Here is a 461,373-nt window from a genome sequence, read left to right on the forward strand (position 1 = left end):
CTCACTCGTTGTTCAGTTTTCAAAGATCAAACACTTTCTCTTGCTGTCAAATCAATCGCAACAGCAAATTTTATATTTTATCACATTCGAACTAATTATGCAATAACTTTTTTTTCGAAAACTACTTCTTCCTTCAAATCCATTCTGCTTATTAGCTACCCGGCAAACATCTTGTTTAATTGGCCGGAATAAGAATATATCACATAATGAAATCATTTAGCAAGTGTTTTATCAAAAAAATTTTAAGTTTAATTTAAAATCAAAAATAAACTCCAAAACCGATAATGGTTATGTACTTCTACTGCCTTTTAAAGAACCACAAATTAAGAGGATTAAAATCTGAAAAAATATAAGAAAAAGCCGGCGATAAAATCGCCGGTTTCCCGTTAATTCAACAAAATGTTATGGAGTATGATGGCTAAAATATTGGAGCGTTCCATTTGGATAAGTGTTCCACTCTCCTGGAAGGTTATAAGAGGAGGAACCGGCCTTAATCCCCGATTTTCGGATAATGGTTCCATTATTCGGCATAAATTGCGTTTTGCCGTCAGGATCACCTAAGACGTCGATCGTTACGCCGTTCTTTTTCAGGATATAGCTTGTCGTTACGTTTTTATCTGTCTCTAATAACATTATCTCATCATTATAGTATGTCGCAGGAATAATATCGAAAAAGTCATAAAAGATGGAATCGATATATATATAAGGCATGCCTTTGTAAAACGAATTAATAGGCTGGCTCCACACTTTAGGAGTATTTGTAGCTAAATTGTATTGATGAATCTCAAGTGAGTATCCTGCATTTTCTATAGGCTTAGAAGTATCTCCTACCGGATTGTAAAACAGCTCAATGGCAGTACGGGTTTTATCCAAGGATAGATACTGAGAAAAATATAGTTCCTCTGGTCCTTGAGGATTTGAGATCACTTGAAATACAGTAGCAGATCCGTTTGCTCCGATTACCCAGAAGTATTGAAAAACACCCCCGTTCCACGTCCAAACCGTCCCATTAAGAGGGGTTGGTCCAGTAAAGGTAGAATCTGCCGTACCCGAATAGACTTTAAATGAAGTTTCACCTGGGAACACTGTTGACATGTCATAAGTAATCGGATCTTTGACCCCTTGCTTAGTCCGGATTTGAATAATTCCATTCGTTGCAAGAGGAGCATTCGTTGCCTGAAAATGATAGGTGGCTGTTCCGCCATGCCCGTCATCCGCAGTAATCGTTACCTTGGTATTTCCTGCCTGATTACCCGGAGTAAGAGTCAGCGTTGATCCGTTAACCTCTGCATTTGCCACACCGCTTGATTCAACAGTAGAAGTAAACGTCAGGGCATCCCCGTCAGCATCACTGAACAATTGGGATAGGTCGTAGCTTCTTGCATTGGTAACTCCTGCAGTCAACACTTGTTCATAAATGGCAGCTTCTACTTGAGGGCGTTGATTTGAAGATGGGTTAGACGAACCGGATGACTGGACATTGACCTGGAAGGTAGTTGAAGTTTGCCCTCCGCGACCATCCGTAGCCTTGATTTCTATGCTTGTCGCCCCTGCACTTAGTGCCTGAATTTTCAATTGGTCTCCAGTGATTTCCGCCGAAGCAACAGACGGAACGGAAGAGGTTGCCTTAAAGGTCAACGTATCTCCATCAGGATCTGTAAAAACGGAATCTAAATCGAGTGAGTAAACCGCATCACCTACAGTAAGCGACTGGTCGGCAGGTTTAGTTTCTACTGGATTTTGATTCTGTGGAGGTCCAGCTGTAACGGTGGTTTTGAAAGTTTCGATTACTTCCCCTCCACGGCCATCTGTTGCTTTGATCGATACTAATGTGCTACCGATTGTTAGCGGTGTAAGAGTGAGCATATCCCCATAAACGTCAGCCGTCACAACAGTCGAGTCAGAAACACTAACATCGTAAGTTAAAATATCGCTATCAGGACTGGAAAAGAAATCATTTAAGGACAATTGAATATCGCCTGTATTTATTTCTTTCATCTGATCCGGAATCCCTGTGGAAATCGGGGATTCATTGACGCTAACATCAAAATTAGTAGCGACTTCGCCCCCACGGCCATCTTCTGCTTTAAGCGTAATCGTTGCTGTTCCTGGGGAAACTGCATGGACTGTGGCTATGTTTCCGTTAACGGATATAGCAGCGACTAACGAATCCGAAGATTCTGCAGAAACGTCCACAGAGTCGCCATCGGGATCGTGGAATACCGAAGATAAATCCAGGGTATAATCTGAATTACCTAAAATCAGTGTCTGATTACCCGGCTGCTGATCTATAACCGGATTTTGGTTAGGTACAGCGGTTACTTCCATTTGAAACGACCGGCTTGTGCTGCCTCCATGGCCATCGGATGCCTTAACGGATACTGATGTGCTGCCAATCTTTAACGGTGTAATGGTAAGCGTGTCCCCATTGAGCACTGCAGATGCAACCGAAGAATCGGAAATATCAATGCTGTATGACAACGAATCCTTCTCATGGTCGGTAAAGAAGTCATTTAAAGATAATTGAATGTCACCTGAATTGATTTGTTTCGTTTGATCCGGAATTCCCATGGATGCTGGAGGTTCATTAACGGTAATATCAAAATTGGTTTTAACCTCGCCTCCACGGCTATTAGCCGCTTTTAGCTGGATGTTTGCTGTTCCTGAGGAAACCGCATGAACCGTGGCTTGATTTCCGTTAACGGAGACCGTCGCAATGGAAGGATCCGAGGATTCTGCCGAAATGGTCATTGGTTTGCTGTCCGGATCAAGGAATACCGGGGATAAATCCAGGATGTAGTCCGCATCGCCCACAGTGAGCGTTTGGTTACCTGGCTTCTGATTTACAACCGGATTTTGATTAGGTCCCGCACTTACCACTAATTGAAACGACTGGTTTGCGCTGCCTCCCCGACCATCGGACGCCTTGACAGTAACTTGGGCATGTCCTACAACTGCCGGAGTTAATACCAATTGATCACCCGTCAAGGTAAAGGTGGCAATGGAAGGATCATCGATCACAACCTCATAGGTCATGGGATCATTTTCAAAATCTGTGAAATATGATCCTAAAGACAAGGTCACATCGTCGCTTCCCAGCTGTTCGCTTTGATCAGGGATACCCAATGAAACAGGAGATTCATTAACACGGACCTTGAAACTCGTGCCCGCTTTTTTCCCGGCCTGGTCATCTGCAGCGATCGTAATAGTCGCAGTCCCTTTGCCAACAGCCTTGATAGACAGGTTGGTTCCCTCTACTCGGACTGTACTGATTTTTGTACTAGACGACACAGCCGTATATTTGAGCTCAGACTGCTCCTCATCCGTAAAATGCCCAAGCAAGTCAATTTGAAGTTCAGAATCGCCCACCGTTACGGCTTGATCGTCATATTTGGTCACTAACTTCGGTGCTGTATTGGTCACAACCGTAGAGCGCGAGCTACCGGAAGAGCTACTGGAAGAAGTTGTAGTGACTCCTGATACCGTCGAAGAGGACACACCTGCTGCAAATGAAGTATTCGTGACTTGGCTGGAGGAGCTTACACTAATGTTTGCTTCAGAGTTATTTACTTGTAAATTTGAAATGGTTCCAGCTACCTCCAGACTGACCGAGGAGGAACTGCTCACCACCAATGTATTAATGGAGGCCTGGCCTGTCAGAGCTACGGGCTGATCACTGTTGACTGACAATTGCTGAATAGTCCCCTGCAACTCTACCTGCTGGGCACCGGTAAGAACTTTTAACTGCTGTATCATTGAGGATGAATCATTTTCAATCGTTGCATTGGAAGTCAATGTCATTTGATCTACCCTTGAATTTCCTTGAATGACTACGCGGACATCCTGTTTGGATACCTCGACATCCTGCAGCTCAGATGTGTTAAACAATACGGTGTTTTGGTCACCGCCCTGAATATATGTTTTTTCTTGTACCGTAAATTTAGAGGCATAGAAATCATGTTCAAGGCTTGACGTAACTGTAAAACTATTTTTGACATTCAAATTCATAACCGAAATGTAGTCGCCGTCAATAGTTAAATCTCCGTCAATCGAGGAGTTATGACCATCTAATACAAGATTGCCACTGAATTCGGAAGCTTGCCCTATCGGGGCTTGCCCACTCGCATGGATGACCAGTTTGGTGATTGATTCAATGGTCCGCTGTGATGCTACAAATTGAATATCTGCTCCCTTAAGAATCTCCTGGTTAGAGATTTGCAGGATTCCTTTAACTGAATCCGAGAGTTTATATTCAATCCCGTTAATCCAGGCCTTTCCATCCTCTACTTTTTGGAGTTGGACTACATGGTCCTTGGGGAAAAAGGTAGACATCATATACTGGGCTATATCTTGACGCTGAACGGACGATTTAGGTTTAAAACCGGACTGATCCGTCTTCATGGAGCCCGACTGTAAAGCCGTATTAACGTATGGCCGTGCCCACGGGCTGACCCGATTCCAATCAGTAAGTTTAGCAGACTCCGTGGCGTTAGCTGTAATAGGAAGCCCGGCAGCCCGCATAAGCAGAACCGCAGCCTCCTCTCTGGTTACTGCCGCTTTGGGCCTGAATTTGGAGCCGTCGTCTCCATTCATGAGTCCTGCACGATGTACAGCCTCAATATAGGGACTGGACCAATTTTTCGAGTCTACATCCGAGAAGCTGCTACTTGCTGCTTTAGAAATAGAGAGTTGAAGAGCTTGAGTTAACAGAACCGCCATTTCTTGACGGGTCAACAAATCCGTTGGCCGATAGGATCCGGACGGGTCGCCATGCATAAGCCCGGCTTCAATGGCTTGCAGGATGCTTGTCTTTTGCTCTGAAGCAATATTATTGATGTCTTTAAAAGGCAGGCTCGCCAGAGCTACTCCGTTTGACGCATCACTGGCAGCAGATGCAATCGTCTGCAAAGCCGTTGGAGCAACAAGTGCAGCCAAGGCTAATGTAATCAGCCATTTATTGGGCTTAGAACTCATGATGTTCCCTCTATTCTTTTTATTCATTACGGTGCCTCACTGTTAAAGATACCGATATTATCCGTATAATCGATACCTTCATCAAACCATTCACTCGCCTCGTAGTGGCCTGCATTTCCATGGGTAACATCGGATTGTCTAGCTATAGTGGTATGAGGCTGAAACACGGCCGTATCAATCAACTGATTATCGTAATAGAGCGATAAAGTGACAGGTGCTGAATCGTCGTTATAAAATCCCATATCCATGAAGTAATCTACATGTGCATCACCAAAATACATGGTATCTCCTATCACAAAAGTAGCTCCACCTGGAATAGAAGCACCAGCGTTTTGACTTATTTCGATCGAATTTCCACTATCACTGCGTTCAATTCTAATTTTCGAAGCATCCAATTCCTCAGAACCCGCATTATAAAGCTCAATAATCTGCATCATAGGGTCGCCCTCCCCCCATGCCAACTCAGAGAAGAAAAGTCCTTTTTTTTCTCCAACAGTGACTTGGAAGGTCGTTTGAACGGTTCCCCCCTCCCCATCATCTGCGGTGACTGTAACTATAGCACTTCCCACTGCAAGCGGAGTAATACTCAGTTGGTCAGCTGTAACGGAAACCGTTGCTACTCCAGGGTCCGATGAATCAGCGGTATACGTTAGTGAATCCAAATCTTCATCTGCAAAAGTTGAAGCAAGTCCAACAGTTGTATCCATAGCACCTGCTTCTGTAGAAATATCATTAATCGTGTTTTGAACAACAGGAGCGTGATTAACCGCAGGCAAAGGAGTCACCGTTAGAGTGAAATTCGTATCCACCGTGCCACCGTTTCCGTCATTTGCTGTTACGATAATTGTGGCTGTACCTGCGTTCACTGGCGTTATTTTCAGGTCTCTTCCGTTTACCGATACTGTCGCTATCCCCGCATCCGTCGAGGTTGCGGTAAAGGTCAGTGCGTCGCTATCTTCATCTGCGAACACACCTGCAAGACTCACCGTCTTGATGCCATCTGCGACTCCAGTCGTCACGTTGCTGATCGATGTTTCCACCGTCGGTGCATGGTTCACAGCTTCCGGGATCACCGGCGTGATCGTCACGTTGAACTGCGTATCCACCGTGCCGCCATTGCCGTCATCTGCCGTTACCGTAATCGTGGCCGCACCCGCGTTCACTGGCGTAATTTTCAGGTCTCTTCCGTTTACCGCTACTGTCGCTATCCCCGCATCCGTCGAGGTTGCGGTAAAGGTCAGTGCGTCGCTATCTTCATCTGCGAACACACCTGCAAGACTCACCGTCTTGATGCCGTCTGCGGCTCCTGTCGTCACATTGCTGATCGACGTGTTCACCGTCGGCGCATGGTTTACGGCTTCCGGGATCACCGGCGTGATCGTCACGTTGAACTGTGTATGCACCATGCCGCCTTTACCGTCATTTGCCGTTACCGTAATCGTGGCTGTACCCGCGTTCACTGGTGTAATTTTCAGGTCTCTTCCGTTTACCGCTACTGTCGCCACGCCTGCATTCGTCGAGGTTGCCGTGTATGTCAGCACATCGCTGTCTTCATCTGCAAACACACCCGCAAGACTCACCGTCTTGATGCCGTCTGCGGCTCCTGTCGTCACATTGCTGATCGACGTTTCCACCGTCGGTGCATGGTTCACAACTTCCGGGATCACTGGCGTGATTGTCACGTTGAACTGTGTATCCACCGTGCCGCCTTTACCGTCATTTGCCGTTACCGTAATCGTGGTCGTACCCGCGTTCACTGGTGTAATTTTCAAGTCGCTTCCGTTTACCGCTACTGTCGCCACGCCTGCATTCGTCGAGGTTGCCGTGTATGTCAGCACATCGCTGTCTTCATCTGCAAACACACCTGCAAGACTCACCGTCTTGATGCCGTCTGCAACTCCTGCCGTTACATTGCTGATCGACGTTTCCACCGTCGGTGCATGGTTCACAGCTTCCGGGATCACCGGCGTGATCGTCACGTTGAACTGGCTATTTATGGTCCCGCCCTTGCCGTCGTTCGCCGTAACCGTGATCTTGGTTGTTCCTGCGCTCACTGGTGTGAGAGTCAGCTGACTTCCATTCACCGATACCGTCGCTACGTTCGTGACCGAAGATTCCGCTGTGTAAGTCAGAGTGTCTCCGTCAACATCGGTAAAGCTATTTGCCAGATTAATCTTTTTAGGCTCATCTGCTGTACTTAACGTAATATCTGTAAACCCGGTAGTAACGCCTGGCGCATGGTTAGTCACTGAATTTGTTGAAGTTCCACCTCCAGATGAAAATGTCACGCTACTCGATGTAACTGTAGTCGTTTTTTGAACCGTCCCGTCAGCGGACTGAATTTGTCCAATCTGCTTTTGTACTTCGTTGTAATTTTGGATAACTTGTGAAACAGAAATATCTTTAGGTAGCTTAATCGTTTCAACTTTAAAATTCGGGTTCAATGTCACTTTAGCGTTTGCGTTGGCAACTTTTAGCTCCCCAATTGTCCCTGTTCCTTTAATAGAAATATCACTGCCGGAATTCACAGTAAGATGGTTTACGTTGCCATTCAGCTGGATATTAGAGACACCGTTATTAAGCTCAATTACTCCTTTGGTATCCCCTTTAATCTGAACACCATCACCCGAAATTCGAAGCAGGCTGCTTTCCGGTAGACCATCGGTGTTTAACACAACATCTTTTTGCACGATCTCCAATTGTTGTAGCCCGTCCACATTACGATTGCGCGAATTAAACTTTAATATAGCTCCCTTTAACGCATCTTTATTGGAGTTTCCGATCAACTCTTTCAAATTTCCTTCTATTAAATAGGGAACATTATCAATTGTTACAATGTCTCCATCAACGCTAGTAATCGTAGCCGTCTGCTCTTGAGTTTTGAAAATATCCAGCAGGAAAGGAGCAACATCCTCCCTTTTTACTTCACCCGTGGGATTGAGCTTGCTGTCATGAATGTCAATTAAACCCAAACGAAGTGCCTTATCTACCGCTCCAGCCGCCCATTGGCTTACCGAGGACTGATCTTTAGGCAAAATGCTTGATCCGCCCTCTGCATTAACCCCTCCGACTGCACGAACAAACACAGCTGCCAGCTCTTCACGCGTAACAGAATCGTTCGGACGGAAGTTTCCTAATCCATCCCCGGATAGAAGCCCGGCTTTTTGTGCGGCTTCTATATATGGCGCAGCAAATTGTTTGCTTTGCACATCTTTAAAAGTAGAAGAACTTGAAATAGGGTCCAATTTTAAAGCTCTGACCAATAATACTGCGAGCTCCTGGCGAGTTAATGTTGCTGCAGGGCGAAAAGTTCCTTGAGGATCTCCCGATAAAAGCCCCTGGCGTACAGCTTCTTGGATGGCCACCATTTTATCATTCGTCACATAGGATATATCTGAAAACGAATTATTGGCAGGCGTTGCAGCGTGAGCAGAAGTACCAAACGTCGCCTGAAGAGCAACAAGAGCGGCTGCCCACTTAAGTGAATAAACCTTCAATGGTTGTACCTCCTAATTTACTTTTAAGTAAAACGACCCTATTCAATCTTCGAAATGTTTCTACCTAATTCAAAGTTAATAAAGCCTATTCACTGAATTTATCGATAAATAATGCGTTTATATTATTTTTTTATTCATATATTTGTCGAAAATAAGTGATTTATGTCGTTTCGATTAATATATACGAAAGCTCTGAACCAATTCTGAACAAAATCTTATATAATTGATGCTGGTTGCACTAAGTCCCCAACTATATTCTTCAAATAACTCATTTCCGCGAGTGATTTATCCGGATCTTCCCTTAACCATAATACTTGTTCTATAAAAAAATAATCGCAGGCTAGAAACCTGCGATTATTTTTAAGTTAAGACAGCCTCATGCGAAGTATGGAGTTACGTTTTAAAATGATCAGTTTGCCAAGATTAGCATTGTCGACTATTTTACAGCTTCATTAAGCATAAAAAAGCAGCAACTTCACGGATCGTTCCGGAGAAGCTGCTGCTTTCGTGTTCTTATTGGGCTTTGGCTGTATCAAGTAATCGTAGATAATAAAAAAGCTATGCTTACGAATTATTGGTATAATCCGTAAACATAGCTCTCCACGAGTCTTACTTAAGGTTGTATTTTTTGTTAAAGCGATCCACACGTCCACCAATATCCACGTTTCTTTGTTTACCAGTGAAGAACGGATGTGAAGCGGAGCTAGTATCTACACGGATAACTGGGTAAGTGTTGCCATCTTCCCATTCCATCGTTTCTTGCGAATATTTAGTAGAAGCACTCAGGAAAGTGAATCCACAGCTAGGGTCCAAAAAGATAACTTTGTTCAATGTTGGATGAATATCTTTTTTCATTTGTTTCACCTAATCTTTCATGTAGTTTTAGTTTCAATCTTCAAACGTACTGACTCAATGCTCCATCAGTTGGCAAAAGGAACGGTTATGTCTCAGAAAAAAAGACGACAGATCATAACGGTTGTGCTCAAGGTCGTAAACGACAAGCAAACGATGCCGTATATATTGCATCGCCCATTACACGAACGCTCCGTATCTTTCGTCAGCCTTCATCGTTATATAAGCATATTGTGAATGGTCCTCCGGCTCGTCCCGCATGCTGACATCAGCATAGGAAAACTCGGTGACCACGTGCTTTCGATTCAAAAGGCAAAGCATGCCACTGTAGCTCAGCATCCATCATACAACCATGAAAAGAAGCCGTTCTCTTAGGTGCTAGCTTTAACTTTGGACGCTCTGTCCACTGGACTAATTCAAGTTTTCGCCGGTTCCATAACGCAGGCTTTTTGCAAACTTACAGGCTTCGCTCAGGAAGAGATCATTCAGGTTGCTATGCAGCAAACCACAAATTATCTAGTTTCACGATGAATCGTGTACTTTTTCAAACGCGGAGAGTATTTTCTCATTTCAATACGCTCCGGATGATTTCTTTTGTTCTTGGTTGTTGTATAGTTGCGATCACCGGATTCGGTGCATGCCAAGGTAACAATAACGCGCATTTATTCTTCCTCCTCAATTGGAATACATGGTATACAATTACAATAGTAATTTTTACGATTAGTTCTATTCTATAATTCATGCTCCTCTTTGTCAACCTTAGAGTCGCGGTTTGTTGCTTCTTTTACTGTGTTCCAGCGATTACGGTACTGTACTAGCTTGGGATGAAGTTCCAAAGGCTCACTCGAAAGCAGCAACCTGACGTTTCTAATCCATTCTCCAAAGGATGCATAGGAAGCGCACAAATTAGCAGTTTCAGGACTCATATACAAAAAAAGCGGAGTTGCATACTTTTCCGCCAAAAAACGAATGGCTGCTTCAATTGGCGTATACTTTTTTCGCTTACCTTCCCAGTTCTCAATCACAACAGCACTCAAAGCCTGCTCTCGCTGCCACTCTCCCAGCTCGTCGACCCGCTTATAATACGAGCGTACTGGCTGCTTCCACATTCTTCTGACCGTTTCTTCATGTAGCGGATACAGCACCAGCTTTGTAAAAGACAGTGCAGCCCCCGTTTCGGCAAAAAGCTCCAGCTCACTAGCTGTAGTCTGCTCAAACGTATCATAGTAGACCATAGTCCCTTTGTGCGTTTCGATTGGCGGTTCATAACCATAGGGTACATATTGAAGGTTTCTTGTCATGCTGGGCACTCCGTCCTTCCATAGAAAATTTCTCCTTCTATATTATACCCTTGTTATGGCATGAGCTTACATAAAATGTTTATCCTTATTCGACAGCAGGTGTATTACCGCGCGGACCCCGCCGGAACTGCAATGCGTAAAGCCCCATCGTCACAAGCGCAATCAGCGCAAGCACCGTAAATATATTGCTGAAATTGAACACCTGGATATTAGATACAACCGGATTCAAATGAAAGGACGACGAACTATCTAACGTTTTGCCCAAAATACTTGTTGTAATCGCTCCGGCAATGAAATTCAACAAAGATAACAGCCCCATTCCAACACCAATCTGATCTTTCGACAAAGTACGAGAAATCGTGTTGGACATGGCAATCTGCATAAAGGTCTGACCTACATTTCCGAAAATAAGCAAAAACAAAATCAGATACGGAGATGCACCTACAAATGTAGACAAGCTGATAAAGCAGATAAACAATAGCGATACGGCTGTATAAACTAGAACTGAATTTCCTTTGCTATCGGCCAAACGCCCCCCTTTTTTTCCTAATAGAGCTGACGCAATAGCAGCGGGAAACATAATCAGTCCAATCGTAGCTGGTGTAAGCTGGTTGAGACTATTCAAAAACTGTGGTGCCAAGTACGGCAATCCAAAGCTAATCCCCGTCCCTAAAAAAGCGATAAGAAGCCCATATGAATATTGCTTGTTACGGAACAGCTTCGGCTGGATGAACGGATCGTGGGCAGTATGAATGCGCCATATAAACAGTCCAAATAAAACCACACCGATCAGAAAAAACATCATATTGGCTTGTGAAATGGAAAGCAATAAGCAGGCCACTGTTCCACCCAGCAATAATCCGCCAAGAAAATCGAACTTCTGATCCTTTCCTCGCTGATCGTCCAGGTATTTGCGAAAGAATGGCAAAGCGATCAGTGGCAGCATGGAAATGACGAACAAAAAACGCCAGCTCGCAAAGCCTGTAATCAAACCGGAAATAATGGGAGCCAGCGCAGTACCTAATGCTAAGCCGATTGCTGTGACGCCCAAAGCTCGCCCTCTTTTTTCAGCTGAGAAATAGCGAACGGGAACAATCATAGCGGTTGCCGGAATAACAGCAGCCCCCGTGGCCTGAAGCAAACGGGCTACAATTAACATCCAAAATTGACTGGCCAACAGTCCAATAAGCGAACCTAGTGCAAAAAATATAATCCCAAATGTCAGCAAATCTTTGAGACGATACTTATCTGCAAGCTTGCCGTAGGTCACCGAGCCAACTGCATACACGATCATATAACCCGTTAGTAGCCAGCTTACATCGGAGGCACTAATATGAAATTCCTCCCGAATCACAGGCATAACAACATTAAACATAAAAGCGTTCATCACTGAAAAAACAAGTGTGAAGGCCAAAACACGCATAAGCTTATCCGCATTGGGATAAGTTTGTTCTTTTATCATTTGGTTTCTCCCTCTCCTGTAAACATCTTATCTAGGTGACATTTTATAGCTCATAGATTCCTCAGCCGGGCAAACTTTTCTAATTATCCGCTCAAACGCAAGCATTCGCAGGACGGTAATCGTGAAGAATTTTTTTGAGCAAACCACGCAGCGTCTCCGACTCTCCGACAGATAACGTTTTGCCTACGGAGCTTTTAATTTGCTCAATGGTACGTTCGGCTACCTTGTGAATCTCCAAGCCTTCCTCGGTCAAATAAATCTGCTTCATTCGTGCATCTTCCGGATGACTTTGGCGTACTGCCCAGTTTTTCTTAACGATCCCGTTTACCAGGCTGGTAACACTTGATTTATCAATAAGCAATAGCTTTTCCAACTCCGTATTGGTGACTCCAGGCGACATCGCCAGTATATAGAGCGTCTGCGATTGTGGGGAGGTAAGCCCCAAAGGGCGCAGTGCTGTTTCAATCTCACGCCGGACGGTGGTGAAAATCCATTTAATTAAGTACATCGTGCTCTCTTCTTCCCAAGGAAGACAAACGGGATACACCTCACTTCCCATTTCACTACTAACCTCCTTATCCATCGAATTTTAATAGTTTGAATTCCAACTAATTTTAATCAGCTGCCTATTTGGTGTCAATACCTTCGTAAAATGATCGTCTACTAAATACAGTCAGTTTCAGAATCACGAATACATTTTATATATAAATTTATACATATAAAAAGACAAGTTCCAAAAGGAACCCGTCTTTTTACTGTCTATAGTTGCTTAGTTCGCAGCTTTCACTTGAACCAGCGGATAATCTTTTCCATCCACAGTAACCGTGCTAGCATCATTTAGCTCTAGCCGTTGCCAAATAGTCAACAGCGTACGATAAGGATACTTGTCGAGATCATATTCCGTTGTCCCTGTACCATCATCGGACGTGCTGGTGATGGTTTGATCGGTTGCTATACCGCTACCCTCAGTTGATATCTTTGAAGTCGCGCCTCCGGCTGTGTTGTCTGTAACTTCTCCAGTCTGATCAGCGCTTTTTCCGCTGGATGTACCGCTCAGATCTGTAGAACCACTTCCTGTGGATTCTCCGGCACCTGTCTTGCTTTTGGTGGTAGCGCCCTCAGTGTTAACATCACCGGACGAACCATTGTTAGCTTTACTGGCTGCTTCCTTATCGTTCTGTTCAGTAAGCGTAAAATTTTCGTATGAGTGCTCCTGTTGATCCGCACCGACAATGACGAGTTTTTTAGGCTTAAATTCTGCCTGCTCTGCCGATGTTTGAAACGCAAACAACAGCTTGACCATTTTCGTAGTGGACTTGGTGTTAGGTACATGTGTCACTATTGCAGCAGGCTCCTCTTTTACCGGCACTGTAGGCTCTACTGGCTGTTGTACAGGCTTTGGAGCAGCAGCAGGCGTTGGTGTGTCAACAGATCCAATGATCCCGGTTGCTTTCAGACCGCCTAATGTTCCTGCAATAACGATTAGTACGATCCCGGAAATCACCCCGCCTTTGCGGAAACGACGAAGCGTTTTGACCAAAGGCGTGTCTGTCTCACGCTTTGCTGCCTGATAGAAATTTTTAAAAACAGGCTTAGCTGGTTCAAAATATTGACGCCATAGCGTCTTTTTATGCAGGCCCTCTCGTCCTTCCTTTTGGAAGAATAAAAGCAACGCACGCCGGTAGGCTGGTTCAAAACCACCACGTGGAGTAGCAAACTCAGCGTGTTCCTCCGACCAACGGACAAAGCGGTACATCGTATCGTTATCCTTTGCCCATTTGCGGATCGAACTGACCAAGCGGGCAAAATCCAGTATTCCTTCGCCAGTACCATCAGAACGATAGAAAGCTGGCAACAGACGGGCAAAATGGCCTTCTGCAAGCTGCTGGGGCAGCCAACCGTAAGCCCAATCCTGCACCTTTTCTACTTCGCTTGGTTCCAGACCGTCTAGCACCGATGGTTCCGGGTCCTCCGTGTTAAACCAATCATAAGCCGCAATCAATCGCACTGCTTGTCCCTTGAGAGGAGCAGGCAACTTTCCAACCCACTGCACCAAATCGGGCCGTGTAAAAAACGGAATCTGTACGACCTGATCAGGTGATATTTCTTTTAGCTCCACTTCAGTGAGTAAATATCGATCCGATGCTTCCCGTAAGCGCTCTGTTAATCCGGATTGCTCCAGCGGGGACAGTGTGCCCACGGCAGAACTACTGTCCCATTGACGCAAGCGCTGGTGAATGGCAGCCACAGCCTCTACCGGCTTTCTCTCGGCACGCAGCTTGCCCATTAATGCAGATTCAGCCAACAGCTGAAAATCGGCATTCGCTGACACTTCGATATACCGACTGCCCCATTCATGCACCACGGCCAATAGACCCTTTACATCAGGCGTTCTTTTCATCTGACTGTCCATGTAGGGAATGAACAGCATTTTCGTGAGTGCCGGATTACCCAGTACTTTCGTAAAATAGACCTTGCCTAATGACGGATTCTCTTCTATCGTATGATAAATATACGTGACCGCTTCCGTATTTCTAGCAGTATAAGCATTGTTTAGCGAACGGATTAAATATTCCACCAGCCGATTTTCGCTACTGCGTGCATGAACTTTATAATAGTCCTTGAAGCAATCAACCAGCCCTACATCTGGAATGTGTCCATCCTTCACCCGATCAAACTCGTGATCAAAAAAGGACAGAAACAGATCATTCAGCCGCATTTTACGTGGCAGCGCATCAGATGGCGATAAATAATCAGTCAAGCTTCGTAACACAGTGATTCGCTGCTCGTTGTATAATGACCGCTCTCCCTGCTCAATTCTGTACAGCGTAATGAGCTCATGATAGCTAGAAGGTGTTAGTTCACGCCCTGCCTCCATGCCTGTCAGCATTTGCTCGGCAAATTTTAGAAAATCGTCTGGAGCCTCGCCATTCAGTAGCGTACGGACAATCCAGTCAAAATACGGCTGTTTGGCCTGCTCTGTATCCACATTCAGTATTCGACTATTGTTAGAGAGGTCAAATACAAAGTCTTTTTCTACATTCCGATCACCGGGACGCAAGCTGAAAGGCTCAACAAACATTAAGTGAATGCCTTTTCTGCTGTTCGGTTCCTGCGCATATGTAAGAAATCCGAGTCTGTTACGAAATGCATAAGGCAGTGCCGCATACAACACCCCCAGTAGCTGTTTAGCTGAAGATCCTACCGCTTCTGCTGGAACATTCAGCGCTACATATACCTTCTTGCGACCCGCAGCTGACATCATTACAGCGTATAAAAGCTGCTTGAACACTTCTTCGCTCAGCTGGAATTGAGCCAGTACTGCAGACGGGTCAATAGCGGGAAATACACTACCACCTGGTAGACGCTCTAATTCCGGTAATTCCGTTCCCTGCTCAATATCATAGGTATCGACAAACGAAGTGTTCAGCCACTGCTTATAATCAGACGGAGACTCACCATGTCCGGCCGGAATCACATAGTTATGCGTAAAAAAAGCGCTCCGAAGCCCAGTGAAATCCGCCGCTTTATAAATACTGCGTCCGAGCACTACATCCCCGGACTCTGTCCGTACCAGATGTAAAGCTTCGGGATAGACAATCTCCTGCTTCTCGCCACGCGCTGTCAAAGCCGCAGGCGCATCATACACACATAAAGGATGCAACACCTTTTTAATAAATGAAGCATCCAACCCTTTGGAATTAGCTACTGTATCGAAGCCTTCCGTAGAACGGAAAATACCGCGCCGTTCCCGTGTATACATTTGCTGCTGTATCAAATGAGAGGTAGATAAACTCACTGTGATTCTCTCCCCTCAATGTACTTCAACTTATAGAGCAGCCAGATGAATGGCTCATCTACACGGATCGGACTAACCAACCCTTGCAGCTTTTGGTCCACTGGATTGCTACCTAGAGCAGAAACCGCGAAATAGGCTGTATCTGTAAAATATACATCCATTGTGCCCTTGAACGGCTTATCCACTTTCTCGATAAAGCGCCGAACTTCGCCATCAATGTTCGCGAACTCATCCAAATCCATGTATTTGCGATGTTCCATTGGATTAAAAATATTGCTGTTTGTCTTGATATACGTGCCTTCTTCATCTGCCAGCGCAGTAAGCATGTCGCTTTTGGTCAGGACCACAGCGGTAGGAATGTCCGTCTTGCCTTTTTCCTGGTATGCGATAAAGTCACCGAACATCGTAAGTACGACATCACGCGGTTCATCATATTGCGAGACCCATTCACCAGGCTTATCGCCAAGATTAATCTTAATACGTTCCCGGATAGAACGGATTTGCAGTGGATCGACCATAAAAAGAATACCCGCAGAATTTTTAATATGCTGTCCATGAAGTCCCAGATAGTCCTGATCGACCATCCCCTCACCGGCTACATCAAAAAATACCAATGTCAGTGGTGGCTTTTCCTCATCCTTAAATACAAACTGGAAAATAAAAGGCTCCTGCATCTTTTCTTTTTGTGTCGATGTAAGCAGATCGCCTCGTTCAAACAGTGGTTCCTCATACATCGTGCGGAACTTGCGGCTGATCTCTGCATTAAGCGGCATGCAAGCTGCGTCAAAATGATCGGCGGTCACATGCTGCAGCGTGTGAATCAGAGAGGTCATAAATACAGATTTTCCCGCCTGCGAAGCTCCAATAATCGAAATGATATTACTCGGCACCTTGCCTGCGGTCACAGGTAGCTCGTTATGGCAGTGTGGGCACAGTCGGTGACGTGTCAGCTCACCGTAACGGTCCGTCAGACCTGTCAACACATGATCTGAATACAAGCGATGTTCCTCAGGTACATCATAGGGATGAAGAATTGCCTCCATATCATGTACACTATCCAAGCCAAAACGCTCCCGATATTTGTTTAACAGTTCATCTTCACCCAAAGCGTAATCCTCATCATCTTCACGGTGATGGGAAGCACGGAATACCACTTCCTCTGGGGAAAATTTACTAAAGCAATAAGGGCACACAATATCATAGAATAACGGCCGCGGTTCGGCCTGTGGCTTTCTTCTGAATAAATTGCTAAGAAAACTCATCGGTTGTGGCCTCCTTTCATTCAGGAACTAATTCATATATCGTGCCATACTTCTGACCGTCCGTAAAAAACAGCCGCACATACTCATCTCCCCCCACTTCAATAGCGGGTAAAACATTCCGTCCTGCAGCAAAGGGTGCCGTGAACGGATACAAGGTGCCATCGTCCCGGTCAACCGGATAGCCGCCACGCTTCTTTACGTAGCAAAGCGCCTCCTGCGGAACAGGAACTTCGGCTGTCACCTGAATCTGGACTGTTTTGCGGCTGCGAAACCAGCTTTTTTTATGGTGAACCACATATTTAATTTTGGCTCTACCCGTGCTCAACTCCAGTTGGTTGGTTCCGTCTGGCTGACGGATTACAAAGGTGTCACCCTCCTCCCGAACAGCCGGATACACGGTATACCGCACACGTCCAATGCCTTCAATCCGGTCACGATAGCTGCCAGCGGCCTTATATTCCTCGCGTGTAAAAAGCTTCAGGTCAGAAGTCGGTGCCTCATTCTGCCCGTTCGCACCTGCATCGGCTGATTGTTTGGCAATATAGACTACGGCTACACCTTCAGGCCACTGCCAGCGTAACACTACCCGGTTGTCGTCAATTTTGTGGCTCAGCTCCGAAATCACAGGATCACCGGGCTGTGCATCCCTATACTGCATAAGTTCCAGCCTCCCGTTCTAAAATCCACTGCTGCGTCGATTGCGCGTCGGGCCTTCCGGTGCCCCTCTCCGTTGGCCTGATGGCCCACCTTGGCTCCCACCACCAGAAGATCGGCGAGTATTTTCCGCAATCGGCAGAACAAGTGAAAAGACAGCAATAAGGGCCGCCAGTACGAGCGCTGCTAGCAAACGAATCATCAAGTCACCTATAGGCGAGCCAGATAACCCTCTTTCCAAAATCAAGCCAGCGAGCAAGCCGGCTGGAACTCCACCAATTGCGAAATTCCGCGCGAGAAAACGGTTATCAAACATCAATCCAAGAGCCAACCCTAATAGAACTCCGATGATAACCAGAGCCGTTACGCGATAAATAGCAAAATACAGACTGTCGGCATACTCACCTGTCCGCTCCGTTACCAGCGTGCGATCACCAATTTTGTTATATATTTTACCGAACGCCTGCGTAAGTCCTTGGGCATTAGCTACATTAGAATAAGTTCCACCCGTTAGGCTGGCAATATTTTGCAACAAAGCTATACCTTCCGATTCTGCCAGTTTCAGGCCAATCGTATTAATCGGAATCTGACGGGCAATGTAAGGAGCCAATGCGGTTTGCGTATCCAGTTCGCTAAAGCCGTCAGAGAGCATAATAACGAGAGAACCTTTTTCCGCATTGCCTTGGGTTTCAATCTCCTTGATCGTCTCGTCCAAAGCAAGCCCGATCTCTGTACCGCCTGACATTATAGTCTGCATACTATCGATTTTGGAATAAACCGCTTGCTTCTCTGCATCTGTGCCAATGGGAGTAAATGGCTGCACCAACTGCGCAGTGGATTCAAATGAAACAATGGCTACGCGCTTGTCTCCATCCATTTGCCCAATTAGACTCTTAGCAGCCGTTAGGCGTTCATTATCGGGATCTGTTTGCTGCATGCTTCCGGAATTATCAATCACAAGCACGAGGTCCTGTACACTCTTGCGCCCTTCAGGGTTAATCTGATACCCCAGTTCCAATAACAGACCTGCCACGAACAACATGACCAGTGTAGCAGGTACTAGTAATTTCCAGGACAATCCCGAGTATCGTTGTCGCCATGAATGTCCATTTAACTGTGGCGAAATCAGTTCGCCGATAAGGCAGCCTAGACCAATGCACAGCGCCATGATGCCAAAATACAGCCCGACCACGATGATATGCGGCCAATGGCCTATCAATTTGTGAAGAATAAGCTCTCCTAAGATGAAGCCTACTACAGCGCCCAGCAAGCCAAACACCAATAGGAGAACGTTAAATTTACGTTGCTTCATAAGATTCGTTGCTTCCTTCCATCATTAAAGTAGGATAATATATGGCTACCGCAATTCCGGCAACCGGTCCACGTCGATTCCATGAAACACGAAACCATTCGCAGTATATGTCTCATAATACGTTTTGCCGTTGCGGTAAACCATCAAATCCTCCAGATGGAAGCCGCCCATCAAATGCAGTTTTTCCACCCCGCTACTGCGACGCTCATGAACAAAACCCAGCTTGTAAATTCGCGAAGTAATGTCCACGTCCATCGCATAAGGAAGAAATTCGCCTTCGTAGTCACCAAAAAAATACTTTTCTTCATACCGATGCTCATGGGTATAGTCGAGCAAACGTACATTGATTCCGCCGTGCTCTTCTAACGTTTGATACAGTTTTTTAAACAGCTCATCCTTCGGAACGACCAGCCGATTTTCATATGCAGCAGCTACATTGGCACGTCGTAATAATTCTTCTTCGAATGTCTGATTAAATGGCTGTGAGCTGAGAATCAAGGTACGGCAGGTTTGCGTAAGTCTATCCACCAGTGCAGACAGACCTTCATCCAGCAACCCAGATACAGGTCCCATATGCCGGGCGTCAAAGAATATAGATTTCCCCCGCTTGCTTTCCAACTCACGCATGACATCCTCCGTCACACGCTCGTAATACTCGAACAGGTTTTGACCTGTGTAACTGTCAGCCTGCCGAATACTGTCCGTTGCAGCTTGGTGTAATTCACGCTCCAGGTTGGCTAGCTGTATTGTAATATGCTTCGCCTGTGCATGCCATTTTTCCAGTGCCATTTCATAGCGGCGAAGTAGCTCCAAATCCACTTGAATCCGCAGCATGTGCATTTTATGCCCGTAGACTGTTTCAGTGAGGTAACGGATCAAGCTACGCACATTATGTTTATCCATAAGCGGCAGTCGCTGAAAAGGCTGATCTTCCACTCGTCCGCTATACAGCGCATCCAGTTCGGCCGCACTGATCTGCAAATCATTGGACGTATCACGAATCATTCCCCGAACAGCCGTAAGCACATTCCCTGTTTGATTTTCATCCGTCCAATCTGTCAGCTCGAAAAAGCCGATATGAGGATGTTCCTTAGCAGCTGCATTCACAGCCATCTGCAAACGCATATCCGCCTGAAAATCTCCCAAGCGCTTATGTACGATCCGTTCACAGTTATCGCGAAAAAAGGCTTCGCACCCCTGACCAAACAAGGTTTCCTCTGCCTCACGTAATGACATTCGTTTCAGCGAGCCGTAGCTGGCTCCGCTCGTCATTAGTGCGCTCATGTCCATGATCGCTTCATTGCCAGGTACTAGATCATTTCGTGTACGGCCGCGCTCAGCAACATCTAAGCCAAAATAATTTAGCTTATCGCGTATGTCCCAATCCTGCTCTGTTCTCATACGCTCTAGCAGCTTCACATAAAAGTGATACAACACCGTAAGCGCAATCGACTGATTAGGGCGGTTAACCCGGGAAAATCCAGCCGACACATAACCCTGCCGCCCGGATTCCGTCATGATGTTATTCTTAAACGATGTATTATTGTAGCCTCCATCCTGTGACCGATAGGAATCTCCTGCCTGGTAACGGTTTTTAAGAAGTTGAATGTGACAAATAATATCACAACTCTCGCGCAGACTATTCGGCACGGTTACGCCGCGCTCATTCTTGTCGGACAGCACATAGACAAGATCGAACAACGGAGATGGAGCATGAGATACCGGGATGGTCAATTTGTCCTCGGTCATATGAAGCGGTGCTGTAAACGTATATGCTGGGCTCTGGATGTAATCCAACTCCCGCATAAAAGCAACGGATGTTGCACTTCTGTAGCCAAATTGGGCAGCCTGGTCGCTTTCGCTCATCAACACATACAGATCCATTTGTACCGATTTAAAAGATTGGGCAAAAATATACTCTGCCAACAGCGTAATTTCAGGAATTAATACGTTCATGGGATCATCCGCTGTTGTCAGGATCGACAAATGTACACGCTCAAACGAGGAATACAACCGACCATAATCAGCCAGATGTCCACTAGCCCGGCGTAACGCGGTGTTAAGTTCAATTAGCTTTGATTCATGTGTATAAAAAGCCTGGTGCAAGTCACGGCGTAACGTTTGGTGACTACTTTCTTCCGGTATAGCTACCGTATGAACGATGGCCTCTACCGAACGGTCTACAGCCGCATGCTCTTCCTGCGAGCAAATCTGAATATAGGTTACTCCTGTGCTGTTATCCCACTTGGTCCGGTTGATATCTGCAATTGTGTTCATCACCGGGCTCATGTGATCGCCGATAAAAAGAAACACGGACGGGAAATGGATGCTGCTGCGTCCATCCCCGCTTCCGATTAATTGGTCCTCTGCGGCTGCATAGTCAGCCGCATAACGTAACAGCTGCTCTCTCATACTTTACTTCAACTTTCTGCGGATGTCGTTTAATTTTCCAGCCATTTGAGCATAAAATGCATAAAGTTCAGCTCCATTAGCCAGCTCTACCTTTTCATATTCCAATTGATTGCGAGCCTCTGTGTAAGTGGCAGCCAGCTCATCCAACTTCGCCAGCAGTGGTGTAATATCCTCAGATGAAGTCAATACAGCATCACGGCGATCCGCCTTACGCATTAGTGCTGCAAATTTCTTTTCATCCAATCCACGGAAGTTTGTAAACACTTCAAACTCGACGTAATTGCGGCTTTTCATGACGTTGGCAAACGGCTCCCACGCCTCTTCCTCTTCATCACGATCATAGACGTACAAAGCGCCTTTTTTCGTAATCGTGTCTGTATAGAGGGCCTGAATGAACTGATCCAACCATTTTTCTTCATCCTGATATTTGCCCAGCAAAGCTTCCAATTCAGCGGCTTTTGCTTCGATTTGAATATATTTCGCCAGCTCATCACGAACCACCTGCGTTAACTCCGGTGAACGGATCAGGTTTTCCTTGGCCATCTCTTCATTGATGCTGCCAAAGATGTCCTTGCTTCCGGTCTGCTCCAGCCCTTCAGCCAGTAGACGCTTCAGCTCAGACCATGCTCTTTTCACCTCGCCCAAATTCGGCTTGGATTCCTGTAAGCGCATATCGTAGGCTGCCAGTAGCGCATTCATATCTAGCGCTTGTGAGCGAATTACAGTAAAACGGCTGCTTGTATTTTGATCGACATCTTTCTCACGAATCACTCCGAGTGCCTTGGCCCGGTCGAAATCATTACGAATGCGGGCATTGTGAGCTTGCACACGCGAATTGACGTAAGTTTCTCCCCATGATTTTTCAGGAATCGGCGACGGCAGATTCGTCCAGTTGTTCTGACCTGTCTGCACCAGATGTCGGCCAATACCTTCACGGTCAAGAATGGTTTTCTCATAGCTCTCTTCATACACTTTGAGCGGCGTATATACAAAAAGAGGAACACCATTACGCGTATTGAGCCAGAAAATCCGGTTACGGACTTCACTTTCTTTAATAGTGAAGTGCGATTTGCCAATTGCATTATTTTGATAATTGCGAACGCCTTTCAGGATATTAGGCGACTGTACAGGTACCGAAACGAATCCCCAGGATGGGAAATACAAATTGCCAGAACTGTTGCTCAAATGGAAGACAGGTACAGCCTCCTCATCCAGCTTGCTTGCAATGTAACGCTCCACAAATTTTTCAATTGCTTCATCCTGCCCGTACTTCATGACCAGGAAATCTTCCATAGAACGGGTAATGAGATCACCAAATTTGTCAGTCAAGAAATTGGAGATTGAGCTGATGATGTCCATATCCTGATCTTTCACCCATTGATCTGAATTTTCCAGCAATTCTTGGGCAAAATCACGAATTAAGTCGTCACCATTGCGGTTATCCAGCAGCTTGGTCACAACTTCCGAAATATCCGGTACACTTACCAGATTCCAGTAATACGTCTTGTTACCTTTGTGATCGGATTGTTCCTCGCCATTAATCAGCAGATCACCATTCTTTTCGAAAATGGCACTCAGTGCGTTCAAAATTTCAGTAAATACATTATAAATGCGGTTATTTTCTTTATTTAATAGGTCATACAGATCTTCATAAAATTCAATGAGCTGCTCTGTACGTTCCACATCAGCCCGCAGCCAATATTCATTAATTTTTGCTTCAATATATGCATTTTTCTTTTTATCCTTGGATACAAATGCGCTCTTGGCATCACCCAGCTTCTCATTCGCTTGCTCACGCGCCCATTCAATGTCCGTAGGAATACGGTGCAGCGATTCACGCAGCGTTTCAACATAGGAAAGCAGCATTTTCAGCAAGCTAAATCCTTTTTCAGTATAAATCATGCGAGATACATAAAACGGTCCTTGCTCGGGATGCAGGAACATTCGGCGGATTTGGTCTGTAAACTGTCCTGTAATTTCACCGGGAAGTTGTTTCTTCGCTTTGATATACTCTTCGCGGGCACGCGTCAGGAACGTTTGCTCCAGCTCAGTGTCCATATTGACTACTTGCATTTTAACAACATTGTTATAACTTAACCGTTCACTGTTCTCAAAACCCGGAAGCGGCTCAGGTACACGAGATTCAAAGTTTTTGATCATGCTATCCAGATCGACACCCAGCTTGCGGGCAAACTTCTCTACATCCTCCTGATTCGGCGCTTGCTCAAACATCTTAGACATTTTACCAAACATCCGGTAAGCAAGATATGTCGTCATTTCCTCCATGGGCAGCACTGCCGAAGAAGCTCCGATAATATTGTAATCGTAGTTTGCTGGATACGCCTTATTCATTTGCGCGATGTTGGTACGAATGTTGCTGATATAGTCATGAATGGCGAACTCTTCGCCTGACTGTTTTTCCTCACTCGCCATAAAGTTGGTGATGTTCTCAGCGGTAACATTCATGCAGTAATCATAAGCATTTTCCAGCAGCTTGCCTTCCGTATTCGTAGCCGAAATAAGGTGACACAGATTAAATGGCGGCAGTGGCGAGTTTACGGTCAGAATGTTACCGTACTGTTGCTTAAAGCGTTCACCACGACTATCCACATTCATCCAGTAGTCCAGCTCTTTCAGTGCAGCATAGCCGTTCTTTTTAATATATTCACGCGTATGCTCGCTCAGGCTTTTGTTCGCCAGATTAATATCCGGCGTGAACAGATAACCCAGCGTGTTTACACGGTCTACACCTGCGGAGCCATAGTCGCGCTCAATAATTCCTCGAACGATATATGAGATATCGAGGAAAGTACCGCTTCCTGTACCGCCGGACAAACCGGATAGCAAAAACACCATAAGCTTCTTGTTAGTACCTTCAGACAGGGTTTTGATTTTTTTGTCAATACTTTGTACGACCTGATTGATTTTGGTGAACAATAACAATCGTCCAGCCTGACGTACCCCTGCCGCCCCGTTCATACCATCGGTAATACTCAGCTCGGGAGACAGCCAGTCAGTGATGTATGGCTCTAAAATACTGCGGTTTTGCAGCAACCCGCCGATTTCCGCATTGGACAGCAGTACAAACTCATTGATGGGGTCCAAACCAATCCCTTTGTATTTTTTGTTGCGGTCTTGTTCATTCGTTTCAAAAGCGAGAAATTCTACGTTATCCGGTTTCTCGCTCTTTTTCTTGGAAATCGGGTCCGCAGGCAGCTTGAATCTACGGTTGATTTGATATTTCAAGCGGAGAAGGGCGTCAATCCCCGTTCCCCCAAGTCCGATAATTAAAATAGGATTATCGATGGTATCTACTCTGATCTTATCGCTTACGATCCCTCCGCCGAGTGATACGTCTAATTGTTGGATATGCTCTCTAACTACTGGTTTCATAGATATGACCTCCTAAGGGTTCGTTTAGCTGTTTACTGAAATAAACTCCAGTAAAATGGTTTTGTCCACACTAGCCAGCGGGATCGTCAGACGATCACCGTTTTTCAGTTCAAGACCATTGCCTGCGTCTACAGCACGCCCGGATTTTTCAATCGTAATCTCTGGGGTACTACGCACCACAATGCGATCCTGGTTCGCTGGCGTGAACACGACCTTATCGGTTCCAGCAAATTCTGGCGCCAGTTGCAGCAACTGGTGTAAATTGAATTTGCCCCGGAAGGTGTTCAGCTTCTTATACTGCGGGTATGTCTTTTCGCCGGTATTTTCGTCCCGGATTTCCAGTACGATCTGACCGACAAAGCCACGATTGGCTTTTTTGACAGCCTTCCAGATGAAATATGCCGCCACTAGCAGAACGAGCAGTCCCACCCCTAAAAGAATGAGTGGCAGCAGCTTAGACTTTTCAGCAGGTGCCGTAGGCTGAGTTGTGCCAGTATTCGTACCGCTCGCTGCCCCAGCTTTGGCACTGATGGTTACAGGCTGCGTTTCACGGTAAAAGCTCTTCTCCTCTGCTCTGACGGTTAGCTCATAGTCATGCTCATCCGGAATCGTATATGAGCCGGTAAAAGCATCGCCTGCGTTTGTTAGGGGCACTTCATTCGTTGCGCCGGTATCAAGGTCCTTGACCTTCAGGACCGCATTCATATTCGCATACAATTCCTGATCCTGATACGGCTGGTTATTGCTCGTCAGATAGGAACGAATTTGAACCGAGTCACCTTTTTTGTATGATTTGGCAGGCGGTGCGTCTAGCTTCAATTCCAAATCATAGTTAAATACCAGATTAATATCAATCTTATCCTGCTGCACTCCCTTGACTTGAAGCTTCCAGTCGCCAGCCACAGGCTTGAGCAATTTAATCAGCGAGTAGCTTTTGGACTTGGACAGCAGTACATCGCTCGAAGGAATCGACTTCGTGTTGCCCGATGGGTCTATTAATCTCGCGTCCACCGGTTTCGAGGACATGATCGAAATGTTGGCTTCCAGCACGCTATCGTTTGGTACGGTTACTGTAACGTCCTGATAGTCGCCGTTGGCCGTAATAGACTGCAAGGGCACCACTTTCAATTTCAAATTGCTGGCGAAAATTTCACTCAAAATGTTCGGCAGATCGTCCGCCGAGCTTGTAATAAAGGACTTGCCGCCCGTTTGCTGCGCGATGTCGGCGAGTTTATTCTTATTCAGCTTTCCATCTGCATTCAAACCGATGGTATAGATCGGCACACCGCTTTTTTTAGCCTCGGCTACAGCCTGTGCCATATCCTGAGCGGATTGGCTTTCAGTTCGGCCTGTCGTTTTATTAAAATCGTTGTTACCATCAGCTAACATAACGATCATAGGCGCATGCCCGGCTGTTTTGCCATCCTGCAAAATGCGGATCGCTTCCTTGACACCTACGGAGGTGTCAGTATACGCTCCCCGGTTCAGCCCGTCAATAAATGTCTTCAGCTCCTGCTTATCTGCTTCGGATGAAATATTAAGCAAGGCTTTCTCGCGCTGTACGACATCCGTATAGGCTACAATCCCAACCTTGTCATTTTGTGTTGACAACATATCAATAAACATTTTCATGGCTTCATTGCCAATTTTCCCAGGATCACTGGTGTTCATTGAATTACTTACATCGACTACCAGCACCGCATCCACTTTAGAAGCTGAGGGTGAAGCGGCATTCGCCGTCTGTGGCTGCCAGGCCGAAATCGAGGTCATGATCATTGTACATATGATTCCGATGACCAAAAACCATTTTCTGTCTCTACTAAACATCGCTTGTACCCCTTTGCCGATTAATTCTCATTCTAAATTACAGTTGTACTCCACTACTATTAAATTATAATGAGTTTTACATGAGCGCCAGCTGAAAATCCTGTCCGAGCGGTCTAATACGACCAAAAAGCCTATTATACCGCGATATTTTACCAATATCCTGCAGTAATGATATAATTATACCCCAACAAGGGCAATCGGGCACCAGCCTTCTCCTTTATACGACAAAAATAACCCTAGCGAAACCCGTTCATGTAAAACAGTAAAATAAAAATCTAACCAGAAAGAGGAAGTACACTATGATCTCATACGGATGTCTGGCGATTATGTTTCTTTTTGTCGCCATTAAATCACTAATCTACTATATACATAAAAGACGCGCCCCGTCGATTACACAAATCGACACCGAGCTTCTCGCACTGCTGAACCGGAGAAGTGAGCGCAATGAATAGCTCCAAACAGGCTGTGCAATTTCGCCCCTTTACCCGCACAGAGCATGCCTTCCAAAAGCTGAGAGTCTGCAAGCGCTGCGGACAATTCACCGCCCTTTGGGAAGAGAAATGTACATCGTGTGGTCGGGATACGCTGGTTCCTGTAGAGCAATATGCCCAACTCAGAGCCAAACGTTATTTTCATAAAGATCTTGCCGTCGGCATCGCGCTACTGGCTGCTTCTATCTTTTTCGGTCACTCGTCACAGCAAATGCTACTGTGTGGTATCGTCGGTGCGCTTCTCCTGTTGCCCTTGATCCTTCTACAGCAGCGCATTGTTCCTTATGAACAGCGTAGGCAGCTTATACGCCTTTTCAGAGGCCGTATAGGACAGATCCAGGAAGGATTGAACGTGAATCACAAAAATGCAGTTGCCCTACGACAGCTCAGTGAGCGTGTCTGTTATGAAATGTTACGCGAGATTGCCATACTCATTCACAATGATCGGATAAGGCTCCAGCAGGTCGCTCTGCTGCAATCATTTGTTCTTCGCAAAGATATGGAATTAACGCTCGATCCTCTCCTGATCAAAAGCTTTGAACCCCTTATGGTCAGATACATTGGAGAGGTTGCCAGACTCAATCGTGAGCTGATTAAGGATCGGACATTCCGGTATGTGGCTTTTTATGAGCGCCGTATTTTAGAGATGGCGGGAGGCGAAGATATTCTCGTTCGCGTAGCCAGTGCCGCTGTCCGTAAAAAACGCTACATAGTCACCCATGCCGCTTTCATTTCCAGATATGTTCGGAAGCTACCAAAGGAACGAATCCAACGTTTATATCATATCATTCAGGAGAATCCGTTAGAACCCTTTGGAGATTTGGCCGATGAAGTGAAGATCATGTACCTGATGGAGCAGTATAAAAGCTGAGTTACCATAATGCCCTTTTATATATGACGTATCCCAGTCAAGGAATCACTGCAATGGATCAGCAAAAAAACCGTCAGGATCGCCAATGTGCCTCCAGACGGTTTTTTAAATATGGATTATAATGACGCTCATGCATCTTTATTGACCTTGCAGTTTATGCTGCGCATGCTTAATGGAAGTAAAGTTAAATGCTCGTACTCCCTTGCTATCATACACAATAATCTCTTTATTTAAATACGGGTGTAGACCATTAAAATATCCGGGCATAATCAGTCTGCGCATAAAAAGGTTTTTACCCAGCAGACGGGGTGAATTGGTCGCTACAACAAGCATCTGCTGGGTTGCAGACCATGGGCTAGGTTGAATATATGACAAACAGTATTCGCCTGCCGTAAAATCGTCACCCCATGTATACCCATCCTCGGTACATTCAATTTGAAGATTAGCTTGATACTTTTGAAGCAGCTCATGTCTGGACAAGGCCGAAGTGATACAAATCACGTTGCTATCAGCCAGTTCTTTCTCTGAAATATCTTTAGAAGAAACCACGGGATAATGAACACCAATGTACGGGTTCCAGGTCGCTGTCCGCGGACTAGCTAAGGCGTTCGCCGTTCGTTTCACCGCCTGCTCTTCCTCTGGTGTAGCATAACTGGAAGGAAGAACAATGTGAAGTCGATTCATATAAACATCAAGTACACCCATACCGTGACTCACACCATTTCTTCCCACGCTTTGCAAACCTTTAATACTCTTAGCTGCATCCGCTTTTCGCGTAGAATCCTCACTGCTCTCTCCCTCCCGTTCAGCAATCAAACGGTATTCGGGTGAGGGGCGTTTGTGCGAGTGTGTTTTAACAAAGCGAAAGCGGCTGTATTCTCGTAAATCCAACATGAAAATGCGAGCTCCGATACGAACTTGGGCCAGTTCCAGGGACATGTCCTCTTGTGAGAGATGAATCACAAATTCTTCGACGTGAACAGCCTCAATATCCAATTCACCCGTGGAACTCATTTCGCCATACAACTCCGCATATTCCTCGTTTTCATCCATGCGTGTCACTTCCAACCAGTAAGCTCGATTATGTCTGCCCCGTTCCGTCCGGTAGGCAATACGCTGAGGTACAGCAACTCTTTTCCATTGCATAAGCCAACCCAGTATGCCATCCAAAAGTCTTAACTCATGCGTATCCCAATGATTAGACTGCCGCTCTATCACACCTTTAAAATGGTTCGATGAAAGCTCGGTGACCGGAGCTGTGTATGCTTGGGCAAATAAGTAATCCTGGTCACCACACACATCCAATATTGGAATATTGATCAAATTTTTCAGATGCTTGGGGTGTGGCGTCCCTGAGATTACCGCAATAGCTGCAAACCGAGAAGGATAAGCCTGTGCCATCGCCCATGCAGCATATGCACCGTTTGAGTAACCCGTCAGATAGATACGTTCTTCGTCCACTCGGTACGCTTGCAGTATGACATCTAGCCCCTCCAAAAAAGCAGCTTCTCCAATATAACTGCCCAGCGTAACGCCACGACACGAAAAAGTAACAAATATAGCCTCGTCTTCCCAACCCTGCCCAAAACCTCTATTCTGAAAATCCGGCAGTCCAAGCTCATATCGCTTGCCAGGCATTAGAACGATCAGAGGATACCGTCGCTTAGCCGTGTAGTTGCTGGGAAGCTGGATGGTATACCGTTGCAAACTATTGTCCAAACGGGAGACAAAAAAACCTTCACCAATGCCGTCGGCCGTCAAAAAAATATGTTCTTTCTGAAGTAACGATGGGTGCTGTGACTGTTCGGTATGTCCAGATATAAAAATTTGTTTTAATAGCTTAATATATTCACGCACCACCCGGGAATCCCAGATTTCAAAAGGATCTTCCGGCGAATCCGTTAACCTGTTTAATTCCTCAAGCAGGCCCTTTATTTGTATTTTCTGCGCAGAATGAAGAACATCTTTAGCGTAGGCTTGCATGTACTGGTCATACTCTTCCTGCAAGCCCTCCACGACGACTGACAAAGGCCGCACAAGTACCGAATACACAAAATGATGTTCTACAGCCTCATGATCCCGATAGGTAACGGTGAAGTGCAGCATTCCCGTATTCCCGATCTTCTCCTCATCCCAGGCGTAGCTTTGCTCCTGCTCCCAATGGGCTGGAAACTGATCCAGCTTCATGCCCTCATCATTCGTTACCTCGACCCATAACGTTTGATCTGAGGGAAGAAGTATCCGATCCTTACGCAGCAAATAAAATAAAATCGGGCTGTCTTCTCCTTCCCTGCCAGCACTTTGCTCAACCTCTAACCATGCCATATGATTACGTATATTACGCTCTACGAATTCACGATGCAGTTCTATCACATCTGGTTCATCGCATACCTGATTTCCACTGATACGAATAGAGCGGGCCTCATCAGGAATAAATGCAGCAATGATAACGACCGTATGATCACCTTCCTCCAAATACAAGCGAAAGGGACCGGATTCGGCATATACCAATGTGCCATCTATCCAAATTTGTCCGGTTCCTTCAAACGGTCTGAAAATCACTTCCTGTGCAGTCATACAACGTAGATTTGAAACCAGCAAAAGTCTTTCGTGTTCAGCCAAAGGCGGAAAAACACCTAGATTCAGTTCAGAGGTCCGAGGGTCAAGCTCGGTCAGTAATCGGCACACTGCCTTTCCTCCTGCTGAAAGCTCGATTCCATCTTCACCACAAGCCTTTTCCAAATTCCATTCCTCTTGCGTAAAATGACTCGACCATTCCCTGCCCACACCACAATTTTCCGGAAGCTCGACTGGACCGACTGCATAAGCAGACGCCAGACGTACCGGATGATCCAACAGCACAGTAGTTGCCTTTTCCAGATGTGTGAACCTCATAACATTCCCCCTCCAGGTTTTTGTTTCCTCAGAGACGTAGCCGCGTTATATTCCGTTTAACATTCAATTGAACTATATAAAACTATTCGTTACCACCTCTGCGTACTCCTCCGTGCTTTTCAAAAAAGAAGCTATTCTCACAACAAAAAAAGAGGCAGCTTCTGCCACCTCTCTTGATCATTGTGCTTATTTTCTTACAATGCTGACTGCAAGTCTTCGATCAAATCCTCCAGATCTTCAATCCCAACCGAAATCCGTACCAAGCCTTCCGTAATACCTAGCTCTGCACGGCGTTCTGCCGGAATGGAGGCGTGCGTCATACGTGCTGGAACGCTAATCAGACTTTCAACCGCTCCCAAGCTCTCAGCCAATGTAAAATACTTTACTTTTTTCAGGAGGGCAACCGCGTTAGCATCGCTACCTACATCAAAGGAAATGATGCCGCCAAAGCCTTCAGCTTGAGTTTTGGACAGCTCATGCTGTGCATGGCTTTCCAGCCCAGGGTAGTACACCTTACTAACCTTCGGATGCTTTTCCAAAAAGGCTGCAATTTCCTTTGCATTTTTCTCAATTGCTTCCATACGCAGCCCCAAGGTTTTGATACCACGGATCAATAACCATGAATCCTGCGGTCCGAGAATACCGCCAATGGCGTTTTGCAGAAAATGAAGCTGCTCGCCCAGCTCTTCACTGTTGACTACAGCCAGACCGGCTACAACATCGCTGTGTCCACCCAAATATTTGGTTGCGGAGTGTACGACGATATCAGCCCCGAGTGTAATTGGCGTCTGCCAGTAAGGGGTAGCAAATGTATTGTCCACAATCAACAAAAGCTCATGCTTTTTCACCAGTTCTGAAACTGCGCGGATATCAGTAACTTTCAATAGCGGGTTTGTTGGTGTTTCGACATACAATGCCTTCGTATTCGGACGGATTGCTTTAGAAATAGCCTCAAGATCAGTTGTATCCACAAATGTGGACTCAATCCCGATCCGACTAAGCACTTTGCTTACAATACGATAAGTGCCCCCGTATACATCATCGGTCAGCAAAATATGATCCCCTGCTTTAAACAAGGAAAACACTGCATGAATCGCTGCCATACCGGAACCGAAAGCAAAACCACGTTTGCCTTCCTCCAGTTCCTTGATCAGCTCTTCCAGTGCAAACCGGGTCGGGTTGCCTGTACGTGAATACTCGTATCCCTTATGAACGCCGATTTCCTCTTGCTCATAAGTGCTTACCTGATAAATAGGAACGTTAACCGCGCCAGTATGAGGATCGGTAGGGAGTCCACCGTGAATCAGTTTTGTTTTGCGTTTCATTTTATATCCCGCCTTCATATATTTTTTTGCTCAAATAACGTTCACTGCTATCTGGGAAAATAGTGACAATATGTGCACCATCCGGTGCGCTCTCTGCTTCCAGTAAAGCAGCATGCAGGGCAGAACCGGAGGAACTGCCCACGAGAATTCCTTCACGTTCGGCCAATTCCTTGACGCGGTTGAATGCGTCCACATCGCTAATGGTATGAATGGCATTAAAATAGCCTTTGTCCACAAACTCAGGGATCAATTCCATGCCGATTCCTTCTGTTTTATGAGGGCCTGACTCGCCTCCATTCAAAATGGACCCTTCAGGCTCCACAATGACAGTTTTAATGGCTGCATTTTGCTCCTTAAGATAACGCGAGGTTCCCATAAATGTGCCCCCTGAGCCTGCTCCTGCCACGAATACGTCGACTTTACCGTCCAGATCGTTCCAAATTTCAGGTCCCATTGTCGTATAATAAGCCTCTGGATTATCAGGATTGCTAAATTGCTGCGGCAAGTATGCATCTTTGATTTCAGCAGCCAATTGCTTTGTTTTTTCAATGGCTCCCTTCATTCCCTCACTTGTCGGGGTATGAACGATACGTGCTCCCAATGCTTTCATCAAGTCCTGCTTCTCTTGGCTGAACTTCTCAGGCACAGCAAAAATAACCGAGATATCATAATGAAGCGCAGCCATCGCAAGACCAATACCTGCATTACCTGCTGTTGCTTCTATTAAAGTCCCGCCCGGCTTCAACTGGCCTGTCTTTAACGCTTTTTCGATTAGAGCCTTTCCCACCCGGTCTTTTACGCTCCCGCCGGGGTTCATAAACTCCAGCTTGGCGAACAGGCGAATTTCTCTGGGTAGAGAATAGCTATTCAGCTCCACTAATGGCGTGCGCCCGATGAGTTCAAGGGTATTGCGATATACATTCATAATTTCAGGCTCCTTTTAATGGCGAATCCAAAATAAACCAATGGTCAAAAATTAGCGCCCATTGTCGGAGAAATTCGCTGTCTTCTCCAAAAACATAGTAATGCGGTAAGTATTGATGCAATAAGATTTTATGTGTATTTGAAGCTTTTGTCAAATGGACCAGTCACAACACCCACACCCTTGATATTCTGCCTCGATATGATGGTAAATATCTCTCAAAATACCCACGTCTAACATAGGAGGATGTCATCTATGGGTAAGCAATGTTTAAAGATAGCTGCTGTATATTTTGCCCTCGGTGTGCTGTTCAGTCTAATCATTGGTGTGTCGGGTGATTATAGCCTGTCTCCTATTCAGTCTCATATCCATTTGCTGGGCTGGACGACTCTTGGGATCATAGGTCTAATCTACGTGACCTTTCCTGCACTTTCAGTTACGATTCTGGCACGTATCCACTTTTGGATACATAACATCAGTCTGCCAGTGTTGATATTGGGGATTATAGGTAAAAATTACGCGATTGCAGAGGCTGGAGTGTGGGTCGTCATAGGGTGGGTGTTACTCGCGGCGGGTATTATGCTGTTTATGGTGAATGTGTGGGACAGACTGCGTTAGATCACATAAGTTTCTTCACTGGTCATAGGAAAAAGGAGCCTGGTCATTGCCAAGGCTCCTTGATATCCTCATTATAGATTGCAATATATAGCTAGCTGTGCTAGCAAAGTGTCCTTACTGTTAATTTACTGCTCCATCCTGTACATGTTCTTTACAGAAGTTTTCAACTGCTTGCAGCTCATCATCTTCAAGTTCAAGCTCAATGTAACGATCCGTTCCTTTTTCAAACAATTCATACTTCAGCAGTCTTGTCTTTTCTTCGTCTACTAAATAAAGAGCACGGATATATATTCCGTTTTCAGTGTATAGCTCGTCGTCTTCCTCTACCTCTACCTCAATGATAAATTCATAACGATGTCCACTCAAAATACCAAAAGCATCTTTAATTTGATCTACTGTATATGCTGTAAAATTCAACATGTTTTTATTCCCTCCGGATTTCCTTCAATTATGGTGCATTCTACGCCGGCAGGCAGTAGTTGTTCAACTTGTGTGCGTACTTCTGGACGATTCAAATCCTGACCCATGATCGAGATCCAGCCGTGATCATTACGCGAGCGGATTAGACGCCCGATGCCCTGTCTGAGCCTAAGTGCCATGTGAGGCATATCTATCTCACTGAACGGATCTGCTGCATCCTTGCGCAGAGCCGTAAAAACCGGATCATTCGGAGGAAATGGCAGCGACCAGATGATGACATGTGACAGGGATGGTCCAGGGATGTCCAATCCTTCCCATAATGTAACAGCGCACAACACACTTTCCTCATCATTCTGAAAAGCGGAGATCAGATGGCTAATTTCAGCCGAGCCTTCATACAGAAAACGATAGGCAGATGCCTCTGGGTAAGCAGCGAGACCCCTTTGGAAGGCAGTCAGTTCCTCCTGAGAAGGAAACAGAATAAGCGCTCTTCCCTGCGATTTCTCCAGCAGCGTCAGCGCTCTCTGGATTGGGTTATGTCCCGCTTGTAGCGGGTACAGTGCGGCTTGCATCTGATCGCTGTAGTCATAAGGTGAAGCGACGGAAAACGTTAGCGGGTTTTCAATACCGAGGCTTTGCGCCATATAGTCAAATGAACCCTCCACGGAAAGTGTAGCCGAAGAGAATACGATTGGAATATGCTGCGCAAATACTCGTTCTTTGAGAATCTCTTTTACCATCTTCGGCATAACCACAAGCGTTAATCCATCCTGATCCTCTGTCACCCACGAAATGAGAAGTTCAGGACGCTTAAACAAAGCCAAAGCAGTTTGAATCATTTCCAAATGTTCTTCTACAATTTTGACTTGATACTCATCCAAAGAGAATAACCCGCTTTCAAATACAAGCTCTTCCTCGATCGTACCGATCAGTTCACCAAAACGGGTCACCTCCCGAATCAACGATTCATTCAGGATAAATTCCTTGCGGTTAGACCCTTGTACTGGCTGACTGCTCTTATTGAGCGCAGCAAACAAAACCTCGCTTTGGGAGATTGCATCTTCGATCGTCATGGCCAGAGATTCCCGCACTTCTCCCTCTAGCAGTCGGGTAATAATAGACTCAAATTGAGTGTGCTTAAGCTTGTAAGTAAGCGCATTTTGTGCCGCTGTCTCCAGCAAATGTCCTTCATCAAAAACAACAGAACTGTGCTCCGGCAGCAATGGCAGCTGACCCTCGCGCTTTCGCGCTTCATAGGTCCATACATGCTCCATGTAAAAGTCGTGAGAGCAGATGACCAGATCTGCCGCTTTGCGGTAATGATCACGAGACAACGTCTGTCCGCAACGATGACGCTGATGACAGACGAGACAGTCTTGAAATACATCCCATCCAAGTCTGCTCCACTGTCCATCTGTTAGCTCAGGATACTCTTTCCGGTTCCCGTATGGAGTAAAGGACTGTAACGTATCTGGAAAATGGACAAAATCAGGCAGACCCTGATAAATATCGCGAAAAACATCCGCGTCCTCATCCAGTCCGCTTCTCACCTCATCCAGCTTGTTCAAGCAAATATATTGATCTGGCGATTTCCCTAATCGGGCATCAATTGTCAAGCTTAGATGCCGCGCCAGCTTGGCTATATCTCCTTCTGGCTTCACCAGTTGTTCAATCAATGATTCATCCGCACAGGCAATAATCGCCGGTTTTCTCATGTATCGGGCATATGCAATAGCGTACAGCAGGTATACCAGCGTTTTACCAGTGCCTACACCTGCTTCTGCAAAAATGGTCTTTTTTTCCTTATAGGCACGTTCTAGCTGGAATGCCATATAAATTTGTTCATCCCGAACCTCAAAGCCGACTTCAGGCAAAACTTCATAAAATACATCTGCAATCCAGTCACTTGCCTGCTCAATAAACGGCTTGGACGGATCAAAGGCAAAAGGGTAAGTAGTCAATCGGGCTGTGCCTCCAATTCGTTCATAATGTGCATCCTTTCATTATAACGCAAAACAAGCTAAAAAGAACATGTAAACTGTAAGAATAACTTACATTTTTTATTTTCCCATGAAATTCTATAACAAAAAGGACATCGAGGGGTTCGCTTGTGAGGACGCTACACTGGCATTATGAAAAAACAAAGAAACCAGCGAATGCTTTCAGGCACTGGCTGGTTCCTTGTTTACTTTTGCTTCATCAAATCTGGAATTTGTTCCAGCAATCGCTCTCTCGTAATGGCATCATCAAAATTCCACGAACTGTCGAGCGTATATACCCGTTTATTCTGAACGGCAGGAATCGTTTTCCACACTTCACTATTCATCAGGTTTCTGGTTGTTGCAATTGTTTCTTGACTCTGATCCGATAGAATAAAAAGTTCATCCCCGATAAATGAAGGAAGTACCCTTCCATCTTCCGCAACGTTAATTTCCTTAATTTATGATGTTAGAAGCTGCTGGAGGCAAGGATGATTGCTGCTCATGTCGCTGCAACTCTTTTTTATTTACAACTAAGGTTTTGGCACATAAATCGTGGACTCCTTGTTTTTTCGCAGTAAAAGCAACCACAATGTAAATAATATGAACAAGCATAAAAGAAATGACTTTAATCCAGTACCGTCCGGATGCGTGTAAGAATCCTAGACGGTTTCCTTTGCTGTTAACTACAACTAGAGAAAACACAAGCTTCCCCGGCGTAGCCTGTACTTTCGATGATTCCAAAAAACCACAATATAGCCATGGTAGCACAAGCCAAAGAATCAGCGGCATCCATATAAAAAATTCTAGTATGAAACCCGTCTCCTCTATATCCAGAAGAACTGGAATTATGGAAAATGTTCCCCCAACTAAAAGCACTATGGCAAAGAGAATGATCAGATCAATCATAAACGCTGCCGTTCTTACCCAAAATCCTCCGTAAATCTTTCTTACACTATCACTTACTACTGTCATAATGATGTATAACTCCTTTTCATTCGTTAAAATCCATTTTATTCCTTTATCCAAGAAAATATCATACGGTCACCTCCCTAAATTGTCAATTTACGAATAAAAACTCATAAACAAGTGAAAAGACCTATTTCCATGCATTAAAATGAACATTCTTTTAGGATTTAAGCGCTTATACACCGTAATTTTACTCTGAGTGGGCACGAAATAAGCTCGCTACAGTCTCTTATCTACCTATACGTAGTACTTTGGCATCGAATTAGAATAAGTCTTTTTCACGGATAAAAAAACAGCGTATGTGTAAATGAGATTACACACACGCTGCCACACTATTTATTCTGTGGATTTGACAAGCAACAGCTCAACTCGAATGAGCTTGTTCCCGACCATCTAACGCACTATGTTTTTTGCCCTTCACACTAAACAAACCTTCCTCACCACGCAGCTTTGCCAATGCTTCGACAAAGAAGTAATCACCGTAAATAATGGGCACATTGATGTGTCTTTGCTCAGGATAATGTACGGTTCCGTTCATCAGCAATCCCTCATGTTCTTCGCCCCATGCCGTACATGTGTGATGCAAGCCCTTGAGGATGGATTCTGCAGCTTTGGTAAATTGCTCTGCACGTGCCGAATATTTTGCTAGTTCCAGCAAACCGCTAGCTGCAATGGCCGCAGCTGACGAATCCCATGCTTCGCGGTGCCCTTCTTCTGCTCTAAAGTCCCACACAGGCAGGCAAGCATCGCCCAGCTGGGATAGGAAAAAGTCAGCCGTGTTCTCGGCCACCTTTAAATAACGCGGATCGCGCATGTACCCGTACGAAAGCGTAAAACCGTACAGCGCCCAAGACGTGCCGCGTGCCCAGGCGGAACCGGGAGCAAAACCCTGTCCGCCATGCTCGGCTACCTTTTTTCCAATCTCCGGATCGAACTCAATTACATGCGCGATGGAGCCGTCCGAACGAACGAACTCACGTGCCACGGTATCTGCATGCTGAACAGCGAGAGCAGCAAAGCGTGGATCTCCACTTTCCTCCGAGGCCCAATAGAGCAAGGGTAAATTCATCATACTGTCTATGATCGCAACACCCCGTGTATCCATATCCTTCGAGTGGAAGTTCCACGCGCGAATAAAGCGGCCATTCACGTTAAAACGAGCAGCCAGCAAATTAGCAGCCAATAACCCCCGTCTTCTGGACTCTGCATCACCAGTCAACCGATAGGCAGCCACACCGCTGAGCAGCCAAATAAAGCCGAGATCATGGTCTACAGCTTCGCTATTATAAAGTATTTTTTCCAATCGAGCCTCGCAGCTTTGTGCAATTTTGGCGGTCTCCCAGTCAGGACGTGCCCGATGGGCCAGCCATAGCAGCCCCGGATAAAAGCCTGCTGTCCACCACGCTTCCTCACAATTATCATAACGACCACCCTCTGCAACATGTGGAAAGGCGTCCCCCAGTCTTGCCGCCAAGGCAAACGTTTTATTCAATGCCAGCTCCCACGATTGTTCCAGCCACGCTTCTGATTTTGTCATTTCTTTTTCCTCTCCCTTTCCACAGGATTGAAGATAACTATGGCTCCCGACCTAATCTATTCAGGTAACCGAATGATAAAGGAAATGCGACTGCCTCCACACTCCAGACGCGCTCCCTTAAGCAAACCATTTCGGCAGGCTACGGCAGTCAATTCTTCCGGCCATACCACATTTGTTCCTTCCGTCGTGGGGATGACTTCAAGGCTTGCGCCTGCGTATTCGACTCGAATGCTTTCAGTTTCTTTCCCAGCTGTCATCACATGATGAATCACACTTCGTTCCCGACCGTCATACGCCATCAATGGAATAAGTGCCCCTACATTCTGAATATTGCCTTGAAGCTCATACGACACTTCAATTTTGCCAGGCACCTGACGATAATGCGTCCGGATTTCCCTCACTCCCGGGAATGGACCTTCCCACAGCAGAGTAAAGTCTGTCTCTCCATCAGATGCTGAACTGCGCTCCATCTGTACGTTTCCTCCGCCATCCTGCGGATCAATCCCTCCATCACGGTCGAACTCCAATGTGCCAGGGATTCCTTCTGACAAGCTGTGCCACTTTCCGTCTTCGGTTTGCCAGGCCGGTGTATAGCTCAGCGGGAAAATATCTCCCTCCGCGAAGCCCGTAAAGCCGCGATCTGCGTGTCCTGCTGAGGATGGGCCGATCAGAGATGGCAACGCAGAACGTTGAATACGTACGATACCCGGAATATTGTACGGATCGTTGATTGAGGTTTGCACAAGCATTTGCTGCCCGTCTACAGCTGCAATGACGGTCTGAAACCAGCCATCCGTTGCCAATACCCGACTGCCGATCTCCGCCGGGATAGAGGTTGGAGGAATACGATCAATCTCCTTCCCATGTAGGAGCGTATGGGCCAGCACAGCTGCCGTCCACAGACTGTAGCAGGTATGATTCGAGTACACCTCAAAGCCATGGCGTGCCTCAGATGAATAATGGTTGCGGACGATATGCAGTTTGCCATCATCGGTCTGCCAACGGCCAATCGATTGCCAGCATAGATCTGCTGCCCGCCGAAATGCGCCTGCAAGCCCATGCTCGCCTGCTGTATACGCCTGCTGCGCATGTGTTGTAAAAACAAAGGCCGCAGCCGCTTCGTTCCATTGGTGCTGCGCGCTTCTTCCACGCGGAGGAATTTCCCCATGCGGGGATAAAGTCAGCAATGAGCTGAGTGCTCCCCTGCGAAGGTAGTCACGCACTTCGAGAGCACAGCCGCCATTATATCCGTTCTCCAGCATCACGCCCAGATGAAACCGTGTGACAATATCGTAGGCGAATGGGCTATTGGGCCGATCCAGCGGACCATCTTGGTACAGCCCCAAACTGGTAAAGCGAGGTAAGTGGTAGTTGCGGATATACGTCTCCATCCACTCAGAATCGGCTGCAATCCCTTCAGTGGCACGCAAAAACTCGCCGGAAATCATGATCGCATTCCAGTTGATCATCCGGTTTGGATTTTTCATTTTGCTCATCGTAAAAATGTAGGTCTGCTCAGGCTGAATCCTGCTCAATTGCTGTTTCCAAGCCGTGGCCTGCTCTGGCAGCAGATTTTTAAGGATACGATACGCCCCCATCATCATAATTGGAAAAAAGTCCGGGTGATGATCTGGCGCTTTTTCCTCGACTACACAGGCTATGCTATGCGTCAAGGCCGCAGCAGCAGACTCAAGTAAATCATGCCGGCCTTCTTTGACCAGCACAGCCGCAGCCAACGCATAGGATGGAGTGGAGTAATACCGTTCACTTTCAGAATGAGGATCAATGATAGCTCCGTTTTCATCTTGATACAAGGCATATGCACGAACTAGCTTTTCCAGCACAGCCAGCTTACGTTCGTGAGTCCATCCGTCATTTTCTCGATTTGGTGCGCTTTCCACCTGTTCTATAAATCTCTCCAGTTCCGTCTGCCAAGGGTACACGCTGCCTGTTTGAAGCTTATTCATTCTGTATGCCTCCCATTCAACATGAAGATTGATGTATGGTAAAAAACAGATTGCAATCGATGCTTGCTGAACCGTTCCAGCGATTAGAGTCTAGTTGCAGTGATGTCTTATAAAACACAAAAGCCACTCCGTCATGATCTATATGCTTCACAGCCTCCAGCCGCTGTCTTAGCACGCCAGCATCATAATCTAGCCTAACCACTGCGTTCGTTCCCTTCCATTCCACGAAGCCTACTCCTGTATGAGGCTGAATACGGCTGATCAAAAGCTCCTCCACCTCCCACGGCTTCACGTTCATACCAGACGTCTCAAACTCAAAATGATCTGTGACAGTAAGCCTTGCTCCCTCGTTACCCTCCGGCACACTCCAGGCAAAGGAGCGAGTGAAAACAACCAATTCATCTACAGCATAAGCAGATGTCAAATCGAGCTTAAAGCTTGTAACTGTCTGTGCTCCCTCCTGCTCATCCATAGCAATATCCAGCACAACCGCCCTTGCCTTTGCTCCGGATTGCTGCGTGATCCCCTTAATGATAGGTACGGAATGACCGCTGGAGGAAATGTTGATAATCGACTCCCGTCCTGGTGAAAAATAGGCCTTCGTGTACAAGCCTGCTCCTAGATCACAGAGTACATTTTCGCCACCGCCATGAAGGATGAAATGTCCAAGATCATTATGATTGTGCGGCTCGTTGTTATGCCCAGCCTTGGCTGAAAATGCAAGTACGTCACCTGACTCAGCCTGCACCCTCCCAGATTCGCGATGACTGTAACTGCGGCTGCGGCACATCAACCAGCCGAGTTGTGGCAAATAATCGATCACGGCTTCACCGCATCCATATACCAAGGGATTGGTCCAGACTAGGTTACGCAATACATGAGCCCAGCGGCGACATGGATCTTCCAACAAACCAGGTACGCGAAAGGGGAGTGTAGATGGGCGTCCTTGCAAAAAATTCACATAAGAGATGAGTCCAGAAGGCAACCGTTCAGTTTCACTACTATCTGAATAATTAGCGAAAATACCGTCTGACAGATGGACTCGTTCTGCAAAGGCTGCGATTTGTCTTACCTTTTCTGAGTTCAAAATATCCACAGCTCCCTCGGTAAACTCACGCAGCATATCGGCAAAATATATAAAATACCCGAAGCCATACACCCAGTAACCTACGCCTTCGGGACATCCCCCGTCCTCTCTGTAGCCTGCCAAAAAGCAATCCAGTGCACCCAGCATACGCTCGATGGCTATCGCTCTGGAAAAGTCGTCTTTTGCCAGCAGCAATGCAGCAATTCCGCAACCCGAAGCACATACTGCCGACCAGTTATGCTCTGCCGTTTCCCAATTAAAATGGTGAGGCTGCCAAAACACAGGTTCCAGTACACGGCGTTCAACCTCTTTGTGTACCTGAACGACTACGTGATCAGCCAGTCGTTCTCCGAGTAGCAATAAAATTTCAACCAGCATTTGCGCTGTTTCTGATGCGAATAAATCCACCTGCTGCCAAGGCGGTGTTACAGTGTCCTCTTCGTTGACATGTGCAGGAAGCGCCCAAGTGTACTCGGTGCATATGTCCAGCAGTCCGCTTTCCACCTCTTTCATCTTCTGATGCTCCGGATCGGCAACTGCTGCCAACACGATAGCAACCAGTCGTCCGCGCCGTTCAAAGTATACATCCTCATACGGCTTGCGCTCCCCTGTATTAGCAAATTGCTGGAACAGAGACAACGGTAGTTCAAGCCGTGGTGCTTCCCGAACATCATTGCAGATACGTTCGATGTCCTTCCAAAGCTCGGCGTATGCCGGTTCATCGACAGTTGCCCGCAGCCTTTGGGTCCAATTGCTCCTTAAACGTTGTCTTGCCGAATTCTGCACTCCGCCAGCCAGCGCGTTGACGAGCCGCGAAGCAGGCCAAGCCTCCTTCAGAAGACTCATTCGCATTTCCTCCCCATGAGAAGCATTCGTTTCACCTTCTTTTTTGTTAACGCTTTCATTGTATCTAACAATCTGCCTAAATTCAAAGGGGGGGTAAAAATATAATTGGAAAAATATAAAAGAACCTCCACGCCACGTTGTCGTGGTCATGAAGGTTCTTATTTACGTTCTTGAGTTCCGTCCAGATTCGCTTTGTTCCATTTTTCTACGCTTTAGGATTCTCTTGTTTCCAGTTTCTAATCCCGTCATCCTCTAGAATCCCCAATGCGGCATCTGAAATATTAGGATCACGCAGCAGAGCGTCCTCGACTCTAAATTTAATATCATCAGCATCTGCCAGCGTCATGCCCGAAGTAAGCTCGATCACCCCTTCGACGTGATAGTAACGTCCCTCCTGCAAAATACGCATTTGAGAAATATCGGTCACATGTGTATCTGCCAAAATAATGGAAGCCACACGTTCTTCGATATCAGGAGGTGCAGATACACCAATCAAGCCCACCATGTTGTCATAACCGACCCGGAAAGCTACACCGACCATCAGACAGCCGATGAGAATACTCGAAATCCCGTCCAGCAGCTTAAAATCTGTCAGCGATGTGACAACTACAGCAAGCAGGGCAAGTACCCCGCCTGTCGTTGCTACCAAATCCTCATAGAACACCAAGCGGGTTGGTGGCGCAGCACGTCCCACATGACGAAAGGCAGAGGTAAAAATACTTAGCCCCTTCGCTTCCACTCTGGATTCATGCAGCACTTCTTTCATCGCTTTGCTCCATACAAATCCGTCAACCGCCAATGACAAAACCAGCACCACTACATTAATCCAAAATCCTTGTGCGGATTCGGCCGGATGCTGCAGCAAATGAATTCCTTCCAATACAGTTTCGTAGGCCATAATCGTTACGACAATAACGGCAACCATACAAAAAAGATTAATTACCCGTCCGAAGCCGGTAGGAAAACGTTTCGTAGGTTTTTTCTCTGCCAATACACTGCCCGCAAATACAAACATTTGGTTCACCGCATCCGCAATGGAATGCATCATCGTAGCAAACATTGAGCCGCTGCCTGTCAAGGCAAAAGCAATCCCCTTAATCAGGGCAATGCCAGTATTACCCAATGCCGCCGAGCCTGAAGATTTATTTCCTTTTTTGACCATACTCCAAAAGGAGTCCTCTCTCTGTTTCACTTCCATCTTGTAGCTCCTCCTGAGGTATACATAATCTGACATATCCACATTATGTAATCGCTTGTTATGTATTATTTTTAACCCGTCCATATTCTACCTAACCAACTGAGGAGAATCAATACTCATGATAATATATTCCATCGTAAAGATTCCCCATGACTCTCACGAAACGGAAGATTGTAGCTACGGATTCCTCAAAGCAAAAAGCCGTTGATCTAGCAGAACCTTTTTATTGCGGTGAACGGTCTGCTGTGTCAACGGCTGCAAAACTTGCTGACTTAACTTCGTTCATTCAGCCAAATGGCAAGCCACCCAGTGATCTGGACGAGCTTCACGATAGCGTGGAATCTCTTGAGAGCAGCGGTCGATTGCAAAGGGGCAGCGAGTATGAAACTTGCAGCCCGAAGGCGGATTCACCGGACTTGGAATATCCCCCTTGAGCAAAATACGTTCTCTTTTCAGCTTCGGCACCGGAATAGGCACAGCCGACAGCAACGCCTTCGTATACGGATGCAGCGGATTGCCGAATAGCTCGTCACGCGAAGCTGTTTCGAACATAGAGCCTAGGTACATCACGCCAATACGGGAACATAAATGTTCAACTACACTTAAATCGTGAGAGATGAACAAATATGTCAGCCCCCGCTCGGCCTGCAATTTGGCAAAGAGGTTAATAATCTGTGCCTGGATGGACACATCCAGCGCTGACACCGGCTCATCGGCGATGATCAGATCCGGTTGAAGCGCCAACGCGCGGGCAATGCCGATCCGCTGACGTTGACCTCCTGAAAATTCATGTGGGAAACGGTCGATATGATATTCCGACAATCCGCACAGCTTGAGCACGTCCAGCACGATCTGCCGGACCTCCTCTTTGGTAGCTATACCGTGGTCGAGCAGCGCCTCACCAATGGCATCTCCGATTCGTACACGCGGATTCAGCGAGCTGTACGGGTCTTGAAAGATCAGCTGAATTTTGGGACGAAATTCCTGCATCCCTTTGGCTGACAAGCTGTGGAGATCCACCCCTTTGTATTTGACGGTACCATCTGTTTTATCCGTCAATCTAACAATCGTGCGGCCCACCGTGCTTTTACCGCTCCCCGATTCCCCCACCAGGCCAAAGGTTTCACCCTGACGGATCGTAAAGCTTATATCGTCTACTGCCCGTACATGTCCTGAAGTGCGGTTCATAAACCCCGACTTCACCGGGAAGTACGTTTTTAAACGGTCTATTTCCAACAACGGCTCAGCCATGAACAACCGCCTCCTCATATAACCAGCAGGATGCTTTCTGCTGAGCTGAAACTTCTTTTAATGTAGGCTCCTTTACACGACAAATGTCCATGCAATGCCCGCAGCGGTCATGAAAATAACAGGAAGTCGTCAGCTCCAGTGGATTAGGTACCTGCCCGGGGATGGAATACAGCTCCTTTTGACGCTGATTAAGCACCGGTTTGGACTTGAGCAAACCCTGCGTATAGGGATGCTTGGGGTGATTGAATAGCTGCACCACTTCGCCTTCCTCGACGATCTTGCCCGCATACATCACAATTACATAATCTGCCATCTCCGCAACGACACCCAAATCATGGGTGATCAGCATGAGCGACATATTGGACTGGGCTTTAAATTCACGCAGCATGTCGAGAATCTGTGCCTGAATTGTTACATCCAGTGCCGTGGTCGGCTCATCCGCAATAAGCAGCTTGGGACCGCAAGAAACAGCAATGGCAATCATAATGCGCTGCAGCATCCCTCCGCTCAGTTCATGGGGATAGCTTTTTAATATCTGCTCCGGTCGGGATATACCGACCTGTTCAACCAACTCCAGTGCCCGCTTGCGAGCTTGCTTTCGGCCCATCTTTAAGTGCTCAATCAGTGGCTCCGACAGTTGTTCACCAATGGTCATAACCGGATTTAATGAAGACATCGGCTCCTGAAAAATCATGGAGATTTCATGTCCGCGAATCGTGCGCATCTCATTTCTACTAAGCTCTAGCAGATCGGTTTCCTCAAAACGGATACTTCCACCTGCCACTTTACCACCGGGACTCTGAATCAGGCCCATGATCGACATGGCGGTAATACTTTTGCCGCAGCCCGATTCACCCACAATGCATACCGTCTCCCCCGGCTTCACGCGAAAGCTGATATCATCCACCGCTTTGACCGTTCCTTCTTCTGTATAAAAATGAGTGCTTAAATGTTCAATAGAAAGTAAATTGTCCATGGTGCATGATCACCTACCTCTTATGTTTCGGGTCGAGTACATCCCGCAGCCCGTCACCAAAAATATTAATAGCGATGACTGTAGCAAAAATAGACAGGCCTGGCGGTATCCACAACCAAGGTCGTTGCTGAAAATCCAGCACATTGTTGGCGGCATCAATCATATTTCCCCAAGTTGGTGTCGTGGGCAGCACGCCAAGACCAAAGAAGCTGAGTACAGATTCACTCAGGATGGCTCCGCCAATGTTCAATGTAGCGATAACGATCAGCAATGGCAAAATATTCGGCAGCAGATGCTTAAAGAGCTTTCGGCGATTCGATAGTCCTAGCACCGTCGCGGCCTGCATAAATTCACGTTCCCGTAAACTAAGCATCTGACCTCTCACCATCCGTGCAATCCCCGGCCAGTTGACTAGACTCAGCATCAACATGACGATATACATCCGTTGATCAGGCGGAACCTTCCAGTCAGATAACAGCGCCCCCATAATAAATAGCAACGGCAAACTGGGTATCGTCAGCAGCAAATCGGCAATGCGCATAATGATTTGATCCGCAATTCCGCGAAAATAGGCGGATATAACCCCTAGCGTTGCTCCTAAAAAAACAGATAACACCATAGAAGCCAAACCCACAGTAAGAGAAATTTGACCTGCCTGCATCACACGTGTCAGCACATCCCGTCCCAGCTTGTCTGTTCCTAGCCAGTGATGGATATTCGGCGCCTTGTTCATTATTAATATGTTCGTTTTGTTATCGGAATAAGGAGAAAATAACGGACCGATAAAACAGAGCAAAAACATAAATACCACGACGAGCAGTCCAGCCATAGCAAGCTTGTTTCTGAACAGCTGCCGGAGCGCTTGCTGCCACATTGAAGATTTGACATTTATTCGCAGTCTGCCGTTGCTCTTGCTCAAATTACTGCTCACGGATGACATTCCTTAGCCCCCTTCTTACACTTTCACACGCGGGTCTGCGATGCGATACAAAATATCGGACAACAGCGTCCCGATCACGCTCAATATGGCAATCAGCATCGTGAAGCCCATAAGCAGCGGATAATCCCGAAGCGAAAAGGATAGCATATACAGCTGACCGATCCCGGGCCAGTTAAAAATCTTTTCGATAATCAGAGATCCGCCAAACAGCGCAGGCAATTCAAAGCCAACGAGCGTAATGGCAGGCAATAATGCATTTCTCAATGCGTGTGTAAAAAGCACCTTTCTTTCCTTTAGACCCTTTGCACGAGCTGTACGGATATAATCTTGCTGGATCACGTCGATCATATTGCTGCGGAAGTAGCGGGTCAGCGAACCCAATCCCAGTAGTGTCATCACGATCACCGGCAAGGTCATGTGCTGGAGAACCTCCTTCACATACTCTATGCCTGTAGCGTTACTGCCCGTATTGAGCATCCCGCCCGGTGGCAGCCACTTCAGATCGACCGCCGCAATTTTGATCAGATACAGCCCTATAAAAAAAGAGGGTACAGACATCGCGGCAAAAATCACCACCATGACCAGCGTATCGAACCATGAATACTGCTTGTATGCAGCAACCACACCAATAATGACTGCAATCAGCCAGGTCAGGAAGGTGGATACAATGGCCAACAAGAACGAGTTCCAGATATATTCATTAAATAAGGTCAGCACCGGTTTCTGTTGAGCGAGCGAATAGCCGAAATTACCATGCAGCGCATTGCCTAGCCAGTTTCCGTAGCGCTCAAGAATAGGCTTATTCAACCCGTAAATTTCCCTCAGCTCCGCTTTTCTCTCCGGCGACAGCTTCAGATTACCGCTAATGAAATCTCCCGGTGTCATGGCATACAGAAAAAAAATCATCATCGAAGCGGCCAACAAGATAATAATCATATACGTCAGTCTTTTCGTTAAAAACGAGCTCATGACAGACTCCTTTCAATTCATGGTCGGGCTACTCATTACGCGTCCTCCACTTGGCAGACCCCATGATCCGAACCTGGCGTTCTTCACAAGGGGCCCGCAAAGATGGCTTATTTAAGGGACCATTCGAACAGATTACCAGACAAGCCAATGAATGGACTGACCTTTACATGTTCCATTCGACCATTGTAAGCATATATAGTCTTCTTGTAGTTGGTGAAAATAACAGGTAGTTCATCATTTAGCAGCACATATAATTCCTTATATATTTTCTTGCGTTCTTCCATATTCGTCGTAGCCAAACCTTTTTCATAGAGCTCTTTGAGCTTTGGATTGTTATATCCCTTGATTTCACCATTGACGAATGGCTCAATTCCATCCGATGGGTCTGTCAGCATGGCGGTGGAGAAGGCGGCAAGATCATAATCTTTACCTTCTACTTTAGCGACCATTGCATTAAAGTCTGCAAAGATTTCCGGTTGCAGGTCAACGCCAATCGCTTTATAGTTCTCAGCCGCAAGCGCAATAAACGTATCTGTTTCCGGACGTTTAGAGGTCAGCAAGTGAATGGTCAGCTTTTGACCGTTTTTCTCACGGATGCCGTCACTGCCTTCTACCCAGCCTGCTTCATCTAGCAGCTTTTTTGCTTGCTCCGGGTCGAAGTTGTATGGATTGATCCCATCGGTCGTGTATGACCAGAATATAGGAGAAGCCGGAATGTTGGCGACCGCCCCTGCTCCCTGTGCTGCATCAACATAAATGCTTTTGCGATCCAATCCATAGGTCAATGCTTGACGAACCTTTTTTTCCTTCAGCTTTTCATTTTCCAGATTGACTTGCAAATATCCGTAGGTGCTCGGGGTATATGGAAGAATATTCAAAAAGCCAAGCCCTTTCAGCTTGTCGATATTTTCCTGCGTTGCGGTAAAGGAAGCAAAATCGGTATCACCTGTTTCGATGAATTGCCATGCATCACCTTCCGCTGTCTTGTAGATGAAGTGCTGCGTTTTCGGCTTGCCTTTAAAAAAGTGATCATTCGCCTCCAGACGAACTTCTTGCCCCGGAATGAATTTTTCAAGCTTATATGCCCCATTCCCCAATGGGCTACCATGCAGATTTTTAAAATAATCCAGCTGTCCGAACTTATAATCCTTGCCGTAGTAAGCTTTGGACAGCACATATTCACCGAGAATGGTTAGAGCCAGCGCGTTCGGCTTTTCCAATGTTACTGAAACAGTCTGTGGATCGATTACCTTAATTCCATCAATTTGCTTTGCCTTGCCTTCCGTGTAGGCTCTGCCGCCTTTAATGTTCAGCTTCCGAATTTGGCTGTCGCCAGGATAAGCTTTGTCATAGATCAACGTCCAGGTAAAAGCGACATCCTCTGCTGTCAAAGGCGAGCCATCGCTGAATTTGGTAACGGGAACTAGATGAAACGTATACGTCAGATTATCCTTGGAAATATCCCAACTCTTCGCTAGATTGGGCAGTGGAAGCCCTTTTTCGTCTACGGTCACCAGCGGAGTCCATAACTGCGAAATGACGTTGCCGTCATAGCCGCTTTGATTAAAATACGGAGTGAATACCCCGGCCGGGTCAGTCAGGCCGACAATAATGGTGTCGTTTCTTTTTTTGGATACTTCCGGCAATTTGGACATATCAGAAGCCTTTACCAGACTTGTTAATGGCTGCGCTGTAGCTACTGTCTGTGTGTCTCCATTGTTTTGAGCAGCAGAATTGTTGGCGCTATCCGATCCCCCATTGGAGCAAGCCACCAGCAAGGTAGAGCTCGCCAGGAGTAGACTGCTAAGTAAAATAATACTCTTTTTCAACATAATCCCCCCGAATTAAATTATTAAATTCCGATAGAACAAGTTGTGATTAAGAAGATAGTCCTCATTATAGGAATTTATTAGGGTTCTGTAAAGGGAGAACTGCGTTTTTTTATGTAAAAGCTCTGCTTATCAACAACTATCCGAATTTTTGTACAAATATAAATAAAGCCACTTAATCCCTAGTAGTAGATTAAGTGGCTGTCTTTTACTCATTTTCTATACTATTTTTTTACAGCATGGATATAATGAATCGTTTCGAACGCAGACAAATAATCTGTCCTCTCATCAAAGAAAAGACTATTTATTGTATCCGGGGATAGATGTTCATAAATTAGTAAATCTGAAGCTTCTAACATTTCCTCGATTTCATCATAAGCAAAGCATGATTTCATGGGTTCTCCACTTACTGAAGCCATTTTCACCATATTTTCAACTCTATTAAACACGCCTTTCTCTTTAAAAAGGTTTTCATCTGCATAATCAAAAACGATCGAACTCCCTGATGGAACCTTGGTAAACAAATGATTCATTAATGTTGAAATTTCCTCTTTAGTTAAATAATAAGAAACACCCAGAAGGCTAAAGAATGTTTTTTTGTTAACAAACCCTTCATCCAATAGATTGGAATACGAAAACGGATGGGCAAAGTCCATAGAAACCAGATGAAGATTACTTGGTATTTTTAAATTTGCATGAGCTAACCTTTTCTTCTTAGATTCCTGTGTTGCTGGATGATCTATTTCAAATATTTCTAAGCTGTTTTTCAATTCTGGATGTCGAAAACAAAAAGTATCTAACCCGGCTCCAAGTATGACATACTGCTGTAATCCTAACCTAAGTTCATTAAGTAATACTTTTTCACAATACGCGGCACGTGCTAAGGGTGTTGGAGAAAGTTGAACTTGCGTAATCCATTTTAAAATTTCATCTGGATCATCTCTGAACCTTTGCGCAATATCGTCATTGAAAAACGTTATCCCTTCAATCATATTCTTTCTAATATCTGAAAATTCTTTTGGGGAAATTAACTCTTTAACCATAAAATCATCAAAAATTTTGGGTGTGTCATGTTGACTATGATATGCTCGGCCAAAAGCTGCTACTAAGGAAGTTAAACTGGACTCATTTGGCTTCATACATTTATCCTCCTATAAAAACAAAAATAAGATTCCCCTGGCCAGGAGAATCTTATTATAATATCAACTCAAATAAATGTAAATTATAGCATAAATAAATAATTTTGTCAAGGTCCAATCTTATGACTTACCTTCGCTCCATATAGCCAAGGATACTCCCATGCATCTCATCCACAGCTGCAAGCCGTGCACTGTAGCCGAGCAATGTTTCGCCATCAAAATGTGCATGAATGAAGCCAGCGGCACGGAGCTTAAATATATGATCGTGTGTGATTCCCTTGGATAGCTGGAGATGACGTACAATCTCAATAAAGGTTCGCGGAGATTGGCTCTGGTACAAATATTTTAAAATCTTGAGCCTGCTCTTCTCCCCCAAACTTCGAATCATGCGATATTCTTGTGGTGATAAAAAATCATCTTCCTGGACATATACTCCTGCTGAATAATGACATAACAAAAGTGAGCCAAATTGATAAATAATATTCATCGGCTGAAAATGATATTGCGGTACCAGCAACACCTGCGTTAGTCCTGCGGAAGGCTCGAATCGGAATCCATTAGTTATACGATCCACCCACTCCATAGAGCCATATACGTTCTTCTCCCGCTTTCTGCGTTCAGCTTCCAGTTTCAGGCCGCTGAGAATCCTTGTATCCATGTGACGAAAATACTCCTCGTTCCAGCCGGATAGCAGTTGCAAAGCAAGTTTACGGAGGTTCTCCATGTCGTCAGACAGCGGAATCCCATAGGCTGATGCCTGTTGTTTTAATTCCGGTAAAGTCTGGCTTTCCAAGCGGTCTACGACCTCTTCAATGCCCCCCTGATCAGAAAGCATACAGACAAATCCATAAATAACCTTCCAATCTGCATTGATTTCCATGGATTCCAGTAACGCGGATAGACTTGGAGACAGCGTTCCACGCACTTGTTCCGCCCACCCGGATGATAAATCAGTTTTTTTGTAAGCCTTGCGGCAAATAAAAGTGTGTAAACTGCTGAGCAGTTCAAACATCGGTCCATATGCTACATGTACATCGTAAGGAGCATTCACGTTGTGACTCATCGCTTTCTGTCCTCTTTTCTTTCATATCTGATGTCCATTATACATACTATCGTACATCCGTTCATTCTTAGTGATTCATTCATGCGAAAATGAAGGCACAATACTGATGCAAAGCCAAAGCCAGATCCGTTAGAGTCAAACTGTTTATCTATAAAACATAAAAAGAGTATTCGGATTTTATGGTGGAGACAAAATCAAAACATTTGCTTTAAAAATCGGAGAATATGGTGGTATTTTTCTAAAGACTTGATTTGTAGCGATATCTTAGTACAATGGTTTTATGACTACTCAAAAAATAATAAATGACGAGCTCAGAGTCAAAATATTTAAGGCGTTAGCCGATGAAACAAGATTGGACATCATACGAGCTCTATACGCCAGCAAGAAGGAAATGAATTGTGGAGAAGTAGGACATATTCGCGATACTACGAAATCGAATACTTCGTATCACTTGCGTGCTTTAAAGGAGGCGAAATTGATCAAGGTACGAAAAGAAGCTCAAACGAAGTATATGAGCATCGATTTGGAGACATTTCAAACTTACTTACCTGGATTTCTGGATACGTTGTAGAAAGAAATTCTTTTTTTTATTCATTAGTTCAATAATATTTGAACTATAGAACTAACTAAAAAGGGTGAATAAAATGATCAAATTAACTGCTTTATTTTTCCTCATCATGTTTGTTATCGGTACGGATACGTTTTTGATTTCTCCGCTCATCCCCACTCTTCAGAGCTTGTTTCATATCCCGACTGAATATTCCGGTTGGATGGTGGGGTCTTATGCTTTAGGTTATGCCATTTTTGCACTGATTGCTGGACCGCTTTCCGATGGATGGGACCGCAAAAAAGTAATGCTTGCCGGCATGGTATGCTTCTCGGTTTCAACCATGTTATGCGGCTTTGCCACAGGTTTTTGGTCAATGTTCTTCTTCCGTTTTTTAGCCGGAGTCAGCGCAGCATTTACGGCGCCTCAAGTCTGGGCCTCGATCCCTGCTCTGTTTCCAACGTCAAAAATCGCCAAAGTATCAGGAATCGTCATGGCAGGCTTGGCTGCTTCCCAAGCGTTCGGCATCCCTATTGGAAGTCTGCTTGCCTCAACCCATTGGTATTATCCTTTTTTTATAATCGGTGCATGTGCATTATTGGTAGCAGTATTCATCTTCTATGCTTTGCCCGAAATGAAACCAAATCAAGGCCAAAAAACCAAGACTCCGGTTTTCAGTAGATACATCCCACTATTGAATAGCCGAATGGCGAGAAAGGCTTTCCTCGCTCATTTCTTATTTCAATGTGGATTCTTTGCTGCCTTTTCTTTCATTGGAAAATGGGTGACGGATCGCTTTCACCTTTCAATTGATCAAGCGGGATACGTAATGTTTTTTCTTGGTCTTGGGAATCTAGTCGGGAGCTTCGGCGGTGCCTATGTGATCAAAACGTTAAACCGTTTCAATACGCTGGTTGTAGGCTTTCTTGTCTCTATCATATGTTTTATTGTTTTGCCTCTCTTGCCGTCGGTTGCGGCTTTCGAAAGTGTTTACTTTTTCATATTCGTTAACATGGGGATCGCTTTTCCCCTAATATTGGGAATGCTGAATTCATTAAATCCGACCATCCGCGGCACGATCTCCAGCTTGGCCAATTCAATCATGTACGCTGCGACAACGCTCGGTTCTTGGATCGCAGGCCTGATTTACGCGACTTTTAACGGTTTTTCCGCCGTAGGCACGTTTGCGGCTATATGCTTTGCCGGTTCGTTGTTATCTTTTATATTCAGCGGTATTTTGACCAGTCACGCAAAAACAAAAAAGGAACTTGCATCATAAATGCATAGAAGAAATTCATATGGATATTCTAAATCTTTTAAAATTCAACATCCTAAGTATCAGTGAGAATGAATTTGATTTTCTAATACAAGTGGTGACAAACTCTCCACCTTTGGCTTGCCCTCATTGTGGATGCATAGCCAACCTCTACAAACACGATAGCAGGGAACAGATCTGCATGGACTTGCCTATTCACGGCAAGCGTGTAGGCCTTCTTATAAAGCGTCAGAGGTATCGCTGTAGAGACTGCAATCGAACCTTTTGGGAACACTTAGACCACACCATAGACGAAAAGCGAAACTGCACCAAACGATTATTAACTTATATAGAGAAGCAAAGCCTTAAACGCACGTTTGTCAGCATATCCGAGGATGTTGGATTGCATGAAAAAACGATACGTAACATCTTTCGTGATTACATTAATCGTCTTAAAGAAACGCTTCGATTTGAAACTCCTAATTGGCTTGGGATTGGCGAAATACACATTATTAAGCCAAGATGCGTTTTAACCAACATTGAGGAACATACTTTGTTAGACGTTTTGCCCAATCGTAACAAGGAAACCGTTGTAGACTACCTCTCACGCCTTCCAAATCGAGGACAAATACGATACGTCACAATGGATATGTGGCAGCCATATAAGGACGCCGTGAGGGCTATATTGCCAAAAGCTCTTATCATCGTCGATAAGTTTCACGTTGTCCGTATGGCAAACCAAGCGTTAGAAACCATTCGTAAGCAGCTCCGAGAAGGATTATCGCCAAAAGAGCGCCGCGGGCTGATGCACGACCGTTTTATCCTCCTAAAACGCCGTATAGAGCTTACAGAGATGGATAAGATTACGCTTGACCTTTGGACAAAAAATCATCCTTCTCTCGGCACTGCTTATGACTTAAAGGAATCATATTTCGATATTTGGGAATGTAATAGCAGACAGACGGCATTCCTTAAATACAACGAATGGAAAGTTAAAATACCAACTGAACTGCAATCCGCTTTTGAACCACTTACAAAGGCTATGAAGAACTGGGAACAGGAAATATTTGCCTACTTCGACCATCGCATTACAAACGCTTATACGGAATCTCTAAACAGCCTTGTTCGAGTCATTAATCGTTTAGGCAGGGGATACTCTTTCGAAGCCCTACGAGCCAAGATACTCTTTACAGAGGGACTTAAAAAGCAACGTAAGCTTATGTACCAGAGGCGGTTTGATAGCTACGATCTACGGGAGGGAAACTTCCCGATGCTTAATATGCCACCTGTTGGAGCTGTTCGTGAGCCAGAAGAAATAATCTTGCTGGGAATCGATTTTTCTACCTTGATCGAGAAATTGGAGAAGGATCAGCTATAAGCCCTTCTCCACCATAAAATCCGAATATCCTAAAAAACGTTATCTCCCACCAAGAATCGCAGGAGACAACCTTTGAATACCTATTTTTCTATTCTACGTATCTTTTATCGGATAGGAAAACGAGAGGTGTCCTTCTTGACCTGGCTCCAGGTATAACGCAACATCCAGGTATCCCACTCTGTTATTTTAGGAGAATTTCCAGCCCACATAATCGTAGGCATAGGGAACCCGCCAGGTGGACGCTCGTGCTCTTCGTAGAAATCAGGCAAGCCAAATCCATGCCCCATCTCATGCTCTGTAATCTGTACTTCATCCGAATTCAAGGTGTTCAGGATATAATCATCAGGCATACGTTGTCCCCAGTCACCGCCGGCTCCACCCTGAAAATTAGACGTTCCCCATAAGTACATATCAAACCGCTTGTCCAGTCCACCCGGATAAGTATAGTTAGGGTCCATAAAATGTTCAAATCTCGATAGTGCATTAGGAGCAACCGGAAGTTTAGCAGGAATATTGGGGTCTGTTTTACTTAAGTCATCGGTAATTGTATCTGTGTAAACGATTTCATTAGATTGTTTATTAAGAATCTGCGACGGATTTGCAACGGCCCAACCTACTATTTTTACAGTAATATGATCATACGGCCAGCCATCATATCCTTTTAACTGCTTATTCCAGTTATTTATTTGGCGACTTAGCATGGAAGCCATATCTTTACGCTGCTGAAGAGTGATATTTTTAGAGGATTGCCAGCGAACTACATAATTGAGTGTTCCTTTGCCTGCATAAATTTGATCAAAAATCAAGTTTTTACGGTTGGTTGAGCCTTCTTTGACCATCCTATTCTTCCAAACCCATTCTACCGAAGGCTTAAATTTAGCAGGTAGTTCAGCGGCAGCCAAGCTATTACTCATTGTTTCTGTATTCGAAGTGCTTTCCAAATCTGAGGCTGCTAAACCGACATTAGCCCCGCCAACCAGTAAGGAAGCAGCCATTACCAATGAAAAAGAAGCCATGATCATTCCTTTTTTCTTCGGCATTTTTTCAACCTCCGTACCTGTTATTTTTACGAGCACATTTAAAATGACAACGTTTGTTCTCTCACCTACGCCCACTCTAAATTTTGAATTAAATAACAATTTTATATTATCATTGGAATAATATACCGTCAAACAAAAAGAGCCCCTCTTAATAGAGAGGGGCTCAGCTCCATAGAGTAGGATCGAGTTCCTACTCTATGGATTTCAATGCCAATTCAGCCAGTGAAGCCAGCAGCTTCGCTGTTCCCGGCAGTGCGCGTTCGTCCAAATCAAAGGAAGGATGATGCCATTCCTGGCTTCCCGCAGTGCCGACAAAGACAAACACACCAGGGATGTTCTTCTGATAAAGCCCAAAATCCTCGCTTGCCGAGGAAGGTATGGGGCGAACGACCTCCAGACCGACTGCTTCGGCCGCCTGCTCCGCGATCACAGCCAACTTACTGTCGTTCAGCACAGGTGGCGGACCCTCGATCCAGCGGATGTTCGCTTTCGTACCAAAAGCATCAGCTACGCCCTTGACGACCTGCTCGAAGCGTTCAGCCACCTGAGCTCGAACATTCTCATCAAAGGTGCGGATTGTTCCATCCAAATGAGCGCAGTCTGGAATGATGTTCCAGGCATTGCCGCTGTGCAGCTTCGTGACACTGATGACCGCGCTATCGAGCGGATTAACGCTCCGACTCACAATGGATTGCAGCGCCGTAATGATATGTGACGATACCACGATGGGGTCAATCCCTGCATGCGGCACTGCTGCATGTGTGCTCAGGCCCTCCACCTCGATGTAAAATCCGTCTGCCGCTGCCATTAGCGGACCTTCTTTGATGCCGACCGTGCCTACGGGCAAATCTGGCTTATTATGCAGGCCGAAAATGGCCTGTACCCCTGTCAGCGCACCGCTTTCCAGCACTTGGGCAGCGCCTTTGGCATTCTCTTCGGCTGGCTGAAACACCAGTCGAACCGTCCCCTTCAGCTTCTGCTCCCGATGCTTCAACAATACGGCTGCACCTAACAGGGATGCCGTATGAAAATCATGCCCGCAGGCATGCATCTTGCCAGGATATATCGAAGCATAAGGCAATCCCGTCTCCTCCTGGATGGGCAGTGCATCAATGTCTGCACGAAGCGCGACAGTTGGACCGTCCTGCTGTCCGCCGATTTCCGCTACCAATCCGGTACGCAGCGGCACATCCAGAATAGTTATATTCTGTTCTTCGAGCAGGCGGCGGATAAAGGCGGTAGTTTCAACCTCCTCGTTAGACAGCTCGGGATAACGGTGCAGATGACGGCGAATCTCTACCAACTTCTGCTCCAAAACCTGCTCCTTCGTCCCGGTTGATCCACTCATCCCTACTCCTCCTTCGTGAATCCATATTGGTTACAACTTTCTTATGTCAATAGTATCTAGGACTCCACAGGCAATCCGGCAAAAGCTTCATGCAACAACTCGAATGAACGCACACGCTTGTCGATATCCCGTATGCCTGTCGTTACAATCAGCTCATCTGCTTGATACTTCGCTTGAATTTCCGTCAGCACAGCATAGATTTCATCTTTATTTCCTTTGTTAATTTGTGCTTGTGTAACTTCAATTGTATATTCTTCACCCGATTGCTTACCGAATTCCTCTGCACTTTCCAGCGCACCCACCGTAGCCGTTTTGCCACTGGCCAGGTGAATCTTGTACAGCTTCTGCTCACCTGCCAACTCCGCTGCTTCTTCGGAAGTGTCTGCCACAATAACCGATAGCGCAAAAAGTGCCTTCGGCTCACGTCCATAACTGTAATCGAAAGACTCCTGATACGTACGGAATGAATCCAGTGCAACCTGCTCACTACTATTAATAAATTGCGAAAAAACATAGGGTAACCCCAAACGTGCAGCAATTCCAGCACTGTCTGTACTTGTACCCAAAACATAAATCTCTGCTGGTATTTCCGGAATCGGATTCGCCTGTAATCCGGCCAGCGGTCCTTCTTCAGGCGAGATATTATGAATATAGCGACTTACTTCATCAATTTTCTCTTCGAGAGAAGGTGCATCATGCACGTTGCGTTGTAACGCCTGTGTGGATTTCGGCAACCCGCCTGGCGCACGTCCGATGCCCAAATCTACACGACCCGGTGCAAGAGAGGCTAGCACATTAAAGTTTTCAGCCACTTTATATGGGCTGTAATGCTGAAGCATAACACCACCAGACCCGATTGTAATACGCTCGGTGCGTGCCAACAGATGGGAAATGAGTACCTCTGGCGATGAGCCTGCAACCTGCTCGGAATCATGATGCTCTGATACCCAAAAGCGCGTGAATCCCAATTCTTCTACACGTTGCGCCAGCTTAATCGTGTTACGAAGGGCCTGTGCCGCCGTTTCACCCTCGTGTATAGGGCTTTGATCCAATACTCCGATTTTAATGCTCATGTCTCCCTCTCCCGTCTAAATTGAATAGTTATATTCTGGTGTAATTCGTTTCAGGAATTGTTGGGTACGCTCCTCTTTGGGGTGGTTAAAAATGGCGTCTGGTGTGCCCTCCTCGATAATATGACCGCCATCCATAAATACCACATGGTTTGAAACATCGCGCGCAAAGCCCATTTCATGTGTCACGACAATCATGGTTATGCCTTCCTTCGCAATCTTACGGATTACCGACAGCACCTCACCCACCAGCTCAGGGTCCAGCGCCGAAGTCGGCTCGTCGAATAAAATCACCTCCGGGTTCAGCGCCAAAGCACGCGCTATGCCGACACGCTGCTGCTGCCCACCGGATAGCTGGCTCGGATAATGATTCAGTTTTTCGCCGAGGCCAACCTTTTCCAGCACTTCAATACTGATTTTTTTCGCTTCCTCCTGCTTAACCTTGCGGACAACAACAAGTCCCTCCATGACATTTTCCAGCGCGGTTTTATGCTTGAACAAATTATATTGCTGGAAGACCATAGCTGTCTTTTTACGCAAGGCCACAACATCCTTCTTCGCAGGTCGCTTGCAATTCACGGTAAAATCTCCAATGCTGACTTCTCCGTCATTCGGCTTTTCCAGATAATTAATGCAGCGTAGCAAGGTTGTTTTTCCTGAACCGCTTGGTCCTAAAATAACGACGACCTCGCCTTTGTTCACGGTCAAATCAATGCCTTTGAGCACTTCATGTTTGCCGAACGACTTTGTAATATTTTGCAGACGGATCATGATGCTCGACCTCCATTAAACACATTGATTTTTTTCTCCACCAAGCCGGATATTCGCTCAATCAATACCGTCAATCCCCAAAATAGCAGGGCTGCCGCAATATACACCTCTAAATATTTCCAGTTTGTGGATGCCAGAATTTCAGCCTGAGCCTGTATTTCTGTGACCGAAACGGTGAAGGCCAAGGTAGAACCATGCAGCATCCCAATAACAGAATTCGTCAGGTTCGGCAAACTCACCACGAATGCCTGCGGAAATACAATGCGTCTTAATACTTGCCATGTCGTCATACCAACCGCATAAGCCGCCTCAATCTGCCCCTTGTTGACCGACTGGATTCCAGAACGGACGACCTCAGACATATAGGCGCCACTGGTAATGGAGAACGAAATGAGTGCAAATACCATATAAGGAACGTCTTTGGATTGCAGTGACCATCCGAAATGCTTCGCTCCTGCATCAATCAACAAAGGCAAACTGAAATAAATAAGCAGCAGATGCATCAGCATCGGTGTACCTCGGATAAAAGTAACGTAACCGTGAGAGATCTGGGACAACACAGGAACGTTATAAATTCGTGCCAATGCCGTTATAATCCCGATGACCAACCCTGCCAGCACGGAAACCACTGTAATGATTAAAGTGTTGGGCAACGCGGAGAACAATCCTAAAAAGGCGGTGTATACAAATCCAAAGTCCAGACTCATATGCCTTTACCTCCTTTACTCAGACGAGGACTTCTCAGGTAACGCACCACAAAACCTTTTCGTTTGGCGGGCTCTTTCTGTACTGAATCTCTATGCTCATGCCGGAGAAGTGTATTTTCCAGCACCTTGAATAATTTTTGTACAATTAGACTGATCACTAGATAGATAAGGGACAACGCGATATACGTTTCCACAAAATGCTGGGTAGCCGAACCCAATGTTTGCGATTTTCCTGTCATCTCCATCGCACCGATCGTAAACGCCAGCGAGGTATCCTTCAGATTGCCAATGACCAGATTGGAAAATACCGGAACCACTACAGCCAACGCTTGCGGCAAGATGATACGTGTAAAAGTTTGAGAGCCTGACATGCCGACTGACTGTGCAGCCTCGATTTGTCCCCGATCTACAGCACCTACGCCAGACCTGATAATTTCGGAAATAAAGGCTCCACTATTGAGCGCGTAGGTCGCTACGGCAAACCACAACACATCCCATCTGGAGGAATTGATATCCACCAGCTTTAGTAGCTCTGGCAGGCCGTAATACACCAGAAACAATTGAATTAGAATCGGGGTCCCACGGAAAAAGGAAACATACACCTGGGAAACACGTTTGAGAAATGGAATGTTATACATGCGAGGCAGCGCAACCAACAGACCAATGATCAGTCCCAACACAAGCGAGCTTGCCACAATAAACAAGGTGATGTGCAAATAGGACAGCATTTTCGGGATAAAGCTAAAAACATAATCAATATTGAACTCTCTGCTCATATGCCTGCCTCCTTTCTATACATCAGCGGTCAGAATACATAAAGTACCCTGACCGCTGAAATGTCCAAGTCTATCCTTACTTCTTACTACTGGTACTCTCTTTTTTCACATCCTCCAGGGACTTCGTGAAATCCTCTCCAAGCCATTTAATGCTCAGCTTCGACAGCGTACCGTCGTCCTTCACTTCCTGAATGGCTTTGTCCAGGTCATCCGCCAATCCTTGCTCATTTTTGTTCAGTACATACAGTACATCTGATTGAGTCAAAGGATCACCAACGGTTTTCAGAGCTACTTCTCCTTTTTCATCGGTGTTAAAACGGTTCGCAAAGTCTGTCGTAACGGTAGCATCTATACGGCCGCTCGTAATTTGCTGCACCGTATCATTGGCTGCACCACTCGTATACACGATATTCAGAGCATCTCCGTGGGTTTTGTTATATTCTTTCAGCACATACGCCGCATTACTGGTTGGACTGGTAAGTACCTTTTTCCCTTTCAAATCATCAATGGAATGAATGCTATTATTATCCTTCGCTACAGCTACTCTGTTTAGAAAAATGCTATACGGATTTTTGTTGAACAGATACTTGGCTTCGCGTTCCGGGTTTTTTTCCATTTGATGCGATACCAGATCAATCTTGCCGGCATCGAGACTGAGCAGCAAATTTCCAAAATCCATCGTTTTGAATTCAAACTCGTATTGAGGTAGGCGCTTGTCCAGCTCCTTAATCAGCTCCACATCAAAGCCTGTTAAATTTCCGTTTTCGTCAATAAAGCATACATTTTTAAATTGAGTGCCTGTGCCTACAATAATTTTCTTCACGTCTCCGCTTGAACCTGACGCACTAGACGTGTCATCTGAGGAACCGCAGCCTGCCAACACCAGAATGATTGCCATAACAGTCAATATTGCAAACCACTTTTTCATATGAATCCCCCTCATCTCTTTGCATATCAGCAGTTTGCGACATACATGGTAGCTATAACATTTAATAATTAACAATTCCTATAAACTTAATTGGTTTTAGGATGTGATTAATTTAACACCTGTAATCCAATACGTCAATCCACCAACCTATAGGACTTTTCTATAACAAAACAGCCTCTCTGAAGCCTTCTGTCAGTGCATCTGCAAAATCGGAGGACACTGCGCAGTCTTCTTTGGTTGCGATTATGCTAATCTGCATAGATACCCCAGCCACCTCCGGAACATGAACACGGAACAGCTTCTGATCCTTCACTTCACGGTTCACACAGACATCCGGCAAAAAGGCAATGCCCGCTTCTTGCAATACCAGCTTTTTGGCCGTGACCACATTGTCTACCTGAAAAGCAATATCCGGTGGCTGCTCCAGTGATTCAAAAGATCGATGAATCCTCATCCAATCTAATGAGCCGCATTCAAAAAATACCAGGGTTTCACGCTGGATATCCTGTATGCTGGCCTTTCCTGTCTTCGTAAACGGGTGGCCTTCATATACATACAGGGAAATCGGATCTTCATAAAAGGCAAGCGTACGAATAGCCGGATGCATCACTTTACGGACAAAACTAATGTCTACCTCACGGTTCAACAGCTTATGTAGCAGTTGATCCGTCGTAGCGGTCACAATTTTGTAGTTAACCTCCGGATAGCGAGCACGAAGCTGCTTTAGTATTTCAGGAATGATATAGTTCGACACCGATATCGTGCAGCCAATTCGAATTTGCTGAGGGGCTTTCTTGCGCTGTTGAAGCTTTTGCTTCCCTTTTTGCAGCACTTGCAGCATCTGCTCCGCATAAGGAAGGAACTTTCGTCCATCCTCCGTCAGAATCGTTTGTTTGCTTTGGCGGTCGAATAACTTACACTCAAGCTCGCGTTCCAGCGTCTGAATCCGGGCTGTGACAGAGGGCTGTGATAAGAACAACGCTTCTGCCGCCTTGTTAAAGCTTCCATAATGATTCACGTATACAAAGGCTTCAATATTCTCGATATTCATACGCAAGTCCCCCAGTAAGTTTTATATACATTTATCCAATGAGTTAACTCGGTTTTTTGTATCATAAAACTCACTGAACGACCTGTCAATGGAAATATTGAAAATATCTATAACTTCAATAGCTCATTGAGTTCTTTAACAGAACGTTCCAATCGTACAATCAACTCTTCGGACAATCCATATGCTCCACCTGGCAGACGCTCGACCCACTGATCCACTGCATACACCCCACCAAGAATATGTCTTCCCCCCAGTGCGCTTAGAACCGGCTTCAGGGCATAGTCAATGACCAGCAGATGGGCCAGTGTACCGCCGATAAATAAAGGCAAGACAGGTTTCCCTCTCAGTCCCTCCTGCGGAACCAGATCCAGAAATATTTTCAATAGCCCTGAATAGGCCGCTTTATATACTGGCGAAGCCACAATGACGGCATCCGCTGCTGCAATCAACGCAAGCGCTGCTGTGACGTCGGGACTATTAAAGTTAGCTTTGATCAAATCCTCAGCGGGCAAGTCGACCACATTCAGTAATGTAACCTCCGCTCCAGCCTCTCGTAACTGCTCAGTTGTATAGTGAATCAAACCGTATAAACGGGATTGTGTAGACGGACTGCCCGATAGGATGACAACCTTGGACATCTCTTTCCCTCCTTCTGTTATGCGTCAACTTTCACTTTGGATCTGGCTGCTGTATAACGATTCTCAGGAATAGGCACACCCAGGTTTTCACGTAGTGTGTTAAATTCATAATCCTGACGATAAATGCCACGCTCCTGCAAAATAGGCACAACTAGATTTACGAAATCATGCAAGCCCGTTGGCACATCGGAACCGATAATGAATCCGTCTGCCCCTTTTCTTTCAAACCACTCTTGCACTCGATCTGCCACCTGCTCAGCAGTTCCGATAAAAGAGGTTCTCGGCGTAGCTGCACGTAACGCAACCTCACGCAGCGTCAAATTCTGTTCCTTGGCTGTTCGTTTGATTTTATCTGTACCGCTGCGGAATGAATTACTGCCAATACCATCAAGCTCAGGGAATGGCTCATCCAGCGGATATTGTGAGAAATCATGATGATCGAAGAAACGCCCCAAATATTTTAACGCAGCCTCAATCGTTACTAAATTGGTAATCTCCTCATACTTACGTTCCGCTTCCTCTGGCGTGCTGCCAATAATCGGCGAAATGCCCGGCAAAATGACAATATCCTCTTCCGCTCTGCCATAGCGTACTGCACGTTCCTTCACATCACGGTAAAACTGCTGTGCTTCCTCCAATGTTTCATGTCCCGTAAATACGGCATCCGCTTCCTTGGCAGCCAGGTTTTTGCCATCTTCTGAGGAACCTGCCTGGAAAATAACCGGCTGTCCCTGCTTGGATCGTCCAATGTTTAGCGGACCCTGCACAGAGAAAAACTCACCTTTGTGGTTCAGTGTATGCAGCTTGTCGGGATCAAAGAATACGCCGGCTTCCTTATCACGAACGAATGCATCCTCTTCCCACGAGTCCCACAGTCCTTTAGTAACCTGTAAATATTCATCGGCAATTTTATAGCGCTGTGGATGCGATGGATGCTCACCTTTGTTAAAGTTAAGAGCAGAACCTTCCAGCGGGGAAGTCACCACATTCCAGCCTGCACGACCTCCGCTAATATGATCAATGGAAGAAAACTGGCGTGCTACCGTGAACGGTTCGCTATAGGAAGTCGACAATGTGCCAACTAATCCGATATGCTTCGTCACCCCAGCCAAAGCAGACAAAATCGTAATTGGCTCAAAACGGTTCAGAAAGTGAGGAATAGATTTTTCGTTAATAAACAGACCGTCTGCGATAAATACGAGATCAAACTTCCCTTCCTCTGCCTTTTGTGCCTGCGTTTTATAAAAATCAAAATTAACACTTGCATCCGCAGGTACATCAGGGTGACGCCAAGTCGTCATGCTTCCCCCAACACCGTGAATAATCGCACCCAATTTAATTTGTCTATTCTTAGCCATGACTCTTCCACCTCTCTTGAATATAATTGTTATACCGCTTGATTATAACTTTCCAGCACTTTACCCAGCTCTTCCAGATCCGGGTTAAGAAGTGCTTCATATTTGTTATCTCCACCTATCTCTACGACAGGAACATAACGAATACCATATTTGGTCTCCAACACATCACGCAGTGCATCATTTCCGTCCACCTGGATATTTTCATACGGCTGATTTTGGGATTCTAGGTACGATTTGATCTCTCCACAAAAATGACAGCCGGTTTTGCTCCACACTACAACTTTAGGTTTGGACGACATATACATACCTCCGTGAGTTTAATGTTTATAATCCCGATGAATTAAATAAGAATTATATCTATAATGTATCCTGCTCCCTCTTTTCCGTCAATCGCTTGTGTAATAGACAATGGTAATTGAACAATAGAAAATTTTAATTTTATATTGTATTTAATCGGTTTGGTGACAGCCTGTATATTTAAATTTAGATAAATTGGAGTTTAAATGGGACTTGGCGCGGACATCCTTGGAATAGTAGCGCCCTTGTGGCGAAATGAAATGAGGTTGAACAAATGCAGGAATGGACCATTGTAGCTTTACGTACGTTATTAGCCATCGTTATTCTTTTTGTGATTACCAAGATTCTCGGAAAACGTCAGGTATCACAGCTTTCCTTGTTCGAATATATAACCGGAATCACCATCGGTAACTTGGCTGCTTCTATCCCTTTGGAACGCGAATCCTCCTGGTACTTGGGTACCGTGTCGTTAGCCGTATGGGTACTGACAACACTTTGCATTGAATTTTTGCAAATTAAAAGCAAGAAAGTCAGGGATTTATCAGATGGAAAGACGACAGTTCTAATCAAAGACGGCAAAATTTTAGAGGATAATCTGAGAAAGGAACGACTTACCCTAGATGAATTGATGGAGCAGCTACGAAGTAAGAATGTGTTCAAAGTAGCTGATGTAGAATTTGCTCTTATGGAAACTAGTGGCGAAGTCAATGTGCTGTTAACCAAAGACAAGCAGCCTGTGACGCTTAAGGATCTGAATATGCTGCAATTACCGGAGAAGGAACCCACAGCTGTCATTATGGACGGACAACTCATGGAACAACAAATGGCATATATGGGGATTACTCAGCAATGGCTGGATGCCAAGCTAAAGGAAAAGAGTTTGACGGTCAAAGATGTGTTTTTTGCCCAGGTGGACACGCAAGGAGAACTATATATTGACCAATATAGTGATAATGTACAACAGTCCAAGGTACAAGACTCTAATCAAGCTGTACTGACTCTTTTGGAACAATGCACTACAGAACTGCAAAAGCTAGCATCTGGTTCCAGTGAGCAGCAAAGAAAACAGCTATACGAGCAATGCTCACAAAGTTTGAAAGAAGCTATTCAAGAGATGAAACCGATAAATACATCTAATTCCTGACACATACGAATGGCCCGTAAGAATAAACTCCAGAAACACCCCTGCTTTCTATCAAATTTGCTGAAACAAACATAGCGACGTAAAGGCTCTGATGTTCGAAGAAAATAAAGTTGTAGACTGGAGTTGCTGATTTTACGCGATTGTCCACTTCAAAGGTCGTCATCTTTTGAGAAATATGTTTTAGACTGACCGACAATTGCAACAGCGGCAGATAAGGACGCGAAAATAAAATCCTAGACTGGCCGCTGTTGTGGTCAACATTCAACTTTCGTGTCCCGTTAGTCTAATAACTCTGCAGTTTGTAAGAAAGCGTCCAGCCGCTCCTTTTGAAGAAGATGATGACGGTAATGCATCTCCACCATCGTGAACCATTCGACCGCGTTTAACGCGCCGAAGGCTACGGCCGGATGAGTCGCCTTTCGCTGCAGCCGCTCTGGGTCTATGTTCTGTAGCGACGCCCCAATCTCATGCATGCGGCGCCTTGCTTCCTCCAGCTTGGCGACAAGCTGCTCCTTGCTCTCTGGCTGAGGAGGCGTATGTTGCAAGTCGGCAGGTACCTGAATGCGAACCGGTGGGAAGCTCCCTTGCTCAAACACGGCATGACCGGCCTCCGTCTTCCCGCCGCCCTCCTCGCTGCCGCCACCGAGCGCCATGCACTGCTCCGCAAGACGGAGCTGCAAGTTCAGCGTGGAATGGGGCAGATGCAGGTACATTTGCCCAAGCGACCATTCGTTCTCGCTTGGCTTGCGACACAGTTCCGCCAGACTATACTTGTCCAGCTCCCGAACATAATGCTTCGAAATCTCGTCGAACCTTACCAAAATATCCTTAATCCCTATGTTCTTGTTCATCAAGATCATCTCCTCGAATACTGAATTACTCTCATTATATGAGAGGGCTCAAGAATAAAGCATATTTGTAGCTTATATCCTTTATACTTTATTTTCCAGTCTAAAACTATATTTTCTAATTGCACCGGCCGCCGTCGCCAGTGCGCCAGTCTATAACTTTATTGATCTCAGTCTAGTTCTTTATTGTTTAGTCTAAAACATTATTATTCGCTAACATCTGACTCTTTCCTAAACGTCATACACTTAGCCAATGGATTTGGAAAATGAAAAATCAAGAAGACGTTTCCAGATGTACCAGAAACGTCTTCTTGATTTTTTTACAGATTAATATGACCCAACAAGGTAAGGAGTCCCATATTTCTTCTTAAATCATTCTCCCAAATGAACTCGTAAGCTGTTGTTTAGTAGTACCAGCCATGCTGTAGGTAATTGTACCGAGCGCTTGTAGTCTAAACCCACCATTGTATAAATCATGATGAACTTCTTTCGCCTGTGTCGAACCTATATCAACGCTTGCATACCAGTGTCAGCAATAGCCCGGTTAATCACCACTATTTCCGCTCATTTCATGTTTGCTGTTCCCCTTTACTGTTTCCTCTTGCAGAGGCAGCAATACTGTAAACGCCGTTCCTTCCCCCACCTTGCTGGACACAGAAATAGAGCCGCTATGCATCTCCGTTATTTTATGGGCGATGGAAAGTCCCAAGCCGCTACCTCCTGCGGTTCGGGTTCGTGACTTGTCTGCTTTATAAAATCGTTCGAAAATGCGCTGTTGATCCTGTTCATTGATACCCGGTCCTGTATCAGTAATGCAGACAACTGCCTGATTACCATTACTTGAAAGAGAAACAGATATGCTTCCACCCTGTGGGGTGAATTTAATAGCATTGTGAAGGAGATTCACCCACACCTGGCCCATTAGATCCTCGTCCGCGTTGACCTGAACGTTATGGGTGTCCACAATCATGTCAATTTGTTTAGCCTCCCATTGCGGTTCGCAGGCGAGGATAAGCGAGATCAGTTGCTTGTTCAGCCGATAAGAGGACGGATGAAACGGATGCCGCTCCGAATCCAGCACCGCCAGCTTCATCAGATTATCGCTTAGCTTGGATAGACGAATACACTCTGTCTCAATAATCGTCAAATATCGGTCCCGCTGCTCCCGATCCAGATTATCGTCCTTGAGCGCCTTAGCAAAACCAATGATTGAGGTCAGGGGCGAGCCAATTTCATGGGATACGTTTGAAATAAACGCCTCCCGCAGTTCTTCCATGACCTTCAGATTTGCCGCCATATCATTAATGCTGTCCACCAGCTGTACATAAGGATGTGTCCTATCATGGTTTCCGTTTCTCGTGCCAAAGTTCCATCCCAGATTTATGTGAAAATCCCCTTCTGAAATTCGCTTTAAAGCATCGATCATTTCGGTAAAAAAATGCTGTTCTCTAGGCTGGATAAAGCGCCTCACAGTCATACTAATTATACCGAAAAAGAAAAAGCCAAGTGTCGCATTAATAAGATAGACGAACAATTCATGCGGAGTCCATGACAAGCGTGAATAGATCACCGCCGTAATAAAATACGCAGCAGTCCAGCTAAGATACAGCACCAATAACACGAGCATGAATCTTGCAAGGATACGAAGGAACCCCGGTTCCCGCTTCATTGCCTTATCTCCAGCCGATACCCCAATCCCCGGATCGTACGGATCGCAAAGGATTGGGTTGCCTCCGGAAATCGTTCCCGAAGGCGCTTGATATGCACATCAACCGTTCTTTCGTCTCCCTCGTAATCATAACCCCAGATCTGTTCGATCAAATGGTCGCGTGTAAAGGTTTTGCCAGGATAGCTGGCCAGCTTGAAGAGCAGTTCAAATTCCTTGCGTGGCAGGGTAATTCCCTGCTCTCCAGCCTGACACTCAAATGTATCGCTGCGCAGGACAAGATCTCCGACAGTCACCGATTTTGAAGCCATGATCCGATAGCGTTTTAGTAAAGCCTTTACGCGTGCAACAAGCACCATAGGATCGAAGGGCTTAACAAGATAATCGTCCGTTCCAAGCGCGAAGCCTTTTACAATCTGTGACGTCTCGCCTTTGGCAGTAAGCATCAGCAGCGGCAGGTCGGTCTGCTCGCGCAGCTTACGGCACAGCTCCCAGCCATCCATCCCTGGCATCATGATATCGAGGACAAGCAAATCGACCTTAGTTTCATCAAACAAGCGCATAGCGTCCAAACCATCCACCGCCTCGACGACTTCCAGACCTTCCAGTCTCAGAAAGTGTCCGACGAGTTCACGAATATGCGGGTCATCATCAACCACTAATACACGTGTCATTTTAACCCCCTAACTACAGACTAACTCTGCCTTGAATCTCTCATCCTCGTCAAGAGTTCCCCTTCCTATGCTTTACGCATATAAGCACGAACTGTAAGCGGGGCAAAGATCGCCACAATAACTGCCGCCCCAAGCAAAGAGATCGCCAGTTCTCCGCCAATCATCCCCGTATTCGCAAGCTCTCTAACCGCGTTCACAAGATGTGAAATCGGGTTGACGTTCACAAACCACTGTAGCCAGCCAGGCATAGTATCTACAGGCACAAATGCGTTGGAAATAAAGGTAAGTGGAAACAGAACAATCATGGAGATACCCTGTACACTTGAGGCCGTGCGGGCAATCACGCCAAAGAAGGCGAATATCCAGCTGACCGCCCAGGAACACACGATGACCAGAAGTGCAGCGATCGCAACACTCAGCAGTCCTCCCTCTGGTTGATACCCCAAAATATACCCCATGGCAAAGGTAAGTACAGTCGCAATAGTATAACGAAGACTGTCGGCCAGCAGAGCTCCAGCCAAAGGGGCAATACGTGCGATCGGAAGTGACTTGAACCTGTCGAACACTCCCTTGTCCATATCCTCCCGCAGTTGCACACCGGTAACGACGGAGGTCGAGATGACTGTTTGGACGAGGATGCCTGGAATGATGACCGGTAGATAATGCTGCACGTCTCCTGAGATAGCCCCGCCAAAGATATAGGTAAACATAAGAGTAAAAATAATCGGCTGGAGCGTGACATCAAACAACTGCTCAGGAGTATGCCTGATCTTCAGAATGCCCCGGTAGGCCATCGTCATGGAGTTGGCGAACGCCTGTTTGAAACTCACAGACTTTTTCAAGGTGCGATGAGAATCTGTCATAGCAGTAGCGTTTTTCATGCTCTCACCCCCTCTACGGCAGGTGCTTCATGGGCCGTCTGCTGCTCATTTCCTTGTACGCCTTGGCCAGTGATGGACAGAAACACCTGGTCAAGCGTTGGCTTTTGCACACTCATCTCTGCCAGGTGAATTTCTCCGGCACGGAGAGCAATCAGCAGGTCCGTCACCCGATCGGCATTAGCCATCGGAGAAATAATTTTTCCAGCCTCCACCGACACGCTGGACTTGACTGAAAGCACTTGTTCAACGATTCGAGCAGCCCTTCCGATATCCTGTTGATTTTGCACTCTGAGTTGCAGAGTTGACGACCCCACTGCCGCTTTCAGTTCATCTACCGTCCCCTCGGCGACTACCCGACCATGATCGATCACCGCAATTCGATCAGCAAGCTGATCCGCCTCATCGAGATACTGGGTCGTGAGCAATACGGTGGAACCCGTCTTCACCAGACGCCGGATCGTGTCCCACATCTGAACACGCGTGCGCGGGTCCAGTCCGGTAGTCGGCTCATCCAGAAAGATTAGTGGCGGCTTGGCAATAAGACTTGCGGCCAAATCCAGTCGGCGGCGCATGCCTCCAGAGAAATGCTTTAACGGTCGCTTGGCTGCTTCAGACAATCTAAATTCCTCTAGCAGCTCCGCTGCCTTATGACGTGCCTCAGCACGTTCCAGTCCGAGCAGCCTGGAGAAAATAATCAGATTCTCGGTAGCACTAAGCGACTCATCGACCGATGCGTACTGACCCGTTACGCCAATTAATTGACGAACAACCTGCGGTTCCTTTACTGCATCGTGTCCAAAAATACGCGCCGATCCCCCATCAGGTCGCAATAACGTTGACAGCATTCGGATGGTCGTCGTCTTACCTGCCCCATTGGGACCAAGCACTCCGTAGATCGTGCCGGCACGCACATTTAGATCGACACCATGTACCGCATACTTATCACCAAAAGTTTTAACTAGTCCTCTTGCTTCAATGGCCAGGGTTTCTTTTTTGTCTGTATAATCCACTTTCATTTCCTCCCTACAACGATTTCTATAGAGAGAATAATCCACTTTTATGAACTGAATATGAACAGACCTTTTACTTAATTATTTACACTGTAAAAAAATAATCTCGTTCTACCTTGCTCACTCTTAAACCGAATGCTTTATACCAATCAGACTTCCCTTTCTCCTGTGCTAGCTTGTGTAGCTCGTTATCCTTCCAATGTTTTATAGCGTCCAAGGACTCCCAATAGGACACGGTGATGCCCACTCCGTTTTGGTCACGAACACTTTCCACACCTAGAAATCCAGGCTGCTTGGCAGCCAGTTCCACCATTTTGTCCCCCATCTTTCCGTATCCGCCATCCCCTTCCGTACGTTCAGAAGTAAAAATAGCTGCATAATAAGGGGGCTGTGGTGTTTTTGCAATTGAACTCATAGGTACCTCCCAGAAATGAATGGTTAATCGGCATTTTCTCAAGTTCGATTATAACTACAAAGCTGAGATAAAAAAAATGAATATATATGATACTATGTATGAATATATTTCATTCTATGTTGGAGGACACATGAATTTGTTTAAATATAAGGTCTTTCTTAGCGTAATAGAAGCAGGAAGCTTTACCAAAGCAGGAGCACTTCTCAATCTTACACAATCCGCTATTAGCCATGCCGTTTCTGCTTTGGAGCATGAATTGGGCCTAACTCTTTTAATTAGAGGACGTTCAGGCATCCAATTGACTAGCAACGGAGAACGTCTGATGAAGCATTTCAGAGAAATCATTCAAATGAATGAAAAGCTGTATCAAGAGGTCGCCCTCATCAAAGGACTGGAGACCGGAACTGTAAAGATAGGTACATTCTCAAGTGTATCCATCCATTGGTTGCCTGGGATCATCCAAAAGTTTAACGAGCAGTTCCCACTTATTGAACTAAAATTGCTCGACGGGAACTACCATGACATAGAGCATTGGATAGCTAGCGGAGAAGCTGATTTTGGCTTCGTTAATCTGCCTACTCTCGATGGACTGGAAGTATTACCGTTAAAAAAAGAAAGAATGCTGTGCGTACTTCCGTCTAATCATGTGCTTCGGGAGCAGGCAAGCATACGTGTGGATCAGCTTCTCAATGAACCCTTCATTATGCCGGCTTCAGGCTGTGATACAGATGTACAGAGAATTTTTTCCCAGCACAAGCTTGGTCCGAAAATCAAATATGAATTAGAAGATGATCATGCCATTATGGCTATGGTGCAAAATGGCCTGGGCGTAAGTATCCTTCCCGAAATGATTTTAGTCCAACACCCTTATGACATTTGTATTCGGCCCTTGGATGGACGATATTCCCGTTCCGTTGGTATCGCTACTGTCTCCTTAAAGAACATGGCTCCAGCCGCCAAAAAGTGTATGGACTTTATTACTGAATGGATCAACTAGCTTCTTCCTGTTGGCCAAGGCAACGGATTCTCAAAGCTGGACCAGTCCATATCCATTTCACTATCGTTCAGCAGACATTCATCTAGCTCTTCTTCCAAGTTCAGCCGATTCATTCCGATACCGATCATAACGATTTCGTTCATGCGGTCGCCCCACTGCTCATCCCAATGGACCAGAACCTCAGGGTTGCCCGCGATGATTTCCTGCCGTTCTTCTTCTGGCAACGCCGCAAGCCAACTTCCCGCTGGACCAAATTGAATAGATGGCCCTGCCTGGCTGATGCTCGCCGCCCAATCCTGAGGGGCTGCAATCCAGACCAAGCCTTTGGCGCGAACGATTTCCTCCGGCCAGTAGCTCATAAATTCTGCCAATCTTGCAGGATGAAACGGTCTTCTACGCCGATAAACAAAAGAGTTGATTCCATATTCGTCCGTCTCCGGTGTGTGGCTTTCCAGCTCCAGCTCGCGAATCCATCCAGCGGATTGACTAGCTTTGTCAAAGTTGAACAGCCCGGTATTTAAAATGTCCGAAGGCGCGACCTTTCCCTTGGAAGTGCGAATGATTCGGGCTTCAGGCTGCAATCTCCGCAGCACACCCTCCAGCTTGTCCAGCTCTGCGGGCTGAACCAGATCGCACTTATTCAGAATCAATACGTCACAAGTTTCAATCTGGTCAATTAGCAAGTCCGAGATATCACGTGTGTCATCTTCTCCAGTAGCCTGCTTACGATCCAGCAGCGTTTCTCCTGATTCAAAGTCATGCCAGAAACGGTTCGCATCCACTACAGTCACCATACAATCCAGTTTTGCCAGCGAAGCTAAATTAATGCCCGTTCCTTCATCGGCGTAGGTAAAGGTTTGAGCGATGGGGACGGGTTCACTGATGCCCGTAGATTCAATTAATATATAATCAAACTCGCCTTGTTCCGCTAGCTTCTTGACCTCAAGCAATAAATCTTCACGTAATGTACAGCAAATACAACCATTAGACAACTCGACCAGTTTTTCTTCTGTTCTGGACAAGCCGCCCTCTTTTTTAACCAGCTCGGCATCTATATTTACTTCACTCATGTCATTGACAATGACTGCTACTTTCATTCCGTCTCGATTGTTTAAAACATGATTCAAAATCGTCGTTTTTCCTGCACCCAAATACCCGCTCAACACGGTTACCGGGATTGGTTTCTTATTCATTGCTGGTGCACTCCCTTTAATATTGATTTATCGATATATTTAATCGTAATTATTACTATTAAATCAGCATTCAGAAATATACAGTATTCCTTTTGCTTTGTCAACTGTAAAGAAACTCTTGAAATGAATGATCTAAAGTAATTAATATGAGAAATAACGATACTTAAAGAATTAGGAGAATGCTATGAGCTCAATCTGGTTAGGTGTGTTAGCGGCTTTCTTTTTTGCTTTTACATTTGTTCTCAACCGGTCCATGGAGCTGTCTGGGGGGAGCTGGATCTGGAGTGCTTCATTACGCTATCTGTTTATGGTTCCTATGCTGTTCGTCATTGTAATGGCCCAACATAAGCTAAAGCCTCTTTGGAAAGTCATGAAGGAACAACCGGGAATGTGGCTGTGGTGGAGCTTCATTGGATTGGTTTATTTTATGCTCCGTTATGCTTCGCATCCGCATATTCACCGGGGTGGTTGATTGCAGGGACTTGGCAAATAACCATTATTTCCGGTTCTTTGCTTGTTCCTTTATTTGCTGAGGTTGTCCAAACGGAGAACGGCCCTGTCAAAGTACGAGGAAAAATACCCATCCAAGGATTGTTGATGTCTCTGATTATTTTAATCGGAATTATTGTGATGCAGGTCGAACAGTCGCAATCTATTTCTACTCAAGATTTTTTATTCGGTATATTGCCTGTCATACTGGCTTCTTTCGCCTATCCTTTAGGTAATCGCAAAATGATGGAAGTCTGTGCGGGGCGGTTAGATGCCTATCAACGTGTGCTCGGAATGACTATAGCCAGCCTGCCTTTTTGGTTATTGCTTTCATTATATGGAGTTTTCAGCGCAGGGATGCCAAGCAAGGATCAGACCATACAGTCTGCTCTGGTGGCCGTGTTCTCAGGGGTAATTGCTACAGTTATATTTTTTAAGGCTACAGATCAGGTACATGGAAATATGCAAAAGCTGGCCACAGTAGAAGCAACACAATCGCTGGAAGTGCTTTTTGCACTAATGGGGGAATTAATATTTTTGTCTATCCCCCTCCCTTCTGCTTGGTCATGGATGGGTATGTTCATCGTCATCCTTGGTATGAGTCTGCATAGCTATGTATCACATCAAAAGACGAGTGTTCAACAAATACTAACTAAAAAGGCAGATTCCGTTTAGTGCATATTGGGCAGCAGATCATAGAAAAGAAGATGCTTCTGATCTGCTGCTTTTTGCCGTTTTACTGTCAATCAATATTACCAAGCGTAGGCTTCTGGTGCAGGTTTTCCCGGACCCGGGAAAATCTTATCCAGCTTGGCAAGCACATCTTTACTTAATTTAACCTCAGGTACCCGCAGAGCATCCTCTAACTGTTCTAATGTCCGTGGTCCGATAATTGGAGCCGTCACGGCCGGATGAGATAGCACCCAAGCCAGGGCAATCACGTCTTCCTTTTCACCCAGCTCGCGAGATAACGCCGCAAATTGCTCCAGCTTCGCACGATTCTGCTCTACCTTTTCCTTGGCACGTGCGCTGCGGGAACCTGTACCTGCTAACGCATTGCGTCCCAGCAGTCCGCCCGCCAACGGGCTCCATGGAATTACACCCAGACCCAGCTCTTGAGCTGCCGGTAATACTTCAAGCTCAGCCGAACGTTCGTTCAGGTTGTACAAATGCTGTTCCGATACCAGACCCAGAAAACGACGTGCCTTCGCTTCGGCCTGAGCCACCGCAATATGCCAGCCTGCAAAATTACTGGAACCGATATAACCAACTTGTCCCCGATCCACCACGGACTCAAATACTCCCCACAGCTCATCCCATGACACGTTGCGGTCAATGTGATGCATTTGATATAGCTCTACATGGTCTGTTTGCAGACGTTTCAGCGATGCATCCAAATGACGGCGAATTTTGTAGGCAGACAAGCCTGATCCTGCATTAGGCCCATCATTTTCATTTTTCATGTCCCCGTAAACCTTGGTCGCCAATACGACCTTCTCGCGTCTTCCGCCGCCCTGCTGGAACCACCGTCCAATAATTTCTTCTGTCCAGCCTTTACGGTCATGGCCATATACATTAGCCGTATCAAAGAAATTAATGCCCGCATCCAGCGCGGCATCCATAATTTTAAAAGCATCCTTTTCTTCTGTTTCCGGTCCGAAATTCATTGTGCCCAAACATAACTGACTAACCTTCAAGCCCGACTTTCCTAAGTATGAATACTCCATACTGTTTCCCGCCTTTGCTTAAGGATTTTTAATACCGTAAAAATTGCATAAAAAAAAGACCATACCCACTTCATTCACCAGAATAACCCCCCTTTGAAACACCCCAAAATGCATTTTAAAAGGTGGATAGCGCATGCAAAAAAGCCTCCGCACCATGCCGAAGCATTACATGCGGAGGCCCTCCTCATACTACCCACCGTATGTTAAAAGAAGTGACTTTACGGCGGATGTCAGCGGAGAGAAAGATTTGAATCTGGAGAAGCGGAGCGTTCGCCTTTGCCACGGGATTCTAACCTTTTCCCTAACCACTCCAAAGAATCCCGTGGCAACAGCGATCGTAAGATCAAATCCTTCGCGGAGCCGCTCACCTCAACCACCGTAACTCACTCTTTTTTCAACAATCAAGGAATCAATTTCGTTTCTTTCGCTCGCTCGGCCATTTTTTTCGTATGTTCGCTGAGCGGCTTCTTAAGCACCAATCCAAACAAGAAGCAAATTCCGATAAACACAAACAGCATCACTACATCTCGTGTTACCGTTGAAGGCAACATCCCTCCTACCGTTTCCCGCAACAGACTAACCGCATAGGTGAACGGTACGAACGGATTCAGGGTCTGAAAGAAAACTGTACTCGTCGCAATGGGAAATGTCCCCCCTGAACTGGAGAATTGGAGCACCAGCAGGATGACTGCGAGACCCTTGCCGATATTGCCGAACACTGAAACCAAGGTATAGGTCATGGCCGTAAACACCAGACTGATCAGCATAGAGGACAGTACAAATGCTACTTTGGCATCCACATATGTTCCCAGCAGAAACAAATCACCGAGAGATACACTTAGCGCCTGAAAAATACCAATTGTGGAGAAGGTCATTAGCCGTCCGAAATACACCTGGTAGCTATTATATTGACCTTCCGGGTCATCCACATCTACCCTGAACATGGAGACTAGCAGCATCGCACCTACCCAAATCGATAATGTAGTATAAAAAGGTGACATCGCAGAGCCATAGTTAGGAATCGGATATATCCGCTCCTGCTTCAGCGATACCGGGCTACCGAGGAAATCACTTTCCTTTTTCACATCTCCCTTAAGCAACGCAATCGCTCTTCCGAGTGCATTTTCACCCTTAAGCTTGCGGATCGTGTCTGCTGCCTGACGTATGGAATCCTCGGCAGCAGGAAGATCGGTTCTGACAAAATTGGCTACCTGGTGTACCGCTTTTTCAGCCTCAGGAAATTTATTTTCAATCAAGTCCGCCATCTTAATAAACTGTTGTTCCGCCTTCGGCAAATCATTACGTACAAAGTTTGCCGCCTGATGAATTTTACTTTTAACCGTTGGCAAATCGTGCTTCACGAAGTCTGCCGCTTTGTTCACAGCATTCGTAAACTCGCCCATGCGTCCCTGAATCGTCGTAGCGGCTTCATGCAGTTTTTGACGATATTGTGGCAAGTCCTGCTGGAGATGTGTTAGCTCTTGCTGCCCGAATTCGGCAGCGGCCTGTGCGTCATTCAGTAGCTTTTCAATATTCGGGAGCTGCTCTTGAGCAGTGGTCAACACATTGGCAGAATTGCGGGCAACGGATTTGATTTGATCCAGCGCCTTTTGAATGGCAGGTGCATATTCCGTATCATAATTGTCCAAAATGCTGTCAATTCCGCTACTGATTTCTCCTGCAAGGCGGTCAGCATCATCCAGCAGATTTTGGGCTGGTTTCTCACCGCGCTGAATAGCATCCCCGATGCTAGTAACCGTGCTATTCAATCGGCGAAAGCGATCCTCTACCCCGCTTATCCGGGAAATAAGTGAATCCAGTGGCTGGCTAGGCAAATACCCATTCACACGGTTCAGCAATTGAGAAATATGATCCAACACACCTACAGCAGTCGTGAGCCTGCCGCTAATCCGATTCGCTGCAGCTTGTGCTGCTTTGGGATCAAAATCCACACCACGAATGATACCTGTAATCTGTGAAACTTCATTCGCAATTTGTTGCACCAGCTGTAAATCTTCTTTAACTACGGTTCCGATCGAATCAAGCGCACCCTCGTTTTTATCCAGAAAGTCAAGTATACCAGTTGTAAAATCCTTGCCTGTATCGGCTATTTTTTGTACTTCCGGCAGTGCTGTCCGGGCAGCATTAATGACCTTAAGGGCCGTTTGCGTGTCCTCCAAGGCGGTGGTCAGTGCGCTTTCTACCTTGCTGAAGTTCTGATCCAGTTCAACAATTCGATCACCGGCTTTTTGAATATCGGGCAGTCTTTTTTGGATATCCAAAATGACTGCACCCACCTTGTCCAGCTCAGGCAGGTTTTTGTCAATTTTAAGGACCAGGTCGCCTGCGCGATTGATTTCAGGTATTTTTTCCTTCAATGCAATGATTTTTTGTCCTTGAGCCTTAATTTTCGGTAAATTCTGCTCCAGCTCCAATGCCTGCTTACCCAACCGATCAATATCAGGCAATCGATTATTTAGCTCCAGCACCCGATTTTCAATGTTGCGAATTGTCGGAAGCTCCTCTTCCAGCTTTACTCCGGCTTCCTTTAATTTCGTCAAAACCGCCTGGCTAGCCGTTTCAATAAAGTTTTGACTAATTTGGTTAGTCAGAGAGGTTGCACCTGAAGATGTAATTTTCGGAGCGACCGCGTTGATTTTTTCATTCACAGCATAATCAATCTCCGGCTTTTGCGGATTTTCTGTAAGCACACTCGTAATTTTCTCTGAAAAATCCTTTGGGATCAGCAGACTGGCATAATAATCACCGTTCAGTACACCTTTTCGTGCTTCCGCTTCATTGACAAAAGTCCAACCCAGCTTCTTGTTATTATGAAGGTTATGTATAACCTCGTCGCCGATATTAATCTTTTTACCATTCACCTCAGCACCCTGATCTTGACTCGTTACTGCAATTTTAATTCCAGATGTATTCGAATATGGGTCCCACATTGCTTTCAAATTCACCCATGCGTAGACGGAAGGCAAAAGAATGATGCCAATGACTAATAAAGTCCCGGTCGATACTTTGAATACATTTTTCCAGTCTGTTAAGTAGATTTGCCATATCTTCCGCAACTTCACCACTCCTCATATGTACATTAACCTTTCGTCCAGTGTTGTATGCACACGTATTGTATACGATTTGAGCAGATGAAGCGAATGTTATAAAAATGATTGCTAAAAAGCGTACGGCTCTTTTACAGATCATACGCTTTTTATGAAATCCTGTTCACTTAATTCCGAATTCCATTTGCGGGTATAGCTTCCAGTGAGTAGAATACGCCCTTTTTATTGATTTTTCCCACAACGGTAGCTGCACCTTTTTTCAAGAATGTATATTCGTTTTTCTTTATTTGCACGGTATATCCCTTCAGATTAACTCCAAAAAGAGATTGTACTTTCGACTTGGCAGCTGAAAGCGCCTGATTTTTACTGAGCTTGGGCTTAGCAAATGCTCTGGCAAAATCCTTATCTCCGTCCCAGTCCATACCATGCTCATTTTTTACAGCCCATACTTTACCGGTTTTGATGCCAATCTGTACACTGTTTGTGTCGTTCTCATCCCTGAAGTGCCAGACGGTATCGTTGTTCTCCTGCTGACGAAGCGTATATTCAAACGGTTTGGTTGTAATGCCCAGTGTTTTTAGCGAACGGTTCGCTTTGTTGATCAGGGCAGCTCTAACGTCTTTGAGTGAATACAAAAAACTGGCCGTTATTTTATTTCCTTGATCAAGGTGAATATACAGGCTTTGGTTTTGCCCCCATAGCACCCAGTAATTTTTGAATCCTCCTTCGTCAATCGGGGAATATACACGCCAGAGGGCCTCCGTTTTGAAAACTTTATCGGTATCGAATGTTTTCAGAAATGATGCAACTTTGCTGCGCAAATTAGGGGCCATCACCTTATCCATATCAGCGGCATTATAAATGATGCTGGTGGACTGCACGATTCCTTTCTTGGAATCATAATCTTGGCTAAAATCTGCATTTGCTGTCCCTTTCAAGGTACCGTAAACCGTCCAGGCGTCAGAAGCATTGTCCGCACTTGTAAACTCTATCGTTTGTTTCCCTGCCAATGTGTTCAGGACATCCGTTAGACGCTTAGTGACGGCAGGGTCCAGGTTAACAGAAGTTTGTGCATTTGGAGCTGTGGTTGCGGCAGTAGCGGGTTGCTGTGCCATTGCAACTGGAGCCGTTCCCAACAGGATTGAGAGTGCTGCGACTGTAGCTGTGATAGAATTCAATTTGTTCATTTCGTCGATTCCTCCTGTGTCTATAAATACTCATAGGATACAAGTACACATAATCCTTAGACGTGACACAAAAGTAAAAAGTTGCTTAATCCAAAAAGAAGCTCCTCAAGCCTAAAAGATAGGCTCAAAGAGCTTCTTATGCACTACATCATCCATTTTTCAGCAATCTGGCAGGCGAAAATCCTGCGCCATGGCGCAACTTCCGCTTTTCCAACCGTTTGTGCAGCGAACGGTTATACAAAACCTGAATAACAAAATACGAAATTATGCCCAGCACGATACCGAAAATGGACATGCCGATCAGGATGTGGAGTCCTCCGTGCAGTAAGTCTCTGAATACAGACCAGTTGCCGTGAAAAAGCTCCATAAAAGAATGCTCGTGAAGTCGACCGCCCCTGACATGTACCGGATAATGTGACGGATAGATCCAAGCTCCCAGTTGCTTGGCGAAGGGCATCAGTACAATCGGCAAAAAGGTCAGCTTACCTACAACGTTACCCACGATGGCCGCAGGCAGCGAACCCCCAGACAGCCGAACAATTGGATAAAACACGAGGTATACTAGAGAGGCCGTGGAAATTACGATCATCTCCAGCCCAAAGCCAATGGCGAAGCCCAAAGAGATCTTTTTAACTCCACCAGGGGCGCGCAACAGCTTGATAAAATTCAGACGAATCGCCCGCCATATATTTTGAAACACATTGTATTTCTTCTTTGATTTATGAGGTTTGAGCCTTTTCGGATTGAACTTTATCAATAGGAGGACTCCTTCAACAGTACGTATTCAAGTTCAGGAATGAGGTCGAACAACTCCCATCCTTACTTAGTCTATACTGTCATTATAACCCTCAGCGTTCGAAAAGCAATGCTATTCTGCCTGTTTCGCTATTTTAGTACACAATTCGCTTATTGACATCGGTCGATAAAGGTACAAGGTCCCAAATCTCAGTCGCGTATTGCTGGATTGTACAATCACTGGAGAATTTTCCGGAATGAGCGATATTTACAATAGCACGTCGTGTCCACTCCGAGGGATTGCGATACACCTGCTCAATATGAGCCTGCGCATCTACATAAGCTGCAAAGTCTTTAAGCACAAAGTATTCATCATTATGATCAATCAGGGATTGATAAATGGCCTCAAATTCCCGTTCATGCCGCGTAAAAGGAGCATCGTTCACCAGTTGATCCAGCACTTCACGCAATCTTTCGTCACTGTTGGCTGTTTTGCGTGCTGAATACTGTCCATTCCGATAATAGTCCTCAATCTGATCGACCTTCAATCCAAAAATGAACATGTTGGCATCGCCTACCATTTCATGCATTTCAACATTAGCTCCGTCCAATGTACCCAGAGTCAGTGCGCCGTTCATCATAAATTTCATGTTGCCTGTACCTGATGCTTCCTTGCCTGCTGTAGAAATCTGTTCACTGACATCCGCCGCAGGAATAATCAGCTCCGCCAACGAGACCGAATAATTTTCAAGGAAAACGACTTTCAGCTTGTCCTTGACATCTACATCCCGGTTGATGGTGTCCGCCACATTGTTAATGAGCTTAATCGTCTGTTTGGCGAGAAAATAACCGGGGGCTGCTTTCGCACCAAAAATGAATGTGCGTGGCGTCGCATCCAGTGCAGGATTAGTTTTGAGCTGGTTGTATAGATGCATCACATGCAAAATATTGAGCAGTTGTCGCTTATATCCGTGCAACCGTTTGACCTGCACATCAAAAATGGAGAATGTATCCAGTCGTACACCCTGTTTTGCAAACACATGCTCAGCAAGCCTGATCTTATTATTTTGCTTAATCGTCTGAATTCGTTTTTGGAACGCCTCATCCACACTATAACGAAGCAGGTCGATGAGCTCACCTGGATGGGTTCTCCAGCGTACACCGAGCGTCTCATCATACAAGCTTGCCAGCTCCGGGTTGGCGTGCATCAGCCAACGGCGATGGGCAATCCCATTTGTTTTATTATTAAACCGGTCAGGATACAGTTCATGAAATGATTTCATCTCTCGTTCCTTCAAAATTTTCGTATGCAATGCAGCCACTCCGTTAACGCTATAACTGCCGACGATAGCCAAATGAGCCATGCGAATTTGTTCATTATGAATGATCGCCATTTCACCAATTTTGATATCCTGACCCGGATAACGCTCTAATAGCATAGCGCAATAACGTTTGTTCATTTCTTCAATGATCAAGTAAATCCGAGGCAGCAGTTCCCGCACCATGTTGACGGGCCATTGTTCCAGCGCCTCACTTAATATCGTATGATTCGTATATGAAACGGTCCGTGTCGTAATATCCCATGCTTCGTCCCACCCCAAGCCTTTCATATCCATCAAAATACGCATCAGTTCCGGTATAACCAGCGTCGGATGGGTATCGTTAATGTGCAGTGCTATTTTATCGGGCAACTGGCTGTAAGGTAAACGAAGCTTCTCAAACGTGCGCAAAATACTCTGTAATCCAGCCGAGCAGAGGAAATACTGCTGCTTCAAGCGAAGCAGCTTGCCCTCATAATTGGAATCATCCGGATAGAGAAAGGCCGAGATGGATTCTACTGATCGATTGTAGTCGAGAAAGCGGTAATAACCGCCCTCTCCTCGAATCGGTCCCCGCACGGGATCAAGTGCCGATTCAGCACTCCAAATCCGCAGCGTGTTTACCTGCGCATGACCATAGCCGACCAGCGGAATATCATAAGGGACAGCCCAGATTGTTTCGGCATCTCGTGTCTCGAACACAAGACGTCCATCTTGTTCACGGGTTTCCACGTGTCCCCAAAAATGAACCTCGACCTTTTTGTCAGGACGGCGTTCCTCCCATACATTCCCTTTCTGTAGCCAGTAATCCGGTAGTTCGACCTGATTTCCGTCCACAATACGCTGCTCAAACAGACCATATTTATATCGAATTCCGCAGCCATGTCCTGCATAGCCAAGGGATGCTAATGAGTCCATGAAACAAGCCGCCAGACGGCCAAGACCACCATTGCCTAGCCCAGCATCCGCTTCCTGTGCTTCAATTTCCTCCAGATCCCAGCCCAATTCCCCTAATGCCTGTCGAACCATATCCAATACGCCCAAATTCAGCAGATTATTGCCCAATAGACGACCTATTAAAAATTCCAGTGAAAAATAATAAACCTGCTTCTCTTGTCCTTCTTTGTAGGCTTGGTTTGTTTCGGCCCAATTCTTGCCGACTTGTTCACGAATCATGCCACCCAAAACCTTATATACGTCTTCCGACTGAGCCTCCTGCATCGGTTTACCCAGCCTTCCGACCAGTTGCTCTCGAAAAGCCTGCTTAAATGCTTCTTTATTGCTGAACAAAGTTGTACCTCCTGTTAATTCCGTTTTTATGGCTAAGTATGATCTATTAAATCACGATATTCTTGGCAATCACATAGGGAACTCTAATGTCGCCAATCAGAGTTCGATCCGGTGAAAGCTGCACGTCCTTATCCAAAACCACATTCTGCACAACTGCCCCTTTACGGATGACGCATTTTTGCATAATAATCGAGTTGCTTACCCGCGCGCCCTCCTCTACCCGCACGCCACGAAAAAGAATGCTGTTCTCGACCTTTCCCCCAATGGTGCAGCCATTGGCAACAAGGGAATGATCCACCTCGGCGCTGTACGTATAACGAGTCGGGGCTTCATACTTGATTTTGGTATGCACCGGCTGATTCCGGAAAAGAGCTTGATATTGCTCCTGATCCAGCAGTTTCATGCTATTTTTATAGTAGCTTTCAATGGAATTAATAACTGCATGATAACCATCATAGCGATACGCGTAGATGCGCAGGCCACTTGGATTTTTCTGAATCGCATCGCGAAAGAAATGACTATCCTGATGAGCAATGCAATGCTTTACCTGATCCAGATACAAGCTTTTGTCCATCACAAACATTTCTAGATAAATATTATGATGATCCTGCTCCTGATGAATACCGGTCACTCGTCCGCTCTCATCAATCTCCAGCCGTACACACGGTGCATGCTCCGTTTCGAGCTGGTGTATGGGTTTGTATACGAGGGTGACATCCGCGTTCTTCTCCAGATGATATCGGTATACATCCTCTATATCAACCTTGTTGATATGCTGAGTTCCTGCATGAACAATGGTTTGCCCCGATGAGCGATGGAAAAAGTCCAGATTGTTGTGCACATGCTGCAAATCCCCACGTGATGTGTCCGTCGGATCGTTCCAGTCCGGTGGCAAAATAAACAACCCGCCTCTTCTGCGGTCTAAATCCCATGGCCGACCTTCACCCAAATGATCCAGCAGCGAACGGTATTTGCGGCGGATAAACAGTGCAATATCATGCACCCCTGCATGCATCATATTGGATAAGGTAAAATCAATGAGCCGATATCGACTAGCAAAGGGTACTGCAGCCCCGCACCGGAAATAAGTCAACTCCTTCAATTGATCCAATTCGTGATCCAGGTTGATCACTCCAATGAGTCGGCTCATAGCGGACACCGTCCTTATCCGAGTTATATTCGTGCATGAAGCTGGCTTTCCTGATCGAACAAAATAATCTCATCCAGACTATCTTCAGGTCCAATGACTGCGTTGTCTTCAATAACCATGTTCTCATTCACAATAGCCCGGTGAATACGTACATTGCGTCCGATTTTTACATTCGGCATGATGACAGAATCGGTAATAACGCTCCCTTCACCGACTTCAACCCCGTAAAACAGTACGGAGTGCCTTACTTCTCCATCCACCATGCAGCCTTCATTTACGATGCTGTTTTTCAGGATCGCCCGTTGGGTTATATACTGGGCAGGCTGATTGGGGCTGCGGGTATAGATGCGCCAGAACGGGTCATTCAGATCTAGCGGCGGGTCCTGAACCAGAAGATCCATATTAGATTCCCACAAGCTCTGAATTGTGCCTACATCCTTCCAATACCCAGCAAACGGGTACGCATACAGCGACCGGCCATGCTGAAGCAATAGCGGAATGATGTCTTTGCCAAAATCATGTGAAGATTCAGAATCACTTGCGCTTTCCAGTAAGTAGTGACGCAACACATCCCATTTGAATAAATAAATACCCATAGAGGCCAATGTGCTTTTCGGCTGTTCAGGCTTCTCCTCAAAGTCGTATATTCTCAGGTCCTCATCGGCGTTCAGTATCCCAAATCGTTGGGCCTCTTGAATGGGGACATTGATGACCGAAATGGTGCAATCAGCTCCCTTTTCCTTGTGGTAGTCGAGCATTCGACTATAGTCCATTTTATAAATGTGATCCCCTGACAAAATGAGCACATGCTCCGGGTCATACTGGTCCAAGAAATGCAGGTTCCGATAAATCGCATCCGCCGTACCTCGGTACCAGTTGTTTCCATTTTCTTTCTCGTGTGGTGGTAAAACGAAAACTCCTCCATCCAGGCGGTCCAAATCCCAATCGCTGCCTACGCCTATATAGGAATGAAGCACCAACGGTTCATATTGGGTCAACACCCCAACGGTGTCTATTCCTGAATGAGAACAGTTACTGAGAGGAAAATCAATAATACGGTAAGTTCCTCCAAAAAACACTGCCGGTTTGGCTAATGTGCGGGTCAGTCCTTTGAGTCTTTTGCCTTGTCCGCCGGCGAGCAGCATGGCAACCACTTCCTTCTTTCTCATAACAAAGACCTCCCTGTCATGTGCGTCTGAAGCCATTGTGGCAGGATATTTGATAATATCCATTAAACGTGAAAAGACAGTCGTAATCGTTTCATTACCAAGGGAACGGGTAAGATGTGATGGAAAGGGTAAATCATAGTTATGCGGAACAAGTGCAAGGAATCACTAAATCGTAAAATCCCGTTCATCATTTCACATTTTGGATGCTTTTTAGGCATTAGCGTATGACAACATGATCATAAGGAGGCGTTATTGATGAAGAATAAAAAATGGGTAGTAGCAGCATTGGGAGTGGGTGTAACGTATCTGATGAAAAATAAAGGAGCACGCGATAAGGTATTGAATAAGGTACAGACGATGGTCAACCGTGCAAAAACATCTGCAAAATCGTAATCGTTAAATTTTAAAGCAAGAAACACGCGAGCCTCTCTGAATAATTGTTCAGGGAGGCTCTGCTTTGACGCTGCTCTGCAACCACGAACAACGCACAACACATCGGTTCGAGGCTGAATGATTAGACGGTCAAGCATTCTCCTTCTGTTCTTCTACTTCCATGATATGTTCAATGGTAAAGGTTCGATGCGTGCATTCGGAGGAACGGTACGCTTCTAGAAGACCCGAGGTACGAATGTTCTCTTTACTCACCTTCTTGAAGGTATGAGTAATCTCTACATTGCCCTTGAAAGGAAAAAAGGACAAACCTACCGTCTGATCCGATAACCACTCAGCCCGAACCCGTTCGCTTTCATGACGAACAGCCGGGAAGCTCAACCCTTCAGCAAACCATTCATAATCTGCTGTAGGGGTACCCGGCTCTCGGCTGCATAAAAACAGACTTAATTCGTCGCAAAACAACATTCTCCGTACATCCGTCCGCACTTGATGTTCGAAGGTTACGCCGCATGTCAGCTCCTGTCTGAGCCTCTGGCGACGCTGTTCCTCTGCCTCTTGATAAGCATGCGTAATCTGCTTGTCCTGAGCTTTTTCATGCTCGGTCCGTCCGACGAGCTCCTTGTACATCAAGCTGCACAGCAACGCCGCATACGCATTCTCTTGCTCGACTTCATCAATCCCGAGACGATAAAAAACAAAACGCGGACTAAGCGGAAAATCGATAAACGTATAAGGTGCTGACACATAATCATTCCAGAAAGGAGCAGCGTCCAGCCCAATCCACCCCCGGTCATGCTCCCTCACTGCATATATAAAATCCTGTTTATGGCGTCTATTCTTAAAGGCACTGTCTTCCCACTGTGAAGCCAACTCACCTGAAATACGGGCATGGTCATGTTGCGTCGTCATGATATAAGCTTGATCCGTTTCATAAATAACCATATCCTATCCCCTTCCGTTAGGCGTCTATCTGATATGTGTACAAACTATCGAAGGCCATGGTTATGTTTACCTTCATTCATTATATCAGGATAAGGGTAAAAAGGCAGTGAAGTTTTCTCCATCCTCACTTTCAATTACCCCCTAGATTCTTCAATCGAAACTGCTGCGGAGACATCCCTTCCAGTTCACGGAACACCTTGTTAAAATGCTTGGCATTGTCAAAGCCCACAGTAGCCGCAATTTCATAAATCTTGCCCTCTTGACGCCCCAGCAGCTTTTTGGCTTCTGCAATGCGCAGCCTTTTTAAATATTGAACAAAGCTAAGACCTGTATAGGCTTTGAATGCCTGACTAAAATACGTATAATTCAAGGATACTGAATTGGATACTACCGCCATGTTCAAATCCTCGCTGAAATGAGCATGGATGTACTGGATTGCTCGCGTCATGCTGCCGCTTCTATCAGCAATCGCACTAGCAACGTCCGTTCTGCCAGGCTGTCTATCTATCTCCCCGCTATCATCACGATCATTTAATAAAGAGTTCCGTTGCTGCAATTCTTCATTCAAAACTGCTAGCGCACCGAACAGCTCCTCCCTCACGATCGGCTTCAGCAAATACTCCCGTGCTCCGCAGCGAATCGCTTCGCGCGCATATTGGAACTCGTCATATCCACTGAGAATGATCACCAAAGGTCTGTCTCTTGGCTTTAGCTTGCGAATATGCTGCATCAGCATAATTCCATCCATAACCGGCATACGGATATCCGTTATCACCAACTCGGGTGAAAACTCCATTACATGCTGCCAGGCTTCCTTTCCGTCCTTAACCAGCACGCATTCATAGAGACCGGAATATTCCCGTTCGATCATGGCTTGAAGCCCCATTCGAATGTTCTTTTCGTCATCCGCAATCAACAGCTTGGTCGTCATGGTCCTCCCCCCTCGTGATATGACGTCTAGGCAAAATCAGGGTTATTGTCGTCGATTGGCCGGGAATGCTGTCCAGTTTAATGCCATAACCTACGCCATACTGCATACTCAAACGGCGATGCACATTATACAAGCCGATCCCTCCATGCATTCCGGGCTCGTAGGAATCCATATCCGAATGCATCAGACCAGCCATAATGGCATTCTTTCTTTCTTCAGATATCCCCACTCCGTTATCCTGTATACGCAATTCAACGATATCCTGCTTGGAGTAGGCTTCAATGGTGATGAGGAATGGTCTTCGCAATGTACTCCAACCATGCTTTATTGCATTTTCGACTATAGGCTGCAGCGACATTTTCAGCATTTCCAGTTCCATAAACATCGACGACAGACGAATGTCCAGCCCAATTTGGTTGTCATGGCGAATGTTCATAATGGCCACATAATGCTGAATATGACGAATTTCATCGCGCAACGCAACACACGGCCGGGACCATTGAAGATTATAGCGCATCATCGAACCCAGGGAAGTGAGAGCATCTGACAGCGGATATTGTCGTTCCATCTCCGCCATCATTTTTAAATTTTCCAATGTATTATATAGAAAATGGGAATCAATCTGATGCTTGAGTCCTTGCAATTCTGCCTCCTGAGCAGCGGCCTGCTTCTGTACAGCCTCAGCAATGAGCACGTTAATCCGACTTAGCAAACTGCGAAAATATAGAGCTAGCTCCGCGACTTCTCCCCGCCCATATACCGGGATTGTAAGCTGGAAGTCGCCCTCCTGCTGTACTCTTTTCATAGATTCACGCAGTGTATGCAGCTGCTTGAGAATAAGAGCGTGCAAGGTATAAGAAATGACGGACATTAACAATATCAATATACAAATAATGAGTAGCATGGCATTGCGTTTGTGACGGAGGTCACTCAGCGGACCGTCCAGCGCCACTATATTTAGCAGATAGGCATCCAGTCCTTCTATATAACGGTACAAACCAAGATAAGGCTTATTCCCATAGGTAAAGTCAAAAGCACCACCCTGTCCCTGAATGCGGGACTGTAACAGATGGTGCACATGGGACAGAGGGATCGGAATGGGATCAGGTTGAAAGGAAGCTGTAGCTATATCGGTAGAAGACACTAATTTTCCACCGTTTGAGATGGAATCCCCGCCGTTCAGAATGAACATTTGCCATGCATAATCACGTGGTGGGTTACCGAATACTCTAGGCGAAAAGAGCTCCAGTCTCATGTTGGTTTCCACCAAACCTGCATGTCTTCCTCCGCTTGCCTGAATTTCACGCAGCAATGCCATATACTGTACCGCTTCACTTTCCTGCCCTGCTTGCCCCTGCAATAAGCTCTTAGGTCCCTTGTATATATCCCACCATATTCTTCCTTGCTGATGTTGAGCTGTTGTCAGCCAGGAAGTTTTAGGCAGGCGTGATTCATTGAAAATCATGGGCCATATTTCATGGGCCTGGGGATTATTTGTATACAGCCGGATATTCTCTACGTTGGGATTGCTGTAGAGCAAGTGCTGTAAATTGGGAAACACATTTAAGTTAAATTGAACCAGTTCATCGCTGCTTATTTCACGTTCCTCGGTTAGATAATGAAGCACGTTGCGATCTGAAATCGCAAGCTGTGCGGTCCGCTCCATAATTTCCATATTGCCGTGAATCTGGGCCAGCTCTGTATCCAGTACATACTGATTTTGTACGGTAATGTCGTGCATGGTGTTCTCGTACAATTGATGAAAGGTATAAAGCGAGAACACTACAACCGGGATTAAAATGACTCCGATATAAGCGACAATGAGCTTGACTTGAAGAGAGCAACCGCCTAGCTGATCGGCCGTATCCGTCAGCCACTGCCATATGTGACGGCGCAGCAGGCTCTTCATCTGTGAACGTACACGGCCTGACATGAAATCACATCCTTAGCATTCAATAAATAAATTATTGAACGAGATCATTTCGTGAACTGTTCCATTTTTTTGATGTTTTCCTCATAGGCTTTTTGCTGATAAGCCAATACCTTGTCATAGCCAGCCTTTTTGCGGTCTTCCAAAAAGCGGGCAAACAGCTGATCGAACTCCTCATCCGAGGAAGCCAGCAACAGCTTCGGTAATGCCTTGCCCCAAATTTTGTCTATCTGGCCTGACGCAATGCCTTCTGCCGAGGTTCCGGTCGGTTTGATATTTTCATATTGGGAGAAGCTGTGGGTCTTGCCTTTCGTCCAATCTTCCGGCTGCTTATACGGCTCGACGCTGGGCGGCGCCCACTGCAAACTCATATTTGTATCCATCAGCATCCAGAAGGTGGAGGAGGCGCCATACTTTTTGTCAAAAGCAGAGCGATCCTTGTTCAGCAGCTCCAGTACCTCTGGCTTGAAGGCTGGCTTACCGTTAACTGTGTCCCACAACTTTCCCTGCTCCCCCAGATACAGATCACGGTTCCCTTCCTCACTAATCAGATAAGTCAGAAATTCAATAGCCCGCTCCTTGTCTTTCACATCCTTCGAAATAAGTGTCACTGTCCATCCGGAAATGCCTGGCCCGGCCAGCGTTGGCGGCTCTAGCTTACTGTTGGAAGGTCCATCCACTGCAATGTAGACGGAGTTGGGATCTTTCGCATGCAATGTCACCTGTTGTGTAGCAAAATCAGACCGCTGATATAGCATGGCAAAATACCGTCCCTGTGCCACCTTTTCTTCCATTTGCGGACGTTTGTCGATAAATACGTCCTTGGCGATCAGGCCCTGCTCATTGGCTTGGCGGAATGTTTTGAGCCAGCGAATGTACTCTTCGTCCGAACGACGGTCATACAGTTTTCCGCCCTTCTCGTGAGGAATGGCAAGAAAATTAAGTAAATAGTCTTCAAAAGAATAATTTCCGTTATCCGTAAATTCGTGGAACCCTATCGGGATCAGCGGCTGACCGTTAACCTCCGGAAATTTATCTTTCGCCTTTTGAAGCGCTTTCAAAAATCCTTCCGGTGTTCTCATATCCGGCTTGCCAATCGCCTCGTACATATCCTTACGAACCATAAACGTTTGATTGGAGACAAAATTTTGGCCGTATTTTTGGTAATCCTGCGGTGAAGAGGACGCGTTAGGATACCCATATACATTTCCGTCTGTTTGACGATACCATGACATTTTAGCTGGGTCTGCCACTTTAATCAGATATGGATCATATTTCTCGGCCAACTTGTTAAGTGGGAGCACCATCTTGCCCTCGATCATTTTTTTGATTGCATCTTCTCCCCAACTGAGCGTGACAAAATCAGGCAGTTTGCCCGAGGCGAGCATGGTATTCAGTTTTTCATTTTCATTTCCTGCGGGTACGATAAAATTAACACTGACTCCAGTCTTTTGCGTCACATACTTCGAAGTCATATCCGTCCCCCACTTGTTCGGGAACCAGGAAAAATTCAAATACCAGTCAAACGTTATCGGCTCTGTATCCGCCTTCCAGCCCGGCGCATCTGCCGTAGCCTTTGTCTTCTCATCTTTCAATTCCGTGGCAGCGCCATTGCCACCGGACGTACATCCCACGAGCGGTCCTACCAGCAGAACAACAGCCAACAGCCCCTTTTGCCATTTACGAATGTTCATCATAAATCTCCCCCTTAGATGATGTGCTAGCCCTTAACCGAGCCGATCATTAGCCCTTTGACAAAATATTTTTGCAGGAATGGGTATACCAGCACAATCGGCAAAGTCGTTATGACCATCGTCGCCAGCTTGATCGATTGTGAAGTAACGGACTGGGCGACAATCCCGGGTGCGGCAGACATCATTTGATTAGAGCTGGATTGGGCAACAACCCGGTACAAATACGTCTGAATCGGCTGAAGATCCGTATTATTGATATAGATCATTCCTGTAAAATAATCGTTCCACTGGTACACCCCATGAAACAAGGCAATTGTCGCTACTACTGGCATGGATACAGGAAGCACAATCCGGCAAAAGATGCCGAAATCGTTGGCTCCGTCTATTTTCGCCGCTTCCTCCAGTGCATCCGGCAGTTCCCGAAAAAAAGCCATAAAAATAATAAGGTCGAAAAAGCTGAACATCGCAGGAATAATGTACACCCAAAAGCTGTCCAGTAGCCCGAGATCACGAATCAGCAAATACGTTGGAATCAAGCCCCCACCAAAAAACAGGGTAATGGTGCCGATCAGCATATACAGCTTGCGCCCGATCAGCTCTCTACGGGAATATGCATATGCAATCATGGCGGTAAAAAACACATGCACAATCGTGCCGATTAGCGTCTTGGCGACCGTTACTCCCATCGCAGTCATAATGCCGCTGTTGGCAAATACAGCCTGATAGCTGCTGAGACTAAAGAGTCTCGGCCACCAGTAAATGCCGCCTCGCATTGCGTCTGCCCCTTCGTTAAAGGAGTTCACCAGCACATACCACACGGGATATAACGTTACAAAACAAATGACCAGCATAAAAACGTTGTTAAATAAATCGAATATCGCTTCGCCTGCTGTTCTGCGTCGCAATAGCTGCATACATCCGTCCTCCTTCAAAATAGAGAGGTATTATTCATCCGTTTGGTTACAGAATTGGCTATCAGCAGCAAAATGAGAGCAAGAACCGATTTCAGCAATCCTACCGCAGTAGAATACGAAAAACGTCCCTGCTGAATGCCCACCTGATACACATAAATGTCAACTACATTACTTGCACTCTCATTCAGCGAGTTACGCAGGACAAGAATTTGATCAAAGTTGGAGTTCAATATGCCGCTAACCGCTAAAATAAACAAAATGGATATTGTGCCCTTGATCGCAGGAAGTGTGACGTACCACATTTTCTGAAACCGTCCTGCTCCATCAATGGTGGCCGCTTCGTACATGTCCGTAGATACGCCCGCCATTGCTGCCAAATAGATAATGGCTGACCATCCAAGCTCCTTCCAAATATCCGAACTGACGACGATAGTCCAAAAATAGCCCGGCTCCGCTAAATAACTAATCGGCTGGTCGATCCAGCCCCAAGCTAGTAACAGTTGATTGATCAATCCGGTATCTGCCAGCCACGTGGTTAAAATCCCGCCAAGAATGACCCATGATAGAAAGTGAGGAAGATACGAAATGGTCTGAATGGATTTTTTGAACCGCGTAGACCGGATTTCATTCAGAAACAGAGCAAATACAATAGGTAACGGGAACCCGATCGCCAGCTTAAGCAGGCTAATGCCCAGTGTATTTTTGACAATATACCAGAAGTTATCATCCTCCAAGAAGGTGCGAAAATGCTCTAACCCCGCCCATGGTGCGCTTGATATAGTACCAATAATGTCAAAATGTTTGAAAGCAATCAAAATGCCGTACATCGGAATGTAATGGAAAATAATCATCCATACCACTCCCAGTAGTGCCATGGTCTGCAAATGTTTTTGCCCCCCCCATCTGCGGGCTAGTGACGTCCATCTCCCCGATCGAACCGATGGTTGTGGTTGTGGTTGTGGATTTTTCCATCCTGTACTCATACAGAAGACCTCCCTTCTCTATAATGTAAGCACTTACATTTATTATTTTAGGGGCTTTTGCTTCTAATGAGTAGTACTTGATTTTTTGATTTTGGTGTCTAAAGTTCAGGTGGAGATAGGACAATACGTAAAAAGTTTCTTCCAGACTTTGGATTTTCTATATCTATTAATTTACAAAAAAGACTATCAGGTGGTACGATAAGACTATATGGAATTCCAATCATTACCTATGACCTAGATCAGGAGGATTAAGAATGGAAGAATTGGTTCGTTCGATTCAGAAACAGGTTCGGATAAAAAGGTTTGCCTGCTGGGCAGGGCTCATCATGTTTGGCCTGTGTACTTTAGTTGGCATTGCAGCTGAGGAATGGTTTATGGCGCTCCTGGGACTCGCAATGACAGTCTTATCAATCTATGGATTAACCATGATGCGTGGTATGACGAAGTTTAATAAAGAGTATCAACCGGGAAAGGGATACGGTTATTATCGCCGTACTGCACAGCAAAAGCTGCGTTATTTGACTTGGGGACAATGGATACTCGGCGCCTTTATCGTCCTAATGTTCTTTGTATATCACGTCCGTCTTAGTGCTTTTCTTATAGCTATCTTGGGGATCTTGACCATTCAGTTCAGTATCAAAAAACGAATTAAAAATCATCAGGAGCCTGACGTCACAGAGTTGGATGAGTTTGTACGAATGGGGATTGTTTCTCCGCATGAGCAGACTATTGGAGTGTATAAAGATTTCCTGCACCTTAGCCATACGTTTCAGGGCAACCAAATTGTTATCGTTACAGACAAACGGCTGATATCTGTGTTTGTAGAGGAACAAGGACGTGCGCTGAAAACGGAAATGCTGCTATCGAGTATAAACAAAATACGTGCAATCGGTACGGGTTTTCAGGGTCAAGGTTTATTGCTGTCTGTAAGCAACCGTGACCATAACGAGCATCACATTCATAAGGTCGGGAAAAGTATTTACTTTTCGCCAGAGCAATTCGTGGGCTCCTTGCTACGGGCACTGGACGCAGCGTTAAAGATTGGATCATACAGTACGGAAGAAACATTCCCCGTTTACCAACAGACAAGGATTTCATTGCATCCATTAGAACAAAGTTTGTTGCACAAGCCTACCACTGCCTAAATATTCCTCGCAAAAAAAACCAATAGCAAGCAAGCCCTGATCTTAATGAGCTTACTTGCTATTGGGTTAATTAAAACAACTAATTTTCTACCATTTTCCCTTATTAATGATTGGCTCCATGATAAAACACAGTGATGAGATCATGACTAGTAACAAACACCAGCAAACTAAACAGACTGAGCGATAGCGGTCGTGAAATCAATTTTTTCATCCTTTAACACTCCTTTTAGAATCGTTATATATTGGTCTTGCTGTGTTGCTGTAGCTTGGGATCTGAAAATCTCAAATATAGCAGTACATTTTCTAAACTCATGCTCATGTTCCATACCCAGGGTATCGGACAGCTTGAGAGATTGCAGAATATAGCCCAACGCAACCGTAAACTGTCGCAGCTTTATATAATAAAGAGCCAGCTGATAGCAGAAGCGAAAATAATAGGATACATTCACAGGCTCTTCAAAATATTTGAAATCTTCAATTTGTTCGGCAAATGATTCAAGCACACGCTCTAAAGGATAGTCGTGTCTGGCCGCTCCCTCAACAATGGAAAGAAGCCCCGGTAACAGTTCTTCTGGATTGTCACGAAGAAATTGAACGTATTCCTGCAATACCTCGGAACGACCCGATAAAATATCAAGAGCATATAAATTGGCTCTTGCAGCATGGCGATAATATTCCACTTCTGCTTCTCCATACGAATCGAGACCATTAAACCAGCCCAACTCTGCATATTTTTCAATGCAATCTCGAGCGGCTTCATACTTGCCCTGTTTTTGGAAGGCCATGCCTTTCATAAGATGACTGTAGCCGTAGTAGTAGACTAACGGCCGTTTGGTATGTATGGGTTGTATAGGTTTCTTGCATGCTTTGTAGAGCTGCAACTCCTGATACTTCTGGTTGACATGGGAATACAGCTGGTCGCATAAAGCGATCATATTGGCACCATCCATAAATGAAAAGGACAGCTTAATCATGTTAACAAGTGTGTCTAGATCTGTGATGTCGGAGTGAACAAGATCATCCACCCTCCCCACCTCCTTGTCCGACTTTTGTACTCATCAAACAAAACATGATCTATATTCCAACTAAAAATAACTTAATTACGTATTTATTACGCAATTAAGTTATATCATAAAATCAGACATGTGGCAAGGAAATTATAATATATTCCAATTTTCAAAATGTGGATGCCTATAGAGCATTCATTTGTTCAGTTCCATATGAAGCAAAGGGAATGCCCGGCCTGATCCATCCAGCGCAGATCGTCCTGTTGGTACAAAGCCGTAATGTCTGTAGAAAGCATGCGCCTTCTCGTTTTGCTCATTCACATCCACTTTGAGGTGCGTCCCTTTTATTTTTTCAGCATGCTGGATGAGTCGGCTGCCTGTGCCCTGTCCGTGCCATTCAGGGTCGACAAACAGCATTTCTATTTTCTGCCCGTCCAGCCCGATAAACCCTATCGGCTCCTGAAGTACCGTACACTCCATCCAAACTTCAAGTTCTCTTAAAGCGCCGTTACTTATGATGTGATGGTAAAATTGAATGTCTTCTTCAGACAAAAATGTGTGCGTTTGGCGTACTGCCCGATGCCAAATATCTACGAGTTGATCATGATTTTCTTCCCGATAAGCAATAATTTTATGTTGCACTGTATTTCCCCCTTATGCGAATATCCATATAGCATATTTTGCAGTAAGTTTAACAGCGTATATAGAAGTATTCAAACACAAAAAAGGAAGCGGATCCATCCGCCTCCTTTAGGTTACAACCCCTTTACAACGTAACGCCATTTTTGAAAATAGCAAGCTCCCTGAAATTGTTTTTCTCATTATTCACCCAGGTTCCGCTGGCTACATCGATAATGTAATCGACAAAGTTGCGTAGCGCCTCTTCCATACTGACATCCTCCACCAGTGAACCAGCGTTATAGTCAATCCAGTGAGGTTTAGCCTTATATAACGGCGAGTTGGTTGACACTTTCATTGTCGGAACGAAGGAGCCAAAAGGCGTGCCACGCCCGGTTGTGAATATGACGAGCTGACAGCCCGCTGCAGCAAGAGCTGAAGAAGCAACCAGATCATTCCCCGGCGCGCTGAGCAGATTAAGTCCCTTGGTCTTGAGACGCTCCCCGTACTGAATGACATCGGTGACCGTGGAAGACCCGGATTTTTGTGTACAGCCCAGTGATTTATCCTCCAGTGTCGTGATGCCCCCTGCTTTATTGCCTGGTGACGGATTTTCGTATACTGGCTGCTTATAATCCAGAAAATATTGTTTAAAATCGTTAATCAAATGTACGATCTTATCAAATACTTGCTCATCGGCAGCGCGTTCCATTAAAATCGTCTCCGCGCCGAACATTTCGGGCACCTCCGTCAGTACAGTCGTTCCACCCTGTGCTGCCATATAATCCGACAGACGCCCAAGCAGTGGATTGGCAGTAATACCCGACAGGCCGTCAGATCCACCGCATTTTAAGCCGATGTTCAGCTCAGACAAAGGTACAGGCTCCCGTCGATCTTCTTGTACGGCCGCAAATATTTCATGGAGCAGCTTTACCCCTTCCTCCACTTCATCCGACACCTCCTGGGAAAGCAAAAACTTCACCCGCTCCGAGTCGTATTCACCGATGGCTTCTTTGAATTCTTTCATTTCATTGTTCTCACAGCCCAAACCAAGTACCAGAACGCCACCCGCGTTTGCGTGTTTCACGGCATCAATCAAAATCGTGCGCGTATGTGTATGGTCGTCGCCCAATTGAGAGCATCCATAGTTATGCTTGAGCACAAGTGCATTTTCAAAAGGTGAGATATCTCCCACTTCCTGCTTAAAACGATTTAAAATGAGTTCGGCAATTCCGTTCACACAGCCGACCGTCGGCACAATCCACAACTCATTGCGAATCCCTACACGACCGTCCTTTCGCCGAAATCCTTGGAACGTCCGACTCTCCTGTTCATATATATGAGGAGCTGGCTTAGGCTTGTAAGTATATTCCTCCACACCTGTCAGATTCGTTTTCGTATTATGCGTATGCACATGCTGACCTGCCTGAATGGGCTGAATGGCATGACCGATGGGATATCCGTATTTCAGGACATGCCCACCTTCAGGTATGTCCTGTAGCGCAATTTTGTGCCCACGCGCTACATCCTCGGCCAGCTCCACGCATTGTTCTTTTTGTGCTCCCCATGCCAGCGTTTCTCCCTGCTTGTAATCACGCAAAGCGACAGCCACGTTATCTTGATCATGAATTTGAATGAATTCCAGCATTCCAGTCTCCTCCTTGCTTATGCTCCGGGTACGCTGTTCCCGGTTAGAGAATCGAGCGTCTCCTTCATTCCTCTGCTTGTAATTTCATACACATGCTGCGCTGTTTGTTCAGCCAGCCCTTCAACCTGATTCAGATCTTGCCCCCACCATGTCTGTTTGCTGAGTACCTGCTCAGTCAATTGCTTCGCTCCGGCGAGAGTTCCGTCATAGGTACTCCACAGTTCGCCAAATGTGCTCAATACTTCCGCTTCGTCTGCCAATGCAATCGACTCGCCATTTCTGTCTCCCCGGTAGAATACGAGTAAGGACGCCAGCGAAAATACGATTTTGGCAGGCAACGCCTTGTGCTGTGCCACATACTGGAGCAAGGATGGCAAGTTCCGTGTCTTGAACTTGGACACCGAATTCAATGCGATGCTCATGACATAATGACTTACATAGGGATTACGGAACCGTTCAATCACATCGTCGGCATATACATTCAATTCCGCTGCTGGCGAGTCCAGTGTCGGAATAATTTCCTCTCGAATCAACGACTGGATATATTCGCCCATAACATCATGCTCGACCGCTTGCCCTACCGTATCCAGGCCATATAAATAGGCTACAGGTGTAAGCGCCGTATGTGCCCCATTCAAAATGCGCACCTTCCGTGTACGGTATGGCGCCATATCGTCGACAATTAGTACATTCAATCCGGCCAAATGAGCAGGTAATTCTTCTTTAAGCCACTGTGGCCCTTCAATAACCCATAAATGATACTGTTCGCCCACAACAACCAAATCGTCCTTGTAACCCAATTCCGCTTGGATTTCATGAATCCGGTCTTTGGGATAACCAGGTACAATCCGATCCACCAAACTGTTGCAGAACGTATTTGCTTCCTCTATCCATGCAATAAACTCAGCCCCAAGCTCCCATTGGTTCGCATATTTCAGCACGATTTCCTTGAGAGCGTCTCCATTACGGTCGATGAGTTCGCACGGAATAATGACCAGTCCCTTGCTTTGATCGCCCTCAAAAAATTGAAAGCGCTTGTACAGAAAGGCGGTCAGCTTGCCTGGAAAGCTTTTTTGCGGGCGATCTTCCAATTGATCCTCAGGTGCATAAGCGATTCCTGCTTCCGTCGTGTTCGAAACAATAAAGCGCAGTTCTGGCTTTTGGGATAACGCTTCATACTCCAAAAATTCCGGACCGTAAGGATTAATTCCACGGGTGACACACTCCACAACGGTATGCTCCTTCATGGCCTGCCCATCCTTAATTCCTTCAAGGATAACCGTATAAAGACCATCCTGCACGTTAAGTTTCTCCACAAGACCTCCTGGCTGCGGTTGTACAATCACAACCCCTGTATTCCATTCTGCCAGCTTATTCATTTTGTCAAATTGCCAGTCTACAAAAGCACGCAGGAAGTTCCCTTCCCCGAATTGTAGTACCCTCTCGGGATGCGGTTCTGTAATGATAAAGCTTTTTCTGTTTAATTGGTCTAATTCATCTACTTGTTTCATCCGGAGTAGCCTCCCACTAGTACCATAATGATTTCACCGTTATTTTATCATAATGCACACGTTAACAAAATAGTTTTATCAATATTTTTAGTTTTAAAAAATAATAATGACAATAATATGAACACGTTAACATATACGTTTATATAAAAATCTGCAAGTATATTGTCCTTCATGTGTTGTTTCGCACCTGTTCCAAGGCGGTTAAGGCTAACTATTACCCTCTCCCGAGACCTTGTTCATATATACATTTCAGCAGAATAGACGCAAGAAAGCACGGGTAGGATAACACTACTTACTAGGCAGGAGGAGCATCTATGAAGACAATCGCAGATACTATTGTACAAGTTTTGGTCAATGCAGGGGTCAAGCGGATCTATGGCATCGTTGGAGATTCATTAAATAATATGGTTGATTCCATTCGCAGCAATGGTCAAATTGAATGGATTCATGTAAGGCACGAAGAAGTGGCTGCCTTTGCAGCCGGAGCAGATGCTAATCTTAGTGGCAGTATTGCCGTATGTGCCGGTAGTAGCGGCCCCGGAAATCTGCATCTGATTAACGGTTTATATGATTGCCACCGCAATCGGGTGCCTGTACTCGCTATTGCAGCTCATATTCCAAGTGATGAAATCGGAAGTGAATATTTTCAGGCTACGCACCCCGAGCATCTTTTTGGAGAATGCAGTCACTTTTGTGAGGTAATTACGACACCGCGTCAAATTCCAAGAACAGTAACCATGGCTATTCAGGAAGCAGTTTCACGTTCAGGTGTTTCCGTCATTGTTCTTCCCGGTGACGTAGCAGCTTTGGAAGCGGAAAAAGTGCCCACTCCTGAACATGTCTATCACCCCACAGCACCTGTCGTCCATCCGTCCGCTTCTGAAATTTCCCGGCTGGCCGAATATTTGAATAACGGTAAACGAATTACGTTGCTATGCGGCGCTGGCTGTGCTCAATCTCACGACTTGCTTATGCAGCTATGTGACAAGCTAAAATCTCCCATGGTATCCGCTCTGCGAGGCAAGGAATATCTGGAATATGAAAACCCTTATTATGCTGGATTGACGGGACTGATCGGGTATTCTTCCGGGTACCATGCCTTGATGGATTGTGACGTCCTGCTCATGCTTGGAACAGACTTTCCTTATAGACAATTTTATCCTGAAGATGCGATTGTCCTACAGATAGATATAGAGCCGTCCCATCTCGGCAGACGCACTCCGTTGACGTATGGTTTATGCGGAGATGTAAAAGCAACGTTGGAAATGCTGCTTCCTCATTTAACGTCAGAGCATGATTCCAGGCATCTGGAAAAAACCGTCTCTCATTATGCCAAGGTACGCCAGGAGCTGGACGATCTGGCGGTTGGTAAGCCAGGTCATATGCCGATCCATCCGCAATATCTCGCCAAAGTTATTAGTGATACCGCCGAGGAAAATGCTATTTTCACTTGTGATGTCGGTACTCCCACAGTATGGGCAGCGCGTTATTTACAAATGAACGGTCAGCGCCGACTTCTCGGTTCCTTCAATCATGGTACGATGGCAAATGCACTGCCGCAGGCAATCGGTGCGCAGGCCACTGAGCCTGACCGACAGGTGATTGCCCTCTCAGGCGATGGCGGACTTACGATGCTGATGGGCGACCTGCTCACCCTAAAACAGCATCAACTGCCTGTAAAAGTTATTGTTTTCAACAATGGCGCTCTTGGCTTTGTCGAGTTGGAAATGAAAGCAGCCGGATTTCTGGAAAACGGGACTGAACTGGTTAACCCTGATTTTGGTGCTGTAGCGCAAGCCATGGGACTCAAGGGCATTCGGGTTGAAGATCCTACGATGTTGGAGGATGCCATTCAGCAAGCATTGGCTCATGACGGCCCTGTTGTGGTAGATGTGGTGGTGAACCGTCAGGAGCTGTCCATGCCACCTAAAATTAATCTTAAGCAAGCAGAGGGCTTTACACTGTGGATGATGAAAGCCGTGCTGAACGGACGCGGAGACGAGATTGTTGAACTGGCTAAAACCAATCTCTTTCGTTAAATACATGACGAAGCAGTGCTCATTTCAACAAAAAAGAGGCAGGAACAGTGCTTAAGCATTGTTCCTGCCTCTTTTACATAACAAAACTCAGCGTGGTCTGTCTGCCGTCGATTTCCGCTTCATGAGCGCGGTTTCCATAAATATAAGCTCGCCCTCATTGGACGGTGACTGAATTCGTTCCAGAATGCAAGCGGCTCCGCGCTCGCTAATCTGCTCAATCGGTCTTTTGACCGTCGTTAATGGTGGAGTCGTATACATCGAGAAACCAATATCGTCAAAACCAATGACAGAGATATCCTCTGGTACTTTCAAGCCGTTTTCAAATACCGCATTCATCGCACCAATAGCCATATCATCGTTAGAGCAAAACACCGCTGTCGGTGGTTCTTTCAAGGCAAGCAGCTGCTTCATTGCCAGACTTCCGCTTTCAGTATCATAGTGGCCCTGCACGATATATTCGTGTCGGATTGGCTTACCACGATCAATTAATGCATTCATGAAACCCTCGCGGCGTTGCTGGGTCGATTTGAAGCCTTCTACCCCCTCGATGATCGCAATGCGTTCATGCCCGCTTTCAATGAGAAAGGAAACAGCTTCATAGGAGCCTTCCTTATCATTAGAAATCACATTTACAATCCCGGCTCCGGACACCTGCCGGTTCAGTACAACTAGCGGGATGCCTTGACCTAGTACATGATAAATAAAAGGGTTGTCCGCTTCGCTTTGGCTCATCAGAATGATGCCATCAAAACGCTTGCGATGAATAGCAGAAAAATCAGCGTAATCGTCAATTCCTCGCACAAACAGATTGTAATCCACCCCGATGACGTTATTAACTCCACGGATGGTATCCGCAAAAAAGCTGGAGCTGGTGCCTTCAGAAATACTGGTGAAAAACAGGCCGATCGTATGCGAGCGCTGGAGAACCAGGCTTTTAGCATTGTAATTTGGAATGTAATTGAGTTGCTCTGCCAACTCCATAATTTTGCGTTTCGTATCTTCTTTAATCAGCGGGCTGTTATTGAGCGCCCGGGAGACGGTTGTATGGGAAACATTAGCCAGTTTGGCAATGTCTTTAATAGTAGCTGCCATATACGTATCCTTTCCTTAGTGAGGCTCTAAAAAGATTATATACCCACCATACCACAGGAGCCGCCCGGAAAAGAAGACTTTCACAAATTATACGCGGTTGTCCGCATGTCGACGCTGTAATTCTTGAACCATTTCTGCATGTCTGCTGTCCGTCAGCTTGTACATTTTACCGATTACCAGCATGGCCAAAGCCAAGGCAACAGCCGGATAAAGACAAAGCAAGGCTTTGATTCCAAGCAACGTTCCAGAGGATTGAACCACGTTCGGTACATACCCGATAAGCGCCAGTCCAATACCCGATAGAAAGCCAGACAAGGATTGAGCCAATTTACGTGAAAAGTTAAATAGTGAATAGGTAATCCCTTCCTTGCGCTCCCCGGATGACCATTCGCCGTAATCAATAATATCGGACACAAATGCCCAGGTAACCCCGTTGGGAATACTAATACCAATGAACGAAATACTCGCAAGAATTGTGAAAATATATACGTTGGAAGGCATCAAAAAGTTAATGGAATCGGCTATGACGCTAACCAGCATTCCCAAGATGGCTGTTTTTCGTTTACCAAAGCGCCGTACCAGTTTGGGCAGGAACAATACACCCAGCAGCGACGAACCGATAATAATAAAATTCATATACGCCATTAATTCTACATGCCCCAAATTATATTCGGCAAAATAGATCAACAGTGCGGACTTGATATTGTAAGCGGAAATGGTGAAAATCGTCATTAAAACAAGTACCAGCAAGGGTTTATTATTCGTAAAGGTATGCACAATCACGCCTAAAGATAACTTCTCTTTTGGCCCGGACTGGCTAATGATACGTTCTTTCGTTCCACGGTAACATATGATGAAAGCGATCACACCAATGAATGACATAATCCCCATGACCACCGGATAGCCGACATGATGGTTAGGAAACAATAAAATAAGCGGCATGACCACGACACTGGTTACGAATAATGCGCCTAGTGATCCTGCCTGACGGAAAGATGACAACGAAGCACGTTGCTGAGTATCCTGCGTAATGGCAGCACCCAGCGAGCCGTATGGAATATTAACAATAGAGTAGCCGATCCCCCAGATCATATAGGACGCGTAGGCGTAAATGAGTTTGCCTGTGGGTGAAATATTCGGCGAAATAAAGGTAAGAATCGTAAGAATTGCAAGGATAACGCTTCCAACGATAAGAAAAGGTCTAAATTTTCCACGTGTACCGATATGTTTGCGATAATCAACAAAGGACCCGACAATAGGATCACAGACGGCGGCAAACAGCTTGCTGACCAAGAAAATGCCCGCGGCGGCTCCAGCAGAAACCCCTGCTACATCCGTAAAAAATTTCAGCAAATACAGCTGCCCCAAATCAAACATGAATCCGTTTCCAAAGTCACCCATACCATACGAAATCTTTTCTTTCAGGCTAATATGCTCACCTGTCTTGTTGTCAGTTTGGACGCTCTCCTGCACGATAGGCACTCCCATACCTACACACTCCTCTATACTTGTAATTATTTTCACATATTCATTGATATCTATTTTGTTTTTCAATGGCTCTTGCCGGGAGTTTGGTACAAGCTCCTAGCAAGAGCTTCTTTTCTCTGAAGTTAGTGAGTTCTCACTTTAGAGAGTAGCATCACTTACTATGAACAACCGTTGGGAAGTTAAAATATTGCTCGGCGTTATTGTAGCAAATATTTTGTACCATGGCTCCGAGCAGTTCCAGATCCTCAGGGGCCTTGCCTTCCTGAACCCACGTTCCGATTAAATCGCAAAGGATACGGCGGAAATATTCATGACGTGTGTAGGATAGAAAGCTGCGGGAATCCGTCAGCATGCCAATAAAGCGGGACAGCACTCCGTAATTAGCCAGCAGCTTCATCTGCTCCTGCATGCCTTCGATATGGTCGTTAAACCACCATGCGGTACCAAACTGGATTTTCCCTACTGTACCGCCGGATTGGAAACTGCCTGCGAGACTTGCCAATACTGGATAGTCAACCGAATTAAGCGAATACAAAATGGTTCTCGGCAATCCTCCTGCCAGTTCCTGTGCGTCCAGCAATGCTGCCAGTGGACGAGCGAGGGAGCCATCATTTACAGCATCATAGCCTGTATCCGGTCCCAATCGACGGAACATCGCAGTGTTGTTGTTACGCAGCGCATGAATATGGTACTGCATCGCCCAGCCGTGTTCTGCATACTGTTTGCCAAGGAAGACCAGAACGTACGACTTATATTTCGCCTCTTCCAAAGGAGTCACATGACCTTCCTCCAGCGCCTTGCTAAATATGGATGCTGCTTCCTCCGGTGTTGTTTCTTCAAAAACTACAGTATCCAGAGCATGATCAGATACCCGGCCTCCGGCAGCATGAAAATGGCGCACCCGGCTTGCCAGCGCATTCAAAAATCCTTCAAACCCGGAAACGTCCAATCCGCTGACTTCACCCAATCGAGCCACCCATGGCTGGAAGGTTTCACGATTAATTTCCAAAGCTTTGTCGGGACGGTAACTTGGCAACACAGCTACTGGGAAATCGGCCAGCTTGCTAATTTGTTTGTGGTATTCGAGATGGTCGGTCGGATCATCTGTGGTGCACACCACAGTTACCTTTGAGTTCACAATCAAATCACGTGCCCCATAGCCCGGTCCTTGCAGCTTTTGGTTTACCTTTTCCCAGATCACAGGTGCGTTCTGTTCATTCAGCAACTCATAGACACCAAAAAAGCGTTGAAGCTCCAAATGCGTCCAATGGTACAGCGGGTTACCGATCAATGTAGGAACAGTTTTGGCCCAAGCCAGAAACTTGTCATAATCTTCACCATCACCCGTGATCAATCGCTCCTCGACCCCATTGGCCCGCATAAGTCTCCACTTGTAATGATCACCGTACAACCAAGCTTCCGTAATATTCTTGAATTTTTTATTTTCATAAATTTCTTGTGGACTTAAATGACAATGATAGTCAATAATCGGCATATCCTTGGCATACTGATGATACAAGGTTTCAGCCGTTGGATTGCTCAACAAAAAGTTTTCGTCTAAAAACGTTTTGGTCATTACTTTCTCATCCCTTCTATAATCATGTTTCTTAGCTATTTGTTAACGTTAACAAAAATACCCGAGACACCACTTTCCTTTTAACAATTACATTGTCCATAGCAGTAAGAAATCCATATGATTTGTACAGGGCAATACAGCTATAATATGATACCTGTACATCATGTCATACTGGTTTACTTCACCTTAAATTTAATGTTTACGTTAACAACAATTACATTGTAACCGCTATCCTTTGTAGAGGAAAGTGATTTTTATCATGTGAGCGGATAAAAATGATCTCCCCCCCTTTGGGGAGATCTGTTCTTAACCCTTCTCGATAACCGAAACCACAAGAAAATTCCACAAATTTTAATTTCCGCGATAAATCAAACTTTGAAAACGTTTTATATGATTTTCTTCTTTTTTCTGAAAATTTCTTTCTTGAAAATACCAGTTATTGTATTATAATTGCAATATACATCCATTGATTTACATTGAAAGTATTTCATTGATTTATTTCACAGACGAAGAAGAAGAGGTGGTAGCATTGAGTACAAAAGTGCAAGCTGTTGAAACTAAAACTATATCCGATACAAAAGGAGCCGACCTTGTTGTCGATTGCTTGATCAAGCAAGGGGTTACCCATATTTTTGGCATTCCAGGTGCCAAAATTGATTCTGTTTTTGATGTTCTTCAAGATCGGGGGCCCGAATTGATCGTATGTCGTCATGAACAAAATGCCGCCTTTATGGCAGCGGCGGTCGGTCGATTAACCGGTAAACCGGGCGTATGCATTGTTACCTCAGGTCCAGGCGCGTCTAACTTGGCGACAGGACTTGTCACCGCGAATGCAGAAAGTGATCCTGTCGTCGCCATTGCGGGTGCAGTCCCAAGATCCGAACGCTTGAAACGCACACATCAATCTATGGATAATGCTGGACTATTCGAACCCATCACCAAGTACAGTGTTGAAGTAGAACACCCCGATAATGTACCCGAAGCAATTGCTAATGCATTTCGGATTGCGACCTCAGCCCAGCCTGGAGCCACATTTGTCAGCCTGCCGCAGGACGTGTTGACTTCGTCATCCGAAGTAACAGCCATTGAGAAGGTTTCCCTTCCCCAACTTGGAACCGCCCCTGCCGCGCTCATCAAACAAGTCGCAGACCAAATCAGAAAAGCTAAGCTGCCCGTACTTCTTCTCGGTATGAAAGCCAGCACGCCTGAAGCCACCGCAGCTATCCGTGCTCTTATTCGAGATACAGATCTGCCTGTTGTCGAAACCTTCCAGGCCGCTGGAGCCATCTCCCGTGAACTGGAAGACCACTATTTTGGAAGAGTGGGGCTGTTCCAAAATCAACCGGGTGATATGCTTCTTGGAGCCGCAGATTTGGTACTGACGATTGGCTATGATCCTATCGAATACGACCCAAAGAACTGGAACATTCCGGCAAACCGAACACTCATTCATCTGGATGACCATCAAGCCGATATTGATCATGATTATCAACCAGACTACGAATTAATCGGGAACATAGGACTGATTGTGAGTGGACTCGCAGAAGAGTTACCTACCTTAAAACTACCTAAATCCTCCTGCGACCAATTGAATCGTCTACGCCATGATCTGAACGAGCAAGCAGCTGTTCCAGCCCACAAGCATGATTTTCTGATTCATCCATTGCAATTTATTCGCACACTTCGCAGCCTGATTGATGATAACGTCACAGTCACCTGTGATGTCGGTTCACACTACATTTGGATGGCACGTTATTTCCGTTCGTATGAACCGCGGCGCCTGCTATTCAGCAACGGAATGCAGACATTGGGCGTAGCACTGCCTTGGGGGATTGCTGCTACACTCGTCAACCCTGGTCAAAAAGTCGTTTCTATTTCTGGAGACGGAGGTTTCCTTTTTTCATCCATGGAGCTGGAAACCGCTGTACGCCTTAACTCTCCGCTTGTGCATATCGTATGGAGAGATGGTACCTATGACATGGTTGCCTTTCAACAGCAGATTAAATACGGCAGAACGTCTGGAGTAAAATTTGGAGATGTCGATGTTGTCAAATATGCAGAAAGTTTTGGGGCTACCGGATTACGCGTGCACTCTCCTGAAGAACTGGAAAGCGTATTGCAGCAGGCACTTCTTACGGATGGTCCTGTGGTCGTTGATATTCCGATTGATTATCAAGATAATATCCAGTTGGGACGTAAACTGCTACCAAATCAATTAAACTAACTTTTACCAAGACTCTCTCGTGACGGTTTCGTGACAATTAAGGAACAAAACGTTATTTTTTTATAATTTTTTTGAGCTATTTGTGTTATTCACTGAAACTTTACGTTTATTATTGAAAAAGAAAGAAAATGAATGCATACAATTACAAAAGGAAGTGTATTACCATGACCGTTGCAGGACTGGAAACCAAGCAAGAAACTGATCATGATATTTACCAAACGTCCACTATGCTTGCTCTATTAGATGGTCTTTATGATGGAGTTATTGCCTTTGAAGAGCTACAAAAGCACGGGGATTTCGGAATTGGTACCTTTGATCAACTGAATGGCGAGATGATCGCGTTCGATGGTGAATTTTATCACTTGCTTCCAGACGGTACGGCCCATCGTGTAAAACCGGAAGAAACCACTCCGTTTTCCACCGTCACCTTTTTCCGCGAAGATTTCACATATACTGTTGATCATCCCATGCACCGTGAAGAGCTGGAAGCTCTGCTGCTAAAGCTGTTTCCAAGCCGGAATCTGTTCTATGCATTCCGTATGGATGGCACTTTTCGTGAAGTAAAGACACGTACCGTGCCTCATCAAGTGAAGCCTTACAAACCTTTTATCGAAGCAACCAAGTCACAGCCTACCTTTACTTTTAATGACGCTTCCGGCGTAATCACAGGCTTTTGGACACCTGCTTATGCCCAAGGGATTGGAGTAGCCGGATTTCATCTCCATTTTATCAATGATGAACGCACTGGAGGCGGGCATGTTTTTGATTTTGTTGTCGACAAGTGCACAATTCGCATTTGCCAAAAATCCAATCTACATCTTGTGCTGCCCGAAACACCAGATTACTTGACCGCCAACTTGTCCAGAGAAAATCTGGAGAAAGAAATCGCTGTTACTGAGGGTGCACAATAATTACGCATATAGCTTATCAAGGTACGGCCCCTTAGCTAGACATAAAAAAGCAAAAGATCACAGTCAGAAAATGAGGCTACTGCTCTCTGACTGTGATCTTTTTATGTAGGAAACATATATACACAATGCAGCTTATGCTCTCACTCCGGGTTACCCCACATTTGAATGCGATGTAAATGGAGGTTCTCAAATAAATGAAGCGCACAAAAAGACTCTCCGCTTAGGAGAGTCTTTATAGTCCGTTGTTACGACTTATTTAACCTTCAACGATTCTGTACTCAATATTCCCGCTACGCGTTGCGTGTCGAAAATACGGGAAAGCTCCTGCACTGCTGTCAAGTACAGCAGTCCGTTGCCCTCAAGCTTAGGAGAATTGCCGAGTGGAATTGTGCGTTTGATGAGTTGGGCGTATAATTCCGGTTCGGTGAGTTCACGCTCAAAGCTTGCATTTGCCAGCTGCTTAATCAACGCCAATGCACCTGCTACGTGCGGAGTAGCCATCGAAGTTCCGCTAAAGGTCGCATATTTTCCGCCCGGAACGGTGGACAAAATATCTTCTCCTGGCGCAACCAAATCCACCTCATTATTAGAATTACTGAATTCTGAGGCATGTCTGTCAAAGTTGATAGCACCTACGCTGATTACTTCATTATAGCAGCCGGGGTAGCCGAGCTCGTCCGTTCTATCGTCACCGTCTCCTTCATTTCCAGCTGCACAGATGACTAGGATTTGGCTGGCTACAGCCTTTTTTACTGCTTCATGAAGCTCAGGCACATCCTCAGGGCCGCCAAGCGACATCGAGATGATGTCTGCCTTTTGCTCAATCGCATAATAGATACCCTGGATAATCCAGTCATATTGACCGGAACCCCGCTTGTTTAGCACTTTGATGATGAGCAAATCCGCCTCCGGGGCGACACCAACGACACCATCCTCATTTTCCGCTGCCGCAATGGTTCCTGCCACATGTGTACCGTGACCGTTGTAATCCTTGAAAATTTCCGGATCACCTTCATCATCATCCGTGAAATTGCGGCCACCAATAATGCGTGCCTTCAGATCCGGATGGTCCGAATCACAGCCCGTGTCCAGCACCGCTACCTTTACTCCTCGGCCTCGAGTCTGGTTCCATACCGCAGGAGCCTGGATCAGCTCCACCCCTCGCGGTATTTCATTCACTTGTTGCTCCTGCTTGATCACTTGGTAAGGAATGATATGCACTTTACGTTCCATCTTATTCCCTCCTTCATGGATTCAATCGGAAACCATCCGTCTTTGAAACTTTGAAAACCTCTACTGTGTTCGAGGTTACTATATTCTAGCAATTTTTGAAAAGTTTGAACATCCCAATTTTCTTATTTTTGCAAAAAAATACAGACATCAACCAATTCAATTGGAAAATGTCTGCTCTAGTATCTCTATGAGCTTTATGCTGATTCCGCTTGTAACTCAGCCTTAGATAACAGCGATTTGTGTTGCCATTTCCGGCCTTTCCAGCGTAAATAGTGAAAAATACCTCGTACCCATTCATCGCATGCATGTGCAATCCACACACCCAGCACACCATATCCCATATGAATGCCTAGCACATATGCTAACGGGATTTTAATCCCCCACATTGAAATGATGGCCATCATTAACGGGAACTGAACATCTCCTGCTGCTCGCAAGGAGTTAATGACCACGTGGTTAAACACACGGCCCGGCTCCAGCAATATACAGAACAACAAAATCGCTGCCCCTAATTGAATGATCGCTGGCTCATCCGTAAAGATTGCCATCACTTCATATCGGAAAAAGGATACAGCCACGATCACAGCAATCGTAATGACTAGTGACCATTTCAGGCTACGTAAAAGTTGATGATATGCTTTTTCCTTGTCTCCAGCTCCAATCAGGCGAGCCACAATAATTTCGGTTCCCTCGCCGACGGCCATTCCAAATACCATAAAAAAATACACAATCGTATTCGTATAGAAATGAGTTGCAATCGCTGTTGTACCCATAAAGCTGACAAATCGGGTCACCATCATTTGACTAAGCTGATAAGAAAGCCATTCCAGCCCGGCAGGAATACCAATTTTGAGGATCGCCACCAGCTTGCTCCATTGAAGCTGTACATAATATTGGATACGAATGGGCGCACTTACACGTTTGTACAGCAGGATAAAAATCCACACACATGCTACGACGCGGCTAATAACCGTTGAAATCGCTGCTCCCGCCACTCCCATTTGCGGCAGACCAAACCAGCCGTATATGAGCAATGCATTCCCCACAACATGCAATATATTCATGCCGATGCCTACGATCATCGTATCTTTGGTAAAACCATGCGAGCGAATGACCGGCCCTGCGGTTAGCATAAGGGCTTCCAGAAACAGCGAACCCCCTGCCAGCATCATATAGATTTCTGCATTTTCCTTGATTGTCGGAGTAATATGGTAGAAGGATAATAAAAAATCCCGGCTTACGATAAACATCAAACTTAGCGCCAGGCCAAATACCAGATTAAAGGTTAGTGCCGATGCGGTAACACGGCTTGCGTCCACATGCTTTTGCGCACCCAATAACTGAGCAATGATCACACCTACTCCAAGACCAAGCAGATTGAAGAGTATAATCGTAAATTCAATCAACTGTCTGGATACACCGACAGCCGATACAACCTCATCTGAAACATGGCTCAGCATGAATGTATCCACGCTACCCATCAAAATATGAAACAGCATTTCTATGAAGATCGGCCAAGTAATTGCGAAAACCGTCATCGCTTTAACGGCCTGCGCTTGCTTGGAGCCACTTTCCTGCGACAATGACATACTTCTGTATTCCTCCGCTCCCGTATGTAAAATCAAAATTTGCTCATCATTTTTTGATAACGCTTACTCATTCATAAAAAGTCATATGTTTTTTAGCATTTTTATAATATTCCAAGCGATCCTGCAATTGTCCTGTGTGGAATTCGAACTTATGTCCATCTGGATCTGTAAAATAGACCGATCTTTTATCCTGTTCATTCCGCTCCCGTCCAGGCAATATGGTGACATTAAGTGTTCTCAGCTTGTTAAGCATACTTTCAAAATCCGCTTCCGCTACCGAAAATGCAATATGCGTGTAGGAATGATGAATTTCATTTCTCGGAATATCCTCTTCCACATTGAGAGCCAACCACATTCCTAGACAATCCAGATAAGCCAGCTTACGTCCTTTAACGAGTAGTTTTCCATCTAGTACATTCTGATAGAATTGTATAGACTTCTCCAAATTAGACACTGAAAAGCAAATGTGATTCCATCCTTGTATATTCATGCTTTCTATTCCTTTCAGCGAACCCTGTTCAGCCAGTAGTTCCACGCTTCTGTATATTGGCCTAAATCTCCCGGATGATGGCGAATGCAGGTAGCTATCCGAAAGTATAATCCCTGTAACACTTCCCTGTTCAGCTCATATTCCCCTGTCATCTCTGGCCTAAGCGTCTCTACCGCTGGCAAAATGGTATCGACGGTCAGCCTATCCGGTGAAGAACAAAAGGCGTATATCAAATCATACAGAGGCTCTCCCACTACTGGATCAGGATCAATAATACCTGTCAATGTACCATTTTCGGCAAACACAAAATTATGTACTCCGAAATCGCCATGAAGCAAATATTTAAGATTCCGTTGCGGCGATCCGGCCACAAGAGTATGGACGAACCGATGATTCTCTGGGGGTAAAACGTCTTGTATAATCTTTTCGGATTCTTTTGTTCTGTGAAGCAGAAAATCTCTCCATTCCACAAACGGATGATCCGAATAACCATACTCGCGTTCTTCTCCAAGGGATTTGTAGTGTGCAATGACTTCTGTCGCCAGACTGAGCAGCAAATCACCCTTATTTCCTTCACTATATTGCCTAGTGAATCCTGGCTTGAACGCATATACCAAATAACGATGTAGGGAATCTACATAAATCACTCGAGATAGCTTCTCAATCTGTGCATAGGTAAGTAAAAATTCTGCCTCGGCTTTTACAATCGCGGGATCATTTTGTTTAATTACATATCGTGGTCTGGTACCGTCCATAATAACAACCACTTCACTCGAAGTTCCACCAGTCAGCGGTTTGAGATTTTGCATATGGCTTTCAAACACGCCTGCTTCATAAAGCTCATTCAGGATGAATTGAATGTCCATGTAAAACCTCCCTATGCATCTGATCCATAAATAATGCGGCTGGCGCTTCGGATTGCTGATCTAGCCCACCTGTTCGCCAGCCGTTCTGTCTTAAAAATAGATTTTTTCATGCTCCGCATAGATTTCAAGCGCCCGCTCCATCTTATGGACATAGGTCTCATCCTGACTGGTGCATAGAAAAGTGACGTGTCCCTCCTGCGGTTGAACCACTTTTACCGGGGATGCCAGCAAATTACGCTCGGACAGCACCTGTTTCAAGCGTTTGACCGTTCCGTGGCTCCCATCAATGAGCTGAATATGAGAAGGCAGCAGTTCTCTCAAAATTTCCTTATAGAATGGATAATGTGTACATCCCAATACGACCGTACCATAAATATCTAGGTTAAACGAAGACAGCTTATGGTTAAAATAATTGAACAATTCTGCTTGGTCAAAATTCAACTGTTCGCAATATTGTACTAGCTCCGGCAAAGGCAGTGAGTCCACACTTCCATGATCGTCAACTCTGGATACCAGTGCTGCATAACCAGATTGTTTTAAAGTCAACGGTGTCGCCAGCACCAGAACTCTTTTACCATTGGCTCGGTTCATCTCGACCGCTGGCTTCACTGCTGGTTCCATTCCGATAATCGGAAATTTATATTCCTTCCTTAGCTCTGCCACCGCGATACTTGTAGCCGTATTGCAGGCAATCACCAATGCCTTAATATCCTCTTTTAGAATCGTTTGTACCGAAGCCTTGACATAACCAAGCACCTCTTGGGGTGTTTTCGTTCCGTAAGGAACATGAAGCGTATCCGCCATGTAAACAAAATTTTCGTTTGGCAAACGTCTTAGCGCCTCAGACAATACTGTAATTCCACCCAATCCCGAATCAAAAAAACCTATCTTCAAGCTACTCACCTTTTTTCGTTCAACTATGGTGTTATATCTTGCTGGCACCATGTTCATTTCCTTCTTCGCCTATCCAAGCATTCTCTTCATTAGACTTTACATTTAAATTTTACCGCAAAAATGATATTTTGCAAAAGAAACACGCAAATTTTACAGTGTAAAAAATAAAGTAGCTGTTCAAAGTAAATTTAATATAGAAGTGTTGACAGATATTATCTTTATATTGTAATATTACGTGGTAACTTACTAACTAAACTTACTTAGGGGGAAATAAAATCATGTCTAAAGTATTATTTGTCAAAGCTAATGATCGTACAGCTGAAGAATCCGCAACAGTTAAATTGTATAACGCATTCGTGGAAAGCTACAAGTCTTCTCACCCATCTGATGAAATCACTGAGCTGGACCTGTTCTCCGTCGAACTTCCTTATCTGAACGCTAACATGATCAACGGTACGTTCAAATCCGCAAGAGGCATGGAGCTGAATGCAGAAGAAGCTCGCCTGGCAAACATCGCTAATGGTTACCTGGATCAATTCTTGGCAGCAGACAAAGTCGTATTTGCTTTCCCACTCTGGAATATGACTATTCCAGCTGTACTGCACACATACATTGACTACCTGAACCAAGCTGGTAAAACATTCAAATACACTGCTGAAGGTCCTGTAGGTCTTGTAACTGACACTAAAGTAGCCCTGTTGAATGCAAGAGGCGGCGTTTATTCCGAAGGGCCTGCTGCTGCTGCTGAAATGTCTTTGAACTTCATGAGTAACATCTTAACCTTCTTCGGCGTAAAAGACATCGTGAAGGTTGTACTGGAAGGACATAACCAAGCTCCTGACCAAGCACAAGAGATCGTTGCTTCTGCCGTACAACGTGCAGTAGACGCAGCAAAATCGTTCTAATTATATATATGAAGAGAAGAGGATGTCCGCACCCTTTATGGGATGGATATCCTCTTTTTTTTGTTACAAAATATAAAAAACACGTACTTCCCTGATTTGTGATCAAGTAAGAAGTACGTGTCTGTATAAGCTTATTGTTTAAGGAATGAACTGCTGCACGATTTTTACAACCTTACCGTCACGAAGCGTAACATGGTATGGAAATTGGCTGAGGTCCAGAACATCCTTTTTGGCAAAATCCTTCTCAAATTGTGCCAAAGGAATGGATTCGTTCCATTGCACGTCTGTATCTTCTATATTCCCTGTGTGATCATAAATCTGCACCTCTACCGAAGCATCTGGTGCAACCTGATACACGTCATTTTGCACGGAATTGTTTACGATGTAGTAGCCATCCGGCGCTCCGTCCAATCCTGTATTTCCTTCATGCTCCACAAATGCTTTGTCTGCTGCTGCGCCTTCGTACCATTCAATCGGATCTGCTGACAAATAAATTTGTCCATCGCGAATGTCCATTTGGTTTATATATACGGTCTCCTGATTTTCAGCATCTGCAACAGGTGTGTAGCCTTGTGCTGTTGCCCCTGCCGTCGTAATCAGCATCATCATCAAAGTCAATACGGTCCATTTCGAAGCTAATTTCATCATGTCTGATCTCTCCTTGCCGTTTGGGTATGTACACGGTGTCTGTAAGCTTCATTACCCTTGTGTACCTATCATAAACTTTGAACGGTTAAAAAGTGTATCAGATACATAAAAAATAAGTTACGATTTTTTAAGACTTGGTCTTAAAACTTGATGACATGTCCTATTTACCTTTGTTATTTTAGTAATCCCACCTGACGTGCCTGTTCCTCGGTGAGAATAAACTCTTCATTTTGCCATACCTCGTCCTCTTTGGTTACAGCAAACATCCCCATAATCTCTGTCCAGATTCCTTTGTCGGCGGCTTCCTTTTGTGTAATGATTATTTTCATTTGAATCCCTCTCTCTTTTTAGAATACGTGCAATGTGTGTAACCCACTGCGCAAATAGATGGTTTCTCCGATCGCTGCTCCAAACCCATCTGTCCGCTTCGTACTCAGCTTATCCTTGTCATCCTCATTTTTCATAAGTTTGTCTCAAAACAACAACCATCTAGTAAACTAGTACCGATGCTCAGCTAAAATGTAAATTTTTATAAAAATACCCAACTTCTATATGGAGTCACAGTGCCTGTCCTAAATTTACAAATGGGATAACTGTTCTGCTTATAACATATGTACCCTTTTCTTACCGAAATTATTCGTATCTTATTTATGATCTTAAAACTTCAGAATAATTTTGTAAGCAATGACCTTTCTTAGAAGTGACTAAGCGCTAAAATAAAAACGGCTGCAGGTTATCCTACGAGCCGTTTCTACTAATAAATTTTTATGCCTAGTTAATTCACCGAAACCATCAACATATGCAAATTCATTTTTTCTGTATAAACAAGTGATTGCCAAAAGAAATAAAGCAGCGGAGAGGACGGAATTGTCTGAAGAAGCGGAGCGTTCGCCTTTGCCCCCGGATTTCTACCCTTGAACATACAACCAAGAAATCCGGGGCAACAGCGACCGGAAGAATAATCCGTTCTCGTAGTGAACACAAGCCGCATACCGTCACTTTAGCACTCCGCATGATATAGAAGTTGCCCTATTTTGACACGGAAAAGTAAAAAGGCTGCACGCATACTGGTTTGGACACAGTTACTTGTTGTCCGGTGTAGGTTAAGCGACCGCTTGCTTTGTCCACTTTGAAGGTAACAATATTGTTGGTGTCGCGGTTAGCCACGAGCATATAGTCACCATTAGGTGTCAAAGCAAAATGACGCGGATGCTCGCCTTCGACAGATACATGCTCAACCAAGCTCAACTTGCCAGTGGCTCCATCTACAGCGTATACCACGATGCTATCATGTCCACGGTTGGAACCGTACAGATAAGCGCCATCCTGTGAGATCGCAATTTCTGCAGTTGTGTTTTCGCCAGTAAAGTCAGACGGCAATGTCGGTACGCTCTCAAGCTCAGTAAGCTTGCCAGCTTCTGCATCATATGCGAAAGAAGTAATGGAAGAATCCACTTCATTAATAACAAAAGCAAATTTACCGTTCGGGTGGAACGTCAAGTGACGTGGGCCTGCACCTGCATGGGTTTTCGTTTCACCGTGCAGCACCAGTTGCCCTTTGCTGTCATCAATGGTATAAATACGGATCAGATCCAGTCCAAGATCTTGTACGAACAGGAAGCGGCCGTCCGGGCTAAAGAAACTGGAATGTGGATGTGGACGATCCTGACGCTCAGGATGCGCTCCTTTGCCCTCGTGCTGTTTTACATCCAGCAATTCACCGATACGCCCGTCCTCAGTCAGGGATACCAGTCCTACCATACCTCCGTGGTAGCTGACTACAATCAGGTAACGATCGGATGGATCACGTTGAATGTGGCATGTTGTGGAGCCTACGTTTTCCGCGCGATTCAGCAAAGTGAATGTGCCTTTAACCGGGTCAATTTCAAAAGCAGAGGCTTCGCCTACCTTCGCTCCTGCAGCGGAAGTCGTCTCGCCAATGGAATACAGCTTCCGATTTTTAACGTCTACATTTAGAAATGTAGGATTTTTCAAGCCGGAGAACTCACCCTGTAGTGTCAGGGCTCCTGTCTGTTCATTAAAAGTATACGAATAAACTCCGTTACCTTCCAATTCGGCGTAAGAGCCTGCGAATACGAGCAATTTTTGTTGTGCTGTCATGGTTGTGTCCTCCTTGGATTAAAAAAATGACGGGCAATTGGAATGATTGCTCCTGTTACAGATACTGCTTTAAGAGGCACGCTTCACCACAGGTTCTGTAGACAATGCTACATTTCCTGCTACGGCACGCGAGATCATGCATGAGGTTTCAGCCTGCTCTGCAAGGCGCAATGCTTGTTCGATTTGCGATTCTGTTGCATCGACGGACAATAGAACTCGTGGACGATGCACGATTCGGCGATATGTAAAAATGTTGTTCGTTACATCGACAATCCCTTCGGATTCCAGTGCCAATGATACCACCGGGAGACTGGCACGCTCCATCATCGCCGCCAAAGTAATCAAATAGCAGGTAGCAGCTGCTCCGAGCAGCATTTCATCCGGATTGGTGCCCACACCAGGGCCTCCCATCTCAGCCGGAATCGAAATCGCTGTCCGCAACTGTCCGGCCTCAATACGCCCATCGCTGTTGCGTCCCCCGTTCCAGTCTGCCTTGAGCAGAAAGGTATGCTCCATTTCAGGTCACTCCTCTCTCTTGTATTATGAATGTTTACACAGGTGAATGTAAAGGTTAGTCAATCTCCTGATTTTTAGTTTCGGTACCCAGCAACCATACAGCAGCTGCTCCGATCAGGATCGCTACGAAAAAAATCGCAAAGATAGATGGTAACGCTATGCCTTGTCCTACGAGTATACCTACCACAAAAGGCCCGATCACGCCGCCAATACGGCCAAATGCAGCTGCCATACCCACACCGGTAGAACGAGCAGACGTTGGGTACAGCTCCGGGGTATAAGCATACATGGCTCCCCATGCACCGAGATTAAAGAAAGACAGGCAGATACCAGCAGCCAACAACATCCCTGCCGTTTCCGATGTTCCAAACCAAATAGCTGACACTGCCGTGAGCAACAAGTAGATGATCAGTACAAATTTGCGACCCAGCTTTTCAATCAGATAGGCAGCGGTAAAATAACCTGGTAATTGTGCAAGTGTCATGATTAGGACATACTCAAAGCTTTTAACCAGCTCAAATCCCTTCATAAACATCATGCTTGGCAACCACAGGAACATGCCATAATATGAAAATACAACTGTAAACCATAAAATCCACAGCATTAGCGTAGACTTGCGATGGGGTCCCGACCAAATCGCAGCCAAGCGTGCACGTAACGGAAGTTTGACGCTTTGCTGCTTGTATCGCGGTGAATCCTCAATAGCTTTGCGCAAATAAAGAGCGTACAGCGCAGGTACTGCGCCGAGAATAAATGCCATTTGCCAACCGTATTTCGGAATAACAAAATAAGCAATAAGAGCCGAAAGAATCCAGCCTGCCGCCCAAAAGCTTTCCAGCAACACAACTGCTCTTCCTCGTTCTTTTACAGGCACTGATTCTGACACCAGCGTCGAAGCAACAGGCAATTCCCCGCCCAAGCCTGCACCAGCAATAAAACGCAGCACCAGCAGCATTCCGAGACCTGTCGCAAAAGCGGATAAGCCACTGGCAATGGAAAAGATCAACAGTGTCCACACTAATATGGCGCGTCTGCCGTAACGATCCGCCAAAATCCCCGCCAAAGCGGCCCCGAACACCATTCCTATTGAATTCATCGCAGTCAGCAGACCAATCTGCTCTGATTGGAGATGCCACTCCTTAGCCAAAGCTGCCACTATAAATGAAAGCAGTCCCACATCCATAGCATCAAACAGCCAGCTAAGGCCTGCGCTAAATAGCAATTTTCTTTTTTTAGCTGGGGGTAATGAAGTTAATTCACTCATGATTCGCTCTCCCTTAAAAATGCATCGTATGTAGACGTATATTCAGGTGTCTTGTCACCCGTAGCCCAGCATCTATTGTACCGCAAGCTTCCTGAATCTGCGAGCTTTTAATGCAAAAAAAACGGAAGATTGCCTACGGCAATTCTCCCGCCTTCTGGAACCTGTCAGTTACCGGTTTTGGACCAGACCGATGATCGTCACCATGAGCACCAGCAGCTGGATGAGTGTATCGTTACTCATTCCAATCGCCTCCATCCCATATGAGATACTCCTTCGGCCGTTTCCCCTCTCCCCGGATTATGACGCTTGTTCCCCAATACATACCTATGCAGGTGGCGGGAATCTTATGATCAATAATGGATACAAATCTTCATACATTTAAGGTTTAATCCAGGAGCACTGTAAATCCATTTCCTGAATGCATTCACGGCTATCATGTTCATCATTGGCCACCAGCGGGGTCACCGGATAGATGCTCATACCACCTTGCTCATAAGTGCGTAATAAGGGCAGCAGCTCATCAATGTTCTGGATCGACGGATCTAGCCATGAATCTATTTGGTCTGCTTCCAAAATAGCGGGCATCCGGCTGTCAAATTCACGTATATCCGTATTGGCCTGAACTGTCATCATCGTACAGGTGCGTAACGGCTCCTTTCGGCTATCCTGCCATATTTCATAGAGCCCCGCGACCGCAAACATTTTCTGTTCCGGCAATACCACTCGGACAGCACACATGCGTTTGCCTAATTTTCGCCAATAATAAAAACCATTACAAGGAATAATACAGCGGCGGGTTTCCGCCATCTTCCGATAACTAGGATTTACCCGAACAGTATTCAGGTCTGCATTAACACAATCCTTACCCCAATAAGGAATAAATCCCCAGCGAAATTCATCAAGCACCCGTTCTCCATCCTGATGCAGCACAATTGGAACATGCTGGGTGGGACTCATGTTATAACGTGTTTTATAATAATACATCACACGTTGTATACCAAAATGATCCCTTACCTCATCCAAATCAGCCGATAACGAAAATCTTTTGCACATATGCAATTCATCCTTCCGCCTTTTTTTACCTATTGTGCGGATATACAAGGAAAAATATGCATAAGCGAGGATTTTACAAAAACCTGATGATCAAAATATATAGCAATATCCCCGCAGTCATAAAGATACGGGGATAGATGCTAACTTATAACGTTATTATTACTTCTTTTCTACAGCATGGCCGCCAAATTCATTACGCAGCGCTGCGACTACTTTTCCGTTGAATGTATCGACATCCAGCGAACGGTAGCGCATCAGCAAGGACAAGGCAATGACCGGAGTTGCTGCCTGAAGGTCCAGCGCTTCCTCAACCGTCCATTTACCTTCACCGGAAGAGTGCATAACCCCGCGGATTTCGTCCAGGTTTGCATCTTTGGAAAATGCGCGTTCAGTCAATCCCATCAGCCAAGAGCGGATAACGGAACCATTGTTCCACACGCGCGCTACTTGTTCATAATCAAAGTCAAAGTTGCTTTTCTCAAGTACTTCAAAGCCTTCACCAATGGAAGCCATCATACCGTATTCCACACCATTGTGAACCATTTTCAGAAAATGTCCGCTACCGGATTTACCTGCATACAAATAACCATTTTCCACCGCTGTATCGCGGAAAATCGGCTCAACAACTGCCCAGGCTTCTGGATCGCCACCGATCATGTAACAAGCACCATTGCGTGCACCTTCCATCCCGCCGGAAGTTCCTGCATCCATGAAGCTGATACCGTATTCTTTCAGACGAGCATGGCGAGCAATGGATTCTTTGTAATGAGAATTTCCGCCTTCAATAATGATGTCCCCTTTGGACAACATGGGTTGAAGCTGATCCAGCACAGAATCCACGATTTGGTGAGGAACCATGATCCACAGTACTCTCGGGGATTGAGTTGCTTGCACAAGCTCTTCCAAAGTAGAAGCACCTGTAGCTCCATAGTCCTTCATTTCTTGGATTGCAGCTGCATTGACGTCGTAAGCTACAACTTCGTGCTTATGATCGATCAAGTTTTTACCAAGATTCAAACCCATTTTTCCCAAACCAATTAATCCTACTTGCATTATAAAGGCCTCCTGCCGTAGCAAAATATATTTTTGTACCTACTTTTGGGTTGGATTAAGAACGAACGACTGCTTTTTCAGCACTTTCGGACTTTTCGTCCAACCACCATGTAAAGCCTTGCTCTTCCAACAATTTATCAGAAGCTGCTGGGCCGTAAGAGCCTGCCGCATACGTGTGAAGCGGAACTTCGCCACGGGCAAAGGCTTCGAGTACGGGTTGAACCCACACCCATGAAAGCTCCACTTCGTTCCAATGAGCAAAAAAGGTGGAATCGCCGCGCAGCGCATCAAAGATGAGACGTTCATAGGCTTCTGGAACATCCTTGGCCTCGGAATGATAATTCATCAGAACCGTCTCTAACTGGCCGTTGTTTAGCGGATCTCTACTGTTGAGACGAAGCGTTACCTTTTCATCCGGGTTAACATGGATGATCAGCAAGTTCGGGTCTGTCGGTTGCCCTTGAGCAGCATAAGGGTCTGTAATATCCTTTTTAAATTCCACGACGATACGAGTGGATTTTTCTTTCATTCGTTTACCAGTACGAATATAGAACGGCACACCCGACCATTGTTCATTGTCAATCCAAAGGCGGGCTGAAATGAACGTATCATTTTGCGAATCAGGTCCGATGTCTGGCTCCTCTTTATAGGAAGGAACTGCTTTTCTGTTGATCTCACCTGCGGTATATTGTCCTCTAACTACGTTGGAAGCAATATCGGAAGGATCAAGGGCACGAAGCGCGTTCATTACCTTACTTTTTTCGTCCCGCACTTGATCTGCTGTGATATGTCCCGGCTTGTTCATAGCCGTCATCATCAGCACCTGCAGCATGTGATTTTGTACCATATCACGAATAGCGCCGGAGTGATCGTAGTACCCTGCTCGCTCCTCTACGCCTACAGTCTCAGAAGCGGTAATTTGTATATTAGCAATGTATTGATTGTTCCATACCCCTTGAAGCAATGGATTAGCAAATTTCAAGGCTTCGAGGTTTTGAACCATCGGCTTACCTAAGTAATGGTCAATACGATAAATCTCATCCTCAGCAAAGGTTCTGCTCAGGCGATCATTCAGCTCACGAGCCGATTCCAAATCATGCCCAAATGGTTTTTCAATAATGAGTCGTTTCCAACCCTTTGTTTCAGCCAAACCGCTTTCGCGAATGTTATGGGCAATCACATCAAAAAATTCCGGTGCCACCGATAAGTAAAACATGCGGTTCCCCGGAATTCCCAAGTCATTTTCACGTTGCTCAGCAAGCTGTAGCAGCTTTTTATAATCTTCCGGGTGGTTAACGTTCAATGCACAGTAACGGAAAGCACTTAAGAACTGATCCATCTGTGCACGGTCATCGTTCACATGTCTGGAAAAATCCTTAATGGATTGCTCTACATTACTTTGAAATTGCTCGTTAGCCACTTCACGACGCCCCATCCCAATTACAGAAAAGGAAGCCGGAATTTTACCTTCTACAAACAAATTATACAAGGCAGGGTAAATTTTGCGTTTGGCCAAATCCCCTGTCGCTCCAAATAAGACAAATGTCATCGAATCCATGAAATATTCCTTCTTCCCATTATAAAAGATGAGGTTATTAAAAGTTACCTGAGGAATTAACGTAACCCATAATACACCCAAAATAAGGGGCAAGTCAATCAAATTTTAGCGAAATCGTGAACATTCGATATATCCTGTAATGATAACGTTTTCTGTGGTATGATTGATGATATGAAAGAGAAAAAACTGTTAAAATTGTCACAGTTGATACAAAGCATTATAGTTACTATTGGTATACAGAGTTACTTTTAGTATACTGTTTAAAACAACAATGAAATTGAGGGGATTCAGATGAGCGACGACAGGCAGCCTAAGCTTTTGTGCGGTAAGGTAGAACAGTCCTTTCAGATCATCAGCAAAAAATGGACCGCTCTCATCATTCATACTTTGATGGAACATCCCAAACGATTTAGTGAAATTCAAGTTTCCATACCTGATCTTAGCAAACGCATGCTGAACGAGCGCATCAAGGAGCTAGAGCTTTCGGGCTTAATCCTTCGCAATGTCATCACAGAACGGCCTGTGCGTACCGAATATTCGCTGACACGTAAAGGTAAAGAGCTAGGTGATGCATTGAATGGTGTGGAGAGCTGGGCCGAAAGATGGCTCTAAAACCAATAACAGGAGATCGCCACTCGCTCTCCTGTTATTGTGTTACTCCATGTGGATCATAATACAAGCAGTAAAACGTAAATAATGGGACAATCGCAGCAATAGCACATGATTTCAGGAATGAGCCAGGAAAGGATGAGACCGATGGCATTTGGCATTACCCGGCAGGAACTGCTGAGCTGGAAAAGAGAAGTCAGCCGTGGCGAAATTGCTTTTCTTACGCATTACTGGCTGGATGACCGTTTTCCAGGCATTACAACGGTCACCAAGGTGGGCTGTTCTGACTTGGATAAGCTGCGCTTATGGTGCAACCATAACGGATTGGACCCTCAATATATACATCAGCGTCAGCCCTATCCTCATTTTGATCTCATCGGTACCAAACAGACGGAAATTTTACGCAAGTATGGCATGAGCGAGCAGTTAAGACGCTTCGAACCTCATCTTCAACCAAGTACACACCCTTCGTTCTAAACCGCAGCTCTCAGAGTTGCGGTACTTTTGTTTTCATCCCGGATAATACCTTGTGTATCCAGATTGCTGACATCGCTCCTTCTCCCATCGCTACAGTCGCTTGCTCGGCATGAGCCCCTAAGTCTCCGGCAACCCATACATTCTCTACATTGGTCATTTTGCTGCGGGGATGAGTCTCAACATGCTTGTTGTGCAGCAGACGGACACCTAGTTGCTCCGCCAGCTCTGAATGAACATGGTTGCTTCCAAAAGCTAAGAAGCCCCGTTCTGCTCGAACGACTTGTCCATCAGCCAACTGCACTCCCTCAAAACAGCCCGGTTGTCCGGTGATAATCTCAATAATGGCTGACTCCTTATATTCGATCCCTTTTTCCCGCAGCTTGACGATCAGCTCGTTCGGTACTTCTGAACGCTCATGATTGACATAAACCAGTTGATCGGTACGTGCTGACAAAATTAAAGCCATGGAAGCTCCCGCTTTGCCCGCCCCCATCACGACCGTCCTGCGATCCTGGACCTCGTATCCGTCACAGTCCGGGCATACATACACACTGTTGCCCAAGCAGGCTTGTAACCCTTCCAGTTTTGGAAAACGGTCCGTTAGCCCTGTGGCTAATAATAGCGTTTTTGACGTATATACTAAACCTGTCTCCACTTCAATGTTAAAAAGCTCATCTCGCTTGATCGCTTTTAGCGCCTTGCCATCAATAAATTCTGCGCCTAGCTTCGTGGCTTCACTACGTCCGAGTCGTCGTAGCTCGTCACCAGAAATTCCGTCTGGAAAGCCCAAAATATTATGATACTGTTGGCACAGCGTTGATCGACCATAGCCCGAATCTATCACAAGTACCCGATGACTGCTGTATCTGCCCAATTGAATCGCTGCTTGCAGTCCGGCGATCCCCCCACCGACAATAATGCAATCGTAGTTCATGCCATAATTCCTCCTTCAAATGCGCGCAAATAAACATCTACAAAAAAGCAATCACACTTATGTAAACTTCTCATCCAATTTCAAACATAATATCACCTATTTACAGATGAATTAACCTTGTTCCCCATGGTCAAAAAGGTCACATTCCTTAAAAAATGGAATGGCAAACAGCACTGTGGATTATCCGCAGTGCTGTTCTCAGATCGAATCTGACTCATTATACTATTGTAATCATTATTTAAATGTTTTTACGCGTTCTTCAATAGGTTGGAATTCCTTGTCGCCTGGTTGGAAGGTCGGTTTACCAAATGGCATTTCAGCAATCAGTTTCCAATGCTCAGGAATGTTCCATTCGTTTTTCACTTTTTCATCGATCAGTGGGTTGTAATGCTGAAGGGACGCACCGAGTCCTTCTTGCTCCAGAGCCGTCCATACCACCAATTGCAGCATGCCGTTAGATTGATTGGCCCAGATTGGGAAATTGTCCGCATATGCTTCAAATTGTTGTTGCAGACCAGCGATCACGTTGTTGTCTTCAAAAAACAACACTGTTCCGTAACCGCTGCGGAAACCATTCATTTTCTCAGCAGTAGATTTGAATTGTTCTTCATTGCCTACCACTTCCCGCAAAATATCTTCTGTAATATTCCACAGTTTGTCATGATGCTCTCCGAGCAACACTACAGCGCGTGAAGTTTGGGAGTTGAAAGAAGTAGGTGTATACTTCACAGCTTCCTCTACAATCTCTTGAATTCGTTGGTCAGAAATTACTTGTTCTTTGCTAATGCCATAATAGGAGCGTCTGTCTTTTAGCGCTGTGAAGAAGTCTTTAGTCATTTTGTTACCTCCTGAGAAAAATTAATTACTTTTCGTAACTTAATATACATCCTACATATCTTAAAGTCAAGAGATTTCTTTTTAAATATTACCAGTTAGTTGAAAATTATACGTTGCCATTATATTTTTTCTCACTGGAAGAGGTGTGCTTGGTTACATCCTTGTCTCTCTCCTCCTGTCTTTCCATCTTTAAATCCTCTACGGGAATGGCATCTACTGTCTGCTCAATTTCAAACCTGTCGAATAAGCTTTCCTGATCTGTTGGATACTGTTCCGCATGATCACGATTAATCGGCTGATTCTGATGTTTAGACTCCGTCGTTTCTCTCCCCGTCTGGTCTTTTTGCTCATTCTTACCGTGTAGATTATCTTCAAATGGGGTCATCTTTCTTCCCTCCCTATCGGATTGTGTTCACAGTATACTTTTACCTTTCAAATCGGGGATTAAACGCAAAAAAGAGAAAACCTCCGAAAGATTTTCTCTACACATGTTCTTTATTAATAGTTAACTGGATTATTCCGAGCTGGATTTACGTGTACACTCATGAAAAAGATGAGGCTCCAGCTTCTCTCCCGCTACGAGCTTCTGCACCAACTCTGTACCTGAGGCCGGGGTCATTTGACCATACCAGTCCCCTTGCGGATATACGATTACAACGGCCGCATCATGGCAGCGCCCATTACAACGAGTTCTGGTTGTGTGAATATAGGCTTCTGCTTGTTGTTTACGAATTTCATCCCGAATTGCTTGGGTAACTTCTTCACCCTCATGTCGCAGACATGTGCCTCCATTGCAGATCAACACATGATGCTTCATCGGTTCTAAATCAAAAATAGCCATAGCTTCCCCTTTAATCAACAGTTGTTGGTTTTTAAATTAACGTTTATCTGGATAAAGAACAAGCTGTGCTTCCATCCGCCCGCCTTCAATCGTCAGCACGATAAATGAATATTCGTCTTCACCGCGTTTGTCCGTCGGAGACCCGGGGTTAAGGACAAGCAGATGATCTATCTTTTTGACCACAGGAATATGGGAATGTCCATAAATCAGGCAATCCAGTGTTTCTCCCTTAAACGTGTTTAACGCGATATTTTCTGTCGAGCCGCGCCAGCCATGACCATGAACCATGCCGATTCGCTTGCCTTGGGCTTCAACGATTCGTTGATAACCTAGACGCTCCACGATGTCGGTTCCATCATTGTTTCCAGCTATGCCTTGCACAGGCGCAAATTCAGCTAGACATTCATAGACGAACCAATCCGTCCAATCTCCGGCGTGGAGAATAAGGTCACTGCCCTTTAGCTCCTGTACAAGCCGACTAGGCAGCGTTTTGCTTCTATGCGGCATATGAGTGTCTGAAAGTACGATGATTTTCATATCAATTTCTCCTTAGCGGCGTCATTACACGGATGAACTTTGTTGCCCAACCCGCTGCTTGAGAGCCTGCTCCAGATCACGCAACGTAACGGTCTCGAAAAACGCCTGTATTTTCTGCTCTGCCACGGTGTATAAACCATCCAACAAAGCGTCTATGTTCCTGCCAACCTCGCAATTACAGTTGCTGTCGGTATGAATGGCGAACAGCGGACCTTCATCCTTGGTTGCTTCATAGATCATTTTCAGATTGATGTTGGAACTTGACATGCTTAGACGAAAGCCGCGCGCTCCTGGCGACGAATCCACCAGACCCGCTTGCTTGAGCCGGCTCATAATTCTTCTCACAACTACCGGATTGGTATTAATGCTGGAAGCAATAAGTGACGAAGTCATTCGCTCGGGTGCTCCTTCAGCCAGAAGAAGCAGACAATGGATACTAACGGAAAAATGGGTACTCATGTTAACCACCTTTATATGTGTGCCTCATTAAATATTTGGTAAAATGCATGTTTACATCATACCACATTAGGGTCAGCGACACAGTGCTTACTACTCCTTACTCGGGAAAAAAGTCATTTTCAGGGCGTACTCGCACTTTTAATTGGCGCACACTATATTCTAGCTGCTTGATGATATCTTCCAGTTGACGACGGTCAAGTGCATTAAAGTCGGCGGCAGGCTTGGGTGCATTTTTCAAATCACGTATGGTTGCCTGCTGCTCCTGCCACTTGTCCATCAGGTCGGCTATATTCGCATAAAAGCGTTCGTAATCCTTGATCACTTCATCCAGAAAGGCATCTACCTCGTCTGGATCATAGCCACGCATTTTATTTTTAAACTGTTTCTCATGAATGGAGAGCGCGTCCAGCTGAATGCCCAGTTGTTTAAACAACTGCTTTTGCTTATCCAGACGACGCTTCATATGTTCATCCATCGGTTTTCCCTCCTTAACACACTATTCTTTTTATATCACATTCTAGGCTGGGAATAAAAGTCTCTGCTGATTGCGCTGCCTTATGAACGGGTATAAAAAAGCATACGCGCCACTCATACAGACCATGAAGGGGAGAGATGATCATGAAACATTTGAACGATTCGCAGCTTGCAGAGCTGAAACATATGTTGCTGGAGCAGAAAAAGGATTTAGAAAAGCATTTTAAGCAAAACGGTCAAGAAAATACGCAATTGGGAGAAGCACTGACAGATTCCACAGGTGAGCTCTCGTCCTACGATAACCACCCCGCTGATATAGGGACGGAAACCTTTGAACGATCCCGTGATCTGGCGATTAATGAGTCGCTGGAGAACGAGCTGGAGCAGGTCAATGCAGCCTTGCAACGGATGCAGGACGGAACGTATGGAATATGTGTGGAGAGCGGCGAAGAAATTCCTTTTGAACGGTTGCAGGCCATTCCATATACCGCCTATACCGTCGAGCACACTCCAAATCGAGAATTATCAAATGACCGCCCAATCGAGGAACAGGTTATGACTCCGCCACCCAAAGGTGCAGGTGAGGTTCGCCAACGGAATGCAGGGCGATTTGACGATGCGGGCGCATGGGACGCGGTGGAAAAATACGGCACATCAAACTCGCCTGCGACAGCCGCCAAGCGTGATGTCACAGATTATGATGAAAATATGTGATGCTAGCATGTGCAAAAGTTCATTGAAGATATCTATGTATTGGTTCATCTAAAAAAGCAGCTTGTCCATAGACAGGCTGCTTTTCTATGTCTTCCGAAAATACGATGATCTCGCTTACCCAATTTCTATCCGCTTTCGACTGCGAGCTGACCCAATACAAGCGTCGATTACCTTCATATTGCTCACCGCATCTTCTGGCTCATATGGCAACGGGATACCGTCAAGCACCGCTTCGGCAAAAGCATCTGCTTGCAATTCAAAAGAATTAAAACCTTTCAAACGTTCCTCACGCGTAACCGAGCCGACATGAACGAAAATCTGCGGTACGACAGACGTTCTTTCCCAACCGAACATTTTGGGCATAGCAATCGTACCCTTGCTACCGAGAATTTCCATATTGGAACGGTTGGCTGCCCACATACCACAATCGAAGGTAAGGTTGACTCCACCCGGAAATTCCAGCAGGCCGGAAGCCATCATATCAACGTTGTCATGCTCGGGGGAAAATAAAGCATGTACCGTCACTGCCTCCGGCTCCCGATCCAAATACATACGAGCGGCTGAGATCGGATACACGCCCACATCATATAACGAGCCGCCGCCCATGCTTTTATTAAAGCGTACATTGTCTGCCTGATCGGTATTGTTAAATGTAAACGTACAATGAATGCCGCGAATGTCACCAATTTCCCCACTATTGATGATTTCCTTAATTCTTCGATGTTTGGGATGATAGCGATACATAAAAGCTTCCGCAAACGTCACTCCTGCCCGGCGACACGCTTCAATCATACGGCTTGTTCCGGCCGAGCTAAGAGAAGACGGTTTTTCACACAAAACATGCTTCCCGGCCTCCGCGGCCTTAATGGTCCACTCTTCATGCAAATGGTTCGGTAACGGGATATACACCGCTCCGATGTCAGGATCTGCCAACAGCTCGTCATAGCTTCCATAACTTCTCGGAATATCGAACTCCCGGGCAGCCTCGGCGGCTTTATCCACATCACGACTGGCAATGCCTAGCACTTCTCCGCGTTCGGACTGCTGAATCGCCGGAATTACAGCAATTCTAGCGATCTCCGCCGTGCCTAAAATGCCCCATTTCAGCTTTCTACCCATCATTCTCATCCTTTCGTCGTTAGGAATAGTTGTCTTGTTCCGCTTTATGCAGCATACCTAAGCAACGGTCCAGATCGGCTTTGACCTGCTTTTTGTACAGCCGTGCTTTCTCTTCCCCATCGTCTGTGAAATGATAGAGCACAATCTCCTGAAAATCTACACGCGGGTCTGTTCCTTTTAATTTCTTGGTACGGTAAAAAACGCCTTCCTGGACCAGTTCATGCAGTGCCCGGTATACCTCGCTTTGAGGTGGAACATAGCCGAAACTACTGAACTCATCTTTCATCGATTCGAGCATCTGATATCCATATCCGCGATGCCTCTCTACCATTGTGATCAGATAAATTTTGATAAAAGCCCGCTGGGATATCATAAACGCCATTTCACAACCTCCTCTACATCTTATTCAAGTCTCTTATCTTCCATTATAAACCACTCTGCGTCCATAGACTATTTCCTTTCATAAATATGAGAGCTTACGATAATTCTCCATTCCTTGTGACCTGTTTGAAGGTGGCGAGTGCAATAAAATGAAACGTTCTAGAGTAGTATGCATGTCGCTGAGTAAATGATTTTGTAGTTTTCTATTTTGAATTTTTCATATATTGAAATAACATAATTAAACTTAAAAAAGTAACCCGTAGCTCAATCTTCTTCCCGAGCTTCGGGTTACTTTTTATGGTATATGACTAGATTTTGAGATTTTGCTTCTGCAGGGCAGGCGGGCTTCCAGCAGGGCGGAAACGAATCCGAAGCCCCACGATCCATTTGCCCATAGGCAAGTGTGCCAGCAACCATGTTCCAAAAAGAGAAAAGATTATACAGAGAACGAATGAAGCCAGTGTACGAGGAACGTGACTCCAATCTGTAAACAACGTTCCATCAAAATAGTAGGTTACGCGCAGCATAAAGGCGTGCATCAGATATGCTCCATAGGACAACGTTCCCATGACGGTCAGCATCCGCGCCGCACGTCCTCCCTTGTGAGCAATCCACGTTGCTACCCGATAAGCTACAAAAATAGACGTGATGCAATATACAGCCATAACCGGACGCAGCAGAGACAAATAGTTAAAAGAAAGGACCGTACCTCGCGGCGTCTGGAACTGACCGATCATCTCATACAGCAAGTATCCTGTGATCACGATAAAGAGCGGCCAGTATATCAACTGCGCCTTGATAACCCAAGCATTCCAACGCCTGACATTCATCCCAGCTGCCGCTCCTAATATAAAATAAAAGAAAAAATAGATCACATTCCGGTCAGCGTATATGGTAAACCAAGAAGAAATGACGGGAAGCTGGAGCTGATCCATCGCTTGATATACGGGTCCCACCGCCAACATAAGCAAAATATAGAGGACGCCGAATCCAGCCAATGCAGCGGGTCGCCATGTTGACGGCAGTAGCGCAGACAAACGACGTACAGCATAACGAAACACGGGAAATAACACATAACATTGGATAATCATAATGATGTACCACAGATGATAGCTGCTTTTCCCGTTCAACAGCTTCTGGAAAAAATCTAACGGGTGAATAAATCCTCCACCTTGGGCAAGCTGATTCCCCAACTCGTATAAAAGAGACCATATGATATAAGGAACGATGATGTCCATGAATCGTTTACGTAAAAACGTGCCATATTTTAAGGCCCCATCATAATTGTAAAATAGCACCATTCCAGTAATGAACACAAACACAGGTACCGCAAATTTGGAACACAGCAGTAATAGGGTCATTACAACTCCGTCCTGGATGCGCGCCCCCGGCGCAACCGCATAGTGTGCGACGGAATGCTGAAGAACAACGGCTGCAAAAGCCAACCCTCTCAGCAAAGCGACTTCGGAAATTCTCTCTTTTTGACTCATGTCACTCTCCTGTTACATCTAGCAATTTATAAATCTATTATAACGACAATCCTGTAAAAATATATAGAGGGATAATGGTGCCAATGCCAAGCAAAGCATCATCTATCTTAGGTATATTCAATCAGTAGCTAGCACATAAAAGCAGCAGTCTCCTCACGGGGAGACTGCTGCTTTAGAAAACCTATAAAAGAGGACAGAGCCAAATTATTGTAAATTACGTTTCCACCAGCCATGTGATGGTTACAGGTTCCTTCTAGTATCTGTGTACGCATCTGTCCGCGTATCCGCCACCGTATCATCATATGTTCTGTAACGATCCGCATTCAGAGAACGGTTGGTGCGGAAAATATCGTATACATCCCGGTGGTGATCAGCGGAATCTACCAGGACCAAAATCTTGCCCTGATCGACGTATGTCTCGTATTGACGAGCATCATCTTCTGGAATGCCCAGTCCAACCAGTCCACCGACCAAGCCACCTGCTCCCGCTCCGACAGCTGCTCCCGTAAGGGTAGCCGCGATAGGTCCAGCAGCAAGAATAGGTCCAATACCCGGAATCGCCAGAGCCCCGATGCCTGCCAGCAAGCCAGCGACGCCGCCTACAACACCGCCGGTAGCCGCTCCTGTAGCCACGCCCTCTGGTGCTTTGGTGCCTGTCTCCTCACTAATCGTCCTGAGGTCGTCACGGTCACGTGTAATCACAGAAATTTCACTGCTTGGGATTCCTTTGCTCTGCAATTGTCCAATCGCACGAGATGCTTCTTGCTCGGTATCAAAAACACCAACAATTTTCTTTTCATTATAATCGTTTAAGTTATTAGCCATGATAGTTACCTCCCAATATGTTGTTGTTGTTGAGTGGTTCGTTTTTTTATTACCCCACTATCCTGACGTTTAAACGATTTTACAAAATTCGCAATGATGTCTACTTCAAGGTCGGCTTCCGATCATCGCTTAGGTTTTGCTCTGTTAGTCGCCACAGCTTCTAGTGGATCATCCGGCCAATAATGCTTGGGATATCTGCCTTTTAGGTCCTTTTTAACTTCAAAATAAGTCTCGCTCCAGAAGCTGGACAGGTCAGATGTCACTTGCACAGGTCGCTGGGCTGGTGACAGAAGGTGCAGCACAATCGGCACACGTCCACGTCCAATACGGGGCGTATCCTTCATGCCGAACAGTTCTTGTAGTCTCACTGCCAGCGAAGGTGCCTCAGGTTGCGAATAATCGACAGGAATACGAGAACCACTGGGTACACGTATATGCGTCGGTGCTTCCTGTTCAAGCTGCTGCCGCTGTTCCCAATTCAACCTGCCAAGCAGCAATTCGCTACTGTCCAGTCGTTGCAGATCAGCTAAATTTTTGGCTCCAAGTGCATAAGGCAACAGCCACGATTCCAGTGAATCCAGTAGCGCAGATTCTGAGCTGTCTGGCCATTCCTCGGGTGCTGAGAAATGCATAAAAATCAAACGTGCCTGCAACTGAAGAGTTTGCCGATTCCAGGACAGCAGCTTGAGACCACGTTCCCGGACCCCCTGCATTAAGGCAGCCGCGATTTCCTCTGCCGGAGGTCGCTCGTAAGACGTCTCCTTTAAGATGAGCGAGCCCAGCCGTATTACCTTGCGGGCTCTCACGGCTGAAGCCGAGCTATCCCAATATACGTTGGCTTGTTCCAGCAGTAAATCGCTGCAATGCTGGATCAGCTCTTGCAGTTCAATCGGTGCCGCCAACTGAATGGCACCATCTGCTCCCTCGTCGTCTACTTCGGCGGCAACGAGATAGGGCGAACGCGACATCCACTCCACTTGTCGGAGTCGCGCCCCCCGGCCGCCGCTGAGTAAAAAGCGGCCATCCCCTCTGCCCTGCGCGATCCGATCCGGATACGCGAAGGCCAGCAGCAGCCCGCAGGCCGCGGAGCCGTCAGGCTCGTCCTGCGCTGCGGCTGCGTCCGGCAGCGTGACTAGCAGCTGCCGACTCTCCTGCACGATACGTCGAATCACCGTATCGTCTGCCGCCCCCAGCAAGCTATGCGTCCTGCGGGCGTGAGCCGCCTCGCGCAGAGCATCCAGCCGCGGGCGCAAATTCGTTCCGCCATGAGCACGGAACGGGTCCCGCTCTTGCAGTAGCGCCGCCAGACGGCTGGCAGTCGGAGCCAAGCCAAGGGCTGCTGCGCGCAGCAGCATGTGCCCGAGGCGCGGGTGGGTGCCCAAGGCGGATACCTCGCGCCCATGCGCGGTAATGCCGCCTGCTGTACCATCGGCCGCGGCCTCCAGGCAGCCAAGCTGACGCAGCAGACCTGTGGCCTGACGGTATGCCGCCTCAGGCGGGGCATCCAGCCAGGCCAGTTCGGCGGGTTCGTGCACGCCCCAGGTCGCCAGCTCCAGTGCGAGTGAGGCCAGATCGGCCGCCGCGATTTCCGGGCGGCTGGCATCTGGGAGCGCGGCATGCTCCTGCGCGCTCCACAGCCGGTAGCACACGCCCGGCTGAAGACGGCCCGCCCGTCCGCGCCGCTGGTCGGCGGAGGCCTTGGACACCTTGACGGTGGTCAAACGGCTCATGCCAGTTCGCGCGGAAAATACCGATTCCCGTGACAGCCCGCTATCAATTACCACCGTGATCCCGGCGATGGTCAAGCTGGATTCGGCAATTGAGGTGGCCAATACCACCTTTCGGCTGCCCGGAACCGACGGGCGTAGTGCCTCGTCCTGCTGCTCCAGCTTCATGCTGCCATACAGTGGAATGATTTTGACGTAGGCCGGTAAATTTCTGGACGTCAGCTCTCGTTCCGTTCTATGAATTTCTCTAGCCCCTGGTAAAAACACCAACAGATCGCCTTCATGAGCATGAAGCGCCTTTTCTACGATCTCCGCTGCAAAGGATTCTAATGAGGTTGACGAAGGCTTGGGCATATACAAGGTTTCTACCGGAAACACGGTGCCTGGACATTCCAGTAAGGGTGCATCTCCTAACAATCTGCATACAGGCTCTGCCTCCAGGGTGGCAGACATGATTAATATTTTCAAATCCGGTCGCAGCAGCGCCTGGCTTTGCAGGGCAAGTGCCAAGCCCAAATCTGCATGCAGGCTGCGCTCGTGATACTCATCAAAAATAATCAGACCGACTCCCTCCAAAGCCTGATCATGTTGCAGCATCCGGGTCAGCACACCCTCCGTAACCACTTCAATCCGCGTGCTTGGCCCTATCTTGGTATCCATACGAACGCGGTAACCCACGGTCTTCCCGGTGGACTCACCCAGTGCTTTCGCCATTTGTGCTGCTGCCGCACGCGCTGCCAAACGTCGCGGCTCCAGCATAATTATCTTTTGCCCTGCCAGCCACGGCTCATGCAACAGTTCTAATGGTGTTACTGTTGTTTTCCCCGCTCCCGGCTGTGCAATCAGTACCGCCGCTGAATGGGATAGTAACGCATGTTTAAGCTCGGGGATGACTTGCATAATAGGCAACTGTTTATCTGTCAATGAAATCTCTCCAATGATACGCTTGTGGCGTAGAATCTAAGTTTGAATTTCTTTATTATTCTGAATTTTTCACTACCTGTAATTATTGAAAAACGAGTAAAAAATGTTAAGCTGGTCCCCAGTACAGGGATTTCACCTCGACCTGTTGTGCCTAAGTTTTCTAAATCTATTATACAGATATTTAAATTTCCGTCTGGTCATCGCAAGTATGCATACTTTCTGGTGCTAGCTCCTATACCTGTCGAGATGCACTCGCGCCAAGATCGTTTTATAATATGGTTAATAAGGATTGCTGAAGGACGGAATATAGAAACACGGGATACAGAATCGAGGTAACTTTCGTATGGAATTACAAACTCAACCCATTAGAGGACGTTTTGCCCCAACACCATCGGGATGGATACACTTAGGAAATGCTCGCACCGCCTTATTATCCTGGCTGCATGTTCGTTCCCTGGGCGGAACCTATATTTTACGTATGGAAGATATTGATATGACGCGAGCTCGCAGCACATTGGCGCAAGGAATTATGGAGGATTTGCGCTGGATCGGGCTGGATTGGGACGAAGGACCCGATATTGGCGGTCCCTACGGTCCTTACACTCAAAGCCAGCGGCTTGAAAGCTTCCAATCTGCATTGGAGAAACTTCAGGGGCAAGATTTACTGTATCCTTGTTTTTGCAGTCGGGCAGACATTATGGCTGCCGCCCATGCTCCGCACGGACTGTCTGGTGAAGGACCCGCATATTCAGGGGCATGTCGTAATCTTAGCTCTCATGAAGCCCTGGCTAAAGCACAGCATAAACTCCCTTCACTTCGTTTTAAAGTACCGCAACATCCAGATGCTATTATTTCTTTTCATGATCAGGTAGCTGGTCACGTATCCTTCGCTGCAGCGGAGGGGGGCGATTTTATCATCAAACGGGCAGACGGCATGTTTTCCTATCAGCTTGCCGTCGTCGTCGATGATGCGGATATGCATATGACCGATGTGCTGCGCGGCTATGATCTTCTTGATTCGACTCCCCGCCAGCTATTGTTATACCAAGCTCTCGGCTTGCAGCCGCCGCGTTTTGCACATGTTCCCCTTGTCCTGGGTCCGGATGGACGAAGACTGGCCAAGCGACATGGTGGCGTAGCACTCCGAGCCATGCGCCGGCAAGGAGTTACACCGGAAGCCGTCATTGGCTGGCTCGCCTACTTTTCCGGGCTGCTGGATACTCCCGAGCCTGTGAAGGCTGTGGATTTAATCGATGGCTTTCATTTGGACAAACTGCCCAAAGAACCCGTCATCCTAACGAAGCAATGCCTCATGAAATTATCTGCACTGCAACGGTAATGGGACAAAGCACGGAAAGCAAAATGTACGGGCAAGGGCATTCAGCCCTTGGCTCCTTTCGCTTCTATTCCTCCAGTCGCTGACGCACAGCAGACTCATATTCATAAAATACAGACGACGTATTCAGCCCTCTTTCCTCCAGCAGCATCCGAAGACGAAGCGATTTTTCAGTCAGCCTGCGACTGATCCGCTTTTGCTCTCCTGCCTCATGGCAAGCGTGAAGCAAGTCACGTAGCTGGACACATTCCTTTTGCAGCTGTAGCTCTTCTGGTAAAATGCCAGCATTTTTCAACAGCTTATATGACATCCGAAGCTCCTCTGGAACATGTGACAAATCCTCAATCACCAGTGGCTTGCCCGCTCCCGGCAAATGATCAAATTCACCTTTAGCCATCGCCTCGGCAATCTTCTGCTCTGCCATTCTAGAGAACATTTTCATCCACTCCTTGTATTAAGCATCCTATGTACAATCTATATTAAATAAACCTGGAGTCCTTTGCCACTGTAGCTTACATATTATGAGGTTGTCCTATATTTCTGTAGGAGAGTGATGGTTATTCTTCGTTTCCAAGCAACTGACATACTTGTTTTCTATATTTTTTGGCCTTGCGTGTTCCATGAATGAGATTGGATAAGCGGCTAGCAGGAATATGATAGGTCTCACAAAAAGTTCTCTGATCCATTTGCTTCTCGACTAGCTTTTCTTTGATTTTCCAGCCCAAAGGGGTTACAGGATTTCGTTTGTTCAACAGCGCTACCACCTCTTCATAGTATAGAATTTAGGATCTTTATTGAAGTTTGGAGATTGGAGTTCGTCTTCCTTTAAAATGCATCATGCACACACATTAGCTAAGATTTCATTTTGCAGGTTTGGTATTGATTCAATAGTTCATCCAGTTTCATAGATTGTTCAATTACTCTAGGATGCGTTAAAAACCCATACTTTTTCTGCACTTGGTACAGTCTTTTTCTGGCCCGTTCGACACGAAGTAAAGTCACACCTGGATTCATCAGCATGATTCCCCCTTCTGTGTCATATTCTAATGCAAAACGTAAATTTTTGGTTTTTTTTAAAATACGCTTAACAAAAAAAGTGCTTCTGGAATATTCCAGAGGCACTTTTTTTCGGCATATGTTTATATATAAAATACAACAGACTCCTACAAACTGAGCTTAAAACCCAACCCAACTATTATTTCACTATGCAGTCGGATGTTACTTCCATTGCTACCCCCTCCGTATTTCCTGAATAAAGTCAGGCGTGGGTTAAAATCTGTGGCAAAAGTGACCGCTTTACTTGCACAGCAATAGTCTTCTCTACATTTTCCATATACATTTATTTTTTCAGCTTGGAGTCAACACTGAGAAATGATTGATTACTACTAATAATAAAATAATCTTTCTTTCCGCCCTTCTCTAACTAAATTCTCATACTTCGTACACACTCTGAAGTCTGCAAATTTTTTGAACTGCTCAAATAATTTTATGCAGCTAATGAAAAAAGCTTCTTTGTTAATGACTAATGATTTAGATAACACGTCTAGTAAGTATTTAAATCCATATGAGTAATTACCTTTATTTAAGTAGTATTTAGCCAGCTCATATTTAAAACGTGTTGATTGGTCTGGAACCACTTGATGAGTGTACATATCCACAGATGGTTGTGGTTGGGTAATCGAATCAATCTCCTTTTCAAACTGTTTAAGTATGTCATCTACATCAACTTGATATCGGTTTGCTGCCATCATAACATTCAACAGCTTTGTAACCATTTCTTTTTCAGAAGCATCTGGCGATGCAGCAATATATTCAACATAATTGTTTAGTACACTTATATCTCCAGATAATAGTTTATAGGTGTAAATATTACCTTCTGCCCAATCTTGAAACTGTTTAATCCAATGCAGAGTATCCTCGTCCGTCTCTTTGACCCAATCTAAATTAGCGTAGGCATATGTATATTCTAATGCCTGCTCATAATCTCCTTTGGCTTCATATACACTGGCACACAATAAATCGGCATAGGTAATATACACAAACAGGGGGCGACTCAGCTTCTTTTCAAGTTGCGCATGGTTTCGCTTCTTCTGCTGATGCTCCAATGTGTATTGGATTTCAGCTTTATCTTTCATTTTGCGAGCAATCACATCAAGCCTGTCCCATAAACGCAAAGAACGATACACATTCGCCAAATCCTTTAAGGCATCAAGCTGATCTATTTCATCCAGTCGTTCCACGAAAGGTTCAAATAATGTCGCTGCCTTGAGATTAAGACCTTGATCGTCTCCAACTTGAATCGTAAATATGCGATATTGACATATGGCCAAGCGTTCAGAATGCTGATATTTCTCCACTTCTGCGACATTCTCATAAAGCAGCAGCGCAGCAGCATGTCTTCCCTGTTCAAATAATGCTTCTGCAACATCAAATAGTCTGGACGCATACAGCGGATTGTCCATAATATGACCAACCATTCGACGGATTGTATCCAGCTTGTCCAACTCCGCACAACGATACAATAATGGCTCGATTCGCCTAAAATTCGGAGAAAGTTCAATGATATAATTTTCTATGTATAGATCGTAAAAATAGCCTTCTGGCAAATCCATAGCCACAGTAATTCGGTCTAGCTGCTGGACAGAAACAGGACGATGCTGAGTAATCCAATTACTAAGCGTTCTTTGATGAACCCCTGAATATTCGGCAAATTGACTCAACGTCATATCATTTTGTTTTAGATAATCCTCAAACTCCGCTGAAATCGTAGGTGTATGCTTCAAATCATAACCACCCTTCACATTAAAATTCCATTTTTTAAAAAATCACCCTCTATTCTTCTCCAAAATTAACCATCTGTCAATATATTATGCAACTAATATTTATAACGAAAATTCAGCATAACTTACACATATTGAGACATATTGGACGGCGTAAAATAACCCTATACCTATTGCGTAGCTCAATAAAATCGTTACATAGCGTTCTAGAAACTTACTCATGAAAATTCTCATAAGCAACTCCCCAGTTAATTTTATGCTTCAACATAGTAATGTTAGTTAATTATTGCATAAAAGTAAGGGGGAAATTGTCGAATAAGGAATCCGTTAAAAAGAAATTTGCACTATTTACTGCTGGGCGGGGCACGAAACGAGACTTCTTTTTCATATCATCCATGCACTCACATGGAGCGTAACCAGCTTATCCGATAGGAGCACCAACAATGGAAGATATTTTAATTCACGCACTCATATAGAGTGCGACTCAACAAGCCTGTCGCAGAGACTAAGGAGGACGATATTTCAATCCACGCACTCATATAGAGTGCGACGGCGGTAAAGGTGAGTGAACAACAGAACCTGTATATTTCAATCCACGCACTCATATAGAGTGCGACACCCTTTGGTATACATACGATGCCTGGAACTATGATATTTCAATCCACGCACTCATATAGAGTGCGACTGTTCACCTCCGGTGAAACAAATCCCTCACGCCGATTTCAATCCACGCACTCATATAGAGTGCGACTTACAACGGCCTGCATCGACGCCGGAAGGTATCCAAAATTTCAATCCACGCACTCATATAGAGTGCGACCGTAAATATGATTAATGGCGCGGATATGTAGGCATTTCAATCCACGCACTCATATAGAGTGCGACTTATGGCGGCTATTGTTAACGCCGTGAAAGGCAGATTTCAATCCACGCACTCATATAGAGTGCGACGAAATACCCGCTTCAAGCTGGCGTACTTGGTCCTATTTCAATCCACGCACTCATATAGAGCGCGACATGGGGTGGGACGATCCTGTATTTTACATTGAGATTTCAATCCACGCACTCATATAGAGTGCGACGTCAAATTCGGCTATTTACGATCAATTGATTTCAATTTCAATCCACGCACTCATATAGAGTGCGACGCCGCCGTGAAACGTGGCTCTTTTATTTATCTAATATTTCAATCCACGCACTCATATAGAGTGCGACAGCGAAAATGCAGTAATTGATGCTCTAATGATATAAATTCCACACATTATTGCAAAAACTGATGCCAAAAAGACTTATATCAACTATTGTCTTTTTCTCATAGACAGCTTTCTTAATGCTTTTCGACAAATTCCGAGGTGCGAAGGCCCTGGGGTTTTTATGTGAGCTTCACATTCGCACCTTTCAAAATCAATGGGCTTTCCATATCGTAAGCTTCCTTAGACCTATATGCTCTACTTTCTTTTTGTAATGTACCGCCGCCATCCCCTCCAAACCGCGCAAAATGTCCAGCCCCTACTTCTCGGACTTGCATCATAATTTCGAATAAAGAAGGACTCTCCACTCGTACAACCAAGTGGCAGCTGCTCCGTCATGATCCATGCACTCACATGGAGTGCGACGATGTTTCAGAACAGCTTGCAAGAATTCGAGAACTGATTTCAATCCACGCACTCCATACAGAGTGCGACTACCTTATTCAAAGCTGGAAAGCTGGCTGGATGATATTTCAATCCACGCACTCCATACAGAGTGCGACACCGGGAGAATGTTCCTTGGTTGGTGGCGCAGACCGATTTCAATCCACGCACTCCATACAGAGTGCGACTAGCCTCTTCGATTTCAGCCGTATTGGTAGGGTATATTTCAATCCACGCACTCCATACAGAGTGCGACGTTTCCCATCTGTATAACGGAGACTTTTTCGATCTATTTCAATCCACGCACTCCATACAGAGTGCGACTCCACCATCTCCACCCAAAGTAAACTCGTTACGATTTCAATCCACGCACTCCATACAGAGTGCGACGTTCAGGTCTATATGCCTGTAGTTCGAGAGGCTATGATTTCAATCCACGCACTCCATACAGAGTGCGACATGGAATCCGGCTTGATACGGACGCGATATTCAATGATTTCAATCCACGCACTCCATACAGAGTGCGACAAGAACGATGCACCGGTTCCGCTGTATCGGGGAACATTTCAATCCACGCACTCCATACAGAGTGCGACGCAAAATATTAGCGAATGATCCAGGAGCCAAAACAATTTCAATCCACGCACTCCATACAGAGTGCGACCTTGGCACAGGCTATTCGGAGACAGACGATTAATGAATTTCAATCCACGCACTCCATACAGAGTGCGACACTACACCCTCCAACGGAACGTACTTGCTATTAAAAATTTCAATCCACGCACTCCATACAGAGTGCGACGTAAATCTCTCATATGTAGTAATGGATGTAGTCATATTTCAATCCACGCACTCCATACAGAGTGCGACGATATCGTAAAAACTCTTCAAGATATAGTAGATATTTCAATCCACGCACTCCATACAGAGTGCGACAGCGAAAATGCAGTAATTGATACCCTAATGATATCAATCCCACACATTATCGCAAAAACTGATGCCAAAAAGGCTTGTATCAACCATTGACTTTTTCTCATAGACAGCATTTTCAATGCTTTTCGACAAATTCCGAGGTGCGAAGGACCCGGGGGTTTTATGTGAGCTTCACATTCGCACCTTATAAAATCAAAGGACTTTCCATATCGTAAGCTTCCTTAGCCCCTATATGTTCTACTTTCTTTTTATAGTTATCTCCTAAGTTGTAGAAGCGCAAGCTGTCTTCCGTTTTGTCTATCAATTCTTCGAGTTCATATTTTAAGCGGCGGAACTGGGTTGAGTCTAAGATACATTCAAACACAGAATTTTGCACCCTTTGTCCGTGATCTACACACTTTTTCGCAACTTTTGCCAGTCTTTTTCTGCCTTCTCTATCTACCGTGCTTACATCATACGTAATCAAAATGAGCAAGTGTTCACACCTACTTCCACAAAAATGGAGGATACTCGTCCAGATCTCCCCGAATATATCTAGCCAAGAGCAAAGCCTGCGAGTAGGGAACCAGTCCCCAGGATATTTTCTCATTCAAATAAGGATGAATTATTTTTTCTTGCTTCCGTTCTTGCCATGCCTTCAATACAATTTTCCTCGTATCATCGTCCATCATGACAGCCCCGTTTTCTTTTTTGTAAAATCCTTTGCCATGAATCAATTTTTTGTTAATCAGTGTAAGAACAAAACGGTCGGCATATACTCCTCGAAGTTCTTCCATCACATCCAGTGCCAATGAGGCTCGCCCTGGGCGATCTCTATGCAGAAAACCTACATAGGCATCCAGACCCACAGCTTCCAGTGCCGATTTCATATCGTTGGACAACAGTGTATAGGCAAAAGATAATAAGGCATTCACATTATCTAACGGCGGGCGCTTATGACGTCCATGGAAGTAAAAATCATCCTTTTGCTGTAAGATCAGATCATCCCACACGGAATTGTACTGTACCGCCGCCGTTCCTTCCAATCCACGTAAAATGTCCAACTCCTCCACTTCGCGGACTTGCTTCATGGTTTCGGTTAAAGACGCAGTCACCTTCTTCATGCGTTCCGTATCAATACGAAGTGGATAGTCTCTCGTTGCCCGTTCCAAAATCCATTTATGGTTATATATTTTGCCTATAATCATATTTCTAGCGACAAGAGCGCTTCTTCTATCATCATCGGAAATGCGGTACTGTTCTTTTCTCAGCACCACATTTCCCCTGCTTTCCCCGGTAACTCGTGCCAGGAAACGTCCGCTTCGCGTCATAAAGGTTAGATCTATGTTGCGTGTGGCACAAGCTCCCATGAGACCTGGACTGACCCCTGCGTAGCCAAAAGTGCAGACTGCCTCCAAATTGTGCAAGGGATACCGTGCGAGAATGGACTCTTCTTGCTTGACCACGATATTCTCCCCATCCAGTGACAAGTACGTATCCGGCATGGTCACAAACAACGTGTTTAGTATTTTTTTCATTCAGCCAGCCTGCTTTCAATAAAGCTCGAAACTGATTTTTTACTCAATATTTCGGGAACACATATGTTATGTAGTGAGCAGCTCAGGCAGTGTGGTCCCGCTTTGGCTTTGGGTGTATGATTTCGCTCAAAATAATGCCGCATCTCCTGCAAGCTTGCGTGCACACGCTCTCGGTCAGCGGCCGTGATGATGACCTCTACACGGTGTTTGATTTCATCGTAATAAAAGTAGCCTTTGGAAATCTCACACACGAGCATTTCTTCAAGACACATTACTTGTGCGACCAATTGTGCATGATCCGAGTCATTTCGTTTCGGTTTGCCGCGCTTGTATTCCACAGGAAAAGGAAGGTATGTTCCTTCCTCCCCTGCAAGTGGAACGCCATGAGGATCACTTATAAACTCTACTACGTCACAGATACCTGTAATCCCAAGCTCTCTGGAATGTATAGGTAATGCGCGTACGATGAGCTTATCCCCTCTTTTTTCACGAATCATGGGCTGATCGGCTTTCCTGTGCAAATGATTCCCTTCAATCGTCCGCACGTTTTCTTCCCATTGCTGCTCAATGTGAATAAGCGCCCACTGTCTTCTGCAAAAGTTAAAATGCTGTAAACCGGATAGCAGCAAATAATCTTCTTCGTTATAGCCCTGCATACTCTTGAACCTTTAAACCTTCGAGCGGTGTGAGGATGCATTCATAATGGGTGTCAAAAGATTTGTCGGATTCGTCTACGTTTTCTTTTGATCTCACCTGCAAAGAACGGTGCACTTTAGCGGATGAGTATTGTCCAAGTTTTGAACTATGCTCCCACCAATATACTTTATGAACTTCCATACTCCCGTCGGGACGAGCGGATGAGACATCATTTTCAAATAAAGAAATCAGCGCGTCCTTGATCTTACCAGCATCTTCATTGGTAAACCCTGTTTTTTCAGCTAGCTGTGTATTAATGCTTCCCTTGAAAAGGTATACTCCGAAATCCACTCGATGCTTCATCCCCATCGTGTCGGACCCTCTTTCTTTCCCCGGTTCGGAGTTCACACTTTTTGTGATTTGTATACTTGTAATATCAATAGGATCAATACTGGTTGCTGTATGTATGGATACAGGACCTCTTACCCCTACAGAAACTCCGGCTCCTTTACCCGCAGCTTTGAATGCGAATACCTGACCAAAGCTACGGACATCAATCCATTCACGGCAGGCGATTCTAGCAAATTCATCACTTGAGGATTCCTTACCCTTAAAGAATTTTTCCAATTCTGGATTGGCATCTGCACGTTCTCTCAGACTATTAAAATCATCCGATTTCCGATCGTTAGATTGGACAAAAATAGACTCTCCCATATCTTGCAGACGGTTTCTTATTTTGCGTTTTAGAGCAACATCTGAGATTTCGCCATATCCATCGTAATTTTGCCGTGGACGATTTCCATTTAGGGGATCGCCATTGGGATTTGCTCTAATAACCGACAATACAACTGCAAAATCAATTTTATGATCCAACACGGACATATGATTACTCTCCTTTAATGTACCTACATATTTTTAAAGTCACTTAGGATTCCTGGTGTTCAATCATGTCTAAGGTGTTGTTCTCTTTGTTGTCGTTATTATGCTCAAGAGCTTTTTTATGAGTGTTATGATAGATTTCATAGCGTTGGCTATAGAATCCAAGTAAATACTTGCCGGATAATGGTTTGTTATCAAATTGATCAAATGTAATTTTCGAGGCAACTTCATCTATCATGTTAGAATAATAGTTTAAGCGTTTCCCAAGTCTGGCCTGATGTGGCTGCAAGGCATTCTGAATGGTCCTCCAGGTTCTTTCTGGATGTTGTGAAAATGCGTTCATATATCGGGTTGCATTCGTAGATCGCTTCTCGTCCTTTTCTAATGCGCTTCGTTCCATCACATCAGCGATCGCCAATAGTCTGCCAAATAAATAACTGCGATCCATATTTTCTGTATCTAATGCCACATTGTATCCCTCCCGTTGATTAACTAAAGCACAGGTCACGCTTAGTGTTTTCTCCCATTCCCACTTGTCCATGGGTACTGGATTAGAGGCACGGTTAATCGCACTCCTCACAATATCCTGAGGGATGTTTTGACCATCTACTATACAGGGGAGCATTCGTTCCATCAAACCTTTAACGAGCTTATCATTAGCTTTAGAACCGTATGCTGCAAAGGCAATGTCTTTGGTTGCTGGAGCACCCCAAAATTGTAAATATTCACCCTGCTCATCCTTCTGATAGCGATGAAGCCATACACAGGTGGAATGCCAATGAATAAGCTTTTCAAAATACAATTTTTTATCCAAGTTCCGATAATAGATTACAGCCATTCGGCCCGTTGTTGCTGAGTCAAGTACAAGAATATTAACTTTTGCCTTGGAACTAGATTTGACAGTAAGTGTATTGGCATACCCCGTTAATGCTTTGGCAAATTCAAAAGCAAACTCTTCGTTCGTATGACTTTTTATTTCTTTAATCTTGGATGGCAAACCCATTGCAAAGATATTATCATTTTCAGTAAAATTCAGAATGCTCGGTTCATCATTTCCCCACACTAGAAAAACACGTTGCTCTATGACCTTACCTTGACGGTTAATGAGCCATTTTAAGGCATTATGAGCCTTTTGCGATACTTCATAACTAATACTTGCAGCTTCATGACTATGGGCAAATCGTCCTCTAAATGTGAATCCACTCGTATCATTGGCAGAAATCAACTTCGCCTTATCCCCAGAATTTCTGATTTTATTGGCATGCTTGTCCGTGCTAGGGAGCTGCTTTCCAGTCACATAGCAAATGTCTTCTTCTCCCAGCAACTGACTATAGTAACCCACAAATGAATCATACATCTCTTTATCTTCCCAAACTTTATCTAAAGCTTTATCTGGAGAGTACACATTAAAACGAATGAAAACGCTCTCCTGTTCACCTGGGACCGCTGTAAATATAGGTGGTTTTTCTCCATGTAAAGGTTCGTACTTCTTGTCCCATGTCCTTATTAATTTCTGATCCTCATCAAGATATAAAATAGACTTGTCTACCAAGTCTTTAATCAGGCGGCGCTTGCTTAAGTATCGATATATGCTTTTCACCTTAGAAGTGGCATAATCTGAGGTAACCCAGCCTTCTAACTGCTGAATATAAACAGCAAATGGCTCTTCTTTTTTTATTTTTCCACCATATGCTACAAAATCTCCGGCAACATAACTTAATTTATCATGGAGCGGATAGGGGGATATGACAGAACCAGCCCGACTGGCGGATTTTTCTGTAGAGGGAATCAATGTACTAAACTCAGCTTTATCCAATATCCTAGCTGAATGAAAATCACCTTGTTCTGTAACTTCAACTTCGATCTGCGCATTTTGGGTCGTGTGGGAAATAGGCAATAATGTATATTCACGATCATTATATTTCTTTTCAATCACACCCACACGATCAAGATTAAATTCATACGTTTCATATAAATTTAACAACCAGCTCATTTAATTTCCCCCTCCCATTGCGCAAGCAACTCATCCGCGGACTGAACGTTATTTGTATCGAACTGTTTGGATTGCATATTTGCTATTGTACGAATTTGTGTACACTCCTCCGGTCGAATAAAATCAATGACTCCGTCCTTCATTACTGGATTCCACAAGCGGACTTCCATTTGATCCCTGCCTGTCTCATCTGGATAGTTAATTCCATGTACCATATTACCCAAATGAATGTCACCATAGTTATCGTAGAAACCAGCTTCTATACCAAATTCACAAGGCTCTACATATGCCTGACATTCTCGTGTACCCAGAAAAATATCTCTGCGCCCTCCAGCAAGTAATGAGCGCTTGAGAATATTATGATGCTTGTTCTCATTACGGTCATATTCCATCTCAGGACGATGCGGATTAAATTCAAAATGAGCCTGAACTTCGTAATAGGGATCTTTCAGGTAAGTATAATTAGCAAGCGTATTACCGCCGCCATACTCGATGGGACGGACACCTTTGGATTCCATCCGGATGGCATGTAGAACGCGAACTTTGTCTACTACCATCATTATTGTGGGTTTCCAGTAGATACTTTCGACAATTCCTTTTAATGCCTGATACGTTGGAACACTATAAGTTAATTTCTCACCACCAAGTTTGGTTAGTGGATCTGTGAACAGTGCATAATCACCATAAACTTTAAACTCGATCGCATTTCTCAACTAGCATATACCTCCTTTCTATTCCTATATTTTCTAAACATAGTTCCAGAATATTACTTTTGACAGGGGCAGTCAATGGAGGATATAAGTCTCGAGTCCCAATCGAAGTGTTTTTAAAGAATAAATCCATGATGCAGACTGTCATTTTCAAGGTTAAGCCCATAACAATCATCATAAGCTCCATCGGTTAGTGCGTATATTTTCCCATCCAAAAAAGAGACTAACCCCTTATTTTGACCTAATTGGTCTTTCTCATAGTTAAATATATTAATAGTGAATTGTTGTGCCCTGCGCAACAGATCCGTAAGGTCTTCTATGCTTTTCTGTCCGTTTAGATCCGCGATGATCTCCTTTCCTTCTTTTTCTCCATCCCCATAAGGAACAATAACAGCAGTCGTATGATCCTCAATGACTTGAAAATGGTCTGCAGCAGTCTTATAGCTATTCGCTAAGAGTAAGGGTAGAATCGTCTCATTTTCTTTGCAATAAGATTGATAGTAAGTATTCTCTATGCGATTGGCATATAATAATTCAGTCATGTTTTTTCTCAGTTTAGGAATAAAATAATTTAAGTCAGTCTTTAACTCGGAATAATATTTTTGAAAATATATTTCCATGGCTTGAGCAGATAATATATTTCCACCAAAGCGAGTTTTATCATCTTTTAAGTCAATAAACATTTTTCTAGCTATTTCTTTACCGATTTTGATTTCTTTTAATCTCTTAAGATCCTCTTCCTCATGGTCAATGACATACACTTGTTTCTTTTTATACTCTCCGTGACGATTACATCTCCCCGCCGCTTGAGCAATGGAATCCAGACCAGCCAATGATCGAATGACACACTTAAAACTGATATCTACTCCAGCCTCGATTAATTGTGTACTAATACAAATGACAGGTTTTTTATGTTTCAGGTGATTTTTAACTTCCTCCAATATAGAATTACGGTGGGCCGGACACATGGATGTACTTAAGTGGTAGATCGGGACTGTACCGTTTCCTTCCTTTAATCTCTGATATAGATTTCTCACTACCGTTTTTGTATTTAAAATAACGAGTACACTTTGTTCATCAGCAAGTTTTTGTTCAACAAAATCGCCGAGTTTCTCCGTACTAAATTTCATATCCGTTGCTTTATCTACAATATCAACCCGCTTAAACGATTCTATGACATGATCCAGATCATGTATCATTTCAGCGTCTGGCTCAATTGCCAGTTTGTTATGTACAAAATCTAATTCTGGTTGTGTAGCCGTACAAAGAACAATACTTGAGTAAGCATACGTTTTCAAAAAATTCACTGCTTGATTAAATAATGAAATACAGTGAGTAGGGACTTTTTGTACTTCATCAAAAATAATGACGGACTCGCTTAAATTGTGAAGTCTACGAATATTTCTGCTTCCGCCAGCATAAAAGACATTTAAAAATTGCACCATTGTGGTGAAAATGATTGGCGAATCCCAATTATCCTTAGCCAGCTTTAATTTTTGACGCGTACTCACAACTACATCTTCGAACTCACTGCTCTCTTCCTCTTCATGATCGTCCACGACCACATTAGAGTGATGCTCCAAAATATTCGCATCGTCCAATATTATTTTGCGAATCTCTCGTACATTTTGTTCAATAATAGTTGTAAATGGAATAACATAAATGATATGTTTCTTCTCAAATGTTGCAGCATGTTTTAAGGCATAACGAAAACTGGCGAGTGTTTTACCACCGCCTGTAGGGATAGAGAGCGTATGTATTCCAGAAGGTCTTTTTGCAAACTGCTTACATTGTTCGGTCATTTCTTTTCTAAGTAAATTAATAGGTGTATTGGCATCACTGCCTGCTTGCAGGGATTTGATGTGCATCATTAATTTTTCGTAATACTCATGAAATAACTTTTGGTGATTCATTGGTGCAACTGTGACCTTATCACCTATACTCTTATTTTCTTCAAAACAGCGGGTATTAGTTCGATCCGCATCTATTAAAGCGCTAAAAACAAACTTGGATAAATACATTAATTTAAGTTCAAAATCCACCTCACCTTCTCGTTTCATATATTGATCCAACTCAGCCGTTGCTTGATTCACATAATCAAAAAAGGAAGATTTGTCCATGACCTGCTTATAAAAAAGCCCTACTGCATCTTCAAAACCCTCTATATCTAGGTCACGCACCCGATGCAAAAATCTAGATTCCAGCTGTGGATTTAAAAAATCCTGTAAATAAGAATGGTGTGAAATAATAGCGTTTGCTACAATTTCGGTCAATACATATTTAATAAATACATCCTGCTTATCAAATGTACCTTGAGGTTGGATGTGAAAGAGAGTATATAGTAATTTCCCACCTGCACTAGAATGATCTACACTTCCTCGCTTCGGCGGATTATCAGGATTTTGTACCGCTAAACGTATGTAATTTTGGAATTTTTCCGTGTACTTCCCCAAGTCATGCAGCATACCAGCTAATCCGGTAATATGTCGTATACCTATTTTGTCACCATAGACTTCTGCTAATTGTCGGGTTTCGTATAGATGTTCAGCAACTGTTTGAATCTCTTGGTCGCTTTCCCGTATGTGGGCGATATATTGCATTTTTTAGTCTCCTTCAGTTTTCTTTGTAAATAACCTTTTCCAAGTAATTACTAACCATGACGGAAGCCAAAAAAGCATAAATAAAATATATATCGTAGCAATAACACCTTTCTGACCTATTAAACGATGAAGATCATGTAGAGATTGATATAGCCCCTCTCTTGCTGCAGACAGTTCCTCATCGTTTTCCTCTTCGTTGTCTTGCCGCATTTCCTGTGCACGTTCGGTTAATTCTTGAGACACAAACCGATATCCCACGATAAGACCTATGCCTAGATAGATATAAAAATATAAACCAGGAATAGCTAATATATTCATCTATTTACCTCCTTTAAGCAAATACTTAAAATTGTGTAATCGTGTCATAAGGTACAATATCGACAATATCCAGAAAACCATAATCCAAATTTACGTTGTTAAGTGAATTTATAGGCAATTCCTCATATATTATCGTAGCGTTATATGCTCCACACTCCTCCAAAATACTAGCTTCTCTGCGACTTCTTAATCATATTAGATTTATTCTCGTTATGTAAACAAATATTTTTATAGTCATATGGAAATAATAATATTTTTAAAGAAAAAGATACCGATATTACTGAAGTTATCAATTATATCTTGGGTACAATCATGAAGAATCTGCTGGGAGTTGTTATGTAAGTTAGGTACTATAGATGATTTACTCACGCACTCACATAGAGTGCGACAACAGAGGACATACGAGCCGGACTGATGGCCCTTGAATTTCAATCCACGCACTCACATAGAGTGCGACTTGTCTTATCCGCTTGGCTGGCTTGTTGCCCTTATAATTTCAATCCACGCACTCACATAGAGTGCGACCGTGCTGCGTATTGATCCTTTTACGGGAGAGTTTATTTCAATCCACGCACTCACATAGAGTGCGACGCAAAAAATTCTGAGCCATAACAGTCACTTTAGAAATTTCAATCCACGCACTCACATAGAGTGCGACGGGGTTCAGAGGGGCATTCCAGGCTTGCCGTTAGATTTCAATCCACGCACTCACATAGAGTGCGACTTGTCTTATCCGCTTGGCTGGCTTGTTGCCCTTATAATTTCAATCCACGCACTCACATAGAGTGCGACCTAACGCGGCTGCAATGCCAGCTATTCTAGGTGCATTTCAATCCACGCACTCACATAGAGTGCGACGTCGGCTGATTGTATCGCTCGGAGCGGATGCACGAATTTCAATCCACGCACTCACATAGAGTGCGACAACGAAAATGCAGGAATTCATACTCTAATGTTATCAATTCTATACTTTTCGCATAAAATCGATGCTTAAAAGGCTTGTATTAACCATTGACTTTTACTGACGATCACTGATCCAATTGCTTTTCGACAAATTCCGAGGTGCGAAGGACCCGGGATTTTTATGTGAACTTCACATTCGCACCTTACAAAATCAGTGGGCTTGTCATATCATCGGCTTCTTTAGTTCCTAAATGCTCTGCTTTCTTTTTTGAAGTCATCTTCTAAGTTGTAGAAGCAAAAGTCCGTTTTCTTTCTTGTTAATCAAAGTAAGGAGAAAATGGTCGTCATATCCCCCTAGAAGTTCTTCCATCATATCTAGTGCCCATGAGGCTCGTCCAGGACATTGTCTATGTAGAAAACCTATGCAAGCATCCAGTTCGACAGCCAATTTCATCTTATTGGACAGGCAAAAGATATAGGGCATTTACATTGTCTAACGCGGGCGCTAATGACGTCCATAGAAGGATAAATCATCTTTTTGCTGTAAGATCAGATCATCCCACACAGATTTATACTGAGTCGCCACGTCCCTCCAAACCGGGTAAAATGCCCGATTTCATCAAATTCACCAATTTGCTTAATGGTACAGATAACAAGAAGCACTTTCCACTTGTGCGAACAAGTGCAGCTACTCCGTCTTGATTTAGGCACTCATATAGAGTGCGACTGAAAAATACCCAAATCTCAAAAGAAACCGAGAAATTTCAATCCACGCACTTATATAGAGTGCGACCCTAAATCTGGCGACTATATCGGATGGGTAAATACTCATTTCAATCCACGCACTCATATAGAGTGCGACTACAGGCGAAAAGAGCCGCTGAAAATACAGCACAATTTCAATCCACGCACTCATATAGAGTGCGACGGAGCCGCGCAAGCGGCTTTCTCCTGAGGGTTGGTATTTCAATCCACGCACTCATATTGAGTGCGACCGCAAAAGCTGCGCCTGACGACGTCTTCCACGCAATTTCAATCCACGCACTCATATAGAGTGCGACTTTATTCAGTCTGTTAAATGGGACGGTGTGAAGCATTTCAATCCACGCACTCATATTGAGTGCGACCTGCCAATGATCCTGATTACACCCCATGCAGTCATATTTCAATCCACGCACTCATATTGAGTGCGACCACTTTGACAACCGTCTAATTCCGCTACAGTAGCATTTCAATCCACGCACTCATATTGAGTGCGACGTTAATAATGAGCGCCCAAAGCTATGTTTTAAGGATTTCAATCCACGCACTCATATTGAGTGCGACTTAATCGGGCTTGTAAATGCGTACAGGAAGAAAGCATTTCAATCCACGCACTCATATTGAGTGCGACAGCGAAAATGTAGGAATTAATACCCTAACGGTATCAATTCCATATATTTTCGAAAAAAACGATGCTTAAAAAGCTTGAATCGACTATTGACTTCTAACGATAAAATGAATATAAATCCATTTCGACAAATTTCGAGGTGCGAAGGGTCTGGGGTTTTTATGTGAGCTTCACATTCGCACCGTAAGTAAGAATACACTTAAGATACCACAAAACCTCTCTCTATCCCAGATATTGCTCCATTTTCTAAAACAATAACGACTCTGCCCCGTCAATCACAATTTGTGCGCCAGTGATGTGACGCGAATGATCAGATGCCAAGAATGTCACCAAATCAGCAACCTGCTCGGGTTGCCCCGGTCCATCTGCCAACGGCTGATCTCCTTCAGGAAATTGCACAGGGATGGTGATCTGCTTTAACCCTTCTGATTTCTCCGTGGTTTCATCAATATTCGTCGAAATAGCCCCTGGATAGATGACATTGACACGAATACGGAACTTGGCCAGCTCCAGGGCTGCCATTTTAGCAAAACCGGTTTGACCTGCCTTTGATGTGCTGTAGGCTGACATCCCAAAGCTGGTAAAACGCTGATTTCCATTAATCGAGCTTGTAATGATAATGCTGCCGCCACCGTTCTTTTTCAAATGTGGTATTGTGTACTTCACCGTCAGGAAGGTTCCATCCAGATTGGTTGACAATGTTTGCCGCCAATCCTCAATGCTCAGCTCCTCGATCGGTCCGACGACCCCGTTAATCCCCGCATTGGCAAAAATGATATGCAGTCCGCCAAACAATTCAACCGCTTCCAGAACTGCTTTTTCCACACGCACCGGATCGGCAATGTCCACGTCAAAAGCCCGGGCTGCCCCTTCACGTATGGCATTAATTTCTTTTTCCGTCTCCAAAATACGATCATTACTTACGTCAAAAAGAGCGACATTTGCTCCTTCTCTAGCCATTTGAATGGCCGTTGCCTTACCAATGCCAGAGCCAGCCCCCGTAATTAGAGCAGTTTTACCTTCAAACCGTGCGCCTCCTGCATATGTGTAGCTCATATGTATCGCTCCCTTTCAATAATCTGTATAATCACAAGATTACCCAAAAGGGTATACTTTATAATCACCATTTTTGCGCATTTTTTGCTGTTCCGTTGCGATATTCAGGAAAAGATCGAATATTTCATGCATTAGTACTTCTTTTCTTCTTCTCTCTCGCTACATTCCGTCAATATCTTGCCTATTTGTAGTTTTCTATGGATTGATCAAAAAAAGGACGTTCTACAACCATAAATAATGGATGTATACGTCCTTTGGCTTATTCATTTACCACTGCAGCTCAATAAATGCAGCATCATCATCAAGTCCCCCGGTATGAGACGCATCCAGCAATACCTGTATCTGCTCATCAGGGACAGGCTCGCGAATAGGATCTAAATCGGACAAACCGTCCGTATATACTTGTAATCTCATTGGCATATCTGCGAGTATGCTTCTTTCGTACCAATGCGGCTTCCCTCCAATCGGCCCACGGCTTGTAGACCAGCGCTCCGCAGTAGAGAAGGTATGATCAAACAGTTCGCTGATTTCTTCCGCACCGTTCCACAATCGCAAACGTGAATCTCCTTGCCAGGCAAGTCGGAGACGACCACGGGTACCTCGTTTCGGCAGTTCGATTTTACCGCAAATATACATGGACTGGCTTCCCTGACGACGTTTATCTTCCAGTACTGAACGCATTAAGCCTGATTCGTGATCCAGAGGCTGCCGATCCAGTTCCTCAGTAGCTGCACCTGCCAGACGCTCAAGATACTCCTTCAATTGATTAGCAGACAGATCCTGCCTCTGTTCCATCCAATCCAGTAAAGAAGACCCTAGATAGCGGGCTGCAAAATCTCCTCGGTAACTGAGCCCGACACCATCACACAAGACAAAACAACAGACAGATTTATGAATACGTACTGCGGCAAAATCCTGTCCACTTTCCCCCATGCTGGCAGATTCGGCAGACCTTCCATAGCCATAACGACACATAAAGCGACTGTGATGAGATGATAAAGGCTGATCGCCTGTCTGAGAGCTTATGTAAGCAAATTGCTGAGTCAGCCTTGCATTCAATCCTTTTTTTTTGCTCGTGGGTAGCAGGGACAGCAGTGGATTCATGCTTTTACCTCCTTACCGTACAGGTGTTGCAGCTGACATTTGAAAACCAATGGACACCAGTTCCGCACAGGTTCCAGGTAGCATCATAATGGCTCCTTCACCTAACTGATAATCTGCCTCAAACAGCATTTCCCGATAACTTTCAGGAAGTACAGAAGACATATTACGTAATTTCACAGCATGTTCATCCTGCAACGGCGTATTATGCGTCAGCCCTTTCCAGCGACGTGGGTCCTGAATAGGCGTTTCCAGCAACCTGTCGGATAAAAATATATTTTCCACCAGTACATTGCCGTCTGGTACACTCATGTTCATAATGCGCTTCGCAATCGGTTCCGGATCATCGCCTGTGGAAACACCATCTGTCATATGGCAGACCAAAGGTGCAGGACAATCCTGCATCCCTGGTAATTCCGCCTGCAAAATACGTTCAGCTTGCAAGAAGGCTTTTGCTGAATCTGAGAATCGTTTGGGTGTCAAATCAGGCAACGAACCAATGGCCGCAATTTCATCAATTCCCTTGACACCATTCAGCAGGTCATACACGTCGTCACTATAAGCCAAAATTGCAATCCGATAGCGCGCAGTCAACCGATTTCCCTTGGTCGATCGGAAAACCATCTGTCGAATCGCTAGCGATATAGCTTCATATACAACGTCAATACGCCGCCGCCCTTCCATCAGCATGTTCATCGACGCGCTGATGTCAATCAGGTAAATGATCAGGGCGGGAGTACGTTGTGAAGCCTGTATTGTATAGTTCATGGTTTGTACATGCTCCCCTCAGTTACCTTCGATCTGTCTCTGTTTCCTAATCTATCATTCTTCCATATATAAACATATGAAACATCAAATTTTAGGCAGTCTAAAATTCGTATCTCCTAAAAAGTTATAAATAGAGGAAGCCCGGTAGCCCACTTCACCTACTGAACGATAATAAGAAGGATTACTGTCATATAATGCTCTAAACCGTTTGGCAAAGCTCTTTGCCTTCGTCGTGCTTCCACCTTCCTGAGAAGCATACGCCTTGTTGTACAAGGAAATAAGCTGGAGAACATTCTCCTTGTTACGTGCCTGTATAGCGTCTTTTCGCTTTTGTTCCGCCTCAGCTGCTGCTTTACGAGCTGCTTCTTCCTTGGCGGCACGAGCTTCCTGCTCCTTTTTCAAGGCCAGGTATTTTTCATACTTTGCCTGTTGATCATATGCTTTTTGCTTCGCCAACTTAGCAGCAGCCTGCTTGTTTTGTTCCTTTTGGGCGAGATAAGCTTCATATTTAACCTGTTGAGCGATCAGAGCTTGTTGTTTCTTTTGCTCTTCCTGTTGCTTTTGAGCAGCAAGAGCCTGTTGTTTGGCCTGCTGTTCAGCTTCCTGCCGTTGTTTCTCCGTTAGCGATTTTTGAGCGGCCTCCTGCTCAGCTGCCAACTTTTCCTCGGCCGCTTTTGCAGCCTTCAATGCCTCTTCTTGCTTTGTAGCCTCGATTTGTCGCTGATTAGACTGATCTGCAAGAATACTCACAGTTGGGATTCCGGCTGCCAAAAGAACAACTGCGGCCGAAGCTGTAACGATAAACATTTTGGAGCGATACCAGGCTTTCGATTTTTCAGGTTGCTCTGGCATCTTGGGATTCAGCTGCTCCTCCAGTCCTGTAATCGCAGCCGACACCTCCACATGCAAAGGACTGCCGTCTTCTACAAAGTGATACAACGAACGATAGACTTCCAACGCTGCAGCAGGTTTGTTCTGCTGCTCCAGTTCACGCGCCTGTCGAAACAGCTTGTCCGTTACTCCACGCTCTCCCTGCTCTAGGACATCCTGATTTAGCAATGCAGCCTGTTCAGCTTTGAGCGGTGCAGGGGTTGCCAAAGAGGATACCGTTTCACTTGAGGACCCCGCCGCCGCCGATTCTATTGTTTCTGTCACAGCTGGCTCAGTTTCTATAGTCTCAACAGGAATTTCCTGCTCAGTAACCGCATTAAGTACAACCAACCATTCGCCAAAGGTAGGACAACTACTTAAATCCTGACTATCCCAGGCACGACTAAATAGTTCTACCACCTTGCTGCCCCAACGGGATTCAAGCGATTTCCGTAAAATAAAATAACGTTCGCAAGGCGTCTGCATTTCATGCTGATCAAAATAACTTTCACCCCACGCTTTATCGACCACCACACGGTCAGACCAGCCTAGCATCTCCCCAATAATGATAGCCCCTGCAAAACGGTCTGCATATGCACTCCATAACCCGCTGTGAACGGTACGATGTGCAGCATACCCTGGCGATCCTGCTAATAGTGCATCTGGACGATCCATTTTGGTGCTATACATTTGCTCCACGTCTACCAATTCGACAGCTGACGTGCCTTCAGGCAGTTCCACTTCAGAAAAAAACGGAAGCATAACATTAGGCGCCGATAAATCACAGTGAGCCAATCCTTTTTGCTCCATCGCTGAACCGATCCCTGCCAGTGCTCTGGCTAAAGCCAGACTATCGGAAGCCTCAAGCTGACGCTGATCTGTGAGACAATCGAACCATGTCATACCATGAACCCATGGCATCAGCACCGCGTACAGCAAATCAGGCTGCTCAGCGATCAGACTTCCGTTTCTTTCTGGAGTGAGCACATCACGCTTGCATACCTGCAAACCGGGAATATCCCCGTATGTTTCCATATGCTCAGATTGATAAACCATAGCCGGGATGCGGAACTTCGGAAAAAACACTTTAAGGGCTTTCGCCTCATGCGGTGCTCCGTTTTTGGCAATCAGCTGGTATACAATTCCCTGCCTCCCTGCTTGTGCATAGGCTAAACCGGGTGCAGCGGGATGTCGTCCAACCACATAAGCTGTGCCGTTTATGATCAATTCGTCTCCCGGATTCGGTTGAAAAGACATGAAACATCCCTCTCCTTATATCGTTCAGTATGCTAGTTTTCCTCACCTTATTATATACGTCTATGGATGGCAAGAAAACCGGGTATCCGAAGATCGCCCGGTTTTTCCTGTACAATCTGTGCCAAACCGTGAGGAATGGGTTCACATATTGCTTCTTTATAGAGTGATATATGATAAGTTAATGCCGATCAGGCATGACAACTTATTTTGCTTGGTCAACCGTACGGAATTTGTTAGCGATAGCTGTCAATTCTTGGCTAATGCTATTCAAAGTCGTTACGAAAGCTTGCATTTGTTTGCTAGCTTCTTGGAACTCTTGGAAAAAGCGTTGTTTAGTCATACCTTCCCATTGACCTTCCATACCGGAGATGGATTGAGTCAAGCTGGAAACGATCTGCTGGCTTTGCTCACCACTTTGTTTAAATTGGTTAGCTACCTGATCAACCTGTTCTGGGGTAATTAAAATGCGTCCTGCCATTTTTTGCGTCCTCCTTGATGATAAAAAATGTTTTTGTTTAGCTGGTTCAAATTGTACTATGGCTATTTAATTCCCTACAAAAGGCAAAGGACCTAATTGCAATAATCCCACTTTTTAACTAGAAAGCAGCATCTAACAGTACAATCTTAATAAAACAACCACCTAATAAGTCCCATATTAGTCCCATAAAACCGGGAATGGTATAACAAATTCATATGGATTTACAAGTCGATCCAGATCATCTCGGAACGATCCGAACTAAGCGACAGGCTGATCTCTTGCTATAGACGGGTCAGTAAAATACCAATCCTGCGGACTGCTAGAAGACGCCTGCTTCAGAATATCCTGATGCAGGGTGCCTACATCCGAAGGCTGTACACCTGCAATAGCATGTACGACAGACTGCGGGTTGGAAATCAGACTGCTTCCTTCCGAAGCTTGCCCAGGCAGAATAGACGGTGATTGTTGATTCGACCAATCGAGCATCGTGACGGGTCGTCCCAATGGTTGGCTGGCAAATGGCAGAATCGTTTGATAGTTGTGGTCAACAGACTGAAACTGCTCTGCCTTTCGGTTCAGTTGTGTACCTGATGTATGGAGATAAGCATGAATCTGTTCTGACATCCGCTTGGCTTGCATCCACTGATTCAAGATCGCCTCACGTGCAGATACATCCCAATCCAGCGATTGTAACGCCTGCTCCAAACCTGCTGTTAACTGTTGAATTTGCTCCGCCGCATGCTGTAGCTGCCCGCTAAGCCCCCGAAGCACATCCGGTTCAACTCGAATGCGCATATCCATCACCCTTCTTCTGTCACTTCTTCAGTCACTGCCGACTGTTTCAACCAATTCAATAATAAATCCACAAACTGATCTCTTGAAGCCATAGCTGCAATCAACCAGTCTCCGTTACCCGCAGAGCTCATCCGAAATATCCAGTTCATTGCAGGACACAGGACAAAAGCTGCCCGTTGTGACTCCCACTCTCTGCCGTTCCAGACCAGCAATTGCAATTCTCCCTCGGCTACACGGGAACTCAAAGACTGAGCCAGTCTCATCGCCCCCTCTTCATCTCCGCTAGCTTCGGTTAGCTTACTGCTGATTTGCGACAAACTTTCTCCAGCAGATTGCTCGTAAATTTTATGAAAAGCCTGCTTGGAAAACATAAGCGCGGGAGATTCAGGTACAAGCCGATCAACCCAGCCCATTTTATCAATCAATGTTTCGCAAGCCTTTTCCACATTACCCAGATCGTACAGACGATATTCATCGGGTTCGTCAGCAGATTTCACAAGCTCCACCACACGCTCATTCGTGCAATGAAGATAGCCTTCAAACTGCTTACCTCCTCTTACATAGCGTATACGGCAAGCCCTGTTGGATAATCCCGCGATAGCAACTCTTGAAAAAACGGTAGGAGGCATAGCCAGCTCTTTGCCCTTATCGGCCTGCTTCAGATAACCCTTTTCCAGAAGAGCAGCTTTAACCTGCTCCCACTCTTCCGCCAACTCCTCTGCTAGATAGCCCTTAAACGGATCTTCCACCCCAAGCAGTCTGTCAGAACCCAATACGCCTGCCAGAAAAAACAGTTCCTTTGCCTTGAGGGTTATTAACTTCTGCTTGGAAGCTTGAAACGTTAACATTATGAGCCACCTCCCTTCAAACTACAACATGCCATCGGTCACGAATTTTCGTTATCCAATCCTCACAGCTCATTTGCTCTGAGAAGGGAATCGCCGCTTTTATCCTGGTAAATTTGCGTCGTACGTAGTATCCCTGCCCAGGAGGCAGGACTTTTAGGCCACCAGCAGCAGCATTTGCTTCCGAATAAGGGATACGAAAGAACGATAAATCATTCGAATCCAGTGTTCCAAAAAGCATACCGCTTTGGCTTGCCTTGACATCATTAAACCAGTCCACACCAAAGGTAGGGAAATCAGATGGCACACCCGATAGCACGACATGCACATTGCGATCACGTCCCAACCGTACAATGGCGGAAAGCTGATCCTTTATCATAAAATCGTTCAGTTGCTTGCTTAACATATCCGCATCATCAATGACCAGGAGCAGTTCAGGATCATTCCCATCCTTGCTCCGTTGTTGAACGATATCATGCACCTGTTGTACCAGAGGTCCCATTTCCTCCTCGCTTTCGGCAGCAGCCTTGACATGAGGAAGATGTCGTAATCGGGATAGTCCCCCGCCTCCATAGCGTGTATCGATCGTATAGACTTGCATTTGATCCGGTGACGTGTAATAAGCGAGCGAAATAATCCAACTCATCAGGAAGGAGGTTTTTCCACCCTCCATTGGACTACCTACGATAAAATTGGGCCCTTCTTTCAAATTCAGGAGAAAAGGCTCAAGATCGTCACTCTGTAGGCCTACAGGTACTTCGTAAGGAAGCGCACCTGATGGTCCACTCGTCCGATCCCACTGCTGAAGTAATTCCAACAGTGGAACCCGCTCAGGCAATGGGAGAATGGCGGGTGCGTGCTTGCCCTTCCATCCCTGCAAAATGCCAGCGATATTGCGACGCAGTTGTGCTGATCGTTCCGCCTCATCTTCTCCTGGTGAAGGCAGTGCCGTCTGGAACTCCAGCGGAGGAACATGCCCTTTAACCAGAGCCCGACCCGGAATTAACGGCCCTGGTGTTTTGGCTGGTCGTCCTACCGCATAATAGTAGTCACTAGGATCAGCCAATTCGAAAGAAACAGCATTAGGTATGTTACTGCGGAACTTCTCAAACACATCGGTAATCCGGTTCGCTGTAATGATGAACGTGATACCTAGACTGCCTCCTTCACGCAAAAGAGATTCCAGCAGTTCATTTTCATCCGGATAGGCATTTCGAAAATTAAGGTATCCATCAATAACTACGACAATTTGCGGAACATCCTCGACAGCAGAACGTCGAAAAGAACTTATTGTTTTGACGCCAGCCTCAGAAAGCATTTCCTTGCGTAGGGCCACCATCTTGAACAAATAGCGGAACAACCGTTTAATCCGGTCATCCTCCTCTGCCATCATAACAGCACCGATTTGTGGAAGCTCTCCAAAGTCGCGCATGGTTCGACCCATGTCAATGATATAACCGTTCCAATGATTCACAGCGTAACGCTGTGCCGTGGACATCAGCAACGTATGCAAAAAGGTCGTTTTCCCCATGCCCGGCATGCCATACACAGCCCAATGACCATGATCCAGCGACGCATACATCGGCTCCTGCCGTTGATTCGGCAAATCATCGACCAGCCCAATAAGAGACTTGAGCTCCAAGGATGATGATGTACTATCTATTTCGGTACATTGCGGTAAATTAGTTAAATCCAACATTTCTGGCAGCGGTGGAAGCCACGGTCCCTGAAGACGTTCGATTCCTGCCTTAGCTGCTTCTTTTGCGATATAATCAATAAATATTTGAAGCTGTTTAGGAGCTTCTTCTCCTTTTAAGCCTGAGCTTGCCCGTTCGCCACCCGTCAATAGCGCTTCACGTTTCCCGTTCAGTCTCACTTCATGAACAGGTAAGGCAGAAGAAATGTCTCTGTTGCCTATATACGGCGCACCGCTCCAAGCAAATTGCATTTCTTCAAACACTTCGTCGCTACCCACTTGAAAATATCCTCGTCCCGGCTTCGTTATCCACGCGGCATTCGGTATTTTCAACATATCACGGCTATCACCTTCACTTTGCACCCGCAAGCAGATGCGGAACCTGGAGTTACTCCAAATCTTATCATCTACAACACCAGCAGGCTTCTGAGTCGCCAAAATCAGATGGACACCTAATGTCCGCCCAATTGCGGCAATACTGATTAGCTCGTCCATAAATTCTGGCTGATCCCGCTTTAACTGTGCAAATTCATCAATAATAATAACCAGATGAGGCAGCGGTTGTTCCTGCCGCTGCCGGAGTAGTCTGTAATATTCATCAATATGCTGTAAATTGCCCGCATCGTTCAATATCTTCTGTCGACGAACCAGTTCTGCTTTAAGAGATATTTTAGCACGCTCAATCAGATTATTGTCCAGGTTCGTGATCGTGCCCACAACATGCGGCAAGTTAACGAACGTGTTAGACATGCCACCACCCTTGTAATCGATCAGCATAAAAGCAAGATCATGCGGGTGAAACTCAGCAGCGAGCGAGGCTACGATAGACTGAATAACCTCACTCTTCCCTGAACCTGTCGTACCGGCGATCAAGCCATGGGGACCATGACCTTGACGCTCTATTTTATCATGCAGGTTAATCATAATCTTTTTGCCGCCTGCCCGCACGCCCATCGGGACGGGTAATGTATCAGGATGGCGGTTACGTCGCCACCGGTCTGCCACATCCAGTTCTTCCACACTTGCTACACTCATCATATCAAAAAGAGGCAGAACAGCGGGAATATCAGAAGCCGAAGAACGCTTCAAACGAATAGGCGCCATGTACCGCGCCAATGCATCGGCTTCCTCTTTGGATAAACGATCCGGTTTAAAACTTTGCTGTTCAACCTCCGCTGATTCTGATTTAAGGGCATATACACCCTGTTCCTTGGAAGCCTCCACAATCAGCTGACACTGCATTGGCAAAGCTTCTTTACGAGAAGCCAGCACAATCGTACACGCATCTATGGCTCGGCCGTCCTCTAGCAACAACGGCAGCAAAGGTTCTTCCTCAATCAGTTGGGTATCAGATAAAACAATGACATAACACGGCGCTTCCATACCTTTGCCCTGACGTTCATTGCGATTATTTTTTCGGCGGTTCAATCTGGCAAACAGAAAGTCAGCTAATTGATGGGCGCTACTACTGCGGTCTGACATCATTCTCTGGATTCGGTCATCGTCCCACACATGCGGGAGCCAGCGCATCCAAGTCCATTCACTTTCCTCTCGCTCATCATAGAAGGAGGCAATTTTCACTTCATCCGGCGAATGACGAACCGTCACTTGTGCCAAGATCACTCTTAACGCAGCCAGGGTATGCTCCCGCTCGCCGACCAATCCAACCACTTTGGATTGAAACAGCGGTAATGTGATGGAAGCAGCGTCCACCAAACGAAATTCTTCCTCCAGTTCATCTGCAGCCCCCAACAAGGGATCACGGTCATAACCGTCAGGTCGTGGAATTTGCAGTTTAATATGAAAGGGAACTTGTCCAGTCCCGATACGTACCTGTAAAAAATCTTCATCCTCTGGTGATCGTTCCCAAAGAGAACTGTTGCGGTTTTTTACGATTTGAGTGCATATTTGCGGATCACCGTGAATTTCATATAGTGTGCGAATTTGCTCTTCGCGTTTCATTTCGAGTTCTTCACGATGCTTTTGGAGCTGTTCCCGATACATTCGGTCCCGTTCCTCCAACTTGCGCTTATATTCCTTCTTATTATTTAAATAGACGAAAAAAGGAATCGTATAAGATGTAAGCATCATGACCACAGTGACCATCTGGAACATCAAATAGTTACTGTTGCCCATCTTGCCTGTTCTGCTCATATATACGTAAAAGCCTACAGTCACCAACGTCATCATTAACGGAATAAGTATAGATATAATAGAAAAAGACGGCTTGCTCGGCTCAGCCGGAGGCCGCAAAATCTCCAGCTTCTCCTCCCGGAGGGCCGGTCTTAATCTCGGGGATCGCTGGTATAATACATTCAAGACAAAAGTCCCCCTTTTCGCTTACTATTTCATTTTACCAAGGTTTCATATTATTTCATGTGTGTATTTACCCATTTTTTTCAGTTTGAAACAAAGAACGCCTTCCATATACAGGCGCCTCGTCCTGAGTTGTCGAAAAAGCTCGCTGAATGCGCACAGTACAGCCTTCCCGCAAACCTGCTCCTGTGAGTAGCTGGTTATCCTCCACTCTGAACCAAAGTCCTTCCGGGAATTTTGCTTCCATAATATATTGCATGCCTTCAGCCGGAGGCTCACCAAAAATACGCACACCCAGCATCAATTTTAAATGTTCCACCGAGTATTCATCAGCCACCTCAATATCAAACCACTCTGTTTCCTGTCGTCCTGAAAGCACGGTCAGGATCATCTGTCATCCCTCCCGATCCTTAATTTATACAGCAATACTCACGCAAAAAGCCTATTTCTACGGAAATATGGCTATCGTAACTGTAGCATCCGTCTATTAGACTGTCAATTTGTTACAAAATACCCACGCTCAAAATAAAACAATGGCTTTAGGCATGCTTAAAATTAATGGTAGAGTCATATGAATCAAAAATAGGTATTTACAAAATTTAATTTGCGTGCTTACGTTATTTTGTCGATTAGTTAGAACTAAATTCGATTGTTACCCAAATTGTTGTGAACACTTTGTAAATTTTTCAGACCTTTATGTTTTTATAAGGTGTTTTTAAGGTAATTTTAAGAAACGGGCACTACAATAAAGCCATGAAATAACTCAGGTGAGGTGATTTTTGTGAGAACATTAATTACATTTCAAAACAAACGTATTCCCGTATACTTCAATCAAGAAAATAAGCAACCGGTACAAAAAACCTTAAAACTTCTAAGTAATACTTTGGAGAACAAAATCTCCAGCGGCAAGCGTGCCCTTCAAAAATGTCTTAACTCTTTGATCAGTATAGAGATTGTCGGTTGTGAAGCCATCCTGCATAGCGTTAGTGAAAATGATTCATTGGCATTGTCCCTCTATTAAGAGGGACTTTTTTTGTTTGCATTAGACACAAAAAAGAGAGGGGCATTTCGGCACCCTCTCCAAATCAGCGTTTTTGAAACATGCTACATATGACTTACCTCAGCCTATGCATTTGATCAGACTCTATTTATAGTATTCTGCGATAACCCTTTTTACCGCCTCGTTCCTTATTCTGCGCCTTCTCAATTCGTATTCTAAACAGTTCTAGTAAATTAGCGCGTGTATGCTCTTCCCGGCAGTTGTCCAGCTTTTTTAAGATAAAACGGTCAATGGACATATGACTCAGGCTCCTTTACAGCAAGCTACCCCTGCTTTTCAAGGGGATGGTCAGGCTATCCATTTTTAACCATTCCGCCTGTTGTTTAAACACGCACGCTCTGACTAGGATAAAGCAGGCAGGATTACATACCCTTTAAATAGGGTAAATACATAAAGTTTCGAAAGTTTTATCAGTATAGCCTGGAAGCTACGGACAAGGAGCGAGTAAAAACCATGAATACGCACATGATGACCAAAATAAGCTGGAACCTTTTATGTATGTTCTTCATCCTAATTATGCTGGCTGCATGTAGCAGGGAGAAAGCCTCAACTCGAAGTATGGCCCAACACGAAGCTGAAGCACGTGCCTATACCGTAACAGGTAATCCGAACCAAGCTGCATCATCCCTTGATGAACGAGCCGCCAACGATGCACCTGTCCATCAGCAAGGCAGCAGCTATGTCGAAATATCAGGTGACGTAAGTATTGATAAAAATACAGTGAAGGTTACAGGACATTCCAACCTGCCTTCTGGAGCACGGATCAAAGGGAATCTTGCAGTCAAAAACTCTCTGTTAACCGGATACACGGACGAGGCAACTATTCACAAGGACGGAAGTTTTGTACTCCAAGTGCACCGACCTGGTATACAGGGTAGTATGGATCTGACTGTTCTATTTCGCCCGGATGACCAAGACAAAGAAATACGAAATTTGTATGGTAGTGGTGGCAACAAATTAGAAGGCCCTTATGTATATCAATACGAAGAAAACGAACAACTTTTGCAAGAAATTCGGATAGGTGCTGAGTTTGATCCTGAACAAGATCGACATGTCCCTCTAATCAAGCCTGTCTGGAACAAACCAAAGGACTACGGTAGCCCTCAAGTGTGGATTAAGCCTGATGTGAAGCAGAAAGGAAATTATTATCATGTATATGCACGCAGCAATTTGCTCGAGGGTTCGGACGTCAAGCTCACAATTGATTTTCCGGGACGATGGCAGTTTGGCTACGATGATCAAACCAAGGTCATGCCTGATGGTTCCTTCAGCATGAGGGTCAAAAAGCCGAGCCTTGCCAACCGCTACACCCTGGTCATAAGTTTCGAACCGAACGAAGATATGTGGACCAACGCTAAACAGGCTTACGGTACAAATGGAGAACGTCTTGCGGGATCTTTAGTTAAATCCGCAGACGACAAAGAGGGCTCCAAACGGATTGAAGCCCGTGTACAAATTCAACCCAAATCGTAACTAGGCAGCCAAAGGAATCCTATATCGTCTAGACGTTATGGCTGTATCGTGACCGGCGTTCCTATACTTACCTTCTCCTGAAGCTCCAGCACATCCTTATTCTGCATTCGAATACAGCCATGTGACACCATCTGGCCAATGGACGATGGCTCATTGGTGCCGTGAATGCCATAATGCGGCTTGGACAGCCCCATCCAGAACGCTCCGAAAGGACCGCCCGGATTGGGCTGTTTGTTAATAATCGTAAACTGCCCATGCGGTGTCTGTGTAGCCACCTTCCCAATACCGACTGGATAACTAAGAACGATCTGACTTCCATCTTTTAAATATAGACGACGATCCGATAAATCCACTACAATGCTGTAGTTCGGCATATGTTCACCCCTTTACACCATATGCCGACTACCACATAGATTTTCTTATTTTTCTACAGATGATGTTACAAAACAGCTCGGCTTACCACTCCACATCACGTCGCCAACCGCTTCGCTGATCCTTACGGCCCGGAGTTGTACTTGAACGGCTATCCTTTCTACGTCGGTCTGCTTCCTTGCGTGCCTGATACTCTAGTTCCCGCTGCATCTTGCGATAATTGTTCACTCTAGATTCTGATAATTCCCCTTTTTGGATAGCCTCCTCCACCGCACAGCCAGCTTCTCCCCTATGCTTACAATCGGCAAAACGACATTGCTGCGCGGTTTCCATAATATCGGCAAAGGTATGAGCTACACCCTTGGAATCATCCCACAGATTAAGCTCGCGCATCCCGGGTGTATCCAGCAAAACAGCTTGCTTTGCAATGGGAAAAAGCTGTCGGTGTGTGGTTGTATGCCTGCCTCGGCTGTCTTCCTCCCTCACATCCTGTGTCAGTTGAACTTCTGCTTCGGAAAGCCAGTTCACTATTGTGGATTTGCCACTACCAGAAGAGCCAGTCAAAGCAACCGTACAGCCAGGTTGAAGAAACGCTTCCAGCTGCTCTCTGCCTTCGTTCTGCAAAGCAGAAATAACGATAACAGGTACTCCAGGAGCAACTCCCTCCGCTTCTGCAACCCGCTGTTCGACATCGTCACAAAGGTCACTCTTACTCAACACGACAACCGGGTTTACGCCGCTATTCCAGGCCATTATTAAATACCGTTCTAATCTGCGCATATTAAAATCATGATTCAACGCATTAACAAGAAAAAGCGTATCTACATTGGTTGCGATGAGTTGCTCTTTCGTCTCAAAGCCCGCGGCCTGTCTAGATATTTGGCTTTTGCGTGGCAAGACAGCATGGATTACTGCATCCGATACTTCGTCCGACGTGGTGATGGCCACCCAATCCCCTACAGCTGGTATTTCCGCTGGATCAACCATAGCATGCCTTAGCTTACCTGAAGCAGCTCCCCAGCGTTCCCCATCCATCGTAATAAGCTTCACCTTTTGCCCATAATCGGCAATCAAGCGGGCAGGACGTATCTGCGTGTTTCCTGCTCTTTCCTCATAGCTTTGCTTCCATTGGTCCCAAAAACCGTTCCAGTAATCAGACCAACCGTAATCGTGTATACTCATTATTTTCCTCCTGAAATTATGTTTAATTTTTCTGGATGTAACGTTACTCGATAGGTGTACATTTTCTCTCCGCAAACAAACAACGCAAAAAATCCGCAGGGAAACCCCTGCGGAGGATATACAGTTCAGGCGATGTGATCCGTTCGTTCACATATGCAAGCAGTCTTACATAGACCACTCCCAAAACCAACAAACGGATAACAAAACACTTGACCATAAAAAAATCCGCAGGGAATCACTCCCTGCGGATTTCGTTGGTTCTACTGTCCAACCAACTGCTGAGCTAAGACTATAGATCTAACAGTCTTTAGCTATGCATCGTCCGTGCGGGAGACAAGTCATTCTGCTGCTGAACCCATCCACTCATGTTCGTACGCATATAACATCGCCTCCTCCTAAAATTTCCTTTATCATACAAGTCCATCAATTGTCTGTCAAGGCTGATTTCAAACATTTTAAACTATTTCAAGTTTCGTTTAACGTACCTGATCCCATCGTGTCCACATTTCACGCGGGTTCAATTCGTACATTTCCCGTTCTCTGTACATAAACTGATGCATGATCAGCTCACGCCGAATCGTCGCAAAATCCTCATGGTATTGCTTGATCCATTCGTTTAGTTCACGTTCAGGATAGATGCGGCCTGGCTCCAGCTTTTCGGCGAGCATCTGAAGTACAATCAATTTTTTCTTATACTGAGCAGGAATTTGACGCAACTTGCCGTCCTTGGCAAAAAAATTGCGTAAAACCGTTGCTTCCAACGTTTCATTCAGTTCGGACATATCTTCCTCTTCCTCTACTTTTTCAAAGATAAAACGCACAGTCGCCTCGGCATGCTGCCGAATCAGCTCTGGATTCAGTGTAAAATACACCGTGTTTTTATCACGTCGTTCCTTAATTAACCCAACCTCACGGAGTTTGGAAGCATGATGCGTAACTGTAGGCTGTGATAGATTCAGCTTTTTCGCCAAAGCTTGGCCATGCATCTCCCCACGGGATAAAAGGAGTAATATTCGCATACGTGTCGGGTCCGCAAGTGCTTTATGATAATTGACCATTTTATCTAGTTGCATTGTGACTGCACCTCTTTTCACTACTACAGGTTTGCTAAGCAAGCGAATTCGCTTAATCTAAATAGATGTCCATCTAATTATATGTATGTTAAAAGTGTCTGTCAATTCTCCCCTCACATTATCTCTTTCTGAAAACGGCTGGATATTATGCACACATTACGGTAGGATTATTATTTGAAAACTTCTCACATACTGAGCTATTTGCATCAATTCTGAGATCCGTTTGACGAAATAAACCAATATAACTGGAGGTTCATCCAAATGCACGACGTAATCATTATCGGTGGCGGACCTTGCGGACTATCCGCTGCAATCGAATGCAGCCGCAGAGGTTTGCGAACGATCATTATTGAAAAAAGCAACATCGTTCACTCCATTTTTCTGTATCCGACAAATATGCAGTTTTTTAGCACCGCCGAACTATTGGAAATCGGTGATGTTCCGTTCAGCACTCCCAATGACAAGCCTTTTCGTCATGAAGCACTAGCATACTATCGCAAAGTAGCCTCACATTATAACCTGGATATTCAGCATTATGAGGAGGCTCAATCCATTCAGCGGCAGGAAGACGGTACATTTACCGTACATACCCTAAGCAAACGGGAAATAACCAAGAGCTATTCGACACGCTATGTCGTAGTGGCTACGGGATATTTTGATCATCCGAACTATTTAGGCATTCCTGGGGAACAATTGGATAAAGTCACTCACTATTTTAGCGAAGCCCATCCCTATACAGGAACCCGGGTCGCAGTCATCGGCGGCAGCAACTCTGCAGTAGATGCAGCAATGGAATTGGTGCGGGTCGGGGCTACGATTGATATGGTTTATCGTCGCAACGAGTTGTCTCCATATATCAAACCTTGGGTTCGTCCATTGTTCGACAGTATGGTACAAAAAGGAAAGATCACGCTGCACTTAGGCGCACGCATTACCGAAATTCATCCAGACCATGTCATCGTCACTCCGATGAACGCAGAAGCGTTCCAGCTCGAAAACGATTTTGTACTGGCACTAACAGGATTTCACCCAGAACGAAAACTACTGGAGTCTGTCGGCGTCCACATGGCTGAGGACCTGGACAAACCTGAATTTAATCCAACCACGATGGAAACTAACATCCCAGGTATATATGTCGCCGGAGTTATCGCTTCAGGCAGCAATGCCAATGAAGTGTTTATTGAAACAGGGCGCTGGCACGGGCGTCAAATCGCCGAACATATCCAAAGTTAAACGATCGAAGGAGAACAACTGAATGGATTACAGCTCACTTATCTTACTGGTACTAGCCGGCCTTGGAATTATCAGTGGCAACTCAACCGTGACGATTGCTATGGTTGTACTACTACTGCTGCGGGTAACCAGCTTTCATACTGCTTTCCCCTGGCTTGAAAAGTATGGCCTAACGATCGGAATAATTATTTTGACGATAGGGGTCATGACCCCTCTAGCCAGCGGTAAAATCAGCATCAATCAGGTGACAGAGTCCTTCCTGCACTGGAAGTCCCTGCTCGCGATTGGTATCGGAATTCTGGTAGCCTACCTAGGCGGCCGCGGAGTAACTCTGATGTCCGGACAGCCTATTATTGTGACAGGTCTACTGATTGGGACCGTCATTGGCGTTGCCTTCTTTAAAGGGGTTCCGGTTGGACCTCTGATTGCTGCCGGGCTGCTCTCCTTATTAATCGGTCGCTCCTAAATTTCTAGACACAGGATTGAAAAGAGCCGTTCAACAAATATACAAATGAATGATAGCAATCTGCATATCTGGCTGAATTCAGTCCCGCTTTGTGTTATACTCATATCGCATAATTTGGTAAATGCAGGAGGCTTGACCGATGTCTCGACAATTTGTAACGGAAGCTGTAATGGTGGCTATATACGGCCAGTTGCTTACATCTCCCGCCCCTGTGGAATATATAGTGCCCTACACATCACTGCTAGAGCTGTACGAATTCCAGGACAGCACAGAGCCTCTCATGGATAACCCTATGGACGATCAACATGTGAAGCGAAAGGTAAGTGAGCTAATCAGTTATTTTGAAGAACCGTTGAATCAGAAAAAAATTCGGCGTGCCCTTCAGATGCCTTGGGCGAAAAGCTTGCCTATCCTATTCGATGCCAATACATCACTCATTGTCATTAATGCAGTTGATACGGCGCATTACGGAGAATATTTTGATCCGATTGAAACCGAACTGGTGTTGACAGCTCAGCGTGAAGCATTACCCATCCTGACTGATCAATTAGACTGGATCCACCGCATTATCGAAGCTTCCGTACCTGTACATGTGTACGATATTGATGATTTTGATTTTGCAGTCGATGGTCCGATGTTTAACAACCCTTAACATACGACATCCTGCCCTAACCACAATAAAGCGGCGGAGTATCATGTGCAGGTTCATCTCCTGCCACACGATACTCCGCCGCTTTTCATGTCCATAAACCATTACTGGCACGCTATTTTTAACGTGGAGGCATTAAGCTCGTTCATCCTTTTCATAGGTGTAAATAATGTCGTCATGTTCCTCCAAATACTTCACTTCCAGATGATGGCCTTTCAGATACCAGTAATCCTGATCCTCCATATAAAACGTAATGCCAGCCGCTTCATGCTGTAATGCGGGGTGCTGCGGAGGCTCTACGGCAATTCCCAGAGAAAAGCCTGGATGCAACCCACCGCCGGAACTATAGCGAACAAAAAAACGGATGGAATCTCCACGATTCAAACCAAGCTCCTTAATGTACCACTGTGCCGCAGGTTCAGTTACCTGTATGCTCATGCGTTATGCTCATCTCCTTGTACAAATGACGTCTTGCCAACTATATCATAGCATCTTTTGGAATAACGACCAACCGTCTCTCCCCATGCGGCTTCCTGGACAAGTCATATACATTTTTTTGAAAAAGGTTTGACAATTCGCAAAAGAGGGTGTTAAGATTCAACCATACGAGATCCATTTTGAAATTTATTACCAATTTGAACGATAACTCATGTAAGAATGAACCCATTTTGAGGAAGAAAGGAGTGTTTCCGGTGCTAAAATTTATGATTGTATTTCACCCACATCTACAAACACAACAACTTCATACCGGAGCATCCCCCCTGTCGCATCCTTCAGAATTGGGCCATTCCTGTTGTATGGTTTAATACGAGTGGCTGCCTGCGTTTAAGCAGTTTTTCAGTGGCGAGTATGCTGAGAATACCTGCGCGCCATATGATATTGAGATTTAAGGCATATCGTCTGCGGACGGTATGCCTTTTTTGCGCCTGTTGCCGAATTATACTTGTGGCAGCAAGCCGCTGTTGTTTCTTCAAAATGGTACACAACTCTCGAATGAACTTGACATGAAAGGATGGGATTCCTCTTGTTTTCAGTACTCAAAAATTTAGGCTGGTTTTTTAAAAGAGAACGAAGCCGATACTCCATTGGATTGTTTTTGCTGATTGCGGTTGGCGTTTTGGAGCTCGCTCCACCTCGGCTGCTAGGCAGCGCCATTGATGAGATTGTACGTGGTTCGATTTCCTGGTCCTCGCTTTGGCGTTATATTTTGTACATCATAGGGATTCTTGCCGTCATCTACTACATTACGTACATATGGATGCACAAGCTGTTTGGTGGTGCTAATCTGGTGGAGCGCCTATTGCGTACACGTTTTATGAATCATTTGCTGCGGATGACCCCTCCATTTTTTGAACGCAATCGTACAGGTGATCTGATGGCTCGTGCCACGAACGATCTTCGCTCTGTAGCAAGTACAGCAGGCTTCGGTATGTTGACATTAACAGACTCCACTGTCTACCTTACCGTTGTATTGGTTGCCATGGGCACCCTGATTAGCTGGAAGCTAACACTGGCGGCCATTCTGCCCCTTCCTTTTATTGCGCTGGCCATGAGTATTTACGGTAAAGCCGTACATGAGCGTTACACACTGGCACAGGATGCATTTGGCGATATGAACGACCAAGTGCTGGAGTCGGTGGCAGGTATCCGTGTCATTCGAGCTTATGTGCAAGAACGAATGGACGAAAAACGTTTTGCCGATATTACTGAGGATGTGTTTCGTAAAAACTTGGCAGTTGCGCGGATGGATGCTCTCTTTGAACCGACGATCCGTTTATGTGTAGGACTTAGCTACGTTATCGGTCTCGGGTATGGTATTTATCTGGTATTTCATAACGATATCACGCTAGGCGAACTAGTATCTTTTAACATGTATCTAGGAATGATGATTTGGCCGATGTTTGCTATTGGCGAGCTGATTAACATTATGCAGCGCGGTAGCGCTTCTCTGGACCGGGTCAATGAAACTCTCGATGTCCAGCCAGACGTTCAGAATGTAGCTCAACCTGTTCCAGTGGATCGTCCCGAATCCATCACCATGAAAGACGTGACTTTCCGTTATCCTACCTCCACGGTTGACAATCTGTCACATGTGAACCTGGAGCTCAAACGCGGAGAAACACTAGGTGTCGTTGGTCGAACAGGCAGCGGGAAATCCACTTTGCTCAAACAGCTATTGCATGAATATCCGACTGGCAGTGGTGATATTTTAATTTCCGGTACCCGGCTGGAGGACATTGCAGTAGAACAATTACACAGCTGGATTGGCTACGTGCCGCAAGAACAAATCTTGTTCTCCAAATCGGTGCGCGAGAACATTCAGTTCGGGAAGCCCGGGGCAGATGATGACGACATCATGGAAGCGATCCGTACGGCTGCCTTTGACCAAGATTTGGGTACCCTGTCCGATGGGCTGGATACACTGGTCGGAGAAAAAGGCATCGCCCTGTCCGGTGGTCAGAAGCAGCGTGTTTCGCTTGCGCGCGCCTTTATCGGTGATCCAGATATTCTAGTGCTCGACGATGCACTGTCAGCAGTAGATGCGCGCACGGAAGCACGTATTATTGACAATATCCGGCATAAACGCTCGGGTAAAACAACCTTGATCTCCACTCACCGTCTATCGGCTGTAGAGCATGCAGACCGGATCGTCGTGCTGGAGCAAGGACGCATTATTGAGGAAGGAACCCACAACGAGCTGCTTCAGGCTGACGGATGGTACCGACAACAATATGAACGGCAACAAGTGGAATCTGATCTGACCTCAGGGGAGGTATCCTAATGAAACCCAATATCGGCAAAAGACTGTTCCAGTATGCACTGACGAGCAAAGCGGGTTTTATTGCCGCTCTCATCGCCTTGGCTATTGGAGTAGCCGCCGAGCTCGCCGGTCCCTTCATCGCCAAAACGATGATTGACGACCATATGCTCGCTATTGAAAAACCATTTTATGAGACGACTAGTGTGGACGGCGCTGTAAGTTATGCTGGAACCCATTTTAAACGTGAAGATCGCTTTGAAGCCGGGGAGGCCAAAGGGCGCGAAGCGAGGATTTTACAAGTTGGCAAATCTTTTGTATTTGTCGATGGCTCTGTCCAAGTAGCGGATGGTAGCCGATCCTTTACGAACGGTACGTTGATCGTGACACGCAGCTCCGACACCTTTCATTACAAAGCCAAGGCTTTAACCGCTGATGAGCTGTATAGCTTTTATAAACCAGAAATGCCCGGCATCTTTCAGCTGATTGGGTGGTATTGCTTCTTTTTGGTCGTTTCGATTTTTGCCGAATTCGGCAAAACATACTGGCTGCAATCCTCGGCGAACAAGGTCATTCAGAAGCTTCGACTTGATCTCTACGCACACATTCAGCGCTTGCCAGTTTACTTTTTTGATAACTTACCCGCAGGTAAGGTCGTATCCCGTGTTACGAATGACACGGAGGCAGTCAAAGATTTGTTTGTGGCTGTACTCTCCAACTTCACTTCAGGGATTGTAACGATGACAGGGGTATATGTTGCACTCTTTTTACTGGACTTCAGACTGGGTCTGATCTCTCTATTTATTGTACCGTTACTGATCTTATGGATCATATTGTACCGCAAGGTTGCAACCCGCTATAACACGATCATTCGGTCCAGACTCAGTGAGATTAATGCGATTATCAATGAATCCATTCAGGGAATGTCCATTATTCGCGTATTCCGGCATCAGAAACAAACACAGCAAGAGTTTGAAGAGTTGAATGATGACTATATGAAGCATCAGAATAAAATGCTGAATTTGAACGCTTTTACTTCGCATAATTTGGTCAATGTATTGAGAAACCTCGCCTTCGCTGTCGTGTTGTGGTATTTTGGATCTGCAGCGCTTGGCACTACAGGTAGTGCGATATCATTAGGGGTATTGTATGCCTTCGTCGATGTGTTGGGTCGATTGTTCCAACCTATTACGGGTATGGTCAACCAGCTCGCCGTACTGGATACTTCCATCGTATCCTCAGGACGTGTATTTGAATTGATGGACGAAACTGGAGAGCCAGTGACAGACGGTACTATGCCGCGTTACAAAGGCCAGGTAGAATTTAACGACGTTTCCTTTGCCTACAAAAAGGATGATGTGCTTAAGCATATTTCCTTTACAGCACAGCCTGGCCAAACGGTTGCCCTTGTCGGGCATACCGGATCAGGTAAGAGTTCGATTATCAACCTGCTATTCCGGTTCTATGATCCGCAAAAAGGGACGATCACCATTGACGGAACGCCTGTCAAAAATATTCCTAAGCAATGGCTTCGCCATCATATGGGTATTGTTCTTCAAGATCCATATTTGTTCACAGGCACGGTAGCCTCTAATGTCAGTCTCGGAGACAGCAGAATTACAAGAGAGCAGGTAAACAAAGCGCTGCATGACGTTGGAGCCGACAAACTGTTAGCCCATTTGCCCCAAGGATTTGATGAGCCTGTTATTGAAAAAGGCAGTACCTTATCCGCCGGGCAACGCCAGCTTATTTCGTTTGCTCGCGCGTTAGCCTTTGACCCTGCCATTTTAATTCTGGATGAAGCTACTGCCAACATTGATACCGAAACGGAAGCACTCATCCAATCTGCTCTTGAGGTGCTCAAAAAGGGACGTACGACCTTTATCATTGCCCACCGTTTGTCCACCATTCGTAGTGCAGACCAAATTTTGGTGCTGCATCGGGGTGAAATTGTTGAACGGGGTAGCCATGACGAGCTTATGGCCCAAGGCGGACGTTACTTCCAAATGTATCAACTCCAGTCAGGAACGGTTGCAGCTGAATCTGTGTCTTCCTCAGCTACATCTTCAGCGCAAAATGACTTACTTACAGGCAAAATCGCATTTAAAGCTTAAATGATACTAGAGCTTGGGCTTACAATTAACATTTAGCATTAAAAAGCCAGCGGTCTCCATTCATATGGGGAACTCGCTGGCTTTATTTTATATATGACATATGGCATATCGTTTTATTTTGCTACAGACGTGCCTGTTCCAGTGGGCGGAAGCACGGTTCCATCGACTGCTTTGAGCGTAACCTTATACTTACTGTCTACCAATGTACTGGTGTGGGTATCCGTAATGACTTGAATATTCATTTCCCCTGGTTTTGGACTAGTCAGCTTGTAGTAAATGACAGCATTCGTATCATCTACGTAGTCGATGTGATCCACTTCAATACCGTATCCTGGGTTAGGTGCCTGCAGACGGGTGATGGTCACTTTGTTCTGCTGATCATTCGCCTTCTCTATGTTCATACTAATATTGGTTTGTTGGACCGGATCTACAGGCTCAGCTGGATTTTCCGGAGTGACTTGCACCGGTTTATGACTTTGTACAAACTCGGATGCATGGTAGACCATTTCTGCTGCCTCCATCCGTGTTACTTTACGATCCGGGTTAAAGTTGCTCCCCTCGTCCAATTTTGCAATTTTGGTCAACAGGAGAAATTGCACTGCTTCGTTCGACTCTTGGTCTAATTTTTTGCCATCTGCTACATTAATCAACATACGAACAGTAGGATATTCACCCGTTGCACTCACGGCTTTATACAGAATATTCGCGAATTGTTCCCTTGTCATACGGGTGCTCGGATCAATATCCGGTGACAGAGGGATTTGGTGCTGGACTGCAATCCGGTAGGAATCGGCATACCATGCGGAAGCCGGAATGTTTGCAAAGGAGCCCGTTGTGAAATCAGGCATAACCTGAAGATCCATTCCACGAACAACCAAGTGTACTCCTTGTGCATACGTGAGTGTTTGATCTGGTGCAAACTTATCCTTGGTTATCCCTTGAATAATTCCTTTGTTCTGAAGTGAACTTACGATCTTCTCCTGCTCAGCTCCCTTTATATCTCTAAAAGCAGAAGCCGACGTAGCCACAGCCAATGAACAGACGACAAGCAGCGCAGCTGCCACGCTTTTATTTTTAATCATGAGATACACCTCCATGTTTACTTTGCTTCTATACTTACGGACGCAATAAAACCATCAAATGTTTCAAATATGCCAAATTGGTTGCAAAACAATGGAATACCTTAGCTATTAGTGTAACCCGTCTTGCTCTTTTCTGCTCACCATATCCATGCAAACCCAAAAGTGTCTATGACAGTTTTCCTTTTGCAGCACCTTTTAGAGAAAAAGAGCTGACTCGCAGTAATTTAGCTAGCAAAAGCAGCAGTGTACCTAACAAAAATACCCACTTGTGGTAGCTTACATCCGATTAGGAGCTTTCAATCCAAGAAGTCGCAGTGTACTTGCCAGCATATCCGCAGTCTGTTCCGCCAACTGAAGGCGCCATTGTCCGCCATCGACAATTCTTTCCTTAGCGTAAAAACGGTTAAACGCCTGTGCCGTATCTAACGCAAATCTCGCAATAACGGAAGGTTCCAGTTGCCTAGCAGCACGTATTAGCTGTCCGTGATAGCGATCCAACTGCTTAAGCAGCGCCCAGCCTGCGTCACCCAGCATTTCATCCGAAACGATATTCAAATCAGGAGAATGCCCGTCTTGGGCAAGGACGTTGTCACTGGAATTAGAATCAACATCAGAGCGGGCGCGAGCTTTCTCCAAAAGACTGCGTATGCGCGCATGAGTATACTGCACATAAGGGCCAGTCTCACCTTCAAAGGTCAGTGCCTCCTCTAACGAAAAATCCACTTCATTCAGACGGTTATTTTTTAAATCGCCAAAAATAATCGCTCCGATGCCAACGTCTTCAGCTATTGCCTGTTGCTCCAGCAAATTGGGATTTTTCTCCGTAATGATGGCTTGAGCACGCGCTACAGCTTCATCCAGCACTTCCTCCAGTTTCACAACCTTGCCGCGTCTTGTGGACATTTTTTTGCCCGCAAACCGCATTAAACCAAACGGTACATGCTCACATTGCTCTGCCCATGTCTCCCCTGCATGCTTTAGCACCGCAAATACCTGTTGGAAATGTAACTTCTGTTCCCCGCCAACGACGTACAGCAGGCGATCAGCCTTCATCACTTCATGACGATAAATCGCTGTTGCCAGATCACGGGTGGAATAAATGGTAGTACCATCTTTTTTCAAAATAAGGCACGGCGGCAGTTGCTCGTCTTCCAGACGAACCACAAGTGCTCCATCACTTTCTTCCAGCAGTCCTTTTGCTCTTAATTGGGCAACAACTGCCTGCATCTTATCATTGTAAAAACTTTCCCCCAACACATGGTCAAACGAAATGTTAAGACGTTGGTACATACGGTCAAATTCTCCCAGACTGACTTCAACAAAAAACTCCCACAGTTGTTGAGCTTCAGTATCCCCTTGCTCCAAACGTCGGAACCACTCGCGGCCTTCATCCTCCAAAGACAGATCATGCTCGGCCTCCTGATGAAAACGGACATATAGCTTCAACGATTCCCCGATCGGATCATGTTGTAGCTGCTCCTCATTGCCCCATCTTTTATAGGCCGCAATTTGCTTGCCAAATTGTGTTCCCCAATCCCCTAGATGATTCACACTAATCGGCACATATCCGGTTTCACCAAGTATGCGATACAAGGCGGCACCAATAACAGTAGAGCGAAGATGACCGATACCAAATGGTTTGGCAATATTAGGCGAGGACATATCAATCACTACTCGCTGTCCATATCCGATATTGGGCTTGAGAAACTCAGCCTTGCTCAATTCAGCAAGCATCGATGGAATATGAACAGATCGATCCAATGTAATATTTACATAGGCACCCGATGCTGAAGCAGTTAGACCCGCTTCACGGCTTACTAGCTCTGCCAATTCCATTGCAATATGCTGTGGAGACTTTCGAAATTTTTTAGCCAGCACAAAACAGGGAAACGCCACATCTCCCCATTCAGGCTGCGGAGGCACCTCGAATAAAGATAAAACTTCTTTCTCCTCCAAGCCCGTATGAGCTACAATAGCTTGGGTAGCAATCATCAACACCATGTTCCTCTCTCCTTCTTTTTATAAGATCTAACAAAAAAAGCCCTCGCCTCTTGATATAATCAAGAGACGAGAACTTCGATATCCCGCGGTACCACTCTTCGTAAATCGGTTGTATAGCTAAAGCTAGCTTACACAAAATCGCGATTTCACTCCATTGACAAATAACGGTGTCTGCCGGGCTGATCTACTAGAAGCTCTTATCGTTGGATCAACCGTCTCCCGGGTGCGCTTCACATCGGATTTCATACCGGCTTCCACCTTTTCCGGCTCGCTGTAATGATACGGTTCCGTTGCTACTCTCCCGTTCCTTGACGTTAATTCCCACCATTATACAAACCTATTTAGTAGAAAGCAACCTTTTATTCCCTCTTCAGGGACTAGTTCTGTATATGTAATTACACTGCCACCAATTGACGACAGACCTCAACACAATGACGGCAGGCTTCTGCACAATGTTTGCAATGATTATGGGAATGCTTGCTGCATTCAGCAGCACATACCTCACAGGCTTTGGCACATAGCTCACAGATTTCCTCGGCAAAATCCGTTCCGCGCTGCAACATTTGAGCAGCAAACCCACATATCTCTGCGCATTCCCTACTCACTCGAATACATTCACGCAGCATAGCTAGATCATATTCCTTCAAACTTGCTACATAGCATACATTGCAAGCGTTCATACATTCCAGGCAAGCATCCACGCATTTTTGGTATGAATGATTCATAATACATTACCTCCCAGTTGTTGATCCTGCTGTACTATTACCCGCTGAACCTTGAAATTAATCATTTGATGTTCGCGCTTGCAACAAAATAAACCCAGAAAATCCCGACTTATGTAAGGAAGTGTACTATATTCCAAGGTGTAAGCGCAAGGATATTAATCACATAACTTTTTAGCCTTCGTTTCTGACTTGCATCTAGTCTGTCATTCCTCTATTGTAAAAAAAGAGTATGCTTAACCACTGATCAAGGAGTGAACATTGTAATGAATATAACATCTGTAGAGGAGCACCGACAGGAATCTCCGCAGCAGGTTAACTGCATGGTCGTGACCGTCTCGGATACACGTACCATGGAAACCGATACTGGGGGACGACTGCTCAAGGAACTACTAGAAACGAATGGGTACAAGGTTGTTCGATATGTTATCGTCAAGGACGACTATGAAGGAATCCGGCAGTTGGTAGCCGAAGCTGCGGCACATGAGGACATCGAGGCTATACTTTTAACAGGTGGTACTGGCATCTCTCCGCGTGATACTACATATGAAGCCGTCTCCTCTCTACTGGATAAGGAATTACCTGGGTTTGGAGAAATCTTCCGTTACTTAAGCTTTGCTGAGGACATTGGATCAGCAGCTATATTAAGCCGGGCTGTAGCGGGCACTGTGGGCCAGACAGCTGTGTTTTCTATGCCTGGCTCCCGCGGAGCCGTTCGTTTGGCAATGGAACGCATTATTGTCCCTGAGCTGCGTCATGTAATGAGAGAAATTTATAAATAAGCTCCTATTTACACATTGTAGATACAAAAAAGGCACCCCATACATAGATGAGGTGCCTCTTCACATTATTCCTTTTCTTCAACTTCGGGCTGCATGTAGCTGTCAATCAGCTTTTGCTTCAGCTCCCATACCTTCTCACTAAGATTTACGCGATAAATTTCAGGGTTCAGCTTCCGCAAATATTCTGGCCAAAACAGTTTCAACTGTGATGCATGATAGGCACGAATTTCATCCAGTTCAGGAAGCTCGTATACCTTCTGCCCATTTACAAAAATAGGTTCAAGCATCGGTACAGCTTCGTAATTTTCTACATACTTCTTCATATATGGATGCAAAGGGTTAAACAGCTTCAGGCGCTTACCATTACGCGGACGTTCTTCATCCGGGAAAGAAATGTAATCAGCTACAGCTCTCCCTTTCTTCTTATCCACAATACGGTATACATCCTTTTTGCCTGGTGTAGATACTTTTTCCGGGTTACCCGAGATTTTAATCGTCGGCAGCATTTCACCGTCCACTTCCCGCTCAACCAGCTTGTACACTCCGCCCAGTGAAGGTTGATCTGAAGCTGTAATCAGCTGTGTTCCTACACCCCACACATCAATACGTGCACCTTGGGCTTTTAGATTGAAAATCGTATTTTCATCCAAATCGTTGGAAGCTACAATTTGTACGTAATCCAAACCTTCAGCATCCAGCATTTCCCGTGCCTGAATAGATAGATAAGCCAAATCACCGCTATCCAAACGGATGGCATTCATACGCTTTCCTTGACTCTCCAGCATCTTTGCTGTCCGAATCGCATGGGGAACACCGCTCTCCAGCGTGTCAAAGGTATCTACCAGTAGCGTAACCTGATCTGGTAAAACCTTCGCATACACGTCGAACGCCTCTTGCTCCGTCATAAAGGTTTGTACCCATGAATGGGCATGTGTCCCTTTTGTCGGAATCCCAAAGTGTTCGCCTGCCAGCATATTAGAAGTCGCATCGAAACCTGCAACATAAGCAGCACGTGCTCCCCAAATAGCTGCATCTGCCTCCTGCGCACGTCGTGTGCCAAATTCGAGCAGTGTATCGTCACTTGCCACCTGTTTGATACGTGATGCTTTTGTCGCAATGAGTGTCTGGTAATTCATAAAATTCAACAATGCCGTCTCGACAAGCTGCGTTTCCATAATGGTTCCTTCCACACGTACCAGAGGCTCATTCGGAAAAACAAGCGCTCCTTCCTTCATCGAGTGGACCGTTCCGCCAAACTTAAACTGGCGCAATGCCTCCATGAACATGGGATCGTACTTTTCCTCCTGCTCTGACAGATAGCGAATGTCCTCTTCTGTAAACCGCAAGTTTGAAATGTAATTCACAATGCGTTCCAGACCAGCAAACACGGCATATCCATTGCCAAAAGGAAGCTTACGAAAATACGCCTCGAACACAGCTTTACGTTGGTGACTTCCGTTCACCCAATGGGCGTACATCATATTAATCTGATATTTATCTGTATGTAATGCGAGGCTCGTTGACTTCATCGTATCATCCTCTCTGACTGTCCCTGGATTGGTGACGGCATACCGTCTTATCTGCCCAGATTCAGCAATATCCGGCTCTAATTTGTTATCGGACATTGGTGCACAATCGTTCAGTTATTTTACTTCTTCTGGAGCAAAAGCGTATCTTCAGCCGACCGCACCGTGGCTCCAAGACTTCCCTCAAAATGGCCCAAAGCCCAATCATGTCCCGCCTGATTAAAGCTCGCCACAGCGTCCTTGTATACGGTAATAGCAAAACCTTTGTTGTAAGCATCTACAGCTGTATGCAGCACACATATATCTGTACACACACCAATCAAATGAACTTCCAGAATCCCGCGTTCGCGCAACCTGAGTTCCAGATCCGTACCAGCAAAAGCACTGTACCGTGTTTTATCCAACCAATAGATACGATCACTTTGTTGCTTATAAAGGCTATGGAGTTTACCATACAATTGTCGTCCGTTGGTTCCACGTATATTATGTGGAGGAAACAGCTTACTCTCCGGGTGATAGAGGTCGTTCTCCTCATGTAAATCCACAGCCATGACAACAAAGTCCCCTTGATCCACGTAGGCCTGCGTAATAGCTGTGATCCGTTCATCTAGCTCAATTGCAGGTTGCCCCACAGGCAGACTACCGTCCACAAAATCTTTCGTGTAATCAATAACAATCAGTGCCTTCATCGTACAGTCAGCTCCTTATCATCAAAGTGAGGTTGTACGCTCTATGCGTGACCTATTCCAATAAAAGTTACGTATAGATAGATAAACGCGGTACTCTATCACTAAAGCGATACAACTGGGCCGGTCTTTGTGAATACTGATTGGAACTGAGCGGTTTGCCATTCTCATCCCGCACCTCTTCCAGTATTCCCTGTCTGCTACGAGTCGATGTTATTTTGCGAATAAAATTCGGCTCTTCGAAATCCGGTACGACGCTCTGAATCACCTGATACAATTCACCCAGTGTAAAATGTGGCGGTAAAAACTGCTTGGCTATCGTTGTCTGAAGCATCTGCAACTGAATTTTGCGATAAGCATCAACTATGATATCCCGGTGATCGAACGCCAGCTCCAATTCCTCCAACGCTTCTCTGATCGTAAATAACCCAACCTCAGAAGCATCATCAGCCGCCTGACGCTGCTCTAGCATCCATTCCTCTACCAGTGCAAAAAACGCATGCGATATAATCCACCCACGCGGATCACGACCTGGTCCACTATATACGCCCAAATACTCCAGATGCCCGCCATCTACACCCGTTTCCTCTAACAGTTCCCGCTTGGCCGCTCCATATATGGATTCATCTTCTTGACAAAACCCTCCAGGCAACGCCCAGCGTCCCGCAAACGGCCAACTACGGCGCTTGATGAGCATTACTTTCAGCTCACGAATCGGCAATGTTTTTGTTACCGTCTTGCGCTCACGCTTCGTTAAAGTAAACATTACGATATCCGCCGGAGCACCATCCGGGGTACGGTATTTCTTAATGTTATAAGACGCCTTCTGCGCCTCTTCGTTTATACGATTGCTATCCATTGGCATCACCATATTATATCGTTTTGATAAATTCATTATGACATAATAAAAATTTTTGTCAAGCGTCAGCCCTTGCCTGAATCACTTGCTTGTTGACGCAATACTCGGAAGGTTGCTGTAGCTGTACAACCGAGCGTACCTTCACTATCCCTCACTTCTGCCTGAGTGGTTATGGTGCGGCCTGCCTGATGAACAATCCGTGCCTTAACCTCCAGCCGTCCTTGTCTCATGGCTGACAAGAAATGAACGTTAAGATTCGTTGTTACACATGAATCCATATTTCGTGAAGCCATACTGACCATCCCCATCGCCTGATCCATCAATGTTGTGAGCACCCCCCCATGTACAATCCCCATCACATTGGTATGGTGTTGTTTGGCCTCCAAAGCGATATGTGCCTCGTTAGCATCAGCTGTAATCAGCTCACATCCTAAGTACTCCCAAAAAGTATTTTCTTCACCCTCTAGCATCTTACGCAACTTACCATTCCCTCGCTTTCATCCCATCTATGATGTCGCAATTCTTTTGGTATCTCATGAACATTTACAATGAGTAATTGCTTTCGAAAAAAAGGCGTGGAAGCTAAGCCTCCACACCATAAATCTTATTCTAGTCACTGCAATTCGAGGAGGAAGTAGTCTTTCCCTCTTCTACGTTCACCTTTTCAGCAACGGTATCACGGATGGCCGTGATCACCATCTGCAGCAGCTCATTAATTTCCACCTGGCTCTGCTGAAACTCCGTTACAATTGGAATACCGTCAAGCTCTTCCTGTAGCTCCTGAAGTTCAGCTTCTATTTTGGCAATCATTTTTTGATTCTTTAAAGATTCAAATGCTACGATTTCCTTTTGCTTCTTCTTCATCGTTGCAATCAGTTGCTGGATGCGCTCATGATCCTGAATCTTTTCTTCTGCTTTCCGAAACACCTGTACTTCCTCACTGCTGCCCAGAATACCCGCCAACTCTTTGGCCTTTGCCAATATCATATCGCGATTGACCAAATGATCATGCTGGCGCGCCGCCGATTGAAGTTCTGTTTGTTGCAACCGCTCCTCTGTCATTGTCCATCGCTCCTTTTCTCACTTAGATGGTCTTGCATGCAGCCCTTTAATCAGACCGCATGCAGGCCGCTAGACTATTCTTTTTATCCGTTAACCGCTACTGGCGTTTGAACCAAGTCACCTTTAATGTAGAAGGTCATAGGCTCTGTAATTTTTACTTGGACAAAGGAACCAATCAGGTCCTTAGAACCTTCAAAATGAACCAGCTTATTGGAACGAGTCCGACCAGCAAGCACTTTGCTGTCATTTTTACTCTCGCCTTCCACCAGCACTTCAACCACCTCGCCACGCAATCGACTATTAAAGCGAAGGCTGTTTTGATTCACAGCAATGTTCAGACGCCGGAGACGCTCTTTTTTGACCGACATAGGCACATTATCTTCCATCGAAGCCGCTGGCGTACCTTCACGTGGTGAATAAATAAATGTGTAGGCAAAGTCATAGCCCACTTCACGCACCAGAGATAGTGTATCTTCGAACTGTTCGTCTGTTTCACCCGGGAAACCTACGATAATATCTGTTGTCAGAGAAACATGCGGAACAGCCGCTTTTATCTTCGCTGCCAGCTCCAAAACACGCTCACGAGTATATTTTCGGTTCATTTTCTTCAATATATCCGTATTACCGGATTGTACAGGCAGATGAATATGCTCCACCAGATTGCCACCCTTACCAAGCACTTCAACCAAATGGTCGTCAAAATCACGCGGATGTGAGGTCGTAAAACGTACACGCGGAATATTGATTTTGCGCATATCATCCATCAGATCCCCAAATCTGTAATTCATATCTTTCAAATCCTTGCCATAGGCATTGACATTCTGACCCAGCAGGGTAATCTCTTTAAATCCTTGACGGGCCAAATCCCGTACCTCAGCAATAACATCCTCTGGCCGACGACTTCTTTCCTTACCACGTGTGAAAGGAACGATGCAATAAGTGCAAAACTTATCACAGCCATACATGATGTTTACCCAAGCCCGCATACCCTCACGCTTCTTCGGCAGGTTTTCGATAATGTCGCCCTCCTTGGACCACACTTCAACCACCATTTCTTTGCTAAAGAGGGCTTCCTTGACAAGCTGAGGCAAACGATGAATATTATGGGTACCAAAGATCATATCAACAAAACCGTGTTTTTGCATAATCCGGTTCACAACATTCTCTTCCTGCGACATGCAGCCACACACACCGAGCAGCAGTCCCGGCTTTTCTGTTTTGAGATGCTTGAGGTGACCCAGCTCACCAAACACTTTATCTTCTGCATTTTCACGGATAGCGCAAGTGTTCAGTAAAATGATATCTGCTTCCTTCCGATCCTCGGTTGCCTGGTAGCCCATTTGCTCCAGCAAGCCTTTGATTGTTTCAGAATCATGCTCATTCATCTGGCAACCGAATGTATATACGATATAATGCTTGCCCTCACCGATATGCTTTAGCTCGTCCGGGACTGCGTTATCATACAATACCTGTACGTCCTCTTTACCACGCTGCTTTTCTTTCCTATGGTTTGGCTCCGCCATAATGTTGATTTCACGTCCACGAATACGAATCTTTTTGCTGTGCTCATCTTCAGAAATAATCTTCGCATCCGAGAAATCAAAATATTTGGAGTAATCTTTTGTTTCCTTAGCCATTCCCTGGTCACTCCTTACACCATCTATTTCACGAGCTCATTTGTGATTTTACTGTATCTTTAGGCATTGGTTATTTTATTTTAGCTCCAAAAAAACCTTTGAAAAAGGCATTACACTAAATTATAGCATGATTTATAGGCCATAGCCATAGATCATCCCCGGATACGATTCAGATGCAGTGTGATGCTAAAGTTTTTTATGTTTATAGGTAAGGATTTGTGTATGTAGAGCATATAAAAAAAGCCCGACTCTTTTGCAAGAATCGGACTTTTACAACTTGTGTATCAAATACGTGTATTAGTCTACGATTTCAGCAGTGTCACCGTTTTTCACACCGGCTCCGTTCGCTTCATCCGTGTCAATATGCATATCCAAAGCAAAAGAATCGGACACACGTGCAAGAACATTTTCAAATACAAGGCCACGTTCGCCGCCTACACGTACTTTCAGCAACTGCTTGTCTTTAATGTCCCACTTAGCTGCATCAGATGTATGGAAATGAATATGACGGGCTGCTACAATAACGCCCTCTTGCAGTTCCACTTCACCAGCTGGTCCTTTTACTGTAATTCCTGGTGTACCATCAATGCTACCGGATTCGCGTACAGGTGCCTTTACACCAATAGCAAAGGAATCTGTGCGAGAGATTTCCAGTTGAGAAGCGGGACGAGCAGGTCCCAAAATGCGAACCTTATCAAATTGGCCCTTAGGACCAATTACAGCTACCGTTTCATTTGCAGCAAATTGTCCTGGTTGGGACAAAGGTTTAAATTCAGTCAATTGATAGCCTGCTCCGAACAAAATTTCAATATGCTCTTGAGTCAGGTGAATATGACGGGCGGAAACGCCGACAGGTACGATTTTAGTCATCGTGTGGTCACTCCTTTTTCTCTATACAATACTTTACACATCTATGCTATTATACTCCTATTTCGACAAGAAAGAAAAGGATAGCACATAAAGTTCCCTTTTTCGCCCTAACCAGCCATATATATCGTCCCTATAAAACTTGGATCAAACCGTCATTTTAGCAAACAGAAGAAAGAAAAGCATGATCGTAGCTACGATGAGATGAGGAACTACAATAAATATATTCAGAATAAACAGGACACAGAGAATTCCAGTTAAGAAAAGAATGACTCTGAGACGAGGTTTAAGGTGACTTAATCTGTACTGATGGAATACCAGCAAAACTGACAAAAAATAAATAAAAACAGAAGCAAAAGTAAAGCAAAGTACAAAAGTATAGGCTGCTTGCCCCAAAAATAAGAGCTGTATGGAAGCCGCAAGCATGCTAAGAGAAAGATAAATAAACAAATGGCCATAAATAATAGTCTGTCCTGCTGTTTGTTTTGATTTGTCTACGCGCTTCTCTATATTCTCAAAATATTGCCACCAGATTGCAATGACTAGCACAAATGTCAAAGCAGCAAATACAATGGAGGAGACTGTGAAATGATCGGATTGTAAAACAGAAAGTATACTTATCACTGATTCTCCAAGCAGGATTAAAGTAAACTGTGCAAATCGCTCCAAAAGATGCTCTGTATGGATAGGTGTGATCACCAGCTTTTTACGACCGATCAAAGGAACGAGGATATCCACCGCAATGCCAGTATATAAAATCAAATATCGAACCCACGAGTCGAAGAAAAGGGAGCAGCTAGAGATGACTATCCCAACCCAAAGATAGGTTCCAAAAAAACGAGCTGTTTCCTGTTTATGAGCTGTTTCTTTGGGGGCCGTAAGTAGATATTGAACGACAGTCAGGCCTCTTAAACCAATATAGCCAACAAAAAAAGATGCATAGTACGCATCAAAATCTACATTCAAGCTGGCAGTCATGATTAATACAAAAAATAATTGCAAAATCATAAAAATTCGATGCGTTATACTGTCTTGACCAAAACGATTGTTATAGACAGTTTGCCCCACCCATGCCCACCAGATCGGAATAAAAATCAAAATAAACTTCTCTAAATTATGCCAACCAACACTGCCATGCTCAACATGTAGTAAAACATGAGTCGCCTTGGACACAGCTGCTACAAACAATAAATCATAAAAGAGTTCAAGCCAGGTAACCTTTTTTATCAACATGATGTAACGGAGCTCCCCTCTAGTATGGCGGTATAGCATGGTGCTGTCAGACTCGCTCCTACGTATGTCCAATTTCGGAAAGCGTTATTTTAGCCCCATGCAATCCTCGGATGCTCCAATTATTTCGTAATCGTTCTCGCTTTGTCAAGAAAATGCTCAGCCGAAAGCAACTGCTATATTAAGCTATTTTAAGAAGACATTTTAGATGGCAGATTCGTTCGCAAATAGTCCAGTGCATGTTCTCCCAGCCATCCCTTGACCAGCTCCTCAGAGTAATGCTTCAGCAGTAGTTCTGCAAAAGCCGGATATTTCCCCGCGTGCTCCAGTCCTCGCACATGGGCCTCGATACCATCAAAATCAGAGCCAAACATCAAATGTCTTTCGCCACCTAATGAACAAATGTGATCAATGTGCGGTAGCAGGTCCTCAGCGTGCACTGTACCCTGCTCTTTCAGAAACATCGTGACAAAGGTCAATCCAATTCGTCCGTTACGGGCGATCAGTGCCCGAATCTGTTCATCTCGCAAGTTGCGGGGATGAGCACATTTCGCAAAGGCGTTCGAATGCGAGGCGATGGGCGGTAAGGCCGCCTCCTCCATCACTTCCCAAAAGCCTTGTACGGACAAGTGTGATACATCTAGCAGCAGTCCCATACTATTACAGCGATGAACCAAATCACGTCCCTTGCGGGTCAAGCCGCCTTCTCTAAGCTCCATAATACCGTCAGCAGCCCAATTTGCATAATTCCATGTCAGACCGATCAATCGTATTCCCATGGCATAGCATACATCCACATAAAACGGATTTCCTTCCAGCGCATCTACCCCTTCGAGTGAGAGTAACGCCCAAGGTGGCTCTGTACGATCCGTCCCACTCTCATACCCATTCGTCATCTTCCCTGCTTGCTTCTCTACGCCTGTATGCTGTACTTGCTCCACTTGACGTATAGCGGACGTATTTTTGAGTGCTGCCAAGTCCTCTCTCCACAGTAGAGGTTTTAACCCGCCTGAGCTAGAGGTAACATGCTGCCTGAACAGTTCAATTTGACGAACCACATGCTCAAATCTTGGCGTGCCCAATACCTGTGATATATAAATAGCGAACGTTTGCAATCTTACGTTGCCTTCTAGCAAACGCTCTTTTGTGACATCAAGTGATGAATGACTGAAATCCACCTGCGAATCGAGCTGCATTTTACATAACACATCACAGTGCAGGTCAACAACTGGCCAATTCGCTTCAAACTTATCATTCATGCACCATACCTCCATTGGATTAAAGCCCACAAATTTATTTTGAAAACCATAATAACTAAACCACAAAGCAAAAAAGCCCGTTTACAAAACGTAAACAGGCTCAGGCAACTTCCATTTATTATCTTGGTTCTACAATCAATTTGATTGCAGTACGATCTTCTCCGTCAATAACAATGTCTGTAAAAGCAGGAATACAAATCAAATCCACTCCGCTTGGTGCGACAAATCCCCGGGCAATGGCTACCGCTTTAATGGCTTGGTTTAGTGCACCCGCTCCAATCGCCTGTAATTCTGCATTTCCGCGTTCACGCAGTACTCCTGCGAGTGCGCCTGCAACTGAATTGGGATTGGATTTTGCTGATACTTTTAATACATCCATAGTAAGTACCTCCCCTGGGAATGATGATGGTTTGATTCCACTATTAGATGTTATTCGAGGGTCAGCAAAAAATTCCTGCTTTTTGGTGACAGTTTTCCTTATTCTTTCCTTAAGTAGCTCACAACAAAGTTAATCCATCCGCCATTCGTCTTCTTTAAGTCTGATTTTCTCAATTTTGCGGGCTTTTCCATCGTGATCATTGAGCTCTACACTGATGGCATGAAAGTGCCATTTGCCCATGTCCACTTGAAAGCGTACCGGAAGCTGGGTCTGAAATTTCTGTAATACAGCCTCTTTCTGCATACCAAGCACGCCCTCATAAGGACCTACCATTCCCGCATCTGTCTGATACGCAGTTCCTTGTGGCAAAATCGTATCGTCATTACTTTGTACGTGTGTATGTGTCCCAACCACAATTGATGCACGTCCATCCAGATGCCAGCCCATAGCAATTTTTTCGGAGGTGGCTTCAGCGTGAAAATCTACTAGAATATGTTTATGTTTTTTGCGCAGCTCGTCTACAATTTCATCTGCTGCACGAAATGGACAGTCAATAGCCGGCAAGAAGGTTCTACCTTGCAGATTAACAATGGCTAGTTCCTTCCCCCCACCTTTTACCACAGTATAACCCCGGCCTGGTGTCCCTGGTGGAAAGTTAGCGGGACGGATGATCCGCGGCTCATCATCTATAAAATCAAATATTTCCTTATTGTCCCATGTATGATTCCCCATCGTAATCCCATGAACGCCCCAATCAAAGAACTCTCTGGCGATGGCTTGAGTAATCCCTCTCCCCGAAGCTGCATTTTCTCCGTTCACGATAATAACATGCGGGTTGTATTTTGATTTTAGCGAAGGGAGATTCTCCCTCAGTGCCTTTCTGCCTACACTGCCGACGATGTCTCCAATAAATAATACGTTGATAGAAAACCCTCCCTAGTCTGCCTTACATAATGAAAAGTGGCCCTACAAGCAGCGGCCACTTTTCATTGAAATGCTTTTATTTTGCGTATTCTACCGCACGAGTCTCGCGAATAACGGTAACCTTAATATGTCCTGGATAATCCAGTTCATTCTCAATCGTTTTCGTAATATCGCGAGCCAGTCGGAATGCTTCCGCATCATCAATTTTCTCTGGCTGTACCATGACACGAACCTCGCGTCCAGCTTGAATTGCGTATGATTTTTCAACGCCTTCAAAAGATTCGGAGATGCGTTCGAGCTTCTCAAGACGACGGATGTACGTCTCTAGCGTTTCACGCCGTGCTCCTGGTCTTGCTGCTGACAGGGCATCTGCCGCTCCAACCAGCATGGCAATCACTGAAGTCGCTTCGCAGTCGCCGTGATGTGAAGCAATGCTGTTGATAACGACCGGGTGTTCCTTGTACTTCTTCGCCAGCTCCACGCCAATTTCAACGTGTGATCCTTCCACTTCGTGATCCAGCGCCTTCCCGATGTCATGCAGCAAACCTGCTCGTCTTGCCAGTACAACGTCCTCGCCCAGTTCCCCGGCCATCAGACCTGTCAAGTATGCAACTTCCATCGAGTGCTTCAATACGTTCTGTCCATAACTCGTACGGAACTTGAGACGTCCCAAGATCTTGATCAAATCCGGATGCAAGCTATGCACACCCACTTCAAAGGTGGCCTGTTCACCATACTCACGGATTCGTTCGTCCACCTCTTTACGGGATTTTTCCACCATCTCTTCAATACGAGCCGGATGTATCCGTCCGTCCGCTACGAGCTTCTCGAGTGCAGTACGCGCAATCTCTCTACGAATCGGATCAAATCCGGACAATATAACAGCTTCCGGCGTATCATCAATAATGAGGTCGATTCCTGTAAGGGTTTCAAGTGCACGGATATTACGGCCTTCGCGTCCGATAATCCGGCCTTTCATTTCTTCATTCGGCAATGTCACAACAGAAACCGTCGTTTCTGCTACATGATCTGCCGCACAGCGTTGGATGGCCAGTGTGATGATTTCACGAGACTTTTTATCCGCTTCTTCTTTGGCCTGCTGTTCAATTTCCTTAATCATCTGAGCTGTTTCATGACGAACTTCCTGCTCTACGTTGGTCAGAATAATACTTCTTGCATCCTCCATCGTAAGATTAGAAATACGCTCCAACTCAGTTACCTGGCTCTTGTAAATCAAATCAATTTGCTGCTGGGTTTCATCGATTCGTTTCTCTTTGTTGGCCACTTGTTCTTCTTTGCGTTCCAGCGATTCCAATTTTTTATCCAGCGATTCTTCTTTTTGCAGCAATCTTCGTTCCTGTCGTTGAATTTCATTACGACGTTCACGAGTTTCTTTTTCAGCTTCGGCACGGATGCGATGAATTTCATCTTTCGCTTCCAATACCGTTTCCTTCTTCAGCGCTTCTGCCTCTTTTTTCGCGTTCTCCACGATTTGCGCGGCAGCCTCTTCCGCACTGGAGATCTTAGCTTCTGCAATAGATTTGCGAATAAAATAACCAATCCCGAACCCAAAGAATAACGCGGCTACAGCAACGAGAACGAACCAGATCGCAGTCATCATACTGTTCACCTCCCCGTTGGTTCCTCCAAGGCATTCCTTGGGACTTTTTGAAATTGTCACATTTACTTTGATCGTCAAACTAAGATAACGACACAAGGTCGCTTCATTTCATATGCACATGCTTTCACACGTACAATTCCGCCTGGCATAGCGGCATCACTTGTTATTTGGCGATGAGAACTTTACTGTGGATTCCGCTTTTTTGGAAGGAAAAAGGGCACTCCACAAATATCGTTTCATATATATTTTATTATTTGACAAATGGCATTGTCAAGGGAATGCAAACATTAGTAGACTACCATGCAGCTGTCCATATAATAACCGGCTTATCTAGCCAAAGGTTCAGCTACCGTTTTGCAACTTATTCCTCCCAATGCAGTAGTTCCTCGTCTTCGAATGCTCCGTCTTGCTCGGCCGCACTGAGATGATTGACCACGCGGCGTGTCATATCCCCTGAATATCCGCGTCTCATAAGAAACGGGAATGTTTTCCTTTTTTTATCCATTATATCACCACGTACCTGATTCCATTTCTTACGTCCAACCGACAAGGCACTCTCCCACTCCTCATTGTCGGTGATCTCACCTAACGCTTCCCCGATAGAGGCTTTAGAGATGCCCTTCTGACGAAGTTCTTGCCTGATCCACATCTTACCCTTACGTTGACTTGTTATACGCTGTCTTGCCCACTGACGGGCGTATAAATCATCATCTACAAGCTTCTCCCTTTGCAATCGTACAAGTATCTCATCAATAACAGCCTGATCCACTTCCTTTTGTGCTAAACGCTGGGCGATTTCCTGACGTGTACGAGGCTTTTGCCCCAAATAGCGCAGCGCATGTACATAAGCCTGTTGTTTTTCATCTGCCAGAACGATATCTTCTAGTTCTTTTTTGACGAATGACGTTCCTTTGAACATGTTGTACTTGATCATTACATCTTCCAAGACAGACAGTGAGTATGGACCAAAATGAATGATGTATCTCCCACGCTTGCGTCCCTGTCCCTGCTCCACTCTAGTTATCATCAATTCCTCATGATCTGGAAAAAGAGAAATCCCTTGCTGTTTATTTTCTTCTGAAGTGTATTCATCTTTATCGTCCAACTGCAATATGTTTCCCTCACTTTGAAATTCACGAAAGCAGCATACGATCACCTGCTACGCAAAAGTTAGATTCTGCTGACAAAGCAGACTTTATTTGATGCAAAAATGCCCTGCACAACTGTGCAGGGCATCAGAATCATGCTATTTAAACGGACTGTACCATAATCCCTAGGCTACAGTTCACATGACAGATCAGAGGCGAAGTTTCAGGCAAGCTTATTCAAGCTCCAACAATTCCTGTTCTTCCTTGGCCTCCTGTGCCAACTCTTCTTCTGTCGGTGGAGCAATTGTTGTAATTAAATTACTGGCCACCCGGATTTTTTGCTCGATCGTGCTAGCAATGTTCGGATTTTCCTTCAAAAATTGCTTTGCATTCTCACGTCCCTGACCAAGGCGCTCGCCTTCGTAGGAATACCAAGCTCCGCTCTTGTCGACAATGTCGTGCTCCGTACCGATATCAATCAAGCTTCCTTCTTTGGAAATGCCCTCACCGTACATAATATCCACTTCAGCCTGACGGAAAGGAGGTGCGACTTTATTCTTCACGACTTTAATACGTGTACGGTTACCCACGATGTCGTTACCCATTTTCAAGCTTTCGATACGACGAACATCCAAACGTACCGTAGAGTAAAACTTCAAGGCACGTCCACCCGGTGTAGTTTCAGGGTTACCGAACATAACACCTACTTTTTCACGGAGCTGGTTGATAAAGATAGCAATGGTTTTCGATTTATTAATGGCTCCAGACAGCTTACGCAATGCCTGTGACATCAAGCGCGCTTGAAGACCGACATGGGAATCTCCCATTTCGCCTTCAATCTCTGCCTTCGGTACAAGTGCCGCTACAGAGTCAACGACGATAATGTCCACTGCCCCACTACGCACAAGAGCTTCGGCAATCTCCAATGCCTGCTCACCTGTATCTGGTTGCGATAGTAACAACTCATCAATATTGACACCCAGCTTGCTCGCATACGACGGATCAAGCGCATGCTCGGCATCGATAAAGGCGGCTTGTCCGCCTGTTTTTTGCACCTCTGCAATAGCATGAAGAGCTACTGTCGTTTTACCGGATGATTCCGGTCCATATACTTCAATAATCCGGCCTCTTGGAAAGCCGCCCGTTCCTAACGCAATATCCAAAGCAATCGAACCACTGGGGATTGTTTCCACTTGCATGTGAGTAGACTCACCCAACTTCATAATGGAACCTTTACCAAATTGCTTTTCTATTTGACGGAGCGCCATATCCAGCGCAGCACGACGATCTGACAATAAACTCACATCCTTCATTGTTTGTACTTTAATAATACCTTGTTTTGACACGCTTGCCAAGCATTTTTTCGAACATACATTCGTTTTTTTATTTCCCGCAGCTCTCTTCTATAGTTATACCTTTCTCTTAAAACGAAAAAAGAACCGCTGGCAAAAAGCTTTGCAACGGTTCTTCCGAATAAAAAGATTATATCATGAATATCTATCTAAAACAACTCATCAATAATTAAGAGAGTTTCTCGTTCTCTACCAATCGGCGCCACAATCTGTACAGGATAGCTTTGACAGATCGCAAACGGATGGTCTCACGGTTACCGCTTAAATTCAGCTCATATACTTCTGTTTCCTTGTCGCGCTCAGCAATACCAATATACACCAGGCCGACTGGCTTCCGCTCGGAATATCCGGGCCCAGCTACACCAGTAACAGAAAGTCCGAAATCGCTGTCCATAATCATTCTTGCCTGCTCTGCAAGCACAAGGGCTACTTCCTTACTCACTGCGCCTGGCGCATGATCCCCTTCCAAATAATCATAAGGCACATTGAGCAATTTCATCTTCATTTCATTGGAATAACACACGATGCCACCTTGAAACATAACAGCACTGCCAGGTATAGAAGTGATGTGTTCCATCAGCATACCGCCTGTACAGCTTTCCGCTGCGCTCACAGTGAGTCCGCGCTTGGCCATTAAATCTACAATCACCTTCTCCAGCGTAACATCCTCACTTGCATACATATATTCGGAAAGACGCTGCTGAATTTGTACTTCCGTAGCCGTCAGCTTAATTAAAGCTTCACTCTCACTGGCCGCCTTGGTGGATATACGGATCGTGACTTCCCCTTCCTTGGCATAAGGAGCAATCGTGGGGTCCGTCTGGGATTCGATCAGATCTAACAAGCGCGTTTCAAGAGCTGACTCACCGATCCCTGCGAATTTTAGCATTTTCGAATAAATCGGCATCTCCTCACCGCTTAATGCCTGCTGAAGCAACCATGGTTTAGCATGATTTGCAAACATAGGTTTAAGTTCCTTAGGTGGTCCGGGCAAAACCACATAAAATTTACCGTCCTGTGCAATGGCATCCCCTATAGCTAAACCCGTCTCATTTTCAAGCGGAGTAGCTCCTTCAATAGAAAGCGCCTGGCGGCGGTTATTCTCGGTCATTTCTACCCCGCGGTTACGGAAAAACTGATCCAGCTTGTCCATGGCAAGACGATCTATCTGCAATTTTCGCCCCAGTACAGCCGCTATTGCATCTTTTGTCAAATCGTCCTGAGTTGGCCCCAGCCCACCAGAAAACAAAATAATATCCGCACGCTTCTGAGCAAGACGTACCGCTTCCTGAAGTCGATCCATGTTATCGCCAACTACAGTCTGAAAATATACATCAATTCCGATAGTAGCTAGCTCTTGTGACAAATATTGGGCATTTGTATTTACTATTTGTCCAAGTAATAACTCTGTTCCTACTGCAATGATTTCAGCTTTCATCAATTCGTCCTCCTATGATGCGTATAATGTGAATTATGTAAAGAAACAGCAATAAGTTAAGTCCCTATTGCTGTTTCCATAAGATTTATCCTGTTAAACTTTAGAGGAGCTCAGCAAATGGATATTCTTTACAAAGTAATCAATACCCGAATAAATGGTGATTAACACAGCTGCCCATATCGCTATTAAATCAAACGGAATACCCAGAAAAACAAACGGGAAATTATTAATGAGCAGTGCTACAATAGCAATGATCTGGATGATCGTCTTTAATTTCCCCCAATTGCTTGCAGCAACCACAGAGCCATCTAATAAGGCGATCTGTCTCAGACCCGTAACCGCAAACTCACGACTGACAATTACAACGACAACCCAAGAATCAATTTTTCCCATTTCCACCAAAGAAACCAAAATAGCAGTTACCAACAGCTTATCAGCAAGGGGGTCCAACAGCTTGCCCAAATTGGTGACCATATTATTTTTACGAGCCAAATATCCGTCAAGGCCATCTGTGCTGGCTGCTACAAGGAAAATGATAGCCGCAATCAGCTGATTATACGGCAGCGTGAATGCACCGATCTCAATCGGTGGCGGATAAAAATCAAAATCCACCAGCAAAGCCAGCATCATCACCGGGATAAGGCAAATCCGCGTTATTGTAATTCTGTTGGGTAAATTCACAACACACTCTCCCCTGATTATCGTACTTGATTACAAATGGCAGCTTTCGGATTGATTTCAATCCTATGTAAATCGCTTTCGACGAGCGTTATACACCTCAATGTCTGCATTTTCGTTACAAGTATAATATGGCGCAAAACGCATGTCAAAATAACCTGCTGCACATCAAGCAACGTTTAGTCCTACAAAATCTATGAGAGAAAACGGCTTATTTCATGTTTGTAAATTGAAGCTCCAACGGCAGATCGGCTTTCCGCAGCAATTGAATAATGGCTTGTAAATCATCCCTATTTTTTCCAGTTACTCGAATTTGATCACCTTGAATCTGACTTTTCACTTTAAGCTTGGAATCCCGAATAAGGATATTAATTTTTTTGGCGTTATCCTGATCAATTCCCTGCTTAAGAGAAAGACGCTGACGCACTGAACCTAAAGAAGCTGGTTCCAATTTTCCAAATTCCACGTTTTTAAGGGATAGACCTCGTTTGACCATTTTAGATTGCAAAATATCAATCACCGCATTCAGCTTGTATTCATCTTCCGATGCAATCGTAAGAGCATCTTTCTCAAGCTTGAGGCTACTTTTGCTCCCCTTGAAATCAAATCTCGTTTCAATTTCACGCTCCGTCTGATGAACCGCATTTGTTAACTCCTGCATATCCATTTTGGAGACGATATCAAATGAATTTTCTGAAGCCATCGTTTCACTTTCCTTTCCACAACAAAGTTCAATATCTAATTATAGGCTAGTCATTTACAAAAATCCAATAATCCGTTCACTAAAAAGGCGTTCTTGCCAGTCCCCCGACAAAAACGCCTTTATTACAATTGCAGTTTAACATTTCTAATAGTGACTTCGTGTTGGATTTCTAAACATATCCAAAATTCCAAGCACAATGTGAGCAAGACCAAAGCCTAATATGCCATAGCCCCATGCATTCGGTGTTAGATAATAGCCCAGTAAACTGACAATAATCCCGAGCCCAGTCACAATCCAGCTGACGGTCATAACGTATACACCTCACTTTGCGGAAAATGAACTGACTGACTTTCCAAGAATTACAGTCATTAGTATTTCACCGCAACAAGGCGTTTATTCACCATCAGTAGTTGTACTAGAATCTGTCCCACTTTGTGTAGTATCCGTACTACCATTTGTCGTCGTATCCGTTGAACCCGTCACCCCACTACTCGCTCCAGTGGAAGAAGCTTCCCCTTGCTGTATCAACACGCGAGTCGTCGATTTATTATCGGTTATCGGTTGGCCGGCGACGGAAATATCCGTGGCAGAAGACCGTCCTGATTTGATATATAAGCCTTCTGGACCGATATCAAAAGACATGGCATCTCCACTTTTAGTCATACCATAGCTCAGCTTTTCTCCACGGGAATTTTGTCCCTTGTACACCTCAAGCCAGCTTTCGCCCGTTGCCTTAATATCAACCTTGACCGTGGCCCCCGTTGCACTGGAGACTTTGAAGATCGTCGTCTTGCCTTGCTTACCATCCTGAGCCACAGTTACTCCCTGCGCTGGCGTAGTCGTATCCGGCTGCTGACCAGTATTTGGAGTCGTCGCATCTGTAGTTCCCGTACCACCTGGCTGGGTTTCCCCGGTTTTTCCCGTATCAGGGGTCTGCCCGCCAGCACCATTTGGTGCCGTTGTCTGACCATTATTCGGTGTCGTAGTTGTATTTGGAGTAGACGTGTTTGGTGTCGTACTTGGCGTTGTGTTAGGTGTTGTACTTGGTGTACTTGGTGTTGTAATCGGCGTTGTGTTTTCTGCTGTTTTTGGAGTGGAATGGTTGTTACTCACCCAATAAGCATAAATAACCCCAACAATGAGAACTAGAAAAAGCCACATTAACGCTGTAGGCAACCATTTAAGATTGCCAATCGTCGCGGGACGGCTGGAGCGTTTCTGTGTAACAGGCTCCATGACCGCTTCCGGTTCAGGTTCAGGCACATTACTTTGGTGCCCTTCCAGAAGCTCATCGGGATTCAACCCGACCGTTTCGGCGTATGTTTTAATAAAAGCTCTGACATAAAAGCTTCCCGGCAGCACTTTGTAATCGCCCGTCTCAATGGCTTCCAGATAACGTTTGCGTATCTTCGTCATTTCCTGAACATCGTCAAGGCTCAATCCTTTTTGCAGCCGGGCCTCCTTTAATTGCTGACCCAGTTCTGACATGTCATCATCTCCTTGTGTAATTACACTTATTTAAAGATCTTCTGTATAACTGGCTGTAAAGGTATCATAAATAATTTCCTCAGCCGGATTATTGCGAAGTTCAATAATGATATTGAAATCGTCAAAGCTGTATCCCGATTCACGCACAAATACATCAGGATGCTCAATCACTTTGGTACTTGGCATGCTCATAATTTCCTGAAGCAGGTGATAATGTCTTTCATTTGATCGAATTGTACTCACAATGCCGTCAATAATAAACACATTGTTGGGATTCATTTCTTCCTCAGAAAGCTGACTGCGTACCGTCTGTCGTAATAACGTCGACGACACAAAAGTCCATCGCTTCATTGCACATACGCTACTGGCAATAATGGACTCCGTTTTACCCACACGCGGCATCCCGCGAAGACCAATTACCTGATTGCCATCCCTCTTTAATACTTCACCCAAAAAATCGACCAACAACCCAAGCTCATCGCGTGTAAAGCGGAAAGTTTTACGATCATCTGAATCCCGATCAATGTAACGGCCATGTCTAACTGCCAATATATCGACCAGTCTCGGAGCACGTAAGGCCGTGACTGTAATGTTGCTGGCTTTTTTTAACGTATCTCCGAGAATGCGTATTTTCTCGTCATCGTCTGTTTCGAGAAGCATCCCCCGTCTTTCGCCTTCAACACCGTTAATCGTCAGTATATTAACCCCCAGAATACCAAGCATGGAAGCAATGTCCCCCAGCAGTCCGGGTCGATTTTTATGTATCTTGTATTCCATGTACCACTGTTTCGTCTCTTCCGTCACGTTAGCACCTCATTCACATTCAAACCGTCAACAATGCCAAATCAAAGCATAATTGTATCATAAGATAGCATCATTCGACAAAACCAATTATTGAAATTTAATAGGCTATATTGTGTTGTAAGCCTCAATCACGTTTATGATATATAAATTACAATGGAATTACAAGAACAGCTCTGTAACCATTACAGAAAAGCCCCCCAAAAGGGAGCTTTTCATGTTGGTTCCTGCTTATGCGTTGCTCTTAGCTAATTTAACCATTAGCCGGGCGATGGTGTGACGCTCGTTCTCATCGGCAACTCCCCACAGTTCTTTCAGTGCGCGGTTGGAGTGGTTGGCTGGATCGACCTTCTCATCCAGAAAATCACCGATTTCGTAAGCAAGCTCTGCAATGGTATCTTGACTGATTCCCAGCTTCTCCGCTTGCTCTACACGCTGACCAAGGAACTTTTTCCAAACATCAAAATTCTGAACAACTGTTGACATACTTAAATCCTCCTTAGATGATTCAGAGTTAAAATCAACAGTTGTAATATGCTCTTCACAGACGCTTACTATACTGGTGAATTCCTCCATGCGCTGTATTCCTTAAGTCACCCATCCTCCGTTAGGACTTATGACCTGGCCATTAATATAACCTGACTCAGGAAGCGCAAGAAAATAAACCAGGGACGATATTTCATCAGGCCGCGCCAATCGTCCGGCAGGGATATCTTCCTCCAAACTGTTAATTTCGCCTGCATCCAAATGATCCAACATCGACGTGTCTACTGCCCCTGGAGCCACAGCATTCACTGTTACTCCAGAAGGCGCAACCTCTTGAGCCAGCGCTTTAGTGAAAGCGTTAATGCCTCCCTTGGTAGTGGAGTACAATACCTCGCACGAAGCTCCACATATGCCCCACACAGACGAAACATTCACAATACGGCCATAGCGTTGGGAAATCATATGCGGCATAAAAACCTGCGTACATAAAAAAGTTCCCTTAACATTCACGGCCATCACTTCGTCCCATTCCTCTTCTGAAACATCTGAAAGTAGCCCATAATGAGATATTCCAGCATTATTCACTAGAATATCTGGCTTCATTCCGTGATTATCCAGCTTTTCCCGCATGCGTTCAATCTGCTCCTTACTCCGCAGATCGGCTGACACAGTCATTACTTTGCCTGAATAAGTCATGCAACGACGGGCAACTTCATTTGCTTTTTCATGGGACTTCATGTAGTGAATGACCACATTCATCCCTACTGCTGCAAAACGCTCGGCAATAGCCGCACCAATTCCACCACTTGCTCCTGTAATCAGCACAGTCGTATCGCCAATAGCCTTTAATTCTCCGCCCTCGGTGGTCATCGGTTCCCTCTCCCTAGACATTACGGACTCACCACCAGCGATATTGCCATTTGATCCCACTGTATATGATCTTTCAGACGTCGGTTTACATCCTCAAGCGTGATACTTTCATAAACCGGAAGCAATTGAAAAAAATCACTGCCGCGGAAGCGATGTCTTGTAAACTCATGTGCAATATTTTCAGGAGAATTGAGTGTGCGTAGATAACCGCCGATCTTCTTTTTGCGCGCTCGTTCAAAATGTTCTGCTGCAAATCCCTGCTTCTGAATAGACTCTACCTCTTCTCGTATCCTAGCCAACAGCCGATCAGGGTCTTTCGTATCTCCACCGATCGCAGAAAATGCATACTGTTGCGTACTATTGTACTCATGGCCAAAACTGTCCGAAATCAGATCCTCATCGTAGAGCTTCTGATATAGCTGTGTACTGGAACCAAACAAGAGATCAAGCATCAGCTTAGTTTCGAGATCATGACGAAGCAATGCTTCCCCCGTTAGACCTACTTCGGTCTCCTTGAATCCCAAAAGCAGCTTTGGCAAAGAAACGGCCAGCTTTACTTCACGCCGTGGTTCTGCAACTGTAGTGGGTTCATCATCGAAAATCCGCTCGATCTCTCCCTGCGGCTTATAGTCCTTTTTCGCCTGATTATTACGTACCAATTCAATTACTTCGACTGGGTCCACTCCACCTACTACAAAAAGAATCATATTACTTGGATGGTAAAAAGCTTCATAGCAACTGTACAATGTTTCCTTTGTAATTGTACTGATGGATTGAATAGTACCTGCTATATCAATATGCACCGGATGGACCTTGTACAATGCCTCAATCAAACCAAAGTAACTCCGCCAGTCGGGGTTATCTTCATACATATTGATTTCCTGACCGATAATGCCTTTTTCCTTCTCCACATTTTCATCTGTAAAGTAAGGATGCTGAACAAAATTGACTAGCGTGGTCAAATTTTCTCGAATGCGTTCGGTTGCCGAAAACAGATATACTGTTTGATCAAAGCTCGTAAATGCGTTCGCCGATGCTCCATTAGAGGAAAAGGTAGCAAAAATATCGCCTTCAGGCTCTTCAAACATTTTATGCTCCAAAAAATGGGCTATGCCATCCGGCACTTTGACGGGCTGTTGACCTTCTACCCGGAAATGATTATCAACTGAGCCGTATTTAGTCGCAAATGTGGCATACGTCTTCTGAAAGCCCGGTTTGGGCAACACATAAACGTGCAAGCCATTATCCATTACTTCATAGTACAGCGTTTCCTGCAAATGCTCATACGATATATGCTCCAACGCTATTCCCCCTTCTGGTCTCTCAAGAAATAAATAGTGTCCAGTCGGAACGTCCGGGCGGCATCCTGAACATCCTGCACCTTGACTGCCTCCACCTGGCTCAGCAGTTCCTCTACCGTCCGCTCTTTGCCGGAAAGCTGTCTGTTAAAATCATAGGCAATCATTTCAAAAGCGGAGTCCTGCATTTCCTTTAGCAAGTTGCGTATCATTGCCTGCGTCTGGGTCATTTCCAGCTCGGTAATCGCTCCATTTTGCGTATCTTCCAGTTGCTTGCGGATAATAGTAACCGCCTTTTCATAATTAGGAATTTCGATACCGGATTGTATTGTGCCAATGCCTTTATGCCCGTCATACCGTGACGAAGCGTAATACGCCAAACTCTCCTTCTCCCTCACATTGACAAACAGCTTTGAATGCGGATACCCGCCCAGAATACCATTGTACATCAGAGCGGAAGCATAACGTTCATCGCCATACGTAATAGGGGTGCGCAGTCCCATGTTGAGCTTGCCTTGGTTCACATCGAGACGCTCTACTATAGTTTGCACTTCACGTTCTACCGATTTGGGCTGTTCGAGTGCATATTCCGTTTCCGTCGAGCGATTTAATTGAAAATAGCGATCAACAAACTTTTCAACTTCTTCCAGCGTGGTATCACCCACAACGTATAAATCCATGCTGGCATTATTCAGCCATTCTCCATAAGCCTCGTATAAACTTTGTGCACTTATGCTGTCCAGATCAGATCGCTGACCAAGAGGATGCAGACGATAAGGCTCATCCTTGCACATCTCCTCCATACAGCGCTCCCCAGCATAACGTATTTTATCGTTAACTATAGATTCCAGCTTCTTACGAACATTTTCTCGTTCCTGCTGTACATATCCTGTTTGAAATGCACCGTTTTCCAATGCAGGCTTCGTCAGAACCTCTCCTAGGAAAGCAAACGAACGATCCAGTAAACTATCTGGACTGCTTACAAAACTGTCATTAATCGTATCCATACGAAATTGAACGATCTGATAATCTCCACGTTTGTATACATCGAATCCAAAACCCGCACCATACAATTGCTCTAACTGCTCTCTAAATTGTGTAGTCTGCGGATATGATTCTGTACCCCGTCGCAGAACGAAAGGTACCAGTCCCACACGAGTTACGGTTTCCTCACGTAGCGGAGTACCTACATACAGTGATATGGCAAACGTCTTAAAGCGCTTGGTCGGCAGCACATGAATCCTCAGTTGTCTGCGTGTACCACGCTCGAAACCTGTTTTGTTCAAGTCCAAAACTCCTTTGTGACGTCAATTTGCGTCTAGCCTTTGATTAGCATTAGCTGTTGTACATCTCTTTCCTATAAAGAGGTAAAGTGTACCAATCTTTATTCTAACTATGCAAAAGCCAAGAAGCAACCGGAGACAAGCTCCCGGCTGCTTCGGCGTTTTACATGCAGAAAATATGTTCCCCGATGGTTTTCACCTGCGGACGGGACCAAATCCATTTGGAGGTGGCTGTTTTAGGGTTAAAATAATAGAGACATCCTCCGCTTGGGTCCCAGCCATTCAGGGCTTGACGTACCGCCTTTTGTGCAGTCTCATTCGGCGTGAGCCAGATTTGGCCGTCTGCTACAGCAGTAAAAGCCCCCGGCTGAAAGATTACCCCAGACGGTGTGTTTGGAAAACTGGGCGACTTGACCCTGTTCAAAATGACAGCCGCCACGGCAACTTGTCCTTCAAACGGCTCGCCGCGGGATTCACCGTAGACCGCATTGGCCATGATCTTAAGATCGTTTTCAGAAAGCCCCATGGTGTTGGCCGATCCCATCGTTTCCTCATTTTGATCTGATTTATTGTTATTGTTCGCTGCCTGTCCCTGATCGGATCCTTGATTGTTACGATGCATTGGCGTTTCCGTTGGCTTCCAGTGTGGAGTAGCATTCACCAGTTTTAATTTGGTTTTCGCACCAACTACTCCATCGGGTCTGATACCAAACTCCTTTTGAAAACCCTTGACAGCCTTTAGTGTACTACTGCCAAAATGGCTGTCCACTTTCCCACCAAAAAAACCCAGCAACTTCAATCGTGATTGCAGCTCATAAACATCCTGGCCATAAGAACCAAAATCAACCGCTTCTGAACTGAATGTCGGCTGAACAGGCTGCGCTGCTGTTACTTTATGCTGCGTGCTCAGCGACTCTGCTCGCTCCTGTGCAGAGTCGTTTTTAAAAAGTCCTGTGTACGTAATAGCCGAGGCTGCGAGAATACCCGTGCAAATCCAGACCATTGTCTTTTTCATATGCTGCGCTCTACCTTTCTTTTGTGGGATTAACAGGATGGCTACGTTTATTATGACAAGCTCCGCTAGAAGCTATTCACCCTTTTAATCTTCTTTTAGCAGGCAGTTCCAAACCTCAAAAAAACATCACAAAAAAACGCTATTTGCGTGCATGGAGTTGTCATACTTAACAACTCATCATGCGTACAAACAGCGTTTTAATGAAATGCTGTAAAAGATAATGCTCAGGAGCTAACTTTATTTTGCTGATATTGTTCCATTGAGATAAGTACCTCACGGGGCTTACTTCCCTCGTAAGGACCGATGACACCGCGAGCTTCCATGGAGTCAATCAGTCGGGCAGCACGCGTATAACCGATCCGCATACGGCGCTGAAGGAGCGAAACGGAAGCTTGTTTAGCCTCTAAAATGATGTTGACAGCTTGATCATACAGCTCATCCAGCATTTCATCCGCATCAGTGGATACCTCTTCCACCTCCGGCACAAGCGTTTCATCATACTGCGCTTCACCCTGTTCACGTACATAGTTAACAATGTTTTCCACTTCCTGATCACTCATAAATGCTCCCTGAACACGGACTGGTTTGGAAGCACCCATCGGCATGAACAGCATGTCACCACGTCCGAGCAGTTTCTCAGCACCACCCATATCCAGTATGGTGCGGGAATCCACCTGCGAAGAAACGCCGAAGGCAATACGTGAAGGAATATTGGCTTTAATAACCCCTGTAATTACGTCAACTGAAGGTCTTTGTGTTGCAATAATCAGATGGATGCCTGCTGCACGCGCCATTTGGGCAAGTCGCGCAATCGCATCCTCCACATCTCCTGCAGCAACCATCATCAAATCTGCCAGCTCGTCCACAATAACGACAATGTAAGGGAGAAATGCATCCGGGTTATCCTTCATCAAATTGTTGTAACCCTCAATATTACGGGTGCCTGATTTGGAAAACAGCTCATACCTTTTTTCCATTTCAACTACAATTTTCTTCAATGCCAGTGAGGCACGCTTTGGATCAGTCACGACCGGAGCCAATAAATGGGGAATTCCGTTATACACGTTCAACTCTACCATCTTGGGATCGACCATCAGAAATTTCACTTCATCCGGCTTCGCTTTGTACAAAATACTCGTGATAATCCCATTGATACACACCGATTTACCCGAACCCGTAGCTCCAGCTACAAGCAGATGGGGCATCTTGGCTAAATTACCGACAATCGTTTGTCCTGCAATATCACGTCCAAATGCAATCGACAAATTGGAAACTGATTCCTGGAAAACTGTCGTCTCCATTACCTCACGCATGGTTACGATAGAAACTTCATTATTCGGAACTTCTATCCCTATGGCGGACTTGCCGGGAATAGGTGCCTCCATACGGATATCCTTTGCAGCAAGCGCAAGTGCAATGTCATCCGTCAGACTCACAATCCGGCTAACCTTCACGCCAATGTCTGGCTGGATTTCATAGCGTGTGACGGCTGGACCACGTACAACCTCCAGCACTTTCGCCCGAACACCGAAGCTCTCCAGCGTGGCCTCCAGCTTGCGTGCTGTTTGCATGTAATCCTTTTGTCCCATGCCTTTGCCTGCATTTTGCGGTTTGGCAAGCAAACGAAACGATGGGAGCTTGTACGGCTTAGGCGGTGGTGGAGCTGGAATAGCTACATTGGTCCCTTCAGCTTCTTCGCCTGTCAACCCGTTAGCAATCGTCTGAGCCAGTTCCTGAGCTTCTTCTGATGTCCCATGGATCGTTGGCGAATCATTTATATTCATATCCGCATCAGCATCCATAAAATTACTATCCAGGTGTTCATCAATAATGGAATCGTTCCGCACTCCACCTGTCAGGGAGTCTTCAAGTTCAGCCTCTGATCTTTTTTCCTCATTTTTCACTTGTTCGAAGAAGTCCCTAATGATTGGCGATCTTTTTACCGGAATTGAGGCTTCCTGTTCAGCGTGTTCGACCACGTCAGACAGTTCTTCTCCCTGATTGCCATTTCTCCACTGAGGCTGCACGTCCCCAGCCTCATATAGAAGATCATGTTCATCTTCATCAGCATGGGCAGGGTGCTCTTCCTTGTCCGCCTTATCTGTATTTTTAAGGCCAAACAACTGAAAGAAAATGGGCTGCTTGCGTGCTGGAGGCTGCATTTCATCAAAGTCATCATCCATATCCTCCTCATAGGCAGGAATAGGCTCAGATTTGGGTTTTCTATTTCCGCTGCCCTTGCTTGATGCAGAAAGCGGAGTGGCTTTTCCAGTCCATTTTTTCCGCACGCTTCCCCCGGCTGTCAGCAGTTTGGTCTTTACAATCCGCACTAAATCCACATAAGACAGTTGAGTCATCAGCATAAAACAAATGACGAACATGACAATCATGATCAGCTTAGCTCCTGTGAGACCAAACAGCCACAACAGAACGGTAAGCTGTAATGCGCCAACGTAGCCCCCGCTAATATCCTTATTCAGCATGGAGGTATGGCCTTGCTGGTCAGGCGACAGCAACTGCTCACGCATATCTATATGTATCTGAGTCATCACTCCGCCCGGCTGAAGCGCGTTGATCGGTCCCAAACGCTGCTCCATAGATGAAATAGAACTCATAAGTGTAAAGGCAAATACCAACAACAGCAAACCCGTCTTCCGTGAGTTCCACTGGTTCGGCCACTTGCGGTGAATCATCACCATCAGACCATAATAAATGCCAATCAGGGGGATCACAAAATAGAATTTCCCCAGTACAAGCCCAAACATCTTGGATAGCGACCGACCAACCGCCGCTTCACCCGACAACGCAATGACCGCCAATGTAATCAGCACAATGCCGTAAATTTCATATTTTAAAACTCCACCAAATATGGCTTTCTTTTTTCTTTTTCTTCTTCTGGACATACAAGGTCACCCCCCAGAAGAATATTATACCACGTCACTCGCTATCCGCACATATGTTCTTTTTCAGCAGCAAATGACCTATTTCTGTACTATTCGACAGCTTCTATGACCACTCGATGACCTGACCTGGTCCATAACGAGGATTGAGGTAGGCTTCCAATGGGCAGTCCAACAGCCTTACTATGATCCCCCGACGACTTTCAAGCGGCTGTACCTGCATAAGCAGACCGTCTACCCGGACCTCTACAAGCTCCTCTCCTTCCTTCCACATACCTTCCCACACCAATTCCATTGGCATTACAGTATATAATGTCATTGGGGTAGCTCCTTGCTGTGCTCACTTGAAGGGGCTCCTGTAGGGGTGCCTGTAGCATTGGGTGAAAAAGGGGCATATGGAGTCTGCTGTGGAGCCCCTGTCATCCCATTTTGCTGACGGCGCGTCTCAATGATGGTATTCAACTGTTTTAGCGCCTCTCCTATCCCACCAACCGCATCCATCAAACCGTATTTTACTGCATCGACTCCTCCAACCGCTGTACCAATGTCACGGTTTAATTCTCCAGTTTTGAACATCAGTTCCTTGAACCGATCTTCTGTGATGCGGGAATGAGAAACGACGAAGCGGACGACACGCTCCTGCATTTTTTCCATATATTCAAAAGTCTGTGGGACTCCAATGACCAGGCCGCTCATACGAATAGGATGAATGGTCATCGTCGCACTCTCGGCAATGTAAGAATAAGTAGAAGATACGGCAATCGGCACACCGATACTATGCCCTCCACCTATGACAATGGTCACTGTTGGTTTACTCATGGATGCGATCATCTCTGCAATAGCCAGTCCTGCCTCTACATCTCCGCCAACTGTATTTAGCAAAATCATTAATCCTTCGATACGTGGGTTTTGCTCTGCCGCTACCAACTGCGGAATAATATGCTCATATTTTGTTGTTTTGTTTTGAGGCGGTAAGATGAGATGTCCTTCAATCTGACCGATAATCGTCATACAAAAAATATTGGACTCGCTTCCGGGCATGGAGGTTTGACCCAGCTGCTGTAAAGCCTCCATAGCAGGTAAAACAGGTCTTTGTCCAACTTCTGGTTGTTCTGGCGCTTCCGTTTCCTCGTTGCCAGAAGATAAATTGCTGTAATGTTCCATATGGGTGATCTTCCTTTCGCTTTACGCATCTATGTGCCCCGTATTCACCCTATAGTATGGGATAGAAATGGAATATTTTATACCCACCTCCATGCCTTTCCTCAACCCCAAAATCAAAAAAAGCCTCTCTCCCCGCGGAAACCGTCCAATATTTCCTGCGGGAAGAGAGGCGACTGTGTGCCTGTGACTTAAGTTTTTAATTCAAGTTTTTGAACATATTTCAATTGAATCACACTTCCATTATAATTGGCAGAATCATCGGTCTGCGACGAGTTTGCTCATACAAGAAGCGACCCAGTGCATCCTTGACATTTGTCTTGAGGGAAGCCCATTCATTTACATTTTCACTCATGAGCTTGTGCAGTGTACTTGAAACAATACGATTTGCTTCATCCAGCAAACCTTCTGATTCACGAACATACACGAAACCACGGGAAATGATATCCGGGCCCGACTTAATCGTGCCATCTTGCTTGCTCAGTGTGACAACCACTACCAAAATACCGTCCTGTGACAACAATTTGCGGTCGCGCAACACGATATTTCCTACATCTCCTACACCTAGTCCATCAATCAGTACGTTACCTGCTGTAACTTTACCAGCTCTACGTGCTCCGCCATTCTGAATTTCAATGACTTCACCGATATCCGTGATAAAGATATTTTCAGGCTCGATACCTACTCCTTCAGCAAGCAGAGCGTGACGACGCTGCATTCTGAACTCACCGTGAATTGGCAAGAAGAATTTTGGTTTCATCAGATTCAGCATCAGCTTGAGTTCTTCCTGGCTGCCGTGTCCAGAAACGTGGATACCAGGATTAGCTGCACTGTAGTACACATTGGCACCCAGACGGAACAGCTCATCAATAGTGCGTCCAACATATTTTTCATTACCTGGTACCGGAGTAGCTGCGATGATCACTGAGTCCCCTGGAAGGATATCTACCTTACGATGCGTAGAACGAGCCATTCTTGTCAAAGCAGACATTGGTTCACCCTGACTACCTGTGCAGAGAATAACTACGCGATCCGCTGACATTTTGCCAACTTCTTCAGGCTCAATCAGCATTCCATCTGGGATTTCCAAGTAGCCCAAATCAGAGGCAATACCTACGACATTAACCATGCTGCGACCAATAACCGTTACTTTACGTCCGGTTGCCTCAGCAGCATTAATGACCTGCTGAATGCGATGTACGTTCGAAGCAAAAGTGGCTACGACCACACGCTGTCTCGACTTGCGGAAAATATCTTCCAGCACAATGCCAACGCTCTTTTCCGAAGGTGTAAAGCCCGGTTTTTCGGCATTAGTACTGTCTGACAATAGAGCCAGTACGCCACGTGTGCCAATCTCAGCCATACGCTGCAAATCTGCATATTGTCCGTTCACCGGAGTATGATCAAATTTGAAGTCTCCTGTATGAACAACAGCGCCTTCAGGAGTATCAATGCAAACACCTACAGAATCAGGAATACTATGGTTGGTTTTGAAGAATGTTACTTTCAATGTGGAGCCCAGCTTGATTTCGGAATCAGCATTGATCAAAATACGTTTGGTTTCACCAAGCAGATTCGCTTCCTTCAGCTTGTTTTCCACCAGTCCCAGCGTCAATTTGGTACCATATACAGGTACATTCAAATGTTTCAGCACGTAAGGCAAACCGCCGATATGGTCCTCGTGACCATGAGTCAACACAATGCCTCTTACTTTGTCGCGGTTCTCTGTAAGGTAGGAAATATCAGGAATAACGATATCGATGCCAAGCATGTCCTCTTCCGGAAATTTCAGACCGGAATCCACCACGACAATGTCATTGCCGTATTGAACGACATACATATTTTTCCCGATTTCACCGACGCCGCCCAAAGCGAAAATCATCAATTTATCGTTGTTTGTTTTTTTAGACAAATGAATCTAAACCTCCTATGGTAGTTGGACGTCGTACCTTGATTTGTTATTTAATTTTCAAAAAAATACCGCACCCAGTCACTTGACCCCATTATACATGATTAAAATACGAAAAAACAAGTCATCCTGTTCGTTACGCTAGGTTTCCCACTGCCTTCTCAAACCATAAGTATGTATCATTTTATCTACATGCCTGGTTAACAGCATAGCAAAAAGGACGTTCTATAAGAACGCCCTTCATATCGGAAGACCTTGTCAGGGCAATAACCCAGTCGATATTATACCTACCGACTGCCCTTAACAAGGATACTCCTTGTATTCATCAACATCTTTCGTCTATTTCTTTTTAGCGGGTAAATAAATTCTTAATAAACTCTGCTTCATCCTCGGTAGGCGGGATAAGTGGCAACCGAACTGAACCTACCTTAATCCCCCGTAACTCCAATGCATACTTTACAGCTACCGGATTAGGCAAAGGATGAGGACAGCCGAACATGCCCTTAAAAATCGGGAACAACTGTTGATGCAGTTTTGCTGCCTCTTGAGCGTGTCCTCCTACAAAGGAATCCAGCATTCGCTTCATTTCTGCACCTACCACGTGACTTGCTACGCTGATAATGCCATAAGCACCTACAGCCATGGCAGGTAATCCAGATGCATCATCCCCGGAATAAACCAGAAAACCTTCTGGTGCTGCCGCTGCAATCTGTGTAACTTGTGCAAGTGATGCACATTCTTTGGTTCCTACAATGTTCGGAATTTGTGCAAGCCGCAGTGTCGTTTCAGCTGTCAGGCTGGCACCGGTACGGCTTGGAACATTATACAGTATCGCTGGAAGGGATGTGGAGTTTGCAATACTTTTGAAGTGCTGATACATCCCTTCCTGATTCGGTTTATTATAATATGGCACTACCAGCAGCACACCGTCTGCTCCCGCCTGCTCCGCAGCACGGGTGAGGTGGATGGAATGACGTGTGTTATTGCTTCCTGTCCCTGCAATAATTTTACATCGCCCAGCTGCTTTTTCTACAACAAATGCAAACAGCTTAATTTTTTCATCATCACTCAGGGTAGGAGACTCCCCTGTTGTTCCAGATACAACAAGTGACTCTGAATGCTGTTCTTCTATTAAATAATCAATCAACGAGGACAATGCAGTCCAGTCAATCTCTCCTTGCTGATCAAAAGGTGTCACCATTGCGGTAATCAATCTGCCGAAGTTCACCATGCTGCCTCCTTTTTTTGCAAGTCCGAGCACGGACAATGCGCCTATTGATGGAGTTCAAATTTATTATGCAATGCGCGTACAGCCTGCACCATATCTTCCTTTTTAACAAGTACCCAAATCGTGGTGTTGGAATCTGCCGATTGAAGGATCTGTACGTCTGATTCTGTCAATGCCTCCACAATTGTCGCCATAATACCTGGTACCCCGTTGATACCACCGCCTATGACCGAAACTTTAGCACACCCGGCCAGTATTTTAGGCTCTAGACCCAAACCGTTAAGTACTTCAACCGCTTTGCTTCCATCATTATCAAATACGGTATAAACCGCTCCTGATGGAGTTACATTAATGAAATCGACGCTGATTCCGTGTTCAGCCATAGATTTGAATACTTGTAATTGCAAGTGCTCCAAACCCGACTTTAATTCAACAGTAATTTGAGTAACATTGCCGACATACGCAATACCGGTCACGAAGCGGTCTACGATATCTGCCTGCACATCTTTAAAGCCTTCCGGATGGGTAACCAACGTCCCCTCTCCCTCGGAGAAGGTAGAGCGAACCCGTACCGGAATATTAGCCTGCATGGCTATTTCAACAGCACGAGGATGGATCACCTTTGCTCCCTGATGAGCCATATTACAAATTTCCGTATAGCTAACATGTGAAAGCGGCTTCGCATTTTCCACAATACGCGGATCAGCGGTCAATATACCATTCACATCTGTATAAATATCAACCATATCCGCATGTAGAGCAGCACCTAGTGCAGTAGCTGACGTATCGCTGCCTCCCCGACCAAGGGTAGTCATATCACCATCAGCTGTTTGTCCCTGAAAACCAGTCACAATGACCACTCTGCCTTGGTTCAGTTCTTCCACAATACGGTCTGGCTTGATATCCAAAATCCGAGCATTGCCGTATTGATCATCCGTAATAAAGCCTGCCTGTGCTCCAGTCAGCACTGTAGCAGGGATACCTTCCTTCTCCATCAGGCTGCACAATGTAGCAGCAGAAATGATTTCACCACAGCACAGCAGTAAATCCCGTTCGCGCTTCGGAAGACTGTCGCCGTTAGAAGCCGCCCAATCCAGCAACGTGTCCGTGGCATAAGGCTCTCCTTTCCTCCCCATGGCCGACACAACAACAACCAATTGAAAATTTTGCTTCAGTTCCCGCTTCACATGTGCCAGCACAAGTTGACGCGCTTCAGGTGTGGATAGCGAGGTTCCCCCAAATTTTTGCACCAAAATACCCATTATTCTTCCCCCATATACTCCCGGCTTTAGGAACGTTACTCCGCTTTTGCAGCAATAATTTCCGCGATTTGCACCGCGTTCCATGCGGCTCCCTTGAGCAGATTGTCGGATACGACCCACAAGTTCAAACCACGGCTATTGCCCAAATCACGACGTACACGCCCTACGAATACGTCAGGTTTTCCTGCCGCTTCGGATGCCAGCGGATAAAGCTGGGCAGCAGGATCGTCTACCAGCGTTACTCCAGGTGCGGAAGCCAACAGATTACGAACTTCTTCTAGATCATAATCTTTTTTAAGCTCTACATAGACGGATTCCGAGTGACCGTATACAACAGGAATACGCACACACGTTGCTGTTACGTCTACAGAATCGTCACCCAGTATTTTTTTCGTTTCGCGTACCATTTTCATTTCTTCCAGTGTATAGCCATTATCCTGAAACTTATCGATTTGCGGAATAGCATTGAAAGCAATCTGATGTTTTACTGGCAAAGAACCTACCGGCAGCAGATCTGGCTGAACCTCATCACCGTTAAGAATGGCTGCGCTTTGACGATTCAATTCATCAATAGCACGGCTTCCAGCGCCCGATACGGCCTGGTATGTGGATACTATGATACGAGAAATGCCATATTGATCATATAATGGTTTCAAAGCAGCTACCATCTGGATGGTGGAGCAGTTCGGGTTGGCGATAATTCCCTGATGCTCGGCAATTTTATCGCTGTTCACCTCAGGTACTACAAGAGGAGCTGTCGGTTCCATTCGGAATGCGTTGGTGTTGTCAATGCAAACTGCCCCATGACGAACAGCATGCGGCGCCAGTTCCTTACTTACGTCTCCGCCTGCACTAAACAAAGCAATGTCGATTCCTTCAAAGCTGTCGGGAGTAGCAATCTCTACTGGAATCTGCTGACCTTTAAAGCTAATTAACGTGCCGGCAGAACGAGGCGAAGAAAGAAATTTGATTTTGTCCACAGGAAAATCTCGTTTTTCCAGCAGATTTACGATCTGTTCGCCTACAGCGCCTGTCGCTCCAACGACAGCTACATTAAACTTTCTATTGCTCATCTGGTGTATCTCCCCTTCTCGACTAAAAAACCATTTTTTATTCTGAAAGCATCCACCGCCAACAAGAAATTAGACTCGATGCATTATCGAATCATCTTCTAGGCGAGGGATGCTCAGCAGTTAACTATAGTACTTCATGGGGTCTTGCGTTCCACAATCATCGGCTGAATCTGTTTGCCCTGCAATGCTTCATAGGCAGCCTCTGGAATCAACTCCATATTGGCTACAAGCGAGTTCGGCTTTTTAACTGGATTATCCTGTCCGAACGGCACAAAAAAGATGTTTTTGGCTACTAGTAACTTGGCGATATTAGCAGCATTTAGACCAAGTCCATCATTAGTAGATATGGCTAAAAGAAGTGGACGACCATTGCGTAATTGCGCCTTGGCAGCCATTAAAACCGGACTGTCTGTCATCGCATTCGCTAACTTACTCATCGAATTCCCCGTCAACGGTGCAATCACCAGCACATCGAGCATTTGGGAGGGTCCCAGTGGCTCAGCCTCCACAATTGTAGAAATGATATCATTCCCTGTTATATCTTTCAACTGTTTTTGCCAACTTTGCGAAGTACCGAAACGAGTATCCGTTGTTAGTACGGTATTGGATATAATCGGAACGACCTTCGCACCCTCATCTACGAAGCGCTGTATAACAGGCATTACCTCTTCAAACGTGCAATGTGAGCCTGTAATGGCATAACCTACTGTTTTCCCTTGCCAACTCATTGCGCATCCCCCCGATCAGGATTATCTTCCATTAACAACTGCACCAGCGTATTCGCTATAATGGTACCAGCAGTTTTGGGAGCAACAATACCGGGAAGACCGGGGGCAAGCATAGCCGTAATTCCTCGTTTTTCCGCATACCGGAAATCACAACCGCCCGGGGCAGAAGCAAGATCTATAATCACGGTGCTTAGTGGCAATTTAGACAGGATTTGCGCTGTGATAATCATAGAGGGTATCGTATTAAAAATCAAGTCAACTCCCTTTGTCTCATTCGCTAAATCCCTCGTCATAAAAGGCTTCCAACCCATTTCTACAGCTCTCGCTGCATCCTCTGCCCGCCGTACTCCAACCTTCACTTTGGCTCCCAATCCCTGTAGTGCCCTTGCCATGGTAAATCCAGTCCGTCCCATGCCTAGAACCATACAATCTGCACCATGAATCGTAAAATCAGTATGCTGAATTGCCATCATCAGTGCGCCTTCAGCCGTAGGTATAGAATTGTATATGGCCACATCATCTCTTTCCAGCAGCTCAACCAGCTTCAATTCATGTCTGGTACATATTTCTTTTAAGTACGCTCGCGCCATCCCTGTATATACAACGCAATGCGGTGGAAGAGCAGCAGCATGCTCATTCAGAAACTGGAGCTTCTGTGCTCCGAAAAGTGCATTTACGTTGCCTTCCTCATCGCATCCCACCACCGGTAGAATCAGTGCGTCTGACGATTCCAGCAGCTTGACAGACATGGGTTCTAGTGTGACTCCTTTGAGTGGTACTTCAAGCATGTCAAAGCCGACCACGGTGACGGTAGCATCCATGTCCACACATTTGCGGATTACCTCAAGCTGCCTCGCATCTCCACCCAAAACAACGATGCGCATTCCTGTTAGCATCCGGATCACTCCTTTCCGAGACACGATATGCTTTTAGTCTATGCAGATGCCCGGAGAGGGGTGAAAAAACACAAAAAAAGCCGCCCCTCTACGGGACGACTTTTATGTATATGCTTTACTCTTAAACGAGTAATATTGAAGTTTTTGCAAAATGACAATTGGATTACATTGTTGGATTACAGGTTTTGCAAGTAAATCGTAGACTCAGCGTCCTGTATGACCAAACCCACCAGCACCCCGCACTGTTTCAGACAAATGGTCTACTTGTTTCAGCTCGACCTCAGGCACAACCTGAAATACCATTTGTGCAATTCGCTCATTGCGCGTAATGGTGAACGGTTCCTCGCCTAAATTGATAAGGAGCACCTTAATCTCCCCACGATAATCTGCATCAATCGTCCCAGGTGTGTTAAGACAAGTAATACCATGCTTGAGAGCCAGTCCACTACGCGGACGGATTTGTGCCTCTAATCCTGCTGGCATAGCTATTGCAAATCCAGTTGGAACGAGACATCGTTTGCCAGGTTCCAGAACCAAATCCTCCTGCACTGCTGCATACAAGTCAAACCCAGATGCAAGCTCTGACATTTTGCGGGGCAGCTCAATATCTTCATTGCCCCCGAGTCTGTTAATTTCAACGTAAGCTAACAAAATAGTCCCTCCTCATATCCTTAACCGCTGAATCACTCGATCCGACCATTGACAGAGCAAACGGCTCCGAAAACATCCGATCCAGCACTTTGTTCACATCATCAGCCGTTACTTGCTCGATGTGTTCAATCATTTGATCCAGCGTATAATGCTGACCCAACATTAACTCATTCTTTCCAAGACGGTTCATCCGGCTACCAGTGCTCTCAAGGCTTAAAATCAGACTTCCTTTTAGCTGCTCCTTGCCTTTGCGAAGCTCATTAGCGTCCAAACCGTTGACAGCTACATCTCGCAACAACTCCAGTGTCAAATCGAGCACATCCTTTGTTTGCTTAGGAGCGGTGCCTGCGTAGATCGTGAACATTCCACTATCTGCATGGGAGCTATGATAGGAATAGACCGAATAAGCCAGTCCGCGTTTTTCACGAATTTCTTGAAATAAACGTGAGCTCATGCCCCCGCCGATCGCGTTATTCAGCAAAACCATAGCATACTGGAGATCGTCGCCTATTGCAAATCCAGGCAGGGATAGACAAATGTGATTCTGCTCCGTTGCTTTCTCATGGTACAACAGCTGACCGTTAAACGCAGGTACTGTCAGTGGCGAAAAGGTTCCATGATTATCGAAATGCCCAAAATGTTGCTCCAGCAATTCTACAAGACGATCGTCAACATTACCAGCCACACTGATAACTGTATTATCAATTGTATAGTGCTCCTTCATATAATGGCTGAGATGTGAGCTATCCATAGCTAGCAGGTGATCTTCGGTTCCGAGAATTGGATAAGCCAGTGGGTGCTCACCATAGGCCGCGCGAGAAACAAGATCGTGCACCATATCATCAGGTGTGTCCTCGTACATGGAGATTTCCTCCAAAATCACATTTTTCTCCCTTGCTAGCTCTTCCTGATCCAATTTGGAATTAAAGAACATATCAGACAGTACATCGACTGCGATCGGTAGATGCTCATCTAGCACTTTTGCATAATAGCACGTATATTCCTTCGAAGTGAAAGCATTAACATTTCCTCCGATGGCGTCAAATTGCTCAGCGATTTCCTTAGCACTAAAACGCTCTGTTCCTTTGAAAAGCATGTGTTCAATAAAATGAGAAATACCGCTATTGTCCGATGTTTCGTTCCGGGAACCGGTTTTAACCCAGATGCCGAAAGAAACAGAACGCACGGTTGGAATTTTTTCGATGACCACTCTTAGGCCGTTTTTAAGTTGAATTCTTTCCACGCTTGGCCCTCCTAAACTGAATTGCATACTTAGCCATAATGTTCAATCCTAACAGAAAAAAGACATTCACTCAACCGGAGCTGGTAGCTGCCGATCAGGGGAAAGCGTCTGACTAACAGTTCCAAGTACAAGTCCTTTACTACGGATGGCATGAATCATGCCTTTGAGAGCAGCAGCAGACGAATCTGTTGGGTGCATCAATATCAGGGAGCCTGACTCAACCTTGCTGTTAATTTTATGAACCACCGATTGCGGTGACGGATGTTTCCAATCTACGGTGTCCAATGTCCACAACACTGTTTTGAGCCCATGTTCTGCTGCTATATCCACTGTTTGTTGATTAAAGTCACCCGATGGAGGGGCAAACCAATTATTTTTGACACCTAAAGTTTGTTGAAGAAGCTCTTCCGTCTTTTCGATTTCTTGTACGGCTCTGGCTCGGCTCAAACGACTCATATTAGGATGAGAGTAAGCATGATTCGAAAGCTCATGCCCTCTTCTTTGAATTTCCTTGGCGAGTTCAGGATTTTTCTTCAGCCAACTTCCATCAAGAAAAAATGTAGCCTTAACCTTCTCCTGATCCAATGTATCCAATATAGGCACGATAAACTCATTCCCCCATGCTACGTTGATCATGAAGGAAACCATTGGTTTTTCAGGATTGCCCCTGTAAATTGGAACATTACCCAGTTGATTTAAATGTATTTTGGGTGCCAATTGGCGATATACATATTGAATAGGCCGATCTGGAGCTGCAATGGCTTTGCGATAGGTAGCATCCAGATCGACCTCCAGTCCGTTATAACCTGGAATAGCCTTCCATACCCTGTCTATCTTAGCATCAACTGGTTCTCTTCGCTGACGCGTTGCTTCTGTCTTTAGTCGCTGCATAAGCGCATTATCAGGCAAGGCTACTACCGCCATCGTGGGTGTAGCTTCAAGCTCTTCGGCTCCTGTAGCGTCTCCATTGCGTAATTGACTAGCGTAGTCACGAACCCCGCTAAACTGCCCAATTACCAGTGTGATGGCTAAAGTGACTACCACCCACACTGCTCGTTTCACCCTACTCATCATTCCTTCATCCTCCCGCTCGTTTGTCCACATTGTATGCGAGAAGGACAAGATCTATGACGTAGTAAGCTATAAAAGCCCACTTGGGTGCAGCTTGTGCATATGTATGAAAAAAGAGCCAGAAACGTAGCTCTGCCTCTTTCCAAAAACTTAATTAATGCTATTCAAACCCCTTATTTTGTACAAACGTATAGACTCCCTGTGGTATGCGAACCACAACCTAGGACTTAGCAGGAGCTTCAGCCGTCAGTACTGCCTTACGGGACAAATTGACACGACCTTGCTGATCGATTTCAGTTACTTTCACTGTAATTGTATCACCAATAGCAATGACATCTTCAACTTTGGCTACACGCTCAGTAGACAGTTGAGAAATATGAACCAGACCATCTTTACCCGGTAAAATTTCAACAAATGCGCCGAATTTTTCAATTCGTTTGACTGTACCGATGTAAATCTCGCCGACCACGACTTCTTTTACGATACCTTCAATAATGGAACGCGCCTTCTCATTCATCTCTTGATTTGTAGAAGCGATGAACACACGACCATCTTGTTCAATATCGATTTTCACGCCGGTTTCTTCGATGATCTTGTTGATGATTTTACCACCAGCTCCAATAACATCACGGATTTTGTCCGGGTTAATGTGCATTGTCATAATTTTTGGAGCATACGGAGACAATTGCTCACGTGGTTTCTGGATCGCTTCCATCATTTTTCCAAGAATGAACAAACGTCCTTCTCTGGCTTGCTTGAGCGCATCCTGTAAAATATTGCGGTCAATACCGTCAATTTTAATATCCATTTGAATGGCAGTTACGCCTTCCGCAGTACCAGCAACTTTAAAGTCCATATCGCCCAGATGATCTTCCATACCCTGAATATCCGTCAGTATGGAAACATGATCTCCATCCTTGATCAATCCCATAGCTACGCCTGCAACTGGAGCTTTAATCGGTACACCTGCATCCATCATCGCCAGTGTGCTTGCACAAATACTAGCTTGTGAGGTCGATCCATTCGATTCCAGCACTTCGGAAACCAGACGGATCGTGTACGGAAATTCAGTTTCGGAAGGAATTACTTTGGAAAGCGCACGCTCACCAAGAGCACCATGTCCGATTTCACGACGACCCGGCGCGCGCAATGGACGAGCCTCACCTACGCTGAATGGAGGGAAATTGTAATGATGCATGAAGCGTTTGGTTTCTTCCAGATCAATACCGTCCAGAATTTGTACATCCCCTAGTGCACCAAGAGTACAAACGCTAAGCGCCTGCGTTTGCCCACGTGTAAACAAGCCTGAACCGTGCGTACGCGGCAAAATGCTAGTGTCGCTTTCAATTGGACGAATTTCGTCAAGCTTACGACCATCAGGGCGCACTTTATCATGCGTAATCAGACGACGGACTTCTTCTTTAACGATATCATAGAGAACTTCGCTCACATCACTCAAAAGCTCAGGTGTCTCTATGTATTGTGCTTCAAAATGGGCAACGGTCTCTTCGTTAACTGCATCAATCGCCTCTTGACGGGCATGTTTTTCTGCAATTTTAACGGCTTCCACCAAACGATCAGCTGCATAAGCACGTACTTCACTGTTCACTTTTTCATCAACAGCATGCAGCTTAACCTGCATTTTCTCTTTACCTGCTACTTGCACCAATTGTTCAATAACTGCCACAATGTTCTTAATCTCATCATGTCCGAACATAATAGCTTCGAGCATAACTTCCTCTGGAATCTCATCGCCTTCTGCTTCTACCATCATAATGGCATCTTTTGTTCCAGCTACAACGAGATACAGATCGCTTGTGTTTTGCTGTGCAATATCTGGATTAATCACAAATTGTCCGTTTACACGACCTACAGCAACTCCGCCAATTGGACCGTTAAAAGGAACATCCGAAATACTGAGTGCTGCTGAGGTTCCAATCATGGCTGCAATTTCTGGTTCGCAATCCTGATCAACACTCATGACTAGGTTTAACACCTGCACATCATTGCGGAAACCTTCAGGGAACAATGGGCGAATTGGACGGTCTGTCAAACGACTGGATAAAATCGCCTTTTGACTCGGGCGTCCTTCACGCTTAATAAATCCGCCAGGAATTTTCCCCACAGCATACAATCTTTCCTCATAGTTCACGGTCAGCGGAAAAAAGTCCAAATCTTTCGGTTCACGGGAAGCGGTCACAGTACACAGCACAACTGTTTCTCCGTAACTCACCTTAACTGCCGCATTGGCTTGTTTTGCAAGACGTCCTGTTTCAAGCACCAGCTTTCTTCCGCCGAGTTGCATTTCTACGCGTTGCTCCATGGTATCCCTCCATTTCATTTCATTGTAAAAGTTCTATACACATCCAGTATTTCCTGCGCAGGTCTTATTCATAAGAAATTCACAGACAAAATAGGATATGTAATTCAAAAAAAGATTCCTCATTTCAAAAAAGAACCCGGCTGCTGTCCGCCGTCGCCTTAGCAGGGACAAGCGGTGAACAACCAGGCTTCTTTTCTCATTACATGTCTGAAAATTAACGACGCAGTCCGAGACGCTCGATCAACGCACTGTAACGTTTAACATCAGTCTTCTTCAGGTAAGCCAAAAGTTTACGACGCTGACCGACCATTTTCAACAACCCGCGGCGGGAGTGATGGTCTTTCTTGTGCGAACGAAAGTGACTTTGCAAGTTGACGATGTTTTCAGTAAGGATAGCGATTTGTACCTCAGGTGATCCTGTATCGGATTCATGAGTTTTGTACTCCTCGATCAATTGCTGTTTACGCTCTTGAGTCAATGCCATCCTGTTCACCTCCTTCATTATAATCGCCATTAGCCTCGTAACCGCCGGTGAAAGCGGACAACCAAGCTAAGGTTCATCGTTGTTTACACAACATAAGTCAGTATAACACAGCGCCTGTCTTATGTAAATAAATTAGCCCAACAGCTTTTTAGCCGTTTGTGCGTCATTGCCAATTTGGCTGATCAGTTCATCCACTGAAGAGAATTTGCGTTCAGGGCGGATGTAATGGTGAAGCTCAATGAGCACAGACTCCCCATAAATTTGTTGATTAAAATCAAAAAGATGTACCTCAAACGACGGATTCAGCACACCTTCATGAAAAGTAGGCTTAACCCCTACATTCATTACACCATTTATCCAATGATCACCTATGAGCGCTCGTACAGCATATACACCCTTAACCGGAATGACATAAGAATCATCCAGCTTGAGATTAGCTGTCGGAAAACCGATTGTGCGTCCGCGCTTCTCACCATCCATCACAGTACCCTGGATACGATAAGGGCGTCCCAACCAGCGCGAGGCATGTGCTAAATCCCCCGTCTGTAAAGCACGGCGAATGCCTGAGCTGCTTACCTTATCCCCATCCAGTTCGAACGGTGGTACAGTGTAGACAGACATCAGCTCTCCTCCCAGCTTCCGAAGCGTATCCTCATGCCCGGCTCCCCGGTGGCCAAACCTAAAATCAAAACCTACTACCGCCGTTAGAATTTGTAATGGAAGTAACACGTCTGTTATAAAAGCCTCCGGGCTAACCTTGGAAAATTCTTCGTTAAAACTTAAAATATAAAGTACATCCACACCCATATCGAACAGAATAGTCTGCTTATCCGCAAGCGGTGTTAAATAACCTTCATAATCGCCTTTTTTCATGACTTCCTTCGGATGAGGGTGAAATGTCATGACAGATACTGGCACTTTCTGTTCGCGAGCGAGCGCGACGGCCTTGCGTATCACGCTTGCATGTCCCAGATGAAGGCCGTCGAACTGGCCGATCGCCGTGACTTGTGGACGTCCCCATTGCTGCAATAGCTCATCACTCAAAGGATAAGATAACGATACGGTAATCATATTCATTCACCTGCATTTCACATCATTTGACTAACTTCGTCAAAAATTATAGCACAATTCAAGGTGAAAAACGTCTATCAGCATAATTTCACAGAAGCCAGGCCGCAGTCTAGGAGAAAATCTCTGGCGATTATAGAATGATTCAGCTCCGCTGAAAATTTATAAATTCTACAAACTTAAAAAAACTTTAATTGGAGCGATCGCACCTGATTCATCCCGTCCATATATGCCTAAAAACGTTTTATCCTCTTTATATAATCGGAAAGGCTGGTTGTCTGTCACTAGTGGTGAAATCATACTCAGCGACAGGCGTTGGCCTTGCAGAGCCGCAGCTGCCTTGGATTCAGCCACTGTATGCTCAGGCATATAGTCAATTGCTTTATCGGTGGCGATAAGCCGCTCACCTAGGCTACCATCGGCTACATAGCGCTCAATTTCTTCAAATGTTAAACAATGTTCTGCAGAAATTCCCGCAGACATGGTTCGCTCCAGCTTAACCATTGTTGAAGGATATCCCAATTCACGGCCAATATCAACACATAGTGTACGGATGTAAGTACCTTTGGAGCATAAAGCACGAAAAGAAATATCCACATGCGCCCCCATCTTCGCAAATCCCGTCATTTCCAGCTCGTAAATGCTCACTTCACGACTTTTACGCTCCACGGTTTTGCCCTCTCGAGCCAGCTCGTATAGACGTTTTCCATCTACTTTGAGGGCAGAGTACATGGGTGGGACTTGGGAGATCGTACCAACGAAACGCTCCAAAACCGCTTTGGCTTCCATTTCGGTCACCTCAACCGGACGTTCGCTCTCTTCTGTTATTGTCCCAGTCAGGTCTTCGGTATCAGTGGCAATGCCTAAGCGCAGTGTAGCCCGGTATTCCTTGGGTCGCTCTTGCATGTACTCCACCACTCGGGTGGCGCGTCCCAGACACAAGGGCAGAACACCGGTTACCTGCGGATCTAGTGTCCCAGTATGTCCTATTCGCTTCATCCCCAATAAACGGCGAGCCTTGGCCACCACATCATGAGAGGTAAATCCAGCAGGTTTATAAACAGGTAGAACACCTTCCCAAGTTGCCTGTTCCTTCTTTATTGGGTTCATAGCTCAGACTTCACCCGCCCTACAACGGTCTCAATGATATCTTCCAACTTACCCTCTAGCCGACAGCCAGCCGCACGTACATGACCACCGCCCCCGAACGATTGAGCGAGCGCAGCTACATCAACGTTCCCTGCCGATCTCAAACTTGCCTTGGTCGCTTGATCATTAATAACTTTAAAGAAAATGCCTACTTCAACCCCACGAATATTTCTTGGATAATTCACGATGCCTTCTAAGTCCTCATTTACAGCACCGCATTCTGTCATATCATCAGGTGTTACAACGACCCAAGCAACTTTACCATCCTCCGACATCGTGAGCGTTTGCAATGCTTTGGTCAGCACTTTCATTTGGGGAAATGTCATTTCCTCAAGCAATTTCTCGGACAAAAATGGGCCATCAACACCATAAGCAAGTAGTTGCGATACCGTAGACATCACTTTCGGTGAAGTGTTGGAGTAGCGGAAGCCTCCCGTATCCGTTAACAACCCTGTATATACAGCTGTTGCTACTTCTACATCCCAAGTTACTGCAAACTTTTCCAATAAATCAAAAAGAATTTCCGCTGTTGCCGCAGCATCTGACTTAATCACATTAATCGCACCATAAGCGTCGTTCGTTGGATGATGATCAATATTCAGAATAATGGCATCTTCCGTAAAAAACTGCTCTGTCAAACCAACACGACGGTAATCCGCACAATCTACACAAATGATTCGGTTGTATTTCCGTTCTGGCGGTTGTTGACTCATATCCATAATCTCATCGGCATGCCATAAAAAATCCATGCGTTTAGGAATAGGTCCCTCATTCAGCATGGTAAATTTCTTCCCCAGACATGAGAGAAGCCAGCCCACCGTTACGGTGGAGCTGACTGCGTCTCCGTCCGGCTGTACATGCGATACGATCAGGTAATCATCATGCTCCAGAATAAATTCCTTCGCTTGTTGAAGCGCCTGTTCATAGGTATGCATTGCCGTCTCCTTTACATTCAGTTCATGGTTCTTCAGACTAACAAAAACCTATTTCTCATCCTTGTCGATATCACTCAACAGCTTTTCAATTCGGCTGCCATAAGCAATAGATTCGTCAATTTTGAAAATCAGCTCAGGAATATGGCGAAGCCGTATCCGTTTGCCAAGTTCAGAACGGAGATAACCGTTCGCTTTGTCCAGCGCCTTCAGAGAAGAAGTTTTTTGTTCTTCATCTCCAAGTACGCTCAAGTATACTTTCGCTTGGGACAAATCGTTTGTGACATCGACACCAGTCACCGTAATAAAACCGATACGTGGGTCTTTTAATTCGGTCTGTATGAGTAGGCTTAGTTCCTTCTTAATCTGCTCGCCAACTCGACCTGTACGTATTTTAGCCATGGGTGCTCACCTCTCTGCCGTTAGCGCTCCACTGTTTCCATGACGAACGCTTCAATAATGTCGGATTCCTTAACATCATTATAACCATCAAGGGTGATACCACATTCGTAACCTTGGGCAACTTCTTTTGCGTCGTCCTTAAAGCGTTTCAGTGAGTCGATTTTACCTTCAAAAATAACGATACCATCACGAATCAGACGTGCTTCTGCTGAACGAGTAATTTTGCCGGACGTCACCATACAACCAGCAATCGTACCGACTTTAGTAACTTTAAACACGTTACGAACTTCAGCGTGACCGATCACATTTTCTTTATATTCAGGGTCCAGCATGCCTTTCATAGCCTGCTCGATTTCTTCAATAACATTGTAAATAACGCGATGCAGACGAATGTCCACTTTTTCAGCTTCCGCTGTAGATTTCGCCTGATTATCAGGACGAACGTTAAATCCAATAACAATAGCATTGGATGCCGCAGCCAAAATAATATCGGATTCGGTGATTGCACCTGCACCACTGTGAAGAATTTTGACGCGTACACCTTCAACTTCAATCTTGTTCAAGGAGCCTTTCAGCGCTTCAACAGAACCTTGTACGTCACCTTTAATAATGACGTTCAGATCCTTCATCTCGCCATCCTTGATGTGTTGGAACAGGTCATCCAGCGTTACGCGGGTATTACTGCCCAGATCAGATTGACGTTGCGTAATCGCACGTTTATCAGCGATAGCACGAGCTTTACGCTCATCCTCGAACACCATGAACGGATCGCCTGCAAGTGGAACTTCTGTCAGACCAGTAATTTCAACTGGAGTGGAAGGACCTGCTTCCTTAAGACGACGACCTTTATCGTTAACCATGGCACGTACACGTCCGAAGCAGTTACCTGCTACGAATGCATCGCCGACTTTCAGTGTCCCGTTTTGAACGAGAATCCGGGCTACAGAACCGCGACCTTTATCCAGCTCAGCCTCAATAATAGTACCACGTGCCCGTTTATCTGGGTTCGCTTTGTACTCATTCACTTCAGCTACGAGCAGAATCATTTCGAGCAAATCTTCCAGGCCCATTCTTTGTTTAGCGGAAACATTGACAAAAATTGTATCGCCGCCCCACTCTTCGGGCACCAATTCATATTCTGTAAGTTCTTGCTTTACTTTGTCCGGGTTGGCATCCGGTTTGTCGATTTTGTTTACAGCTACGATTATTGGTAGACCTGCTGCTTTTGCATGGCTAATGGCTTCAACCGTTTGTGGCATAACACCGTCATCAGCTGCAACCACAATAATCGTCATATCTGTTACTTGAGCACCACGTGCACGCATAGCGGTAAAGGCTTCGTGACCTGGTGTATCCAAGAAAGTGATTTTTTTGCTGTTAATTTCAACTTGGTATGCACCAATGTGCTGTGTAATACCGCCAGCTTCACCACCTGTTACATTCGTGGAGCGAATGGCATCCAGCAAAGTTGTTTTACCATGATCGACGTGACCCATAATTGTTACAACCGGTGGACGTGTTCTCAAATCCGCTGGATCATCATTTTCTTCCACAGTTTCAAAACGATCTTCTTCCACTGGGATTTTCACTTCTACCTCGACGCCAAAGTCACCAGCAAGCAAGAGAATGGTATCCATATCCAGTTCTTGGTTGATGGTCGCCATTGTTCCGAGCATGATCAATTTTTTGATGACTTCTGAAGCATCCTTGTGAAGAAGCTTGGCTGTTTCGCCTACAGTCATCTCACCACGCACAATAATTTTCTTAGGCGTGTTGTCGATTTTCTCGCGACGCTCCAGTTGTTGACCTTTACCACGGTTGTTGAATTTACCACCACGATTGTTTCCACCACGGTTGTTGCCTCCACGACCACCGTTACCACCGCGTCCTCCGCCTTGACGGTTATCGTCAAAACGTCCTTGACCGGAACGGTTACCGCTGTTGTTGGAGTTGCCACCTGTACGGCTGCCACCACTGCGGTTGGAATTATTGCTTCCTGCCGAAGAAGAAGTTCTTACTGCACCACCCTGGCTGCTTCCCTGAGGACGTGAACCTGTGTTATTGCTACCGGTACGCTGTTGTCCTCCCTGCTGTTGACCATTACTACGGTTCTGAGTGCCTTGCTGGCCGACTGGTCTACTAGAACCTTGTTGACTGCGGTTTTGACCGCCCTGCTGACTGCTTTGCGCTTTTGGAGCGCTGCTTCGATTACTGTTTTGGTTGTTGTTTGTCCTATTCATACTTACCTGCTTTTCCTGTTGATTTTTGGTTTGCTCCGTTGAATGATTACTATTCTGGCTTGAACCGGTCTGATTCGAGCTTACTTGCGCCGTACCTGCTTCGCCTTGCTTGACCGCAGCATTGGATTTAATATTCTTAAAAAAATTTTCCACTTTACCTACGGCATCATGTTCCATGACGCTCATATGGTTGTTCACGGGAATATCCAGCCGTTTAAGAATGGTGATAATTTCTTTGCTGCTCATGTTCAACGATTTGGCGTATTCGTATACCCGCACTTTGTCTTTGCTTTCTTGTTTACTCAATATACTCCACCTCCGACATTATCCCCGCATGTTTCATGATCAATTTCGCGAATCCTTGATCCGTCACAGCCAGCACGACCCGTTCAGGTTTGCCGATGCTGCTTCCCAAGCTTTCCCGGTCAAATCCTATCAATAAGGGGATTTTGTACGTCCCGCATTTGTCGCGGAATTTCTTTTGAGTATTCATTGAAGCATCTTTCGCAAGAATGACCAGCTTGGCTTCTGAAGACCTGATCGCTTTATAAACGATCTCATCACCTGTTAGCAACTTGCCAGCTCTCATGGCAAGCCCCAATCCAGACAGCGCCTTATTCATCCTGCACGCTGCCTTGTGCCGCCAGGAATTCTTCCTCGACGGCAGCAAAATCACGACTTAGCTGCTCATAAATATCAGGATGGACCGAGTGCTTCAATGCTCGATCCAGTGCCTTGCTCTTTTGAGCCAACTTGAAGCAGGCGGCTTTGCCGCACAAGTAAGCGCCGCGTCCCGACTTTTTGCCAGTCAAGTCAATCAACACTTCGTCTTCAGGGGTTTTGACGACACGGATTAACTGCTTCTTTGGCATCATTTCATGACAGGCGACACATTTGCGCAAAGGTATCTTTCTCTGTTTCATGCATTAACCCCCCTACACTCCGCTTAATCTACAGAAACGGAATCCTGATGCATTTCATCGGTGGATGTTCTCGGTCTGCCGAGTTCTTCCTCCGCCTGTGTTTCACTCTTAATATCAATTTTCCAGCCAGTAAGCTTAGCAGCAAGGCGAGCATTTTGCCCTTTGATACCAATAGCTAGAGAAAGCTGATAATCAGGTACTATAACGCGAGCCATTTTCTCTTCTTCAAACACCTGTACTTCAAGCACCTTGGACGGACTCAAAGCATTAGCCACGTATTCATCAACATTATCAGAATAGCGTACAATGTCGATTTTTTCGCCACGCAGCTCGTTTACAATGGTCTGCACCCGCGTTCCTCTTGGTCCCACACAAGAACCTACCGGATCAACCTCGGCGTTACGAGAATGAACAGCGATTTTAGAACGGAAGCCTGCTTCACGCGCTACGGAACGAATCTCTACAACACCGTCAAAAATTTCAGGCACTTCGAGTTCGAACAAACGCTTAAGCAGACCCGGATGTGATCGGGACAGCATAATTTGCGGTCCTTTGGTTGTGTTCTCCACCTTGGTAATATAAGCCTTAATCCGATCCAAATGGTTGAATTTCTCATTAGGCATTAGCTCACTCAACGGAAGAACTGCTTCCACCTTGCCAAGATCAATATAAATATTGCGTGGATCTTGGCGCTGTACAGTTCCTGTTACAATATCCTCTTCCTTGTCCACAAACTTGTTGTAGATCAGTCCCCGTTCCGCTTCGCGAATGCGCTGGGTCACGACTTGCTTCGCTGTTTGTGCAGCAATCCGTCCAAAATCACGTGGTGTGACTTCAATTTCAGCAACATCCTCCAACTGAAAATGTGGGTTAATCTCACGGGCTGCCGGCAACGAAATCTCGGTGCGAGGATCCAATACCTCCTCAACAATCAGCTTACGGGCATATACCTTAATGACTCCCGAGTTGCGGTTCATATCAACACGCACGTTTTGTGCGGTATTGAAATTCCGTTTGTAACTGGAGATCAGGGCTGCTTCAATGGCCTCAAACAGCACGTCCTTACTGATCCCCTTTTCTCTTTCCAACTCGTTCATTGCTTCAATAAAATCCATACTCATGGATTACTGCTCCCCCTTTCAAATGATGGCACCTGCGTACTGGTCGGCACACGAGGCAAAAAACATGTAGTACATGTCAAACAGCAACAATCAAATCTGAATTAAAATATGATCGCGAGCCTTGCACCGGCTACCTTGTCATAAGGTATGGTATGCTTCTTTTGTCCACTTTGGACGGTGAGTTCCCCATCTTCAAAAGAAAGCAAACGGCCTTCGAATTCCTTCAGACCGTTAATCGGCTCGTATGTAGTAACGAATACGTTTTTGCCTACCGCTTTAGTGACATCCTCCGCTTTTTTCAGCGGTCTCTCGGCGCCTGGTGAAGACACCTCCAGAAAATATGCTGTAGAAACAGGGTCATTTTCATCCAGCTTTTGACCCAAATATTCACTGATCATACTACAGTCGTCCAGATCAATTCCTCCGTCTTTATCTACAAAAACACGAAGAAACCAATTGCTACCCTCTTTGACATACTCGACATCGACCAGTTCAAAACCATGCTCATCGAGGTAAGGTTGGGCCATTTCTTCTACTACTGATTTGATCTTTGGTGTGCTCAAAGATTATAACCTCCAAAAGTGAACTTTCCTGTGGTGAAAAAGAGATACCCTCTTGCCGTGGGCAATGCTTCTCCATCACCGGCATTTTCATTTTCATTTGATGTAATGTTCATTTTGGGCTCACTGCAAATAAACCGGCGTACCGGTTGCCTGCCCAAAAATAACCTTTTTTTCACGTTGTACCTGTATATCAAACAGTAAAGAGTGGGTTTCCCCACTCTTTTAGCAACGGTTTTATCTCCATGATTACCAAAAAAATTATAACATAACCGTAGTTATGTGACAAGTGCCAGAGCTTGACTACTGTGGTTCAGATTAAAACAGAGACAGCTGATTACTCTCTGGCAGACCTCGAAAGCATCCCATCTGGGACAGCATTTCGACAATCGTTTTACTAGCCTTCGATTTCTGTTGAAAATCCTCAACGGACAAAAATTCACCTTGTTCACGGGCAGCTGCGATGTTACGTGCTGCATTATCTCCAATACCCTGAAGAGCTCCGAACGGAGGAATGAGCGAGTCCCCATCCACTTTGAAACGAGTAGCTTCGGAACGGTACAAATCAATGGATTTAAAACTAAACCCGCGAGCCGTCATTTCCAAAGCCATCTCCAGGATTGGAAGCATCCCTTTTTCTTTAGGTGGCGCCTGAAAACCAAGCTGCTCAATTTCGACAATCTTCCGTGCGATCGCATCATACCCCTGACAGCACAGGTCAATATCAAAATCGGCTGCACGTACTGAGAAGTAAGTTGCATAATACTCGATCGGATGATACAGCTTGAAATATGCTGTACGCACGGCTGAAATAACATAGGCTGCAGCATGCGCCTTCGGGAACATGTACTGGATTTTTAGACAGGAATCAATGTACCACTGCGGCACCTTGCATTTTTTCATTTCTTCAATCCATTCGGCACTAAGTCCTTTACCTTTACGTACGCTCTCCGTAATTTTAAAGGCCAGACCTGCATCCATCCCCGCCTTGTAAATCAAAAACAGCATGATATCATCCCGACAACCAATTACGGTCTTGATGTTACATGTATTATTTTTAATCAACTCTTGTGCATTCCCTAGCCATACACCCGTCCCGTGAGACAAACCGGATATTTGCAGTAAATCGGCAAAAGAACTCGGCTGCGACTCTACCAGCATCTGGCGTACAAATTTTGTCCCCATCTCTGGTACACCATAGGTGGCGACAGGCGTGCGAATCTGCTGCGGTGTTACACCGAGTGCCTCCGTGGAATTGAACATGCTCATCACCTTGGGATCATTCATTGGAATGGTCGTAGGGTCAACCCCGGTCAAATCCTGAAGCATTCTCATCATGGTCGGATCATCATGGCCCAGAATATCGAGCTTGAGTAAGTTCGCATCAAAAGCGTGATAATCAAAATGCGTCGTTTTCCATTCCGAGCTCGTATCATCAGCCGGATACTGCACCGGTGTAATGTCCTCGACCTCAATATAATCGGGAACAACAACGATCCCGCCCGGATGCTGTCCGGTACTACGTTTTACACCCGTACAACCAGAAGCCAACCTGTTCAGCTCGGCTCCACGCCATTTTTTATGATGTGCCTCTTCATATTTTTTGGCAAAGCCAAACGCCGTTTTCTCAGCAACTGTACCAATGGTCCCTGCACGGAAAACACTTTTTTCACCAAACAGTACTTTTGTATAGTTATGGGCAACAGGTTGATATTCACCAGAGAAGTTCAAGTCAATATCGGGAACTTTATCTCCTTTAAAACCGAGGAACGTTTCAAAAGGTATATCCTGTCCCTCACCCTTGAGCTTGCCACCGCAATTCGGACAGTTTTTATCTGGCAAGTCAAAACCGCTCGGCACACTTCCATCCAAAAACCATTCGCTGTGTCTACATTCAGAATTACCGCAAATATAATGGGCGGGCAGTGGATTTACCTCAGAAATACCGAGAAAAGTAGCAACTACAGAAGAACCAACAGAACCCCGTGAACCTACCAAGTATCCATCCTGATTAGACTTTTTAACCAGACGTTCAGAAATGAGATAGTTAGCGGAGAAACCATATTTAATAATAGGTTCCAATTCTTTTTCAAGGCGAGCTACAACAACCTCAGGTAAGGATTCACCATAAATGGATCGAGCCGTCTCATAGCATGTATTACGAATTTCCTCGTCTGCTCCGTCCAGCAATGGCGTAAAAAGCTTGTCGGGGAACAGTTCCAGTTCTTCAAAACGCTCTGCCAGCTCACTAGTGTTTTTCACAACGACTTCATACGCTTTTTCCTCACCCAAAAACTCGAACTCTGCCAGCATTTCATCCGTTGTCCGCAAATGAGCATCTGGCTTTCGGATGTCCTTTAGCGGGCTAAAACCGGTAATGCCATGAATAGTAATATCACGGTACAGCTTATCGCGAGTTTCCAAATAGTGAACATTGCCTGTAGCAATTACGGGCTTATCAAGGCGTTTTCCTATGTCGCATACTTTGCGAATGGCCGTTTTTAGTGCATCAGGCCCGCTTACAAGCTGCTTTTCCACCAGATGCATATACATCGTCAAAGGTTGAATCTCCAGCACATCATAAAACTGTGCAATCTCCTCGGCTTCTTCCTCGGACTTGTTTAACACAGCCTCGAAGAATTCTCCTTTTTCACAGCCAGAAATAATAAGCAATCCGTCTCTCATCTCAGACAATTTCGATTTAGGAATACAAGGCACACGCTTGAAATATTCGGTATGAGACATGGAAACCAGCTTGTACAGATTTTTTTTACCAACCGGATTGAGAGCATAAATGCAGCAGTGGAAAGGACGAACAGTCGATAGATCCTTACCTACATAATCATTCAGACGATCGAGCATTTTTAATCCCTTAATTTGTTCCGCATCATTCAGCAAGCCATTCAGCACTTCAGTCAGTGCGACTGTATCGTCAATAGCACGGTGATGACTTTCTAGTGCCACTTTATATTTGCTCGTCAACGTATTCAGACGATGGTTTTTCATTGTTGGAAACAGTAAACGAGCCAGTTCGAGCGTATCCAGTACCGGATTGGTCATTTCGGGCAAACCCATCTTTCGAAGGGTGGCCTGGATAAAGCCGATATCAAACCGCGCATTATGGGCAACCAATACAGCATCGCCAGCAAAAGCTACGAACTCCTTCATAACAGGTTCCACATCCGGCGCATCCTTGACCATTTCATCGTTAATGTTGGTCAGTTGCTGAATGTTGTATGGTATACGTTCATGCGGATTGACAAAGGTTGCATAACGATCAATTTCCTTGCCCTCATGCATTTTAACAGCAGCAATCTCTATGATTTTATTTTGTGTAACTGATAGACCGGTGGTTTCAATATCAAAAACGACATAAGTCGCTGTTTTCAAATTTAATGGCTGTGCCTGCATTACAACCTCAACAGCATCATTAACCACATTGGCCTCAACACCGTAGATCATCTTAATGCCATTTTTCTTTGCAGCCTTAGCGGCATCAGGGTAGCATTGCACACCGCCATGATCGGTGACCGCAATCGCCTTGTGCCCCCATTTGGCGGCTGTTTTGACATATTGATCAATCGAGGCGACAGCATCCATTGCACTCATCTTTGTGTGCAGATGAAACTCAACCCGTTTTTCCGCTGCATTATCCTTACGTCCGGGTGGAGCCTGTACTTCAACTAGATCGGAAGGAATCATAACCAGCTCGGGAATTTGCATAAAACGGTCATATTCAACTCTTCCCCGCACTTTGACCCATTTACCATTAGCCAACAGACTGAGAATTTTTAGATCTTCTTTAGTTTTAGCAAACATTTTCATTTGCAGGGAATCACTAAAGTCGGTCAAATAATACGTAAACAATGTACTGCCATTGCGCAATTCTTTACTGTCCAAACCGAAGATTGTTCCTTGTAGGGTGACTTTCTTTTCTTCGTCCTGAATCTCTTGCATCGGAATAGCCGGTTCTTTGATGTCATAACCAAATTGAAGCCGTACGTCTCCTTCTTCTTCTTCCAAAGGCGGCATCTCGGATTCCATACTTTCCATCATCTGCTGAATAACTTCGCGTTCTTCTTGCATCTTCTTTTCCTGGAATTCCTGTAATGCCTCCTGGTTACTTTCACCCACCTGGACTTTAATGCGCATAGAGATCCCAAAATATTTATCGTAAAACTTAATAATAGCTTGATCTATCTGCTTTTTGCGCGCCAGTTCCAATGACATACTATCGCTCATTGTTAGTAATAATAGACCGTCTTCCCACTCATGCACAGCCCGGTTCATCCAACCGTTAACAGATGGAATTTCACGGTGCACCCACTCTAAAAAAAGCTTCCAGTATTCACCGATAATATCACCAGGTTGAACCTGCTCACTGTACTGAAAGCGGAATGTGATTTTAGCGATATGGCTCATTTTTTCCTGTACTTGAATACAGAACGTACGATACACCTGAGCGGGGACCAGTGTCTCTTTGGCAATAGTGATATTCCAATCCTTGTTGGTACGGCTAATCTCAACCTGATCAATCCAACCGTCCAAAAAATAAGGATCAACCACTCCCGCCGGCATTACAACCTGCTTCATCAGCAGCTCCAGCCGCTTTCTCTTTTCTTCAGCTCCGCCCATGGCTCTCCCCCCAATTTCCAATCTACCATTCTGAAAACATGAAAAGCTTCTGCGTCTAAAACATCTCCGACCGCAAAAGCTTTTCGTAGCCTTCTTCAACCCTCATCACAACGATATAGATAGTCCGGAATATTATCCCGTAACAGCTATTCCTGTTGGCGAAGAGAATGAAGTAAGTATAGGGTATTGCTCTTCTTTATTAGTACGCCCGTGCGAACACTACTGTATGCTTGGCTGGTTTGCCACAGCACAAACATGTGGTCTTTTGCTCAGTTGTTTTAAACGGTATGTTACGGCTTGTAGCGCCTGTCACTTCTTTAACTTTGTCTTCACATTCTTCAGATCCGCACCAACCAGCCAAAGTAAAGCCACGTTTTTCTTCCATGAGAGTCTTCATTTCATCCAACGTATCGACGGAATAGAAGTTTTCTTCCATGAAGTTCTTCGCACGGTCAAACATCTCTTGTTGTACCTGTGCGAGCATCGCGTGTACTTCTTCAAGCAGATTGTCCTGTTGTACAATTTTCTTCTCACCGCTGATACGGGATACGAGAACACAGACACCGTTTTCCATATCACGAGGGCCGATCTCCAGACGAACCGGTACACCGCGCATTTCATATTCATTAAATTTCCAGCCTGGACTTACATCACTGCGGTCGTCCATTTTAACACGGACACCCGCTTGTTTCAACTCAGCAAACAATTCATCTGCACGAGCGATAACTGCATCACGTTTCTTAGGTGGTCCAATAGGAACCATAATAACCTGCGTAGGTGCCACTTTAGGAGGCAGTGCAAGACCACGGTCATCTCCATGGACCATAATTAATGCACCGATCAAACGTGTACTTGTTCCCCAAGATGTCGTATGCGCGAATTCCAGGTTGTTTTCACGACTCAAATATTTAATATCAAATGCTACGGCAAAGTTAGTTCCCATATAGTGGGATGTTCCAGCTTGTACCGCACGTCCATCTCTCATCATCGCTTCCAGTGAAAATGTATCCTTCGCACCTGCGAACTTTTCAGAAGGTGTTTTCTGTCCAGTTATAACCGGAATAGCTAGAACTTCCTCGATGACCTCACGATAAACTTCCAGCATTTTCATCGTTTCTTCACGTGCTTCTTCTTCTGTTTCATGAGCTGTGTGACCTTCTTGCCACAAAAATTCACTTGTTCGCAAGAAAGGCAGCGTACGTTTTTCCCAACGCACCACATTAGCCCATTGGTTAATGAGCACAGGCAGATCACGATAGGATTGAATCCATTTGGAGTACATATGACCGATCATGGTTTCCGAAGTTGGACGGATTGCGAGACGCTCTTCCAGCTTTTCCCCACCAGCCTCAGTCACCCATGGCAGTTCAGGATTAAATCCCTCCACATGCTCTTTTTCTTTTTGGAAAAAGCTTTCTGGGATAAACATTGGAAAATAAGCATTGCGATGTCCCGTTTCTCTGAAACGTACGTCCATAGCTTCCTTAATGTGCTCCCAAATCTCAAAACCATCGGGACGGAATACAATACACCCGCGAACCGGCGAGTAATCCATCAGTTCTGCTTTTTTAATAACATCAATATACCATCGGGAAAAATCTTCGCTCTGCGGCGTGATTTCCTCGACAAACTGTTTATCGTTCGACATAGAAATGCATGTCCTCCCATACAGACCATTTTTATAATGTCCGTCTCTAATTAACCATTAATTAAGCGTAAAATATCGTTATACGTGACCGCAATCATAAGTAGGAATAGCATAGCAAAACCAACGAAATGGACCATTCCTTCCCTGCTCGGATCAACAGGACGTCCTCTTACCGCCTCAACCCCAAGGAAAACAAGTCTACTTCCATCCAAAGCCGGAATAGGCAATAGATTGAATATCCCCAGATAAAGACTCATGATCGCAGTCCAATATGTCAACTGCTCAATGCCTTGCTTAGCAATTTGTCCCGTCACTTCAAAAGTACGTACGGGGCCTCCCAGGTCATTGATAGAAAAACGTTGGATAAGCTGGCTAAATCCTTGAAAAATAATATCTGTCGTTCTGACCATGGATTGTCCGGCAAATTTGAATGTTTCCCCAACACCTGCTTGGCGTTTTGGAAGTTCAGGCACAATGCCCACCTTGCCACCCTTTTGTCCTTCCATTGCACGAGGTGTAATAGTAAGATCAAAGGTTTTATCATCACGGCGAACTGTCCACTTCATCGGCTTGTCTTGAGAATCCGCAATCAGTTTGATCATGCTTTCAACATTCGCACCAATTGCAACTCCGTTCACCGATTCAATGATATCTCCCTTATGCAAATCAGCTTCAGCAGCAGGCATACCTGCTGTAATTTCACTAATTTGAACATAAGTTGGGTTGTCCACTTGTATGCCGACCATCTGGATATGCAGACCAAACAGAATAAAGGCAAGAATAAAATTCATCAGTGGTCCAGCAAATATAGCCATCGCACGCTGTCCCACTGTTTTACTCCCATACTGTCGATCCTTCGGTGCAATTTGAATGGATTGTCCTTTGGTTACCATCATCGCTTGTGGGTGCACAGTATATTGCTGATCTTCGCCATCCACATCTAATTTTACAGTTAGCGCTTGTTCCAGATCAATATCCAACACTTCACCGCGCACAACATTCTTGCGGTTATCCAGTTGGTCCAAATAGATGGTCTTAACGACGCCATCTGTTACGCGTACAGCAATCGTTTGTCCGGTTTCAATTTCATTGACCTCCGGATCCTCTCCCGCCATGCGGGCAAAACCACCGAACGGTAGCAACCGTAGTGTAAATCGTGTCTCGTTTCTTTTATAAGAGAACAGTTTCGGACCGAAACCGATCGCAAACTCCCGTACCAGAATCCCGGCGCGTTTGGCAAAATAATAATGCCCCCATTCATGCACCGTCACTATGACGAAAAACATGAGCACCGTCATCAACACTATTTGAATCGTTTCCAATCGTTTCCGTTCCCCTTTCAATGAGATCAAGTTTGTCTTCCTAGATTATCATTATTCTCCGAACCCGCACAAGAGAATCACAATTCGTTCTTGACCCCAACATTAGCCTACAACTTCGCAGCTATAATACGAGTTTCGCGGTCACAGGTTTCAATCGCAGATAAATCAGGATCAGCCATATTGACATGCTGTTCGAGCACCTGTTCAATAATAGCTTCAATATGCAGAAAAGAAATTTCTCCACGCAAGAAACGGGCAACAGCAATCTCATTAGCAGCATTAAATGCGGTCGGTGCTGTACCACCCATTTTACCACATTCGAAGGCAAGCCTTAAACAAGGAAAACGATTAAAATCCATTTCCTTAAAGTGGAGTTTTCCTACTTCAGCCAGTGACAGAGGCTTTGCCGGAGACTTCATTCGCTCAGGGTAAGTCAATGCATATTGAATGGGTACTCTCATGTCCGGGTTCCCAAGTTGAGCAACAATGCTTGTATCCTGAAACTCGACGTAGGAGTGAATAATGCTTTCCGGATGAAGCAGCACATGGATCTGCTCATAGCTAAGTCCGAACAGCCAATGTGCCTCAATGACTTCCAGCCCTTTGTTTACCATCGTTGCTGAATCAATTGTAATTTTGGCTCCCATTGACCAATTAGGATGCTTAAGTGCATCTTCCACAGTAACTTCACGCAGCTGTTCTCTTGTCAAATCTCGAAAAGAACCGCCTGATGCTGTGAGGGTAATATGTGCCACATCTTTCATACGCTCACCATTCAAGCATTGGAAAATAGCTGAATGCTCACTGTCAATCGGCAGCAACGGCACTCCTTTCGCCCGAGCTCGCGCAGTGACCAGATGACCAGCAGTAACCAGTGTTTCCTTGTTGGCCAAACCGATCTGTTTTCCAGCCTCAATCGCGGCCAGCGTGGAGTGCAATCCGACACTGCCCATTACAGCCGTCACAACCATATCCGCCTCTGTGTTCGCGGCCAGCTCAACGAGTCCTTCATTTCCCCAGTGTAGTTCGATTCCAGAAGGCAGTAAAGGACGAATTTCATCTGCTAACTGCTGAGTACCAACAGACACTTTTTTAGGTTGATAGAGATGTGCTTGCTCAGCAAGTAACTTTATATTGGAGCCGCCTGCTAAAGCCTCAACAGTGAACTGATCTGGGTGCATGGACACCACATCCAGCGTTTGAGTTCCAATAGAGCCGGTTGAACCAAGTACCGTAATTCTTTTCATGATGCACCTTCCTATCCTGAAAATCACTTTTATCAGGAGCTCATTGTTTGTTACCCAGGCAACTATGCAGCTGCTACCATCCTTCTAATAGCGCAGGATGAACAACATAAAGGTTGATCCTGAGCATAAGTTGTAATTACCAGACTCATGGAAGCAGCATCAGCATATGTACAAATGGAAAAACGACAATCCAGCTGTCGCACCGGTCTAGTATACCACCGTGTCCTGGCAGCAGATTACCAGAATCTTTAATGCCGTACACTCGTTTGTATGCAGATTGTACCAAATCGCCCAGTTGTCCCACAACAGCACATGACAAACCGATGCCGAAGGCTTTGCCCCAGGGCAGCAGTCCACCTGATAATCCAGCGAATACCAGAGCTATAACCAAAGCTAAAACAACTCCGCCAATGGACCCTTCGACCGTTTTGTTTGGACTAATCGCAGGCCATAGCTTCGTCTTTCCTACCATTTTGCCTACAAAATATGCCCCTGCATCACTTGCCCAAATACAAGACAACAACAAAAAAGTCCATAACAGTCCATGTTCCATATGACGTGATTCCGCAATATACGAAAATCCAAATCCTATATATACAGTACCAAGAAATAGTATAGCTACCGTTTGAATTGGGATTTTATTTTTCGTTCCTACCGTAATCATCATAAACACTATCATTACCAACCAAAGCAAACTGGCAAAGGATAGCGGTGAGTGTAAACCCAGAGGTTGATATGGGAATACAAATGCTAATATGCTTACGTAGCCAAGCATTGCCGTACCTCCAAAAGGAGATACCTGCGTCATTCGTGCGAACTCATAAAATCCGATTAGGGCCATCACCAATATAAGCAAATGGTAGGCCAAGCCGCCCCACAGGACCATTGCCAAAAAGAATATGCCTGCCAGAATACCGGTAATTAATCTCTGTCTCAACGGCTTTCATCCTCCATTTACTTCAGTCCGCCATACCGTCGTGATCTTTTCTGATATTCGATCACTGCTTCGTATAAATGTTCTTTTTTAAACTCGGGCCAATAAATATCAGTAAACCACAACTCACTATATGCAAGCTGCCAAAGCATAAAATTACTGAGTCTAAGTTCCCCGCTTGTTCGAATCAATAAATCAGGATCTGGCATACCAGTAGAAAGCAACGTGTTACCAATTAGCTCAGATGTTATCTCTTCCGGCTTCAGCTTTCCATCCTCAATTTGTCGGCCCAATGCTTGCATGCATTCTGTGATTTCCAACCGACTGCCATAATTTAATGCAAAATTAAGCACAAGTCCAGTATTATTTTCAGTACGTCGAGTCGCTTCAGTCAGCGCTTCAACGGTATGGGAAGGTAAATGTTCCTTGTTCCCCATCATACGCACTTGCACATTTTTTTCAATCAGCTCATCCAGCTCAATTGCCAAAAATTCTTGAGGCAGTTTCATTAGAAAATCAACTTCGTCCTTTGGACGCGTCCAATTCTCAGTTGAAAAAGCAAATAAAGTTAAATACTTAATACCCAGTTCATCCGCTGCAATTGCTGTGCGTTTCACTGCCTTCATTCCATTTTGATGCCCTACAATCCGCGGCATTCCAATCCGTTTGGCCCATCTGCCGTTCCCATCCATGATGACAGCAACATGCTGCGGAATATTGTCTTTTGAAATGGCCGGTGTTTGCTGTTTTTGTTCCCCGTTCCACCAAGACCGAACCCGTTTGATCATTCCAGTTCCTCCAGCATTCTCTGAAAATGTGCCTCAGGCTTGAAAAGAGACAAACCCCACCGTAAGGGAGGGGCTGCCAATCTTTTTAAACTTCCATAATTTCTTTTTCTTTTGCAGCTAAAACTTTATCCACTTCAGCGATAAACTTATCAGTCGTCTTCTGGATATCTTCCTGATGCTTACGAGATTCGTCCTCGGAAATATCACTTTTCTCCATTTTTTTAATATCATCGTTTGCATCACGACGAATGTTACGAATAGCGATTTTCGCTTCTTCACCGCTCTTTTTCGTCAGCTTCACCAAATCAGTTCTGCGCTCCTCCGTTAAAGCAGGAATACTCAGACGAATGGTGTTACCATCATTCGAAGGTGTCAAACCCAAATCGGATTTTTGGATAGCGCGTTCGATATCAGCCAAAGAAGATTTGTCCCAAGGCTGAATCATCAAGGTCCGACTGTCAGGTGTATTGATATTCGCCAGCTGATTGACTGGAGTCATTGCGCCGTAATATTCAACCTGCACACGGTCCAGTAATGCTGGTGTTGCCCGTCCTGCACGCAAAGATGCAAGATCACGTTGCAATGCCTGGATTGCTTTTTGCATGCGCTCTTCAGCGCTCTTTTTCACAGATTGTGGCATTAATTTACACTCCCTTTGACGATCGTACCAATTTTTTCACCCAGTACGACACGTTTAATGTTACCTTGCTCTGTAATAGCAAAGACAATCAACGGAATATTGTTATCCATGCACAGCGAGGAAGCTGTAGAATCCATGACACCGAGATTTTTGTTAAGCACATCCAAATACGTGAGCTGCTCATATTTTTCAGCTGTGCTATCTTTAAACGGATCGGCGGAGTACACACCATCTACTTTATTTTTAGCCATCAGAATCACTTCTGCTTCGATCTCTGCAGCACGCAAAGCAGCTGTAGTATCAGTCGAGAAGAACGGATTCCCCGTACCTGCAGCAAAAATTACGACCCGACCTTTTTCTAGATGACGAATAGCTCTACGGCGAATGTAAGGTTCTGCAATCTGTTGCATCGCAATGGACGTTTGTACACGCGTAGGCACTTCAATCTGTTCCAAAGCATCCTGTAGAGCCAATGAGTTCATCACGGTTGCAAGCATACCCATGTAATCTGCCGTTGCCCGGTCAATCCCATTGGCACTTCCAGCAATACCACGCCAGATATTACCGCCTCCGCACACAATAGCAACTTCCACTCCTAGTTCCACCACGTCCTTAACTTGTTCAGCAATCGACGCAATTGTATCCGCATCAATACCGTAACCGTTAGGACCTGACAGCGACTCCCCACTAACTTTCAGAACAACACGTTTGAATACAGGTTTTTCCAAATGATCACCCTCCAATTTCATATATTTTTTATGTAACAGGATAGGTGTCCTGTTGCAAGAAATGGAACACTGATGTGTTCCATTTCTGTTTATTCATATGCAATTACCGATCGTTGGTAATTATTGTTTCACTTGAGACATAACTTCTTCGTAGAAGTTGTCTTCTTTTTTCTCCAGACCTTCACCCAGTTCGAAACGAACAAAGCGGCGTACGGAGATGTTTTCGCCAATCGTACTGATTTTCTCGTTGATCAGTGTGGAGATTGTTTTGTCTGGATCTTTAATGAAAGATTGCTCCAGCAAGCAGAATTCTTCGTAGAATTTACCGATGCGGCCTTCAACCATTTTTTCAACGATTTTTTCTGGTTTACCTTCGTTCAAAGCTTGTGCTTTCAGGATTTCTTTTTCTTTTTCAATCTCTTCCTGTGGCACTTCTTCACGACGAACATAACGAGGGTTCGATGCAGCGATATGCATTGCAATGTCACGAACAAAATCTTTGAACTGGTCAGTTTTCGCTACGAAGTCTGTTTCGCAGTTTACTTCTACCAGCACGCCGATACGGCCGCCAGCATGGATATAGGATTCAACAACGCCTTCAGTAGCAATACGGCCTGCTTTGTTGGCTGCAGCTGCAAGTCCTTTTTCACGCAGAACTTCAACCGCTTTTGTCAAATCACCATTTGCTTCTTCAAGCGCTTTTTTACAATCCAGCATTCCTGCGCCTGTTTTTTCACGAAGTTCTTTTACTGCGCTAGCATTAACTGCCATATTATTTCCCTCCAAATTTAATTTTCAGTGGTATATACGAGCTTTATTCCTTAAAAAAAGGGTAGTGAGAGGTTTTCCACCTACCAACCACCCTTTTCATTTAATTCGTATAGGTATTTCCGATCGGAAATATTATGCTGTAGTTTCTTCGCCTTGGTTAGCTTCCATAACTGCATCAGCCATTTTACCTGTCAGCAATTTAACAGCGCGGATCGCGTCGTCATTACCTGGGATAACATAGTCGATTTCGTCTGGATCGCAGTTTGTATCAACGATACCTACGATTGGGATACCCAATTTGCGAGCTTCAGCAACCGCGATACGTTCTTTGCGCGGATCAATGATGAACAGAGCACTTGGAAGGCCCTTCATGTTTTTGATACCGCCCAAGAATTTTTCAAGACGATCTTTTTCTTTACGAAGAATGATAACTTCTTTTTTAGGAAGAACAGCAAATGTACCATCTTCTTCCCAAGCTTCCAATTGTTTCAAACGATCAATACGTTTTTGAATGGTTTGGAAGTTAGTCAGTGTACCACCCAACCAGCGTTGGTTGATGTAGAATTGACCAGCGCGAGCTGCTTCTTCTTTAACGGAATCTTGTGCTTGTTTCTTCGTGCCTACGAACAGGATTGTACCATTCTCAGCTGCAATGCTTTTTACGAAGTTGTAAGCTTCCTCAACCTTTTTCACTGTCTTTTGCAAGTCAATGATGTAAATACCGTTTCTTTCAGTGAAGATATAACGATCCATTTTCGGGTTCCAGCGACGTGTTTGGTGACCAAAGTGAACCCCAGCTTCCAAAAGCTGTTTCATGGAGATTACTGCCATCTTCACGCACCTCCTAAGTTTGGTTTTTTTGTGTGTCCTCCGCCGACATCATTTTTTATAAAGACTTCCTATTGGAAGCACCCTCTATAAAATTAACCGACGTGCGTTTTTAACACCGTCAATTAATATACCATAACACTTGCAGCGTTGCAACCAGCTTTTCGACAATAGTCAAAACCGTGTGAAAAACGTCCGTACACTTCCATCTGCCTGGCTTCTTAGCAAAATGTTTGTGAAAATAAAGTGTTAGACTCTCGCACTGCATTGAACGGGCAGGATAGTTCCAATATGTACCCTATTAGCCGCATCTGTGCTAGTCTTTTATATATAGATGATGCCATGCTGGGCGTACCAGCAAAAAGCCTTGACCGACTAACGGCCAAGGCTTTTTGCACACGAATAAAATCGTACCGATTCGCGATTAGTGACCCATCATCGCCGGGTCCGGGTTGTTGGCGGTACCTTCTTCCTACTGCTGCGGTTTACGCAAAAGGAGCGACAGTGCTACAGCCGCAGCCGTAAGGCACGCGGATAGGAAAAACGTATCGCCATAACCCGTAACGACAGCATTCAGCGGATTCGCGTCCGCTCCCGCATTTGCGGTGTGGGAAGTGATTTGCGACGTCAGATAACTCGTCAGACCCACGACCGCAACGAGAGAACAACTTGCTGAGCTGCTGTTGTCAATGGTGTGACTCGGCTCACCAGGCGGCGAGGTGCAGAGTTCAGAACATGCGTGTTGAGCGGCATCATGAAGAAGCCCATTCCGAGACCCATGGTGCAGATGCATAAGATAATAACCCAGATCGAAGGATCCACAGATATATTGGACAAGATGAATAGAGAAATGGATAGGACGGCAAGACCGGCGAAGGCAAGCGGACGCGCGCCGATTTTGTCGAACAGCCGGCCGCTGATCGGGTTGCCGATTCCGGCGCATAACGCATAAGGCATCAGGATCCAGCCGGTTTCAAGGGCGGTGTAGTGCATGACGCCTTGCAGGTACAGCGGTACGATCAGCATTGCGCCGAACAACGCGAGCTGTACGATCCACGTCAAGATGATGCTGCGTGTAAAATCAGACGATTTGAACGCCTTCAGCTCCAGCAGCGGCTGCTTCTGTGCCAGTTCCACGAAGATGAAAAGGATGAGCGCAATGCCGCCGATGGTCAAGCCCGTGATCGTCGAAGCCTTGGACCAGCTGGTGCCGCCTTCGCTTACACCATACGCCAGCATGGAGAAGGCGATCGGCGCGAGGCACATGCCGATGACGTCCAGATTCGGCGCCTCATGACGGCCGGATTTCGGCAAATATTTATACCCGAGAATTAAGGCGATAATGCCCCCTCCTCGCTAGAGCTACATTGATCCGGATTGAGGGCAGTTTTAACAATACATCGTGGTGTAAGCCGCCATGAGATGACCTTTGAATTCTTCAGGGGTCTTTTTTTATGTCCACTAGCTCTGAATTGCAATAGACTATGTTGTAAGCCATTATGGGGGGGAGCATTCCCGCTTTTGAACTAAACACTAAGAAAATTCTTTATTCGCATCGAAAAAAATAAAAAGCCGTCCTCTTCCCGATTAGGTCAGTTGGACGGCTTCTTCGTTATTTTAGTAATTATAGAACTGAAATCCTCACCTTTAGCAAACTGATAGGTGCCTGTACGAATTTTGGTATTGATTTTTTTAGCCTTAGCTGCTGCCTCAAATGCACTAGCATCCGATACGACTCCAGCCCGTTCCAATCCAGATGCCACACTTCTTAAATTACTCCCCGATGCAATGCTATATTGCACTTGTGGGGTGGCAGGCTGCTTGGGAATATCGGGAGTGGTTGTAGTGCCAGCTCTTTGAGTTTGTGGCTTGTTCGGACTTTGTGGTACCGACGTGCTAGTCGAAGGCTTAGAAGCAGCCGAGGATGTGCTGTTTGCAGGTACCTTTGGTGTTGAAGGCGTTTGAGCTGGTTTAGCCTTTTGAGGTGCAACGGGAGTCTTGTTGCCTTCCTTGATCAGCTTATTACGCCATTCCTCTTCTGTCATTTTCGGATCAGAACTGTCACTGATCTGAAGATTTAACTCGGCTGCTGCCTTCTCTAGTTGTTCTCGCGTCATGTTTTTCGGGTCTGTCGAAGATTGCTGTGACTGCCCCTGACCAATTATTGCCAGTTGCAACAACAATGCCCCCATTATAAGCCCCGTACCCATGCCTAACATAAATGAGCGGTTTTTGATCATGTCACATCCTCCCGTTCCGCGAGTTGTAATATGAGCTGTACTTCGCCCCGCTGGATGCCTGATTGCTTGGCTATATAATCCACCGACTTGCCTTGCTCATGCATCGCGAACAACTCTTGATAACGATCTCGGATGGACTCTTGTTCCTGCTCAGTTTGAGGCTCTTGCAATGCCGTTTGCTCCTCCAAAGTTACGATAGAAGCTTCTGAATCTGAGTTTGGCATAGAGATGGTCGCAAGCATTGCCTGACGCTCAAGCTCCACAATACGATTCCGAAGCTCAGCTACTTGCTCCTGTAATGCTGCCTGCTTAACCGCGTGCTCCTGCTTCATACCAGATACGAGTTCAATCAACTCGTCATTGTCGTTTTCAATATCGGCCATATATTGCTCCAATGTAGCCTCAACCTTTTGAACGACGGCCTCTTCTGTTCCCCGGCTTGGCTGGCGCTTTGGCATAAGCCAGGCGTAGACAACAGCTGCGGCTCCCAGCAGAACAATATAAATCCATGGTTGATCCACTGCCCATCGTCTCCTTTTATAACGCTTCTCCACCCATCGGATCAGAGCGAAAAATCAATATGATGTCCCTTATACGGATGCTCTGCCGGATGCTCCTTAAGCAGCTCAGTTTCATCTGAGCGGGAGCGACTCTGCTGGGAAGAATCTCTGCTCTTCTCACCTGTTTGCCTCTCACCGACGAATGTTTCTGCAGACTGGTCTATGGCACCGCTTCGCTGACGCATGTTCTCCGTCTCCAGCGCAGTCTTTTGTCCAAGTAATGCCTGGTCATTCATCGGTCGCTGCTGAGACTCACTATAGTATTTCCCTGCTTCACTAGTGCGAGGTACAGCAATTTGCAATTCAACAGCCTTCAAGCTCATTGGACCACACCCTTTCCGATTGGGCATCCGTATCAGACTACCAAGAAATATAATAAATTGAATTATTATCACTGTAATGAATTACATGTAGGAGGACATGCTGATATCTCCCTCATGGTAATAAAACGCCATTCTTTCCAAAGAATCTTTAATAAATTTTGTATATCTGCCGATAACTATCTTAGAGCCACCATAAATCACATTTTTCACTTCTACCCGGGCGCGGCTCGTATCTTCTAAAGTTCGTTCTATTTCAAGCATTCTGGACTTGGTTTCCAAAAGTTCCTGTTCATTGGATTTTTTAGTAGATGTCAGCTTGATTCGCATAGCCATTCTATCAGGTGCGAGCTGACCGGCAGCCGCTAGCTGATCCAATATTGTGAGAGCCTTGTTCGTTTTATCCTGGCTGTCTGTCTGCTGCTTCAATCGTGCGCGGAGTTCTGTCAGCTCATCACGCAGTTCGGGAAGCACACCCACTTCGATATTGGTAGCTGTGGACATCGTATTACCGACGGTACGAGCCACTACCTTTTTACCAGCTTGTACACTGCCACCTACGATAAGCCCTTTTGTCCCTTCGCAGATTACATTATTACTCGCTTTGATCTGGGAATGCATGATACTCTGGGATACAAGTACATCGGCTCCCGCGATCACGTTACCATCTTGTATAAACGAGCATTTCACATTTTGTGCAGCTTTCACGAATCCTTTATGGTATCCGATAATACCCCCGCTGATTTCCACTGAGCCATCCGCCTCAATTTCAGCGCCTTCCACACCGCCAATGACACGAATGTCACCAGCCGCCCGAACGCGAAAACCTGTCAAGACATTCCCGCGAATGACGACGGTTCCAACAAAATCAATGTTACCGACGCTATAATCGACATCCCCGTTCACTTCATACACAGGGAACACATTAAGCTTGCCCTTTTCAGTTGTAGTCACTAAACCATCAATAGCCGCATACATCGCAACGCCTTCCGGATGGATCACTACATTTTTGCCAACTTTAAAACGCGCCTCTTTACCTGGAAGAAAAGGAATTTCCTCTCCGGTTACAGCAATCCCTGGTACACCCGGCAGAGGATCCACCCGTTCGGCAATCAGTTGTCCACGTTTTACATTTTTTAAACGAGTTAATTCTTTATAATCCACCCGTCCATCCACAGTTTCAAGTGGCTTATGTTCATCTTCACCGGTCACAATATCGGCCAGATTTATTTTCCCATCTGTACCATGAATCGGCTGCTTTCCTTGAGCAATCAGTAATTTCCCGAAGAAATGATCTTCCGGATTTGCCGCAAATGTGCGAATTGCATCGGTAATTACACCGTAGGATATTTTTTGGTTGCTTAGAAAACGTTCTAATTCTTGCACAGAACAGGCAAAGCCTTCTTCACGTTTGGCAAACTCCAAGTAGGCGGATTGTTTGTCAGGTGAGACAACCACTTTTAAAAACTGATCCAAAGCATACTGCTTCTCCACATGGGTGCTCCTTCCGTCTAACTGTTACTGTAACCTCCCGTACGTTAATCTTTACGCATTAGCAAATCCCGTTGTTTGTCCAGTGTCGCTCTCAGACGTAATATTGCTTTGGAATGCAACTGAGAAATTCGCGAAGGAGAAAGTGACATGACCTCAGCAATTTCACTGAGTGACAGATCCTCGTAATACAATAAAGAAACAACGATACGCTCTTTTTCAGTTAATTTATCAATGCCTTGTGCCAAGGCATCACGAAGTGTGAATTCATTGACCTTATGGTCCGGATTTTTCGCCTTTTCGTCCACCAACAGGGAAAGCCGTGTTTCCGACTCTTCTTCGCGGATCGGGTCCTCCAGTGAAACAATCGACATCACGGCGACCTCCTGGATCATACTTTGAAACTCTTTCTCGGAGACGTCCAAATAATGACTCATCTCTTCGTCGCTTACTGTACGTAAATATCTTTGTTCTAGATGCTGGTAGGCGTCTTCGATTTTTTTCGCTTTTTCCCTAACTGAACGAGGAACCCAATCTCCTTGACGAAGGCCATCCAAAATTGCTCCACGAACACGCCAAGAAGCATACGTCTCAAACTGCAAACCACGCTCATAATCAAATTTCTCTAAAGCATCAATCAAACCCATAACACCGTTGCTCGCCAGATCATCCTTGGATACATTTTTAGGTAAGCCTACTGCAAGACGGCCCGACACATACTCCACAATATGAAGATACTTTTCAATTAACTGTTTCTTCGCTTCCTTGTCACCGTGTTCTTTCCATTGCTCCCACAGGTCGGAATGGTTCAAATGAGCGGCTTTTCGCTCGTTCATCGGCTTCACCCTCCTTATTTGTCTGTCAGGTGACGAACGGCCTTGGCCAATTCTTCAGGGTCCTTGTTGGAAACCAGCTTGGGTGGGTTTAAAGGTGCAAAACCATTATTCCCCTCGTCCGTCTGCTCTGGTTTCGGTTTCAGCAATTCATTCAGGTTTTCATTTTCGTCTGGTGTCGTCAGGTCCAGATTTCCCCCTACGCCATCTACCTGAGAGCTTGCCCGGTCTTGGGCATTACCCAGATCTGGCCGCGCTACCACACCCAGTGTCCAGCGCAGCACAAATGCAAGTAGGAACCAAAAAACGAAGGCGATTAAGCCACGAATTAAGCTCGTGGTCAGCAGATTGCTGCCAACGGACAACACAAAAGTCAGAATAAATCCGACTACTCCAGACCAAAGATTAATGCGTAAGCTACCAAATAACATGTTTATAATTCCTTTACACCTTTTTGTACGCTTCGAATATTCAAAACGCCAGTTTCAGAGTTTAACTCAATCGTTCGTCCATAATTGCCACCCGTATCTTCCGCAATTAAAGGAATGCCCAGATCTACAAGCATTTCCTTGCACGATTCTACATTGCGCGGGCCAATCCGCATGGTGTCTCCGCTACCCGCAAAGGCAAACATTTGCGCTCCTCCTGCCATTTTGGCAATCAGTCTGCGCCGTCCAGCACCCAGTTTCAACATTCGCTCCAACAACTCTGGCAGTGCTGTATCTGCATATTTGGCAATATTCAACTGCCCTTCACGCGCAATATCCGAGGACGGTAACATCACATGTGCCATGCCTGCCAGTTTCAAATGAGGATCATAGAGGGTCAATCCGACGCAGGAGCCAAGTCCTGTCGTGCGAATCGAGTTCGGGTTGCTGGTAACATTTAAATCTGCCATGCCGACTTTAATGATGCTTTTATCCTCAATCATCGTTCATCGGGACTCCTAACGACCTAAAGATTTTCCCGAACGATTCTGGATCAGGAATCAGGAAAAATTGACCCTCAATATGATTCTGCCCTTCCAGAAACGATGTGTCAATCAATAAAGCAGCATCCCCCATCTGCCCAAACTGCAGCAGTCCGTAGCTGAGAATGGCTCCTGCCATATCCAGTGCCAGCGCAGGGACTGTTGGATACATGGATAAACGTGTGAAATCCGCCAACGAAGAAAGGTAGGAGCCTGCTAAAATGTTACCGATCTCCGACAGAGCTGAATGCTCCATTTCGTTAAAGCTATCCTCGTCATCCGAAGGAATATTCGCCAAACGGGAAAGTAAGCTTTTCGCCGCCTGAGGTTGCAATATGAAGAATAGATTACCAGGGGCTTCCCCTTCGACTCTAAAAAATATTGCAACAACAAGTTGTTCATTTCCGCCGACTTTGTCCGCAATTTCCTCAAAGGGCAGCATTTGCACTTTAGGTACACCCATATCGACTGGTTTATTGAGAAGCCGGGAGAGCGCTGTAGCAGCGTTCCCCGAGCCAATGTTGCCGACTTCTTTCAATACATCCAACTTGAAGTCTTCAAGATTTCCTAGATTTTCCATATATTAATCCTCTAAACCTTCCAGTTGGTTCATTTCGCTACGGTTCAAAACTTCGGACAAGTTCAGCATAATCAACAGGCGTTCTTCACCAATTTTAGCAACTCCGCGAAGGTATTTTGCCTTAACTCCGCCAACCACTTCCGGTGGTGTCTCAATGTTGTCAGTATTCAGGTCAATTACATCATTCGCTGAATCCACGATAAAGCCGACTTGCATTTCGCCCACAGCAACGATAATAATACGGGTTTGATCGGTATATTCAGCTTCAGGTAATCCAAAACGGCCACGAAGATCAATAACCGGAATAACCACGCCTCTCATGTTGAATACGCCTTTAACAAAATCGTAAGTTCTCGGAACTCGTGTAATCGGCACCATGCGTTCAATAGATTGGACTTTTTCTACTTCAACACCGTATTCTTCTTCACCAAGCTTAAATACGATAACTTTAATTTCTTCTCCCATGTCTAAAAACCCTCCTTATTGATGTCAGCAATCTCACATTTCTTTCATTTTTAATGAAGACATTATTTAATGAAAACATTCGGGTCAATGATCAAAGCAACCTGACCGTCACCCAGAATCGTAGCACCTGAAATTCCTTGGATGTTTGGAAGATACTTGCCCAGATTTTTAAGGACGATTTCACTTTGTCCCAAAAAGTCCTGTACGGAAAGAGCTGCCAGACGGTCTCCCTTACGGATGACCACGACCTCTGTCTCTTCTTCTTCATCTTCGTTGAAGTCCGGTACCTCAAACAGCTGACTCAAGGAGATAAGCGGGATATGAGAATCGCGGAAAGCAATCATCTTATTGCCATGCACAGAACGGATTTGCTTACGTTTGACGATCGCAGTTTCCACAATGGAAGATAAAGGAATCGCATATTTTTCAGAACCGATCTGTATCATCATGGCTGCAATAATGGATAGAGTCAGCGGCAATTGTACAGAGAAATTAGTGCCCTGGCCCAATGTGGAGTGAACCGTAACATTACCACCCAAAGCAGTGATTTTGGATTTAACAACATCCAGACCGACACCGCGTCCTGATACGTCTGAAATGACTGCAGCTGTACTAAAGCCTGGAGCAAACAATACTTGATAAGCTTCCTCGTCGGTCATTGAAGCTGCTTGTTCTGCTGTCAAAATCCCTTTGGAAATAGCACTGTTTAGTACCTTTTCACGGTTAATCCCGTTCCCATCATCCTCAATCTCGATAAATACGTTATTACCGCTATGAAAAGCACGCAGTTGAACCGTTCCAGTTTCTGGTTTGCCAGCTGCAATCCGGTCGGCCACTGACTCGATGCCATGATCCACGGAGTTACGAAGCAAATGCACCAGAGGATCGCCAATTTCGTCGATAACAGTCCGATCCATTTCAGTCTCTGCTCCAGTAATAACCAATTCCAGTTTTTTATCCAGCGACTTGGCCAGATCGCGAACCATACGCGGGAAACGGTTGAAAACAGTATCTACAGGTACCATCCGCAATTTAAGAACAACATTTTGCAAATCACTGCTCACACGACTCATATGCTCAACCGTTTCTGTCAGTGCTGGATTGGAAGCCTCACTGGCTAACTGTTCTAAACGCACACGGTCAATGAGCAACTCGCTGAATAAATTCATAAGTACATCCAGACGTTCAATATCTACGCGAATCGTACGGTTGTGCGTAGGAGCAGCCGCCTTGGCTGCTGGCGCTTTACCTGCAGCTGGCTTGGCGACAGAGGCCGCAGCTGAAGACTGCGGCTGGGATGGAGCGGTTGGCTGCACGGCAACTGGTGCTTCCTGTACCGCCGCTGTCTCAGCGAGTCCAGCAGTAACTTCGCTCATTTGTTTAAGGGATTCCTGATCCAGTTGTACCACTGAGACAGTGTCAATTTCAGAGATACCCGCGATTTCCTTTTCCAGCTCCCCAACTTCTTTCTGCGTTATGTAATATAACGAGAAGCTTTGTTCGAATTTTTCCTGCTCGATATCCTGTACGGATGGATAGGCCTTGACAATTTCACCAGAGTTTTCCAATGTGTTAAATACCATAAAGGCACGTGCTGCCTTCAGCTGGCTCTCTGAACTGATTGTTACCTGTATATAGTGAACACGATGCCCTTCTGAAATCGATTGCTCCAGTACAGAATACTGGAATTGGTCCAAAACCAATCCAGCACTATCGTTAGTGCCCGCTTTTGTAGAAGGAGACTCCTCAGTGGCGGCATTTGAGCCGGACTTTAGGAAATCCCCGCTCACGATGGATTGTAATGAAGATACAATAGAGGAGACATCCGCTTTTCCATCGCCTCCCTCTGTAATGTGCTGCACCATGGATTCCAGGGCATCCAAACCTTTAAATAAGGTATCGAATATAAATTCATGCATCGCCAGCTTGTTGTTACGTACCAGATCAAGAACGTTTTCCATTTGGTGAGTGAGCGATGCCAGGTCTTCAAACCCCATCGTAGCAGCCATTCCTTTGAGGGTATGGGCAGAACGGAAAATCACCTGAACGATGCCTAGATCGGTTGGGTTGCTTTCCAGTTGAAGCATATTTTCGTTAAGAGATTGCAGATGATCATTCGACTCATCAATAAACATGTTTAAATATTGGTTCATGTCCATTGTGAGACACCTCCTCCATGAGTTACACTCCGATTATTTCACAACTTGTACAAGCTTGGGGGCGATCTCCTGCATTGGCAGAAGGTGGCGCACACATTTTAATTCAACTGCTGAGCGGGGCATTCCGTACACTACACAAGTCTCCTCATTTTCAGCAAATGTGGATTGAACCCCAGCGTCATAAAGCTTTTTCATCATTTTAGCCCCGTCGCTCCCCATTCCAGTAAGCAATACTAGATGTCTTTCCAGCGAGGTTAACGAGAGCAGTGATTCGAACATCGTATCTACGGAAGGACGGTGACCATTGCGAGCCTCCTCCATCTTCAGTGACACAGTGTATTTACCACCGGCTCCAGGCACAATTCTTAGCTGATATCCCCCTGGAGCGATGTAGGCTGTTCCCGTCTCCAGCGTCATCCCCTGCTCAGCCTCCACCACTCGTAGTGGACTCAACGTATTCAACCGTTGGGCTAGCGAACGAGTGAAGTTTGGCGGCATATGCTGAACGATAACGATTGGAGCTGGAAAATCCCCAGGGATGCGCTCCAACAGCGTCTTCAGCGCCCGTGGTCCGCCCGTAGAACATCCGACCGCCACCAGTTTTCGAAAGCTGGACGTGTGTACACCTTTTTTAAGTGACAATCCCTTTGGTGCGGCTGGAACTGTAGGTGCTGTTACTGGAGGCGTTGTAGCCGCAGGAGTGGAAGAAGCTGATGAAGTTACCGTCTTCCGTGATTCCGGCTTGACCAACCCTGCTTTATCCTTACCCTGCATCGATTTGCCAGCGGTCGGCTCAGAGCTCTTCAGTTGTCCCGACGTTATTCCCGTACCCATGGACAAGTCTTCTTTCTTCTGCACATGAGGCACTTGCACTGGTTTCCTTGGCTGAACAGCTGGCTTGTCTATGCGATCAGCTGTAGCAGCTGTTCCAGACAGCTGTTTTTTAGTTTCCTGCTTGGCAGCTGTTGGGACGGACTTCCCAGCATCTTTCTTTGGCTGAGCCGATGCAGCAGGTGGAGAAGCAAGCGGAACAACAGGAGGCTTGTCTGCCGAAGCTTGACTTCCAGTTCGTTTCTCAGTCACAGCCTGTCCAGGTGGCTTTTCCATTGGCGTTTTTTTCGCTTGTTCCAATGCAGCTTTGCGTTCATTAGCTTCCTTGCGCTCCAAGCGGCTGCGTACTGCTTGCATAGCAGTATGCATCTGTTCGAGCAATGCCTTGCTCACCTGCTCAATATCTTGCGCATGAGCGATGGAAGGCTTTCTTATAAAATCAAAAGCCCCTGCCTCCAAAGCCATGATGGTCTCCTTCATGCCTTGTTCATTGATGCCTGACAGCATAATGACAGGTAGCGGATGGGCTGCCATAATCAGTGGCAACGCTTCAAGACCATTCATTTCAGGCATTTCGACATCCATGGTGACCAAATCAGGCTGCAATTCTTTCACTTTCTCTACAGCCTCTCTGCCATTGGCGGCTGTACCTACGATGTTGAACGACTCATCCCTTACAATTAGATCTGTAATAATTTTGCGCATAAAGGCCGAATCATCTACAACCAGCACCCGGTAAGCACACATGTTAAACACCCCTGTTTCCTCTCATCAAAAATCAATGCATAGAACGCCGCAACCATTTTTGCATAAATCCTTTAATTCCACTCAATGCACCTGATTGTGGAACCTGTGGCATTGCTGCAAAACGGTGTGCCAGATTCAGTACATCTCTTGAAGCCGTACATCCCGGAAAAGCAACCATAAAAGGTATTTGTCTTTTGACTGCCTGCATGACATGAGTATCGTCACTGATATGTCCAAGCAGCGGGATTTCGATCTCCAAAAAGCGTTTCGCAACAAGTGCGATCTTATCAGCAACTTGACGGGCCTCATTATCGTTATCGGCACGATTGACTATAATTTTGAATACCGTATCTTTCTGCAACCCGTTTACGACTTTAATTAGTGCATACGCATCTGTTAAGGACGTCGGCTCTGGGGTGGTTACTACCATACATTCGTCAGCTGAAGTGATAAATTTAAGATTTTCCTTGGATAAACCTGCACCTGTATCAAAAAGGATATAATCCATGTCTGCTGCCATTTTTTCTACTTCTTCGGCAAAATAATTCAGATTCTCATCTGATAAGGCAAACAGTTCGCTTAAGCCTGAACCTCCGGCAATATAAGGCAAACCACCGATACCCGTTTGAATAATTTCATCAATTGATTTTTCACGTTTTAACAGATGAAGAAGATTGTATTGTGAGTGGGCCCCCATCAACACATCAATATTAGCCATACCGATGTCAGCATCAAACACAAGTACCTTTCGACCAAGAGATTGTAGGGCCAAAGCAAAGTTCAGCGTAAAATTGGATTTGCCCACCCCGCCTTTACCACTGGTAATCGTTATAATTTTTGCGTGACGATTACGTGGGGGTAATCGATACTTATCCAAGGATGAAGCCATTTGTCTAAGTGATTGGGCTTGATCACTCATATGGAATCTCCGTTAACTCCTGATGATCCTTTGGCTCCAAGCAGCATATTTGTCACCATTTCTGCATCGGGATGAAGCAGGTCGTCAGGAACATTTTGTCCATTAGTAATATAGGCCAACTGCATCGGAAACTGGTGCAAAAGATTAAACATTCCGCCACAACTGCCTGTCTCATCCATCTTGGTAAATACAACCTTACCAAGACCAAACTTACTGAAATGTCCAGTTATATTGAGCATATCCCTGCTTTTGGATGTCAGGCTGAGTACCAGATACGTCTCACTTTCATTAATAGGTGAAAGCAGACTTTGCAGTTCTGATACAAGCAGTTCATTACGATAATTTCGCCCTGCAGTATCCATGAGGATCAAGTCACAATGCTCCAGACGTTGAATAGCTCTTTGGACGTCACCGGGAGATTGCACAACTTCAAGCGGTACATTTAAAATCGTTGCATATGTACGCAGTTGCTCGACGGCTGAAATTCGGTACGTGTCAGAAGTAATAAATCCAACTTTGCGATGATGCTTGAACAACTGTTCCGCAGCCAACTTCGCAATGGTTGTCGTTTTTCCTACTCCGGTAGGGCCTGCAACATACACAATTTTGGTATCTTGGGAAATTCCTTTATCCAGTCTTGTCTGTATAAAACTGGTCACTTCCTCACGAAAGGCTTGTTCCCAATCAAAAGTTTCAGGTGCAAAAGGGTGCTCACTTCGACGGACATATACCTGTTCGATCCAATATTCCAGTAAATCACGTTCCACTTCCTGTTCCAACACATGCTCACAAATCTCTTGCAGCGCCTCCGGCCAAGTACTTTCCATCGAAGAGTTTCTGGAAAACCGAGTCATCATCGCTTTCATTTCCCGTAATTCATTAAGCAAAGCCTGATTTTCCTCAGCTCCACTCTTGTCTGGAACACTTGCTTCGATTGGCCGTTTATGCAGCTCACTGGATGATTTCAGGTTCGAAAGCAATACTTCTTGATCAAATGCCTGAGATATAGTCTCCAGGTTATTAGCAGACCTAGGCGACAAATGCTCAGTTGCTGATGCAGCTTGTTCTGTATTAACCGTTAATTCAGCTTGTCCTTCTTTGGAACTACCGGCTATCTGTTGTGTAACCCGTCGATAAGCTTCTGGAGCTGCTTGTCTGGGGACCACAGGGACTAATGGTTTTTCCGGCTTCTCAGGGGTGTTCATTAGAGGCGAAGAAGCCTGGGCAAGCTGGTGTGACGAGCGTTCAGCCCGCCGAGGCTTTGGAGGTTGCTGCTCCTCAACTGCAGCAACCACTTCAATTTTCTTTTTACTGAACATCCCCATAAAACCGCCGACCTTCACTTCCTTTGTACTTAAAATGACGGCATCTGTTCCTAAGTCACCCCTGATTTGCAGCATGGCTTCTGGCATGGTATCCACTACATATCGTTTCACCCTCATAAGTTCACCACCCCGACACTTTGAATTTCAACGTTCGGCTCCAGCTCACTGTACGACAGCACCGGGACATCCTGCATCGTCCGCTCCATCACTTGCCGCAAATACATACGTATTGTCGGTGACGTTAACACAATAGGCTGCTGTCCAGATTGAATGAGGCGGTTGATTTGCTCCATCATCCTTTGATACACCGTTTGCGTTGACACCGGATCAAGAGCCAAATAGCTACCTTGCTCCGACTGCTGCACGCTCTCAGCAATTTTCTTCTCCAATCCTGGTCCCACAGTAATAACGCGCAACGTTTCTCCCTGCTGTGCAAATTGCTGCGTAATCTGACGTGATAACGCTTGACGAACATATTCAGTCAGCACGTCTGGATCTTTTGTATAAGTACCATAGTCAGCCAGTGTCTCGAATATAGTCACCATATCGCGTATAGAGATTTTTTCTTTCAACAGCTTGGCCAACACTTTTTGTACGTCCCCAATCGCAAGCACAGAAGGAATAAGGTCGTCCACCAGCACTGGGTAATTCTCCTTGAGATTGTCAACCAGCGAACGTGTTTCCTGTCTGCCAAGCAACTCATGGGCATGTTTCTTGATCGTCTCTGTTAGATGAGTAGCTACAACTGAAGGAGGATCAACTACCGTATAACCTGACAGCTCAGCAACATCCTTGGTGTTCTCGTCAATCCAGAGTGCAGGCAATCCGAAAGCCGGTTCTGTCGTTTCAATCCCTGTAATAGAGTCGTCGTCGTATCCCGGACTCATAGCCAGATAATGATTCAACAACAGTTCTCCGCCGCCTACCGTATTGCCTTTAATTTTAATTACATATTCGTTAGGCTTGAGCTGAATGTTGTCCCGAATACGAATGACCGGCACAACCAACCCCAGCTCCAAGGCGCATTGACGGCGAATCATAATAATACGATCCAGTAAATCACCGCCTTGCTGTGTATCCGCCAAAGGAATCAACCCGTACCCAAATTCAAATTCAATCGGATCTACTTGAAGCAAGTTAATGACACTTTCCGGACTACGCACCTCTTCGATTTGTTGCTCCTCCTCCAGCTGTTCATCAGCAATTTGCTTGCGTTCCATATTGCCCTGCATTCTTCGGGCTGCAAAAAACAATAGAATCGCAAGTGGAAGAGTTGTAATGATATGAATAGGCGTGAAAAGGCCCAATAATGCAATGGTGGCAGCCACTATGTAGATCAATTTTGGATATGAAAAGAGCTGTCCGGTTAAATCTTCTGCTAAGTTGCCATCCGACGTAGCCCGCGTAACAATCAAGCCTGATGCCGTGGATATGAGCAGCGCGGGAATCTGGCTGACCAATCCATCACCGATCGTGAGAACAGAATACGTTGACAGCGCTTCTTGAAATCCTTTTCCCTGAACGGCCATACCGATAATAAAGCCGCCCACCAGGTTAATGATCAAAATGATAATACTGGCGATCGCATCGCCTTTAACGAATTTACTCGCACCATCCATTGCTCCGTAAAAATCCGCTTCCCGTTCGATTTTACTGCGTCGTTCACGGGCTTGCTGCTCATTAATCAGACCTGCATTCAAATCAGCATCAATACTCATTTGTTTACCTGGCATCGCATCCAATGTAAAGCGGGCGCCCACCTCTGCTACCCGCTCCGATCCTTTGGTGATAACAATGAACTGTACGACCACAAGAATGAGAAAGACAACAAAGCCGACGGCAATTTGGCCGCCTGCAATCCAGCTACCAAACGTAGCAACTACTTCGCCAGCATGACCCTCACCTAAAATAAGTTTGGTCGTAGAAATGTTGAGCGCCAAACGAAACAGCGTTGTAATGAGCAGCAATGAAGGAAAGATAGAGAACTGTAAAGCTTCCTTCGTATTCATTGAAACAAGTAAAATCATCAATGCAATAGAAATATTAATGACGAGTAGAACATCCAGCAGCCATGAAGGGATCGGGAGAATCATCATAAGAACGATACCGATGACGCCTGCAAGGACGGTTATTTCTTTTATTTTCACGGGTCTCTTGGCCTCCGATCCCTTTATTTCACTTTACCTTTTAATTTATATACATACGCCAGCACTTCGGCAACGGCCTGAAAAAGATCAGCTGGTATCGCATCCCCGATTTCGGCTCTTTGAAACAGCGCCCGCGCCAGCGGCTTGTTTTCCATCGTTATAACGCCGTTTTGCTTGGCAATTTCCTTAATTCGGAGCGCGACATAATCTTGTCCTTTCGCAATAATCTGCGGCGCTTCCATCTCCGAACCGTCATATTTCAAAGCCACAGCAAAGTGCGTAGGGTTGGTGATGATGACATCTGCATTAGGAACCTCCTGCATCATACGCTGCATAGCCATACGGCGCTGCCGCTCACGAATTTTCCCTTTGATTAGCGGGTCACCCTCCATTTTCTTGTACTCATCCTTGATGTCCTGTTTGGACATTTTCAGATTTTTCTCATGCTCATAACGTTGATACATATAATCCAATATCGCTAAAATGAACAGCACCACACCAATTTTGAGTCCTAGTTCCATTGTTAAGGAAGCTGTAAAACTCAACATCTGGTCGCCGGACATTTCAGCTAGTTTGGGTAGGTCAGCCTTTGTTTTCCAGAGTACGCTGTACACCAGATAACCAATTACAGTCATTTTTAAAACGGATTTCAGGAATTCAACCAATGACCTCATGGCAAAAATATTTTTGAAGCCTTTAATCGGGTCAATTTTGCTAAATTTGGGTGTAATACCCTCTCCAACCAATAAAAAACCAACCTGCATGTAGTTTGCCACTACCCCGATAACAATGGCACCAATAAAAATAGGAGCCAGCATAATTAAGATTTGCACACCATACTCACCCATCATCAGCAGCGTTGTATTCGGTGTTACTTCCATAGACAGCCGATTCACAAAAATATCCCGAAACAAGCGGACCGCATGATCCTTAAAATACCCGCCGAAAATCATGAGGCAAAAAAACGTAACCAGCAGGACACCAGCAGCGGGCAACTCCATGCTCTTGGCAACCTGCCCTTTTTGTCTTGCATCCTGTTTCTTCTTGGGTGTAGCTTTTTCCGTTTTTTCCCCTGAGAACAACTGCAGGTTCATAGCATATTTAAATGACAAACTACGTTCCTCCAGACCAGACATTAAGGACGATTACCCATAATATCCAACAAGTTGCGCATGGATTCGAACATCACAGAAAACAATCTTTCGAATATAAAAGCAAAACTTGGCATGAGAAGCAGTAACATGAACAATCCAACAAAAATTTTGAGCGGCACACCAATGACAAAAATGTTAAACTGCGGTGCTGTTTTAGCTAAAAAGCCAAGTCCCACATCCGTTAAAAAGGTAGCTACTACTATAGGAGCAGCAATTTGAAAGGCTAACATAAATGATTCCGCAAAAGAACGCACCAGAAATTCGGTTACACTGCCACCATACAACTTTATAAAAAAATCATTGGTCAGCGGTACCCAGTCATAACTGTATAAAATAGCATTTAGCAGATGATGGTGCCCGTTTATGCTCAAAAAAAACAATACAGCTATAGCAAACTTAAAATTTCCTGTCAAAGGCGATGAAGCTCCTGTCATAGGATCAAGCACATTGGCCATCCCGAAACCCACCTGAAGATCAATAAAAGAACCTGCAGTTTGGATCGCTGTCATAAAGAAATATGCAGTAAACCCCAGCAACAACCCAATCAGCACCTCACGCCCTACTAACAGCACATACGCTACATCGGTCGGCACCTGTTGATGTGTACCATAAGTAAGATACACGACCAAAGCTAGAAATCCTGAAATTCCCACCTTAAAGATATTAGGTACCCCTCGGGTTGAAAAAATGGGGGCTACTACAAAAAACGAGGTAATCCGACAAAAAATCAGCAAAAAAACAGGAAAACTCTGCAACAATATGTTCATAACTTTCAGCCTAACCTATATATTTGTACAAATTGTCCAGAATGTTATACGTAAAGTCCACTAATGAGGTCAATATCCAGGGTCCGAACAAAAGCAATGCCAGCAATACGGCGACAATCTTCGGAACAAAGGCCAGTGTCTGCTCCTGAATTTGGGTTGTTGCTTGAAAAATACTGATGATCAAACCCACGACTAGCCCCAATATCAGCATCGGAGCACTCACCTTGAGTACAATGTACACCGCTTGCCCAGCCAGGGAAATAATAAACTCCGAAGTCATTGCCGTCCTCCTTGATTGCTGTCCTTGCAGAAAGTATTCATGTATTAAAACTCAGAAGTAATGATTTGACTACCAAATACCAACCATCTACAAGTACAAAGAGCAGTATTTTAAAAGGAAGCGAGATCATTACCGGTGGTAGCATCATCATCCCCATAGCCATGAGTGTACTCGCCACTACAATGTCTATAACTAAAAAGGGTATAAAAATCATAAAGCCCATCTGAAATGCTGTTTTCAACTCACTGATTGCATATGCCGGAACCATCACCGTTAGTGGAATATCTTGATAGTTTTTTGGTTTTTCCATCTTGGTGTATTTCATAAAGAGTAGTAGATCCTTCTCACGTGTATGAGAGAACATAAAAGTCTTAATCGGTACTGATGCCTTATCTAGTGCCTGAGACTGTGTTATATCCCCCTTGAGATACGGCTGAAGCGCAGTTTCGTTCATAGCTGAGAAGGTCGGCGCCATAATAAATAAGGTGAGAAACAAAGCCAGTCCAACAAGCACCTGATTGGGCGGCATCTGCTGAGTTCCCAGTGAAGTTCGCACAAAGCCAAGTACAATCACGATACGCGTAAAACTCGTCATAAGTACAAGCAACGCGGGCGCTACACTAATGACAGTAATAAGTAAAATAATAGACAGCGAGGTGGCACCGGGCTGTCCTTTGTCCGAATTGCCGACTTGAATATCAATGTTCGGAATCGGTTCCGCAGAGGCCGCCGTCACCGAAATGAAGCTGAACAAGACAAGCAGCAAACATGCTAGTATAATCTTTTTTCTCATGAATCTCCCGACCGATCTGTAGTATTCTCCTCATTGCGCAACTTTTCAAGTTTATCCTTGCGATTCGGCATCTGCCGAAGCTTGGATTCAAACATCTCATGAAAAGATGTTTCCTCTTCAGGTTGCTGCTGCTGTGCCGCGTTGTTCCGGCGAAGCTTATCCGCAATTTTAGCGAATAGCGGGGCAATTGGGCCGCGCTGCAGAGAAGCTTCCTGCTCCAGTGCGGCCAAAATTTGCTCCACTTCTTCAGGATCGGATACTTTGTCAACAAGCCGGATATCTTCTCCCACACCAATGAGGTACACACTGCTACCAACTTCAACAAGCTGAAGGGATTTATTGGGGCCAAGCCCCACGCCTCCCAGTATGCGAACGGAGCGGTTGCTAAACCAGCTCTGATTTCTTTTACTCAAAAACCGTATCAAGTACACGATCAGTACGATGATAAAGATTAGCACGAAAAGGACCCAAGCAATGTTTCCTATATTGCTGGATGTACTCAAAGCGTCAGAGGCACCCTGTTGTGTATCCATACTGGATGCGCCTTACACACCCAGTGTCTTGTTGATGGCTTCGATAACCCGATCCGATTGGAATGGCTTAACGATAAAATCTTTTGCGCCAGCTTGAATGGCATCAATTACCATAGCTTGCTGACCCATCGCGGAACACATGATAACCTTTGCGTTCGGGTCAATTTGTTTGATTTCCTTCAGAGCGGCAATGCCGTCCATCTCAGGCATCGTGATATCCATCGTAATCAGGTCAGGACGAAGCTCCTTGAATTTTTCAATGGCCTGTGATCCATCCTGGGCCTCTCCTACTACTTCAAATCCATTTTTGGACAGGATGTCCCGAATCATCATTCTCATAAATGCAGCATCGTCCACGATCAAAATACGGTTTGCCATCTGAAATAAATCCTCCCTAAATTATGCTTTTATTGTAATTTTTGAATTCGGTCCCATTGGCTTACAATATCCGTTACACGCACGCCAAAGTTCTCGTCGATTACGACAACCTCGCCCTTGGCAATCAGTTTGTTGTTAACCATAATGTCCACCGGCTCCCCGGCAAGCTTGTCCAGTTCAATAATTGAACCTTGTGAGAGCTCCAGAATATCTTTAATTTGCTTTTGGGTCCTTCCTAATTCTACGGTGACTCTAAGGGGAATGTCCATCAATAAATTTAAATTGTTTTCATCCACTTGCGGAAATCCACCGGACTGCAAGTTAGAAAATTGTACAGGCTGCACATTTACATTACGTCCCGGCGGTACAGCCCCATAATGATGAGGTGTTCCATAAGGCACTTGCGGCGGCACACCTGCTGGCATTCCATATCCCGGCGTTCCATACCCTGGAGCGCCCTGCTGCCCATATCCCGGATCTTGAGGATACATTGGCGGTTGTTGCCCATAGCCTGCATCTTGCGGCGCCTGCGCGGCTGCAGGCGGCTGTTGGTAGGCTGGTGCAGACGGTGGCTGCGGAGTACTAGCTTGTGTCGGCGCTTCGGGAGCAGCTGTTGCAGCTGCCTGCTGTGCGGACGCTTGCGGTTGCTCGTCATCCTCTCCGCCATTCATTAAGATGCTCACCATCTTTTTGGCGAAATTAACAGGTAACAGTTGCATCAGTGTAGAGTCAATTAGATCTCCAATCAATAACCTGAAGGATACTGTAATCAGCGTCTCTTCATCTGGCAGGCTGGATACTCCATCACCGTGCAGAGGATCCAAAATATCAATCCCTGGTGGAGAGATATTAACAAAACGATTAAACATGGTAGACATAGAGGTCGCAGACGATCCCATCATCTGGTTCATCGCTTCCTGCACGGCACTGATGTGAATTTCATTCAATTCTTCATCTGCCGGATTTCCTTCACCACCAAGCATTAAATCCGCTATAACCTGCGCATCACGCTTTTTAATTACAAGCGAGTTAATGCCTTCAAATCCATCGACATAATTTACATGTACGGCTACGTGCGGCTTTGGAAATGCAGTTTCAAATTCAGAACGTGTAATAATTGAAACTTTAGGTGTCGTAATATCCACCTTTTGACCGAGCAGTGTGGAAAGAGCCGTAGCTGCGCTGCCGAACGTTATATTACCGATTTCCCCGAGAGCATCCTGCTCTAGAGAAGTCAGAAAATCGTCAACGGTCTTGCCTGCGGGAGTAGAATCCGTCCCCGCTTCAGACTGTTTCAGCAAGGCATCAATTTCCTCCTGGGACAAATAGTCTTTACTCGTCAATTTCTTCAACTCCTTCGTTGACAATTTCATCAATTTGTACGGCAACACGATCTCTTACCATGCCGGGACTTCCCATAAACTTCAACTTCTCGCCTACCCGGATGGATAGTCCTTCTTTGACTGGCTTGTTCAATGAAATGACATCCCCTACCGAAAGGCCCAAAAACTCAGCTACATTTATCCGGGATTCACCCAACTCCGCAATAATAGGAAGCTCTGCTTTGGTGACCCGTAATCTCAAGGCGTCTATCTCTTCAGGCGCCCTTGATTTCTTTTCGGATGTAAACCACTGGTGCGTGGACAGTCTGGCCATAATAGGTTCCAATACCACGTGCGGGATACAGAGGTTAATCATCCCTGTGGTATCACCAATTTTGGTGCTAAGCGAAATCAGAGCAATCGTCTCATTCGGCGAAACAATCTGCATGAACTGCGGATTTGTTTCCATAGCCTCTAGACGTGGTTCAATGTCCAGTACCGTTTTCCAAGCCTCTTGCAGGCTATCAAAGGTACGGCTGAAAATTCGCTCCATGATCGTCGTCTCGATTTCGGTCAACGCGGTAACCTTGGTTGGTGCCGAACCTGTTCCTCCGAGAAGCCTGTCCAGCATGGCATAAGCTACGTTCGGGTGAACCTCAAGCACCATTCGGCCTTCCAGTGGTTCAGCTTCAAAAATGTTTAGAATGGTCATTTTCGGAATGGAGCGAATGAATTCATCATATGGAAGCTGCTCCACCTGAACGACATTAATCTGGACAAAAGTACGAAGCTGTGCTGAAAAATAAGTGGTCAGATACCGTGCAAAGTTCTCGTGTATCCGCGTCAGACTTCGTATATGGTCCTTGGAAAACCTAAGCGCTCTCTTGAAATCATAAGCGCGAACTTTCTTTTGGGTTTCTTCCTTTTTGAGTTCTTCCGCATCCATTTCACCGGACGAGAGAGCTGCTAAAAGGGCATCAATTTCCCCTTGTGACAGTACATCCACCAATGTTATTCACCCCCTTACGTGTTCCTGACAAGATCACCTGGAATCAAATGGCTGCCAGCAAAAAGTCTGTAATTTTGGCGTTCCCCAGGTGACCTTCAGGGAGCGACTTATTGATGAGATCCGTCAGCTTGTCACTGAACTGATCCCGGCCTTTAGCCGTTCTGAGCTCATCAGGTTTGGTGTCTGCAAGTAATTGAATAACGATAGGCTTAATACTAATGTCCTTGATTTTTTCAAAAGCTTCTTTGGCTTTGGCATCGTTCAATTGAAAAGCAAGATTCATCTGCACAATGTAATCTGCGTCTGCCAAATTTGTTTTGATACCGGTAATTTCAGAGCTTACTTCCACCAATTCATCTGCTGACAATCTTGGAAGTTGTTCTGCTTGAGCGGCTTGCGCATTCGGTATGACTTCCGACTTCTTCCCGCTAAGCGCTGGTATAAGTACAAAGGCCGCGCCTGCAATCAAAGTAATCGCGAGTAAAATTGTAATGAGCCATGGCAGCATCTTCTTCATTCGTCTTCCTCCATTTGTTGCACTTTTATCGTGGCGGCATGCATGCCGATTTCACGGCTGTAACCCTTGATCAAGGAGACGACATCTGCCGCTTTTTCCAATACAATCAACCGTTTCCCCGTCACCAAAGTGACGTATGTATCCGGTGTTTCCTCCACAGTCTCAATGAGCAGCGCATTAAGCCACATAGGCGAGCCGTTCAGCCGCGTTAACGGGATCATCGTAACACCAACCTCCTGATAGGTGCGGAGGAGCCTCTACTCCTCCGCGTTTAAATGAGATTATCGTTTCAAGTTTACAACTTCCTGAAGCACTTCATCCGAAGTCGTAATGATACGCGAGTTCGCTTGGAATCCACGCTGAGCTACGATCATTTCGGTAAATTCGCCTGTCAAGTCAACGTTGGACATTTCCAGCTGACCCGCGATGATAGCTCCACGCCCCTCTGAGTTGGCTGGTCCAGGCTCAAGTTCATCAATGTTGGAGTTGACCGTTGTACGATACAGGCTGCCTCCAATTTTCTCCAAACCTTCCGGGTTAGTAACTCTGGCTATACCAATTTGCGTGCCATTATTCACTGTACCATCATCTAATTGCTGTACAATCGTGCCATCCTGTGAGATAGAGACTGCCGTAACATTGTCTTCAAGTGTGATTGGATCTCCATCCAAATTTCCCACAAAAAATCCATCGGAAGTCACCAGATTCCGGTTTGCATCTATGTGGAAATCACCCGCACGAGTCAGATAGGGAACTTCCTGTGCATCATTCATTTTGACCAGGAAAAATCCGTCACCATTAATCCGCAAATCCGTTGGGTTATTCGTGGTCATTGCACTACCTGGAAGATGCAGTGTATCAATTGAGCTAACCGAGACCCCCAAACCTACCTGCTTGGCATTCTGCCCGGCGGTTGTTGTTCCGTCTGGTGCACTTGCGCCCGAGCTCGTTTGGCTCAAAATATCCTTGAACATTACTCGGCTGGACTTGAAGCCTGTAGTATTTACGTTTGCAATGTTGTTACCGATAACGTCCAGCTTTGTTTGAAAGCCCTTCATGCCCGATACACCTGAATACATTGATCTCAACATTGAGTATAAATCCTCCTCTGATTGGTTGCTTAGTTGACCGCATCAGTCGATCCGCGGCTTTTTCATGGCTTTCCTATTCGGGCCAGCCACTTCGTATATTTTTTTATGAAATAATTACAGCACTATCTATCTGCGTAAATACGTTATCCTCCATGGACTGCTTGTCCATCGCAGTAACAACCGTTCGATTAGGCACACTAACAATCAAAGCCATATCCTGCATTAAAATCAAAGATTCTTTAGCGCCTTTGGCAGCAGCCTTATCCACAGCAGAGTTAATTTTCGCCATTTGGTCACTTTTCAACTCTATTCCTCGCTGCTCCAGTCGCTTGGCTGCATGGTTGCTGAGCTTGAGCACCTGTTCCTGCAACACCTGACCAAATGGTTTGGTGTCCTTTGTTACCGAATTTAATCGGTTTTGAGAAATCGCTGCCGGGGGAACGTTGGTAGGAAAAAGGCGTCCGACCGTTATCCTGTCATTCATGAGTTCTCACCGCTTCCAGTAGAGGAAGAAGATGAAGTATCTGACGTCTCTGTAACAGGAGCCGTTGTATTAGCCTGGCTTACTGATGTTACATCTTTTAATGCCACCTCAGCCGCTCCCATTTTGGCATACTGCACACCGTCGCGAATAACGATGGAATCTACGATTCCACTTTTCACCGTACCTGCGCCTGTCTCACCTGTAATGGAATCTTTTTTCCCCGGCTCAATCCAACTGACTTCTTTTCCTATCAAACCAGAAGCTGTACCCAAAGACTGTCCCAATGCATTCAACTGCGTAGAAATGTTCATCAGTTGTTCCACCGAGGAAAACTGTGCCATTTGGGCGATAAATTCTTTATCCTCCAAAGGCTGCATTGGATCCTGATTTTGTAGTTGAGTGATCAAGATTTTTAAAAATTGATCTTTACCCATCGTTTTAGTATCCTTGGCACTTGCTGTTTTGACATTATTCACATTGTAATTCGGCCAGACGTTACTGGTGGATACATTGTTGTCTGTAGTCGTCATTGTGTTCTCACCTCCATCATTACGCTTGTGCTGTAAAGGAGCCTGTCCGATTCATGTCATCTGCGCGTTGTTCTGCTGTCCAGTTACGAAGCTCTTCTGTCATTTCAGCTACCTTCACAGCATCCTCGCTCTCTTCTCTACCTCGAGCTTTAGAACGTTGGTTAGATTGCTGCTGCTGATTAGCTCCAGATCCGCGTCCATCCTGATACATATGGGAGGATAGCGACTCATTGTGCGTTACTTCTACTTTATCCACTTGAATACCTTGGCTCTGAAGACTCGTACGTAACTGCGACATTTGCTGTTCCAGCAAATCCTTAGCCCCACTGTGCTCAGTCATGAACTGGGCAACCAGATGACCATTTTGCATCGTTAGCTTAACCTCCAGCTGGCCCAGATGATCTGGACGAAGCATGATGGTCGCTTCTGTCAAACCAGTGTGCTTTACAATATCAAGTTTCTGTACTACAAACTCAGTCATCTCCTTGGCAAATTGCCGTACATGTACGACGGGTTGAGCTGGAGCCGAAGGTGTTGTTCCCTGCGCTTGTACTGAAAGCTGCCCCGCAGTCGTGATCACTGGAGTCTGATTATCAGTTGATGCCGGATCCGCTTGCTCAGCTACATCTACGAATGTACCTGCTTCATCCGTTACAGTAGGTTTAACTGCGGACTGAACGAGAAGATTCGTTGATGAACGCTGTCCTTCTGAGCCTTGCTGGCTAGTTTCACCCTGACTTGCTTGCTGCTGAGGAGTAACCTGTTTGTTTGTAGATGCTGCAGTTAACGTCTGAGCACCATTTGCTCGTTGTGCAGAAGGCTGGGCCGCTTGTGAATCTCCACTATCAGCAAGTTCCACAGCTTTCAATACTCCATGCCACTGCTCATCGGAAATAGCTCCCGTCCCAGCCGTTGCGCTTTGCAGCGATTGTAGTAACTGTGTCACCTTAGTCTTTTGGTCTCCCGAAGCCTGTTCTGCTACATTGGCAAGTTGTGACAAAGCGTCCTGCAATGCAAACCGAAGAGTTGCCGGATTAGCTGCCAAAGCTGTCAAGCCTGTAGCCTCTGCCGTTTCCCCACCATCTGCCTGTTGATTTGTTCCATTGCCTTGCAAAAACTGTTGTACTTGCTGAATCCACGATTGCAGAGTTGCAAGCAGCGCAGGATCGGCAACTACCTGATCATCCAACTTCTCGAGATTTTGCAGCAAAGGAGCTAATGTTTCAACCAGCGGCTCGGTTGGAGTTTCCGCAGATTCTCCGTTTGCAATAAGTGGTAGTACCATAACTAATGGAGAACCATTTGCATCTGTTCCTGCTGAGCCCGTTTGCCCGCCTGTCATCATTTGCGTCAGTGTTTGATTAAAGGCACCCGTGGTTGCTCCAGCAGCCGTGGCTGTACTTGTTGTTGATGCTGTCGTACTGTTAGCTGTTTGACTAGAGCTAAGAGATACACTTTGAGAAATAAGGGTCATATATTTTTCACCTCCCTTCAATTCAAATTACTTACTACCCATCAATTTATTCAAAATTTTCGCGGTCTGACCTGCATCCTTGGCAGACATATTTTGCAGTAAAGAAGCACGTGTCGAATCATCTACTGTATTTAAAATGTTTAATGCCTTATCCGGACTGATTTTGTAAGTTTGTAAAATAAGTTCGGCACCGCTTTTCTTGTCCATGGAAGCAAATGTGCTACTGATTTGAGTGCTTTGCAGACTTTTACTCGTCGTTCCGGCTGTAGTACCTTGATCCTTTTTCAGACGGGACTGCAGCGCAGCTACCGATAAATCCGTAGATGGCGTTACGTTTTTCAGAGCCATCGTAATATCTGCTGCTTTTTTAGCGTCCATCTTTTGCAAAATCTTCGCACTGTTGGCAGGGTCCATATAGCTTAAGAGCTGTACGGTCTCTTCCGTGGTCAGATTCTCCATGATCGGTGCAGCTTTACTTGCCGTCATTCCTTCATACATGCTGGCAAGTTCTCTGGTCTGTTTTACATAAGGATCTTCATTTGTTGTTCCGTCTGTAGTTTGCGTACCTGCTTGTCCCTGCTGCCCGACCTGTCCCTGTTGACCCGTCTGCGACTGTTGTTCCTGTTGCGTTTGCAGTGTATTGACCTGATTCTGAAGTTCAGTAACCTTTTTATCTTGTGTCGTCTTAGCAGCGGTAGCCTTTTTGAGTTCTTCCGTCTGCTTAGCTAAATCCGCTTTTAACTGTTGAATGGTTGCTTCAGAACTTTCAGACTGTGCCTTCTGATCTGCCTCTTTTGTCTGGGTTGCCTTATCCTTCGGTTCAGGGATCCAGTTTTTAACAATTGGTATTTTGTTCCCTAATGAGATCATTTCGCTTCTGAAGTCCATATTGAACAGTGTAAGCAAGACCCCGACCAGAACGATTGTGAAAACAATCGGAATCAGGAAAAACATAAACCGTTCAAATCCCCCGCCTGATTCTTTTCCTAAATCCATATCCAGTTCATTTTCTGCTAACTTCTGTGCCATCGTCTTCCTCCTCAGGCAGCTGATATGCGTATCCTATGACGTTCCGCTTACCGGGCTTTCATGGCAAATCGCACGGAAGCCATTTCATCCAGCTCATTCTGCTCGCGCAGGAGCATTTCCTGTTGGAATTTCACGTTGGCCTTCTCTCTTGCTTTCAGCCAAACTTGTTCATCCAGCATTTTATCGGTCAAAACGGTTTGTTTGCTTTGCACATTTTGCTGCGCATATTGAACATCCCTATGCTTGCGTGTAATACATTGGTCCAGATGATTGACATAAGCTTGTAATTCCTGAATGCTAGAGAGTGGCGCGCAATCTTCGGCAGCCTTTTGAATGGCTAATATGACCCGATTCCTTTCGCCTATAAGCTGTGTTAATGTCTGCTCCTCAACCTGCAATTGTCCAACAGCACTGGAAAGCAGCCATTCGGCCTGTGACTTTTCGTTCGTTTTCAAGTCTACAACTTTTTGAAAGGAATACTGAAATCTCATCGTTCAACCTTCATCTCCTCGTAAATTCAGAAATCAAACGTTCTCGTACTTCGTCCAGCTCAGCCTTTTCATCGGTTCTTTGTCTTGTAAAATCCCATATATCCCGTATGCGCTCCATAGATTCGTCAATTTCTGCATTCGAACCCTGTTGATAAGCCCCAATGTTAATCAGGTCCTCTGAATCTTTGTAAATGGCCATCAAGCGCTTAATGTTTTCGGCAGCGTCTATCTGATCTCGTGGTGCAATGTCCTTCATGACCCGGCTAATACTTGCTAACACATCAATTGCGGGAAAATGTCCTTTGTTCGCAATCCCACGGTTCAAGACAATGTGTCCATCCAATATCCCGCGCACCGCATCCGCGATGGGCTCGTTCATGTCGTCACCATCAACCAGCACTGTATAAAAAGCAGTTATGGAGCCAGTAGGACCTGTCCCTGCGCGTTCCAGAAGCTTAGGCAGACTAGCAAACACAGATGGAGTGTATCCTCTCATTGCTGGTGGCTCACCCACCGCTAGACCGACTTCACGCTGGGCCATCGCATATCGGGTAACTGAATCCATCATTAACATGACATTCAACCCGCGATCCCGAAAATATTCCGCTATCGTCGTTGCAATAAGTGCACCCTTAATGCGGATCAACGCAGGTTGGTCGGAAGTTGCCACAATGACTACAGAGCGTTCTAGTCCCTCAGGACCCAAATCCCGTTCAATAAAGTCCAGCACCTCGCGTCCACGTTCTCCGATCAAGGCAATTACGTTCACATCTGCTTCCGTATTACGGGCAATCATACCCATCAAAGTACTCTTACCTACACCCGAACCCGCAAAAATACCAACCCGTTGTCCTTTGCCAATCGTAAGCAACCCGTCAATTGCACGTACTCCGATACTTATGGGTTCCTGCACACGCGGACGATTCAACGGATTGGACGGTATATTGAAGGTTGAATATCTCGCCATTCGCGAGGGAATCAGTGATCCGTCCAAAGGCTGACCCAAACCATCCAGCACTTTGCCTAACAGCTCCGAACCAACCTGCACATTCAGTGGCTTCCCTGTTCCTACGACATCACAACCAGGACCAATGGATTGTAGTTCTCCAAGTGGCATCAGAAGCACTTTATTGTCTCTGAAGCCAACAACCTCTGCCTGCAATGGCTTTGCCGCTTTGCCTGGATAAATATAACAAACATCCCCGATACTCGCGTCCGGACCTTCCGATTCAACCATCAAGCCGATAACCTGTGTAACCTTGCCATTCACCCGAACGGGGTCCAGCTGTCGCAAATGATCCATGTAGCGCTGCGCATTAAGCCCCTTCATGTCTTCGCTCCTCATTTTCATGTGCCAGACGCAGTAGTTCCTTTTTAATCTCAGCTAATTGCGTATCGATCCGGGCGTCCACGCTTCCAAAGGAAGAACGGATGACGCAACCGCGATCCTTTACGGTACCATCAGGAATAATTTGCAGTTCTGCCTGCGAATCGACAGTTAATGACAATTCTTCCCGCGCACCTTGCACAAATGCGAAATGCTGAGGCGACACACACAATGTAATGATTCCTTTTTCTCGCTTACGAGCCAAATTTTTGCGAATTAACTCAATTGTATATTCCGGTTCAAGACTAAGCTGTTTTTCAATGACCTTCTCGGCAATCGCACTACTCAGTTCAACCAGAAAAGGCTCTGCTTCCTGAATCAGTTGTTCCTTAATCTCATAGGCCTGACGCAGAATATCTTGTGCTTCTTCCATCATCTGCTCCGATTTCGTCTGAAGCTCAGCCTCAGCCAGCTTCTGGCCTTCTTCATATCCTTGTTGAAATCCATCTGCTTTTGTCGACTGAATCAACTGATCGTCATGCTCGCGTCGTTCCTGCCACCAATCTTCAATCTGCTGCTGTGCTTCCTGAAGCATTCGTTCCGCTTCTTCAGCCGCCTCGCGTACCTGACGTTCGGCAAAGTCCTTAGCATCATTCAACATTTCATCTCGGAGCCGTTCTGCCTCATAATCTCGCTGAGGCTCTGGCTCCGCATATTCAGTTGTGATTTCTTCATCCGTCGTTTCTGGCACGTACGTATGTGCCACATCAATCGTTTTCAAAGCCTCTACAGGCACATATTGGAAAGATTTAATCAAGTTAGACAATGATGTCATCTCCTCCGCCGCGTGCGATTATAATCTCACCGGCCTCTTCCAATCTGCGGATCGTTGAAACGATACGTGTTTGTGCTTCTTCCACATCACGCAGCCGCACCGGTCCCATGTACTCCATTTCCTCTTTGAAGGTTTCTGCCATACGTTTCGACATATTTCGGAAAATCACATCGCGTACTTCTTCACTGGACACTTTAAGTGCCAATTGCAAGTCTGCATTGTCGATATCGCGGACAATGCGTTGAATGGACCGGTTGTCCACATTGACAATGTCCTCGAATACGAACATTCTTTTCTTGATTTCCTCAGCCAGTTCAGGGTCTTGAATTTCAAGCGAGTCGAGAATTGTACGCTCGGTTCCGCGGTCTACGCCATTCAAAATCTGAACGATAGACTCGATACCACCTGCATTCGTGTAATCCTGCGTTGCAGTTGCCGAGAGCTTTTGCTCCAATACTCTCTCTACTTGAGATATGACCTCCGGAGATGTACTGTCCATGACAGCAACACGCCGGGCCACATCTGCCTGCTTTTCCTGTGGTAAGGACGATAAAATTGCCGCCGCTTGCTCAAACTGCAAGTATGAAAGCACGAGAGCAATGGTTTGCGGATTCTCATTTTGTATAAAATTCAATATTTGGTTCGGATCAGCCTTACGAGCAAAATCGAAAGGTCTCACCTGTAATGTCGCTGTCAAACGGTTAATAACCTCAACTGCTTTTTGCGATCCAAGCGCTTTTTCCAATATTTCTTTAGCGTAATTAATACCGCCTTGAGAAATGTACTCCTGAGCCAGACAAATTTGATGAAACTCGGCCATAATGGAGTCTTTTTCAATGGCATCGACCTTCCGTACATTGGCAATTTCCAATGTAAGTTGCTCGATCTCTTCATCTCGCAAATGCTTGAATATTTGAGCAGATACTTCTGGCCCCATTGTGATCAAAAGAATAGCTGCTTTCTGTCTTCCCGTTAAACCTTGACTGCTTGCCTTTGCCAATGAACTCACCTCTATTCGTCAGCCAGCCATGTACGAAGCAGATTGACGAATTCGTCGGGTTTCTTTTTCGCCAGACTTTCAAGCTGTTTACGCACTTGACTTTCATTTGTCACACTTTCCATGGTAATGGACGGGAATTCCGTCGGCGTTGGCATGAGTTGCAATTCTTCATCCAACTCTTCTTCCTGATTACGACGGCTGCGTACGATGAAGAAGATTACACCCGCCAACAGTGCCAGAACTGCAGCTCCGATGCCCCACATCCACGGGTTGGAAGCTGAGAAGAATGTATTGGTACTCGTAGGCGCCGGAGCAGCTTGCGAGAACACTGAAACCTTTTTAGCCAAATCAGCGTCTGTAAAAGTAGTACCGGAATTCGCCAGTGATGCTCTCACAATATTAACCAAAATGTTTTGAATTGCTGTCTGAGTTGCAGTATCCAACGTTTGCTGACCTGTTGGTGGTTCAACAGCTACATTAATGGTTAAATCTTTTACAGTGTACGGACTTTGGATAATATCCCTTGCAATTCGGTTAACTTCGTAGTTAATCGTACTTGAGCTCTTATCCGAGCTGGTATTGCCGGAATTGGCTCCTCCAGGGTAACCCGGGACATCCTGCGTTCCTGTCCCTGCAACTCCTCCGGTTTGTCCACTACTGCCCGTATAACTTTCCTGAATTTGTTGGGCACTGATTTCAATACCCTTCATTTTCGTTTGGTCAACAGGTGTGACCATTTGTTCCTTTGATGTTACTTTGTCGAAATTTAGCTGGGACATAACCAGTACGTTCACTTTGTCGTCTCCAACAATTTTCGACAAAAATTGTTGAACATTATTCCTTACATCGCTCTCAAACTTCTTCTGTAGAGCCATGTTTTCCTGAACACCACTTGTGAGTCCACCTTGGCCGCCCTTGGCCGTTGGAATCAATTCATATTCCTTATTGGTGATCGTAATATTTTCTACTGGCAAATTCGGTACAGCCGTTTTTACCAGGTTAAAATATCCGTCGATCGCTTGTTGATTGGGAGTAAAGCCAGGTTCGAATTCCATTTGAATCGAAGCAGATGCTTTGTCCTTTTCTTCAAGTCCGGCAAAGATATTTTCCTTTGGCATATTAATGACAGCTTTGGAGCTTTGGACACCATCCATCCGTTCCAATAGTTGCTGTACTTCGCCGTTCAATGCGTTATTGTACTTCACATTGAACTCGTTCTCCGTCATACCTATGGCCGAGGAGGACTGGTCAAAGGCGCTCATGCCGATTGACCCTTTCTGTATCAGGCCTTGAGACCCAACATCTACCTTCGCCTTATCTGCATTTGCGGTTGGGACTGAAATTTGTGTCCCCCCAGCATTAAGCTGATACGGTATACCCGCAGAATCGAGATATTTAATGACCCCAGCGGCATCATTTGCATTAAGATCCTGGAAGGCCACTTCATACTCAGTTTTGGTAAACTGCATCGTTAGCACTACAATGGCGATAATGATGAATGCTAATGTCGAAACAAGTAATATCTTCTGTTTTTTGCTGAAATTATTCCAATACCCGGAAATCTTATCCCGGTATTGGGCGATTCTCTCGTTCACTCCGTCACCCCATCCGAAACTTTGCTAAACCCTCACTTTACATCTGTGTACGCATGATCTCCTGATAGGCTTCGATCGCTTTGTTTCGGACCTGTGTAGTAAGCTGCAGGGAAAGCAGCGCTTGTTGTGAAGTGATCATAACCTGATCTACATCAACTTTGCCTGCCATGAATTGGTCGGACATCTGGTGTGTAGCGGCTTCCTGCTGCCCTACTTCATTAAGAGCATCCTTTAGGAAGGAGCCAAAATCCTTCAAGGATTCGGAAGGCGTCGCTTTCGTCAACTCATTGTTAGGCGATTGAATCTGCTGTATTACCGGTGTCTGTACGTTAAACATGGCGTTCTGAATCATGTTTTACTCTCCCTATTAAGTAGTTAGTAGTCCTGGAACTTAGCGACCGATTTCAAGCGCTTTGGAAACCATCGCCTTTGAAGCATTCAGAGCTGTTACATTGGCTTCGTATGAGCGTGTTGCGGAAATCATGTCGACCATTTCTTTCATTATGTCTACATTAGGCATATATACATAGCCATCTTTATCAGCGTCCGGATGACCCGGATTGTACACTGGCTTCAAAGGTGACTGATCTTCCTGAATTTGCGAAACTTTAACGCCAGCGGCGCTTGTACTACTTCCTTCCATTTGAGCCTTCAAAACATCGGCAAAGCCAGATTGGTTCGGCTCCAAAACAACCGTTTTTCTCCGATATGGAATTGCTTGTCCATTCTCCACCTTCGCCCGAGTTGTCTCTGCGTTGGCAATGTTGCTCGATATAACGTCCATCCGCAACCGTTGGGCCGTAAGAGCAGATGCACTAATATCAAAGCCGTTGTTAATCTTCACCTCGTCCTATCTCCCTTCTACCGCTGTTCTCATCATTTTGATGCGCTCATTAATTTCTTGGATGTAGGTATTATATCTTAGTTGATTTTCAGCCATAAGACTCATTTCTCTGTCTATATCTACGTTGTTCATGTTGTTATTCATGACTGAGTACCCATCTTTGGTGACCGTGGCATCAGGAATGGAGTTCACAGGTCCTATTTGAAAATGTCTTGAATTGGTTACTTTTCCACGCAATGGCGTGACATCACCGTCCATTTGCTGCTGAAGCAGTTCTTCAAATGAAACCTCCGAACGCTTAAAATACGGGGTATCCGCATTGGAAATATTATCGGCCATCACACGTTGTCTCGTATTGGCCGCCTGTACACCTGCCTGAAGCTTTTGAAAGCTTACATCACCCAGCAGATTCATTTAGCTCCTCCCTCCAGCGTCTACTCCAAAGTAAGATTCAATAAAACAAGATTTTTCACTTTTTTTCGACAATAAAATTTCATAATTATACATTTCTTTTAGGTCTTAAGTAGAAAATCTTAACTTTCTGTCATATATTCTAAGTTTCGTAGAGTTGGGACCTAATTACAATAAGAAAAAAGCCCTATCTTTTTTAAAAAAGAGGGCTTTAGATGCATAAAATGTTAAATTTTTCAGGTTTTTTTCAAGAAAATGAATGTTTTCTTAGCACTTTACACCTGTAAAAGATTATACGTCCTACTTTTGGAATAGACAGAAAAATCATCAACTTAACCTGTGTCTAGGACTAAACGACGGTGCAAGATAGTGTTATTCTGGACCACACACCCTATTTTTAGACACCCTGTTCATAAAATATACTGACTAAGGTCCCTGTTTTGGGCAATATCTCCCAGCTTCTCACGCACATATTCCGGGGTAATGATCATACGATCCAATGTAAGCTCCGGGGCTTCAAATGACAGATCCTCCAGCAGCTTCTCTAAGATGGTATGCAAACGCCGTGCGCCAATATTTTCGGTGTTGCGATTAACGGACTCGGCAATACTAGCGATCTCACGAATCGCTTCCGCAGAAAATTCGACTTCTATTTCCTCGGTGCGGAGCAACTCGGTGTATTGCTTGGTCAGCGCATTTTTAGGCTCCGTCAATATCGACACAAACTCATCCAAGGTCAGACTACTTAGCTCCACACGGATTGGAAAACGGCCTTGAAGCTCTGGGATCAGGTCTGACGGTTTAGCCACATGAAAAGCCCCAGCGGCAATAAACAGAATGTAGTCTGTTCTTACCGGGCCGTATTTGGTCATAATGGTAGAGCCCTCGACAATAGGTAAAATATCGCGCTGGACTCCTTCTCTCGACACATCAGGGCCACTTCCCTTGCCTTGGCTGGCAATCTTATCTATTTCATCAATAAAAATAATACCGGATTGCTCAGCACGCTTCACAGACTCCTGAATCACATCATCCATATCGATCAACTTGGCTGCTTCATCTTGAATCAGTACCTTGCGGGCTTCCTTGACTGGTAGCTTGCGCTTCTTCGTCCGCTTAGGAAGGAAACTTCCGAACATCTCCTGCATATTCATACCCATTTGTTCATTCCCTTGGCCAGCAAACATATCGAGCATATTGGGTGCGGTATCCTCCACATCAATCTCTATGACATCATCCTCAAGCTTACCGGACAACAGATCAAATTTAACCTTGCGTCGCTTCTCTGCTAAGGTTCCGTCCTGTTGTGGTGGTTCTTCTTCTACCGAAGTCCCTGTGTTATTGCCAAAAAGCATTTCAAAAGGATTACGTTGCGATTTATTTGACTTTTCTGCAGGTACAAGGATATTGACAATCCGTTCATTTGCCATGTCCTCCGCTTTGTCTTTCACATTCTCTGTTCGTTCCGACTTGACGATACGGATAGAGGTTTCCATTAGATCCCGCACCATGGATTCTACATCACGACCGACGTAACCCACTTCTGTAAATTTGGTGGCCTCTACCTTGACAAAAGGAGCTCCCACGAGCCGTGCAAGTCTACGTGCAATTTCAGTTTTACCCACACCTGTCGGTCCGATCATCAAAATATTTTTAGGCACAATTTCATCCCGAATATCATCCGGCAGTTTACTACGTCGATAACGATTACGCAAGGCAACAGCAACTGATTTTTTAGCTTCCTTTTGTCCGACAATATACTTATCCAGCTCGGATACCACTTGTCTGGGCGTCAACGATTGATTATTCATTTTGCACTCCTCCACCCTTGAATACTCAGAGCCGACTTACAATTCTTCCACGATAATCTGACTGTTCGTATACACACATATTTCCGAAGCAACCTCTAACGCTTCCCGTGCCATGTCCTTTGCTTCCATACCAGAGCCATGACGTTTGAAAGCACGGGCAGCTGCCAACGCAAAATTACCACCTGAGCCAATGGCCAACACATCATCGTCAGGTTCAATAATTTCTCCGCCTCCAGAAATGAGCAGCATCCCGGATGAGTCCATCACAATCATCAGCGCTTCCAGCTTGCGTAGTACACGATCCTGCCGCCAGTCTTTGGCCAGTTCTACAGCAGCCCTTTGAAGATTGCCGTGATGTTCCTCCAGCTTATTTTCAAACTTTTCAAACAATGTGATAGCATCGGCCACCGAACCCGCAAATCCCGCAACGACCTGCCCACGATACAATCTGCGCACTTTTTTAGCCGTTTGCTTCATCACAACACTGTTGCCGAACGTTACCTGCCCATCACCCGCAATAGCTCCTTTGCCATTATGGCGTACAGCACAGATGGTGGTAGCATGAAAGGACATATCCATAACGCGCTCCTCCTTTTCCTTCATCCTTATGCCTGTACTTCTGTTGACATAACTCCCGTTTGGTTGATATAACCGCGCAAACTTTCCAACGCGCGATTAGCGAGAGCTTCATTTTTTTCCTTTTTGTTACGAATGCGTGTCTCCAGCTTTGGAAGCAAACCAAAGTTTGCATTCATTGGTTGGAAATGTTTGAAATCAGCAGTTGTAATATATCGTGCCATGCTGCCTAGTGTCGTTTCCGCAGGAAATACGAACATTTCCTGCCCACGTGCTGCTCGTGCCGCATTTATACCAGCCAGCAGACCTGAGGCCGCCGACTCTACATAACCCTCTACACCAGTCATTTGTCCGGCAAAGAACAGATTACTTTTTCCCTTGAACTGATAAGTTGGGTGAAGCTGCTGTGGAGAATTAATGAAGGTATTGCGATGCATCACGCCATAACGTACAAACTCTGCCTCTTCAAGTCCCGGAATCATTGAAAACACACGCTTTTGCTCCCCCCATTTGAGGTGAGTCTGGAAACCAACCAGATTATATAGCGTACCTGCAGCGTTGTCTTGTCGAAGCTGAACAACTGCATAGGGTAGTTCTCCTGTATGTGGATTTACGAGGCCTACAGGTTTCATCGGTCCAAACAATGCCGTTTGTTTCCCACGTTGCATCATTACTTCGATAGGCATACATCCTTCGAAGTAGATTTCTTTTTCGAACTCCTTGACTTGTGCCACCTCAGCAGTAATCAAAGCCTCATAGAAAGCATCAAATTCCGCTTCGTTCATCGGACAATTTAAGTAAGCTGCTTCTCCTTTATCATAACGGGAAGCCAGATAGACCTTGCTCATATCGATGGAGTCCTTCTCTACAATCGGAGCTGCCGCATCGTAGAAATAAAAATACTCCTCTCCCATCAGCGTTTTGATCTGTTCTGACAAAGCTGGAGAAGTTAATGGTCCCGTTGCAACGACCACGATACCGTCCTGCGGGAGTTCCTGGAGTTCTTCATTAACGACCTCGATCAAAGGATGTTGATGAAGCGTATCTGTAATATGACCGGAAAATCCATCACGATCCACTGCCAATGCCCCACCAGCCGGAACAGCATGGCGATCTGCCGCACTCAGAACCAAAGAGTTTAGTATTCTCATCTCTTCCTTCAGTACGCCTACTGCATTCGTCAGACCGTTCGCGCGCAAGGAATTACTACATACTAATTCGGCAAATTTATCCGTATGATGCGCGGGTGTTTTTACAACCGGTCTCATTTCATATAACTTAACTGGCACTCCACGGCTTGCAATTTGCCAGGCAGCTTCGCTGCCCGCCAATCCTGCTCCGATGACCGTTACCTTTTGTAGTTCACTCACTTTTAAATCCCCCTGCTATCTTTGTTCTTAAGAAGTCTCTACACTCTCATCGCTCTCCTCCAGCATTTCGCTGTGATCGCAGACGGTACAGTTGAGCTTCGTTCCCTGTTTAGTACGTTTTTCGACCATTAGGCCACTGCAACTTGGACAAGGCTTAATGGACGGTTTATCCCAGGATACAAAATCACATTCTGGGTAACGGTCACATCCGTAAAAGACACGTCCTTTTTTACTTCGTCGTTCGACGACATGTCCCTCACCGCATGTAGGACAATTCATCCCGATATCCTTGACAATTGGCTTGGTGTTACGGCAATCCGGGAAAGCAGAGCAGGCCAGAAATTTACCAAAGCGGCCCAGCTTATACACCATGGGGCTGCCACACTTGTCACAGATGACGTCGGATACTTCATCCTTAATTTCAATTTCTTTCATTTCTTCTTCAGCCACTTCCAGACGCTTCTCGAATGACTCGTAAAAGTCACTCAACACCTTGACCCAATCACCTTCGCCTTCTTCGACGTGGTCAAGATCACCTTCCATATTGGCTGTAAATTCTACATTCAGAATCTCTGGAAAAAATTCTTCCATCTGCTCGATGACCAACTCTCCCAGCTCGGTAGGGAAGAATTTCTTCTCCTCAATAGCGACGTAACCGCGCTTCTGAATGGTTTCCAACGTCGGTGCATACGTACTCGGGCGTCCTATACCCAATTCCTCCAGCGTCTTCACCAGTCGTGCTTCCGTATAGCGAGGAGGCGGTTGTGTAAAATGCTGCTTTGGTTCAACCGATTCCTTTTTCAGCTTATCGCCGGGTTGAAGTGGCGGCAACAGCTTATCTTCTTCGGTTTTGCCGTCGTCATTCCCCTCCACATACACTTTCATGAAGCCTGGAAAGCGAACCTTTGAACCGGCTGCCCGGAATATCGCCTCGCCTGCTTCAATATCAACGGACAAAGTATCCATAATAGCGGAAGCCATCTGACTCGCCATAAAACGTTCCCATATCAGTTTGTACAATCGGAACTGATCTCTACTCATAAAAGGCTTAACAGTTTCCGGATCACGCAAGGCGGAGGTTGGACGAATCGCTTCATGCGCATCCTGAGCATTAGCCGACTTTTTTGAATACTGACGAGGACTTTCAGGCACAAAATCTTCGCCATATTTTTGAATGATGACCTCTTTCGCTTCCTCTTGAGCCGAAGTGGCGATCCGTGTGGAATCCGTACGCATATACGTAATCAGACCCACAGTCCCTTCTTTTCCTAAATCCACACCCTCATACAGTTGCTGCGCTACAGACATCGTTTTAGATGCCCGGAAGTTGAGCTTTCGAGCCGCCTCTTGCTGCAAGGAACTTGTTGTGAATGGAGGAGACGGATTGCGTAAACGCTCCTTCTCTTTCACATCGCGCACCTTGTAAGACGATTTTCCGATAGCTTCTAACACTTCTTGTACATCCGCTTCGCTAGAGAGCTCTTTCTTTTCGCCGTGTAGCTTATGGAATTTCGCTTCAAAAGTGCTGTCTTTAATAGCTAGTTTAGCTGTGATCGTCCAGTATTCTTCCGGTACAAACTCATTAATCTCGTTTTCCCGGTCCAGAATAATTTTCACTGCAACCGACTGCACACGCCCAGCAGACAGACCCTTCTTTACCTTTTTCCAGAGCAATGGACTTATTTTATAGCCGACAAGCCGATCCAATATCCGTCGTGCCTGCTGCGCATTGACCAAATCCATGTTGATCTTGCGGGGGGTTTTAAAAGCATCTTTGACAGCCTGCTTCGTTATTTCATTAAACACCACACGACAATCCGCCGTATCGTCCAGTTCCAGCGCATGCGCCAGATGCCAAGCAATAGCCTCGCCTTCGCGATCCGGGTCAGCCGCCAGATATACTTTTTTTACTTTTTTTCGGGCATCCTTTAACTCTTTTAGTATTGAGCCTTTACCTCGAATGGTAATATATTTGGGATTAAAATCATTTTCAACCTCTACACCGATCTGGCTCTTAGGTAAATCCCTGATATGACCCATGGAAGCCTTGACGATATATTTGCTGCCTAAGTATTTGCCGATCGTCTTCGCCTTGGAAGGCGATTCCACGATGACGAGTGAATCCGCCATAGGCTCTTCCTCCTCTCAATTACACACATGAATATGATAGACTTCCTGAAATGTGGTGAGCTATAGTTCGTTAATACGAGCTATAAATTCAACACATTTCAGGAAGTGGGGAAGGAGTAGGAATCCGCGATGCGAATAAACGCTAATTTCCCTCCACCTATGTTTAAAATTGAATTTTACGCATTTACTAACTAAGGATTTGACAAAAACAACGACTAAATAAGCTTGTATTTTGTGCCCGCTAGCTGAGCGATCCTTTTTTTTATGATTAACGATAACAGAACTGCGTGTAAAAGTCCAAAATCCCATGCCGTAGCATCAAGCAGTTCATCCAGTGTCATGGTTCCTTGTTCCAGCAGCAGCACTACGCGCTTTTCCTCAGAAGTCTCACTTTCTGATGCTTTGGAGACTTTCTTAAGATTAAGACTCTGTTCTCTATTGTATGAAGAAACCTGCCTTGTACGCAAATCTGCTTCATACTCCTCAATAATATCCGAAGCTTCAGTGACCGTTTTGGCTCCTTGCTTAATCAAGTTCAGCGTGCCTTTACTCTTCGGTGACGTAATGGGTCCAGGAACAGCAAACACATCTCGATTTGCCTCCAGCGCAGCATCCGCTGTAATCAAGGAACCGCTTCTAGCGTCTGCTTCTACAACGAGCGTCCCCTTCGTTAAACCGGCAATAATGCGATTACGTTGTGGAAACATCCCGGGATGAGACCTCGTACCTGGAGGATACTCCGATACGATTAGACCTTTACTAGCCATCTCTGCAAACAAAGAGGCATTTTGGGGAGGATAAATTTGGTCAATTGCTGTTCCAAGTACACCAATCGTGTTGCCTCCCTGGCGCAGGGCTGTTTCGTGACAAATACTGTCAATCCCTCTCGCCAATCCACTAACCACTGTAATCCCTGCATTACATAATTCCTCTGTTAGTATCTCCGCTGCTCTACGACCATACGCAGTAGGAACGCGAGTTCCTACCATGGCTACAGAACATGTGTGCAAAAGTGATTTATCCCCTTTTGTATACATCACCCAAGGAGGGTCAACTGTTTCCTTCATTAATAAGGGGTAATCTTTGTCCACATAAGTTACCGTACCAATATCACTGGATTGAATTCGCTGATATCGTTCATGCACCCATTCTTCATCGTAACACTCTGCCGCAATGCGTGCCTGTGTGGGACTTAAGCCTATCTCAATCCACTTTTGTTCGCTAAAATGCAGTAGCTCATGCAATCGATAATCACTCGACCAAATACGCTGAATAGTTCTTCTTCCGATTCCCTCTAACTCATGTAGACCTAATAAAAGCCATCTTTCTTCCAAACTGTGGTTCCCCCATTCATGGAAGAGTGAACCCTTCCTTATTTTGTGGCACAACGGATCATTTTGCAAGCGTTTCCCTGATAAGCCTGTATCAACGCAAAAAAAAAGCAACCTTTTCATCCCCTGTTTCAGAAGATAAAAAGGTTGCTTACCTTTCTTTCATTATACACTAGCCAGCAGCAAATTTCGATGTTGATTTACAGCCTGTATATTAATGAAGAAACACGATTTAATGTGTTGTACACAAGTTCAAAATACCACGTGCTTCCAACACACTTACCAGTGTCGAGCCCATTTCGGAAGGAGTCGGTGCCACCTTGATCCCGCAGGCTTCAAGCGTTGCAATCTTCTCTTTTGCCGTTCCTTTTCCGCCAGAAATAATGGCGCCTGCATGCCCCATCCGTTTGCCTGGAGGCGCAGTCACACCACCGATAAAACCAACGACTGGCTTCGTCATATTATCCCTGATCCACTCGGCAGCCTCTTCCTCAGCTGTACCACCGATTTCTCCGATCATAATGACAGCGTGAGTGTTGGGGTCCTCATTGAAGCGATGTAAAATATCGATGAATTCCGAACCTTTAACCGGGTCACCGCCAATACCAACCGCTGAAGATTGACCTATACCTCGAGTGGTTAACTGATGCACTGCCTCATAGGTCAAAGTACCACTACGTGACACAACGCCTACATGACCAGGCAGATGAATGTAACCTGGCATGATACCAATCTTACACTCTCCTGGCGTAATAACGCCCGGACAGTTAGGGCCAATCAGAACGGTCTTTTTACCTTCCATAAAACGTTTGACCTTGATCATATCAAGTACCGGAATCCCCTCTGTGATACAAATCACGAGGTCCAGTTCCGCATCCACAGCCTCCAAAATGGAATCCGCTGCGAAAGCCGGCGGCACGTAAATGACGCTAGCAGTTGCCCCCGTAGCTTCCTTGGCTTCGCTTACTGTGTTAAACACTGGCAGTTTGACCTGTTGTCCGTTTTCCAGTGTAATTTCTACCTCGGTGCCTCCCTTACCTGGAGAGGTGCCACCTACCATCTGTGTACCGTAATCAAGTGCACCTTTGGCATGGAACAACGCCGTTTTTCCCGTAATCCCCTGTGTAATCACCTTTGTATGCTTATCGACCAAAATACTCACGATCTTCACATCCCCTATCGTTTATTCGGCATATCGGAATGCAAACAGGCTATTGAACAAGTTCAACGATTTTTTGGGCACCATCGGCCATAGAATCGGCTGCCACAATATTCAAACCGGATTCCGCTAAAATCTGTTTGCCGAGCTCAACATTTGTCCCTTCAAGACGGACAACAAGCGGACGTGTCAGCCCCAACTGTTTGGCAGCCTCCACGACGCCGTTCGCAATGATGTCGCACTGCATAATCCCGCCGAAAATGTTGACGAAAATACCTTCTACCTTCGGATCGGACAAAATGATTTTGAACGCTTCGGTTACTTTTTCCGTCGTTGCACCGCCACCAACGTCCAGGAAATTGGCCGGATCACCACCGTAATATTTGATAATATCCATCGTGGCCATTGCCAACCCCGCACCATTGACCATACAGCCAATATTTCCGTCCAGAGCGATATAGCTTAGATCATATTTAGATGCCTCAATTTCCTTCTCATCTTCTTCATCCAAATCACGTAATTCCAAAATATCCTTGTGACGGAACAACGCATTAGAATCGAAATTCAATTTGGCATCCAGCGCCAGTACATTCCCATCACCCGTAACGACTAGGGGATTAATTTCTGCAATCGAACAGTCCTTGTCCACAAAAGCTTCGTAAAGCGCCAGCATAAACTTGACCGCTTTATTCACCAGCTCATTGGGAATATTAATCTCATACGCCAGCTTACGAGCTTGATGCACCTGAAGCCCAATTGCTGGATCAACAACTGCTTTAAAAATCTTCTCCGGAGTAGCCGCAGCCACCTCCTCGATTTCCGTACCGCCTTCTTCGGAGGCCATCAATACGATGCGTCCAGTCGCGCGATCCACGACAACGCCTACGTAATATTCTTTGCGAATATCACAGCCTTCCTCAATCAAAAGACGTTTGACCTCTTTACCTTCAGGTCCGGTCTGATGTGTCACTAGCACCTTACCCAAAATTTCAGAAGCAATAGTCCGCACCTCATCCAAGCCTTTGGCAACTTTTACGCCACCCGCTTTACCGCGTCCACCAGCATGAATTTGTGCTTTTACGACCGTAACAGCGCTTCCAAGCGATTCTGCCGCAGCAACGGCTTCTTCCACCGTGTAGGCAACCTTGCCGTTCGGTACAGCCACTCCGTACTGCTTTAATACTTCTTTACCCTGATATTCATGGATATTCATTCTGGAATCCTCCTATCAACATGACTGCAACAAGGGCGGTTCACAAGGAAATCTATACTAAACCTACATCATTGTAACATGTTTTTAAAACGCTTTCCTTATAATTCAACCTCATGAATTACAGTATTTTGATATCATTATCATTCCCAAAATCGAATGTTTGGATATTATTGGATTTTGCTTTTTAATACAAATTCACACAAAAAAGCACCTCCACAAAATGGGATTACCTAATCCGCATGAGAGGCACTTTATTTCATTAGACTTTAAATAGCATTTTTTCTTTCAGTTAAGAACAACTCATTCCGTAAATTCACAAGAGCAACCGAAAGTACCTGTTATGATTTTTCAATTTGTACATTCGCTTGATGAACACGATCGAGCAGATCATTAAACTGAAGCAGAAGTGACCCAAATTGATCATGAGTCATACTTGTTTTTTCCTGTATGCATCCTGGTACAGACAGGGCTTTATCCCGCAACGCTCTTCCCTCTGTCGTTAAAGAAATCAGCACCTTACGCTCATCTTGAGTGGAACGCTTCCGATCGATCAGCCCGGCATTCTGCAACCTCTTTAATAGTGGAGTTAGTGTGCCGGAATCCAAATATAACGCCTCACCCAATTCCTTCACTGTACACTCTTCACGCTCCCAGAGCACGATAAGTACCAAATATTGCGAGTACGTTACACCAAGCTTTTCTAGATAAGGCTGGTACAGCTTTGTAATCTCTCTGGAGCATGCATATATGGCAAAGCATAACTGATTATCAAGTTTCAAAGCCGCGTGTTCATTGGAATTGTTTTCCATGCTGTCTAGTCACCTACTTTCGTCATTATTTTAGCACATTATATAGCAAAGTACATTCTAATTGCATAAAATACTTTACAAACAATAATTATTTTGATAAATTAAATTGTGTAAAATATAAATTGAGCGAGAGGCAGTGATTGGATTATGATGACCATTCAACAAAAAATGTATGAAACAACAGTAAAAGCAGTTGGTGGACGTAACGGTTATATCGAGTCTTCTTCTCCTGAACTTCGTTTAGATATTGATACTCCAAAAGAAATGGGTGGCGCCGGCGGTACAGGTACGAATCCAGAGCAGCTATTCGCAGCAGGCTATTCTGCTTGCTTTGACAGTGCTTTAAATATGGTCGCTCGCATGCAACGTGTTAAACATGAAGGTACCGAAGTCACAGCTACGGTCCATTTTGGCAAAGTCGAAGACGGCGGCTTCGGAATCGGAGTAAACCTCGACGTTCTGGTCAAAGGCGTTGATCATGAAACTGCGCTAAAACTGGTGGAAGGCGCACACGAACAATGTCCATACTCCCGCGCTACCCGCGGTAATATTGAAGTGAAGCTGAACGTTTTGTAATATAGAGTTAGAATAAATTTCACAACAAGCCCCTCAACCGTATTGGTCGAGGGGCTTGTTGTTTTTCCATCAAGTAACATGGGAGATGATGCATAATCGTATATACGAAATTGATATACTCATAGTATAATCACTATTGTCATAATCTTTTTTGCTTCTCCAGGTCTTTTTGCCTGGAGCTTTTTTTGTCCTTATTTCCGTTTTCTCTCGTATACATACCCTTTGGAAAAACTTTTTCATAAAAATGATCGTACTATATCTGCTAATTCTATCGCCTTTTTATATTTCGGGAAAATTGGAATTTGCTCTATCCATCTGGCGGTATTGAATAGCTTCAGCCACATGTGAAGTCGTAATTTTCTCTGACTCCTGTAAGTCTGCAATGGTGCGGGACAGCTTGAGAATTCGATCATACGCACGCATGCTTAAACCAAGTGCATCCATCGTCTGGTCAAGCAACTCCGCTGCATTTTGTTCTAAAACCGCATATTTACGCAGCATCTGACCGGACAGCTCACAATTCCATGAAAAAGGAAGCTTGCTGTATCTGCGGATTTGTATTGCTCGAGCAGCCAACACCTGCTTTCTCATATCAGCAGACGACAGTGATTCTTTTTCCTCCCGCCAATCCTTCGGTTGTGATACCTCAAGCTGAAGATCAATTCGATCCAGCAATGGACCGGAAATACGTGAGCGGTATCGAGCTACTGCTGCAGGTGAACAGGTACAGCGCTGATGTTCCGTGTTATTGCCGAAAAAGCCACAGTGACACGGATTCAAAGAAGCTGCAAGTAAAAAATGCGCCGGATACTTAAACACTGCACGTGAACGACTGATTGTAACATGGTGGTCTTCCAGAGGCTGCCGCAGCACTTCTAGCACATGACGGCTAAACTCAGGCAGCTCATCGAGAAATAAAATCCCTCGGTGTGCAAGACTGATTTCTCCTGGTTTGGGTATGCCTCCTCCGCCCACCAATCCAGCAGCAGAGATCGTATGATGAGGCGCACGGAAAGGACGAACATGCATGAGATGGGTCGATGAGTCCTTCCATTTTCCTGCTGCGCTGTATACCTTGGTCACTTCTAGCGACTCCTTTTCAGTCAAAGGCGGCAGGATAGAGGGCAACCTGCGGATGAGCATCGTTTTTCCAGCACCCGGCGGTCCCATAAGAAGAATATTATGCATTCCTGCTGCAGCGATAACTAACGCACGTTTGGCGTGTAGCTGACCCAATACATCGCTGTAATCCTCCATATTACTGATTAGCGCTTCTTGCTCACACAACGGTATATGCTCTGCTCGGGGTAAATGGTCATAGGAATGGATTATGACTTGTTCACTGGCAGTACAATTTTGATTGGTCACTTGGCCGTCTGGGGTGCCTTGTGCATGATCATTAACCGGGATAAGATCCACCAGATGGCGTATAGCGTAAATACGTATATCCGCAATTAGACGAGCCTCGCTTGCGTTTTCTTGAGGAAGCAGCACGGAATCGAATCCTTCTCGCTTGGCCAGATCAACCATAGACAACACCCCATTTACAGGACGAATGCTGCCATCCAGTGCCAGCTCGCCAATAAACAGCGTTCGTTCCCCTACTGGTAAGACAACCTGTCCACTGGTTGTCAGCAAGCCTAAAGCGATAGCAAGATCGAAAGATGAGCCTTCCTTACGCAAATCTGCAGGAGCTAAGTTAATCGTGACACGCTGGGACGGATATTTGAAACCGCAGTTTTTGATTGCTGCTCTCACACGCTCTACTGCCTCTCGAATCGCTGAATCCGGCAATCCGATAATCGCGGTCTGAGGCAAGCCATTGGACAAATCAGTCTCAACTTCGATCAGAACGCCATCTATCCCATATAGACAAGCTCCATGTAATTTTCCATACATATCAAAAAAGCACCTCTCCTCATATTGAAATGTCCCTCTATGGGAATCATTGCCTATATGAAAAAAGGTGCTTCCAAATTTTCATTTATTGCATATATAATATTCTAAATTTAGCTCTCAACCCTAATTTCAAATCCTCAACTAAGCTTATCTGACGACAGATTATTTGTCAATTAAGGTTAGCTTATCGACTGCTGGAGTACGTGGTCTTGATTCCGGGATAACTTCAGGATAGCCTGCATATATCATTCCAATTACCTTCTCACCTGGTTGAATTCCCAAGCAATCACGGAATTTAGGCGAATACAGAAATGGTTTTGTCACCCAAAACGTTCCGATTCCTTTGCTCCATGCAGCAAGCATAAAGTTCTGTACAAGCGCACTGACTGCTGCAAAATCCTCATCCCAAACCGCTTGACGCGGATCTTCTTCCATCACCACTAAAAGCTGAATCGGGTTGTGCAGAATTCCACTCTCAAACTTGTTGTCTTTACCAATATCAGCTGCAATGGCTTTTGCAAGCTTTTTCCGTCCCTCACCAGCAAACAACAGAAAACGCCACGGCTCACGCATTTTATGATTAGGAGCCCATACAGCGACGTTCAGCAGTTCTTTAATCGTATCTACCGGGATAGAGTCAGGTTTAAATCGTTTAATCGTCCGGCGTTCCTGAATTACATCTATGACATGTTCACTAAAGGTATGCTTTGTCACGTAAATCCTCCTTCACAGGTACAACGACTAGATATTCATTATAGAATGAAAATGATAACTATTCTCAATAAAATATACCTGCAGCTTTCCTTTCTGTCAACCTGTACATATGAATTCAGCCTGTGCTCCAACATCCAAAGAAGTTCTTACTTTTTTAAAAGGCATCTATAAAATGGTCCGTAACAACAGCCGTTTCAGCAGATAATCGTACAGAAATCATATCAAAACGGATTGGAGGTTCTCCCATTCCGTTCATATGCAAGTATACCGCGGCTGTTTGGCGAACCTGGGTTATTTTACGTGCAGTAACTGATTCGGCTGGTGTTCCATATTTAGAGCTGCTTCGGCTACGTACTTCAATAAATACGAGTATGTGCTCCTGCTTGGCAATCAGATCTATTTCTCCACTACGGCATCGCCAATTGCGCTCCAAGATACGATAACCCAAGTTTTCTAAAAACAAAGCCGCGGCTTCTTCGCCCATCGCTCCTTTGGCTTTCCGCTGGTCCTTGCCTCTAGTCTTCATTTCATTTCCCATCACCAGTCATCCCTTGGAGCAAGCCGATCCATTTGGTATATATAGGTTAACACCTCTGCTACCAACTGATAGAGTTCAGCAGGGATTTGCTCGTCCAAATCAAGTTTGGACAGCACTTCAACCAGCGCAGCATCCTCCTGAACAGGAACACCATGTTCTTTGGCTTTTTCCAAAATGCTATCCGCAATGCGGCCGCTCCCCTTGGCAACGACGATCGGCGCTTCGCTCTCACCAGGCGTATATTTAAGGGCGACCGCCTTCTTCATGGAAGGAGAAGGCGGTTCCAAGGGCTCTTTCATATTTTAAGATCGACTCCTTTGTACGGCTGAGGCACATAGCTTTGTACCTCTGAAGAGGCGAGGCTGCTCTGTTCAGCCCTTGTGGGCATAGACTCGGTACGCAGTGTTAAAAGTTGGTAGCCTAGCGACTCCAGCGCGGTACGAATGGACTCACGCCCACTCGTTAATAGCGAAGCCGCCCATTCCTGATCATTATGAAGCTTGAGACTTACAATCCGATCTACAACCTGCACATCCACCAGCGTCGGACCAAGCCCCTTCATGTCCAAATCAAACCAAAGTCGACAGTTGGAGGCGTCCAACTCTCCGCGTTTGCCACGGCGGGACTGAATCTGGATTGTAGCTGTTTCACGACCGTCCGGTCCAATAAACGGTATAAACATATGCACTTGTGCAAAAGGCGCCGTTCGGTCTGTATTTAGCAGCAGCTGCTGGCCTGTCAGGTGCTGTACAACCTGCTGAGCCGCCTCTTTCAAAGCGGGCGGCAGGTTGTCGCTGCTCATTAGCTGTAGTAGCGCCCCTTTAACGGTGTCTGCGGCCGCTGTCACGGAGTTGTCTGTCGTAGCCGCTAAACCCGGCAGCGTCTGCAACACTCCCTCAGGCGGCTCCGTACGTGCCGCCGCCCCTTGAGCGAGCTGCGCAGTCGAGCGGTGTACCTGCTGCTCGTGCTCTGCACCAAGCAGCTTCAGCACACGGCCTACCCACGGATCCTCCGTGGGGCTGAGCTGCATGCTGGGCGCCGCAGACTGTGAAGCAGTGGCATCCGCAGTCCGCGAAGCGCCAGCCGCTGGCTGCGCTACCTCTGCTGAGGACTGATCTGGCGCAGCCGTGCTCAGTTCGGGTGGCACTGCTGCACGCAGCTCTTGCAGCAGGAGGCGCAGCCGCTGAAGCGGCGCCTCTGGCGCAGCAGCGTTGCCCGCCGCAGATGGCGGCGCAGAGCCGGTCGCTGGCTGTGCAGAGGGACGGTCTGCCGTGACTGCGTTTAAGGCAGGCCGCGTTCCCGTTGGCTCTGCCGTGGCCGATGCTGGAGCACCATCAGCATCCTTAAGCTGCATACCTGCCGCAGTAGCTTGCTGTGATTGCTCCGCTTTAACGCGCGAGCCGTTTAATGCATCAGCAGCGCCCGATTCAGGCGTATTTGCGCCAGCATCTAATACCACCGTCGCTCCACGCCCACTAACTACCTCCGGTTCTCCTGAAGCAGTCCCGTTGGCTACAGATGCTGTGGACCCTGCCGGAGTATCTGAATCTGTAGTCAAGACACTCGCTTCACTTACTGTAGCTGCAAGATTGGCTGCTTGAGTCCCTTTAAACAATTCCTTGCCGCCTGTGGCTTGCTGTCCCGTTTCTGCCTGCTTTGTAGCGGCAGAGGCAGAGGCATCTTTGGACAATGTAAGAGCCTGCCCTTCCTGTCCATCTGCAAACACCACAGAAGAAGTGCCAGTTGGACTAGCTAACGTTCGGTCAGCGCTTTTTATCGCGGTTGCTTCCCCTACTGAACGGTCAGTAGGCGTTCCCTGTCCTTGCAGCTTTAACACCGCTTCAAGTTCTTGCTCCAACGATGACAACAAATCATTTAAAGGAGGCCCAAACATCGTTTGACGCAATCCATTTATGCTTTCGGCCGTTAATGGAAGTCCCCGCTGAAAGGCAACTGCCGCTGCCTGCACAAACGTTCCCAATTGTACATTGCCGCTTTGCTTCAACAAGGCTTCTTGCAAAGAAGCCGCATTTTCCGATGTCAACGGCACACCATTCTTTTGCATTGCCTGTATAAGCTCCCTGTTTTGAGCTGTATCCGGCAGTCCCACCGATTCCAATACGTCTGTCAGCGCTACGGTTTGCTGTGGCATATTGGCAGCATCATTCAGAGGCTTAAGCACAGTCATTCCGCTGGAAGAAGCCGGTTGTACCTGAAACGTTGCAGTCTGTCCAGGTTGAAGAGGGGTCTCCAGCTTTGCCCTGACTTGAGAACCCTGTATTTGCAATACAGCCTCGTCGCCGTCCTCAGACACCTTTAATACGACTCCTCTTACGACCTGGCCTGGCTGCATATCAAGTTTTTTCGCCTCTCCCGCCTTCACATCTCCAAGTAATCCCCGGAATACAGATCCGATGTTCATATCGCCCCTCCTCTCACTCTCCCCCTACTCAAAAGGGTCTGTAATATTAGATATACTTTATATCGGTATTCTCCTGATTCATAATAAGTATCTACAGATCAAACAACGTCGGTTGCTCGGTCAACAAATTGCCTAAAAAGCTGCGTCTATGCATTTCTGTAGGCCCTAGCGCCAAAATTTGTTCTCTATGCAACTTGGTAGCATAACCTTTATGTATACCAATCCCATATTCCGGATATTTCGCATCCCATTCACCTTTGCATAGCCGATCACGAGTCACCTTGGCAATGATAGAAGCTGCCGCAATAGACTGACTGTTTGCATCTCCCTTAATGATGGATAGCTGAGGAATAGGTACATCTACCTTTTCTGCATCCACAAGTAAATAATCAGGAGACACATGTAAAGCCTCAACAGCCTTTTTCATAGCTAAACGAGCCGCTTGTTTAATATTGATTTCATCAATCATCCGCGCGTCTACATGACCAACTCCTACAGCAATCGCCTTCTCCATAATCAGTTCGTAGTAGGCTTCTCTTTTCTTGTCCGTCAATTTTTTGGAATCGTCTACCCCCTCCAATAACTCACCAACTGGTAAAATGACTGCTGCCGCCACAACATCTCCAAACAGACATCCACGCCCTACCTCGTCAATACCTGCAATCCGCTCACAAGATTGTTCCCAGCATTTTTTTTCATAGTGCAGCATGTCCTTTACTGCGTTCTCTTTAGCTTCCATATTCAATACCTGCCCATCTTTTCGTAGTTTAAGCTTCATCATGCCGTAGCTCTAACAATTGAATTCAGCTTACCACAGACCTCTACTGTTCAAAACCCTTTTCTATCTACCTTTACATACCAAAAAACCTTCCTCCTCTCCGGAGAGATGGGGAAGGTTCTTCCTTGCCACAAAATGCAATGTTCTGTATCAGATGTACCAGCTTTATCAATATGGTGCTTCTAAACTGAATCGTCCCAGCTTCCCTGCACGTAGCTCACGCAAAATAATTTTTGACGCCTTTTCGAGATCTACACGTCCACCACTAACAATACAGCCACGCTTACGTCCGATAGCCTCCATAACGCTCACAACATCATCTGGATTTTCTGTATCCTCAGGACGTTCGGTAAGCTCAAAACGTTCTGCCATGGCATCCCAATAATATTGGACAAGATATTTTGTCGCGAAAAAGGCAATGTCCTCTACATTTAGAATTTCTTCCTTGATCGCGCCTGTAACTGCTAGACGATAGCCGACGTTCTGATCCTCAAATTTAGGCCACAAAATACCTGGTGTATCCAGCAACTCAATTTCTCCGGTCTTGATCCACTGTTGTGCCTTCGTTACTCCGGGGCGATCACCCGTAGCTGCAATATTACGTCCTGCCATTCGGTTGATCAATGTCGATTTGCCGACATTCGGAATACCGACAATCAAAGCACGTATAGGACGCGGATTCATTCCCTTCGAAATCTGCCGGTCTATTTTTTCCTTAAGCAACAGCTTGGCCTGAATCGGAATTTCTTTGAGCCCCGTCCCTGTCGTGGCATCCACCGGAAAGGCTACATGCCCCTGTTCCTTAAAGTAGGCAATCCATTGCTGTGATACTACAGGGTCCGCCAAATCTGCCTTGTTCAAAATAATCATTCGCGGCTTGCCTTGCAAAATATCATCAATCATTGGATTTCGGCTGGAAAGCGGCAACCGAGCATCAATCAGCTCAATAACCAAATCAATCAGCTTTAATTTTGCTTCAATTTGGCGGCGCGCTCTGGTCATGTGACCAGGAAACCATTGAATCGTCACCGTCATCACCCCATTGAGCGTAACTCCTACTTTCACCCTTAGGGTCATAGTTAGGATTACGGCAGCTATGCTGCTTATTAGTTATTTCTAGTGGTTAATCCACTGCATATCCTTCACAGGCCAAAAAATGACATCAGCCCGGCCCACGACTTCCTTCAAGTCAATATATCCAATCATCCGACTGTCTGTACTATTGGAACGGTTATCGCCCATAACAAAAATATGCCCTTCTGGCACTTTTCCATCCTTAAACTTTTCATTTGGAAAATTGGTAAACTTGTTGTAAAGTTCTCCATTTTGATGTGCTTCTTCCAAAGGAGCCTTGAGATAAGGTTCTTGAATCGGCTTACCATTTACTGTAATCGTGTCACCTTCTACCTTGACCGTATCACCCGCAACGGCAATGACGCGCTTGATGAAGTCTCTTTTTTCTTCCGGGACATGGAACACGATCACTTCACCCGGTTTAGGAGCACGAAAATCATACAAAATCTCATTTACAATGACGCGTTCTCCGGTATGAAAGTTAGGCTGCATTGACGGGCCATCCACAATAAAAGGCTTAAAGAGAAGCCAGCGGATTAAAAAGACAAGCACTAACGCAATAATGATGGCCTTGAGCCACTCAAAAATCTCATTTTTTGGTTTACGCTTGGGCGTACCATCCTGATCAGTTGGCTGCTGCACAGCTCCTTGTCCTACTTCTTGCTCCATAGCTCACTGTCCTCTCTTTACGGTCAATAATCCACAGTTCCCTATGTACGTAGAAAAAACGAAAGGAGCTTGTAACCAAGCCCCTTTCGTTATTCGTTGTATTAACGACGAATTTCTTTAATTCTCGCTGCTTTACCGCGCAGTTCACGAAGATAATAAAGCTTCGCACGACGCACTTTACCACGGCGAGCCACTTCGATTTTATCGATTTTTGGGGAATGAAGCGGGAAAGTTCTTTCCACACCTACACCGTAAGAAATTTTACGAACTGTAAAAGTCTCACTGATTCCACCACCACGGCGTTTAATTACTACACCTTCAAACAACTGGATACGCTCACGAGTTCCCTCGATAACTTTCACGTGCACTTTCAAAGTGTCACCAGGACGAAAGTTAGGCAGATCTTTACGCAGTTGTTCTTCAGTAATCGCTTGGACGATATTCATCTATGACTCCCTCCTTCCGTACAGGTGTTCATGTTTCTTCTGGAAACTCTTCCGTTTCCTTCATCATCCACAGAGGACCACCGTATTACACACAACAGATGTATTGTATCATGGAGGTTACCGCATTGCAACAACAAAAAGGGATTTGACCAAAGATTATTTAATTGACTTCATTATAAAACAGGTCCCTGCCTGCTTTCAAATCCACTCATGTTAATAGTGCTTTATCGCTTGTCCCTCGAACTGTCCGATTGGTGCTGCTCCTCAATCCACGCGCGCTCCTTGCTTGTCAGTTCAGCCTGTTCCAGCAAGTCCGGTCGACGTTCCATCGTACGACGTAACGCCTCTTGTCGTCTCCAAGAGTCAATATTGACATGATGCCCTGATAAGAGTACATCCGGCACTTTCCAGCCCCGAAACTCAGCAGGCCGAGTATAATGTGGGTATTCCAACAGTCCTGTACTAAACGAATCTGTTACCGCACTCGTTTCATTACCCAACACTCCTGGTAACAACCGTGTCACACTATCAATGACGACCATGGATGGTAGCTCGCCACCAGTCAATACATAATCTCCGATCGAAAGCTCATCCGTCACCAGATGCTCTCGAATACGCTCATCATAACCCTCATAATGTCCACATATAAAAATAAGATGGTCCTCTTTGGCAAGCTCTTCCGCTTTTTTTTGCGTAAAAGTCTCTCCTTGTGGACACATCAAAATAATACGCGGAGTTTTTATGTCTGCGTTATGTTCGGCATCTTCATCTCCAATACCTTCAACGGCAGCTTCAAATGTTGATTGCTCTGATTTATCCAACAGCGCTTCCACGGCAGCAAAAATAGGGTCTGGCTTCAAAACCATGCCACCTCCACCACCATAGGGCGTATCATCCACTTGCCCATGCTTGTTGCCGGCATACTGGCGAAAATTAACCGCTTGCAGTGATACAATACCCTTATCCCTTGCTTTTCCCAGAATGCTTGCATTAAAAACGCCATCAAACATCTCTGGAAACAGGGTCAGTACATCCACCCGCATTACAGCAGACCTTCCATTAATCGTACTGTAACCCGTTTTTCGCGCACGTTTACATCCAAAATAACATCCTCTATATACGGCAATAGCAGTTCCTTACCTTTAGGCATTTGGACTACCCATACATCATTCGCTCCCGGTGTCAAAATTTCTTTTACCTCACCGAGCTTAGTTCCGTCTTCCGTTACTACTTCCATACCGACTACTTCATGAAAGTAAAACTCGTTTTCTTCCAATTCTCCTAACCGTTCAGCAGAGACCTTTAACAAAGTACCTTTATATTTCTCAACATCATTGATGTTGTGATATTCCTTAAATTTTACGACAACCATATTTTTTTGAAAACGAGCTGTTTCTACAGTTACGGGAATCGGTGCTTTGCCATCTGCTGGAACAATCAATAGCTCGCTGCCTTTGGCAAAACGATCCTCAAGAAAATCAGTTGTCGTTAATATTTTTAGCTCACCGCGAATTCCATGTGTATTCACAATTTTCCCGACATTAAACATTTGCTGCATCGTGTTCCTCCTGCATATAATCGGCTCCGCTCCATATCATCTTCATCATGTACGAAAAAGGGTTAGGACATACATCCTAACCCACTTTCGTATATCTTTAAGATATGATGTCTACGGTAACCCGTTTATCCATCTTAACGGCTGCTGATGCAACCACAGTGCGAAGCGCCTTGGCGATACGTCCCTGCTTGCCAATGATCTTGCCCACATCCTCAGGATGTACACTAAGTTCATACACTACAAGTCGATCCTTCTCCAAGGTCTTCACGGTCACATCATCCGGATGATCGACTAAAGCCTTAGCAATGATTATCACTAATTCTTCCATGGTTGACCCTCCGTATCAGCACCTTATTTCTGTGTTTTAAGCTCATGAAACTTTTTCAACACGCCCGCTTTGCTAAGCAAGTTGCGAACAGTGTCGGATGCTTGTGCACCATCTTGCAACCATTTCAGCGCTTTATCTTCATCAATTTTTACAACCGCTGGTACTGTAATAGGGTTGTAGTAACCGATTTCTTCGATAAAACGACCGTCACGCGGGGAACGGGAATCAGATACCACGACGCGATAGAAAGGAGCTTTATGTGCACCCATACGTTTCAGACGAATACGAACTGCCACGAAAATTCACCTCCTTCAAAAAGTAGACTGTATATTGCTATCCTATAACTCCAAAGGCCTATCGACCTTTTAGCGGAAAGGAAACTTCATACCTTTGCCCATACTCTTCAGCTGTTTCAGAGCCTTGTTTTTGCCACCCTTAGGACCCATCATATCTGAGAACTGCTTCATCATACGGCGCATTTCGTCAAATTGCTTAATGAGACGATTTACCTCAGCCAGCGATGTTCCACTGCCTACAGCAATCCGCTTGCGACGGCTATGATTAATCATGTCCGGGTTTTGCTTTTCCTGTGTAGTCATCGAATGAACGATAGCTTCAATCCGGCCCATCTGTTTGTCATCCACTTTGATGTCTTTCATTTGCTTCATGTTGCCCATACCAGGAATCATATCGAGAATCTGGTCGATTGGGCCAAGCTTCTTAACCTGATCCATTTGCTCCAGAAAATCCTCGAAAGTAAACTCGGCATTGCGCATTTTCCGTTCCATTTCCTTCGCCTTATCCGCGTCGATATTGGACTGCGCTTTTTCAATCAGGGACAGCATGTCACCCATGCCTAAAATCCGTGAAGCCATCCGCTCAGGGTGAAATGGCTCCATTGCATCCAGCTTTTCACCCAATGTAGCAAACTTGATCGGGCATCCTGTCACAGCTTTAACCGACAAGGCCGCGCCTCCACGAGTGTCGCCGTCCAGCTTTGTCAGTACAACTCCCGTTAACTCAAGGCTATTGTTAAAGTGCTCCGCAACGTTAACTGCATCCTGTCCTGTCATGCTATCTACAACCAGCAGAACTTCATCCGGCTTGACATTAGTATGAATCTGGCGCAACTCTTCCATCAGTTCTTCATCAACATGAAGACGACCGGCAGTATCTATAATAACGTAGTCATTACCATTATCCTTAGCATGCTGCAAACCCTGTTTTGCGATTTCCACCGGGCTTGTCTGATCTCCCAATGTAAATACAGGTGCGTTAATCTGCTCACCGAGAATCTGAAGCTGCTTGATCGCGGCAGGTCTGTAAATATCACCAGCTACAAGCAATGGACGATGGTTTTGCTTTTGCAACAACTTCGCTAGTTTACCTGACGTCGTCGTCTTACCTGCGCCCTGGAGACCCACCATCATAATGACTGTAGGCGGTTTGTTTGCTTTGGCAAGCTTGGCCTGACTGCCACCCATCAACTCGGTCAATTCCTTGTTTACAATGTCGATGATGACCATGCCTGGCGTAAAGCTGTCCATCACTTCCTTACCAACGGATTTCTCCTTTACCTTGGCAATAAAGTCCTTTACAACCTTGAAGTTAACGTCCGCTTCAAGCAAAGCCAATCGCACTTCACGCATCGCCTGAGCTACATCATCCTCAGACACTTTTCCTTTGCCGCGCAGTTTACTGAATACATTTTGCAAGCGGGTCGATAATCCTTCAAATGCCATACTTTCGCACCTCCTTGTCTACCAGGGTTGTTAGTTCTTCATTTATATATCCTACAATTCCTGCAGGCGATTTACAATTTGTTGGACATGTTGCAATGTATCCTTATCGGGCTTACCAACTTTACCGAATGCATCATATAATGTCGCATTCAGTTCCTCTAAATCTTGGATTCTACGTTCATGCTTACTTAGCAATCCAAGCTTTTCCTCATACATTTCTAATACCTGTTCAGCACGTTTAATATGTTCATAGACTGCCTGACGGCTAATTTGAAATTCCGATGCAATTTCCCCTAAAGAAAAATCATCATGGAAGTAATATTTTAAAAACATCTGTTGCTTCTCTGTAAGTAGAGGTTCATAGAAGTCAAACAGTCGGTTAATCCGGTTTGTCTTTTCCAGCCGATTCTCCTGACTCATCATGTATACCTCCATCGTCAAGGAAAAACACTTTACAGTTCTTTTCAACGTTCCTTATCATACATAAAAGAAAAGAAGATGTCAAGCGTTATCCCTTGTCATACAAAAAAAAGCCGATCCACTGCCCTTAAACGGGAGAATAGATCGACTTTTTTGCCCCTCTCACTCAAACCCTTACCGGAGTAAGATACAGCAGAACAGCCAGAAAATGAAGTATGCTGCCTGCCAAAACAAACAGATGCCAGATCGCATGGTGATATGGAAATGCCCGCCACACATAAAAAATCGTGCCCAGCGTATACATAAGACCACCCACGAACAATAGCGTCATCCCTCCGGCGGGAACAATGGCCATCAGGGGATTCCAGGCAATTGTAATGAGCCAGCCCATTATAATGTAAAACACAGTAGACATAAATAGGAAGCGTTTGGTGAAGAACGCCTTGAACAGTACACCAAACAAAGCGATCCCCCAAATCACTCCAAATAGCGTCCATCCCAGAGTACCTCGCAAGGCAACGAGCATAAAAGGGGTGTAGCTACCTGCAATGAACAGGTAAATACAAGAATGATCGAATATTTCGAACAAATCCTTCAATTTTCCTTCACGCAGGCTATGAAGCAACGTGGAATTGGTATACAGCAACAGCATTGTAATCCCGTAAATTGTAAAGCTTACGACATGCCAAGCAGTTCCTTTCATGCTAGCAAAAACAATGAGTAGCACAAGCGCTGCTACACTTAAAACGGCTCCAATACCATGTGTAATCGCGTTAGCTACTTCTTCCCGGCGGGAATAAGTATAGGTGTTTGCCATCGTTTTTCACCCGGCTTCCTGAGTAATATTTTTATACAAGAAATTTATCCGGCATCGTCAAACCTTTTGCTTTCATTATACAATTGGGCGGACTTACGCGGCAACAGGAGCACTGCTTAGTCCCAGACTTATAAGCAAGTCTAATCAAACGGATTAGTTCTGCTCTTCCTCGCCAGCTTCGACAGCCTCTTCTTGGATCAAACCGGCGAACAATGCATGAACAAATTGTTCTGAATCAAACGGTTGAAGATCATTCACTTTTTCACCTAAGCCCACCAGCTTAACAGGCAAATTCAATTCCTGACGGATAGCAACAACAATCCCGCCCTTTGCTGTTCCATCCAATTTTGTCAGTACCAGACCGGTTACGCCGCTCTTCTCACCAAACAGCTTGGCTTGGTTAAGTGCATTTTGTCCAGTCGTCGCATCAAGTACCAACAACACTTCATGAGGAGCGTCTGGAATTTCACGCTGGATAACGCGGAAAATCTTGTTCAATTCTTCCATTAGATTGCTTTTATTTTGAAGACGTCCTGCTGTATCGCATAACAAAACATCTACTTGACGCTGCTTGGCAGCCTGTACGGCATCAAACATAACCGCAGCTGGATCAGAACCAGATTGCTGTTTGATGACCTCTACACCTGCCCGTTGGCCCCAAACCTCCAACTGTTCAATCGCGCCCGCCCGGAATGTATCTCCAGCAGCCAACAATACTTTTTTGCCCTCTTGTTTAAAACGATGAGCCAACTTGCCAATGGTCGTTGTTTTTCCGACTCCATTGACGCCTACGAATAGAATGACCGTAATCCCGTCTGGATTCATTTTGAGCTGACTATTGTCATTCCCCCGCAGCAACTCAGACAGCTTTTCCGACAGTACAGGCTGTAACTCGGACGCATCCTCGATTTTGCGTTTTTTCACTTCTCCCCGCAAGTCTTCAATGAGGTTCATAACGGTATTGACGCCTACGTCCGCTCCGATCAGAATTTCTTCCAGTTCCTCGTAAAATTCCTCATCAATTTTTTTACGGCGAATCATCAGGTCCGTTACTTTTTCGACGAAACCTTTACGTGTTTTTTCTAAACCGTCTTTGAACTGCTTTGTGACCGATTCCGTTTTACTTGCGATGCTTTCCTTCAATTTTCTAAAGAAACTCATGGATTCCCTCCGTTGATCTGAAAGTATGTTATTTGATGTCAGGCAATCTCAGCTTCATCGTTGTCCAGCTTGACAGATACGAGTTTAGAAACCCCGCCTTCTTCCATCGTAACCCCGTACAGCACATCGGATTCTTCCATGGTGCCTTTACGGTGTGTAACTACGATAAACTGTGTCTGCTCTGAGAATTCCCGTAAATACTGAGCAAAACGCACCACATTTGCTTCGTCTAATGCTGCCTCTACTTCATCGAGTACACAGAATGGAACAGGTTTAACGTGTAAAATGGCAAATAATAAAGCCATTGCTGTTAGAGCCCGTTCACCGCCTGACAACAACTGTAAGTTTTGAAGTTTTTTGCCTGGAGGCTGAGCTACAATGTCAATGCCTGTCTCCAGCAAACGTTCCGGATCAAGCAACACAAGGTCTGCACGTCCGCCTCCGAACAGCTTGGAGAAAACCGTTCCAAATTCGCGACGAATCGCATCGAACGTGGTCTTGAAGCGCTTGGACATTTCATCATCCATTTCACGAATAACCTGATAAAGCGTTGTCTTGGCCTCTACCAAATCAGACTTTTGCTCATCAAGAAACGTATAGCGCTCATGTACACGCTGGTATTCCTCAATAGCACCCAGATTGACCTCACCCAGCGCAGATATCCCGCGTTTGAGCCTTTCCACCTCACTCTGCGTACCTTCAATATCTTCCGGTATAGGGTAACGTTGCTTGGCCAGCTCATAGCTGAGTTCATAATCATCACTTAATTTTTTCAAAACATTTTCCAGTTCCACATCAAGTCGGTTTACTCCAATTTCTGTTTGGCGAAGCAGTTCCTCCACCGACTTAAGCTGAATTCGCTGTTCTTTTGTGTCATTCTCAGCAACTTCCAGTTTTTTGGACAAGCTGCTGCGTGCAGCCCGTTTGAATTCCAATTGCTCTGCAGCTTCTTCCTTTTTCAAACGGTATTGATTAAGATTCTCAATTTGTTTCACGGTCTCCTGCTCATTGGTGAGCAAATCCGCTTCGATGGAAGCAAGCAAGGTCTTGTTTTGTCTTGAATCCTTACCAAGGGTATCATAATCCCCACGCAGTCTGCGAATCTGCTCTTCCAATGAAAAGCGCTCTTGGTCCAACTTGCCTTCTCTTACCTTGAGATTGGTGAGCTCTCCTTGCAGCTGCTCTTTGGCTGATTCATTCGCTTTACGAGCAAATTCGGCAGCGTGAATGGCTTGATGCGTTTTCTTCTCTTCTTCCTCCAGCGCAGCCAACTTTACCAGTGCTTCTGCACGGGAAGCTTCCAACTCCTTGATTTCCTGGTCAAAGCCTTTTTTCTCCTGGCCAGACGCAGCTACCTGCTCCAGAACATGACGAAGTTCATGCTCAAGTTGTTTGAGCTCCATTGCCATCTGCTGCTCTTCGGTCCGCTTCACATCGCCGCCCTGGCGCAATTCATCCAGACGGGTCTGAGTCTCCTCCAACTGTCGTTTGGTATCTATTGCACTCTGGCGCAACCTGGCAATTTGCTGTTCCGTGTCTAGAATGTCTTGATCCAACTGATCCAGCTGACGTTTACGGCCCAGCAGATTAGCATTTTTCTTGAACTGGCTCCCCCCAGTCATGGAACCACCTGCATTGACAACATCGCCTTCCAGCGTGACAACACGATATCTATATTGACAACGGGCCGCAATACGATTGGCATCTTCCAGCGTACGGGCAATGACCACATTCCCCAAGAGACTGCCTACGATTCCGGCATATCGATCATCGTACTGAACAAGATCTGCACCGATCCCGACAAAGCCTTCTGCGCTTTCCACAATTTGACGTTCTCCAGCACCAATCTGACGCGGGCGGATAACGTCCATAGGCAAGAATGTCGCTCTGCCCAATTGACGTTGCTTTAGAAAACTGATCGCCTGTCTGGATACCGATTCATTTTCCATCACAATATGCTGAACTGAAGCGCCCAAAGCGGTTTCCATCGCCTGCTCTAAATGCTCAGGTACCCGAATCAGCTCCGCTACTGCTCCATGCACACCGTGCAAAGTTCCTTTGCGTGAAGCCTTTAACACCTCTTTAACTCCGAGCATGAAGCCGTCAAAGTCATCCTGCATTTCTTTCATCGTATCTCGCCGTGAAATTTGAGCCTCACGTTTTTGTTCCCATTTACGAACCGTGCCCTGGTTTTCTTCCAGTAGTTTTTGCAGGGCCTGGTACTGTTCACTTCCCTGAATATAGCCACTGCGCAAACTGCTAATTTCCTGTCCCAGCTTCTGAATCGTCGCTTCCAACCCTTTTTTGCGCTGTTCAAGTTCGACTTTTTGGGCTTCCCATTTGCCGGATTCATCACTGACGCGATTCACTCGGCGTTCCAACGCTTCCTTCTGTTGGTCGGTATAACGAATTTCGTTACGCGCCTGCGCCATCTGATTCATCAGCTCCAGCAGACCACCCTTTAGGCTTTCTTCCTGCTCCTGGCTGATTCCACCTGTGACGCCAATCAGTTTGGCCTCTTCATCAGACAGACGCGCACGCAACTCGTCCAGCTCTACATTCAGCGCTGACAGCTTTTCGTTCAGCTGATCCAGTTCGCTTTTGCGTTCGGAATGCCGTGATTCACTTGTGCTGAGGGATAAGATCAATTGTTCCCGATTGGCCTCCAAATTGCGTGTGCGCTCTTTGAGCAATTCACCGTATCCTTCACTTTTTTCCGTAGCTTCACTGTATTGCAGCAGATCCTTTTGCAGACGTTCTACTTGCTCTTCCAGCTGCCGTAATTCATTACGATCGTTTTCCAGCATCGCATCATGGCGGGACACTACTGTAGACAACTGAAGCTGCTCTTGCTGCAACAAAGCTAGTTTGGAAGTCGCATCGCTCCACGAAGTATGAATTTGTTCAATTTGATGGACGTACATCGAAATTTCTTTTGATTTTAATTCACTGCGCAGCTCTTTAAAATGAATCGCCTTTTCAGACTGCTCCTTAAGAGGTCCAATCTGATCCTCTAGTTCACTGACCAAATCGTGAATGCGCAGCAAATTTTGCTCTGTTTCATCCAGCTTGCGAACTGCATCTTTTTTACGTGATTTATATTTTACGATACCCGAGGCTTCCTCAAAAATACCCCGTCGATCCTCAGATCGGGTACTCAAAATTTCTTCAATACGTCCTTGCCCAATAATCGAATAAGCTTCTTTACCAATCCCTGTATCCATAAACAGCTCAGTAATATCCCGAAGTCTGCATGATTGACGATTAATGAAATATTCACTATCCCCACTCCGATGCACACGTCGCGTTACCGTCACTTCACCAAAATCCAGAGGCAATGCCTGATCTTCATTATCTAGCGTAAGTGATACTTCACCGTAATTAACAGCCTTACGAGCATCACTACCTGCAAAAATAATGTCCTCCATCTTGCCGCCACGCAGTGATTTGGCACTCTGTTCGCCCAACACCCAACGAATTCCGTCGGAAATATTACTTTTTCCACTCCCATTGGGTCCGACGACTGCCGTAATGCCGCGGACAAATTCCATTTCCGTTTTATCTGCAAACGATTTGAAGCCCGCCAGCTCAATGCGCTTTAAAAACATGCTCAATCTCACCTCTAACATTCAAATATGCTTGTACAACTTCATTGACCTGATTGATTGAATTATCCTTATTGTAGCATAAGACTAATTTGAAAAAAGCACAGTATCGACGTTCACTTTACAGCAGTAAAGCCACGAAAAAAGAGCAAAACGCAGTCCATTCGCCATTATGGGCCGGGACTCCCCGCGGACTGCCCTTTGCTCTTACTTTGTGTCCTCTGCTTGCGTCACCCGTTCGGGTCGCTCAGGTACCGATTACGATTCCGCCAGCTTCAAACGGTTTAAAGCAACTGCCGCCGCTTGCTGCTCAGCTTCCTTTTTGGAGCGTCCTGTACCTGCCCCCAGCCGTTCGCTGTCCATATATACCTCGGCTACAAACTCGCGTTCATGGGCAGGTCCGCGTTCCTCGACAATCTTGTATTCAAGCATCCCCATGTTATGATGCTGCGTCAGTTCCTGAAGCTCTGTTTTGAAATCACTCATCTGAAGCTTACCGTTTAATACAATTTGAGGAAAAATATAACGTTCTAGAAACGACCGGACGGCTTCCAGACCCTGATCCAAATAAAGCGCGCCTACGAACGCCTCGAACACATCAGCCAACAGAGCAGGACGAGTACGTCCGCCTGTCAGCTCTTCACCTTTTCCAAGCAATACATACTGCCCAAACTCAAGCCCGACAGCAAACTTCACCAAAGAAGGCTCACAGACAATAGCTGCACGCAACTTGGTTAGTTCGCCTTCGGGCCGGTTAGGGTACTGATTGTACAATTGCTCAGACACCGTCAGTTCCAGAACAGCGTCACCCAGAAATTCCAGACGCTCATTATCTGCATGCTGACTGAACCGATGTTCGTTTACGTAGGAAGCGTGCGTAAAAGCCTGCTTCAGAAGCTGCCGATTGTTGAATTGAATATGAAGTTTCTGCTGTAATTGCTTCAAGTCTCCACTCAACGAACTGACCCCTTACGCTTCATATTTTTTTAGAATAACCGTAGCATTGTGACCTCCAAAACCAAAGGAATTGGACATAACCACATTCAGTTCCGCTTTTCTCGGCTTATTAGGTACATAATCAAGATCACAAGCCGGGTCTTGATTATCCAAATTAATTGTTGGCGGAATTGTCTGATGTTGGAGCGCAAGACCACAAATTACGGCTTCAACGCCTCCCGCTGCACCCAGAAGATGCCCTGTCATCGACTTGGTTGAACTGATCGCTACCTTATAGGCATGCTCTCCAAGCGTTTTCTTAACTGCTTCCGTCTCCGATTTGTCACCAACCGGCGTAGATGTACCATGTGCATTGATATAATCGATATCTTCAGGATTCAATCCAGCATCACGGATCGCCATTCTAATGCAGCGTGCTGCTCCCTCTGGATCAGGCTCCGTCATATGATGGGCATCGCCTGAAAGACCATAGCCAATCACTTCGCCGTAAATATGTGCACCACGCTTCAAAGCATGATCCAACGATTCCAGAATCAGTACACCAGAGCCTTCGCCCATAACAAATCCGTCCCGTTCGGTATCAAATGGACGACTTGCCTTTTCCGGCTCATCGTTACGTGTGGACATCGCTCGCATGGAGCAAAATCCAGCAATACCAATCGGACGAATCGTTGCTTCGGCACCGCCGCAAATCATAGCGTCAGCGTCACCGCGCTGAATCATGCGGAAGGAATCACCGATAGCATGACTACCTGTGGCACAAGCCGTAACTGGCGATGTATTGGGACCCTTAGCACCGAGTGAGATCGAAACTTGACCGGAACCCATATTAGCAATCATCATCGGAATGAAGAAAGGGCTTACGCGTTTAGGTCCCTTTTCGATCAGTGCATTATGCTGATCTTCCCAAGTGCCCAATCCGCCAATACCAGAACCAACAGATACACCAACACGCTCAGCATCCACATTCTCTCCGATTACGAGTTTGCTGTCCTCAAGCGCCAATTTACTAGCAGCAACCGCGAACTGCACAAAGCGGTCCATTTTACGCGCATCCTTACGATCGATATAATCCTCTGGATTAAAATCTTTAATGGAAGCGGCTATTTTCGTAGTGTATTCACTTGTATCAAAAGCTTCGATTTTACTGATACCAGATTTTCCAGCCATCAGATTATCCCATAGTGTGTTCAAATCCTGTCCCAGCGAAGTGATTACACCCATTCCTGTTATGACAACACGTTGTTTCAAAGATAATCACCTCTATGTCTACTGCAAATTGTATTTTTAGTTCGCACACGCTTGTGTACAAAAATAATATAGAATCAACTAAAGTTAGTAATGCCGCATTATACTCAGCCCTTGACGAAGTGAAGCTGAGATGAAGTCAAAAACACGCGACAATTCCGTCTTTAGTTCAATCTGTATAATTAGGAGAAAGTCCCGCCTGTAACAGAACGGGACTTTTGATGACATGAATTAGGTATGAGATTGTATGTACTTCACAACTTCACCTACAGTTGTAATTTTCTCTGCATCTTCATCAGAGATTTCCATATCAAACTCATCTTCCAATTCCATAACCAATTCAACTACATCGAGAGAATCAGCGCCTAAATCATCTTTAAAAGATGCTTCAAGTGTAACTTCGGCTTCGTCGGCTCCCAAACGGTCAACGACAATGCGTTTTACGCGCTCCAATACATCGGACATCCGGCTCACCTCCTCCTTATGGTATTATACGAAAATTACAATTAAAATGCCATAGAAGAGAGTTTTCATTAACTACTCTCCATCGGGGCATGCGGATTGGCAACAAGAACTACATATACATGCCGCCATCCACATGCAAAGTCTGGCCCGTCATATATGAGGAAGCATCCGAGGCCAAGAATAGCACCACATCTGCAATTTCCTCAGGCCGTCCAAGACGGGCCAGCGGAATACCGCTAAGCATATTGTCACGCAAATCATCAGCCAGCACCTGCGTCATTTCAGTATCAATGAATCCAGGAGCCACACAGTTCACTGTAATTCCTCTTGAGGCAAGCTCTCTAGCAGAGGATTTAGTAAGACCAATCACTCCCGCTTTAGCAGCGACATAGTTGGCTTGTCCTGCGTTACCAAGTACACCAACAACGGAAGAGATATTGATAATTCGTCCAGAACGCTGCTTCATCATTGGGCGTGTCGCCGCCTTGAGACAATTAAACACACCCTTAAGATTCGTTTCGATCACCTGATCGAATTCCTCTTCTTTCATCCGCATGATTAAATTATCTCTTGTTATGCCAGCATTATTCACCAGGATATCAATCTTGCCCCAAGCGCCAATTACATCCTTGATCAGCTGATCAGCTTCTTCAGCACGTCCCACATTAGCCTGAACTGTAATAGCTTCTACACCTTTGGCACGAATCAGCTCTGCTACCTCAGTCGCAGCCGCTTCGCTACCAGCATAATTTACTGCTACATTAGCACCTGCTTCAGCCAGCGCCAGTGCGATACTACGGCCAATTCCACGCGACGCTCCCGTAACCAGCGCTGTTTTTCCACTCAATGGCTTAGACATCATAGTCCTCCCTTGCAAGTATTTAACCCGTAAAGGCAATCATTAATACTTTTAGCGGGCTTCCAGGGCTTCTGTTATAGAAGCAAACGACTCCAGGCTACTCATGTTATACAGCTTAACCGTTTTGTCAATCTTTTTAACCAGTCCGGTCAAAACACTTCCCGGTCCAAACTCAACAAAGGTGTCCACACCTTGTTCCAGTAACCATGCTACGCTGTCTTCCCATAGTACCGGAGAATAGACCTGTTCCACCAACAGTTGGCGAATTTCACTTCCCTCACGTACAGGTTTTGCTGTCACATTGGTCACAACCGGAATCTGGGCTTCAGCAAATTTCACAGTCTCCAATTTACCGGAGAGCTTGTCCGCCGCTTCCTTCATCAATGACGAATGAAAAGGTCCGCTGACCTCCAAAGTAATAGCACGCTTACCGCCTGCTTCCTTCACACGTTCAGCGACGGCAGCTACACCCGTCTTTGTACCGGATACAACAATCTGTCCGGGACAGTTGATGTTGGCCAATTCAACCAGTTGGCCAGACTCCGTAATATCACGGCACAATGCTGCCAATGCTTCACGATCAGCTCCCAGCACAGCAGCCATCCCGCCTTGTCCATCAGGAATGGCCTGCTCCATAAACTGACCACGTGCACGAACAGTCTCAACTGCATCCTCAAATGTGAGAACACCGGAAGCCACTAGCGCACTGTATTCTCCTAGACTGTGCCCAGCCACATAATCAGGGCGGATGCCCTTTTCCTTGAACGCTTCATACAACGCAATGCTCGCCGTTAACAGTGCAGGCTGCGTATTGGATGTTTGCTTCAAGGCTGTGTCAGGCCCTTCAAATATCAGTGTGCTTAGCGCGAAACCCAAACGTTCGTCCGCTTTACGGAATACTTCTGTTGCAGCTGGAACTGCTTCATAAGCATCTTTAGCCATACCTACAGCTTGTGAACCCTGACCGGGAAATATAAATGCCGTTTTGCCCATCGTGCATGCACCTCTCTGTATCCAATGCTTCTTCTGTAAAACACCAGACAAATTCAATATTATATCAAAACTGCCACTTAATTACCAGATAAGAACCGACGCACCCCAGGTCAAACCGCCGCCAAAGCCCACCATTAGTATACGGTCGCCTTCCTTCATGCGGCCTTCCTCAGCTGCTTCCACAAGAGCGAGAGGAATAGATGCTGCGGATGTATTCGCATATTTATTAACATTAATAACTACCTTTTCCTCTGGCAAATCCAAACGTTGCATTGCGGATTGGATGATTCGGATATTGGCTTGATGCGGAACGAACAGATCGATGTCGTCTTTGGACATCCCAGCTTTCTCCAACACATCAACCGTTGCTGTTCCCATAACGCGAACCGCGAACTTGAACACTTCGCGTCCGTTCATGTAAATATAGTGCTGTTTATTTTCCAGTGTATCCGCACTCGCAGGCAAACGTGAGCCCCCAGCTTCCAACTTGAGCAAGGTGCCTCCAGCGCCTTCAGCCCCCAGATCAAAGGATTGGAATCCTCTACCTTCAGGTACTTCACCAATCACTACAGCTCCTGCTCCATCTCCGAAAAGGACGCAGGTGTTGCGGTCAGTATAATCTGTAATCCGGGAAAGGCAGTCTGCACCAATAATTAACGCATTGTTATAAATACCTGTCTTAATGAAACTCGTTGCCGTAGCCAGCCCGTACACAAAACCCGAGCATGCAGCAGACAAATCGAAAGCCGCTGCGCCTTTGGCCCCCAACTTGTCCTGAAGAATGCAAGCAGTTGACGGAAATGCCATATCTGGTGTAACCGTAGCTACTATAATCAGGTCCAGATCTTGTGCCGTCATACCCGCAGACTCCAACGCCTTAACTGCTGCTTCATAAGCCAAATCAGATGTAGCCTGCTCTGGAGCAGCAATATGGCGCTCCTGAATCCCTGTACGGCTAACAATCCACTCATCACTTGTTTCAACGATTTCTTCCAAATCTTTATTGGTCAGAATTTTCTCAGGTACGTATTTCCCTGTTCCGATAACACCAACCGGCCGTAATTTATTCATATCGTCACTCACTTCCTGCTGATTTCCTTGGATATACTTTCCACCAACCGGTTTTGCAAGGCCGTACGAGCCTGCCTTACCGCATTTTTGACGGCAATGCCATCAGACGAACCGTGACTTTTTAAGACGAGTCCGCTCAACCCCAACAAAGGAGCCCCGCCGTGCTCTTTATAATCCAGTTTCCCCTTCAGACCCCGAAGTTCAGGCATAATCAAGGCCGCTGCAAGCTTGGTCTTTAAAGATTTGGTAAACTGCTCTTTAAGGAGAGAAAATATCGCTCCGGCTGTTCCCTCTAGCGATTTTAGCATAATGTTTCCGGCGAATCCGTCACACACCAATACATCACAATTTCCGGTTAACACATCTCGGGATTCAACATTCCCCACAAAATTGACAGGTAACTGCTCAATAAGTGGAAATGCCAATTTTGTCAGTTCATTGCCTTTTCCTGCTTCAGTCCCAACATTCAGCAGACCCACTCTTGGAGAAGCCAATCCGTGAACCTTCTGACGGTACAAGCTCCCCATCAGTGCATACTGGGCAAGATGTTCAGGCTTGGCATCCATATTGGCCCCCAAGTCCAGCGCCAGTATACCTTGATCATCAATCGTCGGTATCATCGGCGCGAGAGCCGGACGTTCAATGCCCTCCATTCTTCCAACCACTAGCAATCCTGTAGTCATCAGAGCGCCTGTATTACCTGCGGATATCATGGCATCCGCTTCACCTTCTCTAACCATTCGACCCGCTACGACCATTGAGGCATCCTTTTTACGCCGCACTGCCTTTACAGGCTCGTCCTGCGCATCTATCGTTTCGGACGCATGGCGAATGGTGAGGTTCGTCGGCAGCGCCCTGCCGTTCAAAACCGATTCAATCCGTTCCCGGTCACCAACCAGCGTAATGTCTGTATCCTTCCATTCCGCCGCCGCAGATAACGCGCCCTCTACTGTCGCCTCAGGAGCATTATCTCCCCCCATGGCATCAATGGCGATCCGCATGCTGACTTCCTCCTTCGCTATACTCTTCCTCCGTGGAGCGATAAATGACAAAGTTGCCTTGGAACACCATTTCTTCTCCTACGTAGGCAAACACTTCCACTTTGGCCTTTCCTTTTTGTTCTGGATTTGAGCGTACATATGCCTTGGCAATACATTTTTCACCCAAATGAACCGGACGAACAAAGCGAATATCCGCTGAAGCGGTCAATGCTATCTCATCGTTAATTACGGCAACGGCCAATGAATTGGCCTGCGCAAACACATAATGTCCTCGTGCAATGCCTGTGCGTGAAAAAGTATGTTCCTCTTTAATTTCAAAAATCGAAATACCACTTCGATCCAACTGGAGATCAACGATGTCCCCAATTACTTCATGTAAAGGCAAGGAACGAACCTGATCGTAGGAGCGCTCAGCCATCAGCTTTAGCCGCTCCCGCAATTCCGGGATCCCCAGTTCCATCCGGTCCAACCGAATGGTCTGAATGCTTACCTTCAGCTGTCTTGTCAATTCCTGATCCGTCACGAACGGATTATCATCAATTAATTGAGTCAGCCGTTGCTGTCTCTGTCTCTTCGGCAAACGTTCGATATCAGTGACGCCTCCTTTCCCTACAGTAAACTGCCGTTCAGCCGACAGTTCAGGTTACTTTACGTTCTAACGGCTAAACTTCAAGCCGGTTTGTCTTCTTGTATGTATAAAGGAACCTCTTAGGCCCTTCTTTCTTAGAACCTGGTACTAAAACAGTATATAGCATGCTGACGCAAAAAGAAAGCATGCTGATAAAAAAAGTAGCGCCTCACTGTAGTGAAGCGCTACTTTCTCTGCGAATATTCCAAAGAATCCGCTTATCGGACATTATTGAGAGATGATCTCTCTAGCTTTGTACGTTCCGCAAACTTTGCACACATGGTGAGCAAGTTTCAATTCGCCACATTCGGAGCATTTCACCATACCTGGTACTTCCAGTTTAAAGTGAGTACGACGTTTGTCGCGACGAGTTTTGGATGTTCTCCGTTGAGGTACTGCCATTATTCCCACCTCCTTAAACAGATCAACCCCGCATAACGGGTATGACTTCTTATCTCATTCAAGACCGAAAGAAAATGTCAGAAGACAATGATCTTACAGCCGGTGAATCAAGCATGCAACATCCACGTATCGGTTCAATAACTTCCCGGCACAAGCGGATGATGATTTTTTTCAGAATTGAACTCAATTCTCATTTAAAAAAATCCTTAAGCCCTGCCAGACGCGGATCAATCTTTTCCGTATCACTATCGTTACTGTCGTCGGAGCCAAGGCTCCAGTCTTGTCCGGCCGCTGGCGCGATGCCCTGACAATCCTCACTGCATACAGGCGCAAACGGCACATGCAGTACAAACAGTTCTTCACAATACGGTGCAACGTCGAAGGAATCCTCCGTCACTGCGATAAAATCGCCATCTTCATCCTCCTCTTCAACACTTGAAGATGAGGTTTGCTTAAACCGTTCACGGAATTCAATTTTCAAATCCTCGTGCATCGGGCTCAAACAGCGTGAGCAAAGCATGTCCAGACCTGCGGTCAACGTGCCTTCCACACTCATCGAGCCTTGGCCCAGACTAACGGCGACCAAGTCGGTCTCCAGCGGGGAAACGGCTGTAACATCAGCACGATCATCCACCAATTCACTCACATTAAGAGATTCACGGATAGGAAAGGGACCGTCACTTGTTGCTACTTTGCGAAAAAATAGTTGCATCACTATCACTCCAAACAAACAAAAATTATTATAACGACTGATCGAGTCGTTTGTCAACACCTTTCACTTTACACCACTTACAAATCCATTGGTTTTCCAATGGTTCGGTAAGATCTATGCGGATGAAAAAATGTGTTGTATTCATCATGTACCTGTGAGTATTCGTACCCCCGCCACTCTTCGTGTACAATAATGCGAGTATAAAGCTTTTTGCTCTAGGTCTCAATGATCTTGTTGAAGTGCATGATGAAATACCAGATAGCTGCCCTGAAAACATGCATTCGCTGGTAGTAAACCACTCAAAATAGTTATCAAATAAGCTACTAAAGAAAGGAGCCGACATACAGTTTTGAAAACACTCGGTATCATTGTAGAGTATAATCCCCTGCATAACGGACATGTCCATCACTGGAAGGAGTCTCTTCGTATCACTGGTGCACAGCGCACGGTGGCTGTGATGAGTGGTCCCTTCCTTCAACGGGGCGAACCCGCGATTACAGACAAATGGTCGCGCACCGAAATGGCACTCTCCATGGGCGTAGACCTGGTTCTGGAGCTGCCTGTAGCCTATGCTGTCCAGCCCGCAGAATGGTTTGCCCGCGGCGCGGTGACCTTGCTGTGCGCGACGGGCATCGTCGACGCGCTCTGCTTCGGCAGCGAGAGCGGAGACATCGCCCCGCTACACACGCTGGCTCGCGTGCTGGCGGCAGAGCCGGCCGAACTCAAGGCCGGCATCGCCCAGCGCCTGAGCAAGGGCGCGAGCTATCCCGCCGCCTACGCGGGAGCCGCAGCCGCGCTGGCGGCCGAAGGAGCGGACGGCGCTGCGCTCGCCGCTCTCATGCAGCAGCCCAACAATACGCTGGGGCTGCATTACTTGATTGCGCTGGAACGACTGGGCAGCACGATCAAGCCCTTCACGGTAGCCCGCACGGGATCAGGCTACCACGAAGCCGTGGCTCCTGCGGACGGAGTCATCGCCAGCGCCACGGCCATCCGCCGTCTGCTGCTGGACGGCGGGCCGGAGGCCGCATCGCCGTACGTACCTGCGGCGACCCTTGAGATTTTGCAGCGCGAGTGGCAAGAAGAACGCGCACCGCTGCATTGGGAAGCGTTCTGCCAGCCACTGCTGAACGCCCTGATCACGCGGAGCCCGCAGCAGCTGGCGGAGCTGCACGAGGTCACCGAAGGACTGGAGCACCGTCTGCAGCAATCGCTGTACACGCTGCCCCAGCCCTCTGTGGAGGCTCTGTTTGCCGCTGTCAAGACAAAACGCTATACTCGTACGAAGCTTCAGCGAATGTGTACACATATTTTGCTGAATCATGCCAAAGCCGATATGACTCCCGCTGAGCTGGCGAAAGGTCCCGGCTATATCCGCGTGCTCGGCTTTAACAGGGCTGGACGCAAGCTGCTGGCGCAAATGAAAGACACAGCCGCCCTGCCAGTATGGGTCAAGCCGTCTGCCGGGTCACATGCCCATCTGGACTGGGATACTGCCGCCGCCGCCATACATGCAGCCGGGATGCCGCGTCCCGCCATCCGTCACATGTATGCTGATTACTTACGGCCCCCCGTTATGGTTTAATAGGCAGCTTTTCCATATAATTCAGCGCATCGCCAAGCTTGCGAACCGGGACAAGCTTCATCTGGGTTCCGATTTGCTCTGCTTTGGCTTTGGCCTCTTTATAATTATCCGCCGGGACGAAAAACAATTCCGCGCCCTGACGGTCAGCAGCGACAATTTTATACTTGGCACCACCAATCGCTCCAACCTGACCGTCCTTATCAATAGTACCCGTACCGGCTACACGATATCCCTTACTTAAGTCACCTGGTGTCAGCTGGTTATAGATTTCCATAGTAAACATCAAACCTGCTGAAGGACCACCGACATCCGTGGATGTAAAATGAATCGTTTTACGTCCATTCTTCGGCTCTACCTTCTGTACCGTGGCAATACTGACACCAAACCCGGAACGTTCTTTTCCCGTCTCACTGTCCGTGATGGTTGTTAATGGAGCTTGCACTGCCAGCAACTTTCCATCGCGCTTTAGCTTCACTTTAGCCAGCGTTCCCGGTTTCTCATCCTCCAAGGCCTTCCGAATGGAATGATTATCAGTTACCTTCGTACCGTTCAACTCTAATATTTCATCTCCGGGCTCAAACACGCTGTTTGGTCCCGGAACCTTAAATACATACACATAATCCGGCACAATGCGATAGGGAACATGAGCACGGGTATAGGCAGCCTCCATCGCGGAAGATTGGGAATCCCCCATATACCATACCTGCTCTGCTGCATATTCATCTTCACTTCTGCCATGCAGACGATCCTCTTTGCGCTGAATCTCCGAGTTGCTGTCCAGCTTGGACATAGCTAGCATGATGACATTGGCATATCTCGCCGATACCGTCGTCATCATAAAACTCCCCCGTTCGCTGCTATCCCCTTCCTGTACTTTAACCATCGGTTTGATCTCGTTTGCCCCACCTGGTCCATAGATCAGATAAGGAGTTGGCATATAAACCAGCACATAGACCATTGCAGCCAGTATTAAGACATAACCGGTTGTAAAAAAGGCTCTTTTCCGGTTAATTTGCATCATTGCTTCTCCCCCTTGCAGCCTAACTTCTCCTATCTTACCCAAGTGCCTTTGCACCACCTGTTCTCAAGCCTTCCAAAAAAGCATACATTGTTTACGACAACGTGTACGAGCAACCTCTACCCAGACAATGAACGTGAATAAACGCTGGAGACAGCATCCGACTCTCCTTAGTATATTTATGAGAGGTGAACTCTTTGATGCAAAAGGAAGCCCGCCCTGCTCCTTATTGGACAACCTTGCTGCTTGGCCTCGGAGCCATTTTGCTTGTAGTGGCTATTGTCGCCTCACCAGAAGAAGTATTTCAAGCCTCTACCCAGGGGCTTAAGTTATGGTGGAGCATTATTTTCCCGGCCATGCTGCCCTTTTTGATGCTATCTGAAATGCTCATCGCCTTTGGTCTGGTACATGGTCTAGGTGTTCTGCTGGAGCCGTTCATGCGATTTTGGTTTCGGCTGCCGGGACGAAGCGGCTGGGTGTTGGCCCTCGGCTTAACTGCGGGATTCCCAGCTGCTGCGGAAGCGGTACGCCAATGGGCACAGCAGGAGGATATGACCCCGCTTCAGCTTCGACGTCTGACGGCTATCGCTCATTTCTGCAATCCGATTACGATCCTGCTCGTCATTGGCACAGGACTGCTGCACAATGCTGCTGTAGGCGGGCTGTTACTTGCCGTTCACTGGATTTCTGGGCTGCTGGCAGGCTGGATCACAGCCAGATTACCTGAATCGTCCAGAAAATCGAAAAAACGGGAAACGCCAGCTGCCATCCGGCGCGCTTCTGTTTCCCGCCCTACCACCTCCCTGATCCGATCCGCATGGGAAGCTACCCGCTCTGCCAAAGAACGGGACGGTCGCAGTTTTGGAAAACTGTTAGGCGAAACCGTATCCCATGCTGTACAGACGCTGATGGTGACAGGTGGATTCATTATTTTCTTTTCCGTACTGATTCGGCTGCTGACCCTATACTCAGGTCAAGGGACGCTTTCTATGGTGTGGCCTGCCTGGATGGAAATCCATCTGGGTTCCTATGAAATCAGCCGTCTGCCCAACGATCTCCGTACACAAGCAGCGCTGATCAGCGCTGTGTTGGGCTGGGGCGGCTTGTGCGGCTGGCTTCAAATTACCGCCGTCACCAGACCTTCCGACAAGGGCATCACCTTCACCTTATCACGAGTGCTCCATGGGATCATTGCTTTTGGACTGACCTTGGCGGCATGGTCTCCGCTTAGCCACATTGTCAGTAATACAATTCCTGCTTACATCAGTCGCAGTTCTGTATCTTCTTTTTCGGAAAGTGTAAATGACTTTAGTGTACAATCTGTCATGGTCGGAGCCAGCAGTTTATTAACACAAATAGAAGGAACATCCATGTACCCCTGGCAACTGACCGTACTGTCCGTCGTACTTCTAAGTACGATTATACTTGCTCTGCTCGCCGTTTCCTTTATGACTTCATGGTGGAGCCACCGCGATTCGCGCTAACCTTGGCACGCAGTGCGTCTTCCACCTCTGGTGACACCAGATCTACGACCTTGCCATCAAAATGCGCAATTTCCTTCACCATACTGGAACTCAGATATGAATAAGCCGGATTGGTCATCATAAAGATCGTTTCCGCATCCGGGTTCAGCTTATGATTTGTAGAGGCCAATTGCAGCTCATATTCAAAATCGGTCACTGACCGGATTCCTCTGACAATAACCTGAGCCCCTTTTTGACGTACATAATTAGCTGTCAAATCACGAAAGCTGTCCACTTCAACGTTCGGAATATCGCGAGTTACCGTCCGCAGCAGCTCCATTCGCTCCTCAAGTGAAAACAGCGGATTTTTACTAATATTGTTAAGAACCGCGACAATCAGTAAATCAAACTGTCGGGCCGCTCTTTGAATAATATCCTGATGCCCCATCGTCACGGGATCAAAGGTTCCCGGATATACGGCAACACGTGGTTTGTGCTCAATCATGATGGTCCTCCCCGTCTGATTCGGTGATGCCGAATTTGCCCCCTTCGGCTTCTGTATGTTCTTCGGCGTCTGACAAAGCATCATCTGCAAAGTGATAAATGGATAACGCCGTTTCACCATAGACCGCTTTTCTAACCTGTTCAAACGGTCCGAAACTTATCGGATACTCATGTCCCGATTCATACTCCAGTACGATGAATGCACCTGAACGAAGCAAGTCCAACTCTGCCATGCGGCTCATCAATTCATCCCCGTGCTTGAGACGATAAGGCGGGTCCAGAAAAACAGCATCAAAAAGAGCTCCACGTTTTGCCAGCGCCTTGAGCGCTCGTCCGGCATCATTGCGGAACACTTCTGCCTTTCCTTCCAATCCAGTTTTTCGCAAATTTTCTTTAATGACATCAATGCTTTTGGATTCCATATCAATAAAAACTGCCTTGTCCATTCCCCGACTAAGCGCCTCTATCCCCAGGCCGCCACTGCCAGCAAACAAATCAAGCGCGACTCCTCCATCAAAATAAGGACCTATCATGCTAAATAGCGCTTCCTTGACCTTATCCGTGGTCGGTCGCGTCCCGGTGCCGGGAACTGCCTTTAACGGCCTTCCTTTGGCACTACCCGATACCACTCTCACGCTGAAACTCACCTATTTTCTATATGTGTTCATAACCATATAAAGATTATGACGTTATCGTACCACATGCACCGCCGTTTGAAAAACTTAGTGATGAAGCAGGTATAAAAAACCATCTCCTGGGCATCCTTAGGATATCGGCATTCAACCAATGTCGTAGACAACCGCGGAGAAGACTTACGTTTCCCCATAAGCTCTTCGTCCGGTTTCTCCTCTCCCATTCGGGCGCTCTTTCGTAGAGCGCCTGTTTTTTTGCATAAAAAGAAGCTGCTTTAAAGCAGCTTTATGTATTATTTTTTCTAATCTGCATTTCGCTTATTTCAGCAGTTCTTCGGGTGTATCCCCTTGATAAACATACACATAACTTGCCACCGATACAGCAAATGTCGCAAACATAGACAACGATGTGGCTAACCCGTATACTACTTTTTTCATCATTCCACTCACCTCCTTCCCCGAATCAATGTTAGGCTTTGAAGCAAAAAAGCAACAGCCACTACAGAAGAACCAATAACAAAATTTGTACATACAAGCAAGGAGGATAACAATCGCAAGAGGGGATAAAACCGGACTGGAATGCGCGACTGCTTTTCAATTCTGGACGGGGCAAAGCATAAAACAAGAATGAGCGCGATTCCGTTAAACAGGTTTGTCAACCCATTATTTAAGGAAATGCAAGATATGTATGTAAAAGCTACAGAGGTCACCAACACACATGCCATACCCGTTTTCAAGTGAATACCACCAGATACTTGGCGCAGCAAAGCAAAAGCAACGAGAATCGTTGCAGCTTCTACCATCCGCCCCGTGAAGAATGAGGCGAATAGTGTCAACAAGATGATCATAGACGCATTCAGAATGAGAGCAAGTGCGTATTTAAGCACTGGGACGGAGGCCGGATGATCAGGCACAATACGTTTAATCTGGTTAGCAAGTTTGAAGGCCATCGTTTCAATCATCTCGGTATTCCTTTCCGACTGCATAGTAGATAAAAAATCCCGATACCAGTGCAAAAAATATCATACTCAACCATACCTCGCTATAGTAAAGCACAATAGAGGTTGAAATGAGAGACAGAATTATCAAGGTAATAACAATGCCATATTCCTCTTTGAACTTAAGCTTTTTGAAATTTGGGGAAAAGCCAATCTCTTTTCGATACAATATAAATGAAATAAATAGTCCTGTTGCTGCGCTAACCACTTGTAACAGATAACCCTTCAAGGACCCGTTCTGCAGCTCAGAAATCGGCAGGTTACCGAACATAGCCTTCAGGAGTACCGATTGAATAACGGCATATGCAAAATAACCGGTAACTGTCATAATACCTGACCAAACAATCGGGATCTTCACCACCGTAGCAAGTAAAAAAATAAAAAGCAGCATATTAATGACAGGTACCAAATATGAAAGTGAAAATTCCTCTCGGAGCAAATAGCTTTGCAGATTCATAATCAGGTTTACAAAAATAGCCTGCCATAGATAGGGAGTCATTCTAACTTTAAAGATACTTAAAATTAGCGCAAAAACAGCTACTCCTTCCAGTGTAGAAAAAAATAAAAAGCCGAGTGGCTCCAAAAGCATACGTGCATCTCCTTTACAATTCCAACAAACCTCATCGTTGTATTCAAAAACTTGGATGTACATCGAATATAAAGGGCTGGGAGCTACTTTTCAAGGGGTCTTTTCAATAATTTCGTAGATTTATTTAAGCACTTCAACCAAATGTTATCTGATGCTGCTTCAAGTTGCAACTAGGCAACACTTTCTTTGACCGAATCTTCCTGCTTGCGTACAGATTTTATACGTGATATAAGCTTTTTCCCCAACCGGATGCCGGGCTGTTCTATCCATGTGTAGGTAAACCAGGAAAGTCCGGCGGTGCATAGCAACGTCATGATGAACATAAGTGTGAGGCTGACCAAAGGAGCAAACGGTAATTTAATCTGTATGATTAGCCCCAGGACCAGCATATGCGTCAAATACATGCTATAGCTGAGGCGGCCGATCCATGACCACACCTGATTAAGCAGCCACATCGGCTGCCAATGATACAAAGCATACGCTCCCAGCAGCAACCCGACACCTAAGAGATAATCCGCCATACCTCCAAAAAACGCAAACAGCACAGTACCAAGCAGCAAGCCACCACTGAGCGCGTCTACACTTTTCCAATGACGCTCGTCTTTCCAAATGAAAAACAACAATATACCCAGTCCAAAGACAGGCAACTGATTCGGAAACCATAAATACAAATAGTGCCCCCATAAAGAGTGATCACTAATTAGTGGATATTGAGCAAACACCGTATTTAGCCCAAAGCTTGCCACAAGCACCATCACGACAAACCAAGTCGCATGGCGAACCGATCGAATCAACTTAAATAAGAGGGGGATAAACAGATAAAACATGCATTCCACCGCAATGGACCATTCCACACCGATAATGCTGTTGATCCAATACGGATTGAGACCGTTCAAAAACAGAACATGGGCTGCAATATTAGTGGCAGTAACCCCCTCCTGATCCCCAAGCCAAAATCGTGGACCCGTCCCATTCACAGCTAAATAGATTCCTAGCATCACGTAATACAAGGGTGCAATCCGAAAAAAACGACGCAACAGGTAGGCCGCCATTCCTTCTCTCTCGTCACTCGAACGCCTGCTCAGGGATAGAAAAAGCGTAAAAGCGCTGGCCATATAAAATAAAGCGACTCCTTTGGCTCCTATGCTCAAGCCTTTTTGCAACCAACCATTTAATCCGTCCACATGCTGACTGACATGCACAAGTAATACTCCCATAATCGCCAGCGCCCTTAGCGTATCTACAAATTGCAACTTATCTTGTTCCATCTTCCCCTTGTCTTCGGGCATCGTATCCCTCCATAACAAATTCAAATGATACATTTTGTATCTATAATACACAAAATGTATCGCCCAAGTAAATATCCCCATTATGTAAAAAAACACCCTCTGACCGCACCAAGATGCGGTCAAAAAGTGTTGATCTTATCATGCTATAAGCAGCTGTTCCCTATTTGTTTAAATGAAAAGGTACAGTCGTTACGATGACATCTTTGTAGTTAATCAAATAGGCTCTCATCAGCAAACTGGTCTGATTATGCAGTATATTTTCCCACCAGTGTTTAGTGATAAATTGTGGGATGAGAACTGTAATATGATCCTCGTCTGCTTTTTTCCACTCTACTGTATCAATGAACTTGCGAAGCGGATTAATGATACTGCGATAACGCGATCTCAGCACTACTAAACGTATACCCACATCCCACTCTTCCCACTTCTGTTCCATTTTTTGAATCGCTTCATCGTCCACACCTACATATACAGCAACCACATTGTCCGACAGGGTTTTGGCATAGCTGATGGTATTCATGACGACTCGTGTAATGCCTGCCACCGGAATAATAATCGTGTTGCCTTTGACCATAGGTTTGTCCTTTGTGATATCAATGCGCAGCTGTTCAGCCGTATTTTTGTAATGCTTATTAATCTTCATAAAGAAATACAATACCAAAGGCAGGAAGATAAAGACTACCCATACCTGGCTAAACTTAGTAAAGATAAAGATAAGCGTAATTGACAGCGTGGTTAGCATCCCAACCGTATTAATAGCCAATTTGACGACCCAGCCAGCTGGTTTGAGCCGAATCCACCGAATCATCATACCAAGCTGTGACAGGGTAAACGGAATAAATACCCCTACGGCATAAAGCGGGATGAGGTTTTCTGTGTTGCCACCAAAAACGATGACCAGCAATGCCGAGAAGATACTCAGAAACAGGATGCCGTTAGAATAGCCGAGTCGATCTCCACGAACCATGAACATATGCGGCATGTATTTGTCTTTCGCGAGCATAAAAGCCAGCAATGGAAAAGCTGAATAAGCTGTGTTGGCCGCCAAAAACAAGATAAGTGCTGTCACGCCTTGAATGATGTAATACATCACACCCCGCCCAAAAGTAGCATTCGCAATTTGCGAAATAACTGTTTCTTGCGGATTAGGACGAACACCGTACCAATAAGCCAGCAAACTAATTCCGATAAACATACAGCCGAGAATCAAGCCCATCATCATCAGTGTAGTTGCCGCATTTTTGGCAGCAGGCTTGCGGAAGTTCGGAATGGCATTTGAGACAGCTTCTACACCGGTTAGCGCCGAACAGCCCGAGCTGAATGCTTTCAGTAAGAGAAACAGACTGACGTTAGATACCGTAGCTCCAAATTGCGGCGCCGCCGCATGGGCTCCTCCTGCCAGATAGTGAATGATACCACTAATAATCAGAACAAAAATGGCAACAACAAATAAGTAAATCGGTATAGCCAGCACCGAGGCAGATTCCGTCACCCCGCGCAAGTTCATTATAGTCAAAAAGATAATCATCACTAAAGCAATTGCGATTCGATGATCATGTAACGATGGGAACGCCGATGTAATGGCATCTGTACCTGCCGATGAGCTAACAGCTACCGTTAGAATATAATCGACCAGCAGAGAGCCGCCTGCAATCAGGCTCGGACTCTTTCCTAAATTGTCCTGTGCAACAATGTAGGCTCCCCCACCACCAGGATAGGAAAAAATGGTCTGTCTATACGACAGGATCAGAATGATAAGCAAACCCAATACCGCAATGGATATAGGGATGGAATACCATAGGGCAGCGAAGCCCGCTGTAATTAAAACCAGCAGAATCTGCTCCGTTCCGTAAGCTACAGAGGACAATGCATCTGAGGACAGAATGGCCAGTGCCTTGAGCTTATTCAGTTTCTCATCTTCAAGGGCCGTCGATTTTCGCGGACGACCGATTAATAACCTTTTGACTTTACTTAGCATTTCGTTGACTCCTTCTTTGGATGAGGGTTTTGCAAAAGAACTATGAATCGTATATTTATTATGTCACCTGCACATCAGATTGATGAAACAAATGAACTATTATTTTATACTCCCTCATCCAGAAAAAAACAATAAGGAATGCTCCCTAAAAAGAGCATTCCCGAGTAAGAAAGAGTATTTCGATAAAATACCCTTATGTATACAGTATTTTGAACCTTTCCGGCGTAATTCCTTCCGCCCGGCGGAAAGTTGCCACAAAATGACTGACATCCCGGAAGCCTACGCGCTCAGAAATCTCCTTTACCGTTAATTGCGGATACTCTGTCATCATTTCCTTAGCCTTCCGCAACCGAATTACAATCAGATAAGCATACGAAGTCACACCGAACGCTTGCTTAAACAATGTATTTAAATGACGAGCGCTGACATTCATCATAACGGCCATATCCCTTAAACCCACATCTGGGCTGGCATAATTTTGCTCCATAAAGGTCAGAACAGGGGTTAAACGTTCCACATTATGAGATAAGGAAGGCATCGAGCTATGTTGTCCATGTTTACGCAGCAGAGTCAGAAAACGGTACATATTGGCCGAAGCATCTAATCCAGACAAATCACGTTCACTAACCATGGAGTGTAGCATGTTTTCCCCAAAGCTGTGCAGCTCGCTATCCGGGTCCCAATGGTACCCTCGCGTATGCTTCAATCCGAGTGCAGTCAATACAGCCGCGGCGATGGGTCCGTCAAATGTGATGTATAACGTTCGCCATACCTTGGTCGCCCGTCTGTATGCATGGGCTTCACCAGGCAGTAGCAGAACCCCGGACTGCTCACCCAAACGGAAGGTTCCCCCTTTATATGTAAACATCCCCTCACCTGACACCGTCTGAATCCAGTGAAAGCAAGGATAGCCCTCTGGACGGGAAACATCCTCCTGTCTGCTATTAAATCCGATACTTTCAATAAAAAGGGGTAAAGAATGCTCACGAGTAGTCAGGAAAAATCGCAAATGATGGGGAGTCAAAATCATAATAAGCACCTCCGGCGTATGCGGTATCTATTTCTCATGTAGATCCATATTGTTATATACATGTTCATTTTATTATATTTAAAAGCATTTATTTGTATTATAAGATAGGATTATTCTTATATACAGAGGTGATTGGCATGATAAGCAGCAAACTTCCTAAAGTATTTTACGGTGGGGATTACAATCCTGAGCAATGGGATGAGGCCACGCATCAGGAGGATTTACGGATGTTCAGGCAGGCAGGAATTGATATCGCCACACTCAACGTTTTCTCATGGGCTAAAATTCAGTCTGACGAAATCACATATCATTTTGAGTGGCTGGATCAGTTGATTGATAATCTTTATGAAAGCGATATCTTCGTTTGTCTAGCTACTAGTACGGCAGCGCATCCTGCTTGGATGGCTACCCGTTATCCCGACATTCTTCGGGTCGATGCTGACGGGCGTAAGCGAAAATTCGGAGGACGACATAACTCTTGTCCGAACAGTCCAACCTATCGAAAATACGCAGAGCAGATGGCTGACCGACTTGCAGAGCGATACAAAGACCATCCCGCAATCCTCGTGTGGCACGTATCCAATGAGTATGGCGGGGATTGCTATTGTGACAATTGTGCCGCAGCATTCCGGGTATGGCTCAAACAAAAATACGAATCACTAGAAGAGCTAAACCGGGTGTGGAATACTTCCTTCTGGGGTCACACCTTCTATGATTGGGATGAAATTGTACCTCCAAATAATCTGAGTGAGCATTGGGGAGAAAATCACTCCACATTTCAGGGCATATCCCTTGATTATGCGCGCTTCAATTCAGACAGTATGCTGGATTGCTACCTGCTGGAATATAACGCGATTAAAAAACATATTCCCGATGCCGTGGTAACAACCAATCTGATGGGCTTTTTTAAGCAGCTGGATTATTTTAAGTGGGCTAAGCACATGGATATAGTATCTTGGGACAGCTATCCCGGGGCTAATACCCCGATAAGCTATACGGCGATGGCGCATGACCTGATGCGCGGCTTGAAGGATGGGCAGCCCTTTATGCTGATGGAGCAAACACCGAGCCAACAGAATTGGCAGGCGTATAATTCACTTAAACGGCCTGGCGTTATGCGTTTATGGAGTTATCAGGCTGTAGCACATGGCGCGGATACGGTCATGTTTTTCCAACTTCGCCGCTCGATCGGTGCTTGCGAGAAATTCCACGGGGCCGTAATTGAGCATGCCGGGCATGAGAACACACGTGTATTTCGCGAGGTGGCACAGCTTGGGAATGAGCTCGGCGCTTTAGGCAACACGCTGCTTGACGCGACTGTTCATGCCAAAGTAGCTATTTTGTTTGATTGGGACAATTGGTGGGCTTTGGAAAAGTCAAGCGGCCCTTCTGTCGCCTTGAAATACTTGGATCAGGTGCATAAGTATTATGCTACCCTCTTCCGGCGTAACGTACAGGTAGACCTGATTTCTGTGGATACAGAATTCCAAAAATATGATCTCATTATCGCGCCTGTACTCTACATGGTCAAGCCGGGTACTGCTGAGAAACTGGAACAATTCACAGAGCGTGGCGGCACCTTCTTAACGACCTTTTTCAGTGGCATTGTCAATGAAAACGATCTGGTTACAACCGGAGGATATCCTGGTAAACTGCGTAATTTACTCGGGATCTGGGTGGAGGAAATTGATGCGCTTCTGCCTGAATCACACAACCGCATTATATTGAAAGAAAAAGTGGGCGTATTAGAAGGTGAATATAAATGTGGGTTGCTCTGCGACTTGCTGCATAGCGAAGGAGCCGAGGTGCTGGCGGAATACGGCGATGATTTCTATCAGGGCATGCCAGTACTGACACGCAATCGCTTTGGTCAAGGTGAAGCGTGGTATGTCGCTACTGACCCTGAGGAACCTTTCCTTGATGGTCTGCTGGGCTACATTTGTGAGCAAAAAGGGATTTCATCCCTGCTGCGTGCTCCTGCGGGCATAGAAGCCACTATGCGGTCCAAAGATGGAAAGTCTTATCTATTTATTCTGAACCATAATGCCCAGACACAGCAATATCATCTGGATGACCAAAAAGGAAAAGAGCTGATCAGCGGAAAATTCCTGGAAGGAGATATTTCTATTGAAGGCTATGGCTTTCAAGTGCTGGAGCTATCCTAATCAATTCAATCTGACTTATACCACTCACTTTACTGCATAAAGGTAATTTAGTACCAAAGGAGTTAATCATGAAACGACTACTATGGATCGGCAGCTTGTCTTATTTTTTAATTGGTCTAGCACATGTGGTTGTAGGCTCCCTACTGCCCGTGTTGCTAGAGCATTACGGTAGAACCTATACGGATGGCGGAAGCCTGATTTTCGCTCAATTTTCCGGCTTTCTGGCTGGAGTCCTACTGTCACCGTGGCTTGCCCGGACGTTCGGCAAACGCCGAAGTCTGGTATTTGCTCTACTCTTGCTGTGTGCGGCAGAAGTGCTGTATTCACTTCTGCCGCCCTGGGGCTGGCTATATGCCGTCGGGGCAGTAGCCGGATTTGGCTTTGGAATGGTAGAAGCACTTATAGGTACTATTGTTATTGGAGGTATTACTCAAGGAACGGGCGCGGCTATGAGCCGTCTGGAAGTCTTTTTCGGGATCGGCGCCTTGGCTATGCCCGCTATCGCTAGCCAATTCATTGCTCTAGGTTGGTGGCGACTGGCATTTCCCATCATCTCCTTGTTTGCAGCCGTAGCCACTATAGCTTGGCTGCGTGGGTCCTTCGGCACACTGGACGCTCTATTGGACGAACAGGAACACCGAGGTGACAACCATAAGCGTTCCACTAATTCACTGGAGTCACCTACCGTAAAGGCTTCTAATAGCAGCCCTATAGGCAATTGGAAGCTACTTGCATTATTTATCGTTTTTTTCTTTATCTACGTAGGAACTGAGATGAGCCTGGCCAATTTCCTGCCCTCCATGTTTATCGAGCGACTCGGTCTCACACAAGCCGAAGCAGCACTCAGTGTCACCTGCTTTTGGTTGGCAATGGCCTTCGGACGGTTATTTACAGGCTACATTGCCGATCGATACGGCTACGGTGTCTTTGTCGCTCTGAGCTCACTGGCAGCGACCCTGCTGCTGTGTGTGTTCCCGTTGATCCAAGGCACTGCTGGTGCCTTTGTCCTTATCGTACTGCTGGGACTCGGCATGTCCGGCATCTTTTCCATCGCTCTTGTTTTTGCCAGCAAAATGATGCCAGGCACAGAAGAATCGACTACGAGCCTGCTTATCGGTGCAGGTGGAGTCGGAGGGGCCCTGCTGCCCCTATGGCTTGGAAACAGTATGGATCGTGGAGGGGCAGTTGCTTCAGCTTGGTTACTGGCAGTATTTGCTTGTATCCTGTGCCTGCTTGGCGGTATCCTGTACGCCCTATATGTGCGAAAAAAGCGGCTTCAAACCGCTTCATCATGATATAAGCTACTACTGGCACCCCAAAAGTATCCTTAGTTGACAACCAAGGATACTTTTGGAGGTGCTTTTTACATACTAGACGAATGTACCTTGTACAGAAGCCTGTTTTTAGTCAAAATAGATCGTTTCCTATGAAACACAGGACAGATATCTATGCCTCCTCTAGATGAATGGAGTACTATACAACAAACCATATGGAGGTGTTTGTATTGGGTCGTCCTAAATTGAACCAAAAAAAAGGCCGTAAAAAAGATGTTTTCGTTCGTGCCTGGTTTGATAAGCTAGAAAAAAAGTTTGAGGAAATGCCCCCCAAAAAAAGAGGCCGCTCGAAACGGAAATCGTTTGGTAAAGACATCATTGTCAAAAAGCAGGTTGTACGTGTGAACATTAATCATGATGCTGAAGGGGATTCCAGAACCACAGGTGATATAGCGCAGTTCGGTTACATTTATAATGTGAGGCCCCAACTCGTTTCGATTGAAGGGGAGGTCATTTTCGATACGAACGGCATACTTACACCTGGGATTGCTCACCTTCCAGGGACTACACAAATTGCTGTAGCCGATGCAGGAAAGTATGAAGTCCGCTTTTCGGTGTCGGGTGTAGAACCTAACCAATTCGCCATCTTTATTAATGGCGTACTGGCTGAGGGAACCGTGTACGGCTCAGGAGCGGGAACACAACAGAACACCGGGCAAGCCATCCTCGCCCTGGCATGCGGTGATGTCCTTACTCTGCGTAACCATAGCTCTACTGCTGCTGTTACCCTGCAAACACAGGCCGGAGGAACTCAAGCCAGCGTAAATGCCTCTGTCCTCATTAGAAAATTGGGATAGGCTTAGACTCATGCAAAGCCCCAATATACTAAAAAGGGTTTATCCATCGCACGAGGATAAACCCTGAATACTTTTTAAAAGGCGATAATGATCCCTTTGTCATTGGCATACATTGAACTAATTCCCCTGGTGGGCACAATATGAATATCTTTAAATTGATAGCGGTTCTTCAAGGTATTCATTAACTTTTGTGCCAGTCCGGGATTATTGCAATGAGTAATAACGATGCTTTCTCCTTCGGTACTCCGACCACTTTTTTCAATGGTATCTGCCAACTTTTCAATGATTTGATTCTGACCACGGGCTTGAGTAAATAATGCGATGTTTCCGTCACCGTCTGAACCTAAAATAGGCCTGATATGCAAGAATGAAAGTATCTTTCCGGTGATTTTATTCATTCGTCCGTTCTTGACCAAATTATCCAAATTCTCTAACACAAAATAGGTTTTCATCTTGCTGATAAAGCTCTCCAAAGAAGAGATAATCTCGCTTTTATGATATCCTTCGTCAATCAGCTTGCGTAATTTTAGAGCTAACAAGAGTTGTCCAGCCGATGCGCTTTTCGAATCGAATACATAAACATCTGCCCCTTCTTCTTCCGCCATATCCTTTGCGACCAATGCACTGGAATACGAGCTGGACAGGTTACTGGATAATGTAATGGCAAAAGAAGTATGCGCGCCTTGAAAGGCTTCCTTATATAGCATAGGTGACGGTGAAGCGGAACCAATCTTGGTTGTACAGGCTTTCATTTCTTCCATAAACTGAGGCAAGTCCAATGTATCATCATCTATGAAGCATTTTTCACCCAATGTCATGTTTAATGGAATCGTAGTTACTTGCATCTTTTCTTTAAGCTCTGTCGTTAAGTCGCAGCAACTATCTGCTATGATTTTATATCTCACCCAGTACACCCTCACATTATGTTATTTTTCACTAGAATCCGCATTCATCATATTCAAAGAAAGCTCAATTAACCACATCAGGCATTTCTATTTCTATTGCCACATCGCCTTTTTCCTTATTCCCGTAAGCGCTGCCGTAATTCTTGTTCTGGATACATGCAGATGATCTCGGAGTAAGGGGAAATTAATTCCATTATCTCGACGTTAAACTAAATATGGATACTATGTACTATAAAGAATTGCCAACAATAATAACAATGAAATATTTGTGAATTATTATCCTCCCCCTTCACCTCCAGAGATCTCTCAGGCCGAGAACAAAAAATACTTTAATCTCATTCATTGACTCGATACAATAAATAGTATATTCCAGTATTTGCGATAAAATAAACCATGCTAATCTCTGTGATAGTGAAGGAGTCTTCAAACTATGCTTAAGCTAATCCCCAAAAAAAGCTTCATTATATGTATTGTTATCCTGATCGCTTTAATGGCATATTTCACAAAAGATCTAAGGACGGAGATGTCGGTAAAATCAACGGATCTATCGGAATTGTCAATAAACAATATTCCACTAAGCAAGAATATTGCGAAGATTGATTTGACTGCTTATAAAAAGAACCCGGATTTTAACGATAAACACACGAAAGATGCCGATCACAGATATTTTGAAAATTTCTTAATTGTCTATAGTTCTAGTGGAGAGATTATGAAACTGCAAACCTTGTCCGAGAGCGAATTTTCTAGCATCAGTGGCCACAAACTTCAGAAACTTGAGGATGTGAAAAATAAATTGGGCAACCATTTCGTGGATCAAAGCTACGACTCTGCCCAAAGCCTAAACGCCATAGTATATTATGACAAAATAAATCGTACGAAGGCTAGTTTTGTATATCCCCATAATAACAAGCAGGATCAGATCGTTGTCTGGACTATATTGGAAAAGTATTAGCATTTGTAAGAAAAGGCCAACCCGTAATTGCTGGTTGACCTTATCGTTTAAAGAATGTCCTACGCTTCTGAACGAATATGAACTAACTTTACAGCACCGTTTTAACCGTGTCTTGTACTTGTTTCAACAATCCTTTGTAACCATCTTCATCAAGGTAGCCGATACTTCCAAGCAGCAAGTGACCGACTGATTCAATTCCAACAAAATCAAAAATACCCGTATCTGATGTGAGCTTCAATCCTGCGGTCATACCAATTTCATCGTAGATCGCGTTGGGCGTACCATGTGTATTCACGATAAACCCTTTTTTACCTGTAAGCAACTTATTAATCCCTTCTGCACCAGCCGTATATGCAAAGCCGTAGGCAAATACACGATCAACATAACCTTTCAGGATCGCAGGAAGACCTGTCCACCAAATGGGTGAAATAAACGTAATCGTATCAGACTGCGAGATATATTCCTGCTCTACTTTGATATCAGCCGGCGTTTGTCCAGCTCTCATCGCAGCCGTATCCTCAGGTTTTAATACCGGTTGAAAATCAAGAGCGTACAGATCGCGTACAACGACTTCGTCACCTTTTTCCTTCAAGGTAGTTACAACCGTTTCCAGTATCGCGTGGTTAAAGCTTTCAGCGTTAGAGTGAGCATAGATGATAAGATGTTTCATTTTCATGACCTCCAGATATTTTATTGTTATTTTGGCATTTGCATAGATATCTATACATTTACTCAAAAAAAATTTAAAACCTGTTTTTTATATGCTCCAACAGATATTCCAGTTGTTTTTTTTCCTCGTCTTTGAGACCACCATAAATAGTTTCTTTTAATTTATTAGAGATCACCTCAAATATAGGCTCCAGCTCTTTCCCCTTTTCGGTAAGATAGATCAGAGTAACTCGGCTATCCTCCCTTTCTTTTTTCCTTTCCACATACCCCAATTTTACTAGCTTGTCGATTAAAACAGTGACTGTGGGCTGTTGACGAGCAATTTTTTGCGTCAATTCCTTAATCGAAAGTCCATCCGTTTGATACAGGAACATCAGTATTCCACCATGGGTAGGTACGATTCCTTCAACTCCATAGGATTCGAGCTCAGATACAATTAATTTATTGATCGAGTCCCTAATGGTTCCTACAAGTGCAGCTGCATTATTTTTTAACATACAAGTATTATTACATAGACATCTATATATATCAAGTATTTAGTCAGTCTGATCTAATTTTAACGTATGAAATGCTTCAAAGGACTAGATCTAAGTCTGTTATAATAAGATTTTAAAAATAGTTAGGAGGTTGTTAAATGGAGCAGCTTTTAAAGAAAATCCAATACTTGAGCACCCACGAAAAGAAGACATTAGAGCAGATGGTTCTTAAACTATCCGAAGAAGTAGGAGAAACCTCTCAAGCCATGCTGTCTTATATGAATGCAAACGGAAGCGAATATAAGCAATTGAATATTTCCGATGTCAAAGAGGAATGTGCAGACGTGATTCTGGTTGCCCTTTCTTTATTTTATAAGCTAAGCAACAACGAGGGGGAGCTTCAGGAGTTCTTAAGTAAAAAAGTGGACAAATGGGAATCTGTAATGACTTAGGCCAAAAGGCCACCATTAACCGTGCTACGTTCTATGGGGTTGTCTTTAAAAGGGCCGTTCCCGGTATTCTTGATCAGTTCCTGGGACAGCCCTCAAAGTATATAACAAAAATAACAAAAAATAACAACAGTATTATTTATAGAATTTTCTTAAACATTTCGATAACTTGTTCTTTGCTAGGTATGAACGGATTGCCCGGAGCGCAAGCATCCTTCATGGAGTTTTCGGCAAGCAAATCTAAATCCACCTCGTTTACACCTAGTTCAGAAAGTTTGGCAGGAATCCCTACTTCCTTCGACAGGTCCTTGATTCTTTGAATTACATAGTCTGCGCATTCTTTATCCGTTTTCCCCTTATCTTCATAACCGATGACCTTAGCAATGGCACGAAACTTCTCTGGTACATGCTTGGCATTCTCCTCCTCCACAATCGGCAGCAGCATGGCATTGCAAACCCCATGAGGCAAATCGTATACCCCGCCTAGCTGATGAGCCATAGCATGGACATAACCCAATCCGGCATTATTAAATGCAAGTCCTCCCAAGAAAATAGCGAAAACCATTTGTTCACGTGCTTCTATATCATGACCGTCGCTCACCGTGCGGGCCAAATTGTTAAAAATAAGTTCTACTGCTGCCAACGCAGTCGCATTTGTAACAGGGTAGGAGCCTGGAGTAACCAAAGCTTCAATGGCATGGGTCAAAGCATCTAGTCCTGTAGCTGCCGTTAATGCGGCGGGTTTGTCTACCATCAGTTCAGGATCGTTGACTGAAATCGTAGCTACGCTATTCTTGTCAACCATAACCATTTTGACTTTGCGCTCTTCGTCCGTAATGACATAATTGATTGTAATTTCTGCGGATGTTCCTGCCGTTGTATTAATAGCGACAATCGGCAGCGATTTATGCTTGGATTGATGAACGCCCTCATACTCAGTTATATGTCCCCCGTTGGTAGCAATAATGCCGATTCCCTTGGCCGTATCCTGTGGGGATCCTCCGCCAATGGAAATTAAGAAGTCACAGCCGTTTTCTTGTAGAAATTGGACACCATCATGTACATTTTTACAGGTCGGGTTGGGCTTGACCTCATCATATACCGCATAGTCCAAGCCTATATCATCCAGCAAGGATGTGACCTTGCCGGCAATTCCACTCTTCATCAGAAACTTATCCGTCACGACCAGTGCTTTGTTTAAATGTAGTTCTTTTATATAGGGTCCAACTTCATGCAAACAGCCTTTTCCCATCAGATTGATAGATGGTACAAAAAATACATGTGCGCTCATAAAAATCTGCCTCCTAAGGATTCACTTTTGATCCCTCGCTAAATACAGAACTACTCTAAAGTGAAACATTTCACAATTGTAATTCTATCTTTATTTGATTTTGATGTCAATATAAAAACAAAGATATTGCTTTGTTTTATTTTTGTTTGTTTTGTTTTTTGAATCAGTCCAATAATTGGTACACAACTAATCGGAGGCAGTATCGTACAACTTAGAGGAACACATTAACAACGAGGTGATGACAGCATGAGAATCAACAAGAAAGTATGGCTGGCTCTGCTGGCAGTACCACTGCTTCAAGCAACCCCATCTTACGCCAAGCCGGCACCGCTAACTCCAGTAACAACCGTTTATGTGGATGACCGCCCGCTTGAGCTTACTGCTCAACCGCTACTGCTAGACGGGACAACGCTCGTTCCCATGCGGCAGTTGTTTGAAGCGCAAGGAGCTGTGCTTTCCTGGAACGGATCCAGCAAAACCGTAACAGCAACCAAAAACGACACGACGCTGACCTATCGCATTGGAGAAGTCACCTCCACCCTCAACGGTAAAACGCTATCCCTGAACGTTCCCGGACAGATTGTTGAGGGCAACACAATGATTCCACTGCGTTTTGTGAGTGAAGCACTTGGGAGCACAGTGAAGTGGGACGGCCTAACCCGTACGATTCGGATTGCCTCCACTGATGATTTTTTCACAACGGTTCTTTCTGGAGTCAACCTGCGTAGCAAACCGGATTCATCAGAAACTTCCCCTTCCCTGCGGCTTATTCCAACCGGTGAAAAGGTTCATGTCATCCGCGAGGTCAATGCCCTCTGGCTGGAAGTACGCACTAAAAACAACCTGACCGGGTACATATCGGCAAAACCAAAATACAGTGACTATACCAGCACTTCCCTAGCAGAACGGCAGAGAGATGAACTGATCGCCTACGGGCAAAAATACCTTGGCACCCCTTATGAATTCGGCGCTGCAACCGGACAGACATCGACCTTTGATTGTTCCTCTTTTGTCGGGGAAGTGTTCCGGCATACGCTCTCTGTCGACCTCCCCCGTGTCTCTTACGATCAGGCCAAAGAAGGCCAAGAGATCGGGCTGAACGAGTTGCGCAAAGGTGACCTGCTGTTCTTCAGTGCGCGGGGGCTGGAGATCGGCCATGTGGCGATCTATGCAGGGAACAACAAATTGCTGCATACTTTCTCCAAAGAACGCGGCGTTCATTTTGACACGTTTGACGGTAAATGGAAGAAACGTTTCGTAACAGCTCGCAGGGTGTTTTAGGACAAGCAGATACCCCATAACCGTAGGCTGCTCCATTACCACATTCATTATCTTCTGATTGCCTTTTGCCGGACGCCTCCCTTGCGGTTTGCGTTCAGGCGGCAAAAGGATTCATTCGTTCCCATTGTTCAACACGTAATTCGATACTCTTCTTTAACGTTTTCTTTCAAAATCTTGAATCTTTCCCATCAGATCTGCTTAAGGAAGTATACATACCTACACGTCATTGCCTCAAGTTACTAGGCACACAGCATGGGGACCCAATACAGAAGAAGATACAAAGGCGTATATAGAACAAGTTCTAGTCTCACAGCTGGAAAAGCCACGACAAGACTACGAACTAGCCGTATGTCTTAAAGACACTGGAATTCTGATCGGCGGTGTTGGTATTCATGTCAAAGATACTAATGCAGAAATGGGTTATATTTTAAACCCAGATTATCAAGGTAAGGGTTATGCAACAGAAGCGGCACGAGCCCTGCTAGGATTTGGATTTAGCACACTTGATGTCCATCGTATTTATGCAACATGTCGTCCAATGAGGAATATTACAGGACATAATTTTTATTTTAGGAGGGAACAACATGGAAGTTTTTGCAGAATATTTAGCGCATATTGATAACCCACAACATCGGGTCCGAACGGAAGAGGTTTTGGCTTGGGTAACCAAGAAGTTTCCAAATTTATTGCCAAAAATTGCGTGGAATCAGCCTATGTTTACAGATCACGGCACATTTATTATTGGCTTTAGCGTAGCCAAACATCATTTAGCCGTTGCCCCTGAAAAGGCAGGGATTAATCATTTTTCTGAGTTAATTGTGCAGGCTGGCTATAATCACACCAAGCAGTTGGTACGTATCCAGTGGGATAGTCCAGTTGATTTCTCATTACTTGAGAAAATAATCGAGTTTAATATTTTGGATAAGGCCGACTGTTCAACCTTTTGGCGGGAATGCTGAAACTTCTCATGTTCCTCTTTTTCCCCATCGAATATCAAAAGCACGTACAAGTCCCCCACCAACATAGAAAGCTATCATCCTTCGAAATCTCATCATGCTAATGCCCCTTAAAGTGACCTATGCTATAATGTGGAAAGTATGGATAGCTACATATACAGGAGGATTGGAGCAGAATGATTGGGAAATTTTTGATTTTCTCTCTACTATGGAGTTTGCTCGGTAATCCGTTTTTGGCAATGCTCGTACTCCTAATTGTGATCTATATATTGGATCGCAGCTTTGTCGGTGTATTGCCCAGCATCAGCAAACCGTGGAAAAGAAGACGCAATGCAGCACGATTGCGTCAACAGATTGTGTTAAACACCAACGATGTGGCTGCCAAGTTTGATTTGGCACGGATTTGGATCGAAAGCAAGAAATACTCGCAGGCTTTGGAGCTACTATTGGAAATTCAATCCCGATATGAAGATTCAGCAGATTATTGGAACACGCGGGGTACGGCTGAGGTACACACAACCCACCTGGAGGATGGAGAACAGCATTTACTCAAGGCACTGGACATTAACCCGCGGGTGCAATACGGTGAACCCTATTTGCATTTAGCCGCAGCTTTCAAGGAACGGGACGTAAATAAGTCACTACACTATCTACAGCATTTTCAGGAGATTCAGTCTTCTTCCAGCGAGGGCTATTATCTGACAGGCCTGATGTACCGTATGCTGGGACGCAAGGATGAAGCCATCACTGCATTTAACCAGTCTATTGCTGTCTATCGTTCTCTGCCCAAATACCGCAAACGAAGTGAGCGCAAGTGGGCTGCACGCAGTCTATTCCGTAAAATAATCAGCTAAATCACACGCTGAAACGCAAAAAAGAGGTTCAAGATGAACAGTTAATCTGCCATGATGAACCTCTTTCTTTATTATACTTTTTCCGATCCAAAGCATCCTCTCACGGTCATCGTAACGGCGCATAACCAAGTCGATTCAGCTCTTCCGCAATCACGCGATAACCACGGCTGTTCGGATGTATCCGGTCCAGCGAAAGCAGTGCCCGTTCATTGCCTTCGAATATGGGATAAATGTTCGCTACCCGATAATTCGGCCCGCCCAATGTATAGAGAAACGAGTTGTATTGGCGCACATATACTCCCGCCTCCCTTACTCCTGGAAAAGGATTATATAACCCCACCATTCGGATGATAAATGGCTCACGCTGACCGGACTTTATTTGATACAGGGCATGTACAATTTGGCGTACATGTTCTTTGGTATGATTCAGCGCTTGCGAAATGGAAGAACCCGACGCGCCTGGGCTTCCAGCAAGTGTACTGATATATGGACGCAGATCATTCCCGCCGATCGTCACCGTTATGAGTTCAGCCCGGCTGATTGCCGACCGAAAAAGCGGATTGTTGCGGACCATGGACAGCAGCTCCTGCGATGTCAATCCGTTGATTCCCAGATTCTCGTAACTGACTGGCGTACGGAGATGTCTTTCCGCCATTCGCCGATAGACAGGTACAAAGCCGCCACTCAGCAACGTCCCTGCACCTGTCGTTAAAGAATCTCCAATCGCTGTGTAGTGATACGCCAATGAAACCCACCTCCCTCCGACATAACATATATTATGTAGAAAAAAGGAAGTGGGACACGGAGATTCGCTTATTCTTCGTCTATTTCATATATACAATGGAATTGCCCACCATCTGGCAAATCCTCCGATCCATATACGGCAAAACCCACGTTGCGGAAGAAATCTGCCCCCTCCGCATCTGTGTCCACCGTAAGTCGCTTCGGGCTACGCTCCTTAATAAGCGTAAGCAACATCCCTCTGCCGTAGCCTCTATGACGATTTTCAGGTAATACAGCCAGATGATGGAGCACGATCGTTCCATCCTCCCGCTCCTCAAAACCGACAACACCTACAATAAGTCCTTCATCTTCCACACCGAACAACTTCCATTCATCCGAGGCTTGATAAGCACGCAAAGCCGCCTCTCCGCGTTCAGGATGATCAAGCACAGCGTAGGTAAGGAGCTCCAGCACCTCCTCACGATCTGAATCTGGTTTTATATTTTTAAACATCGTTAGTCGTCTCTCCTTATAATCTGAAATGAGGTTATACTTTAGTTTTCCACAATAAGCAACGGCCAATTATCTAGCCACTGTTTTTCAAATACACGCTGACGAAAAGCCGTAGTGTGACGGAACAGGGGGCTTTGGCGTACCCGCATATCCAGCAGATCTTCCAACCCATACGGACAAATAACCTCCATTTGATCCTTGGTATTCAATCGAATGGCTACAGCTGTTGCCGTCTCTGGCCAGCGGCTCATCGCATCCTCTATCGAGGAATACGGAGCCTCCCCGTTGCGAATATGCATCCGAGCTTGATTTTTGACAGACCAGTTGCGTCCTGCCTGTTTACGATTCAAGGACTGCTCCAGAAACTCATCTCGTTCCTCTAGCGTATTTTTAGGGTCAAAATAAATAACATCGATATCGTTTAGAGGTGTAGCCGTTGTATAGCCATGAAGCTTGTCCCAAACCCGGTTTCGTACATAGCCCGCGGCTATACAGCCTTGCGGAAGCTTCAGCTCTCGCACATAACGCAAGTCTTCCAAGACCTGTGGATCATTCATATATTGTATAATTCGTAGCACATCTTCTTCCGACTTCATCCTGTACTCAGCTCCCTTTTTTTATGATGATAGTTGCTGCACAGACTCCCCACCTTGAGCCGCGAACCGGGCTGTACGCTGCGCCAAACGGCGGCGTGCGACCAGCAGGAACGGAATACCGATCACAACCGACAGTGCAACCGGAACAAACACGGCAAGCGGTGCTGTTTGACCATAGATATCCAGCAACCAGCCACCAAATAAAGGAGCCAGTACACTACCCAAATTATTAAAGCCGATCGTACCGAAGTAGGTCCCTTTATATTGGACATCAGCAATTTGATCAATCAGTACGTCCAGCATCGTGAACAATAATACTTCGCCTACTGTAAACAACACCATATCCAGTATAAACATCCAGCCTGAGTTTAGCATACCGCACAGCAGCAAGCTGACTGCAATACATATATTCCCTGCTATTAAGGAATTCACTGGAGAAAAGCGGCTTGCCAGTCGTACCAGTGGATACTGAAAAGCCAATACGCAAACCGCGTTGACCGTTAGCATGTATGTAAACCACCGGGTACCTTCCTCGAAGGACAACGATAAAAATTGAGGCATTGTCGAATTGGAATGAGCATAGCCCATTACGCAGAATACGGTTCCCAACAAAATCGGCATAAATACGGGATCTCTGCTGGCTGTTCGGAACGCCTCACCCATCCGCAGCGGAGCCTCGCCTGCGGTTGTGCCTACATGCAGATCTGCTGCATACCGAGTAAATTGGATCAACAGCAGCACCCCGTACAGAGCATACACACCAGCGGCTACCATAAACGGCGTACCTGTAGATGCCGATCCCAACATCAAACCAAGCAGCGGTCCTGCCACCACACCAACATTAATCGCCGCATATCTCATGTTATAGACGAGCAATCTTTTCTCCTTGGGGGTTACATCTGATAATAGCGCCCGCGAAGTTGGCTCGAACAAGGATCTGCATAGTCCATTCAGAGCATTAATGACAAAAAAAGCCCAAGCCGCTTCTGCCAACGCAAAAGCGACGAATACAAGCGCCCAACTCGCGATGGATACCAGCATCACCTTACGCCGTCCGATCCGATCTGAAATATATCCACCGTAAAAGCTGGCAAAAATGCCGACCAGCGAGCTGACCGATACGATCACCCCCGTATGAAAGGGGGAAACCCCCAGACGGGTGGTCAGATAAATAGACAAAAATGGGATACTCATCGAGGTCGCCATCCGACCAAAAATCGTACCCGCTATAATTGTCCAGGCCAGCGGGTGAATGGAACGCAGCTGTTCTTTCATATATATCTTAGGTCCTCCTTCTAGGTACAAGTCTAACAAGGGGGAATCAGTCTAGACTGGTGAATATAACGTTCCAGCTCTAAGCACGTTGCCTGATAGACAGACTGGAGCGCAGACAACTTCACTTGCGTATTCTCAAGTCGGTTCTCCCGTGCAAGCTGTTCAATATCAGACAGCAACTTGGACAAACGCCCGACCCCTAGACTCACGCTGCCTGATTTCAACTCATGAGCAGCCTCTACTACTTTTGTGACTTCGCCCGCAGCAACCAATTCTTTTAACTTGTTGATTTTGGCAGGTGTATCACTAGTATACATTTCAACCAATGACTCGAGTAATCCCGTGCTACCATCCTCATCCAGCAACATAATTTCCCGAATAACATCCTCATCCAAAATAGGCTCGGATTCCGGAACGGGTAGCCATTTGACGAGCTTTTCTGAGAGATTTTCAATCGTCACCGGTTTCGTCAAGTAATCGTTCACTCCAACCTCCCGCCCACGAGCCTGGTCTTCCTCGGACACATTTCCGGTCAAAGAAATGATCGTTACGGGCGGCTGTTGGTTTTCTACTTCCCACTGGCGGATCGCTTTCGTCGCATCGTGACCATTTAGCAGAGGCATATGGTGATCCATTAGAATGCAGGCGTAGGATCGTTCGGAGGCCGCTCTTACTGCGGCTTGCCCATCCTCGGCAAAGTCAATATGCTGGAATCCCAGGTGGTTAAGCTGTAATTGCACCACTTGACGATTCACCCGATTATCCTCAGCCACCAAAATAACTTGAGAATGAATATGCTCACGAAGCAATTCGCTACGTGCCGTCAATTCACCATTTTCATGTTGCTCTATTTTATCTGCCTGTCCTGATGCCTTCCTGAAGGGAATTTCAAACCAGAATGTGGAGCCTTGGCCTTCTTCGCTGACGACCCCAATCTCTCCCTGCATAAGTTTCACAAACGAGCTGCATATCCATAGTCCCAGTCCCGTTCCTCCATATTGAGAGGCGCCGCCCTCACCGGCTTGCACATAAGGCTGAAACAGCTTGTCCTGATCCTCCGGTGAAATCCCGATGCCCGAATCCTGTACTTCAAAACGAACACGTTGGGAATCTTTTGTTTCCTCAACCAATTTTGTACGAACAACAAGTATCCCTTCGCTTGTAAATTTATTCGCATTGTTCAACAGATTAAGCAAGATCTGCATAATCCTTGCCGAATCTCCTTCGAGATGCTCTGCCACGCCAGGATCAGTCTCTATACTCAACTGATTGCCCATCTGATAAATTTGCGGCTCCAACAACTGGGCAACATGGCTCATAATCGCTTGAACTCTGACATTTCCGATCTCCAATTCCATCTGTCCTGCTTCTACTTTGGATATATCGAGCAGATTATTAATCATGTTTAGCAGCAGAGAGGCCGACTCACGTATCACACCGATGGCCTGCCGCTGATCTGGAGACAGTTTGGATGCAGCTAACATTTCGATCATCCCCAGAATTCCGTTCATTGGCGTTCTAAATTCATGACTAACCACGGCGAGAAAAGTGCTCTTCAGGTCATTAGCCCGTATCGCTTCTTCCTTTGTCCGCTTTAATTCCGCATTGCTTTTGGCAAGCTGACGCTGCAGATTGACCAGCTCGTTGTTCATTGCTGAAAATTCATTCAGCAGCTTTTCTTCCTCAGCTTTGCTTTTCACAACCTCATCCGTTAATTGTTCGACCGTTCTCCGCAGGACAGCCATTTCTGCTGTCGGTTCCTTCATATTAAAAGGCCCCCTTTACAAAATGACTTACGGGTTGCCAACACTAACATTATCTCTTGAGCGAAAGTATGCCCTCTGCTACCTCCAGCGCTTCCTCCGCACCTGGTGCATATCCATCCGCCCCAACTTCCTGCCATAAGTGTGAATCAAGATTAAAGGGCAAGCCACCGACCATAATTTTCACATGCCTGGTAGTTGTATTTTGACGGATAACAGTAATCAACTTTTTCACCAGATGGACATGGTAAGCCATGGTAGCTGAGATAGCTACCACATCTGCGTTGTAACTCACAATGGCCTGAAGCAGGCTCCGATCAGGTACATTAGCACCTAAATAGTACGTATCCCAACCATCCATCTCGAATATATCAGCCAGCATACGCAGACCTATTTCATGCTGCTCGCTGCCTACACATGCTGCTACAAGGCTGCGTCCCTTATTTCCAGTACCTATCCATCTGGGATACAGGCTGGAAATAATAAACTGAGTCGCGGCAGTACAAAAATGTTCTTGGCCAACCGTAATTTTGCCTTCATGCCACAGACGACCTATTTCATATTGCGAAATTTGAAAAATATATTTATAAGTATGTTGAATAGACGTACCTTCATCAAGCAAATGGACGATCCAATCCAAAGCCTGTCTGCGATTACCTGAGAGTAAATATTCCAAATACTGAGTCACATCGGCAGCATAGGGATTATCATCTGTAATAAAAGAGGCATACTCCTCCTTCTTCCCAATTTGCTGTATCCCCAATTCCAGATGCATCAGCACCGTCGTTTTATCCGTGTGATGAAAGTGCTCTACCAACGTCTCCCGAATTAATTGAAAATTGATGATCAAATCTTCTTGGGTTATGCCGAAACCTTCTAGAAGTCTCTTTAACCAGGAAACATAATACGTAAATAAAATAGGACTGTTCACGATTACACTTTCTGCTAAATAGTTCAAACTATATATGGAGTCCTGTTTTGTCTTTATTTTACCGTTGTCCCCAAAGCGCTCCAAAAGATCTGGCTGTAATTCGTATTGTTTATGGGTAACTAGTTCAGCCAAGCCTCCTGCTTGCATTAATAGCGACTCACCTGCGGTATATTGCTGTATACTCATGTACAGCTCCTTCCCCGACAAGGTATTTGTATATGAAACAGGTTCTAGGGATGACCTCAGATCGAGACTATTAGACAATTATACCTGATTTGCGTACCTACTGCTCCAAAATTAGACAAAAAAATAAAATACCGAAAAGTCGGTATTTTATCTCAAAGCTGAATTAACCAGAATATGCAACACTTATGATCCGTTACTCTTCTGTCCCTCAGCTGTTAGTCCAAGCTTTTTTAGCAGATGAATAGCCTGCTCCTTCTCTTCCACGGATAAGCCATCCACAGTCTCCATAATAACACGATGATGCTGTGGAAATATTTGTTCAAAAAAATGACGTCCATCGTCAGTCAATTCTGCATAAATTACACGCCGATCATCTTGTGACGCACGGCGAGTAAGCAGGTTTTTTTTCTGAAGTTTATCCACCACATACGTAATATTGCCACTGGAGATCAGTACCTTTTCTCCAATTTTCTGCAAAGGCTGCGGTCCGCGATAATACAGCAGGTCAAGCACACCAAATTCAGTTGTATTTAATCCATGACTATGAATGTCCCGATTCGTGCGAGATGTGACCGAATTATAGGCACGTGCCAGAACAACGAACAAATTAAGCGCTAAGTCCTGATCATCTGGTTTTACAGACATATTAACAGCCTCCGTTACTCATATCTTTATTCAAAGATATCTTAATTGCGTACTTTTGTCAAGTTTAAGCGCTTCCCTTCCTGCTCTTACGCTCTGTTATTGTAGGAATTACCATCTATTATGCGAAAATTGCCGTTCATTATGTAAAAAAAGCCTGCCCTCGACCAGTCATTAAACACTGATATCGAGAGCAGGGCGATTATAATTCAATTCTTAATTTCTTACGTAAAAATACATAGGCAACACGTCCGCATAATACTCCAAGCACATTCAGTATGATGTCATCCACATCCATCGTACCTGCGCCCAGCAGCATTTGGTTTACTTCTAGAATGACCAATGCGGCCACCACCACTAACAGCAGCCTGCCTACCTTGCGCATAGACACCCAAATGATCGGCAAAAGAACTCCAAAGGGAATGAACACACCAATATTCCCAAGCAAATTAACACCCCATACCCGAAAAGGGGACGAATGCATTGCCCGCCAGTATCGGCCAATCGTATCCAATGGAACAATATTATATGAATACGGAGGTCCTGGCCGTAATGTACGACCAAAACCGAGAAACATCCAATATAATAGAAGCCCTGTATATAATATCAATAACACGAATGCCACATTATAAAACAGACGGTTACCAGACATTATTTATTCCGTATGTCAATTTGTCCATTAGCTCGTGCGATAATGACTTGGTCCGCCATGTTAATGAACAGTCCATTATCGACTACACCCGGAATTTGATTTAAGCGAAATTCCAGCTCCTGCGGGTTCTCGATCGTACCATAGCGACAATCGGCAATATAATTACCGTTATCCGTAAGGAAGCGCTCGCCGTCTTTCATACGCCATTCCGCTTTACAACCCGTCTGCCGCAGAGCCTCCAACGTCCATTCACTGGCAAAAGGTACCACCTCGACCGGCAAAGGGAATGCGCCCAGTACCTTCACATCCTTGGACTCATCCACAATTATGATTAATCGGTCGGTATTGCTTTCCACAATTTTCTCTCTCAGCAGAGCACCGCCTCCACCTTTCACCAATACCAGTTGCTCATTCACCTCATCTGCACCATCAATGGTAACGTCAAGCCTTCCAATTTGATCAAACGGAATGATGGGAATTCCCAGCTCCCTAGCCTGATCCTCCGAGGCTTGGGATGTAGCTACAGCCTGTATATGTAAACCTTGTGCCACACGCTCTCCGATTTTTTGAATAGCCCAATAGGCTGTCGAGCCTGTACCAAGTCCTACTTTCATGCCATCCTGAATCGCCTCAACTGCTTTTTCGGCCGCTTTTTGCTTCAAATTCATTATCATCTCTCCCGCTATATAGGCTAATGTTGATCAACATCTATTTTATATGAGAACGCTTTATAAAGACAGAGACAGCTTTTTACCATAACAAAGACTATTTTCATCGTATTCATACTCCCCAAATCGTTCAATAGGTTCGTACCCTTGCTTGGTATAGAAGGCAATTGCCTCAGGTTGAGCCGCTCCGGTCTCTAGTTTAATCCTTACAACTCCCCGCTTTCTGGCTTCCTCTTCCAGAAAAGATAATAGGCTGACCGCAATTCCTTGTCTGCGATAAGAGGAATCGACATAAAATCTTTTAAGTTCCATCTCTTCCGCATCTATAGGCCTAAGCCCTCCGCAAGCAACCGGTTTTTCATCCACATACACAACAGCGAAAAACATACTTTTAACTTTTGGATTGGAAAAATCGACCAAGTAAATTTGATCAGCAGGATACCTTTCCAGCAAGTCTTCATCCAGCCTATGAATCAAATGATGCAGATCCGCGTGATTGCTCTCAACCTTTAAAATCGTAAGCTTGGACACTTTTCTCTTCCCTCTTCTCTATGCATAGATACATGGGCTCATTTCGCAAACAATTCCCGAAAACCGCGATAAATCAAGCATTTGCAGCATCAAATATGAAAAATGTCCCAAATTCATAAGTGCATTTGACTCTATTATAAAGTATGATGGTTTCTGTTGAATAGTTGCTTATGGACTGAAATGAACTTGAATTTCAAGCGTGAGTATAAATTGGAAAATACTGAAATACACACAACGTTTACCTATTAAAAATTAATTTTTTATTGGGTTAGGTATTCATTTCAAGAGCTTTTTGTACGACATATATATAGGGATATCTTACTGGTCCAAAAAAGACTTAAGACCTATTAAAAAAAATCAAGGGTCATTATCTCTATTTATTATGTTTGTAAGGGGGACTTGATTATCTCATTCGATAAGCGGTTCAACACCATATACAAAAATACTACCAGGGAGTGGAACATTTTGAAAAAGTGGAGTAGCTTATCATTCTTCACCAAAAACTTATTATTATCCTTCTTCAATATCGTACTGATCGGGCTAGTCCTTATTGTATCTAGCTATTTGATCCAACGTACGATTTTGATTGACCAGTTGCATGGGCAAGTGGAAAAAATCACATTGAAGTGGGCACAAGGCATTAATTCCGATGAAGTATCCCAAGCAGTTCAAGAAAAAAATTATGATGGACCCATTCAAACCAAGCTCCGTACCTATCTTGATAACATCATGGCGACGAACCCGAATATCTCTCACGCCTATATTTTCGGAACAGAGCTGGAAAATGGTAATCAGACATCCATTATTGCCATGCCAAAAGATCTGAGAGAATCATTTGAAAAAGAAAAGATGGGTGTCGGCGCTATGTACGAGCAACCCAATGTTGTGGCTGTAGGGGTAACTAGCATGCTGGACTCCGGCAAACCTACATTCACCAGTTTCTACGATGACTCTTTTGGTACTTGGACGACTTTGATGACGCCGATTAAAGATCCTAGTGGCAAAATCTTTGCTTATTTTGCGGTCGATGCTGATGCTGGGGCTGTACCGGCTGGATTGACTAAGCTGCTCATTAGCGGCGCTACCATTTTGGTGATATTCCTACTGATCTGCCTGGCGCTTCAATATTGGGTAGTAAAACGCACACTGTCTCCGATTAAGCAACTGATGTACGGTATCAGTGAAGTAAGCAGAGGAAACCTGGATGTTCAAATTCATACTGGCCAGGATGATTTGGGACTTGTGAATCAGAACTTTAACGATATGGTAAGCCATATTAACAGCATAATGACCAAAGTGAAGCAGACTACTGATGAAGTCAATGAATCTGCGAAAGAATTACTCGCAATCTGCGAGCAAAACGGAATCAATTCCAACATCATCAACCAAAATATCAATGAAATTACGGATAATATCCGTTCACAGGAAAAAGCGACAGGCGATAGTGCACGAGCTATGGCTGAAATGGCATCAGTTATCCAAAATATTGCTACTAGTTCTTCCAATGTGGCCGAAGAAGCCAATTCGGTAGAGAAGCGTTCCAATGAAGGTAACGAGATTGTAGATAAGGTATCATCCCAAATGCATTTGATTACCGATTCAGTAACGAATACTTCCCGTATCATCAAGTTGCTGGACAGCCGTTCACAGGAAATTGGCAATATCATTAGCACCATTTCAGGTATTTCTAGCCAAACGAACCTGCTCGCCCTGAACGCTTCTATAGAAGCTGCGCGTGTCGGTGAAGAAGGTAAAGGCTTTGCCGTTGTGGCCAATGAAGTACGCAAGCTGGCAGAACAATCTGCGGAGGCAACTAAACAAATTACTTCTTTGATTGAAGAAATTCAAAGTGAAATCGGACAAGCTGTGAATTCGATGGAGCAAGGGAACGTTGAAGTTCAAAACGGTATTGTCGTTGCTGGACAAGCAGGCGAATTGTTCAATGATATTCTTCAAGCAACTAAAAATCTAGCATGGCAAATCCAAGAAGTATCCAGTGCTACGGAGCAAATATCTGCGGGGACACAGGAAATGACCGCGACAGCAGACGATCTTTCCTCCACCGTAACCAAAACAGCCAATAACAGTGTTCACATTATGCAAACGGTAGAGGAACAAAAAGCTTCTTTGGATTCTATCATCGAGTCATCCCATAAGCTGACTTCCATGTCTGAAGAGCTTCAAGAAATTACATCTTATTTCAAAATTGCAGACACAAACCGTACCAAATCATAATATCCATTTATCGATTTCAATGTATATTTCATAAGTAAGTCGTTCGGTAATGCCTCCCTCCTGTTCATCCATTTGAAGGGATCGGAGGCATTTACTAAATTTACAACTTATATTGAAACACCAAACATTCAGGAGGTTAGCGTAATGGCTTCATTACTACAAAACAGCACACAGACAGCTCCATCCCCATTCCTAGTTCCCTTGGATTTTGCACGTATACAGCGCAAGTATACATCCTCTACTTATCAAGTAGAGTTAGGAACATCCATCTCGGACCAACTGAATCAACAAAAAGTTGCGGAAGACAAACAGGCGGTGCTCTTATCAGCGTATACTGCATGGTTATATCGTCTATCCGCAGAGGAAGAAGTTTCTTTCTCTACTTTTATGCCTCAATCCGGTCTGCTTACAGCATCGTTGACAGTTGAAAAGGAAACGACTTTTCATGAACTGGCAAGCTTATTTCAGGAGATGCTCCGTGAGCCTCATGCCTTCCTGGCAGAACCGCAAGCCGATACTTCATTTTCAACAACACTACCTACAGACAGCGGTGTAGAATCCCGTATTATGGACTGGGCTGTCAGTGAGAGCAATGGCACTTATCAAATACAGATTCGATATGATCAATCACTCTTGCTGGAAACAACGGTGGTCCGCTACGCTGAATACTTTGTAACCCTTCTGCATGGTGCACTCAACAACAGCCATGCACTTGTGAATTCGATTGACATATTATCGGACGCAGATCGAGCTGCTCACGAAGCTTTAAATAATACAGTCGTAAAATATCCTGAGCATCAGACGATTCACGGAATGTTTGAAGAAGCGGCTTCCCAATACCCTGATCGTCCAGCTATTGCTTCCCATACAGGTGAGTATACGTACCGTGAATTGAACGAGCGTGCTAACCAAGTTGCACGTGTTTTGTTATCCAAAGGTCTCACCAAAGGTGAATTCGTGACCATCTTCATGGAACGAAGCTTGGAGACCGTTATTTCCCTGCTCGGCATACTAAAAGCCGGAGGGGTCTACGTTCCTGTTGATCCCGCTCACCCCGCTGACCGGAGTAGCTACATTGTCGAGGACACGCGTTCTCCATTTGTTTTAACAACTTCCGCACTCACCCAACAAGCGGCTGAACTATGCGGGTCAATTGAAACCGTAAAAGAAATATTAGCTATTGACGGACCACTGGCAGGTTATGCAGCCAGCAATCCAAACGTTGATGTAAGTCCAGATGATCTAGCTTATGTCATCTATACCTCCGGTTCTACAGGCAAACCAAAAGGTGCCCTGATCGCTCACCGCGGTGTCGTTAACCTAGGAGCTGTCGTACAACGCGATTGTGACATTACGCCTCAGGATGTATTGACCCAATTCGCCACCTATAGCTTCGATGCTTCTGTGTGGGATACGATTGGAGCCTTGTTTTACGGTGCAAAATTGTACTTGCTGTCTTCCGAAGAGCGCGTATCTGTTGAAGAATTCGCTGAAGCCATCGAACGTACGGGCACAACGATTATTACTATTTTGCCAACCGTATTCTTTAATCAGCTATCTACGTACCTGTCAGACGAAGGTTATCGTAAACTCGCAAATGTTCGAATTGTTACTGTAGCAGGCGAAGCGCTGTATGGCTCACAAGTTCGGGCGTTCCAAAGCAAATTCGGTACAGATACCGACATCGTAAACGTATACGGACCTACCGAATGCACCGTAGCGACGACGACCCATCGAGTCCGTGGTGCCGTACCTGAGCATGTTGTTAATATCCCGATCGGTAAGCCGATTTACAATTACAAAGTGTACATCGTTAACGACGATAACAAGCTCTGCCCTGTCAATATTCCGGGCGAAGTATGCATTGCTACGCCTGCGTTGGCCCATGGCTATCTCCACCAGCCGGAGCGTACAGCCCAATCGTTCGTGGACAATCCATTTGTCCCGGGTGAGAAAATGTACCGTTCGGGGGATATCGCCAAGCTACTGCCAGACGGTACGATTGAATACGTAAGCCGGAAGGATTCGCAGCTCAAAATTCGGGGGAACCGGATTGAAATAGGAGAAATTGAAGACCATTTCTCCAAACATCCAGGTGTTCAGGACGTAGCTGTCGTTGCCGTCAAGGATCACACAGATCAGAATATGTTAGTTGGCTATTTCACCACTTCGGACGGACAGACCATTCCACAGGACGTTATTCAGTCTTATATTGGAGGCAAGCTGCCTTCCTATTTTGTACCGACCCATGTTGTTCATCTGGAAGCCATGCCTATTTCACCAACTGGCAAGATCGATCGTAAAAAGTTGGCCCTGCGGCCACTTCCTGAAGTGTCTGATGTTACGTCCAGCGGGGAACCTCTCCGCGAAGGAACTGAAACACTGATTGCCGAAGCTTGGACACAAGTGCTTGGTAAAAATAACATTGGCGCGACCGACGATTTCTTCCTGATCGGAGGCGATTCGCTTCGTGTCATTCATGTGCTGGCTATTCTGAAGCCGCGTTATGGCGCGCTGCGTATTGGAGACTTCTTCCGCTACAAAACTGTTCGTGAGCTTGCTGAATATGTAGAGCAATTAGGTACAGAACAAGCGCCTCAGCGCAAGTCACTCGCGATTTCTCAGGAAAAAACAGATTTGAATGAACATCCTATTGAGTTGCCTGGCACTTCAGATTTAGCTGAAATCCGCGACTTGCGCGTGATTTTGTTGACCGGAGCCACGGGATATCTGGGTTCACACATTCTGTATGACCTGCTCCACCGGACAGAAGCCAAAGTATACGCAATGGTACGCCCTTCTCAGGACGGTCCATCTGGCTTTGAGCGTATTCAATCCGTATTGACAGGATATTTTGGTCAAGATATCTCCAGCTTGATGGAAGGACGGGTGAAGGCTGTCTATGGGGATCTAGAGCAAGCTGATCTTGGTCTCTCTTCTGTCGACCGCCATATGCTAGAGCACCACATCGACGGTATCATTCACAGCGCCGCTGACGTTCGCCATTTTGGTGATTCGGCAACCTTCGATCGCACGAATGTGACCGGAACATTGGAACTGCTAAAAATCGCTCAAGCTAAACCAGGAGTCTCCTTCCATCACGTTTCCACTATGGGAATACCAGAGGATCTTGCAAACGAAGGAAAATGGGAATCGACATTAGAACTCTCTGCCTTCCCAGATGAACTGCACGTGGACAACCTGTACACGAACAGTAAACTTGCGGCAGAGAAGCTATTATTCCAAGCAGCTCAAGCAGGTACGCCTGTCTCGATCTACCGTGCCGGTAATTTGACCGCCCATTCGGCCAACGGACGCTTCCAGCGTAATATCGACAGCAATGCTTATTATCGTATGATGAAAGCGATGCTGCTGCTGGGCAAAGCTCCACAAGCCGATTGGCATACAGACTTTACACCGATTGATTACGCCAGCCGTGCTATTGTAGAACTGTCCGTCAAGCAAAAAAGTGCGAACCGCATTTTCCACATCTGTAATCCGAACCCACTGCCATATGATGAACTGATCGCTATGGTAAACCAGCTCGGTTACGCAGTAGAAACCCTGCCTTTTGACGATTACAGCGCTTGGCTGCTGAATCCGTCTTCTGGCATTCAGGAAGATGCACTTCACCTTGCTATGGGGCAACTCGAAGGTGATGGCGCCAAGGATTCGGCCTACCGTTACGGATGCTCTGTAACCACAGCTCTGCTAGAACAAGCTGGCGTCCAGTGTCCGGTAACCGACCTGGAGTTTATTCGCAATATGATCGAGCATGCTGTCGAGATCGGTTACTTCCCGGCCTCATCTTCGGTATCTGCACAAGCAACACAGAGGTAACAAAGTTGTGATATTTCCCCCGCGTGTTTTCGGTATGATAGACTAGATTTTGCTAGTTTCATATTTAGTATAAACCTCTATACTTTCAGAATTTTTTGCATGCGGGGGATGTCATTCAATGAAACACACTTTTTTAAAAAGAACATTGCTAATCATAAGCTTGGTAGCTATTCTAGGGATTTTGGTGTATGAAGCACGTAGCATTTATCACACACCTGTACTAAAAGGAACTCATCGTACACGCACTGCTAATGCAGATCGACTGGTACGCCATTTATTTTCACTGACGCCTACACCAGATAGGGTATATTACCAAAACAAAGTCATTGTCCTGATGTATCATGAAGTGACCAAGACTCCACCTGATCCCGGCGCTCTCAAGCTTAGTAATTTAACGAAACAGTTGGACGAAATGAAAGCAAATGGCTTTCATTGGATCACCATGAAAGAGTATACAGATTTTATTTTACATAAAGGCAAAGTTCCCGATAATGCGGTCCTTATGACATTTGACGACGGATATGAATCCTTTTATACGGACACTTTTCCCGTGTTGAAGAAGTATCATGTTCCGGCTACCAATTTTCTCATTACATCCACAATCAGCAATCCTAAACATATCGGTATACCCAAGCTGACATGGGATCAAATTCATCAGATGCATGCAGAGGGCATTGATTTTTACAGTCATACCAATGACGAGCATTCGTACGGATACTCCAACACCACGCGCACCAAACAAAAACCGCTTCTGATGGGTCCGGTGTATTCGAAAAAGCTGGGGCGAATGGAAACTGAGGATGAGTTCAAACAGCGGATTTATAGCGATTTGGACATGGCTAACAAAAAGCTATTCAAACATCTGCACAATGATCAAAATGTACTGGCCTTTCCTTATGGGGGCTATACCAAGGAGACGTTGGAAATTTGCCGTTCCTTGGGAATTGACGTTACGTTCACGGTGAAACGAGGAATTAACTCACCAGGGCAAACGAACGGCTATCGCGTCAATGCAGGTGGAATACACAATATTCCGGAAGTATTGGTGCAATATATGAAAGAAGGGGCTCCCCTTCGCCCACTTCCTTTTGCCCAAGGTCCGAATGAGGCATCCTGAACACCATAGTTTATTTAAGAATAAAAAGAACCTTTACAATCATTTTATGTCAGGATTGTAAAGGTTCTTTTGTTGTATGATTTCGAGTTTAGGGCCAGATGCGAATTAGCGCAATCACAGCTAGATGTGCCGGATAAAAGCTGCGCCACAACCAACGCGGTACCCGACGATAAAATCCGCTCTCCTCAGTGGCAAAACATACAATCAGAATGCTGGACAGCAGACTAAAGTGCTGAATATTCGCATGGTGTACCATATCATACACAACATTCAAAACAAAATGGGCAGCAATCATCATATATGAACGGGTGTATCGATAAATGAGAACAAGCAGCAGACCATAAGCTCCGTAATCCATCTGGCTGAGCTCCATAAATAGCGCTGTGAGGACGTACAGACCCGTTACAGCCACCCAATGCTTCATGCGAGATGCAGCAGCCAGCGCGAGCAACGACGTCAGTAGCGTCCAGATCACATTGGGTCTATGTACATCAAAGGCCAGCATATAGGGCACCTGGGAGATCAAGGCTAGTCCGAGCAGGCGAAGCATGTAGCTCCGCATATTTCGAGTACGGGTATAGCCCATATAGAGGGCGTACGCATAGATTGGAAAAGCAAGCCTGCCGGCAATTCTCCAAGCCGGATCTGTCGGAAAAAACACAAGTCCGACATGGTCAATCAGCATCGTCAGCATGGCCAACCAGTACATATAAGGCCCCCTTATTCATATTTTACGTCTTTTCTTCCGTCAAATTCAAAATGGCGTTCATAATATCCGTTTTCGTAACCCGCCCTACCAACCCCTGAATTGGAGCCGAGGAGGTACATGGCTCGTCCAAAACAGGAAGACAATTAATCTGATGCCGAATCAATCTCGATATTGCTTCCAGTAAAGAATCTCCTGGAGCAAGCGTCGTCATTTGGGCCCGGCGAGTCATAGCCATGGTCACCGGGACAGTGTGAAGATCAGTATGTCCCAGCATGACCTTCAGCAAATCCTTGCGGGTAACAATACCAATGAGCTCCTGCTCCTCCCCCGTGACCATCAGCGTGCCTGTATTTTGCTGAAATAGCATTAACACCGCATCATAGGCGGTAGCATCACCTGATATCAAAATCGGGTCACTCAGTATATCTGCCACAGTCAGCTTTTTGAGCATACTGCCGATATGGCTATCATAGTTTGGATAACGCCCTGGCAAGTAACCCACCTTTGGTTTGGCATCTACAAGCCCGAGCATAACGAGCAAAGCAAGGTCAGAACGCAAAGTCGGCCGCGATAGTCCCAGCTCTTCAGCAATTTTATCCCCTGTAACAGGCGCCAGACGCTGGACAATATCTACAATTTCCCGCTGTCTTTCTGACAGTTGAATAATGATTACCTCCTTATGGAATGGGGTAGTATACATTATAAATGAGCTTAGGTCGGTCAATTTCAGCATGTTTCGACAATTCATCAAATTTTAATCAAAGACCGCTTGTTTTCAAATTTAAAATGTGTCACAATTAAAAATGTAATACATACTAATTATAAGTTTAACGTGTGCAATATGCTACATTTTAATAAGCTAATGTACACCATAAGATATGTATTATGTACTATATAAACCTGAGGAGGATAATCAAATGAAATTTTTCTTGGATACTGGTAACATTGAAGAAATCAAACGTATTGAACGTTTGGGTCTGGTTGATGGTGTAACAACGAACCCTTCCCTGATCGCTAAGGAAGGTCGAGTGTTCAAGGAAGTCATTCAGGAGATTTGCAGTATCGTTGAAGGTCCCGTAAGTGCTGAGGTAATTGGCCTGAAGGCTGAAGATATGCTCGCAGAAGCTTATGACATCGCAAAGTGGGCACCTAACGTGGTGATCAAGCTTCCTATGACCGAAGACGGTTTGTACGCTTGTAACGAGCTGACCAAGAACGGAATCAAAACGAATGTAACATTGATTTTCTCCGCAGCTCAAGGTTTGATGGCAGCCAAAGCTGGTGCTACTTTTATCAGCCCGTTTGTGGGACGTCTGGATGATATCGCCGTTGACGGTATGAAGCTGATTCGTGATCTGAGACAAATTTTGGACATTCATGGTTTGAAATCCGAAATCATCGCGGCTTCCATCCGCAACATTAAGCATGTAGAAGATGCTGCTCTGTCTGGGGCACATATCGCCACCATTCCGGGTTCCCTGCTTCCTTCCCTGTGGAAACACCCACTGACAGACAGCGGTATCGAACGTTTCCTTAAGGATTGGGAAACCGTACCTAAAGCTTAATTCGCCAGTCATGGCAAACTATATTGTACTAATACCCCAACAGCCCGTTTTTACGGGCTGTTTTTTGCACTTCTTTTGACAAAACAACTTGTTGTCCATATAATTGTTATAACAACTAATTAATTTCAAAGTATCCCTGTACGGAAAAATAGAAAGGAGTGCCCTATGAACAATTTGCCTCCCGATTGTTCTATTGGGATGTTGCTTGGGATTACTCATCGCAAAATGAGTCAACAGCTCTTGCATCGTCTTAAACCTTATGATATCTCCCCAGAGCAATGGTCGGTTCTATACCAAATCTATCAGGCCGAGGGTTTAAATCAGAAAGAAATTGCAGCTAAGGCCGTAAAGGATCAGCCCACTACGACCCGTATTATTGATTTGTTGGACAAGAAGGGCTGGGTACGACGTGTGAATAGCCCGCAGGACCGCCGGGCCTATTTGCTTCATTTGACTGAAGCTGGTCGACAGCTTGTGGAGGAGACCCTCCCCGTCGAACGGGATGCCAACCACGATTTTGTAAAAGGAATTTCCTCTGCAGATCTGAAGCAATTCCGCCAAACGCTTTTACAAATTCATACCAACATGACTGAATCAGAAAAACAAGGAGAGAACGATTAATATGCAACAAGGCAAGCAACCTCTTTGGACCAAGGAATTTATCGTTCTTACGGTTTCCAATTTATTTTTGTTTCTGGAACTACAGATGATTGTATCTTCCATTCCTTCCTATGTGAAAAATGCATTCCATGCTACCTCCGTGCAGGTCAGTCTTGTTACGACTTTGTTCGCATTAAGTGCAATTGTCGCAAGGCTTTTTTCTGCCCGTATGCTGGAAAAAGGACATCGCAGCGCCCTGATCTTCGTTGGACTGCTGTTTGCATTAGCAGGAACGCTGGGATATAGTGTTTCACCGACAATTGCGGTGCTCCTACTCATGCGTATGCTGTTTGGGATTGGCTTTGGTATGAGCAGCACTGCCTTTCCAACAATGGTCACTGACGTCATCCCTCCCAAACGTCTTGGTGAAGGAATGGGATTTTTTAGTCTGTCCACAAGTTTAGCGATGTCTATTGGGCCAACTATCGGTATTTCGATGCTGCAATACGGCAGTTTTAACCTGCTTGCCTATTCGACATCCGCTGTCATTGTTGTCATTTTCCCTCTAGCTTACTGGCTCATTCGCACACTGCCTAAGGGGCACGTCGAACCACCTATGGTTCCTTTGGAAGAAGGGCGCAAACCAGCATTTAACCGTAAATTGTGGATCCCCGCCTTATTGAACATGTTGATGTCTATCACATATGGCGGGTTGCTCGGTTTTATGGCGCTTTATGGAGATGAAGCTAATCTTGCGCACCCGGCTTACTTTTTCCTGTTTAATGCGGTATCTGTACTGATCGTTCGCCCCTTCTCGGGTCGTATATATGATAAAAAAGGGGCAAAGGCGCTGCTCATCCCCGGTTCCCTGTTTCTCATTGGCGGTCTGATCCTGCTTTCCTACGCACACAGTGACGCCTTTATGTATCTGTCTGCTCTTTGCTACGGTATCGGGTTTGGTGTTATGCAGCCAACGTTGCAAACCTGGATGATTCAGGTTGTGTCACCTAAACAGAGAGGCATGGCAAACGGTATGTTTCTCAATTCCCTGGATTTCGGGGTCGCAGCCGGAGCGCTTATACTTGGCGTTATCGCCAAAGCCAGTGATTATGCATGGATGTATCGTCTTTCGTCGCTGTTTGTTGTGTTGTTCTTGCTGATTTATGTCATTCAGATCATCGCAAGCCGCAAGCCTAAAAGAAATGTCCCTCTAGAGGGATAAGACTATTCTTTAGAATGAGTATCCATCTATACTCGCTCAAATATCAAAAGCACCCGTTACCATGGCTTTATTCCATGGAAAACGGGTGCTTTTTCATTTGCAATTTATTTATATTTCGCAGGGGGGTTGTGTCTAAGCTTAGAAGAAAGAGGCTTTTCTCGAGAAATGTATGTCATTCCCTCACTCTTATTGTTGCGATCACTGGATTTGTCCCCTGCTGGTTCATCCTGTTCTGGCTTGACCGCAAATAACATCAGCAGAGCCGCAATTCCCCCCACTGCGGCCATGACGCCAAAAAGTAGACCATGCCCACTACGGCCTATCAGCAAAGATACAACCGGAGGACCTAAAGATACTCCGACAAAGCGCATACTGCTGTACAACGAAGTGATAGTTCCGCGCTCCTCTTTTTCAATTCCCTTGGTAATCAGTGCATCCAAACAAGGGAGTGCGAGCCCAATACCACCGCCCCCTAGCGTAAACAGGCCAATCACCGCATAAATATGTTGAAAAAATCCGAGAATGGCAAAGCTAATCGTCAATATGGCCAAACCTCCGAAACCGATCCATTTCATACGTTTTTTGTGCTTGCCAATAACCTTGCCACCTAAATAAGAGCACAGACAGAGGGAAATAAGCGGGATAGCCAGCACAAAGCCCTTCCAGACACCATGGAGGTTGTAGCGACTTTCCAGTATGTCGGATAAGTAGAACAAGACGCCAAAAATGACAAACATGCAAATACCGCCCATAGCAAAAATAGCATAGAGCCAGCGTCCCTTTTCGGCAAGCACCTGCTTCACATTCCCCACAAATTCTCGAAACATAATCGGTTGGTTTTTACGCTTGGGCACATGGATCAGCCAAATGACCAAAATAAGCGAAATCAGACAGAGACCCGGAATCACTGCCAATGGCAAAAACCATAGCACAGCGCCCAACGCAGCACCGAGAATCGGACTTAATACTTTACCGAATGTGTTGTAGGTCTCGACTACCCCCAGGTTCTTGCTGGCTTCATCCTCGTTCTCGTACAGATCGCCCACAAGCGGAATAACTATAGGAAAAGCACCTGCCGCTCCTGCGCCCTGAAGTAGTCGACCTGCAATAATGGTCCAGTATGCTGCCAGGTCATGAAGCAACCATGCTCCCACCGCAGAAATTCCCCCTCCAATCACAGTCAGAATCAGACAGGGAACAATCACTGCTTTACGGCCAAATCGGTCGGATAGATAGCCCGCAATCGGTATCAGTAAAATGGCCACCACCGCATACACTGTAATCAACATGCTAATCCGAAAGGAGCTTACATGTAGCTTACGTCCGATTTCCGGTAAAACCGGAATCAGCATGGAATTACCCAGCGTCATCATCAGCGGGATGGAACCTAATGCAACCAGATTCCCTTTATTTTGTTGCATCCCGTTACCACCTTTGCAAAAGTAATAACACACAGCTGTCCAGATTCGTTCAACAGATGTTATTGTGTTTACATTGGTGGGAATTTATACGGCTATACTTTAAAACCACCGACCCTTGCGTTTAGCAATTGCGACATATCCGCCACAGTATGAATGGACGATGCAATTTCCTCCATGGAAGCCAGTTGCTCTTCAGCCGCCGCACTGACGCTTTGGGTTCCTCCTGCCGTCTGCTCCGCTACTTCACGGATGCGTTCCGCGGCCTTCACCATTCGCTCAGATCCACCGGACATTTGTTCTACAGACCGGTTTACACTGTGAATCTGCTCGCTGACTTGTTGAATGGAACTTCCAATCTGACGAAATGCAGTTTCAGCGGATTGCATGACCTTTACGCCAGATTGCACTTCAACTGTTCCAGACTGCATGGTTGAAGCGACATGCCCAACATGCTCCTGAATATTTTGCACAAACTGTGTGATTTCTGCTGCTGAAACCGATACTTGCTCGGACAATCTTCTTACCTCAGAGGCCACAACAGCAAATCCTTTGCCCTGTTCTCCCGCTCTTGCCGCTTCAATGGACGCATTAAGCGCCAGCATTCCAGTCTGTTTGGCAAATCCGGTAATAACAGATCCGATCATGCCAATCTGCTCCGCCTGTTCACTAAGTGAACGTACAGCACGTGCAGAGCTGTCTACACTTTCGCTTACCTTCTCCATCTGACGCATAGCCTTACCAATCGATTGTTCCCCTGCTTCTGCATCTTTAGCAGCTGTATCAGACAATTCATATACCTGCTCGCTTGTGGCAGCAATCCGTTCCAGCTCGTTGGCAAGCTCTTTTATGGTATCTGTAGTTTGTGTAATATCATCGACCTGATGCTCCATACCAGTCGCAAGCTCTTCCATTACACCGGAGGTATGACGATTGGCCTGATTCATTTCCTCAGTACTGACGTTAACACGCTCTGCGGTTACGGTTAATGTACGAGCCGTATCCTGAGCATCCACAATGATATTGCGGAACCCTTCAATAAGCTTGTTGTAGGAGCTCGCAATCATACCGATTTCGTCTTTGGACGTAATATCCAGTCTACTTCGCAAATCTCCTCCACCTTGAGACATTTGCAACAGCTGCTCATTCATATGGTGTAATGGACGAATAGAACGAATCAAAACGATAGATTGAGCAATACTGTAAATAATAACCAAAAGCCCTACAATGCTCGTAATTAAGGTTGTATTCGTCATCGTTTGATGCGCCTGCTGTATTTTCACCGTTACCATATCTTCCTGCGCTTTGACAAATGCTACCACCTTGGTATCAAGTTGCTTGCGCAAAACCCGTTCGTTTTCAAAATCATCGAGCAATTCAGAAAATGGAGGGAAGGCATCATCTCTTGTACTCTTATACCCCGCTGTATTCAGTAGACTATGAACTTGATTCATATAGGTATTAATCCCTGTTTTGAGATCAGTCATCTTCTTCTTTGTATCCTCATTGCCTGTATTGAGCAGAGCTTCTGTCTCCTGTAACAACTTTGCAACTTCACTTTGCTTGTTTCCGATCTCGTTCCCATACTGTTCGTCACGAGTCAACAAATATGCCCGCTCATCATTGGATATTCCGTTTAACAAAAATTGCAGAGACTTGGAGTTATACGCAATCGCCTCTTCACGATTCATAATATCTTTGTACTCATTCTCACTATGTACACTTAAAATGTAATTGGTCAGCAGCATGGCAGCAATCACACTTGGGATCAGTATCGCGCTGAGAATCATTTTTGCCTTAATTGTTAAGTTCATGAATTGGTCCCCCAGTTGTTTCAAAATAAAATGTTCAACTTACTATATATCGTTTTATTGATCTGTTTTTTTAAACGAAACCGAAAAAGTGTATAGATTTTCAAATATATTTGTGTCTTTTTAGTGAACATATATATATTTATTAATATCAAAAAACAAAAAAATTCAAATTAGGGAAAAAGATAAGAACCATTATTCGTTTATACTTGTCGGATTCGGATGATTAAAAATGATATACTATGTAATGGTATGCTATAAGCCTCAAGGAGGATCTGCATGAAAAGTCTGGAGCTCAAACCACTTATTCACGTGCTTAACGAGTTGGAAACCCGTAGCTGTCTTATTGAGCAACAGGGACATACGATCATGGATTACTACCGTGAGCCTCAATTCGCCAACGAACTCTATAAAATAAATTCCTGTACCAAAAGTGTGATTTCTGCATTAGTTAGTATTGCTATGGATCAACGACTGGTACCCAAACCAGAGACACCGATCCTCGAATTTTTCCCCCAGTTAGCCAAAGACAGTGACCCTCGAAAGCGTGATATTACGATTGAACACCTGCTGACGATGTCTGCTGGCTTTAACTGGACGGAATTTGGGGGACAAAATTCTTTTCCTACCATGAGCAAAACGTCCGATTGGGTGCAATTTGTGCTTTCACAGCCATTATCGGATATACCAGGTACGCGAATGGAGTACAGCTCTGGCTGTTCTCAACTTTTGGCCACCTTGCTGCATTCTGCCTCTGGACAAGCCGTTGCTGAATTTGCCGAGGAGCAATTATTCCAGCCACTTGGTATCGATAACTATCAGTGGGAAACCGATCCGCAAGGCACTCACACCGGGGGCTTTGGGCTGCATCTCAGACCGCTGGACATGCTCAAATTCGGGCGACTTTATCTGAACGAAGGAAGCTGGGAAGGACGGCAGATCATCCAGACAGAGACCGTCCGATATTCGACCCGTCCATTTCTTCCAGCCTCCAAACCACAAAAAGCATATTACGGCTGTCACTGGTGGGCTTCTTCCTTTTCAGATGAGAGAGAGACAGGAACGGAAACAGGCTTTTTTTACGCACTCGGCTTTGGTGGGCAATACATTATTGTGGTCCCCTCTTATGACTTGGTAGTTGTCCTCACGGCTGATAAATTTAAAAAGAAACAGACTCCTGTGGATATTTTCCGGCAGTACCTTGTACCACTACTACTTCAGCAAAATGCATAGGGTATGATATCAATGCTAAAGTTGAAGATATTCTTTATCGGATGCCACATCAAAAAGGGCTTGCCTGTTTGTATCAGGCAAGCCCTTTTTTTTGCAAGATAATCGCTACAATATAATCTATCCATCCACGGATGAACTCCTAACCTAGCCCAAGTGAATAGTGAGCTCTTGCTGTCCGCTGGAGGCTGGTGTAATGATTAACCCCTGTTCTCCCGCCAGACTGCTGCCTTCCTTCACTTGAACAGCCTCATGGATACCGCGCAGTACTAACGACCACGGTTTAACGGCCCCTTCGGCCTTCACCCTAATGACAGAATCCTTGCGGCTGGCAGTAACCGTTAGCTCTTCTTCACCTGATGTATTCACGACGACCGTGCGGGCCTGTTGCCCTTCACCGAGCTCAAACAAATGAAGCGTCACTTGATCTGCATAATCATAATCCGGACGACGATCCTCATGACCGATGGCCAGCAATGTGTTTGGCTTCACGAGCACAGGCAAGGTTGTAAAATCATGATGCTCGTTGACCCAACGACCGCCAGATACGATTTCATTCGTTAGCAAATTCGTCCATTGACCCTCTGGTACATAATACTGTACATTGCCTTCTTTATTAAAGATCGGAGCTACCAAAATGGAATCCCCCAGCATGTATTGTAGATCCAGCGTGGCACAGGTGGGGTCCTGCGGGAATTCCAAAACCATAGCCCGCATCATCGGCAGTCCCTTCACCGAGGATTCCACAGCAGCTGCATACAGGTGTGGCATCAGCGAGCATTTGAGTTTGGTAAAGCTGCGCACTACGTCGACTGACTCTTCGTCAAACAGCCAAGGAACACGGTATGACACATTTCCGTGTAGACGACTATGGGAGGATAACAGTCCAAACTGTACCCACCGTTTGTATAAGTCCGGCGCAGCCGTTAGTTCAAAGCCGCTAATATCATGGCTCCAAAAGCCAAAACCACTCAAGCCAAGCGATAATCCGCCCCGCAAGGATTCTGCCATCGACTCATACGTGGACGAGCAGTCTCCGCCCCAGTGAACTGGGAACTGTTGTCCCCCGGCTGTGGCAGAACGTGCAAATAATGCGGCTTCATTTTTACCCAGCTTTTCCTCCAGCACATCAAACACAGCTTTGTTGTACAAATGCGTATAGTAATTATGCATTTTCATTGGATCAGAGCCATCATAATAAACTACATCTGTTGGAATACGCTCACCAAAGTCGGTTTTGAAGCAATCCACGCCTTGATCGATCAGCACCTTCAGCTTATCCTGATACCAGGCAACTGCAGCCGGATTCGTGAAGTCAACGAGCCCCATTCCCGCCTGCCACATGTCCCACTGCCACACACTGCCATCGGCTGTTTTAACCAAGTAGCCATTCTCCATGCCTTCATCAAACAAAATGGACTTTTCTGCAATATACGGATTGATCCATGCGCAAATTTTGAGACCTTTAGCTTTCAATCTCTGCAGCATGCCTTCCGGATCTGGAAACATATCTTGATCCCACTGGAAATCGCACCATTGGTATTCCTTCATCCAGAAGCAGTCAAAATGGAATACCGAGAGTGGCAGATCCCGTTCAGCCATCCCGTCCACAAAATGGTTTACTGTCGCTTCATCATAATCAGTCGTGAACGAAGTGGTCAGCCACAAACCAAAGGTCCAGGCCGGCGGCAATGCAGGCTTGCCTGTCAGCTTGGTATAATTGTCCAGTACCTCCTTAGGATTAGCTCCACCAATAATAAAATACTCTAACGATTCGCCAGAAACGCTAAACTGTACCTTCGAAACATTTTCCGATGCAATTTCATAGGATACCTTTTCCGGATGATTGACGAATACACCGTACCCTTTATTGGATAAATAAAATGGAATATTTTTGTACGCCTGTTCACTGCTGGTCCCGCCATCTTCATTCCAAATATCAACGACCTGACCATTTTTCACAAACGGAGTGAAACGCTCTCCAAGACCGTATACGTACTCTCCCATGCCCAACTCCAGCTGCTCCCGGAAAAAAGGCTGACCCTGTGGGTCCGTAATAAAGCCCGGTCCCCGATGCCCACTGCCTGTGACTTTACGATCCTTGACATAAAAGCCTACGTCCCAGCTCTTTCCACGACCGACTCGCACACTCAAATCACCGCTTTTCAGCACCGCTACGTCCTCACCCACCGTAATATCCACCTCTGTCGGCAAGGTGTGAATTTCAAAATCTGGTCCTTGATGCACCCGTCCCTTATGGTGGTTCAGACGCACTCGAATAACATTCGGCATGGGAGAGCTGTAGGTCGCTTTCAGTAACGCTCCGTTCAGCGTATCCCCTTTGTGCTCGATCCGGTGGGTTGCTGCATATACCGTCATGGAAGCATCGTCCGTCACGATATCACGGATGTCAGCAGGATTTTGTATTTCATAGCCCTTGCGAACCAACCAATAGCCATCAGTAAATTTCATCTGTCTCTTCCTCCGTCTCGACTTTTATATTCCTTGTTCCCAAATCGCTTATTGGATTTTTTCGAAATCCTTACTATAATAATATTGATTTATGTAAGGGTTTACTTCTTTTATTTTGACGTTTAGTATCAATATTTTGATGTTTTCTATATAAATCAGTTTGCCGAAAGGAATCATTGAAATGCAAAGGGAAATGTTACGAGAAAACCGCATTCACGGCAATCCCATGTATCCAGTCAGCGTATATCCGAGCGTAGAGCAATTGAACGGAAATCGTATATTGGAGTCCCATTGGCATGAGGAAATGGAGTTTATCGTAGTAGAACAGGGGAGCGCTGTATTTCAGACGGATATGATCTATACGGAGGTTAGCGAAGGTGAAGCCCTTTTTGTAAACAGTGGCGAGCTTCACGCCGGTTATTTACAAAAAAGTCCTCGCTGTGTATTTTCTGCGGTGGTGTTTCACCCGGACATGCTGCACAGCCGCACGCAAGATACAGTTCAGACCCAGTTTATTGAACCGTTTATCCATAAAAAGCTCGTCCCTCCCCCTCACATTCGCGGTGTGCAGTCTTGGGAGCAGGAGCTATTGACCGCGTTGAAACGTATTATCACCAGCCATGAACAGAATGCGCCTGCCCGTGAACTGGCGACCAAAGCGCAGCTCTATAGCATAATCGCCTGCCTGTTCCCGCATATGACTCCGGCTAACGGAGAAGACGTGGTTATGGCGAGTCAACGCAACAAGATCGAACGGATCAAAAAAGCACTGGCGTACATCAACAGTCATGCGCATGAGCCCATTCGTTTGCGAGAGATCTCAGATGAGGTTGGGATGAGCGAGGGACATTTCTGTCGTTTCTTCAAGCAGATGGTGCAGAAAAGTCCGGTTGAATATATCAACTATCAGCGGATTCAAAAGGCTTGCAGGTTGCTAGAGCAAAGTGACCGCAAAGTAGTTGATATTGCGCTGGATGTGGGATTTGAAAATCTAAGCTATTTTATTGCAACCTTTAAAAAATGGAACGGTCTGACTCCTTCGCTATACCGCAAGCAGCACGAAGCAGATCAGGCGCTTGCTGTCCCTGCTATAACAGACTAAAAAGCATGATTTTGATTTGAATCGCAGCCAGTAAAGTTACAAAAAAGAAAGAACGAACGGAAGATCCAGTTCTCCGTTCGTTCTTTCTTTTTTGTTATACATGTCCAATTCACCGAATAAGCAAATCATTTATTTTTTGGCTTCATAAGTATAAGGACAATTTTTCTTCGTTTAATATAGTAGACTATATAACCTCCTACTCCTCCTAAAACAGAGGGAATTAACCAGCCTAATCCTACATCATATAACGGAAGAATTTGAGTGAAAAAGTCATTAATTACTTTAATTTTTATTCCAGCAGCATTCAAGCCGTCAAATAGACTAACAATGAAGGTTAATATTAAACTGCCTTGATATACTTCTGATTTTCCTTTAAACACGGAATGTAAAAATGTTAAAAATATTAGAGAAATCGCAATAGGATATATTGCAATTAACACTGGCGTTGAAACCTTAATGAGCTGTGTTAAACCTATATTGGCTACAATGGTACTAAATATGGATAACATGAGAGCAATTCTTTTATAAGAAACTTTCGGAAACAATGTATGAAAAAAGGAAGAACAGGACGTAATAAGCCCTACGCTTGTCGTTAAACACGCTACTGTAATCATTAAGCCTAATAAAATGGAGCCGTAAGATCCAAAATAATAGGATGAAACCTTGGCTAACACCTCAGCACCATTTTCTAAAACACCCAGTTTTTCAACGCTAGAAGCTCCCATGTAGGCAAGAGACGTATAGATAAATGCTAAGAGGACAACCGCAATGGTTATCGATTTGGCACAAATAATCATCAGCTCTTTTTTGGCAGTAACTCCTCTTTCCTTAATTGCATTCACAATGATAATTCCAAAAATAAAGGCTACAAGTGCATCCAATGTTAAATAACCTTCTTGAAAACCTTTGAAAAAGACGTGCGAAGTATAGCCTTCAGCAGGTGCTTGGAAGGCTCCTATGGGGTGAATAAGAGCTACAACCACCAGGATTCCAATGAATGTCAATTTAATGGGGGTTAAAAACTTTCCGATCACATCAATAATTTTTGTAGGGTTAAGTGATAACAAGCATGCAACTCCAAAAAAAAGAATTGTAAATACAAAAAGTGCGACAGGATGATCTGTATGGTTTGAAAAGAAGGGTTTTACTCCAATTTCAAACGACACACTACCGGTTCTTGGAATTGCATATAAAGGGCCAATGGCTAGATAAAGGATCGTTGTAAAGACAATCCCGAATACAGGATGTACCCGACTCGCTAAAGTTTGTAAATTGCTTTTGCCTGAAAAAACAAAGGCAGTGATGGCTAGTAACGGTAAACCAACTCCGGTAACCAAGAAACCCGCATTGGCTATCCATACATTCTCTCCAGCCATTTGACCAAGCATAGGTGGGAAGATTAGATTCCCTGCACCAAAAAATAAGGCAAATAGCATCGATCCTATAATAATAATAAAGGACGAAGAAACACTTTTTGACATAATAAATCCTCCAACCATGAAATCACAACAATTTGTTATCATTCATTTTCTTTTTATTTTGTATAGGACATGTGAATAGGGCATAGCAACACCAAGTAGGGATAGCCCTCCGCTAACCCTTCCCGATCGGTGTAAGAACATTATTCAAGATGTGAGTTTCGATAACTCATCATTACACAATACTCTATATACGTTCACGGTTTCAAGTAACTTTGTACTTGCGAAAGAACCACTTCATCCCCTTGCTCTAGCAATTTATTGTGCTATCAGTATGACCATGTCAGCCAGACCTTAGAACAATTCTGCTTCGTGCCATGTTTCTCCTCCTACTAAATGAGCCTAATGAACTACGAACAATTTTACACGTAGGACTTAATTCTTACAAGATAATAAAAGCTCTGTATAACCCATCTAGCAATTGATTGCAATAAGCACAGGAAATCTTGGGAAAATGCCCTATGGATTCAATTGAATCATCCTTACAATTAATAGTACAGACAATGTTTAAAGACGTATGCAATACATTGAGCGGCTATAATTTGAAGGGGTGCTTAAACATGAATTTAGCAAAACGTAACTACTGGTCTTTGAGCGTTTTTAATTTCGCTTATCTGTTTACATGGTCTGCCGCCATGTCTTTTTTTGTCATTTGGCTGGGACAAAGCCTGGGGATTTCAGAAACCTACACAGGATTTTTATACGCGGCGAACTCTATCGTCGCCTTGATCATGCAACCCCTTTTTGGGTACTTATCCGACAAGCTGGGCTTGAGAAAACATCTGCTGTACATACTCTTTACGATCCTTTTGCTCGTCGGGCCCTTTTTTATCTATGTGTACGGTCCATTGCTTCAAACGCAGTTCGTCATTGGTGCCATTGTCGGTGCACTATTTATCGGTCTGGTGTTTAATGCAGGTAACGGTGTCGTCGATTCCTATATGGACAAAGTATCGCGCAAATACGGCTTTGAATACGGACGAGTTCGTATGTGGGGCTCACTCGGATGGGCGGCCGCTACTTTTGTTGCGGGGCGGGTCATCAACATCAATGTAAATCTGACCTTCTGGATTGCCTCCGTATCTGCTGTTGTTGCCATGATCTGCATCTTCTTGACCAAAGTCGAAATTTCTGGACAGGAGCAGCAGAAAACTGAATCGTTGAAGCTCATTGACGTACTACATCTCGTACGCACCACAAAGTTCTGGTTTCTTATGCTATTCATGGTTGGCGTGACCCAAATTTATGAGGTATATGACCAGCAATTTGCCACCTATTTCGTATCTCAGTTCAGTTCCAAAGCAGAAGGAAATCAATTCCTTGGCGATTTAAGTGCTGTACAGGTATTCCTGGAATTTGTGTTCCTGTTTGTTACCCCATGGTTTGTGAACAAAACGACTGCCAAATGGGCATTGATTATTGCCGGAACGATCATGTCGTTGCGTATTATCGGTTCTTCGCTGCCGTTCGGTTCCATATGGGTGGCTGCGATGAAGATGATTCACTCCCTGGAAAAACCGCTGATTCTGGTAGCCATCTTCAAGTACATTACCGTCAACTTTGACCAGCGCTTATCGTCCACCATGTACCTACTGTATTTGTTTATGGGCTCCCTGGTGGTATCTGTTTTCTCACCTATTGTCGGACATATGTATGAAGTTCTGAATTTCCCAATCACTTATGTTATTTTGGGTTCCATTGCAGGTCTGTTCACCATCATTTCCTGCTTTACGCTAACAGCTGACAAGAAAAATGGAGAACGATATCTAGAGGAACGCCGCAAACAGAATCTGAAAAAAGCTGCTAAACAAGCTGAAGCAGTTCATTCGTAATTATATGTAAATTAATTCCGACACAAGAGTTGAATACAACAGCGGTAGTCTAGGACTTGTTTTTCTCGTCCAAGACTACCGCTAATTTGCTTTAAATTTTGAATACAGACACCGTTTGATTCATCTCTTCCGCCCGCTTGGCAAGCATGTTAGCACCTGCGGACACTTCCTCCATGGAAGCAGTAGTTTCCTCGACTACGCTTGCGACTGTTTGAGTAGAGTCGGCTGCACGTTCGGAGATTTCGGCAATTTTCTTCATAGATTCCACCATAGAAATGGTTCCTTCATTTACGGATCTTGCTTCTACAGCCGCCGTGTCTACCTCACCGCTCACCTCTTCCACGGCACCGACAATTTCAGAAAAGACGTTACCGACACCTTCGACAAGCATCATACCTTCATTTAGAGATTGAACACCTTCATTCATCGAAATCACAACTTCGTCTGTTCTTAATGCGATTTCGTTGACCAGAGAGGAAATCTTGCCCGTTGCTTCACTTGCTTGTGCCGACAAATTACGTACTTCATAAGCGACAACCGCAAATCCTTTTCCCTGCTCTCCCGCTCGTGCAGCTTCTATACTCGCATTGAGTGAAAGCAAGTTGGTGCGGGCAGATATATCACTGATCATAGCTGTGATCTGTCTAATCTCCGCAGATTTTTCGCCTAGAATATTTACCACTTCAGCGGATTGAGTTACCTTGGTATGCACATCTCTTATTTGAGAGACAGTGGAAGACATTTGGGTTTTCCCGTTGTTTGCTTTTTCTTGTGCTTGGGTTGTGAGATTCGCCACATTCACAAAGCGATTGGTTATGCTCTCTACACTTTTAGAAACGCCTACCGTGTAATTCAGCGTTTCAGCTATATCTGCAAGCTGTGTCTGAGAACCCTCCGCAACCTGAGTTGCACTTATAGCTATCTGCTCGGTAGCAATGCTTGTCTGTTCTGCACTGGCCGTTAACTGTTCAGCCGTAGAGGCAACCAGTAAGGAATTATCCACAACTTCCTTTAAAAGGTTACGTAGCGAATCGCACATTTCATTAAAATCGGATGCCAGCTCCCCGACCTCATCTTTGGATCGGACCCTAAGGGGTTCCACTTGCAGGTCCCCTCTCGTTACCAGCTTTATCTGTTCTGCTATTTTTAATATGGGCTTAGTGAAAGATTGAGCCAATAAAAAAGAACCGATAATTCCAAGGATCGTACATATGATAGTCAAAGAAATCATCAAAAGTCTACCTGAATGGTAAGATTGACTCGATTGATTAGCTGCCTCAGTGGCATACTGCTCATTAAGCAGCTTCAGTTTATTTACATCGTCTAATGCTGCCTTATAAATAGAAGAATTTCCGTGAATGATCATGTAGGCCATCACTTTGTCGTTTTCTTCCATGGCCGCAGAAACCACCTTTAGATGGCGAAGATACATTGCCCACTGACCATAAAAGTTGGTGAACAGTTCTTTTTCCTCTGCCGTAGAGGCTAAACTTTGATATTTATTTACACTCTTATCCATTGAAGCTGTAGCTTTGGCTAGTTCTTCTTGATAAGTGCTGCGAGCAGCTGCATCCTCTTCGAGTATCATTCGAACGGTAAGTCTATCGATTTCTGTAATCTGCTTATCCATACCTTGAAGAAGAATAACCGCAGGTAACGACCTGTTATTTACCTTATCAGAAGCCTCCCCCATTTCCGACATCTTAATGACGCCTATAACACTTGAAAGGGATAGTACGATTACCAGTATGAGCGCTGCACTAATTATTTTTTTCTTTAACGTTAATTTAAACACCCTTATCTTCCTCCCGTGACTGATCTCGTATCATCCCTGCTGAGCTTTCCAGTATATGCGTATTTGGCGTAACAGCTCAGCCTTATCTATCTTTCCACTGATATAGCTTTGGATAGATGCTCCTGTGATGGCCCCATGATCAGGTGGAAGTGTTGCCATAAACGGCAGCGTCTTTCCGCTCGACATATATGACTTGATCGATTTACTCAAGGGATCGGAAGGCACTAAGTCAATATTCTTAAAGGCTGGTATAACATTAGCCTTGTTAACCAAAAGTTCCTGTCCCGACTTTTCGTATACCAGCCAGTTTAAAAATTTCTTTGCTTCCTCTTGCTGCTGCGGCGTAGTAGCTGTGGAGTCGATGAATACATACTTTGTCACACCAACTGTGATCTTTGAATTGTTGGGATCATCTGTATTATCGTTTAGCGGAAGAGGCAAGAACCCGTATTCCTCATTTGCCGTATCATTGCTCTTTATTCCATTCCAAGCCCAGTTGCCCATAAACCAAAGCCCTACCTTGCCCTCTCCCAAAGCTTTGGATCCATCCTCATACGTACTGTCCAAAGGCGCGTGTTTATTGATGTTGTTATCCTTGAGCAGATCTAAAGTTTGTACCCATCCAGACATTACATTGTTTTGGGACATATCGATGGAGTTGTTCTGCATACCTTTAACAAACTCTGGAAAACCTCCAGGTTGAACAGAATAAGCCAGAGCCAGAAGATGAGAGCCAAGAGACCAGTCCATTGGTGAAAGCATGACTGGTGCTACTCCCGACTTCTGAATTTTAGCCATTAATGAATTCAGGCTGCTTCTACTGTTGACCGAAGAAGGATCAAAAGAACCCCCTGTTGCCTTGTCCAATACTTTCTTGTTATAGATTAATCCGTAGCCTTCCACTGCAAATGGGAATCCCAGCACAGCATCGTTTTTCTTAACTGCATCAAGTCCATTTTCTATCGTATCGGCTACCCACTTCTCTTTACTTAAGTCAACGGCTTTATCCAGGAATGTCTGCGTGTCACCCGGGTCAAGCATCGACATCGTTGCTGGGCTTCCCGAGCCGTACATCGACATCAGCTTTTGATATGCAGACGTTCCCTCTGGAGCGGTTATAATTTCTAAAGATACTTCAGGGTGTACTTGATTGTATTGCTTTGCGACTTCTTCTAATTGGGTTTTTATTTCAGATTTAGAATTCAAAAATGTAATCTTGGTCGTCTGCTGTGATACTGGTGATGCTGAACAACCTATAAACATCATTAAACATGCTAGAGAAATCGCAACTTTTAGCTGTTTTCTCATTAACTTTCCCCCTAAGGATTTACTTTGTAAATTTTATGAACAATATTCAATGTTATCGACATAATTCCCCAGGAAGATTAGAATTTTTTGGGTGGTAAATATCGGAATTCAGTTGAATAGTACAAACTGGTTGTTACGTCAAGTTGATGAACAGGAAAACGCAACAAATTTTTATCCAGTCGCGTCTTAATATGGGGGAAAGTTACTGTGCAACAAATTAATCAAAAAAAGGAGCAATCTTTTATGAACAAGGCATTCTTTGGCGCTTTTCTTGCTATCTTTTTATGTATTTCATCGTCCACTGCTTATGCAGCACAAAATCAAATCAAAATTGACGGTGTAGCTATTGCAACCGATGCAAAGCCACAAATGAAGAACAAACGTACAATGGTGCCTCTACGTGTCATTAGCGAAAGTTTGGGGGCCAGCGTCGAATGGTCCGATTCCGAGGTTATTCTCGCTAAAAGCGATATGAAAGTAAAATTAGCAGTAAACAGAAGCACAGCGGAGAAAAACGGTCAAAAGATACCGCTTGATGTAAAACCATACTTGAAAAATAACAACATATATGTTCCACTTCGTTTTATTGCAGAGACATTTGGCTGTAATGTCAATTACAGCAACTTTGCAGTGACTATTAATACTGAACCATTGCTCATAGACGGTGTACAAGTAAAGGCACTTCAACAGGAATACCATATGATTATGGGCGGCGTAGTTCAGCAAATTCATGGCAATGCATATAATGAAACCATTTATAATATTTTTGCAAAAAATAAAGGTCAAAAGGTCGAAGCACCTGAAAACTATTCTTGGAGCTTCACTATTGACACACCTGGGTCTTATTATAAAAATGCACAATACGATTTTTTAGACCAAAAGGGGAAAAGCTTAGCTCGTTTTGATGTGTATTCTTTAATCCAGTCCTTTCCATCCGAAGTTTTAATCGGGTATCCCAAGTTTTTGATTCATGACGTATCCAAAGATGAGTGGTACTTGTTTAGCGATAGCGCAGCAAAATCTATTAATCAGTTAATTAATAATGCAACAAATAATGGATTTCTGAAGGTTATAAGTAATACAGTTGCATAAAGTGGTTTTTCTGATTATCATTTTCAAAAGATAAAAGGCGAATTCCCAGCTGAATAAGACAGCATGGGAACTCGCCTTGTTTAAACCTGTACAAGCTCAACTCCTACTTTTACATAATAAGAGGTACGGGGAGTTATTTGTCCATCTGTAGCATTTCGGACTCATAGGACTGAAATGCATTTTCCATCCCCATTACTACATCTTTAATCTTCATATATCCTTTGGTATACGGCTCCGAATCACGAATTTCTTCCCACATATAGTGATATTGCTTCATATCCTCTGTTTCGCATACAACGAAATCCGTATATTCCTTTCCGGGCAGTGCTTCTGCATCGAAAAAACGAACCTGAACATGTTCGCTGTACTTCTGAATACGAGCCTGCAAGGCCCCCGCATGTTTGCGGCGTTCTTCCCGAGGAAGAGCCAACCAAGAAGGGTAGAATTCCAATAATACAATCATCATATAACGCATATGCCTATCTCCTTTTTAGTGAAACTTGAATGGATTTATCGTTATTGTACGCTGCTTGTCGCTAAGCCACATTAACATAGGTTAATGCAAATCGCTGCGCAGCAAACGACTAAGTGAGACGGGGGATACACCTATGTACGAAGCTATATGGTATTGTGCAACTCGTTTGTCTAACCCGGGATACTTGAGAAGAAATGCATCATAACGTTCCCTAGCAGAAAGATACAACAATTCGCGTTCCCGTTCCTCTTTACGAATGTATAGTCTCTCCACGCTTTTACGTACGAATCTTTCCCACATATGGCTTGTATCCATAAGCTCCTTTAATACGTAATATGGAATTTCAATAACAACCGAATCTTCCATGGCCTCAATCGTAAAAGTGGATGGTTTACCTTGAACCATAGCGCCATAAGAGGTTACATAATCATCTTCTGGTGAAAAACCGACATTATACTCTCTGCCATCTGCCAAAGTATAAAACAAACGGAATAATCCCTCCGAACAAAAATAAGCATGTTTCACAGGTTCCCCTGTTTCAATAAGATATGTCCCTTGCTGAACATGCCTCACACGGGTTTGCTCTACAAACCTGTTCCAATCCTGATCTATAATTGAGGCTTGATGAGCCATATTTTCTAATGAACGATAATATAATTGCATCTCCTCACCACCCCACAAAACGTTGATTAAGGAATCAAAGATACCTTTAGGACTATATAAGAAAACAGGGGCTATCCCACAGGTCTGGGTAGACCTGCAGGACAACCCCAGTGATGTATTTATCAGGCTTCCGTAGCATCCTCTTCCACGAAAAGAGACACCTTGCGTATACCGTCGGCTCCGATCACGACAAGACCCTGATCCGACAGGCGGATTTCAGGGATTACGACCAGTGCGAGCAGCGACAGTGTCATTAGCGCGTTGTTCAACATGCAGCCGGATTGCTGAAGTGCCTGGCTGATGCTTTCGGACTGCGCAGCTACCTCAGCAAACGGAGCTGGGGACATCAGCCCGGCGATCGGAAGCGGGAAGCGCGTCTCACCCGAGGCGGATACGACCACCACGCCGCCACGCAGAGCAACGGCCTGCTTTGCCGCCTGAGTCATAAGCTCGTCATCATTGCCGATGACGAGCAGGTTGTGGCTATCATGTGCGACGGTCATGGCAATTGCGGCCGGCTCGGTGAAGCCGACGCCTGTCACAAGTGCCACCGCGTGGCTGCCACTGGCATGATGTCGCTCGAAAACGGCGATTTTGCACAAATCCTGTGCAGGATCTGATGCAACTTCACCATTACGCACCGGAACGGTCATCCGCACTTCCTTCGTATCCACATGATTTTCCGTGACACGAATTACCCGTACAGGTACATTCCCTTCCTGCACTGGAGCCGCAATACGGAAATCTGCGGCACTCAGCTCTCGACCCAAATGGACCGTGTCCATTACTTCCGCAGGATAAACGAAGCCCTCCCAGTCGGCGACCATTTGACCGTATTCGGCCACCAGTTGACCCGCTGCAATGGTAGCCGTCACATTCACTTCGGCCAAGCGGCCATCAAGCAAGATAATATCAGCTATCGCACCAGGAATGATCGAGCCGATGTCCCGTGCTACGCCGAAGCGCTCTGCCGTATTCAGCGTTGCCATTTGAAAGGCAGTCACTGGCTTAACGCCCTGCGCAATGGCATGACGGACAACGAAATCCATCTGTCCTTCATGGAGCAAGGATTCGGCGCTGCGATCATCCGTCACCAGCATCATGCGGCGCGTGTCGAGACCCATTTCCGTGCTGGCACGGATCGTCTCGGCCACATCATGCCATGCGGAGCCTTGCCGCATCTTGGCATACATGCCGAGCCGAATACGCTCGGCTACATCCTCGGGCGTGACACATTCGTGATCGCCCGTAATTCCTGCGGCTGCATAGACCGGCAGCCGCCAATCATCGGAGGCCCATGTAAAATGGCCATCCGCCACTTTGCCAGCGCGCAGCGTGGCCTGAATTTCCCCGATCATCACGTCGTCGCCATAGACGACGCCAGGGAAATTCATAACTTCGCCCAGCCCGATCATATCCGGGCCCCAGCTTAGAGCCTCTGCGACTTCCGCCGGACCGAAAGAGGCACCTGTCGTTTCCAGCTCTGGGCCTGTGGAAGGCACGCACGAAGCTACCTGCATGTAAGCAGCCAGCGGTGTCGTGCGTGCTTCGTCCAGCATCAGACGAAGCCCTTTTAGACCCAGCACATTGGAAATTTCATGTGGGTCAAAAAAACCGCCCGTCACGCCCAGCGGCAGTACAGCCTTCGCGAATTCAGTTACGGTGAGCTGTGTGCTTTCGATATGACAATGTCCGTCCAGCAAACCCGGTGCCATATAGCGGCCTTCCGCTTCAATGATTACGGTGTCTTCTCCAATCGTATGGCTAACGTCTCTACCGACATATGCGATACGAGAGCCTTGCACAGCAATAGACATGCCCGGTAACAATTCGCCCGATACCACATTGACCAGCGTTCCTCCGCGGATCACCAGCGATGCCTTGCGCTCCCCTCTAGCTGTAGCTATCAACTCGGGTACACAGTCCGCCAGCGGCGGGCGTTGAAATACTCTCTTCATGTCCATTACATTTGTAACCTCCGTTTATGCTTCTTACCTGTTTGGCTTATTTGCTTATGTTACTGGAATACGTTCAACAATGCCAGCCGCCCTAAAGAACATGGTCACTTTATTCCACTTTACGAATATACGTCTCCGATTCCTGCGAACTTACGAATGGCGTAATCTCCCCTATGCTATATATATGCAGCAAATGCATCGCTCGCGTACAGGCCGTGTAGAACAATTTACGCTCACTCTCACGCTGGTATTCTTGCACTGATCCGTCATAAATGAGGACCGCATCAAACTCCACGCCTTTCGCCAGGTAGGCCGGAATGATATGAATCCCCTTTTCAAAAGCAGGGGTTGTTTTCTTAATTAATTTTGGCTTTACTGGCAGTTGTCCTTCCAGTGCTTCGTAGGCTGCCGCGCTTTCATCAGCATTTTTACAGATCACTGCGATGGATTCATAACCCTCTGCCAGCAATTTTGTAACATTCCCGGCAATCAGTTGGTGTAGCTTTTCACGCGAGTTCACCTCGGTTACCAGAGGCTTCTCACCCTTACGGTTAAACGGAACAATATGCTCTCCCCCTGCTACCATCCCCCGGGTAAACTCTACAATCTCCTGTGTTGAGCGATAGCTGCGTGTCAGGGAAATCATCTCGGTCTGGTCTGCTCCATACAGGTCATACAATGGTTCTGCATCCTGAAGCACCGAAGCATGGGCATAGATGGCCTGATTAAAATCGCCGAGTGCCGTCATTTTAGCCTGCGGAAATAATCGTTTAAAGAAAGCCAGCTGGAATGGTGAATAGTCCTGTGCCTCATCAATAAACACATGACGGATGTTACTATTGGAACGGAAGCCCAGCATCAGCTCACGCAAATATAAAAAGGGCGTCACATCCTCATACGCTAATTCTCCAGCCTGAATTCGTTTCAGAGTTTGCCGACTAATTTCACTCCAGTTGACGGGTAGCTCTGCATGATTCGACAGTTGGCTTAATAACGTCTCGTTCATAAACAACTCGCTGTATAGACGGGTTGTATCCACGAAGCGGAGTGCCTTAATCCACTTGCGCAAGGGCTTTAAGCGGTCACTGACCACCATACGTGCCAATATTTCTCTTTCACGTGTAAAGTCGTCGAAGGTATCGCCTTTATTCTTGGATTTACGGCGCATGCGGTTATATGCACGCTGATAATCCTCCGGCTCCATCAGATCCATCTGCTGGTCCACCCAAGGAGCGGAGCATTCTTCCTTACCAAAGCGGGCCAGCTCTTTGAGCATCCAATCGCGTAGCAGTTCCAATCGGTTCGCCAGCCGCACAGCCGAGTCGAATTCATAAAACTTGCTTGCCATTTGCTCTACTGAGATCACCTCACGTCCCTGAAAACGAACAGGTTTAAAACGCATTCCCTCCTGTTCCAGATGCGCCTTGTAGCCTGTAATCACATGTAAGAACGTCTTGGATGACTTAAAACGGATACCTTCCATCCTAGCTTCATACCCAGGCTGTGACGACGCTGATAGCACATATTCCAGCTGCTCAAAAGGATCTTCTAACTGAAACTCCCGGCCCAAACGCCGTTCCAAATATTCCTGAAACGTGGCCTGAAGCATATTTTCCTCACCCAATTCAGGCAATACCGTTGAAACATAACTGTTAAACATGGGGTTTGGCGAAAATAACACGACCTGATCCGCTCGCAAGCGATCCCGATATTTATACAGCAAATACGCTACTCTCTGAAGCGCTGCAGAGGTTTTGCCACTTCCTGCCGCTCCCTGAACAATAAGCATACGGCTTCGGTCATCACGGATGATGCGATTCTGCTCCTTTTGAATGGTAGCGACAATACTTTTCATTTGAGCATCCGAGCTCCGGCTTAATACGGCTTGAAGGAGTTCGTCTCCAATGGTAACCCCTGTATCGAACATAAAGCGAATCTGTCCGTCACGGATTGAGAATTGGCGTTTGAGCGTCAGTTCTCCTTCCATCTCTCCTGCTGGGGTCTTATAAGAAGCGGGACCTGGCATGTTATCATAATAAAGATTCGAAATAGGCGCACGCCAGTCGTAGATCAGAAATTCCTCATCCTGATTATCCAGCAGGGAGGCAATCCCCAGATAAATACGCTCCGCAGTCTGCCCTTCCTCAGCAAAATCAATGCGTGCAAAATAGGGTGAGTCCAGCAACTTTTTCAAACGACCTAGCGCCTCAGTGGAATGCTTGTGTCTTCGTTCCCGCTCAGACAAAATCTCAGACTGCTGACGCAAACTGGTGGAGGTCTCACCCACATCATCCGCCTCACTGAAATTGATCGTTACCTCATCCCAGAAGTCTTTACGCATATCGACGACATCGCCGCGCACAGAACCAACCTCTGTCTCCAGCTTCCGAATACGCCCGCTAATGACTGCGGTCACATCTTCTACTCTTCGTTGTTCCTCATTCCATTGCTGCTCAGTAGTCACTGACATCGCTCCTGTTCCGTTTCCTCCTGCTCCGCGCAGGGCTCCCTTGCGTACAAACTATGCTCTATTATGGACCCGGGCATACTCATCGCATCCCCCTGATCCGGGAAAATTGACTATTCCTTTGAAGCATGCTATAATGTAACAAGAAGTGTGTTAACAACTTATGCAATACGGTTTTACGATGTAAAACATAGCATCCTCTATTGTAGCAAGTTCAGTCCCTGTTCGCAACCAGTGGGCTTTTTTTGTATTTTCTGGCAATCTTCCATTAGCCTGTTCCTACATCCTTGAATTCATTACATAAAAAAGCGACCGTCCATCTGATTGATGAATACGGTCGCCATTTCTTTTTTTTCGAAATTGCCTATCGACTCTCTTCCACAGGATGAATATGATCGGCCAGTCTGCTTAATCGCTCCAGCTGATGACCATAGTCGTACATCGTCGCAGCTACGATGGAAAGCCGCAGCATTCCCTCCTCACAATGGTCAAAACGTGTAATGGCATGCTTCATAAAATCGCCGTTGGCCTGCTGAAACAATTCACTTTCATCCTCATTTGGTTTCAGTTTATTTTCGAATTTCAGCAGAGCGTGCTCGTGGAAACGAATCAGCCGCTCCAGATGATCGTCAAAAAACGCATCTGTTCCCTTTGGACGTAAAGACTGGAAGTAGTGCCTTTCCACCGCATCCAACACCTCGTATCCTTTGTGCAAACTTTCGAGCATTTGTTTGTATACGACCATTTGTCTGGTCTGACTAAACTTGGTGCGCTTGAGCTTTTTCTGCTCCTCTTCGAACAAATGATATTTGTCCGAGAGTGATTTAATAGCTCCCTGCAAATTTCCCTTTTCCTCTCTAAAGACAGACTCCTTAATCTCATCGGAAATGGCGGTTCGCAGCAGCAAGGACATGCTATTAAATACATTTTGAATCTGATTGATAAACTGCCTTTTCGGTTTGGGAGGAAAAACAGTAATGTTGATGACAAAAGCAGACACAATCCCGATCAGAGTCAGCGCAAAGCGGGTTACTGCAAATTTCCAGTCCCCTGAAGCCTCCATGACAGAAACAACGGTCACGAGTGTCAATCCAACCGTATCAGCCATGTTTATTTTCAGACATATCATAAGTACCAATACACATACCAGTCCGACCGCAATCGGCTCATTCGAAAATACCATTCCGCCCAGCAACGCCATGACTGCACCTAATGTGCTTGTTTGGAGTTGATCCAGAAAATAACGCCACGACCTATATATCGACGGTTGCATGGCAAAAATAGCGGCTATCGCTGCCCCCACAGGCGAATGGGTGTTCAAAAGCGTGCTCAGAAAAAGGGCGAGCGTCACTGCGATTCCCGTTTTTAACACCCGTGCTCCAAAAGCCAAAGCCATCCCTCCTGCTTACCCTTTAAATTTATTCATACCGAATTACTATAATGAAATTTCAAGACAAAGTCCATGTTTTATTATTACCCAAAACCATCGGAGATCAGGAATATTTATGAAATGTACAGTTCCTGCTAGGATACATATCAACAGGATTCCCCTATATACATCAACATCGCAGAAGGATCTCATCGTGCCATGGATTAGTAAAATCTGAGAAGAGCGCCCGTCCGCAGGGCAACTTTTACAAAACCCGGCAAGCCCGTAAACAAAATCATGACACAATAAAAGCCGGAGCCTCCAAGCGGACTCCCCTGGAACGTCATAGGATAATGAGAATGGCGGAGGAGGAATGAAGGCATGCTTCGAGTCGCATTATTTACAGACACGTATACGCCTGATGTCAATGGCGCTGCTCTGACACTGGAACGATGGATTGGCTATTTGGAGACACACGGGGTATCTACGCTTGTCTTCGCACCGGAGGCAGACCATCATCTGTCCTCGGGGCCGGGCGTGGAGCGATTTCGAAGTATTCCCTTTTTATTGTACCGGGAATGTAGACTAGCGATCCCTAACGCCAAACAAATCAACGAGCGCCTGTCAGCCTTTTCCCCGCATCTAATTCATGTCGCTACTCCGTTTAACCTTGGCCTGTATGGAACAAGCTACGCTGCCAAACACCATATTCCACTTGTCGCCTCCTATCACACCCACTTTGATAAATACCTCGAATATTACAAGCTTCGCTGGCTTGAACCTGCGTTATGGAAATACATGCTCTGGTTTCACAGACATTGTGAAAGGGTATATGTCCCCTCTCGGTCAACCATGGAATTGTTACGCAATAAAGGAATGGGACAGCTCGAAATCTGGGGTAGAGGAATTGATACCGACCGCTTCCAGCCCACAGTGAATCGCGAAGCGATATGGGAAAAATGGGGCGTTCGTGCAGACGCATTTGTGATTTTGTATGTGGGCAGACTTGCACCGGAAAAGGGAATAGATACGTTACTGGATTCCTATCTCCAGTTACCCGACGACGTCCGCGCAGCCTCAGTGCTGGTCATTGCAGGAGATGGCCCATTGTTTAAATTCAAAACTGCAGCAGATATCGGAGTGCCAGAGCACGCAGTTCACTGGCTTGGTTTTGTAAAAGGACCGGAATTAGCTGAACTGTACGCTGCAGCCGATGTATTCCTCTTTCCTTCCACTACGGAAACCTTCGGTAACGTCGTTTTGGAGGCTATGGCCAGCGGAACGCCCGTGATCGGCGCCAATGAAGGCGGGGTAAAAGATAATGTAATCCAGGGGAAAACGGGGTTACTGTGTCCAGCTGGAGATGCCGCTGCCTTTGCCAAAGCTGTACACCTGTTGTACGAGGATGTCCCACTTCGCGACTTTCTGTCCAGAACTGGTAGAGCATACAGTCTGGAGCAGACGTGGGACCGTATTTTTGAGCGGCTACTGGACAGCTACATGGATGCAGCGACCCTGCATCTCGACAGCCGCCCTGTGACGCGAATATAACCCTAAAAAAAAATTCAAAACTACGGTAATAAAAAGCGGCTTAAAAAGAAACCCTGCTATACCTTTAGCTGTTTGAGCAGCTTGTTATGTACCCCGCTTAACAAAATCACCGCTGTCAGGGCACCGATGAACGCAAGGAGCATATCCCATTGAGTATCCCATACATCTCCCTGTGTCCCCAAAAAGGCTTCTGCCGCCGTACCGGTTGCCTTGGCTACAGCAAACTCAATCAGTTCGTACACAGCACTGATCGCAAGGCACACACTAACCGTTAGAAAAGTGAGCCAGCTCCCGCTTCCCAAAGCCGTCTTACGCAGCAGCACCTCCCTGACAATGAGTGCAGGCACAAAACCTTGCGCAAAATGCCCAAGTCGATCATAATAATTGCGCTCCAGCCCAAACGTATCCCGAATCCAGTTGAACAGCGGCATTTCGGCATAGGTATAGTGCCCGCCGACAATCAGGATGAGTGCGTGTAGCCAGATTAGGGTGTATACCAGATTGGTAAAACGAAATCGACGGTAAAGAGCCGCTAGCAGTACAGCTCCCAAAACGGCTGGGAGAACTTCCAGTACCCATGTAAAATAATCCGTCGGACGAACCAAGGACCCAATGAGAGCAAGCACCAGCAGTACAAGTAAAATAAGTGGATAACGATCATTTTTAGACCATGCCGTTACCTGATTCATACATTATTCCTCCTAAGCCCAAAGCTCTATCCTTCATTCATTACAATATGTTTGACACGTCCAACCTGTCCGTCTACCAAACGCACTTTGATTCCATGCGGATGACGTGGGGAATTGGTCAATATATCCTTCACCGTTCCTCGCGTCAGTTTACCCGTAGGCTGATCCTTTTTAAGCACAATATCCACCTGAAGACCAGCGCGGATATCAGATCGGTTCTGTCCATTCATTGTAGCTATTCCTCCTTTGCTTTTACATTTTATCTTATGATGATATTTAGCCACTCAGCCCCATCGTAATCACCAGCGATGCCATTCGTCCCGGCGGCTGTTCCCCATCCAGGCCACACACATCATGGATATATAGCTAACGAGCAAAATAACGAAGACCATCCCGCTAAACTCCACAAAATGAGTGCGTTGCAAGGAATCCGCCCATATGGAGGATACTTGTGTGTACAACTGGGACGGTGCAGACACAATATCCCATGTGTTTCCTCGAAAGAAACGGCCAATATAAATACCTAGGCTACTTAGCAGGAGTACCGCCAGCATAAACAACCAGCTGACAAGCCCGCCCCGTGCACGTTGCACCAACTGTCGTACAGATTCAAGCGATACAACTCCCATGGTGATACCAAGCACAGCTACCAGCAGCATCCCTAATGCATGATTCCAAAAGTACGGATTGCCCCAAAAGCGCTGCTCCCCGAGAAATGGATACCTGGCAAATACATGCAGCAAATCTGTGATCAAATAAGGCGTATTGGGATAAAAGAAAAGCCATCCAGCCCCTATGACCCAGAGCAAAAATGTCCTTGTTCCCCTTCTCCACGAGCAATGAATGACATCTAGCAAAAGCGTCAACAGCATAGGAATCCAGGCCAGCATCATATTCCACCAAATAAAAAGATAAGGGCGGCCCCCTGAGGGCAGTCGCACGTTAATGATCCACAATGTACTAATTACGGAGCATAGGGCCAGTGCAATAAAAATATAAAGTTTAACTGGATAATTTAACGATCTTAAACGGTCATACATATGTTTCTTTCCCTCCTTGTAACCGTCCATCCTTCTTGACGTTCCAATTTACACCTATTCTGGACAGTGTACACCACAATGGCTTCAAGCTCAATGGAAGCGCTCCACTCTGCATAAAATGAAGATAAAAAAGCATCTATTCTCCCGGGGTTGATCTTATGTCCCTGGGAGACAGATGCTTACTGTATTTCAGACTTCATTTCACAGGTAAAGCGATATACGAATGCGGATCTTCTGATCAAAAGGAGCCCTCCAATAGGCTCAATCTTAGGCAGCATTTCCCGGGTAATGCTGTAATTCAGCTCCCCCTGCTCAAACACTACTCACGGATTTCTCTACATGCTCTCAGCCGGCCGTATGTTTTTTAATACTCCAACCGGCCGGATGAAGAGGAACTTCATTGTCCATCATCTACTTCAAGGCGGATGAGCTTTAACTGTCCTCTAACCTTGTATCCAATTGACCAATGCTTGCACCGTCAATGCACCTGGCGCTGCTACCTCAAATGCGGAGGCACCGTTACGCAAGGCCAGAAATTCCACGGTTTTAGGAACTCCGGGAGCCAGATCCAGATGGTTGTCACTGAAAATCCCCTCCTGCTCTGCGGTCAGCCACACATGTCTGGCAAGTACATCCGAGCAAAGCGTGAACCTACTGCCTCCACTTCCCGGTATCTCCGTCACTTCAATTTTCGCCTGCGGTAAATCCATCTCTTTCGTACCTGAAAAATAAATTTCGCTGGCGGCCACCTGTTCACCGTTTTGTATCAGACGTGCGACCAGCATATGCTCCGTACGATCCAGGCCATCCAGCCATTTGTCGGTAGGCAGTATATGTACGATCCCTGCGCCGCCTGCTTGCTGTTCTACCTTAATGTTCTCTTCACGAATAGCCTGACTGCCACGGATATGCAAAAGTGTCAGCTGCAGCGTACCCGCTATCGGTTCTAGCGTATCGTTAACCAGATGCAGCTCTTTACTCCCCTGTTCCGTATCTACTGCACTTAACAGCACATCGGCAAAGCTGCGTTTAGCCGTATATTGAAGCGCCTTCCAACGACCAAAATAGTCCATACTTGACCAGGAAGCAACGGGCCAGCAGTCATTCATCTGCCAGTATAATGTCCCCATACAATAGGGCTTGTGACGACGATGGGCCTCTATGGCCATTTTCATCGCCTCTGCCTGTAAAACCTGGCTCATGAGCAGAAAACATGGAAAATCCTTGGGTTGCCGCATGTACCGTCCCATGTATTCTTGAATTAGCCGATTGCCCGAGCCGTTCTTCTGATGTGCCAGCATCACCTCAGATTCCAGTTCCAAATCCTTCTCTTCCGCATAAGCGCGAACAGACTTGTATTCAGGAAAGGACTGAAAGCCATACTCACTCATAAAACGGCCCACATGTACGTGATAATTTTCAAACGGCTCAGACGCATGCCATACTCCCCAATAATGGATGTCTCCCGCTGTGGAGGACGGATGAGCATGCTGATTTCGATCTCCGGTCAGATCAATTAGCGGTGAGGAGGGCCAATATGCCGTCTGCGGAGTCCAGGCATTTACCGCCTCCGGTAAAATCCGGTGGAAAAGCGTTTCATAATCTTCCCATAGGCGTTCTCGTTGCTCAGGCGTGTAGGCCTTTTTCCAGCCCCAGCCTGCATTTTCTTCATAATGCGCCCATGCGGAATCAATCTCATTATTGCCGCACCATAACGCAATGCAAGGATGATGGCGCAAACGCTTGATGTTATCTTCGGCTTCCTGCGCTACATTGTCCAAAAAAGCCTGATCCCCCGGATACATGCTGCATGCGAACATAAAATCTTGCCACACGAGCAAGCCGTATTCATCACAAAGGTCATAAAATACGTCTTCTTCATAAATACCGCCACCCCACACCCGCAGCATATTCATATGTGAGGCGGCCGCACTGGCAATTTCATGCCGATATCGTTCCAACGTAACTTCGGCAGCAAAGCTGTCATTCGGAATATGGTTCGCTCCCTTTGCGAATACGGGGATTCCATTCAGCTCAAAATAGAAGCTCTCGCCTACTGTATCCCGCTCACGTATTAGACGAATCGATCGTAGTCCCGTTTTCACTGATTTTTCCGCAATTACTGCTTCCTGTGCTTGCTCCTTCAATTCGGTTACAAACGTATACTGATGCGGCTCCCCCAGCCCACGACACCACCACAGCTTCGGCTCCTTCATATCCAGCTCCAGCTCTACTGTTTGCTTTCCCTTCAGAAGACAAACCGGCTTGGACCACACCCTGCCATCAGCAGAAATACACAACTCGGCATCTCTAATCTCATCTGCACTTTCAATTTCTACCATTGCCGTGAGTTCAGCCCTCTCGGTACTCACTTTGTCCTGTCGAATAAACAAGTCTCTTACGACCAAACCAGACCAAGCTTCAATCCGGACCTCTCTCCAGATACCGCTCGTCACCAGCCTCGGTCCCCAATCCCAACCATAGTGATAGGGAGCCTTACGAGCGAAAACGCTTACTTTTTTATCGGACAAGCCACCTATCTCGGACTGATCATTCGGTGCGGGGAGTCCATAGCCCAACCTTTCCAGCTTAGGCACATCTTCCGCAATCGGAGAGCGAAAATGGATTTCAAGCCGATTTTTCCCTTGCTGAACAAATGCCTTCACATCCTGTCTCCATACCCGAAACATATTATTGGCCGATAAGACAGTTTGACCATTCACTCTTACATCTGCGTAGGTGTCCAGACCTTCCAACACCAGCTCTACACATTGACATTGAAGCTGATTTGCATCTATCTCAAAATAGGCTTCATATATCCAATCCTGCTTATCAATCCACTGTACCTCCATCTCGTTCATACCGATAAAAGGATCAGGAATTTTGCCATGTCGCAAAAGATCGGTATGCACACAACCCGGTACTTTCGCACTGAGCCACTCATCACTATGTGCTTCCCTAAACCTCCAGCCATCCAACCCTATCACATTAATCATCGTCGTAAGCCTCCCTATAAGGATGATTGGGAACATCTGGATCACTCATTAACATAACAAAAATAACATTAAGCTAACAAATCAGTCAATTGTTTTTTTGAACAATCGGTAAAACACAAAATAAAAGTCGCCCTCTACCCCTAAACAGGCTAAAAGCGACTTCCCTCGGCTTCACTGTGGATCAAATTCATCCCACATATCCGGACATCAACTATATTTGATTGTGCTAAAGGGACGATCACGATCATCATTTTCCTGCCTGATCCGTGGCGCGTGAACTTCCCGTACGAGTAGATCAGCGTGTAGCAACTTTTTTTCCACAGGCGAGTTTGGGTTCATGATGCGCCATAATAATTGGTCTACCGCCCGCATCCCCAACAGTTCCTTATCCACTCTCACCGTGGCATAAATCGGCATTTGATCATTCGTATCGTCAAACCCGGTTACCCCGCACCGCCTCGGAACGTCAATCCCCTTTTCTTTCAATACTTCCACGACTTGCGAAGCAGTCACGTCATTAGCACAAACAAAAACCTCTGGTAGCTCATTCTCGGACAACTTGTCCATTTCCTCAGCAAGCGCCTGCGCTCCCCCATAAATAAGGGCTTTGTTCTGCCGTAATTCTACTCCGCTCATTTCCAGTGCAGACCGAAAAGCTTCCCAACGTTCATAGAAACTGTGAGCGTCGTCAATATGACCCACAAACTGAAAGTGGGCATAGCCCCTGCACAGCAAATCCTTCATTAATTCATTCATGCATGTGCGATTATCCGTGAACACCGCATCACTTAAAAATGCAGAGTCCCAATGATCCACCATGACAACCGGAATACCCATTCGATAAATGTTCAGTAATAACGTAGTTGAAATCGTTCCTACAGTGATAATCCCTTTAATAGCCTCTGGGTTCAGTAAAGAAAACATATCGTCAGTTGAAGGCTCCGTTAGCGTGATCATATCCAATCCCCTGCGGTTCAGACGCTCGGAAATCCCTTCAAATACAGGTCCCCAGTACTTGGACTCCCGATTCTGGTGTCGAATATTCGGAAATAACACCAGCACCGTACCCGACCATTCTCTGGCATCTGTGTCCCGAGGCTCTACCCCAGTCATTTTGGGATGACTGCGAAAATAGCCCATCTGGGCAGCAAGCTTAACCAGCAGCGCCCTTGTCTCTTCACTTACACCGGGTTTGCCTGACAGTGCACGCGAAACAGCAAACTTTGAAACGCCCGCCGCATCCGCAATTTCCTGTAATGTTACTTTTCCACGCATCTCCTCACCCAACCCTATTCGAAATCTTTTTCTACCTTAGTCTTCTAAATATACAGGTATGCCTATAAACTGGTACCATCGTAGCATACTTTGTTTTAGATCATCAAACGATGGATTTGCACAAATCCACACCTTTCATTTAAATATGTTTGCTTAATAAAAAACAAAACACATAACAAATAAACATAAATAACTTGACGTAAGGTTCTTTATTTCCTACAATTTACTATTGAAAGCACTTACATTGTGTAAATCATACTTATTAAGGGGGATTTGCAGATGTTCACGAACAGGTCGGTACAACAATGCTCTATCCTGCTCCTGGCTTTGCTGCTGCTTGTTACAACGGGCTGCGCGAATGGCAAAGGCGGTACGGCAGAAAAGGAAGACCCCGATGACACCAGTCCCATTACATTTACGTTCTTTGGCGGTGACTCAAGCTCCAACTGGAACAACATGAAGGACGCTGTCGGGCAGGAAATAACCAAGAAAACGGGTGTTACACTCAATGCCGAACATGCTGTCAACGGTCGAGGCGAGGAAAAGTTTGCTTTAATGGCTGCTAGCGGAGAGTACCCTGATCTCGTGTACCCCAAAGGAGACATTGGAAAGCTGGTCGATGCCGGGGCACTCATTGACTTAACCGACCTGATTGATAAATACGGTCCTAACATTAAGAAAGTGTATGGAGATTACTTTAACCGTATTAAATATAGTAGTGAAGATCCCGCCATTTACACCATTCCGACCAATCTGGGCGTAGATCACATCGCGTTTGATGCACAAGCAGGCTTCGAAATCCAGCATCAGGCCCTTAAGAAGCTCGGATACCCCAAAATTCGCACCGTTCAAGATTTTGAAAAAGCACTTAAAGATTATGTCGCCAAATACCCTACTACTAATGGCCAGCCTACCATTCCCTTATCGCTCGATGCCGAGGACTGGAAAATGCAGATTACTGTGACAAACCCGGCAGTTACGGCTACAGGTGGACCAGACGATGGCGAATATTATATTGATCCTAAAACACACAAAGCCACTCTTCACTACAAACGCCCAGAAGAGCGAGAGTATTTCCGTTGGTTAAACCATATGTACAATGAAGGTCTGTTGGATAAGGATACTTTTGTACAAAAGAGTGATCAGTACAAATCCAAAATCGCCGCAGGTCGTGTCATTGGACTGATTGATCAGGAATGGAACTACCAGGATGCCGAAAATGCGCTCAAAGCAGCAGGTAAGGATGAATACACTTACGCTCACTTTCCAGTCACTTTAAATGAGCAATACGAAGATCATTCCCTTCAGCCCATTGGTTTTGATACTGCGTCCGGGATCGGCATCACAACTTCATGCAAAAACCCGGTGCGAGCGATCAAGTTTCTGGACTTCCTAGCCTCGGACGAAGGGCAAATTTTACGTAATTGGGGAATTGAAGGCCAGCATTACAATGTAGAGAATGGCAAACGAGTCATTCCTGCGGCTGTGCAAGAACGCAAAAACAAAGATAATGCTTCTTTTAGCAGAGAATCAGGTATCGGTTTGTATTGGATATGGGGACCACATTACGGCGATAGCGTTAAGGACCCTACTGGCAACTATTACACAACCAATTATCCGGAGATGATTACCGAAAATTATAGTCAAGCGGAAAAAGAATCCCTTCAGGCATATAAAGCCCGGACATGGAAAGACCTGTTCCCGAACGAGAAGGATTTTCCGGTAAAAGAGTGGGGTGCTGCCTACAACATGCCTGTTCCGACCAATACAAATTACAATGTTATTTATCAGAAGTCGCAGGACATTGTACGCAAACGGATTCCTGAGGCCGTACTCGCCAAGCCAGATCAATTCGATGCTGTGTATGACCGCATGCTCCAAGAGCTGGATCAAGCGGGTGTACCAAAGGCTGAAGAAATCTACACTGGCCTGATCCAGAATCGTCTGAAGCTATGGTACGGGGAGAAATAGAGTCTGATTACTCATGAAGGTGCATAGGGGCTGACAGCCAGAACCTGTTCAGCCCTGTTTGCATTAAACATTCTGCTTTGTTGCTTTTTCTTTCCAAGAACTATTTTTCCTTGATCCCCGATGGACATAAAGCAACAAAAAGATTGGGATCAATGCAATCCCGCCACACAGCATCCAAGATATCTGAATAGGTGTTTGATCCGAAGTAAGATTGGTAAAATTACGGCTTACGATGCCTGTCACGATTAAACCTATACACATGCCTAGTTGGGAAATGGCTGAATCCAGAGATAGCAGTGTTGAACGATACTCATTAGTGATCCTTTTGTTCAGAAAAATTTGTTTGGCAACCGGGTACATCCCTCGCCCAATTTCATAGATAAAAAAGGTAAGCAGTACAGGATAAAACGTGTTGAAAGCACCCGCTAAAATGAGCCATATCCCAATCATCCCGCAAGCATACATGAGTATATGTACATCACTATAACGTGCGCCTAGCTTTCGAACCAGATAGCTTCCCAAAGTCATACATAGTGAATAGCCTGCCTTAATAAACCCCATAATCCAAATCCCTTGTTCAGAAAGACCGACCAGACGTGGCTGTTGAAATGTATTCCCTGCCGAGTTTGAAAAGCTGATAAATAAACCAATGATAAACACAATCCAGATCGACTTATTTTCAAAACCGATACGGACACTTTCCCTGATAATCGTTTTAATGTGAGTAGTTGATGCTTTTCGATGGGTAATATTCTTCTCATCCATATAAAAGCAGCATAGAAATATACACAGGATAATAGATACAATGCTGGCTGCCCAGGGAAGTGAATAGTTAAAAGTTGCGAGAAAGGCCCCCAACAGACCGCAAATAAATCCCGAAATGTACTGTATACTGTTGGAGGTTGTAAAAAGAACTTCCATCGGCTTATCGCTGTTTTCCACAGCCCAGGATTCCAACGAGCCTGATTGCAAGCATATTGCCAGACCCCCAAAGACTTGTGCGAACACAAGCAGGCACATGTGATCTGCCCAAACGAATAACACACTGTAGACTAGAAAACAACAAAGTCCCATAACAACAGAAATCTTTCTTCCATATTTGTCTGCAATAGCTCCTGTTGGTATTTCAAACAGAAAAATACTTACAAAGAATACAACCAGCAAGAAATTCGCACTTTGCAGAGAAAGTCCTTTAGCTAATAGAAATAGAATAAGCGTAGTTCCCGTGATTTCACTCATAAAAAATTGCAGAAAGCTGACGAAGTAAAATAGCTTATGTGGCCTCACTTTCAGGATTCCTTCGTTTTCTCTACAGCCTCATACTCACTTCGCAACATTCCCATCTGAATAATGTCATAGTACTGTCCTTCCCTGAATAGCTTTTCCCGTAGCCGCCCTTCCTCCTTGAAGCCACATGCCAGATAGCAACGATATGCACGTTCATTGAACGCATACACCTCCAGTTCCAGCCGATGCAGGTTCAGCGAACGAAACGCAAATTTTTGTATCAGCCGGATTGCTTCCCGCCCATAGCCCTTGCCCAGGTCACCGTCACGCCCGATTACAATTCCAAGGGTGGCATGCCGATTCACCCAGTTGATTTTGAATAAATCGAGTTGTCCAATATAGTCCAATGTGTCTTTATGAGCAATGATAAAGCCCTTGATCTCAGAGGTGCCGTCAATCATCATCTGTACAAACGATTCACTATTAGCCAGTGAATGCGGATAGATAAATACGTCGCTTAAACCATGTGTGATTTCCGGGTCATTGACCCATCTTCGGATATCAGGTATATCCTCCTGACGGTACTCTCTTAAAACAATTCGTGCTCCAATGATATGTGGCATCGTCAGCTTCCTCTCTATATGTATTTGTTCTGGTAATACTCTAACACCTCGCCATCCCTCTACGCTCCCATTAATCTCACAAACTCCAGAAAACGTGTACCTTTATAATGAACCTCCCCGCGATCCCCGATTACAATCATTCCGAAGTCCGTATCCTTCACCTCCAGCTCCTTACGTTCACCCCCTCCATAAAACCACTTTCCATCTACTTCATCCTTTCTACAGTAAAATGCAAATTTTCCAATCTATTGCCCATTGACAAATGGTACATCCTCAGCCTTAAAAACTCCAATACTTTTTTAACATACTTACGAAAAAAAAGTTCTTTCGCTCTTTTCCGCACCCTGCTTGGACTTACACCGGATCTAGGTCCTCTGAGCCTCTCTAGACCGATTGACAAAACTATATATAGATATAAAATAGAGATTGTACTCTAAATATAGTGTAAAAAACGTATTTATGCCCGATATCTTGAAGATAAAGGTATGAAAATACATGTAAATATAGAGTCAAAAATCTTAAATGGCGCAGCCAGCAAGGGATTACAGCTATGATGGGTCTCTTGGCAATGCCGTTTTCTTTTTTTCGTTAATTGTTAAGGAGGTTGCACACCATGCTGATTGCTTATGATTCCAAGACCGGCAATGTAAAAAGATTTATAAACAAGCTCAAGCTTCCGGCTGTTCAGATTGAGGAACAAATGACCATAGAAGAACCTTACGTACTCATTACATATACAACCGGGTTTGGACAGATACCTGAGAGGGTATCTTCATTTTTGAAAAAAAATGCACAAAACCTTGTTGGTGTAGCTGCAAGCGGCAACCGTAACTGGGGTGACAAATTTGCCAAAAGTGCGGATTTGATTGCCGACCATTATAATGTCCCCGTGATTAGCAAATTTGAATTATCTGGAACGTTCGGAGATGTAGAGCGTTTTAAACAGGAGGTGAGCCGAGTTGCGGCATATTGAATTGAACAACATGTTGATGAAACGCGATACAGACGGCTTTTTCCAATTGGAAAAGGACCAAGAGGCTGTAGCAGAATTTATGAAGGAAGTTCAAGAACGGAGTTTGAAGTTTGCTGACACAGCTGCTCAAGTGCTGTATATGATTGAGAATGATTATTACGAAAATTTCTATAACAGCTACACGGCTGATGAAATTAATGATATTTTCCATATCACTCATAGCTATAATTTTAAATTTCCTTCCTATATGGCAGCATCCAAGTTTTATACCGATTATGCAATGAAGAGTAATGACCGTAAAGTCTACCTGGAACACTACCCTGACCGGGTGGCTGCTGTCGCCCTGCATTTGGGACGCGGCAACGCCGATACGGCCCGCCTGTTGTCCCGCTCGATGATGGAGCAACGTCTCCAGCCAGCTACACCAACTTTCCTGAACGCTGGCAAAAGCCGTCGTGGGGAATTGGTGTCCTGCTTCTTGCTCGAAATGGATGACTCTCTGAACTCAATCAACTATGTATTGAACACTTGCATGCAATTGTCCAAAATCGGCGGCGGTGTGGCGGTTAACCTGTCGAAGCTGCGGTCACGCGGCGAGGCGATTAAAGGTGTAGAAGGCGCAGCAAAAGGCATTATGCCTGTGCTGAAGCTGATGGAAGATGGTTTCTCCTACGCGGATCAAATGGGTCAACGTAAAGGCTCTGGCGCTGCCTATTACAACATATTCGGATGGGACGTGCTGGAGTTCCTGGATAGTAAAAAAATTAATGCCGATGAAAGAGTACGCCTTAAGACACTTTCGATCGGATTGCTGGTGCCCAACCGCTTTTACAAGCTGGCTCAAGATAATGAACCGCTGCATGTGTTTGCACCTTATAGTGTGTTCAAGGCTTATGGAACGCATTTGGACGACATGGATCTGGATGAAATGTACGATACACTGCTCGCTGACGATCGAGTGAAGAAAAAAATAGCAATGAGCGCACGTGATATGCTGACGAAAATTGCCATGATTCAGTTGGAGTCTGGCTATCCATATATTATGAATAAGAGTAACGCAAATCAGGCGCATGCTCTTAAAAACGTGGGCCAAATCAAAATGTCAAACCTGTGCACGGAAATCTTCCAGCTACAGGAAACTTCTGAGATTGCCGATTATGGACAACAGGATATTATTCGCAGGGATGTAAGCTGTAACCTGGCTTCCCTGAACATTGTAAATGTGATGGAGCACGGCAAAATCCGCGAGTCCGTTCACGAGGGTATGATTGCTCTCACTTCGGTCAGCGATATGACCCAAGTGGCTAATGCACCAGGTGTTGCGAAAGCGAACCGTGAAATGCATTCCGTTGGTCTGGGTGTCATGAATCTGCACGGCTACCTTGCCAAGAACAAGATTGCATATGAAAGCAATGAAGCGAAGGATTTTGTCCGTACCTTCTTCATGACGATGAACTATCATTCCATCGAAAAGAGTATGGAAATCGCAAAAGCAGCCGGACAAAGCTTCTATGGATTTGAGGAGTCAGATTATGCGACAGGTGTATACTTTGACCGATATCTGAACACGGATTATCGTCCAACAACGGCACGTGTGCAAGAGCTGTTCAAGGACATTTATATTCCAACTCAAGCGGATTGGGACAAACTAAAAGCAGATGTCAAGAAGAACGGTCTGTACCACGCTTATCGTATGGCGATTGCTCCTACTGCCAGCATTTCGTACATTCAAAATGCAACGTCCAGCGTTATGCCAATTGTTGAGCAGATCGAAACTCGTACCTATGCGAATTCGACGACTTACTATCCGATGCCGTATTTGCAAAAGGATAATGTATTCTTTTACAAATCCGCTTATCAAATGGATCAATTCAAAGTGCTTGATCTGATTGCTGAAATCCAGCCTCACGTGGACCAAGGAATTTCGACTGTACTTCATGTGAACAGTGACGTGACTACGCGTCAGTTAGCACGTTGCTATCTGTATGCTGCACATAAAGGACTTAAATCGTTATACTACACACGTACCAAAAAACTGTCTGTGGAAGAGTGCCTCACTTGCTCCATCTAATGCATATATGGTAACAAGCTATAAAATAAAATTAGATTTTGAATAGATATGAATGCTTGGCATTAGAAGCTGTATCCAGCGCGTGGTTCAGACCTTTACAGGATTGGACAAAGCCCTCACGGATACAGCTTCCGTATGTCAAGCATACGATGACTCTCCGGTAACATCTCACGTGTGTTTCTAGGGAATCTCGCAAGCTGAAGGGAGAATGCTAACAATGACAGGTATACAAGCCGTAAACTGGAACCGCTCGGACGATGATTTCACACTGATGTTCTGGAACCAGAACATTATGCAATTTTGGACGGATGATGAAATTCCGCTGTCTGACGATAAAATGTCCTGGGTAACCCTTAGTGATATTGAAAAAGAAGCCTACATGAAGGTGCTGGGCGGCTTGACCCTGCTGGACACCATTCAAGGCGGCGTGGGAATGCCGCAAATTATGGAGCATGTGGACGGAATGCAACGCAAAGCGGTATTAAGCTTTATGGCGATGATGGAGCAAATTCATGCCAAGTCGTACAGTAGCATCTTTACAACCCTGGCTTCCACGGAAGAAATTGACGGTGTATTCCGCTGGGTGGAAGAAAATCCGCATCTCCAAACGAAAGCTGAAACCATTCGTCAGTATTATATGAACATTCACACACCGAAAGACCTGTATCTCGCGATGGCTGCGTCGGTGCTGTTAGAAAGCTATTTGTTTTATAGCGGCTTCTTCTATCCTCTCTATCTGGCGGGTCAGGGAAAGCTGACATGCAGCGGGGAAATTATCGATCTGATCCTGCGGGACGAAAGTATACACGGTGTCTACGTAGGTGTACTGGCACAGGAGATTTATGCGGAACTGGACGAGGAAGAACAACGCGATCTCTACCAGACGCTGGTAGGCTTGCTGCGCTACTTGCACAATAACGAAGAACAGTATACCGAGCAAATTTATGCCCCTATTGGACTTGTAGACGATGTTAAAGTCTTCTTGCGCTACAACGCCAACAAGGCCATGATGAACCTGGGCTTTGATCCACTTTTTGAAGAAGAAGAAGTCAATCCCATTGTATTCAACGGCATCAGCACCCACACCAAGCAGCACGATTTCTTTTCTAAAAAAGGAAACGGCTATGTACGGGCGATGAATGTAGAGCCGCTAACAGATGATGATTTTAACTTTGGCGTATAAGTACACATACGTAAAATGAATTTAGCAAGGCGATACTATAAAGAGCCATCCACATGCGGATGGCTCAGACTGTAAACAAATAGGGTTTCAGAACTTATTCCTAAGTTCTGAAACCCTATTATTTTCTTAAAACTACCTGCTATGCAGGTGGTTCCGGAAAGCTTCGAGCGGTAGTTTACATATTCGCATGCGTTCTCTTATATAAAACTGGTATGGCCACCGCTATAAGAATCATACCCATAAAAGCGGGTGCGGCATGACCAAATGATACATAGATTTGACCTCCAATGATAGGTCCAATCATTCTTGCTAAAGCCTGAATAGATTGACTACCTCCTTGAATCCTTCCTTGTTCACTAGAATTGACAGACTTGGAGAGCATCCCATTAAATGAAGGTCCAAAGATCGAATCGCCAAAACCAAATATAAACATTCCAGCGATAATAAGTGGATAGAATGAGAACAAAGCAGATAGCGCAATAAGACCATAGCCTATAATCTCCGAGACCATTCCCAGAATTGCTATCTGTTTATCACTAAGTTTTATCAAGAGCTTTGGCATGATGAAACCTTGTGAAATGATATCTTGGAATCCCATAATCGAAAACATAAGTCCGATTAATGCAGGCTTCCAACCGAAGGTATCCATTGTAAATTGTGAAAAAACTGCCTGTAAAGATCCGTTGGGTATCCAGAGTAAGAACGCTGAGAAAAGTAGCCTTTTCAAGTTTTTCATGGAAAGTACGTTTGCAAGCTGTGTATATGGATTCAGTTTTACAAAGGTGATCTCTTTCAGTCTATGTTTCTTGTCAAGGCTCTCCGGCATAAAAAAGAATCCATAAACAACATTCAATAAAGTGATTATTGCTCCAAAATACATGGGTACAGAATAACCAAACTTGGCAAGTAATCCGCCTAGGGTTGGGCCAATGACCGTGCCGACACCTACAACCGCACTCACCCATCCAAAGTATTTAGTTCTCTGTTCTGGAGGAATGATGTCTGCAAAATATGCGAAGATCGAGCTTATGCTCCCACCTGTTATACCTTCCATGATGCGCCCAGCAAATAGTACCCATACAGCTCCTCCTATACCAAAAACTAAGTACCCGATTACGGAACCCAAAAGGCATATTAAGAGCAATGGACGACGACCATATTTGTCACTCAAAGCTCCAAGTATGGGAGCCGCAAAAAACACGCAAAATGCATAAACAGAGGTCAGCAGCGTAACAACTATGGCTTGTTCTTCCGGACTGCTTGTATAAGGCTGCACTAAGAATGGGACGACAGGTGTTATGATACTGAAGCCTACTCCGCAAAGAAACACAGAGATAAGGCCGAATATTAAAGCGTGTTTATCTACGGTTTGTTCTGTGGTCTGTTCATTATGTGATCTAAATTTGAACACTTCAATTCTCCCCTCAAAAGTTGTAATTTTTCTTCCCAGGAAACAAAATTATCGTATCATATTTTTCCTTCCTAGGAAACAAAAAAACAATAAAAAAAGCAGTCCGTTCTCAATAGAGCCCGGCTGCCTATGGTTTGATTTTCATTATTCAAATTTTATTTCGACTTAATATCGTTACCCTTTTTCTTTATTTCTGCATCCAAATGCCTGCTATACTTATCTATGAAGCTAAGCATACTGTCAAATTGCTCATCAGTTACCTGCTCAAATACGGCTTTATCCCGCTCTTGAAACTCTTTGTGCAGTTCCTCATGGATTTTATAGATTACTTTCCCTTGCTCAGTAAGCCTAAAATAGATTTCTTTTTTGTTATCCGGCTTCTGGTAGCTTTCGATAAGGCCTTTTTTTATGAGCTTCTTAGTTATTTTACTTATGGCACCGCTAGTCATATAAAGGGACTCCGCAAGTGTTGTCACGTTGGAATCTACATTTTTTTTAATATATTCCATGCAATGTACTTCAGAAGACTTATAACCCTTAAGACTGTCTTCCATCTTATCCTTATTGAGCCAAACCATCTTGTTATATAAGTCCCTGAAACCCATTATGACCTGTTCTTCTTTGTTCATGGACTGTCCTCCCACCCGTTGGTGCATTAACAACATAATATAATATATTTTTATTTCCATTTCAACAATAACAAAATGATTATTTTAGGAATTGAGCGATACATAAAAAAAGAGATCCAAACACTCCCCATACCTTTATGTATGTATATTTATTTTTCAGACGAAGGACATGCACGCAAAAAAACGGCCAGATCGCTATAGTAGCGGATCAGGCCGTTTTCTATTTACTACGATCGAGCTTCTGTGAACATTTGAAAGGTGACACCAAACTTGTCTGTTACATTCCCATAAGCTGGACTAAAATGGGTTTCCTGCAAAGGCATTCCCACCTGTCCTCCTTGCTGTAAAGCATCAAACATTTTTTTAGCTTGCTCCACACTATCGGTTGTAATACAGATACTCACTTGATTCCCGCTGCTAAACGGTGAGCCGGGAAAGGTATCAGAAAACATGAGCTCTGTCTCACCTACTTTAAGCGTAGCATGTCCCACACGTTCCTTGACCTCTGCGGGAATGGGAAAATCGGGATTTTCCGGCATTTCCCCAAAGGTTTGAATAAAAAGCAGTTGGGCATCCAATGCCTCTTCATAAAATTCGATTGCTTCTCGTGCATTTCCATCCAGCGTGATGTAAGGAATCAAACGTTTGGACATCTTCAACACAGCTCCTTTAATTCGAGGTGATTAACCCAGCCATTTCTCCTTTATTATATACAAAACTTGTCAAAAAAAAACAAATCTGCATTCTTAGCTTTCATGCACCTGAATGCCAAGCTGTTTTAGCTCCTTTACTACTTCCGTAACGTTACGCTGTGGATAAAGCGTAGAGATCATCTGGGCAGTGATCGGAACGCCGTTGAAAATCTGGCTTACCACCCCTAGAGAAATCGGCAGCTCATAGTAACTTTCAGCCCAATCCTGATATTCCTCCGGTGTAACTATAATTTTCCCCAGCAAAAAGGATGAGCCATCGTCATATCCCTCAGGAAAGTTCGCGTTGCCCATACGCCACTCCTTATCTCCCGCTTCCCTCCACATACAAAAGGTAACGTCCTCTTTCTCTAGCGCTTCATCTTCCAAAAGCTCCATCATATCATCAGGCACACCGTCGTACATGCCCGGCCAGACCTCATATTCGTCTCTTGCATGAGGACTTACAGGGGATTCGTGGTCAAAACCCTTCAACAACACACCTCCACATGTCCATAGCATATGAATCGTATCTCCAGCGCCGTTGTTCACCTCACCCAGACACACATCACCAGACCATTCAGACTGCATACGATACGTGCGTAACCAATCTTCTGGAGACAATATAATATCCAGCGCTGACAGCAGCATCATTCTCTCTTTTAAACCATTCGGCGTTACCTGTGCATCAAGCATCATATTCTTCATCATACCTCCACCTTGTCCATGCGTACTAAAATTCCATTTGTCTCTGCTTTTGTCTTTCAAGCTTCGCTTGCTCAACGATCTGCCGAATGAAAGGTCCCTTGGCTTCGGTATACGCTGCGCGGTCATGTTTGAATTGATGCGCCAAATCTTTTTTTAAAGTCTCATACGCTCGCAGGCTCTCAGGATGCGCTTTCAAGTAATCTCTGAACAATAAATGGTTTTCCCAATGTTCTCCTTTATACTTGTAAATATGCAAATGATGGGTCCCAGCTCCCCATTCTCCACGGCGAAAGAAAGCTCGCTCTGGAAAATCCGGCTTATGTACATATTCATATTCAATACCTAGTAAACGCTCTCGCTGTTCGGATTGAATAATCGCCAAATCTTCTACTCCAACCATAATGTCGATAATAGCCTTGGCTCCCAAACCAGGAACGGATGTACTGCCAATATGCTCTACGCCGACACATACGTCTCCGAGGGCCTCTATCATTTTTGCTCGTTCTCGTGTATACTCTGCTACCCACTGCGGATTATATTCGGATATCACTACCTGCTTGGACATGAACGCACCTCCATTCGTTTTTCAAAAAAATGCCTTCCCAGTGCGTTTGGCACACCTCAGAAGGCATTCTCTTGTTCAAATTAAAAATCATTCAGTTGCTTCATCCCTAGGATTTGGCTTCTCAATCACGATCAGACAGGTACTGTCTGGCAAAGGAACCGGCTGTCCCTGCTCATCCATGAACTCAACACGACTGGACAGCGCTTCGGCATAACCCTCCTGCAAATAGTGGCGACTCACCCGGATAATCGCTTGTGAACCAAGTGTGTTACGAATACATTCTTCATACTGTGACGGAGTAAAATAACCAAACTGCTCCTGCACTTCATGCACATAGGCTTCCGCTCCCCATGTATAGGTATATAGAAATTCCATTGCATCATTTACCGGCAAAACAGCCTCATGCTCACCTATACGCTCTATTTCAATGGGGCGACCCGCAAAATCCTGCGCATACCGCATCAGCCATTCCATTCCGTCCGGCTCCAAAAATCGAATGCGTCTGCGCTGCTCTACTGGTTCGGTCATAATACCGTCACGAATGATAATGCGTCCGCCGGGTGCAAGTACACGATAGGCGCTTTGCAAAGCAGCCTCCACTGTTTGTGAATTGAACCTTTTTCCATCTCGTTCGATGTAGGAATACAGCTCGTGAAGAATCGAAGAGAAAATAACCGTGTCCATGCTCTCCGTTTCCACAAATTCTTCCAGTCGAAGCGCATCACCTTTGATGACATCCCAACGACGGTGCTCCAATTGCTTTTTGCGTTTAAGAGCCTCAATCACATTCACAGAAATATCAAGACCCAACGGCTTGGAGTCTGGTCTTTCCTGCTCGATCAGGTCCAGCAGTACGCCCCCGCCGGGTCCGATATCCAGTATACGGGTTCCAGTCACGTAATCCAGAATGACCCTTTTGAAATCTGCGGTCTGGTTCATATCTGTAAGGTACGTCTCCTCATTGTGAAAGCGATCATAAGCATCACGCCGTAATCCGAACAGATCAAACAGCAGCAGGACTGCTTTGTCATACAGAGGCGTCTTTTCTGCCTCAATACAAAAGTCGATCAATTTTTCAGCAGCTGATGAAAATACAAAATTAAAAAACACGGTACTTGGCAGCTCCTCCTTATGCTCCACGATTACACTCAAATGAGGATTATGCTTCCGTTTTCCTTTTGTGATATCCTGCCAAGACAGTGCGCTTAAATATTTTTCTATCATTCGTTTTTTGTATACGTTAATTTTCTTAACACCACGATAGTCATAATACATCGTATTCATAAGTGATTCAAAACTGATATGCCGTACCGTTGCAGGCTGTTCCTGCCCTGTGCCATCCCTCAATGTGAGTAAAAATACCTTAACCAGTTCTTGAAGTGAAAAATCCTGCAAAGCTGATTCTACATACCAAAGTGTACGATTCTCCAGCGGAGCCAGCGCCTTCTCTACATTCAGCTCCCGCTCCAGCTCGGCGTAAGCCTGCTCAAACGGCTCACCTTCATGAATCGAAACCGACCGCAATCTCTCCAGTCGTTCCTTTACACTCCAGACTACAGGTGCGTTATCCCAGGCAATCCAGCCGATTAGCTGCTCCACTTCACCGCGTACTTGTTCCCATAATGCAGGATCTACACCGGCGATAATGCATTCGTTCAGTGCTCGTAACACAAGCTCCAATTCCTCCGAGCTCAGCCAGCCCTTACGAGTGATTTCGAGCAGCAGTCGATTTTCTGCAAAGGGTATTTCTCCCCGTATATACTGTCCGATCAATCCATGCGTCTCAATCAAAATTCGGGTCATGCTGTTGCGCGGGTAGGCAGGGGACTCTGCTTGAGCCTGTCTGACATACAGTTGGGAGGAGCCAATATTATGTACAAATAAATTAATGCCCTCATGCTGCCAGCGTAGCCGTTCGCGGACTGTGCCTCCTTTGGCTGTCTCAGACCATACCAATACATCCTCCAGTAGCTCTTTAACCCAGAATGACAATGGAAGTCCGTCCAAAATAAGCAACGTGCGCTCCACATAATCCAGTACAGGATTGGCATCCTTTAACTCACCTATGGATCGAATGCGCTCCAAATTTACAATACGCTCCTCAGCCGAAACAAGCAGCTTTAGCCAAGTCGGTGTATCCCAAGCCAGATCACTTTCTTTCCTGTAATTAGCAATGGCTTTTAACGATTGTAACATTTTTCTCACCTCGTGTGATTCGGATTCGGTAAGCACAGGAGACTTTGGAAAATATCTTGTATACCCTACACTTTACCATACATTTGTAGCTTCCATCTCGTGGAAAATATTAAACATTTGTATCAATTAATCGCTTGACATGTTCTAGGCTTCACATAACCTGATTTAAAGTTCCCATAGTTTTCGAGACGTCTCTCCCTCCCAAAAGCAAAAAGATACCTTCCAGCCTAAGGCCGAAGATATCTCATTGCTATTGTTAGACGCAGCAAAATCATTTTCCTGCGATGTTTTATAAAGTTATAGCGTCGCTGTGTGACACGTCAATCGTCTAGCATATATTCTGCTTAGTTATTAACGGAAACGCCATCTGGCACTGGAATACCAAAATTAGGTGTTCCATCCTCATTCCAGTTCAACGGCTGAACACGTGTATGACGATTCGGATCATACAGCGGGTCACCTGTAATTTCCTTGTAATTGCGAGCGTGATATACGATAACGTCACTACCATCCTCAGCAACAGTAAAACTGTTGTGACCAGGTCCGAATTGACCTGTCTCCTCATTCGTGCAGAATACCGGCGCAGGAGACTTTGCCCACGATTTCGGGTCAAGTAAGTTTGCATTCTCGTCTGCCGTTAGCAGGCCCATGCAATAATTGTGGTCCGTAGCACTAGCTGAATAGCTGATAAAAATTCGGCCGTTCCGTTTCAGAACCGCTGCACCTTCATTCACCTTAAAACCGATGACTTCCCAGTCATATTCTGGTGTAGAGATCATAACCTGCTCACCGCGCAGCGTCCACGGATTGCTCATTTCTGAAATATACAGATTGGAGTTGCCTACGATGTCCGGGTCTTTCTGAGCCCATACATAATATAAAACGCCATTATGCTGGAAGGTTGTCGCATCGAGAGCAAACGTCTCCCAGCGAGTTTTGATCTGTCCCTTTTCCACCCACTCGCCTTCCAGAGGATTAGCTGAATCATTTTCCAGCACGAACATCCGATGGTCGAACAGACCTTCCTTCGTTTCTGTGGTACGAGCTGCTGCAAAATAAATGTACCATTTGTCGTTAATATAATGAATTTCCGGTGCCCAAATGTTCGCGCTTAACGGACCTGTTTCATATTTATGCCACACTGCCACTGGCTCTGCTGTATTCAAGCCTTGAATAGTACGTGCCCGCCGAACCTCAATGCGGTCATACTCTGGCACAGATCCGGTAAAATAATAGTACCCATCACTATGCTTGTAAATCCAAGGGTCTGCACGTTGCTCAATGACCGGATTATTAAAGGATACAGTTTGATTCATGGTTTTTCTCTCCTCTATGTGTAATATGTAGTTCATAGGATTAATCGCTGATACGTTTTCCCCAGATGGAAATTCCATTTTCATTCATACCCGTGAAAATTAGAGTATGGCGACCAAGCTCCCAGTCCCATGAAGGAAGCAATAGCAATTCCTCCTTTGACCCTTCGGACGCATTGCTCCAATTCATTGTTAGCGTACGTCTACCATCAAAACTCCAGTGACCTTCCAGAGAACCACTGGTTGCTCGCCCTCCATCTTCCAAACGAAGCGGTTCAGCTTCCACCTGACCGTCTACTTCTTGCCTGATCACGATGCGCTCCCAGTTGCCGGATAATAATCTTTTGGGTATATCCTGCTCCTTTTCGCCCGCATACCGCTCCGGCGATACGATAGGCCAGCCATCAGCCGTCCACAATATTTTGCGCACATGCAAGTAAGGCCAGCTCTTATCCGTTTCTCCCCGCGCATGATGAACAATATAGTAATCGTCTCCGTCCTTCAGCACGGAATTATGACCTGGCGCAACCCAGCCTTCTCCTTCACTGAAACGATAACCGCCCAGTACCTTGGTCCCAATCTCATATTGAGGCAAATAACTGGTATCTGTCATATCATGTCCATTCATATCTACGTACGGGCCTGTGATGGAATCCGAGCGGGCTACGCGAACATTGTAGTCCTCGAACAAAGAATCATACGAGACGAACAAGTAGTATTTACGAAACACAGGATTGTACACAATGTACGGACCTTCCACAGCTCCGTCCTCGGTTGCCCGATCTCTGGCAGCGATATTTTTACCATAACCAGATTCTTTGAGCTTTCCAGTCTGCGGATCAAGCGGTGTAATATAAATCCCGCCGAAAAAAGATCCGTACACCATCCATGGATTTCCATCAGCATCCAATACCGGATTAGCATCAATTGCATTCAGCTTGTCATGCTCATCCGTTTTAACAACCAGTCCCTCATCCTTCCAAGGACCTTCTGGGGAATGGGATGTCTGTAACCCAATGGCTGATCGTGTGCTGCCAAATGTAGAGGCAGAATAATACATTCGATAGGTATCACCCATCTTTATGACGTCCGGGGCCCACAGATTCGTTGCTGATGACCATGCCCCCGCTTCCTTTGGAATGCCGGGTAAAGCATATTGAACCCAGTTCCAGTGAATCAGGTCGGTCGATTTGCGCACCATGACACCCGGCCTCAGTTCCCCACCTGTCTTTACATCCGTCGAATAGACATAATATCCCTGATCTGTTTTGATAATTGCTGGGTCATGAGCATTGTTAATAGTCCAGCGCTGTTCATCGTCTACCGTGCTTTGATCATACAAGTGATCAGGAGGCGGAGCCTGCGGATATACAGGGTCCGGAGTGTTATCCCCACAGCCGGATAGGCCCAGCATTAGCAGCATAACCATAACTGTTATTCTCCTCCTTCCTTTGCTCAATACATATGGTGACTGCGTTCCATCATTCATCCAAATCGTCCAAGTGCGAGTGTCAATTAACCCTTGACACCTGAAATGGCAACCGACTCAATAATTTGTTTCTGGAAGATTAGGAATATAATCAACACAGGTAACAAGGCTATAATGGAAGCTGCCATAATAAGCGGATAGTCTGTCTGAATGGCGTAAGTCGCATTAAAATTCGCGATAACCAGCTGCAATGTCTGCGTTTCTGGTGAGTTCAAGTAAATAATCGGTGCCAAGTAATCGTTCCAAATCCCCATAAACCATAAGATCAGCTGTGCAGCAACTGCCGGCTTAATGAGTGGGAACGTAATCGACGAATAAAGTCGGAAATAAGAGCTTCCGTCAATTTTAGCAGCTTCGATAATAGCATCTGGTACACTGAGCAAATACTGCCGCAGGAAAAAGATCATAACTACATTACCGAACAAGCCGGGAACGATCAGAGGCAACAGCGTATCTATCCAGCCAAGTTTGGAGAACATCATAAACTGTGGAATCATAACTGTTGGGTAAGGAATCATCATGGATGCGATGAGTGCCAAAAACAGTTTATTTTTATGAGGGAATCTCAGCTTTGCGAATGCAAAAGCGGCCACACTAGATGTGAAGGTACCCACAACCGTGACACTTACAGCCACAATCACGCTGTTCTTGATCCCGCTTAACAGAGGACCTGCTTCCCAAATTTCCTTGTACTTACCGAACTGAAACACCTCTGGTATCCATACTGGTGGAAGTGCAAAGACATCCTGCTTTTCTTTTACCGAAGTGGACAACATCCAAAGCAACGGCGCGATCATCGCAATCGCTCCAATCGCCAGTACAATAAAGATAATGATATTGGTAACTTTCGTTTTTTGACTATGGGACATAATCAGCCTCACTCCTTTCCGCGAAAATCAATCCCCATCAAAGGATGATTTTTCATTCATTTTAAATTGAATCAAAGTTACGATAAAAATGAAGATGCCGAGAATCATAGCCATCGCGGAGGCATATCCCATTTGCAGGTTTTTAAATGCCTTATCCCAAATATAGAAGACAATTGAGGCGGATGAATATTCCGGACCCCCTGTAGGTGTCATAATGTTCATTTCAGTAAAGATTTGCGAACCACCAATAATGTTGGTAACGACCAGGAAGAAGGTTACTGGTTTCACCATTGGCCATGTAATATTGCGGAACATTTGGAATCCGCTAGCCCCGTCCAGCTCTGCTGCTTCATAATAAGAGCGAGATACACTTTGCAGTGCAGCCAGATACAGCAACATTGTATATCCGAGACCTTTCCATACAGTCATGAGAATCAAGGCCGGTTTGACTGTATCCTTATCCATCAGCCAGTTAGGTCCTTTAATACCGAACAGTTCAAGGAATTGGTTCACCAAACCATAATCTCCGTTGTAAGCCCAGTTCCACATAATAGAAACAGCAGCCAACGAAGAAATGACCGGAATATAATAAATCACACGAAATGTCGTCGTACCTGGAATCTTGCGATTCAACCCCAGTGCCAGCAGTAAAGCTAGTACAAGACCGATTGGAATACCCAACATTAAGAAAAGAGTATTGTACATCGATTTGTAAAAGAGTTCATCGCTAAATAAATCCTTAAAATTGTCGAACCCAATAAAGTTCATTTGTCCTAATCCGTCCCAATCTGTAAAAGAGCCGTATAACGAATAGACAAACGGGAACAACGTAAAGATTAGCAGACCGAGAATAGGCGGAAGAATAAATAAGTATCCATATATCTTCTCTTTGCGGTAGAGATTAGATTTGGTTATCACAGGGCTCACCTCTGTTTCTGATTTGGAATGAAGATGATGTTAGCAGCATGATATTCAGCCACTAACATCATCCTTTTTTCCTCTATTTACGCATTATTTCTGTGATTTTTTCTCTTGCTCCACCGCTTTATCCAGCAGTTTCTGCATCTTCGGTTGTTCTTGTTTCACATAATCTGCTGCCGTAATTTTGCCATCCAGCACAGGTTGAATATCTGTGAAGAAAATATCGTACCATTCTGCGTTATACGTATAGTTACCTGGTAATGAGCGTCCATAGTCATTTACGATATCAATAAATTCCTGTTTGTTGTTAGGCTTTGTTTTCGTGTCTTTGGCCCATTCATCAGCCATATCCAGCAGGTTCGGAATTTGTACCTTGGCATCTACGAGCTGCTTCATGCCTTCTTTGGAAGTAGTCAGATAGTTAACCAGTTCTACAGCTTCATCCGGGTATTTTGTTTTAGAAGAAACACCGATACCCAGAGAACCAATCCATGTTGCCGGTTTGCCAGTCGATCCAGTTGGGAAAGGCAACAAATCATATTCGAATGGCAGTTTTTCAAATGTACTCATATCCCAAGGACCTACTGGGAAGAAAGCCATTTCGCCCTTCATCCAGCGTTGATATGTGTCCAATGTTTGTGATTGTTCAATACCAGGTGTAATTTTATATTTGTTTTGCATATCAGCAAAGAACTGAAGCGCTTCCGCAAATTTCGGATCATCAATTGTTACTTTGGTTTTGCTCTCATCCAGCCAATCAGCACCATTACTCCATACAAAGGCTTGCAATGCCCACTGAACGTTAAAGCCTGTTCCGTATTGATCTGGCTTGCCGTCACCGTTGGTATCTTTGGTCAGCTCTTGGTTAACCTTAATGAACTCATCCCATGTATATGGTTTGTCTTTGTCAGGCAATGGAACACCTGCTTTTTCAAACATGGTTTTGTTATAACCCAAAGCGAATGGACCCAAGTCCTTCGGCATACCGTAAATATTTCCCTGACCGGCCATTTTACCGTCATAGCGATACAAATCCACACCGTATTTCCAGATGTTATCCAGATTTATATCCTTGCTCTTATCAATATAAGGTGTCAGATCCTTCAACACCCCACTGTTAACATAAGCTTTCAAATCCCCAGGGGCAAAATAAAAGATATCTGGAAGATTATTACCTGTAATTGCAGCTCTAAGCTTTGTAGCATATTGATCTGCTGCCGTCACAACCATTTTAACCTTCACACCAGGATGTTCTTCTTCAAATTTTTTGATAACATCCTTATAAGCCTTCTGCTCATCCGTTCCTCCACGGAACATGAAAGTCAATTCCTTGCTTCCATCGCTACTGGAACTTCCTCCACTACAGCCTGCCAGTGCAGCAACCATTAACAACAGAACAACCATTGTTAGCGCAAAACCTTTTTTCTTTGTCAACGCGACCCCTCCTAAAATTAAAATGAAACCGCATACATTAAGTGTTAAATTAACTTCATACTACTCGGCCTAATCTTTAACTGTGCGGTACACAACCCGTTGTTGATTGCCGCTGTGATTATCATCCCTCTCATGTACCGTATAATTAACATTTACCTTTATCAATAATGAATTCGTTTACAAATAAAATATAGCACGCCATTCTACGGTTCGTCAATGCATTTTTCAATCTTTTTAAATAATTATAAAACATAGATTGGAGTAACTTAAAAAGTAAAATTAAATCGTATTTAAGTGTTTTAATTAATAAATTCTAAATAAAAAAACTTAAATACGATATATTTTATAAAAAAGGCTTTATTTTAGAACGCGATTTCCTCTCTTCTTCTTTTAGTAAAAAAAATTTACAGAAAAGCAGTTTACTTCTTTATGATTTTATTTTAACATAAATCAAAGTAAAAATATAAGCGCTTACATCACACTTTTTATAGATAAGGATGGGCTATAGCTATGATTTATATTAAGGACTTAATGTCAGGGTTAGATATTTTCAAAGCATTGGGCTCGGAAATCCGCATTCAAATCCTTGAATTACTTGCTGTTCAAGGACAAAGTATGAATGATATTGCGAGCAAGCTGAATTTAAGTAACGGCACCATTACGATGCATATTCGCAAACTGGAAGAATGCGGACTTGTGGAAATCAATACCGTAAGCGGTAAACACGGGATCCGAAAAATGTGCTATTTAAATAAGGAAAAGCTAATGGTAGATCTGCGCAGCAGAGAACAAAAAAATGTGTATGAGGTAGAAATTCGCATCGGTCATTATAGTAACTACCAGGCAGTTCCTACTTGTGGATTAGTGACCAAAGACAGCATTATCGGCGATTTTGATGACCCACGCTATTTTGCAGATCCCGCGCGACTGGACTCTGAAATGATCTGGATGGCAGAAGGCTTTCTGGAATACCGCATTCCTAACTACTTGAAAGCGAATCAATCCTTTACCGAAATTCAATTTTCCGCGGAGCTGGGGTCAGAAGCACCGTGTTATTGTGAGGACTATCCGTCTGATATTTGTTTTCATGTAAATGGTATTGCCATCGGTCACTGGACGAGCACAGGCGATTTTGGAGCTGTTCCGGGGGTCCTCAATCCCGACTGGTGGCCTCCACACTTGAATCAGTACGGCATGCTAAAGTTAATTCGCATCAATCAACATGGAAGCTTCATTGACGGGTGTCGTATATCAGAAGTCACAATAGACGATATTGGACTTGATTACAAAAGCGATATTACACTGCGTTTATCCGTATCCGATCAACCGCAAAACAAAGGAGGGCTCACTATTTTTGGTAAAAGATTCGGAAATTTCAGCCAAGATTTGCTTGTGCGCGTGCTTTATGATGTACACGAAGAAGATAACTCCAACTCCTAACTCGTCACAGATAAAAAGGCCGAAGTCTGTATTCATTGAATACAGGTCCTCGGCCTCAATCCTAATCCTCACGTAAAGAGATATAGATAAATAGATAAAAGATGAGCGCCATCCCAAACACCAGCCAGCTAAAAGATAGTATATGAAGCTTCTCCCCTGCATTTACTGCCCAGCTCCAAAGATCCGCAAAAAGCACCAGCGGTTGCAGCAACACATCCCAACTATTCCAGCGTGCAAATCTGCCTATATATACACCTATGCTGGCCAACCACAACATCACAAAGACTACAACCCATGCGAGCCACCCTGAACAAATCTTCCTCAACATACGGTGGATCATCAATACACAAAGAGATGTAAGAAAAAGACCAATTCCAGCGACTGAAAAGGACGTAAATAAGATTAGCCAAAATTGAGTGTTCAACCAAAAACGCGTACCAGGGTTCACATCGTAAAAACGGAATGCATGTAGTAACTCGGTCACTAGATAAAGAGCATTCGGCAGAAAGAACAACCATACCCATGCGGCGAAAAATAAAAGAATATTTCTCACTTTTGCATATCGTAATTTGGATAAAGCCACCATTAACAATGAAATAAACACCGGAACCCAGGCCAGGAATATGTCCCAGTACAGAAATTGATATATCCTCGTCCCGCTTGTGGACTGTAGATACATAATGAGTCCGAAACAGCCCAATGTAGCTACAAGCATCACCCCCAACAAACCGGGCAGCTTGTAACCCTTCCTTCTTAACAGCAAACTTCCATCTACCTCCCGCCTAAAAACACGTATTTACGTCTTTTTAACTTTCTTATATAGCGCTTTCATATATAGAGGGCTTTTATTTATTCCACGTTTCGTATATCCTCGAACACATGGTTTGTTATTGTCAAAGCGTCAAAGGTAACATTACACCCCTCCCCTACTGGAGATTGTGCGACAACCCCAACTTTTAGCTGGCTGGGAACATTCATCCCAAAATATCTGGCCAGTTTCCAATGGTGACCATCCGATGAATAATGAAAGGCAAAGCAATCTCCAGCTCGTGTTACTCGCAAATACGGATTAGAAGCATCCATCGCCCCCGATATACAATCATCGGATGTATCCCGTGTAACCACACTTAGGATCGAGGGGGTATTCTCAAAGTATTCAAAGCACACTTTAGCCCAATGAGTATCATCAGCCATCACCATCAAGCATCCTGAGTCATAGGGCTGCTTCATATCGACACGAACCCTCGTCCATATTGTAAAATCTCCTTGAAGGGTGGTATGCAAAAAAGGAGCGGACGATTTGATAACGGCGCCGGACGGATCTCTAAAAAAATCTGCCTGTGAAGGTGCAGATACTTGTAAAGCCTTGAATTCATCGAAGCTCCATACAGTCGGTTCGTTGATCCAGCCCCATCCTTGAGGCAAAACCTTGTCGTTAAAGCCTTCAAATACATTCATATGGATACCATCCCTCTCTAGCCAATATAGTCTTAACACAGTGAATTTTGGGGTACAGTTCCCCTTGATACCACTATATACGTTATCTTCCAGTCGTCAATGATGATGCCCCTGTCTTTACAATTTATAAAAAAAGACTTGCCATTCTGAAATGTTGTGCTTATAATTACACCTAAATTGATACGGCAACAAATTTCAATGACGAGAACGAGTAAGCTATACAGCGGATTTGCAGAGAGTTGGGGCAGGTGAAAGCCAACATTCCGAGGGTAGCTGAACGCCATCTCTGAGAAGCGGGCTGAACCTGAAGTAAGCTCTGCCGCCTTTCCAGCGTTAACCGGAACACGTATTGATGGATACGTGAACAGAGTGTCATTTCCTATGGAATGAAACTAGGGTGGTAACACGGGTATAAACTCGTCCCTTTTACAGGGGCGGGTTTTTTTGTTTTTCAATAAGGAGGAATCAACATGACAAATGTATCGACAGCAGTATCTATAACTGATTTTTTGACTCCGGCTGTACGGGAAATGCCGCCTTCAGGTATCCGTCGGTTTTTTGAATATAGTGCAGGCAGAAAAGATATCGTATCGCTTGGTGTTGGTGAACCGGATTTTGTAACTCCTCAACATGTGAGAAAGGCCTGTATCACAGCACTGGAAAATGGTAAAACCTCATACACACCCAATGCAGGTCTCCCTGAGCTTCGTGAGGAAATTGCCGGATATCTGGAGAGCAGCTTCAGCACATCCTATAACCCGGCAGATGAAATTATGGTCACTGTTGGCAGTAGTGAAGCGTTGGATTTGGCGCTACGCGCCCTCATCACAACACACGATGAAATACTCATACCAGCTCCCTGTTATATTTCGTATTCGCCTATTACGTTTTTGAACGGAGGACATACCGTAACGGTTGAAACGTCTGCTGACCAGCAGTTTAAGCTGACAGCTGAGGCGCTCAAATCCAAGCTGACTCCACGATCCAAAGTGCTTATTCTCTGTTATCCGAACAACCCGACTGGCGGGGTGATGACCTATGAGGATTGGCTACCCATTGCCCGTCTGGTTGAGGAGCATAATCTGATCGTCATATCGGACGAAATTTATGCTGAATTGACCTATGGACAGCAGCATGTAAGTTTCGCTTCTCTGCCAGGAATGAAAGAACGCACCCTGCTCATCAGCGGCTTTTCCAAAGCATTTGCCATGACAGGCTGGAGGGTCGGCTATGTATGCGGTCCGAAAGAGTTGATTTCAGCCATGCTGAAAATCCATCAATATACAGCCATGTGCGCGCCTATTATCGGGCAAATTGCCGCTATTGAATCCCTGCGCAACGGGCTGGAGGAAAAAGATCGTATGATGGAGTCCTACAATCAACGTAGAAAATGGTTCGTTGCTGCCCTCTGTCAGACAGGACTCCCATGTCATGAACCGGGCGGTGCCTTCTATGCTTTTCCCTCCATTATGCACACAGGGTTAAGCTCAGAACAGTTTGCCAAACGACTGTTGGAAGAACAAGGAGTTATAACGGTCCCGGGTTCCGCATTCGGCCCAGGCGGCGAAGGTTTTATCCGCTGCTCGTATGCATCATCGCGTGAACAGCTGGAAACGGCTCTGGAACGCATCAGCGTATTCCTGAAACGCCTGTAAACCGATTTTTCATCGCATGAACTGAACATGAGCATGAGGTGAACATTTACTTCAGCAGCTTCTGAATAAGCTTTTTCTGGTGTGCTGGCAAGCATTCCGGCCATTCCCCTACGCGGCAGTAACAAATGTCGGAGATTTCAGCGCTTGGTCGAAAAGTACCCGGGATAACCCGGCCTTTAAAAATAAGATCCACGCGGTTCGGCAACTGGCCAAACTGGGCTTGCGCCAATGAGGTGATCTCTACCTCCAGCCCAGTTTCTTCCCGGACTTCGCGCCGTAAGGCGGTTTCCGGCTGCTCTAGCTCCATCCAGCCGCCGGGAATTCCCCACGGTTGCTTCCGGTATACGTGCTTTAATAGCAGCACTTCCCCGGCATCGTTCGTGAAAATGCCCAGCACAGCAACTAAAAATTTATGTTGTGCCCGGTACACCAATGCATTTTTCAATCGAGTGAACGGCGTATGCTTATACATGAATACAAGCCAATCCCGCGGAATCTTATTTATCAGCTTAACCAGCATAACACACCTCCAGTTGAGCACTCTTACATCAATTCATTCGTTGGATTAAGTTAAATGAGGAGCTTAAGTATGTATACTAAAAAATTAATCTTTAGGTGACTGTAGCTTACGGCTATATAACTGAGCATTTTCCGCATCAAAACAAACAAAAATAATCTCATTCAACCCAACATGTTCCTGTACAAAACGTGTCACTTCCTGTACAGCAATCTCGGCCGCCTTTTCTTTCGGGAATCGGTAGATGCCTGTGCTGATATTGGGAAAAGCAATGCTGCGTGCATTCAATTCTAAAGCTAATTGCAGTGTATGACGGTAGCATGTCGCCAATAGCTCTTCTTCCTGATGGTCGCCACCATTCCACACAGGGCCGACAGTATGAACAACATATTGGGCTTCCAGCTTGCCAGCCGTCGTATAAACTGCGCCTCCTACCGGACATCCCCCTTGCTTGTTTCTGATTCGGACACAATCTTCCAATATAGCCGGACCGCCAGCTCTATGAATTGCACCATCTACACCACCGCCACCCAGCAAGCTTGTATTTGCAGCGTTGACAATAATATCCGCCTTACAACAGGTAATATCCCCTTGCACCACACGTATGATCACGTTAAATAGTTCAATTTGGGTATCCATTGGTCCTCCTTCTCTTATAAAAACCAGCTTTGTTATATAATCATCTTATAGTCTCTACAAGCGATTTCTAAAACATCGTCATAGGTTTTCAACAGAAAGTGTTTTAGATTCTTCCCCCGTGCACTAGCTATTGTAGCTAATAATGGCGTATCTGTAAGCTCATCAAAACTGCTACCTTGCGTATACTTCTGTTCAGGCATGTCTAAAGCCACATCCAGTTCAATCGTATTAAAATAGTAGATTCCTGTAAATATAAGCTCATAGGGTACAAAATCGTCTACTGCTTCTGACGCCACCCCCCCATTAATCTCTCCCTTCAAAACCAGCTCTTTCTTCGCATAATTCATATGAACCTGATCCAAATAGACCGCATCCCGTCCATGCAATTCGCCAAGCGGCGTTTGAATAGCTTTTATGTGTGGCATCCAGGTGTTCTCCAGTCCTAAGTTATTTTTCATCCAACAACATAAGTGCGGTCGCAACCGCATGATCCACAAAAGAACGCTCTGGGCGTGACTTCATCATCACGGTTATCCCGATTAACAAAGAGACCAACGTGTGTGCCAAAGCTCGTGCATCTATAGTCACCTCAAGCTCCTCAGATTGAATACCACGTTCGAGGGTCTCCTGAAAGACAGCAGAGAGATACATCTGATGTTCTCTGGTTAAAATTTCAAACCTCTCATCATGAGGGGCTAGTTCTACCATTGTATTGATGCAAAAGCATCCCTTATTGGACCCCTCCTCGTACTCTTCTGCCACCACTCCTCCAAAAAAATTGTAAAATGCTTCTTTTACAGATGAACTATTTTGCAGTTTAGCCCTTACACAAGCTGCATGAGATTGCGTATATTTACGCAGCGCAGCTTCGAACAATTGCTTTTTATCCCCATAGGCAGCATATATGCTGGGGCGTTGTATTCCCATACGCGAGGTTAAATCGCTTAAAGACGTGGCCTCAAAACCCTTTTCCCAAAAAACTTGCATCGCTGCATCCAACGCTTGATCTTCATCAAATTCTCGTGGTCGAACCATACTTATCCCCTTATTTTCGTATCGTTCAGTATATTAAGATTGTATGATTTTCAGAAGCGGCTGTCAAATATATACGGGTTAAACTCTTGACAAATCTTATTGATGAGAGTTACATTAACCTAAAATCATTACATACCAATCGGTATATTATACTGATCAGTATGTAAATCACAGAAAGCGACGTGGTATGTGAAAATGAAGACGTCAGAAGAAAACGCTCTCCTCCTCTCCCATCAAACGATAGCAAACACTGCCGAAATAGCCCCCGTTCCGGTCCTGCCCCGGTCTGTGGCACTCTTGTTTGCTATAGCCTGCGGGCTGGCTGTTGCTAACATTTACTATGCACAGCCATTACTGGATGCGCTGGCGCACGAGTTTGGCATTACACACTCATCAGTCGGTATCGTTATTACCGTCACGCAAATTTGTTATGCGTTAGGACTGCTGCTGCTCGTCCCGCTTGGCGATCTCTTGAACAGACGGCGATTGATCACAGGACAAATGCTGCTATCTGTGCTGGCATTAATCCTGGTTAGCTTTGCCCCTACCCGTACAATACTGCTTATGGGAATGGCAATGGTTGGACTGCTGGCTGTCGTGACTCAAACACTCGTGGCATTCGCCTCGACCTTGGCTAATCCGACTGAACGCGGGCAGGTCGTAGGGCTGGTAACCAGCGGAGTCGTTATCGGCATTTTACTCGCACGAACCGTTGCTGGTGTATTAACTGATCTGGCAGGCTGGCGTTCAGTTTACCTTATTTCTGCTGTACTTACGCTGTTTATGGCTGTGGCTCTATTGCGAGTGCTCCCCAAGAACGAACTCACAAGCGCCACACTTTCCTATGCGCAGCTGCTTCGCTCGGTTATCACACTGTTCGTCCAAGAACGAATTCTGCGTATTCGTGCTGTCCTTGCGCTGCTCATTTTCACAGCGTTCAGCATACTGTGGACTTCGCTTGTATTACCTCTCAGTGCCCCCCCATTTTCTCTTTCACACACTGCAATTGGGGCCTTCGGCTTGGCTGGAGTCGCCGGAGCATTAGCAGCAGCACAAGCAGGGCGGCTTGCCGATCAAGGCTTGGGACAACGAACGACAGGTATCGCACTAGTTATATTACTGCTGTCCTGGCTACCTATAGGCTACACCGAGCATTCTCTATTCGCTTTAACTCTTGGTGTCATTCTTTTGGACTTGGCCGTACAGGCTGTACATGTCACAAACCAGAGCTTGATTTTTAACGTTCGCCCTGAAGCACGGAGCCGACTTACCGCAGGCTACATGATATTTTATTCCATCGGTAGCGCCACAGGAGCCATTACCTCCACTCACATGTATACCTATGCTGGGTGGAATGGAGTTTGTCTATTGGGGGCTGGTGTCAGTGCTCTAGCTCTCATTTTTTGGGTGGTGACTCGACGTTCAACTTGATAGTAAACCCATATGGTTTGGATTAACGAAAAACCGCCTAGGCCTCAATAACGGCCTAGGCGGTTCTCTTCTATCACTGTAGATCATCACTTAATTGCAATATAAATCAAAACGGGTTCATCTGGATTGCCATACACTTCAAAATCACCTGTGTAGGTCCGCTCCCCTTGTCCCGTGGCAGCCCATGCCCAAATTGTCTGCCATACACGGATGACAGAAGAAGGTTCATGGGTTGCCTGAAAAATAGCATAGCGTGCAGCCGGAATTACAAGTTCTTCAAGCTCGTCAGGAGTTTGGAAGTCCTCAGCCGCTTCCTTTCCAATAAAAAATGTATACTCGCCCAGAGCTCCATTTTCATAGTCAGTATAGCAACCATAGACGGAAGCAAGTCCTTCATGACCCCTGATCCGACCTGCCACATTCTCACCTACAAAACGCTCCCACATGCCTGGAATGATCCCGTGAGGTGTTTGTTCCTTCTGATTGTTTGTACGTGCTTTTAGACCAATTAAATGGATTTCACCTCGGTACTCCTCCCGAATGGGTCCATCAAATGGAAGCTCTGTATCCTCTGAAGACCGCCACCTCTTCAAATGCGGTAGGTAATTACGCAGCATTGAAGTCGCTTCTTCTGCCTGCATCCCCTCTTCTACCAGGATCGGCACACACTGCTGGATCATTCCCTCCATCGTCAAGTCAGGCTGTACAAATGCACCTTCCTTGTAACAATACTTGCAATACTCATCTGTATTATTATGTTGTGCATCCGTTCCATATTGATCCTCATGCTCCAGCGGCATCCCGCAACTTTGACAAGCTTTATCCATTCTCGTAAATCCCCTTTCGCTAACTCATATCTGGTATGCCACCAGTATAACGAAACAAACCTGACAACTATGGGTCAGGTTCGTTTTACTTTAATCTAAGATTTACTCTATAATTCCTAGCCTTCTTCATAATTAGACGCAATACGCAACGCCATCTTATGAATCTTGTCTCGCAAATGAGCCGGTTCTTTGACAACCACATCTGGTCCGAGGCTTAAAATGAATCCGTACACCCACGCATCCTCGGGAAACGGAACCGAAACCGTGTAAATTCCTTCTTCCTGCTCGTTCAATGCTTCCACACCAAACCAGTCCTCCCCCAGATGTCTTGAGTTGCGGTTAAATTGAAGCGTAAACGGTTGTACATCCCTGGATGCCGTCATCCGTCCCTCATTCCACGGCAGCACTTCATCAGAAAGATCCCTGCGGGTGAAAGCCGTCTCTGTAACTACAGGCTCACTCATACGAGAAAGCTTGAACAACCGAAACTGCCCCCTGTCGGGACAATACGCATACACAAACCATTGTTGCCCTTTCAGCACAAGCGTATGTGGTTCCACATTCCGCTTCGTTCGAGTTCCTTCCGCATTTCGATAGGTAAAAGCAACCGTACGCGCTTGACTCATTGCCTCTTTTACCTTTATTAATTTAGCTTCCTGGACAGACTGATTTCCCCATCCCGAATGATCGACGATAAACTGTGTGGTACGGACACTAAATTGCTCTTTTTCAGACTCTGGTATAATGCTTTCAAATTTATGAAGTAACCGGGATACGTTGGGACCGCCCAACGACGAGGACAAACTCTGTAGGCCCATCACAATGTCCTTGATATCATGACCCGTCAGCATACTGCGATCCAGACGATATCCTTCCATCAGGCCAATCCCCCCACCTGCTCCCTGAAAAGTTACTACTGGGATACCAGCCAGACTAATCGCTTCAATATCTCTATAAATCGTCCGAATTGAAACCTCATACAAATCAGCGAGTTCCTTTGCTTGTATTCTATTTCTTTTCAGCAGCAAAATGACGATAGAAAGCAATCGATCGATTTTCATTTTTTCAAAACCTTTCACCCTTAATAAAAATAAGCCAGGAGTTCCTCATCATATCCCTGACCGTGATATTCCAAAGCGTTCTTTTCAATACCATAAGTTTTGAATCCCAATTTTCTATAAAGTTCAACAGCTGCTTGATTGGCAGCCACCACACTCAAATTGATTTGCTTCAATCCTTCCACTTTTCTACCTCGACTGATAACTTCCAATAAAAGTTTCTTAGCGATCCCCTGGCCTCGGTAAATCGGTGGTACATACACTCCCCAAATCGTTCCTTTATGCCGTGTCTTAATTTTGTGTTCTCTTCTAAACCCGGTCATGCCAGCCAGCTGATGATCCTTTGTAAATGCACCAAGTATGTAATGATCTCTCTTATTTTGTATTTGCTTCACTATATCAAATAACGAAACTTGTACAGCTTCCTCATAAGAGGTTCCAAAAGCTTCGGGATTCATTTTTAGGGCTTCCAGTCTTAAATTCCAATACGCTTCAGCGTCTGCTGGCTCTATGTTCCTGATGATAATCATGGCTTCATCCCTCCAAATGTTTTCCTCCATCTTACTCTATCTATTATTTAAATTAAATCTATGATGCCTAAATTAAAATAGCCTCAGATGCTAGATCCAGCCGGATATAGCATCTGAGGCTTCAATACTCATTACATATTATGACTCATAGCGTTTCAGCACAATGACCGCATTATGACCACCGAAGCCGAAAGAATTAGATAACCCAACATTTAGCGAAGCCTTGCGTGCTTCGTGAGGCACATAATCCAGATCACAAACAGGGTCTGGATTGTCCAGATGCATCGTTGGCGGAATGATACCTTCTCGAAGGCTTTGAACAAGCGCAATTGCTTCGACACCGCCCGCCGCTCCTAGCATATGACCTAGCATGGACTTATTCGCGGTAACCGGAATCTGATAGGCATATTCACCAAATAGCTTGTGGATCGCCAAAGTCTCAGCAATATCCCCTACAGCCGTACTCGTTGCATGGGCACTGATCACATCCACTTCTTCAGGGGAGATGCGAGCCGAATGAAGGGCCGCTTTCATTGCTAGGTAAGCTCCGGTTCCTTCGGGATGCGGTGCAACCATATGATAGGCATCCGAACTCGCTCCATAACCGATGACCTCACCATAGATTTCCGCCCCACGCCGGGTAGCGTGCTCCAGCGACTCCAGTACCAGGATACCCGCTCCTTCGCTCATGACAAAGCCGTCACGATCCTGATCGAACGGTCGGCTTGCTGTAGAAGGCTCCTCGTTACGTGTTGACAAGGCAGTTGCATTAGCGAAGCTTGCCAAGGCCAATCGGGACACTGCGGCTTCAGCTCCACCGGCAAAAATGACATCCGCATCTCCTGTACGAATGGTCCGAAACGCCTCTCCAATTGCAGTGTTCCCAATAGAACAAGCCGTTACAGGTGAAAGCGTAGGACCCATCGCTCCGAACGCGATACTTATTTGTGCAGCAGCCATATTCGAGATCATCATAGGTACCAGCGTTGGGCTAACTCTACCCGGACCACGATGTAACAGCACGTCCACATTATCTACCAACGAATCCAAACCGCCGACTCCTGACCCCACATAGACACCTACACGCTCCAGATCAGTGTGATCCAGCTCCAGACCAGAATCCTTGAGCGCTTGCTCTGCCGCATATAATGCAAACTGGGTAAATCGATCCATTCGTCTGGCATCCTTACGGCCCCACTGCTTTTCTGCATCAAAATCCTGTACCAATCCAGCAATTTGTGCTTTTAAATCGGACACATCAAATGAATCTATTTTACGTATACCTGAATTGCCTTCCAGCAAATTGTTCCACAGCGTGCCTACTTCATTGCCCAATGGCGAAACGACACCCATACCTGTTATCACTACTCTTTGCATAAGCTATTCATTCCTCCTGCTTGATGGCTTACTTATAATCCTCATTTTACCCTCGTCTTATCCTATTACAAGTGTTTGTTTATCCTGGTATAATGAACACTACTATAGTAAGCCGCCTGATTTAATTACTTCAGATACACTCATCGAATGGAGAGAAAATATCTAATGAAAACGGAAGCACGTCTGGAAGCACTATCTATTTTTCTTAAAACAAAAAGGGCCCGCCTACATCCGCATATGGTTGGTCTTCCTCCAGGGTCACGTCGCAGAACACCAGGTTTACGCAGAGAAGAAGTCGCTCAGCTGGCAGGTGTCAGTACAACCTGGTATACCTGGCTGGAGCAGGGACGGGATATTAAGGTATCCGCCTCCGTATTGGATGCTATTGCTGCTGCCTTGCAGCTGAACACGGATGAGCGTAAATATTTGTACGATTTAGCGCTGGAAGCCGGGTCTCATAACCTTCCTACTCCTGCAGAGCAGGCGATCATTTCTCCGTCTTTGCAAAAGATCGTACAAGAGTTGCACTACTGTCCTGCTATTATTTCAGATCGGCGCTGCCATATTGTCGGCTGGAACGAAGCTGCTGCTCATGTTTTTATGGATTTTGCCGAGCTACCACATGAGCAACGCAATATGATCGAACTGCTATTTACCAAAAAGGAGTTTAAAAGTCTGGCCGTGAATTGGGAGCACTTTGTAAAGGGGTTTCTTGCCATTTTTCGCGCTTATTACGGGCAATACGTGACAGACCCCTGGTATGCTCAATTTATACAAAATATGAGCGAGGCCTACCCAGAGTTTAACGAGCTTTGGAATCAGAGTGAGGTAAGCTCCGCTCCCGAAGTGCTCATTGAATTTCGTCATGCCAAGGCTGGCAAAATGTTATTTGACCTGACTTCCCTTCAGGTACAAGGCAGTGTCGATCTCCGTTGCAGCATTTACACCCCTAATGCGCAAACTTCTACGGAAAGTAAACTCCAAAAGTTAATGGAAGGCAACTAAAGGATTTCATCCCTCCTGTTATGAAGATATCTTTTTCCGTCCATACTACATCTACGATCTGTGCAAAATAGATGCCATATATGTGACAGAGCCGATAGCTTCAACTGTGCTACTACCAGGAGGGAGGGAATCATCATGAAAGCCAAACTGACAAGTTCCCAGCACACACAAAACCAAGCACCCTTGCCTGTTCCGGTACAATTTGACCGCAGCTGGCAGGACGAGCTGGACCAACGCCTGCACAAGGGAGGCCCCTGGGGAGATTGGGATCTGTATCAGCTGGCCATCGAGGCGGAAAAGGCCAAGCTGGTGCCGAGCTTTGATGAGCTTCAATGTCTTCAGCATTTGCAAGACCTCACTCCTCTGCCCCATCAACTCGATACCGCTCGGAAGGTACTGTTTGAGATGTCTGGACGTGCCATTCTTGCCGATGAAGTCGGCCTAGGCAAAACAATTGAAGCTGGAATGATCCTTAAGGAATATCTGGTTCGCGGGCTGGCTTCCAAAGTGCTTATTCTTGTACCCGCTTCTTTGGTCCTGCAATGGGTGCGTGAGCTGAATAGCAAATTCGGCATTCCCGCAGTCGCCCAGAAAAAAGCGTATTCTTGGTCTTCCGAGGTCGTCGTAGCCTCCATGGATACGGCCAAAAGAGAGCCACATAGTAACATCCTGCTAGATACCGATTATGACCTGCTCATTATTGACGAGGCTCATAAGCTGAAGAATAAAAAAACATCCAACTACCAGTTCATTATGAAGTTGCGTAAAAAATATTGTTTGCTCCTGACAGCTACACCTGTACAGAACGATCTATCTGAGCTGTTTAATCTGATCACGTTACTCAAGCCCGGTCAATTAGGAAGACAAGGCGATTTTTCAGCAAATTTTGTTGTAGATAAACGTCTGCCCAAAAATGAAGATCAGCTCAAGGATGAGCTGTCTAAAGTCATGATCCGCAATCGTCGTGGGGAAGGGCCAGTTCAATTCACTAAACGAAATGTTTCCAACATTCACTTGGAGCTCTCGCCAGAAGAGCAAGCGCTGTACGATGGGGTGACCTCTTTTGTCAAAGAGCAATATCAAGCGAATGGCGGAAATTTAAGCAGCATGCTGTCTCTCGTTACCCTTCAACGGGAAGTGTGCAGTAGCCGGGACGCTGTGTTCGTCACGCTGGTCAATTTGTCCAAAAAGATGGCTCCAGACTCTCCTCTACGTGATCGTGTCTGGGACTTGGTCGCACACATTAAAGCGATCAAGGCCAATTCCAAAGCTGAAAAAGCGCTTGAGCTTATCCGGAAGATGAACGAAAAAGTGATTATTTTTACAGAATACCGGGCCACACAGGAGTATTTGCTAAACTATTTCCGTGATCGCGGACTGTCTGCTGTTCCTTACAGAGGGGGTATGAACCGAGGCCGCAAGGATTGGATGATGGATCTGTTCCGTGGTCGCATTCAGGTTATGATTGCCACTGAAGCAGGTGGTGAAGGTATTAACCTGCAATTTTGTCACCACATGATTAACTTCGATTTACCGTGGAACCCCATGCGCGTGGAACAGCGGATTGGACGGGTGCATCGACTTGGACAGAAGCATGATGTGAATATCTTCAACCTGTCCACTACCGGAACGATTGAGGAGCATATCCTGCACCTGCTGCATGAAAAGATTAATATGTTTGAAATGGTCATCGGCGGATTGGATGTTATTCTGGAAAAGTTTGAGAAAAAAGAATCCATTGAAAAAAGTTTATATAAAATCATGCTTGAGTCCAGCAGTGATGAGGAAATTCGCAGAAAAATGCAAAAGTTAGGCCACTCGCTGGATTCCATCAAACAAGAAATAGAACAAATCCGCACAGACCCGTCAGTCACTCCAAATGTAGCAACCGATAAGTCAACTGGAACAAAGCAGCCTAAGGGACGGCTAACAGGAGTAAGCTCAAGTGTCACCGAGGATTTGTTAGGCTTAGCAGGTGATGCAGCTTCTCCAACCAAAGCTCGACGCAGTGTGAAAGGAGGTCGCTAGCGTTGACTATGAATGCACAGCAAGTCCAGCGTTTTGTCCACACCTATCTGGAAGCTACCGGGTGCAGCATCATTGAGAGGTCTCCCCACCATGTAACCGTCAAGCTATCTCCAGAGGCAGATAAAGCATTGACAAACCGCCCCTACTATTGGGGGTATGTAGAGCGTACTGGCGTTCCAGCGCAGACGATGTCCTTCACATTCATCTTTGATGGGGAAGCCTATCGGACAGAACAAGAACGTTTAGCGGCTCAGACCCCGCCAGCTCCTGTAGCGGGCAATGCAGCACAAGATCAGGTCATGGGACGGTACTTTGGTCATGTACCGACGTTGCCGCAATTAGGGCCTGGCCGTATTATGCAGGAGGAGCTTCGATACGGAAGCCGTCGGCTGCATCAAATTTTTGAAGCCGCTCGGGATGGAGGAAAATATGTTTATTTGTTCGAGCAGCCTGATGCTCGTCAGTTGTCTGCCCGTTCTCCTGTAGTTTATGAAGCTTGGCTCAGCGTCTGCTACAAGATTGAGTTTGCCTGCGATTTGAAGCGCGAGGAACTTCAGTGGCTAGGGATTTCACTCAAAAGCGGCACTATTGTAACCAATTTTGGCGCTATGCTCGAAACTCGGCAGCTCAGCCCACTACTGGCAGGCAATATGCATGTACAGCCAGCACAGCTATCTGTCCCTGAGGCTTCCACCTCGCTTGAAAACTATCTCACCGAACAGCTCCGACAGCAAGATTATGATTGGGCTGAGCAGGCGAAGGAACGATTGCGCGAGGAACTAGAGGTCATAGACCACTACTACGATGACCTAATCAAGGAACAGAAAGAGGAAGAGGATAAAAAAGAATCCGTATTAGAACAGCATCAAGCTCGCCGTAAAGAAATGGTATGGCAATATGAGCCAAAGGTACTCGTATCCGCCATTAACTGCGGGATATTTCATCTGCGGTAACTGATATCTCACGCTCCTTCGCGGAAGAATTGCAGACATGTCGTCAAGTTGTAACATCATGCTTCAGCCTACATCAGTTTCTGCTGCTGCAAACACAAGCGTAGTCTAACCTGTCTCCTATGTATCGACAGCAAAAAGCGAACCTGGATACGACATTTGCACCGACAGGGTGCAGCAGTCTTTTCATCGGACAGGCTGTATGCTAGTTAAAAAAGAATGCCTCCGTCGGCAAGTCATCCGACAGAAAGGTGGATTCCATTGAAGAAAAATCATTCCGGGCATTATAGCGTAGGTATGATCGCAGCTGTATTGATCGGCCTGTCCGCAGTCTGTCCGTTCGCTTCCATTCATGCGGCTCCCTCAGCCGTTCAAGAAAGCAATTTAAGCTCAGCACCCAACTACAACGAAAGCTCGTGGGTTCCTCCAATGGAATCCATGAGTCCTGCTACTCCTTCTGCCTCCCCGGGTTACGTTTCATCAAAGCTTCCTGCTCAGCAACAAGGGGTGCCTGAGGACGTGAAACGGACAGCAGCCGACACCGTACAATCCCTATCGTCGCAGCCCCCTTTTGCTTCGTGGAAAGACGCCGAGCTCAGCTACCATCCGCTTGGACCTGGAACCCATAGCTGGCTTGTTCAAGTGAACCATGCAGGAGAATACATTGGCTACCTGATTATCGGATCTGACCCAAACGGCGCTTATCAACTCAATGAATACGGGAATGGTCCAGGCGGACCATATAGTATGGATATACTTCGCCAATCCCTCAAGTTGCTCACAGAAACCGAATTTTCTTCTATCGACAAGCTGCAAATCACACCTATGTATGAGGAACCACTTTTAGCCTATTGGCTGGTGCGTTCCTCTACGGGTAGCCAAATATGTATTGATGCTGTTACTGGCGATCCGCTACCTGTAGAAGTAGCAGATGGGAGCTGGAAACATAAGCTTCAGAACAACGCGATCTCTTCACCTACACCCTTTTCGAAAACGCAGGCACAGGCAGTTACTATCTCGTCCGATCCTTTCAATCCCTATGATGATCTGGGTTGGCTTCAAGCTAAGCAAAAACTTTCCATTTATGACACAGGCCAATTTATGAACGCGCTAAGTAATTCACCATGTATGATTTTTTCTGCCACAAATATCAATTTTGCCTTTGGGGGACCCTTATCCATTAGCGGGTTTCAAACTTGGATATCTCCAGATCATCCATCCGAACCCATTTTATATGCATTAACCTACCACGATGGACTTTCCCGATTTGTGCCACTAAAACAGCTGTTGCCTCATGGTCAATTTTACCGTTTGGAATCTTAGTAATTTCAGAAACAATAAAAATCATTCGAATTTATCCCTATAACAACATAAAAAGAGACCTCAAATGGCATACCCCATGCCTCTTGTGGTCTCTTTGGCGTGTTTAACGTTGCTCTTTTCGCCCTCTGCGTGTGGATTTTATCCACATTTTCAGAGCGAGAGGCAACATTCCAAACCATTTGCTCACCCATGGCTCCTTGGCTTGTTTTTTACTACGTCGAACCTCACGTGGCGTTTCCATATAACGCACAATCCGCTGTGTAATATACGTCACCAGTTCGTCACTCTTCGCCATCCTCCATGACCTCCTCCATCTGACCTATCATTTCCAATCACCATACCTTGGAAATATCAAATTACACGTTAGGTTCAGATACTACTAGCTTGCACAGTTTTCAGGAGGTCTAATCCCTGCGGAATAACTATGCATGGTTTCCCTTAAATGGAACATACTATCTTCAATATAACAGTACCCCCAAGGTTTATTGTTATATTCGAAGGCAGCTATGCTGCTTTAGGTTTGATGTCTGTTATGCCTAGTTTCCAGTAAACAATCAATTCGTCCATTGGAGGAATAGAACGTGTTGAATAAAAAGTTAAACAAGATATGGCTGATCGGGCTGGGGTTAAATTTTTGCATCCTTTGTAGCGCTGTATTTGCCCCATTTGCTTATGCAACTACTCAGCCTGGCGAGAAAAGCACCGACACAAACAAGCATACAGAGACCCCGTTTAACCGCTCCTATCACGCTTTTGCCAAGCCGGTGGTCCTGATAGATGTAGGTCATGGCGGTGTGGATGGTGGAACAAGTCACAAAGGACTTCTGGAAAAAAATATCAATCTCGCCATTGCTCAAAAACTGTACTTGATCTTACGTTCCCAGAGTTACCCTGCTGTCTTGAATAGGGACAAGGACTACGCACTGAGTGATGATAACCGTTGGTTGCAGTCCAAATCCCGGCATCTTAAAGACCTCGCCCAGCGTAAAAGCTTGACAGAACAACTGCCCACTGCTGTGGTTGTAAGCCTGCATGTCAATTGGGCCAAACGTGCCGAAAAACGTGGACCCATTGTACTGTATCAAGATGAAGGCAGCAGCTATATGTTAGCTGAGCAGATCCAGCGTTCATTAAACCGCTTATTTTGCATGAATAGACAAACCATGTACGGAAAACCCTTTTATCTTCTGAATAAAATTCAACATCCCGCTGTAATAGTCGAAACGGGGTTTATCAGCAACGAACAAGACAGAGCCCTACTTTCTGGGGATCGCGGCCAAAAAAGGATTGCTGAAGCTATTGCCGAAGGCATTATTGCCCATCTGACGGCGTGGTAGTATTCGTGGCTGGATCTCCTGTCCACCCCCATACATCACGCACTAGATCGCTAATGCCTACAAACTGAGCATGTTCCTTTAATTTAGGAACCGATGAATGAAGCCCTGAGGAGGTATACATGCCGGACACGCCAACATGTCCAATCGTTACACAGGTGTTGTGCTCTGCCAACCATTCAACCACTTTGCTAAGTTGCCGATTCACATGAGCGAGTGTATGAACATCATCCAAAAAAACATCATTTCGCACCGGTGGCATTCCCTTTTTAGCGGCAAGTTCAGGCACCACTGACCAATAATTAGTTCGGCTATCAACAAAAAATAGTCCATGTTCCTTACAAACATCCAGAACGATGGACATAATGCGCTTGTCTGAGGTGACCTTGGAGCCCATATGGTTGTTCATTCCTATGGCATAAGGAACATCCTTGATAGCTGCGGTCACCTTGGCGCGTACTTCTTCATCCGTCATATTAGCCTTGATTGCTCCAGGTCCAAGCCATTCAGGCTTGCCCTGCTTGGGCTCCATTGGAAGATGGACGATAACATCATGACCACGCTCATGCGCTTCCATAGCGTCCTGTTTGGTTGTTGGCAGGAAGGGCATTACAGCAACGGTGATTTTGACAGGTAAATTTAAAATTTCCTTGGTACCTTTCATATTGTTTCCTAGATCATCAATAATGACAGCAACCCTCTTTTGCTGCTGGTTCTGTTGGTCTATTGCTTCGGCAACAGCAGTTTTACAGACCATAAATAACATACAGACTGAAATACAAAGCACTACGATGATTTGCATTCTAGATCTTGCATGGTGTACAAGCGCATAAGACGAATTCTTCCGGTTGCGTGATGCCTTTAAAGCTTTTTTTATTATATTTCTCATGTGCAGCTTTCGTCGTGTACTCATTTGCGGGTCAGCCTCCTTCTCTGTCCCTTCATTGTGTGAGTAAAACCGTTTAAATATGTATAAGGCAGATCTGAGATATAATCTCTGATCTGCCTTGATGTGCGCGTAAGAACGTATATTAAAGCTGCTTACCAGTTTTTATCGATAAATTCATCACGACCGGATTGGGCTCGATCTTCCTTATAATGCTTCACATTCTTCTTGTGATAATCCTGATGATAATCCTCTGCCGGATAAAAAATTGCAGCCGGAAGAATCTCCGTTACAATTGGCTTATCAAAGCGTCCGCTTTGTACCAACTGTTCCTTGGATTGTTGTGCAAGCTCTCGTTGCTGCTCCGTATGATAAAAAATTGCAGGCTTATATTGTGTGCCTCGGTCCTGAAATTGACCTTCTCCGTCGGTAGGATCTGTTTGCGGCCAATACAATTCAAGTAGCTTTTCATAAGGAAACAGCTCAGGATCAAACGTAATCTGCACCACCTCATAGTGCCCGGTTGTTCCTGTTTTAACCTGTTCGTAGGTCGGATCGGAAATCGTCCCTCCAGAATAGCCTGAGACAATACTATGAATGCCCGGCTGCTCCTCGAACGGAGTCACCATACACCAGAAGCATCCGCCTGCAAAAGTTGCTTTCTCCATCTTTCATCCAACCTTTCATTAGCTTCATCAACAAATGCGTTATCTTCTATCATATCTTAAAAATTAAACTTATAAAAGAATTGCTTATGAACTTGAATAAAGTTCAAACCCTTGTATTGGAATCCTTGCTGGAAGTCTGCAATAATTCCGAAACATAAGAAAAGGTTTATAAAATTGCTACAAGAGCAATTCTATAAACCTTTTCTAAATGGATGCGGTCGAGAGGACTCGAACCTCCACGGGGGGTTAGCCCACACGGACCTGAACCGTGCGCGTCTGCCAATTCCGCCACGACCGCATATATATTTGTCGTCTATCTCGAAAGAATCAATCTTTCTTAGCGACAAGATAGATCATACCATGCTCAAATAAAGTTGTCAAATCTTTTGTTTTTCTTTATTTCTTCTTGATAAAAAAGGAATAATACGATAATATAAGAACATAAGTTCTTAGGAACAAAAGTTCCTTTACTTCCATGACTATGAATTATCATCACATTTCCCTAAGGCGGTGAATGGTAATGATCTCTTCAGATACTACTCAGCATTCATGCTCTCTTGTGAAAAGTTATCTGCTCCTTACCTTTATTCAAAAAGTATTTGAGCGTGACAGCCTAATTCTTGAAGAAAGCGGCGTTCTGAAAACCCCTGATCTTTATGTTGAAATGGTTAACGCAGGAATAGATCGTACCGGAATCCTGCTATCTGAAATTAAACATGAATTTAAGAAGTATCACGTTCGTGTTCTAGACATACAACAAAACCACTCCGGCGTTCACGCCACCTATATATATAAAGGCGTTAAAGAGCAGTTCAGTATGCCTATGTCCGCATTCCGCAAAGAAATGTATGAACGAATGCGAGCTTATTTGGGGCTCCCTACCTCTATGCCTCATACGGCGTCTCTACCTTTACCAGAGAAATATCGCCCCGAATTACCCAATAATTCAACCCCCAAACCCCTACGCGTTGTTGGGCGAAGTTGGATTGCATCCTCTTCTGCCTATAAGCATAAATCCCCTCGCCCTGCTGCTTTTGCTGCAAGCAAAAGAGCATAATCCCCGCACTACATGCAAAAAGAAGCTTCCGCAGGCACTAACTGTGCTCGGAAGCTTCTTTCCATAAACATCACTATCATTTGTTCAGATCAATCTATTTCCCCTATTTCGAGTATGAGTTATCTGTATGGATGATTCGTTTTAATGTAGCGCCTTCTGTACACGTGTAACCCCTTGACTTAGAGCATGTCCTCCACCAACTGCAGCAGCTACAGCAACGGCTTCCATAATCTCCTGATCACTGGCTCCTTTGGAACGCGCCTCATTCACATGATAAAACGTGCACACCTCATTGTTGGCAAATAAGCCAATTCCTAGCGCAATCAGTTGCTTGGTTTTTTCATCTAAACTGCCGGCTTGAAAGCATTCTCCGGTAAAGCGATGATAGGCATGAACTACCTCGGGCAACTTATCTTCCAAATGGCTGATTTGATCCTTGTATGCATGTACTTTTTCGTCCATAACCGTCATTAACACAGCACGCCCTCTCTGTTGAGTTTTGCTTCATTACTGTGTCCGGTTTAGAGTTTCTGTATGCCTAATGAAGCACCCAGTTTTTTTATCCAATCCCCATTAGAACTCGTTTCTTAATCCAGTTCTATCGGATTGTGACGCGGCTCGCTGAACGGCTGGTATGTATAGCTGCGATCCAACTTGACCACACGTCGATTCTGGCGGCGAATAAGCACCTGTTCATCATCCCATGCCAGTACAATGCCAACCACATCGTTGGACTCCAATCCATCGCGTACGACGCGTACCTTTTCACCAGAAAGTCGATAAGCATCCAATTCTTCGTCCATTATCATCCATGTCCCCTCCTTGTCCATTTTTTTCAACACAACGGCCATAATTTTATATACATGAAAAAAGTTTAAAAAGAGACCTAAACGAATCATTTAGGTCTCTTCCGCTTACTACTTATATGGATTGCCAACAGAGCAACAAATTATCCCGACTGATTTACACTGTGATCATGTTCTTTTGTATCGTTCTTCTCGTACCAGAAGTCCAGCACTTGTGCAGACAACACTCGCTGTTCTACATACTCCACTTGGTGAGCAGTAAATTCTTCTTTCCAAGAGAAAGACAATTCTTCGCATAGGTTAACCAATGTCAACAACTCAGACCAGGCCACATAGCGTTTATACCAAAAAAACTGAGGATGTTCAATCATATAGGGATACAAATCGTCGAATTCCGTATGCTTACAATCCAAGGCGCGTTCAAAATGCACTTTAGCCGCTGCCAGTTTTTCCAGAAAAAACTGTTCGGTCAATTGTTCATTCCCCATGTTGCTGCCTCCTCTCCCAAACCTTATATATATTATAAGCGAAATTGATGCTCATGCAAAGGTTATTATTAGAAATAAGGATCCGGAGTTTCGAATTGTTACTATTCAGCAAACTCTATCTTACCGTCAGCCAACGACGAAATTTTAACCAATGATTCTACACGGATGCCCTGCTCACGGATGGTTCTCGCTCCAGCCTGAAACATTTTTTCAACCGCAACTCCGAATCCAATCAACTCCGCTCCAGAGCGTTGAATAATTTTAACCATGCCTCGAGCCGCATCGCCATTAGCGATAATATCATCAATGAACAACACACGATCATGCTCATGAATAAATTGACGAGACAGCATAATATCTGTGACAATACCTTTTGTAAACGAAGGTACACGCTCACACAGCGCATCCGGATCAGCTAATAAAGTCTTTTTACGACGAGCAAATACCAACGGTACACCCAACTCCAACGCTGTCGCAAACCCGATGGCAATGCCTGAGGATTCCACGGTCACTACTCTGGTGATTTTGTCTTCCCGAAAACGGGCTGCGAACTCTCGTCCCATTTCCATTGTCAGCTCTGGATCAACCTGATGATTAAGCAATCCATCCAGCTTTAGCACCTGATCTGACGCAATCACGCCTTCATTTAAAATTCGTTTCTTTAATACTTCCATTCCATGACCTCCCACGGCATTCCTATGCGGTAAAAGTACCATACTTCACCCGCCGCTTTCAAGCTATAGCCTGCTTTCCATGCGTTCATGTGATATTTTTTTTACGTTTGTTCCAGAACCATGCGATGATTCCTCCCAAAACGATTAAAAGAATAACGATCAAACCTACCTGGTGCGTCACCTTCTCCATCAGCTTAGCCACCTGTTCCCAGTGCATGCCCACCGCATGTCCGATCCCCAAAAATGTACCGCACCACAGCAAAGCTCCTGCCGATGCATAGCCGATATAGCGAAAAACACCTAGACGGGTTGTGCCTGCCAGATAGGATGATACGTGTCTCAAGCCGGGGACAAAATACCCGAACAAAATTCCCCAGGTACCATAGCGCCCGAACCAATTTTCGGAAGAGGCAATCCTGGAGGGCGTAAGCCTCACCCATTTACCGTATCGGTGCAATAGTGGCTTGCCCAGCAGGCGACCCAATGTGTAGCTAAGCATCATGCCTGTCATACTACCGAAAAATGTGACTGCCAGCGCGGCAATAAAGTTGTAGTGTCCTTGAGACACGAGCCCGCCAAAGGCGATCATTAGCACTTCGTCGGGTATCGGCATACCAGCTACTCCAAGGGCAAGCAAGCCGAACATCGCCAAATATCCGTATTCCAGTATCCATGCAAGGATTTGACCCATAAATTACGCTCCCGTCAAGCTATTCATTAAATTCAGTATAATTATTTTCAGTCTCATCCAGTCATGTCCCATTTCAGTTGAACATAGTTTGTATTATATGCTCGCTGCAGCGTTATTCAAGCAAGCAAGGGGGGACTGGGAATGAAACGTAATATTCATGTTTTTCAGATTGCTTTTACATACATTGGTACAATCGTCGGTGCCGGGTTCGCTACCGGACAAGAAATATTACAATTTTTTACGCAATATGGACGTTGGGCTACAATCACCATTATGCTGTCCACACTTGTATTTGTATGGTTGGGTACGAAAATGATGCTGATTGCTCATGATATTTCAGCCCGCTCCTACGAGGATCTGAACAAGCACCTTTTTGGTGCCAATGCCGGAAAATGGATCAGCATATTCACACTTATTGTGCTGATTGGCGTGAACAGCGTTATGCTCGCAGGAGCCGGCTCTGTTTTTGTGGAGCACCTTCACCTGCACTACCAAACAGGACTGCTCATTACACTAATTGGAACTTACTTGCTGCTGAATAAAGGTATTAAAGCGATTTTGCATATGAACACCATTGTTGTCCCGCTGATGATCACCATATCTCTTTTGCTCGTTCACAGCACCCTTTCCATGCCCAATCCACAAAGCTTTATCACAAATACAACAGACCACAGTGCGCTACGAACATGGATCTCTCCACTCCTGTACACGTCCTTCAATCTGGCTATGGCTCAGGCCGTGCTTGTCCCTCTAGGCAGTCAAACTTTCTCCCGCAAAACCATCCGCTGGGGCGGTGTATTGGGCGGAATTGGTGTTGGCTTTATGCTGATGGCTGCACATTTTGTCATGTCAGCGCAAATGCCAGGCATTCAGCAATTTGAAATCCCTATGGGAAGCATCGCTTACCGTCTAGGCGCCCTTGTTGAAATCATATACATTCTACTCATTTTCATGGAGATCTTCAGTACCTTTGTAGCCGACATTTATGGAGTCAGTCTACAAATTCGTCAGCATGTCCAAATTTCGCCCAAGCTCATTACATTATTCATTATGCTCACCTGTTTTTTAATCAGTCAGTTCGGCTTCAGCTCACTGTTATCTGTTCTTTATCCTATTTTCGGAATGCTCAGTCTAATGTGGGTTAGTAAACTGATCTTAGCAGGACGCGGAAGACCTTTCCGCTCCTCACGTCCTCGTTCCAGCTTTCGACATTCTGATTCCAAACCAGGTGATACCCGTCATGGTTAGTGTGGAAATTTCAAATACATTTTCTTCAGCTCGTTAACAGCACGACTTAAAGAATAGCTTGATTTAGCCTTGTCGCAGGCAGATCTAGCCAGTTCATAACGATAGGCAGGGTCAGCGATGACCTTTTCTAATGCGTCTGCCAGTGCCTTCGGATTATCGGGTGGCACGAGCAGACCATTTACCCCATCCTCAATCTGCTCCGGTATTCCCCCTACTTCTGTACCTACCAATGCCAGACAGCTCAACGCCGCTTCTGCAAATACGGAGCCAAAGGCTTCCGCCCGCGAAGGCAATACGAATACATCAAAGAAAGGCATAAACTCTTCAGGATGAAGAGTATATCCATAAAAAATCGTCTCATGGTATATATCCAGCTGTCGCGCCATCTCTTCCAGCTCAGGTCGAATCGGACCATCTCCAATGATATGGAGTACAAATTCCTGATTTCTTTTTTTCAGCTCAGCGCAAGCCTGTAATAGAATATCAAGCCCTTTGGCGGGAACAAGTCGGCAAACGGTTATGAGCTGTGTCACTTCATTTTCGTGAGGAATGGGCTTAAACCGTTTCTCATCATATCCATTTGGAATAACCACAACATCTTGCGGATGCTGTACATAAGGTGTTAAGTAATGCTGAAAAGATTGCGATACTGCTATCAGGCGATCCGCCTTATGCTCCATTTCTCGGTACAATGACACTAAGAATTGGTGTTCAGGCCCGTTCTCCTCTATTTTCCCGTTTAGAATTAACTCCTTCTCATAGGAAGAGTGAATCGTCTGTACGAGCGGGATATCTGGAAATACGTTTTTCATAGCGAGCCCGGCAATCGGATGATGAGCATGAATAAGGTCAAAGGGCTTCTGAATACGAAGCCGAGTCCACCACAAATAATCACGGTACGTCTGAATATATTTTTGAACAATTGGATATTGCTCATATCTCGTCCAGTCGAAGGTATCAAAGGTTACTTCGTCCCTACCCTTGTTACGAATCCGTTTAGGGATTGAAAATAGCTCCATTTCCCAACGGGGGGACGTAAATCGCTCTTGCAAATATGGAATCATGGATGAAACGCCTCCCGGTTGCTCGGGTGGGAAAAAGAGAGCCTGTAGCAATTTCATGAGTGCTTCCCCTTTCAAGCATTAAACTGCCCGGAACACAGGATATATGTATAGGTTTCCGGATTTTCTGAAAGATGATATATTGAGAATAAATGTTAGGCACAAAAGAAAATTATAACATTTTAACTGCAATAAATCCTGTCTATTGTATCGAAACGATATCGTCTGTTCAATAGATAGATTAATTTTACAAATGGAGTCGGTGATGTTGACGTTGTTGTCCTTATTGGGAACCTTGGGCTCCCCATCTCTGGCCGGGGCTATAAGTGCAGCCTGCGGTTTGTATATTATACTCATGATGGCGCTAATGTGCGTGATCATATATAGCAGACAACGAAAAAAAGCCTATATCCTTTTTTCGGTTGCCGCTATTTTTATTATGACATATGAAGCGATGAATCTCTATTCGGCAGGCGGCGGCCAAATGCAACTGCAGGGAATCGTGTGGAGAAATGCGCTGGAGGCGTTTGCCTTCTTGCTCATCAATGCCGCTGTATTTCAGCTGTACCGAAAACTAAAGCGTGTGGAAAAATGGGCCTTGCTGTTGCTGGCTGCGTTATTAATACTGCCGGTAATGGCTTGGACTTTAGGTTTGTTGCCCACTTGGATCAGCTCAGTGAAATTGGTTGGATTCACTCTGTTTTATCGAGTGTTGGTGCTTATTTTAAGCCTTCTGTTCATCACCCCACGGATCGGACAGCCAAAGAAATTTATAGCAGGCTTATTCACTTATTCGCTCTGGCTTGGTTTTCTCTGGCTGCAAAATGACATCCCTGAAGAAGCAAACGGGTCAAGCACAGTCCTGTGGATGTCATTTTTACCATTGTTGTACTACACTACGTTATTCATCATTCTGTTTGAACGGATTGTGGAGCTACTCCAAAGGATTTATCGTTCTTCCATCACCGATGGCCTCACAGGGCTGTATAACCGTAAATATTTTTCGGGAAGATTACGGAGATATATGGACCAGGGAATCCGCGTGTCGGTCATTTTTTGCGATATTGACAATTTCAAAAAGCTGAATGATACGCAGGGCCATGCTCGTGCGGATGAGGTTCTCAAGCAGGTCGCACAAATTATGGAGGAGGAACTGGATGAAATCGGGCTGACCGGACGATACGGTGGCGAGGAACTGGTCGCAATGGTTGTGGATCGGCGGGCCAAGGTGGCGCAGGTCGCAGAACGAATCCGCGAACGTGTCGCTGAGGAAAGCATCGTCACTATCAGTGTCGGACACAGTACAGCAAAGAAGGAAATAAACCCGGATGAACTCGTCAAACAGGCCGATCAAGCCATGTACATATCCAAAACGACAGGCAAAAACAAGGTTACAGCTTATAAGGCAGCGGAAGTGAAGCAAAGTCGGGCAGCACGCGCACAATAATTCGCAAATTCGATTCGTTATCAAAGACTGCCTATGAATACTGCTCCGTCTGGTTGTCTATATCATAAAATGACGCACAGGAATCTCATACGAGCCTGTGCGTCATTTGTATTTAATCTCTTCATTAAACTTCTGAAGTTGCGGATGCTATATCACGGCCGATCGAGGCCAGTTCTTCGCTAGTCAGCTCTCGATAGCTGCCCAGTGGAAGCTGATCATCCAGCTTCAATGGCCCCATGGCTGTTCTTTTCAAGTAGATCACCTTTTTACCAACCGCCTCGAACATGCGCTTCACTTGGTGAAACTTACCCTCATGGATTACGAGCGAAATATAGGAAGTGACTTCTCCATCTGCCTGATGCGGCTGTTCATGCCGAAGAATCGTCAACTGCGCGGGTAGGGTGACATACCCATCGTCCAGTTCCACTCCTGCTGTAAATTGAAGAATATCCTCCTCCGTGACATGCCCCGACACCGTAGCTTCATACGTTTTGGGGACATGACGCCGTGGAGACAGTAGTTCGTGCGCCAGCTTGCCGTCGTTAGTCAACAGCAATAAGCCTTCTGTATCTTTATCTAGCCTCCCTACTGGAAAAGGCTCAAAATGTCGTTCCTCCGCACTCAGCAAATCCAGCACCGTCCGTTCCCTCGTATCTTCGGTTGCGGATATGACACCTGGAGGCTTGTGCAGCATGATGTAAATAAACTCCCGAAATACAACCAGTTCTCCGTTCACTTCAATTTGGTCTTGGTATGGATGAACCTGTAAGCCGCTATCTTTGATGGTCCGTCCGTTTACCGTGATCATACCTTGCTTTACCTGTTTCTTGATATCACTACGAGAACCATATCCCATATGGGTTAAAATTTTGTCCAAACGCTGAGTTTGTCTTCCTTTTCCACTCATACCGATGTCCACCTCCAGCCTGTAGGATATTCATTTTTAAGCATGCCGTCCTGCCATTTGCCCCACCCGGCCGAATAACCATCAATACACACGAGAGTAAAGCCTTTGGGTTGGACTTCATTTCGAAGCTCTATTCTCTCAACAGGGATGGACAAGGTTTCACCTTTTAAATACCGGATGGCTTCAGCATCCGAGCTGGAGAGGTTGATGCTCCTAACCGCCTCAGAAGGGCGTAAAGCCACCGCCAGCGGATGTGAAGGTACAAAACGACCATTCTTATCGGTTCCCATAAACCAGCCCGGACGTACCACCTTAAGGCCATCCAAACGATGTGATGCCAGCGGCGATTGATAAATGCGATCTCCGTAGACCACCGTGTAGCCTGCAAATGAAACCTCCAGCTGCTCCTGAATAAATTGGTGATAGGACTCCAGCACATCATGCGGGGAGCGTGCAGCAGATTTCACATTTTCTTTGCCCATACGTGACTTGCTGCCATCAAAGCCGCGCGTGTTCTTTCCTTTGGCTAACTTTCCGCCCATTCCTTTTCCGGTTCGTTTAGGCTCATCAGTCGTGCGCCTTCCTTGGCCACTTGGGAGTAGCGTTTCCTTGACGGGCAAATGTTGCTTCTTCTGCGGATACGCTGCTTCTATGTTTAATACTCTGTCATTCTTGTTCGTAAATGGAGCCAGATCCCCTGATTCAGTAAGATCTGCTGTCGAACCGACACGAGCACTACCCTGATGCTGCAATACAGCGATAAAATGGCCTTCCCCCTCTATAAGATGCGGCCAGAGGCGTGCTGTCCCCCGCAGTACCGGATGTGCCGATGCAATTTCTTCATTCACCCATTCCGGGTGGCCTGGTGCAAAACCTGCTTCTGAAGGAACAGGGACTACGTTAAAATCGGGATGAGCCTCCAGAAATTCCGCAATCATTCCTTCATTCTCTTCCGGGGCAAAGGTGCAGGTCGAATAGACAATTCTTCCCCCATCGCTCAGCATTGAGGCCGCAACACGCAAAATGTCCCGTTGCATGACCACACATTTTTCCACCGAGTGTGTCTCCCATTGTTTGGCCATATCCTCATCCTTACGGAACATGCCTTCTCCCGAACAAGGTGCGTCAATTAAAATCTTGTTAAAAAAATGAGGAAAAGCATCTGCGATACGATCAGGGCTCTCATTCAATACCACGGCATTGCGCACACCGTACAATTCCACATTTTTAGCCAACGCCTTGGTTCGATCGGCGCTAATATCATTGGTCACCAGTATGCCGCTTCCTTGCAGTTTGGCTGCGATTTGGGTGGATTTCCCTCCCGGTGCAGCGCACAAGTCCAAAACAGCTTCACCCTGAGCTACATTGAGCAGTTCAACTGGAGACATGGCACTCGGTTCCTGAACATAGTACAACCCAGCATGATAGTAGGGGTGAAGTCCAGGCTTAGTACCGTGCGGAATGTAAAAACCTGTGGCGCACCACGGAATCGGCCGCAGTTCGAACGGAGAACGTTCCTTAAAGTCCTCTACTGGAATTTTTAATGTGTTGACACGAATCCCCGCATGGGGCGTGTGGTCATAGGCAGCCATAAAAGCCTCAAATTCATCGCCGAGCAGTTGCTCCATGCGCTTTACAAATGCTGTGGGGAGCTGTACACCCATAATCGTAATCATCCTGTCCTGTTAAAATAAATTTTATTGTACCATAATCAACCTGTTAGCCGGCAATATCTATGTGATTTACAAACTTTCACTACAAGCTGTAATGTTGTATAATAATGAGGTTCATAGTTACATATTTTAGATTTTGATAGGAGAGATTCCATTGATCGCACAAAAATCCAACAAAAAAAAGCTTATACCTGTCATTGGCTTTTTTGTTGTGCTTATCATTTTGCTTGGAGTGCTGCTCGCTTTAAACTCAGGCACTAAAAACAAGCTGTACGGCGTTTCCACAGCCTCGTTAAGTCCTACTACCCAGGAACTGCTAAACGATCCGAACTATCAGCAAATTATTAAGCCAGAAGATCTACAAAGTAAAATTGACAAAAAGGAAAGCTTTTTCGTCTATCATTTCGCGTCTGACTGTGTTCACTGCCGTGCCACCACTCCTAAGCTCATGCCTTTGAGCAAGCAGGAGAACATTACGATGCACGAATTTAACCTGCGTGAGTATGAGGCTGGCTGGGACAAGTACAAGATTGAGTATACACCTACGCTTGTTTATTACGAAAAAGGCGTGGAAAAGGAACGTATGGTAGGTGGATTGAAGGAAAGTCCTTCAGACAACGGATACACACTCGACGATTTCAAAGCCTTCTTTGATAAATATAAAAAGAACGTGACCTCTTAGACAAATGTCCTCACACCTGACAATGATAAAGCAGCCCGATCCCTATAAAACGGATCGGGCTGCTCATTTATTATGCGCTACAACATCAAGGCGCATCCTTCGTTTCCACTGTAGCTGAGCGTAAACTCCCAGCGGCCTGTCTTCGCCTAATCGAAGCTTCCAGCGCCTGCTGACGCTGCTCATGCTTTTCCCCACGCCGAGGACCTCTCTGCTGAGGGATATTGACTGGAACGGACGATGATGCCTTCTCCACGGCCTGACGCAGTCCGGGCTCGACAATTTCAATCGTCAAATCCCGATAAACCGGCGGTTGACGTTGAAGCTCTTCCGAACCTTCCATAACAGCTTCAGCAAGCTGCCGAGCGCAAGCGCGCGCCTCATCTACCAGCTTCGCCATATTAATGCCCAGCGCGTGCGAAGCAGCATGCTCCAGCCTATGTACCGCACTGTCCAGCATCATGTATCCACCACGATAGTTACCATTGCGAAAATGATACAGTCCTACAGCAATTTGCAGTAAACCTTTATATACAGGGTCTCGGTCCAGCTTAAGCCACAGCTCTTCCAGTACCTCATGACATTCAAAGTAATCCCGATCCCGATTGAAGTATACTAAATAAGTTACGTACAACGGTTCATAGGAAGGGTTCACCATTTAAAACTCATCCCTGTCTTCTTCCTTAGTTGAAGCTTCCAGCATCTCCTTGACCTCATCATGCAGCTGCTTGATTCCTTCCATGTCGTGCCGCTCCCACAGTTCATTAAATCTGCGCTGCGCCTCAATCGTTTCACTAATTTTATGGTAGAAATAAAGACGGTGCATGCCTGTTAGGACTTTGGATACGATATTGGCTTCATCCTCGAACTTCTTCTGCGCTTCCAATATTTCAAGACGGATGGAAGACATTTCATTATCCAACACAAAGGCTGCCTCAGCCGCCTTTTTCAACCGGGCCCGCATATCATCCGGCAAGCTCTCACGATACTTATAGCTAAGAGAATGCTCTATGGTTGCCCAAAAATTCATAGCCAACGTACGGATTTGAATTTCGGCCAGCACAATTTTTAACCCCACTGCTGTCTGAACCGGGTACTCCACAATCATATGAAAGCTGCGATAGCCGCTATCTTTATAATTGGTGATATAGTCCTTTTCATACAATACCGTCAAATCCTTACGTCTTCGAATATATTCGGCTACCCGCCGAATATCCTCTACGAATTGACACATGATGCGAATGCCGGCAATATCCTCGATCCCCGTCTCCAGCTGATCAGGTGAAACCTGCAATCTCTTCGCCTTATCGAGGATGCTGGATATTTTTTTAACCCGTCCAGTTACGAATTCGATAGGAGCGTATTCCTCGCGCTTTTTCAGCTCCGCACGCATTGTTTTGAACTTGACCTTAAGTTCCTCCACCGCCTGATCGTATGGCAGCAAAAATGTTCCCCAGTCTCTTCCGTCCATCCCCGTACCTCCTGTCTCTTCCGACAACACTTTTTTATCTATGAGCTGCACCAACAGCCTCGGTAATGTGTCTAAAGCCGTCCTTTCGAAGCAGCTCACGCAGACCGGCATGTATAGCCCGGTTTACTTCCGGCCCTTCGTAAATCAATGCTGTATAAATTTCAATCAGGCTAGCGCCTGCTTTAATTTTGTCATAGGCATCACGACTGGTAAAAATACCGCCTGATCCAATAATGGGCAGCTTCCCTTCCGTCTGGCGGTATACCCGTCCAATGACCTCTGTGGAACGGTCACGTAGCGGCTTACCACTCAATCCTCCGGTTTCACTTGCATTTCGATGCGTCAGACCCGTCCTGGATATCGTCGTGTTCGTCGCAATAATGCCATCCACTCCGCTGGCCGCAATCGCATCCGTCATATATTCCAATTCCTCGTCCGATACATCCGGTGCAATTTTGACCAGTACAGACTTGGCTTTACCATACTTTGTCGCCTGAACTCCCATCTCTGCCCGAACCGCTTCCAGTAACGACTTCAGTTCACTGCCATGCTGGAGTTTTCGTAAATCCGGGGTATTGGGCGAACTAATGTTTACTACAAAGAAGTCCGCATACGGATACAGTGCGGAAATACATTTCTCATAGTCCTTATGGGCATCCTCATTTGGCGTGACTTTATTTTTACCGATATTAACAGCAATCGGCACAGGTCGATGTTTAAGGGTAGCCAAACGCTGGGCCATGCTCTCAGCACCCAGATTGTTAAAGCCCATCCGATTGACTAATGCCTCATCGGGAGGCAGTCGAAACAACCGGGGCTGATCATTGCCGGGCTGTCCGACAGGTGTCACCGTGCCTACTTCCATAAAACCAAAACCGATGGAAGAAAAACCGACAACCGCTTCAGCATTTTTATCCAGTCCCGCAGCCAGTCCAATCGGGTTGGGAAAATGAATACCAAACAGATCAACGGCAAGATCTTCCGTTTCCTTGACTCCATACATCCCTCGCAACGTCGCTGCTCCACCGGGAAGTGAGCCCGCATGCTTTAAGCCGTCAATGACTACATGATGGGCCCTCTCTGGACTCATTTTGAAAAAAACAGGTTTCGCAATCCTTCGATACAACACGATTCATCCACTCCGTTCTATGCCCTTGCACAATCCTAAAAAAACATCTCTACAAAATAGTTTAGCTTTTTCCATACCAAAAAGAAAGTAATTTGCGAGGTCCAATATCAGAACAATTCAGTTGTCATGGAGATGTCATTGAAAATGTATAATCAAACCATTTACAATGGACATAGTAAGACAGGATCTTAGCCCGCAAGAAAAGAGGGATTGCTGATATGAAGACCAAGCGCAAACCGCCCAGTCTGCAAAAGAAAAAGGATGAGGTGAACAAGAAAGCGATTGTTTGGACCGCCGTCAGCTTTGTTCTACTCATCATTGTGATTGTTCTGGTCATTGTTTTAGCACAAGCAGGAACTCGTTAAACAACAAGTAGCAGTGGCATCAAAACGTTAATTTAGCCAGTGATAGGTTTTGTGGGGATTTGTCTGGTCGTGCTGCGGCTCACTCGTAAATCGGGAACTAGGTACAAGCACTTGATCAGGCAGTCCCCCGTTACCAATAACCACCTCCGTACCTGAAGGTACGAGTGCAAACAATTCCTCCACGTCTTCCTTCCCCATGCGGACACAACCCAGCGACTCATTTTTGCCGATACTTTCTGGCTCGTTCGTACCATGGATAGCATAATTTGTTGCAGACAGTTGCATACCACGGCTGCCAAACTCACCGTTGGATTTGCCGTTCGGATTTACGACTTTATCGGTAATCACAAATTTCCCTTCCGGTGTTCTTTCTCCGCCCAAACCGATGGGATAATTGCGAATAAGTATATTGCCGCTCACCAATGCTAGCCTGTGCTTGGATTTGTCTACCACAATTCGTAGCGGTTGCTCCAGAAAAGGCCGTCCGTGCAATGAAGATGCCAGCAGTAGACTGCTTTCAGCCGCTGAGCCAGCGTTCTGATCTCCTGCCTTCCCTGTTCCCTGTGCTGGAGAAGTAAGTAAATTGCGCATAGGTGTAAAAGCCTTCTTCATCCCGTCAGTCGTACCGTACATTGTGTTATTGGGAAAATCTCGGGTCAGTTCTTCAAGACTCTGGGGAAGACGTTGATGCTGCGAGCGATAAGCACGCATGGCGCTATTCAGCACAGCCAGCTCTTCCTGTCCGGCAGCCCATTTTAGACCTGTTATGCGGAGTTTCTCACTGTCCGACGGCTTGCAAGCACATGCAGCGGCGTCGTAAGACTGAATAGCTAATCCGCCGTTTCCCTTGTTCTGTACACTAAGTAACGGCTTCATGCCTTCTCTCCAGATCAGCCACGCCCCACTCTGCTCCATGCCCAGCACTGTGGTCTTGGACGGCATTTGACTCGTCTTTGCCAACATATCCGTAAGCGCTGTTCCAGCCCCACTTCCTTGCCTGGCTTGAGCTGTAAACACATCACCAGCATAAGGCTCACCGTTTTGTGCCCTCTTCTTTGGATCTGCAGTAGCGACTTTCGCAACTTCGACATGATCAATCGCTGCATGCTCAGTTCCGGATGGAACGGATGCGCTCTCAGGTGAAGTGCTCGGTGAATTGGCTGAAGGGACCCAGATGAGCAGAAGTACCATTAAGGCAGTTAAAAGATGACGTGTTCGAGCGGTTCTCCGCTCCTTCTCCTTGGACATCTGAACCAGTTTATCCTGATATTCCATCCATACGTCTGCCGGAATCTGTTTATGCTCAAAGGCTTCGAACACTTCTCCTGCACGATTGAAGCAATAATTTGCTTTGCCTTCCTGACCGTTGCTTTCATACTCCTTACCGAGTAAATACCAGGCCATTTTATTATCAGGGTGCTTTTTGACATACGATTTAAGATGAGGCGAATGGTCCATCGGATCCTCCTGATCGTGTAATCTTGCATGCTTACTATTATGTATATCGGTCGCAATGGGCCTGATGGACAGCACATAAAAAAAACAGCACCGTCAGCATGCTTTCACCGTTATACGGTGAAGGGTACTGTCGGTGCTATGCCTGTCCAAAAAACTTACACTTAACCTTCTTTATTGAACGGTTCGTCTGCAACTTTGATGGAATCTGTAGGGCAACCGTCACAAGCATCCTGCATATCATCAAACAGGTCTTCTGAGATCGCCTTGATGCCTTGGTTTGCATCCCCTTCAAAGATCACTTCAGCCAAACCTTCATCATCATAATCATAGATGTCTGGTGCTGTAGCGCCGCAGGCTCCGCAAGCAATGCATGTATCTTTTTCTACCCAAGTGTATTTAGCCATAACTTTTCTCTTCCTCCTATACAATCGAACAAACCAGCTTTTGCATTCTATTCACATATTAATACAAACCCAAAATTATTACAAATTATTTTCCTTTATCCTTCATGCAAAAAACGCTTATAACGTGTGTTACTGATACTGACCATCATTCTCCCCTAAGTTCACTCTGGAGTAGGTAGATTGTCTTTTTGCAGCGAAGTTCCGCGCAGCTTGGAATTACGAAGAAGTACTGAAGGATCATCTCCCAGCATCCCCGCAGTCAAAATTGCATTTTCACCAAACTTATCGCGCAGCGCATCCATCGTTTTCAGTAAACTTTCTTTTTTAGGCTGGTCCTGGTATTCAAATAGATCTAATTGAACTGCCGCTTCCTCCTTTGGAATGAGCTGTTGCAGCGTAATCCCCAACAAACGCACTGGCTTATCCTCTCCCCAATGGCGACGATACAATGCACAAGCTTCCTTATATATGTCTTCTGCACTTTCCGTAGGCGTACTCCTGACTTGAGAACGCGTAAAGGTCTTCATATCCGGGGTCCGAATCGTCAGTTGGATACCTCCTGCCAGCATCCCTTGTCGTCGAAGCCGCCGAGCTACCTGATCACTAATGTTAAGCAGTACTCTTTGGGCTTCTTCCAACTTTACTACATCCATAGGCAGAGTGGTTGTGTGACCGATGGATTTGTTCGGCTCCCGTTCAGTGCTGACTTGAGAATGGTTAATTCCGTTTGCCGCCAATTTTAACCAAGAACCAGTTACCCCAAATATGCTAACTAGCATGTGTTCATCTGCCTTAGCCAGTTGACCAATGGTGCGAATGTTCATTTGTAGAAGCTTATCTGCTGTTTTGCGGCCCACACCAAACAATTGACCACATGGAAGGTTCCACAAAATGTTGGGTACATCACGCAAACGTAGAACAGATATCCCGCGTGGCTTTTTCAGATCAGAGGCCATTTTGGCTAGCAGTTTGTTGGGTGCTACCCCAATTGAGCAAGGCAAGCCTAGCTCTTCTTCTACTCTACGCTGAATCTCCTCGGCAATATCCAAAGGTGTTCCAAACTGCTTGGAACCGGAAATATCTAGATAACACTCATCAATTGAAGTTGCTTCCAGCATAGGCGTATACGAGTAAGCAATACTCATAAATGCTTTGGAATAACGACGGTATAAATGAAAATCAGGCTGTATTATGATGAGCTGCGGACAAATCCGACGAGCCTGCTGAACAACCATCCCTGTTGAAATGCCCAATCGTCGTGCTTCATAAGAGCAAGTTACAATTACACCTTTGCGTAGCTCACTGCTGCCTGCAACTGCGGTAGGCAATCCTTTATATTTTTCCGGCTCCTCCGCTGCATGAACGGAACAATAAAATGCGTTCATATCCACATGCAGAATAACACGTCCACCAACCGGATAATAAGCACTGACATCTTTCATGCTCAACCCTTCTTTTAACTATAAATTCATTCGTTAGATCAAGAATATGTCCTTTGATTTTATACTTAAATCACCCTTGCATACTATTTCTATTTTACATAAAAAATATAGGTTTTGCGCTCAAAAATGATAATTATATATTACATTTGAAGTCATTAGTTGTTATAATCGACTATCATACGAACACGACAAACTAACGCTTTCCTGTTTTTAAGCGTTAAACAACTAAATTAATGTGCTTAAAAAAGCAGAGCATTACCAATCTGAGCAATCCGCGAAGGAGGAGTCCCTCATGTCCACCGCTATTTCTATCTTTGACACAACGCTGCGAGATGGCACTCAAGGAGAAGGAATTAGCTTGTCTGCTGATGACAAATTGAAAATCGCCAAAAAACTCGATGATCTCGGTGTTCACTATATTGAAGGCGGGATTCCCGGGAGCAACAGCAAGGATATCGAATTTTTCAAACGGGTACAAGAACTAGGCCTTCAGGCAAAGATTGTCGCCTTCGGCAGTACGCGCCGCAAAGATAGCATCGCAGCGCAGGATGTCAATCTGCAACGGATTCTGGAATCCGGCGCTCAGGCCGCTACTCTGGTCGGTAAATCATGGGATTTTCATGTACACACTGCATTACAGACAACGCTGGAGGAAAATCTGTCTATGATTTACGACTCCATCGCCTTTTTAAAGCAAGGGGGCATGGAGGTTATTTTTGATGCCGAGCATTTTTTTGACGGATATAAAAACAACCCCGAGTATGCACTCGCCGTTATGAAAAAAGCTGAGGAAGCAGGCGCGGATTGGCTCGTGATGTGTGATACCAACGGGGGTACCCTACCACATGAAATACATGAAATTGTCACTACACTGCAAAGCCAGCTAACGAAGTCACAGTTGGGCATTCATACACACAATGATTGCGAATTGGCAGTAGCCAACTCACTCAGTGCAATTCAAGCAGGCGCAAGGCAGGTCCAAGGTACCATCAACGGCTATGGTGAACGGTGCGGTAATGCCAACCTATGCTCCGTCATTCCGAACTTGCAGCTTAAGCTGGGCTACGACTGTCTAGATCCCGAGAAGCTAAAACAACTCCACAATACAGCTCGCTTTGTGAGTGAAGTCGCCAACGTCAATCTGCCTGTCAACCAGCCTTATGTTGGCAATGCTGCTTTTGCCCATAAGGGGGGCATTCACGTGTCAGCTATTCTGCGCGACTCACGAACTTATGAGCACATCGCTCCTGAACTTGTGGGGAACAAGCAGCGGGTCTTGGTCTCCGAACTGGCCGGACAAAGCAACGTTGTATCCAAGGCGCAAGAACTGGGCATCACCCTTGATCCGTCCAGTGATGAGGCACGTGGCGTCATTAGTCGTATCAAGGAACTTGAGCATCAGGGCTATCAGTTTGAAGGCGCGGATGCTTCGTTGGAATTGCTTATTCGTGAAGCCGGCGGTGAAGTGAAGGAAATGTTCTCATTTGAATCCTTTAAGGTGCTGGTGGAAAAAACAGCGGGGCGATCGGTCGTCTCCGAGGCATTCTTAAAGCTGAATGTTGCAGGGACAAGTGTCTATACCGCAGCTGAAGGAAATGGTCCTGTCAACGCGCTTGATAATGCACTCCGCAAGGCTCTTTCTCAGTATTTCCCAGCCTTGCGAGACATGCATTTGGCTGACTACAAGGTGCGTGTGCTCGACGAAAAAGACGCCACTGCCGCCAAGGTACGCGTGCTCATTGAGTCCAAAAACTACGAGGACGTCTGGAGTAACGTAGGCGTATCCGAAAATGTTATTGAAGCTAGCTGGGAAGCTCTCTTGGACAGCTTCCGTTACGCATTGCTGGAAGCGCCAACTCCAAAAAATGAACAAACAGAGCTTACTCATCACGGATTAGTTAACCACTAATCAAGTACAAGCATGAGCTAATAAGGTGGCTTTGGCGGTCTACTTAGCCCCCAAAGTCACTTTATTTTTTGAAGAGCTTCTATTTTACCCTCCAATTCCCGTTCACTGAGCATGCCGATTATAATTTCTCGTACCCGTCCATGGTCATCAATCGTTACATGAGTCGGAAAAGCCACTCCTCCAAATTGTTCAAACAACGCTCCTTGTTCATCCAGTAATATGGGAAATTTGAGGTTCAAAGAACGGGAAAACTTCTGCACATCCTCCAACCGGTCATAGCGAGTTACATTGATGCCATACACATCTACATCATGTTTGTATTTACTATACAATTCATTCAGCATGGGGGCTTCTAATCGGCACGGATCGCACCATGAAGCCCAAAAACTAATGATCATCGCTTTATTCCGCGGACCCCCTACATCGTAGGACTTGCCGTTTAACCCCTTTAAAATCATAGAAGGAAGCTGTTGCCCAGGTTTGATTCTTTTTATTACCTCTGCTGCAACTGATTCAGTCCCTACATTCTTCTCAACATCAAGCTCTTTCTCACCTTTATATTTTTCTTCCAGTGTTGCATTTTCCACAGGCAGGCTTGCTGAATAGACTGTGTTTGCAATAATCCCCCATGAAGCCCCAACCATAACCAGCACAATTATCGCTCTAATGAAAAGAAATCTTTTCACAGTCTTATCACCTGTCTTTCATCTAAATGACCTTCATCCTCCCCATAGGATGCCCATACGATTCCCACCTCTAACCTTCTAAATCTGAACAGGACACAAAAAAAACAGCAAACCCACGAAAATCGCGAACTTGCCGTTATAATGTGGTGTCAGATACTATACCTTGTACTGAATCAGGCATGACTCAAATGCGCGTAGACATCTGCCAAATTGGTTACATTACGCTTCAGCATTTCCTGAACATACGCCACCCAAAGCTTAGCCGTCATCTTCGCATCCTCTAACGCATGATGCCGCCCTTCAATCGGAATGGATTGATAGGCCAGCAATTCATCCAAACTATAGGTTTGGTGTTGCTGTGGCTCCAGCCATTTGGCGAGCATCATTGTGTCTAGTACACGGTGAGTTAACTGAACTTTAGATGTTTTCCATAACGCAGCATTTAAAAAGGCCTTATCATGAGCGCTAGCATGCGCTACAAGCACCCGCCCACCTACAAAGGACATAAAGTCATGCAGTCCATTCATAAGCGGCGGAGCTCCATCCGTCATTTCCCGGGTAATCCCAGTTAGCCGAGTAATCTGTTCAGGAATCTCGGTCCGCGGATTGACAAGCGTATAAAACTGCTCTTTTTCCATAATTACATCCCCGACTACCCGAATCGCTCCGAACGATAAAATCTCATCTCCATGCTGTGCCGAAAACCCCGTCGTCTCCAGATCAAAAACTACCGTCTCCAAACGCTCCAGTGGGGTACGCAATACTTCAGAACGCCGTTGTTCCCGCGTTAAGGACCGAATAAACGCCATCTGCTGAGCCGTAGGAGCCCCCATTACAGATGCGATTGCCGACGGCACTCCTCCTCTGCGGAGGGCACTCCAGAAGCCACCTCCCTGCGCTGGTTCTTTCATGACCTTCTCCCTTCCATAAATCGCAGCTGCCTTTGCAACGCACGATGCAGCCGTCGTACTGTTGAAAGAGCCTCGCGCAGCTCATGCCAGCCTTTACCTTGCTTCAACGGCTTGACAGCCAGATAGCCATTACTGATCAGCAACCCGTCCTTCTCCCTCGCTGGAGTAGCCATTCGAAGCTGAAGTGCGATCCGAAAGGCTCGCTCGCAAGCATCGAGTAAAGGCAACGGTGCCGCTTCAAGTGATGCGAGACGCCTGAGTCTTTTCAGGGTGGAAGTTTCCTCTACACCATGTTGCAATGCCAAAAAACGGACGGCGTTCACCAACGGAATGTATAACCCGTATTTCACATCAAAATCGCCTGCATGCTCACCGAACCGCTCGGTAACGATCTGACCTAAAATATTAAGTGTCGCTTTATGCCTTACCGTGTTCCTAAGTACCGCTGAAGGTAGGTCGGGTTGTTTACGGAACAACTTATAAAAGCTTTGCTTCCATTCCACAGACAATTGCTCGTCGCCTGCGATATGTCTCATGTCAGACGAGATAATGAGATATCGAATCGGCTCCCAGGCAAAATCTTCCGACCATTTTGATAGCTGTTCTTGCCATCCAGTCAATGTATGGCGCCACAATGGCTCCGAGCACATCACTTTCCCCTCGCATTTGGGATATCCCAAATGCTCTAGCATCGCAGAGACTCTGCGACCAAACTCGCTAAAATACAATTCTTTATCAGCAGACACAAGGTCACTGATAATCATACCGTTATCCTGGTCACTCCATAGCGTCGATTCCGAGCGCCCCATGCTACCGAAGGCTATAAATGCGTAAGGGACGGGAGGAGGGCCAAAGCCATCCTCAACCATCCCTTTTTCGCACATTTGCACAGCTCTGACCGCGATGCGGTCATGCATTTCATTCGCCGTTCGTAACCAGTCTGATAACGGAGCGGAGGCTTGAGAAGCCAGCAGCCATTTCTGGGAATCGACCCTGGCCTGCCTTAAAGACTCAGGTGTGTCTGCATGATCAATCGCTTCGGCGGAACTCACCCAAGGGGCCATATTTTGCAGTTCCATACTTCCATCTCCTCCGCTCATCCATACTGGCTCTTTATATTTTACATATTAGCTGACAATTCCAGAACGCTTTTCAGCTTCGGTAACTAACTTCATTTGCTCTGGATAGCCGTACGTACCGTGTTCACTGATATCGAGTCCCATCGTTTCTTCCTCTTCCGTAACGCGAATACCCATAATTGCTTTCATCGCACCCAGAATAATGAAGGAAATGACGAATACGAATGCCAAAGTACCAATCAGTCCAAGCAGCTGTACTCCTAATTGTGTAAAACCACCACCATAGAACAGACCCGCTTGACCTACACCTGTTATTTTTGCAAGCTCAGGAGTAGCGAAAAACCCTGTGGATACCGCGCCCCACATCCCCGCAACACCATGTACGGAGAAAGCATATACCGGGTCATCTACTCTCGCACGCTCAAACCATTGCGCTGTGAAGAAAGTGACGATCCCTGCAACTGCGCCAATAACCAATGCCGCCCAAGGTGCTACAAAGGCACAAGAACCCGTAATGGCAACCAAGGCTGCCAGCACACCGTTTAGCATAGCAGGAATATCTGCTTTTCCGTATACCATCCAAGATACGAGCAAAGCGAAAACTCCGCCTGCCGCAGCAGCAATATTTGTAGTCAGGGCTACATATCCAAAGAATCCGTCATTCATAGCAGAAACAGCACTACCTGGGTTAAATCCAAACCAGCCAAACCAGAGAATAATAACACCCAGGATAGAGTACACCTGATTATGACCAGGGATAATGTTCGGCTTGCCATCTTTATTAAACTTGCCCAGACGCGGTTTGAGCAGCAGCGTAGCGACGAGTGCCGCCGTAGCACCTGTCAGATGGACCACTGTTGAACCAGCGTAATCTTGCATTCCCAACTTGCCAAGCCAGCCGCCGCCCCATACCCAGTGAGCTACAACTGGATAGATCACGATGGAGAACAAAATACCGAAAATAATGTATACACTTAATTTTGCACGCTCTGCCATCCCTCCGCATGCGATCGAAAGCGAAACCGCAGCAAAAGCAAAGTGAAACAAAAACATAATCGTAATCGGAACATCCAAACCTGAAAGAGTATCAAACGATGCAGCAGCATCTGTCCCACTCATGAAGAAACCCGTCAGTCCCATAAATCCGTTACCGCCGTCATTGCCAAAACCGAATCCAAATCCGAGGGCCCAGAAGGACAAAGCCGCAACACCCGTCGTGAGAATCGTTTTACCAGCGACATGACCCGCGTTCTTCATTCGTGTCGAGCCTGCCTCTAGCAATGCAAATCCCGCTTGCATGAAAAATACAAGTATAAATGCCAAGAACGTAAATGCCGTGTTTAGCCCAGCTTGAAGTTGAATATTTGTCGGCCCGTCAGCAGCGAACGCACCTACCGGAAAAGCTAGAACCGTCAGCATGGCCAATAATACAACTAACCACTTTTTTCTCATGAAGACCACTCCTCGAATGTTAAGTTTCTTTACATTTCGTGAAATTCTTATTGTCATTATAATCAGAATACATGAAAGTTGACAAGATTTTTTTTATAATGTTAAAAAAATGAGCTTACAAACCTGACATGTCACATTTACTAACCATAAAGGTAGCTTGTTTGAGCCCGACAAAAGCATAACGTTTGACTGTATGGTTGAGGATCATGTAAAATATCCTTTATAAACACTCGGTTTAAAATGCTAATATTGAAGGTTGAACGAAGAGCGCGAGGTGAAGACAGATGGGGATATGAAGCTATATCGAATTGGCGAGCTAGCCAAAGCGGCTGGTGTCAGCGAACGAACGATTGATTATTACACTAAACTCGGTTTGATCACACCTGAAGAACGATCATTGAAAAATTATCGCCTTTATAATGGTGAAACGTTAAACAGGCTTGAACGTATTAACCAAATGAAACAAGAGAAGTATAGCCTTGAGGAAATCAGACAGACTCTGATTAAATGGAACTCGGTTGCAGGAGAAGAACACGTCACTGACAAACTAACGAGTCTAGAAATGCATATGCAGCGTCTAGAACGTGAAGTCAATGAACTACAGCCTCTTCTCGGACAGCTCAAGCCCGTCCAAGCTCGCAAGCTGCTTACTGGTCTGTTGCCACAAAGCGCTGCTTGTATTGAGGCTTTGAAGTATCTGTTGGAGCATAGTTCTATGATGTAGATACCCAGGCTAGTAGTATGAACAATAATGGAGGGTTGCTTTATGATGGGTATGTATATATTGATTATTCTTGCGTTCGGATTATCCTTATGGGCGCAATTCCGTGTAAAAGGTACGTTTAACAAATGGTCTGATGTCCCAAATGAAAATGGACTGACTGGTTACGATGCAGCTCGGCACATGCTGGATCGTAATGGCTTGCATGATGTACCTATTGAGCCAGTACCCGGCGCGCTATCTGACCATTATGATCCGATACAACGAGTGGTGCGCTTGTCCGAGCCTGTTTATTATGAAAAATCCATTTCTGCGGTTGCTGTGGCTTGCCATGAAGTCGGTCATGCCATCCAACATAAAGAGCATTATCCTATGCTGGCACTTCGCCACCGGATCTTTCCAATCGTAAACTTTGCTTCCGGGATTGCACCGTTTCTGCTGATTGCTGGTTTCTTATTTAGCTTTACGAACCTGATCGGTTTGGGTATTATCTTCTTCTCAGCTACTGTTGCTTTTCAATTAATCACATTGCCAGTTGAGTTTAATGCTTCTAATCGCGCCCGGGAAATTATGGTTTCTGAAGGATTTATCCGTAATGATGAAGAACGTGGTGTAGCCAAAGTTTTGAATGCTGCTGCATTGACGTATGTGGCCGCAGCTCTCGTTTCCTTGCTGGAACTGATCCGCCTAATTGGCATCTTTAATAGCCGGGATTAATCACTTGTATGCAAAAAAGGTTGTTCCTCCACCAATTACGGTAGAGGAACAACCTTTTTTCTTGATCTTAAACCAATACACTATACTTAATTGTCTCAATCTGCTTTTGCCGTTTTGTTCGAAGTAGCAGCGTTACCATGAAGGCCAAAATATTGCAATAAAAAAGTTCGGAACGATTTAGCAACCAATGGAAGTTTGTCATCTCTACGATGAATCAAGCCAATCGTTCGCGTCACCTCTGGATCAACAATCGATACCCTTGCGGGTTGAAGCGGGTTAGTCTGAAACAGTGCCATTTCAGGCAGAAGACTAACCCCCATACCAGCAGCTACTAAACCGCGAATCGTATCTGTCTCTTCGCCTTCAAAAGCAATATCCGGCGTAAATCCAGCCTCCAGGCAGGCCTGCCAGACAATCGGACGTAACGAATATCCATCCCTGAACAAGATGAATTTTTCACCTTTAAGCTGGCTCAATGTGATGTGTTCAGCTGAAGCCAAAGGGTGATTAGGTGGGAGAACCGCAAATAACTCCTCGGTTAACACCACATCCCCCTCGACATGGTCATGTCGATCTGGAAAAGGAGATACAAAAGCCAAATCCACCTCACCCGCTAACACATCACGAATTAAACTCGGGTACATTCCTTGTTTAAATCTAAATTTAACATTGGGATACCTCTTACGGAATTCAGCCACCACTGTAGGAATAAGATGAATCCCCAAACTGTGCGGAAAACCGATACGGATTTCGCCCCCCTCAGGGTCCAAAAACTCATGCACTTCCAAAACAGCCCGCTCCAGATCTTTTATGATCGTTTCCACCCGTTTGCAAAATAGCTGTCCCACTGGCGTAAGTTGCAGATTGCGACCCTTTTGCATAAAAAGATTAACTCCCAGCTCCTCTTCAAGCTGGTGAATTTGCCGACTTACCGCAGATTGCGCCACATGCAACTCCTCAGCTGCCTGAGTGACATGTTCTTTTTGCGCTACTTTCATGAAGTATTGCAACTGTCGTAATTCCACTCCGATATTCGCTCCAATCTGTTTTTCAACATACGAAAGAAGATGTTCATCGAACATCATCCTCTTTCTTACCCAGATAACTTACGATAAAGCTGTCTTTAGTGACGTTTGCGTTGACCAGTCAATCTAATCAATAATCCATACATGAAGAACCCACTGAGCAAGCCCCCAAAGTGAGCGGTCCAGTTAATGTTCGCAACCGCAAAAGAAAACAGAATACCAAACCCAAGCAGCGTGTACAGCGTTTTGCGCGAAGCATCATCCATCAAGGAACGTTGGAACAAGGCAACGTACAGAAACGCCCCATAGATGCCATAAATCGCTCCTGAGGCTCCTACAGAGACTGTCGTTTCTGCCACCATGTTGTAATGCGCAATGGACAGTATGTTCCCTACAACACCCGTGACCAGATACAACAACACATATCGTAAGGACCCGAGCAAACGCTCCAGCGGAGGAGCGAATACAAGTATTGCAAAGGAATTAAACAGAAGATGATCAAACCCTGCATGTAAAAACATAGCTGACACATACCGCCACAGCTGGTCAGTGAATGGCGCCTCATTAATCAAAGCCCCATACCGGATCAGCGTCAAACTATTTTCTGATCCACCTTGCACGGTCAGTACAATAAACATCACAATATTGATAAGCAAAATCAGACAGGTTACCGGGTAAAACCGCAAATAACTTTTCCAGTTCTCATAACGTAAAAAAATCAAGGCAATCCTTCCTTCATGGGGTGTCTCCACCTTATTCAAATTGGACAATGTCTTTTATAAAAGATTATAATAGATTTCGGCAACGATAACCAATGCCAAAAACCAAAGGAGGCTATTACATATGGCACAAGAACGTACAGGAGTTGCTACTTTTAAAGGCAATCCTTTGACTCTCATAGGTCCTGAACTGAAAATTGGAGATCAGGCGCCTGATTTCAAATTACAGAAAGACTTATTGGAAGCAGCTACGCTTCAAGACTTTGCAGGTAAAGTCAAACTGATTAGCGTTGTCCCTTCTCTAGATACAGGCGTGTGTGACGCACAGACTCGACGTTTCAACCAGGAAGCAGATTCCTTGGGGGACCAAGTTGTGGTCCTGACGGTTAGCGTGGATCTGCCTTTCGCCCAAGCTCGTTGGTGCGGTGCGGCTGGTATCGATCGCGTATTGACACTGTCCGACTATAAGGATCATTCCTTTGGTGAAGCTTATGGTGTATTCATTAAGGAATTCCATTTGGATCATAGAGCTATTTTTGTCATTGATCAAAATGACAAAATCGCTTACGTAGAATACTTGAGCGAGATGGCCGAGCATCCTGACTATGACCAGGCGATCGCAGCCGTAAAAAAACTCGTCTAAATCAAGATCGAATATTAAAAAAGCGAGTGAAGGATGGCCTTCCTCGCTTTTTTGATGTTTGTCTACCACATCACTACTCCCATACAACCTGCTATTACTGTACGACCTTATAAGCGGACAGCTTCTTGTCGATCATAGCGAACAGTTGCAAAATAATGCGGTAATTCGCACCCAAGTCCCCTAACGATCCGCGTGAAGCAGAATAAATATCCACCGCACTTCGAACTGGCGAGACAGATAAAATTGAAACGGTAATGTCGACGGTTCTGCCGAACGCCGTTCGCTTCTCCAACGTAATCTCACCTACGGATGCTACCTCATGGAGTACCTTGTAGCCAGGAATCTTTTTCATGATAGATGATACTTCTTCCCAAGCCTTGTCTCTCGATAAGTTATAATAGCGTGTCTTCATTTGGGGGTCCTTGACCCGGTCGCTTGTACCTTCTTGGCTGCGCACAATCCCTACCAGAGTCCTCTTCAACGACAAGACATTTCCTCCTTCACGATAATCGCTACCTAATCATACGACACATCGGCTTCCTCTGCTGCAAGCGCTTTATAAAATACGATAAACAACCGAAAATGAGTCCGATCATGCCTTTGGTATGCGACCTTAGTACCTCATGTCTTAGTTTAACATTGTTGCATACAAAAAACACCCTGTTTCTGCATAAGCAGTACCAGAGTGTGTTCATTACATTATGGAGTACCCGCCGATGCCGTCCGACCAAAGCGTCTTCTGAACCTGCTTTAGCAGGTGGGTGACCGCAGAATAAACTTTTGAAGTCCCCTTGTCAGCAATTGACAGGGCTTTTCAGCTATTCATTCGTATAGATCTCCCTAGACATTGTCATTGGTTCAAAACAACAAATGACCGTAACGTGCATCGCAGGATGTGACCTTATTATAGCGCTTCTCACTCAAAAAGTAAATGCTAGGAGAAATATGTTTTATTTTTAGAGGTTATCACTTTTTTTGTCTTCCATGCTTGCCTTTTCCTCGTCTTTCTGTTTCATCTTCTCCATTTGATCCTGCATTTTGAGGAAGGTTCCGTAAAAATTAAAAAAAGCGAACCAGGCAACTACACTGCCGATGAAAAATAAGAAAAGCACGGGATATTTAACTCCAATGTATATAACAACGGCGCTGCCGAGCATGGTGGAAAATACACGGAATGGTCGAATCAGCGTCAATAAAACTGCATTCTTAATAATTTGTCCGGTAGACATATGATAGTGAACTACCATCGAAAAGAAGTTAAACATAGACACAAGCAAAATAATAATGAGGATCAGCATGATGACGCCCACGATTTGCAAGTTGCTGAGCTGTGTCATATATACAGTGTAATCCACATACATAACGACAAACAATAGCGTGTAAAAGATACCCCCAATCAGACTCTGCTTATAGTTCTCTTTATATCCTTTAAAGAAGGTACGAAACACGCCTGTATCGGTATCGCCCATCACCCATTTGCGAACCACTGCGAACAAAGCCGATGTTGCTGGAAATAAAGTAAGCGGTGCCAAAATCGCCATCGCCCAGTTCATTTGTAACGATTCATTCGCCAAATTCTGATTCATAACAAGTAATTTCAGTATGAGGCAGAATACAAAAGGCGATGAACATAACACCCACAACAAATTGCTAGCCGCCAGCCGGGTAATCCACTCGGTTAGGCGGTAAATCCCCCCCATAGCTCCTTTAAATTCCAATGTTAGTCTCTCCCTCCGCAAGCCTTGGCAGTTCCAAGACTTATGTTGCTATGCCTGTTAATTCCGGCTCTTGACTATATCATACCGTATTTCAGCCCTAAAGCGCCAGTGAAATCCATACGTGGTCCATTAAAGCTGATCCCATAAATTTCATACATACTGATCAAAAAAAGCCGAAGCTAACAGGGACTGACCCCCGTTTGTGAGACAGGGATCAAAACACCTTCCAAGTTTAAGCAGCCAGTTGTCGGAAATGAACCGGCGACTGGTTGTTTAGTTTTGTTTGAATGCGAATTGAGTTATAGTAAAGGATGTACTCTCGAACGGTCTGCTCGACGATTGCCGTCGTCGTACAGGTTAAACTTTCGAGATAGAACGTTTCAGACTTTAGTGTGGAATGAAACGATTCGATGGGGGCATTATCAGCAGGCGTTCCCTTACGGGACATGCTCATGGTAATGCCTTTTCCTTTTACCGCTTCCTGGTAGGCCAAGGATGTGTAGACGCTGCCTTGATCGCTATGAAGTATTGCACCTGGTAGAGATGGCAACTGACGAAGGGTATCGAGCACAAAGGCGGTGTCCTGCTTGTCAGCTATACTGTATGCCACAATCTCTCCGTTAAACAAGTCTAAAATACTCGACAGATACAACATTCTTCCTCCAAATGGCAAATACGTAATGTCCGTTACAAGTTTTTGCATAGGCGTATCTGCTTCAAACTGTCGCTTTAGTAGATGCTCCGCGATATGAATGGGTTGCCCAGTAGGTTTCCGTTTCTTCGCTTTGACACGACATTGCAGCCCTTCACGCTGCATAATCCGTTGCACGCGTTTGTGGTTTACCGCATACTCCCTCCGAAGCAAGGCGGTGATTTTCCGGTATCCATAACGATATTTATGCTGGATACAGAGTTCACGGATTTTCTCTACCAAGTGATCCTCAAGTTTGCTCGCATACTCCGCCTTCCAGCGATAGTACGTGGCGCGAGAGATTCCTATCCATGCACAAGCTTGCTTCACACTCACTTCCCCTCGGATCGACTCTATCCACTCCATTACGATCTTTGACGATACCTCCTCTCCATTACGCTGTACTTTTTTAGCAACTCTAGTTGTTGTCTCAAAAACCTGTTCTCAGCCTGGACCTTCTCTAATTCCGAAGTGTATTCGGGCCCTTTGCCGTAGCTGTATTGTTTGCCTACAGGCTGCTCTAAACGGTTCTGCTCGCCATTACGGTACCATCTCATCCAAGTTTCCACTTGTGTCTTGTTTCGTATGTTTAATTGCTCCATGATTTCTTTGACCGGTATACCAGCCATTCTCATTTCAATCGCCTTCATTTTAACTTCTAATGGATAACTGACTCTTGTTGCCAACGAAAAAACACCTCCAAGGTTGTCTCCATATCTTACGACATGGTTGCATTCTCTTGAAGGTGTTTTGATTTGTCTCACGTTAAGGGGTCAGTCCCACATTAGCTTCGACTTTTTATTCATTTATTTCTTATTATTCAGAAGAGGAATCTTCACGTCTTGCAGGACGGCGAGTTTCGCCATTGCTGCTCGGGCGTGGTTTGCGATCTCCACTATAGCGGCTTCCGGAATCACGGTTGTAGCCACCGCCTTCTTTGCCACGGTTGTAACCACCGTATCCACCTTTACTGCCGCTACCGCCACGGTTGGAATTATACCCACCGTTGCTACGTCCACTATAGTTGGAAGGCTTGCGTCCGCCAGAACGCACGTCAGGTTTACGACGTTTTGCACGGATCGGATCTTCTGGAGTCAACTCAATAGATGCCTCTCTCTTCTCACCAGTCATCAGCTTCAGAGCTGCGGAGAGGAGTTGAACAGAGTCATATTGCTCCAGCATTTGAATAGCCAAACCTTTGTACTCGTTCAGCTCGCCTTTTTCTACAACTTCTAGAAGACGTTCTGCGATGATACGTTGTTTGCCTTCCAGAGCTTCTGCCAACGTTGGAAGAGGCTTACGTGGAATGCGGTGACGGGTTACACGTTCAATGAAGTGCAAATGGTCAATTTCACGAGGCGTTACGAATGACCAAGCTTCCCCTTCTTTACCTGCACGTCCAGTACGTCCGATACGGTGAACATAGCTCTCCGGATCTTGCGGGAGGTCAAAGTTCACAACGTGAGTTACGCCGGAAACGTCCAAACCACGGGCAGCAACGTCAGTCGCTACGAGCACGTCAATACTTCCGTCACGGAATTTACGCATAACAGCATCACGTTGGTTTTGAGACAAGTCACCATGCAAACCATCTGCGGAATAACCACGTTTTTGCAGAGCTTCAGCCAGCTCGTCTACCCGGCGCTTAGTGCGACCGAATACGATAGCAAGTTCTGGGGATTCCATATCGATCAAACGGCTTAATGCTTCGAATTTTTGACGCTCAGGAACTTCAATATAGGCCTGATCAATCAGCGGAGCGCTAACTTGTTTAGGAATAACTGATACATGCTCAGGATCTTTAAGGAATTGCTCAGCCAATCTTTTAATGTTAGGAGGCATTGTAGCCGAGAACAGCATCGTTTGACGCTCGTCCGGAACCTGCTTCAGAATGGACTGAATATCTTCCATGAAGCCCATATCCAGCATTTCATCTGCTTCATCCAAAACAACGGTGTTTACATCTTCTAGCTTAATGGTTTTACGATTAATGTGATCGAGCAAACGTCCTGGTGTACCAATAATAATTTGAGGTTTCTTTTTCAAAGCGCGAATCTGGCGTACGATATCTTGTCCACCATAGATCGGCAAAGTGCGAAGACCTTTAAAGCGGGAGAGTTTTTCGATTTCTTCAGCCACTTGAATAGCAAGCTCACGTGTTGGAGCCATAATCAGGGCTCTGATTTTTTCATCGTTTTTAGAAATTTTATTGATCATCGGAATACCAAACGCAGCAGTTTTACCAGTACCTGTTTGGGCTTGACCAATCATGTCTTTCCCTTGCAATGCAATCGGGATGGATTTGGATTGAATAGGTGTTGCTTCTTCGAACCCCAGCTCCGTAATCGCCTGAATTACCTTCGGTTCAAGATCAAATTCTGCAAATGTCGTCAAATTTATTCAAACTCCTTCATAATGGTGGATGTGGTGGACAATCCACAATGTTGTCTGTATTCTTAAGTAGCGATATTATTGTATAAGTTTTCCCCAATACAGTGACAGTTTATTTAACTCTATAACTGCATCTTTTTGTAATGAATTCGGGGAACCCTATCCGATACATCTTAAACGAATTTACCCTTTTTAAAACAGTTTAAATTTTAAGTGTTTCTCTGGACATAGGTCCCTACTCAAGAATATCCACATCGCATTATAGCACAGAACAATTCATGAATACCAGTAAGTTGCTTTCTGTATAATTAAAATGAGGTGAAAAAAAGTTGTTAAAAAAAGTGTTAAACTGCTTAACTGTTATTCTTGGAGCCGCTGCCATAGCATGCGGTTTTAATCTG

General features: G+C 45.4%; 424 protein-coding genes, 1 tRNA gene, 1 other RNA gene, 1 pseudogene, 3 CRISPR repeat arrays and 2 other annotated features (1 of these 432 running past the window's edge). Of the genes and pseudogenes, 72 read left to right on the plus strand and 355 right to left on the minus strand.

The window, feature by feature from the left end; translation table 11 throughout:
* Positions 1-402 precede the first annotated feature (402 nt).
* The 15 genes from ACXHJ2_RS12035 to ACXHJ2_RS12105 all read right to left on the minus strand — a co-directional run bounded on the left by ACXHJ2_RS12035 (position 403) and on the right by ACXHJ2_RS12105 (position 26,745).
* Positions 403-4,974 carry an S-layer homology domain-containing protein gene (locus tag ACXHJ2_RS12035; RefSeq protein WP_165079909.1) on the minus strand — a complete coding sequence of 1,524 codons (4,572 nt, stop codon included), beginning with the start codon at positions 4,972-4,974 and terminating at the stop codon, positions 403-405.
* Between the two features lie 26 nt (positions 4,975-5,000).
* A complete protein-coding gene (locus tag ACXHJ2_RS12040) occupies positions 5,001-8,471 on the minus strand; it encodes an Ig-like domain-containing protein (protein WP_165079910.1) in 3,471 nt (1,156 codons plus the stop codon).
* 609 nt (positions 8,472-9,080) lie between these two features.
* Positions 9,081-9,326 carry a type B 50S ribosomal protein L31 gene (locus tag ACXHJ2_RS12045; RefSeq protein ID WP_013310118.1) on the minus strand — a complete coding sequence of 82 codons (246 nt, stop codon included), beginning with the start codon at positions 9,324-9,326 and terminating at the stop codon, positions 9,081-9,083.
* Positions 9,327-9,503: 177 nt separating this feature from the next.
* Positions 9,504-9,632 carry a hypothetical protein gene (locus ACXHJ2_RS12050; protein WP_274597478.1) on the minus strand — a complete coding sequence of 43 codons (129 nt, stop codon included), beginning with the start codon at positions 9,630-9,632 and terminating at the stop codon, positions 9,504-9,506.
* A 203-nt stretch (positions 9,633-9,835) separates the two neighbouring features.
* The gene (gene rpmG / locus ACXHJ2_RS12055) at positions 9,836-9,985 is read right to left on the minus strand and encodes a 50S ribosomal protein L33 (RefSeq protein ID WP_013370941.1); all 150 of its coding nucleotides are present in this window, start codon (positions 9,983-9,985) and stop codon (positions 9,836-9,838) included.
* A gap of 69 nt (positions 9,986-10,054) precedes the next feature.
* Positions 10,055-10,624, minus strand: a complete 570-nt coding sequence (locus ACXHJ2_RS12060) for a hypothetical protein (protein ID WP_025679145.1) — start codon at positions 10,622-10,624, stop codon at positions 10,055-10,057.
* An 85-nt stretch (positions 10,625-10,709) separates the two neighbouring features.
* Positions 10,710-12,086, minus strand: coding sequence for an MFS transporter (locus tag ACXHJ2_RS12065; protein ID WP_165079911.1), 1,377 nt, complete (start codon positions 12,084-12,086; stop codon positions 10,710-10,712).
* A gap of 91 nt (positions 12,087-12,177) precedes the next feature.
* Entirely contained in the window at positions 12,178-12,645 is a 468-nt protein-coding gene (locus tag ACXHJ2_RS12070; RefSeq protein WP_064963235.1) for a MarR family winged helix-turn-helix transcriptional regulator, read from the minus strand.
* A 210-nt stretch (positions 12,646-12,855) separates the two neighbouring features.
* The gene (locus tag ACXHJ2_RS12075; RefSeq protein ID WP_165079912.1) at positions 12,856-15,885 is read right to left on the minus strand and encodes a GAP1-N2 domain-containing protein; all 3,030 of its coding nucleotides are present in this window, start codon (positions 15,883-15,885) and stop codon (positions 12,856-12,858) included.
* Entirely contained in the window at positions 15,882-17,147 is a 1,266-nt protein-coding gene (locus ACXHJ2_RS12080) for a TRAFAC clade GTPase domain-containing protein (RefSeq protein WP_025679140.1), read from the minus strand. Before ACXHJ2_RS12080 ends, ACXHJ2_RS12075 begins: the two co-directional genes overlap by 4 nt.
* A gap of 16 nt (positions 17,148-17,163) precedes the next feature.
* Entirely contained in the window at positions 17,164-17,805 is a 642-nt protein-coding gene (locus tag ACXHJ2_RS12085; protein ID WP_165079913.1) for a beta-mannanase, read from the minus strand.
* Positions 17,806-17,823: 18 nt separating this feature from the next.
* Positions 17,824-19,113 carry a vWA domain-containing protein gene (locus ACXHJ2_RS12090; protein WP_058710446.1) on the minus strand — a complete coding sequence of 430 codons (1,290 nt, stop codon included), beginning with the start codon at positions 19,111-19,113 and terminating at the stop codon, positions 17,824-17,826.
* A 45-nt stretch (positions 19,114-19,158) separates the two neighbouring features.
* Positions 19,159-21,525 carry a transcription initiation factor TFIID gene (locus ACXHJ2_RS12095; protein WP_165079914.1) on the minus strand — a complete coding sequence of 789 codons (2,367 nt, stop codon included), beginning with the start codon at positions 21,523-21,525 and terminating at the stop codon, positions 19,159-19,161.
* A 3-nt stretch (positions 21,526-21,528) separates the two neighbouring features.
* The gene (locus ACXHJ2_RS12100) at positions 21,529-24,918 is read right to left on the minus strand and encodes a tubulin-like doman-containing protein (protein WP_165079915.1); all 3,390 of its coding nucleotides are present in this window, start codon (positions 24,916-24,918) and stop codon (positions 21,529-21,531) included.
* A gap of 24 nt (positions 24,919-24,942) precedes the next feature.
* Positions 24,943-26,745 carry a vWA domain-containing protein gene (locus tag ACXHJ2_RS12105; protein WP_025679132.1) on the minus strand — a complete coding sequence of 601 codons (1,803 nt, stop codon included), beginning with the start codon at positions 26,743-26,745 and terminating at the stop codon, positions 24,943-24,945.
* A gap of 299 nt (positions 26,746-27,044) precedes the next feature.
* Here ACXHJ2_RS12105 and ACXHJ2_RS12110 point away from each other — a divergent pair, with 299 nt between their 5' ends.
* Positions 27,045-27,197, plus strand: a complete 153-nt coding sequence (locus ACXHJ2_RS12110; RefSeq protein WP_165079916.1) for a hypothetical protein — start codon at positions 27,045-27,047, stop codon at positions 27,195-27,197.
* Complete coding sequence (locus tag ACXHJ2_RS12115) at positions 27,190-28,107, plus strand: hypothetical protein (protein WP_165079917.1); 918 nt, start codon at positions 27,190-27,192, stop codon at positions 28,105-28,107. Before ACXHJ2_RS12110 ends, ACXHJ2_RS12115 begins: the two co-directional genes overlap by 8 nt.
* A 138-nt stretch (positions 28,108-28,245) precedes the next feature.
* Here ACXHJ2_RS12115 and ACXHJ2_RS12120 read toward each other — a convergent pair whose 3' ends face one another.
* The 3 genes from ACXHJ2_RS12120 to ACXHJ2_RS12130 form a co-directional block, all read right to left on the minus strand.
* Complete coding sequence (locus tag ACXHJ2_RS12120) at positions 28,246-31,002, minus strand: PHB depolymerase family esterase (RefSeq protein WP_165079918.1); 2,757 nt, start codon at positions 31,000-31,002, stop codon at positions 28,246-28,248.
* A 194-nt stretch (positions 31,003-31,196) separates the two neighbouring features.
* Positions 31,197-32,327, minus strand: a complete 1,131-nt coding sequence (locus ACXHJ2_RS12125; RefSeq protein WP_064963243.1) for a bifunctional cystathionine gamma-lyase/homocysteine desulfhydrase — start codon at positions 32,325-32,327, stop codon at positions 31,197-31,199.
* A gap of 1 nt (position 32,328) precedes the next feature.
* On the minus strand, positions 32,329-33,252 hold the full coding sequence (locus tag ACXHJ2_RS12130) for a PLP-dependent cysteine synthase family protein (protein WP_165079919.1): 924 nt from the start codon (positions 33,250-33,252) through the stop codon (positions 32,329-32,331).
* 252 nt (positions 33,253-33,504) lie between these two features.
* Between ACXHJ2_RS12130 and ACXHJ2_RS12135 the strand changes: the two genes are divergently transcribed.
* Complete coding sequence (locus tag ACXHJ2_RS12135) at positions 33,505-33,867, plus strand: hypothetical protein (protein WP_040101459.1); 363 nt, start codon at positions 33,505-33,507, stop codon at positions 33,865-33,867.
* Positions 33,868-33,987: 120 nt separating this feature from the next.
* Here the strand turns inward: ACXHJ2_RS12135 and ACXHJ2_RS12140 are convergent, their stop codons facing one another.
* From ACXHJ2_RS12140 to ACXHJ2_RS12210, 15 genes are all read right to left on the minus strand, one after another.
* Entirely contained in the window at positions 33,988-34,287 is a 300-nt protein-coding gene (locus ACXHJ2_RS12140) for a DUF6509 family protein (RefSeq protein ID WP_165079920.1), read from the minus strand.
* Entirely contained in the window at positions 34,281-36,248 is a 1,968-nt protein-coding gene (locus tag ACXHJ2_RS12145; protein WP_040101461.1) for an ATP-dependent DNA helicase, read from the minus strand. Before ACXHJ2_RS12145 ends, ACXHJ2_RS12140 begins: the two co-directional genes overlap by 7 nt.
* A gap of 224 nt (positions 36,249-36,472) precedes the next feature.
* The gene (locus tag ACXHJ2_RS12150; protein WP_225683754.1) at positions 36,473-36,613 is read right to left on the minus strand and encodes a hypothetical protein; all 141 of its coding nucleotides are present in this window, start codon (positions 36,611-36,613) and stop codon (positions 36,473-36,475) included.
* Positions 36,614-36,722: 109 nt separating this feature from the next.
* Complete coding sequence (locus ACXHJ2_RS12155; protein WP_040103737.1) at positions 36,723-37,241, minus strand: RDD family protein; 519 nt, start codon at positions 37,239-37,241, stop codon at positions 36,723-36,725.
* Between the two features lie 358 nt (positions 37,242-37,599).
* Positions 37,600-38,772, minus strand: coding sequence for a glycoside hydrolase family 88 protein (locus ACXHJ2_RS12160; protein ID WP_165079921.1), 1,173 nt, complete (start codon positions 38,770-38,772; stop codon positions 37,600-37,602).
* 56 nt (positions 38,773-38,828) lie between these two features.
* Positions 38,829-40,739, minus strand: a complete 1,911-nt coding sequence (locus tag ACXHJ2_RS12165; protein ID WP_165079922.1) for a glycosyl hydrolase — start codon at positions 40,737-40,739, stop codon at positions 38,829-38,831.
* A gap of 16 nt (positions 40,740-40,755) precedes the next feature.
* On the minus strand, positions 40,756-42,672 hold the full coding sequence (locus ACXHJ2_RS12170) for a heparinase II/III domain-containing protein (RefSeq protein WP_165079923.1): 1,917 nt from the start codon (positions 42,670-42,672) through the stop codon (positions 40,756-40,758).
* 205 nt (positions 42,673-42,877) lie between these two features.
* Positions 42,878-43,870: a cation diffusion facilitator family transporter gene (locus ACXHJ2_RS12175; RefSeq protein WP_165079924.1), complete on the minus strand. Its 993-nt coding sequence runs from the start codon at positions 43,868-43,870 to the stop codon at positions 42,878-42,880.
* 282 nt (positions 43,871-44,152) lie between these two features.
* On the minus strand, positions 44,153-45,121 hold the full coding sequence (locus ACXHJ2_RS12180) for an ABC transporter ATP-binding protein (protein WP_165079925.1): 969 nt from the start codon (positions 45,119-45,121) through the stop codon (positions 44,153-44,155).
* The gene (locus ACXHJ2_RS12185) at positions 45,114-46,097 is read right to left on the minus strand and encodes an ABC transporter ATP-binding protein (RefSeq protein ID WP_129549163.1); all 984 of its coding nucleotides are present in this window, start codon (positions 46,095-46,097) and stop codon (positions 45,114-45,116) included. The genes ACXHJ2_RS12180 and ACXHJ2_RS12185 overlap by 8 nt, the downstream gene beginning before the upstream one ends.
* A 13-nt stretch (positions 46,098-46,110) precedes the next feature.
* Positions 46,111-47,037 carry an oligopeptide ABC transporter permease gene (gene opp4C, locus ACXHJ2_RS12190; RefSeq protein ID WP_017428379.1) on the minus strand — a complete coding sequence of 309 codons (927 nt, stop codon included), beginning with the start codon at positions 47,035-47,037 and terminating at the stop codon, positions 46,111-46,113.
* Between the two features lie 15 nt (positions 47,038-47,052).
* Positions 47,053-48,006 carry an ABC transporter permease gene (locus tag ACXHJ2_RS12195; protein WP_017428378.1) on the minus strand — a complete coding sequence of 318 codons (954 nt, stop codon included), beginning with the start codon at positions 48,004-48,006 and terminating at the stop codon, positions 47,053-47,055.
* Between the two features lie 107 nt (positions 48,007-48,113).
* The gene (locus ACXHJ2_RS12200; protein WP_165079926.1) at positions 48,114-49,838 is read right to left on the minus strand and encodes an ABC transporter substrate-binding protein; all 1,725 of its coding nucleotides are present in this window, start codon (positions 49,836-49,838) and stop codon (positions 48,114-48,116) included.
* Positions 49,839-50,059: 221 nt separating this feature from the next.
* Positions 50,060-50,974: a class I SAM-dependent methyltransferase gene (locus ACXHJ2_RS12205; protein ID WP_165079927.1), complete on the minus strand. Its 915-nt coding sequence runs from the start codon at positions 50,972-50,974 to the stop codon at positions 50,060-50,062.
* Between the two features lie 127 nt (positions 50,975-51,101).
* A complete protein-coding gene (locus tag ACXHJ2_RS12210; protein WP_165079928.1) occupies positions 51,102-52,037 on the minus strand; it encodes an ArsR family transcriptional regulator in 936 nt (311 codons plus the stop codon).
* A gap of 280 nt (positions 52,038-52,317) precedes the next feature.
* Between ACXHJ2_RS12210 and ACXHJ2_RS12215 the strand changes: the two genes are divergently transcribed.
* The 3 genes from ACXHJ2_RS12215 (at position 52,318) to ACXHJ2_RS12225 (ending at position 55,217) form a co-directional block, all read left to right on the plus strand.
* Positions 52,318-52,608, plus strand: a complete 291-nt coding sequence (locus tag ACXHJ2_RS12215) for an ArsR/SmtB family transcription factor (protein WP_058710457.1) — start codon at positions 52,318-52,320, stop codon at positions 52,606-52,608.
* Positions 52,609-52,681: 73 nt separating this feature from the next.
* Entirely contained in the window at positions 52,682-53,863 is a 1,182-nt protein-coding gene (locus tag ACXHJ2_RS12220) for an MFS transporter (protein ID WP_165079929.1), read from the plus strand.
* Between the two features lie 19 nt (positions 53,864-53,882).
* Positions 53,883-55,217 (plus strand): ISL3 family transposase, encoded by a 1,335-nt coding sequence (locus ACXHJ2_RS12225; protein ID WP_165079930.1) that lies wholly within the window; start codon positions 53,883-53,885, stop codon positions 55,215-55,217.
* A gap of 104 nt (positions 55,218-55,321) precedes the next feature.
* Here ACXHJ2_RS12225 and ACXHJ2_RS12230 read toward each other — a convergent pair whose 3' ends face one another.
* The 11 genes from ACXHJ2_RS12230 to ACXHJ2_RS12280 all read right to left on the minus strand — a co-directional run bounded on the left by ACXHJ2_RS12230 (position 55,322) and on the right by ACXHJ2_RS12280 (position 65,203).
* Positions 55,322-56,257 (minus strand): dockerin, encoded by a 936-nt coding sequence (locus tag ACXHJ2_RS12230; RefSeq protein ID WP_165079931.1) that lies wholly within the window; start codon positions 56,255-56,257, stop codon positions 55,322-55,324.
* 190 nt (positions 56,258-56,447) lie between these two features.
* Positions 56,448-57,605, minus strand: coding sequence for an amidohydrolase (locus tag ACXHJ2_RS12235; protein ID WP_165079932.1), 1,158 nt, complete (start codon positions 57,603-57,605; stop codon positions 56,448-56,450).
* 56 nt (positions 57,606-57,661) lie between these two features.
* The gene (locus tag ACXHJ2_RS12240) at positions 57,662-58,678 is read right to left on the minus strand and encodes an LLM class flavin-dependent oxidoreductase (RefSeq protein ID WP_165079933.1); all 1,017 of its coding nucleotides are present in this window, start codon (positions 58,676-58,678) and stop codon (positions 57,662-57,664) included.
* A gap of 15 nt (positions 58,679-58,693) precedes the next feature.
* The gene (locus tag ACXHJ2_RS12245) at positions 58,694-59,446 is read right to left on the minus strand and encodes an amino acid ABC transporter ATP-binding protein (protein WP_025679088.1); all 753 of its coding nucleotides are present in this window, start codon (positions 59,444-59,446) and stop codon (positions 58,694-58,696) included.
* Complete coding sequence (locus tag ACXHJ2_RS12250; protein ID WP_013370901.1) at positions 59,443-60,153, minus strand: amino acid ABC transporter permease; 711 nt, start codon at positions 60,151-60,153, stop codon at positions 59,443-59,445. Before ACXHJ2_RS12250 ends, ACXHJ2_RS12245 begins: the two co-directional genes overlap by 4 nt.
* Positions 60,150-60,929 carry an amino acid ABC transporter permease gene (locus ACXHJ2_RS12255; protein WP_165079934.1) on the minus strand — a complete coding sequence of 260 codons (780 nt, stop codon included), beginning with the start codon at positions 60,927-60,929 and terminating at the stop codon, positions 60,150-60,152. The genes ACXHJ2_RS12250 and ACXHJ2_RS12255 overlap by 4 nt, the downstream gene beginning before the upstream one ends.
* 76 nt (positions 60,930-61,005) lie before the next feature.
* Positions 61,006-61,857 carry a transporter substrate-binding domain-containing protein gene (locus tag ACXHJ2_RS12260; RefSeq protein WP_165079935.1) on the minus strand — a complete coding sequence of 284 codons (852 nt, stop codon included), beginning with the start codon at positions 61,855-61,857 and terminating at the stop codon, positions 61,006-61,008.
* Positions 61,858-62,017: 160 nt separating this feature from the next.
* Positions 62,018-62,908 (minus strand): LysR family transcriptional regulator, encoded by an 891-nt coding sequence (locus ACXHJ2_RS12265; protein WP_025679079.1) that lies wholly within the window; start codon positions 62,906-62,908, stop codon positions 62,018-62,020.
* Positions 62,909-63,015: 107 nt separating this feature from the next.
* On the minus strand, positions 63,016-63,546 hold the full coding sequence (gene ssuE, locus ACXHJ2_RS12270; protein WP_013370897.1) for an NADPH-dependent FMN reductase: 531 nt from the start codon (positions 63,544-63,546) through the stop codon (positions 63,016-63,018).
* 17 nt (positions 63,547-63,563) lie between these two features.
* The gene (locus tag ACXHJ2_RS12275; protein WP_058710460.1) at positions 63,564-64,904 is read right to left on the minus strand and encodes an LLM class flavin-dependent oxidoreductase; all 1,341 of its coding nucleotides are present in this window, start codon (positions 64,902-64,904) and stop codon (positions 63,564-63,566) included.
* 29 nt (positions 64,905-64,933) lie between these two features.
* Positions 64,934-65,203 carry a glutaredoxin family protein gene (locus ACXHJ2_RS12280; RefSeq protein ID WP_013370895.1) on the minus strand — a complete coding sequence of 90 codons (270 nt, stop codon included), beginning with the start codon at positions 65,201-65,203 and terminating at the stop codon, positions 64,934-64,936.
* A 272-nt stretch (positions 65,204-65,475) separates the two neighbouring features.
* Here ACXHJ2_RS12280 and ACXHJ2_RS12285 point away from each other — a divergent pair, with 272 nt between their 5' ends.
* Positions 65,476-66,345, plus strand: coding sequence for a DUF421 domain-containing protein (locus tag ACXHJ2_RS12285; protein WP_025679071.1), 870 nt, complete (start codon positions 65,476-65,478; stop codon positions 66,343-66,345).
* A gap of 278 nt (positions 66,346-66,623) precedes the next feature.
* Here ACXHJ2_RS12285 and ACXHJ2_RS12290 read toward each other — a convergent pair whose 3' ends face one another.
* The 6 genes from ACXHJ2_RS12290 to ACXHJ2_RS12315 all read right to left on the minus strand — a co-directional run bounded on the left by ACXHJ2_RS12290 (position 66,624) and on the right by ACXHJ2_RS12315 (position 71,839).
* The gene (locus tag ACXHJ2_RS12290; RefSeq protein WP_013370893.1) at positions 66,624-67,196 is read right to left on the minus strand and encodes a DinB family protein; all 573 of its coding nucleotides are present in this window, start codon (positions 67,194-67,196) and stop codon (positions 66,624-66,626) included.
* Between the two features lie 541 nt (positions 67,197-67,737).
* Entirely contained in the window at positions 67,738-68,862 is a 1,125-nt protein-coding gene (locus ACXHJ2_RS12295; protein ID WP_165079936.1) for a sensor histidine kinase, read from the minus strand.
* Positions 68,859-69,533: a response regulator transcription factor gene (locus tag ACXHJ2_RS12300; protein ID WP_025679065.1), complete on the minus strand. Its 675-nt coding sequence runs from the start codon at positions 69,531-69,533 to the stop codon at positions 68,859-68,861. Before ACXHJ2_RS12300 ends, ACXHJ2_RS12295 begins: the two co-directional genes overlap by 4 nt.
* A gap of 65 nt (positions 69,534-69,598) precedes the next feature.
* On the minus strand, positions 69,599-70,414 hold the full coding sequence (locus ACXHJ2_RS12305; protein WP_025679063.1) for an ABC transporter permease: 816 nt from the start codon (positions 70,412-70,414) through the stop codon (positions 69,599-69,601).
* Positions 70,411-71,430, minus strand: coding sequence for an ATP-binding cassette domain-containing protein (locus ACXHJ2_RS12310; protein ID WP_165079937.1), 1,020 nt, complete (start codon positions 71,428-71,430; stop codon positions 70,411-70,413). Before ACXHJ2_RS12310 ends, ACXHJ2_RS12305 begins: the two co-directional genes overlap by 4 nt.
* A gap of 79 nt (positions 71,431-71,509) precedes the next feature.
* Positions 71,510-71,839, minus strand: a complete 330-nt coding sequence (locus ACXHJ2_RS12315) for an antibiotic biosynthesis monooxygenase family protein (RefSeq protein ID WP_013370888.1) — start codon at positions 71,837-71,839, stop codon at positions 71,510-71,512.
* Positions 71,840-71,969: 130 nt separating this feature from the next.
* On the opposite strand from ACXHJ2_RS12315, the gene ACXHJ2_RS12320 reads away from it, so the two are divergent.
* Entirely contained in the window at positions 71,970-72,836 is an 867-nt protein-coding gene (locus ACXHJ2_RS12320) for a LysR family transcriptional regulator (RefSeq protein WP_165079938.1), read from the plus strand.
* Here the strand turns inward: ACXHJ2_RS12320 and ACXHJ2_RS12325 are convergent.
* Positions 72,833-74,029: a GTP-binding protein gene (locus ACXHJ2_RS12325; protein ID WP_165079939.1), complete on the minus strand. Its 1,197-nt coding sequence runs from the start codon at positions 74,027-74,029 to the stop codon at positions 72,833-72,835. The two genes, ACXHJ2_RS12320 and ACXHJ2_RS12325, sit on opposite strands and share 4 nt — an antisense overlap.
* A gap of 184 nt (positions 74,030-74,213) precedes the next feature.
* Here ACXHJ2_RS12325 and ACXHJ2_RS12330 point away from each other — a divergent pair.
* Positions 74,214-75,193: pseudogene (locus tag ACXHJ2_RS12330) on the plus strand (DMT family transporter).
* Positions 75,194-75,270: 77 nt separating this feature from the next.
* On the opposite strand, the gene ACXHJ2_RS12335 reads toward ACXHJ2_RS12330, so the two are convergent.
* The 7 genes from ACXHJ2_RS12335 to ACXHJ2_RS12365 all read right to left on the minus strand — a co-directional run bounded on the left by ACXHJ2_RS12335 (position 75,271) and on the right by ACXHJ2_RS12365 (position 86,163).
* Complete coding sequence (locus tag ACXHJ2_RS12335) at positions 75,271-76,245, minus strand: aldo/keto reductase (protein ID WP_165079940.1); 975 nt, start codon at positions 76,243-76,245, stop codon at positions 75,271-75,273.
* Positions 76,246-76,646: 401 nt separating this feature from the next.
* Positions 76,647-79,322, minus strand: a complete 2,676-nt coding sequence (locus ACXHJ2_RS12340) for a YhgE/Pip domain-containing protein (protein ID WP_165079941.1) — start codon at positions 79,320-79,322, stop codon at positions 76,647-76,649.
* 158 nt (positions 79,323-79,480) lie between these two features.
* Positions 79,481-80,500: a hypothetical protein gene (locus ACXHJ2_RS12345; protein WP_165079942.1), complete on the minus strand. Its 1,020-nt coding sequence runs from the start codon at positions 80,498-80,500 to the stop codon at positions 79,481-79,483.
* Between the two features lie 148 nt (positions 80,501-80,648).
* Complete coding sequence (locus ACXHJ2_RS12350) at positions 80,649-81,257, minus strand: DUF2062 domain-containing protein (RefSeq protein WP_165079943.1); 609 nt, start codon at positions 81,255-81,257, stop codon at positions 80,649-80,651.
* A 133-nt stretch (positions 81,258-81,390) separates the two neighbouring features.
* The gene (locus tag ACXHJ2_RS12355; RefSeq protein ID WP_165079944.1) at positions 81,391-83,844 is read right to left on the minus strand and encodes a glycogen/starch/alpha-glucan phosphorylase; all 2,454 of its coding nucleotides are present in this window, start codon (positions 83,842-83,844) and stop codon (positions 81,391-81,393) included.
* Positions 83,845-83,890: 46 nt separating this feature from the next.
* Positions 83,891-84,994 carry a glucose-1-phosphate adenylyltransferase subunit GlgD gene (gene glgD / locus ACXHJ2_RS12360; protein ID WP_165079945.1) on the minus strand — a complete coding sequence of 368 codons (1,104 nt, stop codon included), beginning with the start codon at positions 84,992-84,994 and terminating at the stop codon, positions 83,891-83,893.
* A gap of 23 nt (positions 84,995-85,017) precedes the next feature.
* On the minus strand, positions 85,018-86,163 hold the full coding sequence (locus ACXHJ2_RS12365; protein ID WP_025679046.1) for a glucose-1-phosphate adenylyltransferase: 1,146 nt from the start codon (positions 86,161-86,163) through the stop codon (positions 85,018-85,020).
* A gap of 255 nt (positions 86,164-86,418) precedes the next feature.
* Between ACXHJ2_RS12365 and ACXHJ2_RS12370 the strand changes: the two genes are divergently transcribed.
* Positions 86,419-86,556, plus strand: coding sequence for a hypothetical protein (locus ACXHJ2_RS12370; RefSeq protein ID WP_165079946.1), 138 nt, complete (start codon positions 86,419-86,421; stop codon positions 86,554-86,556).
* A 129-nt stretch (positions 86,557-86,685) separates the two neighbouring features.
* Here the strand turns inward: ACXHJ2_RS12370 and ACXHJ2_RS12375 are convergent, their stop codons facing one another.
* The 6 genes from ACXHJ2_RS12375 to ACXHJ2_RS12400 form a co-directional block, all read right to left on the minus strand.
* Positions 86,686-87,498: a DUF3891 family protein gene (locus tag ACXHJ2_RS12375; RefSeq protein WP_165079947.1), complete on the minus strand. Its 813-nt coding sequence runs from the start codon at positions 87,496-87,498 to the stop codon at positions 86,686-86,688.
* A 130-nt stretch (positions 87,499-87,628) separates the two neighbouring features.
* The gene (locus ACXHJ2_RS12380; protein WP_129549148.1) at positions 87,629-88,429 is read right to left on the minus strand and encodes a response regulator transcription factor; all 801 of its coding nucleotides are present in this window, start codon (positions 88,427-88,429) and stop codon (positions 87,629-87,631) included.
* Entirely contained in the window at positions 88,401-90,362 is a 1,962-nt protein-coding gene (locus tag ACXHJ2_RS12385; protein WP_165079948.1) for a sensor histidine kinase, read from the minus strand. The genes ACXHJ2_RS12380 and ACXHJ2_RS12385 overlap by 29 nt, the downstream gene beginning before the upstream one ends.
* A gap of 44 nt (positions 90,363-90,406) precedes the next feature.
* Positions 90,407-92,053 carry a type 2 periplasmic-binding domain-containing protein gene (locus ACXHJ2_RS12390; RefSeq protein ID WP_165080172.1) on the minus strand — a complete coding sequence of 549 codons (1,647 nt, stop codon included), beginning with the start codon at positions 92,051-92,053 and terminating at the stop codon, positions 90,407-90,409.
* A gap of 26 nt (positions 92,054-92,079) precedes the next feature.
* Positions 92,080-92,967 (minus strand): carbohydrate ABC transporter permease, encoded by an 888-nt coding sequence (locus ACXHJ2_RS12395; RefSeq protein WP_013370871.1) that lies wholly within the window; start codon positions 92,965-92,967, stop codon positions 92,080-92,082.
* A 14-nt stretch (positions 92,968-92,981) separates the two neighbouring features.
* Positions 92,982-93,950, minus strand: coding sequence for an ABC transporter permease (locus tag ACXHJ2_RS12400; protein ID WP_165079949.1), 969 nt, complete (start codon positions 93,948-93,950; stop codon positions 92,982-92,984).
* A gap of 254 nt (positions 93,951-94,204) precedes the next feature.
* On the opposite strand from ACXHJ2_RS12400, the gene ACXHJ2_RS12405 reads away from it, so the two are divergent.
* Positions 94,205-95,095: a hypothetical protein gene (locus ACXHJ2_RS12405; protein ID WP_165079950.1), complete on the plus strand. Its 891-nt coding sequence runs from the start codon at positions 94,205-94,207 to the stop codon at positions 95,093-95,095.
* A gap of 167 nt (positions 95,096-95,262) precedes the next feature.
* On the opposite strand, the gene ACXHJ2_RS12410 is transcribed toward ACXHJ2_RS12405, so the two are convergent.
* The 4 genes from ACXHJ2_RS12410 to ACXHJ2_RS12425 form a co-directional block, all read right to left on the minus strand.
* Entirely contained in the window at positions 95,263-96,120 is an 858-nt protein-coding gene (locus tag ACXHJ2_RS12410; protein WP_165079951.1) for a DNA-binding protein, read from the minus strand.
* Between the two features lie 177 nt (positions 96,121-96,297).
* Positions 96,298-96,744, minus strand: a complete 447-nt coding sequence (locus ACXHJ2_RS12415) for a GNAT family N-acetyltransferase (RefSeq protein WP_058710476.1) — start codon at positions 96,742-96,744, stop codon at positions 96,298-96,300.
* A 124-nt stretch (positions 96,745-96,868) separates the two neighbouring features.
* The gene (locus ACXHJ2_RS12420) at positions 96,869-98,368 is read right to left on the minus strand and encodes a UxaA family hydrolase (RefSeq protein WP_165079952.1); all 1,500 of its coding nucleotides are present in this window, start codon (positions 98,366-98,368) and stop codon (positions 96,869-96,871) included.
* A gap of 17 nt (positions 98,369-98,385) precedes the next feature.
* Positions 98,386-99,879 (minus strand): tagaturonate reductase, encoded by a 1,494-nt coding sequence (locus ACXHJ2_RS12425; protein ID WP_165079953.1) that lies wholly within the window; start codon positions 99,877-99,879, stop codon positions 98,386-98,388.
* Positions 99,880-100,193: 314 nt separating this feature from the next.
* Here ACXHJ2_RS12425 and poxB point away from each other — a divergent pair, with 314 nt between their 5' ends.
* Positions 100,194-101,918, plus strand: coding sequence for a ubiquinone-dependent pyruvate dehydrogenase (gene poxB / locus ACXHJ2_RS12430; protein ID WP_165079954.1), 1,725 nt, complete (start codon positions 100,194-100,196; stop codon positions 101,916-101,918).
* 87 nt (positions 101,919-102,005) lie between these two features.
* Here poxB and ACXHJ2_RS12435 read toward each other — a convergent pair whose 3' ends face one another.
* The 3 genes from ACXHJ2_RS12435 to uxaC all read right to left on the minus strand — a co-directional run bounded on the left by ACXHJ2_RS12435 (position 102,006) and on the right by uxaC (position 106,074).
* Positions 102,006-103,010, minus strand: coding sequence for a LacI family DNA-binding transcriptional regulator (locus tag ACXHJ2_RS12435; protein WP_025679019.1), 1,005 nt, complete (start codon positions 103,008-103,010; stop codon positions 102,006-102,008).
* Positions 103,011-103,097: 87 nt separating this feature from the next.
* A complete protein-coding gene (locus tag ACXHJ2_RS12440) occupies positions 103,098-104,498 on the minus strand; it encodes an MFS transporter (RefSeq protein WP_165079955.1) in 1,401 nt (466 codons plus the stop codon).
* Positions 104,499-104,649: 151 nt separating this feature from the next.
* Positions 104,650-106,074, minus strand: coding sequence for a glucuronate isomerase (uxaC, locus tag ACXHJ2_RS12445; RefSeq protein ID WP_165079956.1), 1,425 nt, complete (start codon positions 106,072-106,074; stop codon positions 104,650-104,652).
* 520 nt (positions 106,075-106,594) lie between these two features.
* Here uxaC and alsS point away from each other — a divergent pair.
* Positions 106,595-108,298, plus strand: a complete 1,704-nt coding sequence (gene alsS, locus ACXHJ2_RS12450) for an acetolactate synthase AlsS (RefSeq protein WP_185156505.1) — start codon at positions 106,595-106,597, stop codon at positions 108,296-108,298.
* Between the two features lie 164 nt (positions 108,299-108,462).
* Entirely contained in the window at positions 108,463-109,209 is a 747-nt protein-coding gene (budA, locus tag ACXHJ2_RS12455) for an acetolactate decarboxylase (RefSeq protein WP_165079958.1), read from the plus strand.
* 252 nt (positions 109,210-109,461) lie between these two features.
* On the opposite strand, the gene ACXHJ2_RS12460 is transcribed toward budA, so the two are convergent.
* From ACXHJ2_RS12460 to murI, 5 genes are all read right to left on the minus strand, one after another.
* On the minus strand, positions 109,462-110,442 hold the full coding sequence (locus tag ACXHJ2_RS12460) for a S8 family peptidase (RefSeq protein WP_165079959.1): 981 nt from the start codon (positions 110,440-110,442) through the stop codon (positions 109,462-109,464).
* Positions 110,443-110,636: 194 nt separating this feature from the next.
* Positions 110,637-112,031: an MATE family efflux transporter gene (locus tag ACXHJ2_RS12465; protein ID WP_165079960.1), complete on the minus strand. Its 1,395-nt coding sequence runs from the start codon at positions 112,029-112,031 to the stop codon at positions 110,637-110,639.
* 67 nt (positions 112,032-112,098) lie between these two features.
* Positions 112,099-112,521: a metallothiol transferase FosB gene (fosB, locus tag ACXHJ2_RS12470; RefSeq protein WP_025679014.1), complete on the minus strand. Its 423-nt coding sequence runs from the start codon at positions 112,519-112,521 to the stop codon at positions 112,099-112,101.
* A 14-nt stretch (positions 112,522-112,535) separates the two neighbouring features.
* On the minus strand, positions 112,536-113,387 hold the full coding sequence (locus tag ACXHJ2_RS12475; protein ID WP_165079961.1) for an aminoglycoside phosphotransferase family protein: 852 nt from the start codon (positions 113,385-113,387) through the stop codon (positions 112,536-112,538).
* Positions 113,388-113,477: 90 nt separating this feature from the next.
* Positions 113,478-114,332: a glutamate racemase gene (murI, locus tag ACXHJ2_RS12480; RefSeq protein ID WP_165079962.1), complete on the minus strand. Its 855-nt coding sequence runs from the start codon at positions 114,330-114,332 to the stop codon at positions 113,478-113,480.
* 227 nt (positions 114,333-114,559) lie between these two features.
* Between murI and ACXHJ2_RS12485 the strand changes: the two genes are divergently transcribed.
* The gene (locus ACXHJ2_RS12485) at positions 114,560-115,186 is read left to right on the plus strand and encodes an FMN-dependent NADH-azoreductase (protein WP_016821060.1); all 627 of its coding nucleotides are present in this window, start codon (positions 114,560-114,562) and stop codon (positions 115,184-115,186) included.
* A gap of 138 nt (positions 115,187-115,324) precedes the next feature.
* Here the strand turns inward: ACXHJ2_RS12485 and ACXHJ2_RS12490 are convergent, their stop codons facing one another.
* From ACXHJ2_RS12490 to zwf, 8 genes are all read right to left on the minus strand, one after another.
* Complete coding sequence (locus ACXHJ2_RS12490; RefSeq protein ID WP_040101511.1) at positions 115,325-115,834, minus strand: hypothetical protein; 510 nt, start codon at positions 115,832-115,834, stop codon at positions 115,325-115,327.
* A gap of 173 nt (positions 115,835-116,007) precedes the next feature.
* Positions 116,008-116,163 (minus strand): hypothetical protein, encoded by a 156-nt coding sequence (locus tag ACXHJ2_RS12495; RefSeq protein ID WP_013370850.1) that lies wholly within the window; start codon positions 116,161-116,163, stop codon positions 116,008-116,010.
* A gap of 700 nt (positions 116,164-116,863) precedes the next feature.
* A complete protein-coding gene (locus tag ACXHJ2_RS12500) occupies positions 116,864-117,955 on the minus strand; it encodes a lactonase family protein (RefSeq protein WP_165079963.1) in 1,092 nt (363 codons plus the stop codon).
* Positions 117,956-118,024: 69 nt separating this feature from the next.
* Positions 118,025-118,471, minus strand: coding sequence for an OsmC family protein (locus tag ACXHJ2_RS12505; protein WP_013370846.1), 447 nt, complete (start codon positions 118,469-118,471; stop codon positions 118,025-118,027).
* Between the two features lie 55 nt (positions 118,472-118,526).
* The gene (locus ACXHJ2_RS12510) at positions 118,527-119,735 is read right to left on the minus strand and encodes an MFS transporter (RefSeq protein ID WP_165079964.1); all 1,209 of its coding nucleotides are present in this window, start codon (positions 119,733-119,735) and stop codon (positions 118,527-118,529) included.
* Positions 119,736-120,113: 378 nt separating this feature from the next.
* Positions 120,114-120,788, minus strand: coding sequence for an SOS response-associated peptidase (locus ACXHJ2_RS12515; RefSeq protein ID WP_165079965.1), 675 nt, complete (start codon positions 120,786-120,788; stop codon positions 120,114-120,116).
* Between the two features lie 159 nt (positions 120,789-120,947).
* Positions 120,948-121,841: a phosphogluconate dehydrogenase (NAD(+)-dependent, decarboxylating) gene (gene gnd / locus ACXHJ2_RS12520; RefSeq protein WP_142613020.1), complete on the minus strand. Its 894-nt coding sequence runs from the start codon at positions 121,839-121,841 to the stop codon at positions 120,948-120,950.
* A 55-nt stretch (positions 121,842-121,896) separates the two neighbouring features.
* Positions 121,897-123,399 carry a glucose-6-phosphate dehydrogenase gene (gene zwf / locus ACXHJ2_RS12525; protein WP_165079966.1) on the minus strand — a complete coding sequence of 501 codons (1,503 nt, stop codon included), beginning with the start codon at positions 123,397-123,399 and terminating at the stop codon, positions 121,897-121,899.
* A 291-nt stretch (positions 123,400-123,690) separates the two neighbouring features.
* On the opposite strand from zwf, the gene ACXHJ2_RS12530 reads away from it, so the two are divergent.
* A complete protein-coding gene (locus ACXHJ2_RS12530) occupies positions 123,691-124,011 on the plus strand; it encodes a winged helix-turn-helix transcriptional regulator (RefSeq protein ID WP_014599691.1) in 321 nt (106 codons plus the stop codon).
* Between the two features lie 144 nt (positions 124,012-124,155).
* The gene (locus tag ACXHJ2_RS12535; protein ID WP_165079967.1) at positions 124,156-124,485 is read left to right on the plus strand and encodes a hypothetical protein; all 330 of its coding nucleotides are present in this window, start codon (positions 124,156-124,158) and stop codon (positions 124,483-124,485) included.
* Between the two features lie 10 nt (positions 124,486-124,495).
* Here the strand turns inward: ACXHJ2_RS12535 and ACXHJ2_RS12540 are convergent, their stop codons facing one another.
* The 7 genes from ACXHJ2_RS12540 to ACXHJ2_RS12570 all read right to left on the minus strand — a co-directional run bounded on the left by ACXHJ2_RS12540 (position 124,496) and on the right by ACXHJ2_RS12570 (position 128,568).
* Complete coding sequence (locus ACXHJ2_RS12540) at positions 124,496-125,419, minus strand: NAD(P)/FAD-dependent oxidoreductase (RefSeq protein ID WP_165079968.1); 924 nt, start codon at positions 125,417-125,419, stop codon at positions 124,496-124,498.
* 234 nt (positions 125,420-125,653) lie between these two features.
* Complete coding sequence (locus ACXHJ2_RS12545) at positions 125,654-126,256, minus strand: nitroreductase family protein (protein WP_040101518.1); 603 nt, start codon at positions 126,254-126,256, stop codon at positions 125,654-125,656.
* A 106-nt stretch (positions 126,257-126,362) separates the two neighbouring features.
* Positions 126,363-126,641 (minus strand): hypothetical protein, encoded by a 279-nt coding sequence (locus ACXHJ2_RS12550; RefSeq protein ID WP_063208722.1) that lies wholly within the window; start codon positions 126,639-126,641, stop codon positions 126,363-126,365.
* 129 nt (positions 126,642-126,770) lie between these two features.
* Complete coding sequence (locus ACXHJ2_RS12555) at positions 126,771-127,097, minus strand: (2Fe-2S) ferredoxin domain-containing protein (protein WP_064797969.1); 327 nt, start codon at positions 127,095-127,097, stop codon at positions 126,771-126,773.
* 36 nt (positions 127,098-127,133) lie between these two features.
* On the minus strand, positions 127,134-127,634 hold the full coding sequence (locus ACXHJ2_RS12560; RefSeq protein ID WP_063208726.1) for a metallophosphoesterase family protein: 501 nt from the start codon (positions 127,632-127,634) through the stop codon (positions 127,134-127,136).
* 24 nt (positions 127,635-127,658) lie between these two features.
* Positions 127,659-128,093 carry an Rrf2 family transcriptional regulator gene (locus tag ACXHJ2_RS12565; RefSeq protein ID WP_058710495.1) on the minus strand — a complete coding sequence of 145 codons (435 nt, stop codon included), beginning with the start codon at positions 128,091-128,093 and terminating at the stop codon, positions 127,659-127,661.
* A gap of 97 nt (positions 128,094-128,190) precedes the next feature.
* Entirely contained in the window at positions 128,191-128,568 is a 378-nt protein-coding gene (locus ACXHJ2_RS12570; protein ID WP_064797970.1) for a DivIVA domain-containing protein, read from the minus strand.
* Between the two features lie 143 nt (positions 128,569-128,711).
* Here ACXHJ2_RS12570 and ACXHJ2_RS12575 point away from each other — a divergent pair, with 143 nt between their 5' ends.
* On the plus strand, positions 128,712-129,281 hold the full coding sequence (locus ACXHJ2_RS12575; protein WP_063208730.1) for a TraR/DksA C4-type zinc finger protein: 570 nt from the start codon (positions 128,712-128,714) through the stop codon (positions 129,279-129,281).
* Between the two features lie 114 nt (positions 129,282-129,395).
* Here ACXHJ2_RS12575 and ACXHJ2_RS12580 read toward each other — a convergent pair whose 3' ends face one another.
* The 5 genes from ACXHJ2_RS12580 to hrpB form a co-directional block, all read right to left on the minus strand.
* Positions 129,396-130,400, minus strand: a complete 1,005-nt coding sequence (locus ACXHJ2_RS12580) for a Gfo/Idh/MocA family protein (protein ID WP_165080174.1) — start codon at positions 130,398-130,400, stop codon at positions 129,396-129,398.
* A gap of 19 nt (positions 130,401-130,419) precedes the next feature.
* Positions 130,420-130,782: a helix-turn-helix transcriptional regulator gene (locus ACXHJ2_RS12585; RefSeq protein ID WP_063208734.1), complete on the minus strand. Its 363-nt coding sequence runs from the start codon at positions 130,780-130,782 to the stop codon at positions 130,420-130,422.
* Between the two features lie 307 nt (positions 130,783-131,089).
* Complete coding sequence (locus ACXHJ2_RS12590) at positions 131,090-132,271, minus strand: acyltransferase (protein WP_165079969.1); 1,182 nt, start codon at positions 132,269-132,271, stop codon at positions 131,090-131,092.
* Positions 132,272-132,511: 240 nt separating this feature from the next.
* Positions 132,512-133,096 carry a general stress protein gene (locus ACXHJ2_RS12595; RefSeq protein ID WP_013370825.1) on the minus strand — a complete coding sequence of 195 codons (585 nt, stop codon included), beginning with the start codon at positions 133,094-133,096 and terminating at the stop codon, positions 132,512-132,514.
* Between the two features lie 122 nt (positions 133,097-133,218).
* Positions 133,219-135,747, minus strand: a complete 2,529-nt coding sequence (gene hrpB, locus ACXHJ2_RS12600) for an ATP-dependent helicase HrpB (RefSeq protein ID WP_165079970.1) — start codon at positions 135,745-135,747, stop codon at positions 133,219-133,221.
* A gap of 343 nt (positions 135,748-136,090) precedes the next feature.
* Here hrpB and gluQRS point away from each other — a divergent pair, with 343 nt between their 5' ends.
* Positions 136,091-137,086 (plus strand): tRNA glutamyl-Q(34) synthetase GluQRS, encoded by a 996-nt coding sequence (gene gluQRS / locus ACXHJ2_RS12605; RefSeq protein ID WP_165079971.1) that lies wholly within the window; start codon positions 136,091-136,093, stop codon positions 137,084-137,086.
* A 64-nt stretch (positions 137,087-137,150) separates the two neighbouring features.
* On the opposite strand, the gene ACXHJ2_RS12610 is transcribed toward gluQRS, so the two are convergent.
* The 23 genes from ACXHJ2_RS12610 to ACXHJ2_RS12720 all read right to left on the minus strand — a co-directional run bounded on the left by ACXHJ2_RS12610 (position 137,151) and on the right by ACXHJ2_RS12720 (position 164,949).
* Positions 137,151-137,525 carry a DnaJ family domain-containing protein gene (locus ACXHJ2_RS12610; RefSeq protein ID WP_165079972.1) on the minus strand — a complete coding sequence of 125 codons (375 nt, stop codon included), beginning with the start codon at positions 137,523-137,525 and terminating at the stop codon, positions 137,151-137,153.
* Positions 137,526-137,640: 115 nt separating this feature from the next.
* Positions 137,641-137,835 carry an XRE family transcriptional regulator gene (locus ACXHJ2_RS12615; protein WP_165079973.1) on the minus strand — a complete coding sequence of 65 codons (195 nt, stop codon included), beginning with the start codon at positions 137,833-137,835 and terminating at the stop codon, positions 137,641-137,643.
* A gap of 100 nt (positions 137,836-137,935) precedes the next feature.
* Positions 137,936-138,103 (minus strand): aspartyl-phosphate phosphatase Spo0E family protein, encoded by a 168-nt coding sequence (locus ACXHJ2_RS12620; protein WP_013370820.1) that lies wholly within the window; start codon positions 138,101-138,103, stop codon positions 137,936-137,938.
* A 365-nt stretch (positions 138,104-138,468) separates the two neighbouring features.
* Positions 138,469-139,866, minus strand: coding sequence for a helix-turn-helix domain-containing protein (locus ACXHJ2_RS12625; RefSeq protein WP_165079974.1), 1,398 nt, complete (start codon positions 139,864-139,866; stop codon positions 138,469-138,471).
* A gap of 1,369 nt (positions 139,867-141,235) precedes the next feature.
* Positions 141,236-141,394: a hypothetical protein gene (locus ACXHJ2_RS12630; RefSeq protein ID WP_457874107.1), complete on the minus strand. Its 159-nt coding sequence runs from the start codon at positions 141,392-141,394 to the stop codon at positions 141,236-141,238.
* A 121-nt stretch (positions 141,395-141,515) separates the two neighbouring features.
* A CRISPR array of direct repeats spans positions 141,516-142,433; the repeat unit is 33 nt; unit sequence ATTTCAATCCACGCACTCCATACAGAGTGCGAC.
* A 181-nt stretch (positions 142,434-142,614) separates the two neighbouring features.
* Positions 142,615-142,905, minus strand: a complete 291-nt coding sequence (cas2, locus tag ACXHJ2_RS12635) for a CRISPR-associated endonuclease Cas2 (protein WP_063208753.1) — start codon at positions 142,903-142,905, stop codon at positions 142,615-142,617.
* 10 nt (positions 142,906-142,915) lie between these two features.
* A complete protein-coding gene (gene cas1c, locus ACXHJ2_RS12640) occupies positions 142,916-143,947 on the minus strand; it encodes a type I-C CRISPR-associated endonuclease Cas1c (protein WP_165079976.1) in 1,032 nt (343 codons plus the stop codon).
* A complete protein-coding gene (gene cas4, locus ACXHJ2_RS12645) occupies positions 143,944-144,603 on the minus strand; it encodes a CRISPR-associated protein Cas4 (RefSeq protein ID WP_165079977.1) in 660 nt (219 codons plus the stop codon). The genes cas1c and cas4 overlap by 4 nt, the downstream gene beginning before the upstream one ends.
* The gene (gene cas7c / locus ACXHJ2_RS12650) at positions 144,590-145,465 is read right to left on the minus strand and encodes a type I-C CRISPR-associated protein Cas7/Csd2 (protein WP_165079978.1); all 876 of its coding nucleotides are present in this window, start codon (positions 145,463-145,465) and stop codon (positions 144,590-144,592) included. The genes cas4 and cas7c overlap by 14 nt, the downstream gene beginning before the upstream one ends.
* Positions 145,466-145,508: 43 nt before the next feature.
* The gene (gene cas8c / locus ACXHJ2_RS12655) at positions 145,509-147,455 is read right to left on the minus strand and encodes a type I-C CRISPR-associated protein Cas8c/Csd1 (RefSeq protein ID WP_165079979.1); all 1,947 of its coding nucleotides are present in this window, start codon (positions 147,453-147,455) and stop codon (positions 145,509-145,511) included.
* A complete protein-coding gene (cas5c, locus tag ACXHJ2_RS12660; protein WP_165079980.1) occupies positions 147,452-148,168 on the minus strand; it encodes a type I-C CRISPR-associated protein Cas5c in 717 nt (238 codons plus the stop codon). Before cas5c ends, cas8c begins: the two co-directional genes overlap by 4 nt.
* A gap of 113 nt (positions 148,169-148,281) precedes the next feature.
* Positions 148,282-150,765: a CRISPR-associated helicase Cas3' gene (cas3, locus tag ACXHJ2_RS12665; RefSeq protein WP_165079981.1), complete on the minus strand. Its 2,484-nt coding sequence runs from the start codon at positions 150,763-150,765 to the stop codon at positions 148,282-148,284.
* A gap of 3 nt (positions 150,766-150,768) precedes the next feature.
* Positions 150,769-151,083 (minus strand): hypothetical protein, encoded by a 315-nt coding sequence (locus tag ACXHJ2_RS12670; protein WP_165079982.1) that lies wholly within the window; start codon positions 151,081-151,083, stop codon positions 150,769-150,771.
* A 425-nt stretch (positions 151,084-151,508) separates the two neighbouring features.
* Positions 151,509-152,009: direct repeats of the CRISPR family, unit length 32 nt; unit sequence ATTTCAATCCACGCACTCACATAGAGTGCGAC.
* 251 nt (positions 152,010-152,260) lie between these two features.
* Entirely contained in the window at positions 152,261-152,470 is a 210-nt protein-coding gene (locus tag ACXHJ2_RS12675; RefSeq protein ID WP_342212794.1) for a CRISPR-associated endonuclease Cas1, read from the minus strand.
* A 277-nt stretch (positions 152,471-152,747) separates the two neighbouring features.
* A CRISPR array of direct repeats spans positions 152,748-153,379; the repeat unit is 32 nt.
* A gap of 243 nt (positions 153,380-153,622) precedes the next feature.
* Entirely contained in the window at positions 153,623-154,432 is an 810-nt protein-coding gene (locus tag ACXHJ2_RS12680; protein WP_165079983.1) for an SDR family oxidoreductase, read from the minus strand.
* Between the two features lie 267 nt (positions 154,433-154,699).
* The gene (locus ACXHJ2_RS12685) at positions 154,700-155,536 is read right to left on the minus strand and encodes a hypothetical protein (protein ID WP_137078367.1); all 837 of its coding nucleotides are present in this window, start codon (positions 155,534-155,536) and stop codon (positions 154,700-154,702) included.
* 12 nt (positions 155,537-155,548) lie between these two features.
* Positions 155,549-156,301: a vWA domain-containing protein gene (locus ACXHJ2_RS12690; RefSeq protein ID WP_013370788.1), complete on the minus strand. Its 753-nt coding sequence runs from the start codon at positions 156,299-156,301 to the stop codon at positions 155,549-155,551.
* Between the two features lie 84 nt (positions 156,302-156,385).
* Positions 156,386-158,428: a serine/threonine-protein kinase gene (locus tag ACXHJ2_RS12695; protein WP_090735424.1), complete on the minus strand. Its 2,043-nt coding sequence runs from the start codon at positions 158,426-158,428 to the stop codon at positions 156,386-156,388.
* A 202-nt stretch (positions 158,429-158,630) separates the two neighbouring features.
* Positions 158,631-158,906 (minus strand): WXG100 family type VII secretion target, encoded by a 276-nt coding sequence (locus ACXHJ2_RS12700; protein WP_007430133.1) that lies wholly within the window; start codon positions 158,904-158,906, stop codon positions 158,631-158,633.
* A gap of 258 nt (positions 158,907-159,164) precedes the next feature.
* Positions 159,165-159,701: a WXG100 family type VII secretion target gene (locus ACXHJ2_RS12705; RefSeq protein WP_013370786.1), complete on the minus strand. Its 537-nt coding sequence runs from the start codon at positions 159,699-159,701 to the stop codon at positions 159,165-159,167.
* A gap of 5 nt (positions 159,702-159,706) precedes the next feature.
* A complete protein-coding gene (locus ACXHJ2_RS12710; protein ID WP_137078364.1) occupies positions 159,707-160,549 on the minus strand; it encodes a hypothetical protein in 843 nt (280 codons plus the stop codon).
* Between the two features lie 16 nt (positions 160,550-160,565).
* Entirely contained in the window at positions 160,566-164,561 is a 3,996-nt protein-coding gene (gene essC, locus ACXHJ2_RS12715; RefSeq protein WP_165079984.1) for a type VII secretion protein EssC, read from the minus strand.
* 67 nt (positions 164,562-164,628) lie between these two features.
* Entirely contained in the window at positions 164,629-164,949 is a 321-nt protein-coding gene (locus tag ACXHJ2_RS12720) for a hypothetical protein (protein ID WP_013370783.1), read from the minus strand.
* 390 nt (positions 164,950-165,339) lie between these two features.
* Here ACXHJ2_RS12720 and ACXHJ2_RS12725 point away from each other — a divergent pair, with 390 nt between their 5' ends.
* Positions 165,340-165,579, plus strand: a complete 240-nt coding sequence (locus tag ACXHJ2_RS12725) for a hypothetical protein (protein WP_013370782.1) — start codon at positions 165,340-165,342, stop codon at positions 165,577-165,579.
* Between the two features lie 127 nt (positions 165,580-165,706).
* On the opposite strand, the gene ACXHJ2_RS12730 is transcribed toward ACXHJ2_RS12725, so the two are convergent.
* A complete protein-coding gene (locus ACXHJ2_RS12730) occupies positions 165,707-165,856 on the minus strand; it encodes a hypothetical protein (RefSeq protein ID WP_023988262.1) in 150 nt (49 codons plus the stop codon).
* 320 nt (positions 165,857-166,176) lie between these two features.
* Here ACXHJ2_RS12730 and ACXHJ2_RS12735 point away from each other — a divergent pair, with 320 nt between their 5' ends.
* Positions 166,177-167,091, plus strand: a complete 915-nt coding sequence (locus tag ACXHJ2_RS12735; RefSeq protein WP_137078423.1) for a flagellar motor protein MotB — start codon at positions 166,177-166,179, stop codon at positions 167,089-167,091.
* Between the two features lie 35 nt (positions 167,092-167,126).
* Here the strand turns inward: ACXHJ2_RS12735 and ACXHJ2_RS12740 are convergent, their stop codons facing one another.
* The 3 genes from ACXHJ2_RS12740 to ACXHJ2_RS12750 form a co-directional block, all read right to left on the minus strand.
* Positions 167,127-167,465: a L,D-transpeptidase gene (locus ACXHJ2_RS12740; protein ID WP_013370779.1), complete on the minus strand. Its 339-nt coding sequence runs from the start codon at positions 167,463-167,465 to the stop codon at positions 167,127-167,129.
* Between the two features lie 82 nt (positions 167,466-167,547).
* Positions 167,548-168,645: a ribosome small subunit-dependent GTPase A gene (gene rsgA, locus ACXHJ2_RS12745; RefSeq protein ID WP_137078362.1), complete on the minus strand. Its 1,098-nt coding sequence runs from the start codon at positions 168,643-168,645 to the stop codon at positions 167,548-167,550.
* A 476-nt stretch (positions 168,646-169,121) separates the two neighbouring features.
* On the minus strand, positions 169,122-169,718 hold the full coding sequence (locus ACXHJ2_RS12750) for a DUF2087 domain-containing protein (RefSeq protein ID WP_165079985.1): 597 nt from the start codon (positions 169,716-169,718) through the stop codon (positions 169,122-169,124).
* Positions 169,719-169,979: 261 nt separating this feature from the next.
* Between ACXHJ2_RS12750 and ACXHJ2_RS12755 the strand changes: the two genes are divergently transcribed.
* The 3 genes from ACXHJ2_RS12755 (at position 169,980) to ACXHJ2_RS12765 (ending at position 172,069) form a co-directional block, all read left to right on the plus strand.
* The gene (locus tag ACXHJ2_RS12755) at positions 169,980-170,951 is read left to right on the plus strand and encodes a YpdA family putative bacillithiol disulfide reductase (RefSeq protein ID WP_165079986.1); all 972 of its coding nucleotides are present in this window, start codon (positions 169,980-169,982) and stop codon (positions 170,949-170,951) included.
* A gap of 22 nt (positions 170,952-170,973) precedes the next feature.
* A complete protein-coding gene (locus tag ACXHJ2_RS12760; protein WP_013370775.1) occupies positions 170,974-171,417 on the plus strand; it encodes a DUF441 domain-containing protein in 444 nt (147 codons plus the stop codon).
* Positions 171,418-171,556: 139 nt separating this feature from the next.
* Positions 171,557-172,069 (plus strand): hypothetical protein, encoded by a 513-nt coding sequence (locus ACXHJ2_RS12765; protein ID WP_013370774.1) that lies wholly within the window; start codon positions 171,557-171,559, stop codon positions 172,067-172,069.
* Positions 172,070-172,201: 132 nt separating this feature from the next.
* Here ACXHJ2_RS12765 and ACXHJ2_RS12770 read toward each other — a convergent pair whose 3' ends face one another.
* Entirely contained in the window at positions 172,202-172,504 is a 303-nt protein-coding gene (locus ACXHJ2_RS12770) for a HesB/YadR/YfhF family protein (protein WP_165079987.1), read from the minus strand.
* Positions 172,505-173,090: 586 nt separating this feature from the next.
* Between ACXHJ2_RS12770 and ACXHJ2_RS12775 the strand changes: the two genes are divergently transcribed.
* Together ACXHJ2_RS12775 and ACXHJ2_RS12780 are read left to right on the plus strand one after the other, a co-directional pair.
* Positions 173,091-174,848, plus strand: coding sequence for an ABC transporter ATP-binding protein (locus ACXHJ2_RS12775; RefSeq protein WP_165079988.1), 1,758 nt, complete (start codon positions 173,091-173,093; stop codon positions 174,846-174,848).
* Entirely contained in the window at positions 174,848-176,938 is a 2,091-nt protein-coding gene (locus ACXHJ2_RS12780; protein ID WP_165079989.1) for an ABC transporter ATP-binding protein, read from the plus strand. The genes ACXHJ2_RS12775 and ACXHJ2_RS12780 overlap by 1 nt, the downstream gene beginning before the upstream one ends.
* Before the next feature lie 113 nt (positions 176,939-177,051).
* Here ACXHJ2_RS12780 and ACXHJ2_RS12785 read toward each other — a convergent pair whose 3' ends face one another.
* The 3 genes from ACXHJ2_RS12785 to ACXHJ2_RS12795 all read right to left on the minus strand — a co-directional run bounded on the left by ACXHJ2_RS12785 (position 177,052) and on the right by ACXHJ2_RS12795 (position 180,746).
* Entirely contained in the window at positions 177,052-178,020 is a 969-nt protein-coding gene (locus ACXHJ2_RS12785; protein ID WP_090735442.1) for an S-layer homology domain-containing protein, read from the minus strand.
* 276 nt (positions 178,021-178,296) lie between these two features.
* Entirely contained in the window at positions 178,297-180,021 is a 1,725-nt protein-coding gene (gene argS / locus ACXHJ2_RS12790; protein WP_165079990.1) for an arginine--tRNA ligase, read from the minus strand.
* Positions 180,022-180,080: 59 nt separating this feature from the next.
* Positions 180,081-180,339 (minus strand) — a binding site (T-box leader).
* Between the two features lie 77 nt (positions 180,340-180,416).
* Positions 180,417-180,746: a four-helix bundle copper-binding protein gene (locus tag ACXHJ2_RS12795; protein ID WP_040101534.1), complete on the minus strand. Its 330-nt coding sequence runs from the start codon at positions 180,744-180,746 to the stop codon at positions 180,417-180,419.
* 263 nt (positions 180,747-181,009) lie between these two features.
* On the opposite strand from ACXHJ2_RS12795, the gene ACXHJ2_RS12800 reads away from it, so the two are divergent.
* Positions 181,010-181,525: a MogA/MoaB family molybdenum cofactor biosynthesis protein gene (locus ACXHJ2_RS12800; protein ID WP_025679788.1), complete on the plus strand. Its 516-nt coding sequence runs from the start codon at positions 181,010-181,012 to the stop codon at positions 181,523-181,525.
* A gap of 65 nt (positions 181,526-181,590) precedes the next feature.
* On the opposite strand, the gene ACXHJ2_RS12805 is transcribed toward ACXHJ2_RS12800, so the two are convergent.
* The 106 genes from ACXHJ2_RS12805 to ACXHJ2_RS13330 all read right to left on the minus strand — a co-directional run bounded on the left by ACXHJ2_RS12805 (position 181,591) and on the right by ACXHJ2_RS13330 (position 288,790).
* Complete coding sequence (locus ACXHJ2_RS12805; protein ID WP_025679787.1) at positions 181,591-183,054, minus strand: nicotinate phosphoribosyltransferase; 1,464 nt, start codon at positions 183,052-183,054, stop codon at positions 181,591-181,593.
* Between the two features lie 119 nt (positions 183,055-183,173).
* Positions 183,174-183,740, minus strand: coding sequence for a cysteine hydrolase family protein (locus tag ACXHJ2_RS12810; RefSeq protein ID WP_025679786.1), 567 nt, complete (start codon positions 183,738-183,740; stop codon positions 183,174-183,176).
* Positions 183,741-183,807: 67 nt separating this feature from the next.
* Positions 183,808-184,596 (minus strand): NUDIX domain-containing protein, encoded by a 789-nt coding sequence (locus ACXHJ2_RS12815; RefSeq protein WP_013370763.1) that lies wholly within the window; start codon positions 184,594-184,596, stop codon positions 183,808-183,810.
* 65 nt (positions 184,597-184,661) lie between these two features.
* The gene (locus ACXHJ2_RS12820) at positions 184,662-185,066 is read right to left on the minus strand and encodes a PaaI family thioesterase (protein WP_165080176.1); all 405 of its coding nucleotides are present in this window, start codon (positions 185,064-185,066) and stop codon (positions 184,662-184,664) included.
* A gap of 139 nt (positions 185,067-185,205) precedes the next feature.
* On the minus strand, positions 185,206-185,658 hold the full coding sequence (locus ACXHJ2_RS12825; RefSeq protein ID WP_025679785.1) for a RicAFT regulatory complex protein RicA family protein: 453 nt from the start codon (positions 185,656-185,658) through the stop codon (positions 185,206-185,208).
* Positions 185,659-185,741: 83 nt separating this feature from the next.
* The gene (gene miaB / locus ACXHJ2_RS12830) at positions 185,742-187,295 is read right to left on the minus strand and encodes a tRNA (N6-isopentenyl adenosine(37)-C2)-methylthiotransferase MiaB (RefSeq protein WP_025679783.1); all 1,554 of its coding nucleotides are present in this window, start codon (positions 187,293-187,295) and stop codon (positions 185,742-185,744) included.
* A 297-nt stretch (positions 187,296-187,592) separates the two neighbouring features.
* A complete protein-coding gene (pduL, locus tag ACXHJ2_RS12835) occupies positions 187,593-188,165 on the minus strand; it encodes a phosphate propanoyltransferase (RefSeq protein WP_016821010.1) in 573 nt (190 codons plus the stop codon).
* A gap of 144 nt (positions 188,166-188,309) precedes the next feature.
* Complete coding sequence (locus ACXHJ2_RS12840) at positions 188,310-189,395, minus strand: low temperature requirement protein A (protein WP_165079991.1); 1,086 nt, start codon at positions 189,393-189,395, stop codon at positions 188,310-188,312.
* Positions 189,396-189,583: 188 nt separating this feature from the next.
* Positions 189,584-190,651, minus strand: coding sequence for a dipeptidase (locus ACXHJ2_RS12845; RefSeq protein ID WP_165079992.1), 1,068 nt, complete (start codon positions 190,649-190,651; stop codon positions 189,584-189,586).
* A gap of 118 nt (positions 190,652-190,769) precedes the next feature.
* Positions 190,770-191,030 carry a stage V sporulation protein S gene (locus ACXHJ2_RS12850; protein ID WP_007430104.1) on the minus strand — a complete coding sequence of 87 codons (261 nt, stop codon included), beginning with the start codon at positions 191,028-191,030 and terminating at the stop codon, positions 190,770-190,772.
* A gap of 129 nt (positions 191,031-191,159) precedes the next feature.
* Positions 191,160-191,954, minus strand: coding sequence for a TIGR00282 family metallophosphoesterase (locus ACXHJ2_RS12855; RefSeq protein ID WP_165080178.1), 795 nt, complete (start codon positions 191,952-191,954; stop codon positions 191,160-191,162).
* A 76-nt stretch (positions 191,955-192,030) separates the two neighbouring features.
* Complete coding sequence (rny, locus tag ACXHJ2_RS12860; RefSeq protein WP_013309958.1) at positions 192,031-193,575, minus strand: ribonuclease Y; 1,545 nt, start codon at positions 193,573-193,575, stop codon at positions 192,031-192,033.
* A gap of 361 nt (positions 193,576-193,936) precedes the next feature.
* A complete protein-coding gene (locus ACXHJ2_RS12865; RefSeq protein ID WP_058829500.1) occupies positions 193,937-194,686 on the minus strand; it encodes a regulatory protein RecX in 750 nt (249 codons plus the stop codon).
* Between the two features lie 210 nt (positions 194,687-194,896).
* Complete coding sequence (gene recA, locus ACXHJ2_RS12870) at positions 194,897-195,958, minus strand: recombinase RecA (RefSeq protein WP_025679773.1); 1,062 nt, start codon at positions 195,956-195,958, stop codon at positions 194,897-194,899.
* Positions 195,959-196,184: 226 nt separating this feature from the next.
* Complete coding sequence (locus ACXHJ2_RS12875) at positions 196,185-197,453, minus strand: competence/damage-inducible protein A (protein WP_058710513.1); 1,269 nt, start codon at positions 197,451-197,453, stop codon at positions 196,185-196,187.
* Between the two features lie 93 nt (positions 197,454-197,546).
* Positions 197,547-198,134: a CDP-diacylglycerol--glycerol-3-phosphate 3-phosphatidyltransferase gene (pgsA, locus tag ACXHJ2_RS12880; RefSeq protein WP_013370751.1), complete on the minus strand. Its 588-nt coding sequence runs from the start codon at positions 198,132-198,134 to the stop codon at positions 197,547-197,549.
* Positions 198,135-198,342: 208 nt separating this feature from the next.
* Positions 198,343-198,834 (minus strand): YajQ family cyclic di-GMP-binding protein, encoded by a 492-nt coding sequence (locus tag ACXHJ2_RS12885; RefSeq protein ID WP_013370750.1) that lies wholly within the window; start codon positions 198,832-198,834, stop codon positions 198,343-198,345.
* Between the two features lie 144 nt (positions 198,835-198,978).
* Positions 198,979-199,143, minus strand: a complete 165-nt coding sequence (locus ACXHJ2_RS12890) for a hypothetical protein (protein ID WP_013370749.1) — start codon at positions 199,141-199,143, stop codon at positions 198,979-198,981.
* 84 nt (positions 199,144-199,227) lie between these two features.
* Complete coding sequence (locus ACXHJ2_RS12895; protein ID WP_013370748.1) at positions 199,228-200,322, minus strand: helix-turn-helix domain-containing protein; 1,095 nt, start codon at positions 200,320-200,322, stop codon at positions 199,228-199,230.
* A 30-nt stretch (positions 200,323-200,352) separates the two neighbouring features.
* A complete protein-coding gene (locus ACXHJ2_RS12900; RefSeq protein WP_013370747.1) occupies positions 200,353-201,126 on the minus strand; it encodes a DUF3388 domain-containing protein in 774 nt (257 codons plus the stop codon).
* Positions 201,127-201,354: 228 nt separating this feature from the next.
* Positions 201,355-201,609 (minus strand): DUF3243 domain-containing protein, encoded by a 255-nt coding sequence (locus ACXHJ2_RS12905; RefSeq protein ID WP_013370745.1) that lies wholly within the window; start codon positions 201,607-201,609, stop codon positions 201,355-201,357.
* A gap of 102 nt (positions 201,610-201,711) precedes the next feature.
* Positions 201,712-202,479 (minus strand): elongation factor P 5-aminopentanone reductase, encoded by a 768-nt coding sequence (gene ymfI / locus ACXHJ2_RS12910; RefSeq protein ID WP_013370744.1) that lies wholly within the window; start codon positions 202,477-202,479, stop codon positions 201,712-201,714.
* A 20-nt stretch (positions 202,480-202,499) separates the two neighbouring features.
* Positions 202,500-203,780 carry an EF-P 5-aminopentanol modification-associated protein YfmH gene (gene yfmH / locus ACXHJ2_RS12915; protein ID WP_165079993.1) on the minus strand — a complete coding sequence of 427 codons (1,281 nt, stop codon included), beginning with the start codon at positions 203,778-203,780 and terminating at the stop codon, positions 202,500-202,502.
* A gap of 2 nt (positions 203,781-203,782) precedes the next feature.
* Positions 203,783-205,063 (minus strand): EF-P 5-aminopentanol modification-associated protein YfmF, encoded by a 1,281-nt coding sequence (gene yfmF, locus ACXHJ2_RS12920; RefSeq protein ID WP_165079994.1) that lies wholly within the window; start codon positions 205,061-205,063, stop codon positions 203,783-203,785.
* Positions 205,064-205,223: 160 nt separating this feature from the next.
* Positions 205,224-206,075: a spore cortex-lytic enzyme gene (gene sleB / locus ACXHJ2_RS12925; RefSeq protein WP_165079995.1), complete on the minus strand. Its 852-nt coding sequence runs from the start codon at positions 206,073-206,075 to the stop codon at positions 205,224-205,226.
* Positions 206,076-206,299: 224 nt separating this feature from the next.
* Positions 206,300-208,978 carry an FtsK/SpoIIIE family DNA translocase gene (locus ACXHJ2_RS12930; protein ID WP_165079996.1) on the minus strand — a complete coding sequence of 893 codons (2,679 nt, stop codon included), beginning with the start codon at positions 208,976-208,978 and terminating at the stop codon, positions 206,300-206,302.
* 103 nt (positions 208,979-209,081) lie between these two features.
* Entirely contained in the window at positions 209,082-209,294 is a 213-nt protein-coding gene (locus ACXHJ2_RS12935) for a YlzJ-like family protein (RefSeq protein WP_013370739.1), read from the minus strand.
* Positions 209,291-210,139: a ClpP family protease gene (locus ACXHJ2_RS12940; RefSeq protein WP_165079997.1), complete on the minus strand. Its 849-nt coding sequence runs from the start codon at positions 210,137-210,139 to the stop codon at positions 209,291-209,293. Before ACXHJ2_RS12940 ends, ACXHJ2_RS12935 begins: the two co-directional genes overlap by 4 nt.
* 229 nt (positions 210,140-210,368) lie before the next feature.
* Positions 210,369-212,048 carry a ribonuclease J gene (locus ACXHJ2_RS12945; RefSeq protein WP_013370737.1) on the minus strand — a complete coding sequence of 560 codons (1,680 nt, stop codon included), beginning with the start codon at positions 212,046-212,048 and terminating at the stop codon, positions 210,369-210,371.
* Between the two features lie 346 nt (positions 212,049-212,394).
* Complete coding sequence (dapA, locus tag ACXHJ2_RS12950; RefSeq protein WP_013370736.1) at positions 212,395-213,276, minus strand: 4-hydroxy-tetrahydrodipicolinate synthase; 882 nt, start codon at positions 213,274-213,276, stop codon at positions 212,395-212,397.
* Positions 213,277-213,317: 41 nt separating this feature from the next.
* A complete protein-coding gene (gene dapG, locus ACXHJ2_RS12955) occupies positions 213,318-214,535 on the minus strand; it encodes an aspartate kinase (protein ID WP_058710519.1) in 1,218 nt (405 codons plus the stop codon).
* A gap of 35 nt (positions 214,536-214,570) precedes the next feature.
* Positions 214,571-215,608 carry an aspartate-semialdehyde dehydrogenase gene (locus ACXHJ2_RS12960; RefSeq protein WP_040101549.1) on the minus strand — a complete coding sequence of 346 codons (1,038 nt, stop codon included), beginning with the start codon at positions 215,606-215,608 and terminating at the stop codon, positions 214,571-214,573.
* 134 nt (positions 215,609-215,742) lie between these two features.
* On the minus strand, positions 215,743-216,336 hold the full coding sequence (locus ACXHJ2_RS12965) for a dipicolinate synthase subunit B (protein ID WP_013370733.1): 594 nt from the start codon (positions 216,334-216,336) through the stop codon (positions 215,743-215,745).
* On the minus strand, positions 216,333-217,232 hold the full coding sequence (gene dpsA / locus ACXHJ2_RS12970) for a dipicolinate synthase subunit DpsA (RefSeq protein ID WP_040101550.1): 900 nt from the start codon (positions 217,230-217,232) through the stop codon (positions 216,333-216,335). The genes ACXHJ2_RS12965 and dpsA overlap by 4 nt, the downstream gene beginning before the upstream one ends.
* A gap of 204 nt (positions 217,233-217,436) precedes the next feature.
* Entirely contained in the window at positions 217,437-217,883 is a 447-nt protein-coding gene (gene dut / locus ACXHJ2_RS12975; protein ID WP_040101551.1) for a dUTP diphosphatase, read from the minus strand.
* Entirely contained in the window at positions 217,867-219,126 is a 1,260-nt protein-coding gene (locus ACXHJ2_RS12980; RefSeq protein ID WP_165079998.1) for a M16 family metallopeptidase, read from the minus strand. The genes dut and ACXHJ2_RS12980 overlap by 17 nt, the downstream gene beginning before the upstream one ends.
* Before the next feature lie 66 nt (positions 219,127-219,192).
* Entirely contained in the window at positions 219,193-220,200 is a 1,008-nt protein-coding gene (locus ACXHJ2_RS12985) for a polysaccharide deacetylase family protein (protein ID WP_165079999.1), read from the minus strand.
* Positions 220,201-220,417: 217 nt separating this feature from the next.
* Positions 220,418-222,520: a polyribonucleotide nucleotidyltransferase gene (pnp, locus tag ACXHJ2_RS12990; protein ID WP_165080000.1), complete on the minus strand. Its 2,103-nt coding sequence runs from the start codon at positions 222,518-222,520 to the stop codon at positions 220,418-220,420.
* Positions 222,521-222,734: 214 nt separating this feature from the next.
* Positions 222,735-223,004 (minus strand): 30S ribosomal protein S15, encoded by a 270-nt coding sequence (gene rpsO / locus ACXHJ2_RS12995; protein WP_007430074.1) that lies wholly within the window; start codon positions 223,002-223,004, stop codon positions 222,735-222,737.
* Positions 223,005-223,136: 132 nt separating this feature from the next.
* Positions 223,137-224,075, minus strand: coding sequence for a bifunctional riboflavin kinase/FAD synthetase (locus ACXHJ2_RS13000; RefSeq protein WP_165080001.1), 939 nt, complete (start codon positions 224,073-224,075; stop codon positions 223,137-223,139).
* Positions 224,076-224,243: 168 nt separating this feature from the next.
* A complete protein-coding gene (gene truB / locus ACXHJ2_RS13005) occupies positions 224,244-225,182 on the minus strand; it encodes a tRNA pseudouridine(55) synthase TruB (protein ID WP_165080002.1) in 939 nt (312 codons plus the stop codon).
* Positions 225,179-226,156, minus strand: a complete 978-nt coding sequence (locus tag ACXHJ2_RS13010; protein WP_016820982.1) for a DHH family phosphoesterase — start codon at positions 226,154-226,156, stop codon at positions 225,179-225,181. Before ACXHJ2_RS13010 ends, truB begins: the two co-directional genes overlap by 4 nt.
* A gap of 48 nt (positions 226,157-226,204) precedes the next feature.
* On the minus strand, positions 226,205-226,555 hold the full coding sequence (gene rbfA, locus ACXHJ2_RS13015) for a 30S ribosome-binding factor RbfA (protein ID WP_013370723.1): 351 nt from the start codon (positions 226,553-226,555) through the stop codon (positions 226,205-226,207).
* A gap of 20 nt (positions 226,556-226,575) precedes the next feature.
* Positions 226,576-229,101 (minus strand): translation initiation factor IF-2, encoded by a 2,526-nt coding sequence (infB, locus tag ACXHJ2_RS13020; protein WP_129549112.1) that lies wholly within the window; start codon positions 229,099-229,101, stop codon positions 226,576-226,578.
* Positions 229,094-229,417: a L7Ae/L30e/S12e/Gadd45 family ribosomal protein gene (locus ACXHJ2_RS13025; RefSeq protein WP_007430068.1), complete on the minus strand. Its 324-nt coding sequence runs from the start codon at positions 229,415-229,417 to the stop codon at positions 229,094-229,096. Before ACXHJ2_RS13025 ends, infB begins: the two co-directional genes overlap by 8 nt.
* On the minus strand, positions 229,410-229,718 hold the full coding sequence (gene rnpM / locus ACXHJ2_RS13030) for an RNase P modulator RnpM (protein ID WP_007430067.1): 309 nt from the start codon (positions 229,716-229,718) through the stop codon (positions 229,410-229,412). Before rnpM ends, ACXHJ2_RS13025 begins: the two co-directional genes overlap by 8 nt.
* A 23-nt stretch (positions 229,719-229,741) precedes the next feature.
* Positions 229,742-230,839, minus strand: coding sequence for a transcription termination factor NusA (gene nusA / locus ACXHJ2_RS13035; protein ID WP_013370720.1), 1,098 nt, complete (start codon positions 230,837-230,839; stop codon positions 229,742-229,744).
* 101 nt (positions 230,840-230,940) lie between these two features.
* On the minus strand, positions 230,941-231,402 hold the full coding sequence (gene rimP / locus ACXHJ2_RS13040; protein WP_013370719.1) for a ribosome maturation factor RimP: 462 nt from the start codon (positions 231,400-231,402) through the stop codon (positions 230,941-230,943).
* A complete protein-coding gene (locus ACXHJ2_RS13045; protein ID WP_155742210.1) occupies positions 231,399-231,578 on the minus strand; it encodes a hypothetical protein in 180 nt (59 codons plus the stop codon). The genes rimP and ACXHJ2_RS13045 overlap by 4 nt, the downstream gene beginning before the upstream one ends.
* A 139-nt stretch (positions 231,579-231,717) precedes the next feature.
* Complete coding sequence (locus ACXHJ2_RS13050) at positions 231,718-236,034, minus strand: PolC-type DNA polymerase III (RefSeq protein WP_013370717.1); 4,317 nt, start codon at positions 236,032-236,034, stop codon at positions 231,718-231,720.
* Between the two features lie 199 nt (positions 236,035-236,233).
* Positions 236,234-237,682, minus strand: a complete 1,449-nt coding sequence (gene proS / locus ACXHJ2_RS13055; protein ID WP_013370716.1) for a proline--tRNA ligase — start codon at positions 237,680-237,682, stop codon at positions 236,234-236,236.
* 50 nt (positions 237,683-237,732) lie between these two features.
* Positions 237,733-239,004: an RIP metalloprotease RseP gene (gene rseP / locus ACXHJ2_RS13060; RefSeq protein ID WP_165080179.1), complete on the minus strand. Its 1,272-nt coding sequence runs from the start codon at positions 239,002-239,004 to the stop codon at positions 237,733-237,735.
* Positions 239,005-239,111: 107 nt separating this feature from the next.
* On the minus strand, positions 239,112-240,251 hold the full coding sequence (locus ACXHJ2_RS13065; protein ID WP_165080004.1) for a 1-deoxy-D-xylulose-5-phosphate reductoisomerase: 1,140 nt from the start codon (positions 240,249-240,251) through the stop codon (positions 239,112-239,114).
* 145 nt (positions 240,252-240,396) lie between these two features.
* Positions 240,397-241,188, minus strand: coding sequence for a phosphatidate cytidylyltransferase (locus ACXHJ2_RS13070; protein ID WP_165080006.1), 792 nt, complete (start codon positions 241,186-241,188; stop codon positions 240,397-240,399).
* 17 nt (positions 241,189-241,205) lie between these two features.
* Positions 241,206-241,973 (minus strand): isoprenyl transferase, encoded by a 768-nt coding sequence (locus ACXHJ2_RS13075; RefSeq protein ID WP_165080008.1) that lies wholly within the window; start codon positions 241,971-241,973, stop codon positions 241,206-241,208.
* 85 nt (positions 241,974-242,058) lie between these two features.
* The gene (frr, locus tag ACXHJ2_RS13080; RefSeq protein ID WP_014599669.1) at positions 242,059-242,613 is read right to left on the minus strand and encodes a ribosome recycling factor; all 555 of its coding nucleotides are present in this window, start codon (positions 242,611-242,613) and stop codon (positions 242,059-242,061) included.
* Positions 242,613-243,341, minus strand: coding sequence for a UMP kinase (gene pyrH / locus ACXHJ2_RS13085; RefSeq protein ID WP_013309918.1), 729 nt, complete (start codon positions 243,339-243,341; stop codon positions 242,613-242,615). Before pyrH ends, frr begins: the two co-directional genes overlap by 1 nt.
* Positions 243,342-243,461: 120 nt before the next feature.
* Positions 243,462-244,112 (minus strand): translation elongation factor Ts, encoded by a 651-nt coding sequence (gene tsf, locus ACXHJ2_RS13090; RefSeq protein WP_013370709.1) that lies wholly within the window; start codon positions 244,110-244,112, stop codon positions 243,462-243,464.
* Positions 244,113-244,244: 132 nt separating this feature from the next.
* The gene (gene rpsB, locus ACXHJ2_RS13095) at positions 244,245-244,943 is read right to left on the minus strand and encodes a 30S ribosomal protein S2 (protein ID WP_013309916.1); all 699 of its coding nucleotides are present in this window, start codon (positions 244,941-244,943) and stop codon (positions 244,245-244,247) included.
* 469 nt (positions 244,944-245,412) lie between these two features.
* Complete coding sequence (locus tag ACXHJ2_RS13100; RefSeq protein ID WP_238791361.1) at positions 245,413-245,589, minus strand: hypothetical protein; 177 nt, start codon at positions 245,587-245,589, stop codon at positions 245,413-245,415.
* Positions 245,580-246,254, minus strand: coding sequence for an MFS transporter (locus tag ACXHJ2_RS13105; RefSeq protein ID WP_185156504.1), 675 nt, complete (start codon positions 246,252-246,254; stop codon positions 245,580-245,582). The genes ACXHJ2_RS13100 and ACXHJ2_RS13105 overlap by 10 nt, the downstream gene beginning before the upstream one ends.
* Before the next feature lie 278 nt (positions 246,255-246,532).
* The gene (locus ACXHJ2_RS13110) at positions 246,533-247,180 is read right to left on the minus strand and encodes an endolytic transglycosylase MltG (RefSeq protein WP_040101557.1); all 648 of its coding nucleotides are present in this window, start codon (positions 247,178-247,180) and stop codon (positions 246,533-246,535) included.
* Complete coding sequence (locus ACXHJ2_RS13115; RefSeq protein ID WP_064963102.1) at positions 247,177-247,701, minus strand: DUF6115 domain-containing protein; 525 nt, start codon at positions 247,699-247,701, stop codon at positions 247,177-247,179. The genes ACXHJ2_RS13110 and ACXHJ2_RS13115 overlap by 4 nt, the downstream gene beginning before the upstream one ends.
* A gap of 41 nt (positions 247,702-247,742) precedes the next feature.
* Positions 247,743-248,063, minus strand: coding sequence for a hypothetical protein (locus tag ACXHJ2_RS13120; protein WP_165080010.1), 321 nt, complete (start codon positions 248,061-248,063; stop codon positions 247,743-247,745).
* Between the two features lie 81 nt (positions 248,064-248,144).
* On the minus strand, positions 248,145-249,554 hold the full coding sequence (locus ACXHJ2_RS13125) for a DUF342 domain-containing protein (RefSeq protein WP_165080012.1): 1,410 nt from the start codon (positions 249,552-249,554) through the stop codon (positions 248,145-248,147).
* Positions 249,555-249,598: 44 nt separating this feature from the next.
* Positions 249,599-250,387, minus strand: a complete 789-nt coding sequence (locus ACXHJ2_RS13130; RefSeq protein ID WP_025677638.1) for a FliA/WhiG family RNA polymerase sigma factor — start codon at positions 250,385-250,387, stop codon at positions 249,599-249,601.
* 14 nt (positions 250,388-250,401) lie between these two features.
* Positions 250,402-250,815 carry a hypothetical protein gene (locus tag ACXHJ2_RS13135; protein WP_013370699.1) on the minus strand — a complete coding sequence of 138 codons (414 nt, stop codon included), beginning with the start codon at positions 250,813-250,815 and terminating at the stop codon, positions 250,402-250,404.
* A 2-nt stretch (positions 250,816-250,817) separates the two neighbouring features.
* The gene (locus ACXHJ2_RS13140) at positions 250,818-251,315 is read right to left on the minus strand and encodes a chemotaxis protein CheD (RefSeq protein ID WP_165080014.1); all 498 of its coding nucleotides are present in this window, start codon (positions 251,313-251,315) and stop codon (positions 250,818-250,820) included.
* A complete protein-coding gene (locus ACXHJ2_RS13145; RefSeq protein WP_013370697.1) occupies positions 251,308-251,934 on the minus strand; it encodes a chemotaxis protein CheC in 627 nt (208 codons plus the stop codon). The genes ACXHJ2_RS13140 and ACXHJ2_RS13145 overlap by 8 nt, the downstream gene beginning before the upstream one ends.
* A gap of 3 nt (positions 251,935-251,937) precedes the next feature.
* On the minus strand, positions 251,938-252,399 hold the full coding sequence (locus tag ACXHJ2_RS13150; RefSeq protein WP_013370696.1) for a chemotaxis protein CheW: 462 nt from the start codon (positions 252,397-252,399) through the stop codon (positions 251,938-251,940).
* A gap of 62 nt (positions 252,400-252,461) precedes the next feature.
* Positions 252,462-254,558, minus strand: a complete 2,097-nt coding sequence (locus ACXHJ2_RS13155; protein ID WP_040101563.1) for a chemotaxis protein CheA — start codon at positions 254,556-254,558, stop codon at positions 252,462-252,464.
* Positions 254,559-254,591: 33 nt separating this feature from the next.
* Positions 254,592-256,136: a chemotaxis protein CheB gene (locus ACXHJ2_RS13160; protein ID WP_165080016.1), complete on the minus strand. Its 1,545-nt coding sequence runs from the start codon at positions 256,134-256,136 to the stop codon at positions 254,592-254,594.
* A 31-nt stretch (positions 256,137-256,167) separates the two neighbouring features.
* On the minus strand, positions 256,168-257,055 hold the full coding sequence (locus ACXHJ2_RS13165; protein WP_058710531.1) for a MinD/ParA family protein: 888 nt from the start codon (positions 257,053-257,055) through the stop codon (positions 256,168-256,170).
* Positions 257,052-258,497: a flagellar biosynthesis protein FlhF gene (flhF, locus tag ACXHJ2_RS13170; protein WP_058829481.1), complete on the minus strand. Its 1,446-nt coding sequence runs from the start codon at positions 258,495-258,497 to the stop codon at positions 257,052-257,054. Before flhF ends, ACXHJ2_RS13165 begins: the two co-directional genes overlap by 4 nt.
* Positions 258,494-260,527 (minus strand): flagellar biosynthesis protein FlhA, encoded by a 2,034-nt coding sequence (gene flhA / locus ACXHJ2_RS13175; protein ID WP_025677632.1) that lies wholly within the window; start codon positions 260,525-260,527, stop codon positions 258,494-258,496. Before flhA ends, flhF begins: the two co-directional genes overlap by 4 nt.
* Positions 260,528-260,550: 23 nt before the next feature.
* Positions 260,551-261,663 (minus strand): flagellar biosynthesis protein FlhB, encoded by a 1,113-nt coding sequence (gene flhB, locus ACXHJ2_RS13180; RefSeq protein ID WP_049825469.1) that lies wholly within the window; start codon positions 261,661-261,663, stop codon positions 260,551-260,553.
* Entirely contained in the window at positions 261,663-262,448 is a 786-nt protein-coding gene (fliR, locus tag ACXHJ2_RS13185) for a flagellar biosynthetic protein FliR (protein ID WP_025677630.1), read from the minus strand. Before fliR ends, flhB begins: the two co-directional genes overlap by 1 nt.
* 10 nt (positions 262,449-262,458) lie before the next feature.
* Positions 262,459-262,728, minus strand: a complete 270-nt coding sequence (fliQ, locus tag ACXHJ2_RS13190; RefSeq protein ID WP_016820960.1) for a flagellar biosynthesis protein FliQ — start codon at positions 262,726-262,728, stop codon at positions 262,459-262,461.
* 37 nt (positions 262,729-262,765) lie between these two features.
* Positions 262,766-263,521, minus strand: coding sequence for a flagellar type III secretion system pore protein FliP (fliP, locus tag ACXHJ2_RS13195; RefSeq protein WP_016820959.1), 756 nt, complete (start codon positions 263,519-263,521; stop codon positions 262,766-262,768).
* The gene (locus ACXHJ2_RS13200; protein ID WP_013370688.1) at positions 263,518-264,054 is read right to left on the minus strand and encodes a flagellar biosynthetic protein FliO; all 537 of its coding nucleotides are present in this window, start codon (positions 264,052-264,054) and stop codon (positions 263,518-263,520) included. Before ACXHJ2_RS13200 ends, fliP begins: the two co-directional genes overlap by 4 nt.
* A gap of 12 nt (positions 264,055-264,066) precedes the next feature.
* A complete protein-coding gene (locus ACXHJ2_RS13205) occupies positions 264,067-264,432 on the minus strand; it encodes a response regulator (protein WP_013370687.1) in 366 nt (121 codons plus the stop codon).
* A 29-nt stretch (positions 264,433-264,461) separates the two neighbouring features.
* A complete protein-coding gene (gene fliY, locus ACXHJ2_RS13210; protein WP_013370686.1) occupies positions 264,462-265,775 on the minus strand; it encodes a flagellar motor switch phosphatase FliY in 1,314 nt (437 codons plus the stop codon).
* On the minus strand, positions 265,765-266,763 hold the full coding sequence (gene fliM, locus ACXHJ2_RS13215) for a flagellar motor switch protein FliM (protein ID WP_013370685.1): 999 nt from the start codon (positions 266,761-266,763) through the stop codon (positions 265,765-265,767). Before fliM ends, fliY begins: the two co-directional genes overlap by 11 nt.
* Positions 266,764-266,806: 43 nt before the next feature.
* Positions 266,807-267,280, minus strand: a complete 474-nt coding sequence (locus ACXHJ2_RS13220) for a flagellar basal body-associated FliL family protein (protein WP_013370684.1) — start codon at positions 267,278-267,280, stop codon at positions 266,807-266,809.
* Positions 267,277-267,501 carry a flagellar FlbD family protein gene (locus ACXHJ2_RS13225; RefSeq protein ID WP_013309896.1) on the minus strand — a complete coding sequence of 75 codons (225 nt, stop codon included), beginning with the start codon at positions 267,499-267,501 and terminating at the stop codon, positions 267,277-267,279. The genes ACXHJ2_RS13220 and ACXHJ2_RS13225 overlap by 4 nt, the downstream gene beginning before the upstream one ends.
* A gap of 60 nt (positions 267,502-267,561) precedes the next feature.
* Positions 267,562-268,371: a flagellar basal-body rod protein FlgF gene (gene flgF, locus ACXHJ2_RS13230; protein ID WP_058829480.1), complete on the minus strand. Its 810-nt coding sequence runs from the start codon at positions 268,369-268,371 to the stop codon at positions 267,562-267,564.
* Between the two features lie 103 nt (positions 268,372-268,474).
* The gene (locus ACXHJ2_RS13235) at positions 268,475-268,855 is read right to left on the minus strand and encodes a TIGR02530 family flagellar biosynthesis protein (protein ID WP_058829479.1); all 381 of its coding nucleotides are present in this window, start codon (positions 268,853-268,855) and stop codon (positions 268,475-268,477) included.
* On the minus strand, positions 268,852-269,385 hold the full coding sequence (locus ACXHJ2_RS13240; RefSeq protein ID WP_013370680.1) for a flagellar hook capping FlgD N-terminal domain-containing protein: 534 nt from the start codon (positions 269,383-269,385) through the stop codon (positions 268,852-268,854). The genes ACXHJ2_RS13235 and ACXHJ2_RS13240 overlap by 4 nt, the downstream gene beginning before the upstream one ends.
* Positions 269,386-269,404: 19 nt before the next feature.
* A complete protein-coding gene (locus ACXHJ2_RS13245; protein WP_058829478.1) occupies positions 269,405-270,859 on the minus strand; it encodes a flagellar hook-length control protein FliK in 1,455 nt (484 codons plus the stop codon).
* Positions 270,860-270,886: 27 nt separating this feature from the next.
* Complete coding sequence (locus ACXHJ2_RS13250; protein WP_165080018.1) at positions 270,887-271,888, minus strand: magnesium transporter MgtE N-terminal domain-containing protein; 1,002 nt, start codon at positions 271,886-271,888, stop codon at positions 270,887-270,889.
* 47 nt (positions 271,889-271,935) lie between these two features.
* Positions 271,936-272,379, minus strand: a complete 444-nt coding sequence (fliJ, locus tag ACXHJ2_RS13255) for a flagellar export protein FliJ (RefSeq protein ID WP_165080020.1) — start codon at positions 272,377-272,379, stop codon at positions 271,936-271,938.
* Positions 272,380-272,389: 10 nt separating this feature from the next.
* Positions 272,390-273,709, minus strand: coding sequence for a flagellar protein export ATPase FliI (fliI, locus tag ACXHJ2_RS13260; protein WP_016820950.1), 1,320 nt, complete (start codon positions 273,707-273,709; stop codon positions 272,390-272,392).
* The gene (locus ACXHJ2_RS13265) at positions 273,696-274,532 is read right to left on the minus strand and encodes a FliH/SctL family protein (RefSeq protein ID WP_025677618.1); all 837 of its coding nucleotides are present in this window, start codon (positions 274,530-274,532) and stop codon (positions 273,696-273,698) included. The genes fliI and ACXHJ2_RS13265 overlap by 14 nt, the downstream gene beginning before the upstream one ends.
* Positions 274,525-275,541 carry a flagellar motor switch protein FliG gene (gene fliG / locus ACXHJ2_RS13270; protein ID WP_013309887.1) on the minus strand — a complete coding sequence of 339 codons (1,017 nt, stop codon included), beginning with the start codon at positions 275,539-275,541 and terminating at the stop codon, positions 274,525-274,527. The genes ACXHJ2_RS13265 and fliG overlap by 8 nt, the downstream gene beginning before the upstream one ends.
* An 11-nt stretch (positions 275,542-275,552) precedes the next feature.
* Entirely contained in the window at positions 275,553-277,136 is a 1,584-nt protein-coding gene (fliF, locus tag ACXHJ2_RS13275) for a flagellar basal-body MS-ring/collar protein FliF (RefSeq protein ID WP_064963108.1), read from the minus strand.
* A gap of 37 nt (positions 277,137-277,173) precedes the next feature.
* The gene (fliE, locus tag ACXHJ2_RS13280; protein ID WP_007430020.1) at positions 277,174-277,488 is read right to left on the minus strand and encodes a flagellar hook-basal body complex protein FliE; all 315 of its coding nucleotides are present in this window, start codon (positions 277,486-277,488) and stop codon (positions 277,174-277,176) included.
* Between the two features lie 39 nt (positions 277,489-277,527).
* Positions 277,528-277,980, minus strand: a complete 453-nt coding sequence (gene flgC / locus ACXHJ2_RS13285) for a flagellar basal body rod protein FlgC (protein ID WP_013370672.1) — start codon at positions 277,978-277,980, stop codon at positions 277,528-277,530.
* 6 nt (positions 277,981-277,986) lie between these two features.
* Positions 277,987-278,394, minus strand: a complete 408-nt coding sequence (gene flgB / locus ACXHJ2_RS13290; RefSeq protein ID WP_019686986.1) for a flagellar basal body rod protein FlgB — start codon at positions 278,392-278,394, stop codon at positions 277,987-277,989.
* 407 nt (positions 278,395-278,801) lie between these two features.
* Positions 278,802-280,202, minus strand: coding sequence for an ATP-dependent protease ATPase subunit HslU (gene hslU / locus ACXHJ2_RS13295; protein ID WP_064963109.1), 1,401 nt, complete (start codon positions 280,200-280,202; stop codon positions 278,802-278,804).
* A 36-nt stretch (positions 280,203-280,238) separates the two neighbouring features.
* On the minus strand, positions 280,239-280,781 hold the full coding sequence (gene hslV, locus ACXHJ2_RS13300; RefSeq protein ID WP_013370669.1) for an ATP-dependent protease subunit HslV: 543 nt from the start codon (positions 280,779-280,781) through the stop codon (positions 280,239-280,241).
* A 26-nt stretch (positions 280,782-280,807) separates the two neighbouring features.
* The gene (gene trmFO, locus ACXHJ2_RS13305) at positions 280,808-282,148 is read right to left on the minus strand and encodes an FADH(2)-oxidizing methylenetetrahydrofolate--tRNA-(uracil(54)-C(5))-methyltransferase TrmFO (protein ID WP_165080022.1); all 1,341 of its coding nucleotides are present in this window, start codon (positions 282,146-282,148) and stop codon (positions 280,808-280,810) included.
* 27 nt (positions 282,149-282,175) lie between these two features.
* Positions 282,176-284,278 carry a type I DNA topoisomerase gene (gene topA, locus ACXHJ2_RS13310; RefSeq protein WP_025677610.1) on the minus strand — a complete coding sequence of 701 codons (2,103 nt, stop codon included), beginning with the start codon at positions 284,276-284,278 and terminating at the stop codon, positions 282,176-282,178.
* 215 nt (positions 284,279-284,493) lie between these two features.
* Positions 284,494-285,612, minus strand: coding sequence for a DNA-processing protein DprA (gene dprA / locus ACXHJ2_RS13315; protein WP_165080024.1), 1,119 nt, complete (start codon positions 285,610-285,612; stop codon positions 284,494-284,496).
* 229 nt (positions 285,613-285,841) lie between these two features.
* A complete protein-coding gene (gene sucD / locus ACXHJ2_RS13320; RefSeq protein WP_013370665.1) occupies positions 285,842-286,771 on the minus strand; it encodes a succinate--CoA ligase subunit alpha in 930 nt (309 codons plus the stop codon).
* A gap of 49 nt (positions 286,772-286,820) precedes the next feature.
* Positions 286,821-287,981, minus strand: a complete 1,161-nt coding sequence (gene sucC, locus ACXHJ2_RS13325; protein ID WP_137078333.1) for an ADP-forming succinate--CoA ligase subunit beta — start codon at positions 287,979-287,981, stop codon at positions 286,821-286,823.
* Positions 287,982-288,319: 338 nt separating this feature from the next.
* Positions 288,320-288,790, minus strand: a complete 471-nt coding sequence (locus tag ACXHJ2_RS13330; RefSeq protein WP_013370663.1) for a MarR family winged helix-turn-helix transcriptional regulator — start codon at positions 288,788-288,790, stop codon at positions 288,320-288,322.
* Positions 288,791-288,937: 147 nt separating this feature from the next.
* On the opposite strand from ACXHJ2_RS13330, the gene ACXHJ2_RS13335 reads away from it, so the two are divergent.
* Positions 288,938-289,366: an organic hydroperoxide resistance protein gene (locus tag ACXHJ2_RS13335; RefSeq protein WP_165080026.1), complete on the plus strand. Its 429-nt coding sequence runs from the start codon at positions 288,938-288,940 to the stop codon at positions 289,364-289,366.
* A 279-nt stretch (positions 289,367-289,645) separates the two neighbouring features.
* Here ACXHJ2_RS13335 and ACXHJ2_RS13340 read toward each other — a convergent pair whose 3' ends face one another.
* From ACXHJ2_RS13340 to ACXHJ2_RS13475, 28 genes are all read right to left on the minus strand, one after another.
* The gene (locus tag ACXHJ2_RS13340) at positions 289,646-291,265 is read right to left on the minus strand and encodes a YifB family Mg chelatase-like AAA ATPase (RefSeq protein ID WP_165080028.1); all 1,620 of its coding nucleotides are present in this window, start codon (positions 291,263-291,265) and stop codon (positions 289,646-289,648) included.
* A 162-nt stretch (positions 291,266-291,427) separates the two neighbouring features.
* A complete protein-coding gene (locus ACXHJ2_RS13345) occupies positions 291,428-291,979 on the minus strand; it encodes a nitroreductase family protein (protein WP_165080030.1) in 552 nt (183 codons plus the stop codon).
* A gap of 154 nt (positions 291,980-292,133) precedes the next feature.
* Positions 292,134-292,517 carry a YraN family protein gene (locus ACXHJ2_RS13350; protein WP_165080032.1) on the minus strand — a complete coding sequence of 128 codons (384 nt, stop codon included), beginning with the start codon at positions 292,515-292,517 and terminating at the stop codon, positions 292,134-292,136.
* Positions 292,517-292,816, minus strand: a complete 300-nt coding sequence (locus tag ACXHJ2_RS13355; RefSeq protein WP_016819285.1) for an EscU/YscU/HrcU family type III secretion system export apparatus switch protein — start codon at positions 292,814-292,816, stop codon at positions 292,517-292,519. The genes ACXHJ2_RS13350 and ACXHJ2_RS13355 overlap by 1 nt, the downstream gene beginning before the upstream one ends.
* The gene (locus ACXHJ2_RS13360) at positions 292,813-294,939 is read right to left on the minus strand and encodes a DNA ligase (RefSeq protein WP_165080034.1); all 2,127 of its coding nucleotides are present in this window, start codon (positions 294,937-294,939) and stop codon (positions 292,813-292,815) included. The genes ACXHJ2_RS13355 and ACXHJ2_RS13360 overlap by 4 nt, the downstream gene beginning before the upstream one ends.
* A gap of 91 nt (positions 294,940-295,030) precedes the next feature.
* Entirely contained in the window at positions 295,031-295,717 is a 687-nt protein-coding gene (locus ACXHJ2_RS13365) for a ribonuclease HII (RefSeq protein WP_025676862.1), read from the minus strand.
* A gap of 168 nt (positions 295,718-295,885) precedes the next feature.
* The gene (gene ylqF / locus ACXHJ2_RS13370; protein WP_165080036.1) at positions 295,886-296,746 is read right to left on the minus strand and encodes a ribosome biogenesis GTPase YlqF; all 861 of its coding nucleotides are present in this window, start codon (positions 296,744-296,746) and stop codon (positions 295,886-295,888) included.
* Between the two features lie 87 nt (positions 296,747-296,833).
* Entirely contained in the window at positions 296,834-297,460 is a 627-nt protein-coding gene (gene lepB / locus ACXHJ2_RS13375) for a signal peptidase I (protein WP_058710927.1), read from the minus strand.
* 101 nt (positions 297,461-297,561) lie between these two features.
* A complete protein-coding gene (rplS, locus tag ACXHJ2_RS13380) occupies positions 297,562-297,906 on the minus strand; it encodes a 50S ribosomal protein L19 (protein ID WP_007429998.1) in 345 nt (114 codons plus the stop codon).
* 224 nt (positions 297,907-298,130) lie between these two features.
* Complete coding sequence (trmD, locus tag ACXHJ2_RS13385) at positions 298,131-298,949, minus strand: tRNA (guanosine(37)-N1)-methyltransferase TrmD (RefSeq protein ID WP_058710928.1); 819 nt, start codon at positions 298,947-298,949, stop codon at positions 298,131-298,133.
* Positions 298,949-299,464, minus strand: coding sequence for a ribosome maturation factor RimM (rimM, locus tag ACXHJ2_RS13390; protein WP_013370649.1), 516 nt, complete (start codon positions 299,462-299,464; stop codon positions 298,949-298,951). The genes trmD and rimM overlap by 1 nt, the downstream gene beginning before the upstream one ends.
* A 97-nt stretch (positions 299,465-299,561) precedes the next feature.
* On the minus strand, positions 299,562-299,792 hold the full coding sequence (locus ACXHJ2_RS13395; RefSeq protein ID WP_013370648.1) for a KH domain-containing protein: 231 nt from the start codon (positions 299,790-299,792) through the stop codon (positions 299,562-299,564).
* A 23-nt stretch (positions 299,793-299,815) separates the two neighbouring features.
* Positions 299,816-300,088, minus strand: a complete 273-nt coding sequence (gene rpsP / locus ACXHJ2_RS13400; RefSeq protein WP_013370647.1) for a 30S ribosomal protein S16 — start codon at positions 300,086-300,088, stop codon at positions 299,816-299,818.
* A 69-nt stretch (positions 300,089-300,157) separates the two neighbouring features.
* A complete protein-coding gene (ffh, locus tag ACXHJ2_RS13405) occupies positions 300,158-301,534 on the minus strand; it encodes a signal recognition particle protein (RefSeq protein ID WP_025676852.1) in 1,377 nt (458 codons plus the stop codon).
* A gap of 51 nt (positions 301,535-301,585) precedes the next feature.
* Entirely contained in the window at positions 301,586-301,954 is a 369-nt protein-coding gene (gene ylxM / locus ACXHJ2_RS13410) for a YlxM family DNA-binding protein (protein ID WP_013370645.1), read from the minus strand.
* A 166-nt stretch (positions 301,955-302,120) separates the two neighbouring features.
* A complete protein-coding gene (gene trhA / locus ACXHJ2_RS13415; protein WP_013370644.1) occupies positions 302,121-302,771 on the minus strand; it encodes a PAQR family membrane homeostasis protein TrhA in 651 nt (216 codons plus the stop codon).
* Between the two features lie 153 nt (positions 302,772-302,924).
* Positions 302,925-303,932 carry a signal recognition particle-docking protein FtsY gene (gene ftsY, locus ACXHJ2_RS13420; protein WP_013370643.1) on the minus strand — a complete coding sequence of 336 codons (1,008 nt, stop codon included), beginning with the start codon at positions 303,930-303,932 and terminating at the stop codon, positions 302,925-302,927.
* 38 nt (positions 303,933-303,970) lie between these two features.
* Positions 303,971-307,540, minus strand: a complete 3,570-nt coding sequence (smc, locus tag ACXHJ2_RS13425) for a chromosome segregation protein SMC (RefSeq protein WP_013370642.1) — start codon at positions 307,538-307,540, stop codon at positions 303,971-303,973.
* A 255-nt stretch (positions 307,541-307,795) separates the two neighbouring features.
* Positions 307,796-308,494, minus strand: a complete 699-nt coding sequence (gene rnc, locus ACXHJ2_RS13430; RefSeq protein WP_013309856.1) for a ribonuclease III — start codon at positions 308,492-308,494, stop codon at positions 307,796-307,798.
* A gap of 12 nt (positions 308,495-308,506) precedes the next feature.
* Entirely contained in the window at positions 308,507-309,745 is a 1,239-nt protein-coding gene (fabF, locus tag ACXHJ2_RS13435) for a beta-ketoacyl-ACP synthase II (RefSeq protein WP_013370641.1), read from the minus strand.
* 228 nt (positions 309,746-309,973) lie between these two features.
* Positions 309,974-310,207 (minus strand): acyl carrier protein, encoded by a 234-nt coding sequence (locus tag ACXHJ2_RS13440; protein ID WP_007429985.1) that lies wholly within the window; start codon positions 310,205-310,207, stop codon positions 309,974-309,976.
* 109 nt (positions 310,208-310,316) lie between these two features.
* Positions 310,317-311,066, minus strand: coding sequence for a 3-oxoacyl-[acyl-carrier-protein] reductase (fabG, locus tag ACXHJ2_RS13445; protein ID WP_013370640.1), 750 nt, complete (start codon positions 311,064-311,066; stop codon positions 310,317-310,319).
* Between the two features lie 51 nt (positions 311,067-311,117).
* Positions 311,118-312,059: an ACP S-malonyltransferase gene (gene fabD, locus ACXHJ2_RS13450; protein ID WP_165080038.1), complete on the minus strand. Its 942-nt coding sequence runs from the start codon at positions 312,057-312,059 to the stop codon at positions 311,118-311,120.
* Positions 312,060-312,140: 81 nt separating this feature from the next.
* The gene (locus tag ACXHJ2_RS13455; protein WP_013370638.1) at positions 312,141-313,130 is read right to left on the minus strand and encodes a beta-ketoacyl-ACP synthase III; all 990 of its coding nucleotides are present in this window, start codon (positions 313,128-313,130) and stop codon (positions 312,141-312,143) included.
* Positions 313,131-313,138: 8 nt separating this feature from the next.
* Positions 313,139-314,131, minus strand: coding sequence for a phosphate acyltransferase PlsX (gene plsX, locus ACXHJ2_RS13460; RefSeq protein ID WP_025676841.1), 993 nt, complete (start codon positions 314,129-314,131; stop codon positions 313,139-313,141).
* On the minus strand, positions 314,115-314,711 hold the full coding sequence (gene fapR / locus ACXHJ2_RS13465) for a transcription factor FapR (protein WP_014599659.1): 597 nt from the start codon (positions 314,709-314,711) through the stop codon (positions 314,115-314,117). Before fapR ends, plsX begins: the two co-directional genes overlap by 17 nt.
* A 276-nt stretch (positions 314,712-314,987) precedes the next feature.
* On the minus strand, positions 314,988-315,161 hold the full coding sequence (gene rpmF / locus ACXHJ2_RS13470; RefSeq protein WP_013370634.1) for a 50S ribosomal protein L32: 174 nt from the start codon (positions 315,159-315,161) through the stop codon (positions 314,988-314,990).
* 190 nt (positions 315,162-315,351) lie between these two features.
* Entirely contained in the window at positions 315,352-315,873 is a 522-nt protein-coding gene (locus tag ACXHJ2_RS13475) for a YceD family protein (protein WP_165080040.1), read from the minus strand.
* A 349-nt stretch (positions 315,874-316,222) separates the two neighbouring features.
* Here ACXHJ2_RS13475 and ACXHJ2_RS13480 point away from each other — a divergent pair, with 349 nt between their 5' ends.
* Positions 316,223-317,458, plus strand: a complete 1,236-nt coding sequence (locus tag ACXHJ2_RS13480) for a nucleotidyltransferase (protein ID WP_165080042.1) — start codon at positions 316,223-316,225, stop codon at positions 317,456-317,458.
* Here the strand turns inward: ACXHJ2_RS13480 and ACXHJ2_RS13485 are convergent.
* Complete coding sequence (locus ACXHJ2_RS13485) at positions 317,448-318,479, minus strand: SepM family pheromone-processing serine protease (RefSeq protein WP_064963119.1); 1,032 nt, start codon at positions 318,477-318,479, stop codon at positions 317,448-317,450. The genes ACXHJ2_RS13480 and ACXHJ2_RS13485 overlap by 11 nt on opposite strands.
* A 197-nt stretch (positions 318,480-318,676) precedes the next feature.
* Between ACXHJ2_RS13485 and ACXHJ2_RS13490 the strand changes: the two genes are divergently transcribed.
* The gene (locus ACXHJ2_RS13490) at positions 318,677-319,960 is read left to right on the plus strand and encodes a nucleoside recognition protein (RefSeq protein WP_165080044.1); all 1,284 of its coding nucleotides are present in this window, start codon (positions 318,677-318,679) and stop codon (positions 319,958-319,960) included.
* Here ACXHJ2_RS13490 and coaD read toward each other — a convergent pair.
* The 8 genes from coaD to ACXHJ2_RS13530 form a co-directional block, all read right to left on the minus strand.
* Positions 319,923-320,444, minus strand: coding sequence for a pantetheine-phosphate adenylyltransferase (coaD, locus tag ACXHJ2_RS13495; RefSeq protein ID WP_013370628.1), 522 nt, complete (start codon positions 320,442-320,444; stop codon positions 319,923-319,925). The two genes, ACXHJ2_RS13490 and coaD, sit on opposite strands and share 38 nt — an antisense overlap.
* Positions 320,437-321,078, minus strand: coding sequence for a 16S rRNA (guanine(966)-N(2))-methyltransferase RsmD (gene rsmD, locus ACXHJ2_RS13500; RefSeq protein WP_165080046.1), 642 nt, complete (start codon positions 321,076-321,078; stop codon positions 320,437-320,439). The genes coaD and rsmD overlap by 8 nt, the downstream gene beginning before the upstream one ends.
* 315 nt (positions 321,079-321,393) lie before the next feature.
* Positions 321,394-321,516 carry a cyclic lactone autoinducer peptide gene (locus ACXHJ2_RS13505; RefSeq protein ID WP_013370626.1) on the minus strand — a complete coding sequence of 41 codons (123 nt, stop codon included), beginning with the start codon at positions 321,514-321,516 and terminating at the stop codon, positions 321,394-321,396.
* A 5-nt stretch (positions 321,517-321,521) separates the two neighbouring features.
* Positions 321,522-322,037 carry an accessory gene regulator ArgB-like protein gene (locus tag ACXHJ2_RS13510; RefSeq protein ID WP_040101587.1) on the minus strand — a complete coding sequence of 172 codons (516 nt, stop codon included), beginning with the start codon at positions 322,035-322,037 and terminating at the stop codon, positions 321,522-321,524.
* On the minus strand, positions 322,030-322,662 hold the full coding sequence (locus ACXHJ2_RS13515) for a hypothetical protein (RefSeq protein ID WP_165080048.1): 633 nt from the start codon (positions 322,660-322,662) through the stop codon (positions 322,030-322,032). The genes ACXHJ2_RS13510 and ACXHJ2_RS13515 overlap by 8 nt, the downstream gene beginning before the upstream one ends.
* A 170-nt stretch (positions 322,663-322,832) precedes the next feature.
* The gene (locus ACXHJ2_RS13520) at positions 322,833-323,951 is read right to left on the minus strand and encodes an acyltransferase family protein (RefSeq protein WP_165080050.1); all 1,119 of its coding nucleotides are present in this window, start codon (positions 323,949-323,951) and stop codon (positions 322,833-322,835) included.
* A 160-nt stretch (positions 323,952-324,111) separates the two neighbouring features.
* Positions 324,112-325,929 carry an APC family permease gene (locus tag ACXHJ2_RS13525; RefSeq protein WP_013370622.1) on the minus strand — a complete coding sequence of 606 codons (1,818 nt, stop codon included), beginning with the start codon at positions 325,927-325,929 and terminating at the stop codon, positions 324,112-324,114.
* A gap of 193 nt (positions 325,930-326,122) precedes the next feature.
* Positions 326,123-326,959 carry an AraC family transcriptional regulator gene (locus ACXHJ2_RS13530; protein ID WP_019686969.1) on the minus strand — a complete coding sequence of 279 codons (837 nt, stop codon included), beginning with the start codon at positions 326,957-326,959 and terminating at the stop codon, positions 326,123-326,125.
* A 137-nt stretch (positions 326,960-327,096) separates the two neighbouring features.
* Here ACXHJ2_RS13530 and ACXHJ2_RS13535 point away from each other — a divergent pair, with 137 nt between their 5' ends.
* From ACXHJ2_RS13535 to ACXHJ2_RS13545, 3 genes are all read left to right on the plus strand, one after another.
* Positions 327,097-329,124 (plus strand): beta-galactosidase, encoded by a 2,028-nt coding sequence (locus ACXHJ2_RS13535; RefSeq protein WP_165080052.1) that lies wholly within the window; start codon positions 327,097-327,099, stop codon positions 329,122-329,124.
* A 68-nt stretch (positions 329,125-329,192) separates the two neighbouring features.
* Positions 329,193-330,419, plus strand: a complete 1,227-nt coding sequence (locus ACXHJ2_RS13540; RefSeq protein WP_165080054.1) for an MFS transporter — start codon at positions 329,193-329,195, stop codon at positions 330,417-330,419.
* Between the two features lie 209 nt (positions 330,420-330,628).
* A complete protein-coding gene (locus tag ACXHJ2_RS13545; protein WP_165080056.1) occupies positions 330,629-331,255 on the plus strand; it encodes a BclA C-terminal domain-containing protein in 627 nt (208 codons plus the stop codon).
* 74 nt (positions 331,256-331,329) lie between these two features.
* Here ACXHJ2_RS13545 and ACXHJ2_RS13550 read toward each other — a convergent pair whose 3' ends face one another.
* Entirely contained in the window at positions 331,330-332,160 is an 831-nt protein-coding gene (locus tag ACXHJ2_RS13550; RefSeq protein ID WP_165080058.1) for a DegV family protein, read from the minus strand.
* A gap of 430 nt (positions 332,161-332,590) precedes the next feature.
* On the opposite strand from ACXHJ2_RS13550, the gene ACXHJ2_RS13555 reads away from it, so the two are divergent.
* Positions 332,591-333,112: a hypothetical protein gene (locus ACXHJ2_RS13555; RefSeq protein WP_058710942.1), complete on the plus strand. Its 522-nt coding sequence runs from the start codon at positions 332,591-332,593 to the stop codon at positions 333,110-333,112.
* 88 nt (positions 333,113-333,200) lie between these two features.
* Here the strand turns inward: ACXHJ2_RS13555 and ACXHJ2_RS13560 are convergent, their stop codons facing one another.
* Positions 333,201-333,782, minus strand: a complete 582-nt coding sequence (locus tag ACXHJ2_RS13560) for an NAD(P)H-dependent oxidoreductase (protein WP_013370615.1) — start codon at positions 333,780-333,782, stop codon at positions 333,201-333,203.
* A 73-nt stretch (positions 333,783-333,855) separates the two neighbouring features.
* The gene (locus tag ACXHJ2_RS13565) at positions 333,856-334,278 is read right to left on the minus strand and encodes a MarR family winged helix-turn-helix transcriptional regulator (RefSeq protein ID WP_058829458.1); all 423 of its coding nucleotides are present in this window, start codon (positions 334,276-334,278) and stop codon (positions 333,856-333,858) included.
* Positions 334,279-334,415: 137 nt separating this feature from the next.
* On the opposite strand from ACXHJ2_RS13565, the gene ACXHJ2_RS13570 reads away from it, so the two are divergent.
* Positions 334,416-334,709, plus strand: coding sequence for a MazG-like family protein (locus tag ACXHJ2_RS13570; RefSeq protein ID WP_013370613.1), 294 nt, complete (start codon positions 334,416-334,418; stop codon positions 334,707-334,709).
* Between the two features lie 136 nt (positions 334,710-334,845).
* Here the strand turns inward: ACXHJ2_RS13570 and ACXHJ2_RS13575 are convergent, their stop codons facing one another.
* Positions 334,846-335,997: an iron-containing alcohol dehydrogenase gene (locus ACXHJ2_RS13575; protein WP_064963128.1), complete on the minus strand. Its 1,152-nt coding sequence runs from the start codon at positions 335,995-335,997 to the stop codon at positions 334,846-334,848.
* A gap of 246 nt (positions 335,998-336,243) precedes the next feature.
* Here ACXHJ2_RS13575 and ACXHJ2_RS13580 point away from each other — a divergent pair, with 246 nt between their 5' ends.
* The 4 genes from ACXHJ2_RS13580 (at position 336,244) to ACXHJ2_RS13595 (ending at position 339,088) form a co-directional block, all read left to right on the plus strand.
* The gene (locus tag ACXHJ2_RS13580; protein ID WP_165080060.1) at positions 336,244-337,278 is read left to right on the plus strand and encodes a stalk domain-containing protein; all 1,035 of its coding nucleotides are present in this window, start codon (positions 336,244-336,246) and stop codon (positions 337,276-337,278) included.
* 208 nt (positions 337,279-337,486) lie between these two features.
* The gene (locus ACXHJ2_RS13585) at positions 337,487-337,897 is read left to right on the plus strand and encodes a GNAT family N-acetyltransferase (RefSeq protein ID WP_274597480.1); all 411 of its coding nucleotides are present in this window, start codon (positions 337,487-337,489) and stop codon (positions 337,895-337,897) included.
* Positions 337,863-338,237: an iron chaperone gene (locus ACXHJ2_RS13590; RefSeq protein WP_165080062.1), complete on the plus strand. Its 375-nt coding sequence runs from the start codon at positions 337,863-337,865 to the stop codon at positions 338,235-338,237. Before ACXHJ2_RS13585 ends, ACXHJ2_RS13590 begins: the two co-directional genes overlap by 35 nt.
* A gap of 173 nt (positions 338,238-338,410) precedes the next feature.
* Entirely contained in the window at positions 338,411-339,088 is a 678-nt protein-coding gene (locus ACXHJ2_RS13595; protein ID WP_165080064.1) for a tetratricopeptide repeat protein, read from the plus strand.
* A gap of 106 nt (positions 339,089-339,194) precedes the next feature.
* Here ACXHJ2_RS13595 and ACXHJ2_RS13600 read toward each other — a convergent pair whose 3' ends face one another.
* From ACXHJ2_RS13600 to ACXHJ2_RS13645, 10 genes are all read right to left on the minus strand, one after another.
* Complete coding sequence (locus ACXHJ2_RS13600) at positions 339,195-339,833, minus strand: GDSL-type esterase/lipase family protein (protein WP_013370607.1); 639 nt, start codon at positions 339,831-339,833, stop codon at positions 339,195-339,197.
* Between the two features lie 68 nt (positions 339,834-339,901).
* Positions 339,902-340,324, minus strand: coding sequence for a GNAT family N-acetyltransferase (locus ACXHJ2_RS13605; protein WP_013370606.1), 423 nt, complete (start codon positions 340,322-340,324; stop codon positions 339,902-339,904).
* Positions 340,325-340,365: 41 nt separating this feature from the next.
* The gene (locus tag ACXHJ2_RS13610) at positions 340,366-340,920 is read right to left on the minus strand and encodes a nucleotidyltransferase family protein (RefSeq protein WP_165080066.1); all 555 of its coding nucleotides are present in this window, start codon (positions 340,918-340,920) and stop codon (positions 340,366-340,368) included.
* A gap of 21 nt (positions 340,921-340,941) precedes the next feature.
* Positions 340,942-342,195 (minus strand): MDR family MFS transporter, encoded by a 1,254-nt coding sequence (locus ACXHJ2_RS13615; RefSeq protein ID WP_025677927.1) that lies wholly within the window; start codon positions 342,193-342,195, stop codon positions 340,942-340,944.
* Positions 342,196-342,227: 32 nt separating this feature from the next.
* The gene (locus tag ACXHJ2_RS13620) at positions 342,228-343,961 is read right to left on the minus strand and encodes an ATP-binding protein (protein ID WP_165080068.1); all 1,734 of its coding nucleotides are present in this window, start codon (positions 343,959-343,961) and stop codon (positions 342,228-342,230) included.
* Positions 343,962-344,010: 49 nt separating this feature from the next.
* Positions 344,011-345,075: a cobalamin B12-binding domain-containing protein gene (locus ACXHJ2_RS13625; RefSeq protein ID WP_165080070.1), complete on the minus strand. Its 1,065-nt coding sequence runs from the start codon at positions 345,073-345,075 to the stop codon at positions 344,011-344,013.
* A gap of 183 nt (positions 345,076-345,258) precedes the next feature.
* A complete protein-coding gene (locus ACXHJ2_RS13630) occupies positions 345,259-345,720 on the minus strand; it encodes a MarR family winged helix-turn-helix transcriptional regulator (RefSeq protein WP_013309820.1) in 462 nt (153 codons plus the stop codon).
* A 199-nt stretch (positions 345,721-345,919) separates the two neighbouring features.
* Positions 345,920-346,369 (minus strand): VanZ family protein, encoded by a 450-nt coding sequence (locus tag ACXHJ2_RS13635; protein ID WP_165080072.1) that lies wholly within the window; start codon positions 346,367-346,369, stop codon positions 345,920-345,922.
* Positions 346,369-347,037, minus strand: coding sequence for a ribose-5-phosphate isomerase RpiA (gene rpiA, locus ACXHJ2_RS13640; protein ID WP_165080074.1), 669 nt, complete (start codon positions 347,035-347,037; stop codon positions 346,369-346,371). The genes ACXHJ2_RS13635 and rpiA overlap by 1 nt, the downstream gene beginning before the upstream one ends.
* Before the next feature lie 60 nt (positions 347,038-347,097).
* On the minus strand, positions 347,098-347,568 hold the full coding sequence (locus ACXHJ2_RS13645; protein WP_129549089.1) for a GNAT family N-acetyltransferase: 471 nt from the start codon (positions 347,566-347,568) through the stop codon (positions 347,098-347,100).
* A 465-nt stretch (positions 347,569-348,033) separates the two neighbouring features.
* Here ACXHJ2_RS13645 and ACXHJ2_RS13650 point away from each other — a divergent pair, with 465 nt between their 5' ends.
* The 3 genes from ACXHJ2_RS13650 (at position 348,034) to ACXHJ2_RS13660 (ending at position 354,760) form a co-directional block, all read left to right on the plus strand.
* Positions 348,034-349,803 (plus strand): methyl-accepting chemotaxis protein, encoded by a 1,770-nt coding sequence (locus tag ACXHJ2_RS13650; protein WP_058829450.1) that lies wholly within the window; start codon positions 348,034-348,036, stop codon positions 349,801-349,803.
* 144 nt (positions 349,804-349,947) lie between these two features.
* A complete protein-coding gene (locus ACXHJ2_RS13655) occupies positions 349,948-353,643 on the plus strand; it encodes a non-ribosomal peptide synthetase family protein (protein WP_165080076.1) in 3,696 nt (1,231 codons plus the stop codon).
* Between the two features lie 118 nt (positions 353,644-353,761).
* The gene (locus ACXHJ2_RS13660) at positions 353,762-354,760 is read left to right on the plus strand and encodes a polysaccharide deacetylase family protein (protein ID WP_165080078.1); all 999 of its coding nucleotides are present in this window, start codon (positions 353,762-353,764) and stop codon (positions 354,758-354,760) included.
* A gap of 88 nt (positions 354,761-354,848) precedes the next feature.
* On the opposite strand, the gene ACXHJ2_RS13665 is transcribed toward ACXHJ2_RS13660, so the two are convergent.
* Positions 354,849-355,469: a TraX family protein gene (locus ACXHJ2_RS13665; RefSeq protein ID WP_064963140.1), complete on the minus strand. Its 621-nt coding sequence runs from the start codon at positions 355,467-355,469 to the stop codon at positions 354,849-354,851.
* A gap of 22 nt (positions 355,470-355,491) precedes the next feature.
* On the minus strand, positions 355,492-356,202 hold the full coding sequence (locus ACXHJ2_RS13670) for a CBS domain-containing protein (RefSeq protein ID WP_165080080.1): 711 nt from the start codon (positions 356,200-356,202) through the stop codon (positions 355,492-355,494).
* 184 nt (positions 356,203-356,386) lie between these two features.
* Here ACXHJ2_RS13670 and fsa point away from each other — a divergent pair, with 184 nt between their 5' ends.
* The 3 genes from fsa (at position 356,387) to ACXHJ2_RS13685 (ending at position 358,856) form a co-directional block, all read left to right on the plus strand.
* The gene (fsa, locus tag ACXHJ2_RS13675; RefSeq protein ID WP_013370592.1) at positions 356,387-357,034 is read left to right on the plus strand and encodes a fructose-6-phosphate aldolase; all 648 of its coding nucleotides are present in this window, start codon (positions 356,387-356,389) and stop codon (positions 357,032-357,034) included.
* A gap of 165 nt (positions 357,035-357,199) precedes the next feature.
* A complete protein-coding gene (locus ACXHJ2_RS13680) occupies positions 357,200-357,655 on the plus strand; it encodes a MarR family winged helix-turn-helix transcriptional regulator (RefSeq protein ID WP_165080082.1) in 456 nt (151 codons plus the stop codon).
* Position 357,656: 1 nt separating this feature from the next.
* A complete protein-coding gene (locus tag ACXHJ2_RS13685; RefSeq protein WP_013370590.1) occupies positions 357,657-358,856 on the plus strand; it encodes an MFS transporter in 1,200 nt (399 codons plus the stop codon).
* Positions 358,857-358,960: 104 nt separating this feature from the next.
* On the opposite strand, the gene ACXHJ2_RS13690 is transcribed toward ACXHJ2_RS13685, so the two are convergent.
* The gene (locus ACXHJ2_RS13690; RefSeq protein ID WP_165080084.1) at positions 358,961-360,277 is read right to left on the minus strand and encodes an MFS transporter; all 1,317 of its coding nucleotides are present in this window, start codon (positions 360,275-360,277) and stop codon (positions 358,961-358,963) included.
* Positions 360,278-360,369: 92 nt separating this feature from the next.
* Complete coding sequence (locus tag ACXHJ2_RS13695; RefSeq protein ID WP_165080086.1) at positions 360,370-362,088, minus strand: methyl-accepting chemotaxis protein; 1,719 nt, start codon at positions 362,086-362,088, stop codon at positions 360,370-360,372.
* Between the two features lie 276 nt (positions 362,089-362,364).
* On the opposite strand from ACXHJ2_RS13695, the gene ACXHJ2_RS13700 reads away from it, so the two are divergent.
* On the plus strand, positions 362,365-363,318 hold the full coding sequence (locus ACXHJ2_RS13700) for a serine hydrolase domain-containing protein (protein ID WP_165080087.1): 954 nt from the start codon (positions 362,365-362,367) through the stop codon (positions 363,316-363,318).
* Positions 363,319-363,462: 144 nt separating this feature from the next.
* Here ACXHJ2_RS13700 and yicI read toward each other — a convergent pair whose 3' ends face one another.
* Positions 363,463-365,787: an alpha-xylosidase gene (gene yicI / locus ACXHJ2_RS13705; RefSeq protein ID WP_165080089.1), complete on the minus strand. Its 2,325-nt coding sequence runs from the start codon at positions 365,785-365,787 to the stop codon at positions 363,463-363,465.
* A gap of 181 nt (positions 365,788-365,968) precedes the next feature.
* On the opposite strand from yicI, the gene ACXHJ2_RS13710 reads away from it, so the two are divergent.
* Positions 365,969-366,889 carry an AraC family transcriptional regulator gene (locus ACXHJ2_RS13710; protein ID WP_165080091.1) on the plus strand — a complete coding sequence of 307 codons (921 nt, stop codon included), beginning with the start codon at positions 365,969-365,971 and terminating at the stop codon, positions 366,887-366,889.
* 125 nt (positions 366,890-367,014) lie between these two features.
* Here the strand turns inward: ACXHJ2_RS13710 and brnQ are convergent, their stop codons facing one another.
* Positions 367,015-368,370, minus strand: coding sequence for a branched-chain amino acid transport system II carrier protein (gene brnQ / locus ACXHJ2_RS13715; RefSeq protein ID WP_165080093.1), 1,356 nt, complete (start codon positions 368,368-368,370; stop codon positions 367,015-367,017).
* Between the two features lie 557 nt (positions 368,371-368,927).
* Between brnQ and ACXHJ2_RS13720 the strand changes: the two genes are divergently transcribed.
* Entirely contained in the window at positions 368,928-370,199 is a 1,272-nt protein-coding gene (locus tag ACXHJ2_RS13720; RefSeq protein ID WP_013370582.1) for an oligosaccharide MFS transporter, read from the plus strand.
* Between the two features lie 91 nt (positions 370,200-370,290).
* Here the strand turns inward: ACXHJ2_RS13720 and ACXHJ2_RS13725 are convergent, their stop codons facing one another.
* Together ACXHJ2_RS13725 and ACXHJ2_RS13730 are read right to left on the minus strand one after the other, a co-directional pair.
* The gene (locus ACXHJ2_RS13725) at positions 370,291-371,994 is read right to left on the minus strand and encodes a methyl-accepting chemotaxis protein (protein WP_025677952.1); all 1,704 of its coding nucleotides are present in this window, start codon (positions 371,992-371,994) and stop codon (positions 370,291-370,293) included.
* Positions 371,995-372,024: 30 nt separating this feature from the next.
* Positions 372,025-373,302, minus strand: a complete 1,278-nt coding sequence (locus ACXHJ2_RS13730; RefSeq protein WP_165080095.1) for an ABC transporter substrate-binding protein — start codon at positions 373,300-373,302, stop codon at positions 372,025-372,027.
* A 243-nt stretch (positions 373,303-373,545) separates the two neighbouring features.
* On the opposite strand from ACXHJ2_RS13730, the gene ACXHJ2_RS13735 reads away from it, so the two are divergent.
* On the plus strand, positions 373,546-374,394 hold the full coding sequence (locus ACXHJ2_RS13735) for a copper amine oxidase N-terminal domain-containing protein (RefSeq protein WP_165080181.1): 849 nt from the start codon (positions 373,546-373,548) through the stop codon (positions 374,392-374,394).
* A 133-nt stretch (positions 374,395-374,527) separates the two neighbouring features.
* Here the strand turns inward: ACXHJ2_RS13735 and ACXHJ2_RS13740 are convergent, their stop codons facing one another.
* The 5 genes from ACXHJ2_RS13740 to ACXHJ2_RS13760 all read right to left on the minus strand — a co-directional run bounded on the left by ACXHJ2_RS13740 (position 374,528) and on the right by ACXHJ2_RS13760 (position 381,353).
* A complete protein-coding gene (locus tag ACXHJ2_RS13740) occupies positions 374,528-374,869 on the minus strand; it encodes a darcynin family protein (protein ID WP_165080097.1) in 342 nt (113 codons plus the stop codon).
* An 81-nt stretch (positions 374,870-374,950) separates the two neighbouring features.
* On the minus strand, positions 374,951-375,532 hold the full coding sequence (locus tag ACXHJ2_RS13745) for a Crp/Fnr family transcriptional regulator (protein WP_165080099.1): 582 nt from the start codon (positions 375,530-375,532) through the stop codon (positions 374,951-374,953).
* A gap of 122 nt (positions 375,533-375,654) precedes the next feature.
* Complete coding sequence (locus tag ACXHJ2_RS13750) at positions 375,655-377,496, minus strand: adenine deaminase (protein WP_165080101.1); 1,842 nt, start codon at positions 377,494-377,496, stop codon at positions 375,655-375,657.
* A gap of 103 nt (positions 377,497-377,599) precedes the next feature.
* Positions 377,600-379,960 (minus strand): RNA polymerase recycling motor HelD, encoded by a 2,361-nt coding sequence (gene helD / locus ACXHJ2_RS13755; RefSeq protein WP_228392896.1) that lies wholly within the window; start codon positions 379,958-379,960, stop codon positions 377,600-377,602.
* Between the two features lie 361 nt (positions 379,961-380,321).
* Positions 380,322-381,353 (minus strand): FUSC family protein, encoded by a 1,032-nt coding sequence (locus ACXHJ2_RS13760; protein WP_014599646.1) that lies wholly within the window; start codon positions 381,351-381,353, stop codon positions 380,322-380,324.
* A gap of 354 nt (positions 381,354-381,707) precedes the next feature.
* Here ACXHJ2_RS13760 and ACXHJ2_RS13765 point away from each other — a divergent pair, with 354 nt between their 5' ends.
* The gene (locus tag ACXHJ2_RS13765; RefSeq protein WP_165080103.1) at positions 381,708-382,877 is read left to right on the plus strand and encodes a glycosyltransferase family 4 protein; all 1,170 of its coding nucleotides are present in this window, start codon (positions 381,708-381,710) and stop codon (positions 382,875-382,877) included.
* Between the two features lie 56 nt (positions 382,878-382,933).
* On the opposite strand, the gene ACXHJ2_RS13770 is transcribed toward ACXHJ2_RS13765, so the two are convergent.
* The 5 genes from ACXHJ2_RS13770 to ACXHJ2_RS13790 form a co-directional block, all read right to left on the minus strand.
* Positions 382,934-383,566, minus strand: a complete 633-nt coding sequence (locus ACXHJ2_RS13770) for a DUF2238 domain-containing protein (protein WP_165080105.1) — start codon at positions 383,564-383,566, stop codon at positions 382,934-382,936.
* Positions 383,567-383,592: 26 nt separating this feature from the next.
* On the minus strand, positions 383,593-383,796 hold the full coding sequence (locus tag ACXHJ2_RS13775) for a YwbE family protein (protein WP_013370570.1): 204 nt from the start codon (positions 383,794-383,796) through the stop codon (positions 383,593-383,595).
* 69 nt (positions 383,797-383,865) lie between these two features.
* A complete protein-coding gene (locus tag ACXHJ2_RS13780) occupies positions 383,866-384,606 on the minus strand; it encodes a DUF1361 domain-containing protein (RefSeq protein WP_165080107.1) in 741 nt (246 codons plus the stop codon).
* Positions 384,607-385,049: 443 nt separating this feature from the next.
* The gene (locus ACXHJ2_RS13785; protein ID WP_165080109.1) at positions 385,050-387,602 is read right to left on the minus strand and encodes a beta-mannosidase; all 2,553 of its coding nucleotides are present in this window, start codon (positions 387,600-387,602) and stop codon (positions 385,050-385,052) included.
* Between the two features lie 207 nt (positions 387,603-387,809).
* A complete protein-coding gene (locus ACXHJ2_RS13790; RefSeq protein WP_129549072.1) occupies positions 387,810-388,877 on the minus strand; it encodes a LacI family DNA-binding transcriptional regulator in 1,068 nt (355 codons plus the stop codon).
* Positions 388,878-389,156: 279 nt separating this feature from the next.
* On the opposite strand from ACXHJ2_RS13790, the gene ACXHJ2_RS13795 reads away from it, so the two are divergent.
* Complete coding sequence (locus tag ACXHJ2_RS13795) at positions 389,157-390,848, plus strand: ABC transporter substrate-binding protein (protein ID WP_165080111.1); 1,692 nt, start codon at positions 389,157-389,159, stop codon at positions 390,846-390,848.
* A 63-nt stretch (positions 390,849-390,911) separates the two neighbouring features.
* Here the strand turns inward: ACXHJ2_RS13795 and ACXHJ2_RS13800 are convergent, their stop codons facing one another.
* From ACXHJ2_RS13800 to ACXHJ2_RS13810, 3 genes are read right to left on the minus strand one after another with little or no spacing between them, the layout of a single operon-like run.
* A complete protein-coding gene (locus ACXHJ2_RS13800) occupies positions 390,912-392,135 on the minus strand; it encodes an MFS transporter (protein ID WP_165080113.1) in 1,224 nt (407 codons plus the stop codon).
* A 2-nt stretch (positions 392,136-392,137) separates the two neighbouring features.
* Entirely contained in the window at positions 392,138-392,698 is a 561-nt protein-coding gene (locus ACXHJ2_RS13805) for a GNAT family N-acetyltransferase (RefSeq protein ID WP_165080115.1), read from the minus strand.
* 59 nt (positions 392,699-392,757) lie between these two features.
* A complete protein-coding gene (locus ACXHJ2_RS13810; protein WP_232795297.1) occupies positions 392,758-392,859 on the minus strand; it encodes a DUF2500 domain-containing protein in 102 nt (33 codons plus the stop codon).
* A gap of 452 nt (positions 392,860-393,311) precedes the next feature.
* Here ACXHJ2_RS13810 and nrdI point away from each other — a divergent pair, with 452 nt between their 5' ends.
* The 3 genes from nrdI to nrdF all read left to right on the plus strand — a co-directional run bounded on the left by nrdI (position 393,312) and on the right by nrdF (position 396,925).
* The gene (gene nrdI / locus ACXHJ2_RS13815; protein ID WP_013370560.1) at positions 393,312-393,671 is read left to right on the plus strand and encodes a class Ib ribonucleoside-diphosphate reductase assembly flavoprotein NrdI; all 360 of its coding nucleotides are present in this window, start codon (positions 393,312-393,314) and stop codon (positions 393,669-393,671) included.
* Entirely contained in the window at positions 393,658-395,742 is a 2,085-nt protein-coding gene (gene nrdE / locus ACXHJ2_RS13820; protein WP_165080117.1) for a class 1b ribonucleoside-diphosphate reductase subunit alpha, read from the plus strand. The genes nrdI and nrdE overlap by 14 nt, the downstream gene beginning before the upstream one ends.
* Positions 395,743-395,959: 217 nt before the next feature.
* Complete coding sequence (nrdF, locus tag ACXHJ2_RS13825) at positions 395,960-396,925, plus strand: class 1b ribonucleoside-diphosphate reductase subunit beta (RefSeq protein WP_165080119.1); 966 nt, start codon at positions 395,960-395,962, stop codon at positions 396,923-396,925.
* 175 nt (positions 396,926-397,100) lie between these two features.
* Here nrdF and ACXHJ2_RS13830 read toward each other — a convergent pair whose 3' ends face one another.
* From ACXHJ2_RS13830 to ACXHJ2_RS13880, 11 genes are all read right to left on the minus strand, one after another.
* Positions 397,101-398,336, minus strand: a complete 1,236-nt coding sequence (locus tag ACXHJ2_RS13830; protein WP_165080121.1) for an MFS transporter — start codon at positions 398,334-398,336, stop codon at positions 397,101-397,103.
* Positions 398,337-398,491: 155 nt separating this feature from the next.
* Positions 398,492-398,965, minus strand: coding sequence for a MarR family transcriptional regulator (locus tag ACXHJ2_RS13835; RefSeq protein ID WP_165080123.1), 474 nt, complete (start codon positions 398,963-398,965; stop codon positions 398,492-398,494).
* A 227-nt stretch (positions 398,966-399,192) separates the two neighbouring features.
* Positions 399,193-399,618, minus strand: coding sequence for a VOC family protein (locus ACXHJ2_RS13840; protein WP_013370555.1), 426 nt, complete (start codon positions 399,616-399,618; stop codon positions 399,193-399,195).
* A gap of 93 nt (positions 399,619-399,711) precedes the next feature.
* Positions 399,712-400,365 (minus strand): hypothetical protein, encoded by a 654-nt coding sequence (locus ACXHJ2_RS13845; protein ID WP_238791008.1) that lies wholly within the window; start codon positions 400,363-400,365, stop codon positions 399,712-399,714.
* Positions 400,366-400,387: 22 nt separating this feature from the next.
* Entirely contained in the window at positions 400,388-400,927 is a 540-nt protein-coding gene (locus ACXHJ2_RS13850) for a GrpB family protein (protein ID WP_165080125.1), read from the minus strand.
* An 87-nt stretch (positions 400,928-401,014) separates the two neighbouring features.
* Positions 401,015-403,123, minus strand: coding sequence for a class I SAM-dependent methyltransferase (locus ACXHJ2_RS13855; RefSeq protein WP_025676900.1), 2,109 nt, complete (start codon positions 403,121-403,123; stop codon positions 401,015-401,017).
* A gap of 344 nt (positions 403,124-403,467) precedes the next feature.
* On the minus strand, positions 403,468-404,439 hold the full coding sequence (locus ACXHJ2_RS13860) for a glycoside hydrolase family 43 protein (protein WP_013370551.1): 972 nt from the start codon (positions 404,437-404,439) through the stop codon (positions 403,468-403,470).
* A gap of 40 nt (positions 404,440-404,479) precedes the next feature.
* A complete protein-coding gene (locus ACXHJ2_RS13865) occupies positions 404,480-405,865 on the minus strand; it encodes an arabinan endo-1,5-alpha-L-arabinosidase (RefSeq protein ID WP_165080127.1) in 1,386 nt (461 codons plus the stop codon).
* Positions 405,866-405,951: 86 nt separating this feature from the next.
* Complete coding sequence (locus ACXHJ2_RS13870) at positions 405,952-406,794, minus strand: carbohydrate ABC transporter permease (RefSeq protein WP_013370549.1); 843 nt, start codon at positions 406,792-406,794, stop codon at positions 405,952-405,954.
* 27 nt (positions 406,795-406,821) lie between these two features.
* The gene (locus tag ACXHJ2_RS13875) at positions 406,822-407,712 is read right to left on the minus strand and encodes a carbohydrate ABC transporter permease (protein WP_013370548.1); all 891 of its coding nucleotides are present in this window, start codon (positions 407,710-407,712) and stop codon (positions 406,822-406,824) included.
* 93 nt (positions 407,713-407,805) lie between these two features.
* On the minus strand, positions 407,806-409,149 hold the full coding sequence (locus ACXHJ2_RS13880) for an ABC transporter substrate-binding protein (protein ID WP_013370547.1): 1,344 nt from the start codon (positions 409,147-409,149) through the stop codon (positions 407,806-407,808).
* Positions 409,150-409,659: 510 nt separating this feature from the next.
* Here ACXHJ2_RS13880 and ACXHJ2_RS13885 point away from each other — a divergent pair.
* Entirely contained in the window at positions 409,660-410,589 is a 930-nt protein-coding gene (locus ACXHJ2_RS13885) for an ArsR/SmtB family transcription factor (protein ID WP_165080129.1), read from the plus strand.
* Positions 410,590-410,650: 61 nt separating this feature from the next.
* Here the strand turns inward: ACXHJ2_RS13885 and ACXHJ2_RS13890 are convergent, their stop codons facing one another.
* Positions 410,651-411,352: a DUF1361 domain-containing protein gene (locus ACXHJ2_RS13890; RefSeq protein ID WP_165080131.1), complete on the minus strand. Its 702-nt coding sequence runs from the start codon at positions 411,350-411,352 to the stop codon at positions 410,651-410,653.
* A gap of 86 nt (positions 411,353-411,438) precedes the next feature.
* Complete coding sequence (locus tag ACXHJ2_RS13895; protein ID WP_165080133.1) at positions 411,439-412,047, minus strand: DUF1349 domain-containing protein; 609 nt, start codon at positions 412,045-412,047, stop codon at positions 411,439-411,441.
* 189 nt (positions 412,048-412,236) lie between these two features.
* Positions 412,237-412,475 (plus strand) — a binding site (T-box leader).
* A gap of 42 nt (positions 412,476-412,517) precedes the next feature.
* Here ACXHJ2_RS13895 and ACXHJ2_RS13900 point away from each other — a divergent pair.
* Complete coding sequence (locus tag ACXHJ2_RS13900; protein ID WP_058711291.1) at positions 412,518-413,702, plus strand: aminotransferase class I/II-fold pyridoxal phosphate-dependent enzyme; 1,185 nt, start codon at positions 412,518-412,520, stop codon at positions 413,700-413,702.
* 46 nt (positions 413,703-413,748) lie between these two features.
* On the opposite strand, the gene ACXHJ2_RS13905 is transcribed toward ACXHJ2_RS13900, so the two are convergent.
* The 4 genes from ACXHJ2_RS13905 to ACXHJ2_RS13920 form a co-directional block, all read right to left on the minus strand.
* Positions 413,749-414,222, minus strand: coding sequence for an NUDIX hydrolase (locus ACXHJ2_RS13905; protein ID WP_165080135.1), 474 nt, complete (start codon positions 414,220-414,222; stop codon positions 413,749-413,751).
* Positions 414,223-414,306: 84 nt separating this feature from the next.
* Positions 414,307-414,858 (minus strand): O-acetyl-ADP-ribose deacetylase, encoded by a 552-nt coding sequence (locus tag ACXHJ2_RS13910; protein ID WP_165080137.1) that lies wholly within the window; start codon positions 414,856-414,858, stop codon positions 414,307-414,309.
* Between the two features lie 32 nt (positions 414,859-414,890).
* Positions 414,891-415,316, minus strand: coding sequence for a hypothetical protein (locus ACXHJ2_RS13915; protein ID WP_238791366.1), 426 nt, complete (start codon positions 415,314-415,316; stop codon positions 414,891-414,893).
* Positions 415,306-415,893, minus strand: coding sequence for a TetR/AcrR family transcriptional regulator (locus tag ACXHJ2_RS13920; protein WP_165080141.1), 588 nt, complete (start codon positions 415,891-415,893; stop codon positions 415,306-415,308). The genes ACXHJ2_RS13915 and ACXHJ2_RS13920 overlap by 11 nt, the downstream gene beginning before the upstream one ends.
* 195 nt (positions 415,894-416,088) lie before the next feature.
* Between ACXHJ2_RS13920 and ACXHJ2_RS13925 the strand changes: the two genes are divergently transcribed.
* Complete coding sequence (locus ACXHJ2_RS13925; protein WP_165080143.1) at positions 416,089-417,324, plus strand: MFS transporter; 1,236 nt, start codon at positions 416,089-416,091, stop codon at positions 417,322-417,324.
* Between the two features lie 86 nt (positions 417,325-417,410).
* Here ACXHJ2_RS13925 and ACXHJ2_RS13930 read toward each other — a convergent pair whose 3' ends face one another.
* The 4 genes from ACXHJ2_RS13930 to fabF (ACXHJ2_RS13945) form a co-directional block, all read right to left on the minus strand.
* On the minus strand, positions 417,411-418,151 hold the full coding sequence (locus ACXHJ2_RS13930) for a zinc ribbon domain-containing protein (RefSeq protein ID WP_165080145.1): 741 nt from the start codon (positions 418,149-418,151) through the stop codon (positions 417,411-417,413).
* Positions 418,152-418,267: 116 nt separating this feature from the next.
* The gene (locus ACXHJ2_RS13935) at positions 418,268-419,212 is read right to left on the minus strand and encodes a helix-turn-helix transcriptional regulator (RefSeq protein ID WP_165080147.1); all 945 of its coding nucleotides are present in this window, start codon (positions 419,210-419,212) and stop codon (positions 418,268-418,270) included.
* Between the two features lie 20 nt (positions 419,213-419,232).
* The gene (locus ACXHJ2_RS13940; protein ID WP_231860487.1) at positions 419,233-419,769 is read right to left on the minus strand and encodes a GNAT family N-acetyltransferase; all 537 of its coding nucleotides are present in this window, start codon (positions 419,767-419,769) and stop codon (positions 419,233-419,235) included.
* A gap of 108 nt (positions 419,770-419,877) precedes the next feature.
* A complete protein-coding gene (fabF, locus tag ACXHJ2_RS13945; protein WP_165080149.1) occupies positions 419,878-421,116 on the minus strand; it encodes a beta-ketoacyl-ACP synthase II in 1,239 nt (412 codons plus the stop codon).
* A gap of 165 nt (positions 421,117-421,281) precedes the next feature.
* On the opposite strand from fabF (ACXHJ2_RS13945), the gene ACXHJ2_RS13950 reads away from it, so the two are divergent.
* The 4 genes from ACXHJ2_RS13950 (at position 421,282) to ACXHJ2_RS13965 (ending at position 426,422) form a co-directional block, all read left to right on the plus strand.
* The gene (locus ACXHJ2_RS13950) at positions 421,282-422,121 is read left to right on the plus strand and encodes a helix-turn-helix transcriptional regulator (protein ID WP_165080151.1); all 840 of its coding nucleotides are present in this window, start codon (positions 421,282-421,284) and stop codon (positions 422,119-422,121) included.
* A gap of 135 nt (positions 422,122-422,256) precedes the next feature.
* Positions 422,257-424,149 (plus strand): DEAD/DEAH box helicase, encoded by a 1,893-nt coding sequence (locus ACXHJ2_RS13955; protein WP_165080153.1) that lies wholly within the window; start codon positions 422,257-422,259, stop codon positions 424,147-424,149.
* Positions 424,150-424,151: 2 nt separating this feature from the next.
* On the plus strand, positions 424,152-425,102 hold the full coding sequence (locus ACXHJ2_RS13960) for a YqhG family protein (RefSeq protein WP_165080155.1): 951 nt from the start codon (positions 424,152-424,154) through the stop codon (positions 425,100-425,102).
* 258 nt (positions 425,103-425,360) lie between these two features.
* A complete protein-coding gene (locus tag ACXHJ2_RS13965) occupies positions 425,361-426,422 on the plus strand; it encodes a hypothetical protein (protein ID WP_165080157.1) in 1,062 nt (353 codons plus the stop codon).
* A 103-nt stretch (positions 426,423-426,525) separates the two neighbouring features.
* Here the strand turns inward: ACXHJ2_RS13965 and ACXHJ2_RS13970 are convergent, their stop codons facing one another.
* Positions 426,526-426,717, minus strand: a complete 192-nt coding sequence (locus tag ACXHJ2_RS13970) for a YqzE family protein (protein WP_165080158.1) — start codon at positions 426,715-426,717, stop codon at positions 426,526-426,528.
* A gap of 286 nt (positions 426,718-427,003) precedes the next feature.
* Between ACXHJ2_RS13970 and ACXHJ2_RS13975 the strand changes: the two genes are divergently transcribed.
* The gene (locus ACXHJ2_RS13975; protein ID WP_165080159.1) at positions 427,004-427,759 is read left to right on the plus strand and encodes an N-acetylmuramoyl-L-alanine amidase; all 756 of its coding nucleotides are present in this window, start codon (positions 427,004-427,006) and stop codon (positions 427,757-427,759) included.
* On the opposite strand, the gene ACXHJ2_RS13980 is transcribed toward ACXHJ2_RS13975, so the two are convergent.
* The 3 genes from ACXHJ2_RS13980 to ACXHJ2_RS13990 all read right to left on the minus strand — a co-directional run bounded on the left by ACXHJ2_RS13980 (position 427,734) and on the right by ACXHJ2_RS13990 (position 429,608).
* Positions 427,734-428,669, minus strand: a complete 936-nt coding sequence (locus ACXHJ2_RS13980) for a divergent polysaccharide deacetylase family protein (protein ID WP_165080160.1) — start codon at positions 428,667-428,669, stop codon at positions 427,734-427,736. The genes ACXHJ2_RS13975 and ACXHJ2_RS13980 overlap by 26 nt on opposite strands.
* 128 nt (positions 428,670-428,797) lie before the next feature.
* On the minus strand, positions 428,798-429,310 hold the full coding sequence (gene msrA / locus ACXHJ2_RS13985) for a peptide-methionine (S)-S-oxide reductase MsrA (RefSeq protein WP_165080161.1): 513 nt from the start codon (positions 429,308-429,310) through the stop codon (positions 428,798-428,800).
* 213 nt (positions 429,311-429,523) lie between these two features.
* Positions 429,524-429,608: transfer RNA gene (locus tag ACXHJ2_RS13990), tRNA-Leu, on the minus strand.
* 222 nt (positions 429,609-429,830) lie between these two features.
* Between ACXHJ2_RS13990 and ACXHJ2_RS13995 the strand changes: the two genes are divergently transcribed.
* A complete protein-coding gene (locus ACXHJ2_RS13995; protein ID WP_040101647.1) occupies positions 429,831-430,367 on the plus strand; it encodes a hypothetical protein in 537 nt (178 codons plus the stop codon).
* 141 nt (positions 430,368-430,508) lie between these two features.
* Here ACXHJ2_RS13995 and ACXHJ2_RS14000 read toward each other — a convergent pair whose 3' ends face one another.
* The 5 genes from ACXHJ2_RS14000 to ACXHJ2_RS14020 form a co-directional block, all read right to left on the minus strand.
* Complete coding sequence (locus ACXHJ2_RS14000) at positions 430,509-430,838, minus strand: carboxymuconolactone decarboxylase family protein (RefSeq protein ID WP_013370522.1); 330 nt, start codon at positions 430,836-430,838, stop codon at positions 430,509-430,511.
* 116 nt (positions 430,839-430,954) lie between these two features.
* Positions 430,955-431,176 carry a hypothetical protein gene (locus ACXHJ2_RS14005; RefSeq protein WP_014599639.1) on the minus strand — a complete coding sequence of 74 codons (222 nt, stop codon included), beginning with the start codon at positions 431,174-431,176 and terminating at the stop codon, positions 430,955-430,957.
* 140 nt (positions 431,177-431,316) lie between these two features.
* Entirely contained in the window at positions 431,317-431,661 is a 345-nt protein-coding gene (locus tag ACXHJ2_RS14010; protein ID WP_013370520.1) for a hypothetical protein, read from the minus strand.
* 101 nt (positions 431,662-431,762) lie between these two features.
* Positions 431,763-432,335, minus strand: coding sequence for a xanthine phosphoribosyltransferase (locus ACXHJ2_RS14015; RefSeq protein WP_040101648.1), 573 nt, complete (start codon positions 432,333-432,335; stop codon positions 431,763-431,765).
* An 85-nt stretch (positions 432,336-432,420) separates the two neighbouring features.
* Positions 432,421-433,026 carry a DedA family protein gene (locus ACXHJ2_RS14020; protein WP_013370518.1) on the minus strand — a complete coding sequence of 202 codons (606 nt, stop codon included), beginning with the start codon at positions 433,024-433,026 and terminating at the stop codon, positions 432,421-432,423.
* 141 nt (positions 433,027-433,167) lie between these two features.
* Here ACXHJ2_RS14020 and ACXHJ2_RS14025 point away from each other — a divergent pair, with 141 nt between their 5' ends.
* Positions 433,168-434,274, plus strand: coding sequence for a YkvI family membrane protein (locus ACXHJ2_RS14025; protein ID WP_013370517.1), 1,107 nt, complete (start codon positions 433,168-433,170; stop codon positions 434,272-434,274).
* Here ACXHJ2_RS14025 and ACXHJ2_RS14030 read toward each other — a convergent pair.
* Positions 434,271-435,395, minus strand: coding sequence for a glycosyltransferase family 4 protein (locus ACXHJ2_RS14030; RefSeq protein WP_165080162.1), 1,125 nt, complete (start codon positions 435,393-435,395; stop codon positions 434,271-434,273). The genes ACXHJ2_RS14025 and ACXHJ2_RS14030 overlap by 4 nt on opposite strands.
* A 205-nt stretch (positions 435,396-435,600) precedes the next feature.
* Here ACXHJ2_RS14030 and ACXHJ2_RS14035 point away from each other — a divergent pair, with 205 nt between their 5' ends.
* Positions 435,601-436,782 (plus strand): GGDEF domain-containing protein, encoded by a 1,182-nt coding sequence (locus tag ACXHJ2_RS14035; protein ID WP_165080163.1) that lies wholly within the window; start codon positions 435,601-435,603, stop codon positions 436,780-436,782.
* Positions 436,783-436,906: 124 nt separating this feature from the next.
* On the opposite strand, the gene ACXHJ2_RS14040 is transcribed toward ACXHJ2_RS14035, so the two are convergent.
* Together ACXHJ2_RS14040 and ACXHJ2_RS14045 are read right to left on the minus strand one after the other, a co-directional pair.
* Complete coding sequence (locus tag ACXHJ2_RS14040) at positions 436,907-437,689, minus strand: pseudouridine synthase (protein ID WP_165080164.1); 783 nt, start codon at positions 437,687-437,689, stop codon at positions 436,907-436,909.
* Entirely contained in the window at positions 437,686-439,353 is a 1,668-nt protein-coding gene (locus ACXHJ2_RS14045; RefSeq protein WP_165080165.1) for an RsmB/NOP family class I SAM-dependent RNA methyltransferase, read from the minus strand. The genes ACXHJ2_RS14040 and ACXHJ2_RS14045 overlap by 4 nt, the downstream gene beginning before the upstream one ends.
* 163 nt (positions 439,354-439,516) lie before the next feature.
* Here ACXHJ2_RS14045 and ACXHJ2_RS14050 point away from each other — a divergent pair, with 163 nt between their 5' ends.
* Positions 439,517-440,044: a thioredoxin family protein gene (locus ACXHJ2_RS14050; protein ID WP_165080167.1), complete on the plus strand. Its 528-nt coding sequence runs from the start codon at positions 439,517-439,519 to the stop codon at positions 440,042-440,044.
* A gap of 85 nt (positions 440,045-440,129) precedes the next feature.
* On the opposite strand, the gene ACXHJ2_RS14055 is transcribed toward ACXHJ2_RS14050, so the two are convergent.
* Genes ACXHJ2_RS14055 through ACXHJ2_RS14065 form a run of 3 tightly spaced genes read right to left on the minus strand, consistent with a single transcriptional unit; the run spans position 440,130 to position 442,641 of the window.
* A complete protein-coding gene (locus ACXHJ2_RS14055; RefSeq protein ID WP_013370511.1) occupies positions 440,130-440,699 on the minus strand; it encodes a DUF309 domain-containing protein in 570 nt (189 codons plus the stop codon).
* Positions 440,700-441,512 carry a GTP pyrophosphokinase gene (locus ACXHJ2_RS14060; RefSeq protein ID WP_013370510.1) on the minus strand — a complete coding sequence of 271 codons (813 nt, stop codon included), beginning with the start codon at positions 441,510-441,512 and terminating at the stop codon, positions 440,700-440,702.
* A 34-nt stretch (positions 441,513-441,546) separates the two neighbouring features.
* Positions 441,547-442,641: a quinone-dependent dihydroorotate dehydrogenase gene (locus tag ACXHJ2_RS14065; RefSeq protein ID WP_013370509.1), complete on the minus strand. Its 1,095-nt coding sequence runs from the start codon at positions 442,639-442,641 to the stop codon at positions 441,547-441,549.
* A gap of 218 nt (positions 442,642-442,859) precedes the next feature.
* Between ACXHJ2_RS14065 and ACXHJ2_RS14070 the strand changes: the two genes are divergently transcribed.
* On the plus strand, positions 442,860-443,006 hold the full coding sequence (locus ACXHJ2_RS14070; RefSeq protein ID WP_013370508.1) for a hypothetical protein: 147 nt from the start codon (positions 442,860-442,862) through the stop codon (positions 443,004-443,006).
* Between the two features lie 27 nt (positions 443,007-443,033).
* On the opposite strand, the gene ACXHJ2_RS14075 is transcribed toward ACXHJ2_RS14070, so the two are convergent.
* From ACXHJ2_RS14075 to ACXHJ2_RS14085, 3 genes are all read right to left on the minus strand, one after another.
* Positions 443,034-444,464, minus strand: coding sequence for a L,D-transpeptidase (locus tag ACXHJ2_RS14075; RefSeq protein WP_058829407.1), 1,431 nt, complete (start codon positions 444,462-444,464; stop codon positions 443,034-443,036).
* 161 nt (positions 444,465-444,625) lie between these two features.
* On the minus strand, positions 444,626-444,868 hold the full coding sequence (locus tag ACXHJ2_RS14080; RefSeq protein ID WP_013309730.1) for a ferredoxin: 243 nt from the start codon (positions 444,866-444,868) through the stop codon (positions 444,626-444,628).
* 161 nt (positions 444,869-445,029) lie between these two features.
* Positions 445,030-446,310 (minus strand): DNA polymerase IV, encoded by a 1,281-nt coding sequence (locus ACXHJ2_RS14085; protein WP_013370505.1) that lies wholly within the window; start codon positions 446,308-446,310, stop codon positions 445,030-445,032.
* 292 nt (positions 446,311-446,602) lie between these two features.
* Between ACXHJ2_RS14085 and cimA the strand changes: the two genes are divergently transcribed.
* Positions 446,603-448,219, plus strand: a complete 1,617-nt coding sequence (gene cimA / locus ACXHJ2_RS14090; RefSeq protein ID WP_013370504.1) for a citramalate synthase — start codon at positions 446,603-446,605, stop codon at positions 448,217-448,219.
* A gap of 56 nt (positions 448,220-448,275) precedes the next feature.
* On the opposite strand, the gene ACXHJ2_RS14095 is transcribed toward cimA, so the two are convergent.
* The 4 genes from ACXHJ2_RS14095 to ACXHJ2_RS14110 form a co-directional block, all read right to left on the minus strand.
* Positions 448,276-448,905: a TlpA family protein disulfide reductase gene (locus ACXHJ2_RS14095; protein ID WP_165080169.1), complete on the minus strand. Its 630-nt coding sequence runs from the start codon at positions 448,903-448,905 to the stop codon at positions 448,276-448,278.
* 173 nt (positions 448,906-449,078) lie between these two features.
* Positions 449,079-449,816, minus strand: a complete 738-nt coding sequence (locus tag ACXHJ2_RS14100; protein ID WP_019686911.1) for an exonuclease domain-containing protein — start codon at positions 449,814-449,816, stop codon at positions 449,079-449,081.
* Entirely contained in the window at positions 449,813-450,895 is a 1,083-nt protein-coding gene (locus ACXHJ2_RS14105; RefSeq protein WP_165080170.1) for a DUF294 nucleotidyltransferase-like domain-containing protein, read from the minus strand. The genes ACXHJ2_RS14100 and ACXHJ2_RS14105 overlap by 4 nt, the downstream gene beginning before the upstream one ends.
* A gap of 48 nt (positions 450,896-450,943) precedes the next feature.
* Positions 450,944-452,347 carry an ammonium transporter gene (locus tag ACXHJ2_RS14110; RefSeq protein WP_013370500.1) on the minus strand — a complete coding sequence of 468 codons (1,404 nt, stop codon included), beginning with the start codon at positions 452,345-452,347 and terminating at the stop codon, positions 450,944-450,946.
* A gap of 292 nt (positions 452,348-452,639) precedes the next feature.
* Between ACXHJ2_RS14110 and ACXHJ2_RS14115 the strand changes: the two genes are divergently transcribed.
* Positions 452,640-453,071, plus strand: a complete 432-nt coding sequence (locus ACXHJ2_RS14115; RefSeq protein WP_043886097.1) for a MerR family transcriptional regulator — start codon at positions 452,640-452,642, stop codon at positions 453,069-453,071.
* 42 nt (positions 453,072-453,113) lie between these two features.
* Positions 453,114-453,785, plus strand: a complete 672-nt coding sequence (locus ACXHJ2_RS14120) for a zinc metallopeptidase (protein ID WP_025676967.1) — start codon at positions 453,114-453,116, stop codon at positions 453,783-453,785.
* Positions 453,786-453,880: 95 nt separating this feature from the next.
* Here ACXHJ2_RS14120 and ACXHJ2_RS14125 read toward each other — a convergent pair whose 3' ends face one another.
* On the minus strand, positions 453,881-454,810 hold the full coding sequence (locus tag ACXHJ2_RS14125) for a LysR family transcriptional regulator (protein ID WP_043886096.1): 930 nt from the start codon (positions 454,808-454,810) through the stop codon (positions 453,881-453,883).
* 98 nt (positions 454,811-454,908) lie between these two features.
* Positions 454,909-455,532, minus strand: a complete 624-nt coding sequence (locus ACXHJ2_RS14130) for a rhomboid family intramembrane serine protease (RefSeq protein WP_013370496.1) — start codon at positions 455,530-455,532, stop codon at positions 454,909-454,911.
* 121 nt (positions 455,533-455,653) lie between these two features.
* Here ACXHJ2_RS14130 and tpx point away from each other — a divergent pair, with 121 nt between their 5' ends.
* A complete protein-coding gene (gene tpx / locus ACXHJ2_RS14135) occupies positions 455,654-456,172 on the plus strand; it encodes a thiol peroxidase (protein ID WP_013370495.1) in 519 nt (172 codons plus the stop codon).
* Positions 456,173-456,266: 94 nt separating this feature from the next.
* Here tpx and ACXHJ2_RS14140 read toward each other — a convergent pair whose 3' ends face one another.
* From ACXHJ2_RS14140 to ACXHJ2_RS14160, 5 genes are all read right to left on the minus strand, one after another.
* Positions 456,267-456,659, minus strand: coding sequence for a DUF1499 domain-containing protein (locus ACXHJ2_RS14140; RefSeq protein ID WP_025676970.1), 393 nt, complete (start codon positions 456,657-456,659; stop codon positions 456,267-456,269).
* Positions 456,660-456,875: 216 nt separating this feature from the next.
* A non-coding RNA gene (gene ssrS, locus ACXHJ2_RS14145) (6S RNA) lies at positions 456,876-457,070 on the minus strand.
* A gap of 58 nt (positions 457,071-457,128) precedes the next feature.
* Positions 457,129-457,890, minus strand: a complete 762-nt coding sequence (locus ACXHJ2_RS14150) for a YesL family protein (RefSeq protein ID WP_013370493.1) — start codon at positions 457,888-457,890, stop codon at positions 457,129-457,131.
* 232 nt (positions 457,891-458,122) lie between these two features.
* A protein-coding gene (locus ACXHJ2_RS14155) for an IS3 family transposase (RefSeq protein ID WP_457874148.1) occupies positions 458,123-459,267 on the minus strand; the annotation gives its coding sequence in 2 pieces (ribosomal slippage) (positions 458,123-458,994 and positions 458,994-459,267; 1,146 coding nt in all).
* Between the two features lie 130 nt (positions 459,268-459,397).
* Positions 459,398-460,975, minus strand: a complete 1,578-nt coding sequence (locus ACXHJ2_RS14160; protein ID WP_013370492.1) for a DEAD/DEAH box helicase — start codon at positions 460,973-460,975, stop codon at positions 459,398-459,400.
* Between the two features lie 326 nt (positions 460,976-461,301).
* Between ACXHJ2_RS14160 and ACXHJ2_RS14165 the strand changes: the two genes are divergently transcribed.
* On the plus strand, positions 461,302-461,373 hold the 5' end (the start) of the coding sequence (locus ACXHJ2_RS14165; protein WP_165084158.1) for a YitT family protein. The gene runs 750 nt beyond the window's last position; 72 of the gene's 822 nt are visible here — the first part of the coding sequence; it begins with the start codon at positions 461,302-461,304; the stop codon falls past the right edge of the window.

It is taken from the genome of Paenibacillus sp. ALE3, assembly GCF_054113405.1.

Coding starts and splice junctions, on each gene's coding strand:
- ACXHJ2_RS12035 (WP_165079909.1), bottom strand. CDS start 4,974: ATGAGTTCTAAGCCCAATAAATGGCTGATTACATTAGCCTTGGCTGCA.
- ACXHJ2_RS12045 (WP_013310118.1), bottom strand. CDS start 9,326: ATGAAAAAAGATATTCATCCAACATTGAACAAAGTTATCTTTTTGGAC.
- rpmG (WP_013370941.1), bottom strand. CDS start 9,985: ATGCGCGTTATTGTTACCTTGGCATGCACCGAATCCGGTGATCGCAAC.
- ACXHJ2_RS12060 (WP_025679145.1), bottom strand. CDS start 10,624: ATGACAAGAAACCTTCAATATGTACCCTATGGTTATGAACCGCCAATC.
- ACXHJ2_RS12065 (WP_165079911.1), bottom strand. CDS start 12,086: ATGATAAAAGAACAAACTTATCCCAATGCGGATAAGCTTATGCGTGTT.
- ACXHJ2_RS12070 (WP_064963235.1), bottom strand. CDS start 12,645: ATGGGAAGTGAGGTGTATCCCGTTTGTCTTCCTTGGGAAGAAGAGAGC.
- ACXHJ2_RS12080 (WP_025679140.1), bottom strand. CDS start 17,147: ATGAGTTTTCTTAGCAATTTATTCAGAAGAAAGCCACAGGCCGAACCG.
- ACXHJ2_RS12085 (WP_165079913.1), bottom strand. CDS start 17,805: ATGCAGTATAGGGATGCACAGCCCGGTGATCCTGTGATTTCGGAGCTG.
- ACXHJ2_RS12090 (WP_058710446.1), bottom strand. CDS start 19,113: ATGAAGCAACGTAAATTTAACGTTCTCCTATTGGTGTTTGGCTTGCTG.
- ACXHJ2_RS12095 (WP_165079914.1), bottom strand. CDS start 21,525: ATGAGAGAGCAGCTGTTACGTTATGCGGCTGACTATGCAGCCGCAGAG.
- ACXHJ2_RS12100 (WP_165079915.1), bottom strand. CDS start 24,918: ATGAAACCAGTAGTTAGAGAGCATATCCAACAATTAGACGTATCACTC.
- ACXHJ2_RS12105 (WP_025679132.1), bottom strand. CDS start 26,745: ATGTTTAGTAGAGACAGAAAATGGTTTTTGGTCATCGGAATCATATGT.
- ACXHJ2_RS12110 (WP_165079916.1), top strand. CDS start 27,045: ATGATCTCATACGGATGTCTGGCGATTATGTTTCTTTTTGTCGCCATT.
- ACXHJ2_RS12115 (WP_165079917.1), top strand. CDS start 27,190: ATGAATAGCTCCAAACAGGCTGTGCAATTTCGCCCCTTTACCCGCACA.
- ACXHJ2_RS12120 (WP_165079918.1), bottom strand. CDS start 31,002: ATGAGGTTCACACATCTGGAAAAGGCAACTACTGTGCTGTTGGATCAT.
- ACXHJ2_RS12125 (WP_064963243.1), bottom strand. CDS start 32,327: ATGAAACGCAAAACAAAACTGATTCACGGTGGACTCCCTACCGATCCT.
- ACXHJ2_RS12130 (WP_165079919.1), bottom strand. CDS start 33,252: ATGAATGTATATCGCAATACCCTTGAACTCATCGGGCGCACGCCATTA.
- ACXHJ2_RS12135 (WP_040101459.1), top strand. CDS start 33,505: ATGGGTAAGCAATGTTTAAAGATAGCTGCTGTATATTTTGCCCTCGGT.
- ACXHJ2_RS12140 (WP_165079920.1), bottom strand. CDS start 34,287: ATGTTGAATTTTACAGCATATACAGTAGATCAAATTAAAGATGCTTTT.
- ACXHJ2_RS12150 (WP_225683754.1), bottom strand. CDS start 36,613: ATGAATAGTGAAGTGTGGAAAACGATTCCTGCCGTTCAGAATAAACGG.
- ACXHJ2_RS12155 (WP_040103737.1), bottom strand. CDS start 37,241: ATGACAGTAGTAAGTGATAGTGTAAGAAAGATTTACGGAGGATTTTGG.
- ACXHJ2_RS12160 (WP_165079921.1), bottom strand. CDS start 38,772: ATGACAAAATCAGAAGCGTGGCTGGAACAATCGTGGGAGCTGGCATTG.
- ACXHJ2_RS12165 (WP_165079922.1), bottom strand. CDS start 40,739: ATGAATAAGCTTCAAACAGGCAGCGTGTACCCTTGGCAGACGGAACTG.
- ACXHJ2_RS12170 (WP_165079923.1), bottom strand. CDS start 42,672: ATGAGTCTTCTGAAGGAGGCTTGGCCTGCTTCGCGGCTCGTCAACGCG.
- ACXHJ2_RS12175 (WP_165079924.1), bottom strand. CDS start 43,870: ATGGAAGTGAAACAGAGAGAGGACTCCTTTTGGAGTATGGTCAAAAAA.
- ACXHJ2_RS12180 (WP_165079925.1), bottom strand. CDS start 45,121: ATGGCTGAGCCGTTGTTGGAAATAGACCGTTTAAAAACGTACTTCCCG.
- ACXHJ2_RS12185 (WP_129549163.1), bottom strand. CDS start 46,097: ATGGACAATTTACTTTCTATTGAACATTTAAGCACTCATTTTTATACA.
- opp4C (WP_017428379.1), bottom strand. CDS start 47,037: ATGTCATCCGTGAGCAGTAATTTGAGCAAGAGCAACGGCAGACTGCGA.
- ACXHJ2_RS12195 (WP_017428378.1), bottom strand. CDS start 48,006: ATGAGCTCGTTTTTAACGAAAAGACTGACGTATATGATTATTATCTTG.
- ACXHJ2_RS12200 (WP_165079926.1), bottom strand. CDS start 49,838: ATGTTGAAAAAGAGTATTATTTTACTTAGCAGTCTACTCCTGGCGAGC.
- ACXHJ2_RS12205 (WP_165079927.1), bottom strand. CDS start 50,974: ATGAAGCCAAATGAGTCCAGTTTAACTTCCTTAGTAGCAGCTTTTGGC.
- ACXHJ2_RS12210 (WP_165079928.1), bottom strand. CDS start 52,037: ATGAGTCACAACGTGAATGCTCCTTACGATGTACATGTAGCATATGGA.
- ACXHJ2_RS12215 (WP_058710457.1), top strand. CDS start 52,318: ATGACTACTCAAAAAATAATAAATGACGAGCTCAGAGTCAAAATATTT.
- ACXHJ2_RS12220 (WP_165079929.1), top strand. CDS start 52,682: ATGATCAAATTAACTGCTTTATTTTTCCTCATCATGTTTGTTATCGGT.
- ACXHJ2_RS12225 (WP_165079930.1), top strand. CDS start 53,883: ATGGATATTCTAAATCTTTTAAAATTCAACATCCTAAGTATCAGTGAG.
- ACXHJ2_RS12230 (WP_165079931.1), bottom strand. CDS start 56,257: ATGCCGAAGAAAAAAGGAATGATCATGGCTTCTTTTTCATTGGTAATG.
- ACXHJ2_RS12235 (WP_165079932.1), bottom strand. CDS start 57,605: ATGAGTGGATCAACCGGGACGAAGGAGCAGGTTTTGGAGCAGAAGTTG.
- ACXHJ2_RS12240 (WP_165079933.1), bottom strand. CDS start 58,678: ATGAGCATTAAAATCGGAGTATTGGATCAAAGCCCTATACACGAGGGT.
- ACXHJ2_RS12245 (WP_025679088.1), bottom strand. CDS start 59,446: ATGATCCGTCTGCAAAATATTACAAAGTCGTTCGGCAAACATGAAGTG.
- ACXHJ2_RS12250 (WP_013370901.1), bottom strand. CDS start 60,153: ATGAGTCTGGACTTTGGATTTGTATACACCGCCTTTTTAGGATTGTTC.
- ACXHJ2_RS12255 (WP_165079934.1), bottom strand. CDS start 60,929: ATGAGCAGAGAGTTCAATATTGATTATGTTTTTAGCTTTATCCCGAAA.
- ACXHJ2_RS12260 (WP_165079935.1), bottom strand. CDS start 61,857: ATGAAAAAGTGGTTTGCAATATTGACTGTTATGGCAATCATTCTGGTG.
- ACXHJ2_RS12265 (WP_025679079.1), bottom strand. CDS start 62,908: ATGAATATCGAGAATATTGAAGCCTTTGTATACGTGAATCATTATGGA.
- ssuE (WP_013370897.1), bottom strand. CDS start 63,546: ATGTCCAAGGTTGTCATCCTATCGGGCAGTCCGTCTACACAATCCCGT.
- ACXHJ2_RS12275 (WP_058710460.1), bottom strand. CDS start 64,904: ATGGCTAAGAATAGACAAATTAAATTGGGTGCGATTATTCACGGTGTT.
- ACXHJ2_RS12280 (WP_013370895.1), bottom strand. CDS start 65,203: ATGTCGTCCAAACCTAAAGTTGTAGTGTGGAGCAAAACCGGCTGTCAT.
- ACXHJ2_RS12285 (WP_025679071.1), top strand. CDS start 65,476: ATGCAGGAATGGACCATTGTAGCTTTACGTACGTTATTAGCCATCGTT.
- ACXHJ2_RS12290 (WP_013370893.1), bottom strand. CDS start 67,196: ATGAACAAGAACATAGGGATTAAGGATATTTTGGTAAGGTTCGACGAG.
- ACXHJ2_RS12295 (WP_165079936.1), bottom strand. CDS start 68,862: ATGAAGCGGGAACCGGGGTTCCTTCGTATCCTTGCAAGATTCATGCTC.
- ACXHJ2_RS12300 (WP_025679065.1), bottom strand. CDS start 69,533: ATGACACGTGTATTAGTGGTTGATGATGACCCGCATATTCGTGAACTC.
- ACXHJ2_RS12305 (WP_025679063.1), bottom strand. CDS start 70,414: ATGAAAAACGCTACTGCTATGACAGATTCTCATCGCACCTTGAAAAAG.
- ACXHJ2_RS12310 (WP_165079937.1), bottom strand. CDS start 71,430: ATGAAAGTGGATTATACAGACAAAAAAGAAACCCTGGCCATTGAAGCA.
- ACXHJ2_RS12315 (WP_013370888.1), bottom strand. CDS start 71,839: ATGAGTTCAATTGCAAAAACACCACAGCCCCCTTATTATGCAGCTATT.
- ACXHJ2_RS12320 (WP_165079938.1), top strand. CDS start 71,970: ATGAATTTGTTTAAATATAAGGTCTTTCTTAGCGTAATAGAAGCAGGA.
- ACXHJ2_RS12325 (WP_165079939.1), bottom strand. CDS start 74,029: ATGAATAAGAAACCAATCCCGGTAACCGTGTTGAGCGGGTATTTGGGT.
- ACXHJ2_RS12335 (WP_165079940.1), bottom strand. CDS start 76,245: ATGGAGTATTCATACTTAGGAAAGTCGGGCTTGAAGGTTAGTCAGTTA.
- ACXHJ2_RS12345 (WP_165079942.1), bottom strand. CDS start 80,500: ATGAACAAATTGAATTCTATCACAGCTACAGTCGCAGCACTCTCAATC.
- glgD (WP_165079945.1), bottom strand. CDS start 84,994: ATGAGCCGACTCATTGGAGTGATCAACCTGGATCACGAATTGGATCAA.
- ACXHJ2_RS12365 (WP_025679046.1), bottom strand. CDS start 86,163: ATGAGAAAGAAGGAAGTGGTTGCCATGCTGCTCGCCGGCGGACAAGGC.
- ACXHJ2_RS12370 (WP_165079946.1), top strand. CDS start 86,419: ATGAAGAATAAAAAATGGGTAGTAGCAGCATTGGGAGTGGGTGTAACG.
- ACXHJ2_RS12375 (WP_165079947.1), bottom strand. CDS start 87,498: ATGGTTATTTATGAAACGGATCAAGCTTATATCATGACGACGCAACAT.
- ACXHJ2_RS12380 (WP_129549148.1), bottom strand. CDS start 88,429: ATGACGACCAAGCTGTTGATTGCGGATGACGAAAAGAACATTCGAATG.
- ACXHJ2_RS12385 (WP_165079948.1), bottom strand. CDS start 90,362: ATGTCAGGCCGTGTACGTTCACAGATGAAGAGCCTGCTGCGCCGTCAC.
- ACXHJ2_RS12390 (WP_165080172.1), bottom strand. CDS start 92,053: ATGAACATTCGTAAATGGCAAAAGGGGCTGTTGGCTGTTGTTCTGCTG.
- ACXHJ2_RS12395 (WP_013370871.1), bottom strand. CDS start 92,967: ATGCAGCTATTGCGACGCAGAACAGCAGGCGAAGCGATATTCGATTTA.
- ACXHJ2_RS12400 (WP_165079949.1), bottom strand. CDS start 93,950: ATGAGTACAGGATGGAAAAATCCACAACCACAACCACAACCATCGGTT.
- ACXHJ2_RS12405 (WP_165079950.1), top strand. CDS start 94,205: ATGGAAGAATTGGTTCGTTCGATTCAGAAACAGGTTCGGATAAAAAGG.
- ACXHJ2_RS12420 (WP_165079952.1), bottom strand. CDS start 98,368: ATGCTGGAATTCATTCAAATTCATGATCAAGATAACGTGGCTGTCGCT.
- ACXHJ2_RS12425 (WP_165079953.1), bottom strand. CDS start 99,879: ATGAAACAAGTAGATGAATTAGACCAATTAAACAGAAAAAGCTTTATC.
- poxB (WP_165079954.1), top strand. CDS start 100,194: ATGAAGACAATCGCAGATACTATTGTACAAGTTTTGGTCAATGCAGGG.
- ACXHJ2_RS12435 (WP_025679019.1), bottom strand. CDS start 103,010: ATGGCAGCTACTATTAAAGACATTGCCAAACTGGCTAATGTTTCCCAT.
- ACXHJ2_RS12440 (WP_165079955.1), bottom strand. CDS start 104,498: ATGGGAGTGCCTATCGTGCAGGAGAGCGTCCAAACTGACAACAAGACA.
- uxaC (WP_165079956.1), bottom strand. CDS start 106,074: ATGACCAAAACGTTTTTAGACGAAAACTTTTTGTTGAGCAATCCAACG.
- budA (WP_165079958.1), top strand. CDS start 108,463: ATGACCGTTGCAGGACTGGAAACCAAGCAAGAAACTGATCATGATATT.
- ACXHJ2_RS12460 (WP_165079959.1), bottom strand. CDS start 110,442: ATGGAACGTAAAGTGCATATCATTCCTTACCAAGTGATCAAGCAGGAG.
- ACXHJ2_RS12465 (WP_165079960.1), bottom strand. CDS start 112,031: ATGTCATTGTCGCAGGAAAGTGGCTCCAAGCAAGCGCAGGCCGTTAAA.
- fosB (WP_025679014.1), bottom strand. CDS start 112,521: ATGAATATACAAGGATGGAATCACATTTGCTTTTCAGTGTCTAATTTG.
- ACXHJ2_RS12475 (WP_165079961.1), bottom strand. CDS start 113,387: ATGGACATTCAATTCATCCTGAATGAGCTTTATGAAGCAGGCGTGTTT.
- murI (WP_165079962.1), bottom strand. CDS start 114,332: ATGGTGCCAGCAAGATATAACACCATAGTTGAACGAAAAAAGGTGAGT.
- ACXHJ2_RS12485 (WP_016821060.1), top strand. CDS start 114,560: ATGTCTAAAGTATTATTTGTCAAAGCTAATGATCGTACAGCTGAAGAA.
- ACXHJ2_RS12490 (WP_040101511.1), bottom strand. CDS start 115,834: ATGATGAAATTAGCTTCGAAATGGACCGTATTGACTTTGATGATGATG.
- ACXHJ2_RS12495 (WP_013370850.1), bottom strand. CDS start 116,163: ATGAAAATAATCATTACACAAAAGGAAGCCGCCGACAAAGGAATCTGG.
- ACXHJ2_RS12500 (WP_165079963.1), bottom strand. CDS start 117,955: ATGACAGCACAACAAAAATTGCTCGTATTCGCAGGCTCTTACGCCGAA.
- ACXHJ2_RS12505 (WP_013370846.1), bottom strand. CDS start 118,471: ATGGAGCATACCTTTCTGCTCAAGGCAGACTGGAACGGGGGACGCAAC.
- ACXHJ2_RS12510 (WP_165079964.1), bottom strand. CDS start 119,735: ATGAGTGAATTAACTTCATTACCCCCAGCTAAAAAAAGAAAATTGCTA.
- ACXHJ2_RS12515 (WP_165079965.1), bottom strand. CDS start 120,788: ATGTGCAAAAGATTTTCGTTATCGGCTGATTTGGATGAGGTAAGGGAT.
- gnd (WP_142613020.1), bottom strand. CDS start 121,841: ATGCAAGTAGGATTAATTGGTTTGGGAAAAATGGGTTTGAATCTTGGT.
- zwf (WP_165079966.1), bottom strand. CDS start 123,399: ATGGATTCGATGACATTTGTCTTATTTGGAGCGACAGGGGATTTGGCC.
- ACXHJ2_RS12530 (WP_014599691.1), top strand. CDS start 123,691: ATGAGCGACGACAGGCAGCCTAAGCTTTTGTGCGGTAAGGTAGAACAG.
- ACXHJ2_RS12535 (WP_165079967.1), top strand. CDS start 124,156: ATGGCATTTGGCATTACCCGGCAGGAACTGCTGAGCTGGAAAAGAGAA.
- ACXHJ2_RS12540 (WP_165079968.1), bottom strand. CDS start 125,419: ATGAACTACGATTGCATTATTGTCGGTGGGGGGATCGCCGGACTGCAA.
- ACXHJ2_RS12545 (WP_040101518.1), bottom strand. CDS start 126,256: ATGACTAAAGACTTCTTCACAGCGCTAAAAGACAGACGCTCCTATTAT.
- ACXHJ2_RS12550 (WP_063208722.1), bottom strand. CDS start 126,641: ATGACCCCATTTGAAGATAATCTACACGGTAAGAATGAGCAAAAAGAC.
- ACXHJ2_RS12555 (WP_064797969.1), bottom strand. CDS start 127,097: ATGGCTATTTTTGATTTAGAACCGATGAAGCATCATGTGTTGATCTGC.
- ACXHJ2_RS12560 (WP_063208726.1), bottom strand. CDS start 127,634: ATGAAAATCATCGTACTTTCAGACACTCATATGCCGCATAGAAGCAAA.
- ACXHJ2_RS12565 (WP_058710495.1), bottom strand. CDS start 128,093: ATGAGTACCCATTTTTCCGTTAGTATCCATTGTCTGCTTCTTCTGGCT.
- ACXHJ2_RS12570 (WP_064797970.1), bottom strand. CDS start 128,568: ATGGATGAACATATGAAGCGTCGTCTGGATAAGCAAAAGCAGTTGTTT.
- ACXHJ2_RS12575 (WP_063208730.1), top strand. CDS start 128,712: ATGAAACATTTGAACGATTCGCAGCTTGCAGAGCTGAAACATATGTTG.
- ACXHJ2_RS12580 (WP_165080174.1), bottom strand. CDS start 130,400: ATGGGTAGAAAGCTGAAATGGGGCATTTTAGGCACGGCGGAGATCGCT.
- ACXHJ2_RS12585 (WP_063208734.1), bottom strand. CDS start 130,782: ATGGCGTTTATGATATCCCAGCGGGCTTTTATCAAAATTTATCTGATC.
- ACXHJ2_RS12590 (WP_165079969.1), bottom strand. CDS start 132,271: ATGAGTCAAAAAGAGAGAATTTCCGAAGTCGCTTTGCTGAGAGGGTTG.
- ACXHJ2_RS12595 (WP_013370825.1), bottom strand. CDS start 133,096: ATGGCTAATAACTTAAACGATTATAATGAAAAGAAAATTGTTGGTGTT.
- gluQRS (WP_165079971.1), top strand. CDS start 136,091: ATGGAATTACAAACTCAACCCATTAGAGGACGTTTTGCCCCAACACCA.
- ACXHJ2_RS12610 (WP_165079972.1), bottom strand. CDS start 137,525: ATGAAAATGTTCTCTAGAATGGCAGAGCAGAAGATTGCCGAGGCGATG.
- ACXHJ2_RS12620 (WP_013370820.1), bottom strand. CDS start 138,103: ATGCTGATGAATCCAGGTGTGACTTTACTTCGTGTCGAACGGGCCAGA.
- ACXHJ2_RS12630 (WP_457874107.1), bottom strand. CDS start 141,394: ATGATGCAAGTCCGAGAAGTAGGGGCTGGACATTTTGCGCGGTTTGGA.
- cas1c (WP_165079976.1), bottom strand. CDS start 143,947: ATGAAAAAAATACTAAACACGTTGTTTGTGACCATGCCGGATACGTAC.
- cas4 (WP_165079977.1), bottom strand. CDS start 144,603: ATGCAGGGCTATAACGAAGAAGATTATTTGCTGCTATCCGGTTTACAG.
- cas7c (WP_165079978.1), bottom strand. CDS start 145,465: ATGTCCGTGTTGGATCATAAAATTGATTTTGCAGTTGTATTGTCGGTT.
- cas8c (WP_165079979.1), bottom strand. CDS start 147,455: ATGAGCTGGTTGTTAAATTTATATGAAACGTATGAATTTAATCTTGAT.
- cas3 (WP_165079981.1), bottom strand. CDS start 150,765: ATGCAATATATCGCCCACATACGGGAAAGCGACCAAGAGATTCAAACA.
- ACXHJ2_RS12670 (WP_165079982.1), bottom strand. CDS start 151,083: ATGAATATATTAGCTATTCCTGGTTTATATTTTTATATCTATCTAGGC.
- ACXHJ2_RS12675 (WP_342212794.1), bottom strand. CDS start 152,470: ATGCCCTATATCTTTTGCCTGTCCAATAAGATGAAATTGGCTGTCGAA.
- ACXHJ2_RS12680 (WP_165079983.1), bottom strand. CDS start 154,432: ATGAGCTACACATATGCAGGAGGCGCACGGTTTGAAGGTAAAACTGCT.
- ACXHJ2_RS12685 (WP_137078367.1), bottom strand. CDS start 155,536: ATGAATCCACTGCTGTCCCTGCTACCCACGAGCAAAAAAAAAGGATTG.
- ACXHJ2_RS12690 (WP_013370788.1), bottom strand. CDS start 156,301: ATGAACTATACAATACAGGCTTCACAACGTACTCCCGCCCTGATCATT.
- ACXHJ2_RS12695 (WP_090735424.1), bottom strand. CDS start 158,428: ATGTCTTTTCAACCGAATCCGGGAGACGAATTGATCATAAACGGCACA.
- ACXHJ2_RS12700 (WP_007430133.1), bottom strand. CDS start 158,906: ATGGCAGGACGCATTTTAATTACCCCAGAACAGGTTGATCAGGTAGCT.
- ACXHJ2_RS12705 (WP_013370786.1), bottom strand. CDS start 159,701: ATGCGCATTCGAGTTGAACCGGATGTGCTTCGGGGGCTTAGCGGGCAG.
- ACXHJ2_RS12710 (WP_137078364.1), bottom strand. CDS start 160,549: ATGTTAACGTTTCAAGCTTCCAAGCAGAAGTTAATAACCCTCAAGGCA.
- ACXHJ2_RS12720 (WP_013370783.1), bottom strand. CDS start 164,949: ATGATCCTGACCGTGCTTTCAGGACGACAGGAAACAGAGTGGTTTGAT.
- ACXHJ2_RS12730 (WP_023988262.1), bottom strand. CDS start 165,856: ATGTCCATTGACCGTTTTATCTTAAAAAAGCTGGACAACTGCCGGGAA.
- ACXHJ2_RS12735 (WP_137078423.1), top strand. CDS start 166,177: ATGGCCCAACACGAAGCTGAAGCACGTGCCTATACCGTAACAGGTAAT.
- ACXHJ2_RS12740 (WP_013370779.1), bottom strand. CDS start 167,465: ATGCCGAACTACAGCATTGTAGTGGATTTATCGGATCGTCGTCTATAT.
- rsgA (WP_137078362.1), bottom strand. CDS start 168,645: ATGAGTATACACGATTACGGTTGGTCTGATTACTGGAACGGTTTTTGG.
- ACXHJ2_RS12750 (WP_165079985.1), bottom strand. CDS start 169,718: ATGCAACTAGATAAAATGGTCAATTATCATAAAGCACTTGCGGACCCG.
- ACXHJ2_RS12755 (WP_165079986.1), top strand. CDS start 169,980: ATGCACGACGTAATCATTATCGGTGGCGGACCTTGCGGACTATCCGCT.
- ACXHJ2_RS12760 (WP_013370775.1), top strand. CDS start 170,974: ATGGATTACAGCTCACTTATCTTACTGGTACTAGCCGGCCTTGGAATT.
- ACXHJ2_RS12765 (WP_013370774.1), top strand. CDS start 171,557: ATGTCTCGACAATTTGTAACGGAAGCTGTAATGGTGGCTATATACGGC.
- ACXHJ2_RS12770 (WP_165079987.1), bottom strand. CDS start 172,504: ATGAGCATACAGGTAACTGAACCTGCGGCACAGTGGTACATTAAGGAG.
- ACXHJ2_RS12780 (WP_165079989.1), top strand. CDS start 174,848: ATGAAACCCAATATCGGCAAAAGACTGTTCCAGTATGCACTGACGAGC.
- ACXHJ2_RS12785 (WP_090735442.1), bottom strand. CDS start 178,020: ATGATTAAAAATAAAAGCGTGGCAGCTGCGCTGCTTGTCGTCTGTTCA.
- argS (WP_165079990.1), bottom strand. CDS start 180,021: ATGGTGTTGATGATTGCTACCCAAGCTATTGTAGCTCATACGGGCTTG.
- ACXHJ2_RS12795 (WP_040101534.1), bottom strand. CDS start 180,746: ATGAATCATTCATACCAAAAATGCGTGGATGCTTGCCTGGAATGTATG.
- ACXHJ2_RS12800 (WP_025679788.1), top strand. CDS start 181,010: ATGAATATAACATCTGTAGAGGAGCACCGACAGGAATCTCCGCAGCAG.
- ACXHJ2_RS12805 (WP_025679787.1), bottom strand. CDS start 183,054: ATGAAGTCAACGAGCCTCGCATTACATACAGATAAATATCAGATTAAT.
- ACXHJ2_RS12810 (WP_025679786.1), bottom strand. CDS start 183,740: ATGAAGGCACTGATTGTTATTGATTACACGAAAGATTTTGTGGACGGT.
- ACXHJ2_RS12815 (WP_013370763.1), bottom strand. CDS start 184,596: ATGGATAGCAATCGTATAAACGAAGAGGCGCAGAAGGCGTCTTATAAC.
- ACXHJ2_RS12820 (WP_165080176.1), bottom strand. CDS start 185,066: ATGCTAGAGGGTGAAGAAAATACTTTTTGGGAGTACTTAGGATGTGAG.
- ACXHJ2_RS12825 (WP_025679785.1), bottom strand. CDS start 185,658: ATGACAGAGGAGCGGTTGCAACAAACAGAACTTCAATCGGCGGCGCGC.
- miaB (WP_025679783.1), bottom strand. CDS start 187,295: ATGGCTAAGGAAACAAAAGATTACTCCAAATATTTTGATTTCTCGGAT.
- pduL (WP_016821010.1), bottom strand. CDS start 188,165: ATGACTAAAATCGTACCTGTCGGCGTTTCCGCCCGTCATATTCACCTG.
- ACXHJ2_RS12840 (WP_165079991.1), bottom strand. CDS start 189,395: ATGTTGATAAAAAAGGTTACCTGGCTTGAACTCTTTTATGATTTATTG.
- ACXHJ2_RS12845 (WP_165079992.1), bottom strand. CDS start 190,651: ATGAATGATAAGTTTGAAGCGAATTGGCCAGTTGTTGACCTGCACTGT.
- ACXHJ2_RS12850 (WP_007430104.1), bottom strand. CDS start 191,030: ATGGATGTATTAAAAGTATCAGCAAAATCCAATCCCAATTCAGTTGCA.
- rny (WP_013309958.1), bottom strand. CDS start 193,575: ATGATGACTGCGATCTGGTTCGTTCTCGTTGCTGTAGCCGCGTTATTC.
- ACXHJ2_RS12875 (WP_058710513.1), bottom strand. CDS start 197,453: ATGAAAGCTGAAATCATTGCAGTAGGAACAGAGTTATTACTTGGACAA.
- ACXHJ2_RS12885 (WP_013370750.1), bottom strand. CDS start 198,834: ATGGCTTCAGAAAATTCATTTGATATCGTCTCCAAAATGGATATGCAG.
- ACXHJ2_RS12890 (WP_013370749.1), bottom strand. CDS start 199,143: ATGACCGTCAGCTGGATTGTGACTGGGCTCGGGATTATTGTCAGTTTA.
- ACXHJ2_RS12895 (WP_013370748.1), bottom strand. CDS start 200,322: ATGTCAGAACTGGGTCAGCAATTAAAGGAGGCCCGGCTGCAAAAAGGA.
- ACXHJ2_RS12905 (WP_013370745.1), bottom strand. CDS start 201,609: ATGTCAACAGTTGTTCAGAATTTTGATGTTTGGAAAAAGTTCCTTGGT.
- ymfI (WP_013370744.1), bottom strand. CDS start 202,479: ATGACCACCGAGGGCGGAGAATTAAAGGCTATTGGCGATACGACTGTG.
- sleB (WP_165079995.1), bottom strand. CDS start 206,075: ATGAAAAAGACAATGGTCTGGATTTGCACGGGTATTCTCGCAGCCTCG.
- ACXHJ2_RS12930 (WP_165079996.1), bottom strand. CDS start 208,978: ATGTCCAGAAGAAGAAAAAGAAAAAAGAAAGCCATATTTGGTGGAGTT.
- ACXHJ2_RS12935 (WP_013370739.1), bottom strand. CDS start 209,294: ATGACATTATATACTGTAATGCCAATGGAATTGGTGTGGGAAGGTATG.
- ACXHJ2_RS12940 (WP_165079997.1), bottom strand. CDS start 210,139: ATGGAACATTACAGCAATTTATCTTCTGGCAACGAGGAAACGGAAGCG.
- dapA (WP_013370736.1), bottom strand. CDS start 213,276: ATGGTGAACTTCGGCAGATTGATTACCGCAATGGTGACACCTTTTGAT.
- dapG (WP_058710519.1), bottom strand. CDS start 214,535: ATGGGTATTTTGGTGCAAAAATTTGGGGGAACCTCGCTATCCACACCT.
- ACXHJ2_RS12960 (WP_040101549.1), bottom strand. CDS start 215,608: ATGAGCAATAGAAAGTTTAATGTAGCTGTCGTTGGAGCGACAGGCGCT.
- ACXHJ2_RS12965 (WP_013370733.1), bottom strand. CDS start 216,336: ATGAGTTGGCAAGGGAAAACAGTAGGTTATGCCATTACAGGCTCACAT.
- dpsA (WP_040101550.1), bottom strand. CDS start 217,232: ATGCTAACAGGAATGCGCATCGTTGTTTTGGGTGGAGATGCGAGGCAG.
- ACXHJ2_RS12985 (WP_165079999.1), bottom strand. CDS start 220,200: ATGATGAGTAGGGTGAAACGAGCAGTGTGGGTGGTAGTCACTTTAGCC.
- pnp (WP_165080000.1), bottom strand. CDS start 222,520: ATGGAGCAACGCGTAGAAATGCAACTCGGCGGAAGAAAGCTGGTGCTT.
- rpsO (WP_007430074.1), bottom strand. CDS start 223,004: ATGGCATTGACTCAAGAGCGTAAACAGCAATTGATCGAGGAGTACAAA.
- ACXHJ2_RS13000 (WP_165080001.1), bottom strand. CDS start 224,075: ATGATTACCGTATCGTTATCTTATCCTTTGAGTGATGAGCTATTGCAG.
- truB (WP_165080002.1), bottom strand. CDS start 225,182: ATGAACCCAATAAAGAAGGAACAGGCAACTTGGGAAGGTGTTCTACCT.
- ACXHJ2_RS13010 (WP_016820982.1), bottom strand. CDS start 226,156: ATGCATACCTATGAACAGGCGCTTCAACAAGCGAAGGAATTTATTCTG.
- rbfA (WP_013370723.1), bottom strand. CDS start 226,555: ATGGCTAAAATACGTACAGGTCGAGTTGGCGAGCAGATTAAGAAGGAA.
- ACXHJ2_RS13025 (WP_007430068.1), bottom strand. CDS start 229,417: ATGAATAAGGCGCTGTCTGGATTGGGGCTTGCCATGAGAGCTGGCAAG.
- rnpM (WP_007430067.1), bottom strand. CDS start 229,718: ATGAAACAGAGAAAGATACCTTTGCGCAAATGTGTCGCCTGTCATGAA.
- nusA (WP_013370720.1), bottom strand. CDS start 230,839: ATGAGTATGGATTTTATTGAAGCAATGAACGAGTTGGAAAGAGAAAAG.
- ACXHJ2_RS13050 (WP_013370717.1), bottom strand. CDS start 236,034: ATGGGCGGAGCTGAAGAAAAGAGAAAGCGGCTGGAGCTGCTGATGAAG.
- proS (WP_013370716.1), bottom strand. CDS start 237,682: ATGTCGAACGATAAACAGTTTGTCGAGGAAATCACGCCGCAGAGCGAA.
- ACXHJ2_RS13065 (WP_165080004.1), bottom strand. CDS start 240,251: ATGAAAAGAATTACGGTACTTGGTTCAACCGGCTCTATTGGAACTCAA.
- ACXHJ2_RS13075 (WP_165080008.1), bottom strand. CDS start 241,973: ATGATCAAACGGGTTCGGTCTTGGTGGAACGGGGAACAAAAACAGCAA.
- frr (WP_014599669.1), bottom strand. CDS start 242,613: ATGCCACAATCTGTGAAAAAGAGCGCTGAAGAGCGCATGCAAAAAGCA.
- tsf (WP_013370709.1), bottom strand. CDS start 244,112: ATGGCAGTTAATGCTAGCGCAGTAAAAGAACTTCGTGAAAAAACAGGC.
- rpsB (WP_013309916.1), bottom strand. CDS start 244,943: ATGGCAGTAATCTCCATGAAACAGCTTTTGGAAGCTGGGGTTCACTTT.
- ACXHJ2_RS13110 (WP_040101557.1), bottom strand. CDS start 247,180: ATGATCAAAAACCGCTCATTTATGTTAGGCATGGGTACGGGGCTTATA.
- ACXHJ2_RS13120 (WP_165080010.1), bottom strand. CDS start 248,063: ATGAGCTTGAAGGCTGTTGAATTGCAAATTGCTGTACCTCGCACTAGT.
- ACXHJ2_RS13130 (WP_025677638.1), bottom strand. CDS start 250,387: ATGAACGAGCGAAAAGCCGCTCATTTGAACCATTCCGACCTGTGGGAG.
- ACXHJ2_RS13135 (WP_013370699.1), bottom strand. CDS start 250,815: ATGTTATTTGGTAGCTTACGCATTAATCTTTGGTCTGGAGTAGTCGGA.
- ACXHJ2_RS13140 (WP_165080014.1), bottom strand. CDS start 251,315: ATGATTGAGGATAAAAGCATCATTAAAGTCGGCATGGCAGATTTAAAT.
- ACXHJ2_RS13145 (WP_013370697.1), bottom strand. CDS start 251,934: ATGGAAAATCTAGGAAATCTTGAAGACTTCAAGTTGGATGTATTGAAA.
- ACXHJ2_RS13150 (WP_013370696.1), bottom strand. CDS start 252,399: ATGGGAGAAGAAATTAAAGTTATCGTATTTAAGCTTGGTGAAGAAGAA.
- ACXHJ2_RS13155 (WP_040101563.1), bottom strand. CDS start 254,558: ATGGACATGAACCAATATTTAAACATGTTTATTGATGAGTCGAATGAT.
- ACXHJ2_RS13160 (WP_165080016.1), bottom strand. CDS start 256,136: ATGTGTGCTTACCGGGTGCTGGTTGTAGATGATTCGGCCTTTATGCGC.
- ACXHJ2_RS13165 (WP_058710531.1), bottom strand. CDS start 257,055: ATGAGTGATCAAGCCCAATCACTTAGACAAATGGCTTCATCCTTGGAT.
- flhF (WP_058829481.1), bottom strand. CDS start 258,497: ATGAGGGTGAAACGATATGTAGTGGATACCATGCCAGAAGCCATGCTG.
- flhB (WP_049825469.1), bottom strand. CDS start 261,663: ATGTCTGGTCTGGAGGAACGTAGTTTGTCATTTAAATATGCTATGAAC.
- fliR (WP_025677630.1), bottom strand. CDS start 262,448: ATGAACATATTGTTGCAGAGTTTTCCTGTTTTTTTGCTGATTTTTTGT.
- fliQ (WP_016820960.1), bottom strand. CDS start 262,728: ATGACTTCGGAGTTTATTATTTCCCTGGCTGGGCAAGCGGTGTACATT.
- fliP (WP_016820959.1), bottom strand. CDS start 263,521: ATGAGAAAAAAGATTATACTAGCATGTTTGCTGCTTGTCTTGTTCAGC.
- ACXHJ2_RS13200 (WP_013370688.1), bottom strand. CDS start 264,054: ATGGATACACAACAGGGTGCCTCTGACGCTTTGAGTACATCCAGCAAT.
- ACXHJ2_RS13205 (WP_013370687.1), bottom strand. CDS start 264,432: ATGGCAAACCGTATTTTGATCGTGGACGATGCTGCATTTATGAGAATG.
- ACXHJ2_RS13220 (WP_013370684.1), bottom strand. CDS start 267,280: ATGAAGAAGATGCTGCCATGGCTCATTACAATTTTACTCGCGATTACT.
- ACXHJ2_RS13225 (WP_013309896.1), bottom strand. CDS start 267,501: ATGATCCCGTTAACGCGGCTGAACGGCTCGCCTATGTGGCTTAATGCG.
- flgF (WP_058829480.1), bottom strand. CDS start 268,371: ATGTTGAGATCAATGTATTCAGGTGTATCGGGCATGAAGGGCTTTCAA.
- ACXHJ2_RS13235 (WP_058829479.1), bottom strand. CDS start 268,855: ATGAATGACAGGATAACGGTCGGACGCCTTTTTCCTACCAACGTTCCC.
- ACXHJ2_RS13240 (WP_013370680.1), bottom strand. CDS start 269,385: ATGACGACTACAGACAACAATGTATCCACCAGTAACGTCTGGCCGAAT.
- ACXHJ2_RS13245 (WP_058829478.1), bottom strand. CDS start 270,859: ATGACCCTTATTTCTCAAAGTGTATCTCTTAGCTCTAGTCAAACAGCT.
- ACXHJ2_RS13250 (WP_165080018.1), bottom strand. CDS start 271,888: ATGGCACAGAAGTTAGCAGAAAATGAACTGGATATGGATTTAGGAAAA.
- fliJ (WP_165080020.1), bottom strand. CDS start 272,379: ATGAGATTTCAGTATTCCTTTCAAAAAGTTGTAGACTTGAAAACGAAC.
- fliI (WP_016820950.1), bottom strand. CDS start 273,709: ATGAAGGGGCTTAATGCGCAGCGCTACATGGATCATTTGCGACAGCTG.
- fliE (WP_007430020.1), bottom strand. CDS start 277,488: ATGATTCAGAACGCCATGTTTAACGTACAGACACCGGTAATACAGCAG.
- flgB (WP_019686986.1), bottom strand. CDS start 278,394: ATGAATCTGCTGGGTGATGTAAGCTTTCAAAAGCTTCAGGCAGGTGTA.
- hslU (WP_064963109.1), bottom strand. CDS start 280,202: ATGAATAATCAATCGTTGACGCCCAGACAAGTGGTATCCGAGCTGGAT.
- hslV (WP_013370669.1), bottom strand. CDS start 280,781: ATGGATATGTCCTTTCATGCTACCACCATCTGTGCTGTACGCCATAAT.
- topA (WP_025677610.1), bottom strand. CDS start 284,278: ATGGCGGATTCACTCGTCATCGTGGAATCGCCTTCCAAGGCGAAGACG.
- sucC (WP_137078333.1), bottom strand. CDS start 287,981: ATGAATATCCATGAATATCAGGGTAAAGAAGTATTAAAGCAGTACGGA.
- ACXHJ2_RS13330 (WP_013370663.1), bottom strand. CDS start 288,790: ATGGAAAACAATTCCAATGAACACGCGGCTTTGAAACTTGATAATCAG.
- ACXHJ2_RS13335 (WP_165080026.1), top strand. CDS start 288,938: ATGATGACCATTCAACAAAAAATGTATGAAACAACAGTAAAAGCAGTT.
- ACXHJ2_RS13340 (WP_165080028.1), bottom strand. CDS start 291,265: ATGTATGGAAAATTACATGGAGCTTGTCTATATGGGATAGATGGCGTT.
- ACXHJ2_RS13350 (WP_165080032.1), bottom strand. CDS start 292,517: ATGGGAAATGAAATGAAGACTAGAGGCAAGGACCAGCGGAAAGCCAAA.
- ACXHJ2_RS13355 (WP_016819285.1), bottom strand. CDS start 292,816: ATGAAAGAGCCCTTGGAACCGCCTTCTCCTTCCATGAAGAAGGCGGTC.
- ACXHJ2_RS13360 (WP_165080034.1), bottom strand. CDS start 294,939: ATGAACATCGGATCTGTATTCCGGGGATTACTTGGAGATGTGAAGGCG.
- ACXHJ2_RS13365 (WP_025676862.1), bottom strand. CDS start 295,717: ATGAAGCTTAAACTACGAAAAGATGGGCAGGTATTGAATATGGAAGCT.
- lepB (WP_058710927.1), bottom strand. CDS start 297,460: ATGGAGCAAGAAGTAGGACAAGGAGCTGTGCAGCAGCCAACTGATCAG.
- rplS (WP_007429998.1), bottom strand. CDS start 297,906: ATGAATATCGTCCAAGCGATTACTGAAGAACAACTGCGTAAAGATCTG.
- trmD (WP_058710928.1), bottom strand. CDS start 298,949: ATGCGGGTGGATGTACTGACCCTGTTTCCAGAGATGTTTGATGGCGTT.
- rimM (WP_013370649.1), bottom strand. CDS start 299,464: ATGCAGCAAATGTTTAATGTCGGGAAAATTGTGAATACACATGGAATT.
- ACXHJ2_RS13395 (WP_013370648.1), bottom strand. CDS start 299,792: ATGGAAGAATTAGTGATAATCATTGCTAAGGCTTTAGTCGATCATCCG.
- ffh (WP_025676852.1), bottom strand. CDS start 301,534: ATGGCATTTGAAGGATTATCGACCCGCTTGCAAAATGTATTCAGTAAA.
- ylxM (WP_013370645.1), bottom strand. CDS start 301,954: ATGAGTCAGGAGAATCGGCTGGAAAAGACAAACCGGATTAACCGACTG.
- trhA (WP_013370644.1), bottom strand. CDS start 302,771: ATGGCAAACACCTATACTTATTCCCGCCGGGAAGAAGTAGCTAACGCG.
- ftsY (WP_013370643.1), bottom strand. CDS start 303,932: ATGAGTTTCTTTAGAAAATTGAAGGAAAGCATCGCAAGTAAAACGGAA.
- smc (WP_013370642.1), bottom strand. CDS start 307,540: ATGTTTTTAAAGCGCATTGAGCTGGCGGGCTTCAAATCGTTTGCAGAT.
- ACXHJ2_RS13440 (WP_007429985.1), bottom strand. CDS start 310,207: ATGTCCGATGTATTGGAGCGCGTAAAACGCATTGTCGTTGACCGTTTG.
- fabG (WP_013370640.1), bottom strand. CDS start 311,066: ATGTCTAAGCCATTGAGTGGAAAAACAGCGCTGGTTACGGGAGCGTCG.
- fabD (WP_165080038.1), bottom strand. CDS start 312,059: ATGGGCAAAACGGCATTTATATTTCCCGGTCAGGGTTCACAAGCTGTA.
- ACXHJ2_RS13455 (WP_013370638.1), bottom strand. CDS start 313,130: ATGAATAAATTACGGCCGGTTGGTGTTATCGGAACAGGGAAATACGTA.
- plsX (WP_025676841.1), bottom strand. CDS start 314,131: ATGCGGATCGCCATTGATGCCATGGGGGGAGATAATGCTCCTGAGGCG.
- rpmF (WP_013370634.1), bottom strand. CDS start 315,161: ATGGCAGTACCTCAACGGAGAACATCCAAAACTCGTCGCGACAAACGT.
- ACXHJ2_RS13475 (WP_165080040.1), bottom strand. CDS start 315,873: ATGCAACTATTTTTTCGCAAAGTAGCAACAAGTGACGGTCCCTTTCCT.
- ACXHJ2_RS13485 (WP_064963119.1), bottom strand. CDS start 318,479: ATGATGCAAATTAACCGGAAAAGAGCCTTTTTTACAACCGGTTATGTC.
- ACXHJ2_RS13490 (WP_165080044.1), top strand. CDS start 318,677: ATGCAAAAGGAAGCCCGCCCTGCTCCTTATTGGACAACCTTGCTGCTT.
- coaD (WP_013370628.1), bottom strand. CDS start 320,444: ATGATTGAGCACAAACCACGTGTTGCCGTATATCCGGGAACCTTTGAT.
- ACXHJ2_RS13505 (WP_013370626.1), bottom strand. CDS start 321,516: ATGATGAAAAAAGTAGTATACGGGTTAGCCACATCGTTGTCTATGTTT.
- ACXHJ2_RS13510 (WP_040101587.1), bottom strand. CDS start 322,037: ATGATTGAAACGATGGCCTTCAAACTTGCTAACCAGATTAAACGTATT.
- ACXHJ2_RS13515 (WP_165080048.1), bottom strand. CDS start 322,662: ATGCTTTTGGAGCCACTCGGCTTTTTATTTTTTTCTACACTGGAAGGA.
- ACXHJ2_RS13520 (WP_165080050.1), bottom strand. CDS start 323,951: ATGCCCGAAGACAAGGGGAAGATGGAACAAGATAAGTTGCAATTTGTA.
- ACXHJ2_RS13525 (WP_013370622.1), bottom strand. CDS start 325,929: ATGCTAAGTAAAGTCAAAAGGTTATTAATCGGTCGTCCGCGAAAATCG.
- ACXHJ2_RS13530 (WP_019686969.1), bottom strand. CDS start 326,959: ATGATTTTGACTCCCCATCATTTGCGATTTTTCCTGACTACTCGTGAG.
- ACXHJ2_RS13535 (WP_165080052.1), top strand. CDS start 327,097: ATGATAAGCAGCAAACTTCCTAAAGTATTTTACGGTGGGGATTACAAT.
- ACXHJ2_RS13540 (WP_165080054.1), top strand. CDS start 329,193: ATGAAACGACTACTATGGATCGGCAGCTTGTCTTATTTTTTAATTGGT.
- ACXHJ2_RS13555 (WP_058710942.1), top strand. CDS start 332,591: ATGCTTAAGCTAATCCCCAAAAAAAGCTTCATTATATGTATTGTTATC.
- ACXHJ2_RS13560 (WP_013370615.1), bottom strand. CDS start 333,782: ATGAAACATCTTATCATCTATGCTCACTCTAACGCTGAAAGCTTTAAC.
- ACXHJ2_RS13565 (WP_058829458.1), bottom strand. CDS start 334,278: ATGTTAAAAAATAATGCAGCTGCACTTGTAGGAACCATTAGGGACTCG.
- ACXHJ2_RS13570 (WP_013370613.1), top strand. CDS start 334,416: ATGGAGCAGCTTTTAAAGAAAATCCAATACTTGAGCACCCACGAAAAG.
- ACXHJ2_RS13575 (WP_064963128.1), bottom strand. CDS start 335,997: ATGAGCGCACATGTATTTTTTGTACCATCTATCAATCTGATGGGAAAA.
- ACXHJ2_RS13580 (WP_165080060.1), top strand. CDS start 336,244: ATGAGAATCAACAAGAAAGTATGGCTGGCTCTGCTGGCAGTACCACTG.
- ACXHJ2_RS13590 (WP_165080062.1), top strand. CDS start 337,863: ATGGAAGTTTTTGCAGAATATTTAGCGCATATTGATAACCCACAACAT.
- ACXHJ2_RS13595 (WP_165080064.1), top strand. CDS start 338,411: ATGATTGGGAAATTTTTGATTTTCTCTCTACTATGGAGTTTGCTCGGT.
- ACXHJ2_RS13605 (WP_013370606.1), bottom strand. CDS start 340,324: ATGTTTAAAAATATAAAACCAGATTCAGATCGTGAGGAGGTGCTGGAG.
- ACXHJ2_RS13610 (WP_165080066.1), bottom strand. CDS start 340,920: ATGAAGTCGGAAGAAGATGTGCTACGAATTATACAATATATGAATGAT.
- ACXHJ2_RS13615 (WP_025677927.1), bottom strand. CDS start 342,195: ATGAAAGAACAGCTGCGTTCCATTCACCCGCTGGCCTGGACAATTATA.
- ACXHJ2_RS13620 (WP_165080068.1), bottom strand. CDS start 343,961: ATGAAGGAACCGACAGCAGAAATGGCTGTCCTGCGGAGAACGGTCGAA.
- ACXHJ2_RS13625 (WP_165080070.1), bottom strand. CDS start 345,075: ATGAGTATACAGCAATATACCGCAGGTGAGTCGCTATTAATGCAAGCA.
- ACXHJ2_RS13630 (WP_013309820.1), bottom strand. CDS start 345,720: ATGTCTGTAAAACCAGATGATCAGGACTTAGCGCTTAATTTGTTCGTT.
- ACXHJ2_RS13635 (WP_165080072.1), bottom strand. CDS start 346,369: ATGTCTGGTAACCGTCTGTTTTATAATGTGGCATTCGTGTTATTGATA.
- rpiA (WP_165080074.1), bottom strand. CDS start 347,037: ATGAATTTGAAGCAAAAAGCGGCCGAAAAAGCAGTTGAGGCGATTCAG.
- ACXHJ2_RS13655 (WP_165080076.1), top strand. CDS start 349,948: ATGGCTTCATTACTACAAAACAGCACACAGACAGCTCCATCCCCATTC.
- ACXHJ2_RS13660 (WP_165080078.1), top strand. CDS start 353,762: ATGAAACACACTTTTTTAAAAAGAACATTGCTAATCATAAGCTTGGTA.
- ACXHJ2_RS13665 (WP_064963140.1), bottom strand. CDS start 355,469: ATGTACTGGTTGGCCATGCTGACGATGCTGATTGACCATGTCGGACTT.
- ACXHJ2_RS13670 (WP_165080080.1), bottom strand. CDS start 356,202: ATGCTGAAATTGACCGACCTAAGCTCATTTATAATGTATACTACCCCA.
- fsa (WP_013370592.1), top strand. CDS start 356,387: ATGAAATTTTTCTTGGATACTGGTAACATTGAAGAAATCAAACGTATT.
- ACXHJ2_RS13680 (WP_165080082.1), top strand. CDS start 357,200: ATGAACAATTTGCCTCCCGATTGTTCTATTGGGATGTTGCTTGGGATT.
- ACXHJ2_RS13685 (WP_013370590.1), top strand. CDS start 357,657: ATGCAACAAGGCAAGCAACCTCTTTGGACCAAGGAATTTATCGTTCTT.
- ACXHJ2_RS13690 (WP_165080084.1), bottom strand. CDS start 360,277: ATGCAACAAAATAAAGGGAATCTGGTTGCATTAGGTTCCATCCCGCTG.
- ACXHJ2_RS13695 (WP_165080086.1), bottom strand. CDS start 362,088: ATGAACTTAACAATTAAGGCAAAAATGATTCTCAGCGCGATACTGATC.
- ACXHJ2_RS13700 (WP_165080087.1), top strand. CDS start 362,365: ATGAAAAGTCTGGAGCTCAAACCACTTATTCACGTGCTTAACGAGTTG.
- yicI (WP_165080089.1), bottom strand. CDS start 365,787: ATGAAATTTACTGATGGCTATTGGTTGGTTCGCAAGGGCTATGAAATA.
- ACXHJ2_RS13710 (WP_165080091.1), top strand. CDS start 365,969: ATGCAAAGGGAAATGTTACGAGAAAACCGCATTCACGGCAATCCCATG.
- brnQ (WP_165080093.1), bottom strand. CDS start 368,370: ATGTCAAAAAGTGTTTCTTCGTCCTTTATTATTATTATAGGATCGATG.
- ACXHJ2_RS13720 (WP_013370582.1), top strand. CDS start 368,928: ATGAATTTAGCAAAACGTAACTACTGGTCTTTGAGCGTTTTTAATTTC.
- ACXHJ2_RS13730 (WP_165080095.1), bottom strand. CDS start 373,302: ATGAGAAAACAGCTAAAAGTTGCGATTTCTCTAGCATGTTTAATGATG.
- ACXHJ2_RS13735 (WP_165080181.1), top strand. CDS start 373,546: ATGAACAAGGCATTCTTTGGCGCTTTTCTTGCTATCTTTTTATGTATT.
- ACXHJ2_RS13740 (WP_165080097.1), bottom strand. CDS start 374,869: ATGCGTTATATGATGATTGTATTATTGGAATTCTACCCTTCTTGGTTG.
- ACXHJ2_RS13745 (WP_165080099.1), bottom strand. CDS start 375,532: ATGCAATTATATTATCGTTCATTAGAAAATATGGCTCATCAAGCCTCA.
- ACXHJ2_RS13750 (WP_165080101.1), bottom strand. CDS start 377,496: ATGGACATGAAGAGAGTATTTCAACGCCCGCCGCTGGCGGACTGTGTA.
- helD (WP_228392896.1), bottom strand. CDS start 379,960: ATGTCAGTGACTACTGAGCAGCAATGGAATGAGGAACAACGAAGAGTA.
- ACXHJ2_RS13760 (WP_014599646.1), bottom strand. CDS start 381,353: ATGGCTTTGGCTTTTGGAGCACGGGTGTTAAAAACGGGAATCGCAGTG.
- ACXHJ2_RS13765 (WP_165080103.1), top strand. CDS start 381,708: ATGCTTCGAGTCGCATTATTTACAGACACGTATACGCCTGATGTCAAT.
- ACXHJ2_RS13770 (WP_165080105.1), bottom strand. CDS start 383,566: ATGAATCAGGTAACGGCATGGTCTAAAAATGATCGTTATCCACTTATT.
- ACXHJ2_RS13775 (WP_013370570.1), bottom strand. CDS start 383,796: ATGAATGGACAGAACCGATCTGATATCCGCGCTGGTCTTCAGGTGGAT.
- ACXHJ2_RS13780 (WP_165080107.1), bottom strand. CDS start 384,606: ATGTATGACCGTTTAAGATCGTTAAATTATCCAGTTAAACTTTATATT.
- ACXHJ2_RS13785 (WP_165080109.1), bottom strand. CDS start 387,602: ATGATTAATGTGATAGGGTTGGATGGCTGGAGGTTTAGGGAAGCACAT.
- ACXHJ2_RS13790 (WP_129549072.1), bottom strand. CDS start 388,877: ATGCGTGGAAAAGTAACATTACAGGAAATTGCGGATGCGGCGGGCGTT.
- ACXHJ2_RS13795 (WP_165080111.1), top strand. CDS start 389,157: ATGTTCACGAACAGGTCGGTACAACAATGCTCTATCCTGCTCCTGGCT.
- ACXHJ2_RS13805 (WP_165080115.1), bottom strand. CDS start 392,698: ATGCCACATATCATTGGAGCACGAATTGTTTTAAGAGAGTACCGTCAG.
- nrdI (WP_013370560.1), top strand. CDS start 393,312: ATGCTGATTGCTTATGATTCCAAGACCGGCAATGTAAAAAGATTTATA.
- nrdF (WP_165080119.1), top strand. CDS start 395,960: ATGACAGGTATACAAGCCGTAAACTGGAACCGCTCGGACGATGATTTC.
- ACXHJ2_RS13835 (WP_165080123.1), bottom strand. CDS start 398,965: ATGAACAAAGAAGAACAGGTCATAATGGGTTTCAGGGACTTATATAAC.
- ACXHJ2_RS13840 (WP_013370555.1), bottom strand. CDS start 399,618: ATGTCCAAACGTTTGATTCCTTACATCACGCTGGATGGAAATGCACGA.
- ACXHJ2_RS13845 (WP_238791008.1), bottom strand. CDS start 400,365: ATGATGAAGAATATGATGCTTGATGCACAGGTAACGCCGAATGGTTTA.
- ACXHJ2_RS13850 (WP_165080125.1), bottom strand. CDS start 400,927: ATGTCCAAGCAGGTAGTGATATCCGAATATAATCCGCAGTGGGTAGCA.
- ACXHJ2_RS13855 (WP_025676900.1), bottom strand. CDS start 403,123: ATGTTACAATCGTTAAAAGCCATTGCTAATTACAGGAAAGAAAGTGAT.
- ACXHJ2_RS13860 (WP_013370551.1), bottom strand. CDS start 404,439: ATGAATCAAACTGTATCCTTTAATAATCCGGTCATTGAGCAACGTGCA.
- ACXHJ2_RS13865 (WP_165080127.1), bottom strand. CDS start 405,865: ATGGTTATGCTGCTAATGCTGGGCCTATCCGGCTGTGGGGATAACACT.
- ACXHJ2_RS13870 (WP_013370549.1), bottom strand. CDS start 406,794: ATGTCCCATAGTCAAAAAACGAAAGTTACCAATATCATTATCTTTATT.
- ACXHJ2_RS13885 (WP_165080129.1), top strand. CDS start 409,660: ATGATTTATATTAAGGACTTAATGTCAGGGTTAGATATTTTCAAAGCA.
- ACXHJ2_RS13895 (WP_165080133.1), bottom strand. CDS start 412,047: ATGAATGTATTTGAAGGCTTTAACGACAAGGTTTTGCCTCAAGGATGG.
- ACXHJ2_RS13900 (WP_058711291.1), top strand. CDS start 412,518: ATGACAAATGTATCGACAGCAGTATCTATAACTGATTTTTTGACTCCG.
- ACXHJ2_RS13905 (WP_165080135.1), bottom strand. CDS start 414,222: ATGCTGGTTAAGCTGATAAATAAGATTCCGCGGGATTGGCTTGTATTC.
- ACXHJ2_RS13910 (WP_165080137.1), bottom strand. CDS start 414,858: ATGGATACCCAAATTGAACTATTTAACGTGATCATACGTGTGGTGCAA.
- ACXHJ2_RS13915 (WP_238791366.1), bottom strand. CDS start 415,316: ATGAAAAATAACTTAGGACTGGAGAACACCTGGATGCCACACATAAAA.
- ACXHJ2_RS13920 (WP_165080141.1), bottom strand. CDS start 415,893: ATGGTTCGACCACGAGAATTTGATGAAGATCAAGCGTTGGATGCAGCG.
- ACXHJ2_RS13925 (WP_165080143.1), top strand. CDS start 416,089: ATGAAGACGTCAGAAGAAAACGCTCTCCTCCTCTCCCATCAAACGATA.
- ACXHJ2_RS13930 (WP_165080145.1), bottom strand. CDS start 418,151: ATGGATAAAGCTTGTCAAAGTTGCGGGATGCCGCTGGAGCATGAGGAT.
- ACXHJ2_RS13935 (WP_165080147.1), bottom strand. CDS start 419,212: ATGAAAATCGATCGATTGCTTTCTATCGTCATTTTGCTGCTGAAAAGA.
- ACXHJ2_RS13940 (WP_231860487.1), bottom strand. CDS start 419,769: ATGGAGGAAAACATTTGGAGGGATGAAGCCATGATTATCATCAGGAAC.
- fabF (WP_165080149.1), bottom strand. CDS start 421,116: ATGCAAAGAGTAGTGATAACAGGTATGGGTGTCGTTTCGCCATTGGGC.
- ACXHJ2_RS13950 (WP_165080151.1), top strand. CDS start 421,282: ATGAAAACGGAAGCACGTCTGGAAGCACTATCTATTTTTCTTAAAACA.
- ACXHJ2_RS13955 (WP_165080153.1), top strand. CDS start 422,257: ATGAAAGCCAAACTGACAAGTTCCCAGCACACACAAAACCAAGCACCC.
- ACXHJ2_RS13970 (WP_165080158.1), bottom strand. CDS start 426,717: ATGGCGAAGAGTGACGAACTGGTGACGTATATTACACAGCGGATTGTG.
- ACXHJ2_RS13980 (WP_165080160.1), bottom strand. CDS start 428,669: ATGAGTACACGACGAAAGCTGCACATGAGAAATATAATAAAAAAAGCT.
- msrA (WP_165080161.1), bottom strand. CDS start 429,310: ATGGAGAAAGCAACTTTTGCAGGCGGATGCTTCTGGTGTATGGTGACT.
- ACXHJ2_RS13995 (WP_040101647.1), top strand. CDS start 429,831: ATGATCTCTTCAGATACTACTCAGCATTCATGCTCTCTTGTGAAAAGT.
- ACXHJ2_RS14000 (WP_013370522.1), bottom strand. CDS start 430,838: ATGACGGTTATGGACGAAAAAGTACATGCATACAAGGATCAAATCAGC.
- ACXHJ2_RS14005 (WP_014599639.1), bottom strand. CDS start 431,176: ATGATAATGGACGAAGAATTGGATGCTTATCGACTTTCTGGTGAAAAG.
- ACXHJ2_RS14010 (WP_013370520.1), bottom strand. CDS start 431,661: ATGGGGAATGAACAATTGACCGAACAGTTTTTTCTGGAAAAACTGGCA.
- ACXHJ2_RS14015 (WP_040101648.1), bottom strand. CDS start 432,335: ATGGAAGTATTAAAGAAACGAATTTTAAATGAAGGCGTGATTGCGTCA.
- ACXHJ2_RS14020 (WP_013370518.1), bottom strand. CDS start 433,026: ATGGGTCAAATCCTTGCATGGATACTGGAATACGGATATTTGGCGATG.
- ACXHJ2_RS14025 (WP_013370517.1), top strand. CDS start 433,168: ATGAAACGTAATATTCATGTTTTTCAGATTGCTTTTACATACATTGGT.
- ACXHJ2_RS14030 (WP_165080162.1), bottom strand. CDS start 435,395: ATGAAATTGCTACAGGCTCTCTTTTTCCCACCCGAGCAACCGGGAGGC.
- ACXHJ2_RS14035 (WP_165080163.1), top strand. CDS start 435,601: ATGTTGACGTTGTTGTCCTTATTGGGAACCTTGGGCTCCCCATCTCTG.
- ACXHJ2_RS14040 (WP_165080164.1), bottom strand. CDS start 437,689: ATGAGTGGAAAAGGAAGACAAACTCAGCGTTTGGACAAAATTTTAACC.
- ACXHJ2_RS14045 (WP_165080165.1), bottom strand. CDS start 439,353: ATGGGTGTACAGCTCCCCACAGCATTTGTAAAGCGCATGGAGCAACTG.
- ACXHJ2_RS14055 (WP_013370511.1), bottom strand. CDS start 440,699: ATGGTGAACCCTTCCTATGAACCGTTGTACGTAACTTATTTAGTATAC.
- ACXHJ2_RS14060 (WP_013370510.1), bottom strand. CDS start 441,512: ATGGACGGAAGAGACTGGGGAACATTTTTGCTGCCATACGATCAGGCG.
- ACXHJ2_RS14070 (WP_013370508.1), top strand. CDS start 442,860: ATGAAGACCAAGCGCAAACCGCCCAGTCTGCAAAAGAAAAAGGATGAG.
- ACXHJ2_RS14075 (WP_058829407.1), bottom strand. CDS start 444,464: ATGGACCATTCGCCTCATCTTAAATCGTATGTCAAAAAGCACCCTGAT.
- ACXHJ2_RS14080 (WP_013309730.1), bottom strand. CDS start 444,868: ATGGCTAAATACACTTGGGTAGAAAAAGATACATGCATTGCTTGCGGA.
- ACXHJ2_RS14085 (WP_013370505.1), bottom strand. CDS start 446,310: ATGAAAGATGTCAGTGCTTATTATCCGGTTGGTGGACGTGTTATTCTG.
- cimA (WP_013370504.1), top strand. CDS start 446,603: ATGTCCACCGCTATTTCTATCTTTGACACAACGCTGCGAGATGGCACT.
- ACXHJ2_RS14100 (WP_019686911.1), bottom strand. CDS start 449,816: ATGAAAGAACCAGCGCAGGGAGGTGGCTTCTGGAGTGCCCTCCGCAGA.
- ACXHJ2_RS14105 (WP_165080170.1), bottom strand. CDS start 450,895: ATGGAACTGCAAAATATGGCCCCTTGGGTGAGTTCCGCCGAAGCGATT.
- ACXHJ2_RS14110 (WP_013370500.1), bottom strand. CDS start 452,347: ATGAGAAAAAAGTGGTTAGTTGTATTATTGGCCATGCTGACGGTTCTA.
- ACXHJ2_RS14115 (WP_043886097.1), top strand. CDS start 452,640: ATGAAGCTATATCGAATTGGCGAGCTAGCCAAAGCGGCTGGTGTCAGC.
- ACXHJ2_RS14120 (WP_025676967.1), top strand. CDS start 453,114: ATGATGGGTATGTATATATTGATTATTCTTGCGTTCGGATTATCCTTA.
- tpx (WP_013370495.1), top strand. CDS start 455,654: ATGGCACAAGAACGTACAGGAGTTGCTACTTTTAAAGGCAATCCTTTG.